This is a genomic window from Bacteroides sp. HF-4919 (assembly GCF_018860125.1).
In genome coordinates, this window is sequence record NZ_JAHKNF010000001.1 from 576,715 (window position 1) to 1,015,515 (window position 438,801).

Consider the following 438,801-nt stretch of genomic DNA (forward strand, 5'->3'; position numbering starts at 1 on the left):
ACCATTTTTTTTTCATATAACCTGTTTATTAAATATAAAATTAAAAATCCAATGCAATATTAACAAAATTAATCATATTTTGAAAATATTCAATTATTATTTATTAGTAATGACATATCTCCCGATATGTCATTACACTGAGAAGTCATAAACCTAACTAATAAATATGACTTTTACTATCAATCATTAAATACAATTTCCAGAAAAAACATTATTTATATCCGGGAGTTTGCTTAATTTCCGGATCCTTATCAAGCATTTTCTGTTCTATCGGCCACAGCACTTTATAAGCCTCTGTAGCTTCATTCAAAATAGGCTGACCATTATTCTTTAAATTGGCTTCTTTGCAGAAAACTAAATGTTTTCCACCTTTGGTCAGAGTCATGCGTAATACATCCCACCACCGTTGTCCTTCTTGGACAAACTCTTTATCTTTCTCGTGTAAAATAGCTAATTCATTTTGTGTAAAATCAGCAGCTTTATAAGCATATACATTTTCATCCCAATTCTTTGCATATGCACGTTTACGAACTAAATTAATATATTTTTCTACGCTGGCATTATCACCTTCCATATTGGCAATTTCAGCTAATGAAAGATAAACCCACGGTAAACGATAAAAAACATAATCACCACAATAAACACGGTTACCCTCTGCGTTGATATAACCTATATTCTTGCAAACATGGGTTCCCCACAGAGCCAGATTGTTTTCGGAATCTTTCTTATATGATGCCATGAAAGTCGCATCACGGCGTGTATCCTTCACATCAAATAGCTGAAAAAGTTCTGGAATATATTCATACCATTGCGCTCCGCCTTTTTTGGCATCAAACGGGTCATCCCATTTAGAACCGTCAGCACGATAACCAGCTTTATCAATTTCACCTTGATTCATATATACATAATTGTTATTGCCGTTTGTAGCTTCTCCTTCTGCATAGCGGATAGCGAATATGATTTCATCATTACCTTTGTGGGACTTGGCTTCAAATACATTCGCAAAATTGTCCAGCAACTTTAAACCATAGTTATTAGCTACACTCTCCAGATGTGATTTAGCTACTTGCAAATCAGCTATATTGGCCTCATTGTCACCTGTGGTGACTTTTGAGGTCCATAAATACACTTCACCCATCAAACATTCGGTAGCGGCTTTGGACCAATATACTTTCTTACCGCGGTTATACGGATCAAAATTTGTTACACTTCCAAAGTTCTCTATCGACAAATCCAAGTCTTTCTTTATTTGCGTCATAACTTGCTTGGGAGTAGCACGCGCCATATACAGTTTATTAGGGTCAAGTACTCCATCAATTACTTCCACGTCAAGTCGTAAAGGCACCCCCCCGTAAATACGATAAAGCTCAAAATAAATAAAGGCACGTAAACCATAAGCTTGTCCCAAATAGAATTTCTTCTTCGCTTCATCCACATAATCGGCCTTGCTTACCCGATCGATAAACAAATTGATATTAGCCAAACGTCCATAGTGGCCTCCAAAGTTTGTTACTCCAGTATTGTTTTTATCAAAATTCTGCAGTATAATGCTACCGCCATTTAGCGCATTACCATCAGAAGCATTGCCACTTTTATAAATGCCGCCTCTCATTTCTCCAAATGTGAAAATATGCTGTCCAGCCACATCACGTATATGCTTATGAATACCATCCATATAACCTGTAACTTGAGCCTCCGTAGTCCAATATGAACCACTACCATAATAATCAATTGGAGATAAGTCTAATAAATCACTACACGAAGTAGCCATAAGCCCCGAAGTGGCTAATAGAACACCAGATATAATAATAGATTTTATATTTTTCATATGCTTGTTTATTAATTATGAGTTATTAAAATGTAACATTAATACCGAAAAGCAATGTACGTGGCAATGCATAACCGGAGCCCGCCTTTGAAACTTCGGGGCTTGCTACATTAGCAGAAGTTATGTATCCCAAGTTCTGACCTGTAACCGATACATCCAGTTTCTGGCAATACAGCTTGCGGGCAATTGCCTCAGGCAAAGAATAGGATAGTGATATCTCGCGGATTGCCAAATAGTTACCTTTATAAGCAAACATGGTTGAAGTACGATAATAATTTGCAGTGCCTAACTGGTCAGCCCATACATATCTTGGATACTTGGCATTTGGATTTTCTTCAGACCAAGTATTGAATACATCGGTTGTAGTATTATATCCACCTTGCATACATCCTAAGAACCAAGGTGTTGTATTATCATAAATCCAATAATCCAAACCAAAATCAAAGCGCCCATATAGGGTCAAACCTTTCCAACTCAAAGTTGTATTAAAACCACCAAACCAACGAGGAGTCGTATTACCAATTACAATCTGATCATAAGAATCAATTTGCCCATCTCCATTAATATCTTTCCATTTCATATCACCCGGTTCGATCTGGAGAGCTTTCGCTTTTTCAGCATCCGATAAAGCTGCATAAGCTTTAGGCCCATATTGATATTTACCTTGATAATTGCCTGTTTTAACTACTAAATCTCCAGGAATTTCGTCCCAGCTTTTATAAATACCTTCTGCTTTATACCCAACTAAGATACCAGGCTCTTGCCCTTCCTGTTTACCTCCAACGAAAACGATCTCATCTACCAGATTCCCTTTTTCGTCCATAATTTTACGCCCTGTGTAGATTTGCTGTCCATCTATACGATTTTTAGGCTGCCCATTATTAGGTAAAGAAACAACCTTATTTTTATTATATGAAATGTTTCCTCCCATTTTCCATGTCCAATCCTTTAGCTTAAGGAGTGTACCGGACAACTCTATTTCGAGACCGCTGTTACGAAAATCCCCATTATTATTTTTTACCGAAGAGAAACCAGTAGTCGTAGGTAAACTTAAATCGGCATACTTATCCATGGTCAAACGATTGTAATAAGTGAAGTTTGCGTTTAAACGATTATCGAAAAAACTCAAATCCAACCCCACTTCAGCTGTTCTTGTTTTCTCCCATTTTAGTCCTGGATTGGGAAGAGAGCCAATTAGGTACCCTACATTTCCATTATACTTCTGAGAGTTATAGGATCCTTGTAAAGTATAGGCTCCAATGCCTGTAGCATTACCATTCACACCATAGCTGGCACGCAACTTACCAAATGAAAGATCCGGAATGGCACTTTTAATGAAATCTTCCTTTCCGAAGACCCAACCCGCTGAAACACCGGGGAAAAAGCCCCAACGATTATTTCCCAGCAGAGAAGAATATCCATCATAACGAAATACTCCTGACAGTAAGTATTTTCCCAGATAATCATAATTCAAACGTCCAAAGTAAGAGAGAATACGATATTGACTGTGCCAGGAATCAATTCCCCGCTTCCCTTTATCCGAGCTTGTCAAGCCCAAGTCCCCAAAATCATCAGTCGGCGCACCCGAACCGGAAGCACTGAATCCCTTTGTCTTTTTGTCATAATACTCCGAACCTAACATGATGTCAACATAATGGTTTTTCGCGAACGTATTATTGTAATTCACAACGACATTATAGGTTTGAGAAAAGTCCCGCTCAAACTTTGCAGAAGTGCTTCTTGATGTTTCAAATTTCCCGGGAGCAGTCTCATAATCTTTTGTAAAACTTTCATATACGCCTTCTGAATAATACCAGTTAGCATTTCCTTTAATAGTTAGGTTTTTCATTGGCTTAATTTCCAGAGACTGAATCATCGTAAACTTATCAGTCTGATTGTCTATTAGCCATTTGTCAGGCTGATAAGACTGATTTCCATCACTCGAATTGGGACCTAAAACCGGATTTCCATCTTCATCTTCATAACGAACCGTAGGAGGCAAAGACATAATTCGACCGAAATAATTACCCTCATCACCTTGAGAACCAGGCATAGAGCGCCAGTTAGCACGGTTATAATTGAAGTTCGAGCTGGCTGTTATCCAATCAGCTACCTTGTAATTGCCATTGAACACAAAGCTATATCGTTCATAAAATGAAGAAATGGGGAGCCCTTCAGATTTGTTGTAACCCAATCCAGCATAGTATGCTCCTTTATCGTTACCGCCAGACATGTTTATGTTATAGTCTTGAGTAATAGATGGATTATTTAAGTTATAATCTGAAGGTTTGATATCTTTATAAAGAAGGGTAACAGACGAATTTATAGGATCTTGCATCTGTTGCCAGCCTTTATTTAACAGAAATTCGTTCTCTTTGTTTTTAACCAGCAAATTCCAGACTAAGTCATCGCCATATTTATTACCTGTACCATATGCGGAAGCAGTATTAAGTGACGATTTATTAGCCCATGGAGTTGTATTATATGCTGTGCGCAGAGCTGTAATAAAATCTTTAGCACCTAAAAACTCATAAGGGTTATTGACATAATTTAGCCCCACCTTTGCTTTGAAATTGATTTCACGATGTCCCGCTTTTCCTGTTTTGGTTGTAATCAAGATAACACCATTACTGGCACGTGCACCATACAAAGCGGTGGCACCAGCGTCTTTCAGAACTTCCATAGATTCAATATCCTCAGGATTTATATCGCTTAGAGCACTTCGTAATTGTCCGTCAACCATGACTAAAGGTGCACCGCTTCCGTCCCAATCAGTGCCACCACGTAGTACAATACTTGGGGTGCTGCCAGGATTACCGGAACTCTGTGTCACTTTTAGACCAGCCACCGCACCGGATAATGCTTGGGCCGGATTTGAGAAAACGCCTACTTTTAATGCCTCCTCATTCACTTTGGTAATAGAGCTAGTTACTTTCGAGCGAAGCTGCTTACCTCCATAACCTGTGACAACAACTTCAGCTAACATTTCAGAGTCCTCTTTTAACTTGATATTAAAAGAGTTTTTGCCTTTCACATCGATCGTTTGAGGCTGATAGCCAACATAGGAGACCTTAATCTTCCCATTCGGATTTACCGAGATCGTAAATTTTCCGTCAATATCGGTAATTACACCATTGGTGGTACCGACCTCGACAACACTTGCTCCGATGACTGTTTCACCGGTAGCATCCGTAACCACACCTGTGATTGATTTCTTTTGCGCCATGGCTCCGATGGAACATAACAAGCACAAAATCAAGAAGATGGTTTTCTTCATAAGTATTGCTTTTTGAGTTAATAATAAAGATGTTTATATGTGTTTTTAAAACTGTTTGCTAAGTTCTATCGGGACGGTAGGCGGAAAATGGAAGGAGAAGAGAAAGAGAGTAAGCAGAAAAGAAGCTGATATACAGAGATATACAATTTGTTTTTTAAGCCCCAAAAGGCTAATATAAGTGAGAAAATAACTTTTTTCGGACGGTAGACTAATGGTATAAAACAACAGATAAATGTTATAAAAATGCAATATAAACATTACTGCGGACAAGAACAGGGGAAAAAGAAAGTCATTAGAAATAATATTGATAATTATTTACAATATATACATTTTAACACAATAGAAAAAGCAATGTCACTATTAACATTTTATAGTATTAAGTGACGGATACTTGAAGGAAAATAAATTCAGCTATACTTATAGAGATAATTATTTAAAGAAAAAGCTTCATAGAGTTTATATTTAAGGCAGTACCCAAGTACACAGAAAGATACTCAGATACTGCCTTTTCAATTTGTGCAGCATGCTCGTGCAACAAAAAAGAAACTAATCGGTTTTATACAATATACCTATCGATCTTTTTTATTTTCTATATTGTCCAATTTAAGAACCCATGCATAATCACAAGGTAATTCATCTGCGTACAGAGAAGGCATTGTGATTTCAAGATCATTACCTTTTTGTTTCCAAAGAACTTTTTTATCTGATCCTAATAAAGCAATCTTAGTCTTATTCCTTGTTTGAACGTTTTTCAACACAATTTTATTTTTAGGATATTGAGATAAAATAGCGTATACGTTTTCTCCCTTTGGGGTGAAAAAAACTTCTTTTACCGCATATCCGGGCTCCGGATCGACTGTCTGTTTCAATATAGCATCTCCACTGACATAATGCTTTTCTTTTGATTTCCACTCCCTGTTACCCTTAGTCCATTGGCATGAACGGTTCCAAGCACGTATGACTTTTATTATTAATTATTGGATACAATTTCCAGAAAGAATAATTAGTTTGCTATTGGAAGATAAATATAAAATAAAAAACAAACCTTCATTTTTACAATAATGGGACTTATCCCTGGTAATACAGAAATAAGTCCCATGCCACTTTTAAATATCTGAGAAAATCTTTCTCCAGTATATCGAATAATTTCTATTTAACATACCCTGGAGTTTGCTCCAACTTGGGATCTTTATTTAGCATTTCAGTTTCAATAGGCCAAAGTACTTTATATGCTTCAGTAGCCTCATTCAAAATAGGAGTGCCGTCTACGCTTCCTTCTGTACAGAACACCAGTGGCTTTCCGCCTTTAGTTAGGGTCATACGTAATACATCCCACCAGCGCTGTCCTTCACCAAGCATTTCTTTATCTTTTTCGTGAAGAATCGCTAATTCATTAGTTGTGAAATCAGCATTCTCATAACCATATTTAGCCTTATCCCAAGCCTTGCCATAGGCACGTTCACGAACAAAATTAATGTATTTAGCAACATCTCCTCCTTGCATATTTTCAACCTCAGCCATCATCAGATATACACCTGCCAAACGATATAATACAGCATCAGCATCCCATACATATTGATTGGTTGTTTGATTGAAATGTCCCATAATCTTTTTAAATATGGTGCCTTGTAGTTTATTCGTTTCTTTGTGATAAGCACTTAAGAACGAAGCATCCCGACGAGTATCTATTTTATCATACGCAAGGAAGAACTGTGATTTGTATTCAATGCGCTGTTGCCCGGTTGTACCAACTTTCAAAGTATCTCCCATAAGTTTTCCGTTTTCATCATTATAACCTACAGTCTTAAAGTTTCCTGTTTGAAAATTATATATGTAGGTAGTATAGCTATTACTAGCTTCCCCCTCAGCATATCTAACAGCCATAATAATTTCAGAATTACCTTTATTAGTTACATCAAAAACACTACTATAAGATGGTTGTAACGTTAAGTTATAATTACTCATCAAATTATTAAGATGTGTTTTTGCTATTTGCAAATCAGTTTCATTTGCTTTGTTATCATCAATTGATACCTTTGCATTCCACAGATAAACTTCTGCTGCCAGATATTCTGTAGCTGCTTTGGACCAATAAGCCTTTTTATTACCTCTGTTGTAAGGATCAAAAGAGTTATTATCACCAAAATACTTCAGGGACTCAGTCAAGTCTGATTTTATCTGTCCCATCAGAGTGGATCCACTTGCACGTCCTGCATACAACTCTTCCGGATTAAAGTTCCCATTAACGACCGGATTAGGATCCAAACGCAAAGGGGCAGTTCCATATATCCTGTATAAATCAAAGTAATAGTAAGCACGCAAACCATAAGCCTGACCTAGGTAGTAACTTTTTTCGTCTTCGGTCATATAAGTTGCATCCTTTGTGTTTTGTAAGAAGATATTTACATTAGCTATCATTCCGTAAAGTTCTCCAAATTTGCTTACTCCCGAACTTTGTGGGGTTAATTGTTGAGTGACCAATTCACCATATGATAGAGAAGTACCGTCTACAGCAGTTCCCACGATACTTGTGCCGCCTCTTGATTCTCCAAAAGTATATTGATGCTGAAAAATCTTATCACGGAGATTTTTATGCAATCCATCCATATAGGCCTGCACATGTTCTGGTCTTTTCCAATAGTTTCCTGTACCATAAGAGTCAATAGGTGCCAAATCGAGTGAATCACAAGCACTGTACAAGCAGACAGTAACTGCCAAAACTCCTAATCGTATCATTATTTTAAAGATGTTCATATAATCATTCTTTTAAAGGTTTGTAAATTTAGAAAGTCAGATTCACACCAAATAACACCGTACGAGGCAATGCATATCCTGAACCTACTTTTCCGTTAGCTCCAGTTTCTGGTGATGAAACATTCTTTGCTCCTGTAATATATCCCAGGTTCTGTCCAGTTATGGACACTTCAGCACGTTGCATTTTGGCAGCACTCGCCCACTTCTGAGGAAGAGCATAACTCAGTGACAGTTCACGTACAGCTAAATAGTTCCCTTTGTAAGCAAACAAGGTTGATGGAGTATTGTAGTTATTCTTACCCAATTGATCTGCGTATAAGAAACGAGGGTATTTAGCATCTGGGTTTGATTCTGACCATGTATCATAGTATAAAGTAGGTACATTATACGAACCTTGCATACATCCCATATACCATGGTGTCTTACTCTGATCTGAGTTTTCATACACCCAGAAATCAAGTGCAAAGTCGAAACGAGCATATAGTTTCAGTCCTTTCCATGAAAGAGTTGTATTGAAACCACCCATCCAATGTGGATTCATATTTCCTACTTTTACTTGATCGAATTGATCGATGGTGCCATCGCCATTTACATCATGCCATTTTACATCACCAGGCTGGATCGGAAAATTCTTTTTAGCATCTTGTTCCTCCGCACTAAGTTTATTCCAAGCTTCTGGACCATAGTAAGTTACTGACCCCATATGTTTTACAATCAGATTACCAGGAATTTCATTATATGATTTGTAAATACCATCTGCTTTATAAAGATAAAGCATGTTGGGTTCACGACCTTCCTGATAACCATCTACCCACATTTTTTCGTTACCTTTACCAGAATAAATTTCATAAGCATCTTGCCGATTTCTTTCAAGTCCATTATCTGGTAATGAAACAATTGTATTTTTATTATATGAAATATTACCAGATGCAGACCATGACCAATCTTTATTCTCAAAAATCTTACCGGACAATTCAATTTCAAGACCGCGGTTACGCAGTTCACCATTGTTATTAGTCACAGAAGAGAATCCCGTTGAAGTAGGAAAACTCAAACTAGCATATTTGTCGGATGTCAAACGATTATAGAATGTAAAATTAGTAGTCAAACGATTATCGAAGAAGCTCATATCAATACCAGCTTCAAAGGTAGCAGTCTTTTCCCATCTTAAACTCGGATTCGGAAGTTTACTGATAAGATATGCCAAATTTCCATTATAGTTAGTGGTAGGTCCATAAGCTCCTTGCAAATCGTATTCACCAATCCCTGATGCATTACCATTAATACCATAACTCATACGCAACTTACCAAATGACATTACCGGAATCGTATTTTTGATGAAATCTTCACGACCGAAAATCCATCCGGCAGATACACCTGGGAAAAATCCCCAACGATTATCGCCTAGCAAAGAGGAATAACCGTCACGACGGAATACTGCTGATAACAGATATTTTGATTTATAATCATAATTCAGACGTCCGAAGAAAGATAAAATTCTCAATTTTTTATGTTCTGAATCAATAGAACGTTTGTTTGCTCCTGGATCAGTTAAACCAAGGTCTGGCAAATCATCTGTTGCCGCACCTTGTCCTGAAGCTTTAAATTGACGATAATACTTATCATAGTATTCTGTTCCAAGCATCAATTCGACATTATGGTCTTTAAAGAATGTCTGTTTATAGTTTAATACCGCATTGTAGGTCTGTCTAAAATCACGGGTATACTGCATTGAACTTGAACGGGTTCTATCATAATTCCCAGGATTCTTTTCGTAGTCTTTTGTGAATTTTTCCTGTAAATCTTCTGAGTAATACCAATTTGCATTCAAATTAACCGATAAGTTTTTCAACAAATCAATCTTAAACGACTGTATCATTGTGAATTTATCAGACTGTAAATCTTGCCACCATTTATCCGGTTGGTAAGACTGATTTCCATCTGCCGTACCTGGACCTAACACCATATTTCCTTCTTCGTCCTCAAAAATCACAGTAGAAGGTAACGAACGAATACGACCAAAATAATTTGCTTCTGATCCATTGGAACCAGGCATACTTTCCCAATTAGCGCGGTTATAGTTTAACGATGATGTACTTGTTAGCCAATCTGCTATTTTATAACTTGCATTTGTCACAAATGAGTAACGTTCATAAAATGTATTAATAGGTATACCTTCCTGACGGTTATATCCGATACCTGCATAATAACTTCCACGATCATTCCCACCAGACATATTTATGTTATAATCTTGTGATAATGCCGGATTGTTTAGATTATATTTATCCAGATTGGTATCTTTATAAATAATATCTTTTCCAGTAATAGGATCAACTACCGTCTTCCATCCCTTTTGAAGCAACCACGAGTTTTCATCATTTAAATACATTGTACTATATGCTGATTTACCATATACATTACCTGTACCATAAGGCTGTGCACCGTCAAGAGCACCATTCGCATAAACACCGTATCCCTTTGTATTACCGGCTTTATCAACAAATAAATTACCTGCATCATAAACAGCTTGTCTTAACGCTTTGATATATTCTCCACCATTAAGAAAGTCATAAGGAGTATATGCGTAATTCAGACCAACTTTAGCTTTAAAGTTTATCTCACGAAAACCTTGTTTACCCTTTTTAGTTGTTACAAGTATTACACCATTACTGGCCCGCGCACCATAAAGTGCAGTCGCACCGGCATCCTTAAGTACATCCATGGACTCAATGTCCTCAGGATTAATGTCATTTAGTCCGTCACGAAGTTGGCCGTCTACAATTACCAAGGGGGAACCTGTGCCATCCAGATTAGTTCCTCCACGAAGAATAATAGTTGGTGCTGCTCCTGGATTACCGGAACTTTGAATAACTTTCAGTCCTGACACCGCTCCAGATAAAGCCTGAGCTGGATTAGAGAACAAACCTGTTGTCAAAGCTTCCTCTTTTACTTTAGAGATGGAGTTAGTTACTTTAGAACGAAGCTGTGTTCCGGAATATCCTGTGACTACCACTTCATCCAGCATTTCAGAGTCTTCTTTCAACTTAATATTAAAAGAATTTTTGCCTTTTATGTCGATTACTTGAGGCTGATAACCAACATAAGATACTTTGATCTTTCCATTGGGATCGACCATTAACGTAAACTTGCCGTCAAGGTTAGTTATTACACCATTGGTGGTACCGACCTCGACAACACTTGCTCCGATGACTGTTTCACCGCTAGCATCCGTAACCACACCTGTGATTGATTTCTTTTGTGCCATGGCTCCGATGGAACATAACAAGCACAAAATCAAGAAGATGGTTTTCTTCATAAGTATTGCTTTTTGAGTTAATAATAAAGATGTTTATATGTGTTTTTAAAACTGTTTGCTAAGTTCTATCGGGACGGTAACCCAAATGTGGAGAAATGGAATAATAAGCACATTTAATAAACAGCTAACATACAGCAATTTAAATAATTCACATAATTATAAAAAAGAAAAAAATAGACCCATTATTTATAAATATTAGCGGTAGCATAAGGGTATAAATGACAAACAAATAAGGTTATATTATAAATATAATCTTCATAATTAACTTATATCATAATAGACAAGACGTTAGTTTAAAATAGTTGACATATATAAATTGGCATATCGAAAAGAGCACAATTAGCTATTAACATTATTATACAAATTGCCAGAGGAATCTTATGAAACATTGTACTTGAAATAATAGAAATAGAGTTATCTTTGTAACCGCGGTTACAGTAACCCCCGTTACAAAGTAAGGACTAAATAAACAAAGAATATGAAATTTTACAATAGAGAGAATGAATTAGCTGAATTACAAAGGATACAAGAATTATCTTTTGGAGAGAACTCTCGTCTAACAGTAGTTACCGGAAGAAGAAGGATAGGTAAGACAAGTCTTATTATGAGAGCCTTTGAAAAAACTCCTACTATCTATTTGTTTGTGGGGAGAAAAAATGAAGCATCTCTATGTCGGGAATTCATAACCTTAGTTTCCCAGGCACTTGATATTTATGTACCAGAAGAAATATCGACTTTCAAATCCCTCTTTCGGTATATAATGGAAGCTGCTACTAGACAATCATTCAATTTGGTTATAGATGAGTTCCAAGAATTCTATAATATCAATAAGGCAATTTATAGTGATATACAAGATATCTGGGATCAGTATAGACAAAAAACCCACATGAATTTCGTTGTGAGTGGCTCTATTTATTCTTTAATGGAAAAGATTTTTCATAATGAAAAGGAGCCGCTTTTTGGCCGTGCTGACAACATTATAAAACTTTCTGCTTTTAGTCTGAATGTATTAAAGAAGATCATGAAAGACTATCATCCCCAATATACAAATGATGATTTATTGGCATTATACTCATTTTCTGGTGGAGTTCCTAAATACGTCGAATTATTTTGTGATAACAGAGTGTTAACCGTTGATGAAATGATTGATTTCATGGTCAGAGACAACTCGCCCTTTACAGATGAAGGAAAAAATTTATTAATAGAGGAATTCGGCAAGAATTACGGTACTTACTTCTCAATCCTGAGCGCCATCTCTGGCGGGTATAATACTCAGACGGAAATAGAAGCACTACTTGGCGAAAAGAGTCTGGGCGGTTATCTAAAGCGATTAATTGAAGATTATAACATAGTAGTACGCCAACGTCCTGTCTTTTCTAAAGAGGGTTCTCAAACTGTCAGATATGAAATATGCGATAACTTTATTCATTTCTGGTTTAATTATTTCGATAGAAATCGTTCACTCATTGAAATAAAAAATTTTGTTGGCTTACGAAAATTAATAAAAGCTGACTATCCGACATATTCAGGAAAAATCCTGGAACAGTATTTTAAGCAAAAATATGCTGAAAGTTATGAGTTCCGTCTTATTGGTTCGTGGTGGGAGCCCAAAGGCAATCAAAACGAAATTGACATTGTAGCTATTTATTTAGATAACAAAAGTGCAATTGTAGCAGAAGTCAAACGTCAAAAAAAGAATTTCAAGCCAGAACTTTTCCAAAAGAAAGTGGAGCACTTAGAGAATAAAGTTTTGGCTAAATACCAAATAAATACAGTCTGTTTATCATTAGAGGATATGTAGTAGATAAATGTTCATTAGTAAAATGATAAAAGTATCTCAATTGAGCAGCCTGTTTTTTGAATCCCCCTTTTATCAATTTGATATATTGGTACAGATCTGACATTTTGTATTTCTTGATGTCTCTACATCGTGCTAATCAGAGGGATGACCGGAACCGAAATAGAAAAAACAAAATCTGAACCGTTTTATCAAATCAAAGGAAAAGTGAAATCACGATTCTACGATCAAAAAGCATATTTTTACCGACTTACGATTTACTTTTGCATAGAGATATTTCAAAAAAGGAACATAGCCACATATTTCTTTTTTCTTAATTTCATTGTCAAATAGAACATATAAAAGATTATTTTCACACTCTTAGCAGTGATTTAGACCGTCTGTTGACAGAGAACTAACAACTTGTTTTCAAGAAATTAATTTCGTATCTGTACGAAGTTAACTTCTTGAAAACACAAAGTTAACATTCTGATTTTAGCCAGTTAATATCTTCCGGTAGCAGTAATGAATTTATATACATTACTTTTGCCAATACAGTATATTATTCCTCAATTTATTCATATTATCTTCTATTTGTAGGATAGGAGATAATATTACAGGATTCTCAAACAAATAAAATACTATCTTTTTGCATCATATCTTATACTGTCACTTACTATATGTCCAATTGTATATTTCAGCAATTAAAAGGAGCATATCAAAAAATAAAACTATATTTGTAAAATCTATAAAATTTAAATCACATGAAAAATATTTTTTTAATAATTGGAATATCACTGTTTTTTAATGGCAGCCTATATGCTCAGTCCGATGGCTGGTCTCCTAAGGATCATAATTTAATCACGTCTGCACGTGAGGACGGGCGATTTTTAAGCTCTTATGGTGTAGTGCACGCTATGCTCAGAAATACTAAGCCATGTTATGCTTTTCATGATGACTTCTCTCCCAAACAATTTCGAAAATGGCAAAAAGGACTTCGCCATGCGATGGAAGAAATAATGAAATTTCCTCAAATAAAAAATTCTCCTGCTCCTGTTTGTATAAAAAGAGAACAGCGGGAAGGTTATCGATTAGAAAAATGGGAATTTTATCCGCTTCCTGAATGCGTTTCTACTTTTCTTGTTTTAATACCTGATAATATAAATAAACCCGTACCTGCCATTTTATGTATTCCCGGTTCCGGAGGAAATAAGGAGGGACTTGCAGGTGAACCGGGGATAACTCCCCAATTGGACGACCGGTACAAAGATCCGAAACTGACCCAAGCCCTCAACTTTGTAAAAGAAGGATATATAGCGGTAGCAGTAGATAACCCGGCTGCCGGAGAAGCCTCAGACCTGGAGAGATATACTTTGGGCTCTAATTATGATTACGATGTTGTATCTCGCCATCTTTTAGAATTGGGATGGAGCTATTTGGGATACGCTTCATATTTGGATATGCAGGTTTTAAACTGGATGAAGACCCAGGATCATATTCATAAAGATCGCATTGTAGTAAGTGGATTTTCTTTGGGAACCGAACCTATGATGGTATTGGGTACGCTTGATACTTCAATTTATGCTTTTGTTTACAATGATTTCTTATGTCAAACTCAAGAACGGGCGGAAGTGATAACTATGCCTGATAAAAACGGACGCCGTCCATTCCCTAATTCCATACGTCATTTAATACCTGATTTTTGGAAAAATTTCAATTTTCCAGACATTGTAGCAGCTTTGGCACCCCGTCCTATCATACTGACTGAAGGGGGATTAGATAGAGACTTGAATCTTGTAAGAAAAGCGTATGCTATAGCAGGCGCTCCCGATAACGTGAAAGTATATCATTATAAGAAATTCGCAGATCCAAATACACGAAAAAATGTAAAACACTTACCTGAAGGACTGGATCGTAATGAATATTTTCGAATGGTAAATGTAGATGGTCCCAATCATTATTTTAAATCAGAACTGGTTGTACCATGGTTGAGAGAATTATTGGAAGAAAGATGAAATGTAGTAATTGAAACCTAAATAAACAATCAATTTTAATTGAGGAGACGGAAAACAAAAACAGGAAGAAAAGAATTTTGTTATCCGCCCTCTCATATCACCATGTATACTGTTCGGTACATGGCGATTCTTTATCTATGATACAATTTACTGTAATACTCCACCAAAGTGGGATATTTCGCCTGTTTCAGTTTGTCATTATTCAAATCAGAGGACGGATAAACGGAATCTACCTTTATGCAGATAGATAGTTATCGAGCTCTGTCTCGTCTTAATGGACGGACAAAAGACATGCCGTATACTAAACAAAGTACACGGCATGTTGGCAATTAAGATTAATCGTATTTAATAATACCTATTCTTGTTTTTTATAAGTAGCATACCCCGGAGTTTGATAAATCAAAGGATCATTACCCAATAAGGTTTTGTCAACCGGCCAAAGCACTTTATGAGCCTCAGTTGTTTCGTCTAAAGTAGGCGTATCTGTTCCAATGCTTCCCTCTTTACAAAAAACGAGATGTTTTCCTCCTTTAGTCAATGTCATGCGACGAATATCCCACCAACGCTGTCCCTCTTGAATGAACTCTTTATCTTTTTCATGAAGAATCGCTAATTCATTTGTTGTATAATCAGAGTTTTTATATCCGTATATTGCCTCATTCCAATTAGTGCCATAAGCACGTTTACGAACAATATTAATATATTGAGCAACATTTCCTCCTTGCATATTCTCAATTTCGGCAAGCATTAAATAGACAAGTGGCAAGCGATAAATAATATAATCACCACAATAGATACGGCTTCCCTGAGCATTCACATAACCAATGTTTTTACGAACATGCGTTCCTCTTAAGGTCAGCTCATTTGTCTCAACATTTTTATTATACGAAGCAATAAATGTAGCTTCACGCCGCGTATCTGTTACATCAAAACTATTATAAATTTCATGTTTATATTCCAACTGCTGACTACCTGTATTGGCAATATTCAATGCATCAAGAAATTTTTCACCATTAGCTAAATAATTATCTTTAGTACTTCCAGTAGCCATTGCATAGGTGAACAAATTATTGTTATTAGTGGCCTCACCTTCTGCATATCTAACTGCAAATATGATTTCAGAATTTCCTTTTCCATTTTTGGCATCGAATACTGATGAAAAGTCATCTAACATTTTCAGTCCATAATTGCTCAAGACGTTTTGCAAATGTGTTTTTGCTATTCCCAGATTCGATTCATTCGCAGAATCATCTCCAGTAGATACCTTGGAAATCCAAAGATAAACCTCACCCATCAAGCACTCAGTAGCGGCTTTGGACCAATATCCCTTTTTATTTCCACGATTATTTGGATCAAATGAGTTATTATCACCAAAATACTCCATGGATTTATCCAAGTCTTTTTTTATTTGATCCATGACTTCTTTGGGAGTAGCACGCGCCATGTATAGTTTATTGGGGTCAATAACTCCTTCTACTACATCTGCAGAGAGACGTAAAGGTACACCACCATAAGTGCGATACAAATCGAAATAGTAAAAGGCTCTTAAACCATAAGCTTGTCCAAGGTAATATCCTTTTTTGGTATCGTCCATATAGGTGGCATCCGTTACTCTGGCGATAAAGAGGTTTATATTAGTCAACCGCCCAAAAATATCACCAAATTTATTAATGCCTCCAGTATGGTCTTCGTCAAAATTCTGTAATTTTATGTCACCATATAACATACCCATGCCATCGGCACTAGTACCGGAACTTATTAAAGCACCACCACGGGCTTCTCCCCAAATAAAAGTATGCTGAAAGGCCGCATCACGTAAATGCTTATGTATACCATCCATATATCCTATTACGTGTGCTTCTGTTTTCCAATATGAACCACTCCCATAGTAATCAATCGGGGAAAGATCTAATTTATCGGCACAAGAAGTACAAAGTACTCCGGAAGAAGCTGCCAGTAGGCTATATAATATTGTAGATTTTATTCTTTTCATATTTATTCTATTTAGTAATTAATTACTTAAAATGTTACATTAAGTCCAAATAAGAGAGTTCTCGGCAATGCATAGCCTGAACCCGCATTAGAAACCTCAGGTGTTGCTACATTGGCAGAAGTTATATATCCCAGATTTTGACCGGTGATTGACACATCTACTTTTTGGCAATATGCTTTGTTTGCCCATGCTTTAGGAAGTGAATAACTCAAAGAAATTTCCCTGATAGCTAAATAGTTTCCCTTGTAAGCAAACATAGTTGAATTTCGTGCATAATTAGCATTCGTTAAGACGTCTGCATATGCATAACGGGGATATTTTGCATTAGGATTCTCTTCTGACCAAGTATTGAATACCTCTTTAGTTGTATTATAAGTACCTTGAGCACAAGCTAAGAATATCTCAGGTAAAGTGTGGTCATAGATCCAATAGTCCAAAGCAAAGTCAAAACGACCATAAAGTTGGAAATTTTTCCAGCGTAAAGTAGTGTTGAAGCCACCGATCCAGTGGGGAGTTGTATTACCTGCTACGACTTGATCATAAGAGTCAATGATTCCATCTTCATTAATATCTTTCCATTTCATGTCACCCGGCATAATAGGCAAAGCACTTTTTTGTTGTTCTTTGGTTAGTTTTTTCCATGCTTCAGGACCATACATTTTTTTACCAAAATAATTACCGGAGGTAATAACCAAGTCCCCGGGAATCTCATCCCAACTACGATAAATTCCTTCTGATTTATAAACGACCATTACTCCCGGCTCTTTCCCTTCCTGATAGCCGCCAACCCATTTTTTTGCATACTCTATTTCACCTTTTTCATTAGTGAACTTTTCTCCTGTATAGATTTGTTGTCCACCTTGACGATTGAGTTCCAGACCGTTTTCTGGTAATGCAACTACTTTATTCTTATTAAATGAGATATTTGCGGATGCTTCCCAACTCCAATCTTTTGTTTTCAGAATTTTTCCAGATAGTTCAATTTCAATACCACTGTTTCGGAATTTTCCATTGTTATTTTTGATAGAGGAAAAACCGGTTGTTGATGGTAAACTGAAATCTGCATACTTATCAGATGTCAAACGATTATAATAGGTAAAGTTTGCATTCAAACGGTTTTCAAAGAAACTCAGATCCATACCAACTTCAGCTGTTTTTGTTTTTTCCCATCTCAATCCCGGATTAGGTAAAGTTCCAATTAGAAAACCTGTATTTCCATTATATACTGCTGTATTATAAGAACCTTGTAAAGTGTAGGCACCAATGCCTGAAGCATTACCATTAACGCCATAACTAGCACGCAGTTTACCAAATGACAAGAACGGAATGGCATCTTTTATAAAATTCTCCTGACCGAAAATCCAACCGGCAGATACACCTGGGAAAAATCCCCAACGGTTATCACCTAATAGAGAAGAATAACCGTCTTGACGGAATACTGCGGATAGAAGATATTTACTCTTATAGTCATAATTTAGACGGCCGAAATATGAAAGAATACGATATTGTTCATGCCAGGAATTAATAGTACGTTTTCCCTCTCCTTTATCTGTTAAACTCAGATCAGAGAAATCGTCTGTCGGTGCACCACTTCCTTTTGCTTCAAATCCACGTTTGTAGTTATCATAATATTCCATACCTAACATTAAATTAACATTATGATCTTTGGCAAAAGTATGAGTAAAGTTCAGGACTGCATTATACGTTTGCGCAAAGTTACGTTCAAACTTGGCGGTACTTTCGCGAGTTTTAGTGTAGTGTTCAGTCAACATATTATCCATATAATCTTTAGTGAAAGATTCATATAAGCCTTCTGAATAATACCAGTTTGCTGTACCTTTGATAAACAACCCCTTCATGATATCAATCTGAAATCCTTGAATCATGGTAAATTTATCTGTTTGATTAAAGTTTTGCCATTTTTCAGGTTGAAAAGCCTGATTTCCATCAGCAACGTTAGGACCTAAAGTCGGATTTCCATCTTCGTCTTCAAAACGAGCCGTAGGAGGAGTTGACATGATACGACCAAAATAATTTCCTTCACTTCCATTTGATCCCGGCATGTTTTTCCAGTTGGCTCGATTATAGTTGAAATTGGAAGTACTTGTCAGCCAATCTGTTATTTTATAGTTAGCATTTAATACAAAACTATAACGTTCATAGAAAGTACTGATTGGAAGACCTTCCTGACGGTTATACCCCAGACCGGCATAATAATTCCCCCGATCATTTCCTCCTGACATATTAATGTTATAATCTTGTGAGAAAGAAGGATTATTTAAATTATAATCGGCAGGATTAATATCTTTGTAAATAATCATATTTGAAGGATCCAATGGATCAACCATTTCCTTCCAGCCTTTCTGCAGCAAGTAAGCATTATCTGCTGTTTTTCCCATAATATTCCAAGCAGATTTACCTAATACATTCCCTGTACCAAAAGGCGAGGCACCTGTTAGATTAGCCAATGGAGCAATTGACACGTATTCACCATCAGAACATTTATAGCCAGATTTAGCATAGGTAGTACGCAAAACGTTGATATAATCCTCACCTCCCAAGAATTCATATGGATTATTCACATAGTTAAGACCTAATTTTGCTTTAAAGTTTATTTCACGATGACCGGCTTTACCATTTTTAGTTGTAACCAATATAACACCATTACTGGCACGTGCACCATACAAAGCGGTAGCACCTGCATCCTTTAAGACTTCCATTGATTCAATATCCTCAGGATTAATATCATTCAAACCATCTCGAAGCTGACCATCAATCATAACCAATGGAGATCCTGTTCCGTCAAGATTGGTACCCCCACGCAATACAATTGTTGGAGTTGCTCCCGGACTACCTGAAGCTTGTGTTACCTTTAAACCTGCAACAGCCCCAGATAATGCCTGTGCAGGATTAGAGAATAAACCGACTTTTAACGATTCTTCTTTTACTTTTGAAATAGAGTTCGTAACCTTCGTACGTAGCTGTTTACCGCCATAACCGGTAACAACCACTTCATCCAGCATTTCAGAGTCCTCTTTCAACTTAATATTGAAAGAGTTTTTGCCTTTTACGTCGATTACTTGAGGCTGATAACCAACATAAGATACTTTGATCTTTCCATTGGGATCGACCATTAACGTAAACTTGCCGTCAAGGTTAGTTATTACACCATTGGTGGTACCGACCTCGACAACACTTGCTCCGATGACTGTTTCACCGCTAGCATCCGTAACCACACCTGTGATTGATTTCTTTTGTGCCATGGCTCCGATGGAACATAACAAGCACAAAATCAAGAAGATGGTTTTCTTCATAAGTATTGCTTTTTGAGTTAATAATAAAGATGTTTATATGTGTTTTTAAAACTGTTTGCTAAGTTCTATCGGAACCCCAGCACATTATTACTCTCAAAGCATTAAATAGGGAGAAACATTATATTACTATTAATCAATTATTTATAATCACATTTATAAATTAGATGCAAATACATAATGCATATATTTAGTCTATTAAAAGACAGTATCATAATAGTCATTCTCTCTAAAAAGACATTTACCTTATATAGAACATAATAACACTGATTATAAGCAATATATAAATAGAGGAGAGAGAATCTTATAATAAGAAACTCTCTCCTCTCCCATTTGCATAGAAAAAATAAACATCTATCAAATCAATGATGATAGAAATTTACATAACAGCTCTATAATAAAAAACGCCTGGATTATTAATATTAACAATCCAGACGTTTTTTTATTATGCGTTTAACAAACTACAATTTAACTTTTGCTATAAGTTTACGAATCTTACCTTGTCCGATAAGGGGAGCATGGGGATCCTCCGGATATACAATCATGAATTGTCCCGGGAGCAAATCAACGAATGTAGTAGGCACATCAGAGTAAAGAGCACAATCCCCTTCTGCCGCATAAGGTTTCATTTCACTCTTTAGATCTTCAATAGCTTTCCAGCCTATAGTCTCTGTTCCTTCCAACAAAATATGTACATCAATGTAATCGCGATGTAACTCCAAAACTTGTTTATCGCGTGTAACACACTCAGGATTCACATTATTAATAAATAAGTTATCACCATCTATCTCAATTCGTCCTAATTCGGCATGAAGTAAATCATGTGTTTTTACGTAATCAAACAGAGTTTTAAACAGTGGGTGAAGTCCTTCTACCCTTTGGCTGTTCTGTAAATTAGATACAATCATTTCCTTTTATTTTTATTCCATATTATCTGTTTTCGGACGCAGGAAGTAGAGTTGTACTGCCAGTGCTATAAATACAATGATAGCCAACATGGCAAAACCTAAACCTAAATTTCCACCATCGGTCCACTTACCCAGCAAATCTGTGATAAATGCTCCTGCAAATACTCCTGTCATATTCATGATGCCATATGCTGTTGCACGATATTTAGAAGAAACGAACTGACAAAGAATAGGCATATTATTAGCATCAAAAATACCATAGCCGATACCGAATAACAACCCAGCCCCAACAACAGCAACAAAACTATGCCCAAATCCCAATAATAACAAAGAGGGAATCGTCAATCCCAAACCAATTGCACCGGTATATACACGCCCACGAATATTTTTTTGTACCCATTTATCAGAAAGAGTACCACCTAAAATTACACCAATAAATGAAGATAGTGCAATTGTTATAGTCGACATAGGTCCTGCCTGTGACATTGGAATATCAAGGTTTTCAGCAAACAAAGTTGGAAGCCAATTTTTAGTAGCCCATCCCGGCAAACTAGGAGCCGCAAAATAAAGCAATATAACCCAGAAAGCTATATTACTGAATAGTAATGATAAGCCTTTAAACAAACCTGCTTTCTCGCCATTCTTGGATGAAGGTTCCGGACGTTCTACTTTAACATGCTCTTTTTTATCTCTTAAAAATAATACCAAAACAAAGGCATATGCAATACCAATAATACCAAACCAATGAAAAGTAGTATGCCAAGAGAAAGCAGCCGCAACCGTAGCGCCAAAGCCACCAATAGCCTGTCCGGTATAAAGTCCGGTCATGTGAATACCAACCGCCAAAGAACGTGATTTTTCACCATGATAATCAGCAATTAAAGAAAGGCCGGCCGGAATATAAAGAGCTTCGCTCACTCCCATCAATGCACGTAACCAAAAGACTTGATTAAATGTTTCTGCAACTCCCATTAAATAGGTCACAAAAGACCAAACAAAAAGACTGCCAACAATCAACCATTTACGATTCAGTCTATCGGCAATCATACCAGAAATTGGGCTCATAAAACCATAAATCCAAAGGAAAACGGCCATTAAACGGCCAAAATTAGTTGCCGACTGAAGTTCTACAATATCTACTTGCATAGCATCTTTCATCGTGCTAAGCATTTGTCGGTCCATATAATTGAGTAGGGCTACCCCCCATAGGAGGGCAACCACTATCCAAGGATAAATTTTTGAGTTTTTCATGATATAAATAAGAGATTATTTTTCTGACAGCAATTCCTGACAAAGTGCATAGCCTTTCGTCATCATTCTAGGGATGTGGAATGGTCCCTTAAACAAATTTCCTTTTGCAGGCTGAGAAATTGTTCCGTCACGATGAAGATAACCGTACCATTCACCAAATTCCGGATCAGGGAAATGGGCATAAGTCCAATCACTGATTTGTTTATGCATAGCCAAATATTTCTCATCTTTAGTAGCTTGATATGCATATAATGTTGCAATAATGGCTTCTGTCTGTGGCCACCAGAACTTCATATCATGTGCGTAATCTTGCGAAGGCAGGTTTCGACAGTCACGGAAGTTTATAATACCTCCAAATTCCTTATCCCAACCCCATTCCCAGGACCAATCAAGAATCGTAAGCGCTGTATCGACCATCTCTTTATCCCAATTACGACTCTTAGCTTCTTCAAGAATAAACCACGAAGTCTCGATACAATGCCCAGGATTAATGGTACGAGTAGCATTTGTATCAATAAATTCTCCATTGGGACCTACTGTTTCAAGCAAAGCTTTAAACTCCGGATGCATGAAGTCTTTACGCAAAATGGCTATAGATTCCTCTATTTGTTGATCAAGAACCGGATCATTAATAGCAGCACGAATACGTGAAGCTACATTAATAAGAATCATAATAATAGAGTGTCCTTTCATCTGTACGCGTTCACAATATTTCGGTTCCAGAATTCCAGGAGTAGAAAGAAAGCGCCGGATATCATTGAACAGTTTCAAGGCTTTAACAGCGTAATTATGATCGCCCGATGCGATAGCATATTCCGACATCGCAATGGCAGCAAATGTTTCAGAGAAAACATAACGACGTTTACGAATAGGCAAACCCGTTTCAGTCACTTCAAAAAACATACGCCCATCTGTATCGAAACAATGTGCTTCAATAAAATCAAGGGTACTTTTCGCAGCTTCCAGCCATTCTGAATTATGTTCAATGTGATTATATGCATATGAACATGTAAAAGCAAATCTCCCTTGGAACCAAACAGATTTGGTTGTATCCATCAGCTGGCCATCTCGGTCTACGCAGGTATAAACACCTCCGTTTTTGCGATCCCAACCATATTTCATCCAAAAGGGCATGATATTGCTTATCATGTCATTTTTATAAGAGTCAGACCATGTCTGTAGATATTCTGTAGTATTCATAGCAATTGCAGTATTAGTTTATCTTAAAACTTATTGCAACGATCAAAGAAATGAATAGCCTCTAACTCAGCTTTCATACGTATTTCTTCATCATCTGTCATATTCTGGAAAGGAGTACGATTCTTACCTAAATCCAATCCTATCAATTTCATAATCCGCTTTCCACCTACAATATTTCCTCGGAAATGACAGATTACATTAATAACTTCCTGAGAGAAATTCTGTAATTCGCGCGCTTTATCAAGATCTCCGGCTTTCCATGCTTCTATAATACCAACCAGATTTACACCATTATAATTGGTAGTTCCTCCAATGCCGCCTTGAGCACCACCCATAGCCAGACATGGAAGAATGGTTTCATCTTGCCCATGCAGCATATCAAATTTACCTCCTTTATACAAGCGGCACTGATTGTATTCATACATACTCTCAAAAGTATATTTAATTCCCGCAAAATTCGGAATACGTCCATCTACTGCCTCCAGAAATGAAACCATTGATAAGAATGCTCCATTAAATGCAGGAATATGATAATAATAGAATGGAAGATTTGGAGCGCCACAGGCTATTTCTTCACAGTATTTCACGAGTTCTTCGACACGACCCACTTTCGGAAAAGGAGGAGCCATAGCGCCAATTCCCCATGCACCGATTTTCTGAGCATGTTCGGCAAGCTTACGACTTGACTTTACACAGCAACTACCTACATGTACAATTACCTTAAATCCTTCCGGTGAAACTTCTACCCAACGTTCGGCGAGTTTCATACGTTCTTCATCGGTTAACATATATCCTTCACCAGAAGATCCATTAATGAATACACCTTGCAGACCGTTCTTTACTAACATCTTAGCATATGCTTCAATGGGTTCATAATTTACTTCTCCATTTTCATAAAACGGAGTAAAAGGAGCATTGATCAATCCAATAATCTTTTCCATGATAATTTCGTTTTTATATTAATGATATAGAATTTTAATATGGATTAGGAACTAGTTTTTCATAATACACTCGTAATATCCTTAGCATATCGGTACAAATATACGCATATTTATTAAACAATCAACATATAATAAAATATTTTATTAATAAAAAGAAGATTCAAACATCCGCTTAATAAAATTCATTCACTATTATTATCAATTAAAAACAATAGAGAAACATCTTTTCACCCTGAAAAACCTGAATTAATAAACAAATTAACTATCTTTGTAGATATTACCAAAATAATTAATCTATATGAAACAACATCTTTTAAAAGAAATAGAACTAGGAACCAAAAGCGCTCTTCTCAAAAAGAAAATTATTACACATTATATATATAATGGCAGTTCAACAATTACTGACCTGTCTAAAGAGTTGGATCTTAGCGTCCCCACAGTTACAAAATTTATTAGTGAAATGTGTGAGGAAGGCTATATTAACGACTACGGTAAATTAGAAACAAGTGGAGGGCGCCATCCTAATTTATATGGCCTAAACCCGGAATCCGGTTATTTCATAGGAGTTGATATTAAAAGATTTGCTATTAATATCGGTTTGATAAACTTCAAGGGCGACATGATGGAACTTAAAATGAATATCCCTTATAAATTTGAGAATTCAATAGAGGGATTGAATGAATTATGCAAACTCATTTCAAACTTCATAAAGAAACTGACAATAGCCAAGGAGAAAATACTGAATATCAATGTAAACGTTTCAGGTCGTGTCAACCCGGAGTCCGGATATAGTTTCAGCCAGTTTAACTTTGAGGAACGTCCATTATCAGAAGTCTTGGCAGAAAAATTAGGATATAAGGTCACTATAGACAATGATACACGCGCCATGACCTATGGAGAATATCTAAAGGGATGCGTAAACGGTGAAAAGGATATTATTTTCGTAAATATCAGTTGGGGATTAGGTGTTGGAATTATTATCGATGGCAAAATTTATACCGGCAAATCAGGATTTTCCGGAGAGTTTGGCCATACCAGCACTTTTGATAATGAAATCATTTGTCATTGTGGCAAAAAAGGCTGTCTTGAGACCGAAGCTTCTGGTTCCGCACTACACCGTATCTTGTTAGAACGTATACAAAACGGAGAAAACTCTATTTTATCCAGCCGTATAGGAGATGTCAATAATCCTATAACACTGGACGAAATCATTGCTTCTGTAAACAAAGAAGACCTTTTGTGTATTGAGATAGTGGAAGAAATTGGGCAGAAACTAGGAAAACAAATTGCCGGACTTATCAATCTCTTCAATCCAGAACTTGTCATTATCGGTGGAACAATTTCACTTACAGGTGACTATATCACCCAACCTATAAAAACCGCCGTCCGCAAATATTCACTTAATTTAGTAAACAAAGACTCAGCAATCGTAACATCAAAACTTAAAGACAGGGCAGGTATCGTAGGAGCTTGCATGCTTGCAAGAAGCAGAATGTTTGAGTGTTAAAACTCAAGCATTCGCTCCATAAATAATCGGGCAGCCTCCTTGTCAGCAACTGGAGGTGCCCAAGATGCCAGATTCTCCGGAGTAAGAGGTACAAAAGGCCCCTGCTTAATCTCATAAATAACCGTTCCTGATTCCAAGACAATAATAGTATGCCATACGCAAGGAGGAATCTCAATCCCATAACGACCTTGAGTCGGATTCAGATTGACCTTTTCCATTACATTACCCTCATCATCAAATAAAATAGCCAATAAGCTCCCTCGTAAAACCAAGTAAACTTCTTCCTTATCCGGGTTTTTATGGCGATGAGGGGGCAAATAAGTTCCAGGCTCTAAAGCATTCAACATCCTATGAATAGCAGCTTCCATGGATTCATGGAAATTATAATTCATTCGAAGACGTGAATTCTCCTTAGCCTGATCAGTTACTCTATCAAGAAGTTCTTCGGTAATCAGTTTCATTGTTTTTCTTTTGATACTACACAATCTACAGATACTGTAGCCAAAGCACATCCCAACCCTTCAATCCGAAGTAACAACTTATTGTTTCCCTGACATTCAACTAATTCAGCCACTAATCCCTGCAACTGTCCACGAATCACCTGTACAGTAGCTCCTGGAACAAAATCTGTAGGCGCGAACTCAACCAATTCATGGGAACGTTCTATCATCGTTCTGAAAGTTTCCATCTGCACCTCAGGTATAGAAACATATCGTCCCTTTTCCTTCAACAAAAAAGTTACACCATGAATACTGGTTACTTGTGCAATCTCTTCAGAGGAGATATATACAAATAGACATCCCGGAACAACAGGAATAAAAATCTTTTTCTTACGGTTGTTCCACATACGAATCACTGGCTGAAGAGGCAGGTAGTTATCAATACCTATCTTATCCAGTTGTTCCTTCACTTTCTTCTCTGCTCTTGGTGCCGTATATACAGCATACCAACAAGAAGCATTTTCTTTTATTTTTCTGGCTGTTTCTTCCATCCGTTCAATAAATCTTTAACAAAGAGAATCCATCCTATACTACCAACACCCGCTAAGAATACAAAACCAATTAAAATCATGATTTTATTAGGTTTAGCCGGTCTCAAAGGGACTGTTGCAGGTTGTACTACAGTATAAACAGGAGTAATTTCCTGTACTTTAGCTTTCGCTACTTGCAATTGTTGCGCCACTTGAGTGAACACTCCATAAGCCAAATTTACCTCATTTTGCAAGCGCTCTTGCTCTGTACGAAAACTCTGCATAATGATATTCTGGTTGCCATCCATGAAGTGAGCATATTTCTGCTGAGCCTCATAGTAGTTCCCCTGAGCTTCATCAAATAGTTTCTCCGTAAAAGCCAAATCATGACGCGCTTTATTTGTGCGATAATCAGTTATATAATTTTGCAAGCAATGCATTACTGTATCTGTTAAAGCTGCAGAAATTAACGGATCCTGCATTGTTACAGAAAGTGTAGTCACTCCTGTTTTCTTATCTACTGAAACAGATATACGATGACTCAAAGCATCTGCAATCCCGGCCTGATCCGGAGTCAGACAAAAAGGATTTATTTTTGCGTCTCCAAGTTCTTCCGGTGTATCTTTAAACAAAGAAACCACCCAACCTAATGCTTTAAAAGGAGCTGATGCAATCGCCCCCCACCATGGAGATCGCTGATGTTTATCCAAGTACTCATATAGAGTCGTATTAATTTTGCCTTTCTGGTCAGTCACTTTTACATCAAACATTTCCAACAAGAATGGCGTAGAGCTGACAATATCCGGATATAATTCGGGAGAAAGAGCATCTTCTCCACTTGAACTGCCAATATTGATACCAGCCATAGCAGCTAATGCTCCCATACCTCCTGTAGATGACTTACTACCAGTCTCAGGCGCCAGCGTCACACTAGTAGAATATTCTTTGGGAATACTAAAAGCTACCACAAGGCCTACCAACAGGGCAATCCCACAAACTTTAAATACCAATTTCCGACCAGCCCAAACTTTCTGAGCCAACTCTATCAAATCGATCTCTTGTTCTTCAGGTTGTGGAGTCGTTTTATTTATATTCTTATCTTCAGTCATAGTCATTACTTAAAAAGGTTAACCATAGTTGCAATCATAGTAGCTAATGAAGCCGCAGAAGTACCCATTCCTATAATTTCGGCTGCCGACATTCTCTTCTTCGGATCCTTACTTGGCACAATAATCTCACATCCCGGTTCTATTGCCTTGGAATTACCTGTACGCAGACGAGAAACGGTACCATTCATATAGACAACAAAAGCTCTTTTCTTTTTCGCAAGACTTGCAAAACCACCAGCCTGATTAATATAGTACTTCAAACTTTCACCCTTCTTATACAAGACTGTATTAGGATACATTACAGCACCATTGATTTTTACTGTACTTACATATTCCGGCACGAACAGAATATCACCTTCACGCAACACCATATCAAAGTCCGATCCGGGATTAGCCAAAGCCTTTTCCAATTCTATACCCACAGAATAAGTATCAGAAACATCCAGTGTCTTGACAGAGATAGAATCAGCCCCACCTTTATTAGCCATGCGGAGCGCATCTTCCTTGCGCCGTAATTCCTCTTCAGTCATTTTACGAATCAAACGCGCACCTTTTACATAAGCATCTTGAGTAATCCCACCGGCCTTGGCAATCAAGTCACTAAGGCGTTCATTCTTTTTCGATAACGCATAGCGACCACCAAATAAAACTTCACCGCCAACCGTAACATTTTGTTGTTGATGATAAGCAGGACTACGACGAATATACACCTCATCAAAAGGCTCCAAATGGAAATCCTGATCGCCTCCAACAAGGAAACCATCCTTCAACTCAAAAGAGAAAGTCTTACCAACCACATTGCTCAATTCTGTACTTTTTGAATTTTTAATTCGACGGGACACATCAACACGAGCTGTTGAAGCAGCTTCTAATAATCCACCGGCCTGCAAAACAAGATCCTCAACCGACATATTCGACGAGTATAAGTAAGTACCCGGATTGGCAACCTCGCCATGAATAGTAAGTGTCGCTTCTTCTTTCAAATCTTCAATACTTGGAATATAAAGTATATCATTCTTCTGAAGAGGAATATCAGCGACTGTGCCATTCAACAATCCCTTCAGATCAATTTGAATCATTTCATGAGTAAGGTCGTCGTTTTCACGATCGATAATGGCACGATTCAAAAAAGCATCTCCTCTTACCCCTTCAGCTTTCTTTATTAGCTGTTTTACAGTATTTACAGTACCATCAATTTGATACATACCGGCACGATAAACAGCTCCACGGACTTCTACACGATTCTCAAAACGTTCTAATACCGAATCAACAGCTAAAACGTCTCCATCATCCAGTTTAAATACCGAATAGTCCATTTCGTCCACATTATATACTTGATGTTCACGACCCGTTTTACGAATCAGGCGTATAGCTTTCTTATAAGCATCTCCAGTGAATCCTCCTGAGTATTTCAAAATAGTGGCCATCGTCTCGGAAGGTTTCATTTCATAAAACATTGGTCTTTTTACCTTGCCAGTAATTTGTACTAAGGATTCATAAGGATCAACAATAACCACATCACCGTCTTGCAAGCGGACATCGTCATTCAATTTACCTTTCATTATAAAATCGTAAACATCCAAATCGGCTATTTTCTTACCGTTACGCACGACTTTGATACTACGCAGACTACCGATCTTATTAACGCCACCAGCGCGATACAAAGCATGGAATACAGAAGAGAATGCCGAGAGCGCATAAGTGCCCGGTATAGCCACTTCTCCCATAATACTGATTTGGATAGTACGTATATTCCCCAATGTTAAATCGACAGAGGTGTTAGGGTTCGGACCTGAAATGCCGGCATAGATTTTTGAAAATTCACGACGCACCGTATTATTAGCTTCACGAACAGTCATCCCGCTTAAATAAATAGGACCGAGATTATCAACTAAAATACTGCCCTCTGGCGAAATAGTCTGTCTTATTGTTGTCTGAGAAGCTCCCCAAACATCTATAATCACCTCGTCTCCAGGACCCAAGCGATAGTTTACAGGAGTAGCAATATTTACATTAGGCTCGAATGTAAGATTCTCGTTAGTGAAGATATTATGTCCAAAAATCTGTTGTGTCGGATCCTCTTCCGGTTTCATCATATATTCATCAGACCAATCCTCTTCATACATCATGTCCTCATCAGTCATTTCCTGATTATCATCGCCCATACCCCGTTTATTTTTCTGGTTAGCCGATTGACGGAGACCTTTTATATTTTTCTGATTCTTTTGATTTTTCTGATCCTTCAGGTTTTTCTGAGAACGATTCGAATAGTCACTTTCATCATTTTGCTGAGTACGTGTACGAGACCTTGTTGTATTCTGGTTACTCTGTGTACTTGTACTACCATTTCCATTTTCATATTTTTCCTGAATACGCTCGACCTGTTCCTTCGTAACGCCTCTTCTCATCAACTCTGTTGTAATCTGCTTCTGAGTTTTACCCATCTTTTGAGCATCTTTTACATACTGTACGACCTGATCATCGGACATTTGCTGAGCTACAGCTACACCGGATAAGGTAAAAATCAAGAAGAATAGTGTAATAAATCTACGCATAAGATATTCTGATTAATCTTTAGTGTTCCTCTAATAAATTATAAACCGGGCACAAAGGTAACATATTATTTTCATAATATACATTTATTTCATTCCTAAGTTTTCGAAAATAGATTAAAAAGAGGCTTTATCCAATATCTCAAACTCAGAATTCTTACTAACAAACTCTGGAACGATCTTTTTCATAGAAGCAACAATGCCCATGGTGTCGGAAGTATAACTCAAATCTATTAACCTTTGAATTTCTTGCTTTATCTCCTCATAATCATATTCACGAACTTTTGCTATCATTATTTTTTCATGATAAGTAGGACAAGTAGACTCTTTTACATTCAGCAACTCTTCATACAGCTTCTCACCATGTCTTAATCCGGTAAACTCTATTTTTATATTTTTCTGCCCACTTAAATAAATCATTCTTCGCGCCAAATCAACAATCTTCACAGGATTACCCATATCAAAAATATAGATTTCACCTCCATTTCCCATGCTTCCAGCCTCCAATACCAACTGACAAGCCTCTGGAATAGTCATAAAATAACGTATAACCTGAGGATGTGTCACAGTCACCGGACCACCCTTTTCTATCTGCTGCTTAAATCTGGGTATTACAGAGCCATTTGATCCGAGTACATTTCCAAAACGAGTTGTGATAAACTTCACTTGTGCCCCATCTTTTGCATATTTAGATAACTTACGAGCAAGGGACTGAACATAGATCTCGGCAAGCCTTTTACTGCACCCCATAACATTGGTCGGATTAACAGCTTTATCTGTAGAAACCATCACAAACTTATCTACGCCATATTTCACAGCCAAGTCGGCCATAATGCAAGTTCCCAATACATTCACCTGTATCGCTTCAGACACATTATCCTCCATCATTGGCACATGCTTATAAGCAGCAGCATGAAAAACATATTGCGGCCGATACTCCTTATAAATATACTCCATCCTCGTTCGATTAGTTACATCAGCCACCAACATTTTAGCATCAATATCCCGCCAATTATCCAGTAATTCTAATTGCACATTATGTAACGGAGACTCCGCCTGGTCAACCAAAATCAACTTATATGGGTTCAGCCCCGCTATCTGCCTAACCATCTCACGTCCTATAGACCCAGCAGCTCCCGTGATCATAATCCGCTTCCCTTCAATGTGTGAAGATATTTTCCGGATATCAACATGTATTGGATCCCGTTGTAACAAATCTTCAATCTGTATATCTTTTATTTGCACGCCTTGCCTTCCAAGATCATTGATAGGAGGTACTGTAAGAATACGGATATCTTCAGCTATCAACCGATCAATCATGCCGGAAGTTTCAAGGCGATGTACTTTCTCGGAAGAAACAATAATAGCCTCGACCCTTTCTTCTTCTAATATATCAAACAAAGACTCATTATTCGCGTATACCCGGCAACCCATTGTTTGCTTCCCAATAAATCCCGTATCATCAGAAATAAACCCTTTCAATCTAAAATGATTACTTCTACTAACCCGTAGCGATTTGGCAATATTAATACCAGACCCTTTTGAACCATAGACAAAAACGCGAATACTGTGCCTACGATCAAAAGTCATCAACTCATGTATCATTTTCACCAAGATTCGCAAACAAACCATCAAGGAAAAATTAACTATATAAGCTGTAAGAATAACACTAATCGGCAGAACTTCTCCTCCACTCCACCCTATCCAAAGCAAATTGCCGATACAAACAACAAAATAGCCCAGAGTTAAAGAAATAAAAATACGAGAAATGTCAATAAAGGAAGAATAGCGAATTACTCCTACATAAGTACGATTCAGATGAAAGAAACACACATTACATATTACGCAGAATAGAGTTGTCCACACCCATAGTGAGAATTCAAAAACTAACACAGACAAACCTATTTGCAAAAGGCTCGCCAAAAACATTGAAAAAATCACTAAAAGAACATCGACAGCAAGTATCAGCCATTTTGAAGCAACTCGTGATGAAAGATACTTATAATAAAATCGTATATTCATAGTAATATAAAAGTAGATTTATCAGTAAATATGCAAAGATGAGTTTTAATATTTGAATCTACAACTATTTTCTAATTTAATCCTCAACCTTTTTATTTTATAAACATTTTCAGAGAAAATATCACGAAAAAAGTATAGATTCATTTTGTTTTTAAAAATAAAGATGTAATTTTGCACGCCGTAAACGATAAAATGCAACGCCGCTATAGCTCAGTTGGTAGAGCAACGCATTCGTAACGCGTAGGTCGCCAGTTCAAGTCTGGCTAGCGGCTCTTTTATAAGAGATATAAAACATTCAATATAAAAGAGTTAACCATAGGAGGCAGTTTACAAAGCTATTAAAAAAAGTGCCACTGAATCACCCACGAATCATTAGGGGTGTCTGATGGGGTGTCACAAAACAATAGCTTATGGCAACATTATCATTTACTATTCTAAAGGCTAAACCAACAACAGAAAACAAATTTCCTGTCTTGTTGCGCATCTCAGCCAAAAAACAGAAGGCATATATTAAAACAGAGTATCAGTTGAATGATGTTTCAGAATGGTATAACGGGAAAGTAGTCGCCCGTACGGACGCTACAATGATGAATAAAAGACTAGCCTTTGAACTGAAAAAATACACAGAAAGGTTATCCTATATTGAGAATAACGACTGTTATACAGCATCTCAATTAAAGATGATACTTATCCAACAAGAAAACGTAGTCCCTTCTATAATCACCTTCAATGACTTTATGCGCAATCGTATAAAAGAGCTTTCGTCAGAAGGCCGGGAAAGTTATGCGAAAATGAACGAAGATACATTAAAAGTGTTCGAAGCGGCCGAAGGTGATGTGCCAATGATTATAATGAATCATATCACTATAGAGCATTTCGACAGATGGATGAAAGCAAATAATTATAGCGATGGAGGACGCCAAATTCGCCTATGTCATATTAAAGCGAGAATAAATGAAGCCATTAAAAATGGGCTACTTCGATGCGAGGCGCATCCATTTGCTTATACTAAACTTCCAACACCCGACATAAAGGAAATAGATATAAGCGTAGAAAGTGTTAGAAAAATAATCAATTGTGACGTATCACATAGCAAAAGACTATCGTTAGCAAAAGACTTATTTTTGCTATCCTTTTATCTGGGTGGTATTAACTTTGCCGATCTTATACAAATAAACTTCTCTGAGAATGACATCGAATACAAGCGACAAAAAAGCAAAGATCATAAGCGCAAAAATCGAGCAACAAGATTAAACATCATTCCCGAAGTTAGACAAATCATCAACAAATATATAACCCCAAATGGGATGTTAGATTTTGGATATAGCTACACGCAAAAGAATCTGCAATGCTATATCAATACGTGTATGAAGTTACTGGCAAAAGAGCTTCATATTGAGAATAGCTTAACTTATTACTCAGCAAGAAAAACATTCGCTCAGTTTGCGGCCGAAATAGGTATCCCCTACCCTGTCATAGAATATTGCTTAGGACATTCAATAAAAACAGGAATCACCATTAATGTGTATGTAAAGGTTAAACAGCAACAAGCGGATGCGGCTATAAAAAGGGTAGTAGAATATGTTCAAAACCCCGCAATATTCAAAGATTACATAAATTTACGCGCGCAAATGCAAATGATGATGTTATAACAAAGCAAGGCGACTGGATAAGTCGCCTTGCTTATTCCTTTTATCATCGCCCTAATCTAATACAGCCAATTAATCGCTAGGTTGTAAAATGAGGCAGAATAATGATTGCGAACGCACATATTACATCGGTATTCGACACATTTTTTCACATCAACAATAAAAGCGACGTAAAAACTAAGGCACTTCCGTCTTATCCGCCCATTACAATAGTTCTTGTTAAAAATCATTTTCTTATTATACCATAGTCAAGCATAAGGATCATCTCTATATCAATCAAGAGTTTAAGAACATATGATCTACTTTAGAAAGTTTACAATTATTTCGTTTTTTTATTTGCTCTATTTATATTTGCGATAGCAGACATTATATTTCTATTAAATATATCTTGTTTAGAAGATATTTGATTTTTGGTATTACGAACAAATGTTACGGCAGAATCTCGAAACATCTCGTTAATTTCATCAGAATTAGTCACTAATATTTGGCAATCAGTTACATAAGATTGAATTGATACATCTATATCCAATTCTCTATTAACACATCTCTCCACATCTGCAATCCTCATACTTATTTGTTTAAAGGTTTCTGTTATATCAGAAGAAGTTATTTTACCCAAACACATATTCTTACAGAAATCATTATATTCTTTTTTTAGAGTTCGCATTTCATCAATAAAAAAATCTTTTAAGGCCCTGTCATCGTTTAGCTTTTTAGGAACAGTATAAGCTAAAACAAATGCAACTAATCCCCCCATAAGGATATCTACGCCAATTGATATCCATTCAGTAATATTACATAACATAATCAACATTTAATCCATATTTTCTTTTGTAGATTACCATCAATCAATTTAAACCATGCCCGATGTTCCTTCGTTTTTTTGGGCTCCTCTTTTTTTATGCGCCTTTCTTCCCACTCTGGAATAATTTTATTAAAAATTAAATTTATCCAAATAGGTTCTTCTGCTGATATGATTTTTATATACTTTTTTACAATATCTTGCGTAAAATCATATACTAAATTCCCAATAGATTCATCCCAGAATGAAGACATGTAGCCAGCTGTATTGTCAATGTCAATTTCCAATATAGTTTGATTTTCATAGGCCATTTTAAAACTATCATTCAATATCTTGTGATAAAAGCTCTCACCAGAATCAGTTCCTTGAGTACAATATCTAGGCCCTGGATACTCACTAAAATCTTTCAATATATTTATCTGCATACCATATAACTATTTACAAATTTATACAATCGTTATCTATTACCCAAGAAAACAAAACTCCTGGGAATTTACTATTTAACAATCTGTTATTAGATTTTGTTTTAAAGTCTAAGAACACATCATTTGTTAAAACCTTTAACCCTTTTATGTAACCACTCTGAAATTTATCCAATATACAGGGTAGCCCTCTATTTCTATTAACCTCCCCGGTCATTGATCCATATTTACGTTCAAAGGCTCTATATAAAATATCGCAATTTGTTTTTCCAAATAAATATTGCTCTATATCTCTTTTATACTTCTTTTGAAGAGTCGATAAAATACCACAACCAGTATCACACATCGTGAAAGTCACACTATTATCATCATTTTTATGTAAACCAATTATCCAGTGTTTCTTTCTTCCTTTATAAGCATGCTCTACGGAATTTGCACAAATTTCCATTGCTACTGAATATGCAGGTTGGAAATGTTTCTTGGTTGAATTTAAAAATTCCATAGCCTTACTTATAACAGAACCAATATTTCGATTCCTTGTCTTATTTGTACCTGTTTCTATTATTAGATTCTTACTTGAAGAAAAGTGATTTCCTGAATCATCAATCATATGGTTTAAAAAACCTGATTCTACAAACATTTTCTTGCAATCTATATTAATTGGACAATTCCCTTGTACACAAATGCCAATATTTGACAATTCTTTAATTACAGATAATAGCATACATATAGCTGTTGAATCAAGTTTGTCTATATCAACTAGATCAAGCTGTATAGTCTTAATTCTATAATCAGTCTTATAGTTTAATAATTTTACAATAAAAAAAAGCACATCTTCTTGATTATTGAACAGATCAAAATTACTTGGAACTTTCAATTCAATTTCTTTACGACGTCTATTCTTTGAGCTATTAGGAATAGACTTATTTATATACATTATTCCACTAGCTTTTAGAATTCTTCTTAGCTTTCTTTTCCTTTTAGAGCGAATCTTTCTTCGTAATGATCTACCACTTTTATTCTTTAAAAATAAGATATGCCGTTTACTTTGCTTTATAATCATAAATAACCTAGGCTAGTATTAGGTTGCAAATATAATTAAAATACAGATATTATATTCAATATGGTATATCTATTTAAAATCATCAAATAAATTATACTCACTCAGAATCCAATAAAAAACTCCATTTTACTTATCCTCTATAATCCAATATTAAGGTTGCAATACCAACCTTTGTCATCTCCACTTCGTATCGTTGGAATTTTCGAAATTCGCTTATATTCAAACTTTCATAACAAAGATATGGAGATAAAAGGCTGAGAACAATTATAAATTCTAGATAAGGGAATCAGTTTTTCGGGTATAGAAAGATTTCTCTTGAATGAAAAGCCCCGACTCCTAAGAATCGAGGCCAGCAACTTAATGATAAGATGCTTCTACAGTGCGAAGATACTATTTCTTTCCGATAAGGGCAAAAGAAAGCCTCGAATCAGAGAGATGAAGCTTTGCTTAGGGAAAAGAACTGCTTATATCTATTCTACAGTCCACGAATTATCTTTTCTATTATATTTTAATTTATCTCGATACACATGTAAAAGCATTAATGCAGAATCTAATTTGCTTGAATATACCCTAAAACTATTACCTACTACCGAGCCTTTCTTATATGCTTTTTTTTCAAACACCATCCCATATTGCCGCTTTGCTATATCTAAAAAAGTAGAAGATTCTCTCAAGCTATCTAAAAGCATTTCCTTTTCTTTCCTAAGTTTTATCACTTCATCGGTCTGATTATTTGAGAATTTAATAAGATCATCTGTCTCCCATGTTGTTTTATCTAAATAATCTTTTGATAATGAATCTCTATTTATTACCAGATTCATTTTAGAAACTTGGTTTTCAAGATGCTTAGAATAATCAACACTAAAATACAAAAGAATTCCTAAGCAGATGGAAAGCCCCGCTAATATAACAAGTATAATATCTTTATTTGTTTTCATTTTTTGTATTCTCCTTTTTATTTTCAATTTGAATTTTTAAAATCATCAACTCTCCTTTCAGATCGATAATTATATTATCTCTTTCTTTTATAGAATTATAGTATTCGATTTGCCTATCATTCATCTCAATATTTTTAGATCTATCATTAATGAAAAGGGCAACAGTAAACCCCATTCCAAAAATAGCTGCGGCCAAGGTCAACATCCCCCAATTGGTTGCCGCCTTCTCTAAAATCTTATTATATGTATTTTTATTAGATGCCATGCTTTTCTTAACTTATGTAATTGCTAAAAAACAACTTGATATACATAAAGATGATTTAATAAGATAAAACATCCTTCTTTCATCGAAAACTGTCACAAGTTATTTTTTTAGCGCTTACTATGGGACAAAGATAGTATTTATGTGTGATGTAGGCAAAGGATTATCAAAATAATAAATACAGCTTTTACAACAAATATTCTGCTTTATTCATGCTATTTTACGTCATCAAAGTCAAAGTCTATATCCAATTGCTGATATTGTTTAGAATATGCTTTATCTATATTGTGCATGAATCTGGCCCAATTGCAATTCGATATAGTAGTAATTATGTGAATAGCCTCGAGATGCTGTCTCAATTTAGGGGGCCTATTTCCATTGTAAGGGACTGATGATACTTATAATTTCTGTTCCCATTGTCATTTTTAGGATTATTTTTCCTTAACTCTGCGAGGATCAAAGGGGGTATTCTCTCATGTACTATATCATTAATCCATGTACCAACAACCCCAAGTCTTCTATTAGTTTTATCCCAATTCCAATTATATATCTTATATAAGGCTTCAAAGAACGTATCACCAAACACCTTCACCCATTTAGCAGCCTCTTCTGACATAAATGTATTTAGAACTCAAACAAACTATAGCTCACCCCAACCCCGACATAGGGACTTACCTTATTCCCGGAAAAACCGTATCCAGCCTGCACACCCAGCCCGAACCGTTTCCGCTTTGCCCGTTCTCTGATAAATACAGTCCTCGTTTTACTGTACACCTCTATACTATCCAGCTTTGCCCGGTAGCCTGACACATAAGCCGTATAAAGGCTGTCTTTGTAGATTTTCTGCGTAATAGGCAAATACACTGTATCCCGGACTGTATCGCCCGGCACTGGGACGGGAACAACGAACGGGAACGAATCTACAACGCTTTCATAAACCGGAACGGGTATTGTATCCCGAACCGTATCAATACGATTTGTAATGATCGTGTCTCTGACCACTTCACCCGGTACGCGTTCCACCCTTGCCGGGCGGAACACGATAAACAGGATAAGAACTGCAATAACGATATAAGGTAGATATTTCATAGCTTCAACACTTGTTTTCTGTTTCTACCTTCACGGAATGATACGTGAACCCATGAAAAGTCTTTTTCATCGATCAATTGATCGAAGGGTAATTCCTGCCGGATGATCTCAAACAGCTTCTGGTTTTCTTCCTTGCTGCCTACCGTAATATCAGCCGCCTCGCCTAACCGGTGTTGACTGGATGTTGCCCCGTTAACGCTCCGGTTGAGGATAGCGCTTCGATAACCGGAACTTACCCGGATAGGCTTACCGTACTTTTCCCGAAGCGGGTCGAGAACATTCTCAACCAGCTTCGTTAAATTGTGAATAGCTTCGGCCGTTGGGTAATTGTCGATCCCACGCGCTACGGCCGTATCGCTGTGGCTAAGTTCTTTGATTGTAAAATACTTCATTTTATCGCCTCCTTTTGATAATTAGTTAAAAACGGTATGTGCTTGATAAACTCGACGCTAACGACGTAATACAGAAACGATACAACTTTATAGAATGCAGTTCCGGGCGTAGCCATTAGTTTCAAATTGCGTAGAATATTCACGCCATAAAAATAGAATATTGAGTAAGTTATAAACGATACGCATTGTAAGGCCCCGTCCGGATTTCCTTTGTGATCGCCGATAAAGTAAATAGCGGCTACGAGCAGAAAAAATACCATCGCTTCAATGATGCACCGGAATGCTTTTTTTAAACTAAAACTTTCATTATTGGCCAGTAGGCCGGCGGCCAGACCAAACAGGAAGTTAAAGAAGAAAAGAGCAACAAGACTTTTAATATCTCCGCTGATCGGGTTTAGATAGGCTGCTAATCCGGTTAGCAAGCCTACAAATAGATTTTTCATGTAGTCAATCATTGTCATTGTGTTCTATTGATTGATAGTGTATAATCAAACTCCTTATAGGTAGTATCAGTAGTTAGAACTATATTGCTAATACAGTCCGAATTACCGGAGTCTGCGAAAGTTCCAATGTGATTACCTTTTGTCGGAAAGTCTTGCATAAAGCTCCCCTCACACGAAGCGCATAATAGCGCAATAAATACCAAATACTTCATAATTATATTATTTCTTTAAAAACCATTTAACTTTAGTAAAAGTCCCGCTGGTACTGTAAGCGGGAACGGCAATAAATTCCTTTATCCCCCCACGAATGTTGATTAAGTCTGATTCAAACCATTGAGACTGATCTTGCGACTCTGTATGTAGTGTATTCCCGAACGTATCCCCACCTTCAACAAGTACAGTTGTATAGGCTATATCGGAGTTATACGGGGGATAAGTAAAATCCAGTATAGTTACATTAGCACCGTTATACTTTATGTCTGTAGGTAGTACGATGGTAGCTCCATTCGTGCACATGTATTTGCAACTCGTAGCTATGTTTAGATTATCTTTTAGTAGGAATGTATTAGTCATACCAGAAACATTTTGAGCGTCAGAATCCCCAAGCAAGGTAAATGGCGTGTTTACCTTTCCTCTAAATGTACCTATTCTTATATCTACCTCCCCCGTATTGCCGTTCAGCATCAGATTGGGAATGCCGTTTACTTCTGCCTGAGAACGCATTACGCCATTCTTGTACATAAAGTCCGCAATGTTGGCACCATCAGCAAGCAACGTATCTGTAGCAACGAAACTAAATCGGTTGGCGGGCTCCCAGTTGTCATCACCGTCTACCGACACAGGCGGGGTTGATACGGAAGATCCATAGACTTTAACCTGAAAGATATAATTAACGCCGCCAAAGGAATAAAACACAATATCCCTGTAGTTGTCATCCCAAACATAAGGAACCCCGCTTGAATATCTTCCACATACACGGGGCATTGCGCCATTTGCACCATTGGTCCCATCTTTTATGATACCTATGTTTACTTCATCTACATAGTTGGTATTCCAAGCCTCCGCATCCGATTTAACGGCATAGGCCCTTACTCCGAGTGATGTCGTACTCGCTGTTACCGTCATTAGAGTGGAGCTTGACTGAGCGCTACCCACGGTCACTTTCGTACCGTCTTTATCCACTCTTCTATATGCGAGATAAAAGGAATTGCAGTTCTCGACAGGACCGGCCCCCGTCTGCTTCTTGCATCTCACTGTTATGAACATAGGGACAACGCTTCCCGTACTTCTAAATACAACGGTAGTGTTCGTAGAAGTAAGCCAGTAGGAGGTGGAGTCAGTTCCCGGCTTACCATCTTCACCCGGAGGACCGGGTGTACTGGAACCGCCGCCTTGACCATCTTTTACGACACCTATGATTGATTCAGCTACAAAATTATCGGTCCAGCTATTATTATCGCTCAGATTTTGATATGCCCTCACTACGTAAGAACTATCGTAGGAGCTTGGAGTAATTACTACGCTGGATCGCTTCGAGCCTGAATAGTCATGATCACTAATTGTTCCATTTCTGTATTTTTTCACCCTGATAAAAAAATCACTGCATGTCATCGCATCACTGGCCCCTGTCTTTTTCTTGCAATATACAGTGATGCTGCCAGGAGAAAACACGCCGCTTGATGAATAAGCAAAGTTACTTCCGTTTGATGTTAGCCAATAGGACGTGGCATCAGTACCGGGCTTGCCATCTGTGCCCGGCTTCCCATTTTCTCCGTCTTTAGAATACCGTGCCCACAAAGAAGGTACGGAAAAATTTCCCCATATTCCGTTATCCTTTATGCGCTGAGACACCCATTCATACGCATACGAAGAATCAACCCCTACCGGGTCATCAGTCCATCCGGACGCTAAATATTGTTCGTCAGGGGTGGTAGGCTTTATTCCTGTACCTGTTCTCTTGTAGATAAATTCGTGTTCTTTACCATCAACACCGTCTATACCATCCCTGCCATCTTTAACAATTCCGAATGCTATTTCATCTACATAGTTATTGTTCCAAGCCTCCGCATCTGTTTTGTTTTCGTAAGCGCGAACAGATAAGGCTGTCGTTGTTTTAGAGGGGGCAACAACATGTGTGCCCAATGTTGAATTTACAAGAATATTTGTACCGTTTGCGTCCACCCTTCTGTAGACAACATAGAGAGAATTGCAATTCTCGACAGGATTAGTTCCTATTTGCTGTTTACATCTTACTGTTATAAAGATAGGCACAACACTATTCGGTCTGATAATAACCTGTGTAGCACTCGCCGTAAGCCAACGTACTACAGCGCCCTCGCCTGGCTTACCGTCTTCTCCGTCTTTAGAATACCGTGCCCACAAGGAAGGCGCAGAGAATCCGCTCCATGTCTCACCGTCTTTTATGCGCTGAGACACCCATTCATACGCATACGAAGAATCAACCCCTACCGGGTCATCGGTCCATCCGGACGCTAAATATTGTTCGTCAGGTGTAGCGGGGCTTGTCTCTGTTTCGGTCCTTCTATAGATATATTCGTAGATTCTCCCGTCCTTACCGTCTTTACCATCGCTCCCGTCTTTGACTATCCCGAATGCTATTTCATCTACATAGTTATTATTCCACGCCTCCGCATCCGACTTAACAGCATAGGCGCGAACAGAGAGAGCGGTAGTTGTCTTTGATGGGGCTGCAATAGTGGAACTTGTCGGGTTAACACTTGCCGTAACCTTTGCACCGTCCGCATCTACTCTTCTGGTCGCAAGATAAAAAGAGTCGCAGTTCTCGACAGGGCCGGCGCCCGTCTGCTTCTTGCAGTTAACAATAGTCCATATTGGTACGACACTGTTCGGCCGTATGACCACCTGAGTGGCATTGGCAGTAAGCCAGTATGAAGATGAATCAACTGCATAGGCTTGTTTTAACCAGTCCTGATTCGAGTCCGAAGGCTCGGATGTCGTTCCGTTTTCATTCACACAAAGCCACATCGCACGATTATAAGAGACACGGTCATAATATGCGTATCTTTGTCCGGAAACATATTCTCCTTTCTCAATCGGAACCCGAATAGATTCCCCTGTAATATCATCAACCTGGAATATTTTACCGGACATGATGACATTTTGAAATACAGCGGAATATTTAGAGCAATCAATGCCGGCGACGATACGATTTTTCTTTTTCCCAATCCAGCTTTTTTCCTGCGCCGGTTCCACGTCCCACGTATTTGCATCATCAAAAAAGGTTATGCTATTGTTACCTAATGTCGAGTCTATCATTATATAGGTCTGACGTTCGGCATCGGTAAAGTTCCCGGTCTGAGCAAGTGTCATAGACGTAGCTGGAACAGATCCGCTTCCGGGTTTAGGCACAACCAAGAATCCTCTCTCTCCGGAAAATGCCGTTACACGGAACTTCATTTCTCTGAATCCCTTGAATGCACCTGATTGTGAGTCTTTGTCATGCCAGTATGCTAACAGGATGTCATCTACTTTAAAAGATAACGCTTCTCCTTCTTCCAATACGGGAAGAACCAGCCATGTATTTTCATCTACCGTAATGAATTGCTCAATGACGCATCCTCCGCCCGGACTGATTATCTGCCGGCCTTTTAATACTATCGCTCTATTATACCGGAGCTCAGGAACGGATAAGAAACCACGTAAAACAAGCCCCCTCGCTTCAATGTCACCGTTTTCGTCAATGATAGCTCCACTTATACCAGGCGTAAAGTTTCCAAAACTAGCGCCTTTCTTAAATAAAGAAAGCGCATGCGCTATAATTCCGCGCAAAAACGTAATGACACCGGATGCGGTATCATCGTTTTTCTTGCTGATATAAAGTTCTTCGATTTTCTTTAATGCAACTTCTATCGCTGCATCTATCTCCTTTAAAGTGCGCTTTGAAGAAAGCGTATTATCATCGGTTAATTCCGTGGTTGTATCCGATTCGGCAATGATACGCGAACGGATTTCTAACAGTGTCCGGAGTGAAGACAGTACGTTGCTATCGGTAAACGACTTTGTATCGGTAGCCTTTACAATGTCAACCGAAGCACCTCCACCTCCACCGCCGTTAACAGTAACGCCGCCGGTTGCCCGGGTGATAACAGCCCCGGCCGGATAGTTCTTTGACCGGGGCTTTGCGGGTATGGATGTAGTTTTAATATCTACCATTTTCAATCATCTTACAATTAAACTGATTCATCGCGAAGTCAATTGTACCGCCCGTGATCGTAAACCGTTTGTTTGGCTGAAACTTATCGGTTATAGTTGTGATAGGAGTAATTGCTTCGTCATCTACCAGTATTTGCGTAAGCTTAAATTTGGTAGCTCCGTACTGATTAATAATGCGCCGGATCAAATGCTCTTCCGGCCGGACTAATTTCTGCTCAATAGAAGAATAGAGATTGTCGGTTAGATAGTTATCGCCTAACATTACTTTGCTGTAGCATGCACCGTCGTTGTTGTAACTGGATATTTTAAATTCGATTTCGTCCAATTCGTTAATGTAATCTTCATTCACGACATTTTCATAATAGCGGTCTATGCTGCTGTTAGATATAAGCTTTTCGTCATCTGGTTTTTGATATACGATCTTAAAGTCTTTCACAAGAACCCCGCCGGCGCTGAAATTTTTTCCGACGGGCATCAATAGAGTAAACTCAAAATCACCTTGCAAAACTCTATCAATGGAGACTATCACACCGCTTATTCCAGTATAAGGCATTGATAACGTTTTTTGGTTTTCTATTGAGACATAATCTTGCTTTGCTTCAACTCTCTCAGGTTTCAATTTAAATGCGTATTCTGGATTTTGCGCCCATGTATTTTTTTGCCCTGCATCTGGCCTGAGACTTCCATAATACATACCACCAATACGTATTTGTGCATAAAGAACATCTGAAACAGAACTATTATCCCATGGTATCATATCATCAGAATTAATAAACTTATAGCTCCCTGATATACAAAATATTCCGTTTGAGTATATAGCAGAAGCGCCTTTGGTGGTCATTACTTTGCACGTACTTAGTGGCCCGGCTTCATAACGTTCTTTAGTCCTTCTTATTTGAATTACGTTTGTAAATGAATAGTCGGTTATTTCAGGAATCCAATTGCCATTTAAATCCTTATTTTGTTTATATGTGCAATATTTCATGGGAATAGCCCCTTCAAATGTGTGTACTATATCTTTGTATTTTTGCAAATCATCAACTTTTATCGTTAGACCTTCTTTGAATACTATCGTTTCCCACTGATTAGGGATAAGAAACACCCTGTGGCAAACTTGATTTTTATCATTTGCATTATCGAGCACTTTTAAAATTTGCATTTCTTCAAATCGCTCTTCTGGTAATAAATTTCCTACCGGATAATTACTGTTTTTTACAATAGCTTTATTGTAACCTCCCAGAATATCGAGTGTATGATCCGCACCGCTAAAGCCGATATTTTGCACACTAACAACATTTCCTGATTCAAATGTATAAGATGAAAAATTAGGAACATATTTATAATAGTCTCCACGGTGATCTACGTCTACAAAGTATAATTCACCTTTGTAGTCAACGCAAGTCCAGTTAAGGAACTTGCATAGTTCTTCAATCACCTCTTTTAGAGTCATGGGTTTATCATCTTCATCGAAGAAGTTTTGTTCACTAATTGTCATGCTCTGTAAGATGTTTGTATTTGCATCATAATCTGCCAAATTTTTAGCGTAAACATGTGGAATATATATAGCCGAATAAGAACCGTGAGACTCGGAGACGCAACGTGTCAATAATTCCCACAGTGAAATAAATCCTTTGTCCGTTTCGTTTTTTAATTTATAGTTGATATACTCTAATGTATTCATTGCAGATACGCACTGAACTTCTAAATCAAATTTGTTGGAAGTGTAATCCTGAGTATATAATTCTGGGGTAACGAATCCAGTCCAAACAATTTTATTACCTTGCTTAAAGTTAACGCGGTACTGCTGATATCCGGTCGAGTATAGGCTTTGCAAGTAGTCGTTTCCTACAACTCTAATAGTAGCTGTAGAAAAACGGGTAGGAACATAAAGAAAGTCATCATCCGCAATTTCTACAGAAAAAGGAGCGTCGCCGCTCCCTGTTAACTCAGCAACTCGCCCTGTATAGCCTTCTTTCTGTATTTCTACCGTATAGTTATCTTCTTCTTTCCGTGATCGAAAGTATAGTGTATATATTGTGCCGTAATTCATCATAATTTTTTTCCTGTTTTCTTCATGTAGTTTTTTAGTTGTAAAAAAATGGTATCGCCTCTTAGTATCCAGTCGCCAGATACATCAATTCTGCGATCATTCTCAGAGGGTGAGATTATGCCCGCCAGATGACCGGAAGGTAGTGAAATGTTGGGGTGGCTAATATTCAATCCGGTATTGAGCATTTTAAATAAGTTCGCTTGTTGTGAACCATTCAAAATCATTTCACCACTATTTAGCATTGCAGGAACTTTATCACCTGCAAACGAAATTCCAGGAACGATACCGCCGTTTGCAAATTTGGGAATACTTGCCATTGCGGCAATTATCGCTGCAACCCCAGCAACCCCCATTGCAATACCGACGAATGGAATACCTGCATGTGCTTTTAGTGCCTCTGAACCAGCCGCCAAAGTATTTGCGGATGCGCTTTTAGTAGCGGAAGCGGCCTCTATTTCGTTAGCCGTAGACATTTCTAAGATTTTTGGGATAGCTTGTGCTATAGTTCCTATTAGGCTGCTGCCCCACTGCAAAACAGATGCAGTATTGCTATCAAACAGGCCGGATAAGCTGCCCATAACATTACTTACATCTCCTAAAGAGTCAGCATACTGCTGATTTAAATCAATATCCTCTTTTTTTATTGGAGATTCGAACTTGGGCAACTTCATGTTTCCGATTTCTTTCCTTAAATCAAATGAACCCTGTTTTTTACTACCTGCATTGTTTTGATAGGCAGCATAGATATGACCTGTCACATCTGATTCTTTCTGCATGGAACGAAGTTCTTTCAATGTACTTTTTAGCTTGCCGATCTGAGATTGAATAAATGCTTGCTGCTCCTCATCTGTTGCTTTTGATAATGCGTTCTGTCTTTCTGCAATCATTTCACTATACATGCTTTCCAGCTTGGCAAACTCTGTACCGGAATCGGAGTAAATCTTGGCTATATCCGGAACTTTAGAGGCTGGCAATAACAATTCACCATCTTTCATTTCGCCGTGCTTGCCTTTGAATACATCACCGTCGATCTGCATTTTTAGGCTTATTCTCTTTTGTTCAAGTTCATTTATTGTGGCCTGAATAGTGGCGCGTGCCTGCCTATATGCAGAACTTACAAGAGTTTTGTTTAACTCCGTTATCTGGATGTCATACCATGAAAGAGTATCCTTTAAGGGCTTTTTTTCTTCGTTTTCTTTTGGATTCTTTTTAGGTTTATTGATTCTATCCCGAACCCTATCAAATGTTTTCTTATCATTGGCAAGTTCCTGATTTATTTGTTTGTACTCTTTTCCCAACTGCACCGCTTTGATCAATTCTTCATCTTTCCATTTTACAATAGCCTGTTGAAACAAAATAGCATCCTTATATTCCTTATTGAGTTCGGCTTGCTTAGAAGCTATAAAATCATTAAGAGATGCCCTATCTTTTGCTTCTTTTGACTCCGGAAATGCCCAGTCTGCAAGCCCTCCGTTTTTTTTACGCCGCTCTAATTCGGCATATTTGATTTTATAAGTATCATACTTATTAGCCATTTCAGACTTTAGAACATCGCGTTTACTTCCGGCAACATCATAGCTAAGCACCTTGGCAAAGTCTTCCAATGTCACATCGTCAGCATTTAACAGATTTCCTTCAACTAATACAGTTTTTAAAGCTGTAAGAGCATCTGAACTGACAGATGACGCCTTGTTTTTTTTATCTTCAAGAGCTTTTGTCCATTCCTTTAATGCGGCCTCCCTTTGCTCTTTTGACGCAGTACTATCCATAGCTACACTACGGGACTCAGCCATAGCAGCATTAAAATCTTCCCGAAAATAGTCGTAACTGATGCGGGCGTTTCCTAATTGATCTAATGCTGCATACGCGTCTCTGGACTTGGATATTATACTATCCAATCCACCCAGAAAATAAGTAAAATCCCCGGTAGACAAACTGGTGAAAAATTCATTTACAGATGTCTGACATGTGCGCATCTGGGCATCAAACTCATCGCTGGTTGTCTGAGAACCGCGTATCGTTTTCATAAACGCTTCACTGGCCCCCACCGCAATGCCAATTGTCCCGGCAAACTTCATTATACCAGCCCCGGCGGTTTTTGCCATACTGGAAATACCGCCTTGAAAGCTGTTAACCGAACCTTTTGCCCGATTTAGGTTTGCGTCAAAGTCATTCGTTTTAAGTAATAGTCGTGTTATTATATCAGACATGATTCATTTCTTTTTCGATTAGTTTTGCTTTTGCCCGCAATCGTTTCACTTCTTCATCCGTAACGGATGTGCGTTTCTTTTCGTCTTCCTTCGCTTCATCCCATGGGAAACGAAGTATATCCGATTGCTTTAGTTGTTTTGTGCTATTCGCCTGAGCGATGACATACGCAATGATCCGGGTCTGCTCCCAGCTTTCCCGGTTACGCCTGCCTAACCCCTCTAAGAAGTAGCGAACTTCTGTGAGCGTCATCCGGTCGAGGAAATAATCAGGTGCAATACCGCCCTCACCTACAACGCGGGCGTAGAGTTCCCGGATACTGCACGCTTCTTCGGAGTCGTCTTTTTTTTTGTGCTATCTGCTGCCTGTTCAAGTAATTCAATCTCTTTTACGAAGAACTCTTTGAAAGAGAGAAACAGAGCCGGATCAGACTCACACGCCTCTATAAATTCATCAAAAGGCATTAAGAATGTATCTTTGTTATTTGCCAGAAGAATAGAGTAAAACAGTAGATATTCGTCCAACATCCGGCCGAACGCAAACTGCCTACCTGTGAGATTTTCGAAGATAAAGAAGGCGCGCAATGTATACTTTAAAATGTACTTCTGTTTTTTGATAGTGATCGTTTTCATTATGATAAGTTTTTTGAGTTAGAAAAAGAAAAGGCGGGATTCCCGCCCTTTCCATCGTTTACGCGGTCGGATCATCCACTATACCTCCATCTCCGGACACTCTGGGGCTAAGTTTTCCTGTGCCTTCGAATGTGGCGGAGAAAGTTGCTTTATCACCATCAGGTGCATTTAATTCTAGATTTGTAATTAAGACATTACCGGAATAAGATGCGGCCGGAAGAGTCCAACCGGAAGAGGGAACTTCATCTGAATCTGCGTTTGCCGGAATACCGAATTTTGCTTCGATAGGCTTGCGTTTTAACATTAAGTCCAAAAGAACATCATATCCGTTTACTTTATCGTCTGCACTGAATAGGTTTTCACTTGAACCGTTCCAAGACAATTTTTTTATGTCTTTTTCCGTCCAAATGCCGGAATCTTTACTTTGTGTGTCAATCGTTTCGGCCGAGATTGACAATTTACAGGATGTAGCCAACGCCAGCGCCTTTCCGCCGACAAATAGCATGAAATCTTTTCCTAATACTGCATTTGCTTTCATTGTTTTCAATATTTAAATGTTAGTTACTCTACTGAATCCGTCTCAATTTCAAATGTAAGTCGCTGGATGAAAGTTTCTTCAATGAAATCTTCATCGGCGGCGATAAGTTTAGCACCCGTTACTTTGAAATCGTCGTATTTACCCCGCTTCCCTTCAAGCGCTTTGCGTGCCGCCTCAATAACCTCGACTGAATTTGAATAGTTATCGCTGGCGGCAATAACCTCAATAGTGACACTATCCCCACTGGCGTATCTATCCTTTGTATAAGCCGGAGTAAGTGCACTACGCTTATACAAAACGAACGGGAAAGAAGTAGCGTTTTTAGTAGAAATAGGATAAATCCTATCTCCGACAAGTTGCGTTAAACTTTCCGACTCACTGAGTTTTGAGAATGTATGTTTGCTGATTGATAAGCTCATTTCTTTTTATCTATTACTTTTTGTATTGAATCCAAAATGTTTCTTTCCAGTGAGTTCTCAGCCTCACTTTTTTTAGAGTCTACTGCGCTTTTAAAAAAGTGAGTGGCCTCTATAATACCTCTGTTTGCTCCTCTATTGGTAGCTCGTTGTTCCGTACCGCTTTCGAAGAATTTCAAAACAAACTGTTTTGAACCTTTCCGCCGTTTGTCGAGTAAGTCAACCCGTGCGCCGGACGCATTGCGGTAAACTGCAATATTTATTTCTTTTTTCAATCCAGCCCCACCCGGAACAGATGCAACCCAATTTTTTTGCGCTTGCTTTCGAATGATACTTGCTGATTTACGGAGTCCGGATTTAATAGCCTTCTTTGCCTCCTTGTCATTCAGTGCGGCCAATAACGCATTAACCTTAGAGGCGTCAACCTCAACCCGGTAGGATGCTTGTACAATATTACTCATTGATTAATTCTGCTTCGATGGTTATAGACTGTGCCTTTCTATCCGGATGGATGAAGGCTATTTTGTATTTACGTCCCTCGTAGACAATGCGCATTTTTTCGCTTATATCTCTGCTGTAACGTACCATGATCGTGACGGTGTGAGTGTTGAGCACCTCGCCGTTTATCTCTTTGCGCGTACCGGATTTATACCGGACACACGCACGCTTCTTGAAAGCTTCCATCCATCTCTCAGACGTACCGCCCAAAGCATCGCGAATCGTCTGGGGATGTAGAAAACTTATAATGTCTGTCAATAGTCCCGCCTGCATTATGTATATCGTTTTAAGGGTTGAAGTAAGAAGGCAATATGACCAGGAATGATATTAGGCGTGGCGAAAGTTATATCTTCACGGTTCGCATAATAGTTTGCAGCTATAATACGAATGGCATGCCAGATTCGCGGGTCTATCCGGTCGTCTTTAACGAACGATTCAATCGGGGCATTGAGATAAGCCTCGATACTGAGTTGTACCGGAATGATCAACCCCTGTATATAAGCGTCGTCATTGTCGAAATCAACATTAAGATGTTGCTTTAACTCTTCAAGTGTTACGTATTCTTTCATCTTTTAGAAATGAAGAAGGCCGAGGCCGAAGCCCCAGCCTTTGATTAATACTTAGTTTGGTCGTTATGCTCCGGCAGATGAAGCTGCTTTCTTTGCTACGGCAAAAGCTTCGCTTCGCGCAGTCACAATATCATAATCTGAGTTTAACACGAAGTTTACAATATTGCTTTTGGCTTGTGTATAGGGGTCAATCACTAAGTCAATATCGCCAAACTGCCCGATGGCAACATAAGAGAACACACCAAAACCGATAGTATCGGTTGCCATATAGGAGGTGACAAGTACCGGATAACCATTAATCTTACCATCTTCAAGAATCATTTTAGGTGATCCTTTTTCAATCGGAGTTGATTTTAGTTGTCCATAAACAGCCGGAGTACAAACATATGCGGCAGTTCCGTCGGTTACATCGACACCCTCAGCCATAACCGCCGTTTCCAATGCGACAACATTAGCAAAAGACGGGGAGTCTGTATACGTTACAGAAGCGTCTTTAACGAATGGGCCGGAACTGGCGCCTTCTAACTGTGTACCTGAAAACATCCATTTGTTCAGAAGTCGTGCGCTTCCCAGTGAAATTTGTTTCAAGACAACATCTTGAAGCGAGTAATTAGTCTGACTGATAGCCCGTTTTGACACCGGAACAGAGATAGACACACGCTTAGGAGTGGATTTTATTTTTCCGAGTGAAAGTTTTGTATCTCCAATTGCGGCGTTTTCACCCGCAATGCTGGCCTCAATAGCCTGTAAAGTGGGGAATATAAGTTCTCCTACAAGCCCGCTTTGCATTTTGATACCCAGCTTATTAATGATAAGCCCTTTTTCCAGCGGGTCAATGATTTCTCCGATTGTAACAGGCACGATATCAGCAACGGTAGCTGTATCGGTCACAGTCAAACCGCGTTCAACTACTTTGATTCCGTCCTCAGTGACAACCCCGTTATAGTCATCAAGTGATCTATGATATACCACATCGTAAACCGCTTGCGGAAACAATGCTCTTGTTGGAGTAATCCGATCTCTTTCCGGTTCAGTATCGAGACTTCTACGTTCGATCTTCATTTGCAGCAAATCTTTTTCATTTTTCAAAGCTGCAAAAGTCTTGGATTCATCCTCGGTGAGTGATCTTTTTTCGACTTCTGCCGCATCAAGCATTGTGCGCATTTCTTCTTTAATTTCTGCAATTCTGTTAATTTCCTTTTTCATTGTTAGATAAATTTTCGTAAGTTATTAATTTGTTCTTTGTAGTAATTATCTGTTAGTGAACTGTCTATTTCCTCTAAACTTCGCAAAGTGACGTCCGTTCCATAATAGGCAGGGTTGGCAACAATCGAAATATCTGAAATTCGATCTATTTTGTGAACGATTCGATAGAGTAACCCGTCCGACTTCTTGTACGTGACGTTCTTTTTGTCATCTGTAGAATAAGCAAATGATGAACCGTACAAATCACCTCTTGAAATCATTTCTACTGCATAGTCGCCATCCGGAGTATTAGGAGCGGATAACTTATATCCGAGTCCGTAATCATTCACCATTAAAGAAAGAGAACCGGTTCCATATCTTGAACGGGCTATCATCCGTTGTGCGTTATGCTCAATCAGTGCCCTTATATCACATGATTGAATTAACTCGTCTGTTATGGCGCCGCGCTCGATCACTTCAATAAAGAAGCACTTTGTTTTCTGGTCAAAATTAAGCCTGCTCTCCTGATCGAATACGGCGGCAAAGCCTTCTATCATCCGGCCTTCCGAAATCTTGGGTGATGCTATATCCGTATAACTTCTAATTTCCATACCGTTTTTACCATATGTTTTTTATTCATTATTTGGTAGCTCGCTTTTATTTTCCCCGGAAGATTCACCTCTGATTTTAGGACTGTCAATCGGGGCGACATTGCAACTGGTCATAACAGTATCACCACCGGGAACAGGTGGCAATCCTTTCATTGCCCGTAAATGGTTTGTGGTAAAAAGACCAAGTTCGTAGCCTCCTTTCATGTAGGTTATCTGCGTTGCGAGATCAGTTTGGTACAAAACATCAATATCGTAGCGGATACGGTACAGATGCGATACACTGTCAGGAATTAGCTTCACATTGAGTTCCGCCTCAAACTGTTTGAGAATAGGAAGTAATGTGTCAGTAAGGAATGACACTTGTCCCATTTCTGAGGCTTTGTAGTTTGTGGGTTGTCCGGCAAAGACCTTATCAGGATGTACGCCGAACATGCGGCAAATCTCTAAAATAGAGTGCTTCATCTGTTCCAGCAATTGAGAGTCAATCGGATTTATCGAAAGCTGATGAAAAGAAGCGTCGCCGCTTACTGATACGATACCCCGGCCGGAATTTAATTCATTCTCGATCCGTTCGGCAACACTTGATGTCTGAGTATCAGTCATACCGGCAATTCCCTGAGTGCCTTCTTTGGCTCCTGAAACAATACCTTTTATCTTGCTTCCATTTTGAAAAAGATGGAGCGCTTGATTATCTGCGCTGCCCCCAATGCTGAGTACGCGGGAACCGTAATAGATTGTACTTACTCCTGTGTAACCTCCATCGAGACTTTTGTTTTTAAGATGTATAACATCATCAGCCTCAAAGGTTCCGTTTACTCTGTTGATAGGGTCGCAAATCTTATATATATTGCGAAACTTGTCATAAGTTACGGTATTAGGCGCACACAGTATAAGTTCGCTTATTTCTCCCCATGTCCTGCGAATAAAAATGTAGGCATTTCCAGCCAACACAACCTGTATAACTGCATTCTGCATCAGGTCATAAGAGTTTTGCCTTAAATTCGGGCGGCGCACAAGCAGTTTGTATAGTTCGTGGCGTTCATCAACAGAAAAATATCCGTCTTGTTTTCGTTCTATCAGCAAAGGCAGTGAGGCTATTGTTCCGGAAAGAATGGAAACGCATCTGTATACCGCCGCAAGTTGCATTGCTTTTTCGGACGAATTTACATTAACGGGTTGAGCTGGAACGGAGGTTATACGTACATTTGCATTTGTGTTACCCTGATTTTGAGCAATACTTCCATTGCCTAAACCTTCGGAAATACTACGTATTTGTCTTGTTAGAATATTGAAAATCTTCATATTTTAATTTGTATAAGTGTTAAACAGGTAAAATGTCATAAGATTCGTTATCGTTGAATCGATCTTACTATTATGCGTTCGTTTGATCGGCTTTTTATTCATGTTTCTATCTTCGTCAAGAACGGCATTACCAAAGCAATACGGCGTTATTGGATTCGGGTCAAATGTTATTTTATTGCGATGCAGCGCGAGTTCAAACGATTCTATAGGACTTGTAAACGTTCCGTATGTCTGTTTTACCGGACTTATGTAGTCATTTGCATAGCCAACCGATGCGGATAATAGATTTACGAACTCAGCCGACTTATATGGGTCATATCCAATTCCGAGAATTTTCAAGTACTTTGCCCGGGCTAAAATATCATTCACGATCATTTCGTAGTCAATCACTTCGCCCGGACATAGCTTCAAATATCCGGCCTTGACCCATCCTTCATATAATTCCCGGTTAGGGTGTCCGGGCAAAGCGCCTTCCGGAAAATAGTAATCCGTAACGGAATGAAATGACTTAGTATCCGGGGAATAGATATTATACGTTACAGTTGAAAAGTCATCACGTACCGATAAATCAACTCCTACCATCGTAGGCGGGTGACTTGTGATCTTATCTACAGGGATAGCCTTATACCGTTCCTCGATCTCCCTTGCCTCAATCCATTTCGTTTCAGAATTGACCGCAAAGATGTTAAGGAGCTTTGTGCGAAACTCTAATGCGTCAGGTGCGCTATATAGCGCCTTTTGATAAGCGTCCTTGTAAAAGTCCTCGTAAACCGTGATCCCCATGTGGGGTTGTACTTTATACCACGTTGCCGGATCACCTTCTTCATCGTCTATGTCGGGTTCAAAGATGTGGGCGAAAATAGAATCGTTCTCAGCCTCACCGCGTAGAATGGCTTTATATATTGAAAGCATTTCAGTGAACGGGGTTGTATGCTTGTCTGAGGCGGTTGTTATTACGATGGTCAAAGGGTTGAGCCGTGCACCCATTGAAGAAGTTAAAACGTTCTTCAAAGCGGCGCTATCGGCTTGCGAATATTCGTCTACTATCACCGTGCTTGCATTAAGCCCATCCAGTTTGTCGGGACTGGACGCCAAACACCGGGCGAAAGAGGTTTTGCCCTTTATTTTGTTATTTATGATCTCTCTGTTAATCTTAAAATGTCGCAACTTCCGGTCTAACGCTTTCAGGATGTTGCGGATTTCATCAAAACATATCTTAGCCTGATTGTAGGAATTGGCGGCAACGTATGCTTGTGCATTAGCATCGCCAAACAACAAGTCGAATACTGCCAAACTTGCGATACTTGTCGTTTTGCTGAATTTACGAGGGACAAATAGCAGAGCGTCACGAATCAGGCGTTTATTTGTCCCTGGTCTATAAAAACCGAGTATGTTCGTGAATTGAAATACCTGAACCGGAGTTAGCTTATATCGCGTCAGCCCCTTAGTGCCGGAAAACTTCAACTTTTCGTAAAACACAATAAAGCGGCGGACCTTACCGGGTCTAAAGTCGTATTTATCCAGCAGATAAAAGAAACGACGGATCGCAAGTAACTCGTAAAGGTTATGCGCCTCCGGGTTGCCTATACATCCGGCTATATAAGTGTTTAACCGGATATCCGCTTTATCTAACTGATAAGAGTTTATATCAACGGAGCGCAATGCGTCAACGGTAGCAGTCTTTAGCTGTATAAGTTCCTCCTTATTCATAGTCATCCGCCTTGTTTACTTCGTCAATTAATTCGGTTACTTCGTCGGCTTCACCTGATGCAAGGGTCTGCAATGTCAAACCAAGTTCGCGTAACTGTTTGCGAGTGGCTTCAAGCGCATCAAACAGAGTTTTAAAAGCCGGATGTGCAACCAGCTTTTCATTATTCTCGCGGGTTATCTCTTTAGTGAAAGATTTCATCCGCTTTTTTGAGATGTCAGATAGAGCAATCCGGAACGCCATATAAGACCCGGCACAAAGCTCTATACACAAATCAAGTTCAGGGGTGTATGTGCCTTGTGCTTCCATTGCGGAACGGATTTTTTCTGTTATGTCGTCTAAAGTTGCCATGTTTTTACGCGCTTTTTACACGTATGTTTTTTAAGTAAGTATTTGGTAGCTCGTAGATTGTAACGGAAAATGTCACCCCCAACGGATACCCCCTCGTTTTGAAAATTCTCCGCGCGTGTAAAAACTGGTGGGCGTGGGTTTGGACGGTCTGTCGCCCTCAAAAAAAGACCACCCCGCTTTGTATATATACAAGAAGATATTTATATTTGCAATAAATTTTACAATATAAATCTTGCACAAATGAATACTAAGAACATTTCCTACATACTTTCAACTATAAGTGTGTTCGCTTTCATGTATTATTATTTCTCGTTAGTTATGATTTGGCATTGTTTGGCGCCATTTGATTTGGATATGACAAGTATTATAACATGGGATGATATACAATTTACTTTTGCTTCTTTTTTAATACCGTCACTCATTTCTTTTTCTATTGTGTTTGGTGGAATATCACTAATTGCTGCCCCTCTGCTTGATTCATTAAAAGAGCGGAAAGATAAGATTTTAGAGTCTTTAAGTAAGTATATAAGAAGATATTCTAAAAAGAGGTGTTTGTTTTATTGGGGAGGATTATTGTTTTTGATATTAATAATTGTCACAACTTCGTTTATACTAGACTTATATCCAGCGGCAAGTATCTATTATATAATTGCAGGCGCTGTCTTTGCATATTGCAAATATGGAAGAGGTGATATTATTTTTCATTTAATGATTTTCATTGCCATGATATTTTTTTGCTCTGATGTAAAGAAGAGAATACCTCATTTCTATAATACTACTGTTAAAATTGAGTCTATTAATGGAGATATAATAGAAACGGATGCACAACATAGATTAGTTTTTCTAGGTACTAAATATATTGTCGTTCAGGAAGACTCGACAAATGCGAAATTATATCCAACTAATGGAATAAAAAATATAGAATGGATCAATAAATAGTTAAGAGGGTACGTCAAAAGTAGACGTACCCTCTTAATTTCATTTCAAAAACTTATCCGCAAAACGCTCTGTTGCCCGTCTATTGTTTGCCTGAATTGCTTCTTTCGAATGGCTAAACGCGCGTCGGTGTATCTCAGAGTGGCACGCATGGCAAAGGCTCTGTAAGTTCGTTCGATCAAACATAAGGTGTTTCATTCCGAGTTCATGCGAAACGGATTCAACCGGGGTTTTGTGGTGTACTTCGGTTGCAAGCGTACTTAATCCGTTCGCCTCGCACACTTCGCAAACCGGATTAGCTCTCAGTTTATCGCAACGTAGGTTCTTCCACCGCTGCGAGTTGATCATTTTAATGTAATATGGGTTTCTGCTCATTGTGTTTTATTTATTTGTTCATAGCTAAATAATATCCTATCGCATTGATAACATGCGTGCAGTTCCTTTCTGGTAGCTTCAATATTATTGGTTTCAATGTTCACATAATGCGTATCGGTTACTTCGCCCGATACACATTGAATCCGTTTAATTAAATACTTCATTCCAGCTTATTCATACCAGCAAGTAAATACTTGATGCGCTTACAATTCCCATCGCATCGGGTTGACTGAGTTTCTTTCTTGTGAGTCACATTCGCGCAACCCTTGCTGACTCTTGACGGGCACATCTGTTTAAATACTGTGACTGCATTTGCTGTCGTTTCTTCTCGCTGTATTCGAATAGCCTCTGTTGCGACTGTTCGAATCAGGCCACGCGAACGAACTCGTTCCGTTGTGGTCTGTTGAATGTAATGTTCTGCTTTATTCATGCTTTGTCATTTTAGGTTTATACTTCCAGCCGTTCAACTCGTATACACGTTTCCGGGCTTCTTCTCGGTCGATGTAAAGTGGTTCGTTACGAACGGGACTTGATATTTGTGTTTTCCCGTCTGAATAATCACACACGCATATTCTGTAATTTCGTCCGTGTATAGAATATGAATATTCTCCTACTTTCATGTTTGGCTCCTTTCTAATTTGATTTGAGGATTATTCTTTGAATTTATTTTTCTTTTGGACAAGTAAAACTTCCGTCGGCTCATCATCTTCCCATTTCACATTGGGAAAATCTTCTTTATCCAAACGAACAACAATTGCACCGTCAGTGAATCCCCATGTATTAGGTAATTTTATTGCATGGCCACCGATGAACAGATTAAGTATTCCATTCCTCTTTCTTACAACATACATCTTTTCCATAATTTGATTCCTTTCTGCTTTGTTATACTCTATTTATCTTATCATTGATTCTAAACATACTGTCACTTATGAAGTCGTATATCTTATACATAAGCTCCGGTTCTTGCTCCTTTGGAGAGTAAACCATAACTCTTTTACCTGCACCTTTCATCCATCCGGCTTCTGTATTAGCAGACCGACCACAAGGAAGAACCATAACACAGACATCCGCCCATTTCATAGCATTGAAATCTAATTCAAAACCTTTCTGTGCAATCGGATGATTGAGAGCCTCCCGATACTGCTGTGTGGTCCAGTTCTTCCAATTAGGATCAATATTCGACCATGAAAAGCCATAATTCATGTCACTGTTTGGATGTGTAAAATCATACACTTCGTGACCTTCATTTCGGAGAAACGATACAACATCCTGCTGATATGAGTTTCTCCAGCTACTTGCTACATAAATTTTTGCCATAATATTTTTTCTATCAATTAAAAATGTATATTTGCTTCTGTTTTTATACCTGTGGCCGAATGGTTAAGCTCCAACTTTCAATTGGATATGTGGTTCGAATCCTACCAGGTATATACTGTTACTAAAAATAAACAATCATTTTATGAAAGAATTCCTGCTATCAATAATAGCTGGGATGCTATCAAATAAAATATCAGATTGTATCAAAAATTGTCAGAACCCCATCCCAGTAACAGCGAAAACAACAACTTACACATACTTAAACCTTGGTTTCTACAAGCGGATAAGGATACGTGAAGAGGGTTGAGAGTAGACAGGGAGGCGGATTTACACCCCGCCTCCTTTTTATTCATTCCTGTATTGTTTTAAATTAATTCTCCACTTCATCCCCTCTCTTTGGTTTCCGAACCGGGATGCGTAGTTCTTTTTCAGTGAACTTGCTCGACATATACCGTTCTGCATCCGGCCAGTTCGTAAAGCATAAATCCGGATCAGTATAAAGCCTTAGAAGTGTCTCGTTCAGCTTGTCGAGTGCCCCGAATCCGCTTGAATTGATCTTTTCGTCTGTTTTAAACTTGCTGTTTAAGCATTCGTAATTCTCTGTAACGAATCGGTCGATATACTTCCGGTTCTGTTCGTTCACGGGCTTATGATGTTCCGGAACATCTTGCAAATAATTTGCGTTGATTGGTTTCTTAATCATTATTTAAAATTTAAATCGTAGTTGTCCGTTCTTCTCGTCTTTCACGTGTTGCGGCAATGCCCGTTTCGGCTTTGAGTAGTTGAACTGCCTCTCAGCCTGCGCAAAGTCGCTGAACATTTCCGTAATTTCGTCCGGTATGGGATCGTCATTTTCTTCGTGTTCCGGATCGGCTACTCTCAGAAATGCACCTACCAGATATTGCATGATTTCGTAGATACTTTTGAATTTGTATTTAGCTCTGATAGCGTCGAGCCGCTTCCAGTCATCGAGGTCTATGCGAACTACTGACTTTTTAAAGTCACCTGCTGGATTCTTATTTCTTTTTATCGGTGTCATCGTCTGCTGCTGCCTCCTAATTCGATCACATTAAACATTTCATTAATTCTATCAGCGATATAAGCGCCGTATTTAAGTTGCAAATCTTTTATTGATAGATTTGTTGTTGCATGCGTTAAGGCTTCTCTCCTGAGCTCGTATCGGCACTGAAAGATATATTGCATTACATTCAACTCTGTACCGAAGTATTTTGCCGGAATGGGTTCACGCCCTAATTCATCGAAGCACATCATGCGCGGACTGCCATTGTTGTACGTGTACAATTCCAGTGCATCCTTGCCTCGCATAGAAAAGCTATTTGCAATGAATGAAGCAGAATCAATACGGAAACCTCCCATCGGATAACCGCCTTTATCCTGTCCGCTTACAAAGTATCTGTATCGGTTCATTATCTGCATAATGGTAGATTTTCCGGTTCCGACCGGGCCACAAAGCAAAATACCTTTTTCCGGGTCCAGTTTCGACCTGTCCTTTTCCATGTACAGAAATATTTGATTCATCACATTTCGGTTTGATTTGTCTATTTGAAAATTGCTGCATACAAAACGGCAACACTCTTTAAACCATTCTGCCCGATCCTTTGCGGGCACAGGGTCAGATGTCGGCCTTCCGAATGATAATAGTTGTTTGATCGACATCATTTGTTTGCTCCTTGTTTCCATTTCTACAATTATTTTTAAGTTCAAAAAGCCCTGCCCAGTTGTTGGCGATAGACTGATTAACGATTTCATTTGCTACATTCGCATCATTTCCGCTTAATCTGACTAACTTGTCATAGCATGCCTTAACAGACCGATCAGATTTATATTTTTCTCTTCGTTCTTTTTTGTATTCCAGCCACAACAGAAAGACATCTAAAAACTCAAAAGAGATAAAAGAAAGCTCGTCGAGAGATAGAGAGAGTTCTTTTAGTTTAGTTTCTGTTTTAGTTTTAATATAGTCTGGCGCATCGGCTGGCTGATTGGCTCCCATATTGGTTGGCGCATCGGCTGGCGTATCTCCTTTCTTTTCGGTTGGCTTTTCGGTTGGCACATCTACCGTATTTTTTCCGGTAGTCGGCTTTTTCTTTGGCGATTCATCTTTGAACTTTTTAGAGAAAGAATATAAACCGACTACTCTTCTGCTTTTACCCGATTTATAATAAACCAGTCCTGCATTAATTAGAGATAACCGTGCCCGAACTAAAGTTTTCTCGTCGATATTGAGGGAACAGCATAGTTCAATGTTTGAGCAACTGAAAACGTCCTCCCAACCCTCGCTATTACAAACTGCAACTAATTCATAAAATAGTGCTTGTTCGGTAGCGGTAAGCCTGTTGCGTCTGCGTGCTCTTCGCATTTGTTCCATTAACGTATATCCATCCATATTATCGAGAAACATAATAACTGCACGGCCTTACGCCTACCGATCTAAAGACACTCAGAGCGGAGCAGTAACACATATAATTCTTTTCTTCACCTCCATACTTACACCTCCGGCAGTCCGGTTTACTTTGTGATTGAATGATTTTCTTTGCCATGATTAAACCTCCTTTATTCTGATACCATGTATGCTAAGCATCAGTTTTCTTTTGATTATATACTCTTTCGTTTTCATCCCTTTCGCATCTTCCACCACTAATTCGCCATCACGATAATAAACGAAGTCGGCATAGTAGGACAGGGACTTCTCCAATAGCTTTCTTTTCTGCAGCATCTTCCGGATTCCCTTCACTTCATAATACTCGTATTGCGCCGGAATAAGCTCGTATTTACACTGTTCCTGCAGACCAGAGATAATCCCCTTTTTCTCGAGCAGTTTCAGTTCTTGCGCCCGTCTATACTCGCGAATAGAGTCGTATCCTTTGTACTTGGTATTGTTGTATTTTGCCATCTTGATAATATTTGTTAGTAGTGGAGCGAGGCGGAATCGAACCGCCTATACTGCTGTCTTTACTGCGCGCGCCGCTGCTCTATCCTTTAAGCTACGCTCCGTTAACCGGGACTTTCACCCGGTTTGTTGTTACTTATCTTTTGAACGATATGGGTAGACATCCATAATTGCAGTTTCTTTCAATGCAATAGATTGATATTCCGCCATGGTATTTTTCATACCTTCATCTACTTTCTTCATAGCATCGCGGAGATCGGCAGCCTGTACAAGTACATTCGTATAGGTTCGTTTCTCCTTTGCGGTCTTTTCATCCAGCACAACGAAAGCAAGTCGTCCGGCATACCATTTATCGGCCGCTTCTTCATCAGATGGAAAGAGTTCGCTATAATTGGCACGTTTTATATCGGTAACGGTAAATTCGCCAGTGATAAACGGTGTCGTTTCTTCGATAATACGTGCTTCCGCTTCGGTGAAGCTGAGTGCATCGACCAAATAGGGTTCAGTAACTTTTTTGTTAACTCCGTCTGAGTCTATTTTCTCGTAACGGATTTTGCATAAAAACCAAGTGTGCATCATAATTGTATATTTTAAAATGTTATGTTAATGTGTTGTGACAGTACTTGCTAATTTCAATTTCTTTAATTGCTTTTTTAGCCTTGTTATTTGATTTTGTACCGGGACATTGCCTTTTGCTTTCGGTTTTAATGTTTCAATTTCAGCCTTTATCGCTAAAACTTCCTTAGCCTTGTCGATACATTCCGGAAAATCCCGACCACTCCGTAATGATTCGTCTATCATTTCATTTGCCAGTCGTACCCGGTCATACAACTTCTGTATGTTTTCAGTGTGATCACTCCGGTGCATTTCAAGCAGACGCCCGTCATTTACATAGCCGTCATAGATGACATAATATAGGGTATCTATATCCGGGCGACCGAGGAAATGCCCGAGAAACTGCCAATAGTATTCATCTTTGTCGTTAATTTCCTGTAGCAGTTGTAGTGACTCGATCTTTCCTTGTGACATCGGGCACTTAATTTCAACCAGTGCCGATACTTTTCCATCAAAGCCATATACATAGGCATCCGGCGAATCGCCAAAGCCTTCAAACGGCTCGTTAAATACGATGTCCTCAAAATCGGTAGTACAGGACTTGATTTCATTTAATAGCTGCGTACGTAGCCATTCCACGGCGAGCGGTTCATTTTCGTGCCCCCAATCGAAGGCCTTTGCTGTGCCGTTTTCTCGGGTTACTCCGGTTCGGCGTTCATAGCGAACAGCAAACATCACATCTAAAGCGGCTTTGCCAAATGGCGTACCTTTGCCGGCTTTCATCAGATCAGGAAGAACGGAGGCTGTAATCAGACCACGCCGTTTTTCTTTCCATTCAAATTCTTTTTGTTCAGCGGATTTCATATTTTATTATTTAGAGGAAATTTAATATTGTATTTTATCAGTGCCTTTTTACTACGATCAAGCAAATTATTATCGAAAAGTGCTCCATTCTGTACAATCCATTGCTTTACAGCTTTAATGCAAGCGTATTCATTCTCAAAATAAAATGTAAACCGCTTACATGCAGACATACCGGAGGTTACTTCGATGGCATAATAGATAACCGGATCAAAACTATTTGTTATACAGAACTGAAAGCCATGCGCCTCAAATAATTCACCTTCGCAAACCCTGACACCACAAGTTGTTGCCCGTTTTATTCTAATGGATTTCATGTTTCTGTAATTCTTTTATTTGTTCTTTGGTTAGTTTGTACTTAGCGATAACCTGATTTACTGTATAGCCGCCTTTTAAACCGTCTATAATGTTGTTCCAGATTGCGGAGCCGGTTTCAACGGTTGATCTGGTATCATCCAGTTTCGGCGCAAATGGTCTGATACGAAGTGCATCTACCATTTCTCCTTTTACATTTACACGAGCGGAGCCGACTTGCATAGCCTTATTGATCCATTGCTCAATATCTGGCGTTTTAAACAGTTTCTCCAATGTTTTACAGTTGGTTTTGTTAACTACCATCGGTTTGACATTCTCGTGAAAATATGCGATTAAGCACATATCTTTCTTACCGTTTTCCCCGGTCACTTCTTCGCGCTTCATTTCTCGGATAGTAAGGATTAAATCTTTGCCTTCCGGAAGGCTGTGAGCGCCCAGATATGGGTAATTAAATTGGGTTTTCCAGTGTGTCATAATTGATTTATTTTTATGGAGTTAAAGGTTAAAATAACGATTGTTGGACTCGGGATAAAACCAACTTATTAGCCTCTCTAAAGAAATCTTTCTTTATTTCAAATCCGTATGCTTTACGTCCTAATTGGGCAGAGGCTAACAAAGTAGAGCCACTACCGGCACACGGATCTATGACTACATCACCCTTGTCGGTGAATATTTCTATCAATCTACGAAGTAGCGGTACCGGCTTTTGCGTTGGGTGCACCTTGGGAGTCTCACCGTCCCGCACCCAGTCGAAGCAGTTGAATATCATTCGTCCGTCATTGTTGAACTTAGGGAGTTTGTCTCTATATAAAAGCAAACCATACTCACAGTTGCCGACAATCTTCATGTTTGCCTTTAAGACTTGTGCGGAGAAGTCTTTTCTAAACACAAGGTTTATGTAATTATTCAGCCCGTAACGTTTCCCGAGTTCAATGTATCTGAACTGATCTTCAAATTCACAGAAGATAATCATACAGGGAGCCTTGCTCTTCTCCTTCGGTTCTTTCATCAACATTTGGCTACAGAAGTGCATAAACTCTGCGGGTCTAAAGTCTTTATCTGTATCAAAGAACTCTTTGCCAGCCAGATCGCTTTCGCCATTCTTGTTATCGCCATCGACATACCAAGAAGGATTGGAGGCGTAAGCGTTGTTTCCAAGATTGTAGGGCACATCTGCAATAATTAATTGCGCTTTGGGAATCCCGTATACTTTATAATTTTGGAAATGGTCATTAAATAATTCTATAGTTTTCATCCTTTTTCACTCGTTTTTAATCAAACCCTATCGTTTCATCTCCCTGATAGTACTCCGCGAAGCAGCCCGGACATACCGTTATCATTTTCGTACCGTGTCGGCCGTTCTGCACCGCTTCAACTTCGACTTCAATACCTTCGCCCGTTTCTATTTCGGTTCCGCAATCTTCGCAATGAACATGATCGGCCGGGCATTCGCCCAGAACGGAACAGAGGCGGCAATTACCGATACAATTCAGATTTTCTCTTTTCATTTCTGCGTTGATTTACTTCGTTACATACTATCACATACAGTACCGTTACAATTACGGCCAGAAGTGCGATGATTAATTTACCCGGTTCCGGTTCGCCTTCTGCAAGCAAACAGGCGAGAAACATGCCGATTAGGGCGAAAGGGGACTGTTTAGGAGTTAACATACTGAGGCGTATTTAGTGGTTAGCACTGTGTGTCTTAAAACGTCGGCTGCATTACACTCCCATCGTCCGTTTTGCGCTGGTGTAGTTTTAAGTGCCCTGATTTTGTTTTGAGCAACAAGCCTTTCAAGTCTCCTTTGCCCACCTACAAGTTTTTGAGCGGTGCGTTTGCTAAATGTTATGTCTTTAGCTGCTTGCAATATTTCTTGATACCTGTCTAACATAACTCTATTATTTATTGCGTTTCACAAATAGTTTATCGTCTTCAATCCAAGTCGTAAACACTTTGCCTTCATCCGTTTTAATGTCTGATGCTGTAGTTCTTACTGACTTTCTTCGATCTTTAGGGAAGGCTACTTTTGCTCCGATCTCCATTTCAAGAAGAGTCGGCTTAATTGGTGTTGATGTTTCCATTGTTTTACTTATTATTTGTTTTTACTATTTTGCGTAATTGAATTTGGCCATGTATTTTTCAGCGCCCTTCATCGATTTGAATGTTTTACTTGAAGATGCTGTTACTGCGATGTAGCTAAGATTGCCATTGTATTCATTTACCATGATTGCACCGGTTAATTCGCTATTTACTCTTTTATAGTCAATGATTGCTTTCATAATTCTATCTATTTAATTTGTTATTTCTTGATTGATTGATTAACTTTGATGCGACAAAGATATACGCAATTGCGTAAACATTAAAATTTAAACGTATTAATTTTATGCAATTGAAGTAATTTAGATTATTTCTAAATAATTATGTGCTATGACTACAATAAATGAAAGAATACAAATAGTTGTAAATGAGCTTTTTGATGGTAATAGATCAGAGCTTTGTAGAAAATCGGGAGTACCGATAGGTACAATGTCTTCAATATTAGGAGAAAGGCAAAGTAGTCCGAATATTGATATTCTGCAATTAATATATTCTGCAATTGCAGAATTTCCAGTTTCTGTAGAATGGTTTTTTACAGGAAAAGGAGATATGAAACGCAAAGGTGATGTTACTAAATATGTTGAAGAAACACGTCCAAGAATCCCATATACAGCCGCGGCGGGGGCTATTTCTATAGCAATGGAAGGAGTTACAAAGAGCCAATGCGAACAAATTCCTTTGGTAAAAGCATTCCCTAAATACGATTTTACCATTCAAGTACAAGGCGACAGTATGACACCTGCATATAATTCTGGCGATGAAGTCGCTTGCCTGTTTATTAAAAATTCAAACTTTATACAATGGGGGCGGGTTCATGTGTTGGATACGGCGCAAGGGATCGTTATAAAAAGAATTTATGATGCCGATGATGCGATATTATGTGTTTCGGAGTTTTCTGAAAAGTATCCTGAATTTAAGATACCTAAAAGTGAAATATACTCTGTTAGTTTGGTTGTCGGACAGTTGAGATTGTAAGAGTTGTGTCTAAACATGAAATATGCAATGAAAAAAAATGTAATGGTATTATTATTGTTGATTTATCCTGTAATATGCTTTGCACAAGACGATATTAAATTGGGATTATATCTTCGAGGAAAGGCAGGGGAGATAAGCATGATTCCTCCTTCGGCGTTTGCAGATGGAAAGAATAATTTAGACCTGATTGGGTGGGAAAAACCAAGTATATCCTTAAGCCTTAGGAGTACTGAATCTAAAACGGTCACAGATAATCAGAGGCCAGAGTTTTTCTTTTTTTTTATAGATGAAACCAAAGATCGGATGTTGAATGCGAAGGAAGTTGGAATGATGATAAGAAATTATCCTTTTATATATGGCATTACGCCTAATGATTTTATACTTGTTCGTTTGTTTAGAACAAATAAAAACAGGGCATTAAGATTGGAAAAAGAAAAGGTACTTTCAGGGAGTAGATACAGAGCCTTTAATATTGATACAATACCGTTTACTGCAATACCAATGCAAAATAATGCGTTTAAAGTCATAGTTGACTCTGATATACCTTACGGGGAGTATGGCTTTCTGTATAAAGGAGATGTTCCTTATGAAAGAATCATATATGACTTTTGTATTAATCGGAAATAAACACTATTAATCCCAGAATCAATCAATTGAAACGCTGATTTTAACTGTCGGTTTTGCACCCGATTTGATATATTGAAAAATCATATTAGACAAATCAAATAATGAAATTGATTCAGATATACGTCCAAATTCGTTTAGCGATTTCTTATTGATTGAAATTAAAACAGCTTGCTCTAAACAAAATTTTCTTAGTTCTTCATCGGTCATAATATTGCTTTTATTATTATGCCGGAGATAGTTCAAAAAGGTAGCGCTAATTATATATAAAACGATATGAAACAAAAATAATATTAACCCGACACACTATCAGAGTGTCTATAAGAGTGTCACCAAAATAATAGTGAAAACGAGACAAGAAACTAACACGTTATAAATCAACGATGTTAGTTCTAAATCCTCAGCCGAAAAGCGTTTTTTCGTAACGCGTAGGTCGCCAGTTCAAGTCTGGCTAGCGGCTCTTTTATTATCCAAAAGGTGTAACTTGTATATAAATACCTGTTACACCTTAATTTTATCCATACAATAGCTGCTAACAATAATCATTGGAATACAATAATGCCTACGTACCCACATATTACTCGAAATTTCAAGCTTTAAATTTTCAATATCATGAAAAACAAGCGAAAAAAGTCGTCTAAAAAATATCATAGAAATTCGTTTAAGAGTATTTTCGGAATAGCCCTATTTGCAATCTTACCTTTAATTTATGGAATCTATCTTTGCATACCGGAGATTCAGACTACCCTCTTTCAGACAATAAAGGAATCAAAAAAGAAAGCTGTACCTAACTGTTTACGTTATGAGAATCTGGAGATTCCAATTTCTCAACACTCGCTAAACGGACAGCTGGTTTGTCACAAGGGATACACTGTATCTTATAATACAATCCAAAAGATTCCAAACTGGGTAGCTTATGAACTCACTCGACAAGAAACAAAGGGAAATGCCCAAAGAAACAATCAATTCCTCGCCGATCCTTCTATCAAAGGCAATATGGCAACTAATTCTGATTATTCACATTCCGGATTCGACAAGGGACATATGGCCCCCGCTGCCGACATGAAGTGGAGTAACGAAGCTATGAAAGAGTCTTTCTATTTCAGCAATATATGCCCGCAACACCCCGAATTAAACCGGCGAAAATGGAAAGACTTGGAAGATAAAGTACGTGAGTGGGCAGTAGCCGACAGTTCCATCTTCATTGTCTGCGGTCCGATAATGAATAAAGAATCCCATACAATCGGCAAGAACCAGGTAACCGTACCAACAAGATTTTTCAAGGTCATCCTTTCTCTTTACGGTTCTCCCCCCAAAGCTATTGGATTTGTTTTCAACAACGAACCTGCAACAAAACCACTACGAAATTATGCAGTCTCAGTTGACAGCGTTGAACAGCTCACCGGCTTAGATTTCTTTTCTCCTCTTCCCGATTCTTTAGAAAATAAACTAGAGAGCCAAACAAATATCGCTTTGTGGAAAATATGAACGGGAACAAAAGCGTATATCAAAAACTAAAAATGAAAAAGTAAATACCCCTAAAAAGTAAATAATAACTAAACAGACAGAAAACATTTATTATCCAAGAACAAACATCTTTGAAATCTTCTTAACTTTGGCACAACTTTATAAATAGTGAATATTCTATATGAATAAGAAAAGAAAAAATATATTTTTCAGCATACTGGCTATTATTCTCTTCATTGGCATTGCTGGTTCCGGAATAGTTTATTACTATTTGTTCTATCCTCAATTTCATCCAAGTAAAACCACTTATATTTATATAGATCGTGATGACACTACAGATTCTATTTTCAACAAAATAAAAAAGCAAGGAAATCCTCATAACTTTGATGGTTTTAAATGGATGGCCCATTTCCGTGAATTTAGTAAAAACATCCACACCGGACGTTACGCTATCAAACCGGGTGATAATGCATACCACCTATATAGTAGGTTATCAAGAGGATACCAAACACCTGTCAATTTGACCATCGGAAGTGTACGAACTCTGGACAGATTAGCCCGCAGCATAGGAAAACAGTTAATGATTGACTCCACTGAAATTGCTACAGCGTTATACGATCCCGCTTTCCAAGAGAAAATGGGATATACGAAAGCTACCATGCCTTGCCTTTTTATCCCTGAAACCTACCAAGTATATTGGGACATCAGCATAGAAGACTTTTTCGCCCGGATGAAAAAAGAACATAATAAATTCTGGAACGAGGACCGATGTTTAAAAGCTAAAACAATCGGAATGACACCTGAAGAAGTTTGTACATTAGCCTCCATTGTAGAAGAAGAAACTAACAACAACGATGAAAAGCCGATGGTTGCGGGATTATATATAAACCGTTTACATACAGGTATGCCTCTGCAAGCTGATCCAACAATCAAATTCGCCTTACAAGATTTTAGTCTGCGCAGAATTACCAACCAGCATTTAAGCATACAGTCTCCATATAACACTTACCTGAATACGGGTCTTCCTCCGGGCCCTATCCGGATACCTTCTCCCAAAGGGCTTGATAGTGTATTGAATTATGTAAAACATAACTATATTTATATGTGTGCCAAAGAAGATTTTTCGGGTACTCATAATTTTGCTTCCAACTATGCAGACCACATGGTCAATGCAAGAAAATACTGGAAATCACTGAATGAAAGAAAGATTTTTAAGTAATCCCGTGATAAAATGATCTTAAAAACGTATCTTTGCCCGATATTATAACAGAATACGTGATTAACACCAAAAGAAAATAAGATATGAGCAAACAACTCTTACTTGGCGACGAAGCCATTGCACAAGCAGCACTGGATGCCGGACTTTCAGGCGTTTACGCTTATCCCGGTACTCCATCCACTGAAATTACCGAATACATCCAGATGGCTCCTATCACGAGCGAACGTAACATACACAACCGCTGGTGTGCCAATGAAAAAACGGCTATGGAAGCCGCCTTGGGTATGTCTTTTGTCGGCAAGCGTGCATTAGTCTGCATGAAACATGTGGGAATGAACGTAGCTGCTGACTGTTTTATCAATTCAGCCATCACAGGCGTAAAAGGGGGACTGATTGTAGTTGCGGCAGACGATCCCAGTATGCACTCTTCACAGAACGAACAAGATAGCCGTTTCTATGGCGACTTCTCATTAATACCCATGTACGAACCGAGCAACCAACAAGAAGCTTATGACATGGTATACAATGGTTTCGAATTTTCCGAGAAAACCGGTGAACCGATACTAATGCGCATGGTAACACGTTTGGCTCACTCTCGTTCAGGTGTAGAAAACAAAGCACAAAAAGCACAAAACGAAATCTCATTCAGTGAAGATCCACGCCAGTTTATCCTGCTACCGGGCAACGCACGCAAGCGTTATAAAGCATTACTTACACGTCAGGATGAATTTATCAAAGCATCCGAAGAATCACCTTATAATAGATACGTAGATGGCCCCAATAAAAAAATGGGCATCGTAGCCTGTGGAATCGGCTATAATTACTTGATGGAAAATTATCCTGACGGTTGCGAATATCCCGTTTTGAAAATTGGGCAGTATCCACTTCCCAAAAAGCAATTGATGCAATTAATCAATGAATGTGACGAAATCCTCGTATTAGAGGATGGACAACCATTCGTTGAGAAGCAACTGAAGGGATATCTGGGCATAGGATTAAAAGTAAAAGGTCGTCTCGACGGTACATTGTCACAAGATGGAGAATTAAATCCGGACACCGTGGCACGCGCTGTCGGCAAAGAGAATCGTTCCGAATTCAGTGTTCCGAATCTTGTAGAGATGCGCCCTCCGGCTTTGTGCGAAGGCTGCGGGCATAGAGATATGTATATAACATTAACTCAAGTATTGAAAGAAGAATATCCTACTCACAAAGTATTCAGCGACATTGGTTGTTATACGCTGGGAGCAAATGCACCATTTAACGCAATCAATTCTTGTGTAGACATGGGAGCATCTATCACTATGGCTAAAGGTGCATCCGATGGCGGGCTCCATCCGGCTGTCGCTGTAATCGGAGACTCTACTTTTACTCACTCCGGAATGACCGGACTTTTGGACTGTGTCAACGAGAATGCCAATGTTACCATTGTCATATCCGATAATGAAACAACAGCAATGACCGGTGGACAAGATTCTGCCGGCACAGGCCGACTTGAAGCTATTTGCGCCGGATTAGGCGTAGATCCGGCTCACATCCGTATAGTTGTTCCTTTAAAGAAAAACTATGAAGAGATGAAACAGATCATCCGTGAAGAAATAGATTATAGAGGAGTATCCGTTATCATCCCACGCAGAGAGTGTATACAAACATTAGCACGTAAAAAAAGAAGTAAGTAAGCCATGAAAAAAGATATCATATTATCAGGTGTGGGTGGACAAGGTATCCTGTCCATCGCTACAGTAATCGGAAAGGCCGCCCTCAAAGACGGTCTGTACATGAAACAGGCAGAAGTGCACGGCATGAGCCAGCGTGGCGGAGATGTACAGTCGAATCTCCGAATCAGTGACCAGCCCATTGCATCAGATCTGATCCCCTCAGGTAAATGTGATTTGATCATCTCCCTTGAACCCATGGAAGGGCTTAGATACCTCCCCTACCTCAGCCATGAAGGTTGGTTGGTAACAAACGAAACTCCATTTGTTAATATCCCCAATTATCCCGCTGAGGCAGATGTTATGGTAGAAATCAATAAACTGCCGCATAAGGTTGTTCTGAATGTAGATAAAGTAGCCAAAGAAATAGGCTCTACACGAGTTGCCAATATTGTTTTATTAGGTGCCACTATCCCATTCTTAGGCATCGATTACGAAAAGATACAGGATAGTATTCGTGAAATATTCCAGAAAAAAGGTGATACAATAGTCGAACTCAATTTAAAAGCCTTGGCTGCCGGAAAAGAGATCGCAGAAAAAACGATGAAATGACCAGGAACAATTGAATATAGAAAAGGTGATAATGTGATCGGGACAACCGTTGCATTATCACCTTGATACATTATCACCCCTACTTAAATAATTTATAAGCCATGAATACAACATATTGGGAAGAAGAGATAGAGACCATGAGTCGTAAAAAACTGCAGGAACTACAACTCGAGCGACTCAAGAAAACAATTAATATAGCAGCCAATGCCCCTTATTACAAGAAAGTATTTCAAGAGCATGGCATCACTTCGGAAAGTATCCAATCACTGAACGACATCCGTAAACTGCCCTTTACCACAAAAGCAGATATGCGAGCCAATTACCCTTTCGGACTTGTCGCCGGAAATATGAAAGAAGACGGAGTACGTATTCACTCTTCAAGCGGAACAACAGGAACACCAACGGTTATTGTCCATTCACAGCATGACTTAGATTCATGGGCCAATCTGGTTGCACGATGCTTATATTGTGTAGGCATACGTAATACAGATGTTTTTCAAAACAGTTCCGGTTACGGTATGTTCACAGGAGGACTCGGATTCCAATATGGAGCTGAACGGCTGGGAGCTTTAACTGTACCTGCCGCTGCCGGTAACAGTAAACGCCAGATCAAGTTTATTACCGACTTTAAAACAACTGCCCTCCACGCCATCCCCAGTTATGCCATCCGCTTAGCTGAGGTCTTTCAGGAAGAAGGGATCGATCCATGCAGTACCACTCTCAAAACTCTCGTAATCGGTGCAGAACCACACACAGACGAACAGCGAAAAAAAATAGAACGCATGTTAGGTGTTAAAGCATACAATAGTTTTGGAATGACCGAAATGAACGGCCCCGGTGTCGCGTTTGAGTGTACAGAGCAGAATGGCATGCACTTTTGGGAAGATTGCTATTATGTAGAAATCATTAATCCCGAAACCGGAGAACCTGTCCCAGAAGGAGAAATCGGAGAACTCGTACTCACTACCCTTGATCGGGAAATGATGCCGCTCATACGTTATCGTACACGTGACCTCACTCGTATTTTACCGGGAGAATGTCCCTGTGGACGTACCCATATCCGAATTGACCGCATCAAAGGCCGTAGTGACGATATGTTTATCATCAAAGGAGTCAACATCTTCCCCATGCAAGTAGAAAAGATATTGGTACAATTCCCCGAATTGGGAAGCAATTACCTTATCACACTTGAGACTGTTAACAACCAAGATGAAATGATTGTAGAAGTAGAATTGAGCGATCTTTCTACAGACAATTACATTGAACTTGAAAAGATACGTAAGGACATTACCCGCCAGCTAAAAGACGAAATACTTGTCACGCCCAAACTCAAATTGGTAAAGAAAGGCTCTCTACCACAAAGTGAAGGCAAAGCTGTCAGAGTGAAGGACCTGAGAAACAATAAATAATCATCCAATGAACCCAATATGCCGATGTACCATCCGAATACATCGGCGCATTGGCATATTGGGCACATTAACTTATTATTATAATCATGCAATTACTTAAAAAAAGAATCCTGCAAGACGGAAAATGCTATGAAGGGGGAATTCTCAAAGTAGATAGTTTTATCAACCACCAGATGGACCCGGTACTAATGAAGTCAATTGGCGTAGAGTTTGTGCGCCTTTTTGCCGGAACAAACGTCAATAAGATCATGACCATAGAAGCCAGCGGAATTGCTCCGGCCATCATGACGGGCTATTTAATGGACTTACCCGTCGTTTTTGCCAAGAAAAAGTCGCCAAGAACCATACAAAATGCCTTGAGCACTACAGTACATTCATTCACTAAAGACCGTGATTATGAAGTAGTCATCAGCTCTGACTTCCTTACCCCAAAAGACAATATATTATTTGTCGATGACTTCTTGGCCTATGGAAACGCTGCTTTAGGTGTTATCGACCTCATCAAACAGTCTGGTGCCAATCTGGTAGGAATGGGATTCATCATTGAGAAAGCATTTCAAAACGGACGTAAAACACTTGAAGAAAGAGGAGTAAGAGTAGAGTCTCTTGCCATTATTGAGGATTTATCCAATTGCCAGATTACAATAAAAGATTAACTCTGTAAAAAAGCCTTTGTATTCTCCCGGACAGGCTATACAAAGGCTTTTCTTTATAATACTTTCTACTTAGCTGATTCGTGTGAAATACTCACATTAGGGTTTAAATACTGCCCTTTACTTCTGGTTCTTTTCCCATATTGCACTGCATGCTTCGGACAAACGTGGTAACAAGCCAAACAAGATGTACAGTCCATCCCCCACACCGGTCTCCACCCTATCACAACTACATTCCCAACCGGACATATTCTTTCACAGCGCTTGCAACCGATACAATCATCAGTAACATAAAACGGTTTTGCAGAAGTCATAAAACGATTAAAAAGCGGATTCAGTATCTTCGTTTTCAACCATGGAAAACTCCCCTCATTGCAATGAAAACCCGTCTCACGAGCATTTATCGAGTAGTTAACTTCTTCTACCCTGCCGACAGCTTTTTCTAATTTCTCTTTCTCCAATTCTTTCTTATCCACGTCAAATCCGGGAAGCAACACATAATTATTAGGCATCGTCACCGAAAATCCGGCATTACACTCTATTCCTTTACGAGATAACGCCCTGCAAAACACTTTCTCCGTCAATCCTGTATCATCTCCGCAAGAACACACGAAATAGACATATTGGGAGTGATAATTAGCCAAAGTGACCCAATCCAGAAACTGCAACACGGCCAACGGAGGTCCCCATGAATAAACAGGAAAAATAAAACCTACTTTTTCATTATCCGCCAACACAAACTCTTTTATTCCATCCCTAATGGCATTCGGCATAAAAACAAGTGTTTCGTTTTGTACCCTTGCAATCTGCTCCGCAATCCATTTAGAATTTCCAGTTCCTGAAAAATAGAATATCATAACTATATGTGTATTTAAAAGAAAACAGCATAAAAAAAGGACGGTAGTCTTTAAATGATTACCGCCCTTTTCCTTTATTAAAAAGCCGCACCGATGATGTGATGAAACTCCGAATGACATGATTTGAGTGCCCGTCCTCTTTGTAATCCACCGACTATAAAGTTATCCCGAAGGATGTGGCCCGCCATTGAGAAGCGAAGCTTGTCTCGGTTTTCAGTTTAATTGATGAGTTTCCCGATCCAATCAATGCGGCTAATATTTTACTACAACAAATGTAGTTACTTTTAGTGAGATAAACAAGGAAAAAGAAGATTTTGTTTCTCTCTTAGACTATTTTTTAAATTATAAACCCAGCTTTAAAAATGAAAAATGCCGGTTACAGTTAATGTAACCAGCATTTTGTAAATCATAAAACTGTCGGAACTTAAGCTGCTTTAGCCTTAGCGACTACAGCTTTGAAAGCTTCCGGATGGTTAACAGCTAAGTCAGCCAAAACCTTACGGTTGATTTCGATACCGGCTTTGTGCAGACCACCCATCAGTTTAGAATATGACATTCCTTCCAGACGTGCAGCAGCATTGATACGTTGTATCCAAAGAGCACGGAAGTTTCTCTTCTTGTTTCTACGGTCACGGAACGCATAGGTCAAACCCTTTTCCCAAGTGTTTTTAGCTACGGTCCATACATTTTTTCTTGCACCAAAGTAACCTCTGGTCAATTTCAAAATTTTCTTTCTTCTTGCTTTTGAAGCAACATGATTTACTGATCTTGGCATAGTTTTCTCTTTTTTGAATGTTAGCGCCGTTACTTCACGTAACGAACTTGAAGCTAAAGCATTCGGTTAATAACTTTAATAATACTTTGTACGCTTTTGATTACTTCATAGCTAAGAGTTCCTTAACCTGGCTTACATTTGTTGTATCAACAGTTGTTGAATAACACAGGTTTCTTTTTCTCTTCTTAGACTTCTTAGTCAAAATGTGACTGTGAAAAGCGTGCTTTCTTTTGATTTTACCTGTTCCGGTAAGGGTAAACCTTTTTTTAGAACCGGAGTTAGTCTTCATCTTTGGCATCTTAATTGTTTTTAAATTATTAAATTATATGGCAACGCACTATACCTGCGCGTTACGCATTTTTCTTACTCTTCATTGTTTTCAGCAGGCTTTTCTGCTTTTACTGTAGCCGGAGCAGCTGGTTTGGGAGCCGCAGGCTTCTTTACAACTCCTTCTTTCTTCTTCGGAGAAAGCTGAATCGTCATACGTTTACCTTCCAGAATCGGCAATTGATCGACTTTTGCATAGTCTTCCAGATCATTAGCAAAACGCAACAGAAGCACTTCACCTTGTTCCTTAAAAAGGATGGAACGACCTTTGAAGAAAACATAAGCTTTCACCTTGTCACCATCTTCCAAAAAGCCTTTAGCATGTTTCAACTTAAAATTATAGTCATGGTCATCCGTTTGCGGACCAAAACGTATTTCTTTTACGTTTACTTTTACCTGTTTAGCCTTTTGTTCCTTCTGACGCTTCTTTAACTGATACAGAAACTTGGAATAGTCAATAATACGACAAACAGGTGGTTGGGCATTGGGAGAAATCTCCACGAGATCCATTTCTTTTTCTTCAGCCAATTTTAATGCCTGAAAAATGGGATATACTTTAGGCTCTACATCATCACCTACAATGCGGACTTCTTTCGCACGGATCTGTTCATTGATCCGATATTGCGATTTCATACTGTCATTCTTCATTAAATAACGTTTACTTCCAGTTTGTTTTTTATTGTCTACCAAATTAAATTATGTATTAAAGTAAAAGCTGTCTTTAGAACATTATCAAAATGCTGTGCTTTTACAATTGGGCGCAAAGTTACCATTTATTTATCATATTCTGAACTTCTTCGTTCAAAATTTCACCAAAATCTTCAAATTTCATGGTTCCTTTGTCTCCTTCTCCCTGTCTGCGGACAGAAACTTCACCATTTTCAGCTTCTTTCTCGCCGACAATCAGCATATACGGAATGCGCTTCATCTCGTTATCACGAATTTTACGGCCGATCTTCTCATTGCGATCATCCACAATTGCGCGAATTTCTTTTGTTTTCAAGTAAGTCTTCACTTTTTCCGCATATTCATTGAACTTCTCACTAATCGGGAGAATAACTACTTGTTCCGGAGTCAGCCATAACGGGAATTTACCGGCGGTATGTTCAATCAATACAGCAACAAAACGTTCCATAGATCCGAATGGAGCGCGATGGATCATCACCGGACGGTGCTTCTGGTTATCCGATCCCATATATTCCAGTTCGAAGCGCTCCGGCAGATTATAATCCACCTGAATAGTTCCTAACTGCCAACGACGACCGATAGCATCTTTCACCATAAAGTCCAATTTAGGACCATAGAACGCAGCTTCACCATATTCGATCTTAGCTTTCAGCCCCTTTTCTTCGCAGGCCTCAATGATAGCTTGTTCAGCTTTTTCCCAGTTCTCATCACTGCCAATGTATTTTTCACGGTTCACTTTATCGCGCAAAGAAATTTGTGCTTCAAAGTTAGTGAAATCCATAGAACGGAACACGATTGAAATAATATCCATCACACGAAGGAACTCTCCCTTCACCTGATCCGGACGACAGAAAATATGTGCATCATCCTGTGTAAAGCTACGCACACGTGTTAATCCATGAAGTTCACCGCTCTGCTCGTAACGACACACAGTACCAAATTCAGCAATGCGCAGAGGCAAGTCCTTATACGAACGAGGGAAATTCTTATAAATTTCACAATGATGAGGACAGTTCATCGGTTTCAGGAAGTATTCTTCACCCTCTTCCGGTGTATGAATGGGTTGGAATGCATCTTTACCATATTTTGCATAGTGCCCCGAAGTCACATACAATAACTTGTTACCAATAGGCGGAGTAATCACTTCCTGATAATCGTAACGAGTCTGGATACGGCGAAGGAAATCCTGCAAACGCAAACGCAAAGCAGTTCCTTTCGGCAGCCACATAGGCAATCCCTTACCCACCGTATCGGAGAACATGAAAAGTTGCATTTCTTTACCAATCTTACGATGGTCACGTTTTTTAGCTTCCTCCATTAAAGCCAGATACTCATCCAGCATTTTCTTTTTAGGGAAAGTAATACCATAAATGCGAGTCAGCATTTTACGGTCTTCATGTCCGCGCCAGTATGCACCGGCAACAGAAGTCAGCTTAATAGCTTTAATAGGTGCGGTTGTCATCAAGTGAGGGCCACGACAAAGATCCGTAAAGTCACCCTGTGTATATGTTGTAATATGTCCGTCTTCCAACTCCGAAATCAGCTCACATTTATAAGTTTCCCCACGGTCACCAAACATCTTTAAAGCATCGTTTTTTGCGATATCCCGGCGAACCACAACTTCTTTCTTTGCAACCAGTTCAGCCATTTTTGCCTCAATTGCAGGCAGATCAGACTCTTTGATGACAGCCTCTCCCGGATCAACGTCATAGTAGAAACCGTTTTCAATAGCCGGACCAATACCGAACTGAATACCCGGATAAAGCTCCTGCAAAGCTTCAGCCAACAAGTGAGCACTTGTGTGCCAAAAAGCATGCTTACCCTGTTCATCTTCCCATTTATAAAGCACTACCGAAGCATCTTCATTGATGGGACGTCCCAAATCATAAATCTCACCGTTCACTCCACACGCCAATACATCTTGCGCCAGACGCGAACTGATACTTTCTGCAATTTGCAGTCCGTTTACTCCCTCGTTATACTCACGAACAGAGCCATCAGGAAATGTTATTTTTATCATAATGTTATGTTATATTTTTCATTATTGCACGCAAAAATAAGGATTTCTTTTTGAGTTTACTATTTTTTATCTAAAAAATGTTATTCCGGCACTTCTGTAAATCGTTTCAGAATATTATAGGCCGAAACAATGCCCAACTCGCCTGCCTTACTTAAGTCAGCTATTCCATTCTTATTGTTACCCAGGAAAATATGTGTCAATCCACGATTAAAATAAGCCTCCGCAAACTCTTTATTCAATTCGATAGCTTTGTCATAGTCCGCAATTGCCGCACGATAATCTTTCAACATGGCCAATACATTGGCACGGTTATAATACGCATAAACAAAATCGGGGGCTAAAGAGATCACATGATCCAAGTCACTTTTCACTATATCATAGTCCAAGGCACTGATTTCCGACTTCGGTGGAGCGGATATACCCGGTAGTGTGGCCGGTGCTGCCGAGGCTGCATTAGCTTCTTCTGCCTTTTGATATTCCAACTGCTTGCAACGCACCAAGGAACGCATAAAGTAAGCAGGGAAGAATTTATCATCCAACAAAATGGCCTGAGTCAGATCTTCAACAGAACTGGCAAAATCTTGTACCAGATAGAAATCAAGTGCACGGGAGAATCGTATACGTGCATCCTGCGGATTTTCAACAATTGCCGAAGTATGTGTATCAATCAATGCAAAGTGGAACTTCACTTGTTCTTCGGTAAGCGGTGATTCCATATTAGTGATATACAAACGTTTTGGTAAAACACCGGCACGATTCAAATCATCTATATACTTATAATAATGTACCGTCCGCTTCACATCGCTCATCTTCTCGTAATAGGTAAGAGCATACATCGGTTCCATCTTGATATTAACATTACGATCCTGTACCCTGCCCCGAATATCACTCTTATATTTCTGTTCCACTTCAGAATTATCTGCGATAACGATTTTCCGGTAATTATTCATATCCTTATCGGACTTTTTACGAGTTTTAGTCTCCTCTTTCTTATTACTTTTTTTATTATCAGCCACGGTCTTATCGCTATTACTTACACCATTTTGCTTGTCAAGTTGCGCTTTCATGACTTTAAACTCGTCCATTTCAGCACCTTTACGGTCGCCGATCTTTCTCCTTGCCTCTGCACGTTGATAATATCCGGCCAAAAAGTTCGGATACATATCAATCACAGTTGTATAATCTTTAATGGCTCCCCGGTAATCCCCCGTTTGTGCACGAAGTAATCCTCGGTTAAACGTAGCCATCATGTTATCCGGTTCTATTTGCAGTACAAAATCAAAATCCTCAATAGCTCGATTGTCATCTCCTACTTGTGCCCGAAGCAAACCACGGTTATAATGTCCGATAAAATTATTCGGATCAATATCAAGAGCCAGATCATAATCACTCATAGCTCCCCGCAGATTATTCTGATGGAAACGGGCTAAAGCACGATTAATATAATTCCCGGCGTTTCTGGCATTCAAATGCGTTGCATGATTTAAATCCGATTCTGCCTCTGCATATTTTCCCTGTTGTAACCTGACGATGGCCCGGGATGCCCAGGCATCAGGATCATACTTATCCATCTCAATAGCTGTATTGAAGTCATTCAAAGCCCGCAATGTATCCTGTTGCTTCAAAGCCACCTCTCCTCTCATCAGATAGGCTCTTGTATATTTGGGAGCAACTGCCAGCAATTTACCCAAATCATCTTCAGCAGCTTTATAGTCTTCTTTCTGTATATGGCATAAAGTCAGATTATGCCAAAGCGTAATATTTTCAGGGTCAAAATGAAGTGCTTTCTTATAGTCTTCAATAGCCCCATCATACTTATTCTGTTTAATCCTTGCAAGCCCACGAATCTGATAAGCACCCACTACAAAAGGATTCCTGTCAATGGCCGCATCACAGTCATCTTCAGCTCCCTGATAATCATCCAGGTTGATCTTGGCAAGCCCTCTGAAAAAATAGGGTTCATACAGGTAAGGTTTTGCATTGATCACTTGATTAAAATACTGAATAGAAAGGACATAGTCCTCAAAGTACAACGCGTTTCGGGCAATCATCATTACCCTGTCTGTGTTTATCTGAGCATATATAAATGTAGGAAACAACAATAATGCTGCTAATATCTTTTTAATCATCGGCTTCTGAATACTTTTTAAGTAGAGCAAAAGTAATGCTTTTCATCTATTAAACAGGGATAACGGACAACTTTTTATATTTTTTGATTATTTTATAGGACCCCTCCATCCAGATATTCAGTAGTCTATACACCTTCTTAACACCTATTAACCCTACATTCATTATTAATTTACGATTATTTCGTAGATTTGTAATATGCCCATAAATCAATATATGAAACGGATTATCCGAAAATTAAAAATACAAAAAGAAAGACATCTGTACAATATTGCAAACAGGGGTTCTTTTATACATAAAATAGTATCAACATGAAACCAAAATCACTTCTTTTACTACTACCTTTCCTGCTGCTTTCTTGCAGCGGAAAGAAGAACAGTGACCAGCCGTCCGAAGCAACGGTCCAAATTACAGAACCAGAATTCCCTCAAATCGTACCTTTCGAAACAGGTATCGAAACAGAACGGGAAATACTACTGAGTGAAATAGCCGATTCAATACGGTATATCCCGTTGGAGACAAACAATAAATGCCTGATAAGAGGGTTAAAGGGAACCAATATCATCCAGACAAAGGAGTATTTCTTCCTACCATGGCTCGATAAATTATTTCAGTACACAAAAGATGGTAAATTCATACGGACACTGGGCCGCAAAGGCGGTGGACCGGGTGAATTTAACTGGATCATGCAGATTGACGTGGATGAAGAAAAAGGATTGGTCTACATGCTAACAACTACAGGAAAAATCAATATCTACTCTATGGAAACAGGTAAATTCATCCGTGCAATGAAAGTCCCTAATATAGAAGTTAGTGAGTTTGCGATGTTACGTGTTCAGGATACAATTGCCGCAACATTCATGCGCAATAATAACGGAAGACGAAAAGAACGCATTTACCTTTCCAACCTGAAAGGTGATACGTTGCAAATCTTCAATCGTTGGGACCTATTTGAGCTAAACAGCCAATATCGCTGGATGATCAGTAGTGATATAGATCGTTATATGTTCCATTACGAAAACCATACCTGTTATAAAGAATATTATAACGACACCCTATTCACTGTCACTCCAGAAGCTTTAGAACCCCGATATATATTCCAGATGGGCAAATACTCATTACCGATGGAATGCAGGTTTGAATATCTGGATGGAAACGGAAAGCGTTTTCAGGAAATGGCCGCTCCTTACATACAGTACAGTGCCATAGAGACTGACTCCTACATATTCATGCCTTATTCTAATTGGGCAGGAGGGAAAGCGCGAGAAAGACAAATGGCTATTTACGACAAAAAAGCCAAAAACTGTTTCAAAGTAGCCACAGGCCATATAAAAAATGACTTGACTCCTGGTTTACCATTACGCCCGATAACGGCACTTGACAGCCACACACTGTTATATGTATGGGAAGCTCCTGAACTTTTAGAAAAAGCGGAAGAAACGCCTTCCATACTTCAAATCGAACAGTTGAAAGGCTTAAAGGAAGACGATAATCCGGTAATGATGCTGGTATATTTAAAGCAACCATAACAGGGCTCTTTTAATAAAAACATCAAATAGCCGTTGCAGGATATTTGAGATGCAGTCCTGAAAAAGTAATGGGTAAAATTGATTTATATGATCAACTTTACCCATTGCTTTTTATTCGAAAATCTCAGGTATATCATTTCACCTGCTTCATCTTATAGGAGCTACGAGCCTTTCCTTTCAACATCGTATTCAGTTTTCCTTTTATCATTTGTTTACGCAAAGGAGAAATGTGATCTATGAACATTTTCCCGTCCAAATGGTCAAATTCATGCTGCATAACCCGTGCCAGAAACCCTTCTACCACTTCGTTATGCTCTACAAAATTTTCATCCATATATCGTACGTGAATCTTACTGCCTCTCTTTACAGACTCGTGTATGCCGGGCAGACTAAGACATCCTTCTTCCATGGATACTTCGTCACCCTCCACAACATCAATATGTGCGTTTATATAAGCCTTACGAAAATCCTTGTATTCAGGATAATCTTCTGAAAGCACATCCAGGTTAATAACAACTACGCGGACAGGTAAGCCAATCTGAGGAGCGGCAAGCCCTACCCCATCGGCATGATCCATCGTTTCAAACATATTTTCAATCAGCTCTTTCAGGTTCGGATAATCCGGCGTGATATCCTCCGCCACCTGCCTGAGAACTGGCTGACCATATACATAAATAGGTAAAATCATATCTTATAATTATTCTTTTTAAATATTGTTTCTTCTTACAAACGTTTACTTTCCAGATAAGACTGCAAAATAATAGTTGCGCTAATTTCATCGACCAATGCCTTGTTCTGTCTGTCTTTTTTCTTAAGCCCGGCTTCAATCATCGTACGGTGTGCAAGCACAGAAGTAAAACGTTCATCTACATATTCAACGGGAATATCAGGCAAACGTTTTCTTAACGAACGTACAAAAGGCTCTATATTTTTCATATTTTCAGAAACCTCATTATTCATCTGCTTCGGCAAACCTATAATAATGCGTTCCACCGGTTCCTGTTTTACATAATTGGTTATGAAATCCAGAAGTTCATGACTTGGTACAGTTGTCAGCCCGTTAGCGATAATCTGCATCGCATCACTCACAGCTATTCCTGTACGTTTTCGTCCGTAATCTATTGCTATTATTCTACTCATATTTGGAGTGCAAAAATACGATTAAAATTTGGATTATCCCCTATTTAACAAACAAAAAGGGTATCCGTTGTGCGGATACCCCTTCCATTATTTATCGGGCTATTGCCTCAATAAAGTTGTATTATTCCAGAATCACAACGCGGTTCAAGAAGTTCTTGCCAAACATGTTGGCAGTTCCACCGAAGCCTACCAGTTCAAGCTGATCCTTGCTTACACCTTCTTTAATAAGTGCATCGTAAACAGCCTGTGCACGAGCTTCAGACAACTTCTGGTTCCACTTGGCGCTACCGGTAGCTTTATCTGCATAACCTGCCACCTTATATTTCTTATCCGGATTAGCCTTCAGGATCTTAGCTGCCAACTGAATATTAACCATACCATAGTCGTCAATCTTAGATTTGCCAATCTGGAAGAAGATAGCGCGAGGTCCGGCTACTTCAACTTCCTTCACAACTTCTTTTGTTACAGGTTTCACGTTAGCCAACGCGTTCTTGGCATCAGCCAAGTCAGACTGAGCCTTAGCCAGTTCGCTTCTGTAACGATTCAGTTCTTCATTGATAGCATTCTGGTCTACCTGAGAACCACAAGATACGAATCTCTTGCCACCAAATGTATAAGTTACACCTGCAGTCAGAGAAACAGCGCCGTCGGTATGAGCAGAGCTAATATTACCGAACGGAGAAGGAGAAACCTCGCCTCTTGCTTCAATGTTGATATCTAAATACTTATTGATATTGAACTGTCCAGCCAAACCAACAGAACCGTTGATCAGTGCATTTACTTTATCCTGATTACCATAAGCTTTGGCAAATGTCAAACCGGGACCTGCAAATACAGAAACTGTGAACAAACGGTCCGGATTGTAACCGCCAATAGCATTCGACAAGTTAAACATACCGTCCGCACGCAGAGTGAAGTAATGTTTATTCTTGCTCTTAATATAAGTATCGGCAGGTTGTCCGTAGTTAGAATACAAGGTAGTCCATGCGCCAGCCACCTGACCACGGATACCCCAAACCGGATTGAACAGTTTACCAACTGACACATTGATCAGCGGAGTTATGGCTTTACCAAAGCCATAATCAAAGTTGTCCGGGTTTACACAACCCTGAGCGCCAACACCTACACTCACAAAGATATTGTCCTTAAAGCTTTCGCTATAGAACGTCTCTTTAGTCTGAGCAGTAGCTGCAGTAGCACCGGCCAACAATAAAGATAATATTACTAATTTACTTTTCATTGTTTTTTGTTTTTAAATATTTCAACTCTTTTAGTTTCTTATTTGCTCCGACCATTCTGCTTACTTCAAATAAATCTTATATGTAAGCCCGCCGGTAAAATATTTCATTCTTTGCAATTCTACCTGCGCATGCAAATGGTTGAAAAGCAAATAGGTAGCACCAAACGCGAAGTCCTTTGCATCATATTCTGCGATCACTGTCAGATCAGGAGCAAAAGATGGAGCATAAGTGAGCCCTCCGGCTAATCCATTCAAGTGGTAATCCACTCTTCGGTTGTACAGATATGACAGATGCACACCTATCTTCTCCTTTCCAACCGGGATATGCTTGGTGGCTGCGACATAAAAACGGCAAAAATAGCCATTACCATCGGCAGAACCTACTTGCCCATCGCCTGACTCAGTATAAGGATCAGAAGTTCCCACTACAACAGCCGGCATATGCTTCCACAATTGTCCTTCTTTCAAAACTCGCAAACGGGCAGAAAAATATCTGTCCTGATTCGTAAACTTCTTCTTTCCAACTTTCCAGTCAATCCCTATAGTCTGCGACTGAAACAGCGTACATGTATAGGCTATTTCGAGCCAGGGAAAGATAGTCACGTTCAAAAAGTAATTATACGTATGGTAGTCCCATGTAGGAGGAGTTATCTCCTTATTTAGAAAATTTCCACCGATCATCACTGTCTTATCCCGTTGCATTTCTGCTGACGGAGCATGGAGCAAACCGGTAGTTCCGTACGTCAACTGAGCCGAAAGTGCCAAATGACAGCAAAGGAACAAGCCCATAAGAAGTATCTTTTTCATCATTACCTGCAATTTCTATACTTTCGGTTCAACTCGTACTTTTTAATTCTCAACAATTACTTTTACCTCTGATTAGTCGTTAGATCCACCACCGGCGTTCGGGTTGAAGCCGTGAGAGTCATGAGAATCGTGAGAATCGTGGCTGTAATAGTTAGGATAGATCATTACGCTGTTCTGGTAAGAAACGATACCTTCATAATATTTGCCAGAGATCAGGAATGTCAGCTTCTTAGAAACCAATTGTCCTTTAACTCTATAGCCAATAATACCATAACCGCTCAATACGCTGATCTTAGCATAACCAACCTTCTGTACGAAACCGGCATTCTTATTCAAAGCTTTAGCAGCATTTGCAAGGAAAGCAGCCTGAATATCAGTAGAAACAGCGCCTTCTGCTCTTGTTGCAGGAGCAGCCACTTCTTTTACATCACCTGTAAGTTCACAACCTTCATTGTAGAAGTAAGGAACCAAGATAGCGGCATCTTTAACAGAGTTTGCAAATTCAAACGGAGTAGTAACCAAGATCGATCCATCAGCCTGAGCTTCAGCAGTAGTAGCTCCAGTAGTAACGTCACCGGTCAACTCTTTTGTAGTTTCCAGACCAGCCTTTTCCTCAGCTGTAGCTGTTGCGCCATCCCACATATTCTTAACTGTTTCAGCAGAAGGTTTAGCTTCTTCAGCCGCTTTAGTTACCAATGCTCCGGCTTCAGATTCAGTAACATCAGTCTTAGGATCAGTCGGAGAAACTACCGGAGGAATAGTTGCTGCTTCAACAGAAACCAAAGCAACGTCTACAGTAGCAACACTTGTCTGGCCGTCACTAACCTGGTTCAGGTATACTTGTCTTGTTACAGAATAATAACCGGTTGCAGAAACTTCCAAGCTATATCCTTCTGCTTTATAAGTAACTTCTTTGTTGAATGTAGCTCCAACTGATTCGCCACCCAATGTAACTTTAGCAGTAGTCAAAACCTGACCTGTAGTTGCGTCAGTAATAGTACCGGCAATATAATACTTTGCAGGGGCTGGTTTTGTTGCTTCATCAACTTCTGCTTTCTCGTAGCAGCTTGTAAACAGTGTACCGCAAACTGCCAAAACGGCTAACGCTAACTTAGCGCCATTACCGAAAAATTTACTTTTCATTTTCATCTCAATAAAATTAAAAATTTAATAATTCTGATTTTACAAAATATGGATTAAAACTATTATCATTCATTACATTATCACTTGCCTGAGAGTTATACCCTTTACCATATATACGTTCATTACCCGCATTATATTGGAATCCGAAATTATTAGGCATTACTCTTGGGATATACCCCTTTCTCTTATATTTGTATGGAGGCAAAGCTATCTGAAACAAGAAACCTCCATTCAGTCCTTTATTACCTGCATGTTGCACTTTCATTCCATAAAAGCCAATAGAGGCATAGCGAAAATGGCGAACCATATCAAAACGGACTCCATATTCTTCCTCCAAATATCGCTCTCCTTTTAAACTAAACTGTGTATTGTATTTCGGCCAATAGAAATTAGCTCCGATAGAACCGGTCAGAGTCCATTTGGTACCATGATAAAAGGCCCAATCTTCAAAATACCCTCTTCCGGTATACCCGATACGCGCATCTACTGAAAAGCGCTCATCTTTAAAGAAGTGTTTTGCTTTTAAATCACCTCCCCAGCGAAACTTATTAAAAAATCCGACTGAGGCGGTCAGAAATGTGCGTTGAGGCAAACGCACTGTCTGTGACAAAGTCACAAATCCGGGACGGATCTGCTTATACCTTTGACCATAATCATTATAGATAGGGAAAATCACTTGTCCGGTCAGTTTCATTCCCTTCCACAAAGAAACTTCTATGGCAGGAGAGACATTAACCACTATTTCATAGACCTTAGACAAAATATAGTTTCTGAATAATAATTCCGGATATACCACTATATCTACCTTAAACAAAGAACTGTTTTGCTTCTTAATACGTCTTGCTTGCTTCCATCCTTCTCCCAAATCATAACTTACATTCCAGTCGGCCCGATTTGCTTCAGCAATACTATCTCCTTTCATAGGCTGATAATAGAGAGATATCTGAGGTATATTATTGTCCAAAACTATTAACCTACATGGCTTATTTTCGGGTAAACCCATCTTTTGAATCAAATCAACAGCTTTACCTATTCCGACTCCTTCAAGACGATAGGCTGAATTCTGTATCACAAAAACCCGTTCCTCATTATCTTCTGTCCACCCTACATTCTCAAATCCCATTTTCACCAGTGCGTCAACAGTAGCCTCTCCTGTTTGACATACACCTTTTAAAGGGAGTAAACAGAATGATATGAGTAAAATTCTGAGCAAAGTAGCGTCAATTGTTATGTTTTTCCTCATGTAAGGGCTTTTGTGATTCATTTGTTTGCTTTAAAACTTATGTACCCTAAAAATTATAGATACAAAATATGGTGCAAAAATAGACACAATTTTAATAATACCAAAGAGTTTTACATGTTTTTTCGCAGATTTGTATCAGTTTTTTTTCATTCGAACTCCTGCTTACTTAAAAATAGACCAGAAAAACCATTTATAATCTTAAATAATATCCATTATATATTTTAGAATCACTAATAGAGCAAGTTATATAAATAAAGAAGTGATAAAATAAAATAGAAATATATATTAATACTAAATTTCCAATAAAATACCGCTATATTACAAATTTACTAAATCCGGGTAAAATCAAGTAGTAGCTAATCTAACCAAATGCACAATTATTACCAACTAAAACAGAAATGCATCGGAAAGACCAGTATATATATAATAATGTATTCATATATTAATATAAACCTACTATATAAAGCAGTTGAATTAACAATGTTAACTACAAAAGCAGCCAATTATATTCTTAGATTTACGAAGTTAACCTTATGTATTTACGAAGTTAATATCTTGGGTTTACGAAGTTAACTTTAACACAGTGTTAAAGTTAACTTCGTAAACCCAAGATATTAGTATTTAATGTCACTGTTTGTCAACATCTTATGTCTTATTAGCTTTTTATCGTTACTCCACAACATTCAGGCATAAGATTGAGGTTCACATTTTCGCAACTACATACCCGAACCATTTATCACCCTCTCAAGTTATATCCGGAATCAGATCAATAGCTTTCTCTTTACTTTCATCTACTATCTTGGCATATATCTGAGTTGTTTGAATGTTAGTGTGTCCCAGGAGTTTGGACACGGTATAAAGATCAGCCCCAAGAGTAATCATCATCGTAGCATGAGTATGGCGTGCCGAATGAAATGTGATATGTTTTTGAATACCGGCTTTAGCAGCCCATCTTGGCAATATCTCATTGGTCCTTCCTAAACTGATCAGTCCTTTGAATACTTTCTCTGTATCCTGAGCCTTCCCACGGACCGGGAGTTGTTTTAAAGCTTCATTACTCAAAGGAAGCGAAAGGAGTTCCTGAGTTTTCTGCTGTGTCATATGCAGTTCTATTTTCCCTATCTTATTTTTTTTTAGATTTCCCCATGTAAGTGCCACTATATCACTATGTCTCAACCCACAAAAACAACTAAATAGAAAAGCCCTCTTCAAAGTCTTATTATGAAAATCCGTTTGCGATAATGTTTTAACTTCATCAATAGTTAAAAAGGCCCTTTCGGTTCTTTTACGTTTAGGTTTTTCCTCTTTTTTTATCTTATCCATCGGGTTTGAGATTATAATTTCATCAATTATGGCACTATTAAGGCAATAATGAAAAACTTTATAATAATATACCTGAGTATTGGCATTTATATGCTTTATACTTTTGCAATGCTTCTGAGTTGCAGTTTTCAAGTACTCAATAAAGCCGAGTATATACTTTTTATCTATCTGCCTAAGCTTAATACCTAATTTATCATAACGCTGGAGATGATATATCAAAGTATACATAGACACTTTTCTTGAAGTTTTTTCTATATCCCTGTCTGCCAAATACTTTATATAGTCTATCAGTGTTATATCCTTTTTCTCTTTTTGATGGTTAAAGCCATATATTCCATTCTGCAATTCTACAATTCTTTGAGCTTTCACCGCATTAGCAAGCTTCATAGTACTCTGATTTAAATCTTTGTCTTCCCGCGTATGCTCAGGTATTATATATAACTTTAAAAACTCATATTGTCTCTTTCCATCTATATATATATATAAATATATAGACTCACAACCATTCGACAGACACTTGGTTCTAATTCTAACCGGTTCTTTAATCCTTACTTCTTTTTTCATATTATTTGTTTGCATGTTATTAGTTATAAATATAGACATTATTCCGTTATAAGTAACAAACAGGTAACAAAAGTCTCAGAAAAAAGATTTCTAAAGAAAAATGATTAAACGATATCCGCCTACGAAACTCAAATAAATCTCTGTTTTCTAATCACTTATCAATTTCACAAAGATTCTTTATGAGTCTTAATTAAAGTAGCAGCTCGGTAACATATATACTTCATGAAAGTAAAGATCAATCAGAATCATAATAAACCAAGCAAAAGTGATATCTATATAAAATACTATATATCAATATTATACAATCAAACAGCAAGTAAATCCATATTACGTAAACCCATATATCGATTTCCCGAAAGAAAGCCATGTCGAATTATCGTTTTGAATAACAACGTTCCTCAGATTTCTCTTTATTATCAGCCATCTAAAAAAGACAGTACCATAGATATTAGCAAACAAGACTGGGAAGTCAGCTATAATCTTGGAAATAGCTGGAACAAAGTAAAAAGGAATAAAAAAAAGAATAGCTCTTTGTATAAAGTAGATATCACAATATATCCGGAATTATCACTAAAAAATCTGGTAATAACGCAAATCTATCAAGTACTTTTCAATTTATCACCCGCCATAGAAGTCTCTTTATGGAGAGGGATGAAATTCACCGCTCAAATGGTGATTCCGGTATACAATGACGGATATGCCAGCAGATACGATAAAGTGCATCCGGGTTTCCTTGAACTATCACAAACGGTTCGTTTACCTTATAACTTATGGGCAACACTGTCTGTAGGTAATTTTAATAATAGCCGATATGGCATTGATTTCAATCTGATTCATCATTTCAACGATGAACGTTTCAGCGTAGAAGGACGTATAGGATATACCGGAACCGGATATTGGGAAGGTTTTACTATGCACTACGGCACAAAGATGCGTACAACATGGTCATTGGGAGGAAGTTTCTATTGGCCCCGCTATAATGTAGAACTAAATGCAAGAGTGGAACAATATCTACTGCAAGAAAAGGCGGTCAGAGTAGAAGCAATCCGGCATTTTCGCTATGCCTCTATCGGCTTTTATGCCATGAAAGCCAAGAATGTAAAAGCCAATGGAGGTTTCCGTTTCCAGATAGCCTTACCTCCTTACCGATATAAACGTAAAGGATATATCCCCCGGATCACACCCTCCAACAATATGGGAATGTCCTATAATGCAGGAAATGAACAATATTACTATAAAACTTATCGGCCGGCACCCGATGACAACATAATGAAGAATAATAGTTTTAATCCATATTTTGTAAAATCTGAGTTATTAAATTTTTAATTTTATTGAGATGAAAATGAAAAGTAAATTTTTCGGTAGTAGCGCTAAATTAGCGTTAACCCTGTTAGCAATGTGCGGTATGTTCGCAAGTTGCTACGAAAAAGATGAGATTGATGTACCTAAAGTGACCGAGCCTACAGCAACAACATATCGAGTTGCAGGTATTGTTGCAGATGCTGAAAGCAATGCTGTGATGGATGGTGTAACGGTAACCAATGTTACAAACTCAAAGTCAATGACCACCGCCGCAGACGGTAAGTACGCTTTGGAAGCCAAAGTAGGAGAAACCAACGTAGTGACTTTTGCTAAGAGCGGCTACAAAACAGTGACAAGCTCTGTATTTGTTACCAAACAGGAAAATGGTTCTATCGTTGCCTATACGATTGATGCCAGAATGGAAAAAGGCAAAGAAACAAAACCGACAATGGATGTAGAATATCAGATTGAAGGTTCCGTATTTGATGCAGAAAGCGGTGAAGCCGTAACTATTAAAGCTGCAACCATTCCGGGAGTACTGACAGCAACTATCCAGAATGGTAACAAATTCACAATGTCTAACGTAAGTCTGGGTCAGCATACAATCTATATTACTGCTGACGGATACAAACCGACTACTGCCAATGTTGCCATCAGTGAAGTAACAGGTCCGGAAGGCGAAGGCATTTTCATTGCAAAAACTCCGGTAACCGTTTCTATGCAGAAAAACGAAGTAGAGATTGCTCCTAAATATTATCTGTCAGGAAACATCTATAATCAAGATGGTGGTATGGTAACCAAGGCTGAAGTTACACTAAACCTTTCAGGATATGAAACTGTCGCAACTGCTTCCAACGGTTTTTATAAGTTCGAAATTCCAGCCGACAAGATAAAGGGGCTGACTAAAGCAACTGTAACAATCCGCCACAATAGCTATAAAATTTATGTATATACCGCATTTATAGCACCGGAAGGTAATGGTCAGGTATCTAACACCGTAGTCAACGTTACACTGATTCTGAAACCTGACACAGAAAAACCTGCTGATGACGATAATGTATTTATCGGCGGTAATGTAGAAATTGAAATTCCAACAGAAAATGCTGTAGAAGCTGCTCCGGAAAAAGCAGAAGGTGAAAAAGTACCGAGCAAGTCTGCAGTAGAAGAATCAATCAACAAGGTATTGGAAGCTGCAGGATCGGATATCAAGATAACTCCGGCACAAGCAGAGCAAGTGGTTAACACCATGGAGAAATACATCGCTAACGGAACTTTGACAGAAATCGATAAAGTAGCAGTTCTTCCGATCGAAAAAGAAACTACTTTCAAACTGGAATCTAAAGTGATCGATACCAATAACGACAAAGAAGAAACAGTTACTGACGAAATTGTTCTTCCGGCCAACACAGTGGTTATCTTCACAAGCGGCGTGGCAAGTACTCTGAACATCAGCCGCACCGACGAAGGTAAGGAAGGTGCTTCTATCCGCGAATATGACGGTACTCCTACCGGTACTATCTTCGTTACTCCGATGGAAGTGAAGTTCACACCTGCAGTTGTTGTTGCTCAGGGAGAAACTCCTGAAGTTGCACTGGCTACTCTCTACTTCAACGAAAAGACCAGCACTTGGGAAGCTGAAGAAAACTACGCAACTTATCAGAATGGTGTATTTGTAGGCAATGTCCACCACTTCTCTAAGTTTAAATTCGGTTTTGAAGAAGCTGACAGCCAAGCTGATGCAGAAGCTGCATTAGACACTATGAATTTTGATAAGGCATGCTACACTGAAGGTGAAACAGCTAAAGTAAAAATGGAAATCAACTGGAAGGGTGGCATCAAGTGCGAAAACGGTGCTTCTGTAGAAGAAATCGTTAAGAAAGCTCATTCTTCTTTGACCTCAACCACCATCAAGATGGTTGCTGCTGCTTTGGAAGAAGCTATTAAAGATGACAACGCTAATGTTACTCCGGGAGCAGCCTTTACAGATAAAAAATTCACATACGAACTGGAAGTGCCTGCTTACACACAGTTGACCGGTTTCAAGGTAACAAGAAACGTTATCAAAACGACTTATACATTACCGTTTGCCGTTTACAACAAAGCGACCAAAGCTATTGAAAAGAAAACAGCTACAGTTACAATCAGCAAGGTTTCTTCAGTAGTAGTGGAAACTATAGAAGCAATCGGTCACGGACATGGTCACGGACACGGTGATGATCTGAATGCCGGTGGTGGTATCATCATCTCTGAATAATCGAGAAAATAAATGTAGTAATTGAAATCATTGAACCGAAAGCGTAGAGAATGTATACAATAAATTTAAAACGAATCTTCATCGTATCGCTATTTATAGCTATACCCTTTATGCTTTCGGCTCAATTGACCTACGGTACTACGGGATTACTGCATGCCCCTTCGGCAAAGATGCAAAAGGATAAAACAGTGATGCTGGGTGCTAACTTTATGAATAAGGAGATAACTCCTCCGACGTGGTATTATCATACGTACAATTACTACCTGAATGTAACCATTCTACCTTGGATGGAAGTGGCATATACTTGTACTTTGTTCAAGGCAGAAGCTCTTGGATTAAAGCCTTATGGTTACTCAGGGTTCACCAATCAGGACCGGTATTTTTCTCTCAGATTACGAGCATTGAAAGAGGGACAGTTCTGGAAATACATGCCCGCTGTGGTAATAGGAACCTCCGATCCTTTTACCTCGTCCGGTGACGGAGTTGTCGCCCCGACCGAAGGTAACGGATATTTCAGCCGTTTCTATGTCGCAGCCACCAAACATATCCGATTGGGATCAGAGACAATAGGAGTACACCTCTCCTACCTTTATAACAAACGGATAGAATACAAACTGAATGGGATCGCGGCAGGTATCAGCTACAATCCGTCTTTCCATCCGCAATTGAGATTGATTGCCGAATATGATTCGAAAGATTTTGCGTTAGGTGCCACCTATTTGCTTTTCAACCATCTACACGCACAAGTGGAATTACAAAAGATGAAGTACGTTACGGGAGGATTGACACTCCAGTTCCGCTTGTCCGGGAAAAATGGAATAAAAAAGCAAAAACGAAACAAAGAGTTAAAATAAAAAATGAAATAACATGAAAAGTAGAATAGCAATATTGTCTTTACTGTTGACAGGCGCAGCCATCTCCGCCTCAGCCCAGACCAAAGAGCATTATTATAGCGAGAAAGCTAAAGATAATATCTTTATCAGTGTGGGTGTGGGAGCACAGGGATGTGTAAACCCTGACAACTTTGATTATGGCTTCGGACATGCCATAACTCCGCTGATCCATGCATCAGTCGGTAAACTGTTCAACCCTATCTGGGGTATCCGCGGTCAGGTAGCCGGATGCTGGAGCACATTATACTCCGAATACGGTATGCCGGAAGGAGAATATAACAAAATGAAGAATAAAAAGTACTTCACTTTGCGTGCCGACGGATTGTTCAATTTGTCAAATGCCATCGGAGGCTACAACCCCGACCGTTTGTTCACCGTATCAGTGTTTGCCGGTCCGGGACTTACGTTTGCCAAGGCTTATGGCAACCAGGATAAACTGGATGCACTGATTAATGGTTCTGTTGGTCTGATGGGACAATTTAACATCAACAAATACCTGGACATTAATGTAGAGGCAAGAGGAGAAGTTTCCCCTTCCGTATTCGGACGCTATAGCTCAGCTCATACGGATGGCGCTGTTTCTCTGACAGCAGGTGTTACTTACACATTCGGAGGTAAGAGATTCGTATCTTGTGGTGCCCAGGTAGACCAAAGTGCTATTAACGAAGAGTTGAATCGTTACAGAAGTGAATTGTCAAAAGCTCAGTCTGACTTGGCTGATGCTAAGAACGCACTGGCTAACGTGAAACCTGTAACAAAAGAAGTTGTGAAGGAAGTTGAAGTAGCCGGTCCTCGTGCTGTTTTCTTCCAGATTGGCAAATCTAAAATCGATGACTACGGCATGGTTAACATCCGGTTGGCAGCTAAGATCCTGAAGGCTAATCCGGATAAGAAATACAAAGTGGCAGGCTATGCAGATGAAGCTACCGGTAGTGCAAAGTGGAACCAGAAACTATCTGAAGCACGTGCCCAAGCTGTATATGACGCTCTTATCAAAGAAGGCGTAAGCAAAGATCAACTGGAACTCATCGGTTTCGGTGGAACTGCCAACATGTTTGGCAAGAACTTCCTGAACCGTGTTGTAATTTTAGAATAATAGGGTTTCGATTTCCTAATAGAGCGGGAAACAAATTGCTCTATACTTTGAAAAGGTACGTCGCTGAGACGTACCTTTTTTCTTGCCTTGTCAAGCCATGACTCCCCGCTCCGGAATATTTTCTTCCAATGTAAACTAACAAAAAAAGATGTGTCCATTATTCATGAACACATCTTCGCTTATCCTTTTCGTCTGACAGAGTCCTAATATACTAACTTCACATTGTCAATATAGAGCGAGTTTCCAGGCGATCCGATATATGCACCACCATGACTGGACGTAAACTGGAGTACCATATGTGTCGGTACATCGTCAGCTTCTCCCCATGCCACTTCATGGATTGGGACACTCTCCCCCTTACTGTTCACCGTAAAATACTCAGAAGCCTGAAGACGCATCATATGAGCCTTATATGCCGGATCATTAGTTATATCGCCATACATAATATTGTAAGTGGCACCATTTTTCCAATCAGTCGAATGATAATAATAGTTCACCATTGTCCCGATACGTTTGGCATATACATTCCCTTTGGCATCTTCCCAACGTTTCTGCAACAACAAAATAACAGCAGGGAAATCCTTGCCCGGCACGTCTGTTATCTTACTGAATCCCGTTGCCCGTATGCGGTTTTCACGATCGGACATTTTCACTTTATAGTCAAACTGGATAGCTGACGGACGTTCGGTAAACGGCACTCCCATCTGTAACATTTTATTAGGATTCTTAGTGCTTTTAATCGGTTCATGTACTGTCCCCAGAAACATAGATCCTGCCGCCAGAACTGTGATATCTACAATTCCGAGCACTTTCACACTCTCCATACGGGTATCCAGACGTGCACAAAAGCCATCTCCTCTTGCTTCAGGAAACACCGAAGTATTGGTCTTCGTAATCCCTGACACGCGTGCCATAACGTTAGAAGTAGCCCATGGAGACCCTCCTTTATTCGTATAAGGTTTCGCACCTACAATGGTTTCCGTAGGTCCAATGGCATATACTTTTTTGGTATTTCCACCAATAATACCCGATTCTTTTATCTCACGTGTCACCCACTGATCCATATTCCCAAAAGAGAACATCTCCACCTTCTGCTGCGCCACAGCAGGAGCAGAACACAAAGTTACCAGACCTGCCACCCATAAGCGATATGTCTTCTGAATCATCTTTCCTCCTTTCTTTTATAAACTATAATCCCATTGCTTCAGTGCAAAATCCCAATGATCCTGCACCAGCTGAACAGTACGGTCATCATACTTATATTTGTTTTTCTTATATCCTTTTTTACCTCCCACATACTTTTCTATTGCACCACGTGCTTCGGAGAATCCGGGAATATCCAAAGCATGGTAAATATTCTCAGTCATTCCCATAGCGTCTGCCTCAAAATCCTCAAATTTCACTTCCATCAGGTTTCCCTTGGGAATGAACTGCTTATCAGCTTCATATTTATGGTACAATTTAGCATAAATGGAAAGAATATTGTCCTCCAACTCGGCGGGAGTAATATCCTGTAATTTCAATGGCTGAATCGTATTGGTAAAGAAACTCCGTGTAGATTCAAATACTGTATACGGATTGCGCATCAGATAAACAAACTTCGCATTGGGGAACATTTTTACCAGCTCCTTCACCCGTCCTGTATGAGGGGGATTCTTACTGAGAAACTGGGTACCTTGCGTATTCCATAAAGAAATCTTGATCAACTTGGTAAATGTCTCCTCAAAAACCTTCAATTCAGCTTCGCTGATATCATCAAAAAGCAAATATTTATCAGCATATTCTTGCTGGTATTTGGGTAGGAACCAGAAATTATAGTAGGTATAAGGCATCATATTGGCAAGTGCGAACTCTTCTTCCTGCGGTAAATCGACGGCCAGTTCCATATTATCCGTCGGACGCTTATCCGGCATAAGCCAACTCATATTTTTCTTGAAGAACGGCTGGCCCCACATCATTAAATGTGGAAATACGGTTTGATAAGTCGTGTTATAGCCGAAATGTGTATCGCATGAAAAAACATTGTGCACAAAAGTAGTTCCACTACGCCAGTGACCAAGAATAAAAACCGGATCATGCTCTAATGGTTTATCTGCCAGTATCTTCTCATAACGCTTATCCTGAAGAGGAGCCAAAGTAGACAGTAAACGGCAAACAGCCTTTGTCAGACGATATTTACCTTTATAGGGCGCATCGACCTCCCTTCCTCCCGTAATAGCTTTAAATGTTTGCCAGTCTGCACCCACCAGAGTATTTATAGGAAGTTTATTAAATTCAAGTAATCCCATAATAATGTGTTAGTTGTTAATGTGTCAACAGGCCGTAACCAGCCCGTCGGCACATCGAATCATTATTTACTTTTCTATTCTGACTTCGAAACCTTGTTCACTCAACGATTTCACAGCCTTTTCAATCGCTTCATAATGCTCAGTCGTTATGCCCAGTTTTGGCAGGTTCAGAACCGGAAGATCATCAGAAGCATTCATGTCTTTCCTTTCAACCCGATCGATAATCATCCCCACAGCACTGGTATTATTGGTAATCGGATCAATCAGAATGAACGAGCCACACGATTTATTCTTCTGATACGGATCAAAGAACAACTCTTTGGCTGTAGTAAACACCACACGTGCTATTTCGTTCAAAGAAAGGAAAGGGACAGATGAATGTTCCATCGTATTGACATCCACTTTATACTTAATGCTATCAATACGGGTACGGCTAACGTTCGTTGTCTGTTTGATAAAAAACGATTTGTTGACATCCATCGGTTCTTCATCCATCCACACCAACATCGCTTCAAAATTACGGTCTACAATAGGCAGGTTGTCCGGATGAACCAACATTTCTCCTCTCGATACATCTATTTCATCTTCAAGTGTCAGTGTAACCGACTGTGGAGGAAAAGCATACTCCTGTTCACCATCAAAAGTAACAATACTCTTAACATGAGATACCTTACCGGAAGGCAAAGCCATCACTTTATCCCCTTTACGTATGACACCGGATGCCACCTTACCGCAAAATCCGCGGAAGTCAAGATTCGGACGAAGTACATATTGTACGGGAAAGCGGAAATCATCAAAATTATTATCACTGTCGATATGCACCGTTTCCAGAAAATCGAGTAAGGAGAGTCCTTCGTACCACGGAGTTCTTTCCGACCTATCCACCACATTATCTCCATCGAGTGCCGAAAGAGGAATACAGGTTACGTCAGGAATCCCCAGAGGAGCTACAAACTTTTTATACTCTGTTACTATTTCGTTGAAACGCTCTTCCGAAAAATCGACCAAGTCCATCTTATTGACTGCCAACACCACATGCTTGATTCCCAACAAAGAAACCAGGAAGGTATGACGTCTTGTCTGAGTGATCACTCCCATGCGGGCATCTACCAGAATAATAGCCAGATTGGCCGTAGAACCACCGGTTATCATATTACGGGTATACTGTTCGTGCCCCGGAGTGTCAGCAATGATAAATTTGCGGTTATTGGTAGAGAAGTAACGATAGGCCACATCAATCGTAATGCCTTGTTCGCGTTCGGCCTTCAGCCCATCCAGCAACAGAGCATAATCAATGTGTTCTCCTGCATTACCCAACCGTTTACTATCGCGTTCCAGCGCATCGAGCTGGTCTTCATACAATTTCTTGCTATCGAACAGCAGACGCCCGATCAATGTAGACTTTCCATCGTCTACCGAACCTGCCGTCAACAGACGCAGCAAATCTTTCTGTTCGTCTTTATCCAGAAATGCTTTTATATCTAATTTATCTGCCATAGTTGTAATATTTAAAAATATCCTTCGCGTTTCTTCTGTTCCATGCTACCTTCCTGGTCGAAATCAATAACGCGGGTTGTACGTTCGCTCTTGGTAGTAGTCATCATCTCTTCCACAATCTTCTCAATGGTGTCGGCTTCGCTCTCGACAGCACCTGTCAACGGCCAGCACCCCAACGTACGGAAACGTACCATTTTCATCTCAATCTGATCACGATATTTCTCCGGCAGACGCTCATCATCAGCCATAATCAGATTTCCGTCCATCTGCACCACAGGACGCTCCTTGGCATAATACAATGGTACAATCGGAATATTCTCCAAGCGAATGTATTGCCAGATATCCAGCTCGGTCCAGTTGCTCAACGGAAACACACGTATGCTTTCACCTTTATGTACGCGAGCATTGTAAATATCCCACAATTCCGGACGCTGGTTTTTAGGATCCCATTGATGAAACTTATCACGAAAAGAGAATATGCGCTCTTTGGCACGTGATTTTTCTTCATCACGGCGGGCACCGCCAAATGCGGCATCAAATTTATATTTATCGAGTGCACGCAATAAAGCTTGTGTTTTCATCAGGTCGGTATGTACCTTACTTCCATGTGTAAACGGTCCTACTCCCGCATGAAAAGCTTCCATATTGCTTTCCACAATCAGATTCCAACCATACTTTTTAGCATATTCATCACGGAACTGAATCATTTCCTTAAATTTCCATTTAGAATCGATGTGCATTAAAGGAAACGGCACCTTGCCCGGATAGAAAGCTTTCTCGGCGAGGCGTACCATGACCGAAGAATCCTTTCCGATGCTATACAGCATAACCGGATTCTCAAACTCCGCCGCCACTTCGCGGATTATGTGAATGGACTCGGCTTCGAGTTCCTTTAAGTGGCTTAATTTATATTCCTCTTTCATTGTTATGATTATTTCTTCATCTATATTCTATTCATGTCTGCTCACACGGGGCAATACAATGTCCAACAGACGCTTGACTGACTCTTCAAGTGAAAGTGTTGAAGTATCAAGTGACAAGGCCGGATGCTCCGGAGCCTCAAATGGAGCGGATATCCCGGTAAAGTTTTTTATTTCTCCCCTGCGGGCCTTGGCATACAACCCCTTCACATCGCGTTTCTCACATTCGGCAAGCGGAGTGCTGACAAATACTTCTAAAAAATCATCTTGCCCGATAATGCGGGCTGCCATCTCGCGGATATCATTATTAGGACTGATAAAAGCAGCAATCGTAATAATACCGGTATCAATAAAAAGTTTGGAAACCTCAGCTATACGACGAATATTTTCCACCCTGTCGGCTTCAGAAAAGCCTAAATTATTGTTTATCCCCGTACGGATGTTATCTCCGTCCAAGATACGGCACAACAATCCACGTTTATGCAATTCGCGTTCCAAAGCAATTGCAATCGTACTTTTGCCCGATCCGCTCAGACCGGTAAACCAAATCATCACGCCATGCTGCCTCAGGAGTCCTTCTTTATCCTGCCGGGTCAGCATCCGGTCGAATATTGGATATATGTTATTATTTTCTTCCATTATAATATGTTAGATGTTGTTTCAGTCATTAAAACGGCCAGATTAAAGGAATCAGGAAAATAGAAATCAGGAATGTTATAAGATTTAAAGGTAATCCGATACGGACAAAATCCATAAACTTATAGTTACCGATACCTTGTACGATCAGGTTAGTCTGATAACCAATCGGTGTAGAGAAACTGGCCGATGCAGCCATACAAATGACCACAAAGAACGGCATCGGATCGACTCCCAACTGGGTTGAAAGCGACAAAGCCAACGGAAAAGCCAACGCAGCGGCCGCATTGTTTGTAATCAGTTCCGTAAACAGATTGGTAATAATAAATAGAACCGCCAGCAATACATGGGGACCGTAATCATCGCTCATGCCGATTATGAACTCTGCCACCTTATCGGCCACTCCCGAGTTCACCATTGCCTTACTGATGGCAAAAGCACAAGCAATCGTTATCAAAATGTCCCACGAAATATATTTAGTGTACTTGCGTGCCGGGAAGATTTTAGTCCAGGCCATGATAATAGTAGTAACGGAAACAAAGAAAAACATATCCAGTTTCATGTCCGGAAACATTTCCTTCACTATTGGAAGTTCTCCGACAGTAGCACCTGCTATCATCAGAATCAACAGAATCAATGCAAACCAGCGTTTCCCTTTTCCCGGTACAGGTTCGTTATCATTGCCGTTGGCCAACAACACAAACACAGAAGATTCTCCCCAAGTAGGAATAAATGTATCATCTGCCATCACTACCAATGTATCACCTTCACGCAAAACAACCTCTTCCAGGTTATTGACGAACCGCTGTCCGTTGCGTTTCTTGATTTCTTTGACCTCAGCACCATAATGACGCTTGAAATTAAACTCACCCAACGTTTTATTAATACCCGGAAAACGGGCACCAAGCACAGCTTCCACCCGGTGGAGTTTATCTCCTTCTTCTATCTCCTCATCAGGTACGGCCGTATCGGGACGTGCATCAGGGAGCAACTTTTTAGAAAAAGCAAACAGATAAATGATGCCGGCAATTGCAATAAAGATCCCCACTTTACCCAATTCAAACATCGTAAATCCTTCATGTCCGGATTCCAGTATCATTCCGTGCACAACCAAGTTGGTAGACGTACCGATCAAAGTACAAATACCTCCCAATATAGTCACATACGAAAGAGGAATTAAGAATTTGGTAGCAGGTAAGTGGACGGTACGCGCCCATCGTTTAATGATTGGAGCAAAAATAACAACAACCGGAGTATTATTCAAAAAAGCCGAAATAAAGGCAACGGAAGGTAATAAACGCAATTGTGCCCTGAATACCGTCGTTCGCTTCTGAGGAAGCAACTTTTTAATGACCTGCCCCAACGCTCCCGACTGGCGGATACCCTCGCTTACCAAAAAAAGCAGGGCTACGGTTATCATCCCTTTATTACTGAATCCCTCGAGCATCTCCTTCGGAGTCAAAATACCTGCACAGAGAAACAACACCACTACTGAAAAAAGTATCATGCCGGGACGCATCTTGTCCAGAATCAAAGCAATAACCATCCCCAATAAGGATAATAACACAAACGCAATTTCAAATGTCATAAACGCAAACAATTAGTGGTTTATCTTCTCTTCTCAACAATAAACCAAGGATTCAGCAAATTTTCTTTATTATACTGCAAGGGAACATCTTTTTTATCCGCCTGATAAACCTCCATTCCCGCAGCACGTGCTATAGCATGTCCGGCAGCAGTATCCCACTCCATAGTAGGAGCAAAACGAGGATAAACATCCGCTTTACCTTCAGCAACCAAACATATTTTAATAGAACTGCCACTGGATATCAACTCCACATCGCCGTGTTTCTGCTTCAATGCCTCAATGTATGTCTCTGTCTCCGGAGTCAGATGTGAACGGGAAGCAACAACCACAAATTGATTTTGCCGACCGCCCTGCGGTAGCCGTACGGAAGCGGCAATCAATTTATCAAGTGTGGCATTATCCTCTAAAGCTGTAATATCCGACAATTTATAAGCACCGATCTCTTCACCGGCAAAATAGAGTTCTTTTTTCACCGGCAGATAAATAACTCCGATAATAGGAACCCCCGCTTTCACCAAAGCTATGTTCACTGTAAATTCACCGTTTCGCTTGATAAATTCTTTCGTACCATCCAAAGGATCGACAATCCACAACATTTCCCACTTACGACGGGTATCATAATCCAAATGTCTCCCTTCTTCGCTCAGAACAGGAAAAGGAGTTTCATTCAAAATAGTGGAAATTATTATATGTGCTTTCCGGTCAGCAATGGTCAAAGGAGAATTGTCAGCTTTCCGCTCTATTTCGAAGTCCGAAGCCGGATCGGTATAAATAGACAATATCTCCTCTCCTGCTTTCAGGGCTGCATCAACAGCAATAAATAAGTATTTATGTTCCATTTTATTACGCAATTAAAACCTTGTTTCCGACAAGGCGTAAAATCCCCAGGTAAATAGAGACACAAAAGTAAAAACTTTATCTCTTTAAAAAGTTTTTAAATAGCTAATTATAACTTCTTTTAGTAGAAACCGGCAAAACCCTAAAAAACCTTTCATATCAAAAAAACTATTCAGCTATACCTCCAATTTTTTATATGACACAGACAGTGCTAAAAAGAAGCTTCAAAGATAAAACATACGCTCCAAACAACTTCTCTGACGGAGCGTACAAATTAACATTGTTAATTCCTCTTTTGTATCATTTGCTTTCCATTCACAAACATCAAACCTTTTGCATTAAAAAGACTTGATATTTACCCACAAAAGACTTGGTTTAACACAATGTTAAACCAAGTCTTTTCCAAGCTTAGAACAAGCACTGCCATATCACTGGTTATAAGCAAAATAGTACAATACAGCCTTCTTTATCTAAAGAATCTTTATCTTATAGTTTCGGAAAAGATAATTGCTATTTAAGCAAGTAGCAACTCTCCCATCTGAATATATGAAAATAACGAACGGTAATTATACAGCTTAAAAGATGATTTATATAAAGAGTTTGTAAGCCTCTTGCGAGTATTAGACTTTTTTAATAACTTCACGCCGTACTCCGCGAGGATTATGAAACCAACCTATTAAGATTTAAAATCAAAAAAAAGAAAACACCAATAACTGATTATCAAAACCTACCACAATGAAGAAAAGTATTATTCTGCTATTTATTAGCCTACTTTTATCCCCGCTATGCATTAAAGCGCATCAGCCAGAATTCTCCACCGCCGGATTTTTCCGACTGGCTGATTCCGGTCGGGAGGTCTATTCCATGAATCCTGCATGGCGCTTTTATAAAGGAAATTGCGTTGGCGCCGAAGCTGTTAACTTCAACGATCGATCATGGGAGGTAGTTTCCTTGCCCCATGGCATCGAATACTTGCCTACTGAAGCCAGCGGCTGTGTTAATTACCAAGGTGAAGTATGGTATCGCAAACATTTTACACCGGATGCAACCTTGAAAGGCAAGAAATTATTTCTGCACTTTGAAGCCATTATGGGTAAAAGTAAAATATATGTAAACGGTAAACTACTATCCGAACACTTTGGAGGTTATCTACCTGCAGTTGTCGATGTGACAGATGCCCTGGAATTTGGCAAAGACAATCTGATTGCCGTATGGGCCGACAATAGCAATGACCCTAATTATCCCCCCGGAAAACAACAGGAAGTGCTGGACTTCACTTATTTCGGAGGAATATACCGGGACTGCTGGCTGGTGGCACATAATCAGATATTCATTACCGATCCGAATTATGAAAACGAAGAAGCAGGCGGAGGATTATTCGTCGCTTATGACAATGTATCGGATCTCTCGGCCGAAGTATTGCTCAAAATACAGATTCGGAACTCCGGAAAAAAAGCTTTTAAAGGAGTCGTCGAATACGAGCTTCAACAACCGGACGGACAACAAATAGCTTTTCTGAATTCCGTCATTCGTGTCAAATCCGGTAAGGCAGCCAGTTCATCTGATAAGCTGACGGTAAAAAATCCAATGTTGTGGAGCCCGGAGACACCTACACTATACAATCTGATTGTCCGCGTTCGTGACGAACAGGGCAACGTAATAGACGGATACCGCCGCCGAATCGGGATCCGCAGCATCGAATTCAAGGGAGAAGCCGGATTCTGGCTGAACGGAAGGCCTTATGAAACACCATTGATAGGAGCTAACCGCCATCAGGACTTCGCGATAGTGGGCAATGCAGTGCCAAACAGCATTCACTGGCGCGATGCCAAAAAGCTGAGAGATGCAGGGATGAAAGTAATTCGTAATGCACATTGCCCGCAAGACCCGGCTTTCATGGACGCTTGCGATGAACTTGGACTGTTTGTAATTGTCAATACACCGGGTTGGCAATTCTGGAACGATGCCCCTGTCTTTGCGCAACGGGTATACAGTGACATCCGGAATATGGTTCGACGGGACCGTAACCATCCCTGCGTATGGATGTGGGAACCAATCCTGAACGAAACCTGGTACCCGGCCGACTTTGCCCAGAATGCACATGATATAGTAAAAGCAGAGTATCCGTATCCATATTGTTACAGCGGATGTGATAGTGAAGCCAAAGGAAAAGAGCATTTCCAAATACTTTTCACCCATCCGCTCAATGGAGGCGGAGGAGCCTACTCAACCAACCATATCAAGAAACAGATCACTTACTTCACACGTGAATGGGGTGATAATGTAGATGACTGGAATTCTCACAACTCTCCCAGCCGGGTGGCACGCAACTGGGGTGAACAAGCCATGCTTATACAAGCGCAACATTATGCTTGCCCACCTTATAAATATACCAGCTATGATGCCTTATACCGCACTCCCCGACAACATGTAGGAGGCTGTTTATGGCATTCGTTCGACCATCAACGCGGTTATCACCCCGATCCGTTCTACGGAGGTGTGATGGATGTATTCCGACAACCCAAGTATTCTTACTATATGTTTATGTCCCAACGATCTCCCCGGAAAGAGAAGCGTCTTTTCAAGACAGGTCCGATGGTTTATATCGCCCATGAAATGACCCCGTTCTCCGGTAAAGATGTCACAGTCTATTCTAACTGCGACGAAGTGAGACTTACTTATCTCAAAGGTGGAAAAACACAAACCTATGTCCGCACCCCGGAGAAAGAAGGGATGCCTTACCCCATCATTACTTTCAAAGACGCATACGACTTTATGCAAGACAAAGCATTGTCACGCCAGGGCAAACAGGCCGACGTATACTTATTGGCAGAAGGGCTGATAGACGGCAAAGTAGTAGCTACGCATAAAGTTTATCCGGCACGACGACCGGAAAAACTACTCTTATGGATAGATAATGAAGGAGTAGATCTGAAGGCAGATGGTTCTGACTTTATCACTGTTATAGCTGCCGTTGCCGACAAGAATGGTAATATCAAACGTTTGAATAACTATACCATCAAATTCCAGGTAGAAGGTGAAGGACGTATCTTAGGCGGCGCAAATAACTTGGCTAACCCGGCATCTGTTCGTTGGGGAACGGCTCCGGTACTGATTCAATCTACTTTAAAACCCGGCAAAATCAAAATCACGGCCAGTGTTTTATTCGAAGGGTCACAAATGCCAAGTAGTGCCGTATTAGAATTAGAAAGTAAACCGGGAACCTTCCCTCAAATTTACAGTCAGGAAGAATCTGCATTTATTCCGACCTTTACCGGACAAGGAACAAACAGTCTAACTCTAAAGTCAGAAACACAACTGGAAAAAGAAAGATTGCAGAAAGCTAAGAATGCCGAAAAACTGAAAGAAGTAGAACAGCAACAGGAGGAGTTCGGCGAAAAGAAATAATCACATCACTATTTGAAAAAGGCAGTAACTTCACAGTTACTGCCTTTATCCGGGAGCAAACATCTGTTGCTCCCGAAATTACCAAAAAGAATTTCTTTATTAATAGATTCTATATAACAACCAGGCACCCTGGAAGTCTTTTCTATTAGGATATTTAGCCTTGAAAGCATCACGTGCCTGTGCAGCAGAAGCTCTATCGGCAAATGTATTTACAATCACACGATACATGGCTGTTTCAGCATTAAAAGCAATAGTTGCATTATAACCTTCTTTATCCAAAAAATCTTTCAGACCTTCTGCATTTGCTTTCAAACCAAAACTACCGCATACTACGCTATAATCTTTCAATCCATCGGCACCTGAAACCACTGTTACCTTTTCCTGACGAACGCCTGCAGCATTATCAACAGCTTTTTTAGTTTCTACCGGAGCAGTAACCACCGGAGTGACCTCTACGGGAGCTTCTACCTGCGGTTCAGCCAATTCCTGTTGTTTAGCTTTCTCGTACGCCTTTTTATAAGCGCTTTCGCTGGATTTACATGAAGCAAATGCCAAGGCAACGCATACGCCCATCCCTAATACTACTAATTTTTTCATAATCTATACACATTTAGTTAATAATTTCGTATCCACTGTTTGAAGGGGACAAAATAATAGAATTTTTATCACCCCACAAAACAATCTTCCTAAAAAACACCTTTTCAGAAATCTCAGCAATCCTTTTTCCTATAAGAAATCGTACCGGTGGCCTGATAAGTGGGCATCACCAATACCTCGGCTATCTGTATATGCTCGGGGGCAGAAGCAGCATAATAAACGGTTTCAGCAATGTCATCTCCGGTCAGCGGACGAATGCCCTTATAAAAAGCATCGGCAGCATCTTTATCTCCACGATAACGGACGACCGTAAAATTAGTTTCCACCATTCCCGGTTTTATATTCGTAACCCGCAGGGGAGTATCTACCAAATCGATCCGCAGACCGTCCGAAAGTGCTTTGACGGCAGCCTTAGTAGCGCAATACACACTTCCACCGGGATAGGCTGCATCACCGGCTATCGAACCGATATTAATAATATGCCCGCGGCTACGCTCCACCATTCCGGGAACCACCATACGCGTGATAGCCAACAATGCCTTAATATTGGTATCAATCATAATATCCCATTCGTCCAAATTTCCTTCAAACTCTTTGTCCACTCCAATCACAAGACCGGCGTTATTCACCAACACATCGATATTTTTCCACTCTTCCGGTAAAGAGGCCAATGCTGCGGAAGCCGCTTTGCGGTCACGTACATCAAACGGCAACAAACAGACACGCACCCCATATTTAGTTTCCAGTTCCTTTTTCAGTTCTTCCAGCTTTGCCACATTACGGGCATTCAAGATCAAGTCCGAACCCTGTGAAGCAAACTTACGTGCACAGCCTTCACCAATACCGCTGCTTGCTCCTGTTATAAAAACGATTTTACCTTTCATTTCTCATATATTAATTTAGATTTCCCATATAATGAGACACAAAAGTACGCTTAAACCTCCGATGATATGCTCTACACCTTAGTTAAATAAGATTAAAGCATTACAGAAAAAAGGATTTACGTCTTACTATTGACCTATCTTTGTGCTATATAACATAACAGAGCCGAGAGGCTCATTCAATTATTGTACATGACATTTGAAAATTTGAATTTGATAGAGCCTATTTTAAAGGCTTTAAGACAAGAGGGTTACACCTCTCCCACCCCGATACAAGAACAGTCAATCCCCATTTTACTTCAAGGAAAAGATCTATTAGGTTGCGCTCAGACAGGCACCGGTAAAACGGCGGCTTTTTCTATCCCTATCTTGCAAAAATTGTATAAAACGGACCATCGCAAAGGGATCAAAGCATTAGTGCTGACACCAACCCGGGAACTTGCGATACAGATTGGTGAAAGTTTTGAAGCATATGGCCGTTACACCGGTCTGAAACATGCCGTTATTTTCGGCGGAGTAGGACAGAAACCACAGACCGACGCTTTACGGGGGGGGATACAGATATTGGTTGCAACTCCGGGCAGATTATTGGATTTGATATCACAAGGATTCGTTTCCTTGAATTCACTTGACTTTTTTGTTTTGGACGAAGCAGACCGAATGCTCGACATGGGATTTATCCATGATATCAAACGCATTCTGAAACTGCTTCCGACGAAAAGACAGACTCTGTTCTTCTCGGCTACCATGCCACCGGAAATAGAGACACTGGCAAACTCGATGTTGACAAAACCGGAAAAAGTGGAGGTAACCCCGGCTTCTTCGACTGTGGATATCATCTCTCAACAAGTTTATTTTGTCGAGAAAAAAGAAAAAAAAGACCTGCTGATTCACTTGCTGAAAGACGCCTCTATCGAGTCGGTACTTATTTTCACACGCACCAAATACGGAGCTGATAAACTGGCACGTATATTGACCAAAGCCGGCATCGGCGCAGAAGCGATTCACGGCAACAAAACCCAGAATGCCCGCCAACGGGCCTTGACCAACTTCAAGAATCACACCCTACGCGCCTTGATAGCAACCGATATCGCCGCACGAGGCATCGACGTAGATCAGCTATCGCACGTGATCAATTATGAGTTACCCAATGTACCGGAAACTTATGTGCATCGCATCGGACGGACAGGACGTGCCGGACATGAAGGTGTAGCCATCTCTTTCTGCGAATCAGAAGAACTTCCCTACCTGAAAGACATTCAAAAACTGATAGGGAAAAACATTCCTGTAGTGAAAGAACATCCGTTTGTCACTGCCGAAGGCGCCAAAGCTCAGGAAGAAAAACAAGAAGAGATTAAGGTCAAAGCAAAAGCCAACAAAGTATACCGTGGAAGCCGGGCGAACGGTGACTTCTGGAGACGAAAAAAACAAAAGCCCAATCAGCCTTCTTCTAATAAGCAAGAAAGAAGGAAATAATCCGTTGCAGGCAGGGTAGATGTGATTTCATTTCAGATCATTGAAGATATATAAGTCAAGTTAATGATAAAAATAGTCAGAAAGCATCATATATACAGAGACATGGTATAAGAAAAAATTTCGAAAACTTATAGATCCATATAAAGGTATGAAGCAACTGTTCCCATTCCGGAACAGTTGCTTTATTGATTAAATATATCACCGATATGAATATTCCCAGATAGAGTTGAGTAAAGAGAGAACAATTGACCTAAAAAAATGAATATTTAACAAAGTATGTACCAAAGCAGTTTCATGCAAACATAAAGAGGAGAAATTTTCGCGTTTTAGAAGCCTCAGATTTAAACAGAGTATTATTTTCTAAAAAAATCAAGGCAAACAGAACAAGTTTTCAATAAAAATGTTAGCTTTGTAATATGATCATTTAAAAACAAAAGATTATGAAAGGACTTAATGTATTAGCAGCTTTTCTGGGCGGTGCAGCCGTTGGTGCAGCCCTGGGTATTTTATTCGCTCCTGAAAAAGGAGAAGATACTCGTCACAAAATCGCAGAGATTCTTCGCAAGAAAGGTATTAAGCTGAATCGTAACGAAATGGAAAACCTCGTTGATGAAATTGCAGCTGAAATCAAGGGCGAGGTAATTGACTAAATGAACAAGACCAAAACAGAGCTATCATGTTTACAGACGATAAAAGCATTGAAAATATCCAGCAACTGTTTGCTGAGTTCAAGAAGTTTCTTGTACTCCAGAAAGAATATACCAAACTGGAATTAACGGAAAAGTTAACTATACTCTTATCCACGTTAATAATGATTTTAGTGCTCACTATCTTAGGTATGGTAGCCCTGTTTTATCTGCTTTTTGCGTTGGCTTATATTCTTGAACCGTTAGTAGGCGGTTTGATGGTAAGCTTCGGCATCATAGCAGGCATCAATGTTTTATTGATTGCCATCATTTATTTTTTCCGCAGGCAACTTATCATTTCGCCGATGGTAAATTTCCTTGCAAATCTATTTCTCAACGACTCCAATAAAAAATGAAGCAATGAACAACAGCACACCTACTCCGAAGAAAATTACGCTGGAAGACATTGCTCAGCGTAAACAAGAAGTGTTGCAGGAAATCTGTGACCAGAAACAAGCCATGGCGGATACCACCCGCCAAATTTTTGCCCCCCTTGCACCTGCCGCCTCCGGCGGTAATGCGTTAATGCGCTCTTTCAATACCGGTATGGCCATTTTTGACGGTGTCATGCTGGGTATGAAAATGATCCGTAAAGTTCGCGGACTCTTCCGAAAAAGATATTAAAAAAACACCCGGACATACATCATTGCATATCCGGGCATCTAATATAAATACGTTGAAGAATGTCCTTACACGTACGTTTCCAGTAACTTCACGTTCCCTTCTTGAGGCACAATGGTCAACTCTTGAGTAGTAGCAGGAAGCAAAACAGTTTCTCCTGCACCCAGTCGCACTTCGTTGCCTTCATTATCTGTCATCAGGCAAGAGCCTTCTATACAAATAAAAATTACGAATGAATCCAGTTCCGAATAATCACAGCTGATCTGTTCACTCATATCATAAACCGAAGTTGTGAAATAAGGACATGCCACCAACTCAACCGGTTCATCTTTCAAAGGTTCGTATTTGGTACGATAATCATCAAGCACTTCGTAGTTGATCGCATCGAGCGCCTGGCTGGTATGCAATTCACGTGTTTTTCCATTAGCGTCCTTACGATTAAAATCATAAATACGATAAGTGATATCCGACGTCTGCTGAATTTCAGCAATAAATGCACCGGCACCAATACTGTGAATACGCCCTGCAGGCAGGAAGAAAACATCTCCCGGATGAATTTCATATTCCTGAAGAACATCTGTAATTGTATTATTGTGCACGCGTTCTTTATATTCTTTCGGTGTAATCTGTTCAGAAAATCCCGAACGCAACTTAGCTCCTTTGTCAGCGCCCACTACATACCACATTTCTGTTTTACCTTTTGAGTTGTGGCGTTTTTTAGCCAGTTCATCGGTAGGATGCACCTGTATAGACAAGTCTTGCTTCGCATCAATGAACTTTATCAGCAAAGGAAACTCATTGCCAAAACGGGCATAGTTTGCTTCGCCTACCAGTTCCTCACGGTATTTTCTCACCATGTCGGTCAGTGTAAGGCCTTTATCGGGGCCGTTAGCTACGACAGATTCGTTGTTCTCAACGCCGGATATTTCCCAGCTTTCCCCAACTCCCTTCAAATCATCATTCAAATGCTTGAACGGGATAATTTTGTCGCCCCCCCAAAGCGTCTGCTTCAGAATGGGTTCGAATTTTAACGGATACATTTTTGTTTTTCTTGTTATAAACTTAGATTAAAAACTCATGATTTTAACAATCAAGGGACAAACATACGAAAAATATCAAATAATACACAGAATCCGAGCTTTTAATTAAAACTAACATGAAAATTTTATCTTCGCATTACAACTTAGGATGCATTCTCTGGAAACGCTAAACTTTCCTAAATCGCCGAACAGATTTACAAAGAATAATTTGGGAGAACGAAAGAATTTCCCTTTATTTGCAAGAAATTTTAATAATACCAGACATGATTAACACATTCCCAACTGAAGGAAATCTGTCAGGGCTCAGCCGGAAAGATTTTCAAAAGGATATAAACGATAAAAAAACCGATTTGTTTATCCTCAAAAACAAGAAAGGAATGGAAGTTGCCGTAACAAACTACGGATGCGCCATTCTATCTATCATGGTTCCGGATAAAGACGGAAAATATGCTAATGTAGTACTCAGCTATGGTACACTGGATGCACTGATGCACGGACCGGAACCTTTCTTAAGCACCACTATCGGACGTTATGGTAATCGCATCGCCAAGGGCAAATTTACCCTGTATGGTGAAGAACATAATCTCACGATCAACAACGGCCCTAATTCACTTCATGGAGGCCCCACCGGATTTCACGCCAGAGTATGGGATGCCGAACAACTTGAAGAGGGAGTGATCCAATTTAACTATACTTCGGCTGACGGAGAAGAGGGTTTCCCCGGTAATCTGGAAGTTGAAATGACTTATCGCCTTGAAGAAGAAGAGAATGCGATTGTCATTGAATACCGTGCCACTACAGACAAAGCAACAGTCGTAAACCTGACCAATCATGGTTTCTTCAATCTGGCAGGTACTGCCAACCCTACCCCGACAGTAGAAAACAACATCGTCACAATCAACGCAGATTTTTATACTCCGATAGATGAAGTATCCATCCCGACAGGAGAAATAGCCAAAGTAGAAGGTACTCCAATGGATTTCCGTACCCCGCACACCATCGGTGAACGAATTAATGATAAATTCCAGCAATTGATACATGGTGCAGGTTATGACCATTGCTATGTACTAAACAAGATAGAAGCGGGTTCTCTGGACCTGGCAGCTACCTGCAAAGAGCCTAACAGCGGACGTACTATGGAAGTATACACCACAGAAGCAGGCGTACAACTATACACAGGTAACTGGCTGGGAGGTTTCGAAGGGACAAACGGAGCAACCTTCCCAGCACGAAGCGCAATCTGTTTCGAAGCGCAATGCTTCCCCGATACACCGAGCAAAGCACACTTCCCGTCGGCTACTTTACTGCCGGGCGATGAATACCAGCAGGTAACCATCTATAAATTCGGAGTTGAAAAATAAATAAGGAAATAACTAACCTCATTTTTATAACTAACAACTTTTTAAAAACCATGACACAACAAAAAAAGAATTATGTGTTGCCTATTGCAATGATGTTTGCGCTTTTTGCAATGATTTCATTCGTAACAGGACTTACTAACCCGCTCGGACTTATTGTAAAAGAGCAATTCCAGGCTGCCAACTGGATGACGCAGCTGGGTAATGCGGCCAACTTCATAGCTTATGCCTTTATGGGACTCCCGGCAGGTATGATGCTCAAAAGAATCGGTTACAAAAAGACAGCCCTCACTGCCGTAGCAGTAGGATTTATCGGAGTCGGCATTCAAGTGCTTTCGGGACAGATGAACTATCAGCCCGGAGAATTGACTGTATTTTGGGTTTATCTGACTGGTGCTTTTGTTTCAGGTTTCTCAATGTGTATGTTGAATGCGGTAGTAAACCCGCTGTTGAATACACTTGCAGGTGGTGGTAAAAAGGGTAATCAATTGATCCAGTTCGGTGGTTCTCTGAATTCTATTTCTGCTACGATCGTTCCGGTATTGGGTGGTTATCTGATCGGTACCATCAGCCAGGATACACGTATCAGTGATGCTAACCCTGCATTGTTCATCGCTATGGGTATCTTCGCTGTCGTATTCATCGTATTGGCCATCATGGACATTCCCGAGCCTCACAAAGAAAGTGCAAGCGATCATAAAGTAAAAGACACTCACAGCCCGCTTTCATTCCGTCACTTCGTTTTGGGAACAGTTGCTATCTTTGTATATGTAGGTGTGGAAGTAGGTATTCCTAACTTTATCAACCTGTTCCTGACCACTTCACCGGATGCAGCCGGTGCCAAAGGTTTCGGTATGGATACGGCTATGGCAGGTTCAATCGTAGGTACTTACTGGTTCCTGATGATGATCGGTCGTCTGTGCGGTGGTGCTTTGGGAGCTAAATTCTCAAGTAAAACTCAGTTGACAGTAGTTTCTTCACTGGCTCTGATCTTCTTGCTGATCGGTATGTTTGCCCCCAGTGCAACAACAGTAGCTATGCCTGTATTTAAAGGAGGCGCCAGCATCGGCTTCGGTATGGAAACAGTACCTGTAGGAATCATGTTCTTCGCACTTTGCGGCCTCTGTACTTCTATCATGTGGGGTGGTATCTTCAATCTGGCAGTAGAAGGATTGGGTAAATACACAGCAATGGCTTCCGGTATCTTCATGGTAATGGTTTGCGGTGGTGGTATCCTCCCGCTGATCCAGGGCGCTGTAGCCGATGTAACCAGCAGTTATATTGCAAGTTACTGGGTTATCTTCGCAGCTGTAGCATACATGCTGTATTATGCACTTGTAGGTTGCAAGAATGTAAATAAGGATATTCCTGTTGAATAAAAACATAAATAATAACTTTTAATACCAAAACGATCATGGATATAGAACACGTAAGAAGTCGCTTCATCAAACATTTTGATGGAACTACAGGATTTGTATATGCCTCTCCGGGCCGTATCAATCTCATTGGCGAACATACCGACTACAATGGCGGATTTGTTTTCCCGGGAGCTATCGATAAAGGAATGATTGCCGAAATCAAGGCAAATGGTACAGACAAAGTAAATGCTTATTCTATCGACCTGAAAGATTATGTTACTTTCGGATTGAACGAAGAAGATGCTCCGCGCGCCAGTTGGGCAAGATATATATTCGGCGTATGCCGTGAAATGATCAAACGTGGTGTTGATGTGAAAGGATTCAATACAGCTTTTTCCGGAGATGTGCCTCTGGGTGCGGGTATGTCCTCTTCAGCAGCTTTGGAAAGTACTTATGCTTTCGCACTGAATGATCTGTTCGGTGAGAATAAAATAGACAAGTTTGAATTAGCCAAAATAGGACAGGCTACAGAACACAACTATTGTGGTGTAAACTGTGGTATTATGGACCAGTTTGCTTCTGTATTCGGAAAAGAAGGCAGCCTGATCCGCTTGGACTGCCGTTCTCTGGAATACCAGTACTTCCCGTTCAAACCGGAAGGTTATCGTCTGGTATTGCTTGATTCGGTTGTAAAACATGAACTGGCTTCATCAGCATACAACAAACGCCGTCAGAGCTGTGAAGCTGCCGTAGCTGCTATCCAGAAAAAACATCCTCATGTAGAATTCCTGCGTGACTGTACAATGGATATGCTGGCAGAAGCAAAAGCTGATATCAGCGCAGAAGATTATATGCGTGCCGAATATGTTATCGAAGAAATCCAACGCGTACTCGATGTATGTGATGCTCTGGAAAAAGGAGATTACGAAACTGTAGGCCAGAAAATGTACGAAACTCATCATGGCATGAGCAAACTTTACGAGGTAAGTTGCGAGGAACTCGACTTTCTGAATGACTGCGCTAAAGAATGCGGCGTAACCGGCTCACGTGTAATGGGTGGTGGTTTCGGTGGTTGCACCATCAATCTGGTAAAAGACGAATTGTATGACAACTTCATCGAAAAAGCCAAAGAATCATTCAAAGCTAAATTCGGCAGAAGCCCGAAAGTATATGATGTAGTTATCAGTGACGGTTCAAGAAAACTGGCATAAAGATTTAAAAACTAATATTCAGAAGGCAAGGCACATCCTAAACAGATGTGCCTTTCTTTTTGTTATGTAAAAAAGCTATCTTTTTATGGTAGATAAATCCCACTAAAAGGTTATCTTTGCGAAAAATCTGAAAAAACTAAATTAATCAATAGATATGAACGATAGTAAACTTATGAATCGTGCGGCTGATAATATCCGCATATTAGCTGCGTCGATGGTAGAAAAAGCCAATTCGGGACACCCGGGAGGCGCCATGGGCGGTGCTGATTTTGTGAACGTACTCTTCTCTGAGTTTTTGGTATACGATCCGCAAAATCCACGTTGGGAAGGTCGCGACCGCTTTTTCCTCGACCCGGGACACATGTCACCGATGCTTTATTCCGTATTGGCTTTCACCGGAAAATATACATTGGACGAATTAAAGCAATTCCGTCAGTGGGGCAGCCCTACTCCGGGACACCCTGAAGTGAATGTAGACCGTGGCGTTGAAAACACTTCCGGCCCGCTGGGACAAGGACATACTTATGCAGTAGGTGCAGCCATTGCAGCAAAATTCCTGAAAGCCCGCTTCGGCGAAATAATGAACCAGACTATCTACGCATACATATCTGACGGAGGTATCCAGGAAGAAATTTCCCAAGGTGCAGGCCGTATAGCCGGTACACTCGGACTGGACAACCTGATTATGTTCTACGATTCAAACGACGTACAGCTTTCTACCAACACAGAAGATGTGACAACCGAAAACGTAGCCATGAAATATGAAGCATGGGACTGGAAAGTAATCACAATCAACGGCAATGACCCGGACGAAATACGTAAAGCTTTGATTGAAGCCAAAGCTGAGAAGAGCCGTCCGACCCTGATCATCGGTAAAACCACCATGGGTAAAGGAGCACGCCGGGCAGATGGAACCAGTTATGAAGCCGATTGTGCAACACACGGTGCACCGTTAGGCGGTGACGCATATGTAAATACAATCAAGAATCTGGGTGGAAATCCAGAAGCTCCATTCACTATATTCCCCGAAGTGGCCGAACTGTACGCAAAACGCGCGGAAGAGCTGAAGAAAATTGTTGCCGGAAAATATGCAGCCAAAGCAGAATGGGCAAAGGCGAATCCCGAACTGGCCGCTAAATTGACAGAGTTCTTCTCAGGAAAAGCCCCGAAAGTAAATTGGGATGCCATAGAACAGAAAGCAGGCGGAGCAACCCGTGCCGGATCTGCAACCGTATTAGGTGCATTGGCCACTCAGGTAGAAAATATGATCGTGTCTTCGGCTGACTTGTCTAATTCAGACAAAACAGACGGTTTCCTGAAAAAGACCCATGCATTCAAAAAAGGCGACTTCAGCGGTGCCTTCCTGCAAGCAGGAGTTTCTGAGTTGAGTATGGCTTGCATCTGCATCGGTATGTCTCTGCACGGAGGTATTATTGCTGCATGCGGTACATTTTTTGTCTTCTCGGACTACATGAAACCGGCTCTTCGCATGGCTGCCCTGATGGAGCAACCGGTGAAGTTTATCTGGACTCACGATGCATTCCGTGTCGGAGAAGACGGACCTACTCACGAACCGGTAGAGCAAGAAGCACAAGTACGTCTGCTTGAAAAGCTGAAAAACCATAAAGGACACAACTCGATGTTGGTACTCCGTCCGGCAGATGTAGAAGAAACAACAATTGCGTGGAAGCTCGCCATGGAAAATATGTCGACTCCTACAGCACTGATCCTTTCACGCCAGAACATCGTTAACCTGCCCGTAGGAACCGATTATTCACAGGCTGCTAAAGGTGCTTACATCATTGCAGATGCCGATGAAAATCCAGATGTAATCCTGGTAGCTTCGGGATCGGAAGTTTCCACACTGGTTGCCGGTGCCGAACTTCTGCGCAAAGAAGGTGTAAAAGTCCGCATCGTTTCTGCTCCGTCCGAAGGATTGTTCCGCAATCAAAGTAAAGAATATCAGGAATCGATACTCCCTGCAGGTGCCAAAGTATTTGGTCTGACAGCCGGACTACCGGTGAATCTTGAAGGTCTGGTAGGATCCAACGGTAAAGTATTCGGTCTTGAGTCCTTCGGTTTCTCCGCACCATACAAAGTACTGGATGAAAAGCTTGGATTCACAGCAGAAAACGTATACAATCAGGTAAAATCAATGCTCTGATCAATCATTCAATGTGCTAATGTGCCAGCTCTTCCGGACTGGGGCATTAGCACATTCACTATATTAGCACATTAAAGAAAAATGAAGAAAATTGGAATTTGTTGCGACCATGCCGGTTTTGAATTAAAAGAATATGTAAGAGGTTGGCTGGAAGCAAAAGGCTGGGAATACAAAGACTTTGGAACATACTCGACAGACAGCTGTGACTATCCCGACTTTGCCCACCCGCTGGCTCTGGCTGTAGAAGCCGGTGAATGCTATCCGGGAATTGCCATTTGTGGCAGTGGAAACGGTATCAGTATGACACTTAACAAACATCAAGGTATACGTGCGGCACTTTGCTGGTCAGCAGAAATTGCACACATGGCACGCCTGCACAACGATGCAAACGTACTGGTCATGCCCGGCCGTTATATCAGTACCGAAGAAGCGGACATGATTATGACGGAGTTCTTCTCGACTGAATTTGAGGGCGGACGCCATCAAAAACGTATTGATAAGATCCCGGTAAAGTAAAACCATACGGTCTCATATCAGTAGAACGCCAATTCTTATAATAATACGAGGCTGTGTCGAAACTCACCACGGAGTAAGACAGAGTAGCACAGAGTCTTTTTTTTGCTAATAATCAACAACTTAAAATCATCTCTGTGTTACTCTGTGTCCTCGGTGGTGAGTTTCGACACACCCTCTTCTATTTACAGGCAATCCGGCATACTTCTCTATCAGTGCTTCTCCTTACGTTCAAACTCACCTTCTTCAGTATAGTATTTCCACGTACCTTTAGGTTGATTATTTGCATACTTCCCACGGAATTTCAGTTTACCATTTTCGTAATATTCACGGTAACGACCATGACGTTTTCCTTCTTTAATCTCCGCTTCGCTTTTCAAAGCACCTTCCGGATAAAACTCCCGTAATACATTTCCCGGAAGAAGAAGTTCATTGATTACCAAGTGATAAGAATACCTTAAATTAAGCACATTAAGATATAAAAAACATAATTCTTCAAAAGTCTGATATAATCAAAGAATTGTAAACAGTAGGAGCTACAAATACCTACAAACACATCAAAAGAGTATCAGATTGACAAAGAGGCATACTATACTCAGATCTCTATTTTTTTCGGTTTTCCTATTTTTCACAATAGAGATGAACAGGTTAAAAGATAAAAAGCTATCTTTGTGACTCAATAATCCGGAAAATCAAAAGATATGGATCAACTGAAAACCATCAAAGAGCTTATCAACCAAGGAGATATAGAAAAGGCGCTTCAGGCACTTGACGAATTTCTCCGGACTGAACCAGTCGGAAAAGATGAAGCTTACTATCTGATGGGAAATGCTTACCGCAAATTGGGAGACTGGCAAAAAGCTCTCAACAATTATCAATCCGCCATCGAACTCAATCCCGACAGCCCGGCTCTCCAGGCACGCAAGATGGTGATGGATATTTTAAATTTCTACAATAAAGATATGTATAATCAATAAACGTAATAAAGACAGATTATGGCAAAAATCAAAGGAGCAATCGTAGTCGACACGGAGCGTTGCAAGGGGTGCAACCTGTGTGTGGTAGCTTGTCCGCTCAACGTAATATCCCTCGCCAAAGAGGTGAATGTAAAAGGGTATAATTATGCCCAGCAGATTCTTGAAGATACCTGTAACGGATGCAGTTCATGCGCAACTGTATGCCCGGACGGATGTATCTCTGTTTATAAAGTTAAAGTAGAATAAAAGAAAAGAATATGGCAGAAGAAGTTGTATTAATGAAAGGAAACGAAGCCATCGCCCATGCGGCCATCCGCTGTGGTGCCGACGGATACTTCGGATATCCTATTACTCCGCAATCGGAGGTGTTGGAAACTCTTGCCGAACTGAGACCCTGGGAAACTACCGGTATGGTAGTTCTTCAGGCAGAAAGTGAAGTGGCAGCTATCAATATGGTTTATGGCGGTGCCGGCAGCGGCAAAATGGTGATGACTTCATCATCAAGCCCCGGTGTCAGCCTGAAACAGGAAGGTATCTCTTATTTGGCAGGTGCCGAACTTCCATGTCTGATCGTGAATGTGATGCGCGGTGGTCCCGGATTGGGTACCATCCAGCCCAGTCAGGCAGACTATTTCCAGACAGTGAAAGGAGGAGGGCATGGCGACTATAAACTTATCGCACTGGCTCCGGCATCTGTTCAGGAAATGGCAGATTTTGTCGGACTCGCTTTCGAGCTTGCGTTTAAATATCGCAATCCGGCAATCATCCTTGCAGATGGTGTCATCGGACAGATGATGGAAAAAGTCGTTCTTCCTCCCGCCAAAGCTCGTCGTACGGAAGCAGAAGTCATAGCACAATGTCCTTGGGCTTCTACCGGAAAGACGAAAGACCGCAAGCCCAACATCATTACTTCACTGGAGTTGCGTCCGGAAGAGATGGAAAAGAACAACCTGCGCTTCCAGGCGAAGTACAGAGTAATTGAAGAAAACGAAGTACGTTTCGAAGAAATAGACTGCGAAGATGCAGAATATCTGATCGTAGCTTTTGGCTCAATGGCACGTATCGGTCAGAAAGCCATGGAGCTGGCACGTGAAGAAGGCATTAAAGTCGGTATGCTTCGTCCCATCACTTTATGGCCGTTCCCGACAAAAGCAATTGCCGAGTATGCCAATAAGGTAAAAGGTATGCTGGTAACTGAGCTGAACGCCGGACAGATGGTAGAAGACGTCCGCTTAGCGGTAAACGGAAAAGTGAAAGTAGAACATTTCGGCCGCCTGGGAGGCATTGTGCCTGACCCGGACGAAATAGTAACTGCATTGAAAGAACAATTAATCAAATAACTACAGTACGATGAATCCCGATAAAATAAGAAACGTATTGAACATACTGTTTATGATATTGGCCCTGGCGGCTATTATCACCTACTTCGTAGCGAAGGATGACTTTAAGGTGTTTATCTACGTATGCGGCGCGGCAATCTTTGTCAAGCTGATGGAGTTTTTTATACGGTTCACCAACAGATAAGTTTCTGAGTTTTTGTGTTTTCAAATCCGTGAGACTTAAAACCTCCGAACTTAAAACCATAAGTTCAGTGACTTAAAGATTAAAAAAAGAAGTTATGACGAAAGAAGAAATAATCAAGCCCGAGAATCTGGTTTATAAAAAACCGACTCTGATGAATGACAATGGCATGCACTATTGCCCGGGTTGCAGCCACGGCGTAGTACATAAACTGATTGCCGAAGTAATTGAGGAGATGGGATTGGAAGACAAAGCAGTCGGTATCTCACCTGTAGGTTGCGCTGTATTCATATATAATTACCTTGACATCGACTGGCAAGAGGCTGCCCATGGACGTGCACCCGCACTTGCTACAGCCATCAAGCGCCTCTGGCCTGACCGCCTGGTATTTACTTACCAGGGAGACGGCGACCTTGCCTGCATCGGTACGGCAGAAACCATCCATGCACTGAATCGTGGTGAAAATATTACGATTGTCTTCATCAACAACGCCATCTACGGTATGACCGGAGGACAAATGGCTCCTACAACCCTGATGGGAATGAAGACGGCTACCTGCCCTTACGGACGTGATCCGGAACTCCATGGCTATCCGCTGAAGATTACTGAAATCGCTGCTCAACTGGAAGGTACAGCTTACGTAACCCGCCAATCGGTACAAACAGTTCCCGCCATCCGAAAAGCTAAAAAAGCGATTCGTAAAGCATTCGAGAACTCAATGAACGGAAAAGGTTCCAACCTGGTAGAAATCGTTTCAACCTGTAGTTCCGGATGGAAAATGACTCCGGAGAAAGCCAACAAATGGATGGAAGAACACATGTTCCCGTTCTATCCTTTGGGCGACCTGAAAGATAAATAATAATTTAATATTATTAAGATGAAAGAAGAAATAATTATAGCAGGATTCGGTGGACAGGGTGTACTGTCTATGGGAAAGATTTTAGCTTACTCCGGACTGATGGAAGGCAAAGAAGTGACCTGGATGCCGGCTTATGGTCCTGAACAACGTGGTGGTACAGCCAACGTTACAGTCATTGTAAGCGACGACAAAATATCCTCACCGATTTTGAGTAAATATGACACGGCCATCATTCTGAATCAGCCTTCACTTGAAAAGTTCGAAAGCCGTGTGAAGCCGGGAGGTATCCTGATTTATGACGGATACGGAATCATTAACCCTCCTACCCGCAAAGACATCAAAGTATACCGCATCGACGCAATGGACGCGGCCAACGAGATGAACAATGCCAAGGCATTCAACATGATTGTACTGGGAGGATTACTGAAGCTTCGCCCCATCGTTACATTAGAGAATGTAGTGAAAGGCCTGAAGAAAACATTACCCGAACGTCACCATCACTTGATTCCGATGAATGAAGAAGCCATCAAAAAAGGTATGGAACTGATCAGAGAGGTTTAAGCCGACCGAGAATTGAGAATCGAAATTTAAAAATTATTAGCTATGCCACAGCCCGGGAAACCGGATAATTTTTAAAATTCAATTCTCAATTCTCATTTTAATAAGTATCTTTGCGGCTAATTATGAGACGAATCCTACTTACATATATACTCCTTGTCGTAGGTTTACTGACCGCACAGGCACAGTTCAATCCTACACAACAAGTCGATCCCCGTACCGGTAGAGATGCCAACGGTAACCAGATAGACCCGGCCATGCGGGTGCATGAGGACAGTACAGACGTTGAAATACAAGGACTTCCCCCAAAACTCTATATGTGGCATGTCAGCGAAAACCTGGGAACAATCCAGAAAATACCCGCTGATACGGCAACCCACATGTTTCAAAACACCAATTTAGTGGAAGGCCTGAGAGGGCATTATAATTATCTGGGTAACTTAGGTTCTCCCCGCCTGTCACGCCTCTTTTTCGAACGCCGTGACGCAGAACCGACCATTTTTATGGAGCCATTCTCCAGTTTTTTTGTCCGTCCTGACGAATTCAACTTTACTAACAGTAACGTGCCTTTCACCAATCTTAGCTATTATAAAGCCGGTAATAAAGTGAACGGAGAGGAGCGATTTAAGTCCTATTTCTCAGTAAATGTAAACAAACAACTGGCATTTGGTTTCAATTTCGATTATCTGTACGGACGGGGATATTACAACAATCAAAACACTTCTTTCTTTAATGCCGCACTCTTCGGAAGTTATATAGGCGACCGCTACGAAGCGACATTGCTTTATAGCAACAACTATCTAAAGATGAATGAAAACGGCGGTATCACCGATGACCGTTACATCACCCGCCCGGAAGAAATGGCAGAGGGAAAAAAAGAATATGAATCACAGAACATCCCCACCTTGTTAAGCAAAAGTGCCAACCGTAACAAAGACTTTTATATATTCCTCACCCAACGTTACAAACTGGGATTCACTCGTGAAGTGGCCAAAGCCAAAGACGATACCACCAGTACGGAAAAGACGGAATTTGTTCCAGTTACCAGCTTCATCCATACAATGAAAGTGGAACGTACCCGCCACCAGTTCACTTCGGAGGACGAATTGTACAAAATCTACCCGGAAGCTTATATCCAGCCGGGCAATAAGCTGGTGAATGACTCTACCAGCTATATCGGAGTAAAAAACACGTTAGGAATCGCCCTGCTCGAAGGTTTTAATAAATATGCCAAAGCCGGGTTGACTGCTTTTATCTCACATAAGCTAAGTAATTACCGGCTAATGGACAGAGACTCCGTGAGCGTAGATAAATACAGTGAACACGAAGTTTTTGTCGGAGGTGAGTTGGCCAAACGGCAGGGAAAAACGCTCCATTACCGTGCCATGGGCGAAGTTGGTATTCTGGATAAAGCGATTGGTCAGTTCCGTGTCAATGCCGATCTTGACCTGAACTTCCGCTTATGGAAAGATACGGTCAGCTTTATTGCCCGCGGATCGATCAGCAATACCCTTCCGGCATTCTATATGCGTCATTATCATTCTAAATACTTCTACTGGGATAATGACAATATGAACAAAGAGTTCCGCACACGCCTGGAAGGCGAGCTGAACATCGAGCATTGGCAGACCCACCTGAAAGCCGGAGTAGAAAATATTAAGAACTATACGTACTTCAATCAAAAGGCACTCCCTCAGCAGAATGACGGTAATATTCAGGTACTTTCCGCCACTCTGTCGCAGAATTTCCGATTGGGTATTTTCCATCTGGACAATGAAGTGACCTGGCAAAAGTCGAGCAACACTACCGTATTGCCCTTGCCGGAGCTTTCACTTTACCATAATTTCTATATTCAGACGACCTTGGCAAAAAAAGTGCTTCATGTGCAGTTGGGAGCCGATGTACGCTATTTTACCAAGTATTATGCCCCGGCGTATACTCCGGCCATCCAGCAGTTCCATCTGCAACCGGAAGACGATCAGGTAAAGATTGGCGGTTACCCCATCATCAATGTATATGCCAACCTGCAACTGAAGCGTACACGTCTTTTCGCAATGATGTATCACGTCAATCAGGGAATGGGTAACTCGAATTACTTCCTGTCGCCCCACTATCCCATCAATCCGCGCCTGTTTAAGATCGGTGTTTCCTGGAACTTCTACGATTAATCGCTACCATGAATCTATTGAAGCCTAAATATCTGAAATATGTAGTATTAGGACTGATATCAGCCCTCGTTGTCACATTCTGGCCTCGTAAAGAGAAGCCGCAAGGACATCCGCGCGACTACGCAGAGATCGAAGAAAGCGGCATCCTCCATGCTGCCACAGAATATAACTCCATCAGTTTTTATGTGGATGGAGATACCGTTTCGGGATTTCATTATGAATTGATAGAGGCATTTGCACGTGACAAGGGCTTGCAAGTACAGGTCTCTCCGGTGATGAGCTTCAACCAACGGCTGGAAGGATTAGCCAATGGCACCTATGACGTAGTAGCTTATGGTATACCGACAACAAGTGAACTGAAAGACTCTCTGCTCCTCACCTCACCCATTATCTTGAGCAAACAAGTCCTGGTGCAACGCAAAGCCGAAGAGAACGACTCGCTTGCTATCAGAAGCCAACTCGATCTGGCCGGCAAAACACTGAACGTAGTAAAAGGTTCTCCATCCATTCTTAGAATACGCAACCTCAGCAATGAAATAGGTGATACAATCTATGTAAACGAAGTAGAAAAATATGGTTCCGAACAACTGATTGCGATGGTTGCGCATGGGGATATCGATTTTGCCGTATGTGACGAGAGCATCGCCCAGATAGCCGTAGATTCATTGCCTCAACTCGATATTAATACTGCTATCAGTTTCACCCAATTTTACTCGTGGGGAGTCAGCAAGCACTCCCCTGCTCTGCTCGATAGCCTGAATACATGGCTGTCCGACTTCCGAAAGAAAGGTGAATATCAGGCCATCTATCGTAAATACTACGGAAAGCAGTAACAACTCCCTCCCCTTCTTTCCAATTCATTTAAAGACTACGATTACCAGTTGCGCAACTGGTAGCATACGGAGTTGTGCAACCGGAGAATGTTAACTAAGAAACGGGCACAGACAATCTCTATTATGATAACTGTTAATCATTCGTCGCTTTCAGCAGAATTGAGTATATTTGCGGATGGATAAATAAAAAAATATGAGCGATAAGATTATAAAATGGGGATTCATTGGTTGCGGAGAGGTGACCAAATACAAAAGTGGACCTGCTTTTCAGAAAGTAGAAGGCTCCAAAGTAGTGGCAGTCATGAGCCGTGACGGTAAAAAAGCCAAAGCCTATGCTAAAGAGCGGAACATACCGAAGTGGTATGACGACGCACAAGAGTTAATAGACGATCCGGAAGTAAATGCCGTATACATAGCCACTCCGCCCTCTTCGCACGCCACTTATGCCATTATGTCCATGAAAGCCGGAAAACCGGTATATATCGAAAAGCCAATGGCGCAAACTTACGAAGAATGCGCCCGTATCAACCGTATTTCTCAAGAGACAGGAGTACCTTGCTTTGTAGCTTACTACCGGCGCTATCTGCCTTATTTCATGAAAGTCAAGGAACTGGTAGACAAAGGAACTATCGGAAATGTGATTAACGTGCAGATCCGTTTCGCCCAACCCCCACGCGACTTGGATTACAACAGAGAGAACCTGCCTTGGCGTGTACAGGCAGACATTGCCGGAGGAGGATATTTTTATGACCTTGCCCCCCACCAGATCGATCTTCTACAGGAAATGTTCGGTTGTATTCTTGAAGCCAGCGGATATAAGAGTAACCGTGGGGGACTTTATCCAGCAGAAGATACATTGAGTGCTTGTTTCCAGTTCGACAACGGCTTGGTAGGAAGCGGTTCATGGTGCTTCGTTGCCCATGATTCGGCTCGCGAAGACCGCATTGAGATTATCGGTGATAATGGCATGATCTGTTTCTCCGTATTCACCTATGACCCTATTGCCCTTCACACCGAAAGAGGACGTGAAGAAATAGTTGTAGAAAACCCCGAACATGTGCAGCAACCTTTGATTCAAGCTGTGGTAGACCATCTTCTTGGAAAATCGATTTGTTCCTGTGACGGCGAAAGTGCCACAACGACCAATTGGGTCATGGATAAAATACTTGGAAAGATCTAAACGATAAACGTTTTAGACTATGAATGAATCATGCAACGCTAAACGATCAACGATCAACGGTGAACAATGACTGATGAACAATAGAGATTGTTTTTTCCTTATGCCTTCGGCTTATTAAAGCACCATTCGTCATTGATCGTTCAGTGTTGATAATTACTTCATCGTTTTTTTTCTTTTCCATGTCACGTTTTCCTTCCTCTTCCGTCTTGCTTATGTAAATGGAACTAAAACAATTCAAAATAGCCGTTCTTCCACTCCGCGACAAATTGCTAAGTTATGCGCGGAAGTTGACCGATGACCATTCGGATGCCGAAGATGCCGTGCAAGAAGTAATGCTGAAACTATGGAACCTCCGTCTAAAACTGGACGAGTACCACAGCATTGAAGCACTTGCCATGACAATGACGCACCATACCTGTATGGACATCTGGCGGGGAAAACATCCCGACAACCTATCGCTCGACAGCGTACAGGCTGCCAGCCCGGTTGCCACCCCCGAACGCTTACTGGAAGAAAAAGACGAATTCCGCCTGATGCGCGAAATAATCGGCACGCTACCGCCTCTGCAACAAACCATCCTAAGGATGAAAGATGTAGAAGAGTATGAAACCGAAGAAATCGCCGAAATAACAGGATGCAGCTCCGAAGCCATCCGCAGCAATTTATCCAGGGCACGAAAAAAAGTGAGAGACATTTACCTGCAAACCATACAACAAAGAAAAAGGAGAAACGAAGCATGAATATAGAAGAATTATTGAACAAGTATTTTGAAGGAGAAACCACCTGTGAGGAAGAACGTGAGCTCCGCCGTTTTTTCACCCGGGGCATCGTACCGGAACATCTGCAGATGTACCGCCCGATGTTTGCTTTCCTCAACGAAGAGAACCGGCAGAGCAAGACTGCCGTCCCCGAAGTTCCGAAAACTTCTGTCCCTCTGCGCCGCCGTCTACTTTACATATTCAGCGGAATGGCTGCCGGAATATTGCTTATATTGGGTATTGCCGGTCTCAACCGACATTTCAACACCTCAACCGCTAATTATGTAATCATTGACGGGAAATGCTATACCGATGCCAAACTGGTACGCGAACAAGCCATGATCGCGTTTCGTGATGTCAGTATCAGCGAGGAGGAAGTATTCGCTACGCTGTTCTCCGAATAAAAAAAGAAAATAATAAAAGAAACGAAGTATGAATAAAGTCATTCGCACCACATGGATTATCCTGCTACTTACTGTCGCCTCCGGCATGGCAAGAGCACAACAGGGACTACAAATAGCTTCCGTATTCCAGAAATACGGTAAACAAAAAGGAGTGACTATGGTAGAGCTGTCCAACGAAATGCTGGAAACCTACCAGATGACTCTCTATAAAAGCCTTGTCTTCAAAGATGTCGAGGAAGCACTGCCCACCATTCTCAACTGTCTGGATGCCGACAAAAAGAAAGCTAAGAAAGTGAAGGAAGTGGTGGCAGGCGGCCAAATCCAGTCCGGCTATTATCAATTGCCCCAGCTAAAGGAAGACGTCAACCGGTTCATCCTGTTCAAAACCGGCAAAAAAGGATCGGCTACCTTGATTTACATCGAGGGCGAGTTGGATGCAGACGATTTGGTAACCATGTTATTTATGAAAAAAAACTAAACATTATAAGAATATGAAACACATTTATTTATTACTGTTTATGCTGATCCCGATGACGGGAATGGCTCAAGAAGGCATTTCTCAAGACACGACTCTTTACGTCAACGGACGCAAAATCCTGATTAAAGAAAACGAGGGGAAAATAAAGGTAAAACTTTACGAACAGTCTTCGCACGGCGATACGATAGAGAACGATCAGATTTTTGAGGGAATCTATACGGACGGACAAACCACCGAACGCCGCACGGCATTCACCGTCCCCTTCGTCAAAAGAAAGAACCACTATCGGTTCGACCCGCATATTGCCGGATTCTATATGGGATACACACGGCTCTCTGACGGCATCAATTTCAATACTCCTGACGGACTGAATATAAACGCCAACAAGTCCTGGGAAATCGGTTTCAATCTGTTTCAAGGCTCCCTGACACTCTCACGTGATCGCCAATGGGGTATAACGACCGGTTTAGGCTGGGGATACCGCTCTTTCCGTCTGAGCAACAACTATGCCTTCAGACAAATAGAGGGAGTCACCGGCATTGTTCCGGGCGTTCCCGACGAGGAAGTGTATACCAAAAGTCGGTTACGTTATTTCTACTTCCGCATTCCGGTAGCCCTGGAATGGCAAAAAAAATTCAGCCACAGCAACGGCCCACTATTCTTTTCAGCCGGACTTGAAGCGGAAATCCGTCACGGGGCCAAGTCGAAAGCAAAAGTCAACGGACATAAAAAGAACCTGGACAGTAACCTGAATGTCCACCCGGTAGGCATTAACCTCCTGGCACAAGCAGGTTACGGTGACATCGGAGTGTATTTGCGCTACTCTACCTACAGCCTCTTCGAGCACAAAAAAGGTCCCGAACTTTATCCCTACTCTTTCGGCCTCTGCTGGTATTGGTAACAGGAAGCCTGACGGATGGCAACTATATCCCCCGTCCAATGGCATCAACAGTCTGACTATTCAAAAAGAATAAGCTGATTTCTCTGCCGGAAGGAACAATCTATCGTTCATATTGTTTATATTTGCAAAAAGCGTATAACAATATTAACGATAGATTTTTATATCACATGACCAAAGAAGAACTAATGAGGAAAGCCATCGAACTTTCCAGGGAAAATGTAGCAAACGGAGGAGGTCCCTTCGGAGCTGTCATAGCAAAAGATGGAGAAATAGTGGTCACAGGCGTCAATCGTGTAACAGCCTCATGCGACCCTACCGCCCACGCAGAAGTAACCGCCATCCGTGCTGCCGCCTCAAAACTGGGAACTTTTAACCTGAGCGGTTACGAAATTTATACTTCCTGCGAGCCCTGCCCCATGTGCCTGGGTGCTATCTATTGGGCACGATTAGACAAGATGTACTATGGCAATAACAAGACAGATGCCAAAAACATCGGGTTCGACGACTCGTTTATCTACGATGAACTGGAACTGAAACCGGAGAACCGCAAACTACCATCCGAAGTATTACTCCACGACGAAGCAATCAAAGCTTTTGAGGAGTGGATGGAAAAAGAAGATAAGATAGAATACTGATAAAACAAGAATCCCCGTAGAACACTGCATCGTCCTTCGGGGATTTCTATACACACAAAAGTTATAATTTAATTGCTTGGGAATCTGTTTAGAAACGCAGACCTAAAGTAAACAATACTTGGCTACGGGTATTTGTTACTTTGGTTGTTTCCGGTGTCAGCACCGTAGTTGCGTTGTTCTCCTCATACTTATTTACGAACGGATAGAAATCTTCTTTATATGCAGAGAATTTATAAGCCAAATCTGCATAGAACATAGATCCACGATATCCAATACCCAAAGTATAATTGCTCAAAGCTTTCGTATTTGCCCAGTCAGTATCTGTCTGAATAGAATAATAAGGCATATCTTTGAAAGCATCTCCATGGAAAATTGCCGAAGAGTAATTATAACCGGCACGCAAAGCAAACTGGGGAATCACTTTATATTCAAGGCCAAGACGGAGGGTATTTACACCTTTCATCATAGGTCTCGTACTATTTTCAAACGTAAACTCTGAACTTGAACCGGTCGGTCCTCGGAACTTCATCGTTGAATAATCCTGATATTCATATTCAGCACCTAATGCCAGACTGGTACCCACGGTGTATCCTAAACTTACATTGTAAGTCCACGGAGTCTGAAGCCGGAATTCACGTACCATATCTCCATTTCCGGGTAACTTATCCCTCGTATCTATAGACCACTGATCTATCTTCCCTGTCTCAACATTCAACACATCCGATTCCAAATAAGCACTGGTCTTATAATCCAGATTATAGAATGTAGGAGTATGGATAGCAAGACCGATACGGAACGGAGAATCTTCGAACGGACGAAGAATCGTACCTAATTTTACATCAAAGCCGGAACCTCTTACTTTATTCCAACTTCTTAAGTTGTAATTCTGTGGTGCATGCGCTCCTGTATATGCTTCGGAATAATAAGTGTACTTACTATAATCAACAGCATATGCTCCAATAGTCAATCCCAAATAAAACCGATCATTAAAATTGAAAGCAATATTAAAATCATACTGATCGATTCCTCCACGTTCCTGTGAGCTAAAGTTGGCAACACCATCATCATACATACCATAATAATTGCCCGGTGTTGTATACAATGGTTTACCATTGACGTCATATCTTTGATTCCCATCTTTATCCACATACGGAGAATTAGGCTTGCCGGCTGCATTCATTTTATCAGTTGTAATATCACTAATCAACCAACCGTCATATCCCAATATGGAAAGCCATCCTATCTCCGGATCATCGTAAGGATGATCTCCCCATTTTGATATACCGCTTGCCTGTTCGGCCATCTGATAGGTCTGCGAACTGTTACCAAGTCCTCCTGCCATCTTCATATTCTTATAAAAAGACTTAGCCTTGTGATAGTTAAATCCAAAATTCACATAACGCAAAGAAGTTTCATTGCCAATCTTAGATGCAAATACAAAACCCAGATTATCAAAAGAACCTTGCATTTTATCCGACTTAAATTTATCTCCCAAATATTTGCTTTCCGTCCCGTATGAAGAAAAGCCGAAAGAAGTCATAAAATCATTACTGCGATAGATACCGATACCGGCAGGATTCGTTCCGATTGTAGAGATATCCCCCCCTAAAGCTCCCATGGCGCCACCCATGCCGACAAAACGGGCGGTTCCGTTCAAGTCCTTTCCTGTTATCTTGGCAGCATCGTACACAGTCTGTGCACTTATCGGGGCTGCTGCTACCAACAGCCCCAAAGTTGCTAAAGTAATTATTTTTTTCATCGTCAAATGCTTTTTTAAGTTAATACCTCCATTATCATCTTCTGCCCCTTGAAGAGCCACCACCGCCACCGGAAGAACGGGAAGAACCACCACCGCCACCGGTAGAATAACTACGTGAACTACTACCTGAAGGTGAAGAATAACTACGCGTAGACGAACTGCTGCTGCGAGAAGGAGTACTGTTGTACGAACGACGAGTGGTACTCTCATTGTAACTACGCGAAGGAGCCGTAGAACTGCCACGAGTATAAGTAGAGCTGCTTCTTGTACTTGCTCTTCTGCCTCCTTCCGAGTAAGACGGAGAACCTGTAGTAGTGCTTCCGCCGCGAGTTCCTTCATAAGAAGAACTACTGCGTGTACTACTTGGACGGGTATAGGTACTTCGACGTGAAGAAGAAGCATCTGTACGCGTAGTAGATCCCGGACGTTCACCGACTACACGCGTTCCTATCACACGTCTGGCAGAGCTCTCTCCTCTATTGTAAGAAGATGTCCCTGACGAACGAACGGAAGAACCGCTATTGGAGCGTACCGCACCTGAACCATACCGGCGAACAGTTGAAGAGTTTCCATAACTGCTTCTCACAGCAGACGAACCACGGCGGGTATAAGTATCGTATCTTCCTGCCCAGCTACCTCCGCCACCCCATCCGGGATGATAGTGATGATGGTGTCCCCAGTAGCCGCCATACCAGCCGCCCCAGTAACCACCCCAATAACCGGGATAATAGCCTCCCCAGGCATAATAAGGTGAAGACCAGCCCCATCCCCAGCCCCATCCGGGACCATAAGAGTTATAACGCCAATCCCACCACAAGCGGTTGGTAAATGTTGGGAACGCATAAGCATAGAATCCGTCTGTATAAACGTTCCAATCCCAAGAGTTAGCTCCATAAACAATGTCCCAGTAAAGCGGACTGCTGATGCTCACCGCAAAACGAGGATTACGGAAACGAATGATACGTTCGGCATACTCGTAGTCATCCTGTGAGCCATTGAACCCGTTCACCCATTCACCATCCGGATCGGAGACAGCTTTTTCTTTTACATATAATGTATCGTCCTCCATTGCGAACTCATTATCTTTAGCATCGTAACGGCGGTTATACTCATCCACATCACGCATATCGCGTTTGTTTCCTTTACGGTCCTGAACCACTACCGTAGTACCCGGAGCCGTATAAATATTCGTGGTGACTGTCCTTTTTTCCGGTACCTTCTTTACAGGAGTCTTTTCTGCTTCCTGCTTTTTTTCCTTAGAAGGCACGAAATAAAGGTCGTCATTATTGCTTTGTGCCATCACAGCCAGTGGAAGGCACAGGGCAAACAGCGATAATAAAACAATCTTTTTCATATTTCCGTGGTTTATTGGTTACTTTATCTTTTTATTCACGTTACAAAGATAAGCAAGGTATTCACGCTGTCGGATAGATTTTCCCCAAACAATAATAGGGATTTCCCTATTTTGCCGTTCTTTAACTTAACAAACCTCAACCCGATAAAAACAATGTTTACTTTGTTTCTATCCCTTTAAATCGTACTTTTGCAAATAAAAACACCTATGAAGTACTTTGAGTTCACTTTTGATACACATCCTTGCACCGAAACGGTGAATGATGTGCTTGCTGCCGTGTTGGGCGAAGCCGGATTCGAGAGTTTTGTCGAACGGGAAGGCGGACTGACTGCTTATATTCAACAATCACTCTATAATGAAGAGACGCTGAAAACTGAACTGGCAAACTTCCCGATACCGGATACGGAAATTACTTATGTATTTACCGAAGCTGAAGATAAAAACTGGAACGAAGAGTGGGAAAAGAATTTCTTTCAGCCCATTGTGATCGGAAACCGTTGTGTGATTCATAGTACATTCCATCAAGACGTGCCCAAAGCGGAATATGACATCGTGATCAATCCGCAGATGGCTTTCGGGACGGGTCACCATGAAACAACCAGCCTGATTATCGGTGAACTGTTAGATAGTGAGCTAACCGGTAAGTCCTTGCTGGATATGGGATGCGGAACTTCAATCCTGGCCATCCTTGCACGGATGCGGGGAGCTCAACCTTGTACAGCCATCGATATTGACGAATGGTGTGTACGTAATTCGATAGAGAACATCGAACTGAACGGAGTGACAGATATTGCCGTTTCTCAGGGAGATGCTTCGGCTTTGGCAGGAAAAGGACCATTCGATGTAGTAATAGCCAATATCAACCGGAATATCTTACTGAATGACATGAAACAGTATGCAGCATGCATGCACCCGGGATCGGAGCTATATATGAGCGGATTTTATGTAGATGATATTCCGGTCATCCGACAGGAAGCGGAAAAGAACGGATTTACATTTGTACACCATCAGGAAAAGAATCGGTGGGCAGCAGTAAAATTTGTACTCTAATTAAAGTTCCTTTGAACATTCATCCTGTGCTCAATCATCTAAAAGAGCAGGAAACATAACAATAAATGCAAATCCCACAAATATTCTGATTTTGTATCCATCAAAGAAATTAGTGGGATTTGCGTAGCTTACCTCTGAATAAAGTTCTTTGTTACTCTTGAAAGGTCCTTATTGGCTCTCAAACTCTTTTTTTACCTGTTTGCACCAGTCTTTTATTCGTTTATCAGTCATTTCCGACTGATTTTCAATATCAATAACCAGTCCACACCACTTGTCATCCCGCAAAGACCGTGAGCGTTCGAAACTATATCCGTCAATAGAGGTGAAACCAACAAGTGTGGCTCCGTCATTCTCAAATACTTCGGCAAGAATACCAATACCATCGGCAAAGTTTTCAGGATATTTCACTTGGTCGCCAAGTCCGAAGATGGCAACTTTCTTCCCTTTCAACTGAAGAGTACGGAGTTCGGGAAGTAGTTCGTCCCAATAAGTGGGCAACTCACCATCGAACCACGTGGAAGCTCCGACAATAAAGTTGTCATAAGCCTCAAAATCGTTTTGCCAGGCATTTTCGATAGCCACAGATTCGGCGGAAGCACCGAATTCCTTTTGTATCTTTTCAGCTACCCAAGAGGTTTTATCAGCTTTGGCAGCATAAAATATTCCTATCTTTTTCATGATTGCTTGCTTTTAATTAAAATTCCAGCAACTCTTTGGCTGCTTTATATATCTTTTCATCATTCGGCAGGATGGCACGCTCCAATATCGGATTGAAACCTACCGGAGTAAAGGTGGAGCCAATACGCTGTACCGGAGCATCCAGATAACGGAACATCTCTTCGGCAATCTGCGCGGCAATCTCAGCACCGAAACCGGAGAAGACTTTATCTTCATGTACAACCAATACTTTACCGGTTTTCTGCACAGAGGCAAAAATAGCCTCTTTATCCAATGGGATCAACGAACGGAGATCAATGACTTCGACACTGCCCAACCCCTCCTGAGCAAGACGTTCGGCTACGTTCAGGCAGAAATGAGTCGTATTCCCATAAGTAACTACAGTCAGGTCGGTTCCTTCACGACGGATACGGGCTTTACCAAAAGGGACCTCAAACTCTTCGGGCACAACAGCAGCAGCCTCTACTGAGTTGTAAAGTGCTTTCGGCTCCAGATAAAGAGTGAAACCTTTGGAACGCATACTGGTGCGGAGTAATCCGGCAGCATCGTCGGCAAACGACGGACAAACGATGCGGGCACCGGGTAAAGTCGTAAGAGCCCCTTCGAGGTTCTGCGAATGATACAATCCACCGCCAATGTAACCACCGGAAGCCAGACGAAGTGTTATATTAGGAGTAAACTTACCGTTACTACGCCAATACTCGTGCGTACACTCCACGTACTGTTCTACGGCTGGCCAAAAATAGTCGGCAAACTCAGCTCCTTCGATAACAACATGTATTTTAGGGTCGAAGCGACACATACCGTTAGCGGTTCCCACAATATAGTCTTCAGCAATCGGGGCACTGAATACACGTGCATCACCAAACTCTTGCTGCATACCTTTGGTTACATTGAATACACCTCCTTTATCCTTATTGGCTACGTCCTGTCCCCAGATAAATGTATCGGGATTACGACGGAACTCTTCTTTGAGAGTTTCGTTGATGGCATTCACCATAAAACTCTTCTCTCCTTCAACAGGTCCCGGAAGCCCGTCTTTATACTTTTGAGGGATATAAGGTTCGGGAAGTACAAAATCATAAATACTTTCCGGTTTCGGATCGGGAGCAGCCAAGGCCTTACGATTGGCTGCGGCAAGTTCCTTTTTAGCGGCAGCCTCTATTTGCTGGAGATCTTCCTCTGTCAGGCGTTTATAGCGCAATAGCATGCGGCGGAATTTCATCAACGGATCGGCCTCTTTCACATAAGCCAACTCGTTTTCGTCACGATAAAGCGTATGCTTATCCGAATTGGAGTGCGAACCGATACGGACACAATTAGCATGGACAATGACCGGAGTACGATTGGCAATAGCAAACTCACGAGCTTCGGTCATGGCATTCATCGAGTCGAACACATCTTTCCCATTGCAATGGATGATACGGAGATTCTTAAAACCGGAGAAATTATCGGCCACTTTACGGTTGGCTGTCTGATCCTTTTTGGGAACAGAAATGCCGTAACCGTTGTCCTGAAACACAAAAATCACCGGAAGACGTTCGTTACTGGCACCGTTAATGGCTTCATAGACAAAGCCTTCGGAAGTGGCGGACTCTCCGTGTGAAGTGATCGCAACACCTTTATGTCCATAATATACCATGGCGCGTCCCACGCCTGCCGCATGAAGATCATGTGTGCCGGTAGCAGAAGAGATATTCTCGATGTGCCATTCCGGTTTGGCAAAGTGATTGGACATATGACGTCCGGCACTGCCCGGATCGGTAGCTTTCGAAATTCCGTTCAAAATCAGCTCCTCCGGTGTCATTCCGGCAGAAAGAACCGTAAGCATATCCCGGTAGTAAGGGAAAAGATAGTCTTCACCAAGGGTAAAAACCTGCCCTATAGCGAGTTGGATACCGTCATGTCCGGCATAAGGAGCATGATAAGACCAGCCAAGGGATTGCAGCAGATAGGCGGGTGCTTTCTCATCGAGAGCGCGGCCCAGGGTCATCAAATGATACCACTTGCGGAGGGTCTGTTCGTCAGTGGTTTTTATATCATATTTCTTCATTTTCAATCTTTTTAGTTAGTTTCACACAGCAGTCACTCTTTCCAGTTCTCCAGATAATCGGCAATGAAATGCAGGAAGTTACCTCCCAACGAACCATCCACCACCCGATGATCGTAAGAGAGCGACAAGTACATCTTATGACGAATGGCAATCACATCGCCTTCGGGAGTCTCCACTACGGCCGGCTTTTTTTCGATAACTCCCACGCCAAGTATTGCTACCTGCGGCTGGTTAATGATCGGCGTACCGAACAACATCTTAAAAGTGCCGAAATTGGTAATTGTAAACGTACCTCCGTCAATATCATCGGGCATCAGCTTATTCACCCGGGCCTTTTTCGCCAACGAATCGATAGCTACGGCAAGTCCGTTAAGATTCAGGCGATCAGCGTCGTGAATCACAGGGACAATCAGGTTTCCGTCATCCTGAGAAACCGCAATGCCGACATTAATATGTTTCTTATACAGAATGTTATATCCATCCACAGACACATTCACTTGCGGATAGGCAGCCAATGCCTGTGCCGTAGCCTCAGCAATAGCAGGCATATAAGTCAGTTTCACCCCTTCACGACGGAAGAAGACATCCTTATTCTTTTCACGCCAGCGAACCAACCGGGTGACATCGACTTCAACTACGTTGGTCACATGCGGAGAAACTTTCTTCGACATCACCATATGGTCGGCGATAATGCGACGAACACGATCCATCTCTTTCACCTCTACCGATGCGTCCGAAACAGAGGGGCTGAGGGACTGGGAAGCCACAGCTACAGGTTTCTTTGGCATTTCAGCAGCAACCGGAGTCGCAGGTGAAGAAGCAGGAGTGTTTACCTTAACCGCTGAAGACACCGCAACAGGGGCATCGGCAACCGGAGCACCTTTTTTCATTTCAATATAATGACGGATATCTTTTTTACTTAACCGTCCTTCATAACCTGTCCCGGGGATCGCATCCAGTTCTTCCTGGGGAATCTTTGCCTCCCGTGCCAGTTGGAGCACTGCCGGTGAGTACCAACGTTCTACTTTCGAGACAGTAGTTTCCGCTTTCACATTCGGAGCAGACGCGGCACTTGAAGCTTCCGCCGCTTCGGAAACAGATGTACCTTCTGCGGAACCTTCAGTTTCCGATGTTTCTACGGAGTCTTCTCCATCCATATCTACAATAGCAACTACAGTGCCCACGGGCACAGTATCACCTTCTTTAAACAATATCTCCACCACCTTTCCGGAAACGGGAGAAGGGATCTCCGCACTCACCTTAGCGGTGTTTACTTCAAAAAGCACATCATCTTCATTGATCCTGTCGCCCACTTGTACCGACCATGACAGAATGGTTCCTTCGGTAATACTTTCGCCCAGTTTGGGCATTTTTATTTCGAATCTTGCCATACATACAATTATTTATTCTTTCACTTGTTTAAGTAGAACAAGATTTTGAAAAAGAATGTTTTAAGTTAGTGTTTTTTTTAAGTAATAGCTTGAAAAAAGAAGATTGCCAAGTAACTGATAAAGCACCCATCACTCCCCCTGAAAATCACCGGGCGATTATACAAAAATGTTCTTAGCGAACATTTTGGAATATTTTAAAGTGAAATTCAAAAATAATAGGTTGTACTGCTCAAAAAAGCGTTTCCAAGATACTGCTTTAATGAAAAATTACGTATTTTTGTATACTTGTTTTTAAACTGTAACGTTTTTCACTAAAATCAGTAACAAGGATATGACATATTTATTAACTCTTCTGCTTCTCCTGACATCTTGTGCCGTCATTATCTTATCAGTCATTCTGATCCAGATGTCAAGGCACCGACGAAGTACGGCAAACGCACTGCAAGATGCTTACGAAACACTAAAACTGCAAAACCTACGTACCGAAGCGATTTTAGGTGATCTTCCTGTTGGTGTAGAAGTATATTCCAAAGAAGGAGTTCTGATAGGATTGAATGAACGTAGTTGCAAAATCTTCGGAGTAACCGATAAAAAAGAGTTACTTGGCTCCATACCAATCATGAAAAACCCCGTCATTCCACTGGCTGTGAAAGAAGCTTTTCAGCACCAGAAGAAAATACAAATAGACTTTCCTTATGATTTCTCTATCGTGAATAATACAGGTTTCTACAACACTAACCGCAGTAATGAAATAAAACGTATCAGCTGTAACGGTACACCGGTATTCGACTCTTATGGTAAAATGCAGAATTACGTTTTTATCATGAATGACATTACCAAAGAGTATGAACAAGCAAAGCAACTGGAAGAAAGCATCCGGCTATCTCATGAAGCTATACAGGCTTCAAATCTGGTACTCTGGCGATATGACAACCGGAGTCGTTTGTTTTCATCCTATAACGATCCGGTGACCAATTATAACAATGATGCATTGATGCCAACCGAAGAATATATTAGCGCAATGCATCATCTCGAAGACCTTGCCAATGTCCGCGAATATATCAATGCAATGGATGAAGGAAAGGATTTTTCTTATGAGATCCCCATACGGGTGAAAACAGCATACGATCCCGACTGGCAGGACTGTATCATAAGCGGTACTCCCTTTCTGAAAGATGAAAATGGAAAAATATTGGTTTATACTGGCTTCCGTCGTAACATCTCGTCATGGAAAAAACTGAATGACGCGCTCCTGAAAGCCAATCAACAGAACGAACTGATACTCAATAACAGTAATTCCGGCCTGGTTTATATCTCAACTGACCATATAGTACAATGGACTAACCTGGGCACCTGCTCCACCAGCATCTCAAACGAAGCTTATAAGAAAGGAACATTCTGCTATCAATCCACATACGGTCGCAATACTCCCTGCGAAGATTGTGTAATGCAAAAAGCAATACTTTCCCGGCAAACAGAACGACATGTCCTCAATTTGAATAACCGGCTGATAGAATCCTACGCTACACCTATTTTTAACAGCCATGATAAGGTAGAAGGTGTAGTGCTCCGGCTTAACGATGTTTCGGAACGCGAACGCCTGATCTCAGAACTAAGTGAAGCCAAAGAACGTGCAGAACAATCGGACAAATTAAAATCGGCATTCCTGGCAAATATCAGCCACGAAATACGGACACCGCTCAATGCCATAGTCGGCTTCTCAAGCTTGCTGATGAATACTGAAAGTCAAGAAGAAAAAATGGAATTTAACCGGATTATCACTACAAATACGGACTTGCTGTTGCGCTTGATTAACGACATACTTGACTTATCGAAAATTGAAGCCGGATTTGTAGACCGGAAGATAGATAAACTCGACTTGGCAATCTACTTCAATGAGCTATATCACTCGGCACAACAACGAATGACAAATCCGGACGTGAAACTAATCTGCGAAAATCCATACGAACACTGTATCGTACAATTAGATAGCAAACGAATGGCACAAGTGGTGCTGAATTACACGACGAATGCAATCAAATATACTCCCAAAGGAACTATCCGCATGGGATATGAACGTTGTGACGGAGGGCTCCGCTTCTATGTGTCAGATACAGGTATTGGCATTTCGGAAGAGAATAAACCCCGTGTGTATCACCGCTTTGAGAAATTAGACGAATTTGCACAAGGTACAGGATTAGGTCTTTCTATTTGTAAGGCAATTACCGAAGCCTGTGGTGGACGATTAGGTTTTGAGACAAAAGAAGGTGTAGGATCTACTTTCTGGTCATGGATTCCATGTGAGTTCTGCGAACCTGACACAAAAGAGACTGACATTATCGAAGTTTCGGACTCCGACTCTTCATCCAGAGCTATACAGAAACCATCAGCCGGATTCAATGATCTGACAGATCCCCAGCCAAAGAAAATATTAGTAGCTGAAGATATCGATAGCAACTACCGGCTGATAACCGCCTTATTAAAACACACCAACTATAGCCTCCATCGGGCAATGGACGGAATCGAAGCTGTAGAAAAAGCAAAGGCAGAACAGTTTGACCTGATATTAATGGATATGAAAATGCCACATCTCGATGGGCTGGAAGCTACACGAAGGATAAGAAGAACAAATGAAAGCCTACCCATTATCGCCTTAACAGCACATGCATTCAACTCGGACAAAGAAGCAGCACTTGAAGCCGGTTGTAACGCATATATCGTAAAACCGGTAAACAAGGAACTTCTGCTAAAGACTTTACACGAATATCTTGATTAACATCATATTGCAGGCCATCCTATGATTATTCATCAAGTGCATTGTATTTGTTCCTACGCAACTCTTTAATGACTGTTTGTTCTGCCTTGTTGAATCCCTCGGAGACCGATGTCTCTGCAAAATATCTGAAAATCCAATTCCGGAACCTATCTGTAGGTATAGCCGGATAAAAATACTCTTTCAGATTCGTCACCTCACTACGGACCGAACGTACAGAAGGATGTAATCTGATATTTTCCTCTGACGGGGCTACGGCAAGCAGTGTATTCAGCAGTTTCAAATCCGTATCATACAGCAATGTGCAATGATACATCGCACGATTGCGATGTACGCATTGCGCACTGCCCGAAACCTTTCGCCCACTGACATAAATACCCAACCGTTCATCACCCGTCGCTGCCACTCCGGCAGCACTCAGCATTGTAATCGTTTTCTCCAGATAAGTCTCAAAACGTGCCAGGCGGGTAGTCTCAATAAATGTAAGATTGATATTACCCAGATCGTGATATACTGCGCCACCACCGGAAAAACGGCGGAATACAGGGATCTGCTTTTCACCTGCTGCCGTTAAATTCACTTCCGCTTCCATCCGTTGATGCTTACCGATAATTATGGAAGGAGCACTTTGCCAAAGCATGAATACATCTTCCGTACCCTGTTTCAGCAAATACTCCTCAGCAGCCAAGTTAAAACCGGCATCCGTTGAAAAACTGTTGATGAAACGCATCAGGCAAACAGTGTTTCATGATAAATCTCACCGACTGTCGGGTGTGGAAAAACACTCTTTCTGAATTCATCGACCGTATAGCCCCGTTGGATAGCAATGCCCGCCACGACAATAATTTCCGAAGCCGGATTACCCAGCATGTGACAACCGATAATTCGATCATTATGATCGATAATCAGTTTGCAGAGTCCGTTACCTAATTCATTCTCGGCAACAAAACGTCCCGAATAAATCATTGGAAGCTTCTGTACCCGATAATAAATACCCTTAGCCATCAATTCTTCCTCTGTTTTACCAACGCCGGCAAGTTCAGGATTAGTATAAACCACACCGGGAACACAATTATAATTCATTGGATCATCTATACCCAAAATATGGTTAACAGCCACCTCTGCCTCACGGATAGCGGTATGTGCCAACAGTGAATAACCGGTAATATCACCACAAGCATATACACGTGGATGAGAGGTCAACATATGTTCATCCACTACTACACCGTTCCGGTGTAATTCGATATTCAGTTTATCCAATCCTACCTGAGTGATATTAGCTTTCCGACCTACACTTACCAATATCCGGTCAGCTTCAATAAACGAGCTCTTTCCATCCTTCTCCACTGTCACCCCTTTATCACTCACTTCTGTTACTTTTGTATTCAAATAGAAGTTTATACCTTTCTTTGTATAGTCGCCACGCAACATGGCACTCGTTTCTTTATCCATTACTCCGAGAATTTCCGGCATCATCTCGATAACCCGTACCCTGACGCCCATACTATTAAAGAATGAAGCAAATTCCATTCCGATTACTCCCCCACCGATAATGGCAAGTGAAGAGGGAAGAACGGTACTGTCCAATGCTTCACGCGAAGTCCAGTAATCTATATCCGAAAGCCCCTTTATAGGAGGAATCACTGTATCCGATCCTGTACAAACCATCAGATAGGTCGCCTCGTAAACATCTCCGTCACAATAGATGCGGAAGCCATTTTCACCCTCACCTTCTATCACCGCTTCTTTATCTATAATGGTCACTCCGTAAGAGTTCACCGTCATTCTTACCCCACCCGTCAGTTTCTGTACCGTCTTATTTTTCCGGTTAATCATTTTTTCCATATCAAATGTGGGAGCACTATCTACAGAGACACCATATTTCGGGGCACTCTTGATGCTATCAAGTATCTTGGCAGAATAGAGTAATGCCTTCGTAGGAATACATCCTTCATTGAGACACACGCCACCCATTGCTTTTTTCTCAAACAAAACGGCACGTAATCCGTTTGCTCCTGCCCGCTCGGCAGCGGTATATCCAGCGGGTCCCCCGCCAATGATAGCTATATCATATTTCATAATCGTATAATTTTTAAGTTATTCCTACTATTAACAACAAAAAAGGATAGAGCTTAGTTTTAAGTTAATCCTGTATCTTTCATATGAAGAAGGAGAACAAAAGTAACAAGTCGCTTTTTTACCATAAACATAAGAAGGAAATATGTACTTTTGCAGCATCCATTAAAAATGGTCATAACATTATCATTAATAAAAAGAAGAAATGACACTGTTGATGTTAATCATAATCCTTTTAGTATTATTGCTGGGGCTCTATGCTTACTTGGGCGGATTCTCCGAGATTAAAGTAAGTACCCAAAAGTCCGGTGGAGAAACTATTGTCTACCAAGAAGTAACAGGCGACTATAAACAGACTAAAGCAATAACCAACAAGATCTATTATTACTTGTTGCACAAACTTAAAATAGAAGCCAACAGAGGCATAGGTATCTTTTATGATAATCCGAAAGAAATAGCCAAGGATAAGCTACGTTCGGAAATCGGTTGCATCATTGAGTCTAAAGACACTAACCGTTTGTCTATCAACGAATGCATGTACAAAATAAAAGTTCTACCGTCAGAAGACTATGCAACAGCTGAACTTCCACTCAAAAACGGGCTTTCCATATTTATTGGTTTTATCAAAGTATATCCTGCGCTGGATAAATATATATCAGAACAGGGTAAAAAGAAGGGTTCGGTCACCGAGATTTATGATATTCCAAATAGAAAAATTATTTATAGGCAAGCCCTGTTGAAATGCGATCAATAAGTGATGGCAGACCACAGAGAAATCTTTGGCAGACCACCAAAGAATAGGAATATCTCTTCTCAAAATAATTAGATAGAAGTAGTTTTACTAAATCTGCTATTCATATTTGCAGAGAGCTGAGATTTAAAGAGCTTGTAGAATGTCATCCGATTTATAGGCATACAGATAAAAACAATTATAAAATAACATTTTACCAAAGAATCCATTTTTAGTAATATGAAGAAATTACTCTGTCCCCAGTGCAAAATCGCTGGTATGTACGTAAAAAACAGCCAAGGAGAGCGGTTATTAGTATACATCACCCAAAATGGAACAGTAGTCCCCAAATATCCGGAAGCCTCAACTGAGGGATTCGACTTTACGGAAGTATATTGCTTGGGGTGTTCCTGGCATGGCTCACCCAAGCAATTAACAAAGATTTAAAAAAGCAACATTTACAGACAATGTCGCCACCTCCTTTCCGGGGAGATGGCGACCGACTGAAACACTTCACTTCTCATCTGAATAAGGCATATAAGGGCTACACATATCCGTATTGTAACAGAGATTTCGCATAACTTTTTCCGTATTAATTAGATGTTTCAATTGTCCCACTGCCTGAAATCAATCCAAACCATCTTCGACATTTTGAGATCCGTTTTAGCCGAATCGTGTCCATAGCGAATACCACAGTTATAATGCACATAAGTCTTTTGCAAATTGATAGCATCGGTAATGGCAACAGAAACAACTCCGGGTTGCGCATCAGCTTCCAGAGAATAAATACACTGCTGCCGATGGAGCTTCATACTATTGTTGATGTGAGCCAGATAGTTCTGGCGAAGAGTCCAGCCCCCCCATGTTACATAATTGGGAGTCATTGCCTGCGCAGCATCAATCCACCGCAACCCCTCGCTCGTTTCGTAAACAAAGGCTTCTGCTCTATCATAAAACTCTCCGGGAATAAACTGCCAGAGTTTACTGTATAGCCCATTGCCATATTGTCCTTTACAAGAGTAATCCATCGACAATGTTTTATAAGATATTTCAGTAGACGATTCCTTGCCAAACGATACTTTGAAAGCCTTCCAAGGTTTTTCTTCCAGTTCAGCAGGTGATACGGATACAGATACTTTCCAAAAAGAATTCTCTGTATAGTTGGTTCCATGATTCACCGTTTGCGGCTGATAACTGATTTCCCGGAAAATACCCCCATCCGAATGGACAGTGATCTCACTGGAGGCTTCCCGCATCAGGTTCCAGATGTAAGCATAGACATTGGCTCCTTTGGGCGTTGTATAGTCTTTGATATTAGCAGTGAAACCATTTCCCGCGTCGTTCGTTATACTCAATATACAATTGTTGTTCTTACTGTATATCTGGAAGTTATAGGCATCTATCGCCCAGGAGTTATCTATAATCACATCGGGTGCTGCCCCCTCTTTCATCTTATAAGGAACCGCCTGCATGGAATAGTTCATATCCCCCTGAGCATAACCGTAGATACGGTTATAAATTTCTATCCGCTTCAAAGCCTCCTTATCTGCCATTTGTGCATTATATGCAGGATCCGGATCGGTACCTTTGGGCAAAATATCCGCAGAACGGGTCAACAGTTGCTGGTTGAAAGAGGCCGCTCCCTTACCAATCATATTGTTTTTGGCATATGGATCGGCAGAAGGAAAGATTCGGTAATGCTGCACATTATCATAATTAATGGCATAATAACCCGGCTCCATATAAACTCCTATTAATGAAAGCATTTCGTTCTTTTGTTCCGGAGTATCCTGAGTGGCAATAACATAGAAATCTCTCTTATAGAACTTCAGCATGCGGAACAGAGAGACCGGATATTTACCGGAAACAACATCTTTGATATTCAGGATAACCGTCACATAGATATCCGGATTCTTGATATCGGCATCGAGTTCTGTCTCAGGATTTGTCATCTTATCATAGTCCACAATTGTCTTTTTCCCTATTTCCCAGGAAGTGGGAATGTTGTTGAACAAACGGGAAGTAATATCTTTCACTTCCGCATCATCAGTTCCCATGCGTACCAAGACTACATCTTTCTTATCGATCTCATTATCTTCATCAGGCACCGGAACATCATCGATAATATCCCTAACACATGCCCCTAAAAGAATGCTTGAGAACAGAAGTAGCACATATATCATTTTTGTTTTCATAATAATCTTTTTTTAATGGTTCGTTTTACCAGTTATTATAGTCAATCCACACCGTAGTTGTTTTATGCACATCTACTGTGGCATCATAAGCAGTGCCGGCACTACTTGGCAAAGGATGAATCACTGCGGCTCCCCAACTCGTGAACCAGGCTCCTCCGCGCTGTAACACCATTCCGTCAGTTATTTCAATGGCTACAACACCCGCCGACGCGCCGGTTGTACGAGCAGTAATAGCACACTCCTGATTGTAATTGAGCAAATTCTGGTTAAACTGCAAGTCATTGTTATAATCGCAAAAAACATTATCCGTGCCTGGGGTTCCCGCCACATGGTTGTAGAGAATATCATACCATGCGGGCGAAATCATGGCAACCCCATCGATCATACCATCTGCTTTCATTGCTTTATTCCCCTTGAAAAGGATTTCAGGATACCATTTCCAGCAATAATCCATCTCAGCATCGGTAATAGTACGGGTCACTTCACGGGTCATTTCCGCCAGCTGATAGATGATAGACTTTCCCCAACGATACTCACCCTTTAAAACAGGACTCGCTCCCAAATCAAACCCTACACTCTTTTCATACGCATGTTCAATGGTACTCTCGGTTTGCGGCAGTCCTGGTGCAAAATCAACCAATTTGAGATCTAATTGAGACTGTTCGTCGTCACGGATATTAATCTTTGTATAAGCATTATTCCGTAATCCCCATATCAGTGCCCAGAGTTCATACATGGGTGGATTATTCAAAGATACCAATGAATTATCGAGCCTGTTAGAAAATCCGTTGCCACCCGAACTGTAAACAGCAAGCATATTATCTCCATTGGTTGGCGCATAAATACGTAAATTATAAGCGTCAATAGTCCATTCTCTGTCAACCATCCCATCATACCTTTTATCTTCCCTTGGAGCATAATTCCTTGTTTCAGCAGTATAAGGTAACAACGTTTCATATCCAGTCATATGATACTTGTAATCACTGGTATAAACATAGAACCGGTTACTGATATAAATTTTCTTCATAGCATGCAAAGCCCGTTCGGTAACTTCAGGGGCAGAAGGATCATCCGTTGGACCGGGAGAAGAAAGCATACTACGGGTATGGGGGTTAAGACCATTCGTGCCACAGAGTTTCTTCAAAGCGTCCGGATCATTTGTGTCATAATAAGCATAACGCTGCTCGCGCGGGAAGCTAACTTTATAATACCCTTTATCTACATAAAGTCCGAAAAGTTTCAGCATCTGTTCCTTCAAATCTTCCTCCTTACCATCTTTGGCTATTAAAATCACTCCCTGACGATTGTGACGGATATCCTGTATCATTTCAAAATTATAAGTACCTGCTAAAAAGTCAGCGACATTGCCCACAATTGTCAGGTCGTTCAATGTATCTTTTGCCATAGATTCCAACGTTGCCAGCTTATCTGTACCGGGTAGATCATTAAAAGATATCATCTTGTCGTAATGGTTCACGGTTTGCAGTCGAACTGCAACTTTCTTTGTTTCCGCACTCGTTCCATTGAGCCAGATTAAGTAGTTTCCCGGACGGGAAGCTACATCGACATCATCCATATTCATAACGGTTGCAGCCGATAAATCCTCTGCACTGATCGGTTCGTCCGTATCGCAGGAGTAGAATGCAAGCAAAACAAATAGAAAAATGAATAAAGTTTTCATATCCATATGTGTTTAATAGTGAGACAATATGCCACATTTACCGGCTGAAATGTGACGGGTTCAATTACTTCGTCTATAAAAAGAGAACGTACAGCAAAAAGAATAGGTTCAAATCAACAGCAATTAAGGTTAATGTACAGTCTATCAAAAAGAAGTAATCTATGCATGAAAGTACTGTAAATAGTACAATGTGGAAAGTTATTAGAACTTTCTAATTAGGTCATTTTAATTATTCCGGACAAGAAAAATATTCTATTTTAATAATGACAAGACATAAAACAGCATATAGAGTAATCAAAATCATCAGACAGAAGGGCACTCCATATTTAGTAAAGTTTTTTAGAATACAGACGCAGTATTTCCCGGTTAACGAAGTTTATCATCCCGGTAAGTAAACCAATACCTTCCCTCACGGGTTATACCACCAGTATTCACCCATTCACGATGTATCATGGATAAAAGTATTTTAATCAATAACGTTCAAATATTCGATGGCAGCCACGAGCAGACTATCCAGGGAAATGTACTGATAGAAAACAGCCGGATTAAAGCCATTTCAGAAACTCCGATCCCTACAGACGGAATTAGTAATCCCACTATCATAGACGGAAAGGGAAAATTCCTGATGCCCGGACTAATCGATGCACACTGGCATGCTTATATGTCATGCAATACAATGATGGATCTGCTGACTGCTGACACCGCTTATACACAATTCAAAGCCGGACAGGAAGCAGAGGCCACGCTACTACGCGGATTTACGACCATCAGGGATGCCGGTGGTCCGGTCTTCGGACTAAAACGGGCCATTGATGAAGGTATTCTTTCCGGACCACGTATCTATCCAAGCGGTTCCCTTATCTCTCAGACAGGAGGACATGGAGATTTCAGAGCGGTGTATGACGAACCGCGTCCATTCGATTGTTGCGGATTAACGCATACGGAAGAGATAGGTGCTGCCATTATTGCCGATGGAGTGGATGCCGTAACTGTTGCCGCACGCAACAATCTCCGCTTGGGAGCCAGCCAGATCAAGTTGATGACAGGCGGCGGAGTTGCTTCTCTATACGATCGGTTGGAAGACACACAGTTTTTTGAAGAAGAAATTCATGCTGCTGTCAAAGCGGCAGAAGATGCGGGAACCTATGTAATGGTGCATGTCTATGTGCCCAGAGCTATTCAACGAGCTATCCATGCGGGAGTAAAAAGTATTGAGCACGGACATCTGATTGATGAGGCGACTATGGAACTGATTGCGGAGAAAGAGATATGGCTCAGTATGCAGCCTTTCACTTTGGGAGATAATCAGTTCCCTACGAAAGAACAGCAGGAGAAACATGCTTTAGTAGTTCAGGGTACAGACCAGACATATCAACTGGCAAAGAAATATAAGGTCAAGTTGGCATGGGGAACAGATTTACTATTCAATCCGGCCAATACGAAAAATCAGAATCAAGGTATCCTCAAATTACAGAAATGGTTCAGCAATTTTGAAATTCTTAAAATGGTGACACATGATAATGCGGAGTTACTGGCCTTATCCGGTGCAAGAAACCCCTATCCAGGAAAGTTAGGCAGTATAGAAGAAGGAGCCTGGGCCGATTTAATCCTGGTGGATGGAGATGTACTGAAAGACATTACACTACTGGGCGATCCGGAAAGAAATTTCGCAATGATTATGAAGGGAGGAACAATATACAAGAATAAAATTTAATCTCACGTAGAAAAGCCCGACTCCCCTCCAAATAAAATTCCGGTTAACGCAGAATCAGCGATAACCGGAATTATATCCATTTAAACGGAAAGAATTAAGAATCCGCATATTACACAGATCGTTTTTCTCCCGTTACTGTAATTGAGTAAATCCCGACATTTCCGGATTTATACTTTCGGATCGTGTCTTCATCCAGATGTTCATATAACACTTCATCAGGAATAAGAACCGTTTTAGTCCTCGCAATACGAATATCCACAAAGTCGGCCTTTTCTATCTCCTGCAAATAATCTTCCTTTTGAATAGCACTTGCGATGCACCCTGCATACATCGCCGCATTATCAGTAAACTTTTTGGGGAATGTTCCATTAAGTACAACATCGGATATACAGAAATGTCCGCCAGGCTTCAGCACACGATAAATCTCTTTGAAAATAATATTCTTTTCAGGAAGCAGATTAAGTACACAGTTGCTCACAACGACGTCTGCCGTATTATCCAGTAAAGGCATATTCTCTATATCACCTTCCAAGAACTCCACATTGACATATCCCCGTTTAAGTGCGTTGTTACGTGCTTTTGTTATCATTTGAGGGGAAAAGTCAATACCAATGACCTTACCGCTTTCACCTACTTCCGCACGGGCAATAAAGCAATCATTCCCTGCTCCCGAACCTAAATCAACCACTGTATCACCTTCACTGATATTGGCATATTGTGTAGGTAATCCGCAGCCGACCCCTAAATCCGCATCAGGTTCATAACCTTTCAGATTTGTATAGTCCTCACTCATTATGGTAAATACTTTTTTTGAAGCAGCCAAAGGGTTTCTACCGCAACAGCAACCTTTCAGCTCTTCTGCATTCAGAGCGAGCTCACTATAACGTTGTTTCACTAACTCCTTTAAATCTTGATTGTTTTTTATCTGATTCTTTTCCATCTTGTTCTCATTTTTAATCATACTATAATCTTCCGTATCCAATACTCTTCATTAAAGCCCTATTGCAAGAATATCTGTTCGTAAATACACGAACATCTTTCGTAAAAAATCCCTTTACCCACAACATGATGTCCCGGTACAGGTGCAATCGTTTAAAAACTCTACGAATAACAACCGGGCAAACTCCCAGTTCTCACGGTTGATGCAATACCGAACTTTAGGCGCTTCTATTTCTCCCTGAATTAATCCTGCATCTTTCAGTTCTTTTAAATGCTGTGAGACGGTTGCCTTGGCAATAGGCAACTCTTCATGGATATCCCCGAAATAACAACTATCCTGTTTCGCTAAGAAACTAAGGATAGCAATCCTCGCCGGATGTCCCATAGCCTTGGCAAAGCGGGCAAGCTGCTCCTGCTTTTCTGTGTACTGCTTTGTTTTCACTTTATCATTCTCCCATTGTTTATTGTTCGCAAAACTACGAACAGATTCTGAATTGACAAAACGAAGCAAGTTCTTTTTAGGAATGATTAAGAATATCTTATACCGGTCTCCAAAAGCTAACTATATCTATTTCAATGAAAGATAACAATACACATAAAAAGAGCTCTGAAATAAAAACTTCCAGAGCCCCTACCTCTTAAATACCTGTTTGTTACTCAACCACCATGATGCGGTCATTTAATCCCACTTTCGTATTTTCTTCCACAAAAATCTCTTTCACCACCCCATCAGCCACCGAACGAATTTCATTCTCCATCTTCATGGCGACCAACACACATAGCGGATCACCCTTCTTCACTTCGTCTCCTTTCTTCACATAAGTTTTCAGGATAACACCCGGCATAGGAGCCACAACCACCTGACGTCCTACGACATCTGCTCCGTTACGGGCATTATGAATCTTTTCCAACTCCCCTTTCAGTTCAATCTGATAAAGTTCCCCCTTATTCATAATGGTATAGGAGGAATGGGAAGTCGGAGATATCTGTACTCCGTGCGAATGATGATTGATGATGATGGAATAGATAGAATCACCTCCTACATTATAGTCCACATCATATACTTTTCCGTTAACCGCCACTTTCTTCACAGGCCCGTCTTCCAGTATCTCCACTTTATATTCACTGTCGGGCACATCCTGTATCTTGGCATAATAGGTTGCTAATATTGTTGTCATAATCATTCTGAGTTTAATAGTTATTGGCAGTCATCTGCAACTTGCCGTAATATTTCCAAAGCGAATCTCCTACTACCGGAAGCGTAGTGGCGCGTGAAGCAGCCTCTTTTTCTTCTTCATAGTGCTTCAGCGCAGCAGCAATCACCGCTACAGTCGGATCGGTATTCTGCCTGCGCTTCAGGTCTTCCTTGTCGAAACGGGTGTCGATGAAAGTAGTATCGTATTCTCCTTTCAGGAAAGCCGCATTCTTCAACACACGCTGGTGGAAAGGAATCGTAGTCTTGATACCCAAGATCTTATATTCCCGCAACGCACGAGCCATATTCGAAATAGCCGAATCACGGTTACGCCCCCAACAACAAAGTTTGGCAATCATCGGATCATAATGCAACGAAACCTCAAATCCCGCATAAGCCGCACTATCCAAACGAACATTACGTCCTTCGGGAGCTTCACGAACGGTTATCACCCCGGGTGAAGGCATAAAGTTGTTTTCAGGATCTTCGGCATAGATGCGGCATTCGATGGCAGCACCCCGAAATTCGACATCTTCCTGCCGGTAAGGGAGACGGTTGCCCGCAGCCACCAGAATCATGTCTCGCACTAAATCCACTCCCGTACATTCTTCCGTCACCGGATGCTCTACCTGCAGACGGGTGTTCATCTCCAGAAAATAAAAGTTCTGGTCTTTGTCCATCATAAACTCCAGCGTTCCGGCACTGTAATAGTTGATTCGTTTGCAGGCTTCCACTGCCACCTTCAGCATTTTGGCTCGTGTTTCGGGCTTCACAAAAGGAGAAGGCGACTCTTCGATCACTTTCTGGTTACGCCGTTGAATGGAACATTCACGTTCGTACAGATGAATCACATTGCCATACTTATCGCCCAGTATCTGCACCTCAATATGATGCGGATTCTCGATATATTTTTCAATATAAACGGCATCGTTGCCAAATGAAGTTCCGGCTTCGGATTGCGAAAGGCGAAGTGCGGTTTCCATCTCCTCTTCACTGCGTACCAGACGCATACCTTTCCCACCACCTCCGGCAAGTGCTTTCAGCATGATGGGATAGCCTACTTCGGCAGCCACCTTTTTGGCTTCGGCAATGCCTTTCACCGGATCTTCCGTGCCCGGTACGATCGGTAAACCAGCTTCACGCATAATCCGGCGGGCCTCAGTCTTAATACCCATTCGGGCAATAATATCGGCACTCGGACCAATAAAGATAACCCCCTCTTCCTCACAACGACGGGCGAAGTCTGCATTCTCAGACAGAAAGCCATATCCCGGATGAATGGCAGCTCCCGTCTTTTTAGCAATCTGCAGAATCTTCTCCGGCTTCAGATAAGAGGTATCTTCCGGCGAATCGGAGATACAATAAGCCTCTTCGGCATAACGTACATGCAAGGCACCACGGTCTACACGGGTATAAATAGCCACCGTAGCAATATTCATCACCCGACAGGTTCGGAAAATACGCATGGCAATCTCGCCACGGTTCGCAACTAATATCTTTTTTATCATACGATGTTCTCCTCTGCTTTAAAGTGGAAGGTTTGAATGTTTCTTCGGCGGATTGGACTGCCGCTTATTAGCGAGCATCTCAAAACTGCGTATCAGGCGCATACGGGTTATGGCCGGGTCGATAACTTCGTCTACATAGCCCAATTCGGCAGCCCGGTACGGATTGGCAAATTTACTGCGATAATCATCCTGTAGCTCTTTTCTTTTCGCCTCGGCATCTGCGGCTTTGTCAATCTCTTTGCGGAACAGAATATTCACCGCACCGTCCGGCCCCATTACGGCAATCTCGGCAGTAGGGTATGCCAGATTCACATCTCCCCTGATATGCTTGGAACTCATTACATCATAAGCACCGCCATAAGCTTTACGGGTAATGACAGTTACTTTAGGTACAGTGGCTTCGCAATAAGCATAGAGCAGTTTAGCACCGTTACGGATAATGCCGCCATACTCCTGATCCACACCCGGAAGGAACCCCGGCACATCGACCAGCGTGAGCAACGGAATATTGAACGCATCGCAGAAACGCACAAAGCGTGCCGCTTTGATAGAAGCATTGATATCGAGTGTTCCGGCCAGTGCCAACGGCTGATTGGCCACCACTCCTATCGTTTTCCCGTTCAGGCGGATATAGCCGATAACGATGTTACGGGCAAATTCTTCCTGCAATTCAAAGAAACTATTATCATCCGCCACGGCACGGATCATCTCTTTTATATCGTATGGCTGATTGGGGTTGGTAGGCACGAGTTCCGATAGTTCGGGCGTAAGCCGCGTCGGAGAATCGGTGGTAGCCACAAACGGAGGTTCCTCCATATTATTGCCGGGCAGATAAGAAATCAGTTCACGGATGTAATTAATACATTCAATATCATTTTCAGCAGAGAGATGTGCCACCCCCGACTTCATGGTATGGACATCCGCCCCTCCCAGATCTTCTTTGCTGACCTCTTCCTGTGTAACACTTTTCACCACATCGGGACCGGTAATAAACATATAACCGGAATTTTTCACCATCAGGATAAAATCGGTCAATGCAGGCGAATAGACCGCCCCGCCCGCACACGGGCCCATGATGGCACTGATCTGCGGAATGACACCCGAGGCTAAAGAATTGCGTAAGAATATCTCCGCATAACCGGCCAGCGAACGGACTCCTTCCTGAATGCGGGCTCCTCCGGAATCGTTCAGCCCGATGATGGGTGCTCCCATCTGCATAGCCATATCCATCACTTTACAAATCTTCTTGGCATACGTTTCGGACAGTGCACCGCCAAAAACGGTAAAGTCCTGGGCAAAGACATAAACAAGCCGTTTGCCGATCATTCCGTATCCAGTCACAACCCCGTCACCGGAAATCTTCTGTTTCTCCATACCGAAATCGGTACAACGGTGGGTGACCAGTTTATCGAGTTCAATAAACGATCCTTTCTCCAGAAGCAGGTCGATACGTTCACGTGCTGTCAGTTTTCCGACAGAATGCTGTTTCTCGATACGGGCGTCTCCGCCACCTTTTTCAGCTTGCCTGTTCAACTCTTCCAGGCGATTGATAAGCTCTTTCATAGGCTATTATTTTAAAGTATATGTAAAGTTAGCATGTAAAAAAGAGAATAGATGTAATCCAAATTACAATTGCTCGTTTATTTTCACTCTCTTTCCCGAAGAAAATGAAAAGTTTGGAATCCCGACTTTATTAAGATAACAATTATTTGCTTAAAAATGTTAGCGTGCATGTCCTATAACATTATTTTGAGTATGAGTCAACAAACTTCCCCTCTCAGACGTTTAATCTCGCAAATAGTTTATGTAAAAACCTAGACCAAAATGAAAATGAGAACAATCAAACATTTTTTAGCAGCATGCTTCCTGCTTGTGTTTGCCACAGGCATACATGCACAAGAGCAGGGAACAAAAACTTATCTGCCCAAGTTTGCCATCAAAACCAATGCCCTCTACTGGGCCACCAGTACTCCGAACCTGGGATTTGAAGTGGCTTTGGCGAAAAAACTTACTCTTGACGTATCGGGCAACTACAACCCCTGGAAATTCTCCAAAGACAGACAAATCAAGCACTGGCTGGTACAACCCGAACTCCGTTACTGGCTTTGCGAACGTTTCAACGGTAGTTTTTTCGGCCTGCACGGCCATTACGCCGATGTAAACATGAGCAATCTCGATATATTCGGGTTGGGCAACTACCGTTATGACGGCAAAATCTATGGTGCAGGTATCTCTTACGGTTACCACTGGATACTCAAGAATCGCTGGAGCATGGAAGCTACCATCGGTGCAGGATATGCCCGCCTGAATTATGATAAATATGCGTGTGGCAAGTGTGGTGAGAAGCTGGGACATAACAACAAGAATTATTTCGGCCCGACGAAAATAGGACTCAGCATTATTTATACTATCAAGTAAAGCCCCACACACATTCTCCGGAACCAATTATAAAAAATTAAATCAATAGTAACAATGAAAAGAAAAATCATATATTTCCTCTTGGCCCTCGCAGTTGTTATGCCGGCCAGTGCCCAGAAATTCTTTAAAGATGCCATCAGTCTATCCGATGTTTCGCTGTGGCAACAAGGCAATTCGCTTTATGTAGACATGCAGATCGACATGAAAAATCTAACGGTCAGTCCCGAACGTATGCTCACACTTACTCCGCTCCTGACAGACGGACAGCACAACGTAGCGCTGGAAGAGATCATCATTAACGGTAAACGCCGTCAGAAAGCTTACTTACGCGGATTAGCCATCAGCCGCGAACTGCCTGCCGGTATCGTGGTACCTTATAATAAAAGAGAAGTACTAAATTATGCCCAGGTGATCCCTTACGAACCCTGGATGGCAAATGCTTCATTGAATCTGGTTGAAAACCTCTGCGGATGCGGCAATAACGAAGAGATGCTCGCACAAGAACTGATCACCAACGATGTCTCTACCGAAGCCAAACGCCTGAGCGCCATGGTACCGGTGGTTGCTTATATTCAGCCTACCGTAGAAGTTGTGAAAAACCGTAGCGAACAGTATGAAGCTCACCTCGACTTTCCTGTCAGCAAAGCTGTGATCCAGCCGGAATTCATGAATAACCACAAAGAGCTGATGAACATTCATGCTATGTTCGACAAGATTCAGAATGACAAGAACCTGACAGTAACAGGAATCAGTATCGAAGGATTCGCTTCACCGGAGGGTCCGTTGAAATTCAACGAACAACTGTCGCAGAAACGTGCCGAAGCTCTGAAGAATTATCTGACTACCAACGAAAAAGTTCCCGGCAAACTTTACAAAGTAACTTTTGGTGGTGAAAACTGGGACGGATTGGTACAAGCATTGGAAAAATCGTCAATGAAAGATAAAGATAAATTTATCGGTATCATCAAGAATACGACTGACGATGCACGCCGCAAACAGGAAATCATGCGCGTGGACGGAGGCGTACCCTACCGTACGATGTTGAAAGAGATTTATCCCAGACTCCGCAAAGTGAACTGCAAGATAGACTACACCGTAGCCAACTTCGATGTAGAGCAAGGACGGGTGGTGATAAAAGTCAACCCGAAATACTTGAGTCTGAATGAGATGTATCAGGTGGCCAACAGCTATCCAAAAGGAAGCAACGACTTCGTGAATGTATTCGACATCGCTGTACGTATGTATCCGAACGATGAAGTAGCCAACCTGAATGCCGCCGCCGTATCACTGACCAAGAAAGATCTGGAAAACGCAATCAAGTATATGGATAAAGCCAACCATCAAACAGCAGAATTCATCAACAACGTAGGTGTATACAACTTCCTCAATGGAGATGTACAACGTGCTGTCGCTGCCTTCAACCAAGCTGCCCAGATGGGTAACGAGGCCGCTAAAGCCAACCTGCAGCAGCTGCAGCAGATCTTGAATATGAAGAAAAAATAAATCCCCGGCATTGGGGTGTAGCCATCCGATGAAAAGGGTGTAGCTATCCGGACCAAAGAGTGTAGCCTTTCCATGCGGAGGGCTACACCTTTTTTTATTTACCGCTATACAGCAAAAAAATAATTATTTCATCCGTCAAAACAGGTTCCGGTTTTGTTATATCAATATCTTAACTTAAACATCAACTATTAAAAACAGACAATTATGACACTGATCCTTGCTATCGTTCCGGTATTGCTCTTGATTGTATTAATGGCATTTTTTAAAATGCCGGGTGACAAAAGTAGCGTCATCTCCCTCATAGTAACTATGCTGATAGCTCTTTTCGGATTCCATTATGCGGCAGACAACTTGGTATTTTCATTCGTATACGGTGCACTGAAAGCGGTTTCTCCTATCCTGATTATCATCCTGATGGCTATCTTCAGCTACAATGTATTGCTGAAAACAAAGAAGATGGAGATTATCAAACAACAATTCTCTTCCATCTCTACCGATAAAAGTATCCAGGTACTGCTCCTTACCTGGGGTTTCGGAGGGTTACTTGAAGCTATGGCAGGTTTTGGTACAGCTGTTGCCATCCCCGCCGCTATCCTGATCAGTCTGGGATTCAAACCCATTTTCTCAGCTACCGTCAGCCTGATTGCCAATAGTGTGGCTACGGCTTTCGGTGCCATAGGTACACCGGTACTGGTACTTGCCAAAGAAACCAATCTGGATGTACAGGTGCTGAGTACGAACGTCGTACTGCAACTTTCCGTACTAATGTTCCTGATACCGTTGGTACTGCTCTTCCTGACCGACCCGAAAATAAAATCATTACCCAAAAACCTATTTCTGGCACTGCTGGTAGGCACTGTATCTTTAGGCAGCCAGTACGTTGCGGCCCGATATATGGGGGCCGAATCACCGGCTATCATCGGCAGCATCTTGTCTATCATCGTTATCGTTATTTATGGCAAACTGACCTCTCCGAAAAAAGAGAAAGAACAGAAAAGCATGTTGAAGGGTAAAGATATCCTAAACGCTTGGAGCATTTATCTGCTGATTTTGTTACTGATCATACTGACCAGTCCGCTTTTCCCAGGACTCCGAAGTACGCTCGAAAATAACTGGGTGACACGTATCAGCCTCCCCATCAATGACTCCAGCGTGAACTATACCATCGCCTGGCTGACACATGCCGGAGTTCTGCTTTTCGTAGGCACGTTTGTAGGCGGTCTGATACAGGGAGCTAAAGTGAAAGAACTGTTTGTCGTTTTATGGAACACGGTGAAACAATTAAAGAAAACGTTCGTCACCGTTATCTGCCTGGTGGGGTTATCTACCATTATGGATACGGCAGGCATGATTTCCGTGATTGCCACTGCACTCGCCACAGCCACCGGAAGCCTCTACCCTCTCTTTGCTCCGGTTATCGGCTGTCTGGGTACCTTCATCACCGGAAGTGATACATCCTCGAACATCCTTTTCGGAAAGCTGCAAGCCAGCGTAGCAGGACATATCAATGTCAGTCCGGACTGGTTATCAGCCGCCAATACGGTAGGTGCGACAGGAGGCAAGATCATCTCTCCTCAAAGTATCGCCATCGCTACATCGGCAGGAAACCAACAAGGGAAAGAAGGAGAAATCCTGAAAGCAGCCATCCCGTATGCATTGGTTTATGTAGTCATTACGGGAATCATTGTGTATATATTCAGTTAACCATTAACGGTATTGATAAAAAAGGTGTGTCGCAACTCTTATTCACCGCAGAGTTATGACACACCTTTTGTCTATTGTATTAATCTATCTGATTTTTCAGAAACAGGTCATATAAAATCAGTTGACTATGATTTCTTATTTCAGATTCGTATTTGCATTCGTCTCTTTTTCAGGAATAGAATACAAATAATACTTACTATTGGGCACAAACTTCGTTCCATCGGGGAAGCTGGTAAACCAATGTCCTTCCGGATGATACTTCTTGAAAGTGCCGTTCTGCTGCCAGCAATCGTACTCTTTAGCAGCTTCCACATCAGTCAGTGCCACACGTACCACAGGACGTTGCGTACGGAGGACATCAGTGATACCAAACCCTTCGCCCCACAATTCGCGACGACGCTCCATCAGAATTTCGTCAATCACTTGTTCCTGTGTTTTTCCGGTAAGATCATAGTCAGTCAGTCCGCGGGCATTCCTTAAAGTGTTAAGCGGTTTTACCGCTTCGCCCAATTGACCTTTACGTGCCAAAGCTTCGGCAGCTATCAGATACATCTCGGCAGAACGCATAATGACAATATCTCCCGTCTGATCAGAGCGGATACGGAACTTGCGGTATCCCAGATAACCTTCACGCATCCACTGGAACAATTCCAGACGGATATCACCTTCGGTAAAAGTATCCTTGAAATGCGGATCGGCCATAAAACTATTATATGAATCGGGTTCCACCACATCCAGATAATAGAAGTTATAACTGGCATCGGACTGGCTGACAGATTGCGGATGTCCCCAGATCCACTCGGTATTCGATATATCGTTGAAACCCATATAGTTTTTGGCGTCCGTCATCAAAGTATATCCTTTGGCTGCTTCAAGCGCGGCTTTAGCAGCTTCGTCCCACTGTCCGGTGAGCAGATAAGTACGGGCCAGAAGTCCGTTTACCACATCAGTGTTAGGTTTATATTTCGACTTGTCGTTCGGACGTACATAGCCGTCAAGAAGCCCTTTGGCACGGTTAAGGTCATTAATGATCTGTGTATAAATCTCTTCAAGAGTCGCCTTCCCCTTAGGTTTGGTATTCGGATTGGTGGGTTCGGTATACAACGGCACACAAAGAGCATTCTTATCTTTCAGATAGGTGAACTGATAATGCTGTGCCAAATGAAGATAACAGAAAGCACGTACGGCGAGTGCCTGTCCCTGGGCATGCCGGAATTCCGGTGTATCATCATCCCCGGTAGCCTGGATAGAAATGGCCGTATTACAGTTATCAATGGTCTTATACATCAGATACCAGGCAAAAGTGGTACGCCCGTCGGAAGGCATCACCACGTCGTTGAACTGATAAGAAGAATTAAACCCATACATGGGACGTGAAACTACGTCATCAGCCATCATGTCGTCCTGGCACATCAAAGCACGATAGCCGATGTTGGCATAAGTGGTACCATATTCGAACAGATTGTACCACGCACCGTTAAAGATGCGTTCGGCATTCGAAGGCACGGGTACGAGACCGGAATCTACGGCATCTGTCGGCTTATTGTCGAGGAAGTCGCTGCTGCAACTCCCCAAGAACAAAAGAAAGAAGAGGAGGAAAAAGGAAACCTTACCTTTGGGAATCTTATCTCCGGAGGTATTACTCACGGAAGCCTCTCTCCCACCCTCTGTCCGAAGAAAAAGAGAAGAGGAGATACGTCTGTTATTGTTAAATCGTATTGTTCTCATATCATCTGTTATTTTATACTTTACTATATCTGTTATATATGATTTATTCATGATTAAATCGAGCTGAAGCATACTATTGCAACAGTACCTTTTCTGAGGATTAAAACCTTAGAACGAAACATTGATTCCTCCTGAAATGGAACGCATAGCCGGATAACGGTAATATGTCAACCCACTGATATCCTGTTCGGGATCGAGTCCCTGATTCTTCGAAACGGTGAGCAGATTATCGGCCTGTACAAACAATTGCAGGCTGTTCAGGCTGATCTTCTTTATCATCGGTTGCGGGAAGTTATACGATAGTGTGATATTCTTCATCCGCAGGAACGAGTTATTAAACAGGTTACGCGTCGAATTTGCATTCCAACTGTTCGATACGGTTTTCAGTGCCGGTACATCAGTATATCGATTCTCCGGTGTCCAACGGTTCAGAATTTCTGTCGACCAGGCACGTCCGGTAGAACTTCCGTTATGCCATAGCATAGTCACGTCACGGTCCACGATATAATTTCCGATACTATAGGCAAAAATTGTCGATAGTTCAAAACCCTTATACGAGAAAGCAGTATTAAATCCCCCGTACACTTTGGGTAAGGATGATTTGCCGGTATAGTAATAATCCGCCTGGGCATAGTCATTGGTAGTCGTACGCCCGGTGATCTTGTTATTGGCATCCTTCACATTTTTGTACCACAACGGATCCCCGTTTTCCGGATCAACTCCCGCCCATTTTTTCATGTAGAAATCATAAACAGAACGTCCCACAGCCAGTTTATGAACTCCGCTCACAGGCATATCTTTCAATGGAAGGTCGGTCACGACATTCTTATAATGTGTCAGGTTAAGCCCCAATCGCCACATAAAGTCCCGGGTATGGATTAAGGTACCTTTCAGATCAATTTCCACACCGGTATTCTTCAATTCGCCTACATTCTCGTCCACTGAATTATAACCGAGTGAAGGGGCCAACGGACGGGAATAGAGCAAATCTTTCGAACGCCGCTGGAAGAAATCGAACGAACCGGAGAATCGATTGTTGAACAATGAGAAGTCAATGCCGGCATTGAAATTCAGGTTGGTTTCCCACTTCAGTTTTGGTGTAGCCAGACGATCGGATACCAATGCATTCTCTCCGTTATTGCTCACCACCGAATAAAGTCCGCTGCTGGCATAATACGTTCCTAAATTATCGTTACCCTGCGCACCATAACTAACCTTCAATGTTAGGGCAGAAAGCCAGTCGCTCGTAGCCACCATGAAGTCTTCACGATCGATACGCCAGGAAGCACCGACGGACCAGAAATTACCCCAACGGGTCTCTGGAGCAAAACGGGAAGATCCGTCCCGCCGATAAGAACCTGAAAAGAAATATTTGCTTTGATAGTCATATTGGGCATTTAAGAAGTACCCTACCAACGAGTAATTAACGCGGTATCCTGTCCCTCCGGTTACCAGCGAACCGACAGCCAGTTCGGGAAAATCGGGCAATGCCATATTCGAACGGGATGCCCGCAACACATCGTAACGGTAAGAATAAGCCTCTTGTCCGGCCAACAGGTTGAAATGATGCTCTCCGAGGGTTTTGTCATAAGTCAGGATATTATTCCAGGTCCACGAAAAAGTACGGTCGTTTTCACGACTCGATGAACCTCCGGTATTAACAGCCGGGCCTATTTTAGGGTTGGTATAGTCGAGTGAATTATAATTGATCAGGTCGAAGTTGAAGCTGGTTTTAAACTTCAATCCTTCGATAAAGGTAACTTCAAGGAAAGTACGTCCCGAAAATTCATCTTTCATACGCTCCGACTTATCATTGGGTAATGTAGCCGGAAGGTTCCAGTTAGCCATCGAACCGGACGGACGGTAAGAACCGAAATCGTATATCCGCTGTCCCTCGGAATCCAGTTTATAGGTTCCGTCTTCGTTCATCTGATAGATGGGATAGAACCCGTTCATCAGACGGCCGGCATTGATGACGTTACTTGTTTTCGTATCCGATGATACAGGATAATTCTGCAAAGAGTGGGCAAAGCTCATGTTCACTCCTCCCCGAAGCCATTTGGTCATCTGGCTTGTCACGTTCGAACGGAGATTAAAGCGTTCATAGCCGGACTCCAAGGCAATACCTTTATCATTCAGATATCCGGCAGAGAAGTAGTATTGATTGGTTTTACCCCCTCCTGAGACATTCAATCCCAATTCCGTACGAAGTGCCTGCTGCTCCATGGCATCCTGCCAGTCGAAATTCCAAAGTGGAACGGCCCCGTCCACCAATTTTCCATCCGTGCCTACCGGCTGAGGGTATTTAGCCCCATAAGGATTGGGACCACTCCCCATCAGTTTTCCTACCAAGTCTTTAGAAGCTTTGATAGCCGCTGTCTGAGGAGTATAATTCTTTGTATCCAGTGCATATTGGTTACGTAAAGCCTCCCAATAAAGTTCGAAGTACTGATCGGTGCCGATCCGGTCGTAATCGCGTACCGCGCGATTGGAACCACCGAAGCTGGCTTTCACATTCACCGTAGTCTTCGAATCGCTTTGTCCCTGCTTGGTGGTGATAATGATTACACCGTTGGCTCCACGCGAACCGTACAAAGCAGCCGAGGCCGCATCTTTCAGAACGGTCATCGATGCGATATCTTCGGGGTTGATAGAGTTCACACTGCCGTCATAAGGCACACCATCCACTACATAAAGAGGTGCGCTGGACGCATTGATGGATCCGATACCGCGGATACGTATGGTTGCATCGGTACCCGGCTGACCGCTTGCGGCACTTGCCTGCAGACCGGCTACGGTTCCTTCAAGGGCACGTGACACACTCGAGGTTTGTAACTTTGCTATCTCGTCACCTTTAACGGTAGAGGCGGCACCGGTGAAACTATATTTTTTGGCAGTGGCATAGGCTACTACCATCACTTCTTCCAATTGTTTGCTGTCGGGCACCAGTTCGACATTGATCACTGAGCGTCCACTCACTTTATGTTCCACAGATTTCAGCCCGATAAAACTGAATACCAGCGTACCATCGGACGGTACATTAATGGAATACTTACCGTCGATACCCGTAATGGTACCGACACTGGTTCCTTTCACTAATACCGATACACCGGGCAACGGGTCTCCTTCGGACACAACAGTGCCCGAAACACGTATGTCATTCATTGTCCCGGCATGTAATGCTGCAACCGAAACCACAAAGAGCAACGTAAATAATAGACGTAAATTGGTCTTCATACCTTAAGTTTAGTTATGTTTAAATTAGAATCTTTTGTTTAACACACAATCCGGCAGATTGTTGTTAAAAGCTTTGAAATTGTTGTTTTATTCTTGAAGGTGTGTCAAAAGCCACCTACATTTTTTAATTAATTTTCACAAATCATTCCATGCTGCAAAAGTAGAGTATAGGGGTTGTTCCCGAAATCCCTTTTATAGGGGATTCTTGTACCGCATTTGTGGTAGGGAAGATATCCTTCATCTGTTCCTTGATTCCGGAGTCGGATAACAATAATCATTTACATTAAATATCATCTTCGATACCTGCCCGTACAATAGGCTTGTCCCTGCCCAACAGTCACCGTGTCTCCGCCCAACAGTCACCGTGTCTCTGCCCAACAGTGACCACGTCTCCGCCCAACAGTGACCACGTTCGGGAATAATCTGCCCTACAAGTCTTCTGGGAGGTCATGATATCCGGGAAGCAACACGCACGGCAGTCCCGGAAAACATGCGAAGAATATCAACAAGCAGTAATCTTTCCAACAAATATCTACCCGCAAACCGATACGATCCCTTGGTCATTCCGCGGATTCTTTGTAGCTTTGCCCCGTCCGGTAACATGATATTCCCCATATAGCTTATGAAAAAAGAAAGGTATATATCGCATTCGTTCATCCGCTTCCGCCAGTGGAGCCGGAAAGCCTATGCCATATTCGCCACTTTGGGATTGTGTGTCACCATCGGACAATTGAGAAAGAATGTCACGGAATGTGCGTTGTGTAAGCAACAGACTCCACATGCGGAAGGAATTGACCCGCAACGTGAAACAGAAGATTCTGTCCCGGAAGAAGATTGGGAGAGTACCGTACTGTCTCCCACACCCTTACTCTTTCTTTTCATTCCATTTCAATCTTTGAAATATTCTTATTCAGGTGCCGCACAGCAGGCTGTTGCGACATCCGTTTTATACATTTTATATAAAGAGGTTGCCTCCCATCCAAATGGGACCGGCAACCTCTTTTTTAATTCCCCATCCTATGACCATTGAAGAAATCAAAAACCAAGTATTACAGGGAACGGCGATCAGCCGTGAGCAGGCCGAATGGCTGGCACAATTTCCCCGAAAAGAAGAGTTGTACGATGCAGCGCACGAAATCACCCGTTTCTGCGCTTCACAGGAGTTCGACATGTGTTCCATCATCAATGCCCGTTCGGGACGCTGCCCCGAAAACTGCAAATGGTGTGCACAGTCGTCCCACTACAAGACGAAGGCAGATGTATACGATCTGGTGAGTGCGGAAGAGTGTCTGCGTCAAGCCAAATACAACGAGGCGCAAGGAATCAATCGTTTTTCACTGGTGACCAGTGGTCGGAAACCTTCGCCTAAAAACATGAAGGAACTTTGTGTAGCCGCACGACGGATGCGACGTCACTCGTCTATCCGGCTATGCGCCTCACTGGGACTATTGGACGAAGAAGAATTACAGGCACTGTACAATGCCGGAGTCACCCGGTATCACTGTAACCTTGAGACTGCTCCTTCACATTTCGACTCACTCTGCACCACACATACACAGGAGCAGAAACTGAAGACCCTGCATGCCGCACGACGGGTGGGAATGGACCTTTGTTGCGGAGGTATCATCGGTATGGGCGAAACCGTGGAACAACGAATCGAGTTTGCCTTCACGCTCCGCGAGCTCGACATTCAATCCATCCCGATCAACTTGCTGCAACCCATACCGGGCACTCCGCTCGAACATCAGTCACCGCTCAGCGAAGAAGAGGTACTGACAACAGTTGCCCTTTTCCGTTTCATAAATCCTACAGCCTACCTGCGCTTTGCCGGAGGACGTTCGCAGTTAACGCCCGAAGCTGTCCGGAAATCGCTCTATATCGGCATTAACTCCGCCATTGTGGGAGATTTGCTGACTACTCTTGGCTCTAAAGTATCGGATGACAAAGAGATGATTCTTTCGGAAGGCTACCATTTTGCCGACTCACAGTTCGACCGCGAACACTTATGGCACCCGTATACTTCGACTTCCAATCCACTTCCGGTCTATAAAGTGAAACGGGCTGACGGTGTCACCATCACATTAGCAAGCGGGCAGACACTGATCGAAGGTATGTCATCGTGGTGGTGTGCGGTCCACGGATACAATCATCCGGCATTGAACCGGGCAGCACAAGAGCAACTCAGCAAGATGTCTCACGTCATGTTCGGCGGCCTTACGCACGATCCGGCTATCGAACTGGGCAAACTGTTGCTGCCGCTGGTTCCGCCTTCCATGCAAAAGATATTCTATGCCGATTCAGGTTCGGTAGCAGTTGAAGTAGCAATGAAAATGGCCGTACAGTATTGGTATGCAGCCGGACAACCGGAAAAAAGTAATTTCGTCACCATCCGCAACGGCTACCACGGAGATACCTGGAATGCCATGTCGGTATGCGATCCGGTAACGGGAATGCATAGTATTTTCGGTTCGGCACTCCCTATCCGCCATTTCCTCCCCGCCCCTACTTCACGGTTCGGAGACGAATGGGATCCGGAAGACATCCGTCCGCTGGAACAACTGCTGGAAAAGCAGTCCGGAAAATTGGCAGCTTTCATTCTCGAGCCAATTGTACAAGGTGCGGGAGGCATGCGGTTCTATCATCCGGAATACCTGCGGCAAGCTGCACACCTCTGCCGACAGCATGGGGTATTGTTGATCTTTGACGAAATAGCGACCGGATTCGGGCGTACCGGAAAATTCTTCGCCTGGGAACATGCCGGAGTAGAGCCGGACATCATGTGCATCGGAAAAGCCCTGACAGGAGGATACATGACCCTGTCGGCAGTACTGACCACCAACGAAGTAGCAGACTGCATCTCCAACCATTTCCCGGGTGCCTTCATGCACGGGCCTACGTTTATGGGAAATCCTCTGGCATGTGCCGTGGCGTGTGCATCGGTACGGCTGCTTCTGGAATCCGGCTGGCAAGAAAACGTAAAACGGATCGAAGCGCAACTAAACCGTGAACTGGCTCCGGCACGTAATCTTCCTCAAGTGGCGGACGTACGGGTATTGGGTGCCATCGGAGTGATCGAAATGAAAGAACCGGTGAACATGGCACACCTCCAACGCCGTTTTGTAGAAGAAGGGATCTGGCTGCGTCCGTTTGGTAAACTGGTATATGTAATGCCCCCGTTTATCATTACATCCGAACAGTTGACGAAACTGACGGAAGGAATGATAGAATGTATAACCGACGGCTCCACCTGTCTCTAAACGAATACGATTCACCACAGAGGACACAGAGGACACAGAGAATATCTTTCTCTTAAACATCCATATAAACAAGAGATTAAAACTCTGTGCCCTCTGTGTCCTCCGTGGTGAATTAAACTCAAAAACATTACAATCATGAACTATAATCAAGAAACGGAAGGCTATGAATCCGTCCGTTTCTTTGAGGAGTTGAAACTTCTCAAAGAACAGAATAATTTCCGTATCCTCCCTACCCTGATTCATCAAGGCAAAGAGGTCATCATTAACGGGCAACGGATGCTAAACCTATCGTCCAACGATTACTTGGGACTGGCCAATGATACTGTCTTACTAAATGCTTTCTGGCAGACAGTAAAACCGGAAGAAGTTAAATTCTCTTCCTCTTCCTCCCGTCTGCTTACCGGTAATTTTGCCGCATACGGTGAACTGGAAGATCTCTTGTCTTCACTTTTCGGAACAGAAGCAGCATTGGTATTCAACTGCGGATATCATGCCAATACAGGTATTCTGCCGGCCGTATGCAACACAAAGACACTGATCCTTGCGGACAAACTGGTACATGCCAGCCTGATAGACGGTATCCGGCTATCGGAGGCCAAATGTATCCGCTACCGGCACAATGAATACAGCCAATTGGAAAGGTTAGTGGAAACCCACCACAAACAATACGAACAGGTGATAATCGTTACCGAAAGCATCTTCAGTATGGATGGAGACGAAGCAGACCTGCCCCGGCTGGTCAAGCTCAAACAAAAGTACCCGAACATACTGCTCTACGTGGACGAAGCCCATGCTGTCGGGGTTCGGGGGACCGGTGGACTGGGATGTGCCGAAGCTTACGGATGCATAGCGGATATCGACTTTCTGGTAGGTACTTTCGGGAAAGCGCTGGCTTCCTCTGGGGCATATATCGTGTGCGGGCAAGTAATACGGGATTATCTGATTAACAAAATGCGTCCTTTCATCTTCACCACCGGCCTTCCGCCCGTCACCCTGCAATGGACTTCATTCGTACTCCGCCATTTGGCCGGATATCAGGCAAAGAGGGAACACTTAGCGGCCATCGGCAACCGTTTGCGGGCTGCGCTCCGGGAGAAAGGTTATTCTTCCGCTTCAGTCAGTCAGATCGTGCCTATGGTAGCGGGTGAAAGCGCAACTGCCTTACAGATAGCGAAAGAGTTACAACGCAAAGGATTCTACGCATTACCTGTACGTCCGCCTACAGTACCGGAAGGTACTTCCCGCATCCGCTTTTCACTGACCGCAGACGTGACGGATGAGGAAGTCGAAAAACTCATATCAACAGTAAATGATAATCGATGAACTGTAAACGATGAATGATAAACTGTGAACGATAAACAATAAAGCTATGATACTTAAAAGACTATATCAATCAAAATATTCTCAGAACTCTCCTCTCCCCGGGAGAGAGACCGGGAGTGAAGTCATTCTCTTCTTTACCGGATGGGGAATGGACGAAACTCCCTTCATACATTATCTCCCGCAACATAGAGACTTGATTATCTGCTATGATTACCGTTCCCTTGACTTTGACAAGACGTTGCTCTCCACATATACCCAAATACAGGTTGTAGCCTGGTCAATGGGAGTATGGGCTGCTTCACAAGTGCTGCAAGGCAGTAACCTCCCCATAACGCAAAGCATTGCCATCAACGGTACCCCTTTCCCCATCGATGACGCAAGAGGAATCCCCCCCGTCATTTTTGAGGGCACACTCAGCAACCTCAGCGAAGCAACGCTACAGAAGTTTCGCCGGCGGATGTGCGGTTCGGGAAGTGACTTTAAGGCTTTCTGCGAGATAGCTCCCCAAAGAACGGTTGAGGAACTGAAAGAGGAACTGGCCGCCATCCACAGGCAATGCAACGAACTGCCCCCATCCGCCTTTGTCTGGAATAAAGCGATTATCGGAGAATCAGACCATATCTTTCCGTCCCGGAATCAGGAACAGGCGTGGGAAGGGCATTGCACTGAAATACAACGATATGAAGGAGCACATTATGACGATAAGATATTGAAAGAGAACCTCTCTCCCATTATTCCCTTTTCCAAACAACTGATCGCCCAACGCTTCTCGAAAGCAATCGATACCTATCCTCACGAAGCCCGCGTGCAACAGCAGATTGCCCGGAAAATGTGTACCCTGTTACAGCAGCACCTCCCCCGGCAATCTTTCCGCCGCATCGTAGAGTTCGGTTGTGGCACGGGTACTTACTCGCGTTTGTTGCTCCGTTCGTTTCGTCCGGAACGCTTACTACTGAATGATCTCTGTGAAGAGATGCGCCACAGTTGCGAAGATATCCTGAACGAACAGGTTTCTTTCCTGCCCGGAGATGCCGAAGCACTTGCTTTTCCCCACGGAACGGAACTAATCACCTCGTGTTCCGTCCTGCAATGGTTTGAGCATCCCGACGCTTTTTTCCGCAAATGCGAAAACATCTTGAATGCAAAGGGATACATCGCCTTCAGTACATTCGGGAAAGAAAACATGAAAGAGATCCGTCAACTGACCGGACAGGGACTCGCCTACCGTTCGAGAGAAGAACTGACTGCTTCGCTCTCGGCACTATACGACATCGTACATACGGAAGAAGAAATCATCTCACTGAATTTCAGCAATCCGATGGAAGTACTTTATCACCTGAAACAAACCGGAGTGACGGGTACCTGTAACAGCGCCTGGACCCGGAGCAAACTGAACCTCTTCTGTCAGGAATATGAGCGTCTGTTCAGCCCCGGTAAAGGCTCTGTTTCACTGACCTATCATCCCATTTATATCATTGCGAAAAAGAGATAATAACGACCTGCGGGTCTCAAACATAAGAAGTATGAAAAAGAATGTGTATTTTATCAGCGGCATCGACACAGATGCAGGCAAGAGTTATGCCACAGGTTATCTGGCACGGGAATTGAACCGGAAAGGCCAACGTACCATTACCCAAAAGTTTATCCAGACCGGAAATACCGGTCATTCGGAAGATATCGACCTGCACCGCCGCATCATGAACATTGCCCTTACCGATGACGACCGGGAAGGATTGACCATGCCTGAAATCTTTTCTTATCCTTGTTCCCCACATCTCGCCTCACGTATCGACGGACGGCCTATCGATTTCGACAAGATAGAACGTGCCACAGAAGAGTTGAGCCACCGTTACGACATCGTCCTGCTCGAAGGTGCCGGCGGACTGATGGTTCCACTCACCGAAGAGTTCCTGACCATCGACTATGTAGCGCAAAAGGGTTATCCGTTGCTTTTTGTCACTTCGGGCAAGTTAGGCAGCATCAACCATACTCTCCTCAGTCTGGAAGCTATCAAAAGCCGGGGCATCGAACTGGATACGGTGTTATACAACCTCTATCCCACAGTCGAAGACCGGACTATACAGGAGGATACACGGCTATTTATCCAACGGTATCTGAAGAAGCATTTCCCGGAAACTAAATTCAGGACAGTACCGGAATTATAAATGCCACGGTACACGATTGCAAAATCTCTTTCACCACAGATTAACGGATTACACAAACAGACAATTCACGGATAAGCAACCCCGGCTGTTATATCTTTGTGTAATCTCTTAATCTGTGTATTTTAATTGCTGTTTACGGAAACTTTATACCGATGATAAATGTTTATTCCATGACATTAGTTTTTAGACACATCAGGTTAAATAGAAGTTTTCAGTATGAGTTTCAACATTGTAAAAAACGACAAGAAGCGTGTCATCATCGTAGGTGGTGGCTTCGGTGGTCTCAAGTTGGCCAACAAGCTAAAGAAATCTGGCTTTCAGGTTGTTTTAGTAGACAAGAACAATTATCATCAGTTTCCTCCCCTGATTTATCAGGTCGCATCCGCCGGACTTGAACCCAGCTCTATCTCCTTCCCTTTCCGGAAGATTTTTCAGAAGCGAAAAGACTTTTACTTCCGCATGGCAGAGGTACGGGCCATTTTCCCCGAGAAAAAGATGATCCAGACTTCCATCGGTAAAGCAGAATATGATTACCTGGTATTGGCAGCCGGCACTACTTCGAACTTCTTCGGCAACGAGCACATCGAAGAAGAAGCCATGCCTATGAAAACCGTTTCGGAAGCCATGGGATTGAGAAATGCTCTGCTGGCAAACTTTGAACGGTCAATCACCTGCGCCACAGAACGTGAGCGACAGGAGTTGCTTAATGTTGTCGTAGTGGGCGGGGGAGCCACGGGAGTGGAGATAGCCGGAGTACTTTCGGAAATGAAAAAGTTCGTACTCCCCAATGATTATCCGGATATGCCCAGCAGCCTGATGCACGTCTATCTGATTGAAGCGGGAGACAGACTGTTGGCCGGAATGTCCGAAGATTCATCGCGTCATGCCGAACAGTTCCTACGTGAGATGGGAGTCAATATCCTGCTGAACAAGCGGGTGACGGACTACAAAGATCATAAAGTGGTGTTGGAAGACGGTACAGAGATAGCGACACGCACCTTCATCTGGGTGAGTGGTGTGGCAGCCATCACCTTTGGCAATATCAGCGGAGAGTTACTGGGACGGGGAAGAAGAATCAAGGTAGACGAATTTAACCGTGTACAGGGAACTGAGCATATTTTCGCAATCGGCGACCAGTGTATCCAGACCACGGACAAGAACTATCCCAACGGACACCCGCAACTGGCACAAGTAGCCATCCAACAAGGAGAGCTGCTTGCCAAAAACCTGCAAAGACTGGAAAAAGGAAAACCGATGCAACCGTTCCATTACCGCAACCTGGGATCGATGGCAACCGTAGGACGCAACCGTGCCGTAGCAGAGTTCAGCAGTTTCAAAACCGCCGGATGGCTGGCTTGGGTGATGTGGCTGGTTGTTCACTTACGTTCCATCCTGGGAGTCCGAAACAAAGCAAACGTATTGCTTAACTGGGTATGGAATTACTTCACTTACGACCAGTCTCTGCGAATGATTGTTTATGCAAAAAAAGCAAAAGAGGTGCGTGACCGTGAAGAACTGGAAGCGAAAACTCATTGGGGTGAAGAGAACCATACACAGCAATAAAGGAATTATCGCTCCGCTCAGGAATCGGAGAAATAAAACCAACTGATTTTGCAATGACTTTTAATTCACTACAGAGTACACAGAGAGCATAGAGTTTTTAATCTCTGTGTACTCCGTGTACTCTGTGGTGAATCGTATTCGTATCTATTGCGTCAGGTTACTCATATCGTAATGAACGTGCCGGTTTCCCCACTATAATCTTCACTGTCTGGCAGGCTACTGTCACAAACGAAATCAGCAGCATCAACACTACCGGAATTATAAAGAACCATGCTTTCAGGTCCGTGCGGAAAGCATAATGACTCAACCAGGCATTCATGCTGAACCAGGCGACGGGCAGCGCAATGACTACTGCTACCAGAATTAATTGGAAGAAGCCTTTACCCAGTTGATAGAACAGATTCCAACGGGTAGCCCCCAATACTTTCCGGATTCCCATCTCCTTGGTACGCGTCGAGCACGAAAACATTACCAGTACCCACAATCCCAAACAAGAAATGAAAATAGCCAGACCTGTAAAACAGCCGATCATGACACCGAACACCTCATCCTGCCGATACTGATGATCGAAGAACTGGTCGAGGAAGAAGAAGTCGTAACTGGAATCTTCGAAATAGCGATGCCAGATCTCCTCAACCTGTGACACCAGCTCCTTCGGGTCGCCGGACTTCATCACAACAGAGATATACCGTTGCGGCAACCAGTCGATTTTATCTTTATGAATCAACATAATCGGCGTATAATTTTTATTGAGTGCCTGCTGGTGATAATCCTTCACCACGCCGATGATCTGCATCGGAGAATCGGTACACTCCACCTCTATCTCTTCGCCGAGAGCCTCTTCGTTAGAAGCAAATCCTAAGTTACGGACAGCAGACTCGTTGACCACCAACTTATTCACGTCGTCTCCATAATCCTCAGAGAACCCGCGTCCAGCCACAAGCTGAAGTCCGTAAGCATCGATGTAGTCCGGGTCACACACCAGCATTTCATAGAGCCGGTTTTGCTTCAAAGCGTCGCTTTTCCGGCGATTGGATAAGAAAGTAGCCACCTCCTCACCCGGAACCGCACCAGAAAAAGTGACCTTATCCACCAAAGGCAGACGGGCAATAGCTTTCTTCATGGCTTCGAGTTTGGTATTCATCCCTTCGGTCCGTCCGGGGAATTTCACCACCAGGGTCTGGTCCGTCTTCACTCCCAACGACTGACTGCGCATGAAGTTCAACTGCGCAAACACAATCAATGTACCGCACAGCAGAATCATGGAAGCTGTATACTGAACAACCACGAGCACTTTGCGAGTGCCTTCTCCCGACTTACTGTTGAGGAACTTTCCCTTCAGCAACGTAATCGGTTTACGATTCAGCAGTGCCAGCGCAGGATAATAACCGGAAAGGAAAATACCGCCAACTAACACGAACAACAGTAACAACCACCAATATCCGGTCAGCCAGACAGAGAAGGTAACCGTACGGCTTACCAACTGATTGAAATACGGGAGAACCAGTTCAATCAGCCCCACAGCCAGCACAAAAGCAACCAGGTTCATCACCAAAGCCTCAAACAAGAACTGTGAAATAAGCTGTTTGCGGAAAGCTCCTATCACCCGGCGTACCCCTACTTCCTTGGCACGTTCCATCGAACGGGCTACGGTCAGGTTGATATAATTGATCCAGGCAATTGCCAGAATGGCTATGGCAGCAAAAATCAGGGCAATCATCGCCGTGCGGTTTCCCTTGATCTCGGCCTCGTATCCCACTTGGGGTTTGAGATGGATATCGGCCAATGGAGTCAGTGAAACGCCCCAGATTTTGTTCTTCAAAGCCTCGTCCGTCTTATATTTCTCCGCCATTGCCGGAAACGCTTCTTCTATTTCTGCCTTCCTTTCGGGAGAATCGAGTAATACGTAAGTATAGACCTCGTGCTTATACCAATAATCATGCAAATACTGTCCGAGCGATTTATAGGAAATCAGGAAATTGTAATGGACATGTGAATTGGAAGGCATCTCTTTCATAACACCGGTCACTTCGCAAACCACCTTGTCATAAGGTCCAGTAAAGATAAGTATCTTACCGATTGGATCTTCATCCTGAAAATATTTACGGGCAATCCGTTCGGTGATGACCACCTGCCGGGGCATGGAGAGGCAAGTGGCCTTATCTCCTTTCACCAACTCAAAGTCGAACAAACGGAAGAAGCTGGGATCGGCATAAGCAATCTGGTTTTCACGTAAAGTAAGTTCACCATACTTCACAATCTGTTCCGGCTGATACAAGGAGACCACCCGCGTATAGTCTTCAATTCCGGCCAGATTCTCTTTCATGGCCGAACCATAACCAAACGAACTGCTGGCCCAATAGTCGGTCTGTACTTCGCCTTCATAGAAAGTGCTTTCCACACGGAAAATGCGTTCGTACTTCTCGTGCATCTTGTCGAAACTGAACTCAAAAGTGACATAAGTCAATATCAGCAAGGCAGATGCCATGCCGACTGCCAATCCGAAAACATTGATGAAACTGAATCCCTTCCGTTTCATCAGGTTACGATAGGCACTATTCCAATAATTCCCTATCATACGCTCTCTGTATTAGTCCCGGAAGTTTCGACCAACGGACGGTTGATATTCTCGGCTACGATCTTCCCATCGAGCAGGCGGATAATCCGGTGGGCATAAGTCGCATCACGCTGCGAGTGAGTAACGATGATGATGGTAGTCCCCTGACGGTTCAGTTCCCGTAGTAGCTCCATCACTTCCACACCGTTTACCGAGTCGAGGTTTCCGGTCGGTTCATCGGCAAGCAACAATTTACAGTCCGTCACCACGGCACGGGCTATGGCGACGCGCTGTTGTTGTCCACCGGAAAGCTGTTGCGGAAAATGATTGGCACGGTGCAACAAATTTACTTTCTCAAGTACCTGTTTCACCTTTTCTTTCCGTATGGCAGGTTTCATGCCCAGATATACCAGAGGAAGCTCCACATTCTCGTATACGGTCAGTTCGTCAATCAGGTTGAAACTCTGGAAAATAAATCCCAGATTTCCCTTACGCAGAGCCGTCAGTTGGTTCTCGTTCATCTTATCCACCTGTTTGCCTTCGAAGAAGTAAGAGCCGGAAGTGGGTGAATCGAGTGTACCCAGGATATTCAGCAGAGTAGACTTGCCACACCCGGAAGGGCCCATGATAGCTACAAATTCTCCCCGCTCCACTTGCATAGTCACTTCATTCAACGCTTTGGTCTGCACCTCCTCGGTGGTGAAGAGCATAGACAGTTTTTCTGTTTTAATCATAATCGTTATATATTATATTAGTTATTCATATTTTAAAATGCGCATAGGTTTCTGGCGGATGGTACGCCATACCTGTTGGAGCACAGTGAGAAAGGCTATCAGCATCAGCAGTACAAAAGTGGCTGCATATATCCACCAGGACAGCGAAATGTGGAAAGCATACGTTTCCAGCCAAGCATTCATCAGCACTGCCGATACAGGAATACCGATTGCAGATGCCAATACGGTAAGCAACAACAGTTCTTTGGTCAGGACAAAGAACAGGCTGGTTTTATTTGCGCCGAGCACTTTGCGGATACCCACCTCCTTCAAACGTGACAAGGTGGAAAACAGGGTTACAATCCACAATCCAAGGCAAGCAACAAATACGGCAAGCAATGAGGCGCTGGCAAATATCCAGCCAAAATTACGATCGGATTTGTATAGGAATTCATTAAAATCATTCAAAAAGAAATAAGAAAATAAAGAAGTCGGGAAGTATTCACGATACATCTGTTCAATTTCCGTCAAGACGCCGGCATCCCCCTTTCCTTTCAGACAGACAGAAATATAAGGCGTTGCAATAAAAGGAACACGCTCTTTCAAAAAGAAAATGATAGGCTTGTAAGCCACGGCAAGCGATTGCTGGTGGTAGTTCTCCACCACTCCTATTATCTCAAGCGGGTCACTAACCACTTCCATTTTAAGTTGTTGCCCCAACGCCGCTTCTGCCGATTCGTAGCCCAACAGCCTGACAGCTTCTTCGTTAAGCACCACCCGGTTAAGATCGCCACCATAATCTTCGGAAAAACTTCGTCCGCAAATCATACGAGGCATATAGGCAGACAAATAGTCGTAGTCTACAGAAAACATCTGTATCAATTTTACTTGTGAGGGATCGCTTCCATACGGCCGATTGGTAAAATAGTTGGCAACTTCCACACCGGGAACAGCTCCCGAAACTGTCACGTGACTTACATCCGCCCGTTGCTTCAAACGTTTGGTGAAACTCTCCATGCGCAGCGACAGTCCCTCGGTGAACGAAGGATATTTAATGACCAGAATGCGGGTATTCAGATCCGATTCGGCCTCACGCTGCATGTAACGGACCTGTTGAAACACAGTAAACGTACCTGCAATCAGAACAAAAGAAGCCAGGAACTGAACAACAATCAACGCCTTTCTGATCCGGTTGCCTCTCTTTCCGTGCAACAGTTTACCGCGCATAATCTCCGACGGACGGATAGTGACCATCAGCCAGGAAGGATAAAGCCCTACAACCAACGTACCGATGATAACCACTCCGGCTACAATCCCCCAGAAAGCGGGTTGCATAAGTATGTCTGTCCCGAAGCTTTGCCCTGCCCAGCGATAGACAAGAGGCAAGAGGAGTTCCAACCAGCCGAAAGCTATCAACGTAGCCAGCAAGTTCATGAAACCGGACTCAAGAAGTCCCTGGATAATAATCTGACGGCGCGAAGCACCAAAAGCTTTACGGAGCCCGAACTCCCGTCCACGCTCCAAAAAGCGGGCTACGGTCAGGTTCAAGGCATTTGCCCAACCTATCAGCAGCAGAATGGCGGACATTACGAACAAAATAAGAACTGCCGTCCGGCTTCCTTTCACCTCTTTCTCGTATGCTTTTTGAGGAGTAAGGTGAATGTCTTTCAACGGGATCAGTTCTACAGCCCAGGTTTTATGTTTCAGTGCATCAGTCTTGTACTTGTCGGATATGTCACGGAAAGCCTGTTCAATTTCTCCCGGAGTCTTTCCGGGCATCAGGCGGACGTAAGTATATACACCGTGAATGTACCAGATGTCCTGCCGTTCCTTGGGAATCGTATTGTAGGAAAGCAGGAAATCGTAATGCAGGTGCGAACGGACAGGCATATCGGCAATAATGCCCGTTACTTCAAAGTTTTGCTGTGATGAAGAGGTACTGAAGGTCAGTATCTTGCCTATCGGGTCTTCTTCACCAAAATAGCGGCTTGCAGCGCTTTCAGTCAGTACCACCGTATTAGGGCGCACCAGTTGCCCGGTCTTTTCTCCTTTAACTATGGGGAAGTTAAATATTTCGAAAAAGGCAGGCTCGGTATAGCAGTAATGTTCCTCGGCAAATCTCCTGTCGAAGTAATTCACCACCTGCTCGCGATCCTGAGCCGTAACACGGACGTACTTCTCAATTCCCGCTATTTCCCTGTTCATGGCAGGAGCATGCCCATAAGCCGTAGTCGCCCAATTATCCGTCAGCATCTCGCCCTCATACAGTCTGCTTTCAACACGATACACACGGTCGGTATCATGAAATGAATCATAACTTAACTCCGACCAGACATAAAGCATAATAAGAAGTGCCGCCGCAATGCAGACCGACAACCCTGTTATGTTTATCAGCGTCAGAGACTTTTTAACCCGCTGGCTTCGTATCACTTGCGAAATGTAGTTCATAGTATTCGGTTCTTATTTCAATATAAGTTTCTCGTTATCCCCAAACAATTCATATCCGGATACAATCACCCGGTCGCCCGGTTTCAATCCCTCAGTCACTTCATAATATTGCGGGTTCTGCCGTCCGATCCGGATGGGACGGCGCGTGGCAAAATTACCACTTTCGTCAACAACATACATCCAGCGGCCCCCGGTTATTTGAAAGAATCCGCCACGAGGAACAAGAATGGCCTGGGCAGGATCTCCCAACTGGAGATTGATGTGATAAGTCTGTCCGGCACGGATGTTCTCGGGACGTCCGGAAGTAAATTGAAGGTCGGTGCGGAACTGGCCCTCCTTTACCTCGGGATAGGGTTTGGTCACCTCGAGTTTATAGTTTCCTCCGTCACGGGTAAAATCAGCCGGAAGTCCGGGAATCACCCGTTCCACATAATGCTCATCAATCTGTGCCTGCACTTTCAGATCGGGCGTAATGATCTGTCCGATATGCTCGCCGGCAGCAATGGACTGGCCGATCTGAGCATCGAGGTTCCCCACCTGTCCGTCTATGGGAGCTTTTACTTTCAGGTTTTCCACCCGTTCACGTACCAGGGCAAGACTGCGCTTCATATTACGAATGTTTTCATCGAGACTATGGATCTGGCTCTCCCTGAAAATATTGTCCTGGCGGATACGTTCGTCCACAACATCCAGTTGTGCCTGTGCCGCCTCATACTCTTCACGTGCCAGTCGGAAATCCTCCTGTGCTATCAATTGCTCTTTGATAAGGCGGCTGTACTGGTCGTAACGACGCTGCTTCACAGCCAGTTCCTTACTCAGCCCGATGCGCTCCTGCTTCAGCTGCAAGCGCTCCTGTTCCATACTGATGCGGGTGTTACGCAACTCGTTTTCCTGGTAGGCGAGATCGGCTTCGCTTTGCATGATCCCGATGTTCAGGAGCGGATTGCTGAGACGGAGAATGACGTCGCCTGCTTTGACGATGGCCCCCTCTTCTTTCAGGCGCTCCTCGACACGGCCTCCCTCTACCGCATCCATATAGATGATGCGGTTGGGCATCACTTGTCCGATGACCCGGATGTAATCACTGAACTCTCCGCGGGTAACAGTAGCAATGGTCAGCCGGTCTTTTTCTACACTCATAGAAGAGGAAGTGTCCCTGAAAATAAAATAAAAGATAAGTCCCACCAGTGCCACGGCTCCGGCAATAGCATAATAATGTTTTCGCTTCATTCCGGGCTTCCGTTCGATCATTGTATCCATAGATAGTTATTGTTTTATGTATGATTCACGTTTGTTTATAAGATTATCCCGTCAGGTCGTAAAGGAACGGTGTACCGGTCACATACCCCGTATATCACTTCTCACCGGGCAACGTACAAAAGCTTCCCGTCCGATAATAAGTTTCCATCTTCCGGGTCATATCCACCTGTAAGCGCACCCGGGTCAACTCGGCCTTGGCAGAGATAAAGCGATTGCGGGCTTCCATCAGCTGGAATACGGAGATAAGCCCCTCTTCCCATTTTCGTTCGGATTCTTTCAGTACCAGTTCTTCGGCCCTGAACTGCTGCAATACCTGCCGGAATTCATCATATCCGGAACGGAGAGAAAGAACCGTTTCCTCCACCTCTGTATAGAGTTGTTGTTTTTGAAGTTCTTCCTCATTCCGGAGACGGAATATATTCAACTTGTGTTTGCGCAGGGTGGTCAGTCGTTCCAACCCGCTCAATAAAGGGATGGAAATGCCGACACCGATATACTTTCCTAAATTGTCGTTCAGCTGTTTGGTAGAAAAACCGTCGAGATAACGGGAGGCCATTGAGAAACGGGCAAAAACCGTCGGCGAGAACTTACCGCCCGCCATGGCATACTCTTTACGGGCGGCCCGCTGCCTGAGTTCCATCATCCGCATCGAAGGCATTGCTACCAGAGATTGCATATAGAGCTCATCTGTCTGGGGCAGCGAACAAGGCGGAAGAGATTCGTAGTTGATTGTATCCTGAAGTACCAACGTATCCCCGGCATGCAGGTTCAACAATTGTTTCAGTTGGAGCAATGCCAGGCGGCAACCGTTCTCACGCACCTGGTAACGGTAAATATCACCCTCGCGACGGGCTTTGACTTCCTGTAAGTCGGAAACCGACTTCAAACCCAGTTCTACAAAAGCTTCGGTTTGTTTGAGATAACGTTCGCTTAGCCGGCTCTGCTCAAAAGCCAGATCGAGCATCCGCTCTTCAAGCAGGAGTTTATAATAGGCATCCGTCACCCGGCAAGCAAGTTCGTTGCGCCGTTCCTTCAAAGCCCATTCACTCCGGCTGCGGTTCATCTTCTCAAAACGTACCCGGTTGATGCGGGTGAAACCTTCGAAAAGAGAAAGCGTCATGTCCAACCCCACGGTTCCTTCATCGAACGTATTATTGGTATATCCGTTGGTGCTCGGATCGATGGAATGTCCGAAGTTTCGTCCGGCTTCGGCCGATACACTGACGCGGGGAAGGAAACTCCCCACGGCAGAGATATAGTTCATCCGGTTTTCCTTGATATCTATCTCGCTATTCCGCAAAGACGGATTCTGTTTCCATGCGATACGAATACATTCGTCGAGCGATCTCTCTGTCTGTGCAGACAAAAGAGCGGAAAAAAGAAATAAAGTACAAAGTGATATAAGATGTTTCATATAAACCATCTGGGCAAAGAGTGTGCCAAAAAGAATAAACAACTAAAATTCAACCACATAGACTTATCAATAGAAAGATACCGTCCAATATTTGGACGCTACTGCGTACAGATATTGGACGGTTGACGTCAACATTCCCCGGATTTGTCCCCACATCCCCTTCCCATATAAATTCTCAATTCGAAAACGTCTAATTATTGGACACTCTCTTGCAGGGAGTTACAAAAACAAATATCTTTACCACGAACTTAAAAACAGGAAGCGAATCAAAAGGAGATATCATGAACACGGGAACTATTCTGATTGTAGACGATAACAAAGGGGTGTTGGCTTCACTCGAACTTTTGCTTGAAAACTACTTCTGCAAGATACTGACGGCTTCGAACCCGAATCAGATCACTGCCCTGCTGACGACCCACCGCATCGACGTGGTCATCCTGGATATGAACTTCTCGGCAGGCATCAATAATGGCAACGAAGGGCTGTATTGGCTGGGACATATCCGGAAGATGGCTCCTACTCTGCCCGTAGTGATGCTGACTGCTTACGGAGACGTGGAACTTGCCGTAAAAGCACTCAAAAACGGAGCTGCCGACTTCCTCCTGAAGCCATGGGATAATCAGGCCCTGATCGATAAAGTGACGGAAGCCTACCGCAATAACATGAAACCTTCGGAACGGCAGACAAAGGAAAACAAAAAAGAAGGGTTCGAAATGCTGGTTGGACATTCGCCTGCCATGCTGCAACTGATGAAAGTAGTATCTAAAGTGGCACGGACAGATGCCAACATCCTGATAACAGGAGAAAACGGAACCGGTAAAGAGATATTGGCACGGGAGATTCACCGCCTTTCACCTCGCGGTGCACGCCCGATGCTGAACGTAGACATGGGAGCGATCAGCGAATCACTGTTCGAGAGTGAACTGTTCGGGCACGAACGGGGGGCTTTCACCGATGCTTACGAAAGCCGCCGGGGAAAGTTTGAGGCCGCCGACGGAAGTTCACTGTTTATGGACGAAATAGGCAACCTGCCCCTGTCGCTCCAGGCCAAGTTGCTCACGGTACTCCAAAGCCGCAATGTGATGCGGTTGGGAAGCAACAAAGTGATCCCGGTAGATATCCGCCTGATTTCGGCAACAAACAAGGACATACCCGCAATGGTAAAAGAGGGGATGTTTCGTGAAGACTTGTTCTACCGCATCAACACCATCCACCTGGAACTGCCTCCCTTGCGTGAGCGGGGAGACGACATTTTGCTCTTTATCGACGGTTTCTTACGTAAATTCGCTTCCAAATATCAACGTCAGGAAATACGGATGCACGAACAGACTGTTGAAAAACTGCGCGGGTATCACTGGCCGGGCAATATCCGGGAGTTGCAGCATACCATCGAGAAAGCGGTCATCTTGTGTGAGGGCAGCGTGATCCGCCCTAAAGATATCTTGGTGAAACAGACCTGGCAGCCACAGGCAGCAGTCACCGTTCCCAATCTGGAAGAGGTGGAACGGCAAGCCATCGAAACTGCCATCCTGCAAAACAACGGTAACCTGACTGCCGCTGCCGAGCAACTGGGCGTGAGCCGGCAAACGTTGTATAACAAGCTCAAACGATTCAAACTCTGACCCCGATGATATTCAGCCGACGCATCTATTTCATTATACTGCTCCACATCGTACTGATACTCGCTACGGCGGGTGCCGGACTATGGCTGATCTTATCCAGCACCGGATACATCATCGGCAGTATATTGTTGCTATGTTCTCTTTTTCAGATCGGTGCACTGACCCGGCGGCTAAATACATTCAACCGAAAAATCAAATTGTTCTTCGATGCAGTGCAGGATAAAGACAATATGCTCTACTTCCCGGAAGTGAATGTCAGCAAAGAACAGGAACAACTGAACCGTTCGCTCAACCGGCTCAACGACCTGCTTGCCCGTACCAAAGGCGAAAACCAGAAACAGGAGCACTTCTACCGATCGTTACTTGAAGAAGTGCCCAGCGGCGTGCTTGCCTGGGATGCTTCGGGCCGAATCATCACTGCCAACAGTGCTGCCTTCTCTCTGCTGAAGTGCAACCGTCTTTACACCGAAATGCAACTGGCACAACTGCTGAATGCAACCGGCATTCGCGACAGCCTCAGCATATCCCGAAAAGAGATGATCCTGGAAGGTGAAACCATAACCATCTTATCCATCAAAGATATCGGTGACGAGCTGAGTGATAAGGAGAGTGAATCGTGGAGCAAACTGACACATGTGCTGACCCATGAAATCATGAACACGATTGCACCGATCATTTCACTCTCACAAACTTTATCCGCATATCCGGATATCAACGAAAAGTCAGCCCGCGGACTACGGATTATCCAAACACAAAGCGAACGGCTGATGGAATTCACGGAATCATTCCGGCATCTGTCCTACCTCCCTCACCCGGAAAAGAAACGTTTCTCACTGACCGATATGTTGCATAACCTGGAAGAACTGTTGCAAAGTGATTTCCGCGAACGTGGCATTCACTTCGTGTTACAATCCACACCGGATTCGATAGAAACCGACGGCGACGCAAACCAGCTGTCACAAGTATTCCTCAACTTACTGAAGAATGCGATGCAGGCTCTCGAAGGACAGACGGAAGGCAGAATCATCCTCCGCCTGCAACAGGCAGACCGTCTGCTGATAGAAATAGAAGACAATGGTCCCGGCATCCCGGAAGAAATACGTGAGCAGATCTTCATTCCTTTCTTTACCACAAAAGCGGAGGGAAGCGGAATAGGACTCAGTCTCTGCAAGCAGATCATCCGACAACACAACGGACACTTATCGATCCGTAAAAGTCGTCCGGGACAAACAATTTTCAGTATCGACCTGCCTCAGGACTGAAACATTTTAGTAGGTGTAATGTTATAAATAGAGAGGAATCTCTACTCTCCTTTTTATTTATTATGAAAGAAAAATATTGGAAATATTCTTTGATTATCATCATCATCGGGCTGGGCATCATCTTGTTCCGGCAAATTACCCCTTTCCTCGGCGGATTATTGGGAGCACTCACCATCTATATCCTGGTCCGACGACAAATGATGTATCTCGGTGCACGAATGAAACGAAGTTTCGCAGCCCTGCTGATTACAGGTGAAGCCATCCTGTGCTTCCTGGTACCTATTTCTCTGATTGTATGGATGCTGGTCAACAAGTTGCAGGACATCAATCTGGACCCACAGGCCATTATTGCCCCTGTTGAAGAATTGGCAGGGATCATCAAGGCGAAAACAGGATATGACGTACTGGGCAGTGACACACTTTCGTTCATCGTTTCTCTGCTCCCCAAAATAGGACAGGCAGTCATGGGAGGTATCAGCAGCTTTGCAATCAATCTGTTTGTTCTGGTCTTTGTACTTTATTTCATGCTGATAGGAGGAACCAAAATGGAGTCCTATATTGACGACATCCTACCTTTCAATGAGAAAAACACCCGGGAGGTAACACACAATATCAACATGATTGTCCGCTCCAATGCCATCGGCATTCCCTTACTTGCCGTTATTCAGGGAGGAGTCGCACTGATCGGCTACTTTATCTTCGGAGCACCGAATGCCTGGTTAGTGGGTGTTCTGACTTGTTTTGCTACAATCATCCCGATGGTGGGGACTGCTCTCGTCTGGTTTCCGGTGGCTGCCTACCTTGCACTGACCGGTGAATGGGCAAACGCCATCGGACTGGCAGCTTACGGAGGAATTGTCGTTTCGCAATGTGACAACCTGATACGCTTTATCTTACAGAAGAAAATGGCAGACACCCATCCGCTTATTACAATCTTCGGTGTAGTCATCGGATTACCGTTGTTCGGATTCATGGGAGTCATCTTCGGACCGCTTATATTATCGCTGTTCTTGTTATTTGTCGATATGTTCAAAAAGGAATATCTGGACAATAAGAAATAAGAAAGAAACAAATCACCTAATCTCTGAAAAATTATGTACTTTTGTGACGTAAACATCTTGTAAGATTCAATGGAAGCATTCACATTCAATACGGCCGAACTGATACTGCTATCAGCCGCAGGCGTTCTTTTGATCGTTCAACTTATCTACTATCTCGGACTGTATAACCGGATACACACCCACAACCTTGCTGTTGGAAAAGATGAAGTACACTTCGGACGGGAACTTCCCCCGCTGTCTGTAGTCATCTGTGCACGCAACGAATCGGAAAACCTGCGCCGAAACCTACCCGCTATCCTGAAACAGGATTATCCGGACTTTGAAGTAATCGTCATCAACGATGGTTCTACGGACGAAAGCGAAGATCTCCTGTCAGAGTTGGAAGAAGAATACCCGAACCTGTATCACAGTTTCACACCGGACAGCGCGCGGTACATCAGCCGGAAGAAACTGGCACTGACGCTGGGCATTAAAGCCAGTAAATATGACTGGCTGGTATTCACCGAGGCCGACTGCACTCCGGTCAGTGACAAGTGGCTTCGACGGATAGCACGCAATTTCACGCCGAGTACAGACATCGTACTAGGATATAGCGGTTACGAACGGGGAAAAGGATGGCTACACAAACGGGTATCTTTCGACTCGCTTTTCACCTCGCTTCGTTATCTGGGTTTTGCCTTGGCGGGTAAACCGTACATGGGCATCGGGCGCAACCTGGCCTACCGCAAGGAATTGTTCTTCAAAGTCAAAGGATTTTCTACCCACTTGAACATGCAGCGGGGAGAAGATGACCTGTTTATCAACCAAATTGCCAATGAAAACAATACCCGGGTGGAAACCTCACCGGATTCAGTGATACGGATGCAACCTGTGGAACGCTATAAGGACTGGAAAGAAGAAAAGGTAAGCTATATGGCAACCGCACGCTTCTATAAAGGTTCACAACGCTGGTTACTGGGGTTGGAAACCGCCACGAGGCTATTGTTTTATGTCGTCTGCCTGTCGGGAATCGTATTCGGTATCCTCTCTTTTCACTGGCTGGCTGCGGGACTGGCTTTATTGTTATGGATCGTACGTTATTCGGCGCAAGCCTACGTCATCAACAAAACAGCCAATGAGATGGGAGACAACCGCTCTTACTACTTTACACTACCGGTTTTCGACATCATCCGTCCGCTACAATCCCTGAAGTTCAGACTCTACCGTCTCTATCGCAGAAAGGGTGATTTTATGCGAAGATAACTTGACTACTCGTACCGCATAGAACTGGCCGGATTGATCTTGGTTATCAAATAAGAGGGACCGACCAACATTAATACAGAAGCCAATAAGGTGCCGGCATTGATCAGAAGGAAAAGCCAGATGTTCATGGAAACCGGCACCATACTTACATAGTAAGTTTCGGGATCGAGTTTAAAAAGTCCCAACTGTGACTGCAAAACACAGAAAGTAATACCAATTGCATTTCCCCACAACATCCCTTTCCCAATCAGAAAGACAGAGAACCACAGAAATACTTTACGGATAGTGAAATCATTGGCTCCCAAAGCCTTCAGGATGCCAATCATCTGTGTGCGTTCAAGGATGATAATCAATAATCCGGAAATCATCGTGAAGCCGGCTACCCCAATCATCAGGATAAGAATGACCCATACATTCAGGTCGAGCAGATCGAGCCAGGCAAATATCTGAGGATTCATTTGTTCGATGCTCTGTACGTAATAAGTCCCCCCGTAAACATCTTGCTTATTGTCCGTATCAACGGCTATACCATAGGTTATATCTTCCAGTTTGTCATAGTCACGTACCTGCAACTCTGCTCCGCTCACTTGTCCGGGAGCCCAGTTATTCAAACGGTTCACCAAATACAAGTCAGTCAGCAGAAAGAGATTATCATATTCAGAAAAGTTCGTTTGGTAAATACCTTTCACCGTCAACCGGCGGGCACGCACATCTTTCTGGATAAAATAGGCATATATTTTATCTCCCAGTTTCAGTTTCAGCCGGTCAGCTATCGCTTTCGATATGACCACCTGATTGGTGGAAGCCGTATCACTGAAGACCGGTATCTCTCCTTCTACCAGATGGTCGCGGAAAAAGGCAGGATCAAACTCCGGACCGACACCTTTGAGCACCATGCCCTGAAAAGCGTCATCTGTCTTTATCATCCCCGGTTTGGTGGAATATCGCTGCACATGTTTCACTTCCGGACGGGCGGAAAGAGCGATCATCATACTATCATCCACCACAACCGGATGAGTTTCGTAGGACCCTACCGCATCAAAATTACTGATCTGGATATGGGAGCCGAAGCCGATCACTTTATTACGTACCTCACTCTTAAAACCAATCACTACAGATACGGCAATGATCATCACCGCCAGGCCGATAGCAATGCCAATCATGGCAATCAGGACAGCAGGACGAGAAACTTGTTTTCCCCCGTCCGTATCACGATAAATCCGACGGGCAAGAAAATAGGAAAGCCTCACCTTGCCCTTCTCTTTGGAAAAGGGAACGGAGTTGCTTTGACTATATGAATGAATGGATGACATCAGGTCTTATTCTGTTCTTCCCGGATAAGCCTCCAATGCTTTTTGCAGAACAAAGAGCGCACGGGTTAAATCTTCCTTTTTCAATACGTAAGCAATACGGACTTCATTCTTTCCGGAGCCCGGAGTAGTATAGAAACCGGAAGCCGGAGCCATAAACACTGTCTGTCCTTCATACTCAAACTCAGACAGACACCAGGCACAGAATTTATCCGAATCATCGACCGGTAACTTGGCTACTGTATAGAAAGCTCCCATCGGAATGGGGGAATAAACACCCGGTATACGGTTCAGACCGTCAATCAGACATTTACGGCGCTCAACGTATTCGTCATAAGTTTCGCGTGAGTACTCTTCGGGAGCATCCAGTGAGGCTTCGGCAGCAATCTGTCCGATCAGCGGAGGACTCAAACGTGCCTGACAGAACTTCATCACTGCATTACGCACTTCTTTATTCTTGGTTATCAAGGCACCGATGCGAATACCACATTCCGAATAACGCTTGGAAACAGAGTCAATCAGTACCACGTTATTCTCAATTCCTTCCAGATGGCAAGCCGAAATATAAGGGGAACCGGTATAGATAAACTCACGGTACACTTCATCGGAGAAAAGGAAAAGATCATACTTCTTCACCAGGTCACGGATCTGGTTCATCTCACGTCGGGTATACAGATAGCCGGTCGGATTATTCGGATTACAGATCAAGATACCCTTGGTACGTTCGTTGATCAACTCTTCAAATTTCTCTACTTTCGGAAGAGAGAACCCCTCCTCAATTGTCGTAGCAATAGTGCGTATTTTAGCTCCGGCCGAAATGGCAAAAGCCATATAGTTGGCGTAAGCAGGTTCGGGAACAATGATCTCGTCTCCCGGATTAAGGCACGACATGAATGAGAAAAGTACAGCTTCGGAACCTCCGGTAGTAATGATTATATCATCTGCTGTCAGGTTGATATTGAATTTCTCGTAATATCCTACTAATTTCTCGCGATAGCTACGATAACCGGCACTGGGACTATATTCAAGCACCTTGCGGTCGATGTTACGTATCGCGTCAATCGCGGCCTGAGGAGTGGGCAGGTCCGGCTGTCCGATGTTCAGGTGAAATACATGGATTCCCCGCTGTTTGGCAGCATCTGCCAAGGGAGCCAGCTTTCTGATAGGAGATGCAGGCATCTCTGTTCCGCGAATCGATATGGTTGGCATAATCTTGAATTATAAATGGTCAATTAATAAATATGAGCGGCAAATGTACACAATAAATCGGACACAAAGACATAAAAACTTTAAAAACCTTATCAAGGGTAAAAACGTTGTGGTAATATCAACGGAAAACGATACATTTGTATAACTACAAACCTAAAACGATAACATAATGACCATAAACCTGATCACATTTGCATCGATTCTGCATAAGCAAGCCACTGTACGTAGTTCGCACGAAGCGATTCTCAGTGAACTGGAAAAATATTTCACCGTAAATTTTATTGATTACCGGGACATCAGCCAGTTGCCAAAAGATGAATTCAGCATCATTTTCATTGCTACCGGAGGGGTAGAAAGACTGGTAATGCAATGCTTCGAATCGCTCCCCCGCCCTGCCATTATACTGGCCGACGGAATGCAAAACTCCCTGGCTGCGGCACTGGAAATTTCCTCTTGGTTACGTGGGCGGGGTATGAAAAGTGAAATCCTCCATGGAGACTTTATGAGTATCGTTCAACGAATCCAGGTACTTTATACCAATTTCAAGGCACAACGTTCATTAGTAGGGCTTCGCATCGGAGTGATCGGCACCCCTTCTTCATGGCTGATTGCAAGTAATGTGGATTATCTGCTCGCAAAGCGGCGTTGGGGAATTGAGTATCTGAACATTCCGTTGGAACGGATTTATGACGTATACGACCGTATTACAGACAACGAAGTCGGTGCCTCATGCGCCGCGGTTGCTTCGCAAGCTCTGGCATGCCGTGAAGGGACTCCCGAAGATATGATTAAGGCAATGCGCCTTTACCGGGCCGTCAAGCGAATCTGTAAAGAAGAAAAACTAAGCGCCGTCACCCTGAGTTGTTTCAAACTGATAGAGCGCACCGGTACTACCGGTTGCCTGGCTCTTGCCATGCTGAACGACGAAGGGATCATTGCCGGATGTGAAGGGGATCTGCAATCTGTATTTACATTACTCGCCGCCAAAGCACTGACCGGGAAAGTAGGTTTCATGGCAAATCCTTCAATGATTAACGCCCGGAGCAACGAAATAATACTGGCACATTGCACAATCGGAATGAAGCAAACCGAACGTTACATCATCCGCAGCCATTTTGAAACGGAAAGCGGTATCGGTATTCAGGGACTGCTGCCGACCGGAGATGTCACTATCGTGAAATGTGGTGGAGAATGTCTGGACGAATATTACCTTTCTACCGGAACTCTGACCGAAAACACCAATTACATCAATATGTGCCGTACACAAGTACGTATAAAAATGAATGCACCGGCTGATTATTTCCTGAAGAATCCACTCGGGAACCATCACATTTTGTTACAAGGTAATTATGAAGATGCACTGAACGAATTCTTACAGGCAAACTCCTGTAAACGTACGGAGTAAATGCACTCAGGGCTTAACGGAGGTAAAGTCAGAACTCACCACAGAGAATACAGAGTGACACGGAGAGAATCTCAGATCATTGGTTACCAACACAGATAATCTGTGTTACCCCGTATTCTCCGTAGTGGAAAGAGTATTGACACATTCCTCCCGTCAAGGCCTAATTTAATACATGCAATGAAAGACACACGATATATGAAAAGAATCTTCCTATCAGTACTGTTTATCTGTACTTTCCTTTCTCATCTTACTGCACAAACAGGCAAAGAAAGCGAACTTATCAAACAGAATTATATCCGGTCGGTTATCGGACAGGACGAGAGCAAACAAGCTTTCTTACAACTATTATCTAAAATTCCTCCCGAAAAAGAGGTATCCGACCAGAACGTTATCGAACTTCAACAACTTTACCCTATCCGCCGGGAAGAGATACACCGACTGATCAGTACGATACGGGGAGACGGTTCATGGCCGGACATCAATTATGCCGATACCAAACGCTCGGGATGGGAACCGAAACAACACACAGAGCGGATACTGAAACTAACCAAATATTATGCCCGCGAAAAAGAGAATGCTTCCGCACAGGAGATTTCAGCCGTAACCAGCATTATTCACCAAGCCATGAATTACTGGTTCACCGAAAAACTGGTCTGCAAAAACTGGTGGTACAATCAAATAGGTATTCCCCGCACCTTGGGACCGGCTTTCCTCCTTTTCGAAGCAGAAATGACGGAAAAAGAAAAGCAGGAAGCCGTGCGGGTGATGGAACAATCCCATTTTGGCATGACAGGACAGAACAAAGTATGGCTGGCAGGCAATGTACTGATCCGGGGCTTGCTCTTGAATGACTCCCAATTGGTAAAAGAGGCACGGGAAAACATTGGCTTGGAAATCGTACTGGGACAGAAAGAGGGTATTCAGCCGGACTGGAGCTTCCATCAGCATGGTCCCCAACAACAGTTCGGCAATTACGGACTTTCTTTCCTCTGCAACATGAGTTTTTATTCCGAACTGTTTGCCGACACCCCTCTTGCATTCAGCCAAGAGCAACAGGATATCCTTGTATCCCTTCTTCTGAAAGGGTATCAATGGATTGTATGGAAAGGTCATTGGGACGTAAACGGATTGAACCGGCAACTCTTCCACAGCGCCGATCTTCACAAATCATTCAACCTGCTCTTCGCAGCCTGCTCACTGATGAAGGGAAGCAATGAACAGCAGACACAGGAAATAGAGGCATTTATAGCCCGCAACTTTCTACATCCGGATGCAGAAAACGATTTCACAGGAAATAAGTTCTTCAAAGATTCCGACCTGACCATTCACCGTACCTCTGATTGGATGGCATCTTTACGCATGGCATCCAGCCGGGTGATCGGTACGGAACTGGTAAATGAGGATAACCTGAAGGGATATTACATGGCAGACGGAGCTGTCTATACGTATATTCGGGGAGATGAATACCACAATATTTTCCCTTTCTGGAACTGGCGCCGGATACCCGGTATCACAACCTATGAAAGCAATGCTCCCATCCCGACAGACAACGGACCGAATTCACGCAACAAAACCAATTTCACAGGTGGAGCAACAAACGGAAAACAGGGAATCACCGCCATGCACTTGAACCGTAACGGGCTATCCGCGAACAAAGCATGGATATTCACCAATGAATTTATCCTGTGCCTGGGAAGCGATATCCATGCAGACAGCACTGCCACACTTATCACCTCCATCGATCAACGGTTCAAGAATGGTGAAATATGGACGGAAGGAAACCGCCGTTATTTCCACGATAACACCGGATATATCCTTCTGCAGGACGAACTTTGCCTGGCACTGGCAGAAAAGAAGAAAGGACAGTGGCACGACTTCATGGGAATGTACGCTCCCCGGATGTTAGAAGATGAAATTTTCTCTATTTACATCAAACATCCGTCAGGTGTCCCTGCCACTTACCGGTATTTGGTGCTCCCGGCTTCCACTCAGGAGAAGACGGCTGCATTCGATATTTCAAAAGTACAGGTATTGCAAAATGACGAAAAGGCACAGGTGGCATTTATCGACAAAATGTACTACGTCGCTATTTGGCAGGCAACGACTCTCAAGCTGTATAACGGAAAAAAGATACCTATAAAAAAACCGGGAACCTATCTGTATCGTGCAGACGGTACCCCGGTTTCCCAAGCTGTTTTTCCCAAAGGAGAGATCTAAGAATCTACCTTCCGGCTATCTCATGTTTTCAGGCAATTCGTAATATCTCACCCAGTCGACCTCCATCTGTACGGGAAGCTCCGCATCGTCTATCTCTCCGGCCCATCCTCCAAGTATCTGGTTGAGCAGCAGGAAGAACGGAACATCGAAAGGCCACTGCACAGAACCCTCCTCTTTGATGCGGGGATAACTGAAAGTGAGCGAATCATTGATGAACATATCAATCTTATCCGGTGTCCATTCCATCCCAAACACATTAAATTCATGCGGATTGTAGGATGCGGTGGTATAATAGTCCGGATCTGTTTTATGTCCTAACACTTTGATATATTCGGTATGCATGGTATGATAGACGAATGTATCTTTGTTCAATTGTTCCATTATATCGATCTCTCCACATTTGGGCCACACACCATACGTTGTAGAATCAGTCGGCTTGAGCCAGATAGCAGGCCAGGAACCTTTAGCGCTGCCCAGTTTGGCACACACCTCAAAGCGTCCGTACAAGAAATCTTTTTTACCCAAAGTCTCAACACAACCGGCCATGTAGCGGATCGTATCATTCGGATCGCTATTGGGCAAAGCACGCAAAATCAACTTACCGTCTTTTACGAATGTAACAAAGTTATTGTCCCGGCAAAAGGGATGCCAAGGAGAGAACACCCACTTTTCCGGATCGGGTGTACCGTCTTTCTCGAACTCATCTTGCCAAGTGAGCCTCCAGTCTATATCACTTTTATAAAGCTTACGGACAGGAGTATCTTTGCAGGATGACAATGATATGCCGGCAAATGTCCAAAAGACAAACGGCAAGGTTAACAATAAGTTTTTGTGTTTCATGATATATTGGTTTAAAGTGAGACCTCCACCCATTTTCCACCATGCCATTCGGTCACTGTATCAAACCTGACCTTCCGTAAAGCCTCCAATGCTTCAGGACGTCCGCTGTTGATACGTTCGGGATAATGCGAATCACTGTTCACCTGTACACGGACACCCAACTCCTTCAACAACGGGAAATAGCGTTCGTTCGGAAAGAAGGTACCCAAGTGATGCAAAGCCTTGGTATTGATCTCTACGATATACCCTTTGGCCGCAACAGCAGAGAAATAATCGTGCATCAAGTCATCATACCAAGGTTCGTCCAACAGGCCAGGACGGTAACAGGCTGCATTGTGATGCATCTTGTCGGCATGTCCTAAGATATCAAACCCTCCCAATTCCACCATCCGCAACAGACGTTCGTAATACAGACGTACTACACGATCGAGATCACCACCGAAATGCTGATCGACAATATCCCTGAATACTTCCGCACACACATCGATATCAACCACTTCTTCCCGGTCGTTATAGAGCAAATGTACCGAGCCGATACGATAATCGAGCGGCAATTCGCGGAAACGCGGCACAGCCGGATTGCTGTCTTCATTCAGGTAGTCTATCTCCAGGCCGATAGCCAGTTCAATCTCCGAAGCATACTTCTCCTTTATCCGGGCAAACTCAGCCAGATAGTCGTCCATACGATCCCACTCCATCGTCCAATGAGTAGGGAACGGGAGCGGAGCATGCGAAGAAATACCATAGGATGTAAATCCCTGGCTGATGGCAAAACGGATAAAATCCTCCATGCCGGCCCGGCCGTCACAATAGAGGGTATGGCTATGATAATTGGTCAGATTCATGATTCTATTTCACTAAGTTCAAGCCAGCGCATGGTTTTCTCGTCTATCAAATCGTTTACCTCCGGCAACCGCTTCGATTTATCGGTCAGTTCATCCACCGAAAGTGTACCGCTGCAAAGCAGTTCCTCTATCTGTGCTTTCTCGGCTTCCAGCCCGGCTATTTCTTTCTCCAGTTGTTCGAACTCCCGTTTCTCTTTGAAACTCATCTTACGCTTATCGTTCAGACGGACACGGGCTGTCTTTTCCTCCTGCGGTTTCTCGGCTTCCTTCTCCTTTTGGGACTTCGCTTCTTTCCAGTCCCGGTAATCGCTATAGTTACCGGGAAAGTCACGGATATCTCCCTGTCCATTGAATACCAGCAAGTGATCGACCACCTTATCCATAAAATAGCGGTCATGGGAAACGACAATCACGCATCCCTTGAAGTTCTGCAAATACTCTTCCAGCACATTCAGGGTAATGATGTCGAGATCGTTTGTCGGTTCATCAAGTACCAGAAAGTTCGGATTACGCATCAGCACCGTACAGAGATAAAGACGACGGCGCTCTCCACCGCTCAGCTTATAAACATAGCTGTGTTGAGTTTCGGGAGTAAACAGGAAATGTTGCAGGAACTGAGAGGCTGTCAGCTTCTTGCCGTTACCCAGCTCAATCACTTCGGCGATATCCTGCACGACGTCAATCACCTTCATTTGCTCGTCAAACTGCAATCCGTCCTGCGAGTAATATCCGAAACGTACGGTCTCCCCGATATCCAGCGTACCGCTATCAGGCTGCACCTGTCCCATCAATATCTTTATAAAAGTAGACTTACCCGTACCGTTGTTCCCAACAATCCCCATCTTCTCGTAACGGGCAAAGATGTAAGAGAAATCTTCCAATATCTTCAGGTCACCGAAACTCTTATAGAGATGATCGGCTTCAAATATCTTACTGCCAATGTAGGAAGCCTTCACCTCCAGTTTCACATTATCGTTGTTAAACCGTTGTTTGGCTACTTTCTCCAGTTCGTAGAAAGCATCTTCACGATACCGGGCTTTATGTCCGCGGGCTTGCGGCATACGGCGCATCCAATCCAGCTCGGTACGATATAAATTATTGGCACGCTCTATCTCTACCGTCTTCGCCTCAATCCGTTCCTGGCGTTTCTCCAGATAATAGCTGTAATTCCCTTTATACTGATAAACCTGACAGTTGTCTATCTCGATGATTTCAGAACAGACCCGGTCGAGGAAGTAACGGTCATGCGTTACCATCAACAGACTAAGGTTCGTACGACGAAGGTACTCTTCCAGCCATTCGGTCATATCAAGATCGAGGTGGTTGGTGGGCTCATCCAGAATCAGCAAGTCCGGTTCGGTAATCAGGGCATTGGCTAAAGCCACCCGTTTGAGTTGGCCTCCGGAAAGATGTTTCACCTGTTGCTCAAAATTCCGTATTTTGAGTTGAGAAAGAATCTGTTTGGCTTTCTGTTCGTACTCCCAGGCTTTTTCATGGTCCATACGCACCAACAGGTCATCCAGTCCCGGATGTCCTTCGGTTTCCATACAGCGTTCGTATTCCTTAATAAGCTCCACCGTACTGTTGCCATGATGAAAACAGGCTTCCAATACAGTCAGTTCTTCGGGATATTGCGGATCCTGTTCCAGATAGTCTACACGAAGGTCACGGCGGAACACAATATTTCCGCTGTCATATCCTTCCTTACCGGAAAGTATATTCAGCAAGGTGGTTTTACCTGTACCGTTTTTAGCTATCAAGCCGATACGCTGGCCTTCGGCAATACCGAAGGAAATATTTTCGAAAAGTACCAGATCCCCAAAGGATTTGGTAAGGTTATCTACTTGCAAATAAGGGGTCATAATAATCGTATATGATAAAATGTGGTTAGTGTGCCAGTGCTTTCTTATATGCCTCTGCCACCTCGCATCTTTCTCCGGCTTTCACCCGGCTCCACAACAGTTTCATCGGATCAATCAGATGTTCCGCATCTTTATACCGAAGCACCGGTACTTCCCGGTTACCGTCAACCAGTGTCATCCATTCCATGCCTTCCACTTCATTAGCCAGAATCGTGCAGATGGCAATACCGAATGCCAGCCAAGGCTCTTTCTTTTTGGGCGAAAGGACACCGCTGTCAATCACCTCCTGTATCTTTTCGAGGTCTTCCTCCACACCCTGAAAGTCCTTCTTCAACTGTGTCTTCACTGTATCTGTCACCCACTCATAAGCCTCGTTCACCTGATAGATTTCAGAAAGGCGAATGGGAATTACTTCTGCGGGATACTTCTGTCCGTCTTTACGAATTTCAAGGCTGGATATGATCTTTTCCGCCTCCTCCACACGCTCTCCTTTCGGTACGGTGAACGAACATTCAAAGGCCACATTGTCAATGCCTGTCACCCAAAGATGGCTGGTGTAATAGGTACCTTCTTCCTCAAACATCTCTTTACTATAGGCACACTCCAGTTGCCCCACCTTCACCAAGGAGGCCGAAGGATTTTCCTTGAGTTCTTGACGGATGGAGTCCTTTCCATAATTCATGCCACCTTGAGCAGCAGCATCCGCTTTATAGGCCGAGATACGGAAGTTACCCGTCCAAAGTTCGGGATTATAAAAGAGGAAGGAGCCTTCGCCGCCTTCAAATTCGCTCCAATCTGACGGATATATCATTGAGAACCATGTTCCCGGAGAGATAAATTTCTTACCTTGTATCATATTGCTTACTGAATGTTGATAACCTCACAAAAGTAACAATCCCAACGCTGATATGCAAAAAATAGAATAAAAAAACAGCCGATTCTCACGAACCGGCTGTTCCAATCATCATCTATGAATGAAGACAGCTTTTAGCGTCCTCAATATTTTCTTAACTCCAGACGGGCATAGTCCGACCGAAGAATCAATTTGTTACTGTTCAGTTTCTCTACGGCAAAATCCTGTACCCGGGCATCCATGCCGAAAGTTTTCATCTGTTCCGCCGTAGCGTCAAGTATCTGTATATGCATAGAATCGTTCTCGTAGGTATATGTCCCATAGAACTCACCATACCCCAACTTCTTCAGATTGATAATGTCCATCTGGAAACTGAAATAAGTGTCCAGCGGAGTTTCCGCATTACCATCTTTATATTCTATACGCTGCATCTGCCACATCCCATCCAGATAGCGATGCCCGAACTTCTCTCCACAAGACGTAAAAGCCATCAGGGCGACGAACAATAATAGGATTCCTTTTTTCATTTCTTCTTACCAATTAAACCTGTTTTACGAATGGTGAGCATACCGCCCCAGCTCTCTCCCAACATATTACCTCCATCCACCGCACCGGCCAGTGTGAAGCTCCATCCCGGAATCTGTTCGGGTTTATAAGTCACCTCCAACAATCCGTTCTGGTTTCTCCTGATAGTCCGGTAAGGACTTCCGTAAGTTCCCCAATGCTTGGCTACACTTACCAGAATCCGGTAATCTATCTCCGGAGTCGGACTGCCGTTCAGCCCGATATGGAATCCTTTAACACGGTTACTTTCAAAAGCCAGATTTCCATCCTTATTATATATAGGCGAGGTAACCAGCGGATTGCCGATCCCCTGTCCCCAATGTTCCCAACCGGCATACTGCGAGTTATTGTAATAATTATCAGCCCCGGTAAATGAATGATCAATGGCCGGAGTAGCAAAATAATGGAAAGCGCCTGACTGGTGCTTCGTATACAAAAACTCTCCGACAACCGTCTTCACAAAAGGATTCTCCGGTAAGGTCACCTCCAATCCGGTCAGACAATCACGCCACATACCGTAAGTCAGCGTCATCCCCGAACGGTCTTCGAAAAAGTGCTCCCAATATGCTTTTACTTTCCAGGTCGGGAAATGATACCCCACAGCAGCACTGTAACTGCCTACATGGTTTCCCAGAATATTGATCTGGTCACTCTCCGATGCGCCACTGTCTCCATTACTCGGAAAGAAAATACGGAAAAAGTCCTTCCAACTGTCCGGTGTGCGCAACACCGTTCCGTCCGGATAATAGCAATCGCCTCCGAACTGGGCCGCCATTTCAATACCCAACTCCACCGAAACCGGTGATTTCTCCAGGTTCTCGACTTTCAGGAAAGCCGCTTTCGAGTGAAACAACGTCTCTTTCGTATATTTAGAACGTCCGTCCGTGAAACGCTCCTGAAACTTTTCATCCGTAAACATTCCATAAGCCACATGTCCCTTTATATGCAACCAATGTTTGGTCCATGGAAAAGGTATATATTCGGGAATTGAAATCCGAACCTGCGGGATGGGACGGGCATTGGTAGAAAAAGTCATGCTACCGGAACTCAACTGGTCATTTTTCATTTCGTTGCCACGCTCCTTACTGCCGACACTGATTTCCATCCCCCGATAACGCAAGTCTACATAGGCCTGTTGAATGAAGAACTTAGACGTGAAGCGACTCGCACCGACCATTTCCAATCCAAAAGCATAAGAGAACTTTTTATCCTTCTCCAAATCCCGAAAGATTCCTGCATCCAAGTAAGCATTGTTTTTACGAATAGACGACAGCCCGTGCTTATTTGCCACGAGCCAGAAAGGCGTATTGTGTCCACCACTTACAGTTGCACTGGTTTCAATCTTATAGTTTAGGCCTTTGTCAAACTGCGCCTGCACAGTGGCAGGGGATATCAGCATCAAGCAGCTGATAATGAAATAGTTTCTTCGTTTCATTCTAACGTGTGTTTGGAATATATCCAAATATTGAACGGCAAAAATACAACAAAGAGGCGAAACTCATCGATATATCAGAGTTTTATTAGGATTATTTAGCTACGAACCAGACAACGGGAATAGTGATTCACTTCCCTATCGGCTGTATTCTCCTGCGTACATCTTTCGATATTTCAAGGAACATATAGTTCAGTTTACCGGAATGGATACCCTTTTCATTCTCTTTATACTTCTTATTGGCATATTGCTTCGACTTCTCGAAAGTGAGCAGGGACATCTGATTCTGTGATTTGCCTACCATGGTGGAATCTAACTGCTCGTCCGGGAAGAAGTCGTCCAGATCGACATCGCCTATCATGGTTGTTTCCAGGAAATTCATATCCTTATGCGAATTGTCGGTATAATATCCCACGAACATATGGCCGGGAGTACGCACCAGAATCGGTTCGATATTAATGGCACGGAGCAAAGAGGCAAACAAGACACTGCCATCCACACAGTTGATCTGTGACGACTCCAGTGCATCATCAAATGTACGCACACGCTGCGAATAGACCACATTGCTGGAAAGGCTGGTGTTCGACACCGAACTATAGCGGAATTTACGTTTCTGCAAAACGTTCCATAACGCATATACCTGCTTATCCACAGCTCCGGGAGCCGGATTCTGATAGCCCAGAAAGCGGTTGACGATACGGGTATTCAATGCTTCGCGCAGCAGCTGGTCGATCATCGGATTTTCTTCGTTGACATAAGCAGCAAAGAAAATACCCGTATCATGGAATTTCGTACCATTCGTCACATACCCCAGCAGGCACTCGTTGACACTGCGTACAGAGAAGGTACGCACTCGCTGTCCCAGATCTTCCCCATTCATCTCTACCGTAACGGCTACGCTGATGGGTTCTGCCTGGTTGTTATTCTTTAGCGCTTCATAGTTCCAGATGATATCGGGATAAATCGTATACTCGGTACGGGGCTTGTTGAGTACAAACTCCGACACGGAACGGGAAAAGAAAGGGGTTTCGGCTACGTCAATCCGCACACGGCTATAGGCGGAACGGGACTTCACCTTGATGGCAATGCATGATTTGGGATTGCCCAAGTATACGGAGTCACCCGGCTGAATGACCTGGGCATCAGTCGTTGCCACCGAAAGGATGGCCGAAGGAAAAATGTTCCCTCCCAGTTCATCGGTTATCTCAAAACCGGAAGTAGCAGAAGAGAACTTAAACACGGACACGCCTATTGCTATAAAGAACAAAGCGACAACCGTCCAAAGCACTTCACGTTTGCGTTGCCTGAAATCTATCTTAATCATTGTGGCATTTCAATTTATTGACATAACAAAGATACGACTTTTTTGTTGATAAAGTATCTCCGAACCTGCGGATTGTTGGTTTAAAACCAAGATGCCGTTAGTTTAAAACCAAGAGAACTTTGGTTTAAAAGGTAGGCACTGTCGGGTTTAAAACCAACCGCATCAGCCTATAGAGGCTCTCAGAGGGAATAAAATGTAATCAAATCGTAATACGTGTTTCACCCCCTCGTAACAAAAAGCCTCCATCTTTGCAAAAGAAAAAGGAATAAAGTTTAACTTTGTAGCATTACATTAACAAAGAATACAATGAACGATTACCGTATTTTAGTGGTCGACGACGAAGAAGACCTCTGTGAGATTCTGAAGTTCAATCTTGAGAACGAAGGGTATGAAGTAGATACAGCCAATTCTGCCGAAGAAGCTCTGAAAATGAATATCAGCAGTTATCACCTGCTGCTATTGGACGTGATGATGGGAGAAATCTCCGGATTCAAGATGGCTAATATCCTGAAGAAAGATAAAAAGACAGCCCAGGTTCCCATCATATTCATTACTGCCAAAGATACGGAAAACGATACTGTCACCGGATTCAATCTGGGGGCAGACGACTATATATCGAAACCTTTCTCACTGCGTGAGGTCATTGCCCGCGTGAAAGCCGTGTTACGTCGTACCGCCACTTCGGACATGGAAAAGGTACCGGAACAGCTCAGTTATCAGTCACTGGTAATCGATATCACTAAAAAGAAAGTAAGCATCGATGGTGAAGAAGTGCCGCTGACCAAAAAGGAATTCGAAATCCTCTTCCTGCTGCTACAGAACAAAGGACGTGTTTTCTCGCGCGAAGACATCCTGAGCCGTATCTGGAGCGACGAAGTCTACGTACTGGACCGCACTATCGACGTCAACATCACCCGACTGAGAAAAAAGATCGGCATTTATGGTAAACGTATCGTCACCCGGTTGGGATACGGTTATTGTTTCGAAACGGAATAGAAATGAATACGATTCACCACAGAGTACACGGAGGACACAGAGTTTTAATCTCTTGTTTATTAAGATGTTTAAGAGAAAGATATTCTCTGTGTCCTCTGTGTCCTCCGTGGTGAATTAAACTCAAAAACAAATGAATAAAGAATCATCTGTTCTTTTGTTCTTATGTCTAAAAAAAAACTCCGTGTCCTCTGTGTTACTCTGTGGTGAATCCAACTTAAAAAACAAATTTGTATGAACCTACCTGTCACCCAAAAGCATTTTCTCTCTTTCAGCCGGAAGTTATTTCTTTCGGTCATCTCCCTGTTTCTGGTCTTCGCGGCTTGCTTCATGGCCTATCAGTATCAGCGGGAGAAAGAGTATAAAGTAGAGTTACTGAACATACAATTGCAGGACTGCAACAACCTGCTGTACGAAAAGCTATACGACCACCCTCAGGATATGACTCCAATAATCACCGATTACCTGCGTCATAACGTACTGAAAGACTTACGCATCACCGTAGTCAATCTTGAAGGAAAAGTTCTTTTCGATAGCCAGGAGCAGAACACGGGACAGTTAGGCAACCACATCGGACGCGAAGAGATACAGAAAGCCCTGCATAACGGCATCGGTTTCGATGTTCGCCGCACCTCCGAAACCACCGGAGTCCCCTATTTCTACTCCGCTACCTTATATAAAGATTATATCATCCGCTCGGCTCTGCCCTACAGCGTCAGCCTGATCAATAACCTGAAGGCAGACCCACACTACATCTGGTTCACCGCTATCGTCACTCTGTTGCTAATGGTCATCTTCTATAAGTTCACCAACAAACTGGGCACTTCCATCAATCAACTCCGGGAGTTCGCCATGCGCGCCGACCGTAACGAGCCTATCGAAATGGCGATGCAGTCCGCCTTCCCCCACAACGAACTGGGAGAGATCTCGCAACATATCATCCAGATATACAAACGCCTCCACGAAACGAAGGAAGCACTCTACATAGAAAGAGAGAAGCTGATCACACACCTCCAGATTTCGCACGAGGGACTGGGGGTATTCAGCAAAGACAAGAAAGAGATTCTGGTAAACAACCTGTTTACACAATACAGCAACCTGATATCGGACTCAAACCTTGAAACGGCAGAAGAGGTATTCAACATCAGCGAACTGAAAGAGATAACGGACTTCATCAACAAAGCTCCCAAACGCCCCGTCGGCAAAGAAGAGAAACGGATGTCCATCACGATCAACAAGAACGGAAAGACCTTCATTGTGGAGTGCATCATCTTCCAGGATATGAGTTTTGAAATCAGTATCAACGATGTCACTCAGGAAGAGGAGCAAATCCGTCTGAAACGGCAACTGACACAAAACATTGCCCACGAGCTGAAGACCCCGGTCAGCAGCATCCAGGGTTATCTGGAAACCATCGTCAACAACGAAAATATCCCAAGGGAAAAGATCAACGTCTTCCTTGAACGCTGCTATGCACAAAGTAACCGCCTGAGCCGGTTGCTGCGCGACATCTCCGTGCTGACCCGCATGGACGAAGCCGCCAACATGATCGACATGGAAAAGGTGGACATCAGCGTACTGGTGACCAACATCGTGAACGAAGTGTCATTGGAGCTGGAAGAGAAGCATATCACGGTTGTCAACTCACTGAAAAAGGAGATTCAGATGCGGGGCAACTACTCATTGCTCTACTCCATCTTCCGCAACCTGATGGACAATGCCATCGCTTATGCCGGAAACAATATCCACATCCACATCAATTGTTTCCGCGAAGACGAGAACTTCTACTACTTCAGCTTTGCCGACACAGGCATAGGCGTATCGCCCGAACATCTGAACCGTCTTTTCGAACGCTTCTACCGGGTGGACAAAGGACGCTCACGCAAGTTGGGAGGTACAGGGCTTGGCCTGGCCATTGTCAAGAATGCGGTCATCATCCACGGTGGAAGCATTTCGGCCAAAAACAGCCAAGGCGGCGGACTGGAGTTTGTATTTACTTTGGCTAAAGAAAAGTAAATCCTGTCACCACACTCTGTCTTTAAACCATTTAGTGTCCAGATTCTCCAATCCGGAGTTTCCGGACAAGTTGTCTATAGCTACCTGCACAGCCTCTTTTTCGGTGGAATGGCGTCCGGACAGAGAATCACTGCTTATCCAGAAAGCCTTGAGGAAGCGGAGCCGTTCGGTCACCTCCTTCTTCCGGGCTTTTCCCGTAAACGGGGCAAGCGGATAGGCACGCACCCAATCTTTGTTCCGGTTATCCATCACCAAGCCTTCCAATTGCTCTACCGTATACTTCCCGACAAGCGCATCGGTGTATTTCCGAAGTCTGCTATATACCCCGGCCGAATCCGTAATGGCCTTGGATGCCGCAAAAACCTTTTCGTAACGTTCGCGCCCCAGCGTATTGTATACCGACCAGAACCATGCCGTATCCAGCACACCCATAGAAATCTCCAAGGCCGAAAGGGTGGTGTAAGGCGTAAATCTCGACTCTTCCATATCCCGATGGTACTCCCTGGTATAAGCATAGAAGAAGTCGGCCGCAGCGGTCAGCCCTTCCCAACCGATAGCCCCTTCCGTCATCCTGAGCCAACGGGGGGAATATACAGCCATCTCGACCATGCGCTTCGGAGTAATGCCGGCACGTTCGGCAAGCATCTTCAACCATTCCGGTGTGTCCGTAGGCAGAGGGGCACAATGAAGCATCAGGTTGCAGAACATGCCGATACGGCTTTCGCTGGTATCATAGTACCACTTGTCCAGTCGTATGAACTTCTCCTTCCCCATCAGGCTCAGCAGGCGGATCATCACTTCGGCACCGAACACCCCGTCCAGTTTCTGGGCCAGCGAAGTAACATCGGTACGGGCTTTCCCCCGTTCCAGTTCGATGTCCAGAATGCGTACGGTCACCTTTTCCAGCACTTTCTTAAATCCACTGAAATCATAATCCCGGCAGTCGGTATATATCCGTCCGTCCCTTCCCTTTTTCTGATAAAAAAAGCCCGCAGCCTCCTCTATCAGCGTAGGCGAAAGCGGGCGATCCATCAGTTCGGTGATCAAGGCATCTTCGGACAGAAGTCCCATCTGGTAGGCCCTGCCGAAATCGACGGCACGAATGGGAAACTCAACCGGATAAGGCTCTACCTTATAAGAAAGGAAATTACACAAGCGGTACAACTCGTAGCGGATCTTGAAATCGGTTATAAACTCATTATCCGTCAGCAAACGTTTCGGATGTTTCAGCCAGCAATCTATCCAATAGCAATGAACCAGTACGACACGATAATCGTGGGAGGAACCATACCATTCGCGGACGCTGTACAGAAAGGTGATATTCTGGGGAGTAAGCATCGGAAGCAAATGAAGCAGGACGTAGTGTGAATACTTCAGATACACCTCCTGGTCGCGGTAATCCCACTCCAATGCCCAGAGAATCTCACTCAGTGCATAGGGATGTTCAAGGCGCTCCAATGCCTGTTCGTATGGCGCCAGAGGGATTTCTCCGTATAATTTATCAAGTAACGTACCGAAACCTTTGCGCCAGACACAAGTCCTCGAATGTGACGCCATAAGGCACATTTCCAACAGAAGTGAGTAATCACGCACTTCTTCTTCATAAAACCGTATCCATACATCGGCAAACGGATAGCGCCCTATCGCTGTTGGTGAATCCGAATCATGCTTCGCACTTTCAAACTGTTCTTTGAACAAATGCACCTCCCCCCAGGGATCGCTATAGGTCAATTCACCATGAATTACGATCTGATATTGCAGTTTGTCAAAAAGATCAAATACTTCTCCTGACTGTATTCCTTTAAAGATTGCCTCTGTAGTTGGTTGTCCTTTTTTATTCTTCATGTCTGACTTGTTTGTTGTGTGTATAACGTTTTCATCACTGAGTACAAATATAGAATAAAAATACTATCTTTGTCCCATATCAAAACAAAAGATTATGATAAGCAATGTAAAATACCTTTCATTTATACTGTTATTGGTGCTTACTGCCTGTAAAAGCGGCCCCGCGGCCAGCCAGGAGCAGAACGGAAAGCAAGATACGGTTAAAGTTTTCAATTTACCCGACATACCCGTAGTGCTGAACACGGTGTCGCAACGGGCAGATTATATGGTAAAGCACTATTGGGATCGCTTTGACTTTACAGACACCACCTACGTCAGTCAGATCGACGTTGCCGAACAGGCTTGGGTGGATTATTGCGATTTGTTGGAACATGTGCCCTTGTCCGACGCGCAAACTGCCATAAAAGAGACGATCGGCCGGGCCGGGAAAAACAAAAAGATGCTGGACTTCTTTGCGGAACTGGCCGATAAATATCTCTACGACCCTAACTCGCCTATGCGTAACGAGGAGCTTTACATCCCCGTGCTGGAAGCTCTGACAGCCTCCCCCATGCTGAATGAAACGGAAAAGATACGTCCGCAGGCGCGGCTGGAACTGGCACAAAAGAACCGGTTGGGCACAAAAGCCCTCAACTTCACCTATACACTGGATTCGGGTGCAAAGGGTACGCTTTATCAGTTCCCGGCGGAATACACGTTACTGTTTATCAACAATCCCGGCTGCCACGCCTGCTCTGAGATGATAGAAGGGCTAAAGAGTTCTCCGGTCATCAACGGGTTCATAGCCGGCAAGAAGTTGAGGGTGCTGTCTCTCTATCCGGATGAAGAACTGGATGAATGGAAAAAGCACCGGGGCGATTTCGCGAAAGAATGGACCAACGGATATGATAAGGAGCTGGTCATCAAAAACAAAAACCTGTATGACCTGAGGGCTATTCCCACCCTCTACTTACTGGATAAGAACAAAATCGTATTGTTGAAAGACGCCACCCTGCAAAAGGTAGAGCAATATCTGGCAGAGCGCGGTTAAGAAAAACATACCGGAGCGGAGCATTTGCCCCAAAGATGCGGAGAGGGTCGGATTATCATTTTGACAGAATGATAATCCGACCCTCTCTATTTTCCGTTCTTTCGGCCCGACGCACGATATGCCTCTCAAAAACGTCTCCAATTCGATTTGCCGGTTATCTCTTTGCCCGCAATTTCCCGCTTTTGTTTACCGAAAGAAAGAGACTGGAAAGTGTTCTGTCCATAAAGCAGGTTTTAACCTTGAAACCATCTCTTTCCGACACTTCCGGAACGATCATATCGGGTGAGCAACGAGAGCAAGATCCGGGAGTTATAAGCCCCGGTTTTCATAACAATATATGTAATGGAGCATAACATATAGAGATATTTGAAAAAGAAGTAAGCATTTTCGGAAAATGCTTACTTCTTTCGGGGGAAATGTAACCGTCTTTTGGAGTGAATGCTTACTGCTTTTCCGCAAACCCCCGGCTCTAATCCACCCAAAGCCCGGCTTTCGGAACAGAAAAGGCCGGCTTTCCCCTTGTTTTCCCTCCGGTTCATCCGTTTTAAAGAAAGAGTGTGTCAGTCAAAAGGCTGATTAACCATCATTCTGCCATCATAACCCTCCGGAATCAAGATAAATGGCATCGCCTATCTAAGTCATTCCAATGTGCCGCCTGACACTATCCGGACGACCTGTCCGATGTTGCTCCGTCCGTTCCGCAATGCATAACGAATAATCACAAATTATTATGCTATTTCTAATATTCTTTTTATCTTTGCAGTGCATTGGTTTGTATTCTCCGTGTTCCGGGGATGCAATTAAAAGGGAATCAGGTGCAAATCCTGAACAGTCCCGCTGCTGTAAGTTTCACATCAGATTGTTGTAAGCAACCACCACTTGCCACTGGGAAACGTTTCCTGGGAAGGCGCTTATCAACAGAAACGAGTCAGAAGACCTGCCTGTGCATCTTTTTCATTGCTTTCGAGGAAAAAGCGTTGAGTCTAATGAGCCGGAACTATTCCATCCGTCATTTTATTCATCACTCTGATTCAGAGAAAGTAAGTTATGATAATAAACTCTGCCAAGTTTATTTAGTGTGTCCGGCCGAAGTGAGTTCGTCCGGACATTTTAACAACAAAAAACAAAGATGAATATACTCAGATTACCTAAGCTATTATACTCCTGTGTTGCTTTCTGTTGCTGCCAGGCTCTTACCGTTTCGCTTTCCGCCCAGCAGCAGAAAGCAGATACTGCCCGTACTTATTCAATCCCCGAAGTAACCGTTGCCGAAGCATACCACACCCGCGAAGTGAGAGCCATGGCTCCCACTCAGGTGTTCTCTAAAGAAGAACTCAAAAGCCTCAACGTATTGCAAGTGTCGGATGCCGTGAAACACTTTGCCGGAGTTACGGTGAAAGACTACGGCGGCATCGGCGGACTGAAAACCGTTTCATTGCGGAGTCTCGGAGCCGAGCATACCGCCGTGGGATATGACGGAATAACGATCAGCGACTGCCAGACGGGGCAAATAGACATCGGACGTTTCTCACTGGACAATGTAGACCGCCTGTCACTCAGCAACGGACAGAGTGATAATATCTTTCAGCCCGCAAGGTTTTTCGCTTCCGCCGGGATACTGAACATACAGACGCTGACACCGCAATTCAAAGACAACCGGCGTACCAACCTGAGCGCCTCGTTCAAAACGGGTTCGTGGGGACTGGTCAATCCGTCTCTCCTGATCGAACAGAAACTGAGCCGCAAATGGGTGCTCTCCGCCAACGGCGAGTGGATGTCGGCCGATGGTCATTATCCTTTCACATTGCATTATGGCGAGGACAATGACCTGACCTCCCGTGAGAAACGGAAAAACACGGAAGTGAAAAACCTCCGTGCCGAAGCGGGATTGTTCGGCAACTTCTCGGATACGGAACAATGGCGACTAAAGGCCTATTACTATCAGTCGTCCCGCGGACTGCCCAATGCCACGACTTATTATTACGACTACTCCTCACAGCATCTCTGGGACAAGAATGTCTTCGTGCAAAGCCAATACAAAAAAGAATTCAGCCGCCAATGGGTCTTCCAGACTTCGGCCAAATGGAACTGGAGCTACCAACGTTATCTCGACCCCGACTATAAAGGTTCGGAAGGCAAAACGGAGAACAGTTATTACCAGCAAGAGTATTACCTCTCGGCTTCGGCGCTCTACCGGGTGCTCAGCAACCTCTCTTTTTCGCTTTCGACAGACGCGAGCATCAACCGGCTGAACGCGAACCTGAAAGATTTCGCATATCCTACCCGTTATTCGTGGCTGACGGCTTTTGCCGGAAAATACGTTAACGACTGGTTGACGGCATCCGCCTCGGTACTGGCAACGGTCATCAACGAAGAGGTGCGCCAAGGCAGCGCCGCAGCCAACCGGCGGAAACTCTCTCCGTACGTCAGCGCGTCGTTCAAGCCCTTTGCCGGCGAAGAGTTCCGCATCCGCCTGTTCTATAAAGACATCTTCCGGTTGCCCAGCTTCAACGACCTGTACTACGGGCAGGTGGGCAACACGAACCTGAAACCGGAAAGCACCACACAATACAACCTGGGACTGACGTACAGCCGGTCGATCAATGAACTGATCCCCTACGTATCCGTCACGGCAGATGCTTATTATAATAAGGTGAAAGACAAAATCATCGCCATCCCCACCAAGAACCTCTTTATATGGAGCATGGTGAACCTCGGCAAAGTGGACATCAAAGGAATCGACGTTGCCGGAAACATCAGTCTGCAACTCTGGGAGAAACTACGGGTGAACCTTTCGGGGAACTACACTTATCAGCGTGCACTGGATATGACCGAACCGGGAGGAAAAACCTACAAGCAACAAATCGCCTATACACCCCGCGTATCCGGATCGGGACAAGCCGGTATCGAGACTCCGTGGGTGAACCTCTCCTACTCGTTCCTCTTTTCGGGCAAGCGCTATATGCTGGGGCAGAACCTCCGCGAAAACCGGCTGGACAGTTACAGCGACCATAGTGTATCCGTCAGCCGCGATCAGCGCATCCGTAACGTAAACACATCCCTGACAGTGGAAGTGCTGAACTTATTGGATAAGAATTACGAGATAGTGAAGAACTTCCCCATGCCGGGACGCTCGGTGAGAGTGACGATGAAAGTAAGATACTAAAGATGCTCCAGACATTGAATCAGTAATTATCAAAAGAAACAGCAATATGAAAATGAACCCATTTAATAACAGCAGAAGCAATTCTTCTCCTCGCTTCCGGAGAGGAGCTGGAGGCGGGAGCTTCCTTTTCCTCCTCTTCCTGCTTCTCTTCGCCTCGTGTGACGACCTGGAAGACACGGATACTCCTTCGGGCGGTGGCGACGGTATGCCTGTCGAAACCGGAACAGCCGAACTCTACATTCTCAGCGAAGGGCTCTTCAACCTGAACAACAGTTCGCTCGCTTTGTATTCCTTCAAGAACAATCAGCTGAATACCGACTACTTCCGCAGCATCAACCGACGCGGCCTGGGAGATACCGCCAACGATATGGCCATCTATGGCAGCAAACTCTATATCGTAGTCAATGTATCGAGCCAGATAGAAGTAGTCGACTTGCAAAGCGGAAAGTCTGTCAAACAGATACCGATGTTATCGGAGAACGGCAGTTCCCGGCAACCCCGTAACATCGCCTTCGAGGGAGGAAAAGCATACGTATGCTCCTTTGACGGAACCGTTGCGCGGATAGATACCGCTTCCCTCTCTATCGATGCACTGACCCGGGCAGGCAGGAATCCCGACGGCATTTGTGTGCAGAACGGGAAGTTGTATGTCTCCAACTCCGGAGGTCTGGACTGGGAAGGCATCGGGGTAGACCGTACGGTATCCGTGATCGACATCCCTTCTTTTACCGAAATCAAGAAGATAGAAGTAGGTCCCAATCCGGGAAAGATACAGGCCGGACCGGACGGAAACATCTATGTAGCCACGCACGGCGAGAATATCGAAGCGGGGGACTATCACTTCGTGCAAATAGACGGTCATACCGATCAAGTGGTACGGACCTTCGACGAAAAGGTGTTGAGTTTCACCATCCACGACAACATGGCCTATTTATACAATTATGATTACCGGACTCAGGACTCGCAAATCAAAGTGTTCAACCTGAAAACCGGAAAGACGGAACGGGAAAACTTCATCACGGACGGCACCGCGATACGTACTCCTTACAGCATCAGTGTCAACCCTTACAGCGGAAACATCTACATCACCGACGCTTACGACTACAAGGTGAAAGGCGATGTGCTCTGCTTCAGCCCGCAGGGACAACTTATATTTAAGTTGCCCAATGTGGGAATCAACTCCAATACCGTCCTGTTCCGGAACAAAGCCTCGCAAGGCAATCCCGACGAAAATCCCGCAGACCCGGAAGCAGGTGCCTTCGCTAATAAAGTATTGGAGTACAATCCGGCGCCATCACAATATATGAATACCTCTTATACAGCTTACGAAGAGGGATTCACCGACGTTCAGGTATTGGCACGCGCCACCGAACTGCTGCAGGACCGCACCACCTGCCTCTTCACTCTCGGAGGATTCGGGGGCAACATTACCGTGGGATTCGACCATACCATCCGCAACGTCCCCGGTGAATATGACTTCAAGATATACGGCAACGCCTATTATGATATGTATGGCACGCTGCTGGATAAACCCGGAGGAAACTCCGAACCGGGAATCGTACTCGTATCCAAAGACACGAATGGCAACGGACAGCCGGATGATGAGTGGTACGAATTGGCAGGAAGCGAATATAACTCGCCTGCCACCATCCGCAACTACGAAATCACTTACTACCGTCCCACTCCGGCAGACGGGGATGTGAAGTGGAAAGACAATCAAGGCAAAGAGGGATACATCTACCGGAACACGTATCACACCCAGGGTTCTTATTATCCGGCATGGATGCCGGCTGAAATCACATTCCGCGGAAGCCGCCTGGCGGACAACTCCATCAACGAGCCGCGTCCGGGCATGCCCGAGCATTGGGTAGGCTACTGTTATGCCTGGGGATATGCCGACAACCACCCGAACAATACGGAATATTCTCAATTCAAGATAGACTGGGCGGTAGATAAAGACGGAAAGCCGGTTCATCTGGACGGTATCGACTTCGTGAAGATTTATACAGCGGTCAACCAGAACTGCGGCTGGCTGGGTGAAGCTTCTACGGAGATACAGGCGGTGGAAGATTTGCACTACAAGAAATAATTATCTCACTTATTTATATACTTAATTTTTGTAACATGAAAAAAGTAAATGCTTTAATTACTAAAATGTGCTTTATTGCACTTTGTGCTTTACCAATAATCATCTCTTCATGTAATGACGATGATGATAAATATTATTATCCTACGAATTTCGAAAATCTGAGTCTTCCCAATGACACTATCATTGCTAAAGGTGAAAATTTAACTTTAAAGCCTAAACTAAACCTAATTAGCCCTAAAACCTATTCTTGGAAAATAGATGGCAAAGAGGTAGCCAACGAAGTTAATTACACTTTCAACACTTCGGTTGGAGGAAAGCACGAAATCATTTTCGAAGCACAAGACTCTAAAGGGAACACGGATAAAGCCCAGATAACAGTAGATGTTTTCGCATATTACGGTGGTTTCTATGTCATTAACGAAGGATGGGCAGGCCACGATCCAGCTTCCGTAAATTATTATAAAGATGGAAAATGGAACTTTAACATTGTTGAATCACTTGGTCAAACAGGAACTGTTGGAGTTATTCAAGATTCATATATGTATATTGTAGCTAAAAATGCTCCATATTTAACCCAAATTGAACTAGCTAACTTCAATATCACGAAACAATTAAGTACAGAAATAGAAGAACAATTAGACTACGGACAAGCGAACAGTTTCTGCACGATTAATGAAACTACAGGTATATTGACCGCAAGCAGAGGTGCCTATAAAATTAATTTAAATCCATTATCTATCGGCAATATGCTGCCACAACTCAATAGCGAGTCAGCCAACGAGAACGGCTGTAAAGACATCTTTAAATCAGGGGACTATGTATTCGTAAATAATATGGATACAATAAAGATCTACAAAGCTTCCGACCTCTCTTTCGTTAAAAAACTAACCGCTTTAATGAAAACAGGATTCGCGCAGACCAAAGATGGGAATATCTGGGCCGCCAACGGCCAATCGTTAATAAAAATCAATCCTAAAACGTTGGACGAAGCCACTGTTGAGTTACCTGATAATATAAATGTGTTTTATAATCAATGGGCATATACTCCTACAGGATTATGTGCATCTACAACTGAAAATGCATTGTATATAGTTAATACTACTACTGTGCCAGGTAATTATGGTGATAGTTACTATGGAAAAAACATCTACAAATACAATACGGAAAGCAAGACTGCTCAAGAATTTTTCAAAGCCCCTTCCAAAGACAGATCAATATATGGTGCAGGAATACAAGTGAATCCTCAAAATGGAGATGTCTATCTTATTTACACTGAGGATGGCTATGGTACGCATTATTTAAATACTAATATTTATGTGGCTGATGGTCAATCCGGAACACAAAAGCAAATAATTGACTATACAGGTAAATATTGGTTCCCTTCAAGCATAGTTTTTAAATAATTAATACAAACATGGGGTTGTGTCAACGTTTTGACACAACCCCATGTTATTTTTTTAATACTGCACCGGTGGTGTACTCCAGCTACCGGACAGCGTCAGGTTATCGGTTCCAAGCAAAGGAAGATTCACCGGAACGGTAACCGTTATATTACCAATCAATAATTTAACGGTTCCATTCAGCACAGGACCGAGCAAGGGGATTCCTCCCAATATACCATCCAGGTTAGCAATATTCTTCAACTGTACAGAGAGTGTCAGCGAATGGTTTCCGTCGTTCTGCTGTGCATACGATTTCAACCCCAGGCTGACAAACGAATAGTTCGAACGATACCTGTAATTCGTATTGACTGTTGCCTGTATCGGATCTGTGATATTCACAAATACTCCATTCAGCAACAACGGACCGTCAATCACATCGTCCACCAACAATCCGGAGATCAGTCCGGGTTTGGCAACATGAATCTCCCGCACATCATATAGGCCATGAAAACCTCTGATCAGAATATCTTTCTCACTATTCGTCGTACCGGGTGTAGGTGTGAATCCATACCGGAAACGATGATTACCCGTATAGAAATCCTTCACATTCAGGTCTAAGTCCGCAGTCTTCGGGAAATTGTTTATGGTCACTAAAGCATAAGCAGCATCACTGCCCCTCCAGGGATTCAGTAAATCGCCCAACGCTCCCAATGCACCGTTCTGCGTAGCATTACCGGAGAGAGTCAGCCCTATCTGATTGACCAGCCCTTGCAAAAGTTGTGCATACAGTGCATCCACGACCGGTTCCAACAATGCTGCCACCACCAGATTGACTGCGGCATCGAGCCCGCCAACAACATTATAGACAACATTACCAACCACCCCTAAATCCATTGCCGCTTTCAGTAATCCTGGCAAAACTCCTTGTACCGTCGTCCGGATTATATTCCTATACCCTACTTGCGTCACAATATTGTTGGTCAGAGAATTCAAAGCGGTTTGTGCATCCACAAACACTCTTCGCAAATTCAGCATACTGATAATGCGCTGCAACAGTACATAAGGTTGGGCAGAGGTATCCGAGAAAGATACATTGGCCAGATAAAATTCCGAGGTGTCGGTAAACTCCGCACCGGGTAGCACGATCCGGGCATTCGCACGCGTTGTCTGGTAATTCGTCAACACATCCGCATAGTTGGTTCCCCCGCCCGAAACGGGAATCGGGAACTGTGTTTTCTCTACATTGGCCAGAAATACGGCTGTATATTGTCCTTTCGGAAGCGTATCTTTCAAGGCAGCCATCGGCCAGGAAGGAGCAGCATCCGTAGTCTTCAGCACCACCTTTTCTTTCACAAACTCACCTGTCGACTTATAAATGACGTAACGCAGGTGACGAACCCGTGAATCGGTCCCCGTGACGGGCGTACGGGTATCAACTCCTCCGTATCCGGCAGAGAAGATTACTTCAAAATATCCGTCGGGCAAGTCCGAAGGCTTACCTTCCGGAGGAAGTTGCCCGGGGTCTTCACCGGGCACTTCGACCAGTTCTTTCTCACATCCCGTCAGGAAGAGAGAAAGAAAAAGGCTTATCATTATTATCACTTTCGTTTTCATCTCCGGTTCTTTTTGCTTTCAGTTTCTATTGAAGGCCATCCCAGGCATTGTCATCCAAGTTGATGTTTCCTGCCAAAGTGAAACCTATATTGATATTCGCATAACTTCCGGTCACTTTCACCCAATGATTAGGAGTAAAAATAATCCGGTTTCCCGAAACCACACCGGGAGTATCCGGCAGTTTCACCGTATAACGTTCAGTGAAGATTCCATAGGACACATCCAGATAAAATAAGGTCTTTCTACTATCCGGAATAGCCAGTAGAAACTGGTTGAAACTGACTTTCCCCGAGACCGGTGCTTGAGTAGCCAACGTTTTTATACCGCTGTCACCGACTGTTTGCCATGCCAGTGCCGTCCCATCCGTTGCACGGGTAGCCGTCACAAGTTGCTCGGCTATCAACGTCATAGAGTTGACATATGCGGGAATATCGGTCACTTCGAGTGTTAAACGACTAACCAGCCTTTTCAGCGTACCTGTCACATAATTGATTTGCGAAGGTTTAAAAAGAGGGCCAACCAACGTTGTACCCTGGTAACCACTTCCGAAACACGAAAAGAACTCCGGAACTACCGTCGGATTAACCGGTTGCAAATACAAATTAGCCAACGTAGCCGGATTACCAGTCGAACCGATATTAAACCGCTTCGTTACACCTCCGCCACTGGCAAAATCATAATCACTCCGATTATATCCGATCACCAACAACTGATAGGTAGAGGCTGCTGAAAGATTAAGCATCGTGACTACTGCCGGAAACGAATTGACATCCAATTGTCGGGCTGCGCTATATTCCGGAACGAAATTAGCTGCATCGTTTGGCAATGCTTCATCCGTTTTCCGAAACGGCAGAATCAGTATCCTGTTGACAGAAAGAGCTGCATCTCCCGGCGCACGACTCATGACCCCGTCTCGCTTTATTTCAAAACGGACCGGAACCCCTTCTTCCAAGGGGAGTTCGGCAACATCATCTGTTGAGCAGCTGCCCAACAAGAGCGTTGCCAGAAATCCCGTCAGAAGGATAGTTATATAGCCTGCCTTTCTCATAGCCATACCATGATTCTGTTTTTGAGTTACTTTTACTGAATTACCAGGTTATGTATCAATTCCCATGCCGGACTGATAGTGATCACAATATTCTGATCGGTCAGCAAATCTACCGGAGCATCATCGTCACCCGGGTTACCCGGTGTTCCGCCATCCACACTACCCGTAGCACCTTTCACACCTAATGCATAAAAATGATTTGCCATCAGATTAAACTGTGTTGCTCCCGAACTATTAGTGTCGCTCACGGTCCACTCTTTTATAGCGGTACCACTCGCATCATAAAGTCCTAAAGTCATGCTCACGCCACTAACCGGCATATAGAACGAACCTCCCAATTGTGAATTAGGCACTTTCACCACTCCCTGTCCGGACAAATCGTTGCCCACATACACGCCGTTGGAAACAGCCTGGCCGGAAAGATCCATATCTATTATATTATAAGGAGTAGCGGCAGTATTGATACCTACACCATTAGTCAGATTCACCTGCTGATTGGAGTTGCTGACTTTCAGACGCAAATACTTCACAGTGGTTCCGTTAAGCACTTGAGGAACATTCTTGAAGTATCCCAGTACACCGGCCACCTTACGGGTCATCTCAATGCTGACACGAGTTCCGCCCTGAGCCATTACTTCCGCATCGGCCGAACCTGCAAAGATTTCCGATTCATCGCCCGAATTCACGATAGTAGCAAGCATATCCGTATAATTGGTATTACCGGAAGTCGGCGTAGTCACAGAGAAGCGGTCACTTGCGTCACGGCCTACAGCCAAAAACTTATATACCCCTGCAGGAAGCTTGTCAGCATCGGGAACGGCAAAACGTTTGAAAGTAGTACCATCGGTCCAGCCGGTGATATCATAGGTCTTTTGATGCAGATAAGTCGAACCGTTCTGCATAAAAGCATAAACACTGACACGAGTGACATGCTGTGTAGCCTCCTGGCTATACACCGGCATTCGGGTTCCAATCCCATCTGTCAGACCATTAACCGCGGACAGTTCAAATGTAATCCCATTATTTTCAGGATTCACTTCAGACGAAGGATCATCTTCGCTGGAACAAGCAGCAAATACAAAGAGGCTTGCTGCCACCAGAAACATTAATTTTTTCATAATAGCAAAGTTTAGTTTAAATAAATAGATAAGGAAAAAGAGATCAGTAGATATCCAGGCGATGTATCGTGAGCCATTCCCCACGGATAAACATCTTGATTTCCCAGATTCCTTCTGATGTATTGTAGTCTATAGAGACAGCGGTTATTTCATTACGCCGCATGTCCACTTCCATTTCGGGCAATTTCAAATAAGGAGATTCAGAAGCTCTCGTATCGGTGGCATAGAAAGTTAAAGCTAACTTTGAATGTCCATCTACCGAAGAGGGTGCAAGCACTGTCTCCAGGACATTGGTGAACGGCACATTTTTGTCAACTTGAGTGCTTCCGGCATAATTGAGGCCCGCATCCGTCGACTGATAAACATGACTTACATTCTGTTCAATACGTGTTATCTCAGCCGGGAAATTGGAACAGAGCAGTAACAACTTTCCCTTCGTCCGTTCCAGTGTCAATTCTTCTGTCTGATAATCGGGAGAGAAATGCAAGACCCTGCTTGTCACATAAATATCAGTATGTTCCTTCCCATCCTGATGCAAGATACCGGTGGGATAGTCCGTGGTCAGATTTCCCCATACGGCCAATTTATAATCACCGTCGGGTATGCCCGGAAAAGCAAGGGTGTATTCCTTTTCTTCACCTTCTGTAGAGATGACCGCCGACTCTCTGATCAATGCCCCGGTAGATGCATCATACAGAGCGTAATAGAGAGTTCCTGTATAAGTCCGGAAAGGCAGATTTTCGTCTACCGGGCTCAACTGTGGAAACTGCGATATATTCAAATAGTTCTTGTCCTTAACAGATACCCGAACCGAGTAAGGTTGTTCTACCGGACATTCGTCTCCGCAAGAGGAAGCAAGTACCATGCCAACTACCATGCAGAAGATCTGTATTACTCTTCCATTCATAATCTCTAAAGTTTAAATATAAAACAATTCGTTCAATCACTCAGAAATCAGTATCCTAAAACCAAGATACTTCCCGTATGGTAGTTTTGTAAGCGAGGCACCGTTGCTCCGCATAAGTCAAATATCAACAGAAAGATTATGCATTTGTTTTGCCATGAATCATTATTATCTGTTAAAGTTATATCGCGTCATTCTATTGTTTAAATGATTCATAAATAAACAAGCGGAGAAAACAAAGTTTATCCTCTAAATGTTGTAGAATAAAACAAGATTTAAAAGAAAGAAAATTATGACTGAAAATTATGAACTGATAGACAATGAAGAAAAACATCAATATGAATTTCATGTTGAAGGTTATGTTCCCCGGATAGAATACATAAAATCCTTAAATGGCGAGATTTATCTGACCCATACCGAAGTACCGGCCGCCTTGGGAGGACACGGAATAGGTTCACAACTTGCAGAGAAAGTTCTCACTGACATTGAACGGCAGGGCTTGCGCCTGGTTCCTCTCTGTCCGTTCGTGGCGGGATACATACACAAACATCCGGAATGGAAGCGTATTGTACTTCGTGGTGTTCACATTCAATAATATAAAAACAGTTATGGGAAAACAAATAGAATACAGCAATGGCGAACTAACCATTGTATGGCAACCGGAACTCTGCCGGCATGCCGGAATCTGCGTAAAGACACTGCCTAACGTATATCACCCGAAAGAACGTCCGTGGATAAAGATGGAGAATGCTACCACGGAAGAACTGATTGCTCAAATCAAAATGTGTCCGTCGGGAGCGTTGAGTTACAAACTAAAGAAATAAGCAAAATCGCCGGAAATATCATTTGAAAGAATTTTCCAGCGATTTTTCTTATTTCCTCTCCGTCCACAAACTGCGGTTATAAGATTTAGAGTGTTTCGCTTTGTTCCGACAGCGCAAACGATTTGGCATCCAATTGATAGGCTTTAAACCATAAATCTTCTCCAGTTTCATATATATCTTTGCCGGCCTGCAAGTTGTCATACCGCCCCCAATAACGATCGCCAATAATAGGATACGCTTTATCATTGTATTTTCTTCATGGGGTATCACATTCATTCACGGAATACGCAGATGTCACCTGCCACGTCATCACAAAGTCCGGATGCAGCAAATAGCGGATCATGAACTTCTTCTTATGTTCCGTACGGTATTCTTCCGCCGGAAACTCCCCGTGTTCACATACCTGGAACGGCATGATGCGAAGATGCTCCCTAAAATCGACCTCTGAAGCATCCATACACTTAAACATCACTTCTTTTGCTGACCAATGTAAAAGTAAAGACCAGGTATCTTCTCCCTGATATTCAGAAATCAACTCGTCCGGACGCATATATTTATGAGCGACCTTGTGCACCCGCTGCCCGTATTGCTCGATATCGATTCCCACTTCGGACCTGGGACTCAGTATAACCGCGACATAACCGCGAGTGTGAGAAATGCTGATGAAATAAGAAGAGTCCGCCAAACGGGGTTTGCCACTGGGAGCATATTCAATTATCTTTTCCTCCCCTAACAACTGATATAGCAATACACGTACGGAAAGCCATTCCAATTTACGATGTGGTGAAGAAAAACGCGTCAACTGTTGCTCATATCTTTCCGGATCGGGCAACAGTGCCAAAAGTTCTTCCGTGGACTCTTCTGTTTTCCAGATTCCCCACTGATAAGCAATTTCTTTATATTCCCGCAACAAAGCCATGGTAAAAACAGATATCAGGAGGTTTCTTCCTCTGGGGAAGGCTCGTTAACGGTAAACTTCACTTTCAGGATTCTCCGGCTGTCCATAGCCAGCACTTCAAATTCGTATCGATGATAGAGAACCTTCTCGTGGAGTGCCGGAAATTCTCCCTTTATCTCGAGCAACAGTCCGGCCAGTGTATCGGCATCTCCATCTACTTTGTCAAAATCATCTTCATCGACCTTCGTAATCTTATAAAAATCGGTCAACTGTGTTTTAGCCTCAAACACCCAGGTATGATCGTTAATCACCGTATAGGTACGCTCTTCATCATCATATTCATCATGAATCTCCCCAACGATCTCTTCAATGATATCCTCCATTGTCACAATTCCCGATGTACCACCGAATTCATCCACAACAATAGCAATATGAATCTTATTTGCCTGGAAGTCACGCAGAAGATCGTCAATCATTTTAGTCTCAGGCACAAAATAGGCGGGACGAATCAATGATTGCCAACGAAAATTATCCCCCTTATTTAGATGGGGCAGCAAGTCCTTAATATAAAGCACTCCTTTGATATTATCGCGTGTACCGGAATAAATAGGGATACGGGAATATGCATTGTCGATAATACATTGAATTACATCTTTAAAAGGAGTACGTATATCAAGATCGACCACGTCGAGGCGGGAAGTCATAACCTCCTTGGCTGTCTCTCCACCAAAACGAATGATGCCTTCCAGTATATTATTTTCTTCCGTAAGTTCGGCCTTGTCGGTCAGTTCAAGGGCATGAGAAAGTTCGTCAACCGATATATTGTGATTCTTTTTGGCAAAATGTTTATTCAGGAAAGCCGTAGAATGTACTAACACAGCAGAGATAGGAGCAAATACTTTACGCAACACATAGATGACCGGAGCGGAGAAACGGCAGAAAGCCAATGTCTTCTGGGCCGAATAGATCTTAGGCATAATCTCTCCGAAAAGCAACAAGAGGAAAGTCAGGATAACAGTCAGTATCAAAAACTCCGCAAGAGGCGAATGAAAGACAAAGACATTCATGAAGAAGAAGTTACAGAGCATGATAATGGTAACATTCACAAAGTTGTTTGTGATAAGAATGGTTGCCAACAAACGTTCGGAGTCTGCGAGCAGATTGCTGATTTTCCCATCAGAAGGATGATTGCCTTCTTCTATATCATTCAGATCGGAAGGCGAAAGTGAGAAGAAAGCGATTTCGGATGCCGAAGCAAAGCCCGAAGCGAGCAGGAGCAAACCTGCCAGAACAATGGCTATTATTGCCGATAATGAAGGTGTGTTTACGGATATTCCGTTAAAAATTTCTGCCAACTGGCATAAATAAGCGTCTGGGTCCAAAATATTGGTTTTAAGTTAATAATAAGTAGCTACATGCAAATCATGTGCCACAAGTTGTCAGCTAAAGGTTATCACTACAAGTTAAGGTTAGATGCCGGATGGCAATTCTAACTCTTAACTTGTAGCCATTAACCATTAAAACGGCAGGTCATCCGCCGAATTATCTTGCGAAGACACCGGTTGCTGCGGTTGTTGCGATTGAGGTCGCACGGGAGCAGCAGCCTGCTGCTGTGTCGGAGCATACGATCCCGAACCGGTACCTTTCGGAGTGAGCATTTCCATATTATCCACAAAAATCTCGGTAACATAGCGTTTAGCCCCATTCTGGTCATCATAAGAACGGGTTCTTATTTTCCCTTCCACATAGAGCTTATCACCTTTATGTACATACTTTTCGGCAGTTTCTGCCAGTCCGCGCCAAAGGACAAGATTGTGCCATTCGGTCCGTTCGGGCACTTGTGTACCATTCGACAAAGTATATGCACGGTCGGTCGTAGCCAAAGGAAAACTGGCTACAGCAATACCTGTATCCAAATATCTCACTTCAGGGTCTTTACCGACATTTCCTATCAATATCACTTTATTTACTGACATATTCTCAGAATTTTATGTTTCTAAATACCGAATTTCGTTGCCAAAATTAAATAGAATAACAATAGAATGCAAGAATTGTTACAACTTTTATAAAGCTCTATAAGTTTTATTGCGCACTTTTCTCAAAATGGTTTGCAATTCAAAAAGCTTGGCTGGATTCTTTTCAGCAAGATTCTCCTGTTCATAATCTTTAGTCATGTCATACAATTGCGGAATGCTCAGATTACCCGTTTCTATTTTAGGTCCCCAGGTTATCATGTGAGGGCCGTCGTTAGGTTCAATGTATTTCCAGTCCTTGGTACGTACTGACAGTGTATGGTTAGCGGCTTGCTCAATCACCCAAGGACGGTCGGTAGAATCCGTTCCCAGCCAGTTGCCCAGACGGTCAAAACTGTCGGGAGCCGCTCCTTTGGGAACCCTTGCATCAACCAGGGAAGCTAAAGAGGCCAGCCAGTCGATTTGTGAAACCAATACATCCGACACCTGCGGCTGAGTAATTTTCTTAGGCCAGCGCACAATGGCGGGGATACGGGTTCCGCCTTCGAAAGCACTATATTTGTTGCCACGCAGCGGACCTGCCGGACTGTGTCCGTTGAGTAACTCCTCTGCACGATCCTGATAACCATCATCCACAACAGGACCGTTATCACTGGAAAGAATAACCAACGTGTTTTCAGAAAGTCCCAGCTTGTCAAGTGCTTCCAGGATTTGCCCTACACTCCAGTCGAACTGTACAATGGCATCTCCGCGCAACCCCATCGGATTCTTACCACGGAAACGCTCGTGTGGGAAGCGCGGAACGTGCACATCGTTCGTTGCAAAATACATGAAGAACGGTTCATCCTTATGTTCGCGAATAAAGTTGATGGCATGTGTAGTGATCGAGTCGGCAATATTTTCATCTTTCCACAAGGCCTTGCCTCCCCCTTTCATATAGCCGATGCGGCCGATTCCGTTTATGATAGCCATATCATGTCCATGGCTGTGCTTCTGGTTATACAACAGCTCCGGATGATCTTTCCCTAAAGGTTCTCCTTCAAAAGGTTTGCGGTAGCTGACTTCAATAGGGGCACTCGGGTCATAGTTTGCCACTTTTCCATTTTCAATAAATACACAGGGCACACGGTCGGCAGTAGCAGCCATAATGTATGAATAGTCAAACCCCAAATCCCCCAATGCAGCGGGAAGTGGAGCATTCCAGTCTTGCTCTCCGCTTTTATCTCCCAGTCCCAAATGCCATTTACCGAGAGCAGCAGTCACATAACCGGAATTTTTAAACATATCGGCCATCGTGTAATCTTCCGGACGGATAATCATTCCGGCATTTCCGGCCGCTACATCCGTTCCCGGACGACGCCAGGCATATTCTCCCGTAAGCATGGAGTAACGTGAAGGAGTACTGGTAGCCGCAGTAGCATGCGCATTAGTAAAGCGAATACCTTCGGATGCCAAACGGTTAACATTAGGAGTTTGTACATTTTTAGCTCCATAACATTCCAGATCGCCATATCCCAAATCATCTGCATAGATAAACACCACATTCGGCAGTTGTCGGTCATTCACCTTCTGTTTGTTTTTTCCTCCTTTTTGTCCGCTTGCGGCCATCAGGCAAGCTACGGGAGAAAGACAGGCTAATAGTAAGTAAGGTCGTTTCATAATTTTAGATATTTATAATTCAACAAAATATATTCAGTTTCTATTTCAATCGATGTATTTCTCTATAAAGGCATGCACCAGTTTTGAGACGGCATATTGTTCCAGCTCTTCAGCCTTTATTTTTTGATAAGCAGCAAACGAATGACTATTTTCCGGAAGATCTACTATATAAAAATTGGCATAAATCACCCGATGTGAAAGTACATGCTTCACGTCCCGGCAAACCGAACGGACTACCGGAAGTTCCTTGGGGGCAAACAATGCCTTGAACTCGGGCAACGCCGGAAATTCCTCTTCCGAGACAGCTTCGGGAGTTTCAATCAGAGGAAACTCAAACAGATTTTTCCAGATGTCATTGCCCGTTCTTTTATTAATCAAAGTATACGCACCCATACGTACATATATATAATTGAAGTAGCGATTGGTCGTTTTCGTTTTGTGCTGTTTTACCGGAAGTTGTGCCACCATTCCCCCGGCTAATGCCGAGCAGCCGCTTGCCAACGGACAAAACATGCAGTTAGGAGACTGAGGCGAACATTGGATAGCTCCAAAATCCATGATAGCCTGATTATAAAGGGCAGGATTCTTTTTATCCAGCAGTTCATCGGCTACGGCAGCAAAGAGCTTTTTCCCTTCAGTAGAATCTATCGGAGTATCGATGCCCAGATAGCGGGAAAGTACCCGGTACACATTCCCATCGACTACCGCATAAGGCATGTTATAGGCAAAAGAACAGATGGCAGCGGCAGTATAGTCACCTACCCCCTTCAAAGCCCTCACTTCCGGATAGGTTTTAGGAAACACCCCGTTCATACTTTTAGCGGCTGCATGCAAATTGCGTGCACGGGAGTAATAGCCCAGTCCCTGCCAATACTTCATCACTTCGTCTTCATCCGCTTGGGCCAATGTGGCAACATCCGGAAACCGTTTCATAAACCGCATGAAGTAGTCATACCCCTGCACGACACGGGTCTGTTGCAGAATGATCTCCGAAATCCATATCACATAAGGATCCGCGGACTCCCTCCATGGAAGTTCCCTTTTATATTCCTGATACCACTTTTCTATTGTATTGCTGAAGTTAGGATTCATATATTTAGCCAGATTCTACTTTTTGTTAACTTTATCCTTGCACAAAAGTAGTTCTTTTCATCTAATTACGAACTAAGAAAGCTTAATGAAGCGACTTTTTTAGAAAATTGTTCGGGATATATTTTTTTGGGAGACTAAAAAGCTATATATTTGCAGTCCAAAAAATTAGAAAGAACATAGTAATAATATTTTTTTTAAGGAAAAATGACTAAAGCAGATATTGTAAACGAAATTGCAAAGAACACTGGTGTTGACAAAGTAACAGTACTTACAACAGTTGAGGCATTTATGGATGCAGTGAAAGATTCTTTGTCTAAGGACGAGAATGTTTACCTCCGTGGATTTGGTAGCTTCGTCGTAAAGAAAAGAGCTCAAAAAACCGCTCGTAATATTTCTAAGAATACGACTATCATCATTCCGGAACACAACATTCCGGCGTTCAAACCAGCTAAGACATTCACCCTTTCGGTAAAGAAATAATAAACAAGAGTATTAACCCATAAAATTTTGAAGCTATGCCAAGCGGAAAGAAGAAAAAAAGACATAAAATGTCTACGCACAAGCGTAAAAAAAGACTAAGAAAGAACAGACATAAAAGCAAAAAGTAATTTTTAGTCTGAATCTGGACAGAAATAAAGAACAAACTTGTGAAGCAAATGTCTTTCGAGTTTGTTCTTTGTTTAAATGCCCGACTGAATGAACAAACGCATAAAGTTATTCGTTCATTTTTTTATAAAATTAAATAATTAGGAAACAGACGTGACAAGCGAATTAGTAGTAGACGTACAGCCCAAAGAAGTCTCCATCGCCTTACTTGAGGACAAGAGTTTGGTGGAACTTCAAAGCGAAGGAAGAAATATCTCCTTTTCGGTGGGCAATATGTATTTGGGCCGCGTCAAGAAATTGATGCCCGGACTGAATGCTTGCTTCGTGGATGTCGGTTACGAGAAAGATGCTTTCCTTCATTATTTAGACCTGGGTCCTCAATTTAACTCACTCGAAAAGTACGTAAAGCAGACTTTAAGCGACAAAAAAAAGCTTAATCCCATTTCGAAAGCAACCCTGCTTCCCGACCTGGACAAGGATGGCACAGTAGCCAATACATTAAAGGTAGGACAAGAAGTAGTGGTGCAAATTGTAAAAGAGCCTATCTCAACCAAGGGACCGCGCCTGACTTCCGAAATCTCGTTTGCAGGAAGATATCTGGTGCTGATTCCTTTCAACGACAAGGTCTCTGTCTCTCAAAAAATTAAATCGAGCGAAGAACGTGCACGCCTGAAACAACTGCTGATGAGCATCAAGCCGAAAAACTTCGGAGTGATTGTACGCACAGTGGCAGAAGGCAAACGTGTTGCCGAACTCGATGGAGAGCTTAAAGTATTGCTGAAGCACTGGGAAGAAAGTATCACCAAAGTACAAAAGGCCACAAAGTTTCCGACACTTATCTACGAGGAAACAAGCCGTGCCGTAGCTTTGCTGCGTGATCTCTTCAATCCTTCTTTCGAGAACATCCACGTGAACAACGAAGCGGTGTTCAACGAAATCAAGGATTATGTGACACTGATTGCCCCCGAACGGGCAGGCATCGTCAAGTTGTATAAAGGTCAACTTCCCATTTATGACAATTTCGGTATCACCAAACAGATTAAATCGTCTTTTGGTAAAACAGTATCCTACAAGAGTGGTGCCTACTTGATTATTGAGCACACTGAGGCGCTTCACGTAGTAGACGTGAACAGCGGAAACCGCACCAAGAATGCCAACGGGCAGGAAGGTAACGCACTCGAAGTAAACCTGGGGGCTGCCGACGAACTGGCACGCCAACTGAGGCTAAGGGATATGGGTGGTATCATTGTGGTAGATTTCATTGACATGAATGAAGCCGAAAACCGTCAGAAGCTTTACGAACGTATGTGTGCCAACATGCAAAAAGACAGGGCGCGTCACAACATTCTGCCCTTAAGCAAATTCGGACTGATGCAGATCACGCGTCAACGGGTTCGCCCGGCTATGGATGTAAACACGATGGAAACTTGTCCAACTTGCTTTGGCAAAGGCACCATCAAATCGTCCATCCTCTTTACGGACACACTGGAGAGTAAAATTGATTATCTGGTCAATAAACTGAAGATTAAGAAATTCTCGCTACACATCCACCCGTATGTGGCTGCCTATTTGAATCAGGGACTTATGTCGCTGAAACGCAAATGGCAGATGAAATACGGATTTGGTATTAAAATTATTCCGAGTCAGAAACTCGCTTTTCTTGAATACGTATTCTACGATTCACATGGAGAAGAGATCGATATGAAGGAAGAATTTGAGATTAAATAAAAAGAAAGGCGGCTTGCAATCAAGTCGCCTTTCTTTTTATTTCCCACCACCGACTAATTCAGAACTGGTGCAGATGAAAGAATTTCTTCATGAATAACAGATATAATATACTCAACAGCAATATGCTTCCTGCCAAATATACATATCCGTACTCCCGCAATACCAGGTATCCCGCCACAACTACGCCCTGCACCACCATATAGGTCAATGACACCGCGACATGAGGTATCTTCAGTTCGTTAGCCATTATCTGATACAAATGTTTCCGGTGGGGCAGACCAATATTTTCATGCAACATCAATCGATGGACAATAGTCAGCACACTGTCTGCTCCATATACTGCCAGAAGCACAATCCAACTAAAATCTTCCGTATCGATTATAAGCTTACCGATTAAAAACAGAATAATAAAAGCAATACTGACCGCCCCCACATCACCAGCAAAGCATTTTGCCCTCTTACGGAAATTAAAGAAATTAAAGACCAGCACCGCACACAGCATGGTATAAATCAAACCCGGTTCAACGAACGAAACAACCCAATGATTGATAAACGCCAAAGCTCCAAGTACAACCAGCGAATATCCCCCCGTGATTCCATTAATTCCATCCATAAAATTATAGGCATTGATAATCCCTGTACATGCGATCAAAGCCACAACTACAGTCCACCAGGGAAGAGTAAACAACTCCCACTGATAGAACATCAAGCCCATCGCCGTAAAATGAAAAACAAGACGAAGTCCTTGTGATATGGAGCGGATATCATCTACAAAGCTGATCACCGTCACCAGAGTGAGAGCCAACATAAACCAAGGGTACTCAAATTGACTTGTCAGAAAATAAACCAATGCACCCAAGTAAAAGATAATTCCTCCACCCCGCAGTGTAATCCGGGTATGCGAACTCCGTTCGTTCGGTTTGTCGATAATATTATATTTATCAGCAATACGAAAATAAAAAAGTTCTGCCAGAAATAGCAGAACTAAGATTATCAGATAATACATAAGTTATTCAGTTTCTTCAAATGAACGAATAGTCTTTATCAGCCCTTCTTTAGCGGTGACCGGCATTTTATCAATCCCCAAAGCGACCTTTATCTTGGCGTTACTTACTACATAGTTCTCCGTCAGTTTACGAAGTCTTTCGGTATTCAAAGGCAAGTGGAGTAAAGTCCCCAGTCCAGCACATCCTTCCATAAAACGCTTGTTCATTTTCCAGATGTGAGGCTGTTTTCCCATTACCTCGCACATGATGGCAATCAGTTCATTCGTTGACAGAGCTTCATCATCCCCCATGTGATAAATCCCCGTAGGTACATCTTTAGTCAATAATCCCTCAATCACATAGCATAGGTTATCAATTGAAGTAAACGAACGACGATTTTCGAAGTCACCCAATGGCCAGGGAATTCCTTTCTTCACCACATTATACAATAGATTCAGATTTCCTTTATTCCCCGGACCATGAATCATACAAGGTCTTAATATATAAACCTGTTTTTCTGTAACCGAAGTCATCTCCCGAAAAGGAGAACACTCACAGGAAGAGACAGCAGGAAATGCAAAATGTTCCTTTATATACTCTTCAGCTCTTATTTTACTTTCCCCATAAGGACCAACAGGAACCGGAATAACATCTTCAGTAAGCATATCTCCCACTACACTATCCGCCGCAGCTTTTACTGAACTAAAAAATATGAATTTCTTCGCAGAAGACTCCAAAAAGAAATCAAATATCTTTTGAGTCAGGCCGGTATTAATATCAAAATAAGACTGAGCAGCTGATTGGTTTTTCGTATCATGAGCCTTTCCGGCAAGATGAATGATTGCATCGAATTTAGGAAGGGTTTGTAATGAGAATGACTCTGGATTAATATCTTTCCAATAAAATGTTTTCAGTACTCCTTCTCTTGTCGGACAAACTATATCAAGTCCATAAAGGTTGTGTTTAATTTTTAAATTATTAATTAGATTAGTGCCTACAAATCCATAAGCCCCTGTAATAAGAATATTCATTAGATTCCATTATTTAAATAGTTAGCGTCCAATTTTGACATATCACATAAGGAAAGCCGGTAAGTACTCAATTTAGGACATACCCCTAATTTTAGACACTTTTTCGAGTGCCTAAAATTGTTTTGTTAAAAGATTCAGTGATTTATTTACTATTGACATAGTGCCAGTCCGATATTTTTCGGTGAGAGATTCAAATAATCTCTGCAACCGTTAAAAATATTAGTAAAAAACTTACTGAGAAGCTCCCAAGCGAACCGCCCCTGCATCTTCACAGTACTAATTAGGCTATGGTACATGGCAACCATCTCTACTCCCTCGTCACTGCCGAAGTGGAGCATACTGTTTCGCTACGTGATAAGTTTGCGAATACTTCGTTCAGCAGTGTTGTTATCAATCGGATAATTACCATCCTTTAGATAGGCAAATATTTCATTCCAAAATTTATCTAGGTAATTGACCGCCTCTTTCAGATAGTTTGAAACGTTCTCCGGTGCGGTTTTCAACTTTTCGTATGGACCTGCAAACCCAGTGCTCCGTATCCTTAAACATAGCAGACTTTAACTCATCACCTATAAACACGTAAGCGTTGTAGCCATCGAACATGATACTTGCTCTCCAAGGGCGTATATACATCAGGACGGTTCGTTAAATCCCGTTCCCGTTTTCCCTTGTTTAGAGATAGGGTATCGATGGAGTTGACACGGAACTTGTATCCAACGTGTTAGGAGTATCATCGAATTTATCTTTCTCGCCAATGTGATCAGGGTTGTCCTCGTCGGCTTTTGCATCGTCACCCCGGTTCACCTTTTACCGCTTGTCACTGAACTTATTCTTATCAAAGAACTTGAGGTGAGACTTCAGTTGTTCTACCTCACGCTCGGCTTTCTTACGCTTCCTTACTTCCTCACAAAGCTCAGAGGCTGACTCCTGTAGTTTGGAAACCCATTTCGTTTTGTCTCCTTTGCAGCTCAGCCAGTTCAGCTTTCATATCGTTCCAGGCACTAAGAAAATCCTCCAAGACAAGTTCCAGCGCTTTCTTGTCCAACTCAGTCTCATTGACGCAGTCAACGAGATAACTGATATAACGGCTTTTACGATCTTCGGACATATCTCCACTGCTAAACATAGGGATATAATTTTGGTTAGGCAACAAAGATAGATATTTCAAAATCGAGCCCTAATTTGAATGCTTACTAATTGAATCCAAATTTAGTCCAATATCGTAACAATGACTTAAAAAATATGCAAGCATATTTCAACGACCGTCTTGCAGAGCGTGTTCCTTCATATTCTATTTCACTTTCAGGGTAATAAACCACAGAAAAACCTTCCAATTGTATCCTCTTACAGAAATCCATATCTTCACAATATAAAAAATAATATTCATCTAACCCTTTTACTACCTCATAAGCTTGACGCGGCATCATCATAAAAGCTCCAATTACCCAATCCACTTGACTAGTGACCTCAATAATACCAATCTGATTAGTAGATTTGAATATACGGCTCAAATGTCGTTTTATGAAGTTCATTGGTGTAATAAAATCCCGAAAGCTATCTTGTATTTTACCATTAATGTTTATTATTTTAGGAGCAATAACTCCTATTTCATTATGGGAATACAAATAAGTTACCATCTTTTCAATTCCCGTTTTCAGCCTAACATCAGGATTCATTATTACAAGAATATCACCATCTGCTATTGATAAACCTTGATTCATAGCATAAGCAAATCCTCCATTCTTTTCGTTAAACCTCCATTTAATATCTTTATATAAAGTTTTAAGTTCCTCCTGCTGCTTTAATGGATAAACTGAATTAGAAGAAACAATCACTTCACATTGCCAATTAGAAGGTATAATACCAATAATAGATGAATAACACGTTATAATATCTTCTATTGAATGATATTCAACAACAATAAAAGAAATTTTCAAAACCTCAAGAGACATTTTTTAACAATATGATCAATAAACGAAAATGCAAATATTTACCGCAATTATATATTTTAGATATTCCTTTATAAGAACATAAATGAATATTAATAAAAAGCCCATAATTTCTCAATAATATAATAAAAACTATAGATGCTTACTTATTTTCAACGCTCTTCTTATAAGTGCTATAATCAAGGTCCATCGATACTGTACCCTATACAATAATGGCAAATTACTATTTTCTAATGTCGGAGAAGCATTACTATTATGTCGTCTATATTTTATGAGCCGATTAGGTATAAATACAGCAGAATAAAAGGCAGACGCACATAATCCTAACCAAATATCATGCATGGCTAAAGAAGAAGGAAAAGGTAATGCTGCATTTAAAATCTCTCGCCGAAACGCCATACAACAACCAATATAATGATTACGAAGTATATTAATGAATACTCCGGCATTTGGAACTTTGCCATTAAATAACGAATCACAAATTACATTTTTATCTTGATTAATAATATAACAATCAGACACAACCAATGATTTTTTCTGAAGAAAGGATATCATTACTTGGACCTTATTAAACTCCCAAATATCATCTTGGTCTGAAAGAAAGATAATATCACCTTTTGCATGCTTTAAAGCATTTTCAAAATTATATATGGGAGAATTGAACTTTTGATTAGTAAATATAATGATCCTCCTATCATGATAGGACTTAAGAATAGAGAGGGTATTATCTGTCGACGAATCATCCGAAACAATAATCTCATCACACTCGTCTAATTGAGGTAAAATAGAGTCTATCTGCTCTTTTATGTACTTACTTCCATTATAAGTAGCTATGCACACTGATATCATTTATATTATGTAAGCGTCCAAAACATGGTATACACCTTTCAGGCGAGTGCCAGTAGGCACCCGTCACTTGTCTTGGATATTAAGTTTTAAATTGTTTTTACTAATTCGTTAGACCTATTGTCATGGGAAGCAGGTTCTCATAATCCGTTCGACTCTTCCGGATTTCCGTCATGTATTTGCAGAAGAAAGATCGGAAGCTGATTCCCGCCTGCTTGCAGGTTTCAATAAAGGTATTGTAAACTGCCGAGCGTAAAGCTCCTTTCGTACTACAGAAGAACAGACTGTTTTTCTCTGAACAGCCAAGGGGCGTATCGCACGTTCGGCAGCAAGATTGTCTATCGTATACTCACCGTCTTTGCGATAAGCAAAAAGCTGATTCCAAAACTTATGGAGATAATTCAAAGCCGTTCGCATTAAATCACTCATACCCGCTTCAGGCAATGCAAGCAAATCATAAAGTTCACTCCGCAAAGCGTTAACAATCCCATTCGTATAAGTATCGTTGCGTTTTTCCTTAATTTTGCTTGCAGTCAAATTAAACCTTCGGTAGTCATCTTCACGTGTATAAAGCTTGGCTATTTGCTCCAAAAAGAAATGGGCTTTCTCACACCCCTGATTATAGGCATCCTTGAACTTGTTACGCGCATGAGCAAGACAGCATAAATATTCCACCTCCATCAGCTCGTTATCAAGATACATATAGATGTTATAACCATCGTTCTGCAAGGACTTGATTTGCGCATCACCCAGAAAATCCTTCAGTATGTTATGATTATGATTGTTTTCATGGTTATTACTCGACTCATCCAGACAATCTGCATAGAAGAAGATCACAATACCCGCTTTCCTGTTTACAAGACACCACATGTAGGTTTTCCTATGACCCAAGTGGGTCTGGTAACGGCACCACGTTTCATCAACATTCACATTAGCCCCCTGCTCTAAAGCCATGCTCTTCAGAGCAGGGATCAACTTGTTGAGTTGAACGGCACCTTTGTCAGTCCAATTGTCCAGGTTCTGACGGCAGGTATTCCACTCCATATCAGACAGACGGTTCTTCGATTCACGATAATCGGGGGAACACATCTGATAACGGTTGAACAGAAGATACGATAACAAAGAGGCTGTGATATGAGTACCAGGAACTACCTCATCGTATAAATGAGCCTGATTGTTATCATCACAAGAAAAATATACTTGTTTGATACTTCCATCGGGATATTTCACTTTCAGAACTTCAAAATGATGTTCTTCAATCAGATTGACAACCGTGCGGACTACTTTGGGGTTCATCACTTTTAGGATTACTGTTCAGGCTGAAAGTTTTGAACGGTCGCATTTATGTTCGATAGGAGCACCTACGATTTCTTTCTTATAGGTAGCACCCTTACGGCTAGGACCTGAATAAACAGGAGCAGAGGTTACCACTGAAGCCGTTTTGGCAGGAGTTGTAGGAGCGATACCATCAAAATCTGAACGATCATCGTTTCTGCCTTTCACAGGTTTACCTTTATCGATGCACTTACGACTCTTGGAGGTGTTATAATGGTCATTATTAACCACCCCCAAACGTTCTTCAAGCTTATTATTAGAACGGGCCAATTCCGCATTCGCCTTGCGAAGCTGATCTAACTCATCTGCCATCATAACCATACGTTCAAGCATCTTACTTTGCTCCCTGGAAGTTGCCTTAAGTTCCGATAAATCATCTAACACACGGTTCATCTGCTCCTGCTTCTCTTCCAACTGACCGAGAAGGAAGCGTACGTAACGTCTCATTTCATCTGGCTCCATATCGGCACAAGGATCGGTACAGACAGAAGAAGCATTCAACTCCCGCCTCTCGAGATAATCTCGCATTAATATTCGGCTATGTAATTCCTCTTGATCCATGGCCTTTATTTGACATAAAGATACTCAAAATCAAAGAACTACACATACAAAAACTATTATAATACACTGATATATTATTATTTAACATGCATGATATATGCTAACATTCTATAAGCGTATGGACTTAATAACAGGACTTTCAAGCACGGATACAAGGCTCTGCCAGTCAATCTTATAAACCGTAATACCTTCTTCCAACTCAATTCGCATAAAACGGTAACCGTTCGTAAAACTCTTCTCATGCAAATAATAGGCGTGACGTTCGCAATGGATCATTTTAACCTTCTTTTGGTCTTTTGACATGAAAATATAAACATCCCCTTGAAGAGGATCACGGTGGTAACGCGAACGGATGATTTCTGAAACACGAGGAGCCTTGCAACGCATATCGTGAAAGGTAGGAAGATAATAGAAATTCTTCAAACCGGAAATAGTCAACATAAGCCCTCCAGTTTCTCTACCAAATCCTTCAAACCATGGTAGTCTAAATTGCTTTTACGGATATTCAGACCATCACAAATCTGAATGGTGACCAGGATATTGCCTGGGTTCATCCGGGGATTAGTCTGTATCAAACCCGACTCTGCACAAACAGGAGCGAAGGATTCTTCCACAGGGAAAGCAGAAGAAGGAACACCTTCAATCTGAACTGGAACGATTTTATTACGAATTTTCAAAAACCAAGTATTAAAATCATGATAAGGAACACCTTAGCTCAGGCAAAACGAATTGATCGAAAATCCTTTGGGTTCACCCTTAGTCTTGTAGAGGAATCATAACTTTTCAAAAGCACTGCTGCTGTACATAAAATTATTTTTTAGTGTGCAGCAAAAGTAAAGAGCAAATCGAAACAGGGCAAGACGTCATTTTTGGACGCTTACTTTTAACATAAATATTTTTATTAATTACAATTCAAAATTCATACATATGATTTCTTGCTTTATAACTGAAAAATTGTTTTATAAGGAACATATAAATCATAATAACTTCCGAAAAGAGTAATGTAAAATCTAAATAATAAAAATACTGAAATAATAGCATACAAGACATATCTATTATTTGAAGAAACATTTTTAAGTAGCAATGGCAACAGAATTACTTGAACAATATCATACGGAAAGGAAAAACGAACAAAAACAATAGAAATAGATGCCATAGAGAAATACAAAATAGCTCCAAACCAATAGAGATTTAAATATCCACGAAAAATTAAGTTTTCTTTCATCTCTTTGGATGAAAAATATATCAATAAAACAAATATAAACAATTTATTAGCAATTCCCCTTATCAACACTTCACCCAGAGAAGATTGACTCATGCCCCCCCCATCTTCCCCTAGAGCCAGATATGTTTCCAATTTATGCTGTATAATCCCACCTACAAGAGGCAGTATACTATTGAAAACAGACACCAAAAAAATCGAAAAGAGAAAAGACATCAACAAAAAAAAGAACATCTGTTTTACTGTGATTCTTAGTCTGAATAAAAAATAGGCAAAGACAAATACAAACGAGGTTGAGTGAAACAAAGTGGCGATATAAATACAGATAAAAAACAACCACGTCTTTTTATTAACAAGAAATGTTGTTGAATAAAACAATAAAGCAATAGCGACAGTTTGTCGTATATAGAAAACATTTGCAAAAGAAATGGACCACAAAAAAAACAGACTAAACAATGGTAAAGGTGAATATTTAAGTATAACTTTAGTCTGGAAAAAAAAGATAATGCAAGAAAATACGAATAACAGAATCGTATAATTCCCAAATGTTAACTTTATAATCTCATTTATCCGCGCAAAACCAAATTCAAAATCTGAATCCTGAAAATAATAAAAAATATGATTGAAATATTCATAATAACCATCCCAGTCGGTTCCAGTTTCCCATCTGACAAAAGAGAGAAAAAAAAGCAGAAAAGTAGATATAGCAAAAAGAAAAAAAGAATGTTCTTTTTGGAGATTATTAATCTCTAGTAATGAAAAGACAAACAGACAAAACCAAATAAGAAAATAAAAGAGCATCTATTTCTTTATTATTTCTACAAAATCTTCAAGAAATGCTTCTGGAGATATTTTTTGTTTTATATCCAAGAAATTAAAAAAGTCATTCCCTCTCTTTAAACCACTTTTTATAAAAGAAAAAATATTATCAACATTATCAAACAAATATCCAAATCTACCATATTTATCAAAAAGATAAGTAAAGTACTCATTCTTTATAGAAATAATCGGAATCTCTTGCATAATGGCATCGTATATAGCTCCACTAGCAGTCAAACGATATGAATCTACTGGATAGAAAAATAGAATATAATCTAGTTCACTAACATGTTTATCAAATGATTCTCTAGAACACATACCTTCTCCCACACATGGAAAAATTACATTAACAGCATTTAATTTATCATAAACATCACCTTCTGCTTTGCCAATAACATAAAATTGTAAATTTTGCAATTTTTCAGCTTTCACCATTTGTAATAAGCTTATGTACTTGTCGGCACCTTTATTGACACTCATTGTTCCTACTGTACCTAATTTTAACACAGATGAAAAGGTACGAATATTTATAAAAGAAGTAGTCTGTATATAGGGATGATCTAATACATAAATATCGACAATCTTCTTTTTCAAATAAAATTCCAGATTTCTCTTTATACTATCTCCCATTAAAAGCATCTTTAGCGAATATTTGTCACCTCTAAAATAGTGAATAATTAAAAACTGCAATATTTTTGACAATACACCATACTTTCTACTTTCCTGATTTGTCGATAACAGCTCAAGTTCACCATGCAAACAGAGTAAAACGTTACGCTTTAGTAACATATTAATTCGATTCAATATAGATGTAGAAAATGAATTATTAAAAACATAAATCAATACCGAATCGCGTTTAGAAATAAATAATATAACAATATTTAAAATAGCACTCCATATGTATGAAAGCAATAAAAATAATCTTTTCTTTTGCCCAAAGCAATAGATACTATGTTTATGTATACCTGAATCCTGAATATTAGCCAGCTCACAATAATTGGCAAGAGTCTTTTTATCTGAAATAGCAACAACTTCATCACTACACAATGTACAAAGTTTAAGTATAGAAGCATTATAAATTTCATGATGATTCCCTTTTGAGAATGTATTAATATACCATATTTTCATCGGTCAACAAATAAATTAGATTTTTTATACTTCCAATCATACATGAATATATATGTTTCATACCTCGAATAGGCACGAAACAGACGAATAAGTAATAGAAAGCGATTCATCCCTAACACCTTTTTTAGAATATGCATTATGATATTCACCCAAAACAATTTTCTGGATATATTAGGCACATTATACCTAGATATCTTGTCAACCATAACAGAAGACTTATCTAATAAATTATGCTTTCCTAATTGTCGATAGAAAGAAGTTTCCCCCCTTATATCAAACGGATTGCCAAGAGTTCTATCTTTATTCAAACATGCTCGAAAAATTCTACGATAAAAAGAGATAAGAGGAGTCCCATTACTAAAATAATTATAAGTATAATCCAATCCAATATAGTGCTCAAACAACTCTCTATTTTCCAATAAGAATTCTTTATATTTCGAAAATAAATAATCTATATCAACATAGTTAATATCCTCTTTTATATTATTTTGGACAATATTACCTTTGAGGATTTCTCTATAATTATAGCCTGAATAATGTACAAATACAAGTGGTACTTCATTCTCAATACTACTATTTCGCTGGATGACGTATGCATTTCCATTATCATAGACTTTTATGGCTCTCTCAAAGAAATTCCAAGGGGCCACATTACATCCTAAATTTCTATAAATCAGCAACTTTTCCGAGGTAAAAAAACATGGTAAAAAATCCATCCATTTTTGATCTGTAAAACAGGAATCCAGTTGTTCATTAAAACAATAGTTAGTAAGTCTCAAAGACCACCAATCCAAAAAAGAATAAACTTCAGGCTCTCCTTTCAGAGCAAGAAATCCTAAATTATATACTCCAGTAGTAAGAAAGCTATTTTCTGACAACTCTCCATTGTATACCTTATGCAACAAAGATACATGTGGCGTCAATAATATAGAGTATTTATCTAATTTTTGCAGAATATCAGAAAAAGTAGAGAACACAAGTATATCCGGATCTAAATAAATGACTTTATCATATTTTCTTTCTTCAAATAAATATGAAAAAATGAAAGGTTTTATAGAGGTACAGAATTCTGTCAGGTTATACTTAAAGGCCATCTCATACCATTGCTCTTCAGGCACATTTTTCAATATTTTTTTTGCCTCATACACATTATCTGGCAGACTATTCTCACTAACATCGAACAGTTCATCAGCAACAAATATCTTAAAATCAACATCCTGATTATATAACAAAAAAGATTTTTCCAGTATTTGCGCCAAACCAATATAATTTTTAGCAACAATTGTAAAAACACAGCTACTCATACACTTTACTTAATCTAAAAAAGTTATTCTATTTTATGCCAATTATCTAAATAAATATCAGACTGTTCATCCCCATATACAAATAACTTGGGACATACTATATTCACAGGATGCTCACACAACCAAGCCGCCCACCAACTAAATGTACTATTAGGAATTATTAAGTTAGAGCACTTAGACATTAAATACATATCTTTCCAAGACTCTTCTCCCCGATTCCAATCAACAAAAACAGCATTTTTTCCCAGCAATATTTTTTTTGCCCACTCCATATCGTTTGAAAAGACATAATAACAAATATCACTCAACTTACCCTCAATATAATCAATAGCTTTTTGATAATATTGCTCATTACATACTTTGCCAAATAACTCATAATTTATCCCTGTTAGATAATCTCCTCTCCGAATATGCAGACAAACGCTATTAGGCTCTCGCATACGCTTCTCTATACAAATATTACGCTCATCCAGTAAAGATCTTTTAAAAGTAAACGCTTCTTTTATCTGAGAAGATATCTCAGAATAATATTGAGGATGATGCCACCCACCTACCCAAAAAGCTAAACAATAGGGTGAAGCACTAAGAAAGGATGGATGGAAACTATAATCTAGATTTTCAGTTATCAATTTAATTTTGATTTTTGAGAACAGAACATTAACTTTTCTTATCAAAAAACCAGTCTTATTACTCATTAACAGACGAAGGATAAAAAGCAAAAAGATTTTCTTACATCCCATCTGGCATTCTACACCAAAAACCTTATCTAATTCTATGCCATTATGGTCATTACTAAGGCATATATATGAGGTATGTATACCGTTTTTCTTTTTACTCAGATAAAAAGCATATTGAGACATTTGGTTTCCCAAACCATTATGTAGAAGAATAATATCCATAAGCTTTCAACTAACCCATTTTTCTTACTTTGATAAAAGTAGCAGGATTTCCTCCCCAAACCTGATTATCCGGAATATTTTGGCTAACAACCGATCCAGCTGCAATTATCACATTATTACCTATATGAACCCCTTTCAATATGATAACATTCATACCAATAAATACATTATCTCCAATTACCACATCTTTTGACAACATATTCAATTCATCATTAGGAGTATGCCAATCGTTGGGATTCATAGAATGAAAATCTGAATCTACAATTGTAGTTCCACCGCCAATCAAAATATTGCTACCGACTAATACTCGCTTTGTTGCTACTATAGTAGTATTGCTCATACCCACATTGTCACCAATACATATCAATGCATCTGGATACACAAGAAATTTACATCGGGTGTTTCTTCCTAATGTTGAAGATGAATTATTAACCAAGACCAAATTCTTTCCAGCAATAAATTTACCAGTCACATCAACTTCCAAAATAGGAAAACCTATCACTCTTAGTCCTCTGATTCGACTCAATGTTTTAAAAAATAATATACGAGAACAATATGTATATAAATATAGTGTTATAATCGAATACAATTTCTTCATACATAAATTATTTAGTCTCTATTTTTCAATTACAAACATAGAGACTAATTTCCATTAAAATTATCGGTTAATAAAAAATACGCCTACAATAATTAATAGTATTCCGACTATTTTACTCATTGACAAGGATTCATTTAAAAAAGAAAAACCTAGAAATAGAGTAAAGACATATCCTAAACTTACCATTGGGTAGGCTTTACTCAGCTCCATCACAGAAAGCACATACAGCCAACAAAACATACTCAAAGCGTACAAAATAGCTCCACATTGTATATAAGGATTAGTCAGTATCTTCCTTATAGTATTGCCAATATCATTCGTGTATACAATACCACTATTCATACCAACCTTCAATAAATATTGAGCTCCAGCCCCCAATATTATACTAATCAAAGCTAAAAAATATTTCATTACATTCTATTTGAATTTATTATACCACCCCTTATCCGCAAATTCAATCAACTCTTTGTCACCTTTGCTGTCACCATAAGCATACAAAATATAACTGTTTCTATTAGGTTCTAATTCTAATAAACGCCTTACTTTCTCTTCTCCATAACAATTTCTAGAGAGAAAATTTCCCGTCAATTTCCCATTCGAACTTATTTCAACCTTTGTTCCAATAAAATGATTTACTCCTTCCTTAATAGCCCAAGGAGAAATCCATTCGCTAACACTTGCACTAATTATATAAACAGGAATACCTTTCTCTGAATAACTTCGAATAGCCTTCAACGCTTTAGGCCGTATCATTTTTTCTAATATAGGTTCAAAATCTTGACCGACTTTTACAAAGTCTTTATAATCCATACCTTTAAAAAAATATCCGAAAAGTCGCTGCTTTATTTTCCAATTCTGATAAAGACCTAATTTAAACAATATTAAATAAGGAGTATGAAGCAAAAACCCCAAAAAGAACGCCATCGCACCTTTAGAGAAACGTATAAATTCAAGCAAAGTATCTTTTGTAGTAATGGTACCATCAAAATCAAAAGCTACAACAATTTTTTTCTCCATATTACCTGCAATAAATCAATATTCCAAAAGCAAGTACCCAACAAACAATACTCAATTGAATAAAACGATCTTTCATTAACACCTTAGTTGGACTTCCACTTTTAATATCCACAATAGTTAATTGCAAATAACGAATAATACCAGCCAAAACAAAGATAGAAGTAACATATAGATAGGAAGTTCCCATTCTCTCAATTACCTCTCCTGACACCGTATACATAATATAACACACCATTGTGATCGAGGCCAAAATGGTTATTGCCTGATTCATGAATTCAAGATTATATCGATTCACGCTTTTTCGCACTTTTACTCCAGTTTCCTCATAAATCACTACATCATCTCTTCGTTTAGCAAAAGCTAAAAACAAAGCTAAAAGAAATGTCATCAACACAATCCAGTGAGAGGTCCAAATTCCAGTAGCAAATCCTCCTGCCAAAACCCTTAAGACAAAACCTATTGCAATGATAAATACATCTACTAAAGCAACCTGTTTCAACTTTATGCAATAAGCTAAGTTTAGAATATAATAAATGGCCAATACAGTTAATAGATAGTAAAAGTGAGTGTCAATAACAATCAATAAAAGCAATGAAACTACTGCGCAGGCAAGCATTAGACAATATGCTCCTTTCTTTGAGACCTTTCCCGAAGCAACGGGACGCATCCTCTTTTTCGGATGTGCTTTATCTGCCTCTACATCCCAAATATCATTGAAACAATAAATAGAGCTTGCTATAAAGCAAAAAGAAAAAAAACAAATTACGGTTGTTAGTATATAGTTTACGTCTCCAAGATGTTTATCAAAAAACAATGGTAGAAATATGAAAAAGTTTTTTAGCCATTGATGAGGACGAAGTAGTAATATTATATTTTTCATTTTACAAAAGCTCATTTCAAATCAGAATCTATACACACTTCTGGTGCTATATGTAATAGCGTATTTAAACCTATTTTATTTTTCTGTTCTACATAACGAATATTCCGTTCATCCAATTTTATCTTAAAAGCGACATTAACCCCAAAGTTTATATTAGGATTATTAGAGACTCTCACTATGTTAATAGCTTTTTGCGTTTGTAAATAACAATAAATATTTAATATAGAAACAATAATAAATATTGAAAGAATATTAAAAAGAATCACAGTATAAAGAATTCTTCTAAAATGGAGCAACTTATGCGTCAATTGCCCAAATTCGGTAAAAAGCAAAAGTATAAGAGGAAAAGTATAAAAGAAAGGAGTATATCTAGACCACGATCCAGAAGGTAGCACAAAAAGAGAGAAAAATAATAATGTGCAGATAACCAACGATATATTTCTATAGTGCTTTTCCATCTTAGCAAAAGCATATAAGACTATACTTAAAAGCATTAATCCACTAAAAAATACGCCAAACCCACAAGTCCTTGGATCAGGGTTTGCAATTACTTTTAAATCTTCAATATTAAAAAGAAATGGGAACATAAAACGTGCAGAATCTCCCGTTGTTGTACCATGAGAAAACAGAGAGATAAAAACATTTACAAAATCTGAATTATTTCTCATATTAACGGGCATTTGATCAGTCATTATATCCACAGCATATTCCCCCAATAATGGGTAAAATGGATTTGAATGATCCAAATAATTAGTGATATACGGATTGAATCCAGTAAATAGGATACCTATTATCAAAGATATAACACCTATAAGTATTAGACTGATTGCTATTTGATACCGTTTTTGGAATAATAGATAAATCCAATACAAGAATATTGTAAATCCTATCCAAAATGCAATATTATATTTTATGGCTATTGACATAATTATACAAATAGCAATACAACAAACTTGTAAAACATTCAAATCCTTCTTTATTGACAATAACATAGATACCAATATCAACATCAATGAATACAGACTCCAATCAATATAAAAAGTAAAGGCCTGTTGAAATATAACCGGTGAAAATGAAAAAGCCAACGAATAGAATAAAACTTTATAGGATGATTTCAAAATGCCATTTAATGCATTCTTTACAAAACAAAAAGAAGAAATTACTAATAAAAGACTAACAGCCTTCCCTGATTCTATCCTGCCTGTAAAAGCATAAATAACGGCAGATATCGTTTCCATCCCTTTTGCATAATGATTTCCCCACAATGCTAATTCACTATTAAAATTAGGTGCGTGATGGATATAATAAGGATTCCATCCCTCCCGTAACTGAAGTATTATATCCTGATGATAGCTGCATCCATCCCAAGAATAATCAAAAGTAAATGTTGCTATTAATAAAGAAAAAGCAACTAATAATACAAATATTAGAACATTAGGAAACACCTCATAATTATTCTTTTTGCAGTATATCCTAACGAAGCCTATACTACAAATGCAAGATATTAAGAATAGCCAATTATTGATACATAATCCCAAGCAAAAAAGAGAAGACGCCATGATTAATGACATAAACACAATTGACAACAGCCCAACTCCTACAGACATTGAGTCTACAGAGTTCCACAATATTTTTATCTTTTCAATATTCATTTTTGGAGAGCATTATTTTACATATAAATTTATTCTATTGTTATCCACCTTTCGGGATAATAATCTTTAGTTTCATATTTAAACACCAATTACTTTCCGATATTGAAAAATATTAATTATAGCCCCTGGAAGAGTTACAATGCATAAAGCTAGAGCAACCCCAGACACTCCCATCACTTCAAGCAACAGGATAGACAATGGAATAAAAACAATTCCGGCTATAACCAACGTATATAATTGAATATTCAATTTATTCATTCCATTTAAAAAATTTGAATAAAGAGAACTTATAGTCAACAGAAAGACATAGGTAGCCAACAAAACAGTCAAATCAAACGGGACAATCACTGATGTCCCCAACCATAAACGATAAACTATATCAGAGAAAAGAATCATAAAAAGCACAACTACAGCCAACACCATTAAAACTCTATTTAATGTCTTCATAGCCCTTTTTATCCAATCATATTCTTCTCTATTATAGGCTTCATTAACAGCACTCCACATGGGTGACACTATAATTGTAAAAACCATAAATATAATATTAAAATACCGAAAAGAGATGCTATAAGGAGTTACTTCTTCCGGAGAGAGTTTGTTAGATATTATTAAATTGGAGGTAGTATATATCACTAAAGAAGATAACTGTATCAAAAAGAATTTAAATCCTATATCCATCAAACCGCCCATTCGATTCATATTAATAGCTTTTATAGAGGGGGCCAATTCCTTATATTTAATACAGAAAGTTATTGGATAAAAAAGAAGCAAAACAACAGTCGTAGATGCAGAATAGCTATAAGCAACCCATTCCAATCTGGCATCAACATTAGATTTGGCTAGCAAAAAGATAAAAAACAATGACAACAACTGAGATAATAAATAAATGAATCCATTAACTACAGGCAATTGTTTCACGAAATAGACATACGTTATAATTTTCAAGACAAAAGAAACTGTTACGCAAAGAAAAACGAAAATGAGCAAATTTGCGACTCGAATTGCTATGGCATGAGGAATATTTAAAATACTTCCCCAATCAATCCATTGATTTACTAAGACAAAAAGACCAAACAAACAGGTAGCTATTACCAATAACACGAAAAAAGTAGTACTGACATATTCTTTTGCCAATTCCATATCCTTAGCCACCAATGCTTCCGACAACTTATTTCTCAACCCATTACCCAATCCTATATCGAAATAGTCTATCCAAAGCAATATGGAACTGATTGTTAGCCATAAACCATATTCATAAGTATCCAAAAAATGTAAGGTTAAAGGAACCAATACCAAAGATACCAGTATAGAAATCCCTTTAATAATAAAAGACATTATTACATTTAACAATGCAATAGTACTTCGATCATCTTTTTTTCTTATGCTTTTTATATAAGAAATCATTTAGTTCATATCAAAATACATCATTTCATAATACTTTTCATACTCTCCACTCATAATTGCATCCATCCATTTTTGATTTTCTAAATACCACTGTACTGTCTTTTCGATACCTTCTTCAAACTGCAAACTTGGCTCCCAACCAAGTTCATTCTTTAACTTCGAAGAATCAATAGCATAACGCAAATCGTGTCCGGCACGGTCGGTAACATAAGAAATTAAGTGATCACTAGTACCTTCGGGATTTCCCAATAAACGATCAACCGTCTTAATGATTACTTTGATCAAATCTATATTCTTCCATTCATTGAAACCACCAATATTGTATGTATCAGCAACTTTTCCTTTGTGAAAAATCAAATCTATAGCACGAGCATGATCTACTACGTACAACCAATCTCTCACATTTTGTCCTTTACCATACACAGGCAGCGACTTTCCATGACGTATATTATTTATAAAAAGCGGTATTAATTTTTCTGGAAATTGATAAGGACCATAATTATTCGAGCAATTCGTCACAACAGTTGGTAGTCCGTATGTATCGTGATAAGCCCGGACAAAATGATCGCTACTCGCTTTGCTCGCAGAATAGGGACTATGTGGATCGTATTTAGTAGACTCTGTAAAGAATGTCCCATCAAACTGCAATGTGCCGTACACCTCATCTGTTGAAATATGATAAAAGCGTTTTCCTTCATATTTATCAGGAAGAACTTCCCAAGTCAATTTAGCTACCTGCAACAAAGAAAGAGTTCCCATTACATTAGTCTGGGCAAAAGTAAACGGATCTTTTATAGAACGGTCTACATGACTTTCAGCCGCCAAATGGATAACTCCGTCTATTTGGTATTCAGAGAAAATTTCTACCATTTTATCAAAATCACAAATATCAGCTTTGATGAAAGTATAATTGGGAGCACTTTCTATATCATGCAAATTTGCAAGATTACCAGCATAAGTTAGTTTATCTAAATTAACAATATGATACTCCGGATACTTATTTACAAATAGACGAACCACATGAGAGCCTATAAATCCGGCACCACCAGTAATAAGAATATTTCTTTGATACGACATATTAATAAAGCTTTTCTTGATAATTAAATATACAATCAACATCTCTTAGAACTGAATGGCAAGAATCTTTCTCCGAAAGAATTGCTTTTTCCGTGGGTATCTTCCAGTCGATATTCAAATCCGGATCATTCCAGGCAATTGCCCCTTCAGCTTCCGGATGATAGAAATTATCACACTTGTATTGGAAAATAACCTCTTCGCTCAGCACACTAAAACCATGTGCGAAGCCACGCGGAATAAAAAACTGACGGTGATTGCCTTCTGTCAATTCAACCGAAACATGTTTTCCAAATGTGGGAGAACCTTTCCGAATATCGACAGCCACATCAAGAACTGCACCCCTGATTACCCGTACCAGTTTGCTTTGGGCAAAAGGAGATTTCTGAAAATGGAGACCGCGAATGACACCGTAGCTCGATTTGGATTCATTGTCCTGAACAAAAGTCGTTTGACATACCTTTGATTCGAACTCCGTCTGATTGAAGGATTCAAAAAAGTAGCCACGGTCATCCTGAAACAGACGGGGTTCAAGGATAACAAGACCTTCGATTGATGTTTTTATTATATTCATCGGAATAAAAATTCTACTTTATGGATAATTCATCGATAACTTTCAATAGATATTGCCCATATTGATTCTTCAGCATCGGACCTGCCAATGCTTTCATCTCTTCAGGACAAATCCAGCCCTGCCGCAGGGCTATGCCTTCCAAGCAGGCCACTTTCAATCCCTGACGTTTTTCAATAACCTCGATAAATGTACTTGCTTCGGACAAAGAATCATGAGTACCTGTATCCAACCAGGCGAAACCCCGCCCTAAAAGCTGGACTTTCAGTTCCCGATCGGACAGAAACCGTTGATTGACCGTCGTGATTTCCAATTCTCCACGAGGGGAAGGTTGAATGTTCTTAGCAACTTCCACCACTTTGTTAGGATAGAAATAAAGACCCACAACGGCATAATTGGACTTAGGAACAGCAGGTTTCTCTTCGATACTGAGAACATTCCCAATCTTGTCAAACTCAGCTACACCATAACGTTCGGGATCGTTTACCCAATAGCCAAAAACAGTGGCTTTGTTCTCCGATTCGGCTGTATGAGCTGCTTCACGCAACATACGGGTAAAACCCTGCCCATAAAAAATATTATCACCCAAGACTAAACATACAGAATCATCACCTATAAATTCCTCTCCTATAATAAACGCCTGTGCCAAGCCGTCAGGAGAAGGTTGCTCGGCGTACTCAAAACGTACTCCAAAGTCAGAACCGTCACCCAGCAAACGTTGAAAGCCGGGTAAATCGTATGGAGTGGAGATAATCAATATTTCACGAATCCCTGCCAACATGAGTACAGAGATAGGATAATAGATCATCGGTTTATCAAATATCGGAAGCAACTGCTTACTGACCCCTTTGGTGATCGGATATAAGCGAGTGCCCGAACCACCGGCCAAGACAATACCTTTCATCAATATACTTATTAAAATTAAATTACTAGATCGAAATCATTCCACCTCACTCCAAGGATACGGATTCTCTTGCACATCCTTCAGACGTTCCATCACCTCACGCTCCTCTTCTGACAACTCCCTGTCCTGCCACGTATCAATGATGGCCTGAGCTTCCCGGGCCAATTCCTCATCGAAAACCTCTCCGTAACAATAAACCAGCAGTTGGACTTTCAACAGAGAGGCAGGCAGATGTTCCAGTACATCCCAGCAACGATCCAGAATATGTTGGATACGCTCCTCCTTGTCACCGTTATTATAGAGAGTCGCATTATATCCCATCAGGAGCGACAGGCACAACCGGGCCTCTTCTTCATCACTATCACCATGCTTGTCGTACAAAGCATTAGCCTGAGAAAAAACATCACGATTCAGACGGGTGAATTGATCACTGTAGATCGGCCGACCGTCCATGCCTAAGTAGCAAAGTTCATGGGCAGAAGCATAAAGGGCGGAGATTTCGGATTCTAAATAGTTCATATCTTTTTATGTTATTTTTCGATGACAGGTTCGACCAATGAAGGATGGACAAAAGTGGTGGCGACAGCCATGACTCCTTCAATGGTGACTACGACACGACGGTCATTGCGGACACGGACAAACTCGCCCTCCACCCCCTCGAAAAGCCCCCCGGTGATACGCACACGGGTACCCTTGCGGATGTTCAACTCAGAAGGTTCGAAATAAAGCAGGGATTCATCATAATTCGCAGAGACAGCCATGAAATTACGCATTTGAGAATCAGGAACAATGATGGGACGATGGTATTCACGGTCCATAATGTAACGGATAGGAAGCGTGGTGCCCTTGCTTTCTTTGATGGCATCGATACAACTACGCGAGGAACGGACAAAAACCAGATTATGGACCGCAGGAACAAGCTTACGGACCCGACGCTCGTTTTTAATGGTATATTCGTAGTGCATGGGAATGAAATTCTCTATCCCCTCCGAATTGAGGTACTCCTGCAAAGCCAGTTCACGCCCGTAAGTGATACGCAAAGCATACCAGTTCAAAGCGGAAGAAGACAGGAGGGATTGAGAACGCTCCATCGAAGATTCGATAGATACGGATGTTGTCATGTCGTTCACGTCAGGATGTTCTTTGGGGACACCGGAGTAGCGAAGCATACCTCCCGGTCAAGTTATGTAATGCGGATTTTAATGAAAAATTCAGTGCATCCATGTTATTTAATGGAGGCAGAAAATAGTTATTTATTATAATAGCCTTTAAACGAGGGAATTGAAAACAAAAAGTGTTTCAATAGACGTTCGTTTAAAAACACATGATTTTTGTATATAAATCAGAAGAGAACAGAAAACAAAATCAGACAGATAATAAACTGTTTTTTGTTAATTCATAAATACCTGTGGTTTAAGATATTGGGATAACAATCAAAAGAGAAAAATCATTTTTTTTATTAAACATTTTGTAGTTCTAAAAATACCCCCTATCTTTGCGTTCAATTAAACGAACGTCTATTGAAACACTCACTTTTTCAATTAATATCATACTATATAACAAATAGTTATCTAATCAGAAGCGTTCATTTTCTCTTTAATTCCATCTTTACTTGCCTACCGATAGATTCCTTTCTACCTTTGCAACAAATTAACAACATTTAGTTATTAACAAAATAAAAGAAATTATGGACAAAGAAAAAGGATTATTTCAGATTGCAGACAAAAGTGTAAAAAAACACCATTAGCAAAGCACAACAATCTAATACAGAAACAGTTAAAGGAACAAGAGGCAGAAAGAAAGGAATACCAATACGTGGAATAATTTCGCATAAAGGAGAACTTATCAAAGCGTTGATAGAATCCTACATAGAAGATGCGAACATACAAAATATCAATACATGTCAGGCTTCACTCGCACGCTACATCAATGAAAAAAGACTAATCGGAAATATTAAAAACGGAGTATTTAAACCATTATCCATCAGTTCAATATTAGTCTATATCAGCAGCATTTGGGAAGAAGTGGAAAAGAATAGACAGCACAAACCCGCCATCCACAAAAATACGCACAATGAATTATGATAATCCGTCTTACATGAAACGCCCCCTATCTTCGTGGCGATAACAATTTATCAACTTAAAAAATATACGTATGAAACGGAAAAAAAGACCGGCATCACAGAGTGAAGCCATGAAACTGAGATGGAAAAAACGCATTGTCTTTGAGAAAGGATATACCGAACAATGTGCCGAATGGATGGCAGAGCGTCTGGAAGCATTAACAGACCACCTGCAATACGGGCACGCAGCCATCGCTTATCAGAAGCAGAACGGAGACTTCAGGTTGGTGAAAGCGACACTGATCTACTATGAAGCGGAATTCCACAAGAAGTATGATCCCACAAAAATAGAAGGCGCAGTAGTGTACTGGAATGTGGATGAACAACGGTGGACGACATTCCAGGTGGAGAACTTCATGGAATGGAGACCGATCGTATAGGGCGCCACCACAGATTACACGGATTTTCACAGATGAATGATTTCTATTTTGAGGAATCAAGTGAAAACGTCTTTGGGAATCCGGGTAATTTGTGGTGAATGTATTAATGTATTATTGAAAGTACAAACAACTAATCTAAAAAAAACAAATATGGCAACAATATATGACGGGATCAACTATTTCCCGGTGGGCGTAAACTTCATGGAAGAGAACGCAATGGAAGTGATAGAAGCTAAATACGGAATAAAGGGCCCGGCAATCGTACTGAAACTGCTGTGTAAAATATACAAGGAGGGATACTTCATCCGTTGGGATGAAGAGCAGTGCCTGATCTTTGCCAACAAGGCAGGAAGGGAGGTACAGGTCGCTGAGGTGCAGGGGATCATTGAGATCCTCTTTATCAAAGGGATAATGGACAAAAACAGTTATCTGGAAAACGGAATACTGACTTCGGAAAGTATACAAAAGGTATGGATGGAGGCGACAAAGCGGAGAAAGAGAGAGTTGTCGGAACTCCCCTACCTGATGGTGAAACCGGAAAAGGAAAACGATAAACCGGAAAAGGAAAGCGGCAAACCGGACAATGCATCCACACAACAGGAAATTGAACGACCCAAGCCGCTTAAAGAAGTAAAAGTAGCTGTCGGCACAGGAGACGTAACCGTTAGCCCGAGAAATGTAGTACACGATGTAGCCGTTAACGCAAAAAATGCATGCAATTCCGGACAAAGTAAAGTAAAGAAAAGTAGAGCAAAGGAAAATAAAGAATTACCCCCCTCAGCTCCCCCCGAGGGGAAGGAGGAAGAAAGGATGGAGGATTCTGTTTCTCTCCCGATACCGGGATACGCTTTCAATACGATGACACACAATTATCCGGGACTGACGGATACGCTCCAAAGATTGGGAATTAACGAGGTAAATGAAGTAAACGCCATTCTCAGGCTGTCGGACTATGGCAGAAAGGGAACGACGGTGTGGCGGCTGATTGCCAACACTTGCTGGAGTGACATAGGGGCAAAAGGAAGGTATCTGATAGCGGCACTAAACAAGGCGAAAAGAAGATAGCAGGGAGTATGAGTCCCCGATTTGTAGTTGACAAAAAAGCAAGTATATAGGCTTTTACCTAAGAAGGGATTCGGTGAAACAAAGAAGTAAAGAGTGTGCTTAACAAACTAAAACACAGTGCTTTTAAAGCATAAGATTTCTCTCGCCCAAAGCTTTATTTTAACACTACGTTAAAGCTTGTTCTTTAAATGCAAATAGCAAGTGTTTTAAATGCAAAAGGCTTGTTATTTGCACACAAGAATAAAATAACGGAGAAATGGCGTTAACAATGTTAATTGTTACGATATTATTCTCAGAGCAACATGCTACATAAATCCAGCCTTTTCATTTGCATGTATCATAACCCTCAATTTACCCCCCAACATTGCAGCGGGAGGAATATTCAATACCCGACAAAGCAAACGGGCTATTTTTTAAGTAGGCTCTGAACGTCCTGCAATATAATCATTCACCCGTGAAGGACTTATTCCAATCTCAATGGCAAGTTGCTTTTAGCTCATTCCTTTTTCTTCAAGATAAAATTCTATTAATTCTGCAACAGTTGTTTTTTTTATCGGATAATGTTCTTTTTCGTATGCAATAACTATGTCGGACATAACAGAGAGTTCTACTGCATTCTTATCATTCGCAGGGATATTATCAACTAAAGGAGTTCTTTTATAATACAGCCCCCCTAAGTAACAAAGAACTGTCAAAACTAGCATATCTCCTTTTGCGACACAAACCCCCGACTTTCTCAAATCAAGGCTTTGTTATTTCCCAAAGCATTTGTAACTTTAGGCATAAGTTTTTCATTATAGCAAAGATACCTTGCGACATTTGCTCCCGACATTTATGACGGGAACAAATTGTAAATTCAGCTTTTTCAGATGTTTACCCTTACATAAAACATATCCATTAGCCGATAACTCATCTGAATATTTTTCTAAATACTGTTCCATTGTCTACTCTTCTATTTCATAAAAATTTACAACATTTTTTTAGTCTATCTTTTTAGTTTTTATGCCCTGTGACAATAACGATTCTGCTTGGGATAATAATATCCCTATTATTACATCCTAATGACTACGAGAAGCAAATCCGATTTTCTAAACCAATTATCAAATCATCCCTCTTTATTTTATCGTTCAGATGCAGAACATCCCCACCCTTTCATCATTACTCTATCTCCGATTTCCTATCTTCATCAGCGCCAGCCCGATAACAATCCAGACCATCTCCCGCACCCGCGTAATCAGAGCAGCAAATACCCCATATGCTCCGGACAAAGACAAACCGGCTACCGCCAGGGCAAAGCCTCCTTCCCTGCCCCCTAATTGCATGGGAAGAAAGAAAAGCAGATTCGCCAGTAGGGAAGAGAAAGCGACGATCAGGATGCAACCGACAAAACTGACATCCGTAGTCAATACATTCAGAATCAACCAGACTTCGAGACACCCCACTATGCGAGCGGTATACTCTAAACTCAATGCCGAATAAAAGGTACTTTTTCGCTGTTGATGAAGCAGCGCTATCTGACTGTCTATAGTCTCCAGTTTTTCTTTATGAAGTTCCGCGAAGCGGACTGCGCGCTTCTTCAAAAAAGGGATATGACTACCCAGACGTACGCATGCCACAGCCATACCGTTCCGGTAGCCTTTGATAAAAAGAGTGACAAGTAAGAGGCAGAAGAGTGTGATCAACCCCAAGACAATGCCCATCCCCCAACCGACCGGATAAAAAAAGACATAAATCAATACCGAGCTGAGCCAGAAACAGAAATGCGAAAAAATATGCATCATCACATACAGGATGACCGAAGATGTGGCACGCTCCACTCCAACATAGGAGGTAAGCTCCATAATCCGGTAGGGTTCCCCTCCCATCAGTCCCACGGGAGTGACATAATTCAACGCAAAACCGGAAACCGTGAATTTATAGAGCCGGGCGAACGACAATGAATTCACCGGACCACTGCTACGAAGGATGATATACCACGAAAGGGTATTAATCAGATAGATGAAAAGCCAAAGGACCAGAACCAGCGGCAGATAAAATCCGGCACGCCGCAGGTTGTCCAGCAGTTCATCATAAGACACATCGAAAGTGAACAGCATGATGATGACGGCCAGGATGCCAAAGGCCAAAAACAAATTACGAAATTTACTCTTCAAAACAATATACAATTTAACGCATCAAAGATAACGTTAATAATTTATACAATGATATAAGAATAGCCCGTTTAACAAAACACTTTCTTGCACAAGCTGTTTTTAATGAGAATTTAAACCTAAACAAATTAACTATGGATTGGATTATTCATCAACTTAGGGTTCACCCCGAGCTTGCCATCTTTTTGACCCTTTTCGTAGGGTTTTGGATTGGCAAAATAAAAATCGGAAAGTTCAGCCTGGGTGTCGTTACAAGCGTATTGCTGGTAGGTGTCCTTGTGGGGCAATTGAACATTACGGTCGACGGCCCCATTAAATCTGTTTTCTTTTTACTCTTTTTATTCGCCATCGGCTATAAAGTCGGTCCGCAGTTTTTCCGGGGACTGAAAAAGGACGGACTCCCCCAAATGGGATTTGCTGCCATCATGTGTGTATTCTGTCTGATTATTCCCTGGATATTGGCTAAAATTATGGGTTACAATGTAGGGGAAGCAGCCGGATTACTGGCCGGTTCACAGACGATATCGGCTGTCATAGGCGTGGCAGGAGATACGATCAATGAACTAAACATATCTCCTGAAACAAAAGAGGCTTATAATAATATTATCCCGGTATCGTATGCCGTAACTTACATCTTCGGCACGGCGGGTTCGGCATGGGTATTGGGCTCTCTCGGCCCCAAGTTATTGGGCGGACTCGATAAAGTAAAAGCCGCCTGTAAAGAATTGGAGGCTAAAATGGGGAATAGCGAAGCGGATCAACCCGGCTTTATGCCCGCTGCACGTCCGGTGACTTTCCGGGCTTATAAAATAGATAATGAGTGGTTTGGTGACGGAAAACGGGTATCAGATCTTGAAAGCTATTTCCAGGAGAATGACAAGCACCTGTTTGTCGAACGTGTCAGACAAGCCGGAGTTATCGTAAAAGAAATCACCCCGACCCTGATTCTCAGGAAAGGGGATGAGGTGGTATTGAGTGGTCGCCGGGAATATGTTATCGGCGAGGAAGATTGGATCGGTCCCGAGGTACTGGATCCTCAGTTATTGGACTTTCCGGCTGAAGTATTGCCCGTCATGGTAACCCGGAAGACCTTTGCCGGAGAAAAAATAAGTTCAATACGTTCACAGAAATTCATGCACGGTGTCAGCATACGCCGTATCAAAAGGGCGGGTATCGATATACCGGTACTGCCGCAAACCATTGTGGATGCAGGTGATATTGTCGAATTGGTAGGGACCAAACACGAAGTGGATGAAGCTGCCAAGAAAATGGGATACGCCGACCGTCCAACCAACCAGACAGATATGATTTTCGTTGGTCTGGGTATTCTGATCGGAGGACTGATAGGTGCCCTGAGTATCCACATGGGTGGTGTCCCTATCAGTCTCAGCACCAGTGGGGGCGCATTGATCGGAGGATTGTTCTTTGGCTGGCTACGAAGCAAACATCCGACTTTCGGACGTATTCCCGAACCTGCTCTCTGGATACTGGACAACGTAGGTCTGAACATGTTTATTGCTGTCGTGGGCATCGCTGCAGGTCCCAGCTTCGTACAGGGATTCAAAGAAGTGGGGCTAAGCCTGTTCATTGTAGGCGCACTGGCTACTTCCATTCCTCTGATAGTAGGCATACTTATGGGAAAGTATCTCTTCAAATTCCACCCGGCACTGATATTGGGATGCACAGCAGGTGCACGTACTACTACCGCCGCATTAGGTGCCATCCAGGAAGCTGTCGAAAGCGAGACTCCCGCTTTAGGATATACAGTGACGTATGCTGTGGGAAATACTCTCCTGATTATCTGGGGAGTCGTAATTGTGTTACTCATGTAAAATAGATTTTGATATTAACTAAACATAACCCTGACATAATAATGAAAAGTAATGAAAACAACGGAGCAGTAACTAAAAGTTTTGCTAAAAAGATGGAGAGTATCAGTCCTTTCGAACTGAAAAACAGACTGATTGAAATGGCTGATGAGAGCATCAAAAAGATAGCTCATACCATGCTGAATGCCGGACGTGGAAACCCGAACTGGATTGCCACCACTCCACGTGAAGCTTTCTTCCTTTTAGGTAAATTCGGACTGGAAGAATGTCGGCACGTGATGTACTTGCCGGAAGGAATTGCCGGTATCCCGCAAAAAGACGGGATTGCCGCCCGCTTTGAGACTTTTCTCAAAACCAATCATAGCCAGCCGGGTGCGGAACTATTAAAAGGAACCTATCAATACATGTTACTGGAACATGCCGCAGACCCGGACACTCTTGTCCACGAATGGGCAGAAGGGGTAATAGGTGACCAATATCCGGTACCGGACCGCATCCTCCAGTTTACCGAGATGATTGTACAAGACTATCTGGCACAGGAAATGTGCGACAGTCGTCCGCCAAAGGGCAAATACGATTTGTTCGCCACCGAAGGCGGTACGGCAGCCATGTGCTACGTTTTCGACTCTCTGCAAGAAAACTTCCTGCTCAATAAAGGAGATGGAATCGCCTTGATGGTACCTGTCTTCACCCCCTATATTGAAATCCCTCAATTGAGACGCTATGAATTTAACGTTACGGAAATATCTGCGGACCAGATGACAGCAGACGGGCTGCACACCTGGCAATACAAAGACGAAGATATAGACCGCCTGAAAAACCCGCAGATCAAAGCACTCTTCATTACCAATCCCAGTAACCCGCCCAGTTATACACTGAGTCCTGAGACTGCCGCACGGATTGTAGATATCGTGAAGAAAGACAATCCGAACCTGATGATTATCACAGACGATGTATACGGTACATTCAGTCCGCATTTCCGCTCGCTGATGGCCGAACTGCCGCAAAATACTTTGTGCGTCTATTCCTTCTCCAAATATTTCGGGGCTACCGGATGGCGCGATGCCGTAATCGCTCTGCACGAAGAGAATATTTTTGACCGGATGATAGCCCACTTACCGGAAGAACAAAAGGCAATCCTCAATAAGCGTTACTCCAGTCTGACCCTTGCCCCCGAAAGATTAAAATTCATCGACCGCATGGTAGCCGACAGCCGCCAAGTGGCGCTCAATCATACAGCCGGATTGTCTCTGCCGCAACAGACGCAGATGAGCCTCTTCGCTTCCTTTGCCATACTGGATAAAGAGAACCGGTATAAAAACAAGATGCAGGAGATCATCCGGAGACGCCTGAAAGCTCTGTGGGATAATACCGGATTCTCACTGGTGGACGATCCGCTGCGTGTAGGATATTATAGTGAGATAGATATGCTGGTGTGGGCTAAGATATTCTACGGAGAAGAGTTTGTAGACTACCTCAAGAAAACGTACAGCCCATTGGATGTTGTTTTCCGCCTCGCCAACGAAACCTCATTGGTATTGCTGAACGGTGGCGGTTTTGCCGGACCGGAATGGAGCGTACGTGTATCACTTGCCAACCTGAATGAAAAGGATTATGTCAAAATAGGCCAGGGAATCAAACGGATACTGGATGAATATGCCCAGAGATGGCAGGAATCACGGAAATAAAATCCTGAATCTTGTCAGTCCGTCAGCGTATGTACGCAATGAAAACGTACAGCCATGACGGCTTAAAACTTCACGGATAAAGACCAGGCCGATACCTTGTCCGTTGGGTTTGGTAGAAAAGAAGGGACTGAAGAGCTTTGCTTCAGTCTCTTTTGTTATGCCGGGCCCATTGTCCACCACTTCGATAGCAGCAGGTGATGAGGTGCGGATGGTAATCTGACCGTCTTTCCCGATACTTTCAGCCGCATTTTTAATAATATTCACCAATACCTGCTCAAACAGGGAGGCGTCCAGTTTCACATCGTCCAATGATTCATCACATATCAGTTGTAACCGGATATTCCGGTCATTGCACATCCCCTCCATAAAGCGTTTGCAACTGAATGCAAGGTCATTCAGGTTGATCGGAGTAAGACGGGGATCGGGAATCTTCACCACGTCGGCAAAACGGGTAATGAAACGGCTCATAGAAAAACAACGTTCCGTACAGACACGCATCACATCACAAATATCTTCCATACCATCCGACTCAGACAATGCCTGTTCGACTGTATCCAGTGTAGAAGTAATCCCTGCCGTTGTATTATTCACTTCGTGCGCGATCATACGGATCACTTTCTCGTATGCCTTTTTCTCCGCTTTCATCACTTCGTCTGTCAATCCTTCCATCAGATAAAAAGGATGCTGGAAGCCGCGGTCCACAAACGAAGAATGAGTACATTTATAGATATTTGAATCATTCAGTCGCACGGTGCTGGTTTCTCCCTTCGGAATGGCAGCCAGTTCTATGGCAAGCGGCGAATCGATCTCGGACAGTTTCCTGCCTTCGGCTTCTTCCGGACGGACTCCCATCATCTTCATCGCCATCGGGTTTAGTTGGGATACCTCTTCATCCAGTGTCATAATGACAACACCCATAGGTGAAGCGTTAATCATCAGATCAAGAAAATGATTCTGTTCACGCAACCGGAGACGCTCGTTTTTTAGTTGATCCATCATACGGTTGAACACATTCACTACCCGATCGGCTTCCTGTTGACCGACGTGGCTCAGGCGGCTGCTGAAATCCTGTTCTCTCAAAAGTTCCATACCACTGCCAATCGTATTCATTGGTTTCACTATCTTCCGGTAAAACAAAATCAGATATAAAACGAGGAACAGCATCAACCCTTCTGCGATATAGAGATATTTCGCCACAATGGTTTCGGATACATAGAACAGAAAGCCCATGATGGAAAACAACAGAAAGATAAGTATGAAGAAAAATCCTTTTACCGGCATGTGATTGATGATTAACGATTAAAAAGTAATGATAAGCGACGAGTCACTTATCACTGATATCATATTTCTCCAAACGACGGTACAATGCCGCACGGCTGATACCTAACGCTGTAGCCACCTGGCTCAGGTTCCCTTTATAACGCTCCAATGCCTGAAGAATTGTCTGTCTTTCGATTTCATCGAGTGTCATTCCCGCAAACGAAGAGGCAGTTGACGTACTTTCATCATGTCGCTGGTACTGACTCTCGAAATCGGTTGCATCCAACACTTCCTTGCCACTGACCAGAATCGTACGCTCCACCAGATTTTTCAACTCACGGATATTGCCCGGAAAAGGCAAACGACTCAGGAAGTTCAATGCATCCGACGAAAACTCCGTACGGGGTAGGTTGTTGATCTCAGCCTGACGATCGGCAAAGTGTCTGGCGAGTAACGGTATATCCTCTCTGCGCTCTCTCAACGCAGGAAGTTTTATGGTTATCAGGTTAATGCGATAGAACAGATCTTCACGGAAAGTGTGTTCGCTTACCATCTTGGCCAAGTCGGCATTGGTAGCCGAAACAACCCGTATATCCGTCTTACGCGGACGGCTGTCACCCAGTACTTCAAAAGTCTGGTCCTGCAATACCCGCAACAGTTTCACCTGGCATGAGGGATCGAGATCGCCGATTTCATCCAGAAAAATAGTTCCTTTATTCGCCATCTCAAAACGCCCCATACGATCGGAAGTGGCATCTGTGAAGGCTCCTTTTTTATGACCGAACATCTCACTTTCAAACAGACTCTGGGATATTCCTCCAAGATTGACTTTCACAAAAGGCTGACGGGCACGCTGACTATTGATGTGGATAGCCTCGGCTATCAGTTCTTTACCGGTTCCGCTCTCACCGGTGATCAATACCGAAGCATTGGTTCGTGCAATACGAGCCACCGTATTCAACACCTCTGTCAATCCACGGCTCTTGCCAATAATATGGCTCCGGTTCAATGAACCGCTTTGCTCCTGAAGCGTATCCTTCGGAGTTGCAGTAAGCTCCAAAGCAGTCTCTATGCGTTGCAGCAATGCGGCATTATTCCAGGGCTTGGTGATAAAATCGAATGCACCGGCTTGCATTCCCTGTACGGCAAGTTGGATACTACCCCATGCAGTCATCAGAATTACAGGAACATCGGGACGAAATATCTTGACCTGCTTAAGAAGGGTCAATCCCTCTTCTCCGGAAGTGGAAAGTGTAAAATTCATATCCATCAAAATCAGAGAAGGAGCTTCCGAACGGACTACTTCCATCGCCTCACGCGGACCGGGTACAGTTACCACTTGGTAACCGGCACGTTTCAGCATGAAACTCAACGAGGAACGAACTCCACTATCATCATCTATAATTAAAAGCATAAGTGTTATTTTTTTGATTTGCAAAACTACTCTTTTTGGGGTTAAAACCAAACTAATTCTTCACAACATCATCAAAATCGGCTTCCAGTGGTGTATTATTCTGGAAGTCCCACAGCGTCAGACTGCGGAGCTGGTAAAAATAATACCAGTACCAGTAGAGTTCATTGATATGTTTCTGCCGGGCATCATCTTTCGAATTCTGGGCATCATTCAGGTCGAGTGTATTGATTTTACCTATCAGGAAAGTCTCGATACTGGTTTTATAACGCTGCTGTGCAATCTTATCCGCTTCATTGGCAATAGAAAGTTGCTGTGCCTGATTATTAAAATTCTCTACAAGCAGGAAGATGTCCTGATCAAAGTCAATTTGTTCTTTACGTATTTTGGATAAGGTAACTTCCCGGTTACTCTTGGCTACACGCACTTTTCCACGACGCTTTCCCCAATCAAGAATCGGAATCTTCACACCGACCTCTACCACTTGGTTATCGAGTAATTTTTGATAAGAAGCAGAGAAATCCTTATTCAGTCCGGTATATCCCACGTTTGCGAAAAGATCGATACTACGAAGATTGCCACGTGCGGTAGCCACTTCGTAATCAGCTTCCAACTGCCGGCGACGTATGTTATGAGCGAAAGAATTGCGCTCCAATGCTTTATTCAGCACTTTGTTGTATTCCATTTTAAGATCGGGTGCTGATTCCGGTATTACCGGCTCCAATACCTGATCATCTCCTATTGCCAGGAAAGAGCGCAACCGGAACATATTTGCATTCAGATTGCTCTGTGCATCGGTAACGGCAGCCCGAGCTTTCAATGCAGCCAGTTTCAATTGCAAAAGCTCATTTTCGGAAATTTGCCCCATCTTTCGTTTCGCTCCGGCCACCTCGTACAAGCGATCTGCATTTATCTGATTCTGGCGGGCGGTTCCCAGAGTTTCTTTAGCCAGCAGAAGATTAAAGAAGTAAGTGATCGCGTTCATGGTTACAGTCTCTGTAGCAGTGATAAAGGCTGCTTTTGCCTCTTCATAACGAACCGGCTCAATGCGGCGATTCCATTTCAGGTCATTCACTCCAAAGATAGGTTGAGTCAATTGTAAAGCGATAGGCACGGACATAAACTGCCGGTTTCCACCACTCCCCAGCTGTTTCACAAAGTCGAGTGAAGAAGACAGGGCTATCTTACCACCCGTAAACCAGATATTCTGATCAATGGAAAGCGTACCGTTCAGCCCTAACTTATTACTGCGGACAAAGGAGTAAGAGCCGTCTTCATTCTGATAACTGTTATATTGTTTTCCATAGCTTGGCAAAGTCCCGCTGAAATTTACTTCCGGCAACAAATCGGCACGGAACGTACGGTATTCCCAATAAGCTGTCTTCAACTCATTGAGAGCAACGGCTGCATCTACAGACTGTGTACGCGCCAATGCAATGGCTTCATTCAAGGTAATCTCCCGTGTTTCCTGTGCACTCAATGCCAACGAACAGAAGGCAAAAGCAGAGAGTAGAAAAGATCGTTTCATATAGAATTTGTTTATTTACCGGCAGAAAAGCAAACCCTGTGCCAAATATTGAGTGTTGCAGCGATCACTCCAACTCGCTATATAACATAAACATTCATTTGAAAGAGTTCAGTGTATGATAATCCTCACTCCACTTCCCTCTTGGTCACTCTTCACCTGTTCGTCATCCACCACTCCTTTTGTTCATCCTTCACCGTTTATCGTTCACCGTCTAAAATCAATCCTCCTTCTTCTGTCCGAAAATGAACAGTTTGTCCGCAGACGGACGCCCCCGGTGTACTTATTCACAAGTATCCGGCAAACGAACTGTGAAACGGGTTCCCTTTCCTTCCTTCGAAGTAACCGTGATGACTCCATTCAAACGTCCGATGATGGTTTGACAAATACTCAGTCCCAACCCGGCTCCCTGGGTAAAACTGTCGACTTTATAGAAACGTTCGAAGATATGCCTCAACCCATCTTCCGAAATACCTTTTCCGGTATCTTCTACAAAAATAGAAGTATATCCCGGCTCTTCCTCCGTATAACCGAATGTGATCGACCCTTGTGTTGTAAACTTGGCAGCATTGTTTATCAGGTTATTCACCACTTGTTGCAAGCGGACATTATCCGTCACCAGATATTTTTTACTATTCTCCGGCAACTTCAATACCAACCGGACTCCGGAAGGCATGTTCAACTGTTGTGAATCGTATACATTCTTCATCAATAACGGAAGATTGTGCCCGGCAAACTGGAAATCCATCGTACCGGACTCTATACGGGACAAATCGAGAATATCATTAATAAGTGCCAGTAACAGGCCACAGTTTTTATTGATTGTCTCAATAAACAACTTTACCTCCTCTTCGGTAAATCCACTGGTATCACTCAACAAATCGGAGAAGCCCACGATGGCATTCAGCGGTGTACGTATTTCGTGACTCATATTAGCAAGGAATGCCGATTTAAGCTTATCTGCCTGAAGTGCTTTATCGCGGGCTGCGGTTAATTGCTCTTCGGTAGTCTTATAGCGCTGTATACTCTGACATACGCCCAGAATGCTGTAAGGTGTGTCTGTCGTAAGTCCTGCAAGCACCGAAGTACGATATTCCCACCATTCGTATCTGCCGTCACCGCTAAGCTGGCGGAAACTCATACGGGTACTCTGGCTCAGACCTGCCAATGCACGGTTAAAGAGTTCGAACGCCAACTCCTGATCGTCTGGATGAACCATCCGGTCCATCTCATTCCGTGAAATGGTGGTCTTGTTCTCTGCAAACCCGAAGCGTACCAGAAAGCCCGCAGGAAAAGTAAATAAACCGGTACGGATATTATACTGCCAGGGATAGATGGAGCTTTCGTCCACCGCCATACTAAAGAAACGTTTTTGCATCTCTTCATCCGATATATTACGGGCCGAAAGGGCCATTCCGGTGATTTTACCATGTGCCCGGATAGGAACGATCTCACCCGAAACAGGAAAATAGCTGCCACTGTGGACTTCCTGCATAAACGAATTTTCGGGAATGACCACACTGCCCTCTTCAGTTACCACCCGCTCGAGCATGGAACGGAGAATCTCTTTACCATTATTGTAAATCTTGAAGATACTGCCTGCCGGTAATCCTTCATAAGGACGCGCGGCTTCATCCTTAGGCAAATGCAGCATTTTCAGTAAAGAACGATTCGTAAAATGAATACGGAGATCGGTATCGTACGTGATCACACCGTCACGGATAGAATGGAATACATTATCGAATTCATCACGTTGGGCAACCAACCGGTTTTGTATCAGTAAACGGGTCTGGGCATGGATGCGCCGACGGGATTCGCGGCGGTTAATGCGATACAGCCACACTATCAAAAACACCAGTAAAGCTAATATCGAGCTATACAGTAAGATATAGAGCAAACGATATTTCTCTCCGTATGGTTCGTTGATAATGGTTCCTCCAATAGCCTGCACCTGCTTGGGATTTACCTTGAAAAACACCAGCTGCTTGAAATCATACATAAAATTCAAGGGAGATTCAATAATCCCCACTTCCGAAGGAGTCTTCCCACGTAACACATCGGAAGCTGTCCGCCCCACCTCACGTGCAGAAGTATATGAATCGGCATCATAAGCCCCGAAGGCGCCATTAGTCAATGCAAGATTTTCACACGAAAAGAAAGGAGCTTTTGAATTACGTCCGATGAATGACATAAAAGGCGACCATTTAGGGGCAATAATCAGTGTTCTGTGCGTATTGCGCGGATAACATGTGGAAGCTATGATTTTGTTGGTTGTATCCGTTTGCGAATTATAGAAAGTTACCGTATATTCCGGATGCTCTTTCACAAAGCCATTCCATTCGTTCATAAAGTCGTCTCTTCCTTTAGAACTCAGAAGGCTGTTGTCAGAGATACAGACTACTTCCGTCCGACTCGGGAAAAGACGGTTCGCCTGCCTCAACAGCTCCCCGAAATCCGGATTTGCCGTATATCCACACACATTGGGTAACGAATCGATCAGACTGCCTTCCGGATATTTTATATTAAAAAAGACAACAGGCAACTGTAAAGGCAATGAATCCCCGCAAGTCAACAAAGTATGGAAAGCCTCGTCACTGACAGTAACAATCAAATCTGTTCCCCGTTCGCGGGCTCGTTCGCAGAAACGCCGCATAATAAGTTTCTCTGACTGATAAGTCCAGAAATTGGCATCCAGAAATTCTGTTGTCACATTCACTTTCAGTCCGGATTCGCTGAATCCTTCTTTCAATCCCTTGGCCAAATCGCCATGCCAAGGTGTTTCGGAAGCATACGACTGAATGAAAAGAACATTATAAACGCGTTCCGCAGCAGTGGATATTTCTGTGAGAAATAAAAAGATAGATATAAGAAATATAGTATACGATCGTCTGTTCATAGTAAAAAAACTGCGTTGTATCAGGATTATGGACGCAAATATACGTTATAATCTTGAAAACAACGCAGATAGATTACGATTTATTGCAATAAGCTTTTATTCCTCACGCAATGCTTCTGCCGGCTGGATTTTCATGGACTGACGGGCCGGGAACCAAATGCCGGCCAATATCATCAATGCCATCAACAGCAGAGTAATACATTCGCACAATACAAAACGCCCGACAGTGAACGTGGAGAATTGCCACGAAGGTGTCAGTTCGCTTTTGGCAATATAACAGTCAATGCCCAGTGCCAACGGAGTGACCAGAAGCAGCATGAACCAGCCTTCACTGAGCAAACGGAAAAAGACACTCTTCTTGCTGCCGCCTACCGCCATCATTAAAGCCATCTCTCCTTTACGCTGCTGCGTCCGGAACCAGAAAGTGCCCAACAATCCCAGGAAAATATTAAGCAGCAAAAAGCTCATCCCCACCAAATAGTTTCGTAAAGTATTCATATCGTCTAACTGGAAAGTACGACGAATATTCTGGAATGAATTTACTTTCGATAAAAAGACATTCCCCACTCTGTATTGGGATGGTGCGTCTTTCATTAACCGTTCGGCGAATCCGGCAGGTTCACCATCACTGGTACGCAGACAGATTTCATTGCCATATGCTAATTGATCCTCCCGCAATAATATTACTACCGACCGGCTATAGCAAGCGGCCGAAAAATCATCGTAACGAATCACTTCAAGTGCGGCAGACAACTTTGTACCCCGGGCTGTATCCTGATCCAAACAAAATTCTTTGCCAATATAATCTTTTAAGTCTATATGATAAGGGGATTCAAAAAGATTACGCGATGCCATAAAAGTACCCTCTTTCAGCAAAGCTCCCAATTGTTCCGGTGTTTCTCCGTTAGCTCCCCGATAACGGAATACACGGAAAAAGTCAGGGGTCACCCACCGCCGGATATTATACTTTCTTTCCATAGTATCCAGACGTACTTCCATACCACTGTTACTGCCATTGTAAGGAAAAGAATTTTGTGACATACTGACTGCCTCTACTCCGGGACGACGACGCAAACGATCTAATAACTCACGTATATCGGCATTATTTTCCTCTTCCGTACGGCCGGCTATATAATCGGGGCTTTTTTCCGTGAGATAATTAAATTCAACCCTGTAAGTATTCTCTATATCAAAACCACGAGGCTCAAAATAAGTATAAAGAGTGACAAACATATAGTCGACCACATACCAAAGCACAATACTTACTAACAGTAACTCCACGAACAACCACGCATTCGAACGCCGTTCATTAACTATTTGTTTTAATAATTTCTTATTCATCGTTCATGTAGTGTTTAAGTGAGTTTTCCGCTAAGAGCATTTATGATTGACATCCGGGATGCCCGCCAAGCCGGCCACCCGCTGCTGAGCAAGTTTAGCAGCAGACAAAAGAGCAGAGCATAAATAAACGTAGAGAGTTTGAAAAGCATCTTCCACTCAATGACCGGAGCCGTATTGAGATACATCAGCCGTGAATCGGCAAAAAGTGTACCGCCCCACACATAGGAAATCAGCAAACAGAACAATAATCCTACAACACCCGCCATTAAAGTCAACACCAAATTCTCGGCAACAATCTGTCCCATCACCCCTCCGCGGGTAGCACCGAACGAACGGCGCACGCCAATCTCCGCCACACGCTGTCGCAGACGGCTGTGAGTCATCGAACTCAGGTTAATGGCAGGAACCAACAACAAAATAAGGAAAATGATCACTTGTTGGCGAAAATAACCCGCCATATCCGGTTGCACATTTGCCCATATACGCTGTGACATGGTCAACTGGTCATCCGGCTGTCCCCGGTAAAACACAAAATAATCTCCCAATCCGGCATTGTATGCCAAACGACGTCGTTCACACTCTGCCCGAATCGCATCAAAATCAGAAGAGTTACGAGCCAGAATCACAACCTGCATCACTCCCATGATACCATCATTCCATACATTATCCCCTCCTGTGATGTTAGTTGACAGATATGGGACCCATATCTGTGCATAGGCCGTCGAAGCCATTGAAGAGACATCTTTCACAACTCCATTCACCCGGTAAGGGGCATCGTTCACAAAAATCTCTTTCCCGGCCACATTTGTAGCAGTACCGAAAAGAAGCCGGGCCACACTTTCTGTTATAACAGCCACGGGCAAACCCGATTTAGCTTCAGCATCCGAGTAAGGCTTGCCATCGATAAACGAGAAGTCGAATATACGCCAGAAAGCCCCGTCTGTCTCAAGTGCATCCACTCCTGTACGCACTCCCCGAGACAAAGAGACCTGCATCGTCTCGGGGATGCTATATATACTAATTTCTTCAGGAGTTTTTAATCCTTCGAAACATCCCTTCGCCGTTTTTATTCCCATCGGACCGTTACTTGATCCGTCGTCACTCCAGGTTTTGTTGCCTACACTCATCCATTTGACGTGCAACAAGCGGTTCCGGTTACTTTCGGGGGCAAAAGGAACCGTCTTTATCTGTTGTTGCATCACCACTACCATAATCAGGCAAATGGTCAGTGCAGTGCCCAGCACACTTATCGTAGTCAACAATGGTTGTTGCTTAAGTTGCGACAGGGCCTGCTTGAAATATTGTTTAATCATTGTGTTCTTTTTATTCTCCTACTTTCAATCCGCGTGTATTAACCCCTCCGACTCCACCTTTAGAAATATCAGCTTTACGGGCTTTGCCTTTCAGGGTCATGCTTCCTACACCGTCGGCACGAGCTGTCAGTTCATCACAATCCACCCGGATATTGACACTGCCTACACCATCCAACCGTACTTTGAGAGTTTCACAAACCAAATCACTAATTTCAGCACCGCCTACTCCCGAAAGAGTTATCTTCAATTGATCCAACCGAAGTGCGGTCCGGCAATTGAAGCTGCCTACTCCCTGCAATTTTACACTCTTCAGATCAGGAGCGGCAATATACAGTTTAACATTTTTGGAATTGCTGTTATTCTCTTTATATCCAATCACCAAAGTCTCTTTTTCCACTTTCGTTGTAGTTTCGGATACATATCTCTGCGGGCCCTCTATCCGAACAGAACAACGATCGGACTGCGTAAAAATGATATCTCCGACTGCATCCAGACGGATAGAAGAAAAACCGGGAACTTTACGGTTATCAACAATGATTCCCTTACTTCCGGTAGTTTTACCACATTGGCAATCATCACTGCATTGAGCCTGTATCATATTGAAAGTTGCCCCCATTGTGAGAGCTAAAGCCACTAAAATTACTCTTATTTTCATCGTTTCCTAATTTTGAGATGAATGACTGTATTATGATTATTATTGTACTTGCCGTCCGTCAAAGAACCGAATGGTGCGGGAAGTCTGTTTGGCCTGCTCCTCGTTATGGGTCACCATCACAATGGTACGTCCGTCTTCTTTATTTAACCGGTGAAGCAACTCCATTACCTCAGCCCCCATCTTGGAGTCCAGATTTCCGGTAGGTTCATCAGCAAGGATAATCTCCGGATTGCCGATAATGGCACGGGCAATGGCAACGCGCTGACACTGACCACCGGAAAGCTGTGTGGGGAAATGCCGCATACGGTGAGTCAAACCGACTTTCTCAAGCACCTCCTGAGCCAGTTTCCGACGTTCGGAGGAGCCCATACGGCGATACAGTAACGGAAGCTCCACATTATCCAGTACATTCAGGGAATTAATCAGGTGAAACGACTGGAATACGAACCCAAGTGTCTTATTACGGAAAGCTGCCAGTTCCTTATCTTTCATGCCTTCAGTGTGTGTACCGTTTATCTCTATGGTTCCGGTAGTAGGTGCATCCAGCAACCCCATAATATTCAGCAAAGTCGATTTACCACAACCGGAAGGTCCCATTATGCTCAGGAACTCACCACGGTCTACTGTTAGGTTCACATTTTCAAGAGCCACTGTTTCGATTTCGTTCGTACGGTAGATTTTCGAGAGAGAAGTCAATGTAATCATAAACTTATGGTTTTAAATTATTTCTTTTTATTAAGATCATGTTCAAATGACATGCCAAAGAATTAATACACTTATAAACAACCACTTAATATTTGGGCAGAGTGTCCGATAATGAACACTCTGCCCACAAATGAACTCTCTTTCTTATCAAAAATGAACGTTTATTCCTCGTGTAATGCTTCTGAATTATTGCACTTGCCGTCCGTCAAAGAACCGAATGGTGCGTGAAGTCTGTTTGGCCTGTTCCTCGTTATGGGTTACCATCACAATGGTACGTCCGTCTTCTTTATTTAACCGATGAAGCAACTCCATTACCTCAGCCCCCATCTTGGAGTCCAGGTTACCGGTAGGCTCATCAGCAAGGATAATCTCCGGATTACCGATAATGGCACGGGCAATGGCTACGCGCTGGCACTGACCACCGGAAAGCTGTGTGGGGAAATGCCGCATACGGTGAGTCAAACCAACTTTCTCAAGCACCTCCTGAGCCAGTTTCCGACGTTCGGAAGAGCCTATACGACGATATAATAAGGGAAGCTCTACATTGTCCAATACATTAAGAGAATTGATCAGATGGAATGACTGGAACACAAAACCAAGCGTTTTATTACGGAAAGCAGCCAGTTCTTTATCCTTCATCCCTTCCGTGTGCGTGCCGTTTATTTCGATTGTTCCGGTTGTAGGCGCATCCAGCAACCCCATAATATTTAATAGAGTCGATTTGCCACAACCGGAAGGTCCCATTATGCTAAGAAATTCACCGCGATCCACTTTCAGGTTCACATTCTCGAGAGCTACTGTCTCAATCTCGTTTGTACGATAGATTTTTGAGAGAGAAGTTAATGTAATCATAACTTTAATTTATTTAGATGATTCGTTTTGTTCCATTTTGGCTTATATGAACAAGACATGTCAAATGGTATGCCAAAAGAATAACATCCTCATAAATTGCACATTAAACTAACAGAAGGATGTCCGATAATGAACATACTGCCCGTTAACGAACTGCCTGATTTACTTATCCTCCGGAACAATCTCATTTAAGCAAGCCAATGCATTGAGTGTACGCGGATAACCAATGTAGGGCAACAATTGAGTAATGACAGTCAGCAACACAGATTTATCATTGCCAACATTTATATTGCCTTGAATATGGCCTTTGACCTGCGCCTCACAGCCACCAAGTGACACAAGGATGGCAAAAGTTAACATTTCACGCGTTTTTACATCCAGAACCGGACGCGTTTGATAATCACCGAAACAGTTGGCGGAAAGATATTCCTGAAAATGCAATTGTCCTTGGGGTGCGGTTTCATACATTTTGTCTATTCGTTCGCCAAAAATGGATTTCTGCAAAGCAAGTCCCTTCTCCATACGGTTTTCGGAAGTTATCACCGCCTGTGGCTCCAAAGGCAACTTCACTCCTTTTGACGACAAGAATCCATTGGCTATAGAAATCAATTCCGCAACCTTTGCCATACCCACATAAGGAACGGCATGATAAAGCACTTCTTTTATTTCAAGCGGGGTAACTCCGTTGACAAAAGCGGCTTGGAGTGTTTTTTGATACTCTCCCGCAGTACTCATGGCAATGGTGGAAGCCATTGTAACCAAAATCCGCATACGAGTATCCAAATCACCATATTGCTGTGTTTCTCCAAAAGCAAAATTAGTGAATATTTCCTCCAGTTCGGGATCGGTCTGTGCAAGGTTGTTTCCGAGATTGATAAACCTCGTCGTGCCATTGCGGGAAACACTCGTTGCAGCTATCCCTTGGGGGGAAGTTGCCTCAGCGTATGCCTGATCATCTACAGGTTCCAACCAAGTATTTTGGTTGGTTTCAGGATTACATTCGATGGCCAGATGCGAAAACCAACTGTCAGGGGCGGCTCCATGCCAATGCACTACATCCGGAGCTATCTCCACTACATCTCCGGGCAGTAACAGACGGGCATTTTTCCCTTTTTCCTGATAATACCCTCTTCCTCCGACAGCTATCAGGATTTGTCCGCCCGTATGGCTGTGCCAATTGTTACGGCATCCGGGCTCGAAAGTCACATTGCTGACAGGACAATTCAATTCATCATTCTGTGTCAAGCGTGCCAGATAGGACTGCCCTATAAAAAACTTCGCATATTGCACGTTTGCATCTCCTATGGGAAACACACTCGGATTTTGTAGAACTTCTTCTTTTTTCATATTCTGTGCATTTAAAGAATTTGTGGTATAGCACAGCAACGTTATCATTGCCGATGCCCATATAAAATGTTTCATTTTCATAAGATTATAAATTTATGATGCAAATTTAGGCACCTTTCCGTTCTCATCGTATACCCGGATTACGGATGTAATTACCTCAATTACGGATATTCTTACCCCTATTCCGGTTTTATTCCTCCAACCCATACTACATATGATGAAAATCCCTACATTTGTCACAGATAAATAACAATATGCCCTATGGAAGAAGTAATTAAGCTCAATTCGGTAGACCAGTATAACCAGATGTACGGTCTCGAAACATTGCACCCTTTGGTGACAGTAGTCGACTTGTCGAAAGCCACGTTGTTCCCCACACACTTCACCCTCAATTACGGACTGTACGCTTTGTTTCTGAAACAAACAAAGTGCGGCGATCTACGCTACGGACGGCAGATGTATGACTATCAAGAAGGCACAGTAACAAGTTTTGCCCCCGGACAAGTAGTAGAGGTAAAGGTGACTGACGGGATACGTCCGAAGTCACACGGTATATTATTTCATCCCGACCTGATACGCGGCACATCTTTGGGACAGGAAATCGAACAGTATTCATTCTTTTCATACGCTTCAAATGAAGCCCTTCATCTTTCGGACGAAGAGAAAAAGATCTTTCAGGATTGCCTGGATAAAGTCCAGTTAGAATTATCACGTCCGATAGACAAGCACAGCAAACGCCTGATTTCAAGAAATATCGAATTATTATTGGACTATTGCATGCGTTTCTATGAACGGCAGTTCGTCACACGTTCAAAAGTGAACAAGGACGTACTGGTGAAGTTCGAAGAACTATTGGATCTCTACTTCCAAAGTGAGCAGTCGCAAACCGAAGGATTACCCACAGTGAAATATTTTGCAGATAAGGTAAACTTGTCTTCCAACTATTTCGGCGACCTGGTTAAAAAAGAAACGGGTAAGACTGCTCAGGAATACATCCAGGGTAAAATAATAAATGTAGCCAAAGAAAAGATATTGGCTTCAGAAAAAACAGTCAGTGAGATTGCATATGAACTGGGATTCCAATACCCACAACATTTCACACGCATATTTAAAAAGAATGTTGGCTGTACCCCGACAGAATACAGGATAATTCAAGTATGATGGCCTCTTCCGGTAAAGAAACATTAGATATCAAAACGGTGCATCAATGCAACCGCTGCCTGGGATGCAAGACGCTGCATCCACAGGCAAGCATTATCCGTCTGGACCATACGAATGTGGAACAGCACAGCATTAAATTCGATTTTTACACAATACTGTTGATGGAGAACGACATAGAGGATTGCTGTTGTTGCGGACGCAAAGCTTATGACTATTCCAATGCGACAATGGTTTTCCTCCCTCCGGAACAAACCTTCGACATGCACAAAAACAGAGTACTCCCACAGCAGGGATGGTTACTGGCTTTCCATCCCGATCTGCTTTATGGTACCACACTTGAAAAAAACATTCAAGAATATACTTTCTTTTTCTACCGGAAAGAGGAGGCTTTACATCTGTCCCAACGCGAAAAGGATAAGATTATAGAATGCCTACGGGAAATGGACGAGGAATTACATCACCCGATAGACCGCCATAGCCAAACACTGATTTCACGATACATCGAACTATTGTTGGATTATTGTACCCGGTTCTACGAACGGCAGTTTATCACCAGGGAGAACAAGAATAAAGTGCTGCTCGACAAAACAGACCGTTTATTGGATGATTATATTTATTCCGGTAAGCTAAAGTGGGAAGGTCCGCCTACCTCCGCATATTGTGCTGAAAATTTAAAGCTCTCCGTCGCCTATTTTGAAGATTTACTCACGTTTGAAACCGGTAAAACCTTACTGGAGTTCTTTCAGTTAAAAAGAATGGAAACCGCAAAGAGAATGCTACTTGATAAAGAGAATACAATCAAAGCAATAGCCGGTCAACTGGGATTTTCTAATACGCAGTTATTCTGCTTGTTTTTCAAGAAAATTACGGGAGTAACGCCCAACGAATACAGATATTCGCAGAACTGATATTTAAAAAAGTTATATACCGTCCAAAGTTCTTTGAAATCATGTAAATGTGTCAAAACTCACCACAGAGAACACAGAGAAACACAGAGGAAAATTTAAGTCACTGCTAATCAATATAAATAATCTGTGTTACTTCATATCTCCTCTGTGGTAGAGGTATTTGCCGACCAATCCGGTTACTCGTCCCGCAAAGCATCCGCAGGATTCATCCGTGCTGCTTTTGAAACCGGAATATAAGTTGCCACAAACGAAACAGCCAGAATCAGAACATACGAAATAACCGATACAATAAGGAAGTGCAACACCGGACGATTCTGTATATAATCCGGGTTCGGATTATCCGGCGGGAAAGCAAAGCCATTCAGATATACTATTTGAAGTTGTACCAATGCTCCTACTACAAATGCGATAGTCACCATCCACCAGGCTTCAAAAAGAAACTGCCGGATCAATCGGTGGCGGTTAGACCCCATTGCCATATAGAGCCCTATTTCCTCCCGGCGGGCATTGCAACGCAGCCAAAAGGTACCCCCCATCCCCAAAAAGACACACAACAGAAAAAATAAAGCGAGAATGGTCTGCAACCGGATAGTCCCCGTAGTTCCCATATAATACTCAAAATTTTTACTTTCCGTCCTGAAATCCGTAAGCGATGCCAGATAATAGTTCCCGATCTGCATTCGGGGACGCATTTCACGTTTAAATGTCTCAGTGAAAACAGGTGAAGCGAGTCCATCACGCACCCGGAAACAAATCCGCACTCTGCCCGGAAGATGTTTCAATTCAGAAGTAGTCTTGAATATCAGAGGACCGGGTTGGTTATTACTTCTTATCTGTACGGGGTCGATTATAGCGGTCAACGGAAACTTACGGGTCGTATCTCCCCAATGCACCCATTTATTTTGCGGATATTTCTCGCCGAACAACTTCTCTGCGAGATCAGGAGTCAGGTAGATCCCCTGTTCTCCTTCCGCAAGTACCGGAGGAATTTGTCCTGTCCGTGCATCGTGTATACGAAAAACTCCAAAATAGTCGGTTCCGGAAAGGAAGGTCATCTGCTGTGAATATGCAAGGATCGTATCATTGAAAACCTGTCCTCCGTTCCAGCCCCCGCTTTGCGGATAAGAATTAAAAAGGCTGACAGTCACATTAGAAACACCCGGATAGCGGCGTACCTGATCTACGATGCGCATAAAGTCAATACGTTTCAGCGAATCGGAAGCCATCTCCGGTTTATATTTGGTATGGTTAGTTGAATATTCACCTATACTGAGCAGGTAAGTATCGGTAAGATCATAATGATCGGGCAATGCCTTATCGGATAATAATACGTACACAGGGTCGACTACTCCCCATAAAAAATAAGTCACAACCACCAGTTCTCCCAGAATCCATCCATTGGCAGCACGCTGGTTCCACAACTGGCGGAGTATCATCATCAGGTTCATATCTTTTATCTTTTTTCGTTAAGCGAATATACAATATCTTTCTTCAAAGCATGTAAAGCCGGAATCAGAGCCGACAATACATTCAGCACCAAGCTGACCATGAAGGTAATACCTATCACCACCGGATTCAGCAACATACCGGGAGTCAAGAAGCTATCGACTCCCTCGGGCATCACATCTACCGAGAAAGACAACAGGTCCGGAAGCCAGTTCCGACCACAATAGACAATCAGATACGAAAGTAACAAACCGAACAGACCTCCGATGCCAGTAAGAAACAGATTTTCCCAAAATACCTGCAACAGAAGCGAAGTTTTGGAAGCACCGAAAGCCTTACGTATGCCCAATTCGGAAAGCTGGCGCTTCATACGTGAAGCAATCATTCCTGCCAGATTCAGTGCCGGAACAAATAATAAAGCTAACAGGATAGTGCCATACACTCGTAACAGCTCTCCCCAGTCGGGTGCCGAATTAGAATATTCATAAAAAATACTTTTCCAGTAAGATACCGGTTGCCCATGTAAATCGACACTGTATTTTTTCTGAGAATAATTATATTTGCGGAACACGTCACGTACCTCTGTAATTACCTTATCTTTAGCATCGACAGAAGGAGCCAACATATAGACATTCAGATCACCTACCAACTCATAGCCACCCTTATTATCCTTTATAATATCGGAATCAACCGTCAGTGGTAACCAAATATCCGCATACGTAGCAGGGGTAATGAAGGAAACATCTTTTACAACTCCACATACTCTATATTCATCGGAATCAAGAACAAAAGTACGACCTACCGGTGGAGTCTCTCCAAAAAGCTGGCGAGCCATTGTACGCGAAATGACAGCTTTTCGTAATCCGGAATCAAAATCGGCCTGACTAAACGGCTTGCCGTCTACAAAGGCAAATTGAAACACCTTCCAGAACCCGGCATCTACCAGCTTCACCTGTACCTCTTTCAAATCTCCGTCACCAGGCAGTTCAAGTAATGATGTACTGCGCCCATCCATAGATGCCCCTACAGCCTCGGTACTCTTCAGCGGATAATAAAAACGCTTCACTGCCTGAAAGGATACGTGCGAACTGAACCAATTCTCCTGGTTTTTCTGCTCTACAACAGTCATTCCTTTACTGACCAGGATACGGTTCCGGTTCTCTTCGGGATAGACCGGAGCCATCTTGATGTAACAGATGATCACCAGGCTCATGGTCATGGCAATCCCCAGTCCTGTACCGAGTATGTACACACTGCTGAATAAAGGATTCTGTTTCAGGAGTTGCCAGGCCTGTTTGAAGTATAATACCATCATAGCAATTTATTTTATTTATTGGTTATTCGTCCCGCAAAGCATCCACCGGATTGATGCGGCTGAGTTTGTGTGCCGGCATCCAGATTCCGATAGAAACAACAATCAACAGCAAAAGGTATACAATCAGGGAAACAGCCGCAAAATGCAGACCGAAATGGTTAATCCAATAAACAGGCATCGTCTCTTCCGAACCGATACAGGTAGTATAGAGACCATCCTTCAACGCATATTGCAAATAGAGCAAGCAGCCTATCAACGTCCCCAATGTGGTCAGCACCCAACCTTCGTATAAAAGCAGGCGGGTGATATGTGAAGGATTACCGCCAAAAGAAAGCATGATGCCCACCTCTTCACGGCGCGAACGGGTCTGCATCCAGAAAGTTCCGGCCACTCCCAAACAAAGGTTCACTAAAAAGAATATACCTAAAGCCAGGTTCAGGCGATACTGGTTAGTGATACCTTCAGAAAACTCATGTTGATCCTGAATGCTGCTGAAGGGCCGTACAGACTTCACATAATAGTTGCCTACCGTCAGTCCTTTATCCATCCACTCACGGAAGTGATGCAGAAAAGCCTTCTCCGACAGATTGTCGTCTATACGAAAAGCGATTAACGGAAGATAATAGTACATATAATCAGGAAACTCTTCAAACACGCATAACTCTATGGGCATGGGTTGCATATAACTCCGGTAACGAAGAGGGGCGATCACTCCTCCCACCCGATAGTCTTCATCATCTCCATTTTCCCCCAAACGACGTCCGTAAAGCGGTTTTCCATCCTTCAGCCGATACGCTACGTCCGCAGTCAATACCGATTCGGTCCAACGGAAGTCACGGTTATCCAATTGTTCGGCCGTCATACCTTCGGCTCCCTCCATCCCCATGGTCCGGAAATAATCGGTGTGGGGCATGAAAGTAAGACGGAGAGTGCGGACCGGAATGGTATCGAACATCGTATTACCGTTACTCGTGGAATTCGATGAAGGATATTGGCCATTCAAGATGAAAGTAGTATACTTTACTCCTTCATAATGTTTCAGCTTGTCGAGCAACCGCTCAAAATTGGCTTTACGCGCCAATGTATCATTCTCTTCGATATGGAATTGCTCCGATTCGGCAGGGAACGATGCCAACTGAAGCAAGAAAAGATGATCGGGACGATAGCCCTCCGGCAGATTCCGATCGTGTGTCAACACTACCAACGGATCGACAATCACCCACGTGACGATCGATACCAATATCAATTCGGCCAACAGCCATCCGTTTTTCCGACGACGGGCCCAGAGGTTCTTTATTATAAGTCGTATCATGATTTATTTCTTAGTGTTAAGTGAGTCAATAATATCGTTGTGCAACGAGCGCCATGTGGGCCACCAGGCAGAGAGCAGGTTCAGTATCAAACAAAAAGCAAATGTTACGCAAAACATTAAAGGACTGAACAGCATTTGCGGATTGATAGCCACATCGACTCCGTCGGACACAACTGTCGGATATTTGTCGAACAGGCTAAATACCCAATTACGCCCTAACACAAGCAGCCCCCATGAAACAATAAGTCCCATCAGCCCGCCGATGCAAGTAAGAAGCAGATTTTCCCATAACACTTGATTCAATAATTGTTTCCGGTTAGCCCCGAACGCTTTTCGTATCCCCATTTCCGCCAGACGATCGTCCATGCGACTGGATATCATCCCACTCAAATTAATAGCAGGCACTAACAACAAAGCCAAAAGAGCTCCTCCATACAGTTTAATGACCGACATCCAATCAATCTCGTTCGTATTGCCCTCTCTGAACCAAGTCTGCCAATACGGATCCGGCTGATGAAAAATATCAACTGTATATTCTTTCTGGGAAATATTGTATTTATGCACCATTTCATTGACCTCCGCATACAGTTTCGGCATATCTTCTTTCTGGCGAACCTTAAAATAAACGATATAGGTACCGACTTTATGACTGCCATCATTGTTACTGTCATATCCCGGCAAGCAAGAATAGGGCATATAGATTTGCCCGTAAGATGCCGGCAACAGATAACTGCCCTCACGTACCACTCCGACGACTTTAGACTCTTTGAAATCCAGTTTAAACGTTTGCCCAACCACATCGGTCCTGCCAAAAATGCGGCGGGCCATCCGGTCAGAAAGTACTACATTACGGATTCCACTGGCTAAATCCGCTTCCGAAAAAGGCTTCCCGTTCAAAAATTCAAACTCAAATAACCGAAAAAAATTAGGATCGGTATACTTTACCAAAGCCGGTATCTGCTCACCTCCCCCGGCCGGTTGTATATAAGCCCCCTCCCGGTTCAGAAAGTGTTCGTTTACAGCGGTAACCAGCTCCGCTGATTTCAGTGGGTAGAACCACTCTTTCAGCATTTCATAAGAACAGAGATATGAATTTCCGCCTCCTTTCACATGCATGGCACTCACCCCTTTCATCCGCATCGTCACCGAACGGTTCACTTCCGGATAAATAGGAGCTATTTTAATATAATACACAATGGCAATAATCATCGTCATGGCAATGGCAAGCCCCGTACCCAGTACATACAGACTGCTGAACAACTTGTTCTGACGGATCAACATCCACGATTGTTTTAAATAAAGTTTTATCATAGTATGTAATTTTAATAGTTATTCATCACGCAAAGCATCTACCGGATTGATGCGGCTAATCTTCCGGGCAGGTATCCAAATGCCGACTGAAACGACAATCAGCAACAAGATGTACACCATCAGGGAAGTTGCCAGAAAGTGCCAACCGAAATGATTGATCCAATAAGCAGGCGAAGCCACTTCGGGTGACCATGATCCCCAATTTGTGGAGTATAGTCCTTCTTTCAAGGCATATTGCAAATAAACAAGGCATCCCAACAGCGTTCCGATTGTTGTCAGTACCCATCCTTCACCCAGCAGCATCCGAACAATGTTTTGCGGCCGGGCTCCGAATGAAAGCATAATGCCGACTTCCTCTCGCCGTGTACGGGTTTGCAGCCAGAACGTTCCGGCCACCCCCAGACAGAGATTGATCAGAAAGAACAAGCCCAAAGTTATATTTTTACGGTATGTATCGGTAGTACCGGCACTGAACTCCGACTGTTTACGCAAATCGGTATACGACTGCACCGAATTCACATATATATTTCCGGCTTTCAACTCCTTCCCCGTCCAAGGGATGAAGTGATGCAAAAACACCTCTTCGGAAAGACGATCCCCGATTCGGAAAACAATCTGGGGCAAATCCGAATAATACCGTTCGGGCATAACCGACAGGGGATTCAGACGGACCGGCTGAGGTTGCATATAGCTTCGATAGCGAAAAGGTTTTATCACACCCGCCACCCGATATTCGGCAGTGCTGTCGTTGTTCCATGTCGTCCGCCCGGTGAGAGGACTCTCCGGATGCAAAAAGAACTCCGACGTATTGGCTGTCAGCACATATTCATCTTTATCAAAGATACGTTCGTCCAGCTCTCCGGCCGTCATCCCCTCAGCTCCTTCAAACCCCATGGTCCGGAAGAAGTCCGAACGGTTCAGGAAAGAGATCTGCCATGCCGACATATAGGTAGAATCTCCCTTAAACGTCTGGGGAGAAGTGGTACTGCTACCGGAATAAGGCATTATACGATTGAAAAAAAACGTAGCAGACTCCACACCTTCATAATTCTTCACCTGTTGAAAAATGCGGCCCAGGTTTTCCCTGCGGGACAGGCTGTCGTCTTCTTCGGGACGAAACTTCCCGGATTTCTCCGGCAAAGTCGCCAATTCAAGAACAAACAAATGATCGGAACGAAAGCCCTCAGGTAACGTACGGTCATGGGTAAGCACGACCAAAGGGTCCGCTATTTTCCAAGAGACAATACAAACCAATACAATCTCGGCCAATAGCCACAGGTTGCGACTGCGGCGCGCCCACAAGTTTTTCAGTATTAATTGATTCATGGCTATTTATATCTTTTCGTTGATGGAATATATGATGTTTTTACGCAGTGAATACCATGCGGGACAAAAAGCCGAAAGCAGGTTGAGCAATACACACGTACCGAACGCAAGGACAAACACAAACGGACTGAACAACATATCCGGACTTAGATTAACCTCCACTCCTTCGGGGATGGGTACCGGCCACGAATTGAACAAACCGAAAATCCAATTACGCCCCAACACCAGACCTCCCCATGACAACAGCAGACCGATAAAACCGCCTACACAGGTGAGCGCCAGATTCTCCCAAAGCACCTGTCCTAACAATACCGAACGATTGGCTCCGAAGGCTTTGCGTATCCCCATCTCGGAAAGACGTTGTTCCATCCGGCTGGAAATCATCCCGCCCAGGTTGATGGCCGGAACAAACAGGAAAGCAAGCAACAGCCAACCATGTATTTTGAATACGTTCGCCCAGTCAATCTCCGAATACCCCATTTGTTTAAGAGGATACTGCCAATAAGGAAGAGGCTGATTGTTCAAGTCTATTTCCAGATCGGGCTGAGAGTGGTTGAATTTATGAACCAACTCCTGTATTTCAGCACGTAGCTTCGGGGCATCATCCGCCCCAGGCAGTTTGATAAACACCTGATAAGGACCTACCATATTGGCCATTTTATCCCCCCGATCATAACCGGTTATACAAGTATAGGGCATATACACGTCGGCATAAGAGTCGCTGAGCATATAACTGCCGCTACGCACCACGCCCACTACCCGATAGTCTTCAAAATTCAGCGAGAACGTACGTCCCACCACTTCTGTGTCACCCAATATCCTGCGGGCACCACTCTCCGAAAGCACTACATTGTGGATTCCGCTTTCAAAATCGGCCTGTGAGAAAGCCTGTCCGCCCAGGAATTCAAACGGGAACACCCGGAAGAATGCAGGATCGGTCTGTTTCACCATTACGGGAATTACATTCCCACCATCTTCGGGCTGTACATAATTTCCCAATAACATACGTCCCAAAACGGCCGTCACTTCTTCCGCGTTTTTCAACGGATAGATCCATTCTTTCAGCATATGATAAGAACAGGAGGACTTGGTCATAGAATGTTGCTCGGTGTTTTTTACGGCTACCGACGTCAACACCATCGTCTGAGACCGGTTCGTTTCGGGATAGATAGGGGCGATCTTTACATAATACACAATGACAATAATCATTGTCATGGCAATGGCCAGCCCTGTGCCCAGCACATAGAGACTGCTGAACAGTTTATTCTGGCGGATCAACGCCCACGATTGTTTGAAATAGAGTTTTATCATGTCTGTTCGGTACTAAATTTATTATTCATAATGCAGCGCTTCCGCCGGCTGCAACTTCATGGCCCGACGGGCAGGCAACCACGTGCCCAACGCAATGATCAGCCCCATCAGCAACAGTACCCCACCAAAACCGACAGCAAAACGCCACCAGGAGAAAGGAAGATTGTACAAATCGGGAATTTCCATGTGTATCATATTGAACATAACAAACAGCACCAGCGGAGTTACGGTGGTCAGCAATAACCACCCCTCGGCAGTGAAGAACCATCCTACCCGCCTGCGTGTACTGCCCAGTGCCATCCGCAGACCGGTTTCACTACGCCGTTGCTCGATGCGTAGCCAAAAAGTTCCCGTAATGCCGAAAAGCACGTTCAGCAAGATGAAAACGGACAACAGAAGGTTAATGCTGATTTTCCGCCATTCAGACCGCAATCGTTCACTGCGTTGTTGCTTCATATCCTTCATGCTGGCAACGTAGAGATTATTCTCCGTCAACTGGCTCTTCATCCGGTTTAGGAAAGTCCCCATCTGTTCCGGAGTCAAATCTTCTTTCATCCGCACGGTTATCTCCATATTAGCTACCCCGGAAGCATTCACCTGACGTTCCAGTTCTTTCGGTCTCATAGTAAAGAAAAGTTCGGGCTCCGGCTTCACAAACTCGGTCATACGAACCGGGACGGTCACTGCCGCAATGCGTATCTCCCGCATACTACTGCCGGGATAACATACTTTCTGTCCTACTGCCGACTCCTCACCGAAGAAATCTTTTTCCAGATCCGGAGTAATAAAATATTCCAACTGTTTTTTGTTCAATAATTCACTCAGAAGCTGCCCCTCGCGGCTCCGGATACGAAATACATCATAAAATTCGGGAGAAACGGTATATTGGTGATAGGATTGCTCTTTGAACTTACCGCTATCGGCCGTACAAGGCATGATCTGTGTCCATGAATTACCTCCGGAATAGGGTGAGGAATAGAAAGCAACACAAGCATTATCCACTTCCGGGGCACGACGCAGGCGTTCAAGGATCCGGGCCAATGCTTCGCCTTCAGTAGAAGCATGAGTAGTGTCGCTGACATACTCGGCGGCATCTTCGGGATAAACATCAAACGAAAGCCGCCAGCAATTCGTGATATCATAGCCCAACGGACGGGAATAGGAATAGAACTGTACCACAAACATATCTACCAGATACCACAGCGCAACGAATACGACCAGAAGTTCCATCCATATCCAACCGTTAGAGCGGCGTTGGTTCCATATTATCTTAAATATTTGCTTTATCATAACGGGTCTTTGTTTTTAAAATTATTCCATATCATGCAACGCCTCTGTAATAGGCATCCGTGAGGCCCGCCAGGCGGGGATCGCGGCACTCAGCAAATTCAGTAACAGCGTGAAAAAGAAAGCCGCAACAAAAGTGAAGGGCTGTATCAGCATATCGTGTGTCAGAGCAATAGTTCCCGAAAAGAAAAACGACCTGCAAAGAGATAACAAGGCGTATGACAACACCAGTCCGATCAGCCCACCTATGCAGGAGATCAACAGGTTCTCGGTCATCACTTGCTCTACCAGCGAAAACGAACGAGCACCGAACGCTTTACGAACCCCAATCTCACTGCGACGTTTGCGAAACTGTGTCAGCGTTATACCTATTATATTCAAGGCAGGCAGGAGCAAAAGGAAAAGAACCGTCGCACCGGTAGTTTTAAACCATTTGCCCACTGTACCCCGATCGAAACCATTTGTACCCAGCACGGCCTGCCACTGGGTATAGGGAGAATACATATAGTCAAGTTTTGTGTTGGTAAGCGAAGCATTGAAAGCCGCCTGCAACTTCAGCATCTCTTTGCGGATCGGTTCGAAATCGGATGAAGAACGTGCCAGGATGCAGGAGGTAAACTCCCCCGTAGTTCCTTCGCAATAGTTAACATTTTCCTTTAATAAGGAGGAGTTGACCGTATAGGGCACCCATACATCTCCATAGGCGTTTTCGGCAGCTTGACTCACCTCTTTCACCACACCGCATATCTGATAATCGGCATAATTCATGCGTAAAGTCTGCCCTGTTGCTTCAACCGTACCAAATAACTTACGTGCCAGTTTATCAGAAATAACCGCTTGCCGTATACCCGATTCCCAATCGGCATGTGTAAAGGGGACACCGGAAAGAAAGGTGAAGTCGAATACTTTCCAGAAGCCGTCATCGGTAAACTTAATCGTATATTTATCATAAAACTGCTGTCCGCGTATATTGACCGGAAGTTGTCTGTCGGTAAAAGCAGTCACTGCCTCGGGCGTCTGCAAAGGATAAAGACATTCGCGTACTACCTTGTGACTCATACCCCCATTATTGATGGGATTCCCGTCACTCCCGCACGCTTGCAGACTGTTTACAAAAAAGATGCGGTATCGGTTAGACTCCGGCGCATACGCAGAGAAATTTACTTGATAGACGAGGTAAACAAGCATCACTGCTGCCACCGACAAAGCGGTACCCGCTACAGAGATTCCATTTACGAAACGGTTCTCTTTCAGCAAATTATAAGATTGTTTGAGATAAATTGTTATCATAGTTTCACATCTTAAAAGGCACACAATCCACCTTTTAAACCAAAATTCCGTTGACTTAAAACCAACAAGCCTTTGGTTTAAACCCTAAGGTGCCTTGATTTAAAAAGTTTTTTCGGCGTATTATTTCACTTTGAGTTTGTTCTTATTTTTGTAGTTGGTCATGTCGCTGACCACCACCTTGTCTCCCGGATTGAGTCCGCTCACCACTTCTACAAACTCAAAGTTCGAATCGCCCAGCTGAACTTTCCGTTTTACGATTTCATCGTCCGAAGTCATCACGAACAGATCGTATTCGCCGCGGCCTACATAATAAGAGGCATTGGCTATACGCAACACATCTTCTTTCACGGCATTCATCACATATACATCGGTCTTGAGTCCCGAACGCAACCGCTTGTTATTATCTTCTTTCAGTTGCACGGAGAAAGAGATAACTCCGTTCTTTGAAAGCGGAGTGACACTGCTTACGGTCCCCTCGAGTTTCTCACTGCCCACTTTCACAATAGCCTTTCCGCCCGCTGCCACACGGTCGCCATAAGTATCGGCAATCTCGCCATCCACTTTGAAATGACTCAGATCCGAAATGATAGCCACCTGCCCTCCTTGAGGAATCTGCGCACCGATCTGGTTGTTGATATAAGTAAGGATGGCTTTGCGCGGCGAACGTATCTGTGCATCGTCCAACGTACGCTTCATTTCGGCAAGTCCCTTACGGAACATGTTGAGGTCGAGTTCAAGCACTTTCAGGTCGGCGGCTGCTACCTGTTTCTCGTTGGCATATTGTTGTTTGAGTTGTTCCAATTCGAGGCGGGACGTATTGTAGCTCAATTCGGCCTGGCGTACCTTATCGGTCGTACCGGCTCCAAGACTGTCGAGGTATTGTTCGTTGCGAAGCTCCACCTTCATCCGCGCCAGTTTCATTTCCGACACTTTGATCTGCATGGCCATATCGCTCAATTTGGTCTGGCTGTTCACCTGCGCCTGATCGAGCTTATAACGTTTCATTTGCTCTTCATCCAGTAGTTTTTTATAGTCGGTTTCCGTACTTTGTAAGTCGAGTTTCAGGATGGGAGTACCTACATCTACACTGTCACCGCCCTTTCTATATACTTCCACGATGCGGGTGTTGATCGGTGAATTGATGATCTCTTCAAAAGCCGGAACCACTTTGCCCGAAGCACTGACACTGACCTCGATCGTCCCCTTGTCAACGGTAGACAACACGAGATCCTTCTTCTGTACTCCCGTACGCAACAATGAAATTAGTAAGCTAATGCCTACTATCCCGATAATACCGATGGCCGAAAAACGAATAATCTTTTTATTACGCTCTTTATTGCGCACCTCTTTTGGAATTTCTCTGTCCATATATAGTCAATTATAGATTTACAAATATTCTTTGTATTTCTATGATCAAACCTTATGCCAAAAAAGGAAAGTACTGTGTTTCAGCAGGAAGAAGAGAAACAAGGTGTCCGATAATGAACACCCTGTACAGTTTCGTAACAAAACGTAACTGTGTTCTCTGCGGTGAAAAACACACGTTTGGGTGTAGCCATCCGGCAGAAAGGGTGTAGCCCTAATAGCAAAAGGGTGTAGCCATGCATAAAGTATGGCTACACCCTTTTGCTATTAATACATTTCTTATATACCGCAGCGGCAAAGTCTACCTCAGCCTCAACCTGTCTCCCACTTCGGGAACATAATCCCCGTCCTTACGGTTCATCTTATACAGGTTCTTCAACCGGATGGCATATTTCTGAGAAATGGTATGCATGGAGTCTCCGTCTTTGACGATATAAACCGTATAAGGTTTCGACGCTCTCTTTTTCTTCTCTTTCAGATAAATGATATCACCATCCATCAAGGTATAATCACGTTGCAAGTCGTTATACTTCACCAACTTCTTCCAACGGATATCGAACTCTTTACCCAATGACCTAAACGTATCTCCGTCACGGGCTACAATATAAGCGATACCGTTTGCTATGTAGACCTGATGCGGATTAAGTACCGTCGGTTCACTCTTTGACGAACTCCATCCTCCCTTACGGTCATATTTATAAAGGTCGTAGTCTTCAATAATCGTAATCAGACGGTTGGCATACGAAGGATCGGTGGCATATCCCGCCTTTTTCAACCCACGGGCCCAGCCTTTATAATCCGTTATCTTCAGTTTAAACAAGAAAGCATAGCGGGCACCGCGTTTCAGAAATGCCGAATGGTCCTCGTACGAATCACGGGGATTGCGATAAGCACGGAAGCATTCGTTACGGGCATCGTCGTCATGGCGTACGGTACGTCCATTCCAGCTACTACCGCATTTGATGCCGAAGTGGTTATTACTTTTACGCGCCAGCGTGCTCATACCGGCACCACTTTCAAGCAGCCCCTGCGCCAATGTGATACTGGCGGGTATCTTGTGCTCCTTCATTTGCTCTACAGCCAGGGCACTATACTTATTTATATAATCTACGTAACGGGAATTCCTGCGCTGCGCCTGGGCACCGACAGAAAAAGCAAGAACTGTAACTACGGCAATCAGCCTGAGAAGTTTGCTATTCATCTATATAATTTGTGTATGTTAGGTTATGCGGCACAAAAATCATAAAAATAATTGGGATTATCAATCTCTTTTCTAACTTTGTAACATGATTTGTAGAACTATAAACCACCTACCCACATGAAAGACCTGACTATTACCTCTGTAATTAAAGTATATGAATATGACGAACTCAATGACGCAGACCGTGCCTTATTGGATGATGCCATTGAGGCAACCCGACGCAGCTATGCACCTTACTCGCACTTCTCGGTAGGAGCGGCAGCACTGCTGGCCAACGGAGTGATAGTGACAGGAACCAATCAGGAAAACGCAGCCTACCCGTCCGGACTTTGCGCCGAACGAACTACGTTGTTCTATGCCAATTCGCAGTATCCGGACCAGGCAGTGAAGACTCTTGCCATCGCCGCACGTACAGAAAAAGACTTTATCGACACTCCGATTCCTCCTTGCGGCGCCTGTCGCCAGGTGATTCTGGAAACGGAAAAAAGATACAAACAACCCATACGTATATTGCTTTACGGCAAAAAGTGTATTTACGAAATACAGAGTGTGGGACATTTATTACCCCTGTCATTTGACGCATCAGCCATGGAGGATTGATTATGATAAGAACTTACCAGACAAAACTGAAAGGTATGCTTGCATTGACCACAAGCTATCATACCGAAAAGAACTTGCAGAAAGAAAAGAGTTTGTATAAATTCATATGGGTACGCCAAGGAAGCATTACCCTGGAGATAGACCATCAGGAAGTGACACTGGCCGAAAACGAGGTGATCTCCCTCTCCAATCTCCAGCATCTGGAGTTCCTGTCCATCGATGGAGAGTATCTGACGGTGCTGTTCAACAGCAACTTCTATTGTATTTACGGCAATGACCATGAAGTGTCGTGCAGTGGATTTCTGTTCAACGGTTCTTCGCACGTGGTGAGATTTATGCTCAACGAATCGGAACGGCGGTCGATGGAAGATGTAGTGGGTTTGCTGGACCGCGAATTCACCGTATCGGACAATCTACAGGAAGAGATGCTCCGCATCCTGCTTAAACGTTTCATCATCCAGAGTACACGCATCGCCCGGCAAAGACTGAATATCACCCAGGAGAAGGAATACAGCTTCGAGATCATCCGCCAATACTATAATCTGGTAGACGAACACTTCCGGACTAAAAAGCAAGTGCAGGATTATGCCGACATGCTGCATAAATCACCCAAAACACTCTCGAACATCTTTTCTTCCTGTAAACTGCCTTCGCCCCTGCGCGTCATCCATGAACGGGTGGAAGCAGAAGCCAAACGACTCCTTTTATACAGTAACAAAAGTTCGAAAGAGATTGCTGATATTCTGGGATTTGAGGACCAGTCCTCTTTCAGCCGTTTCTTCAAAAACATGACCGGAGAAAGCCCTGTGCAATACCGAAATTCGGTAGAAGGGAAGAATTGACAATTCATCCGGCGATATTGCTATTTCCCGCCGATGGGAAAAACCGGATCTTTGCATCAGAAAGTTAAACCCATAAAAAGAAATAGCATGAAAGAGAAATTTATCACTCTGCTCACAGTAGCATCCGGTCTGAAAGGTTTCGGACTGAAATTTATCCGCGTAGCCATCCTCGTTGTTTTCGTTTGGATCGGCGGACTGAAGTATTTTCATTACGAGGCCGACGGCATTGTACCATTTGTAGCCAACAGTCCGTTTATGAGTTTCTTCTACGCCAAAGATGCCCCCGAATATAAGGAACACAAAAATCCGGAAGGTGCTTATGTTCCGGCCAACCGCGAATGGCACGAAGCGAACAGAACCTACACGTTCTCTTATGGATTGGGAGCTTTGATTATGTCCATCGGTATCCTGGTATTCTTAGGCATCTTCTTCCCCAAAGTGGCGCTTATCGGCGACACACTGGCCATCATCATGACACTCGGTACACTCTCCTTCCTGGTGACCACTCCCGAAGTCTGGGTTCCGAACCTGGGAAGCGGAGAATATGGCTTCCCGCTCCTATCCGGTGCCGGACGTCTGGTAATTAAAGATATCGTAATTCTGGCAAGTGCCGTTACCCTGCTTTCCGATTCATCGCAGCGTGTACTGAACTCCCTCAAAAAAGCCGACTGGGAAAAACGGAACAAATAAGGGTTACGGAATGTTATAAACTGACATTAAAGATACATCCTTCTAAAGTATAAGAATTATGAAACAATATGATGCCATTATTATCGGTTTCGGCAAGGGCGGCAAGACGCTGACCGCCGAATTAGCCAAACGCGGCTGGAAAGTCGCACTGATTGAACGCTCTGCCATGATGTATGGAGGTACTTGCCCCAATATAGCCTGTGTGCCTACCAAACGCCTTATCCATGAAGCTGAAAAGGTGAGTTGGCTCTACCCAACCAGTTACGAAAAGCAGGCCGAAGCTTATAAAGCCGCCATCGCACGGAAAAACGAAATGACAGCAGCTTCAAGGGCTAATATGTTCGACAAACTGAGCAGTCTCCCCAATGTAACCATTTACACCGGAATGGCATCGTTCGTTTCAAAAGATGTGGTGAAAGTAACCCTTCCCGACGAAGTGATCGAACTTCAGGGAAAAAAGATTTTCATTAATACCGGATCAACCAGCATTATACCGGCAATAGACGGGCTGAAAGACAGCAAACGGGTATATACCAGCACATCATTGATGGAACTGGATGTATTGCCCCGACATCTGATTATCGTGGGCGGAGGTTATATCGGACTGGAGTTTGCTTCCATGTATGCAAGCTTCGGAAGCAAAGTGACCGTGCTCGAAGGAGGTGACAAATTTATTGCCCGCGAAGACCGCGATATAGCAAACGCTGTAAAAGAGGCACTCGAAAAGAAAGGAATAGAAATCCGCCTCAACGCCCGTGCACAATCCATCCGCGATACAACGGACGGTGTAATCCTGACTTATACGGATACCGCCGGCGGTACATCTTCTGACATAGAAGGTGATGCCATCCTGGTAGCTACGGGACGCAAGCCAATGATTGAGGGACTGAATCTTCAGGCAGCCGGAGTAGAAGTGGATAGCCACGGGGCTATTGTTGTAAACGGTTACCTGCATACCACCTCCCCAAACATTTGGGCAATGGGTGATGTAAAAGGCGGGTTGCAGTTTACTTATATTTCGCTGGATGATTACCGGATTATCCGGGACGACCTTTTCGGCAACAAAGAACGCACGGCCGACGACCGCAATCCGGTGGCATACTCGGTATTTATAGACCCGCCTCTCTCACACGTCGGACTGACCGAGGAAGAAGCCATCAAACGGGGATATTCCTTCAAGGTGTCACGCCTTCCGGCCTCTGCACTGCCGCGTGCACGCACGCTGCAACAGACTGACGGCATACTGAAAGCCATCGTCGACAGCCATTCGGGACGCATCATGGGCTGCACGCTGTTCTGTGCCGAATCTTCCGAAGTCATTAACATAGTAAACATGGCGATGAAGACCGGACAACATTATACCTTCCTTCGCGATTTCATCTTTACACATCCAAGTATGGGCGAAGGACTGAATGAATTGTTTTCAATAGATTAGTTTAACGAGAAGAGGGGAGAAGTTTCAGATTTCTCCCCTCTCTTTTTGTAATTGCCGGAATATCTTCTATCTTTGCGATCTAATTTCATACATATGGCCATGAGAATATCTAAGTAAGACAACACCTTCCGGTAAACATCACTTTTCCCAAATGCTTCTTTTCATGTACTGTTAAGCATCACGAATCCGTGTTGTTTAACCCCTATTGTGTTTGTCTCTCCCCTACCTGCTATCATCAACAGCAAATATTTACTTTCAAACCAATAGACAAGTATGTGTATCCAAGTACAACAAATCACCTATATCCATCCCGATAAAGAAGTTCTTTTTCAAAATCTCAGTTTCTCTGTCAGCAAAGGACAGCAATTGGCTCTAATCGGCAATAATGGTTGTGGCAAGTCAACATTGCTACAAATCATATCCGGACAACTGCAACCATGTTCGGGAACCGTACTCCGTCCATCCGCCCCTTATTATGTGCCCCAGCACTTCGGACAATATGATAAAATGAGCATTGCCGAAGCCCTCGGGATAGACGGAAAACGAAAAGCCCTCCATGCCATTTTGGATGGAGATACTTCCATCGTCAACTTCAATATCCTCGATGACGACTGGAACATTGAAGAAAAAGCCACAGCAGCTCTCAATGGATGGGGGCTCGGAACCATGTCTCTTGACCAGCCCATGCATACATTGAGTGGCGGAGAAAAGACACGCGTATTCCTAACAGGCATCGAACTGCAGGAAACTTCCGTGATATTGATGGATGAACCGACCAATCACCTCGACAGCCAAGGACGCAACAAACTGTATGAATGGGTGAAGAAATGCCGTTCTACGCTGATTGTAGTCAGCCACGACCGCACTCTGCTCAATCTGCTTCCCGAAACCTGCGAACTGAGCCGTAGCGCACTTGTGTTTTACGGAGGAAACTATGAATTCTACAAACAGCAGAAAGAGCTTCTGCTAAGTGCTTTGCAACAACAACTGAATGAAAAGGAGAAAGAACTCCGGCAAGTACGGAAGCTTGCACGTGAGGTTGCCGAGCGGAAAGACAAGCAGAATGTACGGAGCGAAAAAGCGGCTCCTCAAAAAGGCATTTCCCGTATGGCCATCAATACCCTGAAAGACCGGGCAGAAAAAAGTACCACCAAACTGGCGGACATCCACCGGGACAAATCGGAAAAACTTGTCGCCGAACGAAGTCAGATACGCAACAGGTTGGGCGAAGTGTCACTGCTTAAAACCGATTTCAATGCTTCTGCTTTACATCCGGGAAAAATATTACTGACTGCCCGTGATATAAACTTCACTTATGAAATTTCGTTTTTATGGAAGGCTCCCCTAAGTTTCCAACTGAAAAGCGGTGACCGGATACGTATCGAAGGAGACAACGGGAGTGGTAAAACTACCTTATTAAAACTGGTCACCGGAGAACTATTGCCTGCTTCGGGCACACTGGAGCGCACCGCGTTCAGTTACATCTATCTCAATCAGGAATATTCCATCATCTGCAATCAGCTGACGGTGCTTCAACAAGCAGAATCATTCAATGTACGTGCCCTGCCGGAACACGAAATAAAGATCATATTGAATCGCTTTCTCTTCCCGGTGGCAAGTTGGGACAAACCTTGCAAACAGCTTAGTGGAGGTGAAAAAATGCGGCTCGCTTTCTGTTGCCTGATGATCAGCAATAACACCCCTGACCTCTTTATCCTGGATGAACCCACCAATAATCTGGACATACACAGCATCGAGATCATCACCGCCACCATCCGGAATTATACAGGTAGTGTACTGCTGGTATCACATGATGAATATTTTATAAAGGAGACCGGCATGAAAGAGAGTATCTTTTTATAATTTTGTACCGGTTAAAAAAGAATTATCCAAAATGACACATACAAAAAACAACCGATGGTTCATCTTCTACCAAGATCAGTTATTACTGGAAAAGAAAAACAACGCTTTCTCCATCCCTTCAGGAGAAAGCGCCCCCATCGCCATACCGGAAGGAACAACCGTACACACCCTAACTACGCCCGATGGCATATCCGGCAAAAGTTTCTACATAGATTCTCCGATCACAGAAACACCGGAATATGTACAAATGGGGTTGCGCGCTTCTTATGATTACCTGCCGCTCGAACACTATCAAGCAGCAGGTAAAGCTCACGAAATCCTGTACTGGGACCGTAGCAACCGCTTTTGCCCCACATGTGGAACTCCACTGGTACAGAAAGAGCCTATTATGAAAAAGTGTCCGGATTGCGGTAAAGAAGTCTATCCCGCCATTTCAACGGCAATTCTGGTATTGGTACGCAAAGAAGATTCTTTGTTACTGGTACATGCCCGCAACTTTAAAGGTACATTCAATAGCTTGGTGGCCGGCTTCCTTGAAACCGGAGAAACCTTGGAGGAATGTGTGGAAAGGGAAGTTAAAGAAGAAACCGGACTGGATGTGAAGAACATTCAGTATTTTGGAAATCAGCCCTGGCCCTATCCGAGCGGACTCATGGTAGGTTTTATTGCCGATTATGCCGGGGGCAGCATTCGCTTGCAGGATGACGAACTCAGTTCCGGGAATTTCTATACAAAAAATAATCTGCCGGAACTTCCGCGGAAGCTAAGTCTGGCACGTAAGATGATTGACTGGTGGATAGCACAACAGTAAAAAAAAAGACAAGCTACGAAAGGTACACCCACCACAAACGAACAACCAGGAACGGATAGAAAAGAAATCCGTTCTCAGCATCATAAACCTGTGTACCTATTCGTAGCCTGTGTTTTACCGTCAAACTTCTATTCAAAAATAGTCAGCTCTTCCAGCCCTAACTTCTCTTCCCAGTCACTGATGGTCATCTGGCAAAGATCAGCCGGTTTCATATCGGCAGGGACAGCATTCTGGGCCAAATAGACAGCAGGAGTGCACGACAAAGCACAACCAACCTGATCGGGTTCTACAAACGTATATTTATAACCAATATAAATACGGTCGTAAATTACATCCTGATCCTGTCCGCAAAGTACAATGCTGTTGGTGGCTTTCCGGAGTATCCCTTCCAAAAAACCAATTGCTTCGCCTTCCGTTGTCGAATCATCCCCGTAAGTTCCGGCGTCTTTCACAAACAGGCAGGCTCCTTTACTACGGTTTTTCAAAATAGCCAGTCCGATCACAGACCACACCCATGTGGGACCGCATGCTACAACCTTTCGGCTTCCTCCCGGCACATAAGCTCCGGGGAGTATGGGAAAACGACGCTCTTTGGCACGGCCGAACAAACGTTCGGTTGCCTCCAGCAACGGACGGATATTATAAACAGGAACGTCTACCCCTTCAGGCTGTGCCTGCATATAGATAGGCATCTCCTTTCTTTTGGCAATGTCATCGTGCATTGCCAGGTCAAATCCCCAGATAGCTCCATTTTGTCCACAAAATGAAGAAGCCTTCATCAAATTGACTTGTCCGAGATATGCGTCGTTTTTCTCACAGCGGTCCTTTGCTACAATCTTTTCAGTTATTGCATCAAGGTCTTTCACGTCGACTGTACCGACTGACAATTTCATTGTCGAAATATATCCTTCACCACTTGCAACTCCGGGATTCAAATATCCCATGCAAAATTCTTTACTTGGCCCTATAGCCTGACTAATCACATTAGAGGCATCATAACGGATGCCGGACACAAGATCTTTCATACGTTTTTAAGTTTAGATGTTGCAGTAAGAACAATATATTGCCAAGAATGATTAGCCTCTGCTCCATAAAGAAAGCAAAAGAAGACGAAGAAGACAAAATACTAAAAAATGTGAAGCTATCAATTTGGTAAGTTCAAACAGATATTCCAGCAATCTGCTTATCATTCAAAGAGTTCGTTTCAAGCAATTATCAAGTTTATATCAACTGTTTATCTTATAGATAGCATACTAACAGAATGTTTGTTTTAATGATGTGTTAAAGTTAATCATTTGGAACCAAACAATTAATTACGTAAACCAATAGTTAATGATTAATCAAAAGAAAATTAATATCTTGGGAAAAGAAAAACTAGGAACCCGGAGGGTGTATCGAAACTCACCACAGAGGATACAGAGTAACACTGAACAAATACCAAGTCACTGATTATCAACATTATTATTCTATAATAATCTGTATAATCTGCGGTGAAAAGAGTTTTGACACAGCTCCATCAAAACAAAATGTATTATGAAAGAACAAAATTTTATCCGATTTATGGATAGCATTATCAGCGAACAAAAAGCAGGTAATTTTCTCGGAACTGCCCATATTTATCAAGCCAGCCTGAATGCATTCGGAGCTTTCACAGGCAGCAAGAACATCCTGTTTCGTCAGATGACACCTGCATTACTAAAACGATTCGAACATTATCTCCGTCTGAGAGGAAATAGCTGGAATACCGTTTCCACCTATATGCGGGCCTTACGCGCTGTCTACAACCGGGCAGTGGACCGCCAACTGGCCCCCTACTCTCCCCGCTTGTTCAAACCTGTATATACTGGAACCCAAGCCGATGTGAAAAGATCTCTCAAAGCAGAAGAAATGGGGCTTTTACTGCAAATGAACCACACTGCACAGCATCCAGAAGTCATTTGCCGTGCCCACAAGATGTTTGTACTTATGTTCTTATTACGCGGACTTCCCTTTGTCGACTTGGCCTATCTGCAAAAGAGAGACTTAAAAGGAAATATCCTCACTTACCACCGGCACAAAACAGGACGCCAACTTACAGTAACCGTTCCTTCCGAAGCTATGGAGATTATTCTGGAATATATGGATACCGACCCTGACTCACCTTACTTGTTTCCTATTCTGAGCAAAAAGCAAAAAAGCCATATCAATTATCAAGAATACCAATATGCTTTACGTGCATTTAACTATCAGTTGATACAATTGGCGCATCTATTGGGAATTTCGAAAAACCTGAGTTCATACACCGCACGACACACCTGGGCTACCTTAGCTTACCATCTTGAAATTCACCCGGGCATCATCAGTGAAGCCATGGGACATTCGTCAATCAAAGTGACAGAAACCTACTTGAAACCATTCAACATTAAGAAATTAGATGAAACAAATGCTCATATTATATCATTTACAAAAGAAGCATACACAGGACTAATACTTTGATTATCTGAACCATTACTTTATAGGTAACTCTTCTATAAGTGCGCTACAAACATAAATCATTTTTCACAATAAAACAAATAAAATACGATTATTTATTAAAATAAGTCATTGAATCATCCTTTATAAAAGAAAAAGACGACTATAGTCTTTGGTGTACATTACATTAGTATCATGAATGCGCACAATTCGCTCATCCCGTTTTTAATCCCCAACGAGATGATCCATCTCCTATATGCTTTATGCTACATATAACCGGAATTTAATGTTAAAAACTCCTCTCAAAGACGCTTCTTATCGAAAAGCGGACTTCGATCCCGTTACCTATAAAGTAACGGTAGATAGAGGTATTACACAGATAGAGGAAAAGCCGCAATAGGCAAGAGAATACATTGATTTACTTACATAACATTTTTATTAACACTAAAAAAACAGAGGTATGAGAAAATGGACTTATCTCGTAGCTGCACTCTTAGTGGGAGGAGCAACTACAACGTTTACCGGATGTATCGATAATGATGAACCGGCAAGCATCACAGAACTTCGCGGAGCGAAAGCAGAATTAATTAAAGCAAAAGCAGCTGTACAAACTGCTGAAGCGGCTTACAAAGAGGCACAAATTGCTATCGTCAATGCCAAAGCCGCTTACCTGGAAGAAAAAGTAGCCCAGGAAAAGCTTAAAACAGAAGTTCAAGCAGCCAAAACAGAAGCGATGAAAGCCTATTGGCAACAAAAAGCCGAGAAAAGCGCAGAGTTATTCAAAGCTAAAATGCTTGAGCTACAAATTCAGACTGCACAAGCACAGGCCGCTTATGAAAAGGCAATGATCGATATCGAAGTGGCTTTACTTGGTTACAAAGATAATGCCTATGCTACCAAGTTGAACGAACTGCTATACACGCAAAGTTTTGCATATACTCCTAAAGAGATCACCTACGATGAAGAATCGGGGAAAATCAGTGTAGAAGATGGAGAAGAGACTACCGTAAAAGGCCTGATCGAACTCTCCGGTACATTAAGCGATGCTCAGGAAGAACTGGCTGACCTGATGAGACAGAAATCTTTATTAGAATTCAGCTATGATCCGGAAGCACTGATTGCCGGCGTTACCAACCAGATTGCCATTCAGAAAGGTGAAGTAAAAGGTATCGAAGAAAACCTGGCACAGCTGAAGGTTGTCGCAGAAATTCCATTGGATCAGTTTGAAGCCAAATACAAAGAACTTAATGATAAGAAAACGGATCTTGACAATAAAATCAATGCTATCGACTTATCGAAAGTAAGCGACGCCGATTATCAGGCAGCCGTACAACAGGTAGCTGAAGTGCAGAAAGCAAAAGAAGCAAAAGGTGAATTCACTTTCGATATTCCTGCTACCATCCAGGATGGATTTGCCGGAATGATTCTGGAAAAACAAACTTTGGACAACAATGACCTTGCCAATTCCTTTAGGCCAGCAATAAAGATAGATCCCGCAACCGGAAAATACTATTTTCCTGATGGGTTCCGCTTCTCTAAAACCATGCAGGAGAAAAGAAACATGTTAGAAGCTATCACTACTTTATTAACCGACAAAGTAAAGACCAGCGAAGAACAGGCACAGGCAAAACTGGCACAGGCACAAGCTAAAGTTGACTATGATGCGTTCCAAGCAGAGCTGACCAAGGTAGAGGGTACATGGACAAAAGCATCTGAAGCTTTTTATAAGGCAGTAGATGCAGGCAAGTATCTCAGTCAGGAGGGACACGACGCACGCAGCTTGATCATCGCAGATTATCAGACTTACCAGAAAGATTATGAAAGTGCCGCCGGAGATGCAGCTAAAGAAAAAGCTGCTTTAGACAAATTTATTGCTCAATACAAAACTTATCTCACCGCCAGAACCACTTTGGACGGACTAAAGCTGAAAGAAGAAACAGACATTACTAAAGATGCAGCCAAACTGGACGCATGGAAGGCACTTATTGAGAATAACGGAACAACAAGTTATGATGCCGTATTCGGTGTGGAGGATTTGTTTAAAGCTGAAGGTGGCCTCGCTGCCGATTTCGTCAAAGCAGCCAAAGCCGCCGGCTACAGTAACGAACGCCAAACTACAGCAGTTTACGCAGAATGGTTGGCGGCTTACAATAAAGCATTAGCCGAACACACCGGAGAAGGAGAGTTTACATTCGATCCTGACGGAATCGCCCTAACCCAGAACGGGCTGGCAGACAAAACATTTGGAGCAAAGAAGGAGTACGATGCTTTAACAGATGAAATCAACAATGTATCTGTATGGGCCGACCTGAACTCAAAATTAATGGCTATGGGTACCGACAATGATAAAGCAATCGCCGCAACAGATACAAAACTGGCAACAGCACAAATTACCCTGAACCAGATTACAGAGAAGTACGATGCGGAGAAAGCAAGTCTGGAAGTGCAGAAAGCCGGTTTGAATTGCATCTTAGGTACAATGAAAAAGGCTTTGCCTCAGACTGGTGATAATAATCAGCCATTGTCCACTTATGAGGATGCAATTAAATACCTGAAGGACGAAATAGCCAAAATCGAAGGTGCACCTTCTGAAGTTGACAACGAAAGTGGCAACATCACTGTAAAGAGCGGTACTCTGGCAGAGGCAAAAGCTGAACTGAATATGTACGATGCTTTGCTGAAAGCACTACAGGACGGTAGCTACGAACAAGAACAAGCAACAGCCATCAAACTTAAAGAAGCTCAAATCGATGCCAAAACTTTTGAAATCGAAGCATTGACGGTATTATTCAACAAGGCAAAAGAGATGAAAGATCAGCTTATCAAAACACTGACCGGAGACACTTCAGCCGAATAAATAAAAACTAAAGGAAAAAAGTATGATTAAAAAACTATGCATAATCCTTCTGACTGCATGTACTGTTGCGCCACTTATGGCGCAACAACGCAGCAGCAGTGACGATGCGTCGTTTGCCCCGGAAAAAGGTAACTGGCAGATATCCGTCGCATTAGGCAATTCGCAGCAATTCGCCGATGGTATGGAATACTTGTTACCGAAATACTGGAACGGAACCGGAAACGCACCGGGCATTGGCTTGGGCGATGATACAGGCAACAAGTCTGAAGATCCGGGCATGTATCTGAATCTGGGAAGTTGGAATAATAATAGCTTGGTCAACATCATCGGTTTGCAGGGAAAATATTTCCTGACCGATCGTTGGGACGTTAATCTGATGTTCAGCATGAACATTGGAGTCACCCCGAAAAAGGATTTCATTGAAGGCGACAATAGTGTGTCCGATATGCAAATCCCCGCTTCCAAATATGTAGAAGGACGGGTGAAAAACAACTGGATGGTAAACATTGGTTCAAACTATTATTTCAATACGAAAAACGAACGTATCAATCTTTATGTGGGTGGCCTTATAGGCTGGCAAATGGGACGAATCGAAACGATGTCTCCCAACACGGGTGAAACTGTAAGCGACGGTGATGCAATAACTGACGATGACGACTTGAATGACGCAGAAACACTGCCTTTACAAGTATATATCCCTTCGACCAAAACCGGACAAATATTCGGATTACGTGCGGCAGCGGTAGCCGGCATCGAATACAACCTGGGTAAAGGACTGGTTTTCGGATTTGAACTGCAACCGGTAGCCTATCGCTACGACATGATTCAGATTTGTCCGAAAGGGGTAGCCACTTACAAAGTGGGACACCATAACATAAACTTGTTTGCACAACCCAATTTGAAATTAGGATTTAGATTTTAAATAAGTCCAGATATTACGAAAAAATCACCCCGTCCTACCTTCGGGTATGTATGGGGTGATTTTTTACTTAACGAACATCACAACCAAGATGAAAAGAATAACAGCAGGAGGAATCATACTGGGAACCATCTTTCTGGCAGCATGCAACCATGCCCGACAGAACGGTAGCTATTATGTCAGCGGCATAGTAACCAACCCTCAAATGGAAGGCAGAACAATCTATTTGCAGGATGCTATCCACAGCACAACCCGATATGACAGTACACAAGTGATTGACTGTCGGTTTGCATTTGAGGGAAAAATCAATTCTCCCCAAGTCAGGGAACTATTTATTCAGGAAAATGACAGTGACCGCTTTCCTGTTACTCTCCCTATCGTTGTCGAAGCGGGAAAAATCAGCACGCAAATAGGAGACGTAGTCCAAGTGGAAGGGACCGCACTCAACACAGAGATGATGCAATTTCTTCTTGCCATCGATCAGTTCAGGGAACACGACTTCTCCGGAAAAAGTGTCCATGAAATAAAAGAAAGCTTTACCGGGCTATTGATGGAACAGATTATAAAACATGCCAGCAGTCCCATCGGAAAGTATATCTATGCGGCATACGGAAACAAGTTAAGCACAGGGCAAAGGGCTATCGCAAAAAAAAATCTGGGCATTAACTAAAAACCATACATCCGGGAAATACAGACGTGAGTTTCACCTAGTTCTCCGTCTGCCCGGATCTTTTAGTGTTGTGAGGGTGTGTCGAAACTCACCACAGAGGACACAGAGTAACATAGAGCAATTTTTAAGTTATTGATTATCAACATTCTTATTCTGTGATAATCTGTGTAATCTGTGGTAAAAAGAGTTTTGACACAGCCCCTTTAAAAGAATAATCCCAAAAGAAATGCCCCATCCAATTCAGGACAGGGCATTTCGATAATACTATAAATACTATGGACACATTTATATTACCCAAAGTATTTGTTAAAAGAGTACTTAAAGAAGTTCCTTAAATACCCAACGATTTCTTCACAGCTTCCACTTTTTCAGTAGCTTCTGCATCGGCAGTGGCAAAGCAGTTGCGGCATCCCATCTGGCCTTTCACTTCGATGTAGAATTTGATCTTCGGTTCCGTTCCTGACGGACGAACAGACACTTTACCACCATCTGCGGTGAAATATTGCAGCACATTCGATGGTTCCGGCATATCGATGTCACTTACATGACCTTCTGCATCTGTCTGCTTCAGAGTTTTATAGTCTTTTGACAGAATCACTTTCGAGCCACCCAACTCTTTCGGAGGATTAGCACGGAAATTCTCCATCATGGCTTTAATCTCTTCGGCACCGCTCTTACCCGGTTTCACAACGTTTACAGTAAATTCTTTAGAGAATCCATATTCAACGTAGATGTCCATCAGCAACTGATACAGAGTCTTTCCGTTATCCTTGGCCCAGGCAGCTACTTCGGCAATCAGGCAGCAAGCAGAAACAGCATCTTTGTCACGAACAAAGTCTTCGGCCAGAAAACCGTAGCTCTCTTCGCCACCACCGATGTATTTCTTCTTACCCTCACGTAAACGAATTTCACGGGCGATCCATTTAAAGCCGGTATAACAGTCGAGCATCTCAATGTGATTCTTATCGGCAATCTTCTTGATCAGTTCGGTAGTAACGATAGTTTTCACACAGAATTCATTACCGGTCATTTTGCCCAGTTTGTTATATTGAGTGATGATGTAATAAAGATACATCAGACAAGTCTGGTTACCGTTAATCAATACCCATTCGCCTTTGTCGTTCTTGCAAGCAATACCTACTCGGTCGGCATCCGGGTCGGAAGCCATTACAAGGTCGGCATCAATTTCTTTAGCCAGATTAAGAGCCATCGTCAAAGCTTCCGCATTCTCCGGATTCGGAGATACAACTGTCGGGAAGTTACCGTCCTTAACCATTTGCTCGGGCACGGTATATACGTTCTCAAATCCCCACATCTTCAGTGCACGTGGAATCAGCATCATACCTGTACCGTGGATCGGAGTGTAGACAATCTTCATATCTTTATGGCGGGCGATCGCTTCAGGATCGATAGAAACAGTCTTCACCATATCCAGATATATCTTATCGATGTCTTCTCCGATGATCTGAATCAGATCCGGGTTACCCTGGAACTTGATATCAGCAGCAGAAGCAATCTTATTCACTTCGTCGATAATGCCCTTATCGTGCGGAGCCAGTACTTGCGCACCGTCGTCCCAATAAGCCTTATAACCGTTGTATTCTTTCGGGTTGTGTGAAGCAGTCAGAATAATGCCGCTCTGGCAACCGAGATGACGGATGGCAAAAGACATCTCCGGAGTGGGACGCATCTCTTCGAACAAATATACCTTAATGCCATTGGCCGAGAAAATATCCGCAGAGATCTTGGCAAACAGAGAACTGTTGTTACGGCAATCGTATCCGACTACAACCGAAATCTGTTTCATATCTTTAAAATTTGCGTTCAGATAGTTAGAGAGTCCCTGGGTAGCAGCTCCGACAGTATAGATGTTCATACGATTGGTACCTACCCCCATGATCCCACGGAGTCCGCCCGTACCAAACTCGAGATCTTTGTAAAAGGCCTCAATCAATTCTGTCTTATCTTCGTTCTCCAGCATGCGTTTCACTTCAGCCTGAGTTTCGGCATCATACGCCGGGGTCAGCCACTTTTCGGCTTTCTCAGTCACCTGTTTGATTAGTTCTTCATTCCCCATGGTTCTATCTATATTTTAGAGATTAATAATTAGTTTATTTAAAATACAAATGTAAAAGAATAAGTTTGAAATTCCTATCTTTTAGTCAGAAAACTCTTTGGAAGCAATTATTCGGTTACTTTATAGCGTTCTCCTGTTTGCTTCACATACTCTTCGAGGAATTCCTTTGAATAGCCCGGACGTACCACGCCTGCGGGCTGACCGATGGCATTACGCTCGAACTTGCCGTCCTTCATCTTGCGGATGACACCATCATTGTACTTCACAATGATAAATTCGCCCAAACGTTTCCAGGTATCGAAAGTGCTTTGCGCTGTCATGTCGGTATAGTTGGTCAGAAACTTCACAGCCGTTTCCGGATTCTTCTCGTACAGCTTAACAGCAGCTGCTTCAATGCCTTCCTGTGCCTCGTTGAAGGTGGTTTCAAGTTCGTTCTGCGTAGTACGCACATCGCCGATCATCAAATCATAGCGGGGATATACCATGTTGGCCACCCAGTTAAAAATCCAGAAAGCGGAGTTCCAGGAGAAGGTGATGTAATCGGCACCATCTACACGCGTATAGCATACCGGAGCTTTGGTAGTACAACAATATACGGGAGTGAAAACAGTCATGTTGGCATCATCCGTACCAAACCAAAGCACACCGCCTACAGCATCGGGAAGATTGGCACGCATCTGAGCCACAAAAACGAAACCGCTCTGTTGTGTAGAGATGGGGCGCTCGTTGAAATACTCCTGGTCGCCTACCTTGAAAGTCAGCGGAGAGAGGCGGTAAGGTGTTTTATAAGGTCCGGCACCAAAATCATTGCTGATGTCGAGGGCGGTTCCTTCATAATGGTCGCGCATGGCATTCTTTACATCCTGAACGGAGAGTTTACGTTTCGGCTTTACGAACAGAGGCATAGGGTCATTGGTCTTTCCTTGGATATAAGGCAGATAAGCTTCACCTTGGTCGGTAAACATATTGAAATAGCTCCATACACGGGCCTCGCAAAAACGGCGGGCACCGAAATCAAGCGGCGCATAAGCATCGGCAAAACTGAAATCTTTATTCACTCCGTTGAAATATCCTTTTTCACGGGCAAAGGAAATGACATCGTTGGAGTACATACAGTTTGCCTTGTCATTCATATCAAACTGATGGATACGAGACTGGTTGGCATGTGCCGAGATGCAGTCATCGGGCACACGAACAGCTACCCAGACGGCTCCCCGTATGCCGGGCCCTTTCCCTATCATTTCCATAATCCATATTTCATTAGGATCGGCAATGGTAAATGACTCACCACTGCTATAATATCCATATTCCTGAACCAGCTCAGTCATCACCTTAATGGCTTCACGGGCAGTGCGCGAACGTTGCAGTCCTACGTAAATCAAACTTCCGTAATCGATAATGCCCAGTGTATCTACCAATTCAGGACGGCCGCCAAAGGTAGTTTCACCAATGGTTACCTGAAACTCGTTCATATTGCCGATCACATTATAAGTCTGACGCGCCTGCTCAATCTGTCCCAGATATTTTCCGGTATCCCATTCATGGATATCCATCATCGTACCCTTGGGATAGGTAGCTGCGGGATAATGATATAACTCGCCAAAGAGTCCGTACGAGTCAGCCGAATAGGAAACAATGGTCGAACCGTCGGTAGAAGCATTCTTACCGACAATTAAGTTAGTACAGGCGAAGGTTTCCGCCACTGCCGCAGTCAAGAGAGCGGCAAAGAGAAAGATTCTTTTCATATAACAAATTATTAATACAATATCTTATTCTGTTTTACCCGGATAATCTCCGGTTATTTGGTTTTGAAAGCTACCAGACGAAGGTTTCACGAACCGTTGTCTCGTTCCCGCAATCGTCCGTAGCGGTCATCTCTACCGTATGGCGTCCACCTTTCTTTACATATTCAGGATCGAGTTTACACTCCCAATACGATTTTGTCAGGTTAGGACGTCCGAACAGAGCGAATTTTCCATCAATCGTGCCACGATAAGACCGGATGCCGGTTTCTTTGTCCTTCAGCCGATAAACAATTTTCCCATTACGTCCCCAGACATTCTTGCCCACCGGAATAATTTCGGGAGGCACTGTATCTACTCCTACCGTATAAGTGCCCAATTCACGGATACGGGTTTTCATAAATCCACCCTCGTAAGTTCCTCCGGCACTATACATACCACCTTTGGGAGTAACACGAGCCACGTAATATTTCGTTGTATCGGCAACCGGCTGATGACGAAGCCCGATACGCAACTCACAGCCACCGTGCAACGGCACTTTCTCATCATTGAGCTGATAGGTGTAAGCAATTGCCCCGCTGTCGGAACGTACTTCATAATTGAGAGCCACATTGTCGTATAACATCCCCCGGGGGACGGTAAGGGTCAAACCGGGTTCTTGCAAAAAGTTCGTTTTGTCCCAGGCAAAGAAGTACTTCTCCCGATGTTCAGACGGCTTTATCGGCTGTTTTTTTCCACGCACCGTAAAGTGATAGCGGGAAGTGTTGCCAAAAGCGTCTTTCAATTCATATTCGAACTTGTAATCCCGTTCTTCATTGATGGTCACCAATCCACGGTTATCATTCGAAGCCCGGAGCATACGCAGCGTATTGCCCGGATCAATAAATGATTTCATATATTGCCCGTAGGTCCAGGAGTTTATCATCCGGTTCTCATCCGGAGCAAAGCGATCGACCACACTACGAAACACTTCCGTTCCATCTACCTTGAGCACAACAGTATGCACACCGTAACGGTTGTGAACACCGTCCATGTAATCATAAGCCTTGATACCCGATCCGATCACTCCCCATGCCTCGATGGGACGCGTCCCATTGGGTTGGAAGGTTTGCCGCTCCGAACTGCCTTGCACGATTCCGGTTCCCGGCTGTGGAAACAACATAACGCCCTCAGCCCGGGGAGCAGTGGTATCTTTTATTTTTGATTTGAAAAAAGGCATCGGATCGACAGATTCACCGGTAGCGGTTTCCAGCAAGTCCAGATGCAGGTGCGGTCCGAATGAATAACCCGTATTACCGCTCCAGGCTATCTGTTGTCCCGCCTTTACCGGATATTCCCCCAGTTCGGGAACAATCTCTACTTCCCAATCTTCTTTTTCGTATTGAAGCTTCTTCACTCTTCGGGCAATGTCCGGCATAAATCCGCTCAAGTGCCGGTTAATAGTTGTATAACCGTTATTATATACCACATCGAGTACATGTCCCGAACCATTGGTGACACGAATACGTGAGATGTATCCGTCGGCCAGCGCGCGCACCGGTTTACCGACAACTCCCTGAGTCTTAAAGTCAAGACCGCCATGAAAATGATTGGCACGAATTTCTCCGAAATTACCGCTCAGAGTCAGTGTAAAGTCAAATGGAGGAACAAAAGCAGCCTGCTTCACATCTTGTGAATGTCCCTGAATGCTGCAGGCAAGCATCAGAGCAACTATATACTGTTTCATGTAGTTTGCTTAAAAATGGAATCTTTGCAAAAATACATTATTCCTGCCATATCAGAAAACAGAAAGATGGATTTTATTCCTGCCTGCCACGGCTCTTTCACCACGCCTTCCTCTCATACAAAAAATACGTTTCGATCTTCCATCTTCCACCTTTTAGAATGCATATCGTTGATTGTAAGATGTATAGATTGGTGGAAGATGCGGTTTTTATGCCATTTATCTTCCACCCCCATCTTCCATCTTCCACCCGCTGTTTTAGGGGGCATTTTAGTAGTAACTATTTGGAAAACAAATGGATATATCCAATTTCTTATCCGTTCATCTCTCTAAAAGCATTTCATTTCCCTTACTCTCTTTAGTGCAAATGGTCGGATCCTTATCTCAGCCCCGGCATGCGGGCTCATCGGCCCGGGTATGCGGGCTGGGATAAAGAGTTGTATGACAATGGTTAATCTACTACACTTCTCCGGTAATAGCCAGCCGGATTCTTTCTTAAAAAAGAAACAACGAAGCACTGCTTCCGCATCGCTGTGTGCGAATGGAAGGTTTTGCGGGGGGGGACAAGGGAGGAAGGCGGTTGTTAAATGAAAGAGCCGTGCCTGCACCTCTACTATCATTCTGCTGTAAAACATCCGTATAAGGATAACAACATAAGCAGAATTTTCTTACATTGTGCCATGTTTAACCCTTAATAGAGTAACGTTATGATTATCGGAGTACCTAAGGAGATTAAGAACAACGAGAACCGGGTGGGCATGACGCCCTCGGGAGTTGCCGAATTAGTGAAACGCGGACATACTGTATACATACAGCACACCGCAGGAGAGAACAGTGGTTTTCCGGACGAGGCATATATAGCCGCAGGAGCGCAGATCCTGCCCACTATGGAAGAGACGTATGCCGCAGCCCAGATGATAGTGAAAGTGAAAGAACCTATCGCACCGGAATACAAGCTGATCCGCAAGGGACAGTTGCTGTTCACTTACTTCCATTTTGCCTCCGATAAAGAACTGACTCTTGCCATGATAGAAAACGGCTCGGTTTGCCTTGCTTACGAAACGGTAGAAAAAGCTGACCATTCTTTACCCTTATTGATTCCTATGAGTGAGGTAGCCGGACGCATGGCTATACAGGAAGGCGCCCGTTTTCTGGAAAAGCCGCAAGGTGGAAAAGGTATTCTGCTGGGAGGTGTACCGGGTGTGAAGCCTGCCAAAGTATTAATTCTCGGCGGAGGCATCGTAGGCAGCAATGCAGCCCAGATGGCAGCCGGACTGGGAGCAGATGTCACAATTGCAGATATCAACCTGGCCCGTCTTCGTTATTTGAGTGAAACACTGCCAAAAAATGTAAAAACCTTATATGCTTCGGAACTGAGGCTGAAGAAAGAGTTGCCGGACGTAGACCTTGTAATAGGCTCGGTCTTGATTCCGGGAGACAAGGCTCCGCACCTGATCACCCGCAGTATGCTGAAGATGATGCAACCGGGTACAGTATTAGTGGATGTAGCTATCGACCAGGGAGGATGTTTCGAAACTTCGCACCCCACTACCCATAGTGAGCCGACGTATGTGGTTGATGGAATCGTACATTATGCCGTAGCCAATATTCCGGGAGCAGTGCCTTACACTTCTACATTGGCACTGACCAATGCCACTCTGCCTTATGTAACAGCACTGGCAGGAAAGGGGTGGAAACAAGCATGCAAAGAAGATCCGGCACTGGCTTTGGGATTAAATGTGGTAGAAGGGAAAGTGGTATATAAAGCAATAGCTGAGGTATTCGGGCTTAAATACGAGCAATTGAATTTAGAATAACAAGTAATACCACGGAGTAACACAGTTTCACGGAGCAGAATCATAAAAAGAAGAACTCCGTAAGACTCTGTGTTACCCTGTGGTGGAATGATCCGTTTATAACAAAAAAGAAGATACCTTGTCCGAAGCTCTGCGGTATCCCTCCAACAATTCTTTCATTACCTCGTCCACACTTTGCCTGCGGCGGAACAGAGCAGCCACCTGCCCTATCTCAAGCTCTCCTTCTTCCAGATCACCTTCGAAGATGCCTTTCTTGGCGCGTCCTCTGCCCAAAAGTTCACGAAGTTCTTCGGCAGAAGCTCCCCGCGCCTCAGCCACTTCCACCTTATCACGGAACGAATTGGTCACAAGACGGGTAGGCGCCAGTTTCTTCAGCAATAATTTGGTATCGCCTTCGTTCAACCGCAAACAATATTCCTTGAAAATATCACTTGCCGAACTTTCATCCGTCAGAGCAAAACGAGTACCTATCTGAACTCCTTCGGCCCCTAACGCCATCGTGGCGAAGATGGCCTCACCGGTACCAATCCCTCCGGCCGCAATCAAAGGTAAAGTAGTGGCTTCACGTACCGCAGGAATCAGACAAAGCGTCGTTGTCTCCTCCCGACCATTATGCCCGCCAGCCTCAAAACCCTCAGCTACCACGGCATCGACTCCCGCCTCTTCGCATTTCATGGCAAACTTAGAAGAAGAAACGACATGTGCCACCGTGATGTCACGCTCTTTCAGCCAGCCGGTCCATGTCTTCGGGTTTCCGGCAGAGGTAAATACGATTTTAACCCCTTCTTCCACAATGATATTCATGATCTCCTCTATCTGGGGATACATCAAAGGAATATTTACCCCAAAAGGTCTGTCTGTGGCTGCACGGCATTTACGAATATGTTCACGCAAAATATCGGGATACATCGAACCGGAGCCTATCAACCCCAAACCGCCCGCATTACTGACAGCCGAGGCAAGCCTCCAGCCACTACACCACACCATACCGCCCTGAATAATGGGATACTGAATACCGAAAAGAGAAGAAATTCTGTTCATAGTCATATCGTTTTTGAAAAAAGAAGGCAAGAATCCTCCTATTTATCTTTTAACAAATTCAATGTATAATCGGTTCAGGAAGCAACACCGTTGTAGAATCACCATACGCTTTCAAAACTTCCAGTGTACGCGCCCTCCGTTCACGTCCTTTTTTGTCCCAGAAATCTTTTGTGAAAATAGTCATCAGGTCAAGACCTCCGATAGTGCCTCCACTCACGGTTACTCCACTTTTGCCAAGCTTCATGGCAGAGGTATGCACCATACTCTGCGTAGTCACCATCCTGCCATTGGCACGTTCGCCAAACAGATTATGCCGTAACCCACTGGAACGGATTTCCTCGTATGAACTGCGGATGCCTTTATCATATACATTCTTAGCCCAGTTGGAAGGGACGGTCTCATAAAACTCGACAAACGGATCTCCCCGCCACGTATCGGCATCCACCTGTATCTTTTTTTGGTAAATAGGGTCCCAGTTATATTTGGTATTGGCCGTATAAGGCCGGAGAGTCAACACAATTTTCTTTCTATCAAGCACTTGTGGAAGCGTCTCGTCCAATTTCAGACCGGGCTTCTCCTTCGACATTTTGGGAGCACCCGGCAAGCTGTTGAAATCAATCTGTTTCACAGCATCCATATTCAGCTTGATATCCTCTTGGCCGTTCAGGATGCGTTGCAGATTCAATGAATCCTTCGCAGTCCATTGGGCACGGGCTATCAGGACCATCGGACATAACCATATAAACAATATCAAACGCTTCATTCTTCTACACTTATTTAATAAGATGAAAGTACCTGCTTCGCATGTTCCTGTCTTTGAATTCCTTTACGTGGCTGTTCATCGGGCATAAAGGATCACTGCCGCCCCTGAAGACAGCACCAGAAAGTCGATACGTTTCATCTGATTTAGTTTTTTACCACCAACGGTATCCACTCCCGCAAAGGGGCTCGTCAAAGCATGCGTCAATGGTCCATGCCGTACGAGGATACTGCCTGTTTTCCCACCAGCGACGATACCGGGCAGCAGCATCAAGTAACTCTTCATCGGTCAGGAAATAGATGCCCTCGTAGTTCTCGGCATTGGCTCTCACCATTTTGCAGCCAAACGACGCATAATGCCCTAACCGAATGGTTTCTACGATCCACAACATGCACTCGCCCAACCGGACCTTACCGCTATAGTAAGCAGATACCGGCGGAAGCGGAAAAGAAGCAACCTGAGTCAGGTCTTCCGCATAATTCAGCAATGCCGGAATATCCTTCTCCGTAAATTTAGGCACTTCTACAAAGCCCTTCGGGCTCTTGGTATTATAGTTCCCCGCTTTGAGTTGCCTTACGAAAAGGTCTACATCCGGGTTATTGTAATCTAATGTCTCTTCGCTGCAACTTACACAAGTAAGCAATGATAAAACAACCGTGAGCAGCATAAAAAATGTTTTTTTCATAACGTCCGTACTAAATGGTTAATAGGTCATGCGCAGACCGCAAATCAGGTTAAAATTCGTAGGCCGTGCCGAACGTACTGTTTCCAGCTTGGAGTCTGTCTTGAAATGGTGCGACACTCCCGGTTCGGCAAATAAAGCCAGTTTATCATTAATTTTATAGTTCACTCCCACTCCTGCGGTAAGGGCCAGTTGCACAGGCTCCTGTTTGAAGCTGTTATCGGGTGCTCCCGCTATGCACTTATCCGCAACTCCACCTACAGAAGCATATATATCTAACTTCGGCATTTCCGCAAGTGTCACGTTCAGTTTTACGGGAATTCCCAGATAATGCAAGTTCTGTCCGGCACGCAAACTGGAATATAATAAACCGGTTTCTACGGCTAAATGTTTATTTATTTTTTTCTCTACCGTCAGACCGACCGTAACAGGCATCTTATATTTACCATCTCCGGCAGGCAATGCGGTACCGACTGCCGCCTTTACAGCCCATGTCCGGGCTTTAGCGGTCATAGCCGTATAATCGGAAGACGGGGATTCATCAGCAGAATTTACTAAGGTCTGTCCATCTCCGCCGGCCTGCCAATAGTTTTTATCCGGATGATTATTTTGTCCTCTGCGTGTAGTCGTTGCAGAGAAGCTGAATGACATGGAAACCGTAACCGAAACCGAATCATCATCTTCGTCCTGATATTGGGCCAGAGTACCGAAACGCTTAGGCGTCGGTTTACTCAAAACAGGCTCGGAATGTACGGGAGTGAAATCCTGTTTCACCACGTCACCATCCAGGTGAGTCGCATTTCCGCTGACAACCGCTACCTGGGTAAAGGCTTCTTCTATCTCCTCTTTCGGAGAGAAGAACCAAAAAGCAGCCGATGAAGCAGCCAGTACCAGCAGTACGGAAGCGGCTGCCGCTACGCGGAAGAAAAACACCTTCCGACGATGGCAACGCACCATCACCTCAGAATTCAATTCTTCCCAGAAACCATCCCGCACAGTCATCTCGGCGTTGCCCAGACGGGAACGGAACAGATCGGTTATTTCATCATTTTCTCTCTTCATGATTTCTATATTCTTTAATCCTTTTTGCCAATAAAAACTTTGCACGGTGCAACTGCGAAGTGGATGAATGCTCCTTAATACCCAACATATCGGCTATCTCTTTGTGAGACTTTTCCTCAAACACGTAAAGGTTAAAAACCGTCCGGCAGCCATCGGGCAAGTCTGCGACAAACTTCATCAACTGTTCTTCGGATATCGGTCCTGCCTCCCCTCCTTCCGGAAGATCGGGAATATCAGGAAGCTGATCCTCGTGTATCACCAACTGACTGATCCGTTTTTGCCTTCGCAGGTAATCCAGTGCCTGAGTCACCATCACCCGGGTCACCCATGTTCCGAGCGAAGACTCACCACGAAACGAAAAGTTGGTGAATATTTTGATGAAACCGTCATGCAGTACATCGTGCGCCGCTTCCATATCGCCCGTATAGCGGAAACATACCGCCAGCAATTGCCTCGAGTATAGGGTATAAAGTTCCTTACGGGCCGAATCCTTTCCTGCCCGACAGCCCTTTATCAGTTCTATCTCGTTTTCCAATGTCAATTGTCTTTTTAAAATCGAACGTATGTCTGCGTCGTTTGTCTATTAGACGCAAGGATGCAACGAATGCTGCAAACAATAGTGCAAAAAGAAGTTAAAGAAACAATAAACGATGAATAAGCCTTTGCATCAATGCGTAGCCTGTTCATCGTTTATCACTTAAGAACGTTTATCGCCGACCGTTCAAAATGTCAGCATGCCTTGAAACTCATATCGAGTCCCTTTACCGAATGGGTAAGGGCACCTACCGAAATAAAGTCTACACCACACTCGGCATAGTCACGGAGTGTATCGAACGTGATACCACCGGACGACTCGGTCTCATATTTTCCTCCGATCATCTCGACAGCTATCTTTGTATTTTCGGGAGTGAAGTTATCGAACATGATGCGGTCTACCCCACCGATATTCAACACCTGCTGAAGTTCGTCGAAATTGCGCACTTCGATTTCAATCTTGAGGTCTTTTCCTTTTTCCTTGCAATATTCTTTAGCCCGGTTGATGGCCTTATCAATGCCACCGGCAAAGTCCACGTGATTATCTTTCAGAAGAATCATATCGAAAAGTCCGATACGGTGGTTGACACCCCCGCCAATCTTTACCGCCGCTTTCTCAAGCATACGGAGTCCCGGAGTAGTCTTACGGGTATCCAACACACGTGTTTTGGTTCCTTCCAGCTGCTTCACGTATTTGCGTGTCATAGTGGCAATGCCGCTCATACGCTGCATCACGTTCAGCATCAGACGTTCTGTCTGAAGCAGAGACTGAATTTTACCTTCCACAACCATTGCCACATCACCCGGCTTCACTTCGGCACCGTCGTTGATAAACACCTCAACTTTCATAGTCGGATCGAAACGGTGAAATATTTCTTTGGCAATTTCGATACCGGCCAATACACCGGCTTCTTTAATCAAAAGTTTCGATTTTCCCATTGCAGTGGCGGGAATACAGGAAAGTGTTGTGTGGTCGCCATCGCCTATGTCTTCGGCAAAGGCCAGATCAATCAGTCTGTCTATTAACTCATTCATTGGTTTTATCTATTCTTATTTGATTTATAAAATATTTGTTCTGTACCCTGCGGAAGAAGCAGTTCACCCGGAAATTGCCGTTAGCAGTGGTCAGGGTACCGATAATAAAACTCGACTCCTCTCGCTTACCTTCGTGATTTACATTAAAACCACTCACCTTGTTGCTATTAAAGAAAGAAGCAAGTGTCCCTTCAGCAGTCTGTTTGTCGACGCTTGTCGAGCGATTCTGAATCACCAGATCCACCTTCTCTCCCAAATACTTGTTCAGTTCTTGGGAGTTTCCTTTCTTAAACGCCACGACCACGCCCACCGGTATGTCCTGTGCGAAGAGCGAAGTTACAGCGAATACGAGTCCGGCCATCCATAAAAGTACCCGTTTTTTCATAATCACAAGTATTATCGATACGCAAAGGTAAGTATTTAATGCTAAAAACAACATTTTTTTCTTATTTTTGTGCAATAAACAAGAGTTTGCACTTGAATGAAAACAACCCTTATCGTCGTAGGACGGACTGTAGAGCAGCATTATATTACTGCAATTAACGATTACATAGAGCGTACCAAACACTTCATTTCTTTCGATATGGAGGTGATTCCCGAACTGAAAAACACGAAAAGCCTCACCCCGGAACAACAAAAGGAGAAGGAAGGCGAACTGATAGGCAAAGCCCTCCAGCCGGGAGACGTGGTAGTGTTGCTGGACGAGCACGGAAAAGAGATGCGTTCGGTGGAATTTGCACGCTGGATGGAGAAGAAGCTGGTAAACGTCAACAAACGCCTGGTATTTATCATAGGAGGACCTTACGGATTTTCACAAAAGGTATATGATGCGGCACACGAAAAGATATCCATGTCGAAAATGACTTTTTCGCACCAGATGATCCGCCTGATCTTTGTAGAACAGATGTATAGGGCCATGACCATACTGAACGGCGGGCCCTATCACCATGAATAGGGTTATCCCCTATTCATGATTCATCAACCGCCGGGCAGCCATCTCTTCATATTTCGTTCCGGGGCGACCATAGTTGGCATACGGATAAATCGAAATACCGCCGCGGGGTGTAAAGATACCGGTCACTTCAATGTATTTGGGGTCCATCAGACGGATCAGGTCTTTCATTATGATATTCACGCAATCTTCATGAAAAGCACCGTGATTGCGGAAGCTGAACAGATATAGCTTAAGGCTCTTGCTCTCCACCATCTTCACATCGGGCAGGTAACTGATACGTATTTCGGCAAAATCCGGTTGTCCCGTTATGGGGCACAAGCTGGTAAACTCCGGACAATTGAAACGTACCCAATAATCGTTCTCAGGATGCTTGTTATCGAAGGATTCCAATACTTCGGGAGCATAATCCTGCTTATATTCGGTCTTTCTTCCCAGTAAAGAAAGCTGGTCTTTCAGTTCAGTCATAATCTATTAATCATTTAACGGTTTCTTTTACTTAAATACTCTTCCAGCCCCTGTTTCCGCAATTTGCATGCCGGGCAGTGTCCGCACCCGTCGGCAGGAATCCCGTTGTAACAGGTCAGCGTCTCGTTCCGTACAAGATCGAATACGCCGAGTTCGTCCGCCAATGCCCAGGTTTCGGCTTTATCAATCCACATCAACGGTGTATGGATAACAAACTGTTCGTCCATCGCCAGATTCAGAGTGACATTCAACGACTTGATAAACGAGTCGCGGCAATCGGGATAACCACTATAATCGGTCTGCGAAACTCCGGTAACCAAGTGGAAAGCTCCCTGTTCACGGGCAAAGACAGCGGCAATACTCAGAAAGAACAGGTTACGTCCCGGAACAAAGGTGTTCGGGAACGAATCTTCCGGCTTGTCTTCGTCCATTGAGATGCTGGTATCCGTCAACGAATTGCTTCCAAGGCTCCCGATAAAAGAGGTGTCCATCACATGAAACTCCACTCCTGCCCTTTCGGCTATTCCCCGGGCCAGTTCTACCTCGTGTGCATGTTTCTGTCCGTACAGGAAACTAAGCGCATATACTTTGCTGAAATGCTTCTTCGCCCAGAAGAGACACGTTGTAGAGTCCTGTCCGCCACTGAACAGAACTACTGCTGAATCATTTTTCATCATTTATTTTCTTGAAAAAAGTGTTTTTAAGTTCTCCTTATTATATATCCTTTACCTTAAGTACATTATAGGAGATGTCGGTATCATAAACATCGCTCCCGTCAATTCTCTTAACGGCTTTCACGACACGGATGGTGATCGGAAGGATAATCACTTCGTAAAGGGACTTCAGCACAATCTGAGTGCCCATCATCACCAACAGCTCGGGCCAGGCAATCAGTCCGCCGAATGCGATGGGAAAGAAGATCAGTGAATCGGCCGTTTCTCCCACTACCGTAGACCAGATGGCACGGGCAGAAAAATTACGTCCGCCACTGGCCACTTTCATTTTACTCATGACATAGGCATTGAGAAATGAACCGACCAGAAAGGCCAACAGACTGGCTACAACAATGCGGGGAGCCATGCCGAACACAAAATCAAAATGCTGTTCGCCTTCCCAGAAAGGTGCTGCGGGCAACGCCACGGCAATCAGCCCGAGCCCTACCACAAAGAAGTTCATGGCAAATCCGCTCCAAATAATCAGACGGGCCTTTTTAAATCCCCATACTTCGGCTATACAGTCATTGATAATATAGGATATGGGAAACACCAGCAATCCGGCAGTAACAGTGATACTGCCAACCTGAATCACTTTGGTTTCGAGAAGGTTTGCTGCAATCAGACAGACGTTGAACAGAATGCCGAGCAACATGAAGGGTATAGATACTTTTTCTTTCATAATTCCTGTTTTTTACGTGGTGTTCTAGAATACACGACCGCTATTCACGGCATCATACGTTTACGGGCAGCAAAGGTAGCAATTCTTTTTTAATCGACAAAATAACAATATATGTAACGGGGCATTACATATATTGTTATCGCGATAACATATAATGTAATGCCCCGTCCGGGTACAACATAACAAACACTTAACACACTATTCTTTTTACTCTTGTCACAGAGTTACAAAAGCCCATTCATACTTCCGGAAAATCCGGCATCGATCTTAATAAGCGCTCTTACGAGAAGTCTTTCAAATCCTGCTGTAATCTTTTGCGGATCAGGAACAGACGGCTCTTGATAGTCCCTACCGGCAAATCCATCTTCTCAGCTATCTCACGATACTTGAATCCGGCAACAAACATCAGGAAAGGCTTCTTCAACTCTTCGGGAACGGCATTAATCACCTTATAGAGTTCCTTCAGATCGTAAATTGTTTCAAAGCGGTTGCCGTCCTCACCTTCCGTCATGGTTTGCGCATAGAGATTATAGGTGGAATCGGTCATATCCACTTCACGTAACGACTTACGGTAATTATTGATAAAGATATTGCGCATGATGGTATACATCCATCCCTTGAAATTCTGGGTATGCACAAATTTCTCTTTGTTGTCCAATGCCTTCAACAGACAATCCTGTACCAGATCATTGGCCGACTCCCGGTCAGCAGTCAGTTTATAGGCAAAATGTTCCAGTTCGGGCTGCATAGCCACTATCTTATGGGTAATATTCATCTTTTCCATTGCTCTTCTTTCTTTCTGATTATCGAATATGCAAAGATTCGCATTTTAAACGGTCTGTCCTATAGCAATTCTTCCGCATAATTTGGCGATTTTTCCCTCGGCCCTTCAACCATTTCCCATTTAAGTTGTTCAATAGGGCAATTCACCTAAAACTTAACTTATAATGAAAACATTTTTTAGATCTGTAGCTATGCTACTCGGATTGGGACTCTTGCCTGTAGCGGCACATGCCCAGAAAAAAGTAATCATCGAAGATGAAGAACCGAACTCCGTGATGTTTGTATCGACCGACAAAGCCGGAGACGAGATTATCCGGATCATGAACGAGACGCGTCTTCCGCGTTTCCAGGAACCGAAGGCTCCACGCTTCGTACTGACCGACCGGCAAGGAAAGTTCGCACTGGGTATCGGCGGATATGTACGGGCAACCGCCGAATATGACTTCGGGGGAATTGTGAAAGATGTAGACTTCTATCCGGCGCTGATTCCTAATAAAGGATCTGCCGACCATGCACGCAATCAGTTCCAGATGGATATCAGCACTTCGACTCTTTTCCTGAAACTGGTGGGACATACCAAACGTCTGGGTGACTTCGTGGTTTATACTGCTGCAAACTTCCGCGGAGACGGAAAGACTTTCGAGTTGCAGAATGCTTATGCTACCTTCCTCGGCTTTACTCTGGGATACAGCTATGGTAACTTTATGGACCTTGCCGCCCTGCCTCCTACCATCGACTTTGCAGGCCCTAACGGCTCGGCTTTCTATCGAACCACTCAATTGAGCTATATGTGTGACAAGCTGAAGAACTGGAAATTCGGCGTCGGTGTCGAAATGCCATCGGTAGACGGTACCACGAATCAGTATCTCACCATCAACACCCAGCGTATGCCCGACTTCACTGCCTCAGCACAGTATAACTGGAATGCCAACAGCCACCTGAAGTTAGCTGCCATCGTTCGCAGCATGACTTATTCAAGTTCCGTAGACAATAAGGCGCACTCAAAAGCCGGATACGGACTTCAAGCTTCGACTTCCTTCAACGTGACTCCGAAATGGCAAGTATACGGACAGGTGAATTACGGAAGGGGTATCGGACAATACCTAAACGACTTGAGCAACCTGAATGTGGATATTGTTCCTAACCCGGAAAAAGAAGGGCGCATGCAGACGCTCCCCATGTTGGGATGGTTCGCCGGATTGCAATACAACATCAGCAAAGATGTATTTGTATCGGGCACTTACAGTTTGTCACGCCTCTACTCGGAACACACGTATCCAAGCGATGTACCCGATATGTACCGGAAGGGCCAATATCTGGTAGCTAACCTGTTTTGGAACGTAACCAGCAACTTACAGGTAGGCGCCGAATATCTGAGAGGATGGCGTACGGACTTCAGTAGCAATACCCGTCATGCCAACCGCATGAACGCATTGGTACAATATTCGTTCTAGCTTTTTATAAATCTCTCTGAACTCTAACGTAAAAAAAGTCCAAGGACGAACCCAGCCCCGTCTCTGTTATTACTCTACGGAGATGGGGCTAAAAATAAAATTTCACCACACAGGGATTATCATCTTCCACTCTTTTACTTAATGCCTGGCTGCAAGAAACGCATGCAAAGCTCAATGCTGCAAAGAAAAGAAAAAATGTGTCTCTCATATCGTTCGGGATTAGAACACAAAGATAATCTTAATATAGGAGGTTAAATGAAAAAGGACCGGATTATTTGAGTAATCCGATCCTTCTTGAGAGTTATATTAATAAAGATTAGTAGAAGCCTTGTATCAGAACTTATAGTCGAGACCGATACCGAATACTTTATTGGTACGAGTAAAGACATCCTTTCCAGGCGTTCCTGTACCATTATAGCTACTCATATCTTTAGTATATTTGTCATAATCAGTCCAGAAATAAGCAACGTTCAGTTTCAAGTTCTTAGCTACATTGAAACCTGCGCCAAAACCATACGAGTAAGAACTTACCGCAAAGCTCATATCACTCTGATAATTGTCTTTCACCCCATATTTAGTACGTTGCATACCGGCACTTATCTGTGCCCACTTGCAAATATCCCATTCCATACCGGCAAGATATTCATTCGTTCCGTTGCCAATATAATTATGTTTATCGACCAAAGCACCGGTAGCAGGATCTTGTACAGTAGCCATCTTTGCATGTGTATCAAAGAAATGGTGATAACCTACCGAAGCACGTAATACCGGCAAGATTTCATAAGACACACCGACAGTCAGCAAACTAGGAATATCATGTGGAGTATTAACGCCATCCCGATAGTTTGCGAATTTATCTTTTGTCGGATCGGCAGGAGCGGCAGGCAATGTACCCTTCGTTTTATTTTCAACGTTTAATTTTGTATTGAATTCATATTTCACGCCTACATTCCATTTGCCCATTTTAAAATCAGCACCAATAATAGGAGTAATTCCCCATCCTGACTGTTTACAGTCAAGTTCCATATCGGCAGTCTCACCTGCTACAGCCGAAGCTCTTGCAGCATCAGTCATATATTTGATATATTCAGGAGAACCCGGCTCAAACTTTTCAGCAGCAGCCATTGCACCGGCAGCTAAAGTAGTAAAATAGTTATTCAGATTTACCAGTTTATCACCTCCCCCGATATTTGCCTGAATATCTTTCAAATATCCCGAATATGCATTACTTACATAATTAATACGTGCGCCACCAAAAACAGACAGATAATCCGTAATCTTATAGGTAGCTCCCAACTGCAAACCGAAGATGTACTGTTTACCTTCCATAAAGCTATTAACAGAATATTTATCTGCTACAAAACCTTGTTCTTTCAACAACTTCGGAATCATGGCTACCTGTGATTCAAACGAACCCAATCCTTCATTAAAAGTAGCTTTACCGCCACCGCCGGTAATGGCAAAGTTAGCCGAGAATGCCCACTTATCCTTCTTATAAACTGCAAATACACTGGGAACAAACGGAGCCGAAGCTTCACCTTTATATACTTTTGTAGCGTTTCCGCCAAAGCCTGCAAACGGAGCGAAAGTAGAAGTGATGGTTCTTGTTTGGAAAGCACTCTGTCCGTTGAGAGACAGATGAAAACCATCTTCCATGAAAGCGACACCTGCCGGATTGGAATATACTGCGTCAATTTGTGTAGAAGCATCACGAGCCAACATTCTCAAAAACAATACGTGCTGATTGGTATTTGTCAGGAGACCTCCCGCAAAAGTTGAAGTTGAAACGATTAGCAACCCGATGCTAATCAAGAATAATTTTCTCATCTAAATCTTTTTTAAGTTATTTCGGGCGCAAAGGTACAATAATATTGCACATGACGAATATTTCTGTGCATCTAATTACGTTTTCACCAACAAATTAATTGAAAACACAAACTGTTTCGATTGAAACGAACAAGAAAACATCATAAGAAAAGACACTCAGAAAGCCAAACATTACTCCATTGCTAAACGTTTTTATATTATAGAATATAAAATAAGAAAACTATGGCATATACAATCGCATTTTTTGGTACCAAACCCTACGATGAAGCTTCTTTCAACGAAAAAAACAAAGAATTCGGATTCGAACTCCGATTTTTCAAAGGTCACTTGAACCGGCACAACGTGCTGCTGACCCAGGGAGTGGATGCTGTCTGCATTTTCGTGAACGACACAGCTGATGCTGGAGTAATAAAAACAATGGCCGCCAACGGGGTAAAATTACTCGCTCTTCGCTGTGCCGGATATAATAATGTAGACTTAAAAGCCGCTGCCGAAAACGGAGTAACCGTTGTCCGTGTCCCGGCCTATTCACCGTATGCCGTAGCCGAATATACGGTTGCCCTGATGCTTTCACTCAACCGGAAGATTCCGAGAGCTTCGTGGCGTACACGGGATGGGAACTTCTCTCTGCATGGACTGTTAGGTTTCGATATGCACGGAAAAACAGCAGGTATCATCGGTACGGGAAAGATTGCAAAAATACTGATACACATCCTCAAAGGATTCGGCATGAACATATTGGCCTATGACCTATATCCGGATTATAACTTTGCACGGGAGAACCAGATAGTATATACGACGCTCGATGAATTATACCACAGCTCGGATATCATATCATTGCACTGCCCGCTCACTGAACAGACAAAGTATCTGATCAATGACTACTCGATCAGCAAAATGAAAGACGGAGTAATGATCATCAATACCGGACGGGGACAGCTGATTCATACCAATGCGCTGATCGAAGGATTAAAAAATAAAAAGATCGGTTCGGCCGGACTGGATGTTTATGAAGAAGAAAGCGAATACTTCTACGAAGATAAATCGGACCGTATCATCGACGACGATGTGCTGGCACGTTTGCTGTCATTTAATAACGTGATCGTAACTTCTCATCAAGCATTCTTTACCCGCGAGGCTCTGGCTAATATTGCAGCAACGACTTTGGAGAACATACGGGACTTCAAGAACCGGAAACCTTTAGTGAATGAAGTGAAACTGGGCAATGCTTAGAAAAGAGCAACACGAAAAAGTGATGTGTAACAAACAATAATGCCTGCCACTTCTTTCTCAAGAAACGGCAGGCTTAATCCAAGGGGGGGGAACCCGGATGAAATACATAATGTCCGGGATTACTATTTAGCATTCTCTATTTATGTGCCTTCGGTTCACCCTTTTTTCATCAGTATTCCACAATGCTCTCTAACAAAGGCTCTCCCTTCAGAGGAGCATAAATAGTTACTTTAGCAAAACCATACTTGGGCTCGCGGGTTACTGTTTTAGTCATACAGATGAAGCGGTAGTTATAGCCGCTTACCAGTTGTTTGGCAACCAGAAGTGGAGTGTAATCCACCCCTTTCAAAGTCATGCAGGTCTGAAACAATTCTTTATCCTGATCCGTCAACGGTTCAAATTCTCCCCAGCCTCCTATTATTATATCCGCTTTCTCGGAAGTAACCACTGTATAAGGGAATACGTCTTCGTAAAGAACTCCCGTGGCATCACGATAATAGGCAAACTGAATCTCTACCTGTCCCGGCTGCAAAAACTGGAAAGTAAAAGACTGTACAGACATTCCACCCAAGGTATCGGCATCTTCTGACAATTCCTCCACAAGGGCAACTCCACCAGTCAGGCGTACTAAAGCGTAACGATAACCAGTACCTGCATGTGAGGTACGTTTGATGGTGATTGTATCACCTACTTTGAATGCTTTCCTAATCATAACAATACGTGTTTTTTAAAAGATTAACTCTGTGAAATTTTCTAATAGCCTGATGCAGTGACCGGCCTTGCTGAGAATAATCTGCCGGGAGAAAACTCCCGGCAGATTTTGGGTACAGTACATCACCTAAACCAGATTCGTTGATGTGGTTCAAAGGTAAAGGGAAAGATTTACAGATCAAAATACTTGAAGTGGGTTATTCTCTCATTTTTTCACTCTTAGTCTCTCATTTTTTCACTTTCAGTCAGTAATTTCCTTATTACTAACACGTTGTACTCCTACCTGAAAATCGGTAGGAGTCACCCCAAATTTACCGGAAAAGAGACGATAAAAAGATTGGGTAGACATTCCACACTCCTGGGCTATCGTGTCTACTGTATAATCGGGGTAATCTTTCAGCATCTTGGCAGCATACTCCAAGCGAAGATTATTAATGTATTTTGAAAAACTCATTCCGGCATATTGCTTAAAAAGCGGCGCAAACTTATTCTTGGGAATGTAGATTGTCTTGATTAACTCCTCTCTCGAAAAGTCCGGCTGAAGATATAACTGCCGGTTAATGATTTCACGCTCCAGTTTGTCGAACAGCATTTTATCGTGTACCGCATTGTTATCTTCCGTCTCGGGCTCCGGATCGACAGGAACATCCGACTTTCCGGGCTCTTCTGCCTGCAATGCATTTCCATCTATATACGCCCGTACTTCCCGCTCTTTCTGTAACTGTTCTTTCAATAGATGGTTCTCCTCTTTTTTCCGGTAGAGTTCTTCTTTGTATATCAGCAAATCCTCAATGGTTCCTACCATCGCCTTATTCTTACAGCGTATGGTACGGTTGTGCCGGAAGGTTCTCCATAAAAGTATCCCTAACAGAAAAACAATACAGACCACAAATATCAGTAGGGCATTTCGCATCCGCATATCAGCGGCTTGCTGCTGAATAAACATATCCTTTTCATTCGTTTCATAAACCGCTGCCAGTTCCAATGCAGCACTTTTCTGCTCTCTGGCCTTAATGCTATCACGCAACACAGCCAGCTGTTCAAAATATCTTGCAGCAGTCCGGTAATCACCTTTATCCCGATAGGCACGCCCAAGGGACTTCTTAATGGTGACCATATAATAATTTACCGTATCTTTCCGCGTAACATATACCTTTTCACGAGCGGAATTCATACGGATCACCTGATCATACATCTTCCGATCGAACAGATAAGGCATAATCAGGTAGTCATCTCGATCGTATTCCTTACTTACTGACAAAAATAGCCGGTAATAGCGGTCAGCCTCTTCCGACCGCCCCAACCGGAAAAGAACCACAGCGTAATGGGCGTACATCGCCTTTTTTTCCTTTCCGCTCAATCCCTCCATCGGTATCTCACTGCCGGTCTCTTCCGTCACAATCCTTTCTAATGCAGCCAGTGTTTTCAGGGCCTCTTCACTACGCCTGTCCGACTCCTGGAATATCAGCAAAGTATTGTAATTATAGCGCAGGTTATCGTACTTATATGGGTAATCTGTTTTTTCCATCATCGCTACCGCCTGCTCCATGAATTCATATCCCTTATCCTTATTACCCTGATAATAGAGCATCTTCCCCATATTAAACAGAGCAACGGACTGCATCGCTTTATCATCACACAGCTCAGCCCTCTTCAAAAGCAAGTCCACATACTGTGCCTTTTTATTCTCATTGTGCAAACAGTCGTAACACGAAATCATACGGTGCACCTGTTCCATATAGTTTTTATCACTATTGAGCACCGAGTCACTTTCCAAAGCACGCTTATAGAATTTCAACGCCCAGTAGTATTGCCCTACATTGAAATACAAATCGCCTTCCACCACATCCAAACGGAACGGAGGAAGCGACTTCTGTTTCCTCAACTGCTCCATGATCTGCTGCGCTTTTTCAAAGTCGGAGAATGTATACTTATATACGTTGTCATCTGTAATCAAACTGTCTGGTAAAGAAAACATTCCGGCGCAAACAGACACCGGAGATATAAAACAATGAAGCAGTACTAACAGAATAACATACAATAACTTTCTCATATCTTCTTACTATTGGCGGATTTTGGAAGCACAAAAATAAGATAATAATATTTTCAACAAAATTTTCTCCGGCTCATATTTACCGAACGCATTCAAATCTCTTCTGTTTGCCGGATTTCAGGAGCCTGATTGTTTCACTTCTGAAACCGCCTCCTTCCCCTTGTTCCTAATAAAAAAGTGAACGCTTCAAACCATTTATACTTCCCAATTGTTTGGCTTATAGAATACATTTTAAAAGAAAGGATACATTATGAAAAAGGTAGTTCACCGCTCGGATACCCGCGGACGATCTTTATATGACTGGCTTGACAGCCACCACAGTTTCAGCTTTGATGAATATTATAATCCCGAACGCATCCACTTCGGCGCTTTACGGGTGCTGAATGACGATCGTGTCGCACCGGGAGAAGGTTTTCAGACCCACCCACATAAGAATATGGAAATCGTCTCCATCCCCCTAAAGGGATTTCTGGCACACGGAGACAGTAAGAAGAACAGCCGTACCATCACTGTTGGCGATATTCAGGTGATGAGTGCCGGAACAGGCATCTATCATAGTGAAATGAACGGCAGCAAGTCGGAACCTGTGGAGTTTCTACAAATATGGATCATGCCCAAAGAACGAAACACCCACCCACTCTATCAGGATTACGACATCCGGGGGTTGCTGAAAAAAAACGAACTGGCCCTGATCTTGTCACCGGATGGCAGTACACCAGCCAAACTGCTACAGGACACCTGGTTCTCGATGGGTGAAGCAGAAGCCGGTAAAACGCTTGAATACAAGATACATGGAACGGATACGGGAGTCTACATTTTCCTGATCGAAGGAGAAGTAAAAATAGACGATATCATCCTGACCCGCCGCGACGGATTGGGAATCTCTGAAACCAAAAGCTTTGAGATAGAAACCCTGAAAGACTCCAAGATATTACTGATAGAAGTACCGATGTAAATTTAAAGTAATTGCTTATGTCAACCGATCATACGTCCACACATCCTGATTCCCCTCTTCACGGAAGAGGGGTCGGGAGTGAGACTATCAACCTCGCTGCCATCCGGCAGGAGTACACTAAAGGCGGGCTGAAGGAAGGAGATCTTCCCGACAACCCGCTTTCTCTTTTCAACCGATGGCTGCACGAAGCTATCGATGCACAAGTAGAAGAGCCTACAGCCATGCTGGTAGGTACCGTATCCCCCGAAGGGCGACCATCGACCCGTACCGTATTGCTAAAAGATTTACATGACGGAAAATTTATCTTTTATACCAATTATGAAAGCCGTAAAGGCAGTCATCTGGCAAAGAATCCGTATATTTCCCTCTCTTTCGTCTGGCACGCGCTGGAAAGACAGGTACACATTGAAGGCATTTCCTCAAAAGTCCCTGCCAGTGAATCCGATGCCTACTTCCGCCAACGCCCCTACAAAAGTCGCATCGGAGCACGCATCTCTCCTCAAAGCCGTCCGTTGAAAAGCCGGATGCAATTGATTCGCAGCTTCGTTGCAGAAGCTGCCCGATGGGTAGGCAGAGAAGTGGAACGTCCGGTACACTGGGGAGGCTATGCCGTCATCCCTGAACGAATCGAGTTCTGGCAGGGTAGAGCCAACCGACTGCATGACCGCTTTCTCTACACCCTCCAAGCGGACGGAAGCTGGCGGAAAGAGAGGCTTGCCCCTTGATATTTCCGGTTATTGTACTTGCGCAACCAACAAATAATACGTAATATTGCATTCATAAAATACATCCGCTTATGATTCTGGATTATATATACCACAGCGGGTTTGCCATCGAAGCAGAAGGTGTAACCCTTATCATTGATTATTACAAGGACTCTTCGGAAACGGAACGAAATAAAGGTATCGTACACGACCGTCTGCTCCAACGACCCGGCAAGCTGTATGTACTTGCCTCACATTTTCATCCCGACCATTTTAACCGGGAAATACTGACCTGGAAAGAGCAACGTCCCGACATCATCTATATCTTCTCAAAAGATATCCTGAAGCATCATCGGGCACAAAGTGAAGATGCGATCTATATTAATAAAGGTGAGGAGTACGAAGATGATACACTGCGCATTCAGGCTTTCGGTTCTACGGACGTAGGCATCTCCTTCCTGATTCATCTGCAAGGGAAAAGCATCTTCCATGCCGGTGACCTCAACAATTGGCATTGGAGCGAAGAGTCTACCGAACAAGAGATACGCAAAGCCGAAGGCGACTTTCTGGCAGAAGTGAAATTTCTCCGGGAATCTGCTCCGGCCGTCGATCTGGTAATGTTCCCCGTCGACCGCCGAATGGGAAAAGATTATATGAAAGGTGCCCAACAATTCATCGAACGAATAAAAACTACTATATTTGTACCCATACACTTCAGCGAAGACTACGAGGGAGGTAATGCTTTCCGGTCTATAGCCGAAGCCGGTGGATGCCGTTTCATCACCATCACTCACCGGGGCGAAAGCTTTGAGATATAACTAAATAAAACATACGATTATGAACAAACTGACACAATTTTTTCTCGTGTTATTTATGATTTGCCTGCCTGCAACCCTTTGGGCAGACAATGACAAAGATGATGATGACAGCAGATACCTTGCGGGCGCCGTGCCCGAAGTTGACGGACGGGTAGTTTTCAGCCGCGAATTCAGCATTCCCGGCATGTCACAAGACGAAATCTATGAACGGATGCTCAAGTGGCTTGACGGACGCATGGCCCAGAACAAAAACAATAGCCGCGTGGTATATAAAGACCAAGGTGTCATTGCCGCAACCGGCGAAGAATGGCTGGTATTCAGCTCTACCGCTCTTTCTTTGGACCGTACTTGGCTGACCTATCAAATCACCGTCAACTGCCAGCCGCAGAAGTGCACAATGGAAATAGAAAAAATCCGCTACACTTATCGTGAAAAAGAAAAATATACAGCCGAAGAATGGATCACCGATAAATTTGCTCTGAATAAAACCAAAACCAAACTGGTACGTGGTCTTGCCAAATGGCGCAGGAAGACGGTAGACTTTGCCGATAACCTTTTTGAAGAGGCAGCAAAAGCACTGAGCCAAAAACCTCAGGAAGCCGCAGCAGCAGAAGCCGCTCCGAAAAAGCCGGCAGTAGTGACCGCTCCGAAAGTTGTGGTAATCGGTGGTGAAAAAGAAACTGAAAAGGTAGAAAAAGCAGCTACGGTTACCCCCGCAATCCCTGTTACCCCTCCAAGCACAATGCCGGGCTATAAAGAGGTAGCTCCCGATCAAGTTCCTGCCAACGCCATCCAGATGGGTGCAGGCCGACTGGTGATCGCTATCGGCTCCGATCCTTTCAACATGACCATGATGACAGCTAACGCCGGAGGATCCATAGGAAAAATTTCCGGAAGCCCTGTTGTATTCAGTATCCTCTCGCCCGACCAGCCTTACGAGCAATTGGAGAAAGCAGAGACATATAGCATACGTTTCTATCCTACAGGACAAAGCGAGCCGTCTGTCATACTGGAATGTCAGAAGCTGCCTGCCCCGACACCAATGGAAGGACAGCCCAGAACTTATGCAGGTAAAATAACAAAAGCATTTATGAAATAAATCAGCCACCACAGATTACATGGATAAACACAGATTGAATTTTAATTAGATTATTAATATAAACAATCTGCTCTAATCAGTATAATCTGTGGTGCAACTTTATAAGTTCTATTTTAACCTAAAACAAAATAAACTTAGCAACAATGGAAATAAAAAGTAGATTTGACCACTTTAACATCAATGTGACTGATCTGGAACGCAGCATTGCTTTCTACGAAAAAGCACTGGGACTGAAAGAACATCACCGGAAAGAAGCCGCCGACGGTTCGTTTATCCTGGTATATCTCACAGATAGCACCACCGGATTCTTATTGGAACTCACTTGGCTGAGAGACCATACCGAAGCATATGAATTGGGAGAGAACGAAAGCCATCTCTGCTTCCGTGTAACGGGAGATTATGATGCCATACGCCAATATCACAAAGAAATGAACTGCGTATGCTTTGAGAATACTGCCATGGGACTGTATTTTATCAACGATCCGGATGATTACTGGATCGAAATATTGCCGGAGCGGTTCTAAAACGATAAACGACGCATGTTTCTAAACAATGAACGATAAACAGGCTGCACATTAATATTGCAAACAGTTTATCGTTCATCGTTATTTACCGTTTATGTCTATTCGCCCGCTTTCTCCGGATTTCAGCTTTCATCTTGGCTGCCCCGGAACCATGGGTTCCCTTTATATAAGTTGTTTTCTTCGCTTTTGTTTTCACTTTATTTTCATCTTTTTTCGGACCTTCTTTCTTTCCTTTAAAGACAATCCCACCCATAATTGCATCTTCTAAACTCATAATCTTTCCTTTCTTATTCTATATTTTCCGTGGACAAAGATACTCTTTTTCTGTGAATTCCCTATCTTTGCCCGCTGTAACAACTAAAAACCAATCAATGGATACATTCCTGCTCCCGGCAGAAAAAGACCCGATGGGTGCCGCCATAGCCGATTATTATCACAATCACAAGGCAGACAGACTGCGTGTATTTTCTTCTCAGTTCGATGAAGACGAAATACCCGTCAAACAACTTTTCCGCGAAGCCGGACAGATGCCCCTGCTCGAACGCACAACTCTTCAAATGGCTACCGGAAGAATACTCGACGTAGGTGCCGGAAGTGGCTGCCACGCCCTTGCTCTTCAGAAAGCCGGCAAAGAAGTTTCTGCCATCGACATATCTCCTTTGTCCGTCGAAGTGATGAAACTCCAGGGAGTAAAAGATGCTCGTCAGGTCAATCTGTTCGACGAACACTTTGCCGATACTTTCGATACCATACTAATGTTGATGAACGGTTCCGGTATCATCGGACGCTTGGAGAATATGCCTGTCTTCTTCCGTAAGATGAAACAAATACTCCGCCCGAATGGTTGCATCCTGATGGATTCAAGTGACCTCCGCTATCTGTTCGAAGATGAAGACGGAAGTTTCCTAATCGACCTGGCCGGAGATTATTATGGAGAAATCGACTTCCGCATGCAGTACAAAGACATTCAAGGTGATTCTTTCGACTGGCTGTATATCGACTTCCAGACCCTCAGTGCCTATGCTGCCGACAATGGCTTCAAGGCCGAAATGATAAAAGAGGGCAAACATTATGACTACCTGGCCAAACTGACTGTTGTCCCGTGACCGGGCAGGCATGAAAACTCCCGATAACCGGTCCTCCTAAAAGACTAAAACGGAAACAATAACGGCAACACGAACACCATTACCACGCCCATAATGATCTGCAACGGAAGACCAACTTTTACATAATCCATAAATGTATAGCGTCCTGCCGGCATCACCAGTGCATTAGGCGGCGTGGAGAAAGGTGAGGCAAAACACATACTCGCCGCCACCGTCACGGCAAACAGAAACGGATAGGGACTCAGTCCCAACTGTACGGCAGAGTGAAGCGCAATAGGAGCAAGCAGCACCGCAGTAGCCGTATTGCTGATAAACATCGTCATCAGCGAAGTAGTGAAATAGATGCCTGCCAACAAAGCAAAAGGCCCGTAAGTACCCAGACCGTTCACCAATGATTGCGACACCACTTCCGAAGCCCCGGTTCTCTCCAATGCCAATGACATGGGCAACATTCCCGCTATCAATACAATACTCTCCCAGTTGATTGTTTTATAAGCTTCTTCCACATTGCGGAAACATCCGGTCAGCACCATCAGCAGAGCTGCGACAATTACTGCCGTCACAGGGGCCACCGGAATAAAGTCGAACATCATGGTTACAATCATCCCCAACATGATCAGTGCCGCTACCGGTGCTTTATGGTTCAAGGTCACTTTAGCTGCTTCAGCCAATGGTTGCCCCAGAACGACCCATTGCGACTGGTCTTCACCAAGCCTGGCAATGTTTGCCCAACTTCCCTGTACCAGCAAGATATCTCCCGAATGCATTTTTTCATCCTTCAGGTTCTTCAACAAGTAGTCACGCTTGCGCTGAATTCCCAATATATTAATGCTGTAATTCTCCCTGAATCCGGAAGCTTTTACCGGTTTGTTTATCAAATTGGCAGTAGGCAGCAACAAGATTTCGGCAATGCCTATCTCCTGAAAATCGAAACCTTCATCCGTATTATGCAAATTACCTTCCGTCTTATGTGTATCCAATAAAGCCAGACGATTCTCACCGACAAAACGTTTCACGTTCTCAAACTCCCCTAATACATAAAGAATATCTTCTGCTTCAATCAGGGTTCCCGCTTCTGCCATCTCCTGCTTTTTTGTCTTAAAAAAGTGTCGGGATGAAACCGATCGGCGACGCACTTCCAGAATTGTCACATGATACCTCTGCGGAATCCCTAACTCCTGTATTGTTTTACCGACAATTCCTGAAGATTCTTCGACCTCCACCCTATACAGGTTCTGCGATAACTGATATTCCCCCGCCAATTCCTGAAGCGACTTATTCTTATGCTTTCCCCGCGTTTCTTTATCTGTTTTCTTCGTCAGGAATATTTTGCTCAGCGGGATCAGCACAATCAGACCGACAGTAACACATACCAGTCCCACGGGAGTGAAGGTAAAGAATGAGAGCCGTTCATATCCGGCTTCAATCAAGGCATTCTGTATCACAAGGTTAGGCGGAGTACCAATCAACGTCATCATACCACCCATACTGCTGGCAAAAGCAAGAGGCATCAGCAGACGGCTTACATTGATATTGGCACTCATGGCCATGCTGACCACAATAGGCAGCATCAACGCCACCGTTCCCGTATTGCTGACAAAAGCGCCGATAGCCGCTGTCACCAATATGATCAGTACAAAGAGTTTCAACTCGCTTGTTCCCGCAAACTTCAGGATACGGCTACTGATCATCTTTGCCAGCCCCGTTTGGAAAATAGCTCCGCCCACCACAAACAGACCGATCATCATAATAACAACAGAATTGGAAAAGCCCGAAAGCGCTTCCTCCGGAGTAAGGATATTGAAAAGTATTAATAATACCAGCGCACACAATGCCACTAAGTCAGACCGTACCTTTCCACTCATGAAAAAGGCAGCCGACAGTACGAGAATAATAATCGTTATAGCCATAAAATAAAAAGATGGGGTGATTCCATGCTAAAAACAAAAAATCACCCCTGCTTGTTCAACTTATTTCTTCAGCATTTCATCAATTTGATTTACCAGTGAAGTAAATTCCTCTTCGTTATACAAACGAGTCAGCTTCACAATCTTACCTTCCCGGTCTATCAGTACATTGCGGGTGATACCCGATTCACGCAATGCATATTTTGCAAATATATTCGCTCCCGGATCCAATCCCAACGGATAAGTCACCCCTACCGACTTACCAAATGCAATCACTTTGTCAAGAGGTTCATCACGATCAATACCGATCAAGGCAAACTCCGGATTGCTTTGATGTTTCAGCCAGATATCTTTCTCTATAAAAGGCATCTCTTTACGACATACTCCGCACCAACTGGCCGTGAATTGCAACATCACCACTTTGCCACGAAGTGCAGAAAGCTCTATCTGCTTTCCGTCTGTCAGAGTAATAGTAAAATCGGGGGCCATCTCTCCTACTCTCACAATATATCCTGTGCTGTCTGCCGCAACACTATCCGTTTTCACCACTACACTATCCGCAACAACGGTTGCTTTATCCGCTTTTCCCTGTCCGGAACATGCTGCCATACCCCAAAGAAGCAATGACAGACCACATACATAAAAAAAGTTCTTCTTCATACTTTTCTATAATTAATTGATTTGCAAAAGTAAACAAAGAATCCGATTTATCAAACACTATTTTTATGAAGCATTTTTTGCCAAAGTATTTGCAAGTTTAAAAGTTTTTCCTACCTTTGCACCCGCAAAACAGAAATGACGCCTCTTTAGCTCAGTTGGCCAGAGCACGTGATTTGTAATCTCGGGGTCGTTGGTTCGAATCCGACAAGAGGCTCAATAAAAGAGAAAGGATCAGCAATTGCTGATCCTTTCTCTTTTATTGAATTAATTTCTTTCCGGAACTTACTCCCGAGCTACTCCTCCTTCTTCTTTCTCACGTAATAAGGAACAAAAACAAAAAGAAGAATTTTCCCCACTTTCTTTAAAAACGTATCTAACGAATGATGCTCCAAAATGTCAGAAATATAATTTTAAAATATTCCTTCACCGAACGATTACATATATATTTCATATTATACCGTATTTTATCGGGCATAATCTGTTCTATATATGCCTTGTCGGGATCCGAAGCCTTTCCAAGAATCGTATTTTCATCCACATATTCAATAGAAGCATAATCCGTAATTCCGGGACGTACGCTCAATACCTTTTTCTGGTCATCAGTATACAAATCCACATACTTACGAACCTCAGGCCGTGGTCCCACCAGACTCATATCACCTTTCAGTACATTGAACAACTGGGGTAATTCATCTAATTTATACTTCCGGATAAAATACCCGGTACGGGTTATTCTGGGATCTCTCCCCCCCACCGTTATCAGTCCCTTCTTATCAGCCCCCACACGCATTGAACGGAATTTATAGACATAAAAGTCCCGCCCGTATTGTCCCACACGAAGTTGTGTATAGAAACCACCTCCTTTACTTTCAAGGCAGATGGCTATATAAAGATAGAGAAAAACGGGAGAAAGCAGAAGGATACCCAAAAGGGAAAAAACAATATCAAAAAAACGAATCAAGAAGCTTATCTGTTTAGTGTTTGTAAATATACTATTTGTTTTCTGCGATTACGGTCGCATAGGCCGCCTTTACAGTATCAATAATGAAATTCAATTTTTCACTATCCAGTTGAGGATATATCGGCAATGATATCTCACCCTTAAAATTCTGATAAGCCTGTGGATAATCATTCATATCATATCCCATCGATTTGAAGAACGACAACATCGGCATCGGTATAAAATGTACATTCACAGCCACTTCACGTTTAGCGATCTCGTCAATCATCCGGTCGCGTTGCTCTTCTGTAAAGTCTTTCACACGCAAAGCATAAATATGATAAGAGCTTTCCTTTTCTCCATCTACAGAAGGCGGAACGATGGCCCAGTCACAAGTCGAAAAAGCGTCATTGTAAGTATTAAACACCCTTTTTCGCTCCTTCAGCAACTCCGAATATTCCCGTATTTGCGCCAGTCCGATGGCAGCATTCACATCAGCCATATTGATTTTCATACCGAAACCGACAATATCATAACGCCATCCTCCGGCTTTAGATTTCGAAAAAGCATCCTTAGTCTGGCAGTTCAGGCTCATCATCCGGAGTTCTTTATACAGCTCTGCATTATCGAACGGCTTGGGCAAGTTCAAACAAATGGCTCCACCTTCGGCAGTAGTCACGTTCTTCACGGCATGGAGTGAAAAGATAGCCACATCAGTTTCGCAACCGGTACGCTGCCGGTTACTGTAACGTGCCCCCAAAGAATGGGCAGCATCATTCATCACCAAGATACGCCCTAATTTTTCTTGCACGGGAGATTCCGCACGGAACAATTTTATCATTTCAGATTCCTGTACCAGTGCCATGATCTTTTCATAATCGCAAGGAAAACCGGCAATGTCTACCGGGATAATTGCCTTTGTTTTAGCAGTAATAGCTTTACGAACAGCCTCTACCGAGATATTAAAATCCATTCCGGAATCCACCATCACCGGTTTAGCCCCGGCATGAAGCACGGCCAATGCCGTTGCGCTATAAGTATAAGCAGGAACAATTACTTCATCTCCCTCCTTCACTCCCAGCCAACGCAACATCATAATAGCTCCTGATGTCCAGGAATTGACACAAAGTACTTCCTTTGCTCCCGAGAAAGATTTTATTTCTTCCTCCAAAGCCTTCACTTTCGGACCGGATGTGATCCAACCGGAACGTAACGAATCAACGACTTCGTTGATGACCGCCTCGTCAATATAAGGTGGTGAAAATGGTATTTTCATGAGTTATATATTTTATAAGAAAAGTAAAATTAACGAACTGTTTTGTAGATTATATCAAGAACTGATTTAGGCATTAATTTAGCCATAGCATACAGCAAAGCATAACAGTCTTCTTTCCATCCAAACCCCAACATTCTATTGACGCGACGACGTAAGGTATAAATAGATTTGGCATGTTTCCACCCCCGCCTTCTTTCAAAAAAGTTTAAATCTAATCTAAATTTGAATAAGTATTCGGGTACATTGGCAAATTTACATCCACTTTTAAAACCCTTAGCCCACATCATAGTATCTTCTCCAAAGTAGGTGTCTTCCGGATATAAACCAGCTTTCTCAAAATATGAACGCCGAAACATCACAGTAGGATGAATCATACAATCCCGCTTTTTAAATAGTTCCAAACATTCCTCATGGGTTGTCGGCATTTTTTTTCGGAAGTATTCTTTTCCCTCATTATCAATTTCTATTGCCCAAGTACCAAGACAATCAACATCTGGATGTGAGTTCATAAATGCGATCTGCTTTGCAAAACGTTCCGGCATGGAAATATCATCAGCATCCATACGAGCAATATATTCGTATTCTTTTGTAAGAACGATATTCAATAATTCATTTAGTGAATAAGCTAATCCCCTATTCAATGTCCGATTTAATATTTTTACCCGTATATCTTGTATACATAATCTCTGTAAATATTGCAGAATATCCGAACGTATTTCCCCATCTAGTTGTATATAAAATTCTATTTTGTCATAAGCCTGCCTCAGAATGCTTTCTATAGACTGAGTTACAGCTAACAGATTGTCATTTTTATAAATAGACATAATCACACAGAGCTTCGTATTACAATTTCCCATTTTCAACAAATTCATCCACAATAGAATCTACATCTATTTGAGATAATACACAAGGGTTATTAGATAAACGAGAAGCATTTATGCCACGCAAAATAAGATCTTTATCGAATTTCCTTCTTTCAATATTGATAACTAAGCCTATTCTTTCTAAATAATTATACATATCATCATAAATCATATCAAAAGTTGATCCCAGCATGTTATATAATTGCTCCATTTTTTTGCGATGATTTTTACTATTCAATAAAGGATGCAACTTATTTTCTAATTCTGCATAATTATATCTCATAAAAAAAGGAAATGTTAATGCTACTGCATGCCCATGAGGGTAGTCATAGTTTATCGTAAAAGGGTATGAGAAAGCATGAGGCGCTGTTGTTTTTGTTATATTGATAGCTTTACCAGCCCAATAAGCACCTTCTGCTATCTTATCTCTTAATTCATTTGTTGAGGAATCAATCACTAAAGGAAGGTTATCCCATATTAACTTTATAGCTTTAATAGAGTAATTATCAGATTCTTCAATTGAGTAAACATTCCAATAAGCTTCAATAGCTTGTGATAAAGCATCAAAACCTGTACAAGCTGTTAAATATTTTGTGTTTTCATACGTAAATTGAGGACAAATTATAGCCCTATCAGGCAACATATCCTTATGAGAAACTGAATACTTCAAATTATCCTTATATAAAACAGCAAAATGAGTAACTTCACTACCAGTTCCTGCTGTAGTTGGAATTGCGAACAAAGGTAATAAATCTCTATTTTTAATAAATTTTTCATTTAATATATTTCCTGAATAAGAATGAAAAAAGCGAATTAATTTAGCCATATCTAAAACACTTCCACCACCTATGGCTATTATCACATCCGCCCCACTTAATTCCAGCAATTTCAGTCCTCTCTCCAAATCCTCATACTTAGGATTTTTTGAGAAATCAAAATATTCAACAACATTACACTTTAAATCAGAAATAACATCTTCAACAACTCTTTTTGCTCCACATAATTCATAAGATTTTTTGCCCCTAACGAGGAATAATTTCCGAGAGCTATATCTACATAATTCACTCAGCAGATATTCAAATGGATCATTATTCAAACACACTATCTGACACATCTGCTTCTTCTAAAAAGTCCATCAATATTTCTTTATTTTTAACAGGAGTCAAAGTCGGACGTCCCAAATCTTTTCTTGACCCTTTTCTCACTTTTACCTCCAATAATACAGGTCCATCTATACTTTTAAACCTATCCAGACTTTCTTTCAAAGCAATTTTACTATCTACAGATATAGCACTATTATAACCACAAGCAGAAGCTATTTTAGAGAGATTGACCTTTAATCCCACTGTTGGTTGCCCACCAACAGAATCATGTGCACCATTATTAAACAATATATGAATATAATTTACAGCTTTACTAGTTCCTATGGTAGTTAATGCTCCCATATGCATAAGTACAGCACCATCACCATCAAAACAATACACTTTTTTGTTCTTTTTTCGAAGAGCTATACCTAAAGCTATCTGTGATGCATGCCCCATTGACCCAACTGTTAAAAAATCCGTTTCATGATTTGCAGCAATAGATTCCCGATATTCAAATAATTCCCTAGAAATCATCCCAGTAGTTGAAACTATAACACTACCTCTATCTAAAGAATTACAAACTATTTTAATTGCTTCTTCTCGATCCAAATCAAATTTACTATCCTCTATATTTTGAAGCTTATATTCTTCAAAAGTATCTTTTTGAATGACAAAAGCGAAGGTCTCTTTTGTCATTCTCATATATTCTATTGCATTATTTATTTGACTTTTTGCTATATCAGGATCTTTATTAAGAATTTGATTCTTTATACCAAGAGTATCCAAAAGAGGAATAGTAATCATCCCTTGTTTAATGTGTTGTGGTTCATCTTTTATACCAGGCTCACCACGCCACCCTATCAACAACAATACAGGAATGTTATAAACTACTTTATCCGTCAAAGACAACAAAGGGTTTACGGCATTACCAATACCTGAATTTTGCATATACACAATAGGAATACATCCTGTAGCAATATAATATCCGGCAGCTAGTCCAAGCGCAGCTCCTTCGTTCACTGCAATAATATTATTTTGAGATTCTATATGATCTGTAATATAAGCACACATATTCTTTAATAAAGAGTCAGGAACTCCAGTAAAAAAATTCATAGAATATGTTTGCAACGTTTCTACGAAAAACTTAGGTGATAACATAATTTCCAACTATTTAGTACCTGGTATTAATTCTAATATTTCCCTTACAGGCATGCATAAATCATTTGCTTCAAACGAACGTTCATTAGCTAAAATAATTTTAGCAGTATTAAGCATTGCAGGATAAGCACTTCGGAGCATATGATTAGCATAAATAATAACATTTACTCCCCAAGAAGCCAATTCTGTTTCCGTAATATGATTATAGGTTGTAGGCACTACTACAATTGGTATAGATTTATTCAGTTGCCTAAATGTATAACAGAATTTTTTAATATCTTCCCCTGACTTATCTTTACTATGAATCATTATACCGTCCGCTCCTGCTTCTACATACGCTAAAGCTCTCTCCATAGCATCCTCAAGCCCTTTACCCGCAATAAAACTTTCAATGCGAGCAATGATCATAAAATCACTAGTTATTTGAGCCAACTTTCCAGCTTTTATCTTCTCAGAAAAACCTTCTATTGTATCCTGAAGTTGAATAGCATCAGTACCAAATAACGAATTTTTCTTCAACCCAACTTTGTCCTCTATTATAACAGCTGAAATACCTAAACGCTCTAATGTACGCACTGTGAATACAAAATGCTCTATTTTCCCCCCTGTATCGCCATCAAATATAATAGGCTTAGTTGTACACTCTAAAGCATCATTTAGATCATGAAGACGAGTAGTTAAATCTACAGCCTCTATATCAGGCTTACCCTTAGATGTAGAATCAGTCAGACTACTTGACCACATACCATCGAACTCGCGTTTTACTCCATTTACCTCAACGACTGTGTTCTCAATTATCAGCCCTGTCAGACCACTATGAGATTCACAAATACGTACAACAGACTTAGCTTCAATAAGACGTCTCAACCTCTTTAAACGAACTTCAGGAGTTGTACCAATTTCCTTTAGCTTTTCATTAAGTTGAGTAGAAGATATTCCTTTAGTATAAGGAATATCAATGACCCTTCCTCCCCATTTTGCAATTGTATCAATAACTTTTTGCCTAGTTTCCTTTTGTATACCTTCTTTCCAATCATCGCCATGAACAACAAAGTCAGGCTTTAACAATTTCAGGTTAGGTACGTAATCAAGGGTTGTCTGTGGTATAACCTCATCCACTCCCTTAATATTTTTAACAATCAAAGAGCGCTGCTCATAATTCAAATAAGGTAATCGTTTGTAACTAGCTATCGCAGCATCTGTTAAAACTCCGACCGTCACTTTACCTAATTTCTGGGCTTCTGAAATAATATTTAAGTGACCTGGATGAATAATGTCAGCACTCATCCCAACATACACAGTTTTCTTCTTTTCTATATCCATTTCTTTACTTGTTTGTTATTTTTCATTTTTATCAGTTTCATTATTTCTTCATAATGTCTTTGACAACTATTATTATCTATATAATAGTGAACTACATTTTTGAATCGTAATTGCTTCTGAGATATACATTTACAACATACAGCTTTTTGCAACAGACTGAAAAAGCTATCTATGTTATAAGGAGGAGGGTCAAACTCAAAAGAATCAATGTTAAAATTCACACTACGTTCAGAAGTATATTCTTCTTTATCATAAGGAAGTAATATAATTGGGCGGTCCAATAACAAATAATCAAAGATAATACCAGAGTAATCAGATATCAATCCATCAAAAATGTTCAATATTGACATAATATCAGTAACCCTATCTTCATTAAGCAACAGAACCCTTTTACACGAAACATAATCCTTTACTCTATTAGCTTCCAACTGATGTGTCCTTAGACAAATTAGTAATTGATATTTTTCTAGAAAAGATTCCAGCCTATTTTTTGAAAAATCCTTAAATGGAAAGAAAGATGTACAACGTCCGCTTCTCCAAGTCGGTGCATACAAAAACACCTTATAAAAAGGTGGTAAATTATCTCCATAAATATCACTTAAAACCTCATATTTATCATTTCCATTCCACAATTGATCATTCCAAGGTTGCCCCAATATTTTTACATATTTAGAATCAATCGAAAAGCTACGAGCAAATACCTGTTGAAATAATTCTGATGTGGAAGAAAATAAGTCATACTTTGAATAAACCCAATAGATCAACAAATTTTGCAAACATGTATTTTCATTGTTAAGTAAGCCTATTCCTTTAAAAGGAAGCCCATGCCACAAATTTACAACAACACGATTCCTATTTACATATGGTATCCTAATTGGCAATCCTCCAGAAGTTATCCATGTACCAGCTGAAAAGATAAGTTTTAAATCTTTCCAGCTATTTGTTGTAACAAAATAATTACCAACAATTTCATTCAATCGCCGCCTTAATTTGTCATCATCTATAACAAAAAAACATTTTAAATTTGATTTTTTTTCTAAGAAAAATTCAAATAAATATTTAGAATTAAAATTATACTTCAAGTTTTTATAGCCAGAAAAGATAATTATATCTTTTCTTCTAACTCCAAATTCATATAATAAATATGAAATAAAAATCCGAAAATAGTACAACATTATTTTTCCTCTAATATAGTCTTATATTGATCGATTGATACTTTTCCTACATCAATAGAGCTATTATATTCATAAAGCACCCTTGCTGACTTACGAAAAGTGACGGGAGAATCTTTATATTCCTTTATAGCTTTTAAAATATTAAAAGCTAAATCTTCTTTATTTAAAGAAGAAGACCAACCAGCCTTATACTGTTCTATCAAATTGGACATATTAGTACCATGAGTTACCAAACATGGAGTACCAACAGATAATGCTTCACTAATACTTAAAGGCATAGCCTCTGATCTAGATGTTAATACATAAATATCACTGTTCTTCAAAACTTCCATTTTCTGATGTCCAAAGACAGGGCCACAATATTTTATTCTTTCACCAATATTCAATTCTTTAATACGTAAAATCAATTTCAATATATCTTTTTCGGTACTATTGATATTTTCGACATCTACTTCTTTATTCTTACCATAACCATAAAAGGATAAAAAAACATTTTCATTAACTATATCTTCTTTTATTATGTTTAATGCATCAAATAAAACATCAAGCCCTTTATAATAAAAGTCTATTTTTGAAAGAAATATCATTTTAACTTCATCATTATTGTTCACGTCTAACCGATAAGAATAATTTGAAATTTGAATTGGGTTAGGAACTATTATATATTTCTTATCTGTATATACAGAACTTAATTGTTCCTCTAATGATGTAAAACAAAGCGCAGTAGCATCCTTTACAAAACGATTCAAAAACAAGAACTTAAATAGCTTCTTTTTTATCATTCCTTTTTTCAATGCAACTTTTGATAATCCACCATGACTAACAATTAAATAAGGCAGCTTATTCTTCTTGCAAAAGAAATAGAGTAATATAAATTTTAAATTATATACAGAATGAAATACCAGCAAATCAGATTTCTGCAAATACTTAAGAAAGTTCCCTTCCATAAAGCAAATGAAGTATGGAATCTGTTTTGCAATTTTATACTTTTTTCGGGTTATAAACAGCGTCTCATTAAGTGTACTATCATACAAGAGTTGCCGCATAATAAGTTCAGGGATGACAGTATTCATTCCACCCCCACATGAACTAACATCTATATCAGAGACGTGTAGGATATTCATTTTTTTTCATTTTAAAGGGATATCTTATTTTCAATGCAATAAAAACCAATATTATAAGTAATGGAAACATATATACATTTCTAAAAAGACTACTTCTTGATATATATATACAATTTGTGATAGCATAAAATGAAATAGCAAGAAGAGCTCTATTATTTTTAACATTTCTCTCGAACCACCCCATCACAAAACCTAAACCAATAGATAAAATAGACATAAAAACAATTCCTAGATCATACAATTCCGCTATAAAACTTGAACCAAGCCCATGCCCTTCTCTAAATTCATCAGGAGAGATACGAAAAGCAATAGCATTTCCTAATAAATTATTAATTCCATTTGGGTCATAATAACTAGTATCTAAATTAAAGAAAGGAGCAAAAACAAAAGGAACTTCTGTGTGTAAATCATAATACTGAAGAAGTGGTAATATGTAAAAATTAGTAGATTGTGCATAAAAGAAATAACTAAAAATAGATCTATCATCTGATAAAAGAAAAACACCAGCTTGTCTAACCAACTGCACCAAAAGCAAAAGTGCAACAGAACTAATTGAAATAATCAACAAAAACAATATTTTAGGAGATTTTTTACTATAAAATCTATAATAAAACCATAAAACAAATAAAAACGAAAGGATTACACGATTTCGAACTCCAATCAAAAAGAATAAACACATTACTAATATATACACCTTCGATACAGTTAAAAACTTTTTTTTCGGTGGCAAAGACGTTAGAAAAAGAAAAAAACCAATTTCAAAAATAAACCTAGAAATTGAAATTAGAAAGGGTATAGATAAAGATGAAGTATAATATGCATAATATCCTTCTGTTAAAACTAATTTTATTTCAAGATAAAATTTCAAAAGAGTAAATGGTAAGGCAACCCAAAAAAGCAAATATCCCCAATTCTGTAATCGTTCAGAGTATATCAAATTAGCTTTATTTATGTTTGTTTTTATTGGTAAATAAATTATAGACATCAAACATCCTAAAAACATAGCATTCAAAATAACAGAATTAGCACATAAAGTATTATTTATTTGCTCCTCGGAAAAAAGGAACAAATTATCCATAAGTTTTCTTTCTAAAAGTGTATCTAATGACACAAACAAAGCAGATATTTGAAACATAAAATATCCAAAAAGAAACAGATTAAAAGCACTAGCCAATGAAAATACTTTTAAACTAACAACAGTTATATACAAAAAAGAAAAGAGCAGATAATATGAAAAGAAAAGGTAATTAATTGTAGCTCCACTTATCAAATTCACTATAAATAGTAGTATTGACAATGCAAAATTCAGATACTGAATTTTCAGTAAAAAAATAATATTATTCTTATTTTTTAATTTATATAATTCCATGAATAATATACTCTCAACAGAAATTCCAATATTTTATGAAACAAAAAGAATACAGATAGTGCAAATAAAGAATTATCCACAAAACAAAGCGTTATAATCAGTAGTGGAAATACAAATAAAGAACTATATATAGAACTTTTTATCAATTGCTTCTCCAATGAGTTAGAGACCATAATATTATCTCCAATAAAAACTGATAAATTAGCAAATAAAGATGAAAATAGAACTAAACTAAAGCTCCATAAAACATCAGATACTAAAGAGAATGAATAATATGTTAAGATGTATCTTTTAGCTATAAACAGAATAATAAAAAGAAATAAACTAAAAAACAATATAAAAGAAAGTACTCGTTTAATAACTTCTTGAGATGTACGCATGAAGAACCGTCCTAATATAACAACACTCAAAATTTGTACAGGAATAATTATAATAGATAATACTTTAAAAGAAATATCAAGTAAAGCAGCGGCAGACAAAGAGACAAAAGTAGCACAAAGAATATTATACAATTTATCAGATAAAATTAAATTCAATTTACTAATAAAAAAAGGAGATGATTTAAAAAATATTTTTTTAAGAGCCCCAATACTAGGTCGTTTAAAATAATGCAATTTATATTTGAGTACAGTATAAAAAAGAACAACAAGATTACTAAACAAATACGAAATTGAATAAAAACAAATATATCTATATGCATCATTTTCTTTTCTCACAAAAATGTAAGTGAATAAAAATAAAAATAAAAATCTAAAGGCCGAAACCCAAGGAAGTATTTTTACATTCTGAAAAACTACTAAGAAATGGCTAACAGAAAACACTTCTGCAAGACAAATGAGAGACAAAATAGAAAAGTAAAGATTCAATTCAGATGAAAACCCAAACACACATTGTAAAATATAATAAACAACAAGATACAATAAGAAAATACCAAATCTCAATAATATAATTCTATACATAAAAATTGAAATTGGACGCATTTTCTGAAAATACATGTATAACGGCACTTTCTTTAATATCAAAAAGTCCAATCCATAATTTACAAAGGCAACACCTAAATACACTATCGATTGTGCCAATACAATTCTCCCATATTCAACTTCTCCTATTTTTAAAATTAAATAAGGAATAACTATAATCCCAATTAAACTATCTAATCCTCTATTAGTAATAAGAGATATAAAATCTTTAAAAAATTGAGATGTAATGACTCTTTTCAATTTCTAATCTATTTCACTATTAGGATACGAATTTTCTTCTAAGCTACGAAGTAATTCAAAAATTTCTTTCTCTTCTTTCGTAAACTCTCTGCTCCCCCAACCATCAATGATGAAATGTGCTTCTTGTGCCAAATCTTCCTCGAATACCTCGCCATAGCAATATGTCAGCAATTGACATTTTAATAGAGAAGCGGAAAGATGATCTAACACAGCAAAAGAGCGATCTAAAATGCTTTGTATCTTAGATTCTTTGTCGCCATCATTGTAAATGGTAGCATTATAACCCATTAACAGGGATAGACAAATCGCTGCTTCTTCCTCAAAAGTGGCACCTTTCATAGAGAAAAGGGCTTCGGACAAGCGAAAAACTTCGGTGTTCAGTTGACGGAAATGATCGGTATAGATGGGAGAGCCATCCGTACCAAGATAAAGCAACTCACGGGCAATGTGTTGCAGATTTTGGACTTGATTCATATAATTTTGAAATTACGAATTACGCTGAAAGAATACGAAGGTAACTTTTAGGTACTTTGACGCTGGCAGACAGAACCCCATGAATGCGGATCACCACATAGGTGCGATTGGCAAGGCTGGATAACTCACCTTCGATACCACAAAACTCTCCTTTGACAACCTGTACTTTTGTACCCACGGTAAGAGGAAGGTCGTCAAAAGTTACATTTTCCGGAGCTAAATCCATCACAAACTTAAAGTCCTCCATCTGCTTGTTGGGGACGATGAGCAAAGTATGGGTATAAAGATCCTTCATATAAAATAAGGGAACGTGATCATCCTTCGTGATGGACCAGGCACGCTCTTTGGTAGTCCGGACAAAAATAAGATTCTTGATAACAGGAACTTCTACCCTACGACGACGATATTTCAGTTGGCGAATGACAAATTGTGTAGGAAGAAAGTATTCTATTCCAAGCTTTTCTAAAGCATTACGAATAGCAAACTCCTGATCCTTCTTTGTCCGAGCGGCAAACCAATACTCCTGTTGTTCAGACATTTATTGTTGGAAATTAAAACTCGATAGGTTACTTTCGGGTGCGCTACGCGGTTTGGACGAGACATCTTTTCTCATTCAAACCGTAAGTATTTCCGAAACTATTTATAGTGGTAAAACGGACGAAATTGTTTCAAAAAACGTTCGTCATTTGAAACACCTTTTTTTGACCTTTTTGAAAAATCCCGTTCTTATGAAAAAAAATATAGATAAAAACACTATTTTTTATTCATAACTCTTTCATTATCAGTAGTGTGTTTTAGTAAAAAAGAGAAAAAAGCAATTTATTTATAAAAATATTTTGTTGTTATAAAAATGTGCCTTACCTTTGTGTTCATAAACGAACGTTTTTTGAAACAATTCCCCCTATTTTTTCTATAAATTCTACATAACGTATATGTTTGTAGCCCAATAATAGGTATCTCACCCTCCTATCACTTACACACAAGATTTTCTCCTCTTACGCGCACGTAAGCACATCTGCTTTTCAAAAAAATACAATATATTTGCCGGAATTATATAAATTATTCAAGTTTCGGAAGTGTAAACCCTCGTTTATAGTTGACAAAAAAGCAAGTACCCCAGCTTTCGCCCGAAAAGTCCATCCGTGAGGCGGAGAAGCGAATTTCAGACTTAACCATCTGAAAAACAACGCCTTTAAAAAGTAGGATTTCTGTTCTCAAAAGCTTTGTTTTAACATAGAGTTAAAGCTTGTTCTTTGGATGCGAATAACAAATTCTTTAAATGCAAAAGACTTGTTATTTGCGCATAAGAATAAGACAGCCTAAAAAAAACGTTAACAATGTTAATTGAAGAAAGGTATAAGGATGAAGATACCGGTTCAGACGGCATAAATTCACTTCTAAGACTTGGGTGCACTCGGAGCAAATGCGATGAATGTATAACGGAAAGAGATTCACCACAGGGTTTCACAGAGTTTCACAGAGTAAAAATGATGAAGAATAAAACTCAGTGAGACTCTGTGTGACTCTGTGGTAAATCATTCTCCTTTTGCCTTCATCAGTTTTCCGGCTTTGAGGTCAATATAATAAAGCATTCCCCGGGCTATCTCCATACGTCCGATTTCCTTGTCCGGAAATTCGGCTAACAGCCCCAACAAATCACCCGTCTCGGGGTCATAGCGCTGTATCTTCCCGCTCTTTTGTACTGACATCAGGAGCTCTCCGCCATAGGACAGCAGTCCCAAAGGCTGTATGGCGTCGTACTTAAATACGGCATCGGAAGTGATATGTGTCTCTTCGCCGAACACAATCTCCATTTTTGAGGGAGTAAACACTTGCAGGCTTTTGTTGTACCAGTCGGTGAGGTACATGCGCCCGTTATGCTCCGCCATGCCATGAATGCGGGGCTGATAGTCATATCCGATTCCTTCGGGTACCTTTACCTTTCCGATCCAGGGGATACGAAACGCAGGCTCGGTAACAGCTTCATAAATCCAATAACCGCGAATGGTATTTTTATCACGCACCATCAGCCTATCGCCACATTCGCGAAGACCGTAACAATGAGTCATGCTGTAAATATCGTCACCCCACTTTCCATCCGAACGCCCAATGGCATTGACGAACTGAAGGGTACGACGGTCGAAAATGTTAATACGAGAGTTGTACATGCCCACAAAAATATAACGGTCCGAAACAGCCATATCTCCTATCTCAGCGTTAAATGTCTCTTTAGTATCTTTCCGCATCCACGAATCGATGCGTCCGATCAGCTCGCCTGTCGTCAAGTTCAACAAAAGAACAGAACGGTCGGCGGCATTATTGTTGGCAACAAATAATGTATCCCCTTTGACCCGTACGGACCGGGGAGTAAAATTGGCCGGAAGCACTCCGGGAATAATCACTTCGCCGGCATCGGTAAACGTGGTATAAACCGGTTCTTCGGGAGAGGTATTGCCTTTATCAGCCGGTTCTTCGTCCTTGGAACAGGATACACAACAGGCAGCAGACAGCAATAATAACAGATATAAAAATTTTAAATTCATGTTTACTTATTTTTTTTGAATTTCATTCACTACAGGGTTTCACAGAGTCTCACAGAGTTTTGTACTCTATATTTTCACTCCGTGAGACTCTGTGATCCTCTGTCGTGAGCTTTTTTAGTCCAACTCGGATATTTCAACAAACATCACTTTTCCCTGTATCAGGCGCGGAGCGTTCGCGTTCCGACCTGAAAGATAGAGCATATCGTTATGGAAAAAGAGGCGTCCCGGAGTACCGAATCCCATTCCTCCGGCAAAAGAAGAGTAAGCGTCCTTCTCCTCTCCGGTGAGGAGATTCACTCTTACGATACGGTTATTGGCACAGACAACGTACATTTCATCCTGAAAGAATCCCATACTCAACGGCTTGCTTTGCATACGGTAGGAACGGACAAAGCGGACCGGCTCTCCTTTCGTAGTAACGGTGGAGGGATCGATTACGAGGATACGCGAACTTTCATAGTCCGATACGTAAATAAGTTCCTTGTAACGTGCCACGGTCTCGAGGTTAAATCCATTGTTGGAAGTTGTGCTGTCGGTGTTCTGGGCAAACACGGGGACCTTGAAACGATTTTCCGGTGTACAGTCCGAAAGCTGTACCACCTTGATTTTTTGTTTATCACGAATAAACAGTTTGTCACCAGCTACTTCGGCAGACTCGCATTGCAACAACGAGCTCGACTGCCAGCCTGTACGCCCGATAGTGGTTACATACGTATAATCGTTTCGGCGAAACATGTCGATCCGGGAAGAGCGGTTCACCACAAAAATATAATCGCTGTTGACGGCTACATCCATCACTTGATTATCGAACTTTTCAGCTTTTCCGTCATACGTCCAACCTGTCAACGAGTAAAGCAATTCGCCGGTGGAGGCACGAACAATCCAGACACCATCCGATCCGTCGGCACGGTTGGCTATAAAAAGGGTATCACCCGAACGGCGCATTCCCACAGGATTATAGTTCTGTGTACCTACACCGATGGCTGCCGCATCCAGCTCTTTTTCAAAAGTCAGTGTAAGGATGGAATCGGTAGTGAAACCGAACCCCGGCATATTGTTTTTATCACATGCGGCAAAAGTGAGCAGCAAAGTCGCCACTACCATAAAAATGCTGTATCTTTTCATCATAACTCTATGTCGGGATTATCGGCATCGTTGATACCGGGGTTATAATCATTGTAACTCTTGAATGGATTGATGATATAAGGCAACATCCGGTGTTTCATCATGTAACGGTATACTTTCGGCACAATCTCGTCGGGCATCGATCCATAACACAAGCTGCTGGAATGGCCGTAACCCAGACAGTGTCCCAATTCGTGAATCCAGACATGAAGCACCCAATTGCAATCTATCGCTACCCGGTTCTGGTAGAAGAAGCCCGAAAGATATTCCTCACGCAATCCCAGTGCGTTTCCTCCGCCAAGTCCGGCGATTCCGGGCCCAGTGACTACTCCGAACACCAGACTTTGCTTATTCAGAATGGATTTCAACAATCCCTCACGGTCAATCTCCTTCCCTGCATCGTTATGGATGCTGCCTTTATAATTCATCAATGAATCACGAAAAATTCCGGAACTGAACATAACGGCCATATTTACCGCTGAAGTGGCATAATAACGGGCTGCATTGGGCGTCATCACTCCCCAGTTACCACTACCGTATTTTCCCATCTGAATGCGGGTCTTCATCTTGATGGTTTTCAACATATCGAATACAGAATCGTTGCATGTAAGCAACAGTTCGTACTGATCGGGAGAAAGCAAAGCCAGATTGTTGACACGGACAGGCTTGCCGCTTTTGGAGGGATAGACTGCCTCGCCCATCTTCAGCGGAGAATCCAACCGGATATTGTAAAAGCCCGGAACTTCTTCAAACTGCATCAGATGGATGGTATCACGCAAATGGGGCATCGTAAGCCATACGGAGACTTCTTTGAAATCGTGAGCCATACCATTGAACAGGCGGAGCTTTCCGTCTGTCATCGATACATTAAGCGGTTGGTTCACATAGAAGGCACGATCGGCCGAAACAATGTCATCAACGCTCTCACCATCTTCAAACATCTGTTCTCCCTGATTGAGAAACTCCTCTGCCGAAATTTTAGTCAAGGCAGGCGGTGTGCCAAAGGCATTGAGAATGTCGACGGTATCATCATCCTGGCAAGCAAACAGAGAGAGTGCCAGAAGCGAAATACCTAAAACTTTCTTTTTGTTCATAGTGTAGGGTTTATTTGTTTTTTGAGGGCGCAAAGATAATACAAAAAGGGAAAATGCAAATAAAGGTGTCCAAATACTGTCCGCCAATCGACAGAGAAACCGCATCTCAAATAAAAACAGGCAAATCTTATCCGATCCCAAACGATTCTTTGTAAATTTGCACATACTTATTTATTAGATAAAACATTATGAAAAAACTCTTTTTATGGGCACTGTCAGCCTTGTTAACCTTTCCGGCAGCTGCTCAGGACTTCGTCCCCGAAGCTTCGTTTTACGGCGAAAACTACTGGACTCCCGACACACTGGGTAATCACCGTGCCGTTGTTTCAATGAATACTCCCGCCACCGTAGCGGAAGCTTATATCCCCTGGCGCAGACGCGACGCCAATCCCGAACAGAAAGGGATTATTGTGATAAATGCTTCTACCGGCAAAGTAGTGGACAATGTACTTCCGGTGGAAATCAACCGTGAGTACGGACGTATCCGGTTCGATGCCAGTACAGGTACAGGGAATTACTATGTATACTATCTGCCCTACCATACATCGGGAGGTCCATACCCCAAAGTGAACTATCCGAAGCAACCTGACAGAGCCGACGCACAATGGAAAGCAATCTGCAGTTCCACTCCGGGAACAAAGGTGACCCGGGCCAAACTGGTCAGATTCGAGTCGTTAGGCAGTTTCAACAGCTTCTATCCGATGGAAATCATTGCCACAGCAAAAGAGAAACAGGCATTGGCAGAAGCCAATAGCAATAAACCGTTCCTGCTGCTACCCGAAGACCGTAAGTTCCCTATCCGTATGTTCGACGATCTCTCGTACCGTCAGGTAACCCAAGGAGCCACCAGCGAATTTTTCGGTGAAGCAGACTTAAACGAATATTATGTATTGCAACTCGGACTATGGGCTTTCAAGAATCCGGTGAACGGGGTCAAAGTAACCTTCACCGACCTGAAAGGTAAAGACGGGATGATTCCGGCATCGGCCATCACTTGTTTCAATACGGAAGGGACCGACTGGATAGGGCGCCCGATGCATCCGGAAGTAAACGTGGGCAAGGGGCGTGTACAGCCGCTTTGGATAGGCATTCAGATGCCGGAACATGCCGGCAGAGGCATTTATAGCGGTAAAGCCATTGTCAGCGATTCATCGGGAGCCTCTCAGGAGGTAAAGATCACGATCAACCTGTCCGACAATGTGCTGGTAGACAAAGGAGACAGTGATTTGTGGCGTTTGTCACGCCTGCGCTGGCTGAATTCACAATATGCCGTAAACGACCAACTGGTGAAGCCGTTCATTCCGATGACGGTGACAGACAACACAATCAGCGTATTGGGACGAAGCGTCACTGCCGGCGAACTGGGGTTACCGGCTTCCATCCGGAGTTATTTCACCGAAGAGATGACCTCCGTTGGCAAAGAAGCCAAAGACATCCTGGCAAAACCGATGGAGCTCGTCATCCGCCGGAATGGAAAGCAACTGCCCGTCACCATCACTTCACCGTTGAAATTCGGCAAGAAGGAAGACGGGATTGTTAGTTGGACAGCTGCCGGGAAGGCCGGATCACTCGATGTGACGGTACATGCCAGCATGGAGTTCGACGGTTTCATGAGTTATCAGATTAAAGTAAAAGCAACCGAAAACACATCGGTAGATGACATAGCTCTGATGACTTCCATGCCGGCAACGACTGCCAAATATCGTTTGGGAATGGGATATGAAGGTTCTCTGCGTCCTAAAAGCGACCGATGGAAATGGAATGTGGAACGCAATCAGGAAGGTTTCTGGTTCGGCGACGTAAACGGTGGAATGCAATGCCTGTTCCGTGCGGAAAACTACCGCCGCCCGCTGAACACCAATTTCTACAAAATGCAACCGCTGAACATGCCGCCATCCTGGTTCAACGACGGCAAAGGAGGTATCAGCTACCGGGAACAAGGGAAACAAGTGGATATCGAAACCTACAGCGGAAAGCGGACCATGACCAAAGGCGAAGAGCTGAACTTCGACTTCCTGGTGCTGGTGACACCTTTCAAACCGATAGACACCATGAAGCAGTGGACCGATCGCTACTATCACGGTTACCAGCCTGCCGAAAAACTGAAAGAGGGTGATGCGCACGCTTATCAGGCGGTAGACGTAGTAGCCGAAACCGGAGCGAACGTCATCAACCTGCATCACGGCAATGCAGTCAACCCGCATATCAACTATCCGTTCTTCCGTCCGGCCTTCATGAAGCAGTACGTGGACGAATCGCATGCCAAAGGTTACAAAGTGAAAATCTACTACACCGTAAGGGAGCTGAACAATCATGCACCTGAGCTTTTTGCCCTGAAAAGTCTCGGACACGAGATCTTCTCTCCGGGCAAAGGAGGAGGATATGCATGGTTGCAAGAGCATCTGGACGGTGACTACATCGCCGCATGGTTTGTAGATGCCTACAAAGATGCAGCCATCGTGAATACCGGCATTTCACGCTGGCATAATTTTTACGTGGAAGGGCTGAACTGGCTGACAAAGAATGTAGGTATCGACGGTGTATATATCGACGACCTGGCTTTCGACCGCAACACCATGAAACGTATCCGCCGGGTACTGGAAAACAATCGTCCCGACCCGCGCATTGACGTTCATTCCGCCAACCAGTTCAATCCGGCGGACGGGTACATCAACAGCATCTTCCTGTACATGGAACACATGCCTTACCTGGACCGTCTTTGGTTCGGCGAATACTTCAAATACGAAAAATCACCGGAATACTGGCTGACAGATGTTTCGGGTATCCCCTTCGGCATGATGAGCGAAATGTTACAGGACGGTGGCAATCCTTACCGGGGTATGCTATACGGCATGACAGCACGCGAACCGATGGAGTCCGTCCCTTCACAACTCTGGAAGGTATGGGATGCTTTCGGTATCAAGGACAGCCGGATGATGGGGTATTGGGTATCATACAATCCGGTGAAAACAGGACGCAGCGATATTCTGGCCACTTCGTTTGTCAAAGACGGCAAAGTGATGATAGCCATTGCCAGCTGGGCAAAGAAAGACAGTGAGGTGAAACTACAAATTGACTGGGAGAAACTGGGGATAGACCCCGACAAGGCAAAACTGACGGCACCTGCTATCAAAGGTTTCCAGGAAGGATTCACACTGTCAGCCAAAGATAAAATCAAAATACCGAAAGACAAAGGCTATATCTTTATTCTGGAGTAAAGATAGATAAAATCAATGAAGGTGTGTCGAGAATGTCTCCATGCGGAATTGACATTTTCGACACATCTTCATTTAAAATATGATTGACACCTTCAGCAAAGCTCACAAAGCATATCCGAATTTATATTTTCACTTTTTGAGTATCCTCTTTAAGTAGTCGACATCCAACAATAAATTCACAGTCTCAAACTTTCCTTTATAGAATACAGCCCAGTTATTGAAAACGCAGGGCAATTCCTTTGCTTTTTGTAACGTATCCACTTGAATGAAAGATACGGGAACGTCATTCATTTCGCAATACTGTTTTATTATTTCAATGTTTTGACAGATATAGGGACATTGCATATCATAGTAAATCGTCAGTTCGTTGCTTTCAATCTCCTGCTTCTTTACATTTTGCGCAAACCGGGGTATTGTTCCGTCAAAAGAAAGCGCAAGCAATTCATATCCGTTATCAGTAGTATCAACAACTTCAAAACCGAACTTCTTTGCAAATGATTGGTCAGAAAGCCAGGATTTTTGTTTTTTTGCTCCCAGCATACAAATACCGGATTTACCCTTTGCTTTGGCATCAGCTAAACAATACTCCATCAATGACTTTGCATACCCTTTTCCTTTGTAACTACCTAAAACCCATAAGCAATATACGTAATAATAGTTATCACCGGTTATGGGGACCCAAGCTGTTTCAAGGGGAGCATATTCGATAAAAACCGTAGCTTTTGCATTCAATTTTCTAAAGACGTGGCCTTCATTCAGCCGATCAGAAAGCCATCGCCGCTTTGCTTCAATACCATGATGTGGCTTTTTACTGCGGATAATGCAACATAAATGCTCACCGGCAAGGTTTTCTGTTGTCAAATTTACAAAATCAGTATCCATACGCACCCTCACTTTAAATTTAGATATTATCAACCAACTGACCGGGATAGTGCCACTTTATGACTATTATTAATAAATCACAAAGCACCAATGTAGTGAATTTAAATGAAGAAACTTCACTGAGGGCTTCCTTCATAAAAAATAATTTTATCACCGTCTTGGTTCTGCATAAACGATATAGCGTGCCGAATCATCTTCGTCAAGTAATAAAACCGCATTGGCGTTATCTGTAACCCATATGGCGCACGGATAGGCATTGGGATATATTTTTTGCTCGGAAAACAGTTCCTTATATAATCGAAAGATCTTTTGCTTATCCTTTTTATCTTCGTAAGTAGGTTGCGAATAGAATGAACAGAAGTAGTTATAAAGCACATCATAGCTTTGGCTCAGATATTTATCGCTTGTAACATTAAAGTATGCAACTTCCACTGATGGGACACCAACATTAAACCGATAAGTAGTCATCAAATCAGGGTTACTGCCGATAACATCAACATAAGAAGTCCACGCCTGTGAAGTATTAGTCACATCCTTCCAATTAAATCCCAGAAAATCTTTATCATTAATGATAGTAACCGAAAGTATGTCTTGGTAAAGCACCTTGTTATCCTTCCATGCTGTAAGGCAAGTTTCATAATCTCCGGGGAATATAAAGCAGTGCCCCCACTCCATAACCAAATGGCTCTTAACTACTCCTTCTCCACTTTCACGTTCATACAACCGATAGCTGCCTTTCTGTCCATTCACTGTCCAGACTATTGAATCGCATACCTCTGACAGTAATCCCATCGTTATAGATTGCGAACCATCATTTGTTAGATAAAAATCCATACGGTCAAAAACATTTTTCCTATTCCCTTTTTTAAGTGCAAGGTGAGGCATCGGCGCTTTGGTCACTTCCACTTTTATCGTGGCAGTCTCTCCTGTTTCATGATCGGTAACGATAATATCGGTTTCTCCATCCCGCTTACCTGTAATTTTGATATCAGAGGCTTCCGTATTTCCACCCCATGTATAAACAGCATCAGCCACTTCACCATCAGTTATATCCAATGTCGTGTTTTCATGGGCCGTCAGCTTTACAGATTCACTACCGCCCAATATGATTTTGCATGAATTTACAGTCAACTCCAAATGGTAGGCAGATTCCGTTTCTTCATTGTTGCAACCAATAAGATTAATTGTGCACAAGAACAACAGTAGTAGTTTTGATAACTTTTTCGTTTTCATTTTTTTATGGTCTTTTTTACCTTTCATGAAAGTACTTGCAAATATAAGAAAAATGCAATACACTCTACTATGTACTGCATTTTTATATGTCTTACGGCATATTATACGGAAATATGGAATCCTCATCTGTCGGATATGCTCAAATGGCTTGTATATGGATTTGGAGGATTGTGTCCTATTATCAATTCTGCAACTTGCTCCCTAATATTTTTTGCTGCAATAGTGTGGAAAGAATGAATTTATTGGTCCCCAGATTGGAATCCAACAAAGAAAAATCCCTTGAAAGCACTTGACTTTCAAGGGATTTAAAGTAATGTTCGAGGTTCCTGGCGGATTCGAACCGCCGTACACGGTTTTGCAGACCGCTGACTAAGCCACTCATCCAAGGAACCTTGTTTCTCGTTTGCGGTTGCAAAGGTAGTACAAATTTTGAAACTACCAAACTATCCGCAGCAATTTTTCTTTGTCTTTTTTTTCTTAGACGAACACTCTTTCCGCTTCTTATCCATCATATCCTTTAATTCACAGCCACTTGCACAACTTGCACAAGGGTTATCATTTTCTTTCACACGACGAAAAAAAACATAAATACCATAGAGGATGCGGGCTACACACAATATAATCAGTAACCCGACAACCCATTCTTGCCAATTCATAAAAACAATCCTCCTATCTGATAAACGGCAAATGAAACAATCCATGCCAATGCTGTGGTATATCCTGCCGTAAAGATAGCCCACTTCCAACTACCGGACTCTTGCTTGATGGCCACCAACGTGGCAATGCACGGGAAGTAGATCAGCACAAACAGCATATAGCTGAACGCTGCAAGCGGAGTGATCGGAATCCGTTCGGCCAGACTGACCGCATCGGCATCGGCATCATTTGTATAAAGTACACCGAGCGTACTTACTACCAACTCCTTGGCACCCACACCGGAAAGAAGACCGATACTCAGCTTCCAATCGAATCCTAACGGTTCAAGTACAGGCTCCACTGCCTGACCTATCTGCCCGATATAAGAGTTTTCCTGCTGTTCCGCCTGGGTAGGATAAGCATTATGATCCGGATAATAGCCCAAAAACCAAATGATAATGGAAGCAATCATAATGATACCTCCCATCTTTTTGAGGTATTGCGCGCCTTTTTCCCATGTATGCCGGAAGATAGACTTCATAGTCGGCATGCGGTAAGGTGGAAGTTCCATCACGAACGGAGTATCATCTCCCTTCACCAGAAAACGGCTGAACAAACGAGCCATAACAACCGCCAATGCGATTCCGATAACATAAATTCCCAATAAAACCAAACTGCCATTATTAGGAAAGAAAGCACCCACCAATACCAGGTAGATAGGCAGACGGGCACTGCACGACATCAACGGATTGACGAGCATGGTGATCAGACGGCTCTTCCGGTTCTCAATGGTACGTGAAGCCATTATTGCAGGCACATTACACCCGAAACCCATTATCAAAGGAATGAACGACTTACCGTGCAAGCCCATCTTATGCATGATTTTATCCATAATAAATGCGGCACGGGCCATATAACCCGAATCTTCCATCAAGGAAATGCAGAAATACAATATCAAGATGTTGGGCAGAAATACAATCACTCCTCCGACTCCACCAATGATACCATCAATCATCATATCCTTCAGCGGGCCCTCGGACATGTTATCCCGAATCAGGTTACCCATCACCTCGACAAGCCACTCGATACCCATCATCGGGTACTCCCCAATTACAAACGTACCCTCGAACATCAGATACATAAAAAGGAAGAAAATGGGATATCCCCAAATGCGATGGGTCACAATGGAGTCGAGCACCTTCGTTGTCTGTTCCTGCTCCAGATGATTGTCGGTGAAAGTTTCTTTCAACGCTCCACTGATAAAACCATATTTAGCATCTGTCAAAGCAGATTCGCTATCTTCGTTCATTGTCTCCTGTATACGCCGGGCCGCTTTATCCCGTTTCTTTTCCACCTCTGCGGCATTGGGCAGAGTATGAATGAAGCGTTCTATTTCAGGATCATTCTCCAGTAATTTGATAGCCAGATAACGGGTAGAATATTTATGGCGGATAAATTCGTTCTTTGAGATTTCTTCTTTCACCGCATCGATAGCCTTCTCCAAATCGGGACCATGATTGATATGAATATGGCGGAATACTTTGCCCACCGGTTCTTTACCATGGGTATAGTCGGCAGGATGTTCACCATGATCCTTAAAGTTAGGCAGGGTCTGATGCCAATCCATGATTTCCTTAGCCACTTCCGGATGGATATGCCCTTTTTTATCAATAAAGTCGGCACCTTCGTAGAGATTGATAACGACATGGAAAAGACGGTCTACTCCGATATTTTTCTTGCAAACAGTAGGTACCATCGGAACACCGAACAAATTGCCCAACAGGCGGTGATCAAGGGTATTACCGCTGGCTTCCAGTTCATCATACATATTGAGGGCTACCACCATGCGTACATTCATATCGATAAGCTGGGTAGTAAGATAGAGATTACGCTCCAGGTTGGAAGAATCGACCACATTAATGATCACATCCGGCGTTTCATCAATGATGTGGCGGCGGACATAAATTTCTTCGGGAGTATAAGCTGACAGAGAGTAAGTGCCAGGTAAGTCGACTATCTTGAAGTGATAACCCTGGAAATCAAAATATCCTTCTTTGGCATCTACGGTCACACCGCTATAATTGCCTACATGTTCGTGGGCTCCTGAAGCCAGATTGAAAAGAGAAGTCTTACCACAGTTCGGATTACCGACCAGCGCCACATTTATCGTACGCCGTTTTCCAAGGGCAACCCGCTTCAAATCTTCCTCTTTTACGTCAATATCTTCAGTCAATCCCTGATGATAAGCAGATTCCTGTGTTTGTAACTTAGCCTCCTGCTCGCTGATGATCTCGATCATATCAGCCTCCTGTCGCCGCAGAGAGATTTCATAACCCATTATTTTGTATTTGATCGGGTCTTTCAGTGGAGCATTAAGCAATACTTCTACGGTTTTTCCCTTGATAAAACCCATCTCCACAATCCGTTTACGGAAGCCGCCGTGTCCCAGCACTTTGACTATGACTCCCTTCTCACCTGTTTTTAATTCGGACAATCGCATAGTGTGTGTACCTCTAATTTTGGCGCAAAGATAATTCATAACTTTGTGGCATGCAAATTATTTAGATTGTTTTTAAATAAGGAAGAATTCTTATCCATATTGACAAAACTATTATCTTTGCAATATGATACAACATAGAATAGCACAATACATCGAAAAAGAGAAGCTCTTTTATCTGAATGACAAGGTATTGGTAGCACTAAGCGGCGGAGCCGATTCTGTGGCTTTGCTACGATTGTTGCTATCAATGGGGTACACCTGTGAAGCTACCCATTGCAATTTCCATCTGCGGGATAAAGAATCGGACAGAGATGAAGCATTTGTACGCCGGTTGTGCCATGAAGCGGAAGTACCTTTACATACCGTACATTTTGATACAATTCAATATGCCGCCGACAAACACATTTCTATCGAGATGGCTGCCCGTGAATTACGCTACGAGTGGTTCGAAACGCTCAGGAAACAGCGTGGAGCAGCTGTTATCGCAGTAGCTCACCATAAAGACGACAGCGTAGAGACCGTATTACTGAATCTGATCCGGGGTACCGGCATTAACGGACTGCTCGGAATCCGTCCAAAGAACGGAAACATCGTACGCCCTTTGCTTTGCCTGAGCCGCGATGAAATAATCGCATACCTGCAACGCATGAATCAGGATTACGTAACGGACAGTACCAATCTTTTGGATGATTATACCCGGAATAAAATTCGTTTGAACCTATTACCTCTGATGCAGGAAATCAATCCATCGGTTAAAGAGAGCATTATCCGCACGACTAACTACCTGAATGACACGGCAACTCTATACAATAAAGGTATAGAAGAAGCACGGACACGCGTGCTCACCTCCGAAGGTATCCGGATAGAGGCTTTACTGCAAGAACCGGTACCGGGAGCCATCCTCTTCGAACTGTTGCATCCGCTCGGTTTCAACGCCGCCCAAATAGAAAGTATACAGCAATCACTCGACGGACAGCCGGGAAAAGTCTTCATCGGTAAAGGGTGGAAAGTCATAAAAGACAGGGAATTGCTGCTAATAGAAGAAGATATAAAGGAGGAAGAAGCCAAACCACCTTTCCGTCTGGTTACGGAAGTATATGATTATACTCCTGAATTTATAATTCCCAAAGATAAAAAAACAGCTTGCTTTGATGCAGACAAGATGGATGCAGCATGGTGTATAAGAAAATGGAAACAAGGTGATGTGTTTATTCCTTTTGGAATGATCGGCAAAAAGCGTGTAAGCGACTATTTGACGGACCGGAAGTTCTCCCTGAGTGACAAGAAGAAACAATGGGTGTTGTGTTGCGGAGAACGAATTGCCTGGTTGATAGGAGAACGAACGGACAATCGGTTTAAAGTAAGCAACAACACAAAACGGGTAATGATTATCCGAATCTCCCCCAAAGATATCAACTAAAAATCAACTGATTACATTTACCAAGCCCTTACCGGCACATGTAAAAGCATTTACTCCGGCATGTAAAAGCATTTACCCCGGCGTGTAAAGGCATTTACCCCGGTATGTAAAAGCATTTACCTCGGTGTGTAAATGATGACTACATCCGAAGCGCCACATGCCCTCACTATAGATGACGTAAGCTACACATCTGTCGGGCAAACCAAAAAACAGAGCCTCGCGACACTTTCTATCGGATAAATTGTATCTTTGTAAATCCAAATCTTGAAAGTAGAGATAAAAACGAACGGATGATAAAATAATAACTAACTAAACATGATTCATTATGAAAGGGAAAAAGAATCTTTTAATTCTATTCTCCTGTGTGTTTATGATCATCATCGCAGGATTATTCGCTTGCACACGCAGCGCTAAAGAAATTATTCCGTCTTCGGAATACGCTCCTTACGTCAATGCCTATACGGGCGGTGTCATTTCTCAATCTTCTCCCATACGGATTGAGTTGACGCAGGACCAGCCGATGGTGGACTTAAACAATGAACTGAAGGATAATCCGTTCCGCTTCACTCCTTCGATAAAAGGGAAGGCCTATTGGGTCAGTAATAATACTGTAGAGTTTCTTCCGGAAGAGGGACAACTGAAACCGGGAGAACTGTACCAGGGAACATTCCAGCTGGGAAATTTCGTTGAAGTGGATAGCAAATTGAAATCATTCGACTTCTCCTTCCGGGTACAGGAAAGCAATTTCACATTACATACAGCTCCGCTTGAAATAACCGCCTCTTCACCCGATAAAGTAACTGTGAAAGGAGAGATCCGTTTCAGCGATAAAACGACTAAGGAGCAGGTAGAAAAAATGCTTTCTGCCAGTGGCGGGCTGTCTTCTCCGACAGTCACCGTAGAGTCCACCTCCAATCCGTCAGCCTATAGCTTCGTCATCGGCAATATCCAAAGAAATAAACAAGACTACGAACTTGAAATCACAGCAGACGGAAAGTCCGCCGGAATTGACCGGAAGCAAAGTGAAACAATCACTATTCCTGCCAAAGACAGTTTCCGCTTCCTTTCTGCCGAACGCATCGACCAACCGGAAAACGGAATACAAATCGTCTTCTCAGACCCGGTTTCGGATGCTCAGGATTTAAAGGGACTGATCGAAATACCGGAGATTTCTTCGTATATCTTTCAGGTAACGGATAACCGTGTGAATGTTTATTTTGAAGCCAGTCAGCTCAGCAAGCTTACACTGAAAATACACGAAGGCATAAAAAACAGCCAAGGAAAAGCACTGGGAAACTCACACTCTATCTCTTTCGGCGAACTGAGCCTGAAACCTCAGGTAGAAATAGCCTCTGCAGGTGCCATCATTCCCGACTCAAAAAACCTTGTCATTCCGTTCCGGGCCGTCAACCTGTATGCAGTAGATTTGCGGGTTATCCGCATCTTCGAAAACAATGTACTGATGTTTATGCAAAACAATTCGCTTTCTTCGGCCAATGAATTAAGAAGATCCGGAAGACTGGTTTACAAAAAAACATTGTTTTTAGGCAAAGATTCATCAAAAGACCTTCATAAATGGGAAAACTATTCTATTGACCTGGCAGGTCTGATCCATCAGGAACCGGGTGCTATTTATCGTGTCATCCTTTCGTTCAAACAGGAGTATTCGGCCTACCCTTGTGGTGGTGAAAGCCCGAGAATGCAATTTTCCGAGGAAACCGAATCTTTGACCAAAGTCACATCCGGCACTCTTCCGGAAGAAGATGAAGCAGTCTGGGACAAACCCGAAACATATTATTATTTCAGCGGAAATGAAAATGCCGACTGGAGTCAGTACCGATGGGATGAACGGGACAACCCTTGTCACCCGTCTTATTACATGACATCTGACCGGATAGCCACCTGTAATGTGCTGGCTTCCAACATCGGCATGATTGTGAAGCGCAATTCAATGAATAAACTTTGGATAGCAGTAAACAACATCCTGGATACCAAACCGGTGGAAAAAGCCCAAGTCACTGTTTACAATTTCCAGTTACAGCCTGTAGGCAAAGCAGTGACGGATTCGGAAGGTTTCGCCACAATTGAAACGAAAGGAGTGCCTTTCATCGTAGTAGCGGAATCAGACAAGCAAAAAGCCTACGTAAAAGTAGCAGACGGAGAAGAACAGTCCACCAGCCGCTTTGATGTGGGCGGCAAGGATATCCAAAAAGGCTTGAAAGGATTTGTGTACGGTGAAAGAGGAGTATGGCGTCCGGGAGACACTCTGCATATCTCGTTTATTCTGGAAGATCGTACCAAACGTATTCCGGACAAACATCCTGTAGCATTGGAACTCTATAATCCAAGGGGGCAATTTTATAGCAAACTTATTTCAACCAACGGACTGAATGGATTCTATACATTCAAGATACCGACGCAGGCAGAAGACCCAACCGGACTATGGAATGCGTACATAAAGGTGGGAGGTACTGCCTTTCACAAAGCGCTTCGGGTAGAAACCATCAAGCCGAACCGCCTGAAAATAAACCTGAAATTGCCGGGAGAAATCCTGAAAGCTTCAGATAAAGAAGTACAGGCACACCTTTCGTCAGCATGGCTGACAGGAGCCACTGCATCACGCCTGAAGGCAAAGATAGAAATGTCTTTATCGAAAGTCAACACCCAATTCAAGAATTATGGAACTTACATTTTCAATAATCCGGCTACGGAATTCACCTCGGTAAGAACCGATGTATTCAGTGGTACACTGGACGAAAGTGGCAATGCCGGATTCATGCTGAAACTTCCTGCCTCGGAAAATGCCCCGGGCATGCTTCAAGCCAACATCACGACTCAGGTATTCGAGCCGGGTGGAGATGCCAGTATCCAAACTCAGTCTGTCCCCTACTCTCCTTTCCCGTCATACGTAGGTATCAACCTGAACCAACCGCAGGGCAGATATATCGAAACAGATAAAGATCATGTGTTTGATGTCATTACAGTCAGTCCCGACGGAAAACCGGTGAACCGTTCCGGGCTGGAATACAAAATATACCGCATCAGTTGGAGTTGGTGGTGGGAAAACGATAACGAATCATTCGAAACATACATCAACAGCAGCTCCATCAGCCCCGTAGCTACAGGACGACTCAACACAGTAGGCGGAAAGGGACAATTCAGCTTCAGAGTGAATTATCCGGATTGGGGACGGTATCTGGTTTACGTAAAAGACCGCGAAAGCGGACATGCTACGGGAGGTACCATCTATGTGGACTGGCCTGACTGGCGGGGACGTTCCAACAAGAGTGACCCGAGTGGTATCAAGATGTTATCTTTCTCCATCGACAAGGACTCCTACGAACCGGGAGAAACCGTAACAGCCATATTGCCGGCTTCCGCAGGAGGAAGAGCACTGGTAACACTTGAAAACGGTTCATCCGTAATTCAACGGGAGTGGATTGAAGTATCGGGGAAGGAGGACACCAAATATCAGTTTAAGGTGACTCCCGAAATGGCTCCGAATGTTTATCTTCATATCAGCCTGCTGCAACCCCATGCGCAAACGGTAAACGACCTCCCTATCCGCATGTACGGTATAATGCCGGCATTCGTAACTGATAAGCAAACGGTTCTTGAGCCGCAAATCAAGATGCCGGAAGTGCTTCGTCCCGAACAGGCATTCAACCTGACCGTAAGCGAAAGGCACGGTAAACCGATGACTTATACACTCGCTATTGTAGATGACGGGCTGCTTGATTTAACCAACTTCAAGACACCGGATCCCTGGAACAGTTTCTATGCCCGTGAGGCACTGGGAATCCGTACTTGGGATATGTATGACGATGTACTGGGAGCCACAGCGGGAAGCTATGGATCGATGTTCAGCACAGGCGGTGATGAAACCCTGAAGCCATCGGACCAGAAAGCAAACCGCTTCAAGCCGGTAGTGAAATTCATCGGTCCTTTCAGTATTGCCAAAGGAAAAAGCCGCACTCACCAGATCACTTTACCAATGTATGTAGGTTCCGTACGTGCCATGGTAGTGGCCGGTCAGGACGGAGCATACGGAAATGCAGAAAAAACTGCTCCTGTACGCACTCCGTTAATGATTCTTTCGACACTGCCACGTGTACTGAGTATCGGCGAAGAGATTGAAGTTCCTGTTAACGTATTCGCATTGGAAAACAGTGTGAAGAATGTAAACGTATCCATACAGGCTTCCGGTGCCGGAGTACAAGTGAACGGCAGCAAGCAACAGACGCTTACTTTCAACCAAACCGGTGACCGGCTTATCTTCTTTAAATTAAAGACAGGTACGAAAACCGGGAAAGCTACCATCCATCTGGCTGCTAACGGTAACGGACAAAGTACCAAAGAAACAATCGAGATAGAGGTACGTAATCCGAATCCGGTAGTCACTTTGCGTGAGAGTAAATGGGTGGAAGCCGGAAAGAGTGAAGAGCTCCATTACCAGTTAAGTAACGATTCGGAAGGAAACAGTATACAGTTGGAGGTCTCACGCATCCCGTCTGTCGACATAAGCCGCCGTTTCGATTTCCTATACAATTATCAGCACAACTGTACAGAGCAACTGACTTCAAAAGCCCTTCCGCTGCTGTTCGTCAGCCAGTTCAAAACAGTAGACAACGAGGAATCGGAAAAGATAAAAACCAATGTACAGGAAGCTATCCGTCAACTATACGGGCGTCAACTTCCCAACGGAGGTTTCGTCTATTGGCCGGGAGATGCCTCGGCAAACGAATGGATCACCTCTTATGCAGGTATGTTCCTGGTATTGGCACAAGAAAAGGGTTATGCAGTGAACAGCAATGTATTGAACAAATGGAACCGCTTCCAAAAGGCAGCCTCCCAGAATTGGCAACCCGTCACACAAGAGCAGAACTGGTGGCATTGGCAGGCAGACCTCCAGCAGGCTTTCCGCCTTTACACACTGGCTCTGGCGGGATCACCTGAACATGGAGCCATGAACCGGATGAAAGAATTGCCGGCACTCTCGCAACAAGCCAAATGGCGTTTGGCAGCCACCTATGCACTCAACGGCAAAGAGAAAGCAGCCGGTGAACTGGTATTCAGCGCTAAGACAACCGTAGAACCTTATTCATCGAATAACTATGTATACGGTTCATCCGATCGTGACGAAGCAATGATACTTGAAACCTTATTGCTGATGAACCGCCAGCGTGAGGCCATGGAACAAGCCAAAATCGTTTCACACAACCTGGCACAAGAGACATGGTTCAGCACACAGTCTACTGCCTTTTCATTGATGGCAATGGGACGTTTGGCAGAAAAACTGTCCGGTACGCTGGACTTCAACTGGACGTTGAATGGCAAACAGCAACCGGCTGTAAAATCAGCCAAAGCCATATACGAGGCATCACTCCCCACTTCACCACATGAAGGAAAAGTAATCCTGAAAAATAACGGGAAAGGATCTCTAAACGCAGATCTGATCACACGTACCCAATTACTGAACGACACATTGCCGCCGATGGCCAATAATCTACGCCTGAACGTAAGGTATTTAGACAATAACGGCTCGCCGATAGATACACGTTCTCTGAATCAGGGTACGGACTTTATGGCAGTGGTAACTGTAGCCAACATCAGTGGTACGACGGATTATACGAATCTGGCACTGACACATATCATTCCTGCCGGCTGGGAGATCTTCAATGAACGAATGGCAGGACAGATTACGACCTCTGCTCCTTATAGCTATCAGGATATTCGCGATGACCGGATACTGACCTACTTTAACTTACGGCAGGGACAAGCCAAAACATTTACCGTCCGCTTACAGGCGACCTATGCCGGTGATTTTGTTATGCCGGCTATCCAGTGTGAAGCGATGTATGATGCTAATGCACAGGCAAGGACACAGGCCGGAAGGACGCAAGTCATCAGGTAAAACTATCAAATAAAACCTGATGAACCGTATTCTTAAACCAGACAATCTTCCCCCCTCCCCACAAAGGAGGGGGTGGAAGAAATATTTCAAAAGTTGGTGGAAGATTTCTCTCTTCCTCCTACTTCTCCTATACTTATTTTGTCTTCCCCGGCAATTATTCACCTCTCCCTATTCTACTGTCTTGGTTGACCGTAATGGGGAACTTCTCGGTGCCCGTATCGCCACGGATGGACAATGGCGTTTCCCTCCGCGCGACAACACACCGGAAAAAGTAGCTACCTGTCTGGTTGAATTTGAGGACCGCCAATTCTACCGCCATTGGGGAGTCAACCCCTTGGCAATAGGCAGAGCCGCCCTGCAAAATCTCAGACACAAGCGAATCGTCAGCGGGGGAAGTACTCTTACGATGCAAACGATTCGGCTGGCACGGAACAAGCCGCGTACATTCAAGGAAAAACTGATCGAGATGATAGGAGCCACCCGGCTGGAGTTCCGTTATTCCAAGAAGAAGATATTGTCACTTTATGTTTCGCATGCCCCCTTCGGAGGTAATGTAGTGGGACTGGATGCTGCTGCATGGCGCTATTTCGGACACTCGGCAGAAGAACTATCCTGGGCGGAATCGGCTATGCTTGCCGTACTTCCCAACTCTCCCGCCATGATCCACCTTTCGAAAAGCCGGCAAGCATTACTTGACAAACGAAACCGACTGCTGACACACCTGCACCAAAAAGGTATTCTCGATACTTCCACTTATGAACTGGCTATCAGCGAGCCACTCCCCCAGGAACCTTTGCCTCTTCCACAGATAGCTCCCCATCTGACAGACCATTTCTATCAGACCCGAAATGGAGAATATTCCGTATCGACCATCGACAAGGGTATACAAACTCAGATAGAAAGTCTGGTAGAACGGTGGAACAGCGAATTCAAGCGAAGTGATATCCGAAATATGGCCATCCTCGTAATTGACATTCGTACCAATCAGGCCATTGCTTATTGCGGCAATGTACACTTCGACAAGAAAAAGAGCGGTAACCAGGTAGATGTAATCCGGTCACCACGCAGCACAGGAAGCATTCTCAAGCCCTTTCTTTATTATGCAATGCTACAGGAAGGAGAGATTCTTCCCAATACTCTGTTACCGGACGTTCCGGTCAACATTAATGGCTTTACTCCACAAAACTTCAACCAGCAATTCGAAGGTGCCGTACCGGCTTCGGAAGCCATCGCACGTTCGCTCAACATTCCTTCGGTCACAATGTTACAACGGTATGGAGTACCCAAGTTCCACAATTTTCTGAAGCAGATAGGGCTGACCACCTTAAACCGTCCCTCAGGACACTATGGACTTTCTTTGATTCTGGGAGGAGCGGAAGCTACCCTTTGGGATGTCACTTCGGCCTATGCCAATATGGGACGCAGCCTCAACGGACTGGTACAGGCCCCTTGTACCTTATTATTATCGGACTCCCTCTCCGCCCACCGATCTCCGGCCATCATTCAACATCCGCCATTCCAGCCCGGAGCAGTCTGGCAGACATTTGACGCCATCAAAGAAGTAAACCGCCCCGAAGAGATAGACTGGCGTACCATTCCTTCCATGCAAACCATTGCCTGGAAAACGGGTACCAGTTATGGTTTCCGGGATGCCTGGGCAGTGGGGGTAACTCCCAAATATGCCGTAGGTGTATGGGTCGGAAATGCTACGGGTGAAGGCAAGCCCGGACTGGTAGGGGCCCGTACAGCGGGGCCTGTCCTGTTCGATGTATTCAATCTGCTCCCCTCCTCTCCTTGGTTCGAGCGCCCACAAGGTAAACTGGTTGAAGCAGAGATCTGTCGGCAATCCGGACATTTGAAAGGACGGTTTTGTGAAGAAACAGATACCCTGCTAATTCTTCCGGAAGGCCTCAGAACGGAAGCCTGCCCCTATCACCACCCGGTCACCCTATCAGCAGATGAACGGTTCCGTATCTACGAAAACTGTGCTGACAGTGAACCGGTTGCCCGCCGAAACTGGTTTACCCTTCCACCCGTATGGGAGTGGTATTATAAACAGCATCATCCTGAGTATCATCCTCTCCCCCCCTTCAAACCCGGATGCGGAGAAGACCGTTTCCAGCCGATGCAGTTTATCTATCCTCCGATGGGAGCGCGGATCCATCTGCCTAAACAGATGGATGGTAACCAAGGACAGCTGACCGTCGAATTGGTCCACAGCCATCCCAACACAACTGTCTACTGGCATCTGGACGAAACCTACCTGATGCAGACACAAGACTTCCATAAATTCTCTCTACGCCCTGCTCCGGGAAAGCACTCGCTGACAGCAGTAGACGACGAAGGAAATACAATTTCAACAACGTTCTTTGTGGAATAGCCCCCAAAATGGTAACTTTGCGCCATGAAACAGATTTTGAAAGAAAATGGTGGATTACCGGCTTCAATACTTTGGACACTCGCCATTGTTGCAGGCATATCGGTAGCCAACCTTTACTATAACCAGCCCTTACTGAACATGATTCGCCATGAACTGGGCGTTTCGGAGTTTAAAACCAATCTGATCGCCATGGTGACACAGATCGGTTATGCGCTCGGATTATTGTTTATCGTTCCTTTAGGTGACTTATACCAGCGGAAACGTATCATTCTTACCAGTTTCTCCGTATTGATTCTCTCGTTGCTCGTCATCGCAATGGCTCCCAACATCCATATCATTCTTTGTGCTTCGCTTCTCACAGGTATCTGTTCGGTGATGCCACAAATATTTATCCCGATAGCCTCTCAGTTCTCGCGTCCGGAAAACAAGGGACGGAACGTAGGGATCGTAGTTTCGGGATTACTGACCGGTATCTTGGCTTCACGAGTGGTCAGCGGATTTATAGGAGAACTGTTTGGCTGGCGCGAAATGTATTATATCGCCGCAGGTATGATGCTGTTATGTGGCATTGTGGTCATGCGGGTATTGCCGGACATACGCCCTAACTTTCAGGGAAGGTATAGCGACTTAATGAAGTCTTTGTATTTATTATTGAAGCAATATCCCGAACTTCGCATTTTCTCTGTCCGTGCAGCACTTGCTTTCGGTTCATTTCTGGCTATGTGGTCGTGTCTGGCATTTAAGATGGGAGGTGCCCCATTCTATGCCGACAGCCATGTCATCGGTATGTTAGGGTTGTGTGGCATTGCCGGTGCTTTGTCAGCTTCCCTCGTAGGAAAGTATGTACGGAGAGTCGGGGTCAGACGATTCAATTTCATCGGATGCGGACTGATTTTATTGGCTTGGTTCCTGCTGTTTGCAGGGGAAGACTCTTATTGGGGTATAGTTGCCGGCATCATTATCATCGATATAGGTATGCAATGTATCCAATTAAGCAACCAGACCCGCATCTTCGAACTCTGTCCGAGTGCTTCTAACCGCATTAATACGATTTTTATGACCACTTACTTCATAGGTGCCTCTACGGGGACGTTTCTGGCAGGAACATTCTGGCAGGCATTCGGTTGGCATGGAGTCGTTGGTACGGGAATAGCATTGACCATCGGTTCACTGCTGATTACTTTTTTCTCAAAACAATAATCCGAAGTCACCTAATAATTGTTATATAGACATGAAGTACGGAGTAAACAGACAAGTATTATTAATCACAGCCGGTATCGTTTGGATAATAGCGGGGGCCAATCTCCTGCGTATAGGTATTGTGACCTGGCTCAATGACTCACGCCACTGGCACTTCAAGGTAGGCGAAGCTACGGTTGTCTTCCTATTGTTTTTTATTCTCGTCTTCCGAAAGCTCTACTATAAACATACCCGCCGGATCGAACAAAAGAAAAAGGAAAAGAATTGCCCCTTCTCTTTTTTCGACGCAAAGGGATGGATTGTCATGTGCTTCATGATAGCGATGGGAATCACCATTCGTTCGCTACATCTGTTACCCGATACGTTCATCTCGGTTTTCTACACCGGACTCTCACTGGCACTTATGTTCACAGGGGTATTATTTATCCGCTATTGGTGGTGCAGAAGACAGGATATCTTGCAAAATTAAGAGTTATGAAAACGAACCTGAATAAAGAAATGAATGAAGAGTTTATCCGTTTCCAAAGAAACGAAAAAACCGAAAGCATCGTATACGAACGGCTGGCCTCTATTGAAAAAGACGAATCGAACCGCAGAGTATTACGCCTGATTTCAGCAGAAGAAAAGGCACATTATGCCACACTGAAGAAGTATACAGGAACCGATGTAGCACCCGACCGGATGCGTATAGCCAAATACTACTGGTTGGCACGGGTCCTGGGTATTACATTTGCAATTAAGCTGATGGAATCGAGCGAAGAGAACGCACATCATGATTATGCCAAATATACCGATTTTCCGGATCTCCAGCAGTTGGCCAAAGAAGAGGAAATCCACGAACAGAAACTAATCGGACTGATCAACGAAGAGCGGCTTGAATATATAGGATCGGTAGTACTCGGCCTAAATGATGCCTTGGTAGAGTTTACCGGAGCACTGGCCGGTTTCACTTTGGCATTAAGCGACTCCAGGCTGATTGCCCTGACCGGAAGCATCACCGGAATAGCGGCAGCTTTATCAATGGCTTCGTCCGAATACCTCTCGACCAAATCGGAAGGCGGAGAAAACAAACACCCGGTGAAAGCAGCTATCTATACGGGAATCGCCTATATCATCACGGTGGCGGCACTGGTTGCTCCGTTCATCCTGATTGAAAACGTACTGATAGCTTTAGGGGTAATGTTGGCCATGGCTTTAATGATCATCGCATTGTTCAATTACTACTATTCCGTGGCACGCGGAGAGAGCTTCCGCAAAAGATTTACCGAAATGGCGGTACTCAGTTTCAGTGTAGCCGGTATCAGCTTCCTGATAGGTTACGCACTGAAAACATTTACAGGAATAGATGCTTGAAAATAAAAAAGGAAAAGAAGAATCATGAAAAAAATCCCCTCGCCCCTTGTCTCGTTGATCCCCTTGATCGTACTGGTTGCCCTGCTATTTGCCACCATACGCACATTTGGCAGCGATGCACTCAGCGGAGGCAGCCAGGTGTCCCTCCTGACCACAACAGCTGTTTGTGTACTGATCGGCATGGGATTCTACAAGATAGGATGGAAAGACTTTGAACTGGCTATTACGAACAATATTACCGGTGTATCTTCCGCACTGATTATCCTCTTAATTATTGGCGCCCTGAGTGGTGCGTGGATGATCAGTGGCGTAGTTCCGACACTGATTTATTACGGTATACAAATCATTCATCCCAGTTTTTTCCTGACCTCTACCTGCATTATTTGCGCATTGGTATCGGTTATGACCGGAAGTTCCTGGACCACGATTGCCACCATCGGGATCGCCCTAATGGGAATCGGGAAAGCACAAGGTTTTGAAGAAGGATGGATCGCCGGAGCTATTATTTCGGGAGCTTACTTCGGAGATAAAATCTCACCGTTATCGGATACTACGATATTAGCCGCCTCGGTTACCGACACCCCCCTGTTCAAGCACATCCGCTATATGCTGATAACCACTGTGCCATCATTAATCATCACCTTGATAATCTTCACTGTAGCCGGGCTGTCACACAATGCCGGAAATACAGAACATATAGCAGAGTTCTCGGCAGCACTGGCAGGAAAATTCCACATTACGCCATGGTTGCTGATTGTACCGATAGGAACAGGCATACTGATTGCCCGTCGGGTACCTTCCATTATCACCTTGTTCTTGTCGGCAGCATTGGCAGGAGTATTTGCGGTATTCTTCCAACCCGATCTATTGCAAGAAATATCCGGTGCTCAGAATTCCGAAGGTATTCAGTCCATCTTTAAAGGATTGATGATGACCCTTTATGGAGGAACCAGCCTACAGACAAGCAACGAAGCACTCACCGAACTTGTGGCCACCCGTGGCATGGCGGGTATGATGAATACGGTATGGCTTATCATCTGTGCCATGTGCTTCGGAGGAGCCATGACTGCCAGCGGAATGTTGGGAAGTATCACTTCCGTATTTGTCCGCTTCATGAAAAATACGGTTAGCATGGTGGCTTCTACGGTCTGTTCGGGTATCTTCCTGAACCTCGCCACAGCCGACCAATATATCAGCATTATCCTGACCGGAAACATGTTCCGGGATATATATGAAAAGAAAGGTTATGAAAGCTGTCTGCTCAGCCGGACTACGGAAGATTCTGTTACAGTAACTTCCGTCTTGATACCATGGAATACCTGCGGAATGACACAGGCCACGATATTAAGTGTTCCGACACTGGTTTATCTTCCTTATTGCTTCTTCAACATTATCAGTCCGTTAATGAGCATTACGATTGCCGCTATCGGATATAAAATTGTGAGACGCAAGTGAACAATCTGAAAAGGGAGTTGTTCTTGGAATAAACGAACAACAGTTTTAAACCTAAACAAAAAAAAGTTATGAAAAAGTTTATTGCATTAGTAGCATTGGTATTAGTAAGTGCATCGACCATGATGTATGCACAAGAGTCTAACAGGGAGGTGCGCCGGGCAGACCGCAAGGCACAAAGAGACGCCGAAAGAGCCAGACTGAAAGCCGAAGAACAGGCTGCCGACCAAGTAGCGTATCAACAAGCCGTACAAGCTATCAAAGACAAACAGTTTGTATTGGAAGCTGACCAAGTGATTTTCAAACGTGGCCAGACCGCTTTCGTGTCGTCAAACACTAACTTTGTGATGCTGAATGGACAGAGAGCAACTGTGCAGGTGGCATTCAACACTCCGTACCCCGGCCCTAACGGAATTGGTGGTGTAACTGTGGATGGAACTACTTCGGACGTAAAAGTGACTACCGATAAAAGAGGAAACGTAAACTGTAACTTCAGCGTACAGGGTATCGGTATCTCGGCTCAGGTATTTATCACATTGACCAACGGTGGAAATAACGCTACTGTAACCATTAACCCGAACTTCAACTCCAATACATTAACTCTGAGCGGTAACCTCGTTCCGCTGAGTCAGTCGGATGTATTTAAAGGCCGTTCATGGTAATAAAAGTAACGAGTGGCCCTCTACTCGTAACTAATTCACATAACTCCGTTGCAAATCGCACAAAAAGTGTACATTTGCAACGGAGTTTTTTTATGGATAGATTATGAGAGAATATATCATCGCAGATAACCAAGACATCACGAAAGCAGGAATGATGTTTTTGTTAAGCAAGCAGAAAGAAGTAAGCCTGTTGCTGGAAGCCGACAATAAAATAGAGTTGGTTCAGCTATTACGCATTCATCCGCAAGCGGTGGTTATTTTAGATTATACATTGTTCGATTTTTCCGGTGCGGATGAACTGATTATCCTTCAGGAACGATTCAAAGAGTCGGACTGGCTCTTGTTCTCCGACGAATTGAGTATCGGCTTCCTGAGGCAGGTCTTGTTCAGCAGCCATGCGTTCGGAGTAGTGTTGAAAGATAACTCCAAAGAAGAAATTATGTCGGCTCTGCAATGCGCATCACGCAAAGAACGCTTTATCTGCAATCACGTAAGCAATCTGCTGTTATCGGGAAGCGGAAATACAAACACTGCTTCATCCGTGCATACTTTCGTGCCGCAGGAAGACCGTCTGCTTACACCGACAGAAAAAATAATCCTGAAAGAAATAGCTTTGGGAAAAACGACCAAAGAGATAGCCGCAGAGAAGAATCTGAGCTTCCATACCATCAACAGTCACCGAAAGAATATATTCCGTAAACTGGGAGTGAACAATGTGCACGAGGCCATCAAATATGCCATGCGGGCAGGCATTGTTGACTTGGCGGAATATTATATTTGAAAAAACGAAAGAAAGATTTTCGGGAGGGGCATCATCCTATTTCACCACTCCCGAAACAAATTCTGGATTCGGCATCGTAAATCACCCCGAACTGTCCCGGAGCAATTCCCTGTAATTTCTCGGAAGAGATAATCCGGTAACCGTCTGCATCCTGTATCAAACGGCCTTTGATAAACTCCGGTGTATGCCGGATCTTAAACGTAACGTCCTCCTCACCTGTCGAATCTTTCCACGGATTACCTGTGATAAAGTTGAAGTCTTTCATCCTGAATTCGTATCCGTACTGTTTATCAGCATCGTACCCATGTGAGACGTAAATAATGTTATCCTGAATATCCTTTTTCACAACGAACCAGGGGCCTCCCCCCAATCCCAACCCCTTTCGCTGGCCAATGGTATGAAACCAATAGCCGCGATGGGTTCCAATCTTTTTACCTGTTTCGAGTTCGATCACCGCCCCTTCTTTTTCACCCAGAAAGCGACGGACGAAATCGTTATAATTTATCTTGCCTAAAAAACAAATTCCCTGGCTGTCTTTCCGGCGGGCACTGGGCAACCCGGCCTTCAAAGCTATCTCGCGAACTTCATGCTTCATCAGCCCTCCTATCGGAAACAGTAACTTTGAGACTTGCAGATAATCAATCTGAGCCAGAAAATCGGTCTGGTCTTTTATAGGATCTTTAGCTGTACCCAACCAAGTTTTCTCCCCCAGTTGCAAAGTCGTAGCATAATGTCCGGTTGCCGTAAGATCGAAATCTTTTCCTACCTGCTGTTCAAAACATCCAAACTTGATCAGTTTATTGCACATCACATCCGGATTCGGTGTCTGTCCCTTCCGTATCTTCTCGATGGCATAAGCAGCCACATTATCCCAATATTCCCGATGCAGGTCCACAACTTCCAGTTCCAAACCGTAACGCCGAGCTATGGCAGTAGATAACTCGATATCCTCTTCGGCGGAACAATCCATGTATTCCGCTCCGTCCATCCCTATTTTTATGTAAAAAAGTGTAGGTTTATATCCCTGCTCACAAAGCAAGTGTACCACAACCGAACTGTCTACTCCTCCTGATAATAATGCTGCTATATCCATTTTTTAAATTTTCTCTAATGCCTGACGCAAGTCATCAATAATATCTTCAATATGTTCCGTACCTATCGAAAGTCTTACCGTTCCGGGCTTAATTCCCTGCTCCGCCAACTCCTGTGCATTCAGTTGCGAGTGTGTGGTAGTGGCCGGATGAATCACCAGCGACTTCACATCGGCCACATTGGCCAGCAAAGAGAATATCTGCAGACTATCGATAAATTTCTGCGCTTCCTCCGTTCCTCCTTTTACCTCAAAAGTGAAGATAGAACCTGCTCCATCAGGGAAATAACGCTGATAGATAGCATGATCCGGATGATCGGGCAGCGATGGATGATTAACAGCTGCTACCTTCGGATGGTTCACCAGAAAATCAATAACCTTCAAAGCATTGGCTACATGTCGTTCTACACGCAAAGACAAAGTCTCTAATCCCTGTAACAGAATAAAAGCATTGAACGGACTGATGGCAGCTCCCGTATCGCGCAACAGTACGGCACGTATACGGACAATATAGGCAGCTGCCCCGGCAGCATCTACAAACCGTACACCATGATAGCTTGCATCAGGTTCGGTCAGTTGAGGGAATTTACCGGAAGCGCCCCAATCAAATTTACCGGAATCGACAATAACCCCTCCCAACGAACTGCCGTGTCCACCAATGAATTTAGTGGCAGAATGTATTACGATATCTGCTCCATGCTCAATGGGACGGATAAGGTAAGGCGTACCGAAAGTATTATCCACAATCAGCGGAATCCGATATTTATGGGCAATGGCGGCTACGGCATCCATATCGATAATATTGGAATTGGGGTTTCCCAGAGTTTCGATAAATATCGCCTTTGTATTTTCACGAATAGCCCGTTCGAAATTAAAAAGGTCGGACGGATCTACAAAAGTGGTTGTTACTCCATAAGTAGGCAGAGTATGTGCCAGCAAGTTGTATGTGCCCCCATAAATGGTCTTGGCAGCTACAATATGGTCACCGAAACGAGTGATATTCTCGATAGCATATGTCACGGCTGCGGCTCCGGAAGCAACGGCAAGACCGCCTACTCCACCCTCGAGAACCGCTATACGCTCTTCCAATACTCCCTGAGTGGAATTGGTAAGACGTCCATAAATATTCCCCGGGTCCTGCAATCCGAAACGTGCGGCAGCGTGGGCCGAATCCCGGAATACATAGGAAGTTGTCTGATAAATAGGTACGGCACGTGCATCGGTTGCCGGATCGGGAGTCTCTTGTCCAACATGGAGTTGTAAAGTCTCAAAATGTAATTTCTTCGTTTCCATTTGCTATCTATATTTAGAGTTCATTGTCAGTGTCCAATTTTTATATGTTGCAAAGATAGAAGAATCCGACCGGGGAAGAAATCGCACATTGAAGGCATTTTTATACCATAATTGTGGTAGATAAAGAGGTTATTAACTACATTTGCAGGCGAATAAAACATTATTGATATGAATAAACTTTTATACTGTTTCCTTTTATCATTTTCTGTCATGGCTGTCTCGGCATGTACCGATGATAAGGAAGAGCAGAATCTTCCCCCGGTTCCCGATTTCAACCAAATGACCCTGAAGGAAAATCTGCACAGTGACGGAGGCGATGTATACCGCACGGATACTTACGTATTCAATAACAATAAATTAACGACCCACACCACTGTACAGGAGTTCTACGGACAGAGCCTGACACACGAAGTGACTCTTTCCTACTCCGGCAACGAAGTGACGTTGACAGATGAAAACGGGAATACGGGTACCTATATTTTAGGAGATACGGGATATGCCACCGAATGCACTTATAAATTGTCCAGCCAGATCAGAAAGTATAAATTCACATATTCCGGCGAATATCTTACCCGGATCGACGAAGAAATAGACGGTACACCTTATTCTTCTGTGGAATTGGCATACGATAACGGAAATTTAAGCCATATCATAGCCAATGGCCAGCAAACCAATTATCAGGTGGGAAATACGAAGAACCTGTATCAGCTTCCCTGCCTGCAGGTTTGTGATATTTACCCCCTGTCCCTCCACACCGACGCTATTTATGCCAGACTGTTGGGCACCCAGTCAAAGTATCTGATTATCGGAAACACTCCGGAAGGAAACGAGGAGGAATATACAAAATACACTTATGAACTGGATAAAGACGGCAAACCAACCGGAATCATAGCAAAGACTACCTCTACGGGTACTGTGATCGATATAAACGGTAATGCATACAATGAAACGAAAACAGATACGAGAACCATCAATATCAATATTGAATAAGAAGAACGGCTTTGCCTCTGCCCTCACGAAGTAGTGAAGTAATGCCCCATCCAAACCTACCCAGGCTTCATATACGGAGGGAGAAGAGTGGCACTTATAATCCCAGAATGCTCTTTATCACCTGTTCCCTACTTCTTGGCAAAGAACTTACTGAAGAAGAGGATTTGATAATCAATGGAATTATTCCAGTATTTCCCGTTATGTTCACCGGGACGGGTAATAAAATCATGATTGATCTTGCGCCCCAACAACCGGTTATGAAAGTCTTTGTTTACATTCAGAAAAAAATCATCTTCACCACAATCAATAATCAAAGCGAGATCGCCATTCTGAATTTTATCAAGTTGATTGACTACCGTATGTTCATCCCACACCTTTTTATTGGAAGCCATTTCACCCAACTGTTTGTTCATACTCCAATTCTGCGGAAAAGGGCGGATATCGACACCTCCACTGGTGCTTCCTGCCGCTCCAAACACATCTTTATGACGGATGCCGAGCCACATAGCCCCATGTCCTCCCATACTGAGTCCGGCGATGGCACGCCCCTTACGGTCGGCAATCGTTTTATAATTCCGGTCAATATAACTCACTAACTCCGAAGAAACAAACGTTTCATACCGGTACGCCGGATTCTTGGGGCTATCCCAGTACCAACTGTCTTTCCCGTCGGGACATACAAAAATAATCCCTTTTTCATCTGCGATTTCCGGTAAGTTCGGTTTTATCTGAATCCAAGTCTTGGCATGGCCGCCATAACCATGCAACAAATAGAGCACAGGACACTCCACCGCCTGTTTTCCAGAAGCAACATCAGGAGTCACTACCACTACTTGAACCTCCTTATTCATAGAGGGGCTCTTCACCATCAGCGTATCCACTTTTGCAGCGCTAAGAGGTAAAGCGAGTAAGAGCAGACAAGCCAAAATAAAGTTTCTTCTTTTCATTTTTAATCTATGTTTTTTAGAGTTTACCATTTTAATCCCCCACTTCGGGAACAACAGGATTGAATTCCGCAACCGGTTTCTCAAAAGCTTTTCCACAGTGGCTGCAAATATATTCCCAATGATTATCTCCCGGCGGAACACCTGCCAGCATAGAAGCGATGGCAGCGCTGATGGCTTTCATCCGGTGCTCCTTTTTAAGAACAAACCTGATTTGATCCGAACCGCAGAAAGGACAAAACTTCTGTTCTTCAGGAATCATCTGATTCTGCTGTAACAATCGCACGGCCGCTTCGTAATCACAATCGGCCACCAAAACATCTACTCCGGAGATGTCACGGACATAACCTCGCAACAATGTCGACATATTTTCATTATGTAACAGAGAGTCGATGCCTTCGTTAGCAAGTGCTCCCTGAATGATATGAGCTTGAACGGCATCATTACAAGTAATCAGCTTTATGGTTTTCATAATTTATATTTAAAACTTCCCCACAAAAATAACAGATAAAAACGAGAGCCAAAACCTTTTTTATATAACTTTGCACAGAATTCACAAAGTATATCGAAACCAGGCCAATGAAAAAAACTGTTTTCTTCCTGTTTCTTTTGGGCTTGCTCACGGCAGCCGGTGCGCAACCAACGCACAAAATCAAGGGGACTGTAATTGACAAAGCCAGCCGCCAACCACTGGAATTTATCAATGTACTGATCTTGGGGCTGGGACGTGGAGCGGTGACAGATGCTGAAGGGCACTTCAACATTCAGGAAGTCCCCCCCGGTATTTATCGCCTTCAGGCATCTGCGGTAGGATATAAAACGGTACTTACCCCCGAATATATTGTCTCCACTAAAGATCTTACCATCCAAATCGAAACGGAAGAGAACCTGACCGAACTGGAAGGAGTCACAGTCACCGCCTCCCCTTTCCGGCGTGATCTGGAAAGTCCTGTCGGACTACGCATCATCGGCTTGCAGGAAATCGAGAAAAGTCCGGGAGCCAACCGGGATATTTCACGCATCGTACAGTCATATCCGGGGGTTGCTTTCTCTCCGGCAGGATACAGGAACGACCTGATTGTCCGGGGTGGTTCTCCATCCGAAAACCGATTCTATCTGGACGGAGTGGAAATACCTAACATTAATCATTTCAGTACACAAGGGGCATCGGGTGGTCCCGTAGGAATCATCAATGCCGACTTGATCCGTGAAGTGAATTTCTATACCGGAGCCTTTCCTGCCGACAAAGGCAATTCACTCAGCTCGGTGCTTGACTTCAAATTGCGTGACGGCGACATGGAACGCAATTCACTCAAGGCGACACTGGGTGCCTCGGAGGTATCTTTATCATCTAACGGACATCTTGGCAAAAAGACTTCCTATCTGGTTTCAGTACGGCAGTCTTACCTCCAATTCCTGTTCGATATGCTGGGCCTACCATTTCTGCCTACATTTACAGATGCGCAATTCAAATTGAAAACCCGTTTCAATACGACTAACGAACTGACTGTACTGGGGCTTGGCGGCATCGACAACATGAAACTGAACACGAAACTCGACGGAGAAAAAGCCGAATATATCCTCAGCTATTTACCTAAAATTCAGCAGGAAACCTTCACACTGGGAGCGGTATACCGTCATTATGCCGGAGCCCATGTACAATCTGTTGTTATAAGCCACAGTTATCTGAATAACCGCAACACCAAATATCTGAACAACGACGAAAGTAGTGCAAAAAACCTGTCATTGAAATTACGCTCGGTGGAACAGGAGACCAAGTTCCGGATAGAAAATGCCTCGACGTTCGGAAACTGGAAAGTAAATTTGGGAGCTAACCTGGACTATTCGCAATATACCAATACCACTTTCCAGCGGGTTTATATCGATGGAGGCAAGACCTTCGATTATCATACCTATTTGGGATTTTGGCGCTGGGGATTATTCGGAACCATTAGTTATGCTACACCCGACGAACGGTTTACCACCTCACTCGGAGTACGGACTGATGCCAACAACTTCTCTTCCGGCATGAAGGGAATGTCCGATCAGTTGTCTCCCCGCCTGTCACTCTCCTACCGGCTGACGGATGGAGTCTACTTGAGCGGGAATGCCGGACTGTATTATCAGTTGCCTCCTTATACCGGATTGGGATTCAAGGATAACAATGGCAAACTGGTCAACAAATACCTCCGTTACATGAGAGTCAGTCAGGAAAGCATAGGGCTGAGTTGGCGTCCGCGCAATACCTTCGAGTTATCTATTGAAGGTTTCTATAAAAAATATGATAAAATACCATTCTCTATTGTCGACGGGATACCTCTGGCCTGTAAAGGAAACGATTACGGAGTGATCGGGAATGAAGCATTAAGTTCTACCTCACAAGGAAGGGCATATGGAGCAGAAATACTGATGAAATGGCTGATAGCCAAAAAGCTGAATCTGTCCACTTCGTTCACGTTATTCAAAAGTGAATACCGCAACAACAAAGAATCCGAGTACATAGCTTCCGCCTGGGACAACCGATACATATTCAATATGAGTGGAACCTATAACTTTCCTCACAACTGGAGTCTGGGAATGAAGGTCAGTTGCATCGGCGGAGCCCCCTACACACCTTACGATATTGACAAATCCTCTCTGGTGACGGCATGGAATGCCCAAGGACGGCCCTATTATGATTACGGCCAATATAATACGGGACGCTTGCCGGCCTTTGGGCAACTGGATGTCCGCGTTGACAAAACATTCTATTTGAAACGCTGTATGCTCGGTTTTTACATTGACCTGCAAAATGTGACAAACAGCAAGTTCCGCCAGCCGGACATATTGATGAGTACGGGAGTCATCGAAAATCCGTCGGCTCCGATAGCCGAACAACGCTATAAGATGAAATACATCTCTCAAAAAAGCGGAACTTTAATGCCTACATTAGGAATCACATTTGAATATTAAACACATAGACAACTATATTATTAATTACAAAAACTTACTAAAATGAAAAAGAGAATTGTTTTTATCGCAGCACTGTTATGTGGAATGTGCTTCACGACTGCCTCGGCACAATTTAAAATCGGCGGTAAAAAAATCAATGTAGGCAAAGTGGTACAGGCAGGAAGTGACGCAGCTAAAGCAATCACGCTGTCGGATGCCGACATTGCAGCTATGAGCAAAGAATATATGCAATGGATGGATACCCACAATCCGCTGACAGCTGCTGACAGTGAGTATGGCAAACGACTGGAGAAACTGACCGGACACATCAAAGAAGTGGACGGACTGAAAGTAAATTTCGGCGTATACGAGGTTGTGGATGTGAACGCTTTTGCATGTGGTGACGGCAGTGTACGCATTTGTGCCGGTCTGATGGACATTATGACAGACGATGAAGTAATGGCTGTAGTAGGACACGAAATCGGACACGTGATTCATACAGACTCAAAAGATGCAATGAAGAATGCTTATCTCCGTTCGGCCGTAAAAAATGCCGCAGGAGCTGCCAGCTCGACTGTAGCTAAACTGTCAGATTCTGAACTGGGTGCCATGGCGGAAGCATTGGCCGGTGCGCAATACTCTCAGAAACAGGAGACAGAGGCGGACGACTATGGTTTTGAATTTAGCATCAAACATAATATCGATCCATACGCAATGTACAATGCATTGAACAAATTATTGGAATTATCGGCCGAAGCCCCGAAAGAATCCAAATTCCAGAAAATGTTCTCTTCACATCCGGATACAGCCAAACGCGTAGCCCGAGCTAAAGAAAAAGCTGACGAATACACCAAGAATAAATAAACCCGGATACAACATTTTCTGATCCTACATAAGGCCGGCCCCCACATCCGGAGGGTCGGCCTCAACTTTTTTTGAAAAAATTCATTAATAATTTCGATAGATTTTGCATGAGTCCGTACTTTAGTGTAATTTGCGGTCATGAAACTATTCACATCTATATGGAATTCTTAATCATTATTCTTTTACTCGTACTGAATGGTATTTTTGCCATGTACGAGATCGCCTTAGTATCTTCAAGTAAAGCACGCCTTGAAACCCTGGTAAGCAAAGGAAATAAATCAGCACGGGGAGTACTGAAACAATTGGAAGAACCCGAAAAATTTCTTTCTACCATCCAGATTGGTATTACGCTGATCGGTATCATATCGGGTGCTTATGGTGGAGTGGCCATTGCCGACGATGTAGTTCCCCTTTTCGCTATGATTCCGGGAGCCGAACCTTATGCAAAAGACCTCGCTATGATTACCACAGTAGTCATCATTACTTATTTGTCGCTGATCATCGGAGAGCTGGTTCCCAAATCCATTGCTCTTAGTAATCCGGAACGCTATGCAACCCTGTTAAGCCCCGTCATGATTCTGCTGACTAAAATTTCTTATCCTTTCGTATGGTTACTCAGCATCTCTACCCGCCTGCTTAATAAGCTGATTGGGCTGAAAAGTGAAGAGCGGCTGATGACCCAAGAAGAATTGAAAATGATTCTGCATCAAAGTTCGGAACAGGGAGTCATCGACAAAGAAGAAACCGAAATGTTGCGCGATGTATTCCGGTTTTCGGATAAACGTGCCAACGAACTGATGACCCATCGTCGCGACCTGATCGTTCTGCATACGACAGACAGTAAAGAAAAAGTCCTTCAGACCATCGAAGATAAACACTTCAGCAAATACCTGCTGATCGATGATAATACAGAAGAGATAGCAGGTGTCGTTTCTGTAAAAGATATTATTTTAATGGTAGGCACCGAACAGGAGTTTGATCTGAAAGAAATCACCCGTCCGGCACTATTTATACCGGAAAGTTTGTACGCAAAAAAAGTTTTAGAGCTATTTAAGAAGAACAAAAATAAGTTCGGAGTTGTTGTTAACGAGTATGGCAGCACGGAGGGCATTATTACCCTGCACGACCTGACCGAAAGTATCTTTGGAGACATTCTGGAAGAGGACGATACTGAAGAAGAGGAAATCGTTCGCAGACAGGACGGCTCTTTGTTGGTAGAAGCTTCGATGAACATCGGGGACTTTATGGAAGAGATGGGAATTCTCTCCTATGATGACATCGAGTCGGAAGACTTTACCACATTGGGCGGACTGGCGATGTTCCTGATAGGACGCATTCCAAAAGCCGGAGATATATTCATTTATAAAAACCTGCAGTTCGAAGTAGTGGACATGGACCGCGGGAGGGTCGATAAGCTGCTTGTCATAAAGAAAGAAGAAGAGTAGGAATAGCACTCACTTTTTATATTAATTTAAAGCACTTAACAATGAAAAAAGTAATTATGTTGGCAGCCGTTGTTGCTGCATTGGTATCCTGCCAATTAAAAGGAACAAAAGCTGAAGAAGCAGCCGCAGACAGTTTGGCAGTGGTTATGGAACCTACTATGGAAGAAACTCAGGTTTATGAAGGTGTACTTCCCGCTGCTGACGGTCCGGGTATCCGCTACGTGTTAACCTTGAACACACTGGCGAATGCGGCCGATACAACGTATACACTGGACGTCACTTATCTGGATGCCGAAGGCAAAGGTAAAGACAAAACCTTCACTTCTAAAGGAAAACCGGTGACAGTGGAGAAAACCGTAAAGAATAAAAAGAAAACGGCTCTTAAACTGAACCCGAGTGACGGAAGCGAACCTGTTTATTTCGTAATCGCTAATGATACTACCCTTACCCTGGCTGACGACAGCCTGGAAGTATCTGCCAGCGACCTGAATTACAACATCATTCGTGTAAAATAACACAGAAGTAGTTTAAACCCAAAACAAAAGCCACGCTATGTAATGTTAGCGTGGCTTTTCTCTTTAATTATAGAAATTACTATTTAGTCAGCTTCTCAAAATACGGCAAGCGCTCCAGCGGGACATCTATTGTTATTGTTTTCGGACCTTTAAATACCTTCCCTCGATCATCTCTCCATTTACCTTTGGGCAGCATCACCGTACGGCTTGTCCCGGAAGTCAGCATCGGAGCAACCAAGTATTTGTCACCCAACATAAACTGGTCTTTACAATCGATAAATCCTTGATGGGGATACTGGTATTCCATGTGCCGAACAATAGGTTCACCCGTTTCGGAAGCATGCTTTGCCAATCCCAGAATATAATCTCCCATTTGTTGATGCAAATGGGCATACTTAGCACAAATCGCTACATTTTCTTTACTCAGGATGCGCCAGGGAGCCACGGAGAATTGCATCATCGGCATCAGGGCGTGTACCTGACAGGAGCGTACAATCAACTCTTCATCAAACTTCTTCACATTCAGAAAAGCACCAAACTGGCCTCCGCCTACCATGTCCGGACAAGTATAATAATGTCCCAATAATCCCGCGGCAGTCATATCGGGAATTAGCAACTGAGTCGCACGCCAGGAATAATCCTTATCGCCCAGCCTCTGTACCAATGCCTGACCACCCAACTTCCAGGCAGCACGCAATTCATTGTAGGGAAAGCTCAAACCTATCTCGGCCCATTTCTCCATAAAAGTATTCACATCGGCCTCTTTATCATGAAAAGCATATTCTCCTGTCATATAAGCAACGTCTCCACCATCAAATTTAAATCCGTCGATACCATATTTCTCCTGATTGGCTTTTAACTGTTCCTTCAGATGATTCATAGCCTCCGGATTCGTGGTGTCATAACAGGCACTGTAACCATTCCACCAATGGATGATGGCTGTACGTCCATTCTTATCTTTCAATAAATATCCCTTTGCTTCCAGTTCACGGAATTCAGGACTGTCCGGCGATACATAAGGAGCAACCCACAGCATTACTTTGAATCCCATCTTGTGCAGTTCGTCGGTCATTCCTTTCGGGTCAGGAAATCTTTCGGATTTGAAATCAAAGTTACCATAATATCTCTGCCAGTTATCATCTACCATGAATACGCCTTGGGGAAATCCGTTTTCTACGGCTTTATGGGCATAATTCATAATGTCCTCCTGATTCTGATCATACATCAGTTCAATCCATGTATTATACTGTGGAAGAGAAAAGAAAGCAGGTTCCGGTATCTGTCCCGAAGGTGGAAAGTGTTTCGCCGAGGCTGCCAGTAAAGCTTCTTTCAGTGTATTCCCCGCTTTTACCGGTTCTATCTTTTCCGAATCCGAATAGATAATCAATTGTCCGTCTTTCACCTCAAAACAGAAAGGTTTCTCGGCCCATATATATCGGCCTTCGGAAGAAAGCATGAACGGAACTACCTGATTATTCATATTATTGCGTGACATATCCTGCATCCGCAAATGATCACCAAACGGCATCTGGTTACCTAAAGCTACGAATCCTCCCCACCATCTTTCATTTTTCAAGGGTTCGATCACTGTTTTCATTTTTTCCTGTGCCACTGCGCCGAGCAGTAGTCCGAATGTTACGAGCAATAGTAAAGTCGCTTTTCGTCTCATGATAGTTAGATTAATATTAAAAAAATTCTCAAGTGGCAAAAATAGATAAAAAGGCAGAATTAATGGTTTACCGGCAAAGAATTATTTTTCCGGTCTATCTCTGCACGGATAGGACCCAAATCAATCTTTTCATAGCCAATACTCAAAAAAAGAAAGTTATTTCATTCTTTTATTCTATTTTTTCCTATCTTTATCAGACAGTTACAAACATAATCTTAAAAAAGATGGAACAAACATTTAAAGCAAGAAATCCCAAGATAGGGCTTTGGCTATTCGCTATAGGCATAGTAGCTTGCATTGTCATCAGTTTCATAACAATTCAGGCAATATGGATAGGCGCTGCATGCTTAGGTCCGGGTGCGACAATCTACTTTTCGCAAGCAACCAGTAGATACATCGTCAAAGAAAACGGAATGCTGCAAATTGTGAACGGCTTCCATCAAAAACGCTCTTTCAATCATATCACCAGTATTACATATACTCCCCATGCCTTGGGTATACAGAAAATAAAAATCAAACATGCCACTGGATTTGTCATGGTAGACCCGGAGTCACCTCAGGAACTGATAAAAGCCCTGCAAGAGGTAAATCCCGGCATGACAGTAAGGAACTTTACCTGAAACAAGATATAGCAGAAAATAAGAATAACCGTTTAACCAAGCTATAATAAGATGAAAACAACAAAAAAATGGACGGGATACTTATTCCTATGCCTGTTTTGTCTTCATGTATCTGCACAAAACAAAGACAGCCTTGTCCAAAAGTTGAGCCAATACGCCTGTCTGATAGAAAATTTCTCAAAACATATTCCACAGGAGAAAGTTTACCTGCAATTCGATAATACCAGCTATTATCAAGGTGATGATATCTGGTTTAAATGTTTTCTGGTCACCTCCGATCTATACCCGGCCACAAACCTGAGTAAAACTTTATATGTCGAATTATTGAATCCCGGAGGTGAAATAATCGACAAACGGATATTAAAAATAGAGAACAGTCAATGTCACGGAGATTTCACTTTAAACCAAATACCCTTTTATTCGGGCTTTTACGAGGTTCGTGCCTATACGAAATACATGCTTAACTTTGGGGAAGATATTATTTTTTCAAGACTTCTGCCGATCTTCGACAAGCCCCAAACAGAAGGAAACTTCGCTGAAAAAGAGATGCGGAAATATTCAACAGGAAATTACCCGATGGAGCGCCCCAAACCGACAAAAGGCAAAAAAGTAAATTTAAAGTTCTTCCCCGAAAGTGGAAACCTGATTCAGGGAATAGAGTCACAAATCGCTTTCGAAGCGACAGATGCCTATGGCAACCCCATAACATTGAGTGGTACTGTTATCAACGACGAAAAACAGGAAACAGCCCATTTCACCGCAATCCATGACGGACGGGGAGTTTTCAATTACACACCTACAGGTGATAAACAAAAAGCAGTCGTTGAGTTCAATGGTAAAAAACACCAGTTCAATATGCCGGAAGCCCTGCCAACAGGGTATGCGCTACATGTTGATAATCTGTCATACACAGACAGTGTGGAGATTGCTTTGCAAAAGAGTCCCAATACTCCCGCCACTCTATTGGGATTAGCAGTTATCAACGGAGGAAAGCTTCACAAGTTTTGTCTGATCGACGTTGAAGGAAATGAAATCATTCGCTTCAAAATAGATAAGAGCAGATTGACACCCGGAGTCTCCCGTATCGCGTTATTCAATGGTGGCGGAGAAGTCCTGTCCGACCGTTTGATATTCATTCACCCTCAAAAACGATTATCTATAAAAGCACGGACAGACAAAGAAACATACAATCCCTATGAATTAGTAAATCTGGAATTTACCTTAACCGGAGCTGAAATGCAACCGGTACAAAACACATTTGCTTTATCCGTAAGAGATGGCATGAATGAAGTGGAATCAGGACGCAATATACTAACCGACCTCCTATTAATGTCCGAGATAAAAGGGTATGTCCGCAATCCCGGCTATTATTTTGAAGCGGAAGACGACACACACCGCATGGCAATCGATCTGTTATTGAGGATACAGGGTTGGCGCCGCTACTCTTGGAAGCAAATGACCGGAATTGAATCTCTCAACCTCAAATATGGTCCCGAAAGAGGTATCGAAACACGGGGCCAGGTTGTTTCTTTCGTCCGGCAACTTCCAAAACCCAACGTAGAAGTATCGTGCTTTTTGAAAAAACGGGGAGAAAATGAAGAAAACAGCAGCTTCATCGAGGCTATTACTACCGATAGTTTAGGACGTTTTTCACTGATATCGGATATCTATGGGAAATGGGACTTGATATTGGCAGTGACAGTCAACAGAAAAAAGAAAGATTATCGTATTCTATTAGACAGATTGTTCAGCCCTCCCCCCGCAAAATATCATTATGCCGATATGCAGGTGAACATCGCCAATACGAAAAAAGAAGAAGATACTATTCCGGATAAAGAAACAAATGTCTTGACAGAAGACGACATCGAAACCTTCTTTGCCGCCTATACAGATTCACTGGCTAAAGCAGGCAACCACGAAAAGAACTATCGATTGAAAGAGGTGACCATCAAAGCTAAAAAAAGAAGTAAAGAAAAAGAGATTTACGAGAGTCGTTCAAAATCAATAGCTTATTATGACGTCCATTCTGAACTGGACGACATAAAGGACAGCGGAAAATTCATCGGTGACGACATACACGAACTGATGCTGAATATGAATAAGAATTTCAGCCCTGTCCCACAAAGGAATTATTTATATTACAAAAGTAAAATGCCACTCTTCGTTATCAATTATGAATGTACCCGACATACTGAGATGGACTATAATAAATACAAATATATAAGGCTTGAAGCCATCAAATCGATTTATATTACTGAAAACCTTTCCACTATTTGCCGGTATGCAGACCCACGGCTTTCACCCTTCGATGTATCCGACTTATATGGTTGCGCCGTATTGATTGAAACCTATCCGGAAGGCAAAATACCGACAGAGGCAGGCAAAGGTGTCAGAAAAACATGGCTTGACGGATATAGTCCGGTCAAAGAGTTCTACCAGCCGAATTACTCCGCACTTCCTCCCGTTCCCGATTATCGCCGTACTCTTTACTGGAATCCCTCAGTTAGTACGGACAAGGACGGCAAAGCCCACATCCGCTTCTACAATAATAGCAGATGCCGGAAACTAAAAATAAATGCAGAAACCATCACGGCGGATGGGCTAATCGGAATATACGAGAATTGATTTTCTTATATACACTGAAATCTGTCTTGTATAAGATGGAAAGATTAAATTTATTCTTTGGCCTATCTCTATATGCAGGATAATGGAGAGCAGGGGGTCAGACTTTAAGTTTATATGCCGGACATAAATGAAGGGGTTGCAAAAAACGATTTTTGCAACCCCTTCATTTATGATACAGTGATGTTATTTTTATTTCTTTGCCAGAAACTTCTTAGTCAACCATCTTCTGACCGGTTCATCATAGAACTTCAGGCAGAGATAAGCCAGTAAGATGTTTCCGAAAAATACAACCAATGCCATCGGCCACGCCTGTGAAAAGCTGAGTTCTTTACTCCATACCCACGCATAAAACAGATACATGAAAGGGTAGTGTACTATATACAACGGGTAAGATATGTTTCCTAAGAATTCACAGATTTTAGATGACTTTTTATCTGTTGTTTTTCCCGAAGCACCCAGATAGACAAGTAACGGAAAAATAATGATGGCACATACAGAATCATAAATACCATTCATCCACGGAAATTCACTACCACCGATATAAGGCATGGAAAGCAAAACAATAATTGCCAGACTGCATATCCAAAAGGCACCTCTAACCTGAAGCGGTTTAAAAACACGCATCATCAACAATCCGATAGAGAATGAAAACAATAAACGCAGGAAACCTCCGATCAGATTATAATCTGCCATTGACCATCCCACACCCAAGTGACCATAACCGGAAAAATTGAATATGGCAAATGAAGCCAGTCCGATTCCGGCCAATACAACCAGCACCGTGAGAGCCTTCGTAGACAACTTGCGAATAAACAATGCATATAGTATGTTTCCGATATACTCAAAAAACAAAGACCAACTGGGACCATTCAAAGGGTACATCTCACCGTTTCCACGGACTTCGGGACCTGCCCCCGGCGCAACAGGAATCAAAAATATCCCCATAAGCATAGCCAACATTACCATCGAAATGGAAACCTGTGAACCATCCCACTTCTCACAACCCTGCATGCAAAACGTAATGCTACCCAAAACAGCTCCCAGAACCACCATCGGATGCAAACGAATTAATCTGCGTTTGAAAAAGTCTTTTGTTTTCATCGTTTTCCAACGGTCATCATAAGCATAGCCGATAACAAACCCCGATAAGATAAAGAAGAAATCGACAGCCAGATATCCGTGATTAAATCGCTGGTCCATGGGACTTGTTGCAAAACCTTCGAATATATGGTACCATATTACCATGAGAGCAGCGACCCCTCTCAATCCGTCAAGAAGTTCATAATGAGGTTTTGTGTCTAAAAATGCAGTAGTAGTTCCTTTTTGCATGATAATTTACAAATTTGTTTTTTGTTAACGGTTACATAATAATGCGGCAAAGTTACGCAACTTGAAAAACATAAAATTTGTTCTATGGCAAAATCTTATCGTATAAAAATCATTTTTGGGCCCTAAGACGACTAAGTGTAGAAAGCTTGATCCCCAGATATGATGCGATATATCCCAAATTAGCCCGCTGGCACACTTGAGGAAACTGCTGCTTAAACTCTTCGTAACGTTCTTTGGCCGGCAATGCAAGCCGTTCCTTATGTGAACGCTGCAAACGTCTATATTCATTTTGATGGATAATCCGTCCCCAGTTAGCCAGTTCGATATTGGTTTGAAAAAGCCTGTTCAAGTCAGCCAGTGATATTTTGTATGCAACAACGTCTTCAAGTGTTTCTACAAATTCTTCACTCAACTTATTATAATATAATTCATCCATGCTAAAGACAATTCCCCCTTCACAAGAAAAAGAAGTAGTTATTTCTTCCCCGTTCACAAGCCAGAAAGAACGGGTCATCCCTTTTTCTATAAAATAAGCGAACTTGCAAAATGTATTTTCCTTTATCAACAAATGTTTTTTGGGAAAATGGCATAAGGTCACACTCTCTTTCAACGCTTGTATTGTATCGTCAGAAAGCAGACACACAGAATTTATCTTATCTATAACATTCGTCATAAAGCTTCGGATAATTGAATATCTATAAAAGTCATTCAGACTAAGCCTTAAAATAGAAACACCCAACTTTACAGTTTGGACGTAAAGTTGGGTGTTTATCCTGTAGAACATTGATTATCAATGTTTCTTGCGGAGAGACAGGGATTCGAACCCCGGGTACCTCGCAGTACAACGGTTTTCAAGACCGCCGCAATCGACCACTCTGCCACCTCTCCAAAACTACTTTTCAATAGTGCTTTTCTCTTAAAGCGCTGCAAAGGTACGAATCATTTTTAAATCTGCAAATTTTTCCGCAAAAATATTTGGAAAGAGTACTTCAACAGAGAGGAACACAACCTCCCTATAAGTAGGTATTTTTATGCTATTCAACATAAAATAGGAACCTTTTATATCCCTAAACCGAAAAAAGATCGTAAATTTGCACGCTCTAAAGGATAACTAACCACTAACTGATTAATTTTATGGAATTGAATAAGACCTTTAAAGATGGACTTTGGAGCAAGGAAATCAACGTCAGAGATTTCGTCAGTAACAACATTACTCCTTACGAAGGGGATGCTTCTTTCCTGCAAGGACCTACTGAACGCACTAAGGCTGTCTGGAACAACTGTCTCAAAGCTCTCGAAGAAGAGAGAAACAACAATGGAATTCGCGCACTTGATTACACTACAGTATCTACTATAACCTCCCACCCTGCCGGCTATATCGATAAAGAGAACGAACTGATCGTCGGATTACAAACCGATCAGGTACTGAAACGTGCCATCAAACCGTTCGGCGGAATCAATGTAGTAATGAAGGCTTGCCGTGAAAACGGAGTAGAGGTGGATGATAGAGTAAAGGATATCTTCACTCATTACCGCAAGACACACAACGACGGAGTATTCGATGTATACACTGATGAAATCCGTTCATTCCGTTCTTTGGGATTCCTGACCGGGCTTCCTGATAATTATGCACGCGGACGTATCATCGGTGACTATCGCCGCCTTGCCCTTTATGGTCTCGACCGTCTGATCGAAGCCAAGAAAGAGGACCTCCATAATCTTACAGGTCCGATGACAGAAGCCCGCATTCGCCTCCGCGAAGAGGTGGCCGAACAGATCAAGGCACTGAAAGAAATCAAGGTGTTGGGTGAATACTACGGTCTGGATCTCAGCCGCCCGGCATATACCGCACAAGAAGCCGTACAATGGGTGTACATGGCTTATCTGGCTGCTGTAAAAGAGCAGGACGGTGCTGCCATGTCATTGGGTAACGTGTCTTCATTCCTCGATATCTATCTGGAATATGAACTGAGCCAGGGAACTATTACGGAAACATTCGCTCAGGAGTTGATCGACCAGTTCGTTATCAAACTCCGTATGGTACGTCACTTGCGTATGCAGTCGTACAACGATATTTTTGCAGGTGACCCGACATGGGTAACCGAATCCATCGGAGGACGTTTCAACGACGGGCGTACAAAGGTCACTAAAACATCTTTCCGTTTCTTACAGACACTCTACAACTTAGGTCCGTCACCGGAACCTAACATGACTGTACTATGGAGTCCTGAACTGCCGGAAGGTTTCAAGGCATTCTGTGCACAAGTATCCATCGATACTTCATCCGTACAGTACGAAAACGATGACCTGATGCGTGAGGTCCGCCAATCGGACGATTACGGTATCGCTTGTTGTGTTTCTTACCAGGAAATCGGAAAGCAAATTCAGTTCTTCGGTGCCCGTGCCAACCTTGCAAAAGCATTGTTGCTGGCAATCAACGGAGGACGTTGCGAAAACACAGGTACTGTCATGGTAAAAGACATCCCTGTATTGACAGGCGAAACGCTGAAGTTCGAAGAAGTAATGGCCAACTATAAAAAGGTATTGGTACAGATCGCCCGTGTATATAACGAGGCCATGAACATCATCCACTATATGCACGATAAGTATTATTACGAAAAGGCTCAGATGGCTTTCGTAGATACTGATCCGCGCATTAACCTTGCTTATGGTGTAGCCGGACTTTCAATCGCTATCGATTCACTGTCTGCCATCAAATATGCGCATGTGAAAGCGCGCCGCAATGACATCGGCCTGACTGAAGGATTCGATATCGAAGGTGCTTTCCCCTGCTTCGGTAACGATGATGACCGTGTAGACCACTTGGGTGTAGACCTGGTATACTTCTTCAGCGAAGAACTGAAGAAACTCCCGGTATACAAGAATGCCCGTCCTACCCTCTCGTTGCTGACCATCACTTCGAACGTGATGTATGGCAAGAAAACAGGTGCCACTCCCGACGGACGTGCCAAAGGCATCGCCTTTGCACCGGGTGCCAACCCCATGCACGGACGTGACAAGAATGGTGCGATTGCTTCGCTCAGTTCAGTAGCTAAGTTGCGCTACCGTGATTCACAGGATGGCATCAGTAACACATTCTCTATCGTTCCGAAATCATTAGGCGCAACTCAAGAGGATCGTATCGACAACCTGGTGACCATGATGGACGGATACTTCACCAAAGGCGCACACCACCTGAACGTGAACGTACTGAACCGTGAAATGCTACAGGATGCAATGGAACATCCCGAAAAGTATCCACAACTGACTATCCGCGTTTCAGGATATGCCGTCAACTTCGTGAAGCTGAGCCGCGAACACCAGCTGGAAGTTATCAGCCGAAGTTTCCACGAAAGAATGTAATTGAATGATAAACGTACACTCATACGAGTCAATGGGAACATTCGACGGGCCGGGTCTCCGGCTCGTCGTTTTCCTTCAGGGGTGTAACTTCCGGTGCCTGTATTGTGCCAATCCGGACACAATCGAAGCCAAAGGAGGTACGCCAACCCATCCGGATGAAATTGTCCGCATGGCTGTCAGCCAAAAAGCTTTTTTCGGTAAGAAAGGAGGAATAACTTTCTCCGGTGGAGAACCCACTTTTCAGGCGAAAGCTCTTATCCCACTTTTTAAAAGACTGAAGGAAGCTGGAATTCACATCTGCCTCGACACCAACGGCGGACTGTGGAACAATGATGTTGAAGAACTCTTGGGGTTGACTGATTTGGTTTTATTGGATATCAAAGAGTTCAATCCGGAACACCACCAGTCTCTGACCGGAAGAAGTAACGAACAAACACTGAAAACCGCCGCCTGGCTCGAAGCCAATCAAAAGCCATTCTGGCTGCGCTATGTATTAGTGCCCGGCTACAGCGACTTCGAACACGATATCCGGCAGTTGGGAGAACATCTTGGAACGTACCGGATGATTCAGCGTGTAGAGATATTGCCTTATCATACTTTAGGAGTTCATAAATACGAAGCGATGGACAAAGAATATCTCTTGAAAGGAGTGAAAGAAAACACTCCGGAGCAAATAGAAAAGGCCGAAAAATTATTCAGGCAATACTTCCGGACAGTACAAATAAATTAGCTTATCATTAAGAAGGGGATGAGAGTGTATCAAGAGTCTTTTCAACACAGAGGACACAGCCCCATCCCCTTTATTTTTTTATCACTCCAGAGAGCCACCGCCATTCTAATGAAGTGCCACCGGCATTCCGATTAAATGCCACCGCCACTCCGGCTTACATCTGCCTTACTTTAATAAGTGAATCGCAATCCTGCCTGCAAATTAAAGTTACAAGGTGTTTCTTTTCGGATAGTCTGTATTTTCGAACCATCGTCAAAGAAATACGAAACTCCCGGTTCCACATAAAATCCCACATGCTCCGTTGCATTGAACTGAGCTCCTACTGCACCTGCTACAGAAAATTGCAGAGGTTTCACATTCACCTTATCGCCCGCCAGTTTTCCATATACACATTTCTCAACCATTCCACCGGCAGATACATAAAGCGTAAAGTATTTCTTTTCCAGGAAATTCCAGTTTCCGCGTACCGGGATACCGATATAATGCAGTTTCTGAGTCTGCATCTTGTTATCTCCCTGTCGCTTGACATCGGAAGACAACAACGTATAAGTCAATCCGGTTTCTACGGAGAAACCTTTCGGAAGGGATTTACGTACGGACAATCCGAAACTTACCGGCTGATGATGTTCATAATCCATCACGGTAGTCGTACTGGACTTCAGATAAGGAACTCCCCCTTCAAACACAACTTCCTGATCTGCGGGAATATTCACGACCCCATTCATAATTGTCATCAGGTCTACCCTGTTGCTCATCGGACGGGGTGCAAAACTTTCCGAACCATTCGTCGGAAGTCCTCCCCCATTGCCTACCCCTACTCCCATCGACCATTTTCCATTCCGCTTTGCAGAAGAACTCTCAATGGGCAACTGGTATTTGTCTTTACCGGATGGCCTCCGGGCCTCTTTCCTTTTTTCTATTTGTGACGCAGTACTCTCTTTTTTCTCCGTTACAGCAGCTGCTTCAGAGTGTGATTCGGCAGGCTTCTCCGCCACCACAGCCTCCGGATGTTTCTCTGCCCCCGGAAAGGCTTCCGGAGTGATCTTTGGATCATTCCCTTTCGCCAAATACCCAGAAGCGGAACTCACGTCTGTCCCTCCCGCCGGCTTCATTGGCTCGGACACAGCGACCTGTACATCCGGTAAAGCCGGTTCCGGCAATATATCCGGATTGACAGCCAATGAAGGAGCCGTCGCATAGCGAATTTCATCTGCGACCGGACTATCCAGGAAATACAAACTTACAGCAGTCGTCACCACCAACACTACGGCAGCCGCGGCAACGGCCCATCGGCGGTACGGATATATTCGTCTTTCGGTTACGGGCATCAGCTCCTTTTCCAGTCGTTCCCAACCGGAAGCAGGTATCGGCTCGGAATAATCCTCGAGCTTCTCTTTGAATGCCTTTATCCATTTTTCGTTTTCTTTCATCATTCTATTCTATTTTAGAAATCCCGGGTTCACTTGGTGTCCGAAGACATACGTCAACCGTTGATCATCAACCATTCCTTTACTTTCTTGGCTAATACACTCTTTGCCCGAAAAAGTTGTGAAGCCGAAGATTTTTCATTAATCCCCAACATCTGTGCGATTTCCTTGTGCGACTTATCTTCAAAGGTGTATAAGTTGAATACGGTACGATATCCGGCGGGGAGTTCGTTAATAAATTGCATCAGCACTTTCTGAGGAATCGCTTCGACAGCCGAAGCATCGGGTTCGTCATAAGTTTCGGGAACTTCATCCAGTGCCATGGTTTGGTTCATCACATCGTTCTTTCTTAAGAACTGTAAAGCCGTATTCACCATTACACGCTCCATCCATGCTCTCAGAGAGCCTTCACCCCGCCAGGTAAACTTATCGAAGGAGTCGAAAATCTTTAGGAAACCGTCGTGTACCAAGTCTTGTGCCATGTCTCTGTCTCCGGCATAACGAAGACAGACACCAAGCATGCGCCCTGCGTACTGCTCATAAAGTTCTTTGCGGGCACGATTATCTCCCTGCCTGCAACGTTCCGACAGCTCTAATTCATTCATTCTCCTAAACACGTGTTTACCTTATAAATGCAGCAAAGATAGAAATACTGCACTGAGAGAACAACTCTTTTATCACTTTTGTTTCTTTAACATTTTACGATGCAATATTTCACGGCTCCCCGCATTTCTTCAATACAGCGAAGAATAAATCTCAATGAATAAATAGGATACTAAAACCAACAGGAACTTATGAGAAAATTTAAATTAGTAACTTTTACCCTCATTCTGGCACTACTGCCCATCCTGCAGTCTTGTCTGGACAATGAAGACAATGATTATTGGGTCACTTGTCCTCCGGGTGGGATACTGGCCATCGGTACAATGAAAATTCCCAATGCGGACACCCCGAGGGATTTTTTTATTGCCCTGGACAACGGAAATAACGTATTCCCCGCAGATACGGCCGATATTCGCAACTGGAAATACACCGTCGCAGAAGGACAGAGGGTTTTTGTGGGTTACGTGAAGATGGAAGGAGAAGAAAAACCCGGATATGAAAACGGTAAGATATTCACAATAGAAGATATACTGACAAAGGATATCATCCCGCTGACGGAAGCAACGGCAGACAGCATTGGAGACGACCGCATCAACGTCACGGCGCATGCACTTACAAAGGATTATCTCACCATCGAATACCAGTATCTGGGCAGTATGGACGAGAATAAAAAGCACATGCTGAATCTGGTACAAAACGAAATGACAGACCCTGTTGAAGACGACGGATATATCTGCCTGGAATTCAGGCATAACGCTTTCGACGACTCTCCCAGTAAACTGGGTTCAAGCCTCATCTCCTTCAAACTGGCCAATATAGCCGATCTACTGCCGACAGCAAAAGGAATAAAGCTCCGTGTAAACACGATTTATGACAACATACAGTATATCACAATAGATATCAATGAAGATAAGAACTTAAAAATAAAATCATTTCATTCTCAATAAAACAACAGAAGACACCTGCACAAATTTGACAAAACTAAGAATAATTCTGATATATAAAAGAAATAAGGCGGCGATGTTTGTGAAAATATCGCCGCTGTTTTTTTATACCAGGCACTGAACAGCCTGTAAAGTAAGCATCTCTTTGGGGACTGCTGCCTGGATCTCTTCTTTCAATACTTGCAGCAGGCTGGTACGGATAAAGTCTTTTCGTGTAACCAGGACAATCTGGCGAGTGGGCCTTGGGATGGCAAACGGACGGACCAGTTCTTTCTGTTCTTCGCTCAGTTGCATCACTGCCAGCTCCGGAATAAATGTAATGCCCTTACCGCTCTCCACCATATGCATAAAAGTCTCCATACTGCCCAAGCGATAAGCCATTTGGCTGACCTTTACCGCTTCCATCTGGCAGAAACGGACCAACTGGTCGCGAAAGCAATGTCCTTCGTCAAGAAGCCAAAGTCGCTCTCCGGTCACGTCGGACGTACGAATCACATCGTGTTTGAACAATGGTTCCTTTTTCGAAACGTAACCGAAAAACTGCTCATAAAACAAAGTCTCCTCTGTTAATGCAGCATCATCCAGCAGACTGGCAATGATAGCGGCATCTGCTTCACCCGTCAGCAAAGCCTTGCGGATATCCGGTGTTTTCATTTCCATAACCCGTATATCAAGATCGGGGTATTTCTCCATCAGTTGCGGAAAAAAACGAGGCAAAAGATAAGGTGCAATCGTAGGCAATACGGCCAGCCGGAACGTACCGGACAAAGAATGCTGTTCCTCATTGATAATCTCCTTGACGCAGGTAGTTTCCGAAAGGATTTTGCGTGCCTGTTCCAGCACCTTCTTACCGATGGAAGTGGGACAGACCGGAGTCATACTGCGGTCGAACAGCTTCACTCCCAATTCGTCTTCCAGTTTCTGGATCATCGCACTCAAAGTAGGTTGCGTCACCCGGCAATACTCGGCAGCTTTTGCAAAGTGCCGGAACTGATCGACGGCCAGAATATATTCCAATTGTTGTATAGTCATCGTTCTCTGATTTATTAAAGATATAGAATCTATCAATGCAAAGATAGAAATTTTCAGTTTGACACGAATCATTTTGTGCCGTATCTTTGTTCCAGATAAAAAGAAGATATATAGTATTAACTCAAAAAAACAATAGCATTATGAAAACTTTAAATTATACACATTTGGATGAAAAGGGAGCTAACAACATCGTAGTATCATTGCAGCAATTACTTGCCGATTTTCAAATTCACTATGCAAACTTAAGAGGATTTCATTGGAATATCAAAGGACACGGTTTCTTCGTACTGCACAGTAAGTTCGAAGATCTCTATAACGGAGCCGCCGAAAAGGTGGACGAAATTGCCGAACGCATATTGATGCTGGGAGGAACTCCCGCCAATAAGTACAGTGACTATCTGAAGATGGCACAGATCAAGGAAGTGGACGGAGTGAGCAAAGCCGATGACGCATTGAACCATATTCTTGAAACTTACGGGCACCTGATAGCAGAAGAGCGTAAAGTCCTGTCTCTCGCCTCTTCACACAACGATGAGGTAACAGTGGCTATGATGAGCGACTATCTGAAGGAACAGGAAAAAATGGTTTGGATGCTGACAGCATACAACGGATAACTCCAAACAGGGTTACGCCCTTTTATCTAAAGGGTGTAGCCATACAGACAAAAGGGTGTAGCCATCCCGGCAGGATAGCTACACCCTTTCTCTTTTATCCGATTCAGATGATACTTGTACGTTTTGTAAATTCTATAATTTCCGGAATATATCCGAATGCAAGTCCCGTCACCGTATCTGCACATCCGTAATAGATGGCAATTCGTCCGGTCTCCGAATCATGAAGCGCCGCGCACGGGAAGCAGACATTAGGCACATCGCCCATGCATTCGTACTCTTTCTGGGGTGAAATCAAGTAAGGTCCCGAACGGAATTTCACTTTCCAGGGTTCATCAAGGTCAAGCAATGCGGAACCGAAACTATACACAAAACCATTGCATGAAGCTAATACACCGTGATAGATCAGCAACCAGCCTTCTGATGTTTCAATCGGAATAGGTCCTGCACCGATCTTGGTGCACTGCCAGGCACTGTCTTCAAACGGAGCCGGAGACATTACATGACGATGGCGTCCCCAAAATTCCATATCGGGAGATTCACTATAAAAAATATCTCCGAAAGGCGTATGTCCATTGTCGCTCGGACGACTCAACATGGCAAAACGGCCGTTTATCTTACGAGGAAACAAAACTCCATTCCGGTTAAAAGGAATAAAGGCGTTTTCCAGCTGATGGAACGTTACAAAGTCATAGGTATAAGCAACACCAATAGTAGGACCATGATAACCGTTGCACCAAGTCACATAATAGCGGTCCTCAATGAAGCAAACCCTGGGATCATATCCATAAACCCAGTTCCCGATCTCCGCATCATCACATTGAAACTTCAACGGCTCTTCATTGATGTCCCAATGAACGGCATCTTTACTGAACCCCACATGCAGACGCATGCGACGGTTGGTATCATCACAACGGAACACTCCTGCATAGCCATCCTTAAACGGAACTACGGCACTGTTGAATATACTGTTTGAAGTAGGGAGCAAGTCGCGCGGAATAATCGGATTTGCCGAACAACGCCACACTACATCTTTGCATCCTGCCGGACGTTCTTCCCAAGGCATGGCCGGCAAAGCAGCACCTGCAATTTTAAATTCTTCCATGATTCGATTAAATTAATATTATGTATATATCTCGTTTATATTAAAATTCTCTTTTATTTCTTCTTTCCGTCCGGATACGTAAAAGGTACCAGCCAAGTAACGACAAAAGCCGGTATGGTAGCGATCAGCACCCAGACAAAGAAATCACGATAACCCAGCCAGTCGCTCAGATATCCACTCATCATCCCCGGAAGCATTACTCCTAAATTCATGATACCGGTGGCAAAAGCATAATGTGCCATCTGGTGTTTGCCGGGGGCTACTTGCTGCATCATAAAGAGCATTAATCCGACGAAACCAAATCCGTACCCCAAATATTCAAATACAATGGCCGTACCGATAATCAACAGGTTAGAGGGTTGGTAAAGTGCCAATAGGAAGTATACCAAAAACGGAATATTAAAAGCGCAACACAAAGAAAACAAGGTCTTCCGAAGTCCGTAAGCCGAGATGTAATAACCCGCCAAGAGCGAACCGAGGATAAATGCTCCTGCTCCGAACGTACCGTATACCAATCCGATGTCCTGAGTACTAAGCCCCAATCCGCCATCTGCAACCGGTGCTTTCAGGAACAACGGTACAATCTTCAGGGCGTATCCTTCGGCAAATCGGTACAAAATGATAAAGACAATGTAGAAAGCAATATGTTTTTTTTGGAAAAAAGAACGAATGACTTCCCAAAGCACGTTCAATGCATCTCTCACCGTATTTACTTCGCCGGAAGCACCTCCTCCCGAAGGCAGAATCCGAATGTGGTAAAGGCCGATCAAAATCATAATACCCGCACACATCAACATCACAATCATCCAGGCATGTACCACTCCAAATTCATCCTTCAGCATACCTGCCAGCCAAACCAAGCCTCCGTTGGCAAGTATCTTGGCCAGATTATAAAAAGCTCCCTGCCAACCGATATACTTGGCTTGCTGGGTAGCAGTCAGCTCCGTCAGGTATACTCCGTCACCCGCAATGTCATGAGTCGCACCACTGAGAGCAATGATCCCCATCAGAGCGATGGCATAACGAAAAAAATCGGGCAACGGCAGCGAAAGTGCCACCAACGCAAATGCCAGTCCGGTAATGATTTCTGTAGCGACAACAAAGTACTTCTTCGTCTTAAACATCTCCAGAAACGGACTCCATAAAGGCTTCAATGTCCAGGGAAGCATAATGAGAGAAGTCCAGAAAGCAATCTGTGCATTCGACACCTCCATATCGGAAAACATAAGGACAGAAACCATCGAAAGGGCCACAAACGGCAATCCCATCGCAAAGTAAACAGTAGGCACCCAACATACAGGGCTTATCGGCTTTTTATTCATCAGTTAGTTTTTTATAATAATTCCATCGGTTAACAATTCCAGTAAGCAAAGATAGGGGATATTAAAAACATAGCCCAAAATTACGACAAGAAGTTGCATTCACTACATAATAATACAACTGACTTCACAAAATCACTAATCCTTACCGGTTCTTTTTTTTGCTCTGCCGGGATGAAGTACACAAAAGAAGCACCGAAACCTTATGGCCCCGATGCTTCTCCCCCTTATCTACAATCTAAACACCTCTATTGCTTCACAAATAAATTTATTTCCGCAAATCCGGTATAGCTATCCGGGCTCAGACAATTAATCCTGAACTCTTTAACATCCCCGATAGGTGGTTCGATGACTGCATACTGCGGCTCGTTTCCTTTAAAGCTCCTGAAAGTCAAAGTCCTCTGATAAGTCACCCATTCTGTCGCTCCGTCTTTCCTGACTTTGATCTCCGCACTTTTCAGATTGTATGACGATCCGTAAGCACTCTGTTTAGTAACCGAAAATCCTGCCAAAGTAACAGGCCGGGGCAATACTGTGTTCCACCAGCACTCTTCAGCATTGGCTACTCCCCACGAAAACCAAGATGTATTTGCTTCACCATCGATAGCCAGATGTGCACCATATCTGGCATCATCGTTTGCGTATGCATTACTGCAACTTACATCCCATGCACTGCGGTCCACTGCCGCCCAGTCTGCAGGCTTCGTATAGCCGGTATAGAGTATGCTGGCATAAATCCGGATATAGACCGTATTCATAGATGTACTCACAGCCTGTCCGTCCATACCGGTAACTTCTTTAAGCATCACCGGGAGTACGTATCCGTCAGGGTTGCTCAATTTCTCTATGTTCTTCAAAACCACACGGAAAGAAGACTCGGCCACAGTCTGTCCGGTTTTCAGAGTGGACTCTTTTTTCTCAATATCATAATTATCTCCGGGCAACAACTCGCATTTCGTCTTCTTAGCCGAATTATAAGCATTTACTTTCAGGGTATCGATACCTAAAGTAGCGGTGACCTCCCGTGAAACCGGTTGTACGGCACACAGTTGTATTTCAAAATCAGAACGGTCAGCGGTAGATGAATTACTTACGCGATCTACCACTACTACAGCACTCATTTCAGCCCCCGGTGCTACTCCCGTTCTGATATATATTTTTTGATATTTGTTCATTTCATCATCATCGTTACTACACGAAACCAATGATACAAACCCTGTTATCAAACAGATTAAGGTCACAAAATTCAAATGTCTATTCATATCTTATTCTTCTTTTACATAGTTATTGTTTATCAAAACGAACATGCTCTTTCCAGACAAGGGTCCCTCCTGCCGTGAGGTCGTATCCGTGTCCGGTACAATCGGCAAAAGCATTTCCTTTGCCCTCGTCCATTTTCCAATAACCTATCAGGTTCGGATCAGCGGGTTTCACGGCAAAATACATGTTAGACTGAATTTGTGTCTGGCTGATCGCTGTCTTCCAAAGACGTACCTGAGCCATCTGGCAATTGTTCCGGAAGTAGCTGCCGCTTGAAACCATGTTCATCGTGTCGAACCGTACCGGGCCTCCTTTCGTTTGTAAAGTCACATCAAGCACCCCGTTAATATAAATCGATAACAATCCGGAAGAATTATAGACAAACGCCAGATGATACCATTTGTCTTTCTCAAACAAAGTCACCGTATTAACCTGACTTCCCAGCGTTTTCACCTGCAATGAATTATAAGGAATCATAGCGTCACCAAAACGGATATATACCTCATGGTCTTTGCTACCCGAATTGAAGATAGCCTGATTATTAATGTCAAAGCCATCCATTTGTACCCAGGCTTCAAGCGACCATTCGTTGGTTGTCACTCCCCACAAACCTTCTTTGGACGGTTTTACAGCATTTGTCGTATTCATAAACGGCACGGACTGTATCAGCGGCTTGTCCAGTAAAATAATAAACTTCGACGAAAGCCCGATCGTAGACACCGGTCCTTGAATTTCGGTGAGGGATACCGGAATGGCATAGAGTTCTCCGTTTTCATTCGAATAAGGTTTCACCTTAAATTCTGATGGTACGGCACTTACATCACCCGCCTGAATCTTTATCTCTTTATCATAAGAAAAATATTGTTCAGGAAGAACCTCGTACGAAGTTTCATTGGCTTCATTGTACTCTTTAAGAATAGAGGGGTCAATCATCAAAACAGCAGTTACATCTCCGGCAACAGGCTGCCCCATGCGTACGGTCAAAGTAGTTGTGGTAACATTTTCAGGATCAACCGTAACCTTTGCCGAACCATTCTCGGATGCTTCATTCAGATAAATAGCATTGTCAATCACACGGTAATCGGCATCTTCGCATCCAGCCAGAATCATCGGCAGAACAACACAAGCAAGCAAATAAGATTTTATTGTTACTCTTTTCATAATCAAATTCATTTAAGTCATTTTACAGCGGGATTCATAATTCTGATTGCCTCACGCAAGTATTTGTATTCAACGTCGCCCGGATAATCATATTCCATATGATACGTCCCTACTCCGCCCTTTCGAACTTGTTTACCATCAATGACCGGAGTCCAGCGTGCCATTCCGGCAAGTGCCCGCATTTTATTTCCGTAACGATCTACATAATCGCCTCCTCCTGTCGGAGCATAGGATTCGAAATTTTCTGTGACGATGTACATATTAGCCACTTTTTCGGGAGTGAGTACCTCTTTAAAATTGGCAATTGTACCGGCCAGCCGCCTGTCAAGATTAGTATCGGAGTTACCCGCAAGGTTGGAGTATGCCTGCACGATGAAGTAATCAAAATAAGGTCCGGTTTCCGGATGAATGCTTTGTGGCTCACCATCGATCACAAGCAGTCGCCCCGTGCCCGATTTGGGTCCTATTCTCTCTCCTAACGCCTTTACGAAAGTGAGCATATTTTCGGGATAGCTGGCCAGATTTCCGGGAGACCCATAATTAGGTTCATAATCGATATCGAAACCATCATATCCATACTTATCGATGGAGTCACAAATGGCATTTGCATATTTTCTGATCGCGCCGTCGATAGCTTCCTGATCGCCATCTTTCCACCCCCAATATTCTTTATAATTCTCTTTATACTCTTCGGGAGTCAACTGATCGCCCACATTAGCTACGATAAAGCACATCAATGCACGCGTACCTTTCAGTTCTTTCACTTTTTTCTTATCCAGCATCCGGGCTTCATCCAGATTCTTCCAGTTTCCCCAAATGGAAACGAAGTCCACACTATCGGGAAGTCCCATCAGACTCCCCACCATCGAAGCTCCCACACCTGTCCAGCCTCCAAACCAGCCAAACGCAACCGAATGCTCCGAACGTTTATAAGCTCTCAGATTCTCGTAGTAGTCATTTCCCGGCATTTCAAAAAAATCCTCTGCCTCGGGTTTGGTCCAGTCACTGCAACCCAGAAGCATACTGACGAACAACGCAAAAACCACTATATTTAAATATCTCTTTTTCATTTTCTTTTCTCTTTTTAGCTTAAACATCAATTCTTTTTAGCCCACCAAAGGTCGGTAGCCCCAGTATCCGGGCCCCCCAACATTGAGACGGCTACCGAAACATTGGCAGCATTTCCCTGCTTCTCGGACAATGGGAAAGGCAAACGCCGCAATTGCCGGTTGGTGTCAATTACTCCGTTACTCAGATTGCTGACAGATGGAAACACTTCCGGATAACCTGTACGCCGATAATCGGCCCAACCTTCAAAGCCCAGAGGGAAATTGGCTATCCATTTCTGAGTAATGATACGCTCCAGTTTTTCTTCTGTAGGAGCACCTTCATTCCACGCAATCGTTATCTTGGTTTTCGGTGTATAATTGCATTTAACCGGGTTAGTCGGGTCGACAAAAGGTTCAGGCACTGCCACTGCATTTGCCAGATATTCTTCTGCTCCACCCACTTTCCGCTGGTCGAATGAAAGTTTAACGCCTTGTTCGTAGAAGTCACGGGCACTACCTCCCATATCCCAACCACGCAGAGCACCTTCAGCACGCAAAAAGGCCGTTTCAGCCGCACAGAACATCAACATATCGTCTTTCTGATCGTAATTGGGCATAGAGTATCCTGCATAAGTGGCCGGCTTCACTCCTTCCAATCCCGAACGCATACCCATATACGGGCTATTGCCTCCCAACTTGGATGTCGTGAAATAGACTGCGCTACGAGGATCGGAATACCCTTTCATATAACTGGCAATAGTGGCATTGATACGGATTTCGCCCCAACTGGAGGCTACCAGCCACAGCGGATTGGGTTCGGCACCTACACCGACATATGCATTATTATCATTCGTATCTATCAGTCCGCGGGCACTCTTTACCGCTTCCTCAGCTTTCGCACGGGCAAGTTCGGGCGCCACATTACTGATACGGACAGCCAGACGCAATTTAAGCGAATTAGCAAAACGCATCCACTTATTATAATCTCCATTATAGACCGGATCATAGCCCTCCAACGGCTTCAATCCGCCGACCTCGTCTACATATTCGCCCAGTATCTGTACTGCATAATCCAAGTCTTCAAACATGTGTTTATATACATCTTCCTGACTGTCGTATGCAACAGCCGTTTTGCCATTGGCCACTTGACTGTAGGGAATGGGACCGTAACAATCGGTCACACGCAACATTGTATTTACGCGAAGCAGCTTCGCCATTGCCCAATAGTGACCTTTTCCGCCGGTTGCCGTTTCCAATTTAAAGTAGTTGGAATAGAATTTCTCAAAAGGCGTATTGAAAGGAATCTGATTCCAGGATTCCGTCTGGTTGAATGTATTGAAGTTAGAGCCACCCCATGAGTTAGCCATTGTCAGATAGCCGCTAAAAGGTCCCGCTACCATCTGGTCAATCATCTGATTGTCATTCTGCTGTACATTGATTCCGGTAGTAATCATTGTTGCAAACAGCATGGGCGGATTGAGTGAATGGGGTTCGTACGGATTGGTGTTGTATTCCTCAAAATTACTGGTACAGCAACACAAGAGTGGCGTGATAGCTGCGGCCAAAGCCATATTTAATATTTTATTTTTCATAATCGACTTGTTTTAAAATTGAAACTTAACATTGAAGCCAATATTACGTGTGCTCGGCTGCATAAAGTAATCTACCCCCTGATAGAAATTGCTGGTAGTGGAAGGGGTCATTTCCGGATCGAACGGTGCTTTACAATAAATCATCCAAAGATTCTTTCCTACGATACCTGCCGTTATGCCCACTTTATTGTTAAACCACTTACGAGGTAATGTATAACTCAGGTTCAACTCGGAAAGGCGTACGTTCGTCGCACTATAAGTGTAGTATTGTCCCAATCCTCCGGTAGAGCCTCCGATGGTTTGAAAATAAGACTTGGCATCTACGAATCCGTTATTGATCCACACTCCACCGGCATCACGTGCATCGGCTGTAGCTTTGGACACACCGTAATAATCGAGTATACCCTGAGTGTTCGACACGCATAATCCACCGACACGCGCGGTCAGAACCACGCCCAGGCTGATGCCTTTATAAGAAAAGGTATTACTGAATCCCATATTGAAATCAGGATTCATCGTACCTATTTTTTTAGGTTCGGCATAGTCCTGCACTCCGACTTTACCTGTCTGGGGATCTACCCAGATATTTCCGTTACCATCCGTACGAAGCCCCTTATCTACATACAGGTCCCCCATCGTTCCACCTTCTCTCAGGATGACTCTGGGACCATACCCGTCGGCTCCCAACACAGCCATACGCAACTCCGGCATATCGATGATTTCACCGGTTATCGGATTCGTCGCGCCACTGGCCAGACGTTTCACCTTATTACGATTCATGGTGTAAGTCAGGTTGCTGTTCCAGCTGAAATCCCTCCATGTATTATTATATCCCAATGCCAGTTCCAAACCATAATTCTGGATATTGCCTGTCTGGACAATAGCCGAAGAATAACCGCTCGACGACGCCAGGGTGATGTTAAAGGTTTGGTTATACGTATTCGAATGATAGTAAGTGGCATCTATACTGAAGTGGTTCCATAATCTGGCATTTAAACCCACCTCCCACGAACGTGTGTCTTCCGGCTTCAGATTAGTGGCAGGCAAAGTTGTTGAAGAGCCCCACTGATGGGATTGTTCATTGAACTCAAAGCCCGGATTCGATAAATAACGTTCGAAAGACGAAGCCACCGAACTGTATGAACCACGCAGTTTCGCATAAGAGATAAACTCGGGCAACCGGAACATCTCCGACAAAACGACAGATCCGCCGATGGAAGGATAGAAGAAAGAGGAGTGTTTAGTAAAGGCAAGCTGCGACTCCCAGTCGTTCCGTCCGGTCAAGGTCAGATATGCCATGCTGCGCCAACCTAATTCTATATTCGCAAATACCCCCTGAGACTGATCATGATATCCGAACTGTTTGGGCTTATAATTACTTTCATAATTAATATTTCTCACTGTAAAGAAATTGGGTATACCGGCCAGATCGCCTTCATTACCCATTTGTTCGTAAACCAAATCTTTAATAGATGCACCGATATTGGCATTCAGCGAGAAATCTCCTATCCTCTTATCAATATTTACCATAATATCAGCATATGTATTACGGTCTGTACGGTTCTGGTCCGAATAGAAACCATTGGCTCCCGCAAAAGTAGTCAGAGTAGATGCATAACGCTCCTGAGTCAAACGAATATCCGAATTATCTACTTTAACACGGCCCGCAACGTTCAGCCAATCCGTAAGTTTATAAGTCAGGCTTGCATTGATCATGTAACGTTTTTTTTCTGTTTTACGGTTCATGCGTTTCATAATCCAGTACGGGTTTTGCAAACTCAGCCCCTGATGCCCGTAAGGCCAGAACTGCGCATTCACCCCACGGCTCTCGCTATAACGTTCGAACATACGGATCTCCTCAAAATTATCATTACGAGGAAACAGATATAATGCCGGCAATGGATTGAAATATTGTCCCTGTGCCGTTATATTTTTATCATTCTGGATGATGTAACTGGCACCGATGTCCAGAGTCAGTTTATCTTTCAGGAAAGTAGCCGTATTCCGGATTGAGAAGTTGTAACGGCTATAACTGTTATTAGGCAAAATACCGGTTGCATTCGTTGTTGAAGCCGATGCATAAGTCTGGTTTTTCTTTGTTCCGGTCGAGAAAGAGATGGCATTAATTACATTCACTCCGGTATTAAAGAAACGGGCAGGATCATAACCCTGTCTGGTTTTATTGCCCCAGCTTGCAAATTCTCCCGGATTATTTCCATACCGGTTTTGCATCTCCGGCATAATATACGCATCAGAGAACATGGTATTATTGCTGACTGTCAGAGTTGTCTTCTCGGCAGATCCCTTTTTCGTGTTAATCAATACAACTCCATTGGCAGCCGCATTGCCGTACAAAGCAGCTGCGGAAGGGCCGGTCAGCATATTAATACTTTCAATATCATCCGGATTAAGGTCGGCCACACCGTCCGAACCACTCTGAGTTGCAAAGGAACCCTCGCTCTTACCAAAACTGACATTGAACATTGGAATACCATCGATTACATAAAGGGCATTGTTATCCTTTGTTATAGACTTAGTACCTCGCATCACTACCCTGGAAGCCGAACCGACACCACCGGCAGAATTGTTAATCGTTACTCCGGCAACTTTACCTTGCAAAGAGTTAATGAAATTGGCATCTTTCACTGTATTGATGGCATCGCCACCCACTTGTTGCACATTGTAGCTCAATGCCTTTTGTGCCCGCTTGATACCTAAAGCCGTTACGACAACTTCATCAAGCACTTCCGTGTCTTCTTGCATCACAATTTTCAGTGGCTTAGAGTCTGTCACTGTAATGGCCTGCGAAGCATAGCCGATATAGGATATCTCGATGACATCTCCTTTGGCAGCCGATATTGAAAAGTGTCCGTTCATATCGGTGATTGTCCCATTGGATGTTCCTTTCACCAAGATACTTACGCCGATCAACGGTTCGCCTTTAGCGTCCGAAACATTTCCTGTAACCGTGACTTTCTCTTGCTGAATAGCTTTATCCTTATCATTAGCTGAAAGAATGAGGTGTTTGTTCATAATAGAATAGGAAATCCCCGTCCCCCGAAGCAAACGATTCATCACAGACGTAATATTCTCATTAGTAGCTTTAACGGAAACTGGTTGATTGGGGTTAACATCCCTGGTGTTATACACGATAGATAATGAGGTTTGATGTCCGATTTCATCCAGGACATTGCCTAAAGGGGCTTTAGTAAAGTCGATATTTACCCGAATATCTTGCGCTGAAGCAAAAATAAAAGCAGGAATCGACAATAGAAAAAATAGCAAGTACTGAAACTTGTGTTTCACTGATTTCTTCATCTTGTTCTTTTTTAATTAGAAAATGTTTTAGGTAAAAATTGAAAGGTTTAGCAAAAGAAAACTGCTAATTCATATTAAGGTTGGTTTTTAATTAAGGGTCCTTGTTCATCGTTGCTACAGATTTTAGGGTTAACTATATTCACTTTTCTGCTAATAATACATTTCAACCTATAAGCATACTAAATCAAGAAGCGACTTTTTTCAAAAAAAGAATAAAAAAAGAATAAGAATACAGATTGAGAAATAAAAAAAGGAACCATTCCACATTGGAAACAGTCCCTTTTACTGATTTAGGTTATAATAATAAATCGCTATCTACCCGCCTTGGGAGTCAATATTATGTTATTATCCTCACATTTATAATCAAAACGTTTGGTAAGAGCAAGTATAGAAAGAATTTGTCTGATATCATCATCCGTACTAAAAGTACAGGTGAAACGTTCTTTTTTCAACTGTGCATCAGAAATAATGAAATGTACATCAAAATGCTTTTCCAGACATTGCACAATCTCCACGAGTGTAGCTTGTTCGAATTTCAGTTTTCCGTTAATCCAAAGCAACACATCACCCGGACGATCAGCTTCGGTAAGCATCAACTGCATCGTACGGGTATCCACACTCAACGTTTGTCCCGGTTTCAGTAAGATCCCTTCTTCTTTGGACTGTCCCGGCAGCTGCACTTGCACCAATCCTTTCAATAAAGTCGTCACAACCTTTGCTTCGGACGAGCGTGCCCGGACATTGAATTTTGTACCGAGCACACAAGTCCTGACATCTTTACTATTAACAACAAAGGGTTTGTGCTTATTATGAGAGACCTCAAAATAAGCCTCACCATTCAAATCAACCAATCTTTCCCGCTTCCAGAAAGAAGGTTTATAAACAAGCTGCGTTGAAGCATTCAACCACACCTTCGTGCCATCCGGCAAAACAGCACGTGCCCGTTGACCGGCTTCCGTAGCAAAAACATATCCGGCAGACTTACCGGAAGACATCCAATACAAAGCTCCGGTAGAAATCAGTAAACCGCACAAAAAGGCAGCCAAAGGTACTGCATAACGCTTCCATTTTGAAACACGCATTTTACCCACCGATTTTCTATCCGGCTCTTTCTGCTTCATCCGATCCTTCAAAGCGCTCAGTGAACTTTCGGTGTCCACCGCATCCATCACCGTTTTGCGCTCACCGACAAAAAGCATATAATATAGTTGTTCAAGTTGTTTTTTATGTTCCGCAGAGTCATGGTACCATGTCTCTACTTCCAGACACTCTTCAGCATCTGATTCTCCTTTCAAGTAGTTCAGTAGTTTTGTTTCATCCATTGTATTAACCAAATCTTTTATACCTATATCATACGTTGTTATGTATAATACATTTCAGAAAGCAAAGTTACTAAATAAAAACACAAACTTTTTTTCTTCGAAGAATCATTTTGTCAGTACCGAAAATTTAGCTACGTTTGTTCGCTAATAACAATGAAAAAAAGAATGGCACAGACTCTGACTAACCTAAACATAAATGATAATAATGCCGTTATATCAGCCTTGAGAGAAGGGTGCGAAGAAGTATTTGACAATGTTTACCGCCATTACTTTCGCGGACTATGCGTCTTTTGTTCTCAGTACGTCACACTGAGTGAATCGGAAGAAATCGTGCAGGACACCATGATGTGGTTATGGGAAAACAGAAAAACCCTCATTCCGGAACTAACCTTAAAAACTCTTCTTTTTACTATTGTCAAGAACAAGGCACTTAATAAAATCTCCCATTTCGAAATAAAGCGTAAGGTACATCTGGAAATTGCCGAAAAATATGAAAGCGAATTTTCTTCACCTGACTTTTATCTGGAAAACGAACTTTTCAGGTTGTATGAAGAGGCTTTAAGAAAGCTACCGGCAGAATTTCGTCAGGCATATGAAATGAACCGAAATCAGCAACTGACTCATAAAGAAATTGCGGAGAAACTAAACGTCTCTCCGCAAACTGTCAATTATCGCATAGGGCAAGCCCTGAAAATATTGCGTTCGGAATTGAAGGACTACCTCCCTCTTATCATGCTGTTTCTATTTCTGCAAGGGCATAAATGAGATGGCTTGCCCACCACCGGCGGCCATGCGGATATTTATTGTGTCTCTTGCCGTCACCTCCTGTTCCGTAATCTGATATTCGGTCGGATTGGTTTTCCAATCAGCCTGCTCGCCATCAGCATAGACTATTGCTTTATAAGTCTTCCCCTTTTCCAGAAAATCAAGGCTGACCAGTAAAGTCCGTGGTCCCTCATTCGTAGAAGCTCCCAGGAAATAATTCTGTTTAGCCTTGCGCACTATCACTACAAATTCTCCCGGCTCACCGGCCAATGCTTTTGATTCATCACAGTCCGGATCGAAATCACGAAAGAACTGGAAAGCAGGATGTCCTTCATAATGCTCGATCATATCAGAAGCCATCTGTAACGGGGAATATAAGATAACCCAATTTGCCAACTGTTTGGCCAGTGTCGTATTGACACGGCTATTGCCTTTATCCTGGTCATTCCACTTCTGGCGTTTAGGAGAATCTTTCGTCTGTGTAAACAATATGTCGAAAGTACCCGGAGTATAATCCATCGGGCCACCCAGTAAACGGGTAAACGGTAGCATCTCGTGATGGGAAGGAGGATTTCCCTCACTCCAGGCATTCCACTCCATCCCACGGGCACCTTCACGAGTCATCATATTGGGCCAGGTACGGCGTATTCCCGTATCTTTGATAGGCTCGTGCGCATCCAAAGTCATATGGTAACGAGCAGCCGTTTCAACTACCTTTTGGTAATGATTGACTCCGTATTGTCCGTGATGCGAATGTCCGTCGGGAAAAGCACCCGCATAACCGGTTTTCAGTATATGAATACCTTTTTCGGTATACCACTTGATCGCTTTTTCCATCTGGCGTTCGTAGTTGGGAATATTTCCTCCGGTTTCATGATGTCCGATGATCTGAACATTTTTCTCACGTGCATAACGGACTATTTCATCAATATCAAAATCAGCGTACGGTTTGGTAAAATCAAAATTCTGCATACCACCCCAGCTCTCCCAGCCTTCGTTCCACCCCTCGAATAATACTCCTTCGATATTATTGTCATGAGCAAAATCGATATACTTTTTCGCATTGGCGGTTGTGGCTCCGTGACGGTCATCCATCTTCCAGGTTTCTACCCCCAGATGCATTCCCCACCAAACGCCAACATATTTAATCGGTTTAATCCAGTCGGTAGTTTCCAGTTTACAAGGTTCATTCAAATTCAGAATCAAGGACGAATTAATCAGGCCGACAGCTGCCGGAGCAATCTGAATGGTACGCCATGATGTCATGAAATTATTCCCTTTACGGGCCTTGATACCATCGGACCAGGAAGCAAGTTCCGACTTTAGAGCATGACCTCCATCCTGCTTTAGTGTCATCTCCGGAAAATCATAAAGAGCAGCTTCATGAATGCTGCCATATATCCCACCGGGAGTTTTGAAAGTGAAAGGAGTATTGGCATTCTTCACTTCACTGATCTTCTGTTCCGAATACAACAATTCATAGGTTTCGAAGCTGGCCGGAATTGACCAGGAAATTCCATCTTCGTGAAAGCGGAAAGCGGTCAATTCGTCGGTGACGAGCAAAGAGTCAACGCCGGGCACCTCATATTCATAACGAAAAGCTATACCGTCATCAAATGCACGAAAACGAAGAGTTAACTCTATATTGGCATCGTTCTTCAAGAAAACCGCCATTTCATTATAATGATTCCTGTTCGTCTTATTCTCTCCCCACGGTTGGGTCCAGGTTTCATCTTTATCTGTAAACGTAGTTTTCACGACACGAAATCCTTGATTAAGGTCGATCCCGTCTTTCGCCTCGAAACCAAGCGATGAGTTGTCCAACAAAAGAGTATCATTGACCGCCACCCGATAAACCATCTTTCCGTCAGGTTCTGTTGCAAAAGCCACCTTGATGTGTCCGTCCGGAGAGGATAACTCAGTCTTCGGAGTACAACTATAAAAACTCATCAGTATAAAAGCGACAAATAACAAATGCAAGTTTTGTTTCATGGTCATGTAATCTGTTTATGTGGTTTAGAATTCCAGGTCGGCCAAATGCGCGTTGTGATCAGACAAATAGGTAGAGTCTGTAATCGCGGAAGAAATAATTTCCGCATCCGCCACCTTTATTTGCGGAGTTACGAAAATAAAATCGATCTTCTCCCGCTCAGCCACCGGTACCCTTCCAAAATCATGGAAAGTATAGCTTTCTCCTGTCTGTTTCGCAGCTATCTTCCACGCATCTTTCAATATGAACTCATTGGATGTAATTGTTTTATAAGCTTCCCATTCCTCAGAAACATTAAAATCTCCGGTCATCATAGAGGGGTGTGTACCGGCTATCTCTTTTATCTTATCAATAATAAGCAATGCACTGTTCCTCCGGGCTTCTGTCCCTACGTGATCAAAATGAGTATTTACCATCAGGAATTCTTTTCCGGTGGATTTCTCCTTCAGTTTAGCCCAGGTGGCAACACGGGTACAGGCAGCATCCCAACCAAGTTTACCGACACTATCCGGATGTTCGGACAACCAGAATGTATTGCTGTCCAGTAAGTCATATTTATCTTTCCGATAGAAAACCGGAGCATATTCACCTTGAGTTTTTCCATCCTCACGTCCCACGCCTACATAGGCATAATCGGGCAGTCCGGCCAACAAGTCTTCTAACTGATGATGTAACACCTCCTGCATACCCAGTACATCCGGTTGTTTTTCACGGATAAACTCACAAACCCGGTCTTTACGGTATTTCCAAGAATTCAGGCTATCGCCCGGATTATCGTAACGGATGTTGAAGGTAGCCAAACGGACATGTGAAATCGGACTGGAACTGCAACCCGCCAGAAGCAGGGTAATAAAAGCTCCGATAAAAAAGCAAATCTTATTCATTAGTTTATATGTGTTGGTTATTAAATTTAAAGCCATTCCGTATATGATACAACTGAAAAAGAAAAAACACTTAACGCCCCACCTGATAAGTAGCAGCTAATTGCCGGCAACCGGCACGATTTATTTTCCCTGTTTCCGTCAAGGGTATAGTGCCCACTGAAAAAACCATTTTAGGCAACTGGTACTTGGTAAGAAGCTCTTTCATCTTCTCCTCCAACCGTTCCGTATACCCTCCATTTTCTATCAAAAGAACAACGGCCTCCCCTAATGCGGCATCGGAAACGGAAGTGATGGCAAAGGGAACATGTATCCAAGGACGCAGTATATCTTCCACCTGCTCCGCCTGCACTTTGATACCTCCGGTGTTGATGGTATTGTCTTTTCTGCCCAGGATAGAAAAGCTACCGTCCGAATTTATTTCCGCCACATCATTTGTCACCAAAATCGTATCGCAAACCAGCGGAGCATCAATAATCAATGTATGCTCGGGTGACAAAGAAAGTCGTACCGAAGGAAAAGGATAATAAAGAGTACTCGCATCCGGTCCGTTCAGCCGTCTTAAAGCAATATGCGACAGGGTTTCCGTCATGCCGTACGTAGAATACACCTTACCCGGTAATTGGCGTATCTCAGCTTCCAGACCGGCATCTATCGCACCACCGCCAATTATAAGAATATCGGTCCGGCAGAGCCTTTCTCTTTCCGCGGCTATCTGCAAAGTATTGTAAACCTGCAGCGGAACCATTGCCGAGAAACGTAACGGCTGATCCAAATCCGCCATCGGATGACCGGAAGGAGTGCGGACAACCAGATTCAGCCCGGCAACCAAAGCCCGCACCACAACCATCTTTCCGGCAATGTATTGCAAAGGCATACACAATAGCGCACTATCCCCCCGCCGAAGCCCCAGATACTCACAAGTCAACCGGGCACTCTGCATCATCCGGTCTTTAAGGACCTTCATTTGTTTGGGTGTTCCGGTAGAACCGGACGTCTTTACAGTAAGATAAGGAGAATCGTTGAACCAATCGTCCAGAAAACGGTAGAGTTCACACAGAAATACCGGCGTTGCGTCTGTACAATTGGCAACAAGTCTTTTTACATCTTCCCGGGAAAGCAAATTGCCTTCCAGCATCAGCTGTTGTTCTTCCCGATTAAATATCATAAGTATTTCTTTTATTTACAAAACCATAAACAATCTTTTCGAATCTCAAGGGGCATTTCGATATTGTCTGTAAACAACAGTCCGGTTCCCAATCCCTGAGGCAGCGGACTACGGAAAGTAGCACACCATTGTGCAATAGCATTCAGTCCGATATTCGATTCCAGTGCAGAAGTAATCCACCAACCGATATGCTGCTTTTCCGCTTCTGCAATCCATTCATTACCACCACTGATTCCACCATGTAAAGATGGTTTCAATATAATGTATTGAGGACGGACAGACGTCAACAGATCTTGTTTTCCTTCGGGAGTATTACAGCCAATCAGTTCTTCGTCCAATGCAATGGGAAGCGGAGTGTCTGCCGTCAGGCGGGCCATTTCCTCCCACTGCCCGGCACGGATGGGCTGTTCGATGGAGTGTAGTTCCAATTCAGCCAACCTATTCAGTTTTTCCATAGCGTCAACGGGTGAAAAAGCACCATTGGCATCCACTCTCAACTCTATTTCCCTCGCCGAATAATGAGCACGGATATGCTTCAGCAGTGCCAATTCTTCTTCGAAGTTTATCGCACCTATTTTCAGTTTGATGCAACGGTATCCTGACTGCATCTTTACTTCGATCTGTTGCAACATCCTATCAAAATCGCCCATCCAGATAAGTCCGTTGATGGGTATACCGGTTTCTCCCCGGGAAAAAGGAGTATCCCATAATGCCCAACTCTGAGTTTCATAATGACGAAGAGCTGTTTCAAGTCCAAACAGAATCGAAGGATAATCACGCAAAGCTTCCGTATCCAATTTGCCTGTCTGCTCCAAACACCGGCAAGCATTGCAGAGTATTTGTTCATAATCCGGCAGGTCGTCACAACTCAGTTTAGGCAACGGAGCACACTCTCCCACTCCGACACGTTCCGGATACTCTGTCGTAGAAAGATAGATATACCAAACCTTCCGGGTAGTATAGGTACCGCGGGAAGTTCCTGCTGGCTGCTTGAAATGGAGGATACGGGGAATAATATTTATTGTATACATAGGAATACTATAAAGCAAAGCCCTCCCATCAAGAAGGCCTTTTTTACTTATGGGAACTTAGGATATTGCTTAAAATCTGGTTTGCGCTTTTCAAGGAATGCATTCTTGCCCTCCTGTGCTTCATCGGTAAGATAATAAAGCAGAGTCGCGTCACCGGCTAACTCTTGAATACCTGCCTGCCCGTCAAGTTCGGCATTCAAGCCGGCTTTAATCATGCGGAGCGCCAATGGACTGAGCTGCATCATCTCTTCGGCCCATTGGACATACTCGTCTTCCAGTTTTTCCAAAGGCACTACCTTGTTGACAAGTCCCATATCCAAAGCTTCCTGAGCATTATACTTGCGGCAAAGGAACCAAATTTCACGAGCTTTTTTTTGTCCCACCACACGGGCAAGATAAGAAGAGCCGAATCCTGCATCAAAGCTACCTACACGCGGTCCGGTCTGGCCGAAGATTGCATTCTCGGAGGCAATGGAAAGATCACATACTACGTGCAGTACATGTCCGCCACCGATAGCAAATCCGTTGATAGCGGCAATAACCGGTTTAGGTATCGAACGGATTTGTTTCTGTACGTCCAACACACTCAGACGGGGCACCCCGTCTTTACCGATGTATCCGCCTCGTCCTTTTACATTCTGGTCACCTCCCGAGCAGAAAGCTTTGTCACCGGCACCGGTCAGTACCACGACATTAATGTCAGGCTCTTCACGACAAATACGCAAAGCATCACTCATCTCACCGGTTGTGGTCGGTGTGAAAGCGTTGCGATAACGCTCGCGGTTAATTGTAATACGAGCAATGCCATTATAGTAATCAAATAGAATATCTTCATATTCTTTAATAGGAGTCCACTCTCTTTTCGTTTCCATCTTTATTCATTTTAATGGTTATTTCTTTAATAATTCCTGTACTTTCTTCTGGAGTCCGGGTGTCTTTACATTGGGGTTGTTCAACATTGCGATAGCGAAATTATCTGCCATCACCTCTTCCGGATCGATAACGTATCCGGTATTCCGCCCAACCTTATCAAAAAAGTCGGCAGCTTTCTGCAACGGATAAATAACTGTCTTGCCATTTTCCCGAACTGGTTTGAATGCTTTATCCAAAGGAATCAAACCGACATTGATATACTGATAGAACTTACCAACGGTATAGGGCCTGTTGGCATATATAACCATGGTACAATTCTGAGGTTTACCATCGATTGTAAAAGTGGCATAGCTGTCCCAACGGCTGACATCGGGATTGGAAATCCGGTATTCCCGAATATCTTCGGGCAATTCAATCTCTTTTGGCAGAATATTAAATTCAATAGCCTCGTACATTTTCTTTTTGAATCCGGGATTGAAACGTGTCAGGATATGAAAAATTTCATGCACCAACAGACGAGTATGCGACTGCTCGTTTCCCCGCTGAAAAGTAACGTCAGTCAGTGCTATCCAGTTACTGCGAGTATACCCTCCGGCTCCTCCTTCATCTTTCATTGTTGTTTTTACCAATACTATTTCTTTCGGGAAAGGAATCCGGTAACCATACTTACGAATCGTGTCATTCAGGCTTTTTCTGATCCGTTCAATCTGTTGCGCCTCCCGGGGAGTCCATTCACGAACTTCACCAATAGCCAGACTGACGAGATCTTCTCTTTTTCCTTCGGGATTCTCAAGACGGGCTGCAATATCAAACGGAGTCCAGTTACGCGTATAATGATCCTCAACCACTATCAGGCGTTTAGCTTCTTCGGCAGAGGCCAACCTAAAATCGATTGTATCTACATGAGCCATCACCTCCTGTAATACGGTATTCCCGGAAGACATGGCCCCAACCTTCTCCACAAGTGGGCTTATAACAAACAGCAATAAGCCACCAATCAACATCACCCCTTGCTTAATCATAATCTTATTTTTTTAGTTGATGATAATAGTCTTTCAAAATACGTGCATCTTTATTCTTGTTTGTGAAAACTTCCATTAACACAGGCTGAGTCAATAACTCGGCTTGGGTGAAAACCTTCATTGCTTCGTCCAGCTGATTTTCATCCTGCACTTCCTGGTAGAGGAAGCCACGTTCTTCAGCCCACCCTTTAGCAGACGTCTTGTGTACGGCAGTCACAAAACGATGCGAAGTGCCGGACATTTCCAAGCCGGGCAGAGTATGAAAGATTTCTCCTCCCCCATTATTTAAGAGAAGTATGCGGAGATTACTTCCGAAATGATTATTCCACAACGCATTCATGTCATAGAAAAAACTCAGGTCCCCAATGACCACAAAATTCAACTTTCCGGAGGCAGCGGCATAACCGACTGCTGTCGATAAGGAACCTTCGATACCACTTGTTCCACGGTTACAGCAAACCTCTATTGTATCGGGTAAAGGGTATAGTTGAGCATAGCGTACAACCGAACTATTGGCCAGGTGTAAAGCACATGAAGCAGGCAAAGCCTTTATCAACGCTCCTATGGCAGACATCTCCGAATAGGGCAACTCTGGTTGGGGAAGTTCTTTGCAAAAATTTTCCCATTGCCGAGGATACTCTGGTGTACGGTTGTCCAGCAAGAAAGCTATTTTCTCAAGGAACTCAAACGGGTCCATTTCAATGACCGTCGTGAGTGAACCTTGGAACAGATCAATCACTTCACCATCCGTCGACACATGCCAATGCTCCTTGGGCGGATGTTGACGAAGGAATTTTTTCATCCGCTTGGAGACGATATGTCCTCCATAAGTGATTACCAGTTCGGGCATCATCTTTTCCTGCATTTCCGGAGACATGGCATATAAAGCAGCATCAAAATTCCGGATCGGAATACCGGGAACAGTCTGGTTACCCAAATGTTCGGTAAACCAAGCAAACTGCTTATACAGCATCTTTGAATATTTCTTCTCAAACAGGTAAATCAGATTCATCTGTCCGACAATTATCATGCGCCGGTTGTATTTATTAAGCCGATCAATCAGACCGTCGTAATCGCGATCATAAACATTCAGTCCCTGATAACGTGTTATAACACGCTCTTCGGGAAGAACATCTGCCGTAAACTGGAACAAAGGCTCCGAAACCGGTACATTAATATGCACAGGTCCTTTGCCATGGTGATTCAGTTCAAGTAATGCTTCGTTCAGCAAACGGTTACAATACCATTTGTCTTCGTCGGTATGTATCTCAGGCAAGTTCGCAGACATCTTCACCAACGACTGAAAGACACCCGGTTGCGGTAAAGTCTGCCCATCCATCTGGTTAATCCAGGCTGCGGGACGATCGGCAGAAATAACTACTAAAGGTACTTTCTGATAATAGGCTTCCGCCACGGCAGGATGCAAATTCAGCAGAGCCGTACCGGATGTGCAACAGACTGCCGCAGGTTTTCCGCCATGTAAGGCAAGCCCGATAGCAAAAAAACCGGCACTCCGCTCGTCTGTTACCGAATAACAGGTGAAATCAGGATGTCCGGCAAGTGTGTGTACAATCGGAGCATTCCGGCTTCCGGGGCATAAGACCACTTTCGTCACTCCGTGTGCCCGAAGCAACGCTACCAACTGCAATATGTTTTCCTTATCTGAATACATCGCTCTATTAAGTTATTTATAAAGAGTTCAAGTTCTTCATCGTCTGCATCTTCTTTTCAGTCTCTTGAAATTCATCATCCAATTCGGAAGATGCCAGTAACCCACCTCCGGCATAAAGTGTCAGAGTATCCTCTTTCACATTCATACAGCGTAGGTTGACATACAGGTCTGTCTTCCCCTCCGGTTTGAGCCAGCCGATAAATCCGGAATAATAACTGCGGTCATAGCCTTCATTATCGAGAATAAACCGATAGGCTTCCTCCTTGGGTAATCCGCACACAGCCGGAGTAGGATGCAATAGCTTCAACAAATCCCCCAATTTACGACTATCGTTCAGTGAGAAACGGAAATCAGTTTTCAGATGCGATAAAGCTCCGGCAAAAGCCGGATAAGGTCCCTTCTCCACCGGAGAAATACCTAACGATCGGAGTTGATTACGGATATATGCGGCTACATATTCCTGTTCCTCCCGGTTCTTCTCATCCCAATGCTGAGGAAGTTCACCATTTTGTAAAGACTGGGTTCCGGCCAATGCCACAGTATTCCACTCTCCCTTCTCACCCGATAAAATGATTTCCGGTGTACTGCCCATCCACACTCCCGTTTGCGGAGTATAGCAAAGATAGACATAGGAGTAAATATAACGCCTACAAGCTTTATAGAAAGCGCTTGCAGGAGAGAACCCCGGTTCTTTCTTCACCGTCACTTTGCGGGACAGCACCAGCTTATCAAAAGTATGTGCCCGTAAAGCCCGGATAAAAATATCAAAACAGGCTGCATAAGCTTCTTTTGCTCTCACAGGCCGTTCGTTTTGTGCAGACCGGTTGCACACCTCTGTGCAGACAGGCTGCACACTCCTGCGCGGGCTGCCTGCACAGGAAGGAATTTCTTGACAGTCCGGTTGAATCAGTATGATAGGACATTGCGGAGTAACCCGGAAAGGAGCGATAACAAAACCTGTCTGTCCGTTTAGTTCTTCCATTTCCCGAACCAAACGTACTTCTCCGTAAGTCTGCATCAGAAAGTGAGGTTCTTCTTCCCCCGGATTGCGATACATCGCAAAACTTCTTCCCTGCCGGATCAACTCATCTATAATCTCACAATTATTTGTTTCTTCTGACGTCATCTCTTCTTTAATATACTATTCACCACCCGAATAGAAGACACCAACTTGTCCGTCGACGTAAATACGTCCACATTCCAGACATGAGATGAACGACCTTTATGGATGATGGTGCCGACAGCCCGCACCGTGTCTCCTTCGTGGGCAGATGACATGTGATTACCGCTGACTTGCATACCAACGACAATCTCATCAGGCTGGCAAAGAATCATCGACCCCAATCCGGCTACAGTTTCGGCCAATGCCAAAGTAGCCCCTCCATGCAGAATGCCAAAAGGCTGTCGGGTTCGTTCGTCTACCGGCATGGTAGCCTCAACCCGGTCCTCGGACGCATAAGTATATTGAATACCCAGATTCCCCATCAATGCGTGACGGGCACGCTCGTTTAACTGATCAAGTGGAATCTCGGCAGGACGGATCTCTGCAAGAATCGCCTTTTCTACGGCAAGGGCAACTCCGTCTTCTTCGTTCGATGCAGTCACCACATCGGCACAAACTTTCACAGAGTCCTGGGCATTCCCCATGGCAATACCCAATCCGGCAAACTGTATCATCGAAACATCGCAGACACCGTCGCCTATCACAATCGTTTCTTCGGGTGTAATATCAAGGTGGAACAACAGTGCTCCCAAAGAGGTAGACTTATCGATACCGCAAGGCAACACTTCAAGAAAATAAGGTTCCGAACGGAATACATCGAGTGCACCGTTCAAACGTTTCTTCCAATGTTCTTCCAAAGCTACCAATGCTTCTTCATCATCACTGACCAACATACATTTGGAAGGAGCAAAATCTACAGCTGCCGAAAATTCGGGTTCCTCAATCAGCTCCATCCCATTGAGACGTGCTTCCCAAAGAATATGTTCATTATTAGCATAATCGGCAATCATCCGATCTTCGGTGTATGTAAAGATAGAAAATCCATTTTTACGTGCCTTTTTCTCCAAATAGGGCAACATTTCCGGATTAATACGCCGCTCAAGCAATACTTCTCCATTTTTTGCATTAATAACCTGCGCACCGTTATAAGACACGATATATCCGCCATAGTTACCCAATTCCAGTTTTTTAGCCAATGGCAAAATCCCATAGGTAGGCCTGCCCGATGCTAAAACAAGATGTACACCCATCTGCTGCACTTTCAATAAGGTAGCGAGGGTACGTGGAGTAATCTCCTTTTCATCATTAAGCAATGTCCCGTCTACATCAAGGACTAACAATTTATACTTCATGACTTCGAGTTTTTGTTTAGATTACAAAGGTAAAATTTTTAAGGCAACATCGCCCCTTATTTAGGGAAAATTATACCATAAGAATGCGTTAACAAGGTATTTTTATATTGTCAGAAAGAGAACAAACGGTGGACAAATTGCACTGTTCTGCAACCCGCCCACCGTCTTAATCCAATTTATTTCGTAAAGCGAATCAGAACTCGCTCGTAAAGTGGAACCTAATATTTTTGAAATCCATCTGTGCCATCTGAAGCACATAATTCGAATCGGCCAGAAAGACATCACGCCCTTCGCGGTCTTTGGCCATATACTGATATTTACGCTTTTTGAATGCTTCCAGTTCTTCCAGATCATCACTCTCAATCCAGCATGCTTTGTACAGACTTAATGGCTCCCAGCGACAAGAAGCATTGTATTCGTTCAACAAACGATACTGAATGACCTCAAACTGCAATTGCCCCACTGTACCGATAATCTTGCGGCCATTGAACTGGTTGACAAACAACTGGGCCACACCTTCGTCCATCAACTGGTCGATGCCCTTGGCAAGCTGTTTCTGCTTCATCGGATCGGCATTCTCAATATACTTGAACATCTCCGGTGAAAAACTCGGTAAACCACGGAAATGAAGCTGTTCGCCTTCGGTAAGCGTATCGCCAATTTTAAACGTTCCGTTATCCGGTAAACCGATAATATCTCCCGCCCAAGCCTCATCGATAGTTGTCTTACGCTGTGCCATAAATTGGGTGGGCGAAGAGAAACGCATCGTCTTGCCATGGCGCACATGCAAATAAGGCGCATTTCTTACAAATTTGCCAGAACAAATCTTGCAGAATGCCACACATGAACGATGGTTAGGGTCGATGTTAGCTGTTATCTTGAAAATAAAACCGGTAAATTTAGGTTCTTCGGGAATCACCTCACGTTCTTCAGCATGTACCGGACGGGGAGCGGGAGCAATCTCAACAAAGCAATTGAGCAATTCCTGCACACCAAAGTTATTCAAAGCCGAACCGAAAAATACAGGAGCACACTCTCCCTGCAAATAAGTTTCTACATCAAATTCAGGATACACACCTTCAATCAGCTCCAGATCACCACGTAATTTATCAGCCAGCGTATCACCAATCTGCTTGTTCAATTCCTCGGAATGAATATCCACTTCCACTTTTTCCGTTACCACCTGTTTAGAGGGTTGATAAAGATCGAGTTTCTGTTCGTAAATATTATAAACTCCTTTGAAACGGGCACCCTGTTCGATAGGCCACGACAATGGGCGCACCTGAATCATCAGTTCTTCTTCCAGTTCATCCAGCAGGTCAAACGGATCTTTCCCTTCACGGTCCATCTTGTTGACAAAGATAATCACCGGTGTATTCCGCATCCGGCAAACCTCCATCAACTTACGAGTCTGGGTTTCCACACCCTTCGCGCCATCTACCACAATGATAACGCTATCCACTGCCGTCAGGGTACGGTATGTGTCCTCGGCAAAATCCTGGTGTCCCGGAGTGTCCAGAATATTAATCTTATAGTCCCGGTAATCGAATTCCATCACCGAAGTAGTGACTGAGATACCACGTTGTTTTTCGATCTCCATCCAGTCGGAAGTCGCCGTCTTTTTAATCTTGTTACTTTTTACTGCTCCTGCCACCTGTATCTGTCCGCCAAACAACAACAATTTCTCAGTCAGTGAAGTCTTACCGGCATCCGGGTGTGCAATAATGGCGAAAGTGCGCCTTCTTAATATTTCTGTATTATCTGCCATATTTCAAGAATTGAGGATGAAGAATCACAGATTCTCCACTCTTAATTGATTAATGCAACGTTTCAGGCTTTCTTCCCAATGCGGGATTTCAATGCCAAATGTCTCTTTTATTTTCGTCTTATCGAGTACGGAATAATGCGGACGAGGTGCCTTTGCCGGATAATCAGCAGTATGCAATGGTTTCACCTGACATGAAGTGATTCCCGCTAAACGATGAATGGCTATTGTAAAGTCGTACCAAGAACAAACTCCCTCATCGCTAAAGTGATAGATACCACGGACAATACCTTTATTAAGGGCTGCAAAAATAGCCAGAGCCAAGTCATTGGCATAAGTCGGCGTACCGATCTGATCAAATATAACCCCCAAAGACTCACGCTCACGTCCTAAACGAATCATTGTTTTCACAAAATTGTTGCCATAGATAGAATACAACCATGCCGTACGGATTACCATAGCTTTTTCACAATGGTTCATCACGTTCTGCTCACCGGTCAATTTGGTAGAGCCATAAACTGAGGTCGGACAAGTGGGTTGATCTTCTGTGTAAGGGATATGGGCTGTGCCATCAAACACGTAGTCGGTAGAAACCTGAATCATCGCAGCTCCGTTGACTTGTGCCGCCCGAGCTAAATATCCTGGTGCGACATTGTTCAGTTTGTCACAAAATTCAGCATCATCTTCCGCCTTATCCACCGCTGTATAAGCCGCACAATTCACAATGACATCAATTTTGTGTTCACTCACATAGGCATAAACAGCTTGTTCATCACAAATATCCAACTCCTGCACATCCGTAAAAAAGTACGTATGCTGCAGGTTTTCTTTGGCAAGCACCTGCATTTCATTGCCAAGTTGCCCGTTGGCTCCGGTGACTAATATATTCATTTCTATCTTTTTTTGAGTTTAATTCACCACGGAGGACACAGAGAACACAGAGAATATCTTTTTCTTAAACATCTTAATAAACAAGAGATTAAAACTCTGTGTCCTCCGTGTACTCTGTGGTGAATCGTATTCATTTCTATTCCAATTTTAACTCTCCTTTTTTGTCCTTGTCGTAATAGTTAGCCAGCATAGACAGGAAACTGCTGATAGCCTCCATCGCCTTTGTAGTCTCCGGGCTGATAGGCTTCTTCTGCAAACGCAATAACATCATCCCATACAAAGCCTCGAAACAGGTTTCAAGTTCCGGTTCTTCCTTTTGACCGTTTTTATTTCGTAACTCTACAATGAAAGGCAGTGCTTTGAAGTAAGACGAACTATAGAAAGGAAACTTAGACGATGCCAGCAAAGCTGCATGCAGTTCGGTCAAGTTAATGATTACATTTCGGTTTATCTGGAGATGTCCTTCCTCACGGACTCCCTCTTCCCGCATCATTGAAGCCAGATTAGAATACCATTCCGTCAACTCACGGCGTTCTTCATCGCCAATCTTGTAACGGGATATAATGTTCTCCTTAATCCGGTCGATATCACAATCATTGGCACGGATCAGATCTTCTACCTGCCACATATATATAAGGTACTCGGCAATATTCTTTTCTTTCAGTTGTTGCGCTATTTTCATCTTCTTTCTTTTCTCCTACATTAATAGATAGATTCCCCCAACAGAGTGAATATCAATCCAAACACAGACACAGCCATCACAATACTTCCGATCACCCGGTTCAGAATCCAGATGCCACGCAAATTGAATCGTGTCCGCACTTTATTGACAAAGAAAGTAATTCCGAACCACCATGCCAATGCTCCGAGAGCTATGGCCAGATAACCGGTTATCTCTTCAAAAACCAACACACCGGGTTGCACAAATGCAAAACGGGCAAACAAACCGATGAAAAGGAAAATTATAAGAGGGTTTGAAAGTGTAACCGCAAAAGCGGTGATGAAATTGTGGAAATAAGAACCTTTATTGGCTGATACCGGACGGATGGACTGTACCGGATTGCTACGGAATGTATATATACCAAAAACCAATAGCATAATGCTTCCGAGAAGCTGTAGATAAAAAATATTTTTATTGATATAATCGAACACGAAACTCATGCCATATCCCGTTAGAAGGGCGTAAGCAATATCACTCAACGAAGCACCCAGACCGGTAACGAATCCGTACCAGCGTCCTTTATTCAAAGTACGCTGAATACAAAGGACACCTACAGGCCCCAGCGGTGCAGAAACCACAATGCCAATCACGAATCCTTTAACAAGTATATCAAGTATAGTCTCTATCTGAATCATTTCGCAAATATCGCATTTTTTTATGATATGCCAGTATCCTGTTAACGTTTTCTATCACAATTTTGCCCTATTAACCGGTATACATCTTCATTCTCACCTACCACCCATACCACATCTCCTTCTTCAAAAGGAATATTTACGTCAGGAGTCATCAAAGCCTCTCCTCCCCGCTCCACACCGGCTATCAGGCAATGGTACTTATCCCGGATACCTGATTCACGCAATGTTTTGCCCAGAAAAGCAGAATCAGTATCAATCAACAATTGTTTCAATGTCATTTCACTTTTCTCAAACACATCCCAATCGATAACAGAAACATGAGACATTTCCTCTGCAAATGTATTTAACTGATCATCAGTACCAATAACCTGTATCTTATCCATCGGGAATAAACGGACAGAACCTCCCGGAATGTTAATCCGACGCTTTCCCCGTAGAATAGAAACAACATGCACTCCATACTTTTTGCCCAAATTCAGCTCGAGCAATGTTTTTCCGGCCCAAGCCGATTCTCCGGGAATTTCAAAATCGGTCAGGTGTAAATCTCTCGACAACAAACGCCCGGCATAAGCCGGCTTTTTCTCCCCCAGGTATTCGGCACGCATATCACGGGAACGGAGATTTTGAAAAAATTTACGTTCTATCAAAATAGATTGTTTCTTCAGCTGCCGTGAAAGAACCATCAGGATTACCAGCAACAAGGCAACTCCGAACATCAATCCGACAGACGCTTTAAAGAGACGGGTAATCACGAACATGACAAACAGAACGGAAACAGCTACACGAAACACAATTGTAGAAACCAAAGGTCCCCGGTTGACACGGTTGTCATTCCACAAAGTCATGAATTCTACCGAATGGTTTTTCTTCACCATAATGGCCCGCAGGAAAGGAGATATACACAAAATAGTAAAAACAGCTCCCGCCAGTGGTCCCCAGATACCCGGAAGATGTTCACGAAACAAGGGCACCACAAAACGAAATGAAAGGGTAATCACAGAAATACTGACAATGGAGTAAACCACCAGAATCCGTGCCAAGGCAAACAGTAATTTCCGCCAAAGGCTTTCATGATTGACGGTCCGGGAACCGTTAGTATACCGCATCAGGAAACGTCGCCACGACTCAGGCAACTTACGGTCTACAAAATTTGAAGCCGGCTCGGCAACACGGATCATATAAGGAGTCAGGAATGTGGTGATAACAGAAACAGCAACTACGATCGGATATAAAAAATCACTTGTCACATGCAATGACAAACCGAGAGAAGCGATAATAAAAGCAAACTCCCCTATCTGTGTCAAGCTAAAACCACACTGCATGGCTGTCTTTAAAGGTTGTCCCGCCAACATAACGCCCATTGTGCCGAAAAAGGCCTGACCCAAGATTACTGCCAATGTAATAGCTATAATTGGAACTGCATATTCAACAATCATTGCAGGATCTACCATCATTCCCACTGATACGAAGAAGATAGCTCCAAACAAATCCTTCACAGGTTTCACCAATCGGTCAATAGATTCGGCCTCAATTGTTTCGGCAAGGATAGACCCCATAATGAAGGCACCGAATGCAGCAGAAAAGCCCGTATTGGCAGCGATAGCCACCATACCGAAACAGAGAGCCAGAGAAACAATCAGCAATGTTTCTTCACTCATCAATTTCCGACAACGTTTCAGAAATTCGGGTATGGCATAAATACCTACCACAAACCAAAGAATAAGGAAAAAAAGTAGTTTACCGATACTGCTCAACATCTCTGTTCCCTCAAAATTATTGCTGACAGCCATCGTTGAAAGCATCACCATCAACACAATGGCAAGTATATCTTCAAGAATCAGAATACTGAGCACCAAACCGGTAAATTGTTTCTTCCGCAACCCCAAATCATCAAACGCTTTGTAGATGATGGTAGTAGAAGACATAGCAATCATCCCGCCCAGAAACAGACTGTCCATACGCTGCCAACCAAAGCCCATCCCGACAGCAACCCCCCACAGAATCATACAGAAGATAATGGTACAGGCAGCAATGACAGCCGTACCTCCAACCTTCACTATCTTTTTAAAACTGAATTCCAGTCCAAGGGCAAAAAGCAAAAAGATGACTCCAATATCCGCCCAGGTTTTAATATTGGCTGTATCCATCACCGAAGGCGTATAAGGCATGTGTGGACTGGCAAGAAAACCGGCAACGACATAACCCAGCACAAGTGGTTGCTTCAGTTTCTTGAATAACAAAGTCATAACACCGGCACAAATCAAAATCAGAGCGAGGTCGGCTATTAACGTTGGAAGTTGTGACATTCGAATCGGATTTAAATCGAATGCAAAATTAATGTTTTCTACTAATTAAAAACAGAAAAATAATAAAATCACGCATTATAACCTGCTCATCTCACCTTCTATCTGCCGGGCTTTCGAACTTGCGAGCGAATGTCCCAATTGTGCAGCATGCTCAAAGCACTCTTTTGCTTTGTTACTTATAATATAATAGATCTTCACACATTATCCGCCCAAAGGATAGGATAGGAGGTAAAAGCACATTTTCCGTAAAAGTTCTCCGAGGGAGTCCCTATGTATTCCAGGCAATGCAGAAATAACAGACACGGCAGAATTTATCCGATATTTTTAGACGAAGGTAAAGCATTCAACTCTTGAACGAGAACTTTTGATTCAGATATTGAATCCGCAAGATCATCAAAACATTCATCAACATAAAGGGTGTGCCGAAACTCACCACAGAGGACACAGAGCAAACTATAAGTCATTGATTATAAAAATCATTAGTCTGTGATGAACCTGTGGTAAAAAAGAGTTTTAACTCATTCAACCTCATGCTATCTGCCGCAAAAAGAACCGGAACAATTCCAGCAGGATAATCAAAATTCAAGAATTCCTCTTTTACTTTATTACTCAATAAATTACCGGTATCAAATACCTTAGGAGAATATAAACATTGCTCAGTATCATCTGAGCAAGCCGAGAGCAAAAAAAATGCAGAAAGAAATGATAATAACAGATATATTTTTTTCATATATAGAACTTTTATATTAACGTCAATTCCGGTTATTATTCAGTGAACAAAACATCCAATGCAGCTTATCCTGTATAAATCTCGTTTTTCAACTGATATTTGAGCAATAATAATGTCAATTGACTTACTGTAATATCCTCGCATCTCCCCCCAATATTCTTGTACCTATAATAAAGTAATTTGTTATGTAAGTGTAATACCCCTATAAAATTTTATTATCAAATATATCTTTTCTTTCTCTTGTTGAATTCTTATTTAACGGATCCAATAGCGTTAGCCGTACAGTTAACATTATTTCAATAAGAGCAATTCTTCATTTAGTATCTTTTAGTGTAACAGCAAATATAGCGCATAGATTTATCATTTCAAATACTTAACAGAAAAAATATTTCAAAATTTATCAATCACGTATTATTCGCTTCACTATTTGCCACCATAAAACGATATTAAATACATTTTTGTCACTGAAAACAGTGATACACCTATCACTATTTAATTACATTATTATTTCATAGAGAGTAAAAACTTCACTTCTTGATCAATATAATCATTCTTTTCATTGTGATATAAAAGTGAATCAAAAATACAAATATATATTAATTCAAAGAAATCAATAAACGCAGAATATGGAATATAATGCAAATACGAGAGTTTATATGGATGTAAATAGTGATTATTTAGAGATAAAAATATTTCGTAAACAGAGAAGAAAAGAGCGGATGCATATTATAAAGAAAGCAGATCATTTAAAATCTGTCCGATACATATCCGCAATCAATGGTGTCCGGTATCTTACTTGCCCTAAAACAACTTCACACAATAATAACATGAAGTCATTTTAAGACGAGTCGGAATCAGGTTTCTTCCGCAAAAATACCGATATGTCCCGGCAACGCGATGCGTATGCACTGATTATCTTTTTTGTAAGGACACACTCATAAGTTGGAACGGACCATGTATATCTTATGCGAGCCCTGTCCCCGATAATCAATACCTGTTTCAGGTTGTTTGGTCCAGCGTTTCAACTCCCGTGCAGCCTTGTCACGCAACAACCCCGTCAAGCGACAATAATCCGCCACTTTCATAAAATGATTCACAGCCAGATAGTCTTGTGCCATCTTGAGCCGTTCCTGCTCTGAGTAGAATTGCGAAGAGTGCCTGAACTTCCATTCCGAACGCTCCAGCATACAGTGGTCTCCTGTTTCAATGATCAGTTGTTTGTCAGCACGAAAATTGATATTCTTTACACAGATGCTCATGGCATTACGTTTTTTACCACCTTTCTCACCACTCTCACGCTCGGCTCCGTCACGTAACCCCAGTGAAGGAGTAAAGATACCCAGTCCGTCGATTTTCACTGAATGTCCCTGCCCCATTTCATAGGCAATGGCCTGCGCCAAAGCCTTCGTCAGTCCGATGATATTCCCCGGGGTAAAAGAACTTGCATAATTAATGTGTGAAGCAATGTAATTTAAGTCTACTTGCCCGGACAGTTTCATGCGCGGGAAAAGAATTTTCTTGTCTTCCTCATTGGGAAGAGTCAGTTCTTGCATTTGATATTCAGCCATAGCTTGCAATGTTTTTAAAAGGTGAATAGAGAAAACCGATAAAGAGTGGGCTTGTCGGAAGTAAAGGTAAAAACTTGCCAAGTATGCCGGACAAAGTCGCTCCGGCTACTTCAGTAAATGGCCTCCCTTAGGCGATAAGTTCATCTTGCGTCGCAAGATGTGCATCTTAGCAGCTAAGATTTGCATCTTGGCCGCTAAGATATACATCTTGCCTGCTAAGATACACTCAATTTGCCTTATAAACAAACTTTAAGTACTACTTTCCTACATTTATCAGCTGCACTTTTGCATTTTCTTTTTTTATCCTTTATTCCTTTTTTTGTAACTGCTTGGTGTCTCGCCTATCTGCTTATAGAATACTTTAGAGAAATGGTATTGATCATAAAAGCCAAGTTGTTCTGCTATTTCTTTTATTTTCAAGTCTGAAAAGTCAAGTAACTGACAGGCCTTTTGTATTTTCAATTGATTGAAGTAATTTAAAGGAGTGTATCCGGACTTCTTTAAAAACACTTGTCCGAAATGCGAAGATGAGTAGTTGACACTGCCGGCTATATCATCCAGCGAGAGTTTCTTTTCGATATTCTTTCTCATATAACTGATCGCTTCCTGAGTGACATCTCCTTGTTTGGCCCGATTAATTTCTCTAAACTGTGAAACAAACTTGAAGGAAGCTATAAAATGCCATAGACACAGTGTAGTGTATTCCAGGTTTTCAATACTATATCCCATTTCCAGATTCTGGTAAATTTCTTCGAACAACTGCATCCGATCTTTAATACGTGCGTTGGGAGATTCATCTATTTTATGCAGTTTGTTGTAGAATGAATTAAACAAATGACTTTTTTCTCCGGTGAAATGCAACCAATATATACTCCATGGACTGTTTTCTGAAGCGGCGTAAATGTGTGGCAAGCCCGCTTCGATAATGAAGAATTGGTCTTTGCATACTTTCTGTCTTTGACCGTGAATGCTATACCAGCCCTCTCCCTCAGTGCAATATATAAGAATGTGCTGTTGCGAACCATATCTTCTGGCTCGATAGTGTCCGGTGGCATGTGGATAATACCCGATATCCGTTACATACAACAAATTAGTCAGCTCGTTGCCGACCAATATTTTTTTTATAGCTTCAGGAAGAACAATCGCTCTTTGATTGGTAAATCCTTCTTTTTTGCGTTCCATAGTTACACTCTTTTTGCAAATATACATCTTTATTATAAAACGAGATATTTTTCGACTCTTTTTATTGAATTAATCTGAAAACACTGGTTATTAGGGTATTTTTAAAGATAATCAATGATATAATCACTTAAAATTAGAGATTTTATACATCATAACAGTCCTTTCTTACATTTTCAAGGTTATATTTTCTTAGCTATTTTGCAATGTTGAAAGATCAGCTATTTGTAATATTTAAAATGTAATAATATGAAAAAACTACTATTTTCTTTATTGATCATTATTCTGTCGACATCATGTTCTTCTGAAAAGAAACAGTTGGATATTTCCGGAGAGTGGACTGTCAGGCTGGACAGTACAGATGTTGGAATAAAAGAATCATGGCAAGGCAACCTGTTTGAAACGCCCATGCAGTTACCGGGTACAACTGACGATGCCGGACTTGGAACCCTCAATGCCTTGGAACCTACACTGTCAAAACCCCAGTTATTATATCTCACACGTTTGCACAATTACGTAGGAGTTGCATGGTACTCAAGAGAGATCTCGGTCCCTGCCCAATGGAATGATAAAGAGCTGTTTCTGGATTTGGAACGAGCCTTGTGGGATACTCAGGTTTGGGTAGATAATAAGAAAGTCGAAGGACATGAAGAAAGCTTAAGCACGCCACACCGCTACAATCTGACTCCTTATATGACATGCGGTAAAAAGCATATTCTGACCATACGCGTCGATAATCGCAAGCGTTATGATATCTCCAATGGTATGGCACATGCATATACAGATCATACACAAATTAAATGGAATGGTATTTTAGGAGATATGACTGTCCGGGCCATGGAAAAAATACGTTTAGAAAGCATACAACTATATCCCGATGTAAAAAACAAACAGGTAAAAGCCGTTATTTCGTTTTCAAACAATACACCTGCCGCAGAACATGCATTGCTTTCGATGAAAGTATCTGCAAAAAACGGCTCTCAACAACTTGAAGAGCAGGTAAAAAAGATGGATGTGAAAGCCGGAGCCTCATCGGTTGAGTTGCTTTACAACATGGGAGATAACCCGATATTATGGAATGAATTTACTCCTGAAATGTATCAGGCTACGGTCACATTGGAGGCCAATGGAAGAGTATCAGAAATAAAAGAAGATTTCGGTATGCGCCAATTGGAAACAAACGGTGATAAAATGTTGATGAACAATAAACCTTTGTTCTTAAGAGGTACATTGGAGTGTTGCATATTCCCATTAACCGGAACTCCTCCAATGAATAAAGAAGGCTGGCAAAAAGTATATGCCGCAGCCAAAGAATATGGGCTGAATCATCTCCGTTTTCATTCCTGGTGCCCTCCCGAAGCAGCTTTTGAAGCAGCAGATGAAATGGGATTTTATTTACAGGTTGAACTTCCTGCATGGGTACTTACAATTGGGCAGGATTCAAGTGCCGTACGCTTTTTAAGAGAAGAAGCAGACCGGATTATCAAAAATTACGGCAATCACCCCTCTTTTTGCCTTTGGAGCCTGGGAAACGAATTGCAGGGAGATTTCACCATTCTGTCTGCAATGTTAGACGAATTGAAAGCAAAGGATAACAGACACTTATACGTAACAACTTCGTTTACGTTCGAAGGCGGACATGGCGGATGGCCGGAATCAAACGATGATTTCTTTGTCACGCAGTGGACCAATAAAGGCTGGGTACGGGGACAGGGAGTTTTCAATCAACTATCCCCTACATTCGATAAAGATTACAGTGAATCGGTTGCAGGTATACAGGTCTCTCTGATTACGCACGAAATAGGACAATATTCGGTTTATCCGGATTTAACCGAGATTTCCAAATATACCGGAGTTCTGAAACCCTTAAATTTTATGGCTGTGAAGAATGATCTTGAAAAAAAGAAATTACTTGATAAAGCACCCGATTATTTAATGGCTTCCGGAAAGTTAGCCGCAATCTTATATAAAGAAGAAATTGAGCGTGCATTGAAAACTGATGGAATCAGTGGTTTTCAATTACTTGATTTACACGACTTTCCGGGACAAGGAACAGCACTCGTCGGACTATTGAATGCCTTCTGGGAAAGTAAAGGAATTATCGACGGTAAAGCCTTCCGGGAGTTTTGTTCACCGGTGGTGCCGTTATTGCGCTTTCCTAAAGCAGTATATAAAAACGATGAAATGTTTCAAGCTAAGATCGAGTTATGCAATTACGGAAACGATATTCTGACAAACAAAACACTGCATTGGGATATTCTGGATAAAGGACGTTCTGTAAAGCATGGTGAAATACAAGTAGGAGAATTGAAATTTGGTTATAATGGAAAATTGGGTGAGATATCGGTACCCTTGACAGATATACAGAATGCTTCAAAACTGGAAGTGTGTGTAAAAGTAATCGGAACAGATTATGTAAACAGATGGAACATATGGGTTTATCCTGAAGGAGAAAAAGTAGAATGGGGTAATGTGAAATATACCCGTAATTATGATCAGGCCATGGCATGGCTGAATGAAGGGCAAAAAGTCCTTTTCAATCCGGATTGGAAAAAGATGAAAGGTATCGAAGGCAAATTCGTACCTGTATTCTGGAGCCCGGTACATTTTCCGAATCAGGCCGGGACAATGGGAGTATTATGTAATCCGGCTCATAAAGCATTGGCTGATTTTCCGACAGACATGCACACCGATTGGCAATGGTGGGATTTAAATAAGAACTCCAAAACCATGATAACAGATAGTATACAGGGAGGGACCCCTATTGTAGAAATGGTCGATAACTTTACTAATAATCGCCGTCTGGCTTCTTTGTATGAAGGCAAAGTGCATGGAGGCAAATTGGTATTAGCCACTTTCGATTTGCAATCTGATTTAGAGAACAGACCGGTAGCAAAACAAATGCTTGTTTCATTACTGAAATACATGAATAGCACAGATTTCGATCCTACAATCATTGAAAACTTTGAGGAAATAAAAGACATGTTCGATAGGAATTCGAAACAACCCGTATAGAAGAAAGGAACTGCGTTAGATTCGGAGATATAATCATTTTTGGCCAAACTTGATATACTTAATTTAATGACATTTATTTAGTTAACGTTAATTTTATGTGATTGGAAAATTAAAAACATGAAAAACATGAAAGTGAAAAACAATTGTAAGTTACTATTGGCTTTATTGCTGTCTGCCGGGTTTGCTCCCTCGGCTGTCTTTGCAACATCGGGCAAGCCTAATGTTGTAGTAAAAGAGGCTTTTCAACGGAAAAATACAATTTCCGGCAAAGTGACGGACGCCAATGGAGAGCCGGTTATTGGAGCCAGCGTCGTAGAAAAGGGAACCACTAATGGAGTCGTGACAAATTTAGAGGGGGACTTTTCTCTGTCTGTCCCGGATGGTGTGATAGTCGTAATTTCATATATCGGCTATAAGTCTCAGGAAATAAAAACGTCTCCGGGAAAATCGTATAATATTACTTTGAAAGAAGATTCGGAGGTTTTGGATGAAGTCGTGGTTGTGGGATTCGGTACCCAGAAAAAGGTAAACCTGACAGGGTCCGTCAGCGTTGTTTCAGCCAAAGAGTTGAAAGAACGTCCGGTGACCAATGCGGCACAAGCATTGCAAGGTATGGTTCCGGGACTACGAATCACACAGACGAACGGTAGCCTGGAAGATAAACCAAGTGTAAATGTTCGCGGTACTACCACTATCGGACAGGGAACCAGCGGTGAACCTTTGGTTTTAGTTGATGGAATGGAAGGTGATCTTAATTCCATTAATCCTCAGGACATTGCCAATATTTCTGTTTTGAAGGATGCGGCTGCATCATCAATATATGGTTCACGTGCACCATTCGGTGTAATCTTGATCACAACCAAATCAGGAAGCACGGAAGGCAAAACCCAGGTAAACTATAATAATAGTTTCCGCTGGGGAAACCCCATTAATATGAACCATATGATGAATTCGGTTGACTTTGCCAGTTGGATCAATGACACCAATACCAATGGAGGAGGTGGAACCTACATTACAAATGATCGTATGAAAAAGATTGTTGCCTATCACAATGCCAAACCTTACGGATCTGCACAACGTATCACTGACGATGGGACTATCTTGTACTCCCTCTTGGCCGGTGATAACGGATACTGGCAAGATGGCTATGTGACCGGGGTAGATGATATTGATTATTATGATATGATTTTTAAAAAGTGGACCTTCTCACAAGAACATAATTTTAGTGTCAATGGAGGCACTAAGAAGTTGAATTATTATGCTTCATTCAATTATCTGGACCAAGGTGGTTTTATGAATCTGGGAGAAGAGGGATTATCTCGCTACAATGGCACTGCAAAGATTGGTTCCGAACTGACTAAATGGCTCAAGTTTGACTATACAATGCGATTTACCCGGGAAGATTACAAACGCCCCGCAACAATGACTAACTCTCTATATTCGGACATGGCTCGTCAAGGTTGGCCTGTTTTACCTTTGTATGATCCCAACGGTTACTATTTTTATGCCCCTTCTCCCATATTGGGATTAGCGGAAGGAGGAACCGGTAAGATTCAAACGGATAACATGTATCATCAAGTGAGTTTTACTTTCGAACCGGTAAAAGACTGGATTACACACGTGGATTTCAATTACCGTATCAAGTCGGCCAATAACTACTGGGATAAACAAGTGCTTTACAACCATGATGTGGAAGGCAATGCCTATGCTTGCGACAAATATTCGAATGTACACGAAGATTATTATAAAGAGAATTATTATAATTTCAATATATATACCGAATACACACACCAATTCAACCAAAAGCATGATCTTCATATAATGGGTGGCTTCCAGGCTGAAAATCTGAAACAAACTCAATTCGGTCTGCAACGTGACGGTATTATGTTTCCGAATAAACCTCAGGTAGACTTGACTAACGGGCTCGATTACGACGGAAATCCCATAACCCCATCTGTCAATGGATCCCGCAATGACTGGGCTACAGCCGGATTTTTCGGACGTATCAATTATAGTTATGACGGAAAGTATCTGCTCGAAGCAAATCTCCGTGCAGATGGCACATCACGTTTCCGCAAAGGCAACCAGTGGAAAACCTTTCCTTCTTTCTCTTTGGGATGGAATGTTGCGCGTGAACACTTCTTTGAACCTTTGAACAATATTGTCAATATTCTTAAGTTTCGCGCTTCCTACGGTTTATTGGGAAACCAAAATACAACGAACTGGTACCAGACTTATCAAACCATGTCGGTGGGTTCTTCGAATGGCGCATGGCTGATGAATGGCAATAAACCCAATACCGCTTCGGCTCCGGGACTTGTTTCGGCTTCATTAACCTGGGAGACAATTGAGAGTTATAATTTAGGATTGGATTGGGGAGTATTCAATAATCGTTTGACCGGATCATTCGACTGGTATATCCGCGATACAAAAAATATGGTTGGCAACGCTCCCGAACTACCGGCTCTGCTGGGTACAGGTGTACCGATTACCAACAATACAGACTTGAGAACCTCCGGATGGGAACTTTCAATCGGTTGGAATGACCGCTTGAATAATGGTTTTACGTATGGCGCGAAATTTAACGTCTCGGATGCCCGTACGAAAATCACACGATATCCGAATAATCCGACTAAAGCAGTCAGTACGTATATTGAAGGACGCTATACCAATGAGATATGGGGATATACTACAGTGGGACTTGCAAAGACAGATGAAGAAATGCAGGCCCATTTGGCAACAATGCCTAACGGTGGACAAAGCGCATTGGGTTCGGACTGGAAGGCAGGAGATATTATGTATGCAGATATAAACGGTGATGGCAAGATTTCCGGTGGTTCGGGGACACTGAATGATACGGGGGACTGGACCGTTATAGGTAATACAACTCCCCGTTATCTGTTTGGTCTTGATCTGAATGCTTCCTGGAAGGGCTTTGATCTCCGTATGTTCTTCCAAGGGGTTATGAAACGCGACTTCTGGCAAGGAAGTACTTATCTGTTTGGTGCAAGCAATAGCGGAATGTGGCATGCTACCGGAATTGAAAGTGTAAGTGATTACTTCCGTAATGATGATACATGGTCGGTTCAGGAGGGCTATCAGAGTCCTAATCTTAATTCCTATTTACCTCGCCCACTATATAGCAATAAGAATCTACAGACACAGACCCGCTATTTACAGAGCGCTGCTTATATTCGTCTGAAAAACTTACAGTTGGGATATACATTCCCTACCAGACTGACTTCTCGTTATGGAGTCCAGAATTTACGTATATACTTCTCCGGAGAAAATTTGTGGACCGGGACAAGCTTGGTCGATCAATTTGATCCGGAAACAATCTCCGGTGGTTCGGGAGGTAACGGTTATCCGTTGTCGAGAACTCTGTCATGTGGATTAAGTGTAACATTTTAATGGAAGATAACAATGAAATTAAATATTCTACGTTTTGTATCTGTAGCATTACTTGCTACCTCGGTTGTTGCCTGTGAAGATTTTTTAGATAAGCAACCTCCTTCTTATGTAGTTCCGGAAGATTATTATCAAACAGAAAGCCAGGTTCAGGCCATAGCCAATAAACTATATACAGATGTATTGCCCTCTCATGGCGGGAATTATGGAACTTTTGCCTACGATGTTCACACAGACAATCAGGCAACTTTTTCCGCAGACGGCAGATATGCAACAGATCAGTGGAAGGTTGGGCAAACCAACGGCAACTGGTCATGGAGCAATATCCGCAATATCAATTATTCCTTGAATACAATATTAGGTTATTATAATCAAGGAGGAATTTCCGGCTCAGAGCGCAATATTCGTCAATATATTGGCGAGATTTACTTTTTCCGCGCTTACGCATATTTTGATATGCTTCAAAAGTGGGGAGATTTACCAATCTTGAAAGAAGCTATGCCGGATGATGAAACAATCCTGGTAGAGGCCAACAAACGTAGCCCACGCAATGAAGTGGCCCGTTTCATTCTTGCAGATTTAGACAGTGCACTAATTTATATGAGCGACAATTTTGATGACCGTCGCAATCGCCTGTCTCCGGATGTAGCTCTTTTATTAAAATCGCGTGTAGGATTGTTTGAGGGCTCATGGTTGCACTATTTTAAAGGAACTGCCTTTGTACCGAACGGTGAAGGTTGGCCCGGTAAAGATAAAGAGTATAATGCCAACTACGAATATCCTTCGGGTAATATCGATAATGAAATAACCTACTTCTTTACAGTTGCAGCAAAAAGTGCAGAAACTGTTGCTGATAAGTACAAAGGACAATTAACTCAAAATACAGGAATGGTGCCTCAATCGGAAACGGATCCTGACAATCCTTATTTCAGCATGTTTGGCAATATCGACATGTCCGGATACCCTGACGTTTTGCTTTGGCGTGAATACAGCAAAGGACTGAGTATTGTGAATAACATCGAGGTTTCGGTTCAACATGGCAACTATGGTACCGGTTTAACCCGCAGTATGGTAGAAGGCTTTGTCATGAAGGACGGCAAGCCTGTTTATGCATCCCATGATGATTTTTCTTATGATGACAAAACCTTGGCATCAGTCAGAGAAAATGCAGATCCCCGTTTACACATATTCCTGAAAGAACCGAACCAGAAAAATTTATTTAAGAATATGGATGCTGAAGAGGAAATGGGAATGGAGTATGAACCCTATCCGGTCATATTATCGACAAACGAAGAAAAAGGCTATAGTACAGGATATGCAATTCGCAAAGGTGGTACATTCGATAAAAAGCTGTGTGGTAACGGAACCGGCTATACCGGATCAATAGTATTTCGTGCAACAGAAGCTTTTTTGAACTATATGGAAGCTGAGTATCAGTTGACGAAGAATATAGCTTCAGGAAAGATATTGGAGTATTGGAAAACCGTTCGTACAGCAGCCGGCTTCAATGGAACGGCTATTGACCCTCAAGTGACTATCGCATCCACCAATATGGAAAAAGAGAAGTTAGATTGGGGCGCATACTCTGCCGGATCATTATTGACTGACCCTGTTTTGTATAACATACGTCGGGAGCGTCGCAGTGAATTAATGGCTGAAGGATTACGCTGGATGGATCTAATACGGTGGAGAGCATTGGAGCAGATGATGGTGGAACCGTATCATGTGGAGGGAATCCATCTTTGGAACACTCCGATGGAACAATGGTATGATGCCGGTCAGTTGGTTGCTGACGGTAGTTCATCGGCAAATGTCTCAAACGCCAGTTTAAGTGAGTATCTCCGGCCTTATCAGAAAAATATGGGATCCGGGAACTTATATAAGGATGGTTATATCTGGCATATGGCCCATTATTTACAACCATTGCCAATTAAACAATTCCTGTTGACAGCTTCTGACCATACATCCGTCCATTTATCTCCGCTGTACCAAAATCCATATTGGCCCACAACACCGGCAATGCCTGCAGAAAAATAAAAGGATAGTGATCAGTCTGATTGACTTTTCCTGAAATCAAGCTCCATCCCAAGCGTATAGATTATACTTTGGATGGGGCTTTTTTATAATAACAAAACCGGAACATATTTTCAAGAACAGAAATAACGATAAGTTATGGGGTATAAATTTTTTAATTGCTTGCGTCCCGATTTAAAGTGCTTACTTTGTGGTGTACTAATAAAAACACTATAAATAAATTCATTTATGTTAAGCGAAAAAAGAAACAGTATGCTTCACGGGGTCTTGTTAATAGCCCTGTTTTCATGTGCAGCCTTTTACATAGCCGACATGGAGTTCATAAAAAGACTCTCTTTCAGTCCGATGATCGTAGGTATTATTTTAGGTATGCTATATGCCAATAGCCTCAGAAACAATCTGCCGGAAACATGGGTACCGGGTATTCAGTTCTGCTCAAAACGTGTCTTACGGATAGGCATTATTCTTTATGGTTTTAAATTGACTTTTCAGGATGTGCTGGCAGTGGGGCTACCTGCCATATTTATCGATGCCATTGTAGTAGCTACAACTATTCTCGGAGGTATCTTAATTGGACGTATGCTTAAGATGGACCGTGGGGTCGCACTACTGACTTCCATTGGTAGCGGCATTTGTGGTGCAGCCGCTATTTTAGGGGCTGAATCGACCATCCAGACCAAGCCATACAAAACTGCGGTAGCTGTGTCCACCGTAGTTATTTTTGGTACTCTATCAATGTTTATCTATCCTATATTATATAGAAACGGAACTTTTATGTTGTCGCCCAACGAAATGGGAATCTTTACCGGTGCTACGTTACACGAAGTTGCACATACGGTAGGTGCGGGAAATGCGATGGGAAAAGAAATTTCCGATGTTGCCATTATCGTGAAAATGATCCGCGTAATGATGCTGGTTCCGGTACTGTTGATCACCAGTTTCATGGTATCCAGGGCAGCAGTGAAAACAGGCGGACAAGGCGGCCGCATGAAAGACATATCCATTCCATGGTTTGCCATCGGTTTTCTGGCAGTTATCGGTTTTAATTCTTTTGATTTACTGCCACAAGGGTTGATCACTTTCATCAATAATCTGGATACTTTTTTGCTTACCATGGCGATGACTGCATTGGGAGCCGAAACCAGCATTGACAAATTCAAAAAAGCTGGTGCCAAACCATTTATACTTGCTTCCCTGTTGTATCTATGGCTGATTGCCGGGGGATATTTTCTGGTTAAATTCCTTGCACCTGTTTGGATGTAAAAAAGTACCTTCCCGGATTCCGAAATGCCTTCGAAACTTTTCCGGTTGAGTTTTTGCAACTTTGTTGCACCTGCAATCCGCTACCTTTGCATCATAAACCTAATAATAAACATGATTATGGGACAATGCAAATGTGAAACGAATGCAAATATGCGGGTCAGAAATTGCCAGGAAGCAAATGGCTTCATAGGCGAATATTGGAAAGTAATGCTTTCATTGGTGATGTTGGTAGCAGGCGGTATAATGAATCAACTGGATATTGCTTTTTTCAAGGAAAATACAGTTTCTTTGGTTTGGTATGTATTGGCCTATCTGCCTGTCGGCTTACCTGTGATAAAAGAAGCATGGGAAAGTATTCTCCAGAAAGATTACTTCAGTGAGTTTACGTTGATGTCAGTCGCAACATTAGGCGCTTTTTATATCGGGGAATATCCGGAAGGAGTTGCTGTCATGTTGTTCTATTCAGTTGGTGAATTATTTCAGGATCGAGCAATAGACAAGGCTAAACGTAATATCAGTGCCTTGTTGGATGTCAGACCCGAAAAGGCAATGGTAGTGAGAGGGAATGAGATCATTACAGTCAATCCGAAGTCAGTCTTTATAAACGAAATTATCGAAATAAAAGCCGGTGAACGTGTACCGTTGGATGGAATTATGCTTAACGAAATAGCAGCATTCAACACAGCGGCCCTTACCGGAGAGAGTGTTCCACGAGATATTCGCAAGGGTGAGGAGGTACTTGCCGGTATGATTGTTACAGACAAAGTGATCCGGATGAAGGTGACAAAGCCTTTTGATAAAAGCGCATTGGCTCGTATTCTGGAACTTGTAGAGGACGCTTCTGAACGTAAAGCACCGGCCGAATTGTTTATTAGAAAATTCGCCCGTATATATACCCCTATTGTTATCGGCCTTGCCTTTTTGATTGTGCTGATCCCATATATCTATTCATTCATAAACCCGTTATTCGGATTTGTTTTTAATGATTGGCTGTATAAGGCATTGGTTTTTCTGGTGATTTCATGTCCGTGTGCATTGGTTATCAGTATTCCATTAGGATATTTCGGAGGAATCGGAGCAGCCTCCCGTTTAGGTATTTTGTTCAAAGGTGGAAATTATCTGGATGCCATAACCCGTGTCAATACAGTCGTATTTGATAAAACAGGTACTCTGACTAAAGGAGTTTTTGAAGTGGAATCCTGTGAAGTTATTCCAGGCGTTTCAAAAGAAGAACTGATACGTATAATAGCTTCCGTTGAGAAAAATAGTACTCATCCGATAGCCAAAGCTATTGTTAGTTATGCCGAAAAGAAAAAGATTGGCCTTACTGCTGCTGAGAATATAGAAGAGGTTGCAGGTTATGGGTTAATGACTGAGGTTGACGGAGAAAAAGTGTTGGTCGGTAACGCCAGACTGTTGTCGAAATATTCCATTGAGTTTCCGGCGTATATTCTTTCGATAACGGAAACAACAGTCGTATGTGCTGTCGGAAATAAATATATAGGTTACATTACATTGTCCGATGTGTTAAAGGACGATGCAGCAGATACTGTCAGATCACTTAAAGAGTTAAATATTAAGAATATTCAGATTTTGTCAGGTGATAAACAGAGTATTGTTAGCATTTTTGCAAACAAACTGGGACTTACCCGGGCGTATGGTGATCTGCTACCGGAAGGAAAGGTAGAGCATATGGAAAAGCTGAAGGAAAACAAAGATAACCGGATTGCTTTTGTCGGTGACGGAATGAATGATGCTCCGGTACTTTCCTTAAGTGATGTAGGTATTGCGATGGGAGGGTTAGGAAGTGATGCCGCTATTGAAACCGCAGACGTGGTTATCCAGACAGATCAACCTTCGAAAGTGGCGACTGCCATAAAGGTCGGACGTTGTACGCGCCGCATCATCTGGCAGAATGTATCGCTGGCATTTGGAGTAAAATTGCTGGTAATGGTATTGGGAGCAAGTGGTATTGCGACTTTATGGGAAGCAGTTTTCGCAGACGTAGGTGTGACATTGATCGCCATAGTGAATGCTATTCGTATACAGAAAATGATTAAATGAGAATGGAAAATTTGTGTTTGAAGATATTAGAACAAAGAGGAATAAAACCTACTGCCATAAGGATGCTGGTTTTAAAAGCTATGATAGATGCGGAACAAGCTGTTTCACTTCTTGATTTGGAGAACAAACTGGATACTGTGGATAAGTCGAGCATATTCCGAACGATTACCCTGTTTGTTTCCCAACATCTGGCACATAGCGTAGATGATGGTACAGGATCTTTAAAATATGCGGTTTGTGACAGTGAATGTACTTGTGCCGTGAAAGATTTGCATACGCACTTTTACTGTGAATATTGCCATAAGACTTTCTGCCTTGAAAACATTCATGTCCCCGTAGTAGATTTGCCTGAAGGATTTGCCGTACGAAGCATAAATTATGTATTAAAAGGATGTTGCGCGGAATGTGCGGCAGAGCTGAAAAAAGGCCATTAAAAATAAAAGAGGGTGTCCTAGCTGGGTACCCTCTTTTTTTATGTAAAAGTCCGAACTTTCCCAAGCTCGGACTTTTTAATTTGCTCTAAAATGTTTATCTTAGAGCATGTTAATCGATAGTGCAAATATACAATTTAAGGAG

364 protein-coding genes, 6 tRNA genes, 7 pseudogenes and 1 riboswitch are annotated in these 438,801 nt (G+C 42.6%); of the genes and pseudogenes, 129 read left to right on the plus strand and 248 right to left on the minus strand.

All coding sequences use genetic code 11. From position 1 onward, the window contains the following. Window positions 1–211: 211 nt before the first annotated feature. From KO473_RS02450 to KO473_RS02470, 5 genes and pseudogenes are all read right to left on the minus strand, one after another. Window positions 212–1,828 (minus strand): RagB/SusD family nutrient uptake outer membrane protein, encoded by a 1,617-nt coding sequence (locus KO473_RS02450; protein WP_005776505.1) that lies wholly within the window; start codon window positions 1,826–1,828, stop codon window positions 212–214. Between the two features lie 25 nt (window positions 1,829–1,853). Continuing rightward, window positions 1,854–5,105: a TonB-dependent receptor gene (locus KO473_RS02455; RefSeq protein WP_216035080.1), complete on the minus strand. Its 3,252-nt coding sequence runs from the start codon at window positions 5,103–5,105 to the stop codon at window positions 1,854–1,856. A 569-nt stretch (window positions 5,106–5,674) separates the two neighbouring features. Then, window positions 5,675–6,061: pseudogene (locus KO473_RS02460) on the minus strand (alpha-L-fucosidase C-terminal domain-containing protein); the annotation flags it as partial. Window positions 6,062–6,254: 193 nt separating this feature from the next. Further along, window positions 6,255–7,859 (minus strand): RagB/SusD family nutrient uptake outer membrane protein, encoded by a 1,605-nt coding sequence (locus KO473_RS02465; RefSeq protein WP_005786633.1) that lies wholly within the window; start codon window positions 7,857–7,859, stop codon window positions 6,255–6,257. A 28-nt stretch (window positions 7,860–7,887) separates the two neighbouring features. Continuing rightward, window positions 7,888–11,175 (minus strand): TonB-dependent receptor, encoded by a 3,288-nt coding sequence (locus KO473_RS02470; protein ID WP_216035081.1) that lies wholly within the window; start codon window positions 11,173–11,175, stop codon window positions 7,888–7,890. A 478-nt stretch (window positions 11,176–11,653) separates the two neighbouring features. Here KO473_RS02470 and KO473_RS02475 point away from each other — a divergent pair, with 478 nt between their 5' ends. Together KO473_RS02475 and KO473_RS02480 are read left to right on the plus strand one after the other, a co-directional pair. Then, complete coding sequence (locus KO473_RS02475; protein ID WP_216035082.1) at window positions 11,654–12,976, plus strand: ATP-binding protein; 1,323 nt, start codon at window positions 11,654–11,656, stop codon at window positions 12,974–12,976. Window positions 12,977–13,716: 740 nt separating this feature from the next. Continuing rightward, window positions 13,717–14,967 carry an alpha/beta hydrolase family protein gene (locus KO473_RS02480; RefSeq protein ID WP_005819517.1) on the plus strand — a complete coding sequence of 417 codons (1,251 nt, stop codon included), beginning with the start codon at window positions 13,717–13,719 and terminating at the stop codon, window positions 14,965–14,967. 355 nt (window positions 14,968–15,322) lie between these two features. On the opposite strand, the gene KO473_RS02485 is transcribed toward KO473_RS02480, so the two are convergent. From KO473_RS02485 to KO473_RS02510, 6 genes are all read right to left on the minus strand, one after another. Then, complete coding sequence (locus KO473_RS02485) at window positions 15,323–16,960, minus strand: RagB/SusD family nutrient uptake outer membrane protein (RefSeq protein ID WP_005809011.1); 1,638 nt, start codon at window positions 16,958–16,960, stop codon at window positions 15,323–15,325. Window positions 16,961–16,986: 26 nt separating this feature from the next. Then, on the minus strand, window positions 16,987–20,274 hold the full coding sequence (locus KO473_RS02490; RefSeq protein WP_005776498.1) for a TonB-dependent receptor: 3,288 nt from the start codon (window positions 20,272–20,274) through the stop codon (window positions 16,987–16,989). Window positions 20,275–20,732: 458 nt separating this feature from the next. Next, window positions 20,733–21,179, minus strand: a complete 447-nt coding sequence (locus KO473_RS02495; protein WP_005776497.1) for a YhcH/YjgK/YiaL family protein — start codon at window positions 21,177–21,179, stop codon at window positions 20,733–20,735. A 12-nt stretch (window positions 21,180–21,191) separates the two neighbouring features. Continuing rightward, on the minus strand, window positions 21,192–22,430 hold the full coding sequence (locus KO473_RS02500; RefSeq protein WP_005819504.1) for an MFS transporter: 1,239 nt from the start codon (window positions 22,428–22,430) through the stop codon (window positions 21,192–21,194). Window positions 22,431–22,445: 15 nt separating this feature from the next. Then, the gene (locus KO473_RS02505) at window positions 22,446–23,630 is read right to left on the minus strand and encodes an AGE family epimerase/isomerase (RefSeq protein WP_005776495.1); all 1,185 of its coding nucleotides are present in this window, start codon (window positions 23,628–23,630) and stop codon (window positions 22,446–22,448) included. Window positions 23,631–23,653: 23 nt separating this feature from the next. Then, window positions 23,654–24,571, minus strand: coding sequence for a dihydrodipicolinate synthase family protein (locus KO473_RS02510; protein WP_005776494.1), 918 nt, complete (start codon window positions 24,569–24,571; stop codon window positions 23,654–23,656). A 298-nt stretch (window positions 24,572–24,869) separates the two neighbouring features. Here KO473_RS02510 and KO473_RS02515 point away from each other — a divergent pair, with 298 nt between their 5' ends. Then, window positions 24,870–26,078 carry an ROK family transcriptional regulator gene (locus KO473_RS02515; RefSeq protein ID WP_005776492.1) on the plus strand — a complete coding sequence of 403 codons (1,209 nt, stop codon included), beginning with the start codon at window positions 24,870–24,872 and terminating at the stop codon, window positions 26,076–26,078. Here the strand turns inward: KO473_RS02515 and KO473_RS02520 are convergent. The 5 genes from KO473_RS02520 to KO473_RS02540 all read right to left on the minus strand — a co-directional run bounded on the left by KO473_RS02520 (window position 26,075) and on the right by KO473_RS02540 (window position 32,731). Beyond that, complete coding sequence (locus KO473_RS02520; RefSeq protein WP_005776491.1) at window positions 26,075–26,539, minus strand: WbuC family cupin fold metalloprotein; 465 nt, start codon at window positions 26,537–26,539, stop codon at window positions 26,075–26,077. The genes KO473_RS02515 and KO473_RS02520 overlap by 4 nt on opposite strands. Then, window positions 26,536–27,069 (minus strand): UpxY family transcription antiterminator, encoded by a 534-nt coding sequence (locus KO473_RS02525; RefSeq protein ID WP_005819503.1) that lies wholly within the window; start codon window positions 27,067–27,069, stop codon window positions 26,536–26,538. Before KO473_RS02525 ends, KO473_RS02520 begins: the two co-directional genes overlap by 4 nt. Beyond that, window positions 27,045–28,157 carry a Wzz/FepE/Etk N-terminal domain-containing protein gene (locus tag KO473_RS02530; protein ID WP_032530691.1) on the minus strand — a complete coding sequence of 371 codons (1,113 nt, stop codon included), beginning with the start codon at window positions 28,155–28,157 and terminating at the stop codon, window positions 27,045–27,047. The genes KO473_RS02525 and KO473_RS02530 overlap by 25 nt, the downstream gene beginning before the upstream one ends. A gap of 5 nt (window positions 28,158–28,162) precedes the next feature. Further along, entirely contained in the window at window positions 28,163–30,712 is a 2,550-nt protein-coding gene (locus KO473_RS02535; RefSeq protein WP_005809019.1) for an SLBB domain-containing protein, read from the minus strand. A gap of 114 nt (window positions 30,713–30,826) precedes the next feature. Beyond that, complete coding sequence (locus KO473_RS02540; RefSeq protein WP_005776487.1) at window positions 30,827–32,731, minus strand: nucleoside-diphosphate sugar epimerase/dehydratase; 1,905 nt, start codon at window positions 32,729–32,731, stop codon at window positions 30,827–30,829. A 199-nt stretch (window positions 32,732–32,930) separates the two neighbouring features. Here KO473_RS02540 and KO473_RS02545 point away from each other — a divergent pair. Together KO473_RS02545 and KO473_RS02550 are read left to right on the plus strand one after the other, a co-directional pair. Next, window positions 32,931–33,003: transfer RNA gene (locus KO473_RS02545), tRNA-Thr, on the plus strand. 138 nt (window positions 33,004–33,141) lie between these two features. Further along, window positions 33,142–34,383 (plus strand): phage integrase SAM-like domain-containing protein, encoded by a 1,242-nt coding sequence (locus tag KO473_RS02550; protein WP_005819502.1) that lies wholly within the window; start codon window positions 33,142–33,144, stop codon window positions 34,381–34,383. A gap of 316 nt (window positions 34,384–34,699) precedes the next feature. On the opposite strand, the gene KO473_RS02555 is transcribed toward KO473_RS02550, so the two are convergent. The 24 genes from KO473_RS02555 to KO473_RS02670 all read right to left on the minus strand — a co-directional run bounded on the left by KO473_RS02555 (window position 34,700) and on the right by KO473_RS02670 (window position 56,053). Further along, window positions 34,700–35,194: a hypothetical protein gene (locus KO473_RS02555; RefSeq protein ID WP_005819498.1), complete on the minus strand. Its 495-nt coding sequence runs from the start codon at window positions 35,192–35,194 to the stop codon at window positions 34,700–34,702. Beyond that, on the minus strand, window positions 35,188–35,607 hold the full coding sequence (locus KO473_RS02560; RefSeq protein WP_005819496.1) for an STAS-like domain-containing protein: 420 nt from the start codon (window positions 35,605–35,607) through the stop codon (window positions 35,188–35,190). The genes KO473_RS02555 and KO473_RS02560 overlap by 7 nt, the downstream gene beginning before the upstream one ends. Before the next feature lie 13 nt (window positions 35,608–35,620). Then, window positions 35,621–36,667 carry an ATP-binding protein gene (locus tag KO473_RS02565; RefSeq protein WP_032537364.1) on the minus strand — a complete coding sequence of 349 codons (1,047 nt, stop codon included), beginning with the start codon at window positions 36,665–36,667 and terminating at the stop codon, window positions 35,621–35,623. Between the two features lie 470 nt (window positions 36,668–37,137). Beyond that, window positions 37,138–37,605, minus strand: a complete 468-nt coding sequence (locus KO473_RS02570) for a hypothetical protein (protein ID WP_005819492.1) — start codon at window positions 37,603–37,605, stop codon at window positions 37,138–37,140. Then, window positions 37,592–37,870 carry a hypothetical protein gene (locus KO473_RS02575; RefSeq protein WP_005819491.1) on the minus strand — a complete coding sequence of 93 codons (279 nt, stop codon included), beginning with the start codon at window positions 37,868–37,870 and terminating at the stop codon, window positions 37,592–37,594. The genes KO473_RS02570 and KO473_RS02575 overlap by 14 nt, the downstream gene beginning before the upstream one ends. Before the next feature lie 352 nt (window positions 37,871–38,222). Continuing rightward, the gene (locus tag KO473_RS02580; RefSeq protein WP_005819490.1) at window positions 38,223–38,483 is read right to left on the minus strand and encodes a P63C domain-containing protein; all 261 of its coding nucleotides are present in this window, start codon (window positions 38,481–38,483) and stop codon (window positions 38,223–38,225) included. An 8-nt stretch (window positions 38,484–38,491) separates the two neighbouring features. Beyond that, complete coding sequence (locus tag KO473_RS02585) at window positions 38,492–38,956, minus strand: DUF6808 domain-containing protein (protein ID WP_005819489.1); 465 nt, start codon at window positions 38,954–38,956, stop codon at window positions 38,492–38,494. Continuing rightward, on the minus strand, window positions 38,953–39,348 hold the full coding sequence (locus KO473_RS02590; protein ID WP_005819488.1) for a D-Ala-D-Ala carboxypeptidase family metallohydrolase: 396 nt from the start codon (window positions 39,346–39,348) through the stop codon (window positions 38,953–38,955). Before KO473_RS02590 ends, KO473_RS02585 begins: the two co-directional genes overlap by 4 nt. Beyond that, window positions 39,345–39,791, minus strand: coding sequence for a phage holin family protein (locus KO473_RS02595; RefSeq protein ID WP_226777099.1), 447 nt, complete (start codon window positions 39,789–39,791; stop codon window positions 39,345–39,347). Before KO473_RS02595 ends, KO473_RS02590 begins: the two co-directional genes overlap by 4 nt. 219 nt (window positions 39,792–40,010) lie before the next feature. After that, complete coding sequence (locus KO473_RS02600) at window positions 40,011–43,985, minus strand: hypothetical protein (protein WP_216035083.1); 3,975 nt, start codon at window positions 43,983–43,985, stop codon at window positions 40,011–40,013. Further along, window positions 43,972–46,038, minus strand: a complete 2,067-nt coding sequence (locus KO473_RS02605) for a hypothetical protein (RefSeq protein ID WP_230583553.1) — start codon at window positions 46,036–46,038, stop codon at window positions 43,972–43,974. The genes KO473_RS02600 and KO473_RS02605 overlap by 14 nt, the downstream gene beginning before the upstream one ends. Then, window positions 46,035–48,245: a hypothetical protein gene (locus KO473_RS02610; protein WP_005819415.1), complete on the minus strand. Its 2,211-nt coding sequence runs from the start codon at window positions 48,243–48,245 to the stop codon at window positions 46,035–46,037. The genes KO473_RS02605 and KO473_RS02610 overlap by 4 nt, the downstream gene beginning before the upstream one ends. Beyond that, the gene (locus KO473_RS02615; protein WP_005819413.1) at window positions 48,238–48,495 is read right to left on the minus strand and encodes a hypothetical protein; all 258 of its coding nucleotides are present in this window, start codon (window positions 48,493–48,495) and stop codon (window positions 48,238–48,240) included. Before KO473_RS02615 ends, KO473_RS02610 begins: the two co-directional genes overlap by 8 nt. A gap of 38 nt (window positions 48,496–48,533) precedes the next feature. Further along, window positions 48,534–48,875, minus strand: coding sequence for a hypothetical protein (locus KO473_RS02620; protein WP_005819411.1), 342 nt, complete (start codon window positions 48,873–48,875; stop codon window positions 48,534–48,536). A gap of 58 nt (window positions 48,876–48,933) precedes the next feature. Further along, window positions 48,934–49,413, minus strand: coding sequence for a phage tail tube protein (locus tag KO473_RS02625; RefSeq protein ID WP_005819409.1), 480 nt, complete (start codon window positions 49,411–49,413; stop codon window positions 48,934–48,936). A gap of 23 nt (window positions 49,414–49,436) precedes the next feature. Continuing rightward, a complete protein-coding gene (locus KO473_RS02630) occupies window positions 49,437–49,832 on the minus strand; it encodes a DUF3168 domain-containing protein (RefSeq protein WP_005819407.1) in 396 nt (131 codons plus the stop codon). Beyond that, the gene (locus KO473_RS02635; RefSeq protein WP_005819406.1) at window positions 49,829–50,290 is read right to left on the minus strand and encodes a hypothetical protein; all 462 of its coding nucleotides are present in this window, start codon (window positions 50,288–50,290) and stop codon (window positions 49,829–49,831) included. Before KO473_RS02635 ends, KO473_RS02630 begins: the two co-directional genes overlap by 4 nt. Next, a complete protein-coding gene (locus tag KO473_RS02640) occupies window positions 50,283–50,600 on the minus strand; it encodes a phage head closure protein (protein ID WP_005819404.1) in 318 nt (105 codons plus the stop codon). Before KO473_RS02640 ends, KO473_RS02635 begins: the two co-directional genes overlap by 8 nt. Beyond that, window positions 50,600–50,896: a head-tail connector protein gene (locus KO473_RS02645; RefSeq protein ID WP_005819403.1), complete on the minus strand. Its 297-nt coding sequence runs from the start codon at window positions 50,894–50,896 to the stop codon at window positions 50,600–50,602. Before KO473_RS02645 ends, KO473_RS02640 begins: the two co-directional genes overlap by 1 nt. Window positions 50,897–50,959: 63 nt before the next feature. Then, window positions 50,960–52,102 carry a phage major capsid protein gene (locus tag KO473_RS02650; protein WP_005819401.1) on the minus strand — a complete coding sequence of 381 codons (1,143 nt, stop codon included), beginning with the start codon at window positions 52,100–52,102 and terminating at the stop codon, window positions 50,960–50,962. A gap of 2 nt (window positions 52,103–52,104) precedes the next feature. Then, a complete protein-coding gene (locus KO473_RS02655) occupies window positions 52,105–52,692 on the minus strand; it encodes an HK97 family phage prohead protease (protein ID WP_005819399.1) in 588 nt (195 codons plus the stop codon). Between the two features lie 21 nt (window positions 52,693–52,713). Continuing rightward, the gene (locus tag KO473_RS02660) at window positions 52,714–53,994 is read right to left on the minus strand and encodes a phage portal protein (RefSeq protein ID WP_005819397.1); all 1,281 of its coding nucleotides are present in this window, start codon (window positions 53,992–53,994) and stop codon (window positions 52,714–52,716) included. A gap of 3 nt (window positions 53,995–53,997) precedes the next feature. After that, window positions 53,998–55,704 (minus strand): terminase TerL endonuclease subunit, encoded by a 1,707-nt coding sequence (locus KO473_RS02665; RefSeq protein WP_005819395.1) that lies wholly within the window; start codon window positions 55,702–55,704, stop codon window positions 53,998–54,000. Further along, the gene (locus KO473_RS02670) at window positions 55,697–56,053 is read right to left on the minus strand and encodes a P27 family phage terminase small subunit (protein WP_005819393.1); all 357 of its coding nucleotides are present in this window, start codon (window positions 56,051–56,053) and stop codon (window positions 55,697–55,699) included. The genes KO473_RS02665 and KO473_RS02670 overlap by 8 nt, the downstream gene beginning before the upstream one ends. A 354-nt stretch (window positions 56,054–56,407) precedes the next feature. Here KO473_RS02670 and KO473_RS02675 point away from each other — a divergent pair, with 354 nt between their 5' ends. After that, window positions 56,408–56,992: a hypothetical protein gene (locus KO473_RS02675; RefSeq protein ID WP_147333960.1), complete on the plus strand. Its 585-nt coding sequence runs from the start codon at window positions 56,408–56,410 to the stop codon at window positions 56,990–56,992. Window positions 56,993–57,031: 39 nt separating this feature from the next. Here the strand turns inward: KO473_RS02675 and KO473_RS02680 are convergent, their stop codons facing one another. The 3 genes from KO473_RS02680 to KO473_RS02690 form a co-directional block, all read right to left on the minus strand. Further along, entirely contained in the window at window positions 57,032–57,364 is a 333-nt protein-coding gene (locus KO473_RS02680; RefSeq protein WP_005819389.1) for an HNH endonuclease signature motif containing protein, read from the minus strand. 650 nt (window positions 57,365–58,014) lie between these two features. After that, window positions 58,015–58,224, minus strand: a complete 210-nt coding sequence (locus KO473_RS02685; protein WP_005819378.1) for a hypothetical protein — start codon at window positions 58,222–58,224, stop codon at window positions 58,015–58,017. A gap of 22 nt (window positions 58,225–58,246) precedes the next feature. Beyond that, entirely contained in the window at window positions 58,247–58,681 is a 435-nt protein-coding gene (locus KO473_RS02690; RefSeq protein ID WP_005819375.1) for a hypothetical protein, read from the minus strand. Window positions 58,682–58,726: 45 nt separating this feature from the next. Here KO473_RS02690 and KO473_RS02695 point away from each other — a divergent pair. After that, window positions 58,727–58,794: transfer RNA gene (locus KO473_RS02695), tRNA-Glu, on the plus strand. A 257-nt stretch (window positions 58,795–59,051) separates the two neighbouring features. Here KO473_RS02695 and KO473_RS02700 read toward each other — a convergent pair. The 15 genes from KO473_RS02700 to KO473_RS02770 all read right to left on the minus strand — a co-directional run bounded on the left by KO473_RS02700 (window position 59,052) and on the right by KO473_RS02770 (window position 65,600). Beyond that, window positions 59,052–59,384 carry a hypothetical protein gene (locus tag KO473_RS02700; RefSeq protein ID WP_005819370.1) on the minus strand — a complete coding sequence of 111 codons (333 nt, stop codon included), beginning with the start codon at window positions 59,382–59,384 and terminating at the stop codon, window positions 59,052–59,054. 3 nt (window positions 59,385–59,387) lie between these two features. Then, on the minus strand, window positions 59,388–59,720 hold the full coding sequence (locus KO473_RS02705; RefSeq protein WP_005819368.1) for a hypothetical protein: 333 nt from the start codon (window positions 59,718–59,720) through the stop codon (window positions 59,388–59,390). After that, window positions 59,717–60,220 (minus strand): ATP-binding protein, encoded by a 504-nt coding sequence (locus KO473_RS02710; RefSeq protein ID WP_032537357.1) that lies wholly within the window; start codon window positions 60,218–60,220, stop codon window positions 59,717–59,719. The genes KO473_RS02705 and KO473_RS02710 overlap by 4 nt, the downstream gene beginning before the upstream one ends. 94 nt (window positions 60,221–60,314) lie before the next feature. After that, entirely contained in the window at window positions 60,315–61,100 is a 786-nt protein-coding gene (locus KO473_RS02715; RefSeq protein WP_005819364.1) for a helix-turn-helix domain-containing protein, read from the minus strand. Window positions 61,101–61,241: 141 nt separating this feature from the next. Continuing rightward, a complete protein-coding gene (locus KO473_RS02720) occupies window positions 61,242–61,592 on the minus strand; it encodes a DUF1064 domain-containing protein (protein ID WP_005819360.1) in 351 nt (116 codons plus the stop codon). Between the two features lie 21 nt (window positions 61,593–61,613). Further along, window positions 61,614–61,692: transfer RNA gene (locus KO473_RS02725), tRNA-OTHER, on the minus strand. A 29-nt stretch (window positions 61,693–61,721) separates the two neighbouring features. Continuing rightward, on the minus strand, window positions 61,722–62,168 hold the full coding sequence (locus KO473_RS02730) for a DUF4494 domain-containing protein (RefSeq protein ID WP_005819359.1): 447 nt from the start codon (window positions 62,166–62,168) through the stop codon (window positions 61,722–61,724). Window positions 62,169–62,192: 24 nt separating this feature from the next. Beyond that, complete coding sequence (locus KO473_RS02735) at window positions 62,193–63,008, minus strand: YqaJ viral recombinase family protein (RefSeq protein WP_005819357.1); 816 nt, start codon at window positions 63,006–63,008, stop codon at window positions 62,193–62,195. After that, window positions 63,005–63,322, minus strand: coding sequence for a hypothetical protein (locus KO473_RS02740; protein ID WP_005819355.1), 318 nt, complete (start codon window positions 63,320–63,322; stop codon window positions 63,005–63,007). The genes KO473_RS02735 and KO473_RS02740 overlap by 4 nt, the downstream gene beginning before the upstream one ends. Further along, on the minus strand, window positions 63,309–63,794 hold the full coding sequence (locus KO473_RS02745; protein WP_005819353.1) for a hypothetical protein: 486 nt from the start codon (window positions 63,792–63,794) through the stop codon (window positions 63,309–63,311). Before KO473_RS02745 ends, KO473_RS02740 begins: the two co-directional genes overlap by 14 nt. Before the next feature lie 28 nt (window positions 63,795–63,822). Beyond that, complete coding sequence (locus KO473_RS02750; RefSeq protein WP_005819351.1) at window positions 63,823–64,575, minus strand: site-specific DNA-methyltransferase; 753 nt, start codon at window positions 64,573–64,575, stop codon at window positions 63,823–63,825. 16 nt (window positions 64,576–64,591) lie between these two features. Next, on the minus strand, window positions 64,592–64,828 hold the full coding sequence (locus KO473_RS02755) for a hypothetical protein (protein WP_005819350.1): 237 nt from the start codon (window positions 64,826–64,828) through the stop codon (window positions 64,592–64,594). Continuing rightward, window positions 64,797–64,991, minus strand: a complete 195-nt coding sequence (locus tag KO473_RS02760) for a hypothetical protein (RefSeq protein WP_005819348.1) — start codon at window positions 64,989–64,991, stop codon at window positions 64,797–64,799. Before KO473_RS02760 ends, KO473_RS02755 begins: the two co-directional genes overlap by 32 nt. A 228-nt stretch (window positions 64,992–65,219) precedes the next feature. Beyond that, window positions 65,220–65,402, minus strand: coding sequence for a hypothetical protein (locus tag KO473_RS02765; protein ID WP_005819344.1), 183 nt, complete (start codon window positions 65,400–65,402; stop codon window positions 65,220–65,222). 24 nt (window positions 65,403–65,426) lie between these two features. Further along, a complete protein-coding gene (locus KO473_RS02770) occupies window positions 65,427–65,600 on the minus strand; it encodes a hypothetical protein (protein WP_005819342.1) in 174 nt (57 codons plus the stop codon). Between the two features lie 148 nt (window positions 65,601–65,748). Here KO473_RS02770 and KO473_RS02775 point away from each other — a divergent pair, with 148 nt between their 5' ends. Continuing rightward, complete coding sequence (locus KO473_RS02775) at window positions 65,749–66,393, plus strand: S24 family peptidase (protein ID WP_005819340.1); 645 nt, start codon at window positions 65,749–65,751, stop codon at window positions 66,391–66,393. 27 nt (window positions 66,394–66,420) lie between these two features. Beyond that, window positions 66,421–67,020, plus strand: a complete 600-nt coding sequence (locus KO473_RS02780) for a hypothetical protein (protein WP_005819338.1) — start codon at window positions 66,421–66,423, stop codon at window positions 67,018–67,020. Window positions 67,021–67,038: 18 nt separating this feature from the next. On the opposite strand, the gene KO473_RS02785 is transcribed toward KO473_RS02780, so the two are convergent. Then, window positions 67,039–67,227 (minus strand): hypothetical protein, encoded by a 189-nt coding sequence (locus KO473_RS02785; protein ID WP_005819336.1) that lies wholly within the window; start codon window positions 67,225–67,227, stop codon window positions 67,039–67,041. Window positions 67,228–67,629: 402 nt separating this feature from the next. On the opposite strand from KO473_RS02785, the gene KO473_RS02790 reads away from it, so the two are divergent. The 6 genes from KO473_RS02790 to xpt all read left to right on the plus strand — a co-directional run bounded on the left by KO473_RS02790 (window position 67,630) and on the right by xpt (window position 74,032). Beyond that, window positions 67,630–68,505, plus strand: coding sequence for a DNA/RNA non-specific endonuclease (locus KO473_RS02790; protein ID WP_005819334.1), 876 nt, complete (start codon window positions 67,630–67,632; stop codon window positions 68,503–68,505). Window positions 68,506–68,665: 160 nt separating this feature from the next. After that, window positions 68,666–69,703 carry an endolytic transglycosylase MltG gene (gene mltG, locus KO473_RS02795; RefSeq protein WP_005819332.1) on the plus strand — a complete coding sequence of 346 codons (1,038 nt, stop codon included), beginning with the start codon at window positions 68,666–68,668 and terminating at the stop codon, window positions 69,701–69,703. Window positions 69,704–69,786: 83 nt separating this feature from the next. Next, complete coding sequence (locus KO473_RS02800) at window positions 69,787–71,379, plus strand: thiamine pyrophosphate-dependent enzyme (protein ID WP_005819330.1); 1,593 nt, start codon at window positions 69,787–69,789, stop codon at window positions 71,377–71,379. Between the two features lie 3 nt (window positions 71,380–71,382). Then, a complete protein-coding gene (locus tag KO473_RS02805) occupies window positions 71,383–71,967 on the plus strand; it encodes an indolepyruvate oxidoreductase subunit beta (RefSeq protein WP_005819328.1) in 585 nt (194 codons plus the stop codon). A 101-nt stretch (window positions 71,968–72,068) separates the two neighbouring features. Then, window positions 72,069–73,376 (plus strand): phenylacetate--CoA ligase, encoded by a 1,308-nt coding sequence (locus KO473_RS02810; RefSeq protein WP_005819326.1) that lies wholly within the window; start codon window positions 72,069–72,071, stop codon window positions 73,374–73,376. A gap of 86 nt (window positions 73,377–73,462) precedes the next feature. Continuing rightward, the gene (xpt, locus tag KO473_RS02815) at window positions 73,463–74,032 is read left to right on the plus strand and encodes a xanthine phosphoribosyltransferase (RefSeq protein ID WP_005776479.1); all 570 of its coding nucleotides are present in this window, start codon (window positions 73,463–73,465) and stop codon (window positions 74,030–74,032) included. 65 nt (window positions 74,033–74,097) lie between these two features. On the opposite strand, the gene KO473_RS02820 is transcribed toward xpt, so the two are convergent. The 6 genes from KO473_RS02820 to KO473_RS02845 all read right to left on the minus strand — a co-directional run bounded on the left by KO473_RS02820 (window position 74,098) and on the right by KO473_RS02845 (window position 80,824). Continuing rightward, window positions 74,098–74,886, minus strand: a complete 789-nt coding sequence (locus KO473_RS02820; RefSeq protein WP_005809022.1) for an EFR1 family ferrodoxin — start codon at window positions 74,884–74,886, stop codon at window positions 74,098–74,100. Window positions 74,887–75,310: 424 nt separating this feature from the next. Beyond that, window positions 75,311–75,661, minus strand: a complete 351-nt coding sequence (gene rplT, locus KO473_RS02825; RefSeq protein WP_002561638.1) for a 50S ribosomal protein L20 — start codon at window positions 75,659–75,661, stop codon at window positions 75,311–75,313. 100 nt (window positions 75,662–75,761) lie between these two features. Continuing rightward, window positions 75,762–75,959: a 50S ribosomal protein L35 gene (gene rpmI, locus KO473_RS02830; protein WP_004297539.1), complete on the minus strand. Its 198-nt coding sequence runs from the start codon at window positions 75,957–75,959 to the stop codon at window positions 75,762–75,764. 65 nt (window positions 75,960–76,024) lie between these two features. Then, window positions 76,025–76,636: a translation initiation factor IF-3 gene (gene infC / locus KO473_RS02835; protein ID WP_032530688.1), complete on the minus strand. Its 612-nt coding sequence runs from the start codon at window positions 76,634–76,636 to the stop codon at window positions 76,025–76,027. Between the two features lie 118 nt (window positions 76,637–76,754). Then, on the minus strand, window positions 76,755–78,695 hold the full coding sequence (gene thrS / locus KO473_RS02840; RefSeq protein WP_005776475.1) for a threonine--tRNA ligase: 1,941 nt from the start codon (window positions 78,693–78,695) through the stop codon (window positions 76,755–76,757). 80 nt (window positions 78,696–78,775) lie between these two features. Next, window positions 78,776–80,824, minus strand: coding sequence for a tetratricopeptide repeat protein (locus tag KO473_RS02845; protein ID WP_005809025.1), 2,049 nt, complete (start codon window positions 80,822–80,824; stop codon window positions 78,776–78,778). 309 nt (window positions 80,825–81,133) lie between these two features. Here KO473_RS02845 and KO473_RS02850 point away from each other — a divergent pair, with 309 nt between their 5' ends. Then, a complete protein-coding gene (locus KO473_RS02850) occupies window positions 81,134–82,351 on the plus strand; it encodes a 6-bladed beta-propeller (RefSeq protein WP_065739589.1) in 1,218 nt (405 codons plus the stop codon). A gap of 133 nt (window positions 82,352–82,484) precedes the next feature. Here KO473_RS02850 and def read toward each other — a convergent pair whose 3' ends face one another. The 7 genes from def to KO473_RS02885 form a co-directional block, all read right to left on the minus strand. Beyond that, window positions 82,485–83,039: a peptide deformylase gene (gene def, locus KO473_RS02855; RefSeq protein WP_005776471.1), complete on the minus strand. Its 555-nt coding sequence runs from the start codon at window positions 83,037–83,039 to the stop codon at window positions 82,485–82,487. 35 nt (window positions 83,040–83,074) lie between these two features. Beyond that, on the minus strand, window positions 83,075–83,491 hold the full coding sequence (gene ruvX / locus KO473_RS02860; RefSeq protein WP_005776470.1) for a Holliday junction resolvase RuvX: 417 nt from the start codon (window positions 83,489–83,491) through the stop codon (window positions 83,075–83,077). A 121-nt stretch (window positions 83,492–83,612) separates the two neighbouring features. Beyond that, window positions 83,613–84,731, minus strand: coding sequence for an OmpA family protein (locus KO473_RS02865; protein WP_005819319.1), 1,119 nt, complete (start codon window positions 84,729–84,731; stop codon window positions 83,613–83,615). 60 nt (window positions 84,732–84,791) lie between these two features. Continuing rightward, on the minus strand, window positions 84,792–85,541 hold the full coding sequence (locus tag KO473_RS02870; protein WP_032530687.1) for a YjbH domain-containing protein: 750 nt from the start codon (window positions 85,539–85,541) through the stop codon (window positions 84,792–84,794). A 69-nt stretch (window positions 85,542–85,610) separates the two neighbouring features. After that, the gene (locus KO473_RS02875) at window positions 85,611–86,687 is read right to left on the minus strand and encodes a DUF3869 domain-containing protein (protein ID WP_005776467.1); all 1,077 of its coding nucleotides are present in this window, start codon (window positions 86,685–86,687) and stop codon (window positions 85,611–85,613) included. A 10-nt stretch (window positions 86,688–86,697) separates the two neighbouring features. Beyond that, the gene (locus tag KO473_RS02880; RefSeq protein WP_005776466.1) at window positions 86,698–87,945 is read right to left on the minus strand and encodes a hypothetical protein; all 1,248 of its coding nucleotides are present in this window, start codon (window positions 87,943–87,945) and stop codon (window positions 86,698–86,700) included. 723 nt (window positions 87,946–88,668) lie between these two features. Then, window positions 88,669–89,811, minus strand: coding sequence for a site-specific integrase (locus KO473_RS02885; protein ID WP_181996042.1), 1,143 nt, complete (start codon window positions 89,809–89,811; stop codon window positions 88,669–88,671). A 381-nt stretch (window positions 89,812–90,192) separates the two neighbouring features. On the opposite strand from KO473_RS02885, the gene KO473_RS02890 reads away from it, so the two are divergent. Genes KO473_RS02890 through KO473_RS02905 form a run of 4 tightly spaced genes read left to right on the plus strand, consistent with a single transcriptional unit; the run spans window position 90,193 to window position 95,356 of the window. Further along, window positions 90,193–91,137 carry a hypothetical protein gene (locus KO473_RS02890; RefSeq protein WP_032531324.1) on the plus strand — a complete coding sequence of 315 codons (945 nt, stop codon included), beginning with the start codon at window positions 90,193–90,195 and terminating at the stop codon, window positions 91,135–91,137. 10 nt (window positions 91,138–91,147) lie between these two features. Beyond that, entirely contained in the window at window positions 91,148–93,367 is a 2,220-nt protein-coding gene (locus KO473_RS02895; RefSeq protein WP_065739591.1) for a carboxypeptidase-like regulatory domain-containing protein, read from the plus strand. Window positions 93,368–93,417: 50 nt separating this feature from the next. Further along, window positions 93,418–94,221, plus strand: coding sequence for a YjbH domain-containing protein (locus tag KO473_RS02900; protein ID WP_122130513.1), 804 nt, complete (start codon window positions 93,418–93,420; stop codon window positions 94,219–94,221). A gap of 13 nt (window positions 94,222–94,234) precedes the next feature. Next, window positions 94,235–95,356 (plus strand): OmpA family protein, encoded by a 1,122-nt coding sequence (locus KO473_RS02905; RefSeq protein WP_005819308.1) that lies wholly within the window; start codon window positions 94,235–94,237, stop codon window positions 95,354–95,356. Between the two features lie 203 nt (window positions 95,357–95,559). Here KO473_RS02905 and KO473_RS02910 read toward each other — a convergent pair whose 3' ends face one another. From KO473_RS02910 to cysQ, 7 genes are all read right to left on the minus strand, one after another. After that, the gene (locus KO473_RS02910) at window positions 95,560–96,522 is read right to left on the minus strand and encodes a PCMD domain-containing protein (protein ID WP_005776458.1); all 963 of its coding nucleotides are present in this window, start codon (window positions 96,520–96,522) and stop codon (window positions 95,560–95,562) included. Window positions 96,523–96,537: 15 nt separating this feature from the next. Continuing rightward, window positions 96,538–97,644, minus strand: coding sequence for a sulfotransferase (locus KO473_RS02915; protein WP_005776457.1), 1,107 nt, complete (start codon window positions 97,642–97,644; stop codon window positions 96,538–96,540). Window positions 97,645–97,710: 66 nt separating this feature from the next. Continuing rightward, window positions 97,711–99,141, minus strand: coding sequence for a sulfate adenylyltransferase subunit CysN (gene cysN / locus KO473_RS02920; protein WP_005776456.1), 1,431 nt, complete (start codon window positions 99,139–99,141; stop codon window positions 97,711–97,713). Window positions 99,142–99,152: 11 nt separating this feature from the next. Further along, window positions 99,153–100,064, minus strand: coding sequence for a sulfate adenylyltransferase subunit CysD (cysD, locus tag KO473_RS02925; RefSeq protein WP_005776455.1), 912 nt, complete (start codon window positions 100,062–100,064; stop codon window positions 99,153–99,155). 27 nt (window positions 100,065–100,091) lie between these two features. Beyond that, window positions 100,092–100,700: an adenylyl-sulfate kinase gene (cysC, locus tag KO473_RS02930; RefSeq protein WP_005776453.1), complete on the minus strand. Its 609-nt coding sequence runs from the start codon at window positions 100,698–100,700 to the stop codon at window positions 100,092–100,094. A 28-nt stretch (window positions 100,701–100,728) separates the two neighbouring features. Beyond that, window positions 100,729–102,285, minus strand: coding sequence for an SLC13 family permease (locus tag KO473_RS02935; RefSeq protein ID WP_005776452.1), 1,557 nt, complete (start codon window positions 102,283–102,285; stop codon window positions 100,729–100,731). Between the two features lie 20 nt (window positions 102,286–102,305). Next, window positions 102,306–103,124, minus strand: a complete 819-nt coding sequence (gene cysQ, locus KO473_RS02940) for a 3'(2'),5'-bisphosphate nucleotidase CysQ (RefSeq protein WP_005776451.1) — start codon at window positions 103,122–103,124, stop codon at window positions 102,306–102,308. A gap of 733 nt (window positions 103,125–103,857) precedes the next feature. Here cysQ and KO473_RS02945 point away from each other — a divergent pair. Then, on the plus strand, window positions 103,858–106,530 hold the full coding sequence (locus tag KO473_RS02945; RefSeq protein WP_122130512.1) for a glycoside hydrolase family 2 TIM barrel-domain containing protein: 2,673 nt from the start codon (window positions 103,858–103,860) through the stop codon (window positions 106,528–106,530). A gap of 99 nt (window positions 106,531–106,629) precedes the next feature. Here the strand turns inward: KO473_RS02945 and KO473_RS02950 are convergent, their stop codons facing one another. Together KO473_RS02950 and KO473_RS02955 are read right to left on the minus strand one after the other, a co-directional pair. Continuing rightward, complete coding sequence (locus tag KO473_RS02950) at window positions 106,630–107,127, minus strand: SPOR domain-containing protein (protein WP_005809050.1); 498 nt, start codon at window positions 107,125–107,127, stop codon at window positions 106,630–106,632. Between the two features lie 113 nt (window positions 107,128–107,240). Beyond that, window positions 107,241–108,011: an SDR family NAD(P)-dependent oxidoreductase gene (locus KO473_RS02955; protein ID WP_005809052.1), complete on the minus strand. Its 771-nt coding sequence runs from the start codon at window positions 108,009–108,011 to the stop codon at window positions 107,241–107,243. 189 nt (window positions 108,012–108,200) lie between these two features. On the opposite strand from KO473_RS02955, the gene KO473_RS02960 reads away from it, so the two are divergent. The 4 genes from KO473_RS02960 (at window position 108,201) to KO473_RS02975 (ending at window position 110,794) form a co-directional block, all read left to right on the plus strand. Further along, window positions 108,201–109,484, plus strand: a complete 1,284-nt coding sequence (locus tag KO473_RS02960; RefSeq protein WP_005819305.1) for a DEAD/DEAH box helicase — start codon at window positions 108,201–108,203, stop codon at window positions 109,482–109,484. Between the two features lie 440 nt (window positions 109,485–109,924). Beyond that, the gene (locus KO473_RS02965; protein WP_005776445.1) at window positions 109,925–110,134 is read left to right on the plus strand and encodes a YtxH domain-containing protein; all 210 of its coding nucleotides are present in this window, start codon (window positions 109,925–109,927) and stop codon (window positions 110,132–110,134) included. A gap of 26 nt (window positions 110,135–110,160) precedes the next feature. Next, window positions 110,161–110,526, plus strand: a complete 366-nt coding sequence (locus tag KO473_RS02970) for a phage holin family protein (protein ID WP_005786515.1) — start codon at window positions 110,161–110,163, stop codon at window positions 110,524–110,526. A gap of 4 nt (window positions 110,527–110,530) precedes the next feature. Further along, complete coding sequence (locus KO473_RS02975) at window positions 110,531–110,794, plus strand: hypothetical protein (protein WP_005819304.1); 264 nt, start codon at window positions 110,531–110,533, stop codon at window positions 110,792–110,794. Between the two features lie 65 nt (window positions 110,795–110,859). Here KO473_RS02975 and KO473_RS02980 read toward each other — a convergent pair whose 3' ends face one another. Next, complete coding sequence (locus tag KO473_RS02980; protein ID WP_005819303.1) at window positions 110,860–111,831, minus strand: type I phosphomannose isomerase catalytic subunit; 972 nt, start codon at window positions 111,829–111,831, stop codon at window positions 110,860–110,862. A 263-nt stretch (window positions 111,832–112,094) separates the two neighbouring features. Between KO473_RS02980 and KO473_RS02985 the strand changes: the two genes are divergently transcribed. The 5 genes from KO473_RS02985 to rpiB all read left to right on the plus strand — a co-directional run bounded on the left by KO473_RS02985 (window position 112,095) and on the right by rpiB (window position 118,438). Then, window positions 112,095–113,192 carry an aldose epimerase family protein gene (locus tag KO473_RS02985; protein ID WP_005819302.1) on the plus strand — a complete coding sequence of 366 codons (1,098 nt, stop codon included), beginning with the start codon at window positions 112,095–112,097 and terminating at the stop codon, window positions 113,190–113,192. A gap of 50 nt (window positions 113,193–113,242) precedes the next feature. Then, on the plus strand, window positions 113,243–114,568 hold the full coding sequence (locus tag KO473_RS02990; RefSeq protein WP_005819301.1) for an MFS transporter: 1,326 nt from the start codon (window positions 113,243–113,245) through the stop codon (window positions 114,566–114,568). 35 nt (window positions 114,569–114,603) lie between these two features. Beyond that, window positions 114,604–115,758, plus strand: a complete 1,155-nt coding sequence (gene galK / locus KO473_RS02995) for a galactokinase (RefSeq protein ID WP_005819300.1) — start codon at window positions 114,604–114,606, stop codon at window positions 115,756–115,758. A 154-nt stretch (window positions 115,759–115,912) separates the two neighbouring features. Then, window positions 115,913–117,922, plus strand: a complete 2,010-nt coding sequence (locus tag KO473_RS03000) for a transketolase (RefSeq protein ID WP_005819299.1) — start codon at window positions 115,913–115,915, stop codon at window positions 117,920–117,922. Between the two features lie 81 nt (window positions 117,923–118,003). Further along, window positions 118,004–118,438, plus strand: a complete 435-nt coding sequence (gene rpiB, locus KO473_RS03005) for a ribose 5-phosphate isomerase B (protein ID WP_005776435.1) — start codon at window positions 118,004–118,006, stop codon at window positions 118,436–118,438. Between the two features lie 209 nt (window positions 118,439–118,647). On the opposite strand, the pseudogene KO473_RS03010 reads toward rpiB, so the two are convergent. After that, window positions 118,648–118,851, minus strand: a pseudogene (locus KO473_RS03010) (hypothetical protein); the annotation flags it as partial. 285 nt (window positions 118,852–119,136) lie between these two features. Here KO473_RS03010 and KO473_RS03015 point away from each other — a divergent pair. From KO473_RS03015 to KO473_RS03075, 14 genes are all read left to right on the plus strand, one after another. Beyond that, a complete protein-coding gene (locus KO473_RS03015; RefSeq protein ID WP_005776433.1) occupies window positions 119,137–119,412 on the plus strand; it encodes a tetratricopeptide repeat protein in 276 nt (91 codons plus the stop codon). An 18-nt stretch (window positions 119,413–119,430) separates the two neighbouring features. Further along, on the plus strand, window positions 119,431–119,658 hold the full coding sequence (locus tag KO473_RS03020; RefSeq protein ID WP_005776432.1) for a ferredoxin family protein: 228 nt from the start codon (window positions 119,431–119,433) through the stop codon (window positions 119,656–119,658). Between the two features lie 11 nt (window positions 119,659–119,669). Beyond that, complete coding sequence (locus KO473_RS03025; protein WP_005776431.1) at window positions 119,670–120,752, plus strand: 3-methyl-2-oxobutanoate dehydrogenase subunit VorB; 1,083 nt, start codon at window positions 119,670–119,672, stop codon at window positions 120,750–120,752. Between the two features lie 52 nt (window positions 120,753–120,804). Next, window positions 120,805–120,936, plus strand: coding sequence for a hypothetical protein (locus KO473_RS23655; RefSeq protein ID WP_255632431.1), 132 nt, complete (start codon window positions 120,805–120,807; stop codon window positions 120,934–120,936). Window positions 120,937–121,030: 94 nt separating this feature from the next. Further along, window positions 121,031–121,792, plus strand: a complete 762-nt coding sequence (locus KO473_RS03030) for a thiamine pyrophosphate-dependent enzyme (protein ID WP_005776427.1) — start codon at window positions 121,031–121,033, stop codon at window positions 121,790–121,792. A gap of 18 nt (window positions 121,793–121,810) precedes the next feature. Further along, window positions 121,811–122,353 (plus strand): 2-oxoacid:acceptor oxidoreductase family protein, encoded by a 543-nt coding sequence (locus KO473_RS03035; protein WP_005776426.1) that lies wholly within the window; start codon window positions 121,811–121,813, stop codon window positions 122,351–122,353. A 122-nt stretch (window positions 122,354–122,475) separates the two neighbouring features. Continuing rightward, window positions 122,476–124,518, plus strand: a complete 2,043-nt coding sequence (locus tag KO473_RS03040; RefSeq protein ID WP_005819294.1) for a putative porin — start codon at window positions 122,476–122,478, stop codon at window positions 124,516–124,518. An 8-nt stretch (window positions 124,519–124,526) separates the two neighbouring features. Then, window positions 124,527–125,351 carry a transporter substrate-binding domain-containing protein gene (locus KO473_RS03045; protein ID WP_005819292.1) on the plus strand — a complete coding sequence of 275 codons (825 nt, stop codon included), beginning with the start codon at window positions 124,527–124,529 and terminating at the stop codon, window positions 125,349–125,351. Window positions 125,352–125,544: 193 nt separating this feature from the next. After that, window positions 125,545–126,531 carry a Gfo/Idh/MocA family protein gene (locus KO473_RS03050; RefSeq protein ID WP_005776422.1) on the plus strand — a complete coding sequence of 329 codons (987 nt, stop codon included), beginning with the start codon at window positions 125,545–125,547 and terminating at the stop codon, window positions 126,529–126,531. Window positions 126,532–126,749: 218 nt separating this feature from the next. After that, window positions 126,750–127,271 (plus strand): RNA polymerase sigma factor, encoded by a 522-nt coding sequence (locus tag KO473_RS03055; RefSeq protein ID WP_005776421.1) that lies wholly within the window; start codon window positions 126,750–126,752, stop codon window positions 127,269–127,271. Further along, window positions 127,268–127,693 (plus strand): hypothetical protein, encoded by a 426-nt coding sequence (locus tag KO473_RS03060; RefSeq protein WP_005800640.1) that lies wholly within the window; start codon window positions 127,268–127,270, stop codon window positions 127,691–127,693. Before KO473_RS03055 ends, KO473_RS03060 begins: the two co-directional genes overlap by 4 nt. A 28-nt stretch (window positions 127,694–127,721) precedes the next feature. Further along, window positions 127,722–128,171: a DUF6108 family protein gene (locus KO473_RS03065; protein ID WP_005786482.1), complete on the plus strand. Its 450-nt coding sequence runs from the start codon at window positions 127,722–127,724 to the stop codon at window positions 128,169–128,171. Window positions 128,172–128,184: 13 nt separating this feature from the next. Beyond that, window positions 128,185–129,072, plus strand: coding sequence for an outer membrane beta-barrel protein (locus KO473_RS03070; protein ID WP_122130511.1), 888 nt, complete (start codon window positions 128,185–128,187; stop codon window positions 129,070–129,072). A gap of 167 nt (window positions 129,073–129,239) precedes the next feature. Beyond that, window positions 129,240–129,707 (plus strand): nucleoside deaminase, encoded by a 468-nt coding sequence (locus tag KO473_RS03075; RefSeq protein ID WP_005776417.1) that lies wholly within the window; start codon window positions 129,240–129,242, stop codon window positions 129,705–129,707. Window positions 129,708–129,795: 88 nt separating this feature from the next. Here the strand turns inward: KO473_RS03075 and KO473_RS03080 are convergent, their stop codons facing one another. Both KO473_RS03080 and KO473_RS03085 read right to left on the minus strand, forming a co-directional pair. After that, complete coding sequence (locus KO473_RS03080) at window positions 129,796–131,466, minus strand: OmpP1/FadL family transporter (RefSeq protein ID WP_005819283.1); 1,671 nt, start codon at window positions 131,464–131,466, stop codon at window positions 129,796–129,798. Between the two features lie 34 nt (window positions 131,467–131,500). Further along, on the minus strand, window positions 131,501–132,820 hold the full coding sequence (locus tag KO473_RS03085) for a hypothetical protein (protein WP_005819281.1): 1,320 nt from the start codon (window positions 132,818–132,820) through the stop codon (window positions 131,501–131,503). Window positions 132,821–133,027: 207 nt separating this feature from the next. Here KO473_RS03085 and prmA point away from each other — a divergent pair, with 207 nt between their 5' ends. Beyond that, window positions 133,028–133,870, plus strand: a complete 843-nt coding sequence (gene prmA / locus KO473_RS03090) for a 50S ribosomal protein L11 methyltransferase (protein ID WP_005776412.1) — start codon at window positions 133,028–133,030, stop codon at window positions 133,868–133,870. Window positions 133,871–134,038: 168 nt separating this feature from the next. On the opposite strand, the gene KO473_RS03095 is transcribed toward prmA, so the two are convergent. The 4 genes and pseudogenes from KO473_RS03095 to KO473_RS23755 all read right to left on the minus strand — a co-directional run. Next, window positions 134,039–134,548, minus strand: coding sequence for a flavodoxin (locus KO473_RS03095; RefSeq protein ID WP_005809092.1), 510 nt, complete (start codon window positions 134,546–134,548; stop codon window positions 134,039–134,041). A gap of 16 nt (window positions 134,549–134,564) precedes the next feature. Then, on the minus strand, window positions 134,565–136,601 hold the full coding sequence (locus KO473_RS03100) for a thiamine pyrophosphate-dependent enzyme (RefSeq protein ID WP_005819279.1): 2,037 nt from the start codon (window positions 136,599–136,601) through the stop codon (window positions 134,565–134,567). Between the two features lie 32 nt (window positions 136,602–136,633). Beyond that, window positions 136,634–137,626, minus strand: a pseudogene (locus KO473_RS03105) (dihydrolipoamide acetyltransferase family protein); the annotation flags it as partial. A 198-nt stretch (window positions 137,627–137,824) separates the two neighbouring features. Beyond that, window positions 137,825–137,992, minus strand: a pseudogene (locus tag KO473_RS23755) (biotin/lipoyl-containing protein); the annotation flags it as partial. 331 nt (window positions 137,993–138,323) lie between these two features. On the opposite strand from KO473_RS23755, the gene KO473_RS03110 reads away from it, so the two are divergent. Beyond that, window positions 138,324–140,768, plus strand: coding sequence for a PAS domain-containing hybrid sensor histidine kinase/response regulator (locus KO473_RS03110; RefSeq protein WP_005819275.1), 2,445 nt, complete (start codon window positions 138,324–138,326; stop codon window positions 140,766–140,768). A gap of 25 nt (window positions 140,769–140,793) precedes the next feature. On the opposite strand, the gene KO473_RS03115 is transcribed toward KO473_RS03110, so the two are convergent. After that, window positions 140,794–141,495 carry a lipoate--protein ligase family protein gene (locus tag KO473_RS03115; protein WP_005819272.1) on the minus strand — a complete coding sequence of 234 codons (702 nt, stop codon included), beginning with the start codon at window positions 141,493–141,495 and terminating at the stop codon, window positions 140,794–140,796. Then, window positions 141,495–142,844, minus strand: a complete 1,350-nt coding sequence (gene lpdA, locus KO473_RS03120; protein WP_005819271.1) for a dihydrolipoyl dehydrogenase — start codon at window positions 142,842–142,844, stop codon at window positions 141,495–141,497. Before lpdA ends, KO473_RS03115 begins: the two co-directional genes overlap by 1 nt. A gap of 214 nt (window positions 142,845–143,058) precedes the next feature. Between lpdA and KO473_RS03125 the strand changes: the two genes are divergently transcribed. Both KO473_RS03125 and KO473_RS03130 read left to right on the plus strand, forming a co-directional pair. Continuing rightward, window positions 143,059–143,595 carry a hypothetical protein gene (locus KO473_RS03125; protein WP_227559354.1) on the plus strand — a complete coding sequence of 179 codons (537 nt, stop codon included), beginning with the start codon at window positions 143,059–143,061 and terminating at the stop codon, window positions 143,593–143,595. A gap of 216 nt (window positions 143,596–143,811) precedes the next feature. Then, window positions 143,812–144,018 (plus strand): hypothetical protein, encoded by a 207-nt coding sequence (locus tag KO473_RS03130; RefSeq protein ID WP_005809105.1) that lies wholly within the window; start codon window positions 143,812–143,814, stop codon window positions 144,016–144,018. Window positions 144,019–144,176: 158 nt separating this feature from the next. Here KO473_RS03130 and KO473_RS03135 read toward each other — a convergent pair whose 3' ends face one another. Both KO473_RS03135 and KO473_RS03140 read right to left on the minus strand, forming a co-directional pair. Continuing rightward, window positions 144,177–145,766 carry a hypothetical protein gene (locus tag KO473_RS03135; protein WP_005819268.1) on the minus strand — a complete coding sequence of 530 codons (1,590 nt, stop codon included), beginning with the start codon at window positions 145,764–145,766 and terminating at the stop codon, window positions 144,177–144,179. Between the two features lie 25 nt (window positions 145,767–145,791). Next, entirely contained in the window at window positions 145,792–147,447 is a 1,656-nt protein-coding gene (locus KO473_RS03140) for a hypothetical protein (protein ID WP_005809109.1), read from the minus strand. Between the two features lie 451 nt (window positions 147,448–147,898). Between KO473_RS03140 and KO473_RS03145 the strand changes: the two genes are divergently transcribed. Next, on the plus strand, window positions 147,899–149,161 hold the full coding sequence (locus KO473_RS03145; RefSeq protein ID WP_005776399.1) for an amidohydrolase family protein: 1,263 nt from the start codon (window positions 147,899–147,901) through the stop codon (window positions 149,159–149,161). 109 nt (window positions 149,162–149,270) lie between these two features. On the opposite strand, the gene arsM is transcribed toward KO473_RS03145, so the two are convergent. The 5 genes from arsM to KO473_RS03170 form a co-directional block, all read right to left on the minus strand. Further along, window positions 149,271–150,101, minus strand: coding sequence for an arsenite methyltransferase (gene arsM / locus KO473_RS03150; protein WP_005819267.1), 831 nt, complete (start codon window positions 150,099–150,101; stop codon window positions 149,271–149,273). Between the two features lie 114 nt (window positions 150,102–150,215). Further along, on the minus strand, window positions 150,216–150,542 hold the full coding sequence (locus tag KO473_RS03155) for a helix-turn-helix transcriptional regulator (protein ID WP_005776397.1): 327 nt from the start codon (window positions 150,540–150,542) through the stop codon (window positions 150,216–150,218). 211 nt (window positions 150,543–150,753) lie between these two features. Next, a complete protein-coding gene (locus KO473_RS03160; protein WP_005809115.1) occupies window positions 150,754–151,278 on the minus strand; it encodes a biotin/lipoyl-containing protein in 525 nt (174 codons plus the stop codon). A 13-nt stretch (window positions 151,279–151,291) separates the two neighbouring features. After that, window positions 151,292–152,803 carry an acetyl-CoA carboxylase biotin carboxylase subunit gene (gene accC, locus KO473_RS03165; RefSeq protein ID WP_005786450.1) on the minus strand — a complete coding sequence of 504 codons (1,512 nt, stop codon included), beginning with the start codon at window positions 152,801–152,803 and terminating at the stop codon, window positions 151,292–151,294. An 18-nt stretch (window positions 152,804–152,821) separates the two neighbouring features. Continuing rightward, complete coding sequence (locus KO473_RS03170; protein ID WP_005776394.1) at window positions 152,822–154,366, minus strand: acyl-CoA carboxylase subunit beta; 1,545 nt, start codon at window positions 154,364–154,366, stop codon at window positions 152,822–152,824. A gap of 267 nt (window positions 154,367–154,633) precedes the next feature. On the opposite strand from KO473_RS03170, the gene KO473_RS03175 reads away from it, so the two are divergent. The 3 genes from KO473_RS03175 (at window position 154,634) to KO473_RS03185 (ending at window position 158,428) form a co-directional block, all read left to right on the plus strand. Next, window positions 154,634–155,221: a DUF3575 domain-containing protein gene (locus KO473_RS03175; protein WP_005776393.1), complete on the plus strand. Its 588-nt coding sequence runs from the start codon at window positions 154,634–154,636 to the stop codon at window positions 155,219–155,221. Between the two features lie 54 nt (window positions 155,222–155,275). Continuing rightward, on the plus strand, window positions 155,276–156,724 hold the full coding sequence (locus tag KO473_RS03180; RefSeq protein WP_122130509.1) for a DUF3868 domain-containing protein: 1,449 nt from the start codon (window positions 155,276–155,278) through the stop codon (window positions 156,722–156,724). Window positions 156,725–156,928: 204 nt separating this feature from the next. After that, the gene (locus KO473_RS03185) at window positions 156,929–158,428 is read left to right on the plus strand and encodes an L-lactate permease (protein ID WP_122130508.1); all 1,500 of its coding nucleotides are present in this window, start codon (window positions 156,929–156,931) and stop codon (window positions 158,426–158,428) included. 135 nt (window positions 158,429–158,563) lie between these two features. Here KO473_RS03185 and KO473_RS03190 read toward each other — a convergent pair whose 3' ends face one another. Both KO473_RS03190 and KO473_RS03195 read right to left on the minus strand, forming a co-directional pair. Then, window positions 158,564–160,156, minus strand: coding sequence for a RagB/SusD family nutrient uptake outer membrane protein (locus KO473_RS03190; protein WP_181996041.1), 1,593 nt, complete (start codon window positions 160,154–160,156; stop codon window positions 158,564–158,566). A gap of 108 nt (window positions 160,157–160,264) precedes the next feature. Continuing rightward, entirely contained in the window at window positions 160,265–163,393 is a 3,129-nt protein-coding gene (locus tag KO473_RS03195; protein WP_005819261.1) for a TonB-dependent receptor, read from the minus strand. A 622-nt stretch (window positions 163,394–164,015) separates the two neighbouring features. On the opposite strand from KO473_RS03195, the gene KO473_RS03200 reads away from it, so the two are divergent. The 6 genes from KO473_RS03200 to KO473_RS03225 all read left to right on the plus strand — a co-directional run bounded on the left by KO473_RS03200 (window position 164,016) and on the right by KO473_RS03225 (window position 171,701). Then, entirely contained in the window at window positions 164,016–164,423 is a 408-nt protein-coding gene (locus tag KO473_RS03200) for a hypothetical protein (protein WP_005809130.1), read from the plus strand. Beyond that, window positions 164,413–166,650: an adenosylmethionine--8-amino-7-oxononanoate transaminase gene (bioA, locus tag KO473_RS03205; RefSeq protein WP_122130506.1), complete on the plus strand. Its 2,238-nt coding sequence runs from the start codon at window positions 164,413–164,415 to the stop codon at window positions 166,648–166,650. The genes KO473_RS03200 and bioA overlap by 11 nt, the downstream gene beginning before the upstream one ends. Window positions 166,651–166,785: 135 nt before the next feature. Then, window positions 166,786–167,973 (plus strand): 8-amino-7-oxononanoate synthase, encoded by a 1,188-nt coding sequence (locus KO473_RS03210; protein ID WP_005819256.1) that lies wholly within the window; start codon window positions 166,786–166,788, stop codon window positions 167,971–167,973. Between the two features lie 46 nt (window positions 167,974–168,019). Beyond that, window positions 168,020–169,465, plus strand: coding sequence for a malonyl-ACP O-methyltransferase BioC (gene bioC / locus KO473_RS03215; RefSeq protein ID WP_122130505.1), 1,446 nt, complete (start codon window positions 168,020–168,022; stop codon window positions 169,463–169,465). 31 nt (window positions 169,466–169,496) lie between these two features. After that, window positions 169,497–170,138 (plus strand): dethiobiotin synthase, encoded by a 642-nt coding sequence (bioD, locus tag KO473_RS03220; RefSeq protein ID WP_005819252.1) that lies wholly within the window; start codon window positions 169,497–169,499, stop codon window positions 170,136–170,138. Window positions 170,139–170,354: 216 nt separating this feature from the next. Then, window positions 170,355–171,701 carry an NAD(P)/FAD-dependent oxidoreductase gene (locus tag KO473_RS03225; RefSeq protein WP_005819251.1) on the plus strand — a complete coding sequence of 449 codons (1,347 nt, stop codon included), beginning with the start codon at window positions 170,355–170,357 and terminating at the stop codon, window positions 171,699–171,701. A 157-nt stretch (window positions 171,702–171,858) separates the two neighbouring features. On the opposite strand, the gene KO473_RS03230 is transcribed toward KO473_RS03225, so the two are convergent. The 5 genes from KO473_RS03230 to KO473_RS03250 form a co-directional block, all read right to left on the minus strand. Then, on the minus strand, window positions 171,859–174,279 hold the full coding sequence (locus tag KO473_RS03230) for an ABC transporter permease (protein ID WP_005819250.1): 2,421 nt from the start codon (window positions 174,277–174,279) through the stop codon (window positions 171,859–171,861). Further along, window positions 174,276–174,992: an ABC transporter ATP-binding protein gene (locus KO473_RS03235; protein WP_005819248.1), complete on the minus strand. Its 717-nt coding sequence runs from the start codon at window positions 174,990–174,992 to the stop codon at window positions 174,276–174,278. The genes KO473_RS03230 and KO473_RS03235 overlap by 4 nt, the downstream gene beginning before the upstream one ends. 21 nt (window positions 174,993–175,013) lie before the next feature. Continuing rightward, window positions 175,014–177,419: an ABC transporter permease gene (locus tag KO473_RS03240; RefSeq protein WP_005819246.1), complete on the minus strand. Its 2,406-nt coding sequence runs from the start codon at window positions 177,417–177,419 to the stop codon at window positions 175,014–175,016. Window positions 177,420–177,431: 12 nt separating this feature from the next. Next, window positions 177,432–178,679, minus strand: a complete 1,248-nt coding sequence (locus KO473_RS03245) for an efflux RND transporter periplasmic adaptor subunit (protein ID WP_005819244.1) — start codon at window positions 178,677–178,679, stop codon at window positions 177,432–177,434. 94 nt (window positions 178,680–178,773) lie between these two features. Further along, the gene (locus KO473_RS03250; protein WP_032531924.1) at window positions 178,774–180,093 is read right to left on the minus strand and encodes a TolC family protein; all 1,320 of its coding nucleotides are present in this window, start codon (window positions 180,091–180,093) and stop codon (window positions 178,774–178,776) included. Between the two features lie 281 nt (window positions 180,094–180,374). Here KO473_RS03250 and KO473_RS03255 point away from each other — a divergent pair, with 281 nt between their 5' ends. The 4 genes from KO473_RS03255 (at window position 180,375) to KO473_RS03270 (ending at window position 185,280) form a co-directional block, all read left to right on the plus strand. Further along, window positions 180,375–181,715, plus strand: coding sequence for a sigma-54 dependent transcriptional regulator (locus KO473_RS03255; RefSeq protein ID WP_032531853.1), 1,341 nt, complete (start codon window positions 180,375–180,377; stop codon window positions 181,713–181,715). A 5-nt stretch (window positions 181,716–181,720) separates the two neighbouring features. After that, window positions 181,721–182,977 carry a PAS domain-containing sensor histidine kinase gene (locus KO473_RS03260; protein ID WP_005819240.1) on the plus strand — a complete coding sequence of 419 codons (1,257 nt, stop codon included), beginning with the start codon at window positions 181,721–181,723 and terminating at the stop codon, window positions 182,975–182,977. Between the two features lie 62 nt (window positions 182,978–183,039). Next, a complete protein-coding gene (locus KO473_RS03265) occupies window positions 183,040–184,038 on the plus strand; it encodes an AI-2E family transporter (protein WP_005809158.1) in 999 nt (332 codons plus the stop codon). 69 nt (window positions 184,039–184,107) lie between these two features. Further along, on the plus strand, window positions 184,108–185,280 hold the full coding sequence (locus KO473_RS03270) for a glycosyltransferase (protein ID WP_005776373.1): 1,173 nt from the start codon (window positions 184,108–184,110) through the stop codon (window positions 185,278–185,280). A gap of 5 nt (window positions 185,281–185,285) precedes the next feature. On the opposite strand, the gene KO473_RS03275 is transcribed toward KO473_RS03270, so the two are convergent. Next, on the minus strand, window positions 185,286–186,530 hold the full coding sequence (locus KO473_RS03275; RefSeq protein ID WP_032531923.1) for an ABC transporter permease: 1,245 nt from the start codon (window positions 186,528–186,530) through the stop codon (window positions 185,286–185,288). Window positions 186,531–186,599: 69 nt separating this feature from the next. Beyond that, entirely contained in the window at window positions 186,600–187,799 is a 1,200-nt protein-coding gene (locus KO473_RS03280; protein WP_122130502.1) for a pyridoxal phosphate-dependent aminotransferase, read from the minus strand. A 169-nt stretch (window positions 187,800–187,968) separates the two neighbouring features. Between KO473_RS03280 and KO473_RS03285 the strand changes: the two genes are divergently transcribed. Together KO473_RS03285 and KO473_RS03290 are read left to right on the plus strand one after the other, a co-directional pair. Continuing rightward, a complete protein-coding gene (locus tag KO473_RS03285) occupies window positions 187,969–189,204 on the plus strand; it encodes a fucose isomerase (RefSeq protein ID WP_005819236.1) in 1,236 nt (411 codons plus the stop codon). A gap of 195 nt (window positions 189,205–189,399) precedes the next feature. Beyond that, on the plus strand, window positions 189,400–191,421 hold the full coding sequence (locus tag KO473_RS03290; RefSeq protein WP_005819234.1) for a polysaccharide lyase 8 family protein: 2,022 nt from the start codon (window positions 189,400–189,402) through the stop codon (window positions 191,419–191,421). A 15-nt stretch (window positions 191,422–191,436) separates the two neighbouring features. Here KO473_RS03290 and KO473_RS03295 read toward each other — a convergent pair whose 3' ends face one another. From KO473_RS03295 to KO473_RS03325, 7 genes are all read right to left on the minus strand, one after another. Beyond that, window positions 191,437–192,261, minus strand: coding sequence for a glycoside hydrolase family 16 protein (locus tag KO473_RS03295; protein WP_005809291.1), 825 nt, complete (start codon window positions 192,259–192,261; stop codon window positions 191,437–191,439). A gap of 11 nt (window positions 192,262–192,272) precedes the next feature. Further along, entirely contained in the window at window positions 192,273–193,106 is an 834-nt protein-coding gene (locus KO473_RS03300) for a histidinol-phosphatase (protein WP_005819232.1), read from the minus strand. Next, window positions 193,103–194,968: an ABC-F family ATP-binding cassette domain-containing protein gene (locus KO473_RS03305; protein ID WP_005776365.1), complete on the minus strand. Its 1,866-nt coding sequence runs from the start codon at window positions 194,966–194,968 to the stop codon at window positions 193,103–193,105. The genes KO473_RS03300 and KO473_RS03305 overlap by 4 nt, the downstream gene beginning before the upstream one ends. Before the next feature lie 25 nt (window positions 194,969–194,993). Next, window positions 194,994–195,824 carry a DUF3805 domain-containing protein gene (locus tag KO473_RS03310; protein ID WP_005819230.1) on the minus strand — a complete coding sequence of 277 codons (831 nt, stop codon included), beginning with the start codon at window positions 195,822–195,824 and terminating at the stop codon, window positions 194,994–194,996. Between the two features lie 140 nt (window positions 195,825–195,964). After that, window positions 195,965–196,348: a lipocalin-like domain-containing protein gene (locus KO473_RS03315; RefSeq protein ID WP_005776362.1), complete on the minus strand. Its 384-nt coding sequence runs from the start codon at window positions 196,346–196,348 to the stop codon at window positions 195,965–195,967. Beyond that, window positions 196,345–197,820 (minus strand): capsule assembly Wzi family protein, encoded by a 1,476-nt coding sequence (locus KO473_RS03320; RefSeq protein ID WP_005819228.1) that lies wholly within the window; start codon window positions 197,818–197,820, stop codon window positions 196,345–196,347. The genes KO473_RS03315 and KO473_RS03320 overlap by 4 nt, the downstream gene beginning before the upstream one ends. Before the next feature lie 127 nt (window positions 197,821–197,947). Further along, window positions 197,948–199,141: a hypothetical protein gene (locus KO473_RS03325; protein WP_005809303.1), complete on the minus strand. Its 1,194-nt coding sequence runs from the start codon at window positions 199,139–199,141 to the stop codon at window positions 197,948–197,950. A gap of 306 nt (window positions 199,142–199,447) precedes the next feature. On the opposite strand from KO473_RS03325, the gene KO473_RS03330 reads away from it, so the two are divergent. Then, entirely contained in the window at window positions 199,448–200,137 is a 690-nt protein-coding gene (locus tag KO473_RS03330; protein ID WP_005776359.1) for a response regulator transcription factor, read from the plus strand. Window positions 200,138–200,368: 231 nt separating this feature from the next. Then, window positions 200,369–202,150 carry a cell wall metabolism sensor histidine kinase WalK gene (locus tag KO473_RS03335; RefSeq protein WP_005776358.1) on the plus strand — a complete coding sequence of 594 codons (1,782 nt, stop codon included), beginning with the start codon at window positions 200,369–200,371 and terminating at the stop codon, window positions 202,148–202,150. 6 nt (window positions 202,151–202,156) lie between these two features. Here the strand turns inward: KO473_RS03335 and KO473_RS03340 are convergent, their stop codons facing one another. Next, window positions 202,157–203,995 (minus strand): DUF5724 domain-containing protein, encoded by a 1,839-nt coding sequence (locus KO473_RS03340; protein ID WP_005819227.1) that lies wholly within the window; start codon window positions 203,993–203,995, stop codon window positions 202,157–202,159. Window positions 203,996–204,089: 94 nt separating this feature from the next. On the opposite strand from KO473_RS03340, the gene KO473_RS03345 reads away from it, so the two are divergent. From KO473_RS03345 to KO473_RS03360, 4 genes are all read left to right on the plus strand, one after another. Then, window positions 204,090–205,025 carry a DUF5106 domain-containing protein gene (locus KO473_RS03345; protein WP_005819226.1) on the plus strand — a complete coding sequence of 312 codons (936 nt, stop codon included), beginning with the start codon at window positions 204,090–204,092 and terminating at the stop codon, window positions 205,023–205,025. A 751-nt stretch (window positions 205,026–205,776) separates the two neighbouring features. Then, a riboswitch (cobalamin riboswitch) is annotated at window positions 205,777–205,985 on the plus strand. A 169-nt stretch (window positions 205,986–206,154) separates the two neighbouring features. After that, the gene (locus KO473_RS03350; protein WP_005819225.1) at window positions 206,155–208,191 is read left to right on the plus strand and encodes a TonB-dependent siderophore receptor; all 2,037 of its coding nucleotides are present in this window, start codon (window positions 206,155–206,157) and stop codon (window positions 208,189–208,191) included. 46 nt (window positions 208,192–208,237) lie between these two features. Next, window positions 208,238–210,280: a DUF5074 domain-containing protein gene (locus KO473_RS03355; protein ID WP_005819224.1), complete on the plus strand. Its 2,043-nt coding sequence runs from the start codon at window positions 208,238–208,240 to the stop codon at window positions 210,278–210,280. Between the two features lie 35 nt (window positions 210,281–210,315). After that, window positions 210,316–211,683 (plus strand): DUF5074 domain-containing protein, encoded by a 1,368-nt coding sequence (locus KO473_RS03360; RefSeq protein ID WP_005819223.1) that lies wholly within the window; start codon window positions 210,316–210,318, stop codon window positions 211,681–211,683. A 54-nt stretch (window positions 211,684–211,737) separates the two neighbouring features. On the opposite strand, the gene KO473_RS03365 is transcribed toward KO473_RS03360, so the two are convergent. From KO473_RS03365 to KO473_RS03380, 4 genes are read right to left on the minus strand one after another with little or no spacing between them, the layout of a single operon-like run. Next, a complete protein-coding gene (locus KO473_RS03365) occupies window positions 211,738–213,276 on the minus strand; it encodes a FimB/Mfa2 family fimbrial subunit (RefSeq protein WP_122130500.1) in 1,539 nt (512 codons plus the stop codon). Window positions 213,277–213,301: 25 nt separating this feature from the next. Then, a complete protein-coding gene (locus KO473_RS03370; protein ID WP_122130499.1) occupies window positions 213,302–214,330 on the minus strand; it encodes a hypothetical protein in 1,029 nt (342 codons plus the stop codon). Between the two features lie 26 nt (window positions 214,331–214,356). Then, window positions 214,357–215,442 carry a FimB/Mfa2 family fimbrial subunit gene (locus tag KO473_RS03375; RefSeq protein WP_032541355.1) on the minus strand — a complete coding sequence of 362 codons (1,086 nt, stop codon included), beginning with the start codon at window positions 215,440–215,442 and terminating at the stop codon, window positions 214,357–214,359. A 43-nt stretch (window positions 215,443–215,485) separates the two neighbouring features. Continuing rightward, a complete protein-coding gene (locus KO473_RS03380; protein WP_122130498.1) occupies window positions 215,486–216,349 on the minus strand; it encodes a FimB/Mfa2 family fimbrial subunit in 864 nt (287 codons plus the stop codon). 289 nt (window positions 216,350–216,638) lie between these two features. On the opposite strand from KO473_RS03380, the gene KO473_RS03385 reads away from it, so the two are divergent. Both KO473_RS03385 and KO473_RS03390 read left to right on the plus strand, forming a co-directional pair. Beyond that, window positions 216,639–216,941: a GNAT family N-acetyltransferase gene (locus KO473_RS03385; protein WP_122130497.1), complete on the plus strand. Its 303-nt coding sequence runs from the start codon at window positions 216,639–216,641 to the stop codon at window positions 216,939–216,941. Between the two features lie 13 nt (window positions 216,942–216,954). Continuing rightward, on the plus strand, window positions 216,955–217,170 hold the full coding sequence (locus tag KO473_RS03390; protein WP_005786366.1) for a (4Fe-4S)-binding protein: 216 nt from the start codon (window positions 216,955–216,957) through the stop codon (window positions 217,168–217,170). A 256-nt stretch (window positions 217,171–217,426) separates the two neighbouring features. On the opposite strand, the gene KO473_RS03395 is transcribed toward KO473_RS03390, so the two are convergent. The 5 genes from KO473_RS03395 to mutY all read right to left on the minus strand — a co-directional run bounded on the left by KO473_RS03395 (window position 217,427) and on the right by mutY (window position 222,792). After that, window positions 217,427–218,089, minus strand: coding sequence for a 4'-phosphopantetheinyl transferase superfamily protein (locus tag KO473_RS03395; RefSeq protein ID WP_032556459.1), 663 nt, complete (start codon window positions 218,087–218,089; stop codon window positions 217,427–217,429). Window positions 218,090–218,103: 14 nt separating this feature from the next. Next, window positions 218,104–219,450: a gliding motility-associated protein GldE gene (locus KO473_RS03400; protein WP_032556458.1), complete on the minus strand. Its 1,347-nt coding sequence runs from the start codon at window positions 219,448–219,450 to the stop codon at window positions 218,104–218,106. Between the two features lie 135 nt (window positions 219,451–219,585). Beyond that, window positions 219,586–220,044, minus strand: coding sequence for a single-stranded DNA-binding protein (locus tag KO473_RS03405; protein ID WP_122130496.1), 459 nt, complete (start codon window positions 220,042–220,044; stop codon window positions 219,586–219,588). Window positions 220,045–220,131: 87 nt separating this feature from the next. Beyond that, entirely contained in the window at window positions 220,132–221,700 is a 1,569-nt protein-coding gene (locus tag KO473_RS03410) for an arylsulfatase (protein WP_122130495.1), read from the minus strand. A 45-nt stretch (window positions 221,701–221,745) separates the two neighbouring features. Next, window positions 221,746–222,792, minus strand: a complete 1,047-nt coding sequence (gene mutY / locus KO473_RS03415; protein WP_122130494.1) for an A/G-specific adenine glycosylase — start codon at window positions 222,790–222,792, stop codon at window positions 221,746–221,748. A 204-nt stretch (window positions 222,793–222,996) separates the two neighbouring features. Here mutY and KO473_RS03420 point away from each other — a divergent pair, with 204 nt between their 5' ends. Both KO473_RS03420 and KO473_RS03425 read left to right on the plus strand, forming a co-directional pair. After that, window positions 222,997–223,272 (plus strand): HU family DNA-binding protein, encoded by a 276-nt coding sequence (locus tag KO473_RS03420; RefSeq protein WP_005776335.1) that lies wholly within the window; start codon window positions 222,997–222,999, stop codon window positions 223,270–223,272. 279 nt (window positions 223,273–223,551) lie between these two features. Further along, window positions 223,552–225,126, plus strand: a complete 1,575-nt coding sequence (locus tag KO473_RS03425; RefSeq protein ID WP_005776334.1) for an Rne/Rng family ribonuclease — start codon at window positions 223,552–223,554, stop codon at window positions 225,124–225,126. A gap of 58 nt (window positions 225,127–225,184) precedes the next feature. Here the strand turns inward: KO473_RS03425 and KO473_RS03430 are convergent, their stop codons facing one another. The 25 genes and pseudogenes from KO473_RS03430 to upfY all read right to left on the minus strand — a co-directional run bounded on the left by KO473_RS03430 (window position 225,185) and on the right by upfY (window position 246,397). Beyond that, a complete protein-coding gene (locus KO473_RS03430) occupies window positions 225,185–226,132 on the minus strand; it encodes a glycosyltransferase family 4 protein (RefSeq protein WP_005819212.1) in 948 nt (315 codons plus the stop codon). 3 nt (window positions 226,133–226,135) lie between these two features. Further along, entirely contained in the window at window positions 226,136–227,143 is a 1,008-nt protein-coding gene (locus tag KO473_RS03435; RefSeq protein WP_005819210.1) for an NAD-dependent epimerase/dehydratase family protein, read from the minus strand. Between the two features lie 149 nt (window positions 227,144–227,292). Next, window positions 227,293–227,752 (minus strand): annotated as a pseudogene (locus KO473_RS23760) (transposase); the annotation flags it as partial. A 304-nt stretch (window positions 227,753–228,056) separates the two neighbouring features. Next, entirely contained in the window at window positions 228,057–228,269 is a 213-nt protein-coding gene (locus KO473_RS03445; protein WP_005819206.1) for a hypothetical protein, read from the minus strand. Window positions 228,270–228,336: 67 nt separating this feature from the next. Next, window positions 228,337–229,080 carry a glycosyltransferase family 2 protein gene (locus KO473_RS03450; protein ID WP_232307383.1) on the minus strand — a complete coding sequence of 248 codons (744 nt, stop codon included), beginning with the start codon at window positions 229,078–229,080 and terminating at the stop codon, window positions 228,337–228,339. A 144-nt stretch (window positions 229,081–229,224) separates the two neighbouring features. Further along, on the minus strand, window positions 229,225–229,941 hold the full coding sequence (locus KO473_RS03455) for a glycosyltransferase family 2 protein (protein ID WP_005819203.1): 717 nt from the start codon (window positions 229,939–229,941) through the stop codon (window positions 229,225–229,227). 168 nt (window positions 229,942–230,109) lie between these two features. Beyond that, window positions 230,110–231,234 (minus strand): transposase, encoded by a 1,125-nt coding sequence (locus KO473_RS23325; RefSeq protein WP_005819201.1) that lies wholly within the window; start codon window positions 231,232–231,234, stop codon window positions 230,110–230,112. Between the two features lie 18 nt (window positions 231,235–231,252). Further along, window positions 231,253–231,801, minus strand: a complete 549-nt coding sequence (locus KO473_RS23330) for a hypothetical protein (protein WP_085930923.1) — start codon at window positions 231,799–231,801, stop codon at window positions 231,253–231,255. A 141-nt stretch (window positions 231,802–231,942) separates the two neighbouring features. Further along, window positions 231,943–232,275 carry an IS66 family insertion sequence element accessory protein TnpB gene (gene tnpB, locus KO473_RS03465; protein WP_005819197.1) on the minus strand — a complete coding sequence of 111 codons (333 nt, stop codon included), beginning with the start codon at window positions 232,273–232,275 and terminating at the stop codon, window positions 231,943–231,945. Then, window positions 232,269–232,511 carry a hypothetical protein gene (locus KO473_RS03470; protein ID WP_250716458.1) on the minus strand — a complete coding sequence of 81 codons (243 nt, stop codon included), beginning with the start codon at window positions 232,509–232,511 and terminating at the stop codon, window positions 232,269–232,271. The genes tnpB and KO473_RS03470 overlap by 7 nt, the downstream gene beginning before the upstream one ends. A gap of 263 nt (window positions 232,512–232,774) precedes the next feature. Next, a complete protein-coding gene (locus KO473_RS03475) occupies window positions 232,775–233,857 on the minus strand; it encodes an EpsG family protein (protein ID WP_122130493.1) in 1,083 nt (360 codons plus the stop codon). Continuing rightward, window positions 233,858–235,003 (minus strand): hypothetical protein, encoded by a 1,146-nt coding sequence (locus KO473_RS03480; protein ID WP_005819193.1) that lies wholly within the window; start codon window positions 235,001–235,003, stop codon window positions 233,858–233,860. Beyond that, window positions 235,000–236,307, minus strand: coding sequence for a hypothetical protein (locus KO473_RS03485; RefSeq protein ID WP_005819190.1), 1,308 nt, complete (start codon window positions 236,305–236,307; stop codon window positions 235,000–235,002). The genes KO473_RS03480 and KO473_RS03485 overlap by 4 nt, the downstream gene beginning before the upstream one ends. Window positions 236,308–236,330: 23 nt before the next feature. Beyond that, window positions 236,331–237,206, minus strand: a complete 876-nt coding sequence (locus KO473_RS03490) for an alpha-1,2-fucosyltransferase (RefSeq protein ID WP_122130492.1) — start codon at window positions 237,204–237,206, stop codon at window positions 236,331–236,333. A 10-nt stretch (window positions 237,207–237,216) separates the two neighbouring features. Further along, complete coding sequence (locus tag KO473_RS03495; protein ID WP_005819186.1) at window positions 237,217–237,804, minus strand: acyltransferase; 588 nt, start codon at window positions 237,802–237,804, stop codon at window positions 237,217–237,219. A gap of 60 nt (window positions 237,805–237,864) precedes the next feature. Then, on the minus strand, window positions 237,865–238,215 hold the full coding sequence (locus KO473_RS03500) for an SMR family transporter (RefSeq protein ID WP_005819184.1): 351 nt from the start codon (window positions 238,213–238,215) through the stop codon (window positions 237,865–237,867). Window positions 238,216–238,221: 6 nt separating this feature from the next. Continuing rightward, window positions 238,222–238,821 carry an HAD-IB family hydrolase gene (locus KO473_RS03505; RefSeq protein ID WP_005819183.1) on the minus strand — a complete coding sequence of 200 codons (600 nt, stop codon included), beginning with the start codon at window positions 238,819–238,821 and terminating at the stop codon, window positions 238,222–238,224. Between the two features lies 1 nt (window position 238,822). Next, complete coding sequence (locus tag KO473_RS03510; RefSeq protein ID WP_032537447.1) at window positions 238,823–239,701, minus strand: UbiA prenyltransferase family protein; 879 nt, start codon at window positions 239,699–239,701, stop codon at window positions 238,823–238,825. 11 nt (window positions 239,702–239,712) lie between these two features. After that, the gene (locus tag KO473_RS03515; protein WP_005819180.1) at window positions 239,713–241,353 is read right to left on the minus strand and encodes a hypothetical protein; all 1,641 of its coding nucleotides are present in this window, start codon (window positions 241,351–241,353) and stop codon (window positions 239,713–239,715) included. Window positions 241,354–241,431: 78 nt separating this feature from the next. Beyond that, entirely contained in the window at window positions 241,432–242,757 is a 1,326-nt protein-coding gene (locus KO473_RS03520) for a lipopolysaccharide biosynthesis protein (protein ID WP_232303417.1), read from the minus strand. After that, window positions 242,758–243,834: a dTDP-glucose 4,6-dehydratase gene (gene rfbB, locus KO473_RS03525; RefSeq protein WP_005819176.1), complete on the minus strand. Its 1,077-nt coding sequence runs from the start codon at window positions 243,832–243,834 to the stop codon at window positions 242,758–242,760. 1 nt (window position 243,835) lies between these two features. Next, window positions 243,836–244,405 (minus strand): dTDP-4-dehydrorhamnose 3,5-epimerase, encoded by a 570-nt coding sequence (gene rfbC, locus KO473_RS03530; RefSeq protein WP_005819174.1) that lies wholly within the window; start codon window positions 244,403–244,405, stop codon window positions 243,836–243,838. Between the two features lie 13 nt (window positions 244,406–244,418). Then, complete coding sequence (gene rfbA / locus KO473_RS03535) at window positions 244,419–245,306, minus strand: glucose-1-phosphate thymidylyltransferase RfbA (RefSeq protein ID WP_216035084.1); 888 nt, start codon at window positions 245,304–245,306, stop codon at window positions 244,419–244,421. Between the two features lie 36 nt (window positions 245,307–245,342). Continuing rightward, window positions 245,343–245,825, minus strand: a complete 483-nt coding sequence (locus KO473_RS03540; RefSeq protein ID WP_005786323.1) for a UpxZ family transcription anti-terminator antagonist — start codon at window positions 245,823–245,825, stop codon at window positions 245,343–245,345. An 11-nt stretch (window positions 245,826–245,836) separates the two neighbouring features. Continuing rightward, window positions 245,837–246,397: a capsular polysaccharide transcription antiterminator UpfY gene (gene upfY, locus KO473_RS03545; protein WP_077687899.1), complete on the minus strand. Its 561-nt coding sequence runs from the start codon at window positions 246,395–246,397 to the stop codon at window positions 245,837–245,839. A 1,063-nt stretch (window positions 246,398–247,460) separates the two neighbouring features. On the opposite strand from upfY, the gene KO473_RS03550 reads away from it, so the two are divergent. Further along, complete coding sequence (locus tag KO473_RS03550; RefSeq protein ID WP_005776294.1) at window positions 247,461–247,808, plus strand: SH3 beta-barrel fold-containing protein; 348 nt, start codon at window positions 247,461–247,463, stop codon at window positions 247,806–247,808. A gap of 150 nt (window positions 247,809–247,958) precedes the next feature. Beyond that, window positions 247,959–248,873 (plus strand): DUF4373 domain-containing protein, encoded by a 915-nt coding sequence (locus tag KO473_RS03555; RefSeq protein WP_122130562.1) that lies wholly within the window; start codon window positions 247,959–247,961, stop codon window positions 248,871–248,873. A gap of 305 nt (window positions 248,874–249,178) precedes the next feature. Here KO473_RS03555 and KO473_RS03560 read toward each other — a convergent pair. Continuing rightward, window positions 249,179–249,577, minus strand: a pseudogene (locus KO473_RS03560) (type II toxin-antitoxin system HigA family antitoxin). Between the two features lie 459 nt (window positions 249,578–250,036). Beyond that, entirely contained in the window at window positions 250,037–251,026 is a 990-nt protein-coding gene (locus KO473_RS03565; protein ID WP_122130568.1) for a lysylphosphatidylglycerol synthase transmembrane domain-containing protein, read from the minus strand. A gap of 131 nt (window positions 251,027–251,157) precedes the next feature. Between KO473_RS03565 and aspT the strand changes: the two genes are divergently transcribed. Next, window positions 251,158–252,855, plus strand: a complete 1,698-nt coding sequence (aspT, locus tag KO473_RS03570; protein ID WP_032543259.1) for an aspartate-alanine antiporter — start codon at window positions 251,158–251,160, stop codon at window positions 252,853–252,855. A gap of 41 nt (window positions 252,856–252,896) precedes the next feature. Then, window positions 252,897–254,540, plus strand: a complete 1,644-nt coding sequence (gene aspD, locus KO473_RS03575) for an aspartate 4-decarboxylase (RefSeq protein ID WP_005809417.1) — start codon at window positions 252,897–252,899, stop codon at window positions 254,538–254,540. Here aspD and KO473_RS03580 read toward each other — a convergent pair. The 10 genes from KO473_RS03580 to KO473_RS03625 form a co-directional block, all read right to left on the minus strand. After that, window positions 254,529–255,821 (minus strand): PAS domain-containing sensor histidine kinase, encoded by a 1,293-nt coding sequence (locus tag KO473_RS03580; RefSeq protein ID WP_005776288.1) that lies wholly within the window; start codon window positions 255,819–255,821, stop codon window positions 254,529–254,531. The genes aspD and KO473_RS03580 overlap by 12 nt on opposite strands. A 43-nt stretch (window positions 255,822–255,864) precedes the next feature. Continuing rightward, window positions 255,865–257,214 (minus strand): sigma-54 dependent transcriptional regulator, encoded by a 1,350-nt coding sequence (locus KO473_RS03585; protein WP_005776286.1) that lies wholly within the window; start codon window positions 257,212–257,214, stop codon window positions 255,865–255,867. Between the two features lie 52 nt (window positions 257,215–257,266). After that, window positions 257,267–258,739: a TolC family protein gene (locus KO473_RS03590; protein ID WP_005809422.1), complete on the minus strand. Its 1,473-nt coding sequence runs from the start codon at window positions 258,737–258,739 to the stop codon at window positions 257,267–257,269. 280 nt (window positions 258,740–259,019) lie between these two features. Further along, entirely contained in the window at window positions 259,020–261,632 is a 2,613-nt protein-coding gene (locus KO473_RS03595; protein WP_005819164.1) for an ATP-binding protein, read from the minus strand. A 96-nt stretch (window positions 261,633–261,728) separates the two neighbouring features. After that, complete coding sequence (locus tag KO473_RS03600; protein ID WP_122130561.1) at window positions 261,729–262,973, minus strand: FtsX-like permease family protein; 1,245 nt, start codon at window positions 262,971–262,973, stop codon at window positions 261,729–261,731. 14 nt (window positions 262,974–262,987) lie between these two features. After that, entirely contained in the window at window positions 262,988–264,286 is a 1,299-nt protein-coding gene (locus KO473_RS03605) for an ABC transporter permease (RefSeq protein ID WP_005819160.1), read from the minus strand. Between the two features lie 10 nt (window positions 264,287–264,296). Continuing rightward, window positions 264,297–264,941: a GIN domain-containing protein gene (locus KO473_RS03610; protein ID WP_005819158.1), complete on the minus strand. Its 645-nt coding sequence runs from the start codon at window positions 264,939–264,941 to the stop codon at window positions 264,297–264,299. Window positions 264,942–264,980: 39 nt separating this feature from the next. Further along, entirely contained in the window at window positions 264,981–265,646 is a 666-nt protein-coding gene (locus tag KO473_RS03615; RefSeq protein WP_005776280.1) for an ABC transporter ATP-binding protein, read from the minus strand. Window positions 265,647–265,832: 186 nt separating this feature from the next. After that, on the minus strand, window positions 265,833–266,498 hold the full coding sequence (locus KO473_RS03620; RefSeq protein ID WP_005819156.1) for an ABC transporter ATP-binding protein: 666 nt from the start codon (window positions 266,496–266,498) through the stop codon (window positions 265,833–265,835). Between the two features lie 162 nt (window positions 266,499–266,660). Next, a complete protein-coding gene (locus KO473_RS03625; RefSeq protein ID WP_005819154.1) occupies window positions 266,661–267,926 on the minus strand; it encodes a carboxymuconolactone decarboxylase family protein in 1,266 nt (421 codons plus the stop codon). Window positions 267,927–268,106: 180 nt separating this feature from the next. Between KO473_RS03625 and KO473_RS03630 the strand changes: the two genes are divergently transcribed. Together KO473_RS03630 and KO473_RS03635 are read left to right on the plus strand one after the other, a co-directional pair. Next, window positions 268,107–269,006 carry an AraC family transcriptional regulator gene (locus KO473_RS03630; protein ID WP_005776274.1) on the plus strand — a complete coding sequence of 300 codons (900 nt, stop codon included), beginning with the start codon at window positions 268,107–268,109 and terminating at the stop codon, window positions 269,004–269,006. Further along, window positions 269,003–269,914, plus strand: coding sequence for an AraC family transcriptional regulator (locus tag KO473_RS03635; protein ID WP_122130560.1), 912 nt, complete (start codon window positions 269,003–269,005; stop codon window positions 269,912–269,914). The genes KO473_RS03630 and KO473_RS03635 overlap by 4 nt, the downstream gene beginning before the upstream one ends. A gap of 176 nt (window positions 269,915–270,090) precedes the next feature. On the opposite strand, the gene KO473_RS03640 is transcribed toward KO473_RS03635, so the two are convergent. The 10 genes from KO473_RS03640 to KO473_RS03685 form a co-directional block, all read right to left on the minus strand. Continuing rightward, window positions 270,091–271,362 (minus strand): ABC transporter permease, encoded by a 1,272-nt coding sequence (locus tag KO473_RS03640; RefSeq protein ID WP_032537352.1) that lies wholly within the window; start codon window positions 271,360–271,362, stop codon window positions 270,091–270,093. A gap of 5 nt (window positions 271,363–271,367) precedes the next feature. Next, window positions 271,368–272,675 (minus strand): ABC transporter permease, encoded by a 1,308-nt coding sequence (locus KO473_RS03645; protein WP_005809443.1) that lies wholly within the window; start codon window positions 272,673–272,675, stop codon window positions 271,368–271,370. Window positions 272,676–272,697: 22 nt separating this feature from the next. Continuing rightward, the gene (locus KO473_RS03650) at window positions 272,698–273,987 is read right to left on the minus strand and encodes an ABC transporter permease (RefSeq protein WP_005776269.1); all 1,290 of its coding nucleotides are present in this window, start codon (window positions 273,985–273,987) and stop codon (window positions 272,698–272,700) included. A 3-nt stretch (window positions 273,988–273,990) separates the two neighbouring features. After that, complete coding sequence (locus KO473_RS03655; protein ID WP_005776268.1) at window positions 273,991–275,298, minus strand: ABC transporter permease; 1,308 nt, start codon at window positions 275,296–275,298, stop codon at window positions 273,991–273,993. Window positions 275,299–275,316: 18 nt separating this feature from the next. Further along, window positions 275,317–276,624: an ABC transporter permease gene (locus tag KO473_RS03660; RefSeq protein WP_005809448.1), complete on the minus strand. Its 1,308-nt coding sequence runs from the start codon at window positions 276,622–276,624 to the stop codon at window positions 275,317–275,319. Between the two features lie 6 nt (window positions 276,625–276,630). Continuing rightward, window positions 276,631–277,935 (minus strand): ABC transporter permease, encoded by a 1,305-nt coding sequence (locus tag KO473_RS03665; protein ID WP_022012343.1) that lies wholly within the window; start codon window positions 277,933–277,935, stop codon window positions 276,631–276,633. A 21-nt stretch (window positions 277,936–277,956) separates the two neighbouring features. After that, entirely contained in the window at window positions 277,957–279,225 is a 1,269-nt protein-coding gene (locus KO473_RS03670; protein ID WP_122130559.1) for an ABC transporter permease, read from the minus strand. Between the two features lie 21 nt (window positions 279,226–279,246). Beyond that, a complete protein-coding gene (locus tag KO473_RS03675) occupies window positions 279,247–280,512 on the minus strand; it encodes an ABC transporter permease (protein WP_122130558.1) in 1,266 nt (421 codons plus the stop codon). 120 nt (window positions 280,513–280,632) lie between these two features. Then, entirely contained in the window at window positions 280,633–281,880 is a 1,248-nt protein-coding gene (locus tag KO473_RS03680; protein WP_005776262.1) for an efflux RND transporter periplasmic adaptor subunit, read from the minus strand. Between the two features lie 298 nt (window positions 281,881–282,178). Next, complete coding sequence (locus tag KO473_RS03685; RefSeq protein WP_005819141.1) at window positions 282,179–283,078, minus strand: glucosaminidase domain-containing protein; 900 nt, start codon at window positions 283,076–283,078, stop codon at window positions 282,179–282,181. Window positions 283,079–283,195: 117 nt separating this feature from the next. Between KO473_RS03685 and cdd the strand changes: the two genes are divergently transcribed. From cdd to nudC, 6 genes are all read left to right on the plus strand, one after another. Continuing rightward, window positions 283,196–283,678, plus strand: coding sequence for a cytidine deaminase (cdd, locus tag KO473_RS03690; protein ID WP_005809459.1), 483 nt, complete (start codon window positions 283,196–283,198; stop codon window positions 283,676–283,678). 2 nt (window positions 283,679–283,680) lie between these two features. Beyond that, the gene (locus KO473_RS03695) at window positions 283,681–284,520 is read left to right on the plus strand and encodes an AraC family transcriptional regulator (protein WP_005776259.1); all 840 of its coding nucleotides are present in this window, start codon (window positions 283,681–283,683) and stop codon (window positions 284,518–284,520) included. 87 nt (window positions 284,521–284,607) lie between these two features. Continuing rightward, window positions 284,608–285,210 carry a DUF417 family protein gene (locus KO473_RS03700; RefSeq protein ID WP_005809464.1) on the plus strand — a complete coding sequence of 201 codons (603 nt, stop codon included), beginning with the start codon at window positions 284,608–284,610 and terminating at the stop codon, window positions 285,208–285,210. Window positions 285,211–285,268: 58 nt separating this feature from the next. Next, window positions 285,269–286,645, plus strand: coding sequence for an FAD-dependent oxidoreductase (locus KO473_RS03705; protein WP_005819138.1), 1,377 nt, complete (start codon window positions 285,269–285,271; stop codon window positions 286,643–286,645). A gap of 273 nt (window positions 286,646–286,918) precedes the next feature. Then, the gene (locus KO473_RS03710; protein WP_122130557.1) at window positions 286,919–288,508 is read left to right on the plus strand and encodes an ABC-F family ATP-binding cassette domain-containing protein; all 1,590 of its coding nucleotides are present in this window, start codon (window positions 286,919–286,921) and stop codon (window positions 288,506–288,508) included. 31 nt (window positions 288,509–288,539) lie between these two features. Beyond that, on the plus strand, window positions 288,540–289,319 hold the full coding sequence (gene nudC / locus KO473_RS03715; RefSeq protein ID WP_005819135.1) for an NAD(+) diphosphatase: 780 nt from the start codon (window positions 288,540–288,542) through the stop codon (window positions 289,317–289,319). 128 nt (window positions 289,320–289,447) lie between these two features. On the opposite strand, the gene KO473_RS03720 is transcribed toward nudC, so the two are convergent. Then, entirely contained in the window at window positions 289,448–290,344 is an 897-nt protein-coding gene (locus KO473_RS03720) for a histidine decarboxylase, pyruvoyl type (RefSeq protein WP_005809470.1), read from the minus strand. A 508-nt stretch (window positions 290,345–290,852) separates the two neighbouring features. Here KO473_RS03720 and KO473_RS03725 point away from each other — a divergent pair. From KO473_RS03725 to KO473_RS03740, 4 genes are all read left to right on the plus strand, one after another. Then, complete coding sequence (locus KO473_RS03725; protein WP_032537350.1) at window positions 290,853–291,794, plus strand: site-specific integrase; 942 nt, start codon at window positions 290,853–290,855, stop codon at window positions 291,792–291,794. A gap of 436 nt (window positions 291,795–292,230) precedes the next feature. Continuing rightward, the gene (locus KO473_RS03730) at window positions 292,231–294,627 is read left to right on the plus strand and encodes a hypothetical protein (protein WP_005819133.1); all 2,397 of its coding nucleotides are present in this window, start codon (window positions 292,231–292,233) and stop codon (window positions 294,625–294,627) included. Between the two features lie 22 nt (window positions 294,628–294,649). Then, window positions 294,650–295,549, plus strand: coding sequence for a BT1926 family outer membrane beta-barrel protein (locus tag KO473_RS03735; protein WP_005819132.1), 900 nt, complete (start codon window positions 294,650–294,652; stop codon window positions 295,547–295,549). Window positions 295,550–295,637: 88 nt separating this feature from the next. Next, window positions 295,638–296,216, plus strand: a complete 579-nt coding sequence (locus KO473_RS03740; RefSeq protein WP_032536892.1) for a DUF4369 domain-containing protein — start codon at window positions 295,638–295,640, stop codon at window positions 296,214–296,216. Window positions 296,217–296,547: 331 nt separating this feature from the next. Here KO473_RS03740 and KO473_RS03745 read toward each other — a convergent pair whose 3' ends face one another. From KO473_RS03745 to KO473_RS03755, 3 genes are all read right to left on the minus strand, one after another. Continuing rightward, a complete protein-coding gene (locus KO473_RS03745; protein ID WP_005819128.1) occupies window positions 296,548–298,293 on the minus strand; it encodes a phospho-sugar mutase in 1,746 nt (581 codons plus the stop codon). A 107-nt stretch (window positions 298,294–298,400) separates the two neighbouring features. Continuing rightward, window positions 298,401–300,038, minus strand: a complete 1,638-nt coding sequence (locus KO473_RS03750) for a C69 family dipeptidase (RefSeq protein ID WP_005776242.1) — start codon at window positions 300,036–300,038, stop codon at window positions 298,401–298,403. A gap of 70 nt (window positions 300,039–300,108) precedes the next feature. Then, a complete protein-coding gene (locus KO473_RS03755) occupies window positions 300,109–301,761 on the minus strand; it encodes a M23 family metallopeptidase (protein WP_005819126.1) in 1,653 nt (550 codons plus the stop codon). 704 nt (window positions 301,762–302,465) lie between these two features. Between KO473_RS03755 and ald the strand changes: the two genes are divergently transcribed. Further along, window positions 302,466–303,575: an alanine dehydrogenase gene (gene ald, locus KO473_RS03760; RefSeq protein ID WP_005809488.1), complete on the plus strand. Its 1,110-nt coding sequence runs from the start codon at window positions 302,466–302,468 to the stop codon at window positions 303,573–303,575. 96 nt (window positions 303,576–303,671) lie between these two features. Here ald and KO473_RS03765 read toward each other — a convergent pair whose 3' ends face one another. From KO473_RS03765 to KO473_RS03795, 7 genes are all read right to left on the minus strand, one after another. Further along, on the minus strand, window positions 303,672–304,616 hold the full coding sequence (locus KO473_RS03765) for a nitronate monooxygenase family protein (RefSeq protein ID WP_032530194.1): 945 nt from the start codon (window positions 304,614–304,616) through the stop codon (window positions 303,672–303,674). A gap of 58 nt (window positions 304,617–304,674) precedes the next feature. Further along, window positions 304,675–305,379: a DUF4858 domain-containing protein gene (locus tag KO473_RS03770; protein ID WP_005776237.1), complete on the minus strand. Its 705-nt coding sequence runs from the start codon at window positions 305,377–305,379 to the stop codon at window positions 304,675–304,677. A gap of 151 nt (window positions 305,380–305,530) precedes the next feature. After that, complete coding sequence (locus tag KO473_RS03775; protein WP_005819122.1) at window positions 305,531–306,043, minus strand: DUF4943 family protein; 513 nt, start codon at window positions 306,041–306,043, stop codon at window positions 305,531–305,533. A 36-nt stretch (window positions 306,044–306,079) separates the two neighbouring features. Then, a complete protein-coding gene (locus KO473_RS03780; RefSeq protein ID WP_005819120.1) occupies window positions 306,080–307,120 on the minus strand; it encodes an outer membrane beta-barrel protein in 1,041 nt (346 codons plus the stop codon). After that, window positions 307,104–307,655, minus strand: coding sequence for an RNA polymerase sigma factor (locus tag KO473_RS03785; RefSeq protein ID WP_005776233.1), 552 nt, complete (start codon window positions 307,653–307,655; stop codon window positions 307,104–307,106). Before KO473_RS03785 ends, KO473_RS03780 begins: the two co-directional genes overlap by 17 nt. Before the next feature lie 194 nt (window positions 307,656–307,849). Then, window positions 307,850–308,689 carry a carboxylating nicotinate-nucleotide diphosphorylase gene (gene nadC / locus KO473_RS03790; protein WP_005809499.1) on the minus strand — a complete coding sequence of 280 codons (840 nt, stop codon included), beginning with the start codon at window positions 308,687–308,689 and terminating at the stop codon, window positions 307,850–307,852. Then, window positions 308,682–309,074, minus strand: a complete 393-nt coding sequence (locus KO473_RS03795) for a DUF4783 domain-containing protein (protein ID WP_005776230.1) — start codon at window positions 309,072–309,074, stop codon at window positions 308,682–308,684. The genes nadC and KO473_RS03795 overlap by 8 nt, the downstream gene beginning before the upstream one ends. Before the next feature lie 96 nt (window positions 309,075–309,170). Between KO473_RS03795 and rlmH the strand changes: the two genes are divergently transcribed. Continuing rightward, window positions 309,171–309,644: a 23S rRNA (pseudouridine(1915)-N(3))-methyltransferase RlmH gene (gene rlmH, locus KO473_RS03800; protein WP_005776229.1), complete on the plus strand. Its 474-nt coding sequence runs from the start codon at window positions 309,171–309,173 to the stop codon at window positions 309,642–309,644. A gap of 9 nt (window positions 309,645–309,653) precedes the next feature. On the opposite strand, the gene queF is transcribed toward rlmH, so the two are convergent. The 4 genes from queF to KO473_RS03820 all read right to left on the minus strand — a co-directional run bounded on the left by queF (window position 309,654) and on the right by KO473_RS03820 (window position 312,288). Beyond that, window positions 309,654–310,109: a preQ(1) synthase gene (gene queF / locus KO473_RS03805; protein WP_005776228.1), complete on the minus strand. Its 456-nt coding sequence runs from the start codon at window positions 310,107–310,109 to the stop codon at window positions 309,654–309,656. A 14-nt stretch (window positions 310,110–310,123) separates the two neighbouring features. Further along, a complete protein-coding gene (gene queC, locus KO473_RS03810) occupies window positions 310,124–310,783 on the minus strand; it encodes a 7-cyano-7-deazaguanine synthase QueC (RefSeq protein WP_005809507.1) in 660 nt (219 codons plus the stop codon). 40 nt (window positions 310,784–310,823) lie between these two features. Further along, window positions 310,824–311,504, minus strand: a complete 681-nt coding sequence (locus KO473_RS03815) for a queuosine precursor transporter (protein ID WP_005776226.1) — start codon at window positions 311,502–311,504, stop codon at window positions 310,824–310,826. 280 nt (window positions 311,505–311,784) lie between these two features. Beyond that, a complete protein-coding gene (locus KO473_RS03820; RefSeq protein WP_005809512.1) occupies window positions 311,785–312,288 on the minus strand; it encodes an RNA polymerase sigma factor in 504 nt (167 codons plus the stop codon). A gap of 163 nt (window positions 312,289–312,451) precedes the next feature. Here KO473_RS03820 and KO473_RS03825 point away from each other — a divergent pair, with 163 nt between their 5' ends. After that, entirely contained in the window at window positions 312,452–313,741 is a 1,290-nt protein-coding gene (locus KO473_RS03825) for a DcaP family trimeric outer membrane transporter (RefSeq protein ID WP_005819118.1), read from the plus strand. Window positions 313,742–314,074: 333 nt separating this feature from the next. Here KO473_RS03825 and KO473_RS03830 read toward each other — a convergent pair whose 3' ends face one another. After that, window positions 314,075–315,568 (minus strand): OmpP1/FadL family transporter, encoded by a 1,494-nt coding sequence (locus KO473_RS03830; RefSeq protein ID WP_005819116.1) that lies wholly within the window; start codon window positions 315,566–315,568, stop codon window positions 314,075–314,077. 222 nt (window positions 315,569–315,790) lie between these two features. On the opposite strand from KO473_RS03830, the gene KO473_RS03835 reads away from it, so the two are divergent. Next, entirely contained in the window at window positions 315,791–316,801 is a 1,011-nt protein-coding gene (locus tag KO473_RS03835; protein WP_005819114.1) for a 2-hydroxyacid dehydrogenase, read from the plus strand. A gap of 169 nt (window positions 316,802–316,970) precedes the next feature. Here the strand turns inward: KO473_RS03835 and KO473_RS03840 are convergent, their stop codons facing one another. Both KO473_RS03840 and KO473_RS03845 read right to left on the minus strand, forming a co-directional pair. Next, window positions 316,971–317,513 carry a protease inhibitor I42 family protein gene (locus KO473_RS03840; RefSeq protein ID WP_005776124.1) on the minus strand — a complete coding sequence of 181 codons (543 nt, stop codon included), beginning with the start codon at window positions 317,511–317,513 and terminating at the stop codon, window positions 316,971–316,973. Between the two features lie 240 nt (window positions 317,514–317,753). Beyond that, entirely contained in the window at window positions 317,754–319,565 is a 1,812-nt protein-coding gene (locus KO473_RS03845) for a helix-turn-helix domain-containing protein (RefSeq protein WP_005819112.1), read from the minus strand. A gap of 250 nt (window positions 319,566–319,815) precedes the next feature. Here KO473_RS03845 and KO473_RS03850 point away from each other — a divergent pair, with 250 nt between their 5' ends. The 5 genes from KO473_RS03850 (at window position 319,816) to KO473_RS03870 (ending at window position 323,665) form a co-directional block, all read left to right on the plus strand. Beyond that, the gene (locus tag KO473_RS03850; RefSeq protein ID WP_122130556.1) at window positions 319,816–320,520 is read left to right on the plus strand and encodes a pirin family protein; all 705 of its coding nucleotides are present in this window, start codon (window positions 319,816–319,818) and stop codon (window positions 320,518–320,520) included. Window positions 320,521–320,537: 17 nt separating this feature from the next. Beyond that, window positions 320,538–321,245 carry a pyridoxamine 5'-phosphate oxidase gene (gene pdxH / locus KO473_RS03855; RefSeq protein ID WP_005819109.1) on the plus strand — a complete coding sequence of 236 codons (708 nt, stop codon included), beginning with the start codon at window positions 320,538–320,540 and terminating at the stop codon, window positions 321,243–321,245. Window positions 321,246–321,316: 71 nt separating this feature from the next. Next, complete coding sequence (locus KO473_RS03860; protein WP_005819108.1) at window positions 321,317–322,042, plus strand: MBL fold metallo-hydrolase; 726 nt, start codon at window positions 321,317–321,319, stop codon at window positions 322,040–322,042. 19 nt (window positions 322,043–322,061) lie between these two features. After that, the gene (locus KO473_RS03865) at window positions 322,062–323,141 is read left to right on the plus strand and encodes a DUF4468 domain-containing protein (RefSeq protein WP_005776117.1); all 1,080 of its coding nucleotides are present in this window, start codon (window positions 322,062–322,064) and stop codon (window positions 323,139–323,141) included. Between the two features lie 143 nt (window positions 323,142–323,284). Further along, entirely contained in the window at window positions 323,285–323,665 is a 381-nt protein-coding gene (locus tag KO473_RS03870; RefSeq protein ID WP_005776116.1) for a VOC family protein, read from the plus strand. An 85-nt stretch (window positions 323,666–323,750) separates the two neighbouring features. Here KO473_RS03870 and KO473_RS03875 read toward each other — a convergent pair whose 3' ends face one another. Next, entirely contained in the window at window positions 323,751–323,939 is a 189-nt protein-coding gene (locus tag KO473_RS03875; protein WP_005776115.1) for a hypothetical protein, read from the minus strand. Window positions 323,940–324,036: 97 nt separating this feature from the next. Between KO473_RS03875 and KO473_RS03880 the strand changes: the two genes are divergently transcribed. Beyond that, the gene (locus KO473_RS03880; protein ID WP_005819107.1) at window positions 324,037–324,771 is read left to right on the plus strand and encodes a bifunctional 2-polyprenyl-6-hydroxyphenol methylase/3-demethylubiquinol 3-O-methyltransferase UbiG; all 735 of its coding nucleotides are present in this window, start codon (window positions 324,037–324,039) and stop codon (window positions 324,769–324,771) included. A gap of 44 nt (window positions 324,772–324,815) precedes the next feature. Here the strand turns inward: KO473_RS03880 and KO473_RS03885 are convergent, their stop codons facing one another. Then, a complete protein-coding gene (locus KO473_RS03885; RefSeq protein ID WP_005819106.1) occupies window positions 324,816–326,681 on the minus strand; it encodes an SLC13 family permease in 1,866 nt (621 codons plus the stop codon). A 60-nt stretch (window positions 326,682–326,741) separates the two neighbouring features. Beyond that, complete coding sequence (locus KO473_RS03890) at window positions 326,742–327,338, minus strand: TlpA disulfide reductase family protein (protein WP_005819105.1); 597 nt, start codon at window positions 327,336–327,338, stop codon at window positions 326,742–326,744. Window positions 327,339–327,478: 140 nt separating this feature from the next. Here KO473_RS03890 and KO473_RS03895 point away from each other — a divergent pair. Beyond that, a tRNA-Thr gene (locus tag KO473_RS03895) sits at window positions 327,479–327,552 on the plus strand. Window positions 327,553–327,711: 159 nt separating this feature from the next. On the opposite strand, the gene KO473_RS03900 is transcribed toward KO473_RS03895, so the two are convergent. The 15 genes from KO473_RS03900 to KO473_RS03970 all read right to left on the minus strand — a co-directional run bounded on the left by KO473_RS03900 (window position 327,712) and on the right by KO473_RS03970 (window position 344,107). Next, entirely contained in the window at window positions 327,712–328,299 is a 588-nt protein-coding gene (locus KO473_RS03900) for a sugar transferase (RefSeq protein ID WP_005819103.1), read from the minus strand. A gap of 31 nt (window positions 328,300–328,330) precedes the next feature. Further along, a complete protein-coding gene (locus KO473_RS03905; RefSeq protein ID WP_005819102.1) occupies window positions 328,331–329,554 on the minus strand; it encodes a DegT/DnrJ/EryC1/StrS aminotransferase family protein in 1,224 nt (407 codons plus the stop codon). 29 nt (window positions 329,555–329,583) lie between these two features. Then, window positions 329,584–330,378, minus strand: coding sequence for a glycosyltransferase (locus tag KO473_RS03910; protein ID WP_032537348.1), 795 nt, complete (start codon window positions 330,376–330,378; stop codon window positions 329,584–329,586). Window positions 330,379–330,397: 19 nt separating this feature from the next. Beyond that, complete coding sequence (locus tag KO473_RS03915) at window positions 330,398–331,519, minus strand: phosphonoacetaldehyde reductase (RefSeq protein WP_371820585.1); 1,122 nt, start codon at window positions 331,517–331,519, stop codon at window positions 330,398–330,400. Then, the gene (aepY, locus tag KO473_RS03920; RefSeq protein WP_005819096.1) at window positions 331,506–332,660 is read right to left on the minus strand and encodes a phosphonopyruvate decarboxylase; all 1,155 of its coding nucleotides are present in this window, start codon (window positions 332,658–332,660) and stop codon (window positions 331,506–331,508) included. Before aepY ends, KO473_RS03915 begins: the two co-directional genes overlap by 14 nt. A gap of 9 nt (window positions 332,661–332,669) precedes the next feature. After that, entirely contained in the window at window positions 332,670–333,983 is a 1,314-nt protein-coding gene (aepX, locus tag KO473_RS03925; protein WP_005819094.1) for a phosphoenolpyruvate mutase, read from the minus strand. Beyond that, entirely contained in the window at window positions 333,974–335,158 is a 1,185-nt protein-coding gene (locus KO473_RS03930) for a CDP-glycerol glycerophosphotransferase family protein (protein WP_005819092.1), read from the minus strand. The genes aepX and KO473_RS03930 overlap by 10 nt, the downstream gene beginning before the upstream one ends. Beyond that, a complete protein-coding gene (locus KO473_RS03935) occupies window positions 335,158–336,282 on the minus strand; it encodes a glycosyltransferase (protein ID WP_005819090.1) in 1,125 nt (374 codons plus the stop codon). The genes KO473_RS03930 and KO473_RS03935 overlap by 1 nt, the downstream gene beginning before the upstream one ends. Further along, window positions 336,260–337,651 carry an O-antigen polysaccharide polymerase Wzy family protein gene (locus tag KO473_RS03940; protein ID WP_005819088.1) on the minus strand — a complete coding sequence of 464 codons (1,392 nt, stop codon included), beginning with the start codon at window positions 337,649–337,651 and terminating at the stop codon, window positions 336,260–336,262. Before KO473_RS03940 ends, KO473_RS03935 begins: the two co-directional genes overlap by 23 nt. Further along, window positions 337,633–338,871, minus strand: a complete 1,239-nt coding sequence (locus KO473_RS03945) for an oligosaccharide flippase family protein (protein WP_032537347.1) — start codon at window positions 338,869–338,871, stop codon at window positions 337,633–337,635. Before KO473_RS03945 ends, KO473_RS03940 begins: the two co-directional genes overlap by 19 nt. Window positions 338,872–338,874: 3 nt before the next feature. Beyond that, entirely contained in the window at window positions 338,875–339,345 is a 471-nt protein-coding gene (locus KO473_RS03950) for a UpxZ family transcription anti-terminator antagonist (protein ID WP_005819084.1), read from the minus strand. A gap of 19 nt (window positions 339,346–339,364) precedes the next feature. After that, window positions 339,365–339,883, minus strand: a complete 519-nt coding sequence (gene upaY / locus KO473_RS03955) for a capsular polysaccharide transcription antiterminator UpaY (protein WP_005776089.1) — start codon at window positions 339,881–339,883, stop codon at window positions 339,365–339,367. A 997-nt stretch (window positions 339,884–340,880) separates the two neighbouring features. Continuing rightward, window positions 340,881–341,888 carry a hypothetical protein gene (locus KO473_RS03960; protein WP_005819080.1) on the minus strand — a complete coding sequence of 336 codons (1,008 nt, stop codon included), beginning with the start codon at window positions 341,886–341,888 and terminating at the stop codon, window positions 340,881–340,883. 114 nt (window positions 341,889–342,002) lie between these two features. Next, entirely contained in the window at window positions 342,003–343,016 is a 1,014-nt protein-coding gene (locus KO473_RS03965; protein ID WP_005819078.1) for a hypothetical protein, read from the minus strand. After that, the gene (locus KO473_RS03970; protein ID WP_032530850.1) at window positions 343,013–344,107 is read right to left on the minus strand and encodes a hypothetical protein; all 1,095 of its coding nucleotides are present in this window, start codon (window positions 344,105–344,107) and stop codon (window positions 343,013–343,015) included. Before KO473_RS03970 ends, KO473_RS03965 begins: the two co-directional genes overlap by 4 nt. Before the next feature lie 188 nt (window positions 344,108–344,295). Here KO473_RS03970 and KO473_RS03975 point away from each other — a divergent pair, with 188 nt between their 5' ends. Continuing rightward, window positions 344,296–347,325, plus strand: coding sequence for a glycoside hydrolase domain-containing protein (locus KO473_RS03975; protein ID WP_005819073.1), 3,030 nt, complete (start codon window positions 344,296–344,298; stop codon window positions 347,323–347,325). Window positions 347,326–347,454: 129 nt separating this feature from the next. Here KO473_RS03975 and KO473_RS03980 read toward each other — a convergent pair whose 3' ends face one another. From KO473_RS03980 to feoB, 5 genes are all read right to left on the minus strand, one after another. Next, window positions 347,455–348,207, minus strand: a complete 753-nt coding sequence (locus KO473_RS03980) for a GNAT family N-acetyltransferase (RefSeq protein ID WP_005819071.1) — start codon at window positions 348,205–348,207, stop codon at window positions 347,455–347,457. Between the two features lie 150 nt (window positions 348,208–348,357). Further along, window positions 348,358–349,440 carry a pilus assembly protein N-terminal domain-containing protein gene (locus tag KO473_RS03985; RefSeq protein WP_005819069.1) on the minus strand — a complete coding sequence of 361 codons (1,083 nt, stop codon included), beginning with the start codon at window positions 349,438–349,440 and terminating at the stop codon, window positions 348,358–348,360. A 320-nt stretch (window positions 349,441–349,760) separates the two neighbouring features. Beyond that, window positions 349,761–349,832, minus strand: a tRNA-Cys gene (locus KO473_RS03990). Between the two features lie 51 nt (window positions 349,833–349,883). Then, a complete protein-coding gene (locus tag KO473_RS03995) occupies window positions 349,884–350,096 on the minus strand; it encodes a hypothetical protein (RefSeq protein ID WP_005818982.1) in 213 nt (70 codons plus the stop codon). Then, on the minus strand, window positions 350,093–352,576 hold the full coding sequence (gene feoB, locus KO473_RS04000) for a ferrous iron transport protein B (protein ID WP_005776077.1): 2,484 nt from the start codon (window positions 352,574–352,576) through the stop codon (window positions 350,093–350,095). The genes KO473_RS03995 and feoB overlap by 4 nt, the downstream gene beginning before the upstream one ends. Window positions 352,577–352,700: 124 nt before the next feature. On the opposite strand from feoB, the gene tilS reads away from it, so the two are divergent. The 9 genes from tilS to KO473_RS04045 all read left to right on the plus strand — a co-directional run bounded on the left by tilS (window position 352,701) and on the right by KO473_RS04045 (window position 367,738). Then, complete coding sequence (gene tilS, locus KO473_RS04005) at window positions 352,701–353,996, plus strand: tRNA lysidine(34) synthetase TilS (protein ID WP_005809613.1); 1,296 nt, start codon at window positions 352,701–352,703, stop codon at window positions 353,994–353,996. A gap of 325 nt (window positions 353,997–354,321) precedes the next feature. Next, window positions 354,322–359,910 carry an alpha-2-macroglobulin gene (locus KO473_RS04010; RefSeq protein ID WP_101602902.1) on the plus strand — a complete coding sequence of 1,863 codons (5,589 nt, stop codon included), beginning with the start codon at window positions 354,322–354,324 and terminating at the stop codon, window positions 359,908–359,910. A gap of 19 nt (window positions 359,911–359,929) precedes the next feature. Next, complete coding sequence (gene pbpC / locus KO473_RS04015; protein ID WP_032530829.1) at window positions 359,930–362,290, plus strand: penicillin-binding protein 1C; 2,361 nt, start codon at window positions 359,930–359,932, stop codon at window positions 362,288–362,290. Between the two features lie 24 nt (window positions 362,291–362,314). Continuing rightward, a complete protein-coding gene (locus KO473_RS04020) occupies window positions 362,315–363,490 on the plus strand; it encodes an MFS transporter (protein ID WP_101602901.1) in 1,176 nt (391 codons plus the stop codon). A 31-nt stretch (window positions 363,491–363,521) separates the two neighbouring features. After that, entirely contained in the window at window positions 363,522–363,959 is a 438-nt protein-coding gene (locus tag KO473_RS04025; RefSeq protein ID WP_005776072.1) for a hypothetical protein, read from the plus strand. A gap of 5 nt (window positions 363,960–363,964) precedes the next feature. After that, window positions 363,965–364,843, plus strand: a complete 879-nt coding sequence (locus KO473_RS04030) for a VIT1/CCC1 transporter family protein (protein WP_101602900.1) — start codon at window positions 363,965–363,967, stop codon at window positions 364,841–364,843. A 24-nt stretch (window positions 364,844–364,867) separates the two neighbouring features. Continuing rightward, window positions 364,868–366,298 carry a Na+/H+ antiporter NhaC family protein gene (locus KO473_RS04035; protein ID WP_005776069.1) on the plus strand — a complete coding sequence of 477 codons (1,431 nt, stop codon included), beginning with the start codon at window positions 364,868–364,870 and terminating at the stop codon, window positions 366,296–366,298. Window positions 366,299–366,366: 68 nt separating this feature from the next. Then, on the plus strand, window positions 366,367–366,957 hold the full coding sequence (locus KO473_RS04040) for a DUF4251 domain-containing protein (RefSeq protein WP_005776068.1): 591 nt from the start codon (window positions 366,367–366,369) through the stop codon (window positions 366,955–366,957). Window positions 366,958–367,060: 103 nt separating this feature from the next. Next, the gene (locus tag KO473_RS04045) at window positions 367,061–367,738 is read left to right on the plus strand and encodes a response regulator transcription factor (RefSeq protein WP_005809625.1); all 678 of its coding nucleotides are present in this window, start codon (window positions 367,061–367,063) and stop codon (window positions 367,736–367,738) included. Between the two features lie 31 nt (window positions 367,739–367,769). On the opposite strand, the gene mnmA is transcribed toward KO473_RS04045, so the two are convergent. Both mnmA and KO473_RS04055 read right to left on the minus strand, forming a co-directional pair. Beyond that, entirely contained in the window at window positions 367,770–368,831 is a 1,062-nt protein-coding gene (gene mnmA, locus KO473_RS04050; RefSeq protein ID WP_032530826.1) for a tRNA 2-thiouridine(34) synthase MnmA, read from the minus strand. Between the two features lie 3 nt (window positions 368,832–368,834). After that, window positions 368,835–370,121 carry an O-acetylhomoserine aminocarboxypropyltransferase/cysteine synthase family protein gene (locus KO473_RS04055; RefSeq protein ID WP_216035085.1) on the minus strand — a complete coding sequence of 429 codons (1,287 nt, stop codon included), beginning with the start codon at window positions 370,119–370,121 and terminating at the stop codon, window positions 368,835–368,837. A 168-nt stretch (window positions 370,122–370,289) separates the two neighbouring features. Between KO473_RS04055 and KO473_RS04060 the strand changes: the two genes are divergently transcribed. Continuing rightward, on the plus strand, window positions 370,290–371,111 hold the full coding sequence (locus tag KO473_RS04060; protein ID WP_005818960.1) for a DUF4595 domain-containing protein: 822 nt from the start codon (window positions 370,290–370,292) through the stop codon (window positions 371,109–371,111). A 128-nt stretch (window positions 371,112–371,239) separates the two neighbouring features. Here the strand turns inward: KO473_RS04060 and KO473_RS04065 are convergent, their stop codons facing one another. Beyond that, window positions 371,240–372,058, minus strand: coding sequence for an alpha/beta hydrolase family protein (locus tag KO473_RS04065; protein ID WP_005818959.1), 819 nt, complete (start codon window positions 372,056–372,058; stop codon window positions 371,240–371,242). A gap of 31 nt (window positions 372,059–372,089) precedes the next feature. After that, on the minus strand, window positions 372,090–372,527 hold the full coding sequence (locus tag KO473_RS04070) for a putative signal transducing protein (protein ID WP_005809635.1): 438 nt from the start codon (window positions 372,525–372,527) through the stop codon (window positions 372,090–372,092). A 107-nt stretch (window positions 372,528–372,634) separates the two neighbouring features. On the opposite strand from KO473_RS04070, the gene KO473_RS04075 reads away from it, so the two are divergent. The 4 genes from KO473_RS04075 (at window position 372,635) to KO473_RS04090 (ending at window position 377,810) form a co-directional block, all read left to right on the plus strand. Continuing rightward, window positions 372,635–375,007: a TonB-dependent receptor gene (locus KO473_RS04075; protein ID WP_005818958.1), complete on the plus strand. Its 2,373-nt coding sequence runs from the start codon at window positions 372,635–372,637 to the stop codon at window positions 375,005–375,007. 42 nt (window positions 375,008–375,049) lie between these two features. Then, a complete protein-coding gene (locus KO473_RS04080; protein WP_005776059.1) occupies window positions 375,050–375,850 on the plus strand; it encodes a M48 family metallopeptidase in 801 nt (266 codons plus the stop codon). A gap of 158 nt (window positions 375,851–376,008) precedes the next feature. Next, window positions 376,009–377,295 carry a hemolysin family protein gene (locus KO473_RS04085; RefSeq protein ID WP_005776058.1) on the plus strand — a complete coding sequence of 429 codons (1,287 nt, stop codon included), beginning with the start codon at window positions 376,009–376,011 and terminating at the stop codon, window positions 377,293–377,295. Window positions 377,296–377,336: 41 nt separating this feature from the next. Next, complete coding sequence (locus KO473_RS04090) at window positions 377,337–377,810, plus strand: copper resistance protein NlpE N-terminal domain-containing protein (RefSeq protein WP_005818957.1); 474 nt, start codon at window positions 377,337–377,339, stop codon at window positions 377,808–377,810. Between the two features lie 79 nt (window positions 377,811–377,889). Here KO473_RS04090 and KO473_RS04095 read toward each other — a convergent pair whose 3' ends face one another. Further along, on the minus strand, window positions 377,890–379,479 hold the full coding sequence (locus KO473_RS04095) for a glycoside hydrolase family 31 protein (protein ID WP_005776055.1): 1,590 nt from the start codon (window positions 379,477–379,479) through the stop codon (window positions 377,890–377,892). Window positions 379,480–379,703: 224 nt separating this feature from the next. Between KO473_RS04095 and KO473_RS04100 the strand changes: the two genes are divergently transcribed. Continuing rightward, window positions 379,704–380,099, plus strand: a complete 396-nt coding sequence (locus KO473_RS04100; RefSeq protein ID WP_005776054.1) for a PH domain-containing protein — start codon at window positions 379,704–379,706, stop codon at window positions 380,097–380,099. A 51-nt stretch (window positions 380,100–380,150) separates the two neighbouring features. Beyond that, on the plus strand, window positions 380,151–382,724 hold the full coding sequence (locus tag KO473_RS04105) for a hypothetical protein (protein ID WP_122130555.1): 2,574 nt from the start codon (window positions 380,151–380,153) through the stop codon (window positions 382,722–382,724). A 189-nt stretch (window positions 382,725–382,913) separates the two neighbouring features. Here KO473_RS04105 and KO473_RS04110 read toward each other — a convergent pair whose 3' ends face one another. The 3 genes from KO473_RS04110 to KO473_RS04120 form a co-directional block, all read right to left on the minus strand. Continuing rightward, the gene (locus KO473_RS04110; RefSeq protein WP_005818948.1) at window positions 382,914–384,053 is read right to left on the minus strand and encodes an acyltransferase; all 1,140 of its coding nucleotides are present in this window, start codon (window positions 384,051–384,053) and stop codon (window positions 382,914–382,916) included. Between the two features lie 109 nt (window positions 384,054–384,162). After that, window positions 384,163–384,726: a Crp/Fnr family transcriptional regulator gene (locus KO473_RS04115; protein WP_005776050.1), complete on the minus strand. Its 564-nt coding sequence runs from the start codon at window positions 384,724–384,726 to the stop codon at window positions 384,163–384,165. 130 nt (window positions 384,727–384,856) lie between these two features. Next, a tRNA-Ser gene (locus KO473_RS04120) sits at window positions 384,857–384,941 on the minus strand. Between the two features lie 246 nt (window positions 384,942–385,187). On the opposite strand from KO473_RS04120, the gene pflB reads away from it, so the two are divergent. After that, window positions 385,188–387,416 carry a formate C-acetyltransferase gene (pflB, locus tag KO473_RS04125; protein WP_005776049.1) on the plus strand — a complete coding sequence of 743 codons (2,229 nt, stop codon included), beginning with the start codon at window positions 385,188–385,190 and terminating at the stop codon, window positions 387,414–387,416. Window positions 387,417–387,420: 4 nt separating this feature from the next. Then, a complete protein-coding gene (pflA, locus tag KO473_RS04130) occupies window positions 387,421–388,146 on the plus strand; it encodes a pyruvate formate-lyase-activating protein (RefSeq protein ID WP_122130554.1) in 726 nt (241 codons plus the stop codon). Between the two features lie 170 nt (window positions 388,147–388,316). On the opposite strand, the gene KO473_RS04135 is transcribed toward pflA, so the two are convergent. Both KO473_RS04135 and KO473_RS04140 read right to left on the minus strand, forming a co-directional pair. Next, window positions 388,317–389,576 (minus strand): porin family protein, encoded by a 1,260-nt coding sequence (locus KO473_RS04135; protein ID WP_005818941.1) that lies wholly within the window; start codon window positions 389,574–389,576, stop codon window positions 388,317–388,319. 53 nt (window positions 389,577–389,629) lie between these two features. Next, window positions 389,630–390,178, minus strand: coding sequence for an RNA polymerase sigma factor (locus KO473_RS04140; protein ID WP_005776045.1), 549 nt, complete (start codon window positions 390,176–390,178; stop codon window positions 389,630–389,632). Between the two features lie 189 nt (window positions 390,179–390,367). Between KO473_RS04140 and KO473_RS04145 the strand changes: the two genes are divergently transcribed. Continuing rightward, entirely contained in the window at window positions 390,368–391,123 is a 756-nt protein-coding gene (locus KO473_RS04145; RefSeq protein ID WP_005818939.1) for a NigD-like protein, read from the plus strand. 102 nt (window positions 391,124–391,225) lie between these two features. Here the strand turns inward: KO473_RS04145 and KO473_RS04150 are convergent, their stop codons facing one another. Next, window positions 391,226–392,152, minus strand: coding sequence for a hydrogen peroxide-inducible genes activator (locus KO473_RS04150; protein ID WP_005776043.1), 927 nt, complete (start codon window positions 392,150–392,152; stop codon window positions 391,226–391,228). Between the two features lie 140 nt (window positions 392,153–392,292). Between KO473_RS04150 and KO473_RS04155 the strand changes: the two genes are divergently transcribed. Beyond that, on the plus strand, window positions 392,293–392,766 hold the full coding sequence (locus tag KO473_RS04155; RefSeq protein WP_005818936.1) for a Dps family protein: 474 nt from the start codon (window positions 392,293–392,295) through the stop codon (window positions 392,764–392,766). A 103-nt stretch (window positions 392,767–392,869) separates the two neighbouring features. On the opposite strand, the gene KO473_RS04160 is transcribed toward KO473_RS04155, so the two are convergent. From KO473_RS04160 to KO473_RS04195, 8 genes are all read right to left on the minus strand, one after another. Then, window positions 392,870–393,868, minus strand: coding sequence for a glycoside hydrolase family 130 protein (locus tag KO473_RS04160; RefSeq protein ID WP_005809670.1), 999 nt, complete (start codon window positions 393,866–393,868; stop codon window positions 392,870–392,872). A 53-nt stretch (window positions 393,869–393,921) separates the two neighbouring features. Continuing rightward, window positions 393,922–395,190, minus strand: a complete 1,269-nt coding sequence (locus tag KO473_RS04165) for an MFS transporter (RefSeq protein WP_005809672.1) — start codon at window positions 395,188–395,190, stop codon at window positions 393,922–393,924. Window positions 395,191–395,435: 245 nt separating this feature from the next. Further along, on the minus strand, window positions 395,436–396,449 hold the full coding sequence (locus KO473_RS04170; protein ID WP_005818933.1) for a BT_3987 domain-containing protein: 1,014 nt from the start codon (window positions 396,447–396,449) through the stop codon (window positions 395,436–395,438). A gap of 22 nt (window positions 396,450–396,471) precedes the next feature. Beyond that, complete coding sequence (locus KO473_RS04175; protein ID WP_005818931.1) at window positions 396,472–397,608, minus strand: DUF1735 and LamG domain-containing protein; 1,137 nt, start codon at window positions 397,606–397,608, stop codon at window positions 396,472–396,474. Window positions 397,609–397,625: 17 nt separating this feature from the next. Then, entirely contained in the window at window positions 397,626–398,678 is a 1,053-nt protein-coding gene (locus tag KO473_RS04180; protein WP_005818929.1) for a glycoside hydrolase family 18, read from the minus strand. Between the two features lie 26 nt (window positions 398,679–398,704). Then, window positions 398,705–400,249, minus strand: coding sequence for a SusD/RagB family nutrient-binding outer membrane lipoprotein (locus KO473_RS04185; RefSeq protein ID WP_005818927.1), 1,545 nt, complete (start codon window positions 400,247–400,249; stop codon window positions 398,705–398,707). Between the two features lie 12 nt (window positions 400,250–400,261). Next, a complete protein-coding gene (locus KO473_RS04190) occupies window positions 400,262–403,567 on the minus strand; it encodes a SusC/RagA family TonB-linked outer membrane protein (protein WP_122130553.1) in 3,306 nt (1,101 codons plus the stop codon). A 311-nt stretch (window positions 403,568–403,878) separates the two neighbouring features. Further along, window positions 403,879–404,889 carry a FecR family protein gene (locus KO473_RS04195; protein WP_005776033.1) on the minus strand — a complete coding sequence of 337 codons (1,011 nt, stop codon included), beginning with the start codon at window positions 404,887–404,889 and terminating at the stop codon, window positions 403,879–403,881. Window positions 404,890–405,054: 165 nt separating this feature from the next. Between KO473_RS04195 and KO473_RS04200 the strand changes: the two genes are divergently transcribed. Then, on the plus strand, window positions 405,055–405,654 hold the full coding sequence (locus tag KO473_RS04200) for an RNA polymerase sigma-70 factor (protein ID WP_005776032.1): 600 nt from the start codon (window positions 405,055–405,057) through the stop codon (window positions 405,652–405,654). Here the strand turns inward: KO473_RS04200 and KO473_RS04205 are convergent. From KO473_RS04205 to KO473_RS04285, 17 genes and pseudogenes are all read right to left on the minus strand, one after another. Further along, entirely contained in the window at window positions 405,631–407,646 is a 2,016-nt protein-coding gene (locus KO473_RS04205) for a glycoside hydrolase family 97 protein (RefSeq protein WP_122130565.1), read from the minus strand. The genes KO473_RS04200 and KO473_RS04205 overlap by 24 nt on opposite strands. Window positions 407,647–407,670: 24 nt before the next feature. Next, window positions 407,671–408,528, minus strand: a complete 858-nt coding sequence (locus tag KO473_RS04210) for an endonuclease/exonuclease/phosphatase family protein (RefSeq protein WP_005776030.1) — start codon at window positions 408,526–408,528, stop codon at window positions 407,671–407,673. 70 nt (window positions 408,529–408,598) lie between these two features. Beyond that, complete coding sequence (locus KO473_RS04215) at window positions 408,599–409,693, minus strand: AMP-binding protein (RefSeq protein WP_005818913.1); 1,095 nt, start codon at window positions 409,691–409,693, stop codon at window positions 408,599–408,601. An 11-nt stretch (window positions 409,694–409,704) separates the two neighbouring features. After that, window positions 409,705–410,724: an o-succinylbenzoate synthase gene (locus KO473_RS04220; protein ID WP_005809695.1), complete on the minus strand. Its 1,020-nt coding sequence runs from the start codon at window positions 410,722–410,724 to the stop codon at window positions 409,705–409,707. A gap of 47 nt (window positions 410,725–410,771) precedes the next feature. Further along, window positions 410,772–411,596, minus strand: coding sequence for a 1,4-dihydroxy-2-naphthoyl-CoA synthase (menB, locus tag KO473_RS04225; protein WP_122130552.1), 825 nt, complete (start codon window positions 411,594–411,596; stop codon window positions 410,772–410,774). Between the two features lie 18 nt (window positions 411,597–411,614). Then, entirely contained in the window at window positions 411,615–412,619 is a 1,005-nt protein-coding gene (locus KO473_RS04230; protein WP_122130551.1) for a hypothetical protein, read from the minus strand. 4 nt (window positions 412,620–412,623) lie between these two features. Next, a complete protein-coding gene (gene menD, locus KO473_RS04235; RefSeq protein ID WP_005776024.1) occupies window positions 412,624–414,291 on the minus strand; it encodes a 2-succinyl-5-enolpyruvyl-6-hydroxy-3-cyclohexene-1-carboxylic-acid synthase in 1,668 nt (555 codons plus the stop codon). 16 nt (window positions 414,292–414,307) lie between these two features. Next, window positions 414,308–415,417: an isochorismate synthase gene (locus KO473_RS04240; RefSeq protein ID WP_022011861.1), complete on the minus strand. Its 1,110-nt coding sequence runs from the start codon at window positions 415,415–415,417 to the stop codon at window positions 414,308–414,310. Then, the gene (locus KO473_RS04245; RefSeq protein WP_122130550.1) at window positions 415,414–416,646 is read right to left on the minus strand and encodes a Cof-type HAD-IIB family hydrolase; all 1,233 of its coding nucleotides are present in this window, start codon (window positions 416,644–416,646) and stop codon (window positions 415,414–415,416) included. Before KO473_RS04245 ends, KO473_RS04240 begins: the two co-directional genes overlap by 4 nt. Window positions 416,647–416,839: 193 nt before the next feature. After that, window positions 416,840–418,414 (minus strand): peptide chain release factor 3, encoded by a 1,575-nt coding sequence (locus tag KO473_RS04250; RefSeq protein ID WP_005809698.1) that lies wholly within the window; start codon window positions 418,412–418,414, stop codon window positions 416,840–416,842. Between the two features lie 24 nt (window positions 418,415–418,438). Continuing rightward, the gene (gene rfbD / locus KO473_RS04255; RefSeq protein ID WP_122130549.1) at window positions 418,439–419,302 is read right to left on the minus strand and encodes a dTDP-4-dehydrorhamnose reductase; all 864 of its coding nucleotides are present in this window, start codon (window positions 419,300–419,302) and stop codon (window positions 418,439–418,441) included. A gap of 136 nt (window positions 419,303–419,438) precedes the next feature. Continuing rightward, a complete protein-coding gene (locus KO473_RS04260; protein ID WP_122130548.1) occupies window positions 419,439–419,984 on the minus strand; it encodes a DUF4924 family protein in 546 nt (181 codons plus the stop codon). A gap of 20 nt (window positions 419,985–420,004) precedes the next feature. Continuing rightward, window positions 420,005–420,658: a LysE family translocator gene (locus KO473_RS04265; protein ID WP_005776017.1), complete on the minus strand. Its 654-nt coding sequence runs from the start codon at window positions 420,656–420,658 to the stop codon at window positions 420,005–420,007. 41 nt (window positions 420,659–420,699) lie between these two features. Beyond that, entirely contained in the window at window positions 420,700–422,964 is a 2,265-nt protein-coding gene (locus KO473_RS04270) for a cation:proton antiporter (RefSeq protein WP_216035086.1), read from the minus strand. Window positions 422,965–423,495: 531 nt separating this feature from the next. Continuing rightward, a pseudogene (locus KO473_RS04275) lies at window positions 423,496–423,694 on the minus strand (hypothetical protein); the annotation flags it as partial. 935 nt (window positions 423,695–424,629) lie between these two features. Continuing rightward, window positions 424,630–425,262: an HU family DNA-binding protein gene (locus KO473_RS04280; protein WP_005818897.1), complete on the minus strand. Its 633-nt coding sequence runs from the start codon at window positions 425,260–425,262 to the stop codon at window positions 424,630–424,632. A gap of 300 nt (window positions 425,263–425,562) precedes the next feature. Further along, window positions 425,563–426,444 (minus strand): AraC family transcriptional regulator, encoded by an 882-nt coding sequence (locus KO473_RS04285; protein WP_005775995.1) that lies wholly within the window; start codon window positions 426,442–426,444, stop codon window positions 425,563–425,565. Window positions 426,445–426,690: 246 nt separating this feature from the next. On the opposite strand from KO473_RS04285, the gene KO473_RS04290 reads away from it, so the two are divergent. From KO473_RS04290 to KO473_RS04315, 6 genes are all read left to right on the plus strand, one after another. Then, window positions 426,691–429,456, plus strand: a complete 2,766-nt coding sequence (locus KO473_RS04290) for a sugar-binding domain-containing protein (protein WP_216035087.1) — start codon at window positions 426,691–426,693, stop codon at window positions 429,454–429,456. Between the two features lie 126 nt (window positions 429,457–429,582). Then, entirely contained in the window at window positions 429,583–432,867 is a 3,285-nt protein-coding gene (locus tag KO473_RS04295; protein WP_122130564.1) for a TonB-dependent receptor, read from the plus strand. Window positions 432,868–432,879: 12 nt separating this feature from the next. Next, window positions 432,880–434,901, plus strand: a complete 2,022-nt coding sequence (locus tag KO473_RS04300) for a RagB/SusD family nutrient uptake outer membrane protein (RefSeq protein ID WP_122130545.1) — start codon at window positions 432,880–432,882, stop codon at window positions 434,899–434,901. A gap of 225 nt (window positions 434,902–435,126) precedes the next feature. Beyond that, a complete protein-coding gene (locus tag KO473_RS04305; protein WP_181996047.1) occupies window positions 435,127–436,161 on the plus strand; it encodes a YeiH family protein in 1,035 nt (344 codons plus the stop codon). Window positions 436,162–436,278: 117 nt separating this feature from the next. Further along, complete coding sequence (locus tag KO473_RS04310; RefSeq protein WP_122130563.1) at window positions 436,279–438,225, plus strand: heavy metal translocating P-type ATPase; 1,947 nt, start codon at window positions 436,279–436,281, stop codon at window positions 438,223–438,225. Window positions 438,226–438,227: 2 nt separating this feature from the next. Next, the gene (locus tag KO473_RS04315) at window positions 438,228–438,659 is read left to right on the plus strand and encodes a Fur family transcriptional regulator (RefSeq protein WP_005809711.1); all 432 of its coding nucleotides are present in this window, start codon (window positions 438,228–438,230) and stop codon (window positions 438,657–438,659) included. The last annotated feature ends 142 nt before the right edge of the window (window positions 438,660–438,801 follow it).

Coding starts and splice junctions, on each gene's coding strand:
- KO473_RS02450 (WP_005776505.1), bottom strand. CDS start 1,828: ATGAAAAATATAAAATCTATTATTATATCTGGTGTTCTATTAGCCACT.
- KO473_RS02455 (WP_216035080.1), bottom strand. CDS start 5,105: ATGAAGAAAACCATCTTCTTGATTTTGTGCTTGTTATGTTCCATCGGA.
- KO473_RS02465 (WP_005786633.1), bottom strand. CDS start 7,859: ATGAACATCTTTAAAATAATGATACGATTAGGAGTTTTGGCAGTTACT.
- KO473_RS02470 (WP_216035081.1), bottom strand. CDS start 11,175: ATGAAGAAAACCATCTTCTTGATTTTGTGCTTGTTATGTTCCATCGGA.
- KO473_RS02475 (WP_216035082.1), top strand. CDS start 11,654: ATGAAATTTTACAATAGAGAGAATGAATTAGCTGAATTACAAAGGATA.
- KO473_RS02480 (WP_005819517.1), top strand. CDS start 13,717: ATGAAAAATATTTTTTTAATAATTGGAATATCACTGTTTTTTAATGGC.
- KO473_RS02485 (WP_005809011.1), bottom strand. CDS start 16,960: ATGAAAAGAATAAAATCTACAATATTATATAGCCTACTGGCAGCTTCT.
- KO473_RS02490 (WP_005776498.1), bottom strand. CDS start 20,274: ATGAAGAAAACCATCTTCTTGATTTTGTGCTTGTTATGTTCCATCGGA.
- KO473_RS02495 (WP_005776497.1), bottom strand. CDS start 21,179: ATGATTGTATCTAATTTACAGAACAGCCAAAGGGTAGAAGGACTTCAC.
- KO473_RS02500 (WP_005819504.1), bottom strand. CDS start 22,430: ATGAAAAACTCAAAAATTTATCCTTGGATAGTGGTTGCCCTCCTATGG.
- KO473_RS02505 (WP_005776495.1), bottom strand. CDS start 23,630: ATGAATACTACAGAATATCTACAGACATGGTCTGACTCTTATAAAAAT.
- KO473_RS02510 (WP_005776494.1), bottom strand. CDS start 24,571: ATGGAAAAGATTATTGGATTGATCAATGCTCCTTTTACTCCGTTTTAT.
- KO473_RS02515 (WP_005776492.1), top strand. CDS start 24,870: ATGAAACAACATCTTTTAAAAGAAATAGAACTAGGAACCAAAAGCGCT.
- KO473_RS02520 (WP_005776491.1), bottom strand. CDS start 26,539: ATGAAACTGATTACCGAAGAACTTCTTGATAGAGTAACTGATCAGGCT.
- KO473_RS02525 (WP_005819503.1), bottom strand. CDS start 27,069: ATGGAAGAAACAGCCAGAAAAATAAAAGAAAATGCTTCTTGTTGGTAT.
- KO473_RS02530 (WP_032530691.1), bottom strand. CDS start 28,157: ATGACTGAAGATAAGAATATAAATAAAACGACTCCACAACCTGAAGAA.
- KO473_RS02535 (WP_005809019.1), bottom strand. CDS start 30,712: ATGCGTAGATTTATTACACTATTCTTCTTGATTTTTACCTTATCCGGT.
- KO473_RS02540 (WP_005776487.1), bottom strand. CDS start 32,731: ATGAATATACGATTTTATTATAAGTATCTTTCATCACGAGTTGCTTCA.
- KO473_RS02550 (WP_005819502.1), top strand. CDS start 33,142: ATGGCAACATTATCATTTACTATTCTAAAGGCTAAACCAACAACAGAA.
- KO473_RS02555 (WP_005819498.1), bottom strand. CDS start 35,194: ATGTTGATTATGTTATGTAATATTACTGAATGGATATCAATTGGCGTA.
- KO473_RS02560 (WP_005819496.1), bottom strand. CDS start 35,607: ATGCAGATAAATATATTGAAAGATTTTAGTGAGTATCCAGGGCCTAGA.
- KO473_RS02565 (WP_032537364.1), bottom strand. CDS start 36,667: ATGATTATAAAGCAAAGTAAACGGCATATCTTATTTTTAAAGAATAAA.
- KO473_RS02570 (WP_005819492.1), bottom strand. CDS start 37,605: ATGAAAACAAATAAAGATATTATACTTGTTATATTAGCGGGGCTTTCC.
- KO473_RS02575 (WP_005819491.1), bottom strand. CDS start 37,870: ATGGCATCTAATAAAAATACATATAATAAGATTTTAGAGAAGGCGGCA.
- KO473_RS02580 (WP_005819490.1), bottom strand. CDS start 38,483: ATGTCAGAAGAGGCTGCTAAATGGGTGAAGGTGTTTGGTGATACGTTC.
- KO473_RS02585 (WP_005819489.1), bottom strand. CDS start 38,956: ATGAAATATCTACCTTATATCGTTATTGCAGTTCTTATCCTGTTTATC.
- KO473_RS02590 (WP_005819488.1), bottom strand. CDS start 39,348: ATGAAGTATTTTACAATCAAAGAACTTAGCCACAGCGATACGGCCGTA.
- KO473_RS02595 (WP_226777099.1), bottom strand. CDS start 39,791: ATGAAAAATCTATTTGTAGGCTTGCTAACCGGATTAGCAGCCTATCTA.
- KO473_RS02600 (WP_216035083.1), bottom strand. CDS start 43,985: ATGGTAGATATTAAAACTACATCCATACCCGCAAAGCCCCGGTCAAAG.
- KO473_RS02605 (WP_230583553.1), bottom strand. CDS start 46,038: ATGATGAATTACGGCACAATATATACACTATACTTTCGATCACGGAAA.
- KO473_RS02610 (WP_005819415.1), bottom strand. CDS start 48,245: ATGTCTGATATAATAACACGACTATTACTTAAAACGAATGACTTTGAC.
- KO473_RS02615 (WP_005819413.1), bottom strand. CDS start 48,495: ATGACGCTCACAGAAGTTCGCTACTTCTTAGAGGGGTTAGGCAGGCGT.
- KO473_RS02620 (WP_005819411.1), bottom strand. CDS start 48,875: ATGAAAACGATCACTATCAAAAAACAGAAGTACATTTTAAAGTATACA.
- KO473_RS02625 (WP_005819409.1), bottom strand. CDS start 49,413: ATGAAAGCAAATGCAGTATTAGGAAAAGATTTCATGCTATTTGTCGGC.
- KO473_RS02630 (WP_005819407.1), bottom strand. CDS start 49,832: ATGAGCTTATCAATCAGCAAACATACATTCTCAAAACTCAGTGAGTCG.
- KO473_RS02635 (WP_005819406.1), bottom strand. CDS start 50,290: ATGAGTAATATTGTACAAGCATCCTACCGGGTTGAGGTTGACGCCTCT.
- KO473_RS02640 (WP_005819404.1), bottom strand. CDS start 50,600: ATGCAGGCGGGACTATTGACAGACATTATAAGTTTTCTACATCCCCAG.
- KO473_RS02645 (WP_005819403.1), bottom strand. CDS start 50,896: ATGAAAGAATACGTAACACTTGAAGAGTTAAAGCAACATCTTAATGTT.
- KO473_RS02650 (WP_005819401.1), bottom strand. CDS start 52,102: ATGAAAAAGGAAATTAACAGAATTGCAGAAATTAAAGAAGAAATGCGC.
- KO473_RS02655 (WP_005819399.1), bottom strand. CDS start 52,692: ATGGAAATTAGAAGTTATACGGATATAGCATCACCCAAGATTTCGGAA.
- KO473_RS02660 (WP_005819397.1), bottom strand. CDS start 53,994: ATGAAGATTTTCAATATTCTAACAAGACAAATACGTAGTATTTCCGAA.
- KO473_RS02665 (WP_005819395.1), bottom strand. CDS start 55,704: ATGAATAAGGAGGAACTTATACAGCTAAAGACTGCTACCGTTGACGCA.
- KO473_RS02670 (WP_005819393.1), bottom strand. CDS start 56,053: ATGGCAACTTTAGACGACATAACAGAAAAAATCCGTTCCGCAATGGAA.
- KO473_RS02675 (WP_147333960.1), top strand. CDS start 56,408: ATGACAAGTATTATAACATGGGATGATATACAATTTACTTTTGCTTCT.
- KO473_RS02680 (WP_005819389.1), bottom strand. CDS start 57,364: ATGAGCAGAAACCCATATTACATTAAAATGATCAACTCGCAGCGGTGG.
- KO473_RS02685 (WP_005819378.1), bottom strand. CDS start 58,224: ATGGAAAAGATGTATGTTGTAAGAAAGAGGAATGGAATACTTAATCTG.
- KO473_RS02690 (WP_005819375.1), bottom strand. CDS start 58,681: ATGGCAAAAATTTATGTAGCAAGTAGCTGGAGAAACTCATATCAGCAG.
- KO473_RS02700 (WP_005819370.1), bottom strand. CDS start 59,384: ATGATTAAGAAACCAATCAACGCAAATTATTTGCAAGATGTTCCGGAA.
- KO473_RS02705 (WP_005819368.1), bottom strand. CDS start 59,720: ATGACACCGATAAAAAGAAATAAGAATCCAGCAGGTGACTTTAAAAAG.
- KO473_RS02710 (WP_032537357.1), bottom strand. CDS start 60,220: ATGAATCAAATATTTCTGTACATGGAAAAGGACAGGTCGAAACTGGAC.
- KO473_RS02715 (WP_005819364.1), bottom strand. CDS start 61,100: ATGTTTCTCGATAATATGGATGGATATACGTTAATGGAACAAATGCGA.
- KO473_RS02720 (WP_005819360.1), bottom strand. CDS start 61,592: ATGGCAAAATACAACAATACCAAGTACAAAGGATACGACTCTATTCGC.
- KO473_RS02730 (WP_005819359.1), bottom strand. CDS start 62,168: ATGATGCACACTTGGTTTTTATGCAAAATCCGTTACGAGAAAATAGAC.
- KO473_RS02735 (WP_005819357.1), bottom strand. CDS start 63,008: ATGAAATCCGCTGAACAAAAAGAATTTGAATGGAAAGAAAAACGGCGT.
- KO473_RS02740 (WP_005819355.1), bottom strand. CDS start 63,322: ATGAAATCCATTAGAATAAAACGGGCAACAACTTGTGGTGTCAGGGTT.
- KO473_RS02745 (WP_005819353.1), bottom strand. CDS start 63,794: ATGACACACTGGAAAACCCAATTTAATTACCCATATCTGGGCGCTCAC.
- KO473_RS02750 (WP_005819351.1), bottom strand. CDS start 64,575: ATGAAAACTATAGAATTATTTAATGACCATTTCCAAAATTATAAAGTA.
- KO473_RS02755 (WP_005819350.1), bottom strand. CDS start 64,828: ATGAAAAGAGAAAATCTGAATTGTATCGGTAATTGCCGCCTCTGTTCC.
- KO473_RS02760 (WP_005819348.1), bottom strand. CDS start 64,991: ATGTTAACTCCTAAACAGTCCCCTTTCGCCCTAATCGGCATGTTTCTC.
- KO473_RS02765 (WP_005819344.1), bottom strand. CDS start 65,402: ATGGAAACATCAACACCAATTAAGCCGACTCTTCTTGAAATGGAGATC.
- KO473_RS02770 (WP_005819342.1), bottom strand. CDS start 65,600: ATGAAAGCAATCATTGACTATAAAAGAGTAAATAGCGAATTAACCGGT.
- KO473_RS02775 (WP_005819340.1), top strand. CDS start 65,749: ATGACTACAATAAATGAAAGAATACAAATAGTTGTAAATGAGCTTTTT.
- KO473_RS02780 (WP_005819338.1), top strand. CDS start 66,421: ATGAAAAAAAATGTAATGGTATTATTATTGTTGATTTATCCTGTAATA.
- KO473_RS02785 (WP_005819336.1), bottom strand. CDS start 67,227: ATGACCGATGAAGAACTAAGAAAATTTTGTTTAGAGCAAGCTGTTTTA.
- KO473_RS02790 (WP_005819334.1), top strand. CDS start 67,630: ATGAAAAACAAGCGAAAAAAGTCGTCTAAAAAATATCATAGAAATTCG.
- mltG (WP_005819332.1), top strand. CDS start 68,666: ATGAATAAGAAAAGAAAAAATATATTTTTCAGCATACTGGCTATTATT.
- KO473_RS02800 (WP_005819330.1), top strand. CDS start 69,787: ATGAGCAAACAACTCTTACTTGGCGACGAAGCCATTGCACAAGCAGCA.
- KO473_RS02805 (WP_005819328.1), top strand. CDS start 71,383: ATGAAAAAAGATATCATATTATCAGGTGTGGGTGGACAAGGTATCCTG.
- KO473_RS02810 (WP_005819326.1), top strand. CDS start 72,069: ATGAATACAACATATTGGGAAGAAGAGATAGAGACCATGAGTCGTAAA.
- xpt (WP_005776479.1), top strand. CDS start 73,463: ATGCAATTACTTAAAAAAAGAATCCTGCAAGACGGAAAATGCTATGAA.
- KO473_RS02820 (WP_005809022.1), bottom strand. CDS start 74,886: ATGATATTCTATTTTTCAGGAACTGGAAATTCTAAATGGATTGCGGAG.
- rplT (WP_002561638.1), bottom strand. CDS start 75,661: ATGCCAAGATCAGTAAATCATGTTGCTTCAAAAGCAAGAAGAAAGAAA.
- rpmI (WP_004297539.1), bottom strand. CDS start 75,959: ATGCCAAAGATGAAGACTAACTCCGGTTCTAAAAAAAGGTTTACCCTT.
- infC (WP_032530688.1), bottom strand. CDS start 76,636: ATGAAGAATGACAGTATGAAATCGCAATATCGGATCAATGAACAGATC.
- thrS (WP_005776475.1), bottom strand. CDS start 78,695: ATGATAAAAATAACATTTCCTGATGGCTCTGTTCGTGAGTATAACGAG.
- KO473_RS02845 (WP_005809025.1), bottom strand. CDS start 80,824: ATGATTAAAAAGATATTAGCAGCATTATTGTTGTTTCCTACATTTATA.
- KO473_RS02850 (WP_065739589.1), top strand. CDS start 81,134: ATGAAACCAAAATCACTTCTTTTACTACTACCTTTCCTGCTGCTTTCT.
- def (WP_005776471.1), bottom strand. CDS start 83,039: ATGATTTTACCTATTTATGTATATGGTCAGCCAGTTCTCAGGCAGGTG.
- ruvX (WP_005776470.1), bottom strand. CDS start 83,491: ATGAGTAGAATAATAGCAATAGATTACGGACGAAAACGTACAGGAATA.
- KO473_RS02865 (WP_005819319.1), bottom strand. CDS start 84,731: ATGAAAAGTAAATTAGTAATATTATCTTTATTGTTGGCCGGTGCTACT.
- KO473_RS02870 (WP_032530687.1), bottom strand. CDS start 85,541: ATGATGAAAAAGATACTTCTTATGGGCTTGTTCCTTTGCTGTCATTTG.
- KO473_RS02875 (WP_005776467.1), bottom strand. CDS start 86,687: ATGAAAATGAAAAGTAAATTTTTCGGTAATGGCGCTAAGTTAGCGTTA.
- KO473_RS02880 (WP_005776466.1), bottom strand. CDS start 87,945: ATGAATCACAAAAGCCCTTACATGAGGAAAAACATAACAATTGACGCT.
- KO473_RS02885 (WP_181996042.1), bottom strand. CDS start 89,811: ATGAAAAAAGAAGTAAGGATTAAAGAACCGGTTAGAATTAGAACCAAG.
- KO473_RS02895 (WP_065739591.1), top strand. CDS start 91,148: ATGAAAATGAAAAGTAAATTTTTCGGTAGTAGCGCTAAATTAGCGTTA.
- KO473_RS02900 (WP_122130513.1), top strand. CDS start 93,418: ATGTATACAATAAATTTAAAACGAATCTTCATCGTATCGCTATTTATA.
- KO473_RS02905 (WP_005819308.1), top strand. CDS start 94,235: ATGAAAAGTAGAATAGCAATATTGTCTTTACTGTTGACAGGCGCAGCC.
- KO473_RS02910 (WP_005776458.1), bottom strand. CDS start 96,522: ATGATTCAGAAGACATATCGCTTATGGGTGGCAGGTCTGGTAACTTTG.
- KO473_RS02915 (WP_005776457.1), bottom strand. CDS start 97,644: ATGGGATTACTTGAATTTAATAAACTTCCTATAAATACTCTGGTGGGT.
- cysN (WP_005776456.1), bottom strand. CDS start 99,141: ATGGCAGATAAATTAGATATAAAAGCATTTCTGGATAAAGACGAACAG.
- cysD (WP_005776455.1), bottom strand. CDS start 100,064: ATGAAAGAGGAATATAAATTAAGCCACTTAAAGGAACTCGAAGCCGAG.
- cysC (WP_005776453.1), bottom strand. CDS start 100,700: ATGGAAGAAAATAATAACATATATCCAATATTCGACCGGATGCTGACC.
- KO473_RS02935 (WP_005776452.1), bottom strand. CDS start 102,285: ATGACATTTGAAATTGCGTTTGTGTTATTATCCTTATTGGGGATGGTT.
- cysQ (WP_005776451.1), bottom strand. CDS start 103,124: ATGGAACATAAATACTTATTTATTGCTGTTGATGCAGCCCTGAAAGCA.
- KO473_RS02945 (WP_122130512.1), top strand. CDS start 103,858: ATGAAGAAAAGTATTATTCTGCTATTTATTAGCCTACTTTTATCCCCG.
- KO473_RS02950 (WP_005809050.1), bottom strand. CDS start 107,127: ATGAAAAAATTAGTAGTATTAGGGATGGGCGTATGCGTTGCCTTGGCA.
- KO473_RS02955 (WP_005809052.1), bottom strand. CDS start 108,011: ATGAAAGGTAAAATCGTTTTTATAACAGGAGCAAGCAGCGGTATTGGT.
- KO473_RS02960 (WP_005819305.1), top strand. CDS start 108,201: ATGACATTTGAAAATTTGAATTTGATAGAGCCTATTTTAAAGGCTTTA.
- KO473_RS02965 (WP_005776445.1), top strand. CDS start 109,925: ATGAAAGGACTTAATGTATTAGCAGCTTTTCTGGGCGGTGCAGCCGTT.
- KO473_RS02970 (WP_005786515.1), top strand. CDS start 110,161: ATGTTTACAGACGATAAAAGCATTGAAAATATCCAGCAACTGTTTGCT.
- KO473_RS02975 (WP_005819304.1), top strand. CDS start 110,531: ATGAACAACAGCACACCTACTCCGAAGAAAATTACGCTGGAAGACATT.
- KO473_RS02980 (WP_005819303.1), bottom strand. CDS start 111,831: ATGTATCCGTTAAAATTCGAACCCATTCTGAAGCAGACGCTTTGGGGG.
- KO473_RS02985 (WP_005819302.1), top strand. CDS start 112,095: ATGATTAACACATTCCCAACTGAAGGAAATCTGTCAGGGCTCAGCCGG.
- KO473_RS02990 (WP_005819301.1), top strand. CDS start 113,243: ATGACACAACAAAAAAAGAATTATGTGTTGCCTATTGCAATGATGTTT.
- galK (WP_005819300.1), top strand. CDS start 114,604: ATGGATATAGAACACGTAAGAAGTCGCTTCATCAAACATTTTGATGGA.
- KO473_RS03000 (WP_005819299.1), top strand. CDS start 115,913: ATGAACGATAGTAAACTTATGAATCGTGCGGCTGATAATATCCGCATA.
- rpiB (WP_005776435.1), top strand. CDS start 118,004: ATGAAGAAAATTGGAATTTGTTGCGACCATGCCGGTTTTGAATTAAAA.
- KO473_RS03015 (WP_005776433.1), top strand. CDS start 119,137: ATGGATCAACTGAAAACCATCAAAGAGCTTATCAACCAAGGAGATATA.
- KO473_RS03020 (WP_005776432.1), top strand. CDS start 119,431: ATGGCAAAAATCAAAGGAGCAATCGTAGTCGACACGGAGCGTTGCAAG.
- KO473_RS03025 (WP_005776431.1), top strand. CDS start 119,670: ATGGCAGAAGAAGTTGTATTAATGAAAGGAAACGAAGCCATCGCCCAT.
- KO473_RS23655 (WP_255632431.1), top strand. CDS start 120,805: ATGATATTGGCCCTGGCGGCTATTATCACCTACTTCGTAGCGAAGGAT.
- KO473_RS03030 (WP_005776427.1), top strand. CDS start 121,031: ATGACGAAAGAAGAAATAATCAAGCCCGAGAATCTGGTTTATAAAAAA.
- KO473_RS03035 (WP_005776426.1), top strand. CDS start 121,811: ATGAAAGAAGAAATAATTATAGCAGGATTCGGTGGACAGGGTGTACTG.
- KO473_RS03040 (WP_005819294.1), top strand. CDS start 122,476: ATGAGACGAATCCTACTTACATATATACTCCTTGTCGTAGGTTTACTG.
- KO473_RS03045 (WP_005819292.1), top strand. CDS start 124,527: ATGAATCTATTGAAGCCTAAATATCTGAAATATGTAGTATTAGGACTG.
- KO473_RS03050 (WP_005776422.1), top strand. CDS start 125,545: ATGAGCGATAAGATTATAAAATGGGGATTCATTGGTTGCGGAGAGGTG.
- KO473_RS03055 (WP_005776421.1), top strand. CDS start 126,750: ATGGAACTAAAACAATTCAAAATAGCCGTTCTTCCACTCCGCGACAAA.
- KO473_RS03060 (WP_005800640.1), top strand. CDS start 127,268: ATGAATATAGAAGAATTATTGAACAAGTATTTTGAAGGAGAAACCACC.
- KO473_RS03065 (WP_005786482.1), top strand. CDS start 127,722: ATGAATAAAGTCATTCGCACCACATGGATTATCCTGCTACTTACTGTC.
- KO473_RS03070 (WP_122130511.1), top strand. CDS start 128,185: ATGAAACACATTTATTTATTACTGTTTATGCTGATCCCGATGACGGGA.
- KO473_RS03075 (WP_005776417.1), top strand. CDS start 129,240: ATGACCAAAGAAGAACTAATGAGGAAAGCCATCGAACTTTCCAGGGAA.
- KO473_RS03080 (WP_005819283.1), bottom strand. CDS start 131,466: ATGAAAAAAATAATTACTTTAGCAACTTTGGGGCTGTTGGTAGCAGCA.
- KO473_RS03085 (WP_005819281.1), bottom strand. CDS start 132,820: ATGAAAAAGATTGTTTTATTATCGCTGTTTGCCCTGTGCCTTCCACTG.
- prmA (WP_005776412.1), top strand. CDS start 133,028: ATGAAGTACTTTGAGTTCACTTTTGATACACATCCTTGCACCGAAACG.
- KO473_RS03095 (WP_005809092.1), bottom strand. CDS start 134,548: ATGAAAAAGATAGGAATATTTTATGCTGCCAAAGCTGATAAAACCTCT.
- KO473_RS03100 (WP_005819279.1), bottom strand. CDS start 136,601: ATGAAGAAATATGATATAAAAACCACTGACGAACAGACCCTCCGCAAG.
- KO473_RS03110 (WP_005819275.1), top strand. CDS start 138,324: ATGACATATTTATTAACTCTTCTGCTTCTCCTGACATCTTGTGCCGTC.
- KO473_RS03115 (WP_005819272.1), bottom strand. CDS start 141,495: ATGCGTTTCATCAACAGTTTTTCAACGGATGCCGGTTTTAACTTGGCT.
- lpdA (WP_005819271.1), bottom strand. CDS start 142,844: ATGAAATATGATATAGCTATCATTGGCGGGGGACCCGCTGGATATACC.
- KO473_RS03125 (WP_227559354.1), top strand. CDS start 143,059: ATGTTAATCATAATCCTTTTAGTATTATTGCTGGGGCTCTATGCTTAC.
- KO473_RS03130 (WP_005809105.1), top strand. CDS start 143,812: ATGAAGAAATTACTCTGTCCCCAGTGCAAAATCGCTGGTATGTACGTA.
- KO473_RS03135 (WP_005819268.1), bottom strand. CDS start 145,766: ATGAAAACAAAAATGATATATGTGCTACTTCTGTTCTCAAGCATTCTT.
- KO473_RS03140 (WP_005809109.1), bottom strand. CDS start 147,447: ATGAAAACTTTATTCATTTTTCTATTTGTTTTGCTTGCATTCTACTCC.
- KO473_RS03145 (WP_005776399.1), top strand. CDS start 147,899: ATGGATAAAAGTATTTTAATCAATAACGTTCAAATATTCGATGGCAGC.
- arsM (WP_005819267.1), bottom strand. CDS start 150,101: ATGGAAAAGAATCAGATAAAAAACAATCAAGATTTAAAGGAGTTAGTG.
- KO473_RS03160 (WP_005809115.1), bottom strand. CDS start 151,278: ATGACAACAATATTAGCAACCTATTATGCCAAGATACAGGATGTGCCC.
- accC (WP_005786450.1), bottom strand. CDS start 152,803: ATGATAAAAAAGATATTAGTTGCGAACCGTGGCGAGATTGCCATGCGT.
- KO473_RS03170 (WP_005776394.1), bottom strand. CDS start 154,366: ATGAAAGAGCTTATCAATCGCCTGGAAGAGTTGAACAGGCAAGCTGAA.
- KO473_RS03175 (WP_005776393.1), top strand. CDS start 154,634: ATGAGAACAATCAAACATTTTTTAGCAGCATGCTTCCTGCTTGTGTTT.
- KO473_RS03180 (WP_122130509.1), top strand. CDS start 155,276: ATGAAAAGAAAAATCATATATTTCCTCTTGGCCCTCGCAGTTGTTATG.
- KO473_RS03185 (WP_122130508.1), top strand. CDS start 156,929: ATGACACTGATCCTTGCTATCGTTCCGGTATTGCTCTTGATTGTATTA.
- KO473_RS03190 (WP_181996041.1), bottom strand. CDS start 160,156: ATGAGAACAATACGATTTAACAATAACAGACGTATCTCCTCTTCTCTT.
- KO473_RS03195 (WP_005819261.1), bottom strand. CDS start 163,393: ATGAAGACCAATTTACGTCTATTATTTACGTTGCTCTTTGTGGTTTCG.
- KO473_RS03200 (WP_005809130.1), top strand. CDS start 164,016: ATGAAAAAAGAAAGGTATATATCGCATTCGTTCATCCGCTTCCGCCAG.
- bioA (WP_122130506.1), top strand. CDS start 164,413: ATGACCATTGAAGAAATCAAAAACCAAGTATTACAGGGAACGGCGATC.
- KO473_RS03210 (WP_005819256.1), top strand. CDS start 166,786: ATGAACTATAATCAAGAAACGGAAGGCTATGAATCCGTCCGTTTCTTT.
- bioC (WP_122130505.1), top strand. CDS start 168,020: ATGATACTTAAAAGACTATATCAATCAAAATATTCTCAGAACTCTCCT.
- bioD (WP_005819252.1), top strand. CDS start 169,497: ATGAAAAAGAATGTGTATTTTATCAGCGGCATCGACACAGATGCAGGC.
- KO473_RS03225 (WP_005819251.1), top strand. CDS start 170,355: ATGAGTTTCAACATTGTAAAAAACGACAAGAAGCGTGTCATCATCGTA.
- KO473_RS03230 (WP_005819250.1), bottom strand. CDS start 174,279: ATGATAGGGAATTATTGGAATAGTGCCTATCGTAACCTGATGAAACGG.
- KO473_RS03235 (WP_005819248.1), bottom strand. CDS start 174,992: ATGATTAAAACAGAAAAACTGTCTATGCTCTTCACCACCGAGGAGGTG.
- KO473_RS03240 (WP_005819246.1), bottom strand. CDS start 177,419: ATGAACTACATTTCGCAAGTGATACGAAGCCAGCGGGTTAAAAAGTCT.
- KO473_RS03245 (WP_005819244.1), bottom strand. CDS start 178,679: ATGGATACAATGATCGAACGGAAGCCCGGAATGAAGCGAAAACATTAT.
- KO473_RS03250 (WP_032531924.1), bottom strand. CDS start 180,093: ATGAAACATCTTATATCACTTTGTACTTTATTTCTTTTTTCCGCTCTT.
- KO473_RS03255 (WP_032531853.1), top strand. CDS start 180,375: ATGAACACGGGAACTATTCTGATTGTAGACGATAACAAAGGGGTGTTG.
- KO473_RS03260 (WP_005819240.1), top strand. CDS start 181,721: ATGATATTCAGCCGACGCATCTATTTCATTATACTGCTCCACATCGTA.
- KO473_RS03265 (WP_005809158.1), top strand. CDS start 183,040: ATGAAAGAAAAATATTGGAAATATTCTTTGATTATCATCATCATCGGG.
- KO473_RS03270 (WP_005776373.1), top strand. CDS start 184,108: ATGGAAGCATTCACATTCAATACGGCCGAACTGATACTGCTATCAGCC.
- KO473_RS03280 (WP_122130502.1), bottom strand. CDS start 187,799: ATGCCAACCATATCGATTCGCGGAACAGAGATGCCTGCATCTCCTATC.
- KO473_RS03285 (WP_005819236.1), top strand. CDS start 187,969: ATGACCATAAACCTGATCACATTTGCATCGATTCTGCATAAGCAAGCC.
- KO473_RS03290 (WP_005819234.1), top strand. CDS start 189,400: ATGAAAAGAATCTTCCTATCAGTACTGTTTATCTGTACTTTCCTTTCT.
- KO473_RS03295 (WP_005809291.1), bottom strand. CDS start 192,261: ATGAAACACAAAAACTTATTGTTAACCTTGCCGTTTGTCTTTTGGACA.
- KO473_RS03300 (WP_005819232.1), bottom strand. CDS start 193,106: ATGAATCTGACCAATTATCATAGCCATACCCTCTATTGTGACGGCCGG.
- KO473_RS03305 (WP_005776365.1), bottom strand. CDS start 194,968: ATGACCCCTTATTTGCAAGTAGATAACCTTACCAAATCCTTTGGGGAT.
- KO473_RS03310 (WP_005819230.1), bottom strand. CDS start 195,824: ATGATACAAGGTAAGAAATTTATCTCTCCGGGAACATGGTTCTCAATG.
- KO473_RS03315 (WP_005776362.1), bottom strand. CDS start 196,348: ATGAAAAAAGGAATCCTATTATTGTTCGTCGCCCTGATGGCTTTTACG.
- KO473_RS03320 (WP_005819228.1), bottom strand. CDS start 197,820: ATGAAACGAAGAAACTATTTCATTATCAGCTGCTTGATGCTGATATCC.
- KO473_RS03325 (WP_005809303.1), bottom strand. CDS start 199,141: ATGATTAAGATAGATTTCAGGCAACGCAAACGTGAAGTGCTTTGGACG.
- KO473_RS03330 (WP_005776359.1), top strand. CDS start 199,448: ATGAACGATTACCGTATTTTAGTGGTCGACGACGAAGAAGACCTCTGT.
- KO473_RS03335 (WP_005776358.1), top strand. CDS start 200,369: ATGAACCTACCTGTCACCCAAAAGCATTTTCTCTCTTTCAGCCGGAAG.
- KO473_RS03340 (WP_005819227.1), bottom strand. CDS start 203,995: ATGAAGAATAAAAAAGGACAACCAACTACAGAGGCAATCTTTAAAGGA.
- KO473_RS03345 (WP_005819226.1), top strand. CDS start 204,090: ATGATAAGCAATGTAAAATACCTTTCATTTATACTGTTATTGGTGCTT.
- KO473_RS03350 (WP_005819225.1), top strand. CDS start 206,155: ATGAATATACTCAGATTACCTAAGCTATTATACTCCTGTGTTGCTTTC.
- KO473_RS03355 (WP_005819224.1), top strand. CDS start 208,238: ATGAAAATGAACCCATTTAATAACAGCAGAAGCAATTCTTCTCCTCGC.
- KO473_RS03360 (WP_005819223.1), top strand. CDS start 210,316: ATGAAAAAAGTAAATGCTTTAATTACTAAAATGTGCTTTATTGCACTT.
- KO473_RS03365 (WP_122130500.1), bottom strand. CDS start 213,276: ATGAAAACGAAAGTGATAATAATGATAAGCCTTTTTCTTTCTCTCTTC.
- KO473_RS03370 (WP_122130499.1), bottom strand. CDS start 214,330: ATGGCTATGAGAAAGGCAGGCTATATAACTATCCTTCTGACGGGATTT.
- KO473_RS03375 (WP_032541355.1), bottom strand. CDS start 215,442: ATGAAAAAATTAATGTTTCTGGTGGCAGCAAGCCTCTTTGTATTTGCT.
- KO473_RS03380 (WP_122130498.1), bottom strand. CDS start 216,349: ATGAATGGAAGAGTAATACAGATCTTCTGCATGGTAGTTGGCATGGTA.
- KO473_RS03385 (WP_122130497.1), top strand. CDS start 216,639: ATGACTGAAAATTATGAACTGATAGACAATGAAGAAAAACATCAATAT.
- KO473_RS03390 (WP_005786366.1), top strand. CDS start 216,955: ATGGGAAAACAAATAGAATACAGCAATGGCGAACTAACCATTGTATGG.
- KO473_RS03395 (WP_032556459.1), bottom strand. CDS start 218,089: ATGGCTTTGTTGCGGGAATATAAAGAAATTGCTTATCAGTGGGGAATC.
- KO473_RS03405 (WP_122130496.1), bottom strand. CDS start 220,044: ATGTCAGTAAATAAAGTGATATTGATAGGAAATGTCGGTAAAGACCCT.
- KO473_RS03410 (WP_122130495.1), bottom strand. CDS start 221,700: ATGAAACGACCTTACTTACTATTAGCCTGTCTTTCTCCCGTAGCTTGC.
- mutY (WP_122130494.1), bottom strand. CDS start 222,792: ATGAATCCTAACTTCAGCAATACAATAGAAAAGTGGTATCAGGAATAT.
- KO473_RS03420 (WP_005776335.1), top strand. CDS start 222,997: ATGACTAAAGCAGATATTGTAAACGAAATTGCAAAGAACACTGGTGTT.
- KO473_RS03430 (WP_005819212.1), bottom strand. CDS start 226,132: ATGTATTATCTGATAATCTTAGTTCTGCTATTTCTGGCAGAACTTTTT.
- KO473_RS03435 (WP_005819210.1), bottom strand. CDS start 227,143: ATGAATATTCTTATTACAGGGGCTTATGGATTTGTAGGCACTAATCTA.
- KO473_RS03445 (WP_005819206.1), bottom strand. CDS start 228,269: ATGTTTAGCAGTGGAGATATGTCCGAAGATCGTAAAAGCCGTTATATC.
- KO473_RS03455 (WP_005819203.1), bottom strand. CDS start 229,941: ATGATATCAGTGTGCATAGCTACTTATAATGGAAGTAAGTACATAAAA.
- KO473_RS23325 (WP_005819201.1), bottom strand. CDS start 231,234: ATGAACCCCAAAGTAGTCCGCACGGTTGTCAATCTGATTGAAGAACAT.
- KO473_RS23330 (WP_085930923.1), bottom strand. CDS start 231,801: ATGCGAGATTATCTCGAGAGGCGGGAGTTGAATGCTTCTTCTGTCTGT.
- tnpB (WP_005819197.1), bottom strand. CDS start 232,275: ATGTTGACTATTTCCGGTTTGAAGAATTTCTATTATCTTCCTACCTTT.
- KO473_RS03475 (WP_122130493.1), bottom strand. CDS start 233,857: ATGCTCTTTTATTTTCTTATTTGGTTTTGTCTGTTTGTCTTTTCATTA.
- KO473_RS03480 (WP_005819193.1), bottom strand. CDS start 235,003: ATGAAAATATGGTATATTAATACATTCTCAAAAGGGAATCATCATGAA.
- KO473_RS03485 (WP_005819190.1), bottom strand. CDS start 236,307: ATGAGTAGCTGTGTTTTTACAATTGTTGCTAAAAATTATATTGGTTTG.
- KO473_RS03490 (WP_122130492.1), bottom strand. CDS start 237,206: ATGGATATTATTCTTCTACATAATGGTTTGGGAAACCAAATGTCTCAA.
- KO473_RS03495 (WP_005819186.1), bottom strand. CDS start 237,804: ATGAAGAAATTGTATTCGATTATAACACTATATTTATATACATATTGT.
- KO473_RS03500 (WP_005819184.1), bottom strand. CDS start 238,215: ATGAAATATTTTTTAGCTTTGATTAGTATAATATTGGGGGCTGGAGCT.
- KO473_RS03505 (WP_005819183.1), bottom strand. CDS start 238,821: ATGGAGAAAAAAATTGTTGTAGCTTTTGATTTTGATGGTACCATTACT.
- KO473_RS03510 (WP_032537447.1), bottom strand. CDS start 239,701: ATGAAAAATATAATATTACTACTTCGTCCTCATCAATGGCTAAAAAAC.
- KO473_RS03515 (WP_005819180.1), bottom strand. CDS start 241,353: ATGAATATTGAAAAGATAAAAATATTGTGGAACTCTGTAGACTCAATG.
- KO473_RS03520 (WP_232303417.1), bottom strand. CDS start 242,757: ATGATTTCTTATATAAAAAGCATAAGAAAAAAAGATGATCGAAGTACT.
- rfbB (WP_005819176.1), bottom strand. CDS start 243,834: ATGTCGTATCAAAGAAATATTCTTATTACTGGTGGTGCCGGATTTATA.
- rfbC (WP_005819174.1), bottom strand. CDS start 244,405: ATGAATATAATAAAAACATCAATCGAAGGTCTTGTTATCCTTGAACCC.
- rfbA (WP_216035084.1), bottom strand. CDS start 245,306: ATGAAAGGTATTGTCTTGGCCGGTGGTTCGGGCACTCGCTTATATCCG.
- KO473_RS03540 (WP_005786323.1), bottom strand. CDS start 245,825: ATGAACTATTTAGAATCCGAAATCTCCGCCCTTTATGCTTCTGCCCAT.
- upfY (WP_077687899.1), bottom strand. CDS start 246,397: ATGGAGCGTTCTCAATCCCTCCTGTCTTCTTCCGCTTTGAACTGGTAT.
- KO473_RS03550 (WP_005776294.1), top strand. CDS start 247,461: ATGAAACGGAAAAAAAGACCGGCATCACAGAGTGAAGCCATGAAACTG.
- KO473_RS03555 (WP_122130562.1), top strand. CDS start 247,959: ATGGCAACAATATATGACGGGATCAACTATTTCCCGGTGGGCGTAAAC.
- aspT (WP_032543259.1), top strand. CDS start 251,158: ATGGATTGGATTATTCATCAACTTAGGGTTCACCCCGAGCTTGCCATC.
- aspD (WP_005809417.1), top strand. CDS start 252,897: ATGAAAAGTAATGAAAACAACGGAGCAGTAACTAAAAGTTTTGCTAAA.
- KO473_RS03580 (WP_005776288.1), bottom strand. CDS start 255,821: ATGCCGGTAAAAGGATTTTTCTTCATACTTATCTTTCTGTTGTTTTCC.
- KO473_RS03585 (WP_005776286.1), bottom strand. CDS start 257,214: ATGCTTTTAATTATAGATGATGATAGTGGAGTTCGTTCCTCGTTGAGT.
- KO473_RS03590 (WP_005809422.1), bottom strand. CDS start 258,739: ATGAAACGATCTTTTCTACTCTCTGCTTTTGCCTTCTGTTCGTTGGCA.
- KO473_RS03595 (WP_005819164.1), bottom strand. CDS start 261,632: ATGAACAGACGATCGTATACTATATTTCTTATATCTATCTTTTTATTT.
- KO473_RS03600 (WP_122130561.1), bottom strand. CDS start 262,973: ATGAATAAGAAATTATTAAAACAAATAGTTAATGAACGGCGTTCGAAT.
- KO473_RS03605 (WP_005819160.1), bottom strand. CDS start 264,286: ATGATTAAACAATATTTCAAGCAGGCCCTGTCGCAACTTAAGCAACAA.
- KO473_RS03610 (WP_005819158.1), bottom strand. CDS start 264,941: ATGAAAATAAGAGTAATTTTAGTGGCTTTAGCTCTCACAATGGGGGCA.
- KO473_RS03615 (WP_005776280.1), bottom strand. CDS start 265,646: ATGATTACATTGACTTCTCTCTCGAAAATCTACCGTACGAACGAAATC.
- KO473_RS03620 (WP_005819156.1), bottom strand. CDS start 266,498: ATGATTACATTAACTTCTCTCTCAAAAATCTATCGTACAAACGAGATT.
- KO473_RS03625 (WP_005819154.1), bottom strand. CDS start 267,926: ATGAAAATGAAACATTTTATATGGGCATCGGCAATGATAACGTTGCTG.
- KO473_RS03630 (WP_005776274.1), top strand. CDS start 268,107: ATGGAAGAAGTAATTAAGCTCAATTCGGTAGACCAGTATAACCAGATG.
- KO473_RS03635 (WP_122130560.1), top strand. CDS start 269,003: ATGATGGCCTCTTCCGGTAAAGAAACATTAGATATCAAAACGGTGCAT.
- KO473_RS03640 (WP_032537352.1), bottom strand. CDS start 271,362: ATGAACCTGATGATGATACTCCGCCAGTTGTGGAACCAGCGTGCTGCC.
- KO473_RS03645 (WP_005809443.1), bottom strand. CDS start 272,675: ATGATGGTATTATACTTCAAACAGGCCTGGCAACTCCTGAAACAGAAT.
- KO473_RS03650 (WP_005776269.1), bottom strand. CDS start 273,987: ATGATACGACTTATAATAAAGAACCTCTGGGCCCGTCGTCGGAAAAAC.
- KO473_RS03655 (WP_005776268.1), bottom strand. CDS start 275,298: ATGATAAAACTTTATTTAAAACAATCGTGGATGTTGATCCGTCAGAAC.
- KO473_RS03660 (WP_005809448.1), bottom strand. CDS start 276,624: ATGAATCAATTAATACTGAAAAACTTGTGGGCGCGCCGCAGTCGCAAC.
- KO473_RS03665 (WP_022012343.1), bottom strand. CDS start 277,935: ATGATAAAACTCTATTTCAAACAATCGTGGGCGTTGATCCGCCAGAAT.
- KO473_RS03670 (WP_122130559.1), bottom strand. CDS start 279,225: ATGATAAAGCAAATATTTAAGATAATATGGAACCAACGCCGCTCTAAC.
- KO473_RS03675 (WP_122130558.1), bottom strand. CDS start 280,512: ATGATAACAATTTATCTCAAACAATCTTATAATTTGCTGAAAGAGAAC.
- KO473_RS03680 (WP_005776262.1), bottom strand. CDS start 281,880: ATGGACAGAGAAATTCCAAAAGAGGTGCGCAATAAAGAGCGTAATAAA.
- KO473_RS03685 (WP_005819141.1), bottom strand. CDS start 283,078: ATGAATAGCAAACTTCTCAGGCTGATTGCCGTAGTTACAGTTCTTGCT.
- cdd (WP_005809459.1), top strand. CDS start 283,196: ATGAAAGACCTGACTATTACCTCTGTAATTAAAGTATATGAATATGAC.
- KO473_RS03695 (WP_005776259.1), top strand. CDS start 283,681: ATGATAAGAACTTACCAGACAAAACTGAAAGGTATGCTTGCATTGACC.
- KO473_RS03700 (WP_005809464.1), top strand. CDS start 284,608: ATGAAAGAGAAATTTATCACTCTGCTCACAGTAGCATCCGGTCTGAAA.
- KO473_RS03705 (WP_005819138.1), top strand. CDS start 285,269: ATGAAACAATATGATGCCATTATTATCGGTTTCGGCAAGGGCGGCAAG.
- KO473_RS03710 (WP_122130557.1), top strand. CDS start 286,919: ATGTGTATCCAAGTACAACAAATCACCTATATCCATCCCGATAAAGAA.
- nudC (WP_005819135.1), top strand. CDS start 288,540: ATGACACATACAAAAAACAACCGATGGTTCATCTTCTACCAAGATCAG.
- KO473_RS03720 (WP_005809470.1), bottom strand. CDS start 290,344: ATGAAAGATCTTGTGTCCGGCATCCGTTATGATGCCTCTAATGTGATT.
- KO473_RS03725 (WP_032537350.1), top strand. CDS start 290,853: ATGAAAGAACAAAATTTTATCCGATTTATGGATAGCATTATCAGCGAA.
- KO473_RS03730 (WP_005819133.1), top strand. CDS start 292,231: ATGAGAAAATGGACTTATCTCGTAGCTGCACTCTTAGTGGGAGGAGCA.
- KO473_RS03735 (WP_005819132.1), top strand. CDS start 294,650: ATGATTAAAAAACTATGCATAATCCTTCTGACTGCATGTACTGTTGCG.
- KO473_RS03740 (WP_032536892.1), top strand. CDS start 295,638: ATGAAAAGAATAACAGCAGGAGGAATCATACTGGGAACCATCTTTCTG.
- KO473_RS03745 (WP_005819128.1), bottom strand. CDS start 298,293: ATGGGGAATGAAGAACTAATCAAACAGGTGACTGAGAAAGCCGAAAAG.
- KO473_RS03750 (WP_005776242.1), bottom strand. CDS start 300,038: ATGAAAAGAATCTTTCTCTTTGCCGCTCTCTTGACTGCGGCAGTGGCG.
- KO473_RS03755 (WP_005819126.1), bottom strand. CDS start 301,761: ATGAAACAGTATATAGTTGCTCTGATGCTTGCCTGCAGCATTCAGGGA.
- ald (WP_005809488.1), top strand. CDS start 302,466: ATGATTATCGGAGTACCTAAGGAGATTAAGAACAACGAGAACCGGGTG.
- KO473_RS03765 (WP_032530194.1), bottom strand. CDS start 304,616: ATGAACAGAATTTCTTCTCTTTTCGGTATTCAGTATCCCATTATTCAG.
- KO473_RS03770 (WP_005776237.1), bottom strand. CDS start 305,379: ATGAAGCGTTTGATATTGTTTATATGGTTATGTCCGATGGTCCTGATA.
- KO473_RS03775 (WP_005819122.1), bottom strand. CDS start 306,043: ATGCTGCTCACGGTTGTTTTATCATTGCTTACTTGTGTAAGTTGCAGC.
- KO473_RS03780 (WP_005819120.1), bottom strand. CDS start 307,120: ATGAAGAGAGAAAATGATGAAATAACCGATCTGTTCCGTTCCCGTCTG.
- nadC (WP_005809499.1), bottom strand. CDS start 308,689: ATGAATGAGTTAATAGACAGACTGATTGATCTGGCCTTTGCCGAAGAC.
- KO473_RS03795 (WP_005776230.1), bottom strand. CDS start 309,074: ATGAAAAAACGGGTACTTTTATGGATGGCCGGACTCGTATTCGCTGTA.
- rlmH (WP_005776229.1), top strand. CDS start 309,171: ATGAAAACAACCCTTATCGTCGTAGGACGGACTGTAGAGCAGCATTAT.
- queF (WP_005776228.1), bottom strand. CDS start 310,109: ATGACTGAACTGAAAGACCAGCTTTCTTTACTGGGAAGAAAGACCGAA.
- queC (WP_005809507.1), bottom strand. CDS start 310,783: ATGAAAAATGATTCAGCAGTAGTTCTGTTCAGTGGCGGACAGGACTCT.
- KO473_RS03815 (WP_005776226.1), bottom strand. CDS start 311,504: ATGAAAGAAAAAGTATCTATACCCTTCATGTTGCTCGGCATTCTGTTC.
- KO473_RS03820 (WP_005809512.1), bottom strand. CDS start 312,288: ATGGAAAAGATGAATATTACCCATAAGATAGTGGCTATGCAGCCCGAA.
- KO473_RS03825 (WP_005819118.1), top strand. CDS start 312,452: ATGAAAACATTTTTTAGATCTGTAGCTATGCTACTCGGATTGGGACTC.
- KO473_RS03830 (WP_005819116.1), bottom strand. CDS start 315,568: ATGAGAAAATTATTCTTGATTAGCATCGGGTTGCTAATCGTTTCAACT.
- KO473_RS03835 (WP_005819114.1), top strand. CDS start 315,791: ATGGCATATACAATCGCATTTTTTGGTACCAAACCCTACGATGAAGCT.
- KO473_RS03840 (WP_005776124.1), bottom strand. CDS start 317,513: ATGATTAGGAAAGCATTCAAAGTAGGTGATACAATCACCATCAAACGT.
- KO473_RS03845 (WP_005819112.1), bottom strand. CDS start 319,565: ATGAGAAAGTTATTGTATGTTATTCTGTTAGTACTGCTTCATTGTTTT.
- KO473_RS03850 (WP_122130556.1), top strand. CDS start 319,816: ATGAAAAAGGTAGTTCACCGCTCGGATACCCGCGGACGATCTTTATAT.
- pdxH (WP_005819109.1), top strand. CDS start 320,538: ATGTCAACCGATCATACGTCCACACATCCTGATTCCCCTCTTCACGGA.
- KO473_RS03860 (WP_005819108.1), top strand. CDS start 321,317: ATGATTCTGGATTATATATACCACAGCGGGTTTGCCATCGAAGCAGAA.
- KO473_RS03865 (WP_005776117.1), top strand. CDS start 322,062: ATGAACAAACTGACACAATTTTTTCTCGTGTTATTTATGATTTGCCTG.
- KO473_RS03870 (WP_005776116.1), top strand. CDS start 323,285: ATGGAAATAAAAAGTAGATTTGACCACTTTAACATCAATGTGACTGAT.
- KO473_RS03875 (WP_005776115.1), bottom strand. CDS start 323,939: ATGAGTTTAGAAGATGCAATTATGGGTGGGATTGTCTTTAAAGGAAAG.
- KO473_RS03880 (WP_005819107.1), top strand. CDS start 324,037: ATGGATACATTCCTGCTCCCGGCAGAAAAAGACCCGATGGGTGCCGCC.
- KO473_RS03885 (WP_005819106.1), bottom strand. CDS start 326,681: ATGGCTATAACGATTATTATTCTCGTACTGTCGGCTGCCTTTTTCATG.
- KO473_RS03890 (WP_005819105.1), bottom strand. CDS start 327,338: ATGAAGAAGAACTTTTTTTATGTATGTGGTCTGTCATTGCTTCTTTGG.
- KO473_RS03905 (WP_005819102.1), bottom strand. CDS start 329,554: ATGAAAATACCATTTTCACCACCTTATATTGACGAGGCGGTCATCAAC.
- KO473_RS03910 (WP_032537348.1), bottom strand. CDS start 330,378: ATGTCTATTTATAAAAATGACAATCTGTTAGCTGTAACTCAGTCTATA.
- aepY (WP_005819096.1), bottom strand. CDS start 332,660: ATGTTATCACCTAAGTTTTTCGTAGAAACGTTGCAAACATATTCTATG.
- aepX (WP_005819094.1), bottom strand. CDS start 333,983: ATGGATATAGAAAAGAAGAAAACTGTGTATGTTGGGATGAGTGCTGAC.
- KO473_RS03930 (WP_005819092.1), bottom strand. CDS start 335,158: ATGTTGTACTATTTTCGGATTTTTATTTCATATTTATTATATGAATTT.
- KO473_RS03935 (WP_005819090.1), bottom strand. CDS start 336,282: ATGAATATCCTACACGTCTCTGATATAGATGTTAGTTCATGTGGGGGT.
- KO473_RS03940 (WP_005819088.1), bottom strand. CDS start 337,651: ATGGAATTATATAAATTAAAAAATAAGAATAATATTATTTTTTTACTG.
- KO473_RS03950 (WP_005819084.1), bottom strand. CDS start 339,345: ATGAATCAAGTCCAAAATCTGCAACACATTGCCCGTGAGTTGCTTTAT.
- upaY (WP_005776089.1), bottom strand. CDS start 339,883: ATGTCTGAACAACAGGAGTATTGGTTTGCCGCTCGGACAAAGAAGGAT.
- KO473_RS03960 (WP_005819080.1), bottom strand. CDS start 341,888: ATGAATTTAAAATTTTTATATCTGTTATTATTGCTGTCTGCTGCCTGT.
- KO473_RS03965 (WP_005819078.1), bottom strand. CDS start 343,016: ATGATGAAAAGATACAGCATTTTTATGGTAGTGGCGACTTTGCTGCTC.
- KO473_RS03970 (WP_032530850.1), bottom strand. CDS start 344,107: ATGAACAAAAAGAAAGTTTTAGGTATTTCGCTTCTGGCACTCTCTCTG.
- KO473_RS03975 (WP_005819073.1), top strand. CDS start 344,296: ATGAAAAAACTCTTTTTATGGGCACTGTCAGCCTTGTTAACCTTTCCG.
- KO473_RS03980 (WP_005819071.1), bottom strand. CDS start 348,207: ATGGATACTGATTTTGTAAATTTGACAACAGAAAACCTTGCCGGTGAG.
- KO473_RS03985 (WP_005819069.1), bottom strand. CDS start 349,440: ATGAAAACGAAAAAGTTATCAAAACTACTACTGTTGTTCTTGTGCACA.
- KO473_RS03995 (WP_005818982.1), bottom strand. CDS start 350,096: ATGAATTGGCAAGAATGGGTTGTCGGGTTACTGATTATATTGTGTGTA.
- feoB (WP_005776077.1), bottom strand. CDS start 352,576: ATGCGATTGTCCGAATTAAAAACAGGTGAGAAGGGAGTCATAGTCAAA.
- tilS (WP_005809613.1), top strand. CDS start 352,701: ATGATACAACATAGAATAGCACAATACATCGAAAAAGAGAAGCTCTTT.
- KO473_RS04010 (WP_101602902.1), top strand. CDS start 354,322: ATGAAAGGGAAAAAGAATCTTTTAATTCTATTCTCCTGTGTGTTTATG.
- pbpC (WP_032530829.1), top strand. CDS start 359,930: ATGAACCGTATTCTTAAACCAGACAATCTTCCCCCCTCCCCACAAAGG.
- KO473_RS04020 (WP_101602901.1), top strand. CDS start 362,315: ATGAAACAGATTTTGAAAGAAAATGGTGGATTACCGGCTTCAATACTT.
- KO473_RS04025 (WP_005776072.1), top strand. CDS start 363,522: ATGAAGTACGGAGTAAACAGACAAGTATTATTAATCACAGCCGGTATC.
- KO473_RS04030 (WP_101602900.1), top strand. CDS start 363,965: ATGAAAACGAACCTGAATAAAGAAATGAATGAAGAGTTTATCCGTTTC.
- KO473_RS04035 (WP_005776069.1), top strand. CDS start 364,868: ATGAAAAAAATCCCCTCGCCCCTTGTCTCGTTGATCCCCTTGATCGTA.
- KO473_RS04040 (WP_005776068.1), top strand. CDS start 366,367: ATGAAAAAGTTTATTGCATTAGTAGCATTGGTATTAGTAAGTGCATCG.
- KO473_RS04045 (WP_005809625.1), top strand. CDS start 367,061: ATGAGAGAATATATCATCGCAGATAACCAAGACATCACGAAAGCAGGA.
- mnmA (WP_032530826.1), bottom strand. CDS start 368,831: ATGGATATAGCAGCATTATTATCAGGAGGAGTAGACAGTTCGGTTGTG.
- KO473_RS04055 (WP_216035085.1), bottom strand. CDS start 370,121: ATGGAAACGAAGAAATTACATTTTGAGACTTTACAACTCCATGTTGGA.
- KO473_RS04060 (WP_005818960.1), top strand. CDS start 370,290: ATGAATAAACTTTTATACTGTTTCCTTTTATCATTTTCTGTCATGGCT.
- KO473_RS04065 (WP_005818959.1), bottom strand. CDS start 372,058: ATGAAAAGAAGAAACTTTATTTTGGCTTGTCTGCTCTTACTCGCTTTA.
- KO473_RS04070 (WP_005809635.1), bottom strand. CDS start 372,527: ATGAAAACCATAAAGCTGATTACTTGTAATGATGCCGTTCAAGCTCAT.
- KO473_RS04075 (WP_005818958.1), top strand. CDS start 372,635: ATGAAAAAAACTGTTTTCTTCCTGTTTCTTTTGGGCTTGCTCACGGCA.
- KO473_RS04080 (WP_005776059.1), top strand. CDS start 375,050: ATGAAAAAGAGAATTGTTTTTATCGCAGCACTGTTATGTGGAATGTGC.
- KO473_RS04085 (WP_005776058.1), top strand. CDS start 376,009: ATGGAATTCTTAATCATTATTCTTTTACTCGTACTGAATGGTATTTTT.
- KO473_RS04090 (WP_005818957.1), top strand. CDS start 377,337: ATGAAAAAAGTAATTATGTTGGCAGCCGTTGTTGCTGCATTGGTATCC.
- KO473_RS04095 (WP_005776055.1), bottom strand. CDS start 379,479: ATGAGACGAAAAGCGACTTTACTATTGCTCGTAACATTCGGACTACTG.
- KO473_RS04100 (WP_005776054.1), top strand. CDS start 379,704: ATGGAACAAACATTTAAAGCAAGAAATCCCAAGATAGGGCTTTGGCTA.
- KO473_RS04105 (WP_122130555.1), top strand. CDS start 380,151: ATGAAAACAACAAAAAAATGGACGGGATACTTATTCCTATGCCTGTTT.
- KO473_RS04110 (WP_005818948.1), bottom strand. CDS start 384,053: ATGCAAAAAGGAACTACTACTGCATTTTTAGACACAAAACCTCATTAT.
- KO473_RS04115 (WP_005776050.1), bottom strand. CDS start 384,726: ATGACGAATGTTATAGATAAGATAAATTCTGTGTGTCTGCTTTCTGAC.
- pflB (WP_005776049.1), top strand. CDS start 385,188: ATGGAATTGAATAAGACCTTTAAAGATGGACTTTGGAGCAAGGAAATC.
- pflA (WP_122130554.1), top strand. CDS start 387,421: ATGATAAACGTACACTCATACGAGTCAATGGGAACATTCGACGGGCCG.
- KO473_RS04135 (WP_005818941.1), bottom strand. CDS start 389,576: ATGAAAGAAAACGAAAAATGGATAAAGGCATTCAAAGAGAAGCTCGAG.
- KO473_RS04140 (WP_005776045.1), bottom strand. CDS start 390,178: ATGAATGAATTAGAGCTGTCGGAACGTTGCAGGCAGGGAGATAATCGT.
- KO473_RS04145 (WP_005818939.1), top strand. CDS start 390,368: ATGAGAAAATTTAAATTAGTAACTTTTACCCTCATTCTGGCACTACTG.
- KO473_RS04150 (WP_005776043.1), bottom strand. CDS start 392,152: ATGACTATACAACAATTGGAATATATTCTGGCCGTCGATCAGTTCCGG.
- KO473_RS04155 (WP_005818936.1), top strand. CDS start 392,293: ATGAAAACTTTAAATTATACACATTTGGATGAAAAGGGAGCTAACAAC.
- KO473_RS04160 (WP_005809670.1), bottom strand. CDS start 393,868: ATGGAAGAATTTAAAATTGCAGGTGCTGCTTTGCCGGCCATGCCTTGG.
- KO473_RS04165 (WP_005809672.1), bottom strand. CDS start 395,190: ATGAATAAAAAGCCGATAAGCCCTGTATGTTGGGTGCCTACTGTTTAC.
- KO473_RS04170 (WP_005818933.1), bottom strand. CDS start 396,449: ATGAATAGACATTTGAATTTTGTGACCTTAATCTGTTTGATAACAGGG.
- KO473_RS04175 (WP_005818931.1), bottom strand. CDS start 397,608: ATGAAAAGAGTAACAATAAAATCTTATTTGCTTGCTTGTGTTGTTCTG.
- KO473_RS04180 (WP_005818929.1), bottom strand. CDS start 398,678: ATGAAAAAGAGATATTTAAATATAGTGGTTTTTGCGTTGTTCGTCAGT.
- KO473_RS04185 (WP_005818927.1), bottom strand. CDS start 400,249: ATGAAAAATAAAATATTAAATATGGCTTTGGCCGCAGCTATCACGCCA.
- KO473_RS04190 (WP_122130553.1), bottom strand. CDS start 403,567: ATGAAGAAATCAGTGAAACACAAGTTTCAGTACTTGCTATTTTTTCTA.
- KO473_RS04195 (WP_005776033.1), bottom strand. CDS start 404,889: ATGGATGAAACAAAACTACTGAACTACTTGAAAGGAGAATCAGATGCT.
- KO473_RS04200 (WP_005776032.1), top strand. CDS start 405,055: ATGGCACAGACTCTGACTAACCTAAACATAAATGATAATAATGCCGTT.
- KO473_RS04205 (WP_122130565.1), bottom strand. CDS start 407,646: ATGAAACAAAACTTGCATTTGTTATTTGTCGCTTTTATACTGATGAGT.
- KO473_RS04210 (WP_005776030.1), bottom strand. CDS start 408,528: ATGAATAAGATTTGCTTTTTTATCGGAGCTTTTATTACCCTGCTTCTG.
- KO473_RS04215 (WP_005818913.1), bottom strand. CDS start 409,693: ATGATATTTAATCGGGAAGAACAACAGCTGATGCTGGAAGGCAATTTG.
- KO473_RS04220 (WP_005809695.1), bottom strand. CDS start 410,724: ATGTATACAATAAATATTATTCCCCGTATCCTCCATTTCAAGCAGCCA.
- menB (WP_122130552.1), bottom strand. CDS start 411,596: ATGGAAACGAAAAGAGAGTGGACTCCTATTAAAGAATATGAAGATATT.
- KO473_RS04230 (WP_122130551.1), bottom strand. CDS start 412,619: ATGATTAAGCAAGGGGTGATGTTGATTGGTGGCTTATTGCTGTTTGTT.
- menD (WP_005776024.1), bottom strand. CDS start 414,291: ATGTATTCAGATAAGGAAAACATATTGCAGTTGGTAGCGTTGCTTCGG.
- KO473_RS04240 (WP_022011861.1), bottom strand. CDS start 415,417: ATGACGTCAGAAGAAACAAATAATTGTGAGATTATAGATGAGTTGATC.
- KO473_RS04245 (WP_122130550.1), bottom strand. CDS start 416,646: ATGAAGTATAAATTGTTAGTCCTTGATGTAGACGGGACATTGCTTAAT.
- KO473_RS04250 (WP_005809698.1), bottom strand. CDS start 418,414: ATGGCAGATAATACAGAAATATTAAGAAGGCGCACTTTCGCCATTATT.
- rfbD (WP_122130549.1), bottom strand. CDS start 419,302: ATGAATATATTAGTCACCGGAGCCAACGGGCAACTTGGCAATGAAATG.
- KO473_RS04260 (WP_122130548.1), bottom strand. CDS start 419,984: ATGAAAATAGCGCAACAACTGAAAGAAAAGAATATTGCCGAGTACCTT.
- KO473_RS04265 (WP_005776017.1), bottom strand. CDS start 420,658: ATGATTCAGATAGAGACTATACTTGATATACTTGTTAAAGGATTCGTG.
- KO473_RS04270 (WP_216035086.1), bottom strand. CDS start 422,964: ATGTCACAACTTCCAACGTTAATAGCCGACCTCGCTCTGATTTTGATT.
- KO473_RS04280 (WP_005818897.1), bottom strand. CDS start 425,262: ATGGCTGAATATCAAATGCAAGAACTGACTCTTCCCAATGAGGAAGAC.
- KO473_RS04285 (WP_005775995.1), bottom strand. CDS start 426,444: ATGGAACGCAAAAAAGAAGGATTTACCAATCAAAGAGCGATTGTTCTT.
- KO473_RS04290 (WP_216035087.1), top strand. CDS start 426,691: ATGAAAAAACTACTATTTTCTTTATTGATCATTATTCTGTCGACATCA.
- KO473_RS04295 (WP_122130564.1), top strand. CDS start 429,583: ATGAAAGTGAAAAACAATTGTAAGTTACTATTGGCTTTATTGCTGTCT.
- KO473_RS04300 (WP_122130545.1), top strand. CDS start 432,880: ATGAAATTAAATATTCTACGTTTTGTATCTGTAGCATTACTTGCTACC.
- KO473_RS04305 (WP_181996047.1), top strand. CDS start 435,127: ATGTTAAGCGAAAAAAGAAACAGTATGCTTCACGGGGTCTTGTTAATA.
- KO473_RS04310 (WP_122130563.1), top strand. CDS start 436,279: ATGGGACAATGCAAATGTGAAACGAATGCAAATATGCGGGTCAGAAAT.
- KO473_RS04315 (WP_005809711.1), top strand. CDS start 438,228: ATGGAAAATTTGTGTTTGAAGATATTAGAACAAAGAGGAATAAAACCT.